This window comes from Ponticaulis sp. (genome assembly GCF_029210165.1).
GTDB lineage: Bacteria > Pseudomonadota > Alphaproteobacteria > Caulobacterales > Hyphomonadaceae > Ponticaulis.
The window spans coordinates 1,557,478-2,013,765 of sequence record NZ_JARGNT010000001.1; the positions used below are offsets into that span (position 1 = coordinate 1,557,478).

Annotated in this window: 429 protein-coding genes, 3 tRNA genes and 1 other RNA gene (2 of these 433 cut by a window edge); 239 read left to right on the forward strand and 194 right to left on the reverse strand. The window is 55.8% G+C overall.

The genetic code is table 11. From position 1 onward, the window contains the following. Positions 1-106, reverse strand: the beginning of a protein-coding gene (gene grxC / locus P1U45_RS07690) for a glutaredoxin 3 (protein WP_301058533.1). The gene continues 155 nt to the left of window position 1, outside the view; the window shows 106 of its 261 coding nt (coding positions 1-106); the start codon lies at positions 104-106; the stop codon falls past the left edge of the window. Between the two features lie 24 nt (positions 107-130). Next, complete coding sequence (locus tag P1U45_RS07695; RefSeq protein WP_301058535.1) at positions 131-919, reverse strand: ComF family protein; 789 nt, start codon at positions 917-919, stop codon at positions 131-133. Here P1U45_RS07695 and P1U45_RS07700 point away from each other — a divergent pair. Beyond that, a complete protein-coding gene (locus P1U45_RS07700; RefSeq protein ID WP_301058536.1) occupies positions 918-1,814 on the forward strand; it encodes a methyltransferase domain-containing protein in 897 nt (298 codons plus the stop codon). The genes P1U45_RS07695 and P1U45_RS07700 overlap by 2 nt on opposite strands. On the opposite strand, the gene P1U45_RS07705 is transcribed toward P1U45_RS07700, so the two are convergent. The 4 genes from P1U45_RS07705 to P1U45_RS07720 are packed head-to-tail and all read right to left on the reverse strand — an operon-like array spanning position 1,815 to position 4,685. Further along, entirely contained in the window at positions 1,815-2,000 is a 186-nt protein-coding gene (locus tag P1U45_RS07705) for a Flp family type IVb pilin (protein ID WP_293610261.1), read from the reverse strand. Next, complete coding sequence (locus P1U45_RS07710; protein ID WP_301058537.1) at positions 1,997-2,422, reverse strand: (deoxy)nucleoside triphosphate pyrophosphohydrolase; 426 nt, start codon at positions 2,420-2,422, stop codon at positions 1,997-1,999. The genes P1U45_RS07705 and P1U45_RS07710 overlap by 4 nt, the downstream gene beginning before the upstream one ends. 41 nt (positions 2,423-2,463) lie before the next feature. Further along, complete coding sequence (gene argJ, locus P1U45_RS07715; RefSeq protein WP_301058539.1) at positions 2,464-3,699, reverse strand: bifunctional glutamate N-acetyltransferase/amino-acid acetyltransferase ArgJ; 1,236 nt, start codon at positions 3,697-3,699, stop codon at positions 2,464-2,466. Continuing rightward, positions 3,696-4,685 (reverse strand): peptidylprolyl isomerase, encoded by a 990-nt coding sequence (locus P1U45_RS07720; RefSeq protein WP_301058540.1) that lies wholly within the window; start codon positions 4,683-4,685, stop codon positions 3,696-3,698. The genes argJ and P1U45_RS07720 overlap by 4 nt, the downstream gene beginning before the upstream one ends. A gap of 165 nt (positions 4,686-4,850) precedes the next feature. On the opposite strand from P1U45_RS07720, the gene secA reads away from it, so the two are divergent. The 3 genes from secA (at position 4,851) to P1U45_RS07735 (ending at position 10,312) form a co-directional block, all read left to right on the forward strand. Next, on the forward strand, positions 4,851-7,550 hold the full coding sequence (gene secA / locus P1U45_RS07725) for a preprotein translocase subunit SecA (RefSeq protein WP_301058543.1): 2,700 nt from the start codon (positions 4,851-4,853) through the stop codon (positions 7,548-7,550). A gap of 393 nt (positions 7,551-7,943) precedes the next feature. Then, positions 7,944-8,618, forward strand: a complete 675-nt coding sequence (locus P1U45_RS07730) for a carbonic anhydrase (RefSeq protein WP_301058544.1) — start codon at positions 7,944-7,946, stop codon at positions 8,616-8,618. Between the two features lie 8 nt (positions 8,619-8,626). Next, positions 8,627-10,312 carry a SulP family inorganic anion transporter gene (locus P1U45_RS07735; RefSeq protein WP_301058545.1) on the forward strand — a complete coding sequence of 562 codons (1,686 nt, stop codon included), beginning with the start codon at positions 8,627-8,629 and terminating at the stop codon, positions 10,310-10,312. A 167-nt stretch (positions 10,313-10,479) separates the two neighbouring features. On the opposite strand, the gene P1U45_RS07740 is transcribed toward P1U45_RS07735, so the two are convergent. Continuing rightward, entirely contained in the window at positions 10,480-11,001 is a 522-nt protein-coding gene (locus tag P1U45_RS07740) for a GcrA family cell cycle regulator (protein ID WP_301058546.1), read from the reverse strand. A gap of 299 nt (positions 11,002-11,300) precedes the next feature. Here P1U45_RS07740 and P1U45_RS07745 point away from each other — a divergent pair, with 299 nt between their 5' ends. After that, a complete protein-coding gene (locus tag P1U45_RS07745) occupies positions 11,301-12,110 on the forward strand; it encodes an ABC transporter permease (RefSeq protein WP_301058547.1) in 810 nt (269 codons plus the stop codon). A gap of 233 nt (positions 12,111-12,343) precedes the next feature. On the opposite strand, the gene P1U45_RS07750 is transcribed toward P1U45_RS07745, so the two are convergent. The 4 genes from P1U45_RS07750 to P1U45_RS07765 all read right to left on the reverse strand — a co-directional run bounded on the left by P1U45_RS07750 (position 12,344) and on the right by P1U45_RS07765 (position 16,900). Then, positions 12,344-14,392 (reverse strand): TonB-dependent receptor, encoded by a 2,049-nt coding sequence (locus tag P1U45_RS07750; protein ID WP_301058548.1) that lies wholly within the window; start codon positions 14,390-14,392, stop codon positions 12,344-12,346. Between the two features lie 151 nt (positions 14,393-14,543). Then, complete coding sequence (locus P1U45_RS07755; protein WP_301058549.1) at positions 14,544-15,368, reverse strand: crotonase/enoyl-CoA hydratase family protein; 825 nt, start codon at positions 15,366-15,368, stop codon at positions 14,544-14,546. A gap of 87 nt (positions 15,369-15,455) precedes the next feature. Then, on the reverse strand, positions 15,456-15,860 hold the full coding sequence (locus P1U45_RS07760) for a DUF805 domain-containing protein (protein WP_301058550.1): 405 nt from the start codon (positions 15,858-15,860) through the stop codon (positions 15,456-15,458). Between the two features lie 164 nt (positions 15,861-16,024). After that, positions 16,025-16,900: a hypothetical protein gene (locus P1U45_RS07765; RefSeq protein ID WP_301058551.1), complete on the reverse strand. Its 876-nt coding sequence runs from the start codon at positions 16,898-16,900 to the stop codon at positions 16,025-16,027. A gap of 319 nt (positions 16,901-17,219) precedes the next feature. On the opposite strand from P1U45_RS07765, the gene P1U45_RS07770 reads away from it, so the two are divergent. The 3 genes from P1U45_RS07770 to P1U45_RS07780 are packed head-to-tail and all read left to right on the forward strand — an operon-like array spanning position 17,220 to position 20,278. After that, positions 17,220-18,407, forward strand: a complete 1,188-nt coding sequence (locus P1U45_RS07770) for an aspartate aminotransferase family protein (protein ID WP_301058552.1) — start codon at positions 17,220-17,222, stop codon at positions 18,405-18,407. After that, the gene (gene argF, locus P1U45_RS07775) at positions 18,408-19,328 is read left to right on the forward strand and encodes an ornithine carbamoyltransferase (RefSeq protein ID WP_301058553.1); all 921 of its coding nucleotides are present in this window, start codon (positions 18,408-18,410) and stop codon (positions 19,326-19,328) included. Further along, a complete protein-coding gene (locus P1U45_RS07780; RefSeq protein WP_301058554.1) occupies positions 19,310-20,278 on the forward strand; it encodes an Hsp33 family molecular chaperone HslO in 969 nt (322 codons plus the stop codon). The genes argF and P1U45_RS07780 overlap by 19 nt, the downstream gene beginning before the upstream one ends. Positions 20,279-20,317: 39 nt before the next feature. Here the strand turns inward: P1U45_RS07780 and P1U45_RS07785 are convergent, their stop codons facing one another. Then, a complete protein-coding gene (locus tag P1U45_RS07785) occupies positions 20,318-21,166 on the reverse strand; it encodes an HNH endonuclease signature motif containing protein (protein ID WP_301058555.1) in 849 nt (282 codons plus the stop codon). A 197-nt stretch (positions 21,167-21,363) separates the two neighbouring features. Between P1U45_RS07785 and P1U45_RS07790 the strand changes: the two genes are divergently transcribed. Beyond that, on the forward strand, positions 21,364-21,996 hold the full coding sequence (locus P1U45_RS07790; RefSeq protein WP_301058556.1) for a hypothetical protein: 633 nt from the start codon (positions 21,364-21,366) through the stop codon (positions 21,994-21,996). A 239-nt stretch (positions 21,997-22,235) separates the two neighbouring features. On the opposite strand, the gene P1U45_RS07795 is transcribed toward P1U45_RS07790, so the two are convergent. Continuing rightward, positions 22,236-23,471 (reverse strand): FAD-dependent oxidoreductase, encoded by a 1,236-nt coding sequence (locus tag P1U45_RS07795; protein WP_301058557.1) that lies wholly within the window; start codon positions 23,469-23,471, stop codon positions 22,236-22,238. 135 nt (positions 23,472-23,606) lie between these two features. Between P1U45_RS07795 and P1U45_RS07800 the strand changes: the two genes are divergently transcribed. The 4 genes from P1U45_RS07800 (at position 23,607) to queG (ending at position 28,200) form a co-directional block, all read left to right on the forward strand. Next, the gene (locus P1U45_RS07800) at positions 23,607-24,869 is read left to right on the forward strand and encodes a putative DNA modification/repair radical SAM protein (protein ID WP_301058558.1); all 1,263 of its coding nucleotides are present in this window, start codon (positions 23,607-23,609) and stop codon (positions 24,867-24,869) included. Continuing rightward, complete coding sequence (locus tag P1U45_RS07805; RefSeq protein WP_301058559.1) at positions 24,869-26,359, forward strand: UdgX family uracil-DNA binding protein; 1,491 nt, start codon at positions 24,869-24,871, stop codon at positions 26,357-26,359. Before P1U45_RS07800 ends, P1U45_RS07805 begins: the two co-directional genes overlap by 1 nt. Positions 26,360-26,426: 67 nt before the next feature. Beyond that, on the forward strand, positions 26,427-27,104 hold the full coding sequence (locus tag P1U45_RS07810) for a glutathione S-transferase family protein (protein ID WP_301058560.1): 678 nt from the start codon (positions 26,427-26,429) through the stop codon (positions 27,102-27,104). Beyond that, on the forward strand, positions 27,085-28,200 hold the full coding sequence (queG, locus tag P1U45_RS07815; protein ID WP_301058561.1) for a tRNA epoxyqueuosine(34) reductase QueG: 1,116 nt from the start codon (positions 27,085-27,087) through the stop codon (positions 28,198-28,200). The genes P1U45_RS07810 and queG overlap by 20 nt, the downstream gene beginning before the upstream one ends. Here the strand turns inward: queG and P1U45_RS07820 are convergent. Then, the gene (locus P1U45_RS07820) at positions 28,177-28,884 is read right to left on the reverse strand and encodes a tetratricopeptide repeat protein (RefSeq protein ID WP_301058562.1); all 708 of its coding nucleotides are present in this window, start codon (positions 28,882-28,884) and stop codon (positions 28,177-28,179) included. The genes queG and P1U45_RS07820 overlap by 24 nt on opposite strands. Before the next feature lie 55 nt (positions 28,885-28,939). Here P1U45_RS07820 and P1U45_RS07825 point away from each other — a divergent pair, with 55 nt between their 5' ends. Then, entirely contained in the window at positions 28,940-29,785 is an 846-nt protein-coding gene (locus P1U45_RS07825; RefSeq protein ID WP_301058563.1) for an SDR family NAD(P)-dependent oxidoreductase, read from the forward strand. 175 nt (positions 29,786-29,960) lie between these two features. Beyond that, positions 29,961-30,215 (forward strand): YjhX family toxin, encoded by a 255-nt coding sequence (locus tag P1U45_RS07830; protein ID WP_301058564.1) that lies wholly within the window; start codon positions 29,961-29,963, stop codon positions 30,213-30,215. 62 nt (positions 30,216-30,277) lie between these two features. Here P1U45_RS07830 and P1U45_RS07835 read toward each other — a convergent pair whose 3' ends face one another. From P1U45_RS07835 to P1U45_RS07850, 4 genes are all read right to left on the reverse strand, one after another. Further along, positions 30,278-32,437, reverse strand: a complete 2,160-nt coding sequence (locus P1U45_RS07835; RefSeq protein ID WP_301058565.1) for a M13 family metallopeptidase — start codon at positions 32,435-32,437, stop codon at positions 30,278-30,280. A gap of 55 nt (positions 32,438-32,492) precedes the next feature. Then, positions 32,493-35,717, reverse strand: a complete 3,225-nt coding sequence (locus P1U45_RS07840) for an efflux RND transporter permease subunit (RefSeq protein WP_301058566.1) — start codon at positions 35,715-35,717, stop codon at positions 32,493-32,495. Between the two features lie 63 nt (positions 35,718-35,780). Further along, on the reverse strand, positions 35,781-36,956 hold the full coding sequence (locus P1U45_RS07845) for an efflux RND transporter periplasmic adaptor subunit (RefSeq protein WP_301058567.1): 1,176 nt from the start codon (positions 36,954-36,956) through the stop codon (positions 35,781-35,783). Then, positions 36,956-38,383, reverse strand: coding sequence for an efflux transporter outer membrane subunit (locus P1U45_RS07850; protein WP_301058568.1), 1,428 nt, complete (start codon positions 38,381-38,383; stop codon positions 36,956-36,958). The genes P1U45_RS07845 and P1U45_RS07850 overlap by 1 nt, the downstream gene beginning before the upstream one ends. 247 nt (positions 38,384-38,630) lie before the next feature. Here P1U45_RS07850 and P1U45_RS07855 point away from each other — a divergent pair, with 247 nt between their 5' ends. The 7 genes from P1U45_RS07855 to P1U45_RS07885 all read left to right on the forward strand — a co-directional run bounded on the left by P1U45_RS07855 (position 38,631) and on the right by P1U45_RS07885 (position 46,408). Beyond that, a complete protein-coding gene (locus tag P1U45_RS07855; protein WP_301058569.1) occupies positions 38,631-40,100 on the forward strand; it encodes an ATP-binding protein in 1,470 nt (489 codons plus the stop codon). Positions 40,101-40,174: 74 nt separating this feature from the next. Beyond that, on the forward strand, positions 40,175-41,401 hold the full coding sequence (gene pstC / locus P1U45_RS07860; RefSeq protein ID WP_301058570.1) for a phosphate ABC transporter permease subunit PstC: 1,227 nt from the start codon (positions 40,175-40,177) through the stop codon (positions 41,399-41,401). Beyond that, complete coding sequence (pstA, locus tag P1U45_RS07865) at positions 41,388-43,124, forward strand: phosphate ABC transporter permease PstA (protein WP_301058571.1); 1,737 nt, start codon at positions 41,388-41,390, stop codon at positions 43,122-43,124. Before pstC ends, pstA begins: the two co-directional genes overlap by 14 nt. Beyond that, entirely contained in the window at positions 43,124-43,942 is an 819-nt protein-coding gene (gene pstB, locus P1U45_RS07870) for a phosphate ABC transporter ATP-binding protein PstB (protein ID WP_301058572.1), read from the forward strand. Before pstA ends, pstB begins: the two co-directional genes overlap by 1 nt. A gap of 17 nt (positions 43,943-43,959) precedes the next feature. After that, positions 43,960-44,646 carry a phosphate signaling complex protein PhoU gene (gene phoU, locus P1U45_RS07875; protein ID WP_293609605.1) on the forward strand — a complete coding sequence of 229 codons (687 nt, stop codon included), beginning with the start codon at positions 43,960-43,962 and terminating at the stop codon, positions 44,644-44,646. 29 nt (positions 44,647-44,675) lie between these two features. Continuing rightward, positions 44,676-45,371: a phosphate regulon transcriptional regulator PhoB gene (gene phoB, locus P1U45_RS07880; RefSeq protein ID WP_301058573.1), complete on the forward strand. Its 696-nt coding sequence runs from the start codon at positions 44,676-44,678 to the stop codon at positions 45,369-45,371. 62 nt (positions 45,372-45,433) lie between these two features. Continuing rightward, the gene (locus P1U45_RS07885; RefSeq protein WP_301058574.1) at positions 45,434-46,408 is read left to right on the forward strand and encodes an NADPH:quinone oxidoreductase family protein; all 975 of its coding nucleotides are present in this window, start codon (positions 45,434-45,436) and stop codon (positions 46,406-46,408) included. Between the two features lie 6 nt (positions 46,409-46,414). Here the strand turns inward: P1U45_RS07885 and P1U45_RS07890 are convergent, their stop codons facing one another. Together P1U45_RS07890 and P1U45_RS07895 are read right to left on the reverse strand one after the other, a co-directional pair. Beyond that, complete coding sequence (locus tag P1U45_RS07890; RefSeq protein ID WP_301058575.1) at positions 46,415-47,377, reverse strand: hypothetical protein; 963 nt, start codon at positions 47,375-47,377, stop codon at positions 46,415-46,417. After that, positions 47,374-48,270: a response regulator gene (locus tag P1U45_RS07895; RefSeq protein WP_301058576.1), complete on the reverse strand. Its 897-nt coding sequence runs from the start codon at positions 48,268-48,270 to the stop codon at positions 47,374-47,376. The genes P1U45_RS07890 and P1U45_RS07895 overlap by 4 nt, the downstream gene beginning before the upstream one ends. Positions 48,271-48,631: 361 nt before the next feature. Here P1U45_RS07895 and P1U45_RS07900 point away from each other — a divergent pair, with 361 nt between their 5' ends. Further along, complete coding sequence (locus P1U45_RS07900; protein WP_027441539.1) at positions 48,632-48,973, forward strand: P-II family nitrogen regulator; 342 nt, start codon at positions 48,632-48,634, stop codon at positions 48,971-48,973. On the opposite strand, the gene P1U45_RS07905 is transcribed toward P1U45_RS07900, so the two are convergent. Then, complete coding sequence (locus P1U45_RS07905) at positions 48,974-49,360, reverse strand: hypothetical protein (protein WP_301058577.1); 387 nt, start codon at positions 49,358-49,360, stop codon at positions 48,974-48,976. 97 nt (positions 49,361-49,457) lie between these two features. Further along, on the reverse strand, positions 49,458-50,285 hold the full coding sequence (locus P1U45_RS07910; protein ID WP_301058578.1) for a mechanosensitive ion channel domain-containing protein: 828 nt from the start codon (positions 50,283-50,285) through the stop codon (positions 49,458-49,460). Positions 50,286-50,473: 188 nt separating this feature from the next. Between P1U45_RS07910 and traF the strand changes: the two genes are divergently transcribed. After that, a complete protein-coding gene (traF, locus tag P1U45_RS07915) occupies positions 50,474-50,932 on the forward strand; it encodes a conjugal transfer protein TraF (protein ID WP_301058579.1) in 459 nt (152 codons plus the stop codon). On the opposite strand, the gene P1U45_RS07920 is transcribed toward traF, so the two are convergent. The 4 genes from P1U45_RS07920 to P1U45_RS07935 form a co-directional block, all read right to left on the reverse strand. Further along, positions 50,929-51,417 (reverse strand): cupin domain-containing protein, encoded by a 489-nt coding sequence (locus P1U45_RS07920; protein ID WP_301058580.1) that lies wholly within the window; start codon positions 51,415-51,417, stop codon positions 50,929-50,931. The two genes, traF and P1U45_RS07920, sit on opposite strands and share 4 nt — an antisense overlap. 17 nt (positions 51,418-51,434) lie before the next feature. After that, the gene (locus tag P1U45_RS07925) at positions 51,435-53,066 is read right to left on the reverse strand and encodes a cisplatin damage response ATP-dependent DNA ligase (protein ID WP_301058581.1); all 1,632 of its coding nucleotides are present in this window, start codon (positions 53,064-53,066) and stop codon (positions 51,435-51,437) included. 44 nt (positions 53,067-53,110) lie between these two features. Further along, positions 53,111-54,082, reverse strand: coding sequence for a trypsin-like serine protease (locus P1U45_RS07930; protein WP_301058582.1), 972 nt, complete (start codon positions 54,080-54,082; stop codon positions 53,111-53,113). A gap of 62 nt (positions 54,083-54,144) precedes the next feature. Beyond that, a complete protein-coding gene (locus P1U45_RS07935; RefSeq protein ID WP_301058583.1) occupies positions 54,145-54,696 on the reverse strand; it encodes a carboxymuconolactone decarboxylase family protein in 552 nt (183 codons plus the stop codon). Positions 54,697-54,808: 112 nt separating this feature from the next. Between P1U45_RS07935 and P1U45_RS16660 the strand changes: the two genes are divergently transcribed. Next, positions 54,809-55,090 (forward strand): helix-turn-helix domain-containing protein, encoded by a 282-nt coding sequence (locus P1U45_RS16660; RefSeq protein WP_366144989.1) that lies wholly within the window; start codon positions 54,809-54,811, stop codon positions 55,088-55,090. On the opposite strand, the gene P1U45_RS07940 is transcribed toward P1U45_RS16660, so the two are convergent. Then, positions 55,072-56,094 carry a ligase-associated DNA damage response exonuclease gene (locus P1U45_RS07940; protein ID WP_366144990.1) on the reverse strand — a complete coding sequence of 341 codons (1,023 nt, stop codon included), beginning with the start codon at positions 56,092-56,094 and terminating at the stop codon, positions 55,072-55,074. The genes P1U45_RS16660 and P1U45_RS07940 overlap by 19 nt on opposite strands. Before the next feature lie 130 nt (positions 56,095-56,224). Between P1U45_RS07940 and P1U45_RS07945 the strand changes: the two genes are divergently transcribed. The 6 genes from P1U45_RS07945 (at position 56,225) to P1U45_RS07970 (ending at position 66,725) form a co-directional block, all read left to right on the forward strand. After that, positions 56,225-56,935, forward strand: a complete 711-nt coding sequence (locus P1U45_RS07945; protein ID WP_301058585.1) for a redoxin domain-containing protein — start codon at positions 56,225-56,227, stop codon at positions 56,933-56,935. Positions 56,936-57,037: 102 nt separating this feature from the next. Next, positions 57,038-59,107, forward strand: coding sequence for a redoxin domain-containing protein (locus P1U45_RS07950; RefSeq protein WP_301058586.1), 2,070 nt, complete (start codon positions 57,038-57,040; stop codon positions 59,105-59,107). Between the two features lie 463 nt (positions 59,108-59,570). Then, entirely contained in the window at positions 59,571-63,053 is a 3,483-nt protein-coding gene (locus P1U45_RS07955; protein ID WP_301058587.1) for a S8 family serine peptidase, read from the forward strand. A gap of 184 nt (positions 63,054-63,237) precedes the next feature. Next, positions 63,238-65,706: an ATP-binding protein gene (locus P1U45_RS07960; protein WP_301058588.1), complete on the forward strand. Its 2,469-nt coding sequence runs from the start codon at positions 63,238-63,240 to the stop codon at positions 65,704-65,706. A 75-nt stretch (positions 65,707-65,781) separates the two neighbouring features. After that, positions 65,782-66,159: a response regulator gene (locus tag P1U45_RS07965; protein ID WP_293609621.1), complete on the forward strand. Its 378-nt coding sequence runs from the start codon at positions 65,782-65,784 to the stop codon at positions 66,157-66,159. 44 nt (positions 66,160-66,203) lie between these two features. After that, a complete protein-coding gene (locus tag P1U45_RS07970; RefSeq protein WP_301058589.1) occupies positions 66,204-66,725 on the forward strand; it encodes a hypothetical protein in 522 nt (173 codons plus the stop codon). Positions 66,726-66,779: 54 nt separating this feature from the next. On the opposite strand, the gene P1U45_RS07975 is transcribed toward P1U45_RS07970, so the two are convergent. Together P1U45_RS07975 and P1U45_RS07980 are read right to left on the reverse strand one after the other, a co-directional pair. Further along, positions 66,780-66,998, reverse strand: a complete 219-nt coding sequence (locus tag P1U45_RS07975) for a helix-turn-helix transcriptional regulator (RefSeq protein ID WP_366144968.1) — start codon at positions 66,996-66,998, stop codon at positions 66,780-66,782. Beyond that, positions 66,998-67,405, reverse strand: a complete 408-nt coding sequence (locus P1U45_RS07980; protein ID WP_301058591.1) for a hypothetical protein — start codon at positions 67,403-67,405, stop codon at positions 66,998-67,000. The genes P1U45_RS07975 and P1U45_RS07980 overlap by 1 nt, the downstream gene beginning before the upstream one ends. A gap of 177 nt (positions 67,406-67,582) precedes the next feature. Between P1U45_RS07980 and P1U45_RS07985 the strand changes: the two genes are divergently transcribed. Continuing rightward, on the forward strand, positions 67,583-68,218 hold the full coding sequence (locus P1U45_RS07985) for an OmpA family protein (RefSeq protein ID WP_022694412.1): 636 nt from the start codon (positions 67,583-67,585) through the stop codon (positions 68,216-68,218). Positions 68,219-68,308: 90 nt separating this feature from the next. Here P1U45_RS07985 and P1U45_RS07990 read toward each other — a convergent pair whose 3' ends face one another. Further along, positions 68,309-69,898: an MFS transporter gene (locus P1U45_RS07990; protein WP_301058592.1), complete on the reverse strand. Its 1,590-nt coding sequence runs from the start codon at positions 69,896-69,898 to the stop codon at positions 68,309-68,311. A 164-nt stretch (positions 69,899-70,062) separates the two neighbouring features. Between P1U45_RS07990 and P1U45_RS07995 the strand changes: the two genes are divergently transcribed. From P1U45_RS07995 to P1U45_RS08005, 3 genes are all read left to right on the forward strand, one after another. Next, the gene (locus P1U45_RS07995; RefSeq protein ID WP_301058593.1) at positions 70,063-72,000 is read left to right on the forward strand and encodes a S9 family peptidase; all 1,938 of its coding nucleotides are present in this window, start codon (positions 70,063-70,065) and stop codon (positions 71,998-72,000) included. A 169-nt stretch (positions 72,001-72,169) separates the two neighbouring features. Further along, positions 72,170-74,113: a prolyl oligopeptidase family serine peptidase gene (locus tag P1U45_RS08000; protein WP_301058594.1), complete on the forward strand. Its 1,944-nt coding sequence runs from the start codon at positions 72,170-72,172 to the stop codon at positions 74,111-74,113. Between the two features lie 20 nt (positions 74,114-74,133). Continuing rightward, complete coding sequence (locus P1U45_RS08005; RefSeq protein ID WP_301058595.1) at positions 74,134-74,439, forward strand: MmcQ/YjbR family DNA-binding protein; 306 nt, start codon at positions 74,134-74,136, stop codon at positions 74,437-74,439. A gap of 6 nt (positions 74,440-74,445) precedes the next feature. Here the strand turns inward: P1U45_RS08005 and P1U45_RS08010 are convergent, their stop codons facing one another. The 8 genes from P1U45_RS08010 to P1U45_RS08045 form a co-directional block, all read right to left on the reverse strand. Beyond that, positions 74,446-74,799 (reverse strand): hypothetical protein, encoded by a 354-nt coding sequence (locus P1U45_RS08010; protein ID WP_301058596.1) that lies wholly within the window; start codon positions 74,797-74,799, stop codon positions 74,446-74,448. Positions 74,800-74,965: 166 nt separating this feature from the next. Continuing rightward, positions 74,966-77,194, reverse strand: coding sequence for a 3-hydroxyacyl-CoA dehydrogenase NAD-binding domain-containing protein (locus P1U45_RS08015; protein ID WP_301058597.1), 2,229 nt, complete (start codon positions 77,192-77,194; stop codon positions 74,966-74,968). A 15-nt stretch (positions 77,195-77,209) separates the two neighbouring features. Beyond that, complete coding sequence (locus P1U45_RS08020) at positions 77,210-77,422, reverse strand: hypothetical protein (protein ID WP_301058598.1); 213 nt, start codon at positions 77,420-77,422, stop codon at positions 77,210-77,212. A 2-nt stretch (positions 77,423-77,424) separates the two neighbouring features. Next, positions 77,425-78,630, reverse strand: coding sequence for an acetyl-CoA C-acetyltransferase (locus tag P1U45_RS08025; protein WP_301058600.1), 1,206 nt, complete (start codon positions 78,628-78,630; stop codon positions 77,425-77,427). Between the two features lie 24 nt (positions 78,631-78,654). Then, on the reverse strand, positions 78,655-79,089 hold the full coding sequence (locus P1U45_RS08030) for a PaaI family thioesterase (protein WP_301058601.1): 435 nt from the start codon (positions 79,087-79,089) through the stop codon (positions 78,655-78,657). A gap of 4 nt (positions 79,090-79,093) precedes the next feature. Then, positions 79,094-80,260: an acyl-CoA dehydrogenase family protein gene (locus P1U45_RS08035; RefSeq protein WP_301058603.1), complete on the reverse strand. Its 1,167-nt coding sequence runs from the start codon at positions 80,258-80,260 to the stop codon at positions 79,094-79,096. 168 nt (positions 80,261-80,428) lie between these two features. Continuing rightward, positions 80,429-82,213, reverse strand: a complete 1,785-nt coding sequence (locus tag P1U45_RS08040; protein ID WP_301058605.1) for an acyl-CoA dehydrogenase C-terminal domain-containing protein — start codon at positions 82,211-82,213, stop codon at positions 80,429-80,431. A gap of 64 nt (positions 82,214-82,277) precedes the next feature. Continuing rightward, entirely contained in the window at positions 82,278-82,763 is a 486-nt protein-coding gene (locus tag P1U45_RS08045; RefSeq protein ID WP_027441540.1) for a MerR family DNA-binding transcriptional regulator, read from the reverse strand. Positions 82,764-82,972: 209 nt separating this feature from the next. Here P1U45_RS08045 and P1U45_RS08050 point away from each other — a divergent pair, with 209 nt between their 5' ends. After that, complete coding sequence (locus P1U45_RS08050) at positions 82,973-86,644, forward strand: peptidoglycan-binding protein (RefSeq protein ID WP_301058607.1); 3,672 nt, start codon at positions 82,973-82,975, stop codon at positions 86,642-86,644. A 14-nt stretch (positions 86,645-86,658) separates the two neighbouring features. On the opposite strand, the gene pdeM is transcribed toward P1U45_RS08050, so the two are convergent. Together pdeM and P1U45_RS08060 are read right to left on the reverse strand one after the other, a co-directional pair. Further along, positions 86,659-87,393, reverse strand: coding sequence for a ligase-associated DNA damage response endonuclease PdeM (gene pdeM, locus P1U45_RS08055; RefSeq protein WP_301058608.1), 735 nt, complete (start codon positions 87,391-87,393; stop codon positions 86,659-86,661). A 60-nt stretch (positions 87,394-87,453) separates the two neighbouring features. Continuing rightward, positions 87,454-88,245, reverse strand: coding sequence for an enoyl-CoA hydratase-related protein (locus tag P1U45_RS08060; RefSeq protein WP_301058609.1), 792 nt, complete (start codon positions 88,243-88,245; stop codon positions 87,454-87,456). A gap of 132 nt (positions 88,246-88,377) precedes the next feature. Here P1U45_RS08060 and P1U45_RS08065 point away from each other — a divergent pair, with 132 nt between their 5' ends. Continuing rightward, a complete protein-coding gene (locus P1U45_RS08065) occupies positions 88,378-89,373 on the forward strand; it encodes a GSU2403 family nucleotidyltransferase fold protein (protein ID WP_301058610.1) in 996 nt (331 codons plus the stop codon). A gap of 405 nt (positions 89,374-89,778) precedes the next feature. Further along, positions 89,779-91,143: a rhodanese-like domain-containing protein gene (locus P1U45_RS08070; protein WP_301058611.1), complete on the forward strand. Its 1,365-nt coding sequence runs from the start codon at positions 89,779-89,781 to the stop codon at positions 91,141-91,143. 41 nt (positions 91,144-91,184) lie between these two features. Here P1U45_RS08070 and P1U45_RS08075 read toward each other — a convergent pair whose 3' ends face one another. Together P1U45_RS08075 and P1U45_RS08080 are read right to left on the reverse strand one after the other, a co-directional pair. Continuing rightward, positions 91,185-92,987: a PAS domain S-box protein gene (locus P1U45_RS08075; RefSeq protein ID WP_301058612.1), complete on the reverse strand. Its 1,803-nt coding sequence runs from the start codon at positions 92,985-92,987 to the stop codon at positions 91,185-91,187. A gap of 175 nt (positions 92,988-93,162) precedes the next feature. Next, entirely contained in the window at positions 93,163-95,661 is a 2,499-nt protein-coding gene (locus tag P1U45_RS08080) for a ligase-associated DNA damage response DEXH box helicase (RefSeq protein WP_301058613.1), read from the reverse strand. Positions 95,662-95,777: 116 nt separating this feature from the next. On the opposite strand from P1U45_RS08080, the gene P1U45_RS08085 reads away from it, so the two are divergent. Continuing rightward, the gene (locus P1U45_RS08085; protein WP_301058614.1) at positions 95,778-96,446 is read left to right on the forward strand and encodes a hypothetical protein; all 669 of its coding nucleotides are present in this window, start codon (positions 95,778-95,780) and stop codon (positions 96,444-96,446) included. Positions 96,447-96,455: 9 nt separating this feature from the next. On the opposite strand, the gene P1U45_RS08090 is transcribed toward P1U45_RS08085, so the two are convergent. Then, positions 96,456-96,884 carry a nuclear transport factor 2 family protein gene (locus P1U45_RS08090; protein WP_301058615.1) on the reverse strand — a complete coding sequence of 143 codons (429 nt, stop codon included), beginning with the start codon at positions 96,882-96,884 and terminating at the stop codon, positions 96,456-96,458. Positions 96,885-96,992: 108 nt separating this feature from the next. On the opposite strand from P1U45_RS08090, the gene P1U45_RS08095 reads away from it, so the two are divergent. Further along, on the forward strand, positions 96,993-97,793 hold the full coding sequence (locus tag P1U45_RS08095) for a manno-octulosonate cytidylyltransferase (protein ID WP_301058616.1): 801 nt from the start codon (positions 96,993-96,995) through the stop codon (positions 97,791-97,793). Positions 97,794-97,797: 4 nt separating this feature from the next. On the opposite strand, the gene P1U45_RS08100 is transcribed toward P1U45_RS08095, so the two are convergent. Continuing rightward, positions 97,798-99,423 carry an iron ABC transporter permease gene (locus P1U45_RS08100; protein WP_301058617.1) on the reverse strand — a complete coding sequence of 542 codons (1,626 nt, stop codon included), beginning with the start codon at positions 99,421-99,423 and terminating at the stop codon, positions 97,798-97,800. A 99-nt stretch (positions 99,424-99,522) separates the two neighbouring features. Here P1U45_RS08100 and P1U45_RS08105 point away from each other — a divergent pair, with 99 nt between their 5' ends. The 4 genes from P1U45_RS08105 (at position 99,523) to P1U45_RS08120 (ending at position 104,008) form a co-directional block, all read left to right on the forward strand. Next, complete coding sequence (locus P1U45_RS08105; RefSeq protein WP_301058618.1) at positions 99,523-100,572, forward strand: ABC transporter ATP-binding protein; 1,050 nt, start codon at positions 99,523-99,525, stop codon at positions 100,570-100,572. 63 nt (positions 100,573-100,635) lie between these two features. Next, entirely contained in the window at positions 100,636-101,694 is a 1,059-nt protein-coding gene (locus P1U45_RS08110; protein WP_301058619.1) for a Fe(3+) ABC transporter substrate-binding protein, read from the forward strand. 232 nt (positions 101,695-101,926) lie between these two features. Beyond that, positions 101,927-103,552, forward strand: a complete 1,626-nt coding sequence (locus P1U45_RS08115; protein ID WP_301058620.1) for an alpha-glucosidase — start codon at positions 101,927-101,929, stop codon at positions 103,550-103,552. 81 nt (positions 103,553-103,633) lie between these two features. After that, on the forward strand, positions 103,634-104,008 hold the full coding sequence (locus P1U45_RS08120; RefSeq protein ID WP_293609648.1) for a DUF983 domain-containing protein: 375 nt from the start codon (positions 103,634-103,636) through the stop codon (positions 104,006-104,008). 855 nt (positions 104,009-104,863) lie between these two features. Here P1U45_RS08120 and P1U45_RS08125 read toward each other — a convergent pair. After that, a complete protein-coding gene (locus tag P1U45_RS08125) occupies positions 104,864-105,373 on the reverse strand; it encodes a PaaI family thioesterase (RefSeq protein ID WP_293609649.1) in 510 nt (169 codons plus the stop codon). Positions 105,374-105,491: 118 nt separating this feature from the next. On the opposite strand from P1U45_RS08125, the gene P1U45_RS08130 reads away from it, so the two are divergent. The 6 genes from P1U45_RS08130 to P1U45_RS08155 all read left to right on the forward strand — a co-directional run bounded on the left by P1U45_RS08130 (position 105,492) and on the right by P1U45_RS08155 (position 110,186). Then, complete coding sequence (locus tag P1U45_RS08130) at positions 105,492-105,938, forward strand: MAPEG family protein (protein WP_301058621.1); 447 nt, start codon at positions 105,492-105,494, stop codon at positions 105,936-105,938. Beyond that, positions 105,938-106,594 carry a hypothetical protein gene (locus P1U45_RS08135; RefSeq protein ID WP_301058622.1) on the forward strand — a complete coding sequence of 219 codons (657 nt, stop codon included), beginning with the start codon at positions 105,938-105,940 and terminating at the stop codon, positions 106,592-106,594. The genes P1U45_RS08130 and P1U45_RS08135 overlap by 1 nt, the downstream gene beginning before the upstream one ends. A gap of 72 nt (positions 106,595-106,666) precedes the next feature. Then, positions 106,667-107,743 (forward strand): peptide chain release factor 1, encoded by a 1,077-nt coding sequence (gene prfA / locus P1U45_RS08140; RefSeq protein WP_293609652.1) that lies wholly within the window; start codon positions 106,667-106,669, stop codon positions 107,741-107,743. Positions 107,744-107,745: 2 nt separating this feature from the next. Further along, entirely contained in the window at positions 107,746-108,513 is a 768-nt protein-coding gene (locus P1U45_RS08145; protein WP_301058623.1) for an MOSC domain-containing protein, read from the forward strand. Continuing rightward, positions 108,510-109,370 (forward strand): peptide chain release factor N(5)-glutamine methyltransferase, encoded by an 861-nt coding sequence (gene prmC / locus P1U45_RS08150; RefSeq protein WP_301058624.1) that lies wholly within the window; start codon positions 108,510-108,512, stop codon positions 109,368-109,370. The genes P1U45_RS08145 and prmC overlap by 4 nt, the downstream gene beginning before the upstream one ends. A 168-nt stretch (positions 109,371-109,538) precedes the next feature. After that, the gene (locus tag P1U45_RS08155; RefSeq protein WP_301058625.1) at positions 109,539-110,186 is read left to right on the forward strand and encodes a DUF4167 domain-containing protein; all 648 of its coding nucleotides are present in this window, start codon (positions 109,539-109,541) and stop codon (positions 110,184-110,186) included. Between the two features lie 20 nt (positions 110,187-110,206). On the opposite strand, the gene P1U45_RS08160 is transcribed toward P1U45_RS08155, so the two are convergent. Further along, complete coding sequence (locus P1U45_RS08160; RefSeq protein WP_022694443.1) at positions 110,207-110,587, reverse strand: MarR family winged helix-turn-helix transcriptional regulator; 381 nt, start codon at positions 110,585-110,587, stop codon at positions 110,207-110,209. A 262-nt stretch (positions 110,588-110,849) separates the two neighbouring features. On the opposite strand from P1U45_RS08160, the gene P1U45_RS08165 reads away from it, so the two are divergent. Both P1U45_RS08165 and P1U45_RS08170 read left to right on the forward strand, forming a co-directional pair. Next, positions 110,850-111,254, forward strand: coding sequence for a bacteriohemerythrin (locus P1U45_RS08165; protein ID WP_301058627.1), 405 nt, complete (start codon positions 110,850-110,852; stop codon positions 111,252-111,254). A 77-nt stretch (positions 111,255-111,331) separates the two neighbouring features. Beyond that, complete coding sequence (locus P1U45_RS08170) at positions 111,332-111,778, forward strand: hypothetical protein (protein ID WP_301058628.1); 447 nt, start codon at positions 111,332-111,334, stop codon at positions 111,776-111,778. Between the two features lie 22 nt (positions 111,779-111,800). On the opposite strand, the gene P1U45_RS08175 is transcribed toward P1U45_RS08170, so the two are convergent. Beyond that, on the reverse strand, positions 111,801-112,418 hold the full coding sequence (locus P1U45_RS08175; protein WP_301058630.1) for a helix-turn-helix transcriptional regulator: 618 nt from the start codon (positions 112,416-112,418) through the stop codon (positions 111,801-111,803). A 79-nt stretch (positions 112,419-112,497) separates the two neighbouring features. Beyond that, positions 112,498-112,719: a DUF2945 domain-containing protein gene (locus P1U45_RS08180; protein ID WP_301058631.1), complete on the reverse strand. Its 222-nt coding sequence runs from the start codon at positions 112,717-112,719 to the stop codon at positions 112,498-112,500. Positions 112,720-112,832: 113 nt separating this feature from the next. Here P1U45_RS08180 and P1U45_RS08185 point away from each other — a divergent pair, with 113 nt between their 5' ends. The 3 genes from P1U45_RS08185 (at position 112,833) to P1U45_RS08195 (ending at position 119,699) form a co-directional block, all read left to right on the forward strand. Next, positions 112,833-113,858 carry a quinone-dependent dihydroorotate dehydrogenase gene (locus P1U45_RS08185; RefSeq protein ID WP_301058633.1) on the forward strand — a complete coding sequence of 342 codons (1,026 nt, stop codon included), beginning with the start codon at positions 112,833-112,835 and terminating at the stop codon, positions 113,856-113,858. A gap of 76 nt (positions 113,859-113,934) precedes the next feature. Next, positions 113,935-116,757: a PPC domain-containing protein gene (locus P1U45_RS08190; protein WP_301058634.1), complete on the forward strand. Its 2,823-nt coding sequence runs from the start codon at positions 113,935-113,937 to the stop codon at positions 116,755-116,757. A gap of 287 nt (positions 116,758-117,044) precedes the next feature. Further along, positions 117,045-119,699, forward strand: coding sequence for a pre-peptidase C-terminal domain-containing protein (locus P1U45_RS08195; RefSeq protein WP_301058635.1), 2,655 nt, complete (start codon positions 117,045-117,047; stop codon positions 119,697-119,699). A 66-nt stretch (positions 119,700-119,765) separates the two neighbouring features. Here P1U45_RS08195 and P1U45_RS08200 read toward each other — a convergent pair whose 3' ends face one another. Further along, on the reverse strand, positions 119,766-120,962 hold the full coding sequence (locus P1U45_RS08200) for a winged helix-turn-helix domain-containing protein (RefSeq protein WP_301058636.1): 1,197 nt from the start codon (positions 120,960-120,962) through the stop codon (positions 119,766-119,768). Positions 120,963-121,135: 173 nt separating this feature from the next. Between P1U45_RS08200 and P1U45_RS08205 the strand changes: the two genes are divergently transcribed. From P1U45_RS08205 to P1U45_RS08215, 3 genes are all read left to right on the forward strand, one after another. Further along, positions 121,136-122,596 carry a S41 family peptidase gene (locus P1U45_RS08205; RefSeq protein ID WP_301058637.1) on the forward strand — a complete coding sequence of 487 codons (1,461 nt, stop codon included), beginning with the start codon at positions 121,136-121,138 and terminating at the stop codon, positions 122,594-122,596. Positions 122,597-122,727: 131 nt separating this feature from the next. Then, on the forward strand, positions 122,728-124,245 hold the full coding sequence (locus P1U45_RS08210; protein WP_301058638.1) for a glycosyltransferase family 2 protein: 1,518 nt from the start codon (positions 122,728-122,730) through the stop codon (positions 124,243-124,245). 32 nt (positions 124,246-124,277) lie between these two features. Further along, positions 124,278-125,216 (forward strand): histone deacetylase, encoded by a 939-nt coding sequence (locus P1U45_RS08215; protein WP_301058639.1) that lies wholly within the window; start codon positions 124,278-124,280, stop codon positions 125,214-125,216. On the opposite strand, the gene P1U45_RS08220 is transcribed toward P1U45_RS08215, so the two are convergent. After that, positions 125,195-126,382: a mechanosensitive ion channel family protein gene (locus P1U45_RS08220; protein ID WP_301058640.1), complete on the reverse strand. Its 1,188-nt coding sequence runs from the start codon at positions 126,380-126,382 to the stop codon at positions 125,195-125,197. The genes P1U45_RS08215 and P1U45_RS08220 overlap by 22 nt on opposite strands. Positions 126,383-126,526: 144 nt before the next feature. Here P1U45_RS08220 and P1U45_RS08225 point away from each other — a divergent pair, with 144 nt between their 5' ends. After that, entirely contained in the window at positions 126,527-126,763 is a 237-nt protein-coding gene (locus tag P1U45_RS08225) for a hypothetical protein (protein ID WP_301058641.1), read from the forward strand. 92 nt (positions 126,764-126,855) lie between these two features. After that, on the forward strand, positions 126,856-127,455 hold the full coding sequence (locus P1U45_RS08230) for a hypothetical protein (protein ID WP_301058642.1): 600 nt from the start codon (positions 126,856-126,858) through the stop codon (positions 127,453-127,455). A 62-nt stretch (positions 127,456-127,517) separates the two neighbouring features. On the opposite strand, the gene P1U45_RS08235 is transcribed toward P1U45_RS08230, so the two are convergent. Next, the gene (locus P1U45_RS08235) at positions 127,518-128,897 is read right to left on the reverse strand and encodes an NAD(P)-binding domain-containing protein (RefSeq protein WP_301058643.1); all 1,380 of its coding nucleotides are present in this window, start codon (positions 128,895-128,897) and stop codon (positions 127,518-127,520) included. Positions 128,898-129,200: 303 nt separating this feature from the next. On the opposite strand from P1U45_RS08235, the gene P1U45_RS08240 reads away from it, so the two are divergent. The 4 genes from P1U45_RS08240 (at position 129,201) to P1U45_RS08255 (ending at position 132,933) form a co-directional block, all read left to right on the forward strand. Continuing rightward, a complete protein-coding gene (locus tag P1U45_RS08240; RefSeq protein ID WP_301058644.1) occupies positions 129,201-130,415 on the forward strand; it encodes an acyl-CoA dehydrogenase family protein in 1,215 nt (404 codons plus the stop codon). Positions 130,416-130,418: 3 nt separating this feature from the next. Beyond that, positions 130,419-130,637 (forward strand): hypothetical protein, encoded by a 219-nt coding sequence (locus tag P1U45_RS08245; protein ID WP_301058645.1) that lies wholly within the window; start codon positions 130,419-130,421, stop codon positions 130,635-130,637. Positions 130,638-130,673: 36 nt separating this feature from the next. Then, positions 130,674-131,810 carry an acyl-CoA dehydrogenase gene (locus P1U45_RS08250; protein ID WP_301058646.1) on the forward strand — a complete coding sequence of 379 codons (1,137 nt, stop codon included), beginning with the start codon at positions 130,674-130,676 and terminating at the stop codon, positions 131,808-131,810. A 328-nt stretch (positions 131,811-132,138) separates the two neighbouring features. Then, positions 132,139-132,933 (forward strand): division plane positioning ATPase MipZ, encoded by a 795-nt coding sequence (locus P1U45_RS08255; RefSeq protein ID WP_293609672.1) that lies wholly within the window; start codon positions 132,139-132,141, stop codon positions 132,931-132,933. 83 nt (positions 132,934-133,016) lie between these two features. Here P1U45_RS08255 and ccrA read toward each other — a convergent pair whose 3' ends face one another. Continuing rightward, complete coding sequence (gene ccrA, locus P1U45_RS08260; RefSeq protein ID WP_301058647.1) at positions 133,017-134,294, reverse strand: crotonyl-CoA carboxylase/reductase; 1,278 nt, start codon at positions 134,292-134,294, stop codon at positions 133,017-133,019. A 275-nt stretch (positions 134,295-134,569) separates the two neighbouring features. Between ccrA and P1U45_RS08265 the strand changes: the two genes are divergently transcribed. Further along, positions 134,570-136,558: a protein meaA gene (locus tag P1U45_RS08265; protein WP_301058648.1), complete on the forward strand. Its 1,989-nt coding sequence runs from the start codon at positions 134,570-134,572 to the stop codon at positions 136,556-136,558. On the opposite strand, the gene P1U45_RS08270 is transcribed toward P1U45_RS08265, so the two are convergent. Beyond that, entirely contained in the window at positions 136,559-137,002 is a 444-nt protein-coding gene (locus P1U45_RS08270; protein ID WP_301058649.1) for a hypothetical protein, read from the reverse strand. It lies immediately after the preceding gene. Positions 137,003-137,017: 15 nt separating this feature from the next. After that, positions 137,018-138,262, reverse strand: a complete 1,245-nt coding sequence (locus P1U45_RS08275; RefSeq protein WP_293609675.1) for a multidrug effflux MFS transporter — start codon at positions 138,260-138,262, stop codon at positions 137,018-137,020. Positions 138,263-138,446: 184 nt separating this feature from the next. Between P1U45_RS08275 and P1U45_RS08280 the strand changes: the two genes are divergently transcribed. Together P1U45_RS08280 and P1U45_RS08285 are read left to right on the forward strand one after the other, a co-directional pair. Then, positions 138,447-139,433: a rhodanese-related sulfurtransferase gene (locus P1U45_RS08280; RefSeq protein WP_301058650.1), complete on the forward strand. Its 987-nt coding sequence runs from the start codon at positions 138,447-138,449 to the stop codon at positions 139,431-139,433. Further along, the gene (locus tag P1U45_RS08285; protein ID WP_301058651.1) at positions 139,433-140,083 is read left to right on the forward strand and encodes a glutathione S-transferase; all 651 of its coding nucleotides are present in this window, start codon (positions 139,433-139,435) and stop codon (positions 140,081-140,083) included. Before P1U45_RS08280 ends, P1U45_RS08285 begins: the two co-directional genes overlap by 1 nt. Positions 140,084-140,089: 6 nt before the next feature. Here the strand turns inward: P1U45_RS08285 and P1U45_RS08290 are convergent, their stop codons facing one another. Further along, positions 140,090-140,890 (reverse strand): DUF4198 domain-containing protein, encoded by an 801-nt coding sequence (locus tag P1U45_RS08290; protein WP_301058652.1) that lies wholly within the window; start codon positions 140,888-140,890, stop codon positions 140,090-140,092. Between the two features lie 143 nt (positions 140,891-141,033). Between P1U45_RS08290 and P1U45_RS08295 the strand changes: the two genes are divergently transcribed. Together P1U45_RS08295 and P1U45_RS08300 are read left to right on the forward strand one after the other, a co-directional pair. Next, a complete protein-coding gene (locus P1U45_RS08295; RefSeq protein ID WP_301058653.1) occupies positions 141,034-142,566 on the forward strand; it encodes a DUF4331 domain-containing protein in 1,533 nt (510 codons plus the stop codon). Between the two features lie 12 nt (positions 142,567-142,578). Next, positions 142,579-142,923 (forward strand): hypothetical protein, encoded by a 345-nt coding sequence (locus tag P1U45_RS08300; protein ID WP_022694466.1) that lies wholly within the window; start codon positions 142,579-142,581, stop codon positions 142,921-142,923. 79 nt (positions 142,924-143,002) lie between these two features. Here P1U45_RS08300 and P1U45_RS08305 read toward each other — a convergent pair whose 3' ends face one another. After that, positions 143,003-143,902 carry a hypothetical protein gene (locus tag P1U45_RS08305; protein WP_301058654.1) on the reverse strand — a complete coding sequence of 300 codons (900 nt, stop codon included), beginning with the start codon at positions 143,900-143,902 and terminating at the stop codon, positions 143,003-143,005. A gap of 44 nt (positions 143,903-143,946) precedes the next feature. Continuing rightward, positions 143,947-144,849 carry a hypothetical protein gene (locus tag P1U45_RS08310; protein ID WP_301058655.1) on the reverse strand — a complete coding sequence of 301 codons (903 nt, stop codon included), beginning with the start codon at positions 144,847-144,849 and terminating at the stop codon, positions 143,947-143,949. Between the two features lie 189 nt (positions 144,850-145,038). Between P1U45_RS08310 and P1U45_RS08315 the strand changes: the two genes are divergently transcribed. Continuing rightward, on the forward strand, positions 145,039-146,010 hold the full coding sequence (locus P1U45_RS08315) for a hypothetical protein (RefSeq protein ID WP_301058656.1): 972 nt from the start codon (positions 145,039-145,041) through the stop codon (positions 146,008-146,010). A gap of 55 nt (positions 146,011-146,065) precedes the next feature. On the opposite strand, the gene P1U45_RS08320 is transcribed toward P1U45_RS08315, so the two are convergent. The 3 genes from P1U45_RS08320 to P1U45_RS08330 form a co-directional block, all read right to left on the reverse strand. Beyond that, positions 146,066-146,845: a succinate dehydrogenase iron-sulfur subunit gene (locus P1U45_RS08320; RefSeq protein ID WP_301058657.1), complete on the reverse strand. Its 780-nt coding sequence runs from the start codon at positions 146,843-146,845 to the stop codon at positions 146,066-146,068. A 174-nt stretch (positions 146,846-147,019) separates the two neighbouring features. Further along, complete coding sequence (locus tag P1U45_RS08325) at positions 147,020-148,459, reverse strand: DUF1501 domain-containing protein (protein WP_301058658.1); 1,440 nt, start codon at positions 148,457-148,459, stop codon at positions 147,020-147,022. 11 nt (positions 148,460-148,470) lie between these two features. Next, positions 148,471-150,282 carry a DUF1800 domain-containing protein gene (locus P1U45_RS08330; RefSeq protein WP_301058659.1) on the reverse strand — a complete coding sequence of 604 codons (1,812 nt, stop codon included), beginning with the start codon at positions 150,280-150,282 and terminating at the stop codon, positions 148,471-148,473. Between the two features lie 141 nt (positions 150,283-150,423). Here P1U45_RS08330 and P1U45_RS08335 point away from each other — a divergent pair, with 141 nt between their 5' ends. Beyond that, entirely contained in the window at positions 150,424-150,711 is a 288-nt protein-coding gene (locus P1U45_RS08335) for a hypothetical protein (RefSeq protein WP_301058660.1), read from the forward strand. A 21-nt stretch (positions 150,712-150,732) separates the two neighbouring features. On the opposite strand, the gene P1U45_RS08340 is transcribed toward P1U45_RS08335, so the two are convergent. From P1U45_RS08340 to sdhC, 4 genes are all read right to left on the reverse strand, one after another. After that, positions 150,733-151,629, reverse strand: a complete 897-nt coding sequence (locus tag P1U45_RS08340; RefSeq protein ID WP_301058661.1) for a hypothetical protein — start codon at positions 151,627-151,629, stop codon at positions 150,733-150,735. A 139-nt stretch (positions 151,630-151,768) separates the two neighbouring features. Beyond that, on the reverse strand, positions 151,769-153,559 hold the full coding sequence (sdhA, locus tag P1U45_RS08345) for a succinate dehydrogenase flavoprotein subunit (RefSeq protein ID WP_301058662.1): 1,791 nt from the start codon (positions 153,557-153,559) through the stop codon (positions 151,769-151,771). 27 nt (positions 153,560-153,586) lie between these two features. Continuing rightward, positions 153,587-153,976, reverse strand: coding sequence for a succinate dehydrogenase, hydrophobic membrane anchor protein (gene sdhD / locus P1U45_RS08350; RefSeq protein WP_022694474.1), 390 nt, complete (start codon positions 153,974-153,976; stop codon positions 153,587-153,589). A 4-nt stretch (positions 153,977-153,980) separates the two neighbouring features. Continuing rightward, positions 153,981-154,382 carry a succinate dehydrogenase, cytochrome b556 subunit gene (gene sdhC / locus P1U45_RS08355; protein ID WP_301058663.1) on the reverse strand — a complete coding sequence of 134 codons (402 nt, stop codon included), beginning with the start codon at positions 154,380-154,382 and terminating at the stop codon, positions 153,981-153,983. 121 nt (positions 154,383-154,503) lie between these two features. Between sdhC and P1U45_RS08360 the strand changes: the two genes are divergently transcribed. After that, the gene (locus P1U45_RS08360; protein WP_301058664.1) at positions 154,504-156,216 is read left to right on the forward strand and encodes a DUF885 family protein; all 1,713 of its coding nucleotides are present in this window, start codon (positions 154,504-154,506) and stop codon (positions 156,214-156,216) included. A 115-nt stretch (positions 156,217-156,331) separates the two neighbouring features. Then, positions 156,332-157,054, forward strand: a complete 723-nt coding sequence (locus P1U45_RS08365; RefSeq protein WP_301058665.1) for a glutamine amidotransferase — start codon at positions 156,332-156,334, stop codon at positions 157,052-157,054. Between the two features lie 6 nt (positions 157,055-157,060). Here the strand turns inward: P1U45_RS08365 and P1U45_RS08370 are convergent, their stop codons facing one another. From P1U45_RS08370 to P1U45_RS08390, 5 genes are all read right to left on the reverse strand, one after another. After that, complete coding sequence (locus P1U45_RS08370; protein ID WP_301058666.1) at positions 157,061-158,548, reverse strand: PAS domain-containing methyl-accepting chemotaxis protein; 1,488 nt, start codon at positions 158,546-158,548, stop codon at positions 157,061-157,063. Between the two features lie 118 nt (positions 158,549-158,666). Then, positions 158,667-160,145, reverse strand: coding sequence for a PAS domain-containing methyl-accepting chemotaxis protein (locus P1U45_RS08375; protein WP_301058667.1), 1,479 nt, complete (start codon positions 160,143-160,145; stop codon positions 158,667-158,669). Between the two features lie 281 nt (positions 160,146-160,426). After that, positions 160,427-160,828: a hypothetical protein gene (locus P1U45_RS08380; RefSeq protein ID WP_301058668.1), complete on the reverse strand. Its 402-nt coding sequence runs from the start codon at positions 160,826-160,828 to the stop codon at positions 160,427-160,429. Continuing rightward, complete coding sequence (locus P1U45_RS08385) at positions 160,828-161,868, reverse strand: MaoC family dehydratase (protein WP_301058669.1); 1,041 nt, start codon at positions 161,866-161,868, stop codon at positions 160,828-160,830. Before P1U45_RS08385 ends, P1U45_RS08380 begins: the two co-directional genes overlap by 1 nt. 80 nt (positions 161,869-161,948) lie before the next feature. Further along, positions 161,949-162,221 (reverse strand): hypothetical protein, encoded by a 273-nt coding sequence (locus tag P1U45_RS08390; RefSeq protein WP_293616874.1) that lies wholly within the window; start codon positions 162,219-162,221, stop codon positions 161,949-161,951. A gap of 287 nt (positions 162,222-162,508) precedes the next feature. Here P1U45_RS08390 and P1U45_RS08395 point away from each other — a divergent pair, with 287 nt between their 5' ends. Continuing rightward, entirely contained in the window at positions 162,509-164,647 is a 2,139-nt protein-coding gene (locus tag P1U45_RS08395) for a TonB-dependent receptor (protein ID WP_301058670.1), read from the forward strand. On the opposite strand, the gene P1U45_RS08400 is transcribed toward P1U45_RS08395, so the two are convergent. The 3 genes from P1U45_RS08400 to P1U45_RS08410 all read right to left on the reverse strand — a co-directional run bounded on the left by P1U45_RS08400 (position 164,648) and on the right by P1U45_RS08410 (position 167,192). After that, the gene (locus P1U45_RS08400) at positions 164,648-165,928 is read right to left on the reverse strand and encodes a hypothetical protein (protein ID WP_301058671.1); all 1,281 of its coding nucleotides are present in this window, start codon (positions 165,926-165,928) and stop codon (positions 164,648-164,650) included. It abuts the gene before it with no gap. 103 nt (positions 165,929-166,031) lie between these two features. Further along, positions 166,032-166,379: an arsenate reductase family protein gene (locus P1U45_RS08405; RefSeq protein ID WP_293616870.1), complete on the reverse strand. Its 348-nt coding sequence runs from the start codon at positions 166,377-166,379 to the stop codon at positions 166,032-166,034. A gap of 48 nt (positions 166,380-166,427) precedes the next feature. Then, entirely contained in the window at positions 166,428-167,192 is a 765-nt protein-coding gene (locus P1U45_RS08410) for a hypothetical protein (protein WP_301058672.1), read from the reverse strand. 216 nt (positions 167,193-167,408) lie between these two features. On the opposite strand from P1U45_RS08410, the gene P1U45_RS08415 reads away from it, so the two are divergent. Both P1U45_RS08415 and P1U45_RS08420 read left to right on the forward strand, forming a co-directional pair. Further along, positions 167,409-168,956: a bifunctional GNAT family N-acetyltransferase/carbon-nitrogen hydrolase family protein gene (locus P1U45_RS08415; RefSeq protein ID WP_022694489.1), complete on the forward strand. Its 1,548-nt coding sequence runs from the start codon at positions 167,409-167,411 to the stop codon at positions 168,954-168,956. A 7-nt stretch (positions 168,957-168,963) separates the two neighbouring features. Further along, positions 168,964-169,794, forward strand: a complete 831-nt coding sequence (locus P1U45_RS08420; protein WP_301058673.1) for an inositol monophosphatase — start codon at positions 168,964-168,966, stop codon at positions 169,792-169,794. On the opposite strand, the gene P1U45_RS08425 is transcribed toward P1U45_RS08420, so the two are convergent. Continuing rightward, the gene (locus P1U45_RS08425; protein ID WP_301058674.1) at positions 169,787-170,911 is read right to left on the reverse strand and encodes a glycosyltransferase; all 1,125 of its coding nucleotides are present in this window, start codon (positions 170,909-170,911) and stop codon (positions 169,787-169,789) included. The two genes, P1U45_RS08420 and P1U45_RS08425, sit on opposite strands and share 8 nt — an antisense overlap. Before the next feature lie 9 nt (positions 170,912-170,920). Continuing rightward, on the reverse strand, positions 170,921-171,808 hold the full coding sequence (locus P1U45_RS08430; protein WP_301058675.1) for a CoA ester lyase: 888 nt from the start codon (positions 171,806-171,808) through the stop codon (positions 170,921-170,923). A gap of 119 nt (positions 171,809-171,927) precedes the next feature. On the opposite strand from P1U45_RS08430, the gene P1U45_RS08435 reads away from it, so the two are divergent. The 3 genes from P1U45_RS08435 (at position 171,928) to P1U45_RS08445 (ending at position 173,708) form a co-directional block, all read left to right on the forward strand. Further along, positions 171,928-172,791: a bifunctional hydroxymethylpyrimidine kinase/phosphomethylpyrimidine kinase gene (locus P1U45_RS08435; RefSeq protein WP_301058676.1), complete on the forward strand. Its 864-nt coding sequence runs from the start codon at positions 171,928-171,930 to the stop codon at positions 172,789-172,791. Positions 172,792-172,898: 107 nt separating this feature from the next. Beyond that, positions 172,899-173,096, forward strand: a complete 198-nt coding sequence (locus tag P1U45_RS08440; protein ID WP_022694496.1) for a hypothetical protein — start codon at positions 172,899-172,901, stop codon at positions 173,094-173,096. 108 nt (positions 173,097-173,204) lie between these two features. Then, positions 173,205-173,708: a hypothetical protein gene (locus P1U45_RS08445; RefSeq protein ID WP_301058677.1), complete on the forward strand. Its 504-nt coding sequence runs from the start codon at positions 173,205-173,207 to the stop codon at positions 173,706-173,708. 6 nt (positions 173,709-173,714) lie between these two features. On the opposite strand, the gene P1U45_RS08450 is transcribed toward P1U45_RS08445, so the two are convergent. Next, a complete protein-coding gene (locus P1U45_RS08450) occupies positions 173,715-174,152 on the reverse strand; it encodes a 6-carboxytetrahydropterin synthase (protein ID WP_301058678.1) in 438 nt (145 codons plus the stop codon). A 24-nt stretch (positions 174,153-174,176) separates the two neighbouring features. Continuing rightward, the gene (gene queC, locus P1U45_RS08455) at positions 174,177-174,905 is read right to left on the reverse strand and encodes a 7-cyano-7-deazaguanine synthase QueC (RefSeq protein WP_293609696.1); all 729 of its coding nucleotides are present in this window, start codon (positions 174,903-174,905) and stop codon (positions 174,177-174,179) included. 228 nt (positions 174,906-175,133) lie between these two features. On the opposite strand from queC, the gene P1U45_RS08460 reads away from it, so the two are divergent. Beyond that, the gene (locus tag P1U45_RS08460; RefSeq protein WP_301058679.1) at positions 175,134-177,986 is read left to right on the forward strand and encodes a TonB-dependent receptor; all 2,853 of its coding nucleotides are present in this window, start codon (positions 175,134-175,136) and stop codon (positions 177,984-177,986) included. A 93-nt stretch (positions 177,987-178,079) separates the two neighbouring features. Here the strand turns inward: P1U45_RS08460 and P1U45_RS08465 are convergent, their stop codons facing one another. After that, positions 178,080-178,595: a hypothetical protein gene (locus P1U45_RS08465; protein ID WP_301058680.1), complete on the reverse strand. Its 516-nt coding sequence runs from the start codon at positions 178,593-178,595 to the stop codon at positions 178,080-178,082. A 131-nt stretch (positions 178,596-178,726) separates the two neighbouring features. After that, complete coding sequence (locus P1U45_RS08470) at positions 178,727-178,963, reverse strand: hypothetical protein (RefSeq protein ID WP_301058681.1); 237 nt, start codon at positions 178,961-178,963, stop codon at positions 178,727-178,729. Between the two features lie 187 nt (positions 178,964-179,150). Between P1U45_RS08470 and P1U45_RS08475 the strand changes: the two genes are divergently transcribed. Further along, positions 179,151-180,302 (forward strand): PQQ-dependent sugar dehydrogenase, encoded by a 1,152-nt coding sequence (locus tag P1U45_RS08475; protein WP_301058682.1) that lies wholly within the window; start codon positions 179,151-179,153, stop codon positions 180,300-180,302. 71 nt (positions 180,303-180,373) lie between these two features. On the opposite strand, the gene P1U45_RS08480 is transcribed toward P1U45_RS08475, so the two are convergent. Then, positions 180,374-180,568 (reverse strand): hypothetical protein, encoded by a 195-nt coding sequence (locus tag P1U45_RS08480; RefSeq protein ID WP_293609701.1) that lies wholly within the window; start codon positions 180,566-180,568, stop codon positions 180,374-180,376. Positions 180,569-180,758: 190 nt separating this feature from the next. Here P1U45_RS08480 and P1U45_RS08485 point away from each other — a divergent pair, with 190 nt between their 5' ends. The 4 genes from P1U45_RS08485 (at position 180,759) to P1U45_RS08500 (ending at position 185,035) form a co-directional block, all read left to right on the forward strand. Beyond that, complete coding sequence (locus P1U45_RS08485; RefSeq protein ID WP_301058683.1) at positions 180,759-182,318, forward strand: winged helix-turn-helix domain-containing protein; 1,560 nt, start codon at positions 180,759-180,761, stop codon at positions 182,316-182,318. Positions 182,319-182,438: 120 nt separating this feature from the next. Next, positions 182,439-183,179 carry a carbonic anhydrase family protein gene (locus P1U45_RS08490; RefSeq protein ID WP_301058684.1) on the forward strand — a complete coding sequence of 247 codons (741 nt, stop codon included), beginning with the start codon at positions 182,439-182,441 and terminating at the stop codon, positions 183,177-183,179. Positions 183,180-183,250: 71 nt separating this feature from the next. Beyond that, complete coding sequence (locus P1U45_RS08495; RefSeq protein WP_293616851.1) at positions 183,251-183,586, forward strand: metalloregulator ArsR/SmtB family transcription factor; 336 nt, start codon at positions 183,251-183,253, stop codon at positions 183,584-183,586. A gap of 78 nt (positions 183,587-183,664) precedes the next feature. Then, on the forward strand, positions 183,665-185,035 hold the full coding sequence (locus tag P1U45_RS08500; protein WP_301058685.1) for an alginate export family protein: 1,371 nt from the start codon (positions 183,665-183,667) through the stop codon (positions 185,033-185,035). 3 nt (positions 185,036-185,038) lie between these two features. Here P1U45_RS08500 and recR read toward each other — a convergent pair whose 3' ends face one another. Beyond that, on the reverse strand, positions 185,039-185,647 hold the full coding sequence (gene recR, locus P1U45_RS08505; RefSeq protein ID WP_293609706.1) for a recombination mediator RecR: 609 nt from the start codon (positions 185,645-185,647) through the stop codon (positions 185,039-185,041). A 99-nt stretch (positions 185,648-185,746) separates the two neighbouring features. Between recR and P1U45_RS08510 the strand changes: the two genes are divergently transcribed. After that, entirely contained in the window at positions 185,747-186,478 is a 732-nt protein-coding gene (locus P1U45_RS08510; RefSeq protein ID WP_301058686.1) for an alpha/beta hydrolase, read from the forward strand. Here the strand turns inward: P1U45_RS08510 and P1U45_RS08515 are convergent. The 3 genes from P1U45_RS08515 to P1U45_RS08525 are packed head-to-tail and all read right to left on the reverse strand — an operon-like array spanning position 186,475 to position 189,046. Beyond that, on the reverse strand, positions 186,475-186,957 hold the full coding sequence (locus tag P1U45_RS08515) for an SMI1/KNR4 family protein (protein WP_301058687.1): 483 nt from the start codon (positions 186,955-186,957) through the stop codon (positions 186,475-186,477). The two genes, P1U45_RS08510 and P1U45_RS08515, sit on opposite strands and share 4 nt — an antisense overlap. Positions 186,958-186,968: 11 nt before the next feature. Continuing rightward, complete coding sequence (locus tag P1U45_RS08520) at positions 186,969-187,301, reverse strand: YbaB/EbfC family nucleoid-associated protein (RefSeq protein ID WP_293609708.1); 333 nt, start codon at positions 187,299-187,301, stop codon at positions 186,969-186,971. Then, entirely contained in the window at positions 187,298-189,046 is a 1,749-nt protein-coding gene (locus tag P1U45_RS08525; RefSeq protein ID WP_301058688.1) for a DNA polymerase III subunit gamma/tau, read from the reverse strand. The genes P1U45_RS08520 and P1U45_RS08525 overlap by 4 nt, the downstream gene beginning before the upstream one ends. 149 nt (positions 189,047-189,195) lie before the next feature. On the opposite strand from P1U45_RS08525, the gene P1U45_RS08530 reads away from it, so the two are divergent. Then, positions 189,196-191,079, forward strand: coding sequence for a monovalent cation:proton antiporter-2 (CPA2) family protein (locus P1U45_RS08530; protein WP_301058689.1), 1,884 nt, complete (start codon positions 189,196-189,198; stop codon positions 191,077-191,079). Positions 191,080-191,133: 54 nt separating this feature from the next. Continuing rightward, complete coding sequence (locus P1U45_RS08535; RefSeq protein ID WP_301058690.1) at positions 191,134-191,514, forward strand: hypothetical protein; 381 nt, start codon at positions 191,134-191,136, stop codon at positions 191,512-191,514. Positions 191,515-191,524: 10 nt separating this feature from the next. Here P1U45_RS08535 and ffs read toward each other — a convergent pair. Together ffs and P1U45_RS08545 are read right to left on the reverse strand one after the other, a co-directional pair. Then, positions 191,525-191,619: signal recognition particle sRNA small type (ffs, locus tag P1U45_RS08540), an RNA gene on the reverse strand. 44 nt (positions 191,620-191,663) lie between these two features. Next, entirely contained in the window at positions 191,664-193,478 is a 1,815-nt protein-coding gene (locus P1U45_RS08545; protein WP_301058691.1) for a hybrid sensor histidine kinase/response regulator, read from the reverse strand. A 164-nt stretch (positions 193,479-193,642) separates the two neighbouring features. Between P1U45_RS08545 and nudC the strand changes: the two genes are divergently transcribed. Next, a complete protein-coding gene (nudC, locus tag P1U45_RS08550; protein WP_293609713.1) occupies positions 193,643-194,599 on the forward strand; it encodes an NAD(+) diphosphatase in 957 nt (318 codons plus the stop codon). Positions 194,600-194,657: 58 nt separating this feature from the next. On the opposite strand, the gene P1U45_RS08555 is transcribed toward nudC, so the two are convergent. The 4 genes from P1U45_RS08555 to P1U45_RS08570 form a co-directional block, all read right to left on the reverse strand. After that, positions 194,658-195,200, reverse strand: a complete 543-nt coding sequence (locus P1U45_RS08555) for an outer membrane beta-barrel protein (protein WP_301058692.1) — start codon at positions 195,198-195,200, stop codon at positions 194,658-194,660. Between the two features lie 297 nt (positions 195,201-195,497). After that, the gene (locus tag P1U45_RS08560; protein ID WP_301058693.1) at positions 195,498-196,019 is read right to left on the reverse strand and encodes a porin family protein; all 522 of its coding nucleotides are present in this window, start codon (positions 196,017-196,019) and stop codon (positions 195,498-195,500) included. 346 nt (positions 196,020-196,365) lie between these two features. Continuing rightward, positions 196,366-196,827 carry a YHS domain-containing (seleno)protein gene (locus P1U45_RS08565; protein ID WP_293616841.1) on the reverse strand — a complete coding sequence of 154 codons (462 nt, stop codon included), beginning with the start codon at positions 196,825-196,827 and terminating at the stop codon, positions 196,366-196,368. Between the two features lie 113 nt (positions 196,828-196,940). Next, positions 196,941-197,786: a prephenate dehydratase gene (locus P1U45_RS08570; protein ID WP_301058694.1), complete on the reverse strand. Its 846-nt coding sequence runs from the start codon at positions 197,784-197,786 to the stop codon at positions 196,941-196,943. Between the two features lie 212 nt (positions 197,787-197,998). Between P1U45_RS08570 and P1U45_RS08575 the strand changes: the two genes are divergently transcribed. Beyond that, positions 197,999-198,820, forward strand: coding sequence for a c-type cytochrome (locus P1U45_RS08575; RefSeq protein ID WP_301058695.1), 822 nt, complete (start codon positions 197,999-198,001; stop codon positions 198,818-198,820). Between the two features lie 60 nt (positions 198,821-198,880). On the opposite strand, the gene P1U45_RS08580 is transcribed toward P1U45_RS08575, so the two are convergent. Then, entirely contained in the window at positions 198,881-199,906 is a 1,026-nt protein-coding gene (locus P1U45_RS08580; RefSeq protein ID WP_301058696.1) for an amidoligase family protein, read from the reverse strand. A 101-nt stretch (positions 199,907-200,007) separates the two neighbouring features. Here P1U45_RS08580 and P1U45_RS08585 point away from each other — a divergent pair, with 101 nt between their 5' ends. Together P1U45_RS08585 and P1U45_RS08590 are read left to right on the forward strand one after the other, a co-directional pair. Then, the gene (locus P1U45_RS08585; protein WP_301058697.1) at positions 200,008-201,162 is read left to right on the forward strand and encodes a hypothetical protein; all 1,155 of its coding nucleotides are present in this window, start codon (positions 200,008-200,010) and stop codon (positions 201,160-201,162) included. Between the two features lie 81 nt (positions 201,163-201,243). Beyond that, a complete protein-coding gene (locus P1U45_RS08590; protein ID WP_293609720.1) occupies positions 201,244-201,636 on the forward strand; it encodes a hypothetical protein in 393 nt (130 codons plus the stop codon). 8 nt (positions 201,637-201,644) lie between these two features. Here the strand turns inward: P1U45_RS08590 and ychF are convergent, their stop codons facing one another. Together ychF and P1U45_RS08600 are read right to left on the reverse strand one after the other, a co-directional pair. After that, positions 201,645-202,745 (reverse strand): redox-regulated ATPase YchF, encoded by a 1,101-nt coding sequence (ychF, locus tag P1U45_RS08595; protein ID WP_301058698.1) that lies wholly within the window; start codon positions 202,743-202,745, stop codon positions 201,645-201,647. 147 nt (positions 202,746-202,892) lie between these two features. Further along, positions 202,893-203,288 carry a hemerythrin domain-containing protein gene (locus P1U45_RS08600; RefSeq protein ID WP_301058699.1) on the reverse strand — a complete coding sequence of 132 codons (396 nt, stop codon included), beginning with the start codon at positions 203,286-203,288 and terminating at the stop codon, positions 202,893-202,895. 173 nt (positions 203,289-203,461) lie between these two features. Here P1U45_RS08600 and P1U45_RS08605 point away from each other — a divergent pair, with 173 nt between their 5' ends. Further along, complete coding sequence (locus P1U45_RS08605) at positions 203,462-204,085, forward strand: TIGR02466 family protein (protein WP_301058700.1); 624 nt, start codon at positions 203,462-203,464, stop codon at positions 204,083-204,085. Here P1U45_RS08605 and P1U45_RS08610 read toward each other — a convergent pair. Next, on the reverse strand, positions 204,072-204,521 hold the full coding sequence (locus P1U45_RS08610; RefSeq protein ID WP_301058701.1) for a hypothetical protein: 450 nt from the start codon (positions 204,519-204,521) through the stop codon (positions 204,072-204,074). The genes P1U45_RS08605 and P1U45_RS08610 overlap by 14 nt on opposite strands. Further along, positions 204,518-205,921, reverse strand: coding sequence for an MFS transporter (locus tag P1U45_RS08615; RefSeq protein ID WP_301058702.1), 1,404 nt, complete (start codon positions 205,919-205,921; stop codon positions 204,518-204,520). Before P1U45_RS08615 ends, P1U45_RS08610 begins: the two co-directional genes overlap by 4 nt. A gap of 144 nt (positions 205,922-206,065) precedes the next feature. Here P1U45_RS08615 and P1U45_RS08620 point away from each other — a divergent pair, with 144 nt between their 5' ends. The 15 genes from P1U45_RS08620 (at position 206,066) to P1U45_RS08690 (ending at position 218,023) form a co-directional block, all read left to right on the forward strand. After that, complete coding sequence (locus tag P1U45_RS08620) at positions 206,066-206,509, forward strand: hypothetical protein (RefSeq protein WP_301058703.1); 444 nt, start codon at positions 206,066-206,068, stop codon at positions 206,507-206,509. Between the two features lie 141 nt (positions 206,510-206,650). Beyond that, a complete protein-coding gene (locus tag P1U45_RS08625) occupies positions 206,651-207,874 on the forward strand; it encodes a DUF2336 domain-containing protein (RefSeq protein WP_301058704.1) in 1,224 nt (407 codons plus the stop codon). Positions 207,875-208,021: 147 nt separating this feature from the next. Then, positions 208,022-208,513 carry a Na+/H+ antiporter subunit E gene (locus P1U45_RS08630; RefSeq protein WP_301059288.1) on the forward strand — a complete coding sequence of 164 codons (492 nt, stop codon included), beginning with the start codon at positions 208,022-208,024 and terminating at the stop codon, positions 208,511-208,513. After that, positions 208,510-208,815 (forward strand): monovalent cation/H+ antiporter complex subunit F, encoded by a 306-nt coding sequence (locus P1U45_RS08635; protein WP_293609728.1) that lies wholly within the window; start codon positions 208,510-208,512, stop codon positions 208,813-208,815. The genes P1U45_RS08630 and P1U45_RS08635 overlap by 4 nt, the downstream gene beginning before the upstream one ends. After that, positions 208,815-209,192 carry a monovalent cation/H(+) antiporter subunit G gene (mnhG, locus tag P1U45_RS08640; RefSeq protein WP_293609729.1) on the forward strand — a complete coding sequence of 126 codons (378 nt, stop codon included), beginning with the start codon at positions 208,815-208,817 and terminating at the stop codon, positions 209,190-209,192. Before P1U45_RS08635 ends, mnhG begins: the two co-directional genes overlap by 1 nt. After that, complete coding sequence (locus P1U45_RS08645) at positions 209,189-209,806, forward strand: DUF4040 domain-containing protein (protein ID WP_033232364.1); 618 nt, start codon at positions 209,189-209,191, stop codon at positions 209,804-209,806. Before mnhG ends, P1U45_RS08645 begins: the two co-directional genes overlap by 4 nt. Continuing rightward, complete coding sequence (locus P1U45_RS08650; protein ID WP_027441561.1) at positions 209,803-210,255, forward strand: Na(+)/H(+) antiporter subunit B; 453 nt, start codon at positions 209,803-209,805, stop codon at positions 210,253-210,255. The genes P1U45_RS08645 and P1U45_RS08650 overlap by 4 nt, the downstream gene beginning before the upstream one ends. A gap of 3 nt (positions 210,256-210,258) precedes the next feature. After that, complete coding sequence (locus tag P1U45_RS08655) at positions 210,259-210,825, forward strand: cation:proton antiporter subunit C (protein WP_301058705.1); 567 nt, start codon at positions 210,259-210,261, stop codon at positions 210,823-210,825. 3 nt (positions 210,826-210,828) lie between these two features. Further along, positions 210,829-212,352: a monovalent cation/H+ antiporter subunit D family protein gene (locus P1U45_RS08660; protein WP_293609731.1), complete on the forward strand. Its 1,524-nt coding sequence runs from the start codon at positions 210,829-210,831 to the stop codon at positions 212,350-212,352. Further along, a complete protein-coding gene (locus P1U45_RS08665) occupies positions 212,349-213,827 on the forward strand; it encodes a proton-conducting transporter membrane subunit (protein ID WP_301058706.1) in 1,479 nt (492 codons plus the stop codon). Before P1U45_RS08660 ends, P1U45_RS08665 begins: the two co-directional genes overlap by 4 nt. Then, positions 213,824-214,147 carry a hypothetical protein gene (locus tag P1U45_RS08670; protein WP_301058707.1) on the forward strand — a complete coding sequence of 108 codons (324 nt, stop codon included), beginning with the start codon at positions 213,824-213,826 and terminating at the stop codon, positions 214,145-214,147. Before P1U45_RS08665 ends, P1U45_RS08670 begins: the two co-directional genes overlap by 4 nt. A 7-nt stretch (positions 214,148-214,154) precedes the next feature. Beyond that, a complete protein-coding gene (locus tag P1U45_RS08675; protein WP_366144991.1) occupies positions 214,155-215,927 on the forward strand; it encodes a Na(+)/H(+) antiporter subunit D in 1,773 nt (590 codons plus the stop codon). Positions 215,928-216,377: 450 nt separating this feature from the next. Next, complete coding sequence (locus tag P1U45_RS08680; protein WP_293609735.1) at positions 216,378-216,806, forward strand: MucR family transcriptional regulator; 429 nt, start codon at positions 216,378-216,380, stop codon at positions 216,804-216,806. 139 nt (positions 216,807-216,945) lie between these two features. Then, complete coding sequence (locus P1U45_RS08685) at positions 216,946-217,461, forward strand: PAS domain-containing protein (RefSeq protein ID WP_301058709.1); 516 nt, start codon at positions 216,946-216,948, stop codon at positions 217,459-217,461. A 160-nt stretch (positions 217,462-217,621) separates the two neighbouring features. Then, positions 217,622-218,023: a helix-turn-helix domain-containing protein gene (locus P1U45_RS08690; RefSeq protein WP_301058710.1), complete on the forward strand. Its 402-nt coding sequence runs from the start codon at positions 217,622-217,624 to the stop codon at positions 218,021-218,023. Here the strand turns inward: P1U45_RS08690 and P1U45_RS08695 are convergent. Together P1U45_RS08695 and P1U45_RS08700 are read right to left on the reverse strand one after the other, a co-directional pair. Beyond that, the gene (locus P1U45_RS08695) at positions 217,977-218,396 is read right to left on the reverse strand and encodes a SufE family protein (protein WP_293609738.1); all 420 of its coding nucleotides are present in this window, start codon (positions 218,394-218,396) and stop codon (positions 217,977-217,979) included. The genes P1U45_RS08690 and P1U45_RS08695 overlap by 47 nt on opposite strands. A gap of 59 nt (positions 218,397-218,455) precedes the next feature. Next, entirely contained in the window at positions 218,456-219,634 is a 1,179-nt protein-coding gene (locus tag P1U45_RS08700) for a hypothetical protein (protein ID WP_301058711.1), read from the reverse strand. A 167-nt stretch (positions 219,635-219,801) separates the two neighbouring features. Here P1U45_RS08700 and P1U45_RS08705 point away from each other — a divergent pair, with 167 nt between their 5' ends. Then, on the forward strand, positions 219,802-221,406 hold the full coding sequence (locus tag P1U45_RS08705; protein ID WP_301058712.1) for a HAMP domain-containing sensor histidine kinase: 1,605 nt from the start codon (positions 219,802-219,804) through the stop codon (positions 221,404-221,406). Here the strand turns inward: P1U45_RS08705 and P1U45_RS08710 are convergent. Together P1U45_RS08710 and P1U45_RS08715 are read right to left on the reverse strand one after the other, a co-directional pair. Beyond that, a complete protein-coding gene (locus P1U45_RS08710; protein ID WP_293609741.1) occupies positions 221,403-222,350 on the reverse strand; it encodes a hypothetical protein in 948 nt (315 codons plus the stop codon). The genes P1U45_RS08705 and P1U45_RS08710 overlap by 4 nt on opposite strands. A gap of 81 nt (positions 222,351-222,431) precedes the next feature. Next, positions 222,432-223,037 (reverse strand): fatty acid desaturase CarF family protein, encoded by a 606-nt coding sequence (locus P1U45_RS08715; protein WP_301058713.1) that lies wholly within the window; start codon positions 223,035-223,037, stop codon positions 222,432-222,434. A 268-nt stretch (positions 223,038-223,305) separates the two neighbouring features. Between P1U45_RS08715 and P1U45_RS08720 the strand changes: the two genes are divergently transcribed. The 3 genes from P1U45_RS08720 (at position 223,306) to P1U45_RS08730 (ending at position 226,043) form a co-directional block, all read left to right on the forward strand. Then, on the forward strand, positions 223,306-223,857 hold the full coding sequence (locus P1U45_RS08720; protein ID WP_301058714.1) for a hypothetical protein: 552 nt from the start codon (positions 223,306-223,308) through the stop codon (positions 223,855-223,857). Positions 223,858-224,576: 719 nt separating this feature from the next. Further along, positions 224,577-225,134 carry a hypothetical protein gene (locus P1U45_RS08725; RefSeq protein WP_301058715.1) on the forward strand — a complete coding sequence of 186 codons (558 nt, stop codon included), beginning with the start codon at positions 224,577-224,579 and terminating at the stop codon, positions 225,132-225,134. 267 nt (positions 225,135-225,401) lie between these two features. Then, positions 225,402-226,043 carry a hypothetical protein gene (locus P1U45_RS08730; protein ID WP_301058716.1) on the forward strand — a complete coding sequence of 214 codons (642 nt, stop codon included), beginning with the start codon at positions 225,402-225,404 and terminating at the stop codon, positions 226,041-226,043. Positions 226,044-226,198: 155 nt separating this feature from the next. On the opposite strand, the gene P1U45_RS08735 is transcribed toward P1U45_RS08730, so the two are convergent. Beyond that, positions 226,199-226,411 (reverse strand): hypothetical protein, encoded by a 213-nt coding sequence (locus tag P1U45_RS08735; protein WP_301058717.1) that lies wholly within the window; start codon positions 226,409-226,411, stop codon positions 226,199-226,201. Positions 226,412-226,484: 73 nt separating this feature from the next. Between P1U45_RS08735 and P1U45_RS08740 the strand changes: the two genes are divergently transcribed. Both P1U45_RS08740 and P1U45_RS08745 read left to right on the forward strand, forming a co-directional pair. Continuing rightward, positions 226,485-226,829, forward strand: coding sequence for a DUF1491 family protein (locus P1U45_RS08740; protein WP_301058718.1), 345 nt, complete (start codon positions 226,485-226,487; stop codon positions 226,827-226,829). Between the two features lie 117 nt (positions 226,830-226,946). Further along, positions 226,947-227,327, forward strand: a complete 381-nt coding sequence (locus P1U45_RS08745; protein WP_022694547.1) for a hypothetical protein — start codon at positions 226,947-226,949, stop codon at positions 227,325-227,327. On the opposite strand, the gene P1U45_RS08750 is transcribed toward P1U45_RS08745, so the two are convergent. Continuing rightward, positions 227,288-228,124, reverse strand: a complete 837-nt coding sequence (locus P1U45_RS08750) for a sterol desaturase family protein (protein WP_301058719.1) — start codon at positions 228,122-228,124, stop codon at positions 227,288-227,290. The genes P1U45_RS08745 and P1U45_RS08750 overlap by 40 nt on opposite strands. Positions 228,125-228,350: 226 nt before the next feature. On the opposite strand from P1U45_RS08750, the gene P1U45_RS08755 reads away from it, so the two are divergent. Then, positions 228,351-228,737 (forward strand): c-type cytochrome, encoded by a 387-nt coding sequence (locus P1U45_RS08755; protein ID WP_293609748.1) that lies wholly within the window; start codon positions 228,351-228,353, stop codon positions 228,735-228,737. 55 nt (positions 228,738-228,792) lie between these two features. Here the strand turns inward: P1U45_RS08755 and P1U45_RS08760 are convergent, their stop codons facing one another. From P1U45_RS08760 to P1U45_RS08775, 4 genes are all read right to left on the reverse strand, one after another. Further along, on the reverse strand, positions 228,793-229,278 hold the full coding sequence (locus P1U45_RS08760; RefSeq protein ID WP_301058720.1) for an NAD(P)H-dependent oxidoreductase: 486 nt from the start codon (positions 229,276-229,278) through the stop codon (positions 228,793-228,795). Positions 229,279-229,322: 44 nt separating this feature from the next. Next, on the reverse strand, positions 229,323-230,603 hold the full coding sequence (locus P1U45_RS08765; protein WP_301058721.1) for a beta-propeller fold lactonase family protein: 1,281 nt from the start codon (positions 230,601-230,603) through the stop codon (positions 229,323-229,325). A gap of 98 nt (positions 230,604-230,701) precedes the next feature. Beyond that, positions 230,702-231,646 (reverse strand): aldo/keto reductase, encoded by a 945-nt coding sequence (locus P1U45_RS08770; RefSeq protein ID WP_301058722.1) that lies wholly within the window; start codon positions 231,644-231,646, stop codon positions 230,702-230,704. Positions 231,647-231,723: 77 nt separating this feature from the next. Continuing rightward, positions 231,724-232,353: a LysE family translocator gene (locus P1U45_RS08775; protein ID WP_301058723.1), complete on the reverse strand. Its 630-nt coding sequence runs from the start codon at positions 232,351-232,353 to the stop codon at positions 231,724-231,726. A gap of 154 nt (positions 232,354-232,507) precedes the next feature. On the opposite strand from P1U45_RS08775, the gene P1U45_RS08780 reads away from it, so the two are divergent. From P1U45_RS08780 to P1U45_RS08790, 3 genes are all read left to right on the forward strand, one after another. Next, a tRNA-Ala gene (locus tag P1U45_RS08780) sits at positions 232,508-232,583 on the forward strand. Between the two features lie 117 nt (positions 232,584-232,700). Continuing rightward, positions 232,701-233,669: an AraC family transcriptional regulator gene (locus P1U45_RS08785; protein WP_301059289.1), complete on the forward strand. Its 969-nt coding sequence runs from the start codon at positions 232,701-232,703 to the stop codon at positions 233,667-233,669. 109 nt (positions 233,670-233,778) lie between these two features. Beyond that, a complete protein-coding gene (locus tag P1U45_RS08790) occupies positions 233,779-234,675 on the forward strand; it encodes an NAD(P)H-binding protein (RefSeq protein ID WP_301058724.1) in 897 nt (298 codons plus the stop codon). 21 nt (positions 234,676-234,696) lie between these two features. On the opposite strand, the gene P1U45_RS08795 is transcribed toward P1U45_RS08790, so the two are convergent. From P1U45_RS08795 to P1U45_RS08805, 3 genes are all read right to left on the reverse strand, one after another. After that, complete coding sequence (locus P1U45_RS08795) at positions 234,697-235,281, reverse strand: ATP-binding protein (protein ID WP_301058725.1); 585 nt, start codon at positions 235,279-235,281, stop codon at positions 234,697-234,699. Further along, positions 235,281-235,883 carry a nicotinamide riboside transporter PnuC gene (gene pnuC / locus P1U45_RS08800; protein WP_293607129.1) on the reverse strand — a complete coding sequence of 201 codons (603 nt, stop codon included), beginning with the start codon at positions 235,881-235,883 and terminating at the stop codon, positions 235,281-235,283. Before pnuC ends, P1U45_RS08795 begins: the two co-directional genes overlap by 1 nt. Positions 235,884-235,947: 64 nt before the next feature. Continuing rightward, a complete protein-coding gene (locus P1U45_RS08805; protein WP_301058726.1) occupies positions 235,948-236,880 on the reverse strand; it encodes a hydrogen peroxide-inducible genes activator in 933 nt (310 codons plus the stop codon). 97 nt (positions 236,881-236,977) lie between these two features. Here P1U45_RS08805 and P1U45_RS08810 point away from each other — a divergent pair, with 97 nt between their 5' ends. Together P1U45_RS08810 and nhaA are read left to right on the forward strand one after the other, a co-directional pair. Continuing rightward, positions 236,978-237,595: a phosphoribosyl-AMP cyclohydrolase gene (locus tag P1U45_RS08810; RefSeq protein WP_301058727.1), complete on the forward strand. Its 618-nt coding sequence runs from the start codon at positions 236,978-236,980 to the stop codon at positions 237,593-237,595. 104 nt (positions 237,596-237,699) lie between these two features. Continuing rightward, positions 237,700-238,899, forward strand: a complete 1,200-nt coding sequence (gene nhaA / locus P1U45_RS08815; RefSeq protein ID WP_022694559.1) for a Na+/H+ antiporter NhaA — start codon at positions 237,700-237,702, stop codon at positions 238,897-238,899. A 25-nt stretch (positions 238,900-238,924) separates the two neighbouring features. Here nhaA and P1U45_RS08820 read toward each other — a convergent pair whose 3' ends face one another. Then, positions 238,925-239,956: a DUF4105 domain-containing protein gene (locus tag P1U45_RS08820; RefSeq protein ID WP_301058728.1), complete on the reverse strand. Its 1,032-nt coding sequence runs from the start codon at positions 239,954-239,956 to the stop codon at positions 238,925-238,927. A gap of 119 nt (positions 239,957-240,075) precedes the next feature. Between P1U45_RS08820 and P1U45_RS08825 the strand changes: the two genes are divergently transcribed. Beyond that, entirely contained in the window at positions 240,076-240,453 is a 378-nt protein-coding gene (locus P1U45_RS08825) for a DUF4112 domain-containing protein (protein ID WP_293609754.1), read from the forward strand. A 97-nt stretch (positions 240,454-240,550) separates the two neighbouring features. After that, on the forward strand, positions 240,551-241,330 hold the full coding sequence (locus P1U45_RS08830) for a hypothetical protein (RefSeq protein ID WP_301058729.1): 780 nt from the start codon (positions 240,551-240,553) through the stop codon (positions 241,328-241,330). Between the two features lie 33 nt (positions 241,331-241,363). Here the strand turns inward: P1U45_RS08830 and P1U45_RS08835 are convergent, their stop codons facing one another. Beyond that, positions 241,364-242,416, reverse strand: a complete 1,053-nt coding sequence (locus tag P1U45_RS08835) for a deoxyhypusine synthase (RefSeq protein ID WP_301058730.1) — start codon at positions 242,414-242,416, stop codon at positions 241,364-241,366. 231 nt (positions 242,417-242,647) lie between these two features. On the opposite strand from P1U45_RS08835, the gene P1U45_RS08840 reads away from it, so the two are divergent. The 8 genes from P1U45_RS08840 to P1U45_RS08875 all read left to right on the forward strand — a co-directional run bounded on the left by P1U45_RS08840 (position 242,648) and on the right by P1U45_RS08875 (position 249,303). Continuing rightward, positions 242,648-242,941 (forward strand): CU044_2847 family protein, encoded by a 294-nt coding sequence (locus tag P1U45_RS08840; RefSeq protein ID WP_301058731.1) that lies wholly within the window; start codon positions 242,648-242,650, stop codon positions 242,939-242,941. Between the two features lie 50 nt (positions 242,942-242,991). Further along, positions 242,992-244,161 (forward strand): S8/S53 family peptidase, encoded by a 1,170-nt coding sequence (locus tag P1U45_RS08845; protein ID WP_301058732.1) that lies wholly within the window; start codon positions 242,992-242,994, stop codon positions 244,159-244,161. Between the two features lie 43 nt (positions 244,162-244,204). Further along, the gene (locus P1U45_RS08850) at positions 244,205-245,812 is read left to right on the forward strand and encodes a peptide chain release factor 3 (RefSeq protein ID WP_301058733.1); all 1,608 of its coding nucleotides are present in this window, start codon (positions 244,205-244,207) and stop codon (positions 245,810-245,812) included. Between the two features lie 292 nt (positions 245,813-246,104). Beyond that, positions 246,105-246,857, forward strand: coding sequence for a hypothetical protein (locus P1U45_RS08855; RefSeq protein ID WP_301058734.1), 753 nt, complete (start codon positions 246,105-246,107; stop codon positions 246,855-246,857). Then, entirely contained in the window at positions 246,854-247,342 is a 489-nt protein-coding gene (locus tag P1U45_RS08860; protein ID WP_301058735.1) for a hypothetical protein, read from the forward strand. Before P1U45_RS08855 ends, P1U45_RS08860 begins: the two co-directional genes overlap by 4 nt. Before the next feature lie 19 nt (positions 247,343-247,361). Further along, the gene (locus tag P1U45_RS08865; RefSeq protein WP_301058736.1) at positions 247,362-247,862 is read left to right on the forward strand and encodes an SgcJ/EcaC family oxidoreductase; all 501 of its coding nucleotides are present in this window, start codon (positions 247,362-247,364) and stop codon (positions 247,860-247,862) included. Positions 247,863-247,874: 12 nt separating this feature from the next. Continuing rightward, a complete protein-coding gene (locus P1U45_RS08870; protein ID WP_301058737.1) occupies positions 247,875-248,666 on the forward strand; it encodes a hypothetical protein in 792 nt (263 codons plus the stop codon). A 91-nt stretch (positions 248,667-248,757) separates the two neighbouring features. Then, positions 248,758-249,303, forward strand: a complete 546-nt coding sequence (locus tag P1U45_RS08875; protein ID WP_301058738.1) for a cytochrome c — start codon at positions 248,758-248,760, stop codon at positions 249,301-249,303. Positions 249,304-249,306: 3 nt separating this feature from the next. Here P1U45_RS08875 and P1U45_RS08880 read toward each other — a convergent pair whose 3' ends face one another. Continuing rightward, positions 249,307-249,741: a hypothetical protein gene (locus P1U45_RS08880; protein ID WP_301058739.1), complete on the reverse strand. Its 435-nt coding sequence runs from the start codon at positions 249,739-249,741 to the stop codon at positions 249,307-249,309. Positions 249,742-249,955: 214 nt separating this feature from the next. On the opposite strand from P1U45_RS08880, the gene P1U45_RS08885 reads away from it, so the two are divergent. From P1U45_RS08885 to P1U45_RS08900, 4 genes are all read left to right on the forward strand, one after another. After that, positions 249,956-250,933, forward strand: coding sequence for a proline iminopeptidase-family hydrolase (locus P1U45_RS08885; protein ID WP_301058740.1), 978 nt, complete (start codon positions 249,956-249,958; stop codon positions 250,931-250,933). Continuing rightward, the gene (locus P1U45_RS08890; RefSeq protein WP_301058741.1) at positions 250,930-251,391 is read left to right on the forward strand and encodes a hypothetical protein; all 462 of its coding nucleotides are present in this window, start codon (positions 250,930-250,932) and stop codon (positions 251,389-251,391) included. Before P1U45_RS08885 ends, P1U45_RS08890 begins: the two co-directional genes overlap by 4 nt. A 36-nt stretch (positions 251,392-251,427) precedes the next feature. Next, the gene (locus tag P1U45_RS08895; RefSeq protein ID WP_301058742.1) at positions 251,428-251,652 is read left to right on the forward strand and encodes a hypothetical protein; all 225 of its coding nucleotides are present in this window, start codon (positions 251,428-251,430) and stop codon (positions 251,650-251,652) included. A 66-nt stretch (positions 251,653-251,718) separates the two neighbouring features. Continuing rightward, a complete protein-coding gene (locus P1U45_RS08900) occupies positions 251,719-252,579 on the forward strand; it encodes a peptidylprolyl isomerase (protein ID WP_301058743.1) in 861 nt (286 codons plus the stop codon). A 59-nt stretch (positions 252,580-252,638) separates the two neighbouring features. Here the strand turns inward: P1U45_RS08900 and P1U45_RS08905 are convergent, their stop codons facing one another. Continuing rightward, positions 252,639-254,558, reverse strand: a complete 1,920-nt coding sequence (locus P1U45_RS08905; RefSeq protein ID WP_293609775.1) for a M2 family metallopeptidase — start codon at positions 254,556-254,558, stop codon at positions 252,639-252,641. Between the two features lie 621 nt (positions 254,559-255,179). Between P1U45_RS08905 and P1U45_RS08910 the strand changes: the two genes are divergently transcribed. Then, a complete protein-coding gene (locus P1U45_RS08910; protein ID WP_301058744.1) occupies positions 255,180-255,797 on the forward strand; it encodes a porin family protein in 618 nt (205 codons plus the stop codon). A 119-nt stretch (positions 255,798-255,916) separates the two neighbouring features. Beyond that, the gene (locus P1U45_RS08915; protein WP_301058745.1) at positions 255,917-256,687 is read left to right on the forward strand and encodes a hypothetical protein; all 771 of its coding nucleotides are present in this window, start codon (positions 255,917-255,919) and stop codon (positions 256,685-256,687) included. 39 nt (positions 256,688-256,726) lie between these two features. Here the strand turns inward: P1U45_RS08915 and P1U45_RS08920 are convergent, their stop codons facing one another. The 3 genes from P1U45_RS08920 to P1U45_RS08930 all read right to left on the reverse strand — a co-directional run bounded on the left by P1U45_RS08920 (position 256,727) and on the right by P1U45_RS08930 (position 260,011). After that, a complete protein-coding gene (locus tag P1U45_RS08920) occupies positions 256,727-257,908 on the reverse strand; it encodes a PQQ-dependent sugar dehydrogenase (RefSeq protein ID WP_301058746.1) in 1,182 nt (393 codons plus the stop codon). A gap of 108 nt (positions 257,909-258,016) precedes the next feature. Next, complete coding sequence (locus tag P1U45_RS08925; protein WP_301058747.1) at positions 258,017-259,321, reverse strand: serine hydrolase domain-containing protein; 1,305 nt, start codon at positions 259,319-259,321, stop codon at positions 258,017-258,019. 81 nt (positions 259,322-259,402) lie between these two features. Beyond that, the gene (locus tag P1U45_RS08930) at positions 259,403-260,011 is read right to left on the reverse strand and encodes a hypothetical protein (RefSeq protein WP_301058748.1); all 609 of its coding nucleotides are present in this window, start codon (positions 260,009-260,011) and stop codon (positions 259,403-259,405) included. A gap of 134 nt (positions 260,012-260,145) precedes the next feature. Between P1U45_RS08930 and P1U45_RS08935 the strand changes: the two genes are divergently transcribed. Then, complete coding sequence (locus P1U45_RS08935) at positions 260,146-260,778, forward strand: glutathione S-transferase family protein (protein ID WP_301058749.1); 633 nt, start codon at positions 260,146-260,148, stop codon at positions 260,776-260,778. 10 nt (positions 260,779-260,788) lie between these two features. Here P1U45_RS08935 and purL read toward each other — a convergent pair whose 3' ends face one another. After that, complete coding sequence (gene purL / locus P1U45_RS08940; protein WP_301058750.1) at positions 260,789-263,071, reverse strand: phosphoribosylformylglycinamidine synthase subunit PurL; 2,283 nt, start codon at positions 263,069-263,071, stop codon at positions 260,789-260,791. Between the two features lie 176 nt (positions 263,072-263,247). On the opposite strand from purL, the gene P1U45_RS08945 reads away from it, so the two are divergent. After that, the gene (locus tag P1U45_RS08945) at positions 263,248-264,351 is read left to right on the forward strand and encodes a hypothetical protein (protein ID WP_301058751.1); all 1,104 of its coding nucleotides are present in this window, start codon (positions 263,248-263,250) and stop codon (positions 264,349-264,351) included. Between the two features lie 5 nt (positions 264,352-264,356). Here P1U45_RS08945 and P1U45_RS08950 read toward each other — a convergent pair whose 3' ends face one another. From P1U45_RS08950 to P1U45_RS08965, 4 genes are all read right to left on the reverse strand, one after another. Then, entirely contained in the window at positions 264,357-265,418 is a 1,062-nt protein-coding gene (locus P1U45_RS08950) for a hypothetical protein (RefSeq protein ID WP_301058752.1), read from the reverse strand. A gap of 108 nt (positions 265,419-265,526) precedes the next feature. Next, the gene (locus P1U45_RS08955; RefSeq protein ID WP_022694586.1) at positions 265,527-265,739 is read right to left on the reverse strand and encodes a helix-turn-helix transcriptional regulator; all 213 of its coding nucleotides are present in this window, start codon (positions 265,737-265,739) and stop codon (positions 265,527-265,529) included. 10 nt (positions 265,740-265,749) lie between these two features. Then, positions 265,750-266,214 (reverse strand): hypothetical protein, encoded by a 465-nt coding sequence (locus P1U45_RS08960; RefSeq protein WP_301058753.1) that lies wholly within the window; start codon positions 266,212-266,214, stop codon positions 265,750-265,752. Between the two features lie 153 nt (positions 266,215-266,367). Then, on the reverse strand, positions 266,368-267,606 hold the full coding sequence (locus P1U45_RS08965; RefSeq protein ID WP_301058754.1) for a DUF3089 domain-containing protein: 1,239 nt from the start codon (positions 267,604-267,606) through the stop codon (positions 266,368-266,370). 221 nt (positions 267,607-267,827) lie between these two features. Between P1U45_RS08965 and P1U45_RS08970 the strand changes: the two genes are divergently transcribed. After that, positions 267,828-269,075: a mechanosensitive ion channel family protein gene (locus P1U45_RS08970; RefSeq protein ID WP_301058755.1), complete on the forward strand. Its 1,248-nt coding sequence runs from the start codon at positions 267,828-267,830 to the stop codon at positions 269,073-269,075. A 24-nt stretch (positions 269,076-269,099) separates the two neighbouring features. On the opposite strand, the gene P1U45_RS08975 is transcribed toward P1U45_RS08970, so the two are convergent. Together P1U45_RS08975 and P1U45_RS08980 are read right to left on the reverse strand one after the other, a co-directional pair. Beyond that, a complete protein-coding gene (locus tag P1U45_RS08975) occupies positions 269,100-270,203 on the reverse strand; it encodes a DUF2336 domain-containing protein (protein WP_301058756.1) in 1,104 nt (367 codons plus the stop codon). 111 nt (positions 270,204-270,314) lie between these two features. Further along, positions 270,315-272,153 (reverse strand): ATP-binding cassette domain-containing protein, encoded by a 1,839-nt coding sequence (locus P1U45_RS08980; protein ID WP_301058757.1) that lies wholly within the window; start codon positions 272,151-272,153, stop codon positions 270,315-270,317. Between the two features lie 83 nt (positions 272,154-272,236). Here P1U45_RS08980 and P1U45_RS08985 point away from each other — a divergent pair, with 83 nt between their 5' ends. From P1U45_RS08985 to P1U45_RS08995, 3 genes are all read left to right on the forward strand, one after another. Beyond that, a complete protein-coding gene (locus P1U45_RS08985; RefSeq protein ID WP_301058758.1) occupies positions 272,237-273,388 on the forward strand; it encodes an aminotransferase class V-fold PLP-dependent enzyme in 1,152 nt (383 codons plus the stop codon). 270 nt (positions 273,389-273,658) lie between these two features. Next, on the forward strand, positions 273,659-276,877 hold the full coding sequence (locus P1U45_RS08990; protein ID WP_301058759.1) for a TonB-dependent receptor: 3,219 nt from the start codon (positions 273,659-273,661) through the stop codon (positions 276,875-276,877). Positions 276,878-277,058: 181 nt separating this feature from the next. Next, a complete protein-coding gene (locus P1U45_RS08995) occupies positions 277,059-277,925 on the forward strand; it encodes a pirin family protein (RefSeq protein WP_301058760.1) in 867 nt (288 codons plus the stop codon). Positions 277,926-277,986: 61 nt separating this feature from the next. Here P1U45_RS08995 and P1U45_RS09000 read toward each other — a convergent pair whose 3' ends face one another. Then, positions 277,987-280,158 carry a TonB-dependent receptor gene (locus tag P1U45_RS09000; RefSeq protein WP_301058761.1) on the reverse strand — a complete coding sequence of 724 codons (2,172 nt, stop codon included), beginning with the start codon at positions 280,156-280,158 and terminating at the stop codon, positions 277,987-277,989. Between the two features lie 182 nt (positions 280,159-280,340). Here P1U45_RS09000 and P1U45_RS09005 point away from each other — a divergent pair, with 182 nt between their 5' ends. The 3 genes from P1U45_RS09005 (at position 280,341) to P1U45_RS09015 (ending at position 283,614) form a co-directional block, all read left to right on the forward strand. Beyond that, entirely contained in the window at positions 280,341-281,063 is a 723-nt protein-coding gene (locus P1U45_RS09005; RefSeq protein WP_301058762.1) for a YoaK family protein, read from the forward strand. Between the two features lie 224 nt (positions 281,064-281,287). After that, complete coding sequence (gene ilvD / locus P1U45_RS09010) at positions 281,288-283,138, forward strand: dihydroxy-acid dehydratase (RefSeq protein WP_301058763.1); 1,851 nt, start codon at positions 281,288-281,290, stop codon at positions 283,136-283,138. A gap of 5 nt (positions 283,139-283,143) precedes the next feature. Next, entirely contained in the window at positions 283,144-283,614 is a 471-nt protein-coding gene (locus P1U45_RS09015; RefSeq protein WP_301058764.1) for an OsmC family protein, read from the forward strand. A gap of 378 nt (positions 283,615-283,992) precedes the next feature. Here the strand turns inward: P1U45_RS09015 and P1U45_RS09020 are convergent. The 5 genes from P1U45_RS09020 to P1U45_RS09040 form a co-directional block, all read right to left on the reverse strand. Beyond that, a tRNA-Pro gene (locus P1U45_RS09020) sits at positions 283,993-284,069 on the reverse strand. 101 nt (positions 284,070-284,170) lie between these two features. Continuing rightward, positions 284,171-284,689, reverse strand: coding sequence for a hypothetical protein (locus tag P1U45_RS09025; protein WP_301058765.1), 519 nt, complete (start codon positions 284,687-284,689; stop codon positions 284,171-284,173). Then, positions 284,690-285,139 carry a hypothetical protein gene (locus tag P1U45_RS09030; protein ID WP_301058766.1) on the reverse strand — a complete coding sequence of 150 codons (450 nt, stop codon included), beginning with the start codon at positions 285,137-285,139 and terminating at the stop codon, positions 284,690-284,692. Continuing rightward, a complete protein-coding gene (locus P1U45_RS09035; protein WP_301058767.1) occupies positions 285,136-285,561 on the reverse strand; it encodes a hypothetical protein in 426 nt (141 codons plus the stop codon). The genes P1U45_RS09030 and P1U45_RS09035 overlap by 4 nt, the downstream gene beginning before the upstream one ends. Further along, the gene (locus tag P1U45_RS09040) at positions 285,558-286,001 is read right to left on the reverse strand and encodes a hypothetical protein (protein ID WP_301058768.1); all 444 of its coding nucleotides are present in this window, start codon (positions 285,999-286,001) and stop codon (positions 285,558-285,560) included. Before P1U45_RS09040 ends, P1U45_RS09035 begins: the two co-directional genes overlap by 4 nt. Before the next feature lie 246 nt (positions 286,002-286,247). Between P1U45_RS09040 and P1U45_RS09045 the strand changes: the two genes are divergently transcribed. Beyond that, positions 286,248-286,643, forward strand: a complete 396-nt coding sequence (locus tag P1U45_RS09045; protein WP_301058769.1) for a hypothetical protein — start codon at positions 286,248-286,250, stop codon at positions 286,641-286,643. 1 nt (position 286,644) lies between these two features. Continuing rightward, positions 286,645-286,812 (forward strand): hypothetical protein, encoded by a 168-nt coding sequence (locus P1U45_RS09050; RefSeq protein ID WP_301058770.1) that lies wholly within the window; start codon positions 286,645-286,647, stop codon positions 286,810-286,812. A gap of 70 nt (positions 286,813-286,882) precedes the next feature. Here P1U45_RS09050 and P1U45_RS09055 read toward each other — a convergent pair whose 3' ends face one another. Next, on the reverse strand, positions 286,883-288,103 hold the full coding sequence (locus tag P1U45_RS09055; RefSeq protein ID WP_293609800.1) for an NADP-dependent isocitrate dehydrogenase: 1,221 nt from the start codon (positions 288,101-288,103) through the stop codon (positions 286,883-286,885). Positions 288,104-288,297: 194 nt separating this feature from the next. Between P1U45_RS09055 and P1U45_RS09060 the strand changes: the two genes are divergently transcribed. After that, a complete protein-coding gene (locus P1U45_RS09060; protein ID WP_301058771.1) occupies positions 288,298-289,269 on the forward strand; it encodes a putative zinc-binding metallopeptidase in 972 nt (323 codons plus the stop codon). Between the two features lie 2 nt (positions 289,270-289,271). Here the strand turns inward: P1U45_RS09060 and P1U45_RS09065 are convergent, their stop codons facing one another. The 5 genes from P1U45_RS09065 to P1U45_RS09085 all read right to left on the reverse strand — a co-directional run bounded on the left by P1U45_RS09065 (position 289,272) and on the right by P1U45_RS09085 (position 297,239). Then, positions 289,272-290,282, reverse strand: a complete 1,011-nt coding sequence (locus tag P1U45_RS09065) for a M28 family peptidase (RefSeq protein ID WP_301058772.1) — start codon at positions 290,280-290,282, stop codon at positions 289,272-289,274. Between the two features lie 36 nt (positions 290,283-290,318). Further along, positions 290,319-292,295, reverse strand: coding sequence for a PBP1A family penicillin-binding protein (locus P1U45_RS09070; RefSeq protein WP_301058773.1), 1,977 nt, complete (start codon positions 292,293-292,295; stop codon positions 290,319-290,321). 258 nt (positions 292,296-292,553) lie between these two features. Continuing rightward, complete coding sequence (locus tag P1U45_RS09075) at positions 292,554-295,199, reverse strand: AAA family ATPase (protein ID WP_301058774.1); 2,646 nt, start codon at positions 295,197-295,199, stop codon at positions 292,554-292,556. A 349-nt stretch (positions 295,200-295,548) separates the two neighbouring features. Continuing rightward, positions 295,549-295,959, reverse strand: a complete 411-nt coding sequence (locus P1U45_RS09080) for an ACT domain-containing protein (protein ID WP_301058775.1) — start codon at positions 295,957-295,959, stop codon at positions 295,549-295,551. Positions 295,960-295,961: 2 nt separating this feature from the next. After that, positions 295,962-297,239 carry an O-acetylhomoserine aminocarboxypropyltransferase/cysteine synthase family protein gene (locus tag P1U45_RS09085; protein WP_301058776.1) on the reverse strand — a complete coding sequence of 426 codons (1,278 nt, stop codon included), beginning with the start codon at positions 297,237-297,239 and terminating at the stop codon, positions 295,962-295,964. A 139-nt stretch (positions 297,240-297,378) separates the two neighbouring features. Here P1U45_RS09085 and P1U45_RS09090 point away from each other — a divergent pair, with 139 nt between their 5' ends. Beyond that, the gene (locus P1U45_RS09090) at positions 297,379-298,776 is read left to right on the forward strand and encodes an alkaline phosphatase PhoX (protein WP_301058777.1); all 1,398 of its coding nucleotides are present in this window, start codon (positions 297,379-297,381) and stop codon (positions 298,774-298,776) included. 3 nt (positions 298,777-298,779) lie between these two features. Here P1U45_RS09090 and P1U45_RS09095 read toward each other — a convergent pair whose 3' ends face one another. After that, positions 298,780-299,073: a hypothetical protein gene (locus tag P1U45_RS09095; RefSeq protein ID WP_301058778.1), complete on the reverse strand. Its 294-nt coding sequence runs from the start codon at positions 299,071-299,073 to the stop codon at positions 298,780-298,782. Positions 299,074-299,188: 115 nt separating this feature from the next. On the opposite strand from P1U45_RS09095, the gene P1U45_RS09100 reads away from it, so the two are divergent. Then, positions 299,189-299,512, forward strand: coding sequence for a hypothetical protein (locus P1U45_RS09100; RefSeq protein WP_301058779.1), 324 nt, complete (start codon positions 299,189-299,191; stop codon positions 299,510-299,512). Further along, positions 299,409-300,722, forward strand: a complete 1,314-nt coding sequence (locus tag P1U45_RS09105; RefSeq protein ID WP_301058780.1) for a terminase family protein — start codon at positions 299,409-299,411, stop codon at positions 300,720-300,722. The genes P1U45_RS09100 and P1U45_RS09105 overlap by 104 nt, the downstream gene beginning before the upstream one ends. A gap of 15 nt (positions 300,723-300,737) precedes the next feature. Here the strand turns inward: P1U45_RS09105 and P1U45_RS09110 are convergent, their stop codons facing one another. Further along, positions 300,738-301,259, reverse strand: coding sequence for a hypothetical protein (locus P1U45_RS09110; RefSeq protein WP_301058781.1), 522 nt, complete (start codon positions 301,257-301,259; stop codon positions 300,738-300,740). A gap of 104 nt (positions 301,260-301,363) precedes the next feature. On the opposite strand from P1U45_RS09110, the gene P1U45_RS09115 reads away from it, so the two are divergent. The 14 genes from P1U45_RS09115 (at position 301,364) to P1U45_RS09175 (ending at position 313,226) form a co-directional block, all read left to right on the forward strand. Continuing rightward, entirely contained in the window at positions 301,364-301,960 is a 597-nt protein-coding gene (locus tag P1U45_RS09115; protein WP_301058782.1) for a hypothetical protein, read from the forward strand. A gap of 198 nt (positions 301,961-302,158) precedes the next feature. Further along, complete coding sequence (locus P1U45_RS09120) at positions 302,159-303,295, forward strand: phage portal protein (protein ID WP_301058783.1); 1,137 nt, start codon at positions 302,159-302,161, stop codon at positions 303,293-303,295. Then, positions 303,289-303,681, forward strand: coding sequence for an HK97 family phage prohead protease (locus P1U45_RS09125; protein ID WP_301058784.1), 393 nt, complete (start codon positions 303,289-303,291; stop codon positions 303,679-303,681). The genes P1U45_RS09120 and P1U45_RS09125 overlap by 7 nt, the downstream gene beginning before the upstream one ends. Before the next feature lie 51 nt (positions 303,682-303,732). After that, entirely contained in the window at positions 303,733-304,929 is a 1,197-nt protein-coding gene (locus P1U45_RS09130) for a phage major capsid protein (protein ID WP_301058785.1), read from the forward strand. Between the two features lie 214 nt (positions 304,930-305,143). After that, positions 305,144-305,671, forward strand: a complete 528-nt coding sequence (locus P1U45_RS09135; protein WP_301058786.1) for a phage head-tail connector protein — start codon at positions 305,144-305,146, stop codon at positions 305,669-305,671. After that, positions 305,668-306,063 (forward strand): DUF3168 domain-containing protein, encoded by a 396-nt coding sequence (locus P1U45_RS09140; RefSeq protein ID WP_301058787.1) that lies wholly within the window; start codon positions 305,668-305,670, stop codon positions 306,061-306,063. The genes P1U45_RS09135 and P1U45_RS09140 overlap by 4 nt, the downstream gene beginning before the upstream one ends. 176 nt (positions 306,064-306,239) lie before the next feature. Then, entirely contained in the window at positions 306,240-306,656 is a 417-nt protein-coding gene (locus P1U45_RS09145) for a phage major tail protein, TP901-1 family (RefSeq protein ID WP_293609816.1), read from the forward strand. A 113-nt stretch (positions 306,657-306,769) separates the two neighbouring features. Further along, positions 306,770-307,060 carry a GTA-gp10 family protein gene (locus P1U45_RS09150; protein WP_301058788.1) on the forward strand — a complete coding sequence of 97 codons (291 nt, stop codon included), beginning with the start codon at positions 306,770-306,772 and terminating at the stop codon, positions 307,058-307,060. Continuing rightward, complete coding sequence (locus tag P1U45_RS16665) at positions 307,036-307,242, forward strand: phage tail assembly chaperone (RefSeq protein ID WP_366144969.1); 207 nt, start codon at positions 307,036-307,038, stop codon at positions 307,240-307,242. The genes P1U45_RS09150 and P1U45_RS16665 overlap by 25 nt, the downstream gene beginning before the upstream one ends. A gap of 3 nt (positions 307,243-307,245) precedes the next feature. Continuing rightward, positions 307,246-307,671: a phage tail tape measure C-terminal domain-containing protein gene (locus tag P1U45_RS09155; protein WP_301058789.1), complete on the forward strand. Its 426-nt coding sequence runs from the start codon at positions 307,246-307,248 to the stop codon at positions 307,669-307,671. Further along, positions 307,668-308,288: a DUF2460 domain-containing protein gene (locus P1U45_RS09160; protein ID WP_301058790.1), complete on the forward strand. Its 621-nt coding sequence runs from the start codon at positions 307,668-307,670 to the stop codon at positions 308,286-308,288. Before P1U45_RS09155 ends, P1U45_RS09160 begins: the two co-directional genes overlap by 4 nt. Beyond that, on the forward strand, positions 308,281-308,937 hold the full coding sequence (locus P1U45_RS09165; RefSeq protein WP_301058791.1) for a DUF2163 domain-containing protein: 657 nt from the start codon (positions 308,281-308,283) through the stop codon (positions 308,935-308,937). The genes P1U45_RS09160 and P1U45_RS09165 overlap by 8 nt, the downstream gene beginning before the upstream one ends. After that, positions 308,934-309,365, forward strand: a complete 432-nt coding sequence (locus P1U45_RS09170; protein ID WP_301058792.1) for an NlpC/P60 family protein — start codon at positions 308,934-308,936, stop codon at positions 309,363-309,365. The genes P1U45_RS09165 and P1U45_RS09170 overlap by 4 nt, the downstream gene beginning before the upstream one ends. Before the next feature lie 30 nt (positions 309,366-309,395). Next, positions 309,396-313,226 (forward strand): glycoside hydrolase/phage tail family protein, encoded by a 3,831-nt coding sequence (locus tag P1U45_RS09175; RefSeq protein WP_301058793.1) that lies wholly within the window; start codon positions 309,396-309,398, stop codon positions 313,224-313,226. 58 nt (positions 313,227-313,284) lie between these two features. Here P1U45_RS09175 and P1U45_RS09180 read toward each other — a convergent pair whose 3' ends face one another. Then, on the reverse strand, positions 313,285-313,413 hold the full coding sequence (locus P1U45_RS09180; protein WP_301058794.1) for a hypothetical protein: 129 nt from the start codon (positions 313,411-313,413) through the stop codon (positions 313,285-313,287). Positions 313,414-313,636: 223 nt separating this feature from the next. Here P1U45_RS09180 and P1U45_RS09185 point away from each other — a divergent pair, with 223 nt between their 5' ends. The 5 genes from P1U45_RS09185 to ccmE all read left to right on the forward strand — a co-directional run bounded on the left by P1U45_RS09185 (position 313,637) and on the right by ccmE (position 317,739). After that, complete coding sequence (locus P1U45_RS09185; RefSeq protein WP_301058795.1) at positions 313,637-314,572, forward strand: DnaJ C-terminal domain-containing protein; 936 nt, start codon at positions 313,637-313,639, stop codon at positions 314,570-314,572. A gap of 138 nt (positions 314,573-314,710) precedes the next feature. Further along, complete coding sequence (locus tag P1U45_RS09190) at positions 314,711-315,010, forward strand: hypothetical protein (protein ID WP_155802624.1); 300 nt, start codon at positions 314,711-314,713, stop codon at positions 315,008-315,010. 14 nt (positions 315,011-315,024) lie between these two features. Then, entirely contained in the window at positions 315,025-315,696 is a 672-nt protein-coding gene (locus P1U45_RS09195; protein WP_301058796.1) for a response regulator transcription factor, read from the forward strand. A 2-nt stretch (positions 315,697-315,698) separates the two neighbouring features. Beyond that, the gene (locus P1U45_RS09200) at positions 315,699-317,276 is read left to right on the forward strand and encodes an ATP-binding protein (protein ID WP_293609825.1); all 1,578 of its coding nucleotides are present in this window, start codon (positions 315,699-315,701) and stop codon (positions 317,274-317,276) included. Positions 317,277-317,286: 10 nt separating this feature from the next. After that, positions 317,287-317,739 carry a cytochrome c maturation protein CcmE gene (gene ccmE / locus P1U45_RS09205; protein ID WP_022694633.1) on the forward strand — a complete coding sequence of 151 codons (453 nt, stop codon included), beginning with the start codon at positions 317,287-317,289 and terminating at the stop codon, positions 317,737-317,739. 10 nt (positions 317,740-317,749) lie between these two features. On the opposite strand, the gene P1U45_RS09210 is transcribed toward ccmE, so the two are convergent. Next, the gene (locus P1U45_RS09210) at positions 317,750-318,586 is read right to left on the reverse strand and encodes an LD-carboxypeptidase (RefSeq protein ID WP_301058797.1); all 837 of its coding nucleotides are present in this window, start codon (positions 318,584-318,586) and stop codon (positions 317,750-317,752) included. Positions 318,587-318,623: 37 nt separating this feature from the next. Here P1U45_RS09210 and P1U45_RS09215 point away from each other — a divergent pair, with 37 nt between their 5' ends. Together P1U45_RS09215 and P1U45_RS09220 are read left to right on the forward strand one after the other, a co-directional pair. Then, complete coding sequence (locus P1U45_RS09215; RefSeq protein WP_301058798.1) at positions 318,624-320,063, forward strand: Mur ligase family protein; 1,440 nt, start codon at positions 318,624-318,626, stop codon at positions 320,061-320,063. 80 nt (positions 320,064-320,143) lie between these two features. Then, positions 320,144-320,899, forward strand: a complete 756-nt coding sequence (locus tag P1U45_RS09220) for an enoyl-CoA hydratase (protein WP_301058799.1) — start codon at positions 320,144-320,146, stop codon at positions 320,897-320,899. Between the two features lie 89 nt (positions 320,900-320,988). Here the strand turns inward: P1U45_RS09220 and P1U45_RS09225 are convergent, their stop codons facing one another. From P1U45_RS09225 to P1U45_RS09245, 5 genes are all read right to left on the reverse strand, one after another. After that, positions 320,989-323,328 carry a TonB-dependent receptor gene (locus P1U45_RS09225; RefSeq protein WP_301058800.1) on the reverse strand — a complete coding sequence of 780 codons (2,340 nt, stop codon included), beginning with the start codon at positions 323,326-323,328 and terminating at the stop codon, positions 320,989-320,991. Between the two features lie 168 nt (positions 323,329-323,496). After that, positions 323,497-324,768, reverse strand: a complete 1,272-nt coding sequence (locus tag P1U45_RS09230) for a HAMP domain-containing sensor histidine kinase (RefSeq protein WP_293609830.1) — start codon at positions 324,766-324,768, stop codon at positions 323,497-323,499. A 122-nt stretch (positions 324,769-324,890) separates the two neighbouring features. Next, positions 324,891-325,562 carry a response regulator transcription factor gene (locus P1U45_RS09235; RefSeq protein ID WP_293609831.1) on the reverse strand — a complete coding sequence of 224 codons (672 nt, stop codon included), beginning with the start codon at positions 325,560-325,562 and terminating at the stop codon, positions 324,891-324,893. 8 nt (positions 325,563-325,570) lie between these two features. After that, on the reverse strand, positions 325,571-327,091 hold the full coding sequence (locus tag P1U45_RS09240) for a Do family serine endopeptidase (RefSeq protein WP_301058801.1): 1,521 nt from the start codon (positions 327,089-327,091) through the stop codon (positions 325,571-325,573). A gap of 145 nt (positions 327,092-327,236) precedes the next feature. Beyond that, on the reverse strand, positions 327,237-328,451 hold the full coding sequence (locus P1U45_RS09245; protein ID WP_301058802.1) for a bifunctional alpha/beta hydrolase/OsmC family protein: 1,215 nt from the start codon (positions 328,449-328,451) through the stop codon (positions 327,237-327,239). Positions 328,452-328,596: 145 nt separating this feature from the next. Between P1U45_RS09245 and P1U45_RS09250 the strand changes: the two genes are divergently transcribed. Continuing rightward, entirely contained in the window at positions 328,597-329,547 is a 951-nt protein-coding gene (locus P1U45_RS09250; RefSeq protein WP_301058803.1) for a radical SAM protein, read from the forward strand. 15 nt (positions 329,548-329,562) lie between these two features. Beyond that, positions 329,563-330,618, forward strand: a complete 1,056-nt coding sequence (locus P1U45_RS09255; RefSeq protein ID WP_301058804.1) for a methyltransferase domain-containing protein — start codon at positions 329,563-329,565, stop codon at positions 330,616-330,618. Between the two features lie 3 nt (positions 330,619-330,621). Here P1U45_RS09255 and P1U45_RS09260 read toward each other — a convergent pair whose 3' ends face one another. The 6 genes from P1U45_RS09260 to P1U45_RS09285 all read right to left on the reverse strand — a co-directional run bounded on the left by P1U45_RS09260 (position 330,622) and on the right by P1U45_RS09285 (position 336,212). Next, the gene (locus P1U45_RS09260; protein WP_301058805.1) at positions 330,622-331,164 is read right to left on the reverse strand and encodes a periplasmic heavy metal sensor; all 543 of its coding nucleotides are present in this window, start codon (positions 331,162-331,164) and stop codon (positions 330,622-330,624) included. 2 nt (positions 331,165-331,166) lie between these two features. Beyond that, on the reverse strand, positions 331,167-331,610 hold the full coding sequence (locus P1U45_RS09265; RefSeq protein ID WP_301058806.1) for a hypothetical protein: 444 nt from the start codon (positions 331,608-331,610) through the stop codon (positions 331,167-331,169). Between the two features lie 4 nt (positions 331,611-331,614). Beyond that, positions 331,615-332,175 carry an RNA polymerase sigma factor gene (locus P1U45_RS09270; RefSeq protein ID WP_301059290.1) on the reverse strand — a complete coding sequence of 187 codons (561 nt, stop codon included), beginning with the start codon at positions 332,173-332,175 and terminating at the stop codon, positions 331,615-331,617. 71 nt (positions 332,176-332,246) lie between these two features. Then, positions 332,247-332,816, reverse strand: coding sequence for an EF-hand domain-containing protein (locus P1U45_RS09275; protein WP_301058807.1), 570 nt, complete (start codon positions 332,814-332,816; stop codon positions 332,247-332,249). Positions 332,817-332,883: 67 nt separating this feature from the next. Continuing rightward, positions 332,884-335,712, reverse strand: coding sequence for a bifunctional [glutamine synthetase] adenylyltransferase/[glutamine synthetase]-adenylyl-L-tyrosine phosphorylase (locus P1U45_RS09280; protein WP_301058808.1), 2,829 nt, complete (start codon positions 335,710-335,712; stop codon positions 332,884-332,886). A gap of 56 nt (positions 335,713-335,768) precedes the next feature. Then, positions 335,769-336,212, reverse strand: coding sequence for a thioesterase family protein (locus P1U45_RS09285; protein ID WP_301058809.1), 444 nt, complete (start codon positions 336,210-336,212; stop codon positions 335,769-335,771). Between the two features lie 60 nt (positions 336,213-336,272). Between P1U45_RS09285 and P1U45_RS09290 the strand changes: the two genes are divergently transcribed. After that, positions 336,273-336,584: a DUF3253 domain-containing protein gene (locus P1U45_RS09290; RefSeq protein WP_301058810.1), complete on the forward strand. Its 312-nt coding sequence runs from the start codon at positions 336,273-336,275 to the stop codon at positions 336,582-336,584. A 120-nt stretch (positions 336,585-336,704) separates the two neighbouring features. Beyond that, complete coding sequence (gene coaA / locus P1U45_RS09295) at positions 336,705-337,700, forward strand: type I pantothenate kinase (RefSeq protein ID WP_301058811.1); 996 nt, start codon at positions 336,705-336,707, stop codon at positions 337,698-337,700. On the opposite strand, the gene P1U45_RS09300 is transcribed toward coaA, so the two are convergent. Together P1U45_RS09300 and P1U45_RS09305 are read right to left on the reverse strand one after the other, a co-directional pair. Continuing rightward, on the reverse strand, positions 337,697-338,593 hold the full coding sequence (locus tag P1U45_RS09300; protein WP_301058812.1) for a class I SAM-dependent methyltransferase: 897 nt from the start codon (positions 338,591-338,593) through the stop codon (positions 337,697-337,699). The genes coaA and P1U45_RS09300 overlap by 4 nt on opposite strands. Then, positions 338,590-339,435 (reverse strand): RNA methyltransferase, encoded by an 846-nt coding sequence (locus P1U45_RS09305; protein WP_301058813.1) that lies wholly within the window; start codon positions 339,433-339,435, stop codon positions 338,590-338,592. The genes P1U45_RS09300 and P1U45_RS09305 overlap by 4 nt, the downstream gene beginning before the upstream one ends. 98 nt (positions 339,436-339,533) lie before the next feature. Here P1U45_RS09305 and P1U45_RS09310 point away from each other — a divergent pair, with 98 nt between their 5' ends. The 3 genes from P1U45_RS09310 to P1U45_RS09320 are packed head-to-tail and all read left to right on the forward strand — an operon-like array spanning position 339,534 to position 342,914. Continuing rightward, on the forward strand, positions 339,534-340,994 hold the full coding sequence (locus P1U45_RS09310) for a hypothetical protein (RefSeq protein WP_301058814.1): 1,461 nt from the start codon (positions 339,534-339,536) through the stop codon (positions 340,992-340,994). Then, positions 340,987-342,132, forward strand: coding sequence for a hypothetical protein (locus P1U45_RS09315; RefSeq protein WP_301058815.1), 1,146 nt, complete (start codon positions 340,987-340,989; stop codon positions 342,130-342,132). Before P1U45_RS09310 ends, P1U45_RS09315 begins: the two co-directional genes overlap by 8 nt. A gap of 26 nt (positions 342,133-342,158) precedes the next feature. Next, a complete protein-coding gene (locus tag P1U45_RS09320; RefSeq protein WP_301058816.1) occupies positions 342,159-342,914 on the forward strand; it encodes a CPBP family intramembrane glutamic endopeptidase in 756 nt (251 codons plus the stop codon). Positions 342,915-342,920: 6 nt separating this feature from the next. Here the strand turns inward: P1U45_RS09320 and P1U45_RS09325 are convergent, their stop codons facing one another. The 6 genes from P1U45_RS09325 to P1U45_RS09350 all read right to left on the reverse strand — a co-directional run bounded on the left by P1U45_RS09325 (position 342,921) and on the right by P1U45_RS09350 (position 347,828). Next, positions 342,921-343,322, reverse strand: a complete 402-nt coding sequence (locus P1U45_RS09325; RefSeq protein WP_301058817.1) for a GFA family protein — start codon at positions 343,320-343,322, stop codon at positions 342,921-342,923. After that, complete coding sequence (locus P1U45_RS09330) at positions 343,315-344,748, reverse strand: amidase (RefSeq protein ID WP_301058818.1); 1,434 nt, start codon at positions 344,746-344,748, stop codon at positions 343,315-343,317. Before P1U45_RS09330 ends, P1U45_RS09325 begins: the two co-directional genes overlap by 8 nt. Before the next feature lie 107 nt (positions 344,749-344,855). Then, positions 344,856-345,245, reverse strand: coding sequence for a VOC family protein (locus tag P1U45_RS09335; protein WP_301058819.1), 390 nt, complete (start codon positions 345,243-345,245; stop codon positions 344,856-344,858). A 12-nt stretch (positions 345,246-345,257) separates the two neighbouring features. Then, positions 345,258-345,905: a DsbA family protein gene (locus tag P1U45_RS09340; protein ID WP_301058820.1), complete on the reverse strand. Its 648-nt coding sequence runs from the start codon at positions 345,903-345,905 to the stop codon at positions 345,258-345,260. Between the two features lie 90 nt (positions 345,906-345,995). Then, on the reverse strand, positions 345,996-346,952 hold the full coding sequence (locus P1U45_RS09345) for a metallophosphoesterase (RefSeq protein WP_301058821.1): 957 nt from the start codon (positions 346,950-346,952) through the stop codon (positions 345,996-345,998). A gap of 33 nt (positions 346,953-346,985) precedes the next feature. Beyond that, the gene (locus tag P1U45_RS09350) at positions 346,986-347,828 is read right to left on the reverse strand and encodes a metal-dependent hydrolase (protein WP_293609851.1); all 843 of its coding nucleotides are present in this window, start codon (positions 347,826-347,828) and stop codon (positions 346,986-346,988) included. 80 nt (positions 347,829-347,908) lie between these two features. Between P1U45_RS09350 and P1U45_RS09355 the strand changes: the two genes are divergently transcribed. Beyond that, the gene (locus P1U45_RS09355; RefSeq protein ID WP_301058822.1) at positions 347,909-348,520 is read left to right on the forward strand and encodes a TetR/AcrR family transcriptional regulator; all 612 of its coding nucleotides are present in this window, start codon (positions 347,909-347,911) and stop codon (positions 348,518-348,520) included. Here the strand turns inward: P1U45_RS09355 and meaB are convergent. Together meaB and P1U45_RS09365 are read right to left on the reverse strand one after the other, a co-directional pair. Next, on the reverse strand, positions 348,517-349,473 hold the full coding sequence (gene meaB, locus P1U45_RS09360) for a methylmalonyl Co-A mutase-associated GTPase MeaB (protein ID WP_301058823.1): 957 nt from the start codon (positions 349,471-349,473) through the stop codon (positions 348,517-348,519). The genes P1U45_RS09355 and meaB overlap by 4 nt on opposite strands. A 6-nt stretch (positions 349,474-349,479) precedes the next feature. After that, a complete protein-coding gene (locus P1U45_RS09365; RefSeq protein WP_301058824.1) occupies positions 349,480-350,094 on the reverse strand; it encodes a hypothetical protein in 615 nt (204 codons plus the stop codon). Between the two features lie 210 nt (positions 350,095-350,304). Between P1U45_RS09365 and P1U45_RS09370 the strand changes: the two genes are divergently transcribed. Together P1U45_RS09370 and P1U45_RS09375 are read left to right on the forward strand one after the other, a co-directional pair. Beyond that, the gene (locus P1U45_RS09370) at positions 350,305-350,646 is read left to right on the forward strand and encodes a carboxymuconolactone decarboxylase family protein (RefSeq protein ID WP_301058825.1); all 342 of its coding nucleotides are present in this window, start codon (positions 350,305-350,307) and stop codon (positions 350,644-350,646) included. Between the two features lie 122 nt (positions 350,647-350,768). Then, positions 350,769-353,378 carry a TonB-dependent receptor plug domain-containing protein gene (locus P1U45_RS09375; RefSeq protein ID WP_301058826.1) on the forward strand — a complete coding sequence of 870 codons (2,610 nt, stop codon included), beginning with the start codon at positions 350,769-350,771 and terminating at the stop codon, positions 353,376-353,378. 15 nt (positions 353,379-353,393) lie between these two features. Here the strand turns inward: P1U45_RS09375 and P1U45_RS09380 are convergent, their stop codons facing one another. Both P1U45_RS09380 and P1U45_RS09385 read right to left on the reverse strand, forming a co-directional pair. Continuing rightward, a complete protein-coding gene (locus P1U45_RS09380; RefSeq protein ID WP_301058827.1) occupies positions 353,394-353,855 on the reverse strand; it encodes a nuclear transport factor 2 family protein in 462 nt (153 codons plus the stop codon). Between the two features lie 90 nt (positions 353,856-353,945). Then, the gene (locus P1U45_RS09385) at positions 353,946-354,494 is read right to left on the reverse strand and encodes a carboxymuconolactone decarboxylase family protein (RefSeq protein WP_301058828.1); all 549 of its coding nucleotides are present in this window, start codon (positions 354,492-354,494) and stop codon (positions 353,946-353,948) included. Positions 354,495-354,620: 126 nt separating this feature from the next. Here P1U45_RS09385 and P1U45_RS09390 point away from each other — a divergent pair, with 126 nt between their 5' ends. Next, positions 354,621-355,514 (forward strand): LysR family transcriptional regulator, encoded by an 894-nt coding sequence (locus tag P1U45_RS09390; protein WP_301058829.1) that lies wholly within the window; start codon positions 354,621-354,623, stop codon positions 355,512-355,514. 46 nt (positions 355,515-355,560) lie between these two features. Here the strand turns inward: P1U45_RS09390 and scpA are convergent, their stop codons facing one another. The 3 genes from scpA to P1U45_RS09405 form a co-directional block, all read right to left on the reverse strand. Further along, entirely contained in the window at positions 355,561-357,729 is a 2,169-nt protein-coding gene (scpA, locus tag P1U45_RS09395; RefSeq protein ID WP_301058830.1) for a methylmalonyl-CoA mutase, read from the reverse strand. Positions 357,730-357,739: 10 nt separating this feature from the next. Further along, positions 357,740-359,764 carry a methylmalonyl-CoA mutase family protein gene (locus tag P1U45_RS09400; protein ID WP_301058831.1) on the reverse strand — a complete coding sequence of 675 codons (2,025 nt, stop codon included), beginning with the start codon at positions 359,762-359,764 and terminating at the stop codon, positions 357,740-357,742. A 148-nt stretch (positions 359,765-359,912) separates the two neighbouring features. Next, positions 359,913-360,620 carry a GPP34 family phosphoprotein gene (locus P1U45_RS09405; protein WP_301058832.1) on the reverse strand — a complete coding sequence of 236 codons (708 nt, stop codon included), beginning with the start codon at positions 360,618-360,620 and terminating at the stop codon, positions 359,913-359,915. Between the two features lie 171 nt (positions 360,621-360,791). Between P1U45_RS09405 and P1U45_RS09410 the strand changes: the two genes are divergently transcribed. Then, positions 360,792-360,980, forward strand: coding sequence for a hypothetical protein (locus P1U45_RS09410; protein ID WP_022694681.1), 189 nt, complete (start codon positions 360,792-360,794; stop codon positions 360,978-360,980). Here P1U45_RS09410 and P1U45_RS09415 read toward each other — a convergent pair. From P1U45_RS09415 to P1U45_RS09425, 3 genes are read right to left on the reverse strand one after another with little or no spacing between them, the layout of a single operon-like run. After that, complete coding sequence (locus P1U45_RS09415; RefSeq protein ID WP_301058833.1) at positions 360,960-361,400, reverse strand: response regulator; 441 nt, start codon at positions 361,398-361,400, stop codon at positions 360,960-360,962. The two genes, P1U45_RS09410 and P1U45_RS09415, sit on opposite strands and share 21 nt — an antisense overlap. A gap of 19 nt (positions 361,401-361,419) precedes the next feature. Continuing rightward, a complete protein-coding gene (locus P1U45_RS09420; RefSeq protein WP_301058834.1) occupies positions 361,420-361,830 on the reverse strand; it encodes a response regulator in 411 nt (136 codons plus the stop codon). 20 nt (positions 361,831-361,850) lie between these two features. After that, positions 361,851-364,298 carry a GAF domain-containing protein gene (locus P1U45_RS09425; RefSeq protein ID WP_301058835.1) on the reverse strand — a complete coding sequence of 816 codons (2,448 nt, stop codon included), beginning with the start codon at positions 364,296-364,298 and terminating at the stop codon, positions 361,851-361,853. A gap of 212 nt (positions 364,299-364,510) precedes the next feature. Here P1U45_RS09425 and P1U45_RS09430 point away from each other — a divergent pair, with 212 nt between their 5' ends. The 3 genes from P1U45_RS09430 to P1U45_RS09440 all read left to right on the forward strand — a co-directional run bounded on the left by P1U45_RS09430 (position 364,511) and on the right by P1U45_RS09440 (position 367,526). Beyond that, positions 364,511-365,509, forward strand: a complete 999-nt coding sequence (locus tag P1U45_RS09430; protein WP_293609866.1) for a nitronate monooxygenase family protein — start codon at positions 364,511-364,513, stop codon at positions 365,507-365,509. A gap of 64 nt (positions 365,510-365,573) precedes the next feature. Then, on the forward strand, positions 365,574-367,010 hold the full coding sequence (locus P1U45_RS09435) for a DUF2793 domain-containing protein (protein WP_301058836.1): 1,437 nt from the start codon (positions 365,574-365,576) through the stop codon (positions 367,008-367,010). Positions 367,011-367,046: 36 nt separating this feature from the next. After that, positions 367,047-367,526, forward strand: a complete 480-nt coding sequence (locus tag P1U45_RS09440; RefSeq protein ID WP_301058837.1) for a hypothetical protein — start codon at positions 367,047-367,049, stop codon at positions 367,524-367,526. Here P1U45_RS09440 and P1U45_RS09445 read toward each other — a convergent pair. The 3 genes from P1U45_RS09445 to P1U45_RS09455 all read right to left on the reverse strand — a co-directional run bounded on the left by P1U45_RS09445 (position 367,514) and on the right by P1U45_RS09455 (position 371,134). Further along, entirely contained in the window at positions 367,514-368,035 is a 522-nt protein-coding gene (locus P1U45_RS09445; RefSeq protein ID WP_301058838.1) for a DUF3429 domain-containing protein, read from the reverse strand. The two genes, P1U45_RS09440 and P1U45_RS09445, sit on opposite strands and share 13 nt — an antisense overlap. A gap of 20 nt (positions 368,036-368,055) precedes the next feature. Beyond that, the gene (gene glpK / locus P1U45_RS09450) at positions 368,056-369,531 is read right to left on the reverse strand and encodes a glycerol kinase GlpK (protein ID WP_301058839.1); all 1,476 of its coding nucleotides are present in this window, start codon (positions 369,529-369,531) and stop codon (positions 368,056-368,058) included. A gap of 136 nt (positions 369,532-369,667) precedes the next feature. Next, a complete protein-coding gene (locus P1U45_RS09455) occupies positions 369,668-371,134 on the reverse strand; it encodes an LbtU family siderophore porin (RefSeq protein ID WP_301058840.1) in 1,467 nt (488 codons plus the stop codon). A 772-nt stretch (positions 371,135-371,906) separates the two neighbouring features. Here P1U45_RS09455 and P1U45_RS09460 point away from each other — a divergent pair. After that, entirely contained in the window at positions 371,907-372,500 is a 594-nt protein-coding gene (locus P1U45_RS09460) for a glutathione S-transferase N-terminal domain-containing protein (RefSeq protein WP_301058841.1), read from the forward strand. Positions 372,501-372,552: 52 nt separating this feature from the next. Here P1U45_RS09460 and P1U45_RS09465 read toward each other — a convergent pair whose 3' ends face one another. Beyond that, complete coding sequence (locus P1U45_RS09465; RefSeq protein WP_301058842.1) at positions 372,553-374,427, reverse strand: DUF885 family protein; 1,875 nt, start codon at positions 374,425-374,427, stop codon at positions 372,553-372,555. Positions 374,428-374,566: 139 nt separating this feature from the next. After that, the gene (locus tag P1U45_RS09470; protein WP_301058843.1) at positions 374,567-376,420 is read right to left on the reverse strand and encodes a DUF885 family protein; all 1,854 of its coding nucleotides are present in this window, start codon (positions 376,418-376,420) and stop codon (positions 374,567-374,569) included. Between the two features lie 135 nt (positions 376,421-376,555). Here P1U45_RS09470 and P1U45_RS09475 point away from each other — a divergent pair, with 135 nt between their 5' ends. The 8 genes from P1U45_RS09475 (at position 376,556) to P1U45_RS09510 (ending at position 386,904) form a co-directional block, all read left to right on the forward strand. Beyond that, positions 376,556-377,527 (forward strand): D-2-hydroxyacid dehydrogenase, encoded by a 972-nt coding sequence (locus tag P1U45_RS09475; protein WP_301058844.1) that lies wholly within the window; start codon positions 376,556-376,558, stop codon positions 377,525-377,527. 140 nt (positions 377,528-377,667) lie between these two features. Beyond that, positions 377,668-377,931, forward strand: a complete 264-nt coding sequence (gene fliQ, locus P1U45_RS09480) for a flagellar biosynthesis protein FliQ (protein ID WP_022694696.1) — start codon at positions 377,668-377,670, stop codon at positions 377,929-377,931. 7 nt (positions 377,932-377,938) lie between these two features. Next, entirely contained in the window at positions 377,939-378,694 is a 756-nt protein-coding gene (gene fliR / locus P1U45_RS09485; RefSeq protein ID WP_022694697.1) for a flagellar biosynthetic protein FliR, read from the forward strand. After that, the gene (flhB, locus tag P1U45_RS09490; RefSeq protein WP_293609876.1) at positions 378,694-379,752 is read left to right on the forward strand and encodes a flagellar biosynthesis protein FlhB; all 1,059 of its coding nucleotides are present in this window, start codon (positions 378,694-378,696) and stop codon (positions 379,750-379,752) included. Before fliR ends, flhB begins: the two co-directional genes overlap by 1 nt. 81 nt (positions 379,753-379,833) lie before the next feature. After that, a complete protein-coding gene (locus tag P1U45_RS09495) occupies positions 379,834-382,404 on the forward strand; it encodes an ATP-binding protein (RefSeq protein ID WP_301058845.1) in 2,571 nt (856 codons plus the stop codon). 161 nt (positions 382,405-382,565) lie between these two features. Beyond that, positions 382,566-383,645, forward strand: a complete 1,080-nt coding sequence (recA, locus tag P1U45_RS09500) for a recombinase RecA (RefSeq protein WP_293609878.1) — start codon at positions 382,566-382,568, stop codon at positions 383,643-383,645. A 110-nt stretch (positions 383,646-383,755) separates the two neighbouring features. Then, complete coding sequence (alaS, locus tag P1U45_RS09505) at positions 383,756-386,407, forward strand: alanine--tRNA ligase (protein ID WP_301058846.1); 2,652 nt, start codon at positions 383,756-383,758, stop codon at positions 386,405-386,407. After that, the gene (locus P1U45_RS09510; protein ID WP_301058847.1) at positions 386,404-386,904 is read left to right on the forward strand and encodes a GNAT family N-acetyltransferase; all 501 of its coding nucleotides are present in this window, start codon (positions 386,404-386,406) and stop codon (positions 386,902-386,904) included. The genes alaS and P1U45_RS09510 overlap by 4 nt, the downstream gene beginning before the upstream one ends. Here the strand turns inward: P1U45_RS09510 and lipB are convergent. After that, positions 386,901-387,587 (reverse strand): lipoyl(octanoyl) transferase LipB, encoded by a 687-nt coding sequence (lipB, locus tag P1U45_RS09515; RefSeq protein WP_301059291.1) that lies wholly within the window; start codon positions 387,585-387,587, stop codon positions 386,901-386,903. The two genes, P1U45_RS09510 and lipB, sit on opposite strands and share 4 nt — an antisense overlap. 73 nt (positions 387,588-387,660) lie before the next feature. Here lipB and P1U45_RS09520 point away from each other — a divergent pair, with 73 nt between their 5' ends. The 6 genes from P1U45_RS09520 (at position 387,661) to P1U45_RS09545 (ending at position 394,964) form a co-directional block, all read left to right on the forward strand. Continuing rightward, positions 387,661-387,918: a FliM/FliN family flagellar motor switch protein gene (locus tag P1U45_RS09520; protein ID WP_022694704.1), complete on the forward strand. Its 258-nt coding sequence runs from the start codon at positions 387,661-387,663 to the stop codon at positions 387,916-387,918. Positions 387,919-388,012: 94 nt separating this feature from the next. Continuing rightward, positions 388,013-388,097: transfer RNA gene (locus P1U45_RS09525), tRNA-Leu, on the forward strand. A gap of 591 nt (positions 388,098-388,688) precedes the next feature. Continuing rightward, positions 388,689-390,122, forward strand: coding sequence for an MFS transporter (locus P1U45_RS09530; protein WP_293609480.1), 1,434 nt, complete (start codon positions 388,689-388,691; stop codon positions 390,120-390,122). Between the two features lie 111 nt (positions 390,123-390,233). Next, on the forward strand, positions 390,234-391,301 hold the full coding sequence (locus tag P1U45_RS09535) for an alpha/beta hydrolase (RefSeq protein WP_301058848.1): 1,068 nt from the start codon (positions 390,234-390,236) through the stop codon (positions 391,299-391,301). Between the two features lie 142 nt (positions 391,302-391,443). Then, a complete protein-coding gene (mgtE, locus tag P1U45_RS09540) occupies positions 391,444-392,838 on the forward strand; it encodes a magnesium transporter (protein WP_293609482.1) in 1,395 nt (464 codons plus the stop codon). A 71-nt stretch (positions 392,839-392,909) separates the two neighbouring features. Further along, positions 392,910-394,964: a glycoside hydrolase family protein gene (locus tag P1U45_RS09545; RefSeq protein ID WP_301058849.1), complete on the forward strand. Its 2,055-nt coding sequence runs from the start codon at positions 392,910-392,912 to the stop codon at positions 394,962-394,964. A 51-nt stretch (positions 394,965-395,015) separates the two neighbouring features. Here P1U45_RS09545 and P1U45_RS09550 read toward each other — a convergent pair whose 3' ends face one another. The 3 genes from P1U45_RS09550 to P1U45_RS09560 are packed head-to-tail and all read right to left on the reverse strand — an operon-like array spanning position 395,016 to position 397,546. After that, positions 395,016-396,362 (reverse strand): ATP-binding protein, encoded by a 1,347-nt coding sequence (locus tag P1U45_RS09550; protein ID WP_301058850.1) that lies wholly within the window; start codon positions 396,360-396,362, stop codon positions 395,016-395,018. Positions 396,363-396,365: 3 nt separating this feature from the next. After that, positions 396,366-397,049 (reverse strand): response regulator, encoded by a 684-nt coding sequence (locus tag P1U45_RS09555; protein ID WP_301058851.1) that lies wholly within the window; start codon positions 397,047-397,049, stop codon positions 396,366-396,368. Next, on the reverse strand, positions 397,046-397,546 hold the full coding sequence (locus P1U45_RS09560; protein ID WP_301058852.1) for a MarR family transcriptional regulator: 501 nt from the start codon (positions 397,544-397,546) through the stop codon (positions 397,046-397,048). Before P1U45_RS09560 ends, P1U45_RS09555 begins: the two co-directional genes overlap by 4 nt. Positions 397,547-397,678: 132 nt before the next feature. Here P1U45_RS09560 and P1U45_RS09565 point away from each other — a divergent pair, with 132 nt between their 5' ends. Both P1U45_RS09565 and clpB read left to right on the forward strand, forming a co-directional pair. Then, entirely contained in the window at positions 397,679-398,548 is an 870-nt protein-coding gene (locus P1U45_RS09565) for a branched-chain amino acid aminotransferase (protein WP_293609487.1), read from the forward strand. Between the two features lie 498 nt (positions 398,549-399,046). Continuing rightward, a complete protein-coding gene (clpB, locus tag P1U45_RS09570) occupies positions 399,047-401,674 on the forward strand; it encodes an ATP-dependent chaperone ClpB (RefSeq protein ID WP_301058853.1) in 2,628 nt (875 codons plus the stop codon). Positions 401,675-401,734: 60 nt separating this feature from the next. On the opposite strand, the gene P1U45_RS09575 is transcribed toward clpB, so the two are convergent. Beyond that, positions 401,735-402,175: a MarR family winged helix-turn-helix transcriptional regulator gene (locus P1U45_RS09575; protein ID WP_301058854.1), complete on the reverse strand. Its 441-nt coding sequence runs from the start codon at positions 402,173-402,175 to the stop codon at positions 401,735-401,737. A gap of 89 nt (positions 402,176-402,264) precedes the next feature. Between P1U45_RS09575 and P1U45_RS09580 the strand changes: the two genes are divergently transcribed. After that, complete coding sequence (locus tag P1U45_RS09580) at positions 402,265-402,882, forward strand: hypothetical protein (RefSeq protein ID WP_301058855.1); 618 nt, start codon at positions 402,265-402,267, stop codon at positions 402,880-402,882. 2 nt (positions 402,883-402,884) lie between these two features. Here P1U45_RS09580 and P1U45_RS09585 read toward each other — a convergent pair whose 3' ends face one another. From P1U45_RS09585 to P1U45_RS09595, 3 genes are all read right to left on the reverse strand, one after another. Then, on the reverse strand, positions 402,885-403,448 hold the full coding sequence (locus tag P1U45_RS09585) for a hypothetical protein (protein ID WP_301058856.1): 564 nt from the start codon (positions 403,446-403,448) through the stop codon (positions 402,885-402,887). Between the two features lie 94 nt (positions 403,449-403,542). Continuing rightward, positions 403,543-403,971 (reverse strand): peptidylprolyl isomerase, encoded by a 429-nt coding sequence (locus P1U45_RS09590; protein ID WP_301058857.1) that lies wholly within the window; start codon positions 403,969-403,971, stop codon positions 403,543-403,545. Positions 403,972-404,186: 215 nt separating this feature from the next. Next, positions 404,187-405,611, reverse strand: coding sequence for a M23 family metallopeptidase (locus P1U45_RS09595; RefSeq protein WP_301058858.1), 1,425 nt, complete (start codon positions 405,609-405,611; stop codon positions 404,187-404,189). Between the two features lie 409 nt (positions 405,612-406,020). Here P1U45_RS09595 and P1U45_RS09600 point away from each other — a divergent pair, with 409 nt between their 5' ends. The 9 genes from P1U45_RS09600 to P1U45_RS09640 all read left to right on the forward strand — a co-directional run bounded on the left by P1U45_RS09600 (position 406,021) and on the right by P1U45_RS09640 (position 416,465). Continuing rightward, a complete protein-coding gene (locus P1U45_RS09600) occupies positions 406,021-409,083 on the forward strand; it encodes a YdbH domain-containing protein (protein ID WP_301059292.1) in 3,063 nt (1,020 codons plus the stop codon). Positions 409,084-409,132: 49 nt separating this feature from the next. Continuing rightward, positions 409,133-409,312 carry a YnbE family lipoprotein gene (locus P1U45_RS09605; protein WP_027441594.1) on the forward strand — a complete coding sequence of 60 codons (180 nt, stop codon included), beginning with the start codon at positions 409,133-409,135 and terminating at the stop codon, positions 409,310-409,312. A gap of 15 nt (positions 409,313-409,327) precedes the next feature. After that, positions 409,328-409,672, forward strand: a complete 345-nt coding sequence (locus P1U45_RS09610; RefSeq protein ID WP_293609494.1) for a YdbL family protein — start codon at positions 409,328-409,330, stop codon at positions 409,670-409,672. A 386-nt stretch (positions 409,673-410,058) separates the two neighbouring features. Further along, positions 410,059-410,688 carry a histidine phosphotransferase family protein gene (locus P1U45_RS09615; RefSeq protein WP_301058859.1) on the forward strand — a complete coding sequence of 210 codons (630 nt, stop codon included), beginning with the start codon at positions 410,059-410,061 and terminating at the stop codon, positions 410,686-410,688. A 160-nt stretch (positions 410,689-410,848) separates the two neighbouring features. Then, a complete protein-coding gene (locus tag P1U45_RS09620) occupies positions 410,849-413,626 on the forward strand; it encodes a chemotaxis protein CheW (RefSeq protein ID WP_301058860.1) in 2,778 nt (925 codons plus the stop codon). Further along, positions 413,623-414,084: a chemotaxis protein CheW gene (locus P1U45_RS09625; RefSeq protein WP_293609497.1), complete on the forward strand. Its 462-nt coding sequence runs from the start codon at positions 413,623-413,625 to the stop codon at positions 414,082-414,084. The genes P1U45_RS09620 and P1U45_RS09625 overlap by 4 nt, the downstream gene beginning before the upstream one ends. Before the next feature lie 19 nt (positions 414,085-414,103). After that, positions 414,104-414,469 (forward strand): response regulator, encoded by a 366-nt coding sequence (locus P1U45_RS09630; RefSeq protein ID WP_022694770.1) that lies wholly within the window; start codon positions 414,104-414,106, stop codon positions 414,467-414,469. Positions 414,470-414,528: 59 nt separating this feature from the next. Next, positions 414,529-415,629 carry a chemotaxis response regulator protein-glutamate methylesterase gene (locus P1U45_RS09635; protein WP_301058861.1) on the forward strand — a complete coding sequence of 367 codons (1,101 nt, stop codon included), beginning with the start codon at positions 414,529-414,531 and terminating at the stop codon, positions 415,627-415,629. After that, positions 415,626-416,465: a protein-glutamate O-methyltransferase CheR gene (locus P1U45_RS09640; protein ID WP_301058863.1), complete on the forward strand. Its 840-nt coding sequence runs from the start codon at positions 415,626-415,628 to the stop codon at positions 416,463-416,465. Before P1U45_RS09635 ends, P1U45_RS09640 begins: the two co-directional genes overlap by 4 nt. Positions 416,466-416,540: 75 nt before the next feature. Here P1U45_RS09640 and P1U45_RS09645 read toward each other — a convergent pair whose 3' ends face one another. Then, positions 416,541-418,205 (reverse strand): MDR family MFS transporter, encoded by a 1,665-nt coding sequence (locus P1U45_RS09645; RefSeq protein WP_301058864.1) that lies wholly within the window; start codon positions 418,203-418,205, stop codon positions 416,541-416,543. Positions 418,206-418,451: 246 nt separating this feature from the next. Between P1U45_RS09645 and P1U45_RS09650 the strand changes: the two genes are divergently transcribed. Next, positions 418,452-419,498 (forward strand): acyltransferase, encoded by a 1,047-nt coding sequence (locus P1U45_RS09650; RefSeq protein WP_301058865.1) that lies wholly within the window; start codon positions 418,452-418,454, stop codon positions 419,496-419,498. Between the two features lie 24 nt (positions 419,499-419,522). Here P1U45_RS09650 and P1U45_RS09655 read toward each other — a convergent pair whose 3' ends face one another. The 4 genes from P1U45_RS09655 to ctrA all read right to left on the reverse strand — a co-directional run bounded on the left by P1U45_RS09655 (position 419,523) and on the right by ctrA (position 424,640). Next, complete coding sequence (locus P1U45_RS09655; RefSeq protein ID WP_301058866.1) at positions 419,523-421,007, reverse strand: PepSY-associated TM helix domain-containing protein; 1,485 nt, start codon at positions 421,005-421,007, stop codon at positions 419,523-419,525. Positions 421,008-421,018: 11 nt separating this feature from the next. Continuing rightward, the gene (locus tag P1U45_RS09660) at positions 421,019-421,597 is read right to left on the reverse strand and encodes a hypothetical protein (protein ID WP_301058867.1); all 579 of its coding nucleotides are present in this window, start codon (positions 421,595-421,597) and stop codon (positions 421,019-421,021) included. Continuing rightward, on the reverse strand, positions 421,594-423,753 hold the full coding sequence (locus tag P1U45_RS09665) for a TonB-dependent siderophore receptor (RefSeq protein ID WP_301058868.1): 2,160 nt from the start codon (positions 423,751-423,753) through the stop codon (positions 421,594-421,596). The genes P1U45_RS09660 and P1U45_RS09665 overlap by 4 nt, the downstream gene beginning before the upstream one ends. A 173-nt stretch (positions 423,754-423,926) precedes the next feature. Then, entirely contained in the window at positions 423,927-424,640 is a 714-nt protein-coding gene (ctrA, locus tag P1U45_RS09670) for a response regulator transcription factor CtrA (RefSeq protein WP_022694778.1), read from the reverse strand. A gap of 432 nt (positions 424,641-425,072) precedes the next feature. On the opposite strand from ctrA, the gene fliI reads away from it, so the two are divergent. Both fliI and P1U45_RS09680 read left to right on the forward strand, forming a co-directional pair. Beyond that, the gene (gene fliI, locus P1U45_RS09675; RefSeq protein ID WP_301058869.1) at positions 425,073-426,389 is read left to right on the forward strand and encodes a flagellar protein export ATPase FliI; all 1,317 of its coding nucleotides are present in this window, start codon (positions 425,073-425,075) and stop codon (positions 426,387-426,389) included. Then, positions 426,386-426,802, forward strand: a complete 417-nt coding sequence (locus P1U45_RS09680) for a flagellar FliJ family protein (protein ID WP_301058870.1) — start codon at positions 426,386-426,388, stop codon at positions 426,800-426,802. The genes fliI and P1U45_RS09680 overlap by 4 nt, the downstream gene beginning before the upstream one ends. Here the strand turns inward: P1U45_RS09680 and P1U45_RS09685 are convergent. After that, positions 426,799-427,809 carry a response regulator gene (locus tag P1U45_RS09685; RefSeq protein WP_293609506.1) on the reverse strand — a complete coding sequence of 337 codons (1,011 nt, stop codon included), beginning with the start codon at positions 427,807-427,809 and terminating at the stop codon, positions 426,799-426,801. The two genes, P1U45_RS09680 and P1U45_RS09685, sit on opposite strands and share 4 nt — an antisense overlap. A gap of 306 nt (positions 427,810-428,115) precedes the next feature. Between P1U45_RS09685 and P1U45_RS09690 the strand changes: the two genes are divergently transcribed. Beyond that, complete coding sequence (locus P1U45_RS09690) at positions 428,116-428,862, forward strand: HAMP domain-containing sensor histidine kinase (protein ID WP_301058871.1); 747 nt, start codon at positions 428,116-428,118, stop codon at positions 428,860-428,862. Between the two features lie 7 nt (positions 428,863-428,869). On the opposite strand, the gene P1U45_RS09695 is transcribed toward P1U45_RS09690, so the two are convergent. The 3 genes from P1U45_RS09695 to P1U45_RS09705 form a co-directional block, all read right to left on the reverse strand. Next, positions 428,870-429,904, reverse strand: coding sequence for an alpha/beta hydrolase (locus tag P1U45_RS09695; protein WP_301058872.1), 1,035 nt, complete (start codon positions 429,902-429,904; stop codon positions 428,870-428,872). Positions 429,905-429,943: 39 nt separating this feature from the next. Continuing rightward, on the reverse strand, positions 429,944-430,585 hold the full coding sequence (locus P1U45_RS09700) for a TetR/AcrR family transcriptional regulator (RefSeq protein ID WP_022694784.1): 642 nt from the start codon (positions 430,583-430,585) through the stop codon (positions 429,944-429,946). Positions 430,586-430,720: 135 nt separating this feature from the next. Beyond that, on the reverse strand, positions 430,721-431,212 hold the full coding sequence (locus P1U45_RS09705; RefSeq protein ID WP_301058873.1) for a hypothetical protein: 492 nt from the start codon (positions 431,210-431,212) through the stop codon (positions 430,721-430,723). Positions 431,213-431,259: 47 nt separating this feature from the next. Here P1U45_RS09705 and P1U45_RS09710 point away from each other — a divergent pair, with 47 nt between their 5' ends. From P1U45_RS09710 to P1U45_RS09720, 3 genes are all read left to right on the forward strand, one after another. Beyond that, positions 431,260-431,733, forward strand: a complete 474-nt coding sequence (locus P1U45_RS09710) for a PaaI family thioesterase (protein WP_293609510.1) — start codon at positions 431,260-431,262, stop codon at positions 431,731-431,733. Further along, entirely contained in the window at positions 431,733-432,161 is a 429-nt protein-coding gene (locus tag P1U45_RS09715; RefSeq protein ID WP_293619721.1) for a PaaI family thioesterase, read from the forward strand. Before P1U45_RS09710 ends, P1U45_RS09715 begins: the two co-directional genes overlap by 1 nt. A gap of 87 nt (positions 432,162-432,248) precedes the next feature. Then, complete coding sequence (locus tag P1U45_RS09720; protein WP_301058874.1) at positions 432,249-433,763, forward strand: ATP-binding protein; 1,515 nt, start codon at positions 432,249-432,251, stop codon at positions 433,761-433,763. Here the strand turns inward: P1U45_RS09720 and P1U45_RS09725 are convergent. Next, on the reverse strand, positions 433,746-434,708 hold the full coding sequence (locus P1U45_RS09725) for an FAD-dependent oxidoreductase (protein ID WP_301058875.1): 963 nt from the start codon (positions 434,706-434,708) through the stop codon (positions 433,746-433,748). The two genes, P1U45_RS09720 and P1U45_RS09725, sit on opposite strands and share 18 nt — an antisense overlap. A 127-nt stretch (positions 434,709-434,835) precedes the next feature. On the opposite strand from P1U45_RS09725, the gene P1U45_RS09730 reads away from it, so the two are divergent. Then, positions 434,836-435,513 carry a sulfotransferase family 2 domain-containing protein gene (locus tag P1U45_RS09730; protein WP_301058876.1) on the forward strand — a complete coding sequence of 226 codons (678 nt, stop codon included), beginning with the start codon at positions 434,836-434,838 and terminating at the stop codon, positions 435,511-435,513. An 8-nt stretch (positions 435,514-435,521) separates the two neighbouring features. On the opposite strand, the gene P1U45_RS09735 is transcribed toward P1U45_RS09730, so the two are convergent. Further along, complete coding sequence (locus tag P1U45_RS09735; protein WP_301058877.1) at positions 435,522-437,339, reverse strand: tetratricopeptide repeat protein; 1,818 nt, start codon at positions 437,337-437,339, stop codon at positions 435,522-435,524. A 140-nt stretch (positions 437,340-437,479) separates the two neighbouring features. On the opposite strand from P1U45_RS09735, the gene flbT reads away from it, so the two are divergent. From flbT to P1U45_RS09750, 3 genes are all read left to right on the forward strand, one after another. Beyond that, positions 437,480-437,917: a flagellar biosynthesis repressor FlbT gene (flbT, locus tag P1U45_RS09740; RefSeq protein WP_293609516.1), complete on the forward strand. Its 438-nt coding sequence runs from the start codon at positions 437,480-437,482 to the stop codon at positions 437,915-437,917. Beyond that, entirely contained in the window at positions 437,865-438,215 is a 351-nt protein-coding gene (gene flaF / locus P1U45_RS09745) for a flagellar biosynthesis regulator FlaF (protein WP_022694794.1), read from the forward strand. Before flbT ends, flaF begins: the two co-directional genes overlap by 53 nt. A 76-nt stretch (positions 438,216-438,291) precedes the next feature. After that, a complete protein-coding gene (locus P1U45_RS09750) occupies positions 438,292-439,071 on the forward strand; it encodes an alpha/beta fold hydrolase (RefSeq protein ID WP_301058879.1) in 780 nt (259 codons plus the stop codon). Here the strand turns inward: P1U45_RS09750 and P1U45_RS09755 are convergent, their stop codons facing one another. Continuing rightward, positions 439,072-439,542 carry a rhodanese-like domain-containing protein gene (locus P1U45_RS09755; protein ID WP_301058880.1) on the reverse strand — a complete coding sequence of 157 codons (471 nt, stop codon included), beginning with the start codon at positions 439,540-439,542 and terminating at the stop codon, positions 439,072-439,074. A gap of 315 nt (positions 439,543-439,857) precedes the next feature. Here P1U45_RS09755 and P1U45_RS09760 point away from each other — a divergent pair, with 315 nt between their 5' ends. The 6 genes from P1U45_RS09760 to P1U45_RS09785 all read left to right on the forward strand — a co-directional run bounded on the left by P1U45_RS09760 (position 439,858) and on the right by P1U45_RS09785 (position 445,703). Beyond that, a complete protein-coding gene (locus tag P1U45_RS09760; RefSeq protein ID WP_301058881.1) occupies positions 439,858-440,688 on the forward strand; it encodes a flagellin in 831 nt (276 codons plus the stop codon). Positions 440,689-441,052: 364 nt separating this feature from the next. Then, positions 441,053-441,877 carry a flagellin gene (locus tag P1U45_RS09765; protein WP_301058882.1) on the forward strand — a complete coding sequence of 275 codons (825 nt, stop codon included), beginning with the start codon at positions 441,053-441,055 and terminating at the stop codon, positions 441,875-441,877. A gap of 381 nt (positions 441,878-442,258) precedes the next feature. After that, the gene (locus P1U45_RS09770; protein WP_301058883.1) at positions 442,259-443,083 is read left to right on the forward strand and encodes a flagellin; all 825 of its coding nucleotides are present in this window, start codon (positions 442,259-442,261) and stop codon (positions 443,081-443,083) included. A 394-nt stretch (positions 443,084-443,477) separates the two neighbouring features. Further along, positions 443,478-444,302: a flagellin gene (locus tag P1U45_RS09775; protein ID WP_301058884.1), complete on the forward strand. Its 825-nt coding sequence runs from the start codon at positions 443,478-443,480 to the stop codon at positions 444,300-444,302. A 72-nt stretch (positions 444,303-444,374) separates the two neighbouring features. Next, the gene (locus P1U45_RS09780; protein ID WP_301058885.1) at positions 444,375-444,752 is read left to right on the forward strand and encodes a flagellar protein FlaG; all 378 of its coding nucleotides are present in this window, start codon (positions 444,375-444,377) and stop codon (positions 444,750-444,752) included. 117 nt (positions 444,753-444,869) lie between these two features. Next, positions 444,870-445,703: a flagellin gene (locus P1U45_RS09785; protein ID WP_301058886.1), complete on the forward strand. Its 834-nt coding sequence runs from the start codon at positions 444,870-444,872 to the stop codon at positions 445,701-445,703. 95 nt (positions 445,704-445,798) lie between these two features. Here P1U45_RS09785 and P1U45_RS09790 read toward each other — a convergent pair whose 3' ends face one another. Further along, positions 445,799-447,544, reverse strand: a complete 1,746-nt coding sequence (locus P1U45_RS09790) for a cation:proton antiporter (protein ID WP_301058887.1) — start codon at positions 447,542-447,544, stop codon at positions 445,799-445,801. Between the two features lie 229 nt (positions 447,545-447,773). Here P1U45_RS09790 and P1U45_RS09795 point away from each other — a divergent pair, with 229 nt between their 5' ends. Together P1U45_RS09795 and P1U45_RS09800 are read left to right on the forward strand one after the other, a co-directional pair. Beyond that, positions 447,774-448,415, forward strand: a complete 642-nt coding sequence (locus P1U45_RS09795) for a MarC family protein (RefSeq protein ID WP_293609524.1) — start codon at positions 447,774-447,776, stop codon at positions 448,413-448,415. 152 nt (positions 448,416-448,567) lie between these two features. Next, positions 448,568-449,503 (forward strand): hypothetical protein, encoded by a 936-nt coding sequence (locus P1U45_RS09800; protein WP_301058888.1) that lies wholly within the window; start codon positions 448,568-448,570, stop codon positions 449,501-449,503. A 78-nt stretch (positions 449,504-449,581) separates the two neighbouring features. Here the strand turns inward: P1U45_RS09800 and pseB are convergent, their stop codons facing one another. Beyond that, positions 449,582-450,697 carry a UDP-N-acetylglucosamine 4,6-dehydratase (inverting) gene (pseB, locus tag P1U45_RS09805; RefSeq protein WP_301058889.1) on the reverse strand — a complete coding sequence of 372 codons (1,116 nt, stop codon included), beginning with the start codon at positions 450,695-450,697 and terminating at the stop codon, positions 449,582-449,584. Between the two features lie 101 nt (positions 450,698-450,798). Here pseB and P1U45_RS09810 point away from each other — a divergent pair, with 101 nt between their 5' ends. The 5 genes from P1U45_RS09810 to P1U45_RS09830 are packed head-to-tail and all read left to right on the forward strand — an operon-like array spanning position 450,799 to position 454,895. Next, positions 450,799-451,671 carry a glycosyltransferase family 2 protein gene (locus P1U45_RS09810; RefSeq protein ID WP_301058890.1) on the forward strand — a complete coding sequence of 291 codons (873 nt, stop codon included), beginning with the start codon at positions 450,799-450,801 and terminating at the stop codon, positions 451,669-451,671. Further along, positions 451,668-452,450, forward strand: coding sequence for a glycosyltransferase family protein (locus P1U45_RS09815; protein ID WP_301058891.1), 783 nt, complete (start codon positions 451,668-451,670; stop codon positions 452,448-452,450). The genes P1U45_RS09810 and P1U45_RS09815 overlap by 4 nt, the downstream gene beginning before the upstream one ends. After that, positions 452,450-453,340: a sugar nucleotide-binding protein gene (locus tag P1U45_RS09820; protein WP_301058893.1), complete on the forward strand. Its 891-nt coding sequence runs from the start codon at positions 452,450-452,452 to the stop codon at positions 453,338-453,340. Before P1U45_RS09815 ends, P1U45_RS09820 begins: the two co-directional genes overlap by 1 nt. Then, positions 453,292-454,368: an N-acetylneuraminate synthase family protein gene (locus P1U45_RS09825; RefSeq protein ID WP_301058894.1), complete on the forward strand. Its 1,077-nt coding sequence runs from the start codon at positions 453,292-453,294 to the stop codon at positions 454,366-454,368. The genes P1U45_RS09820 and P1U45_RS09825 overlap by 49 nt, the downstream gene beginning before the upstream one ends. Continuing rightward, positions 454,368-454,895 (forward strand): GNAT family protein, encoded by a 528-nt coding sequence (locus P1U45_RS09830; protein WP_301058896.1) that lies wholly within the window; start codon positions 454,368-454,370, stop codon positions 454,893-454,895. The genes P1U45_RS09825 and P1U45_RS09830 overlap by 1 nt, the downstream gene beginning before the upstream one ends. Here P1U45_RS09830 and P1U45_RS09835 read toward each other — a convergent pair. Beyond that, on the reverse strand, positions 454,892-456,175 hold the full coding sequence (locus P1U45_RS09835) for a hypothetical protein (RefSeq protein WP_301058897.1): 1,284 nt from the start codon (positions 456,173-456,175) through the stop codon (positions 454,892-454,894). The two genes, P1U45_RS09830 and P1U45_RS09835, sit on opposite strands and share 4 nt — an antisense overlap. A 68-nt stretch (positions 456,176-456,243) precedes the next feature. Here P1U45_RS09835 and P1U45_RS09840 point away from each other — a divergent pair, with 68 nt between their 5' ends. Further along, positions 456,244-456,288 carry the 5' end (the start) of a hypothetical protein gene (locus P1U45_RS09840; RefSeq protein ID WP_301058898.1) on the forward strand. It continues 2,709 nt past the right edge of the window, so 45 of the gene's 2,754 nt are visible here — the first part of the coding sequence; it begins with the start codon at positions 456,244-456,246; its stop codon lies off the right edge, out of view.

Sequence of the window (456,288 nt, forward strand, 5' to 3'; positions counted from 1 at the left end):
TACCAGCGTCGACATGCGTGTACTCCACGCCCTTCTTGTCGAGCAGTGAGAGGGCGCGTGTGCAGTACGGGCAGAACTGACGCGTATAGATTTCAACCTTGGCCATAACAATAATTCTCCGATCGCGGACTTATATAGTCGGATTTGCGGGCGCTACAACGCGGGCAAATGTCACGACATCCAGATTGGACGGTCGCGCCCGTTGAAGTGTGCGTGCGCAGGCCGTGAGTGTGGCGCCCGTTGTGTAAACATCATCCAGCAGAATAATGCGCATTCCGGCAATGCGTTCCGTGCCGCGTTTTGTCAGCTCGAAAGCCCCTGCCACATTGGCGCGGCGCTGGCGGGCATTGAGATGGCCCTGACTGGGCGTCGCCTTTACGCGGCGGATGCAAAACTCGTCATAGGGCAGGGATAGCTTGTCTTTCAGGGCGGCTGCCAGCCATCCGGCCTGATTGAAGCCGCGCATGGCAAGGCGGCGCGAATGGATCGGCACAGGGATAACGAGATCAGCGGTGGTGAGCACATCGCCTGCCGCAGACGTCAGAAACTCTGCAAAGACTGACAATCCGTTCCGGTTGCCACGGCGTTTGAGAGACAGGACCAGCCGGCTGGTGATATCATCATAAACGAGCGCAGAGCGTGCCTGATGCCAGACGGGCGGATGCGCCGCGCAGGCCGCACAGATAAGCCCGTGCTCCTCGCCGCGCTCAAAGGGCAGGGCGCAGCTGTCGCAGAATGGCTGGCAGATAAAGTTTAGCTGCGCGAATTCTTCCGGCGAAAGGCGGGCATTACCGGCAAGGGAATCCCCGCTTACCAGAGACTGTCCGGGGTTCAGCCAGCCGAAAAGGCTGCGAAGGCGTTCGCGGTCTACGCCTAACACCTTGGCGGATGGCACTGATCGGTCCATATCTCCAGCCATGATGCAGAACCCGACCTCCGAAGTCTTTAATCGCGCGCAAGTGCGCCGCCGCCGTGAGCGTGCCAGTGCAGGCTATCATCAGGCAGACTTCCTGAAAAAGCGTGTGCTTGAAGATATTTCTGACAGGCTTGCTTCAACAGGGCGCAAATTCGACCGTGCGCTCTGCCTTGGCGGGTATAGCGCGCAGACGAAAGAGATACTCGGCCCGTTCTGCGGTGACCTGATCGAGACCGATTTTGCACAAGGGCGCGTCGGTGAAGGCGGCGTGGTCGCGGATGAGGAATGGCTGCCCTTCAAGGATGAAAGCTTTGATCTGGTGGTGAGTCCGCTTGCGCTTCACTGGGTGAATGACCTTCCAGGCTCGCTGATCCAGATCAACCGCGCCATGAAGCCGGATGGGTTCTTCGTCGGAGTTCTGGCAGGCGGGGCAAGCTTTACTGAGCTTCGCCAGTCTCTCCTGCGCGCGGAAAGCGAACTGACCGGCGGGGCAGAAATGCGTGTCTCTCCGTTTGCGGATGCAGCTGATATGTCCGCGCTTGTGCAGAGGGCAGGGCTCGCGCTGCCGGTGAGCGACCGTGACCGGCTCACCATCCGCTATGATACAATTTTCGACGTGATGCGTGATCTTCAGGCGCTCGGTGAGACGCACGCGCCAGCGCAAGGCGTAGGGCGTCCGTTACGCCGTGATGTGCTGATGCGGGCTGCGCAAATCTATGCGAGCGAGTTTGCTGACGCGGATGGTCGCCTGCGCGTAACGGTGGATCTGATCTGGGTGACGGGCTGGGCGCCGCACGCTTCACAGCCAAAGCCGAAGCGTCCGGGCTCTGCAAAAGTCTCTATGGCTGAAGCGGTAGGCGCAAAAGAGCTGCCAGCGGGTGATAAAGCGGGGCGGTGATCAACCGCCCTGAGCTGCATCCCAGTCTGCGTCGAGACCTTCATACATGTCTGTCGCGGAATTGCCCCATGAGGTAATCGCCGCAATCAGGCCGATTACGATGAGCGCACAGATAAGACCGTATTCGATAGACGTTGCGCCGCCTTTCGCCTTGCTGAAGGAGGTAATCTTGCGTCGGGCGCTCATGCGAAACCTCCTTTTGAGGCGTAATCTTCAATGAAGCTGAAAAGCGGAATGTCTGCCTCTGGTGCAGGATAGGTTTTCAGATCGGCTGGCGCGACGAATTCAAGCGTCTGACCTTCCTGTGCAACCGGCTCTCCATCCCATTCACGGATGAGGAAGACAGGCATCACCAGGTGGAAATTGTCATAAGCGTGGGAGGCAAAAGTAAGCGGGCGCACTGCGCTTGCATGGGTCTGCACGGCCAACTCCTCCCTTAGTTCGCGTATCAACGCTATTTCCGGCGTTTCGCCGGGCTCGATCTTGCCGCCAGGGAGTTCCCAAAGCCCCGCCATAGACTTTCCTTCCGGGCGTTGAGCCAGAAGTAGGGTCTGATCCGGGCGCATGAGCACTGCCGCAGAGACGTAGAGAATTTTTCTCTCAGACATTTTCTAACAGTAAATCGTAAAGGGGGGTTGCGTTAATCTTTTCAAGTTCGGTACGCGCCGTTAATTTCTACGTAACCGTGAGTGAGGTCGCAGGTCCAGACTTTGGCGCGTCCGTTACCCATGGCGACATCCACCGTAATCTCGATGTTTTCGCCGGAAACAGCCGCCATTGCGCGGGCTTCGTCATAGCTTTCCGCGCGTCCGCCGCCCTGGGCAACGCGAACCCCGCCAATCTCGATAACAAGTTTATCCCTGTTAACAGGTTCCAGCGATTTGCCGACCGCCATAACGATACGGCCCCAGTTCGCATCGCTTGCAGCAAGGGCCGTCTTGACGAGCGGGGAGTTAGCGACCGCGCAGGCAATCGTTTTGGCGGAATTGTCGTTCACCGCGCCGGTAACTTCGATGCCGATGAATTTTGATGCGCCTTCACCATCACGTACGATCTGGTGGGCAAGGTCCATGAAGACTTCGCCGATCGCGTCAGAAATCTGCTCGAAGGCTTCGTCGGATGCGGCCTGACTGATCGGCGCAGCGCCTGTGGCGAAGAGCATGACCGTGTCTGATGTCGAGGTGTCGCCATCAACGGTAATGCAGTTGAAGCTCGCATTTGTGTGGCGCGAGGTGATCTGCTGGCATTGTTCCGGCGTGAGTGGCGCATCTGTGAAAATGTAGGCCAGCATGGTTGCCATGTTTGGCGCGATCATGCCGGAGCCTTTCGCGATACCTGCGACGGAAATCGTCCGGCCAGCCACTTCGATCTGCTTGCCAGCACCTTTCGGGAACGTATCCGTCGTGGAGAAGGCTTTTGCCAGTTCCAGCCATGGCTTGCCCGGTTGAAGGGTTGGCCAGAGTGTAGGCAGATGCTGCGCGATCAGGTCCGGGCTGACTGGCTCGCCGATGACGCCTGTGGCCGCGATATAGCATTCATGACGCGGCATACCGGTGAGGGCTTCATACGCGTCCAGCGTCGCTTCATTCTTCGCAACACCCTTTTCAAACGTGAAGGCGTTGGAATTACCCGCATTGACGACGAGTGCAGAGGCTTTGCCGCCGGATGTTTCCAGCGCTTCACGGCACCAGTCCACGTCACAAGACCGCGTCAGCGAGCGGGTGAAGGCCCCGCCGCAGGAGGCGATTTCCGGAAAGTGGACGATCAGCAGATCGTCGCGCTGATACTTGTACATGCCAAGCGAGAAGGTCGCGGCGTGTACGCCATCAATGTCAGGCAGGTCCGGAAACCGTTCCGGAGCCAGCGGAGAGCGTGTCAGTTTCACTCAGTCGCCTCAGTGGTTGGAGCTGTGTCATCAGTAGTTTCAGATTCGTCTGCCAGCGGAAGGCCAGACGGCATTTCATCCTCGACCATAAGGTCATCGAGCGATTCCGGTGCATCGCTGAAGTTTCGAACACCAATCTCAGGGTCTTCGATAACGGTCTCGATGCTGGCGCGGTTGTGCAGGCGCTCCAGAACAGTGCTGATCTCGCTGAGGGTCAGAAACTCGACAATCATCGGGCGGGTTTCATCGAATGTCGGCGGCGCTTCTGTGCGGCGGTCATCAATTTTTATGATGTGCCAGCCAAGGTCGCTCTCGAACGGAGACGAGATTGCGCCAACCGCTGTGCGGTTGATGATAGACGGGAAAGGCGCGGAAAATTCTTCGGGCAGGAAATAACCGAGCAGGCCGCCTTCTGCGCTTGAGCTTCTGTCGATGGAGTGGGTAAACGCGACCTCGGCAAATTCCGCCCCGCCGCGCAGCTCCTGATAAAGCTCGTCTGCTTCTTCTTCGGTTTCCACCAGAATGTGACGGATCAGGACTTCCTCACCAAGCTGTTGGAGGGCCGTCTGCGCTTCGTACATTTCCAGAATGGCTGCATCGTCGACTTCAGCGGAAACGAGGTTCTCGATCAGGATGTTACCGAGAATACGTTCGCGGGCAGCCTGCAGACGATGCTGGGCGTTTTCTTCCAGATGAAGACCGCGAGAGAGAGCTTCCTGCGCAAGCAGTTTCTGGTCGATCAATTGTTTCAGAATATCGGCGAAAACCGGATCGGTGGTTTCAAGACGTGTGCCGACATCAACCCGGCCCTGCGCAACGGCTTCCAGTTCAACATCAGTGGCATAGATAGGTTCACCATTAACAACGGCGGCAACGGCAGCGCTGACACGGATCGGGACACCTGCCGGGTCGGAGCTGTTTTGTTCACATGCGGCTGTTGTGAGCAGCAGGCTGCCGAATAAAGCGGCGAAAATCGTACGTTGCATGCGCGTCTGTCTTTCCTGCTTGCAGGTCATCTACATTGACACCAATTTATAGGCTACTTAAGTCATGCTCATCGCAGGGTCGAGGTCAAATCCCCGCTCGTGTGCAGAGTATGTAAAGATGTGCGTGCTATCCAAGCGGAAAGTGCGACGAACTGGTTTTGATTTATGCTTCAACTTGCAAAGAAATTATTCGGATCCTCGAACGAGCGTCAGATCAAGCCCTACCGGGCGCGCGTTCAGCGGATCAATGCGATGGAGCCCGTAATTGAAGCGCTTTCTGATAGTGCGCTCCGGGGTAAAACCGCCGAATTCAAACAAAAACTCGCCAATGGCGCGACGCTGGACGACATTCTGGAAGAAGCGTTCGCCGTTGTGCGTGAGGCGTCGAAGCGTGCCCTTGGTATGCGACATTTCGACGTACAGCTCATTGGCGGCATGGTCCTCCACTCGGGCAATATTGCAGAGATGCGTACAGGTGAGGGTAAAACTCTCGTCGCAACGCTCCCCGCTTATCTGAATGCCCTCGAAGGCAAGGGCGTTCACGTCATCACGGTGAATGATTACCTCGCCAGCCGTGACGCAGAGTGGATGAACCAGGTTTATAGCTTCCTTGGTCTGAAGACCGGCACGATCGTTCACGGTCTTGATGATCGCCAGCGCCGTGACGCCTATGCTTGTGACATCACGTACGGCACGAACAACGAATTCGGTTTCGACTATCTTCGCGACAATATGAAATACGCCCTGACCGATATGGTTCAGCGCGGTCACAATTATTGTATCGTGGACGAGGTCGACTCCATTCTGATCGACGAAGCGCGTACGCCTCTGATCATTTCCGGCCCGACAGATGACCGTTCTGATCTTTACCGTCAGGTTGATGCGATCATCCCTCAGCTGGTCGACGAGGATTATGACCTCGACGAGAAACAGCGCTCTATCGTCTTCACTGAAGAAGGTAACGAGCACATTGAGGACCTGCTGACACAGGCTGGCCTCATGGAAGGGTCTATGTATGACCCGCAGAACATCACCATTGTTCACCATGCCAACCAGGCGCTGCGTGCGCATAAGCTGTTCACGCGCGACAAGGACTATATCGTCAAAGACAAGCAGGTCATGCTGATTGACGAGTTCACAGGCCGTATGATGGAAGGCCGCCGCCTTTCAGAAGGTCTGCACCAGGCGATCGAAGCCAAAGAAGGCGTGGCGATCCAGCCGGAAAACCAGACGCTCGCGTCTATTACCTACCAGAACTATTTCCGCCTCTATAAGAAACTCGCGGGCATGACCGGTACGGCTGATACAGAAGCCGACGAGTTCATGGACACGTATGGTCTGCGCGTTTTCGACATTCCAACGAACCGCCCGATCCAGCGTATCGATGACGATGATGTCGTCTACCGCACGGCGAAAGAGAAATACAAAGCGATCATCGAAGAGCTGCGTGACTGCCATCAGCGTGGTCAGCCGGTTCTGCTCGGTACAGCGTCTATCGAGAAGTCCGAGCTTCTCTCTACACTGCTCGCTCAGGCAAAAATTCCGCACCAGGTTCTGAACGCCCGTCACCACGAGCGTGAGGCGCTGATCATTGCGCAAGCCGGTATGCCGGGCGCGATTACGGTTGCAACGAACATGGCTGGCCGTGGTACGGACATCCAGCTTGGCGGTAACCTTGAAATGCGCATGGAGACAGAACTTCTGGCAGGTCGTCAGGACCAGCTGCAGGCCGAGTTCCAGACCGAGCTTCAGGAAGAAGTCGGCCGCATTATTGAAAAGACGCCAGCGCTCGCGGCAAGCCGTGACCAGATCATGCGTAATGTACCGCCGGAATTGCGCGATAAGGTGGTAAAGCGCGTTGAGCATAAAGTGCTCGAGCAGATCCGTCAGGAAATTGAAGATGGTAGGCACGAGCAGCTGAAAACCCGTCTGAAAGACGAGATTGCAGCAGCGAAGAAGAAGGCACTGGATGCCGGTGGTCTGTTCGTTCTGGGTACAGAGCGTCACGAGAGTCGCCGTATCGACAACCAGCTTCGTGGTCGTACAGGCCGTCAGGGTGACCCGGGTCGTTCGAAATTCTACGTGTCTATCGAAGACGATCTTCTGCGCATCTTCGCAGCCGAACGTCTCGACACCATTATGCGTCGCCTTGGTATCAAGGAAGACGAAGCCATTGTTCACCCATGGATGAACAAGGCGCTCGAGACCTCCCAGAAAAAGGTCGAGCAACGTAACTTCGAAATCCGTAAGAACCTTCTGAAATACGACAACGTGACGAATGACCAGCGTAAAGCGATCTTCGAACAGCGAATCGAATTCATGACGGCTCAAGACGTGAGCGACACCATTACCGAAATGCGCCGTGATGTGGTTGAGGACATCGTCAATGAGGCGATGCCGCCTAAAACCTACGCCGAGCAGTGGGACATTGATGGCCTGATCGAGGAAACGCACAAAATCTTCGGCATCACACCGCCAATCCGCGAGTGGGCATCCGAAGAAGGTGTGGCGAACGAAGAAATCATCGAGCGTCTGTCAGCAGCGGCTGATGAAGCCTTCCTTGCACGTGCAGCTGAAATGGGTCCGGACCGTATGCGCTGGTTCGAAAAGCAAATTCTTCTCCAGCTTCTGGACAAGGAATGGCGCGAACACTTGCAGCAGCTGGATCAGCTTCGTTCTGTTATTCACCTGCGCAGCTATGGTCAGCGTGACCCGCTCAACGAGTTTAAATCTGAAGCGTTTGCGCTCTTCTCAGAGCTCTTGTCTTCACTGCGTAAAACAGTGACTGGCACGCTGATGAACTTCCAGATTCAACAGGGACCACCGCCGCAACAGCGTCCGGCGCCAGCACCTCAGCAGGTCTGACGAAAATGTTATCCTGATGTTATCAGAAAAAGCCCCGCATCTCTTTTCAATGTATTGAAGGTGCGGGGCTTTTTGTTATCTTCATTCCATTGGGAACGGGGTGACACTTGTCTTTTTGTACGTCTGTCAAACGTGGTGAATGTGCCAAGTTTATCGTCATGATAAACGGGGAACTCATGGCTGCGCCTTGTCGTCGTGCCCACCCTGCATCCCAGCGTGATCCTGTCTGATCACGACCTCTTAGATTCCGAAAACCGAGACCTGTCGCCCTTAACGGGTGAAGTGCATCTGCGCCTGCCCCTGCCCCTGCAAGGCTGATACGTCCCGCCCGGAATCCGTTCCTTCCCGAAAAATACATCATAAATCCGCGCACCCGCGCGAAGAGGAGAAGCTATGCCTAAGATTGCTGCCGGCGTTGTGAAGTTTCAACGCGAGTCCTATCCAAAACGTCAGGCTCTGTTCGAAGAGCTGAGCTCCGGTCAGTCTCCGGAAGCCCTGTTCATTACCTGCTCTGACAGCCGTATCAGCCCGAACCTTATGACATCAACAGAGCCGGGCGAGCTCTTCATTTGTCGCAATGCCGGCAATATCGTGCCGCCGCATACCCTGCATACGGGCGGCATGACTGCGTCTATCGAATATGCGGTCGCGGCGTTGAAAGTCCCTCACATCATCGTTTGCGGTCATACAGAATGCGGCGCGATGAAGGGCGTTACAGACCTCGAGGCGCTGAACGAGCTGCCACACGTGAAAGACTGGCTGAGCTATGCGCGCGCGGCCTGGCAGGTTGTGAAAGAGAAAGGCGAGGGCATGTCCGAGCAGGAGCGTATGCACCTTCTCATTCAGGAAAATGTTCTGCTTCAGCTGCAGCACCTGAAAACCCACCCTTACGTGGCTGCGCGTCTTTCAACGAACTCCGTGAAGCTGCACGGCTGGGTCTATGACATCAAAACCGGTGACGTGACCGCTTGGAATGAAGAGACGCAGCGCTTCGAGCCGGTGGCCGACTATTACGCTGACATGGTGCGCGAGCACCTACCTGAGCACGCTCACGTCGCAGCGGAATAGGGGCTGGCATGAAAAATTACTTCGATTTCTCCCACATAAAGGGCGACCTTTATGGCGGGATCACAGCTGGCGTGGTGGCTCTGCCGCTCGCGCTGGCGTTTGGTGAAGCTTCCGGCGCGGGCCCGATTGCGGGCCTTTGGGGCGCTATTTTTACCGGCTTTTTCGCAGCATTTTTCGGCGGAACGCAGACACAGGTCACCGGCCCGACGGGCCCGATGGTTGTCGTCTTTGCGGGTCTCGCCGGTGAAGTAAGCCGTCAGGCGGGCGCGCCATTCCCTGAAGTGGCTGGCATCATCTTTGCCGCGGTCATTCTGGCAGGTATCTTCCAGATCCTGCTCGGAGTGATGCGGTTTGGTGAGTATATCCGCCTGGTGCCATACCCTGTGATTTCGGGCTTCATGACCGGTATCGGCGTCATCATCATCCTGTTGCAGGCCAGCCGCCTGTTCGGGTCTGAACCGGATGGCGGCGGTACGATCGCCGCGATGGAAGCTATTCCGGCGGCGATTGCGGACCCGAATTTCGGGGCGCTTGGTCTTGGCCTGCTGACACTGGGCATCGTGTTCTTCTGGCCAAAAGCGATTGGCAAGTTCATTCCGGGTGCGCTGGCTGCGCTGGTTATCGGCACGCTTGCGGGGATGCTGCTCGAGGTTCCGATCATTGGTGAAGACCTCGTCGTCGGCTTCCCTTCGCTAGTCGTTCCGAATATTGACCGATCCGCGGCCTTCCTGGTCGTCGAAGCGGCGATTATTCTGGCTCTGCTCGGCGCGATTGACAGTCTTCTGACGAGCCTTGTTGCAGACAATGCGACACGCACACGTCACGAGTCTAACCGCGAGCTGATCGGTCAGGGCATTGGTAACTCTATTGCGGGTCTGTTTGGTGCCATTCCGGGCGCGGGTGCAACCATGCGGACCATGGTGAACATCCGGACGGGCGGTAAGACCCGTATTTCCGGCATGGTGCATTCCATTCTGCTGCTCGCGGTTGTCGTGGCACTTGCTCCGCTTGCGCGGGCAATCCCGCACGCTGTTCTGGCAGGCATTCTGATCAAGGTTGGCTGGGATATTATCGACGTCGCTTACATCAAGCGTGCGCATAAAGGCCCTCGCTGGGACCTCGTGCTCATGGCGCTTGTGCTTGTCGTCACCGTGTTCGTTGACCTGATCACAGCCGTGGGTCTTGGTGTGTTCCTCGCGGCGCTCGCCTTTGTTCGCTCGGTTGCTCAGCAACAGCTCGAAGCGATCAATCGCAATGCACCAGTCGCGTTGAACGAAGAAGAGCAGACATTGTTCGAGCGAGCTGGCAGCCGCCTGCAAATGTTCGAATTCTCCGGTCCGCTCAGCTTTGGTGCGGCGGCTGACCTGTCCCACCGCGTTCGAGAGAACGTGCATGGGCGTGAGGCGGTTATCCTCGATTTCGGCGGTATTGATAGCGTGGACGTATCAGCCGCGCGGGCTGTCGAGGCGATTTCGGAAGACGCCCATGATGAAGAGCGCCTGCTCTTTGTGTGTAACGTCACCGAGACTGTGCACCAGCAGCTGGCAGGTCTGAACGCTGACCGTTTCCTTCCGGAAGGCTATCAGTCCATGTCCCGTCTGGGGGCGATCCGCAAAGCTGTTGCCGGCATAGAAGCCAGCGAAACGCCTGCGGATACTTCGGACGAAACCGACACGTCGCTTAAACCTGCCTGACCTTCCCCAAATGCAAGGGGCGCGCTCTACGTGGCCCTGAGCAGCAGGTTTGAGTGATGCCCCGACCGGATGTTCTCCACGCCTCCGGTCGGGGACTACATAAAAAAAACACCGCGCCGTTCTGGCGCGGTGTTTTTGGTTTGGGATCTGGTCTTCCCGATTTTTTGTTAGCCAGCGGCGCGTTGGCCGTCTTCGCGTCGTGTGCGCGATTTTTTCGGCTGGAACGCGACTTTTGCGTGTTCTGCGCAGTAAGGGCCGCCGGAGGCTGCGCGACCGCAGAATGCAAAATCCTTGTCCATCGGATCGCCGATTGGCCATTTGCACATGGACTCGCGAATGTTCAGAACGCTTGCGAAGTCGCCATTCGCCAGTTTCACCGGATCAAGCGGCTCTGTTGTTTTTGCGACAGCTGGCAGCGTTGTTGGCTGTTGCTGTTGTGGTGCCGCGACCTCTGGTGTCGTTGTCACTGGACGCTCGACACGCTGCGGCGCTGGTTTTGGCCTTGCCAGACGTGGTGGGCGCTTAACCGGACGTGACGGCGTCGCGCGACCTGAGAGGCCTAGCCGGTGGACTTTGCCGATGACGGCATTGCGTGTGACACCGCCAAGCTGGTTGGCAATCTGGCTGGCGCTATGGCCCTCGGTCCAGAGTTTCTTGAGCTGTTCCACCCGCTCTTCTGTCCAACTCATCATCCGCCTCCTGAAAGTCAGTTTTGTTAATCAATATGTAGTAGCGTTGAGACTTTGTTAACCTTAGCCTTCCCCACATATCGTATAGGTTGAGGCGGGAGACACAATATCATGATCTGTGGAGAACATGATTAATCCACATCTAGTGGGCAAAATTAACCAATTGCATGTGGAAAACCGAGGAAACCTATCTGGTCAATTAACGCGAACTCATATGAGCAGGGTGTTCTGGCCATTCCATTCTCGTCCGAAAGCCTTATGTGTTGGACCTGATTGACGGAAACCAAGGGGCTGACACCATGAGCTACGCTGAACCTCGCCGATTTGCCGGTTGGAACTGGCTCGGAATGTTCACGCTGTATAAGCGCGAAGTCGGGCGTTTTATCAAAGTGGCGATGCAGACCCTGTTTGCACCTGCCGTCTCTACTCTTCTTCTGATGACAGTCTTCAAGCTTGCCTTTGGTAATCGCGGCGAACTGACCGGAGATTTTGAAGGCATCGCCTATCAGAATTTCCTGGCGCCGGGCCTGATCATCATGTCCATCCTGCAGAACGCCTTCCAGAATACGGCGAGCTCTCTGACGATTTCAAAAGTGCAGGGCACATCAGTCGACTTTCTCATGCCGCCGCTGTCTGCGCTCGAGCTGACGCTCGGTTTCGTCGCCGGTGCTGCAACGCGCGGGATTATGGTTGGTCTCGTTACGGGTATTGCGATCCAGATCCTTGGTCTTGCGTCTCTGTCCATCACCCATATCTGGGCGGTCATCTGGTTCTCCATGATGGCGAGCATTATTCTTGGCGCGATTGGCGCGGCGGGCGGTATCTGGGCCGATAAATTCGACCACCTTGCGGCTGTGACCAACTTTGTGATCGTGCCACTGACCTTCCTGTCCGGTACATTCTACGACGTGAAGGTTCTGGCAGAGCCGTTCCAGACGCTCGCTCACTGGGACCCGTTCTTCTATCTGATTGACGGTTTCCGCTATGGCTTCCTTGGCGTCGCGAACTCCAACATCATGACAGGTGTCTTGGTCACCGGCGGCCTTGCATTCGTGACCTGCGCATTTGTCTGGTGGCTGTTCAAAATCGGCTACAAACTCAAAGCCTGATCGTCACCCCATTCAGCGAACAAAAAAAGGGACCAGTCCTGCGAAGGGCTGGTCCTTTGAGTCTTCCCATGCACGAGCTCGGGAGGAAAGTGGTGGCTAAGCGCTAGTCATATCGTCATGCCTTTCATTTGTCGATAGTTGGCTACACTTATATAATTAAATAACTGCAATTATTCGATGATTGCCGGCTCCGGGGAAGGCAGCCCGAAGCCGGCAGGGACGTCAGGCAAGCCTCAGAAATTATACCGCACTCTGAAGCGAACCTGACGGGGCTCGACGGGTTTGAAGTGAATATCCTCGACCGGGTTGGCTTCACCCTGAAGCTGGCTTTCGTAGAAATAGCTGATGTCGTTATCTTCCGCGTCGAGGGCATTCAGAACTTCAAGACCGAAGTCGATAGTGTTCCAGGTATAGTTGGCGCCAAGGTTCAGAATGGTCGTCGGATCGGTGGTGACAGAACTGTCTTCGATCAGCGGCGCTTCACCCAGATAGCGTAGACGCGCGGTGAATACCCATGGTTCGAAATCGAGATGCATGCCGCCGCCAAACACGGTTTCAACTGCATTCGGAATGGCGGTATCAGGGCCAGACACATTGAACTCCGCATCGGTGAAGGCTGCGCTGGCATCAAGGGTGAGCCAGTCATTCGCGCGCCAGAAGCTGGTCAGCTCAACGCCTGTGCGTGTGGTGGCATCATTGATTTCAGTCGTGCCAGCATCGCCGACAAAGATCAGTTCAGAGTCGAGCTCCAGCGTGAACAGGGCGGCTGAAAGGTTGAAGTCGCCGCGTTCGAAACGTGCACCCAGCTCATAGCCTTCGCCTTCAGAGAATAGAGGTGCCTGAGTGGCGGGCTGGCCGCTTGCCGGATCGGTCTGGATCACGGTGCCGCGAATATCATTGGTGTGGAAGCCGCGGCCATAGCTGGCGTATAGTTCGACATGATCGCTGGCCCGCCAGGCCAGAGATGCGTTGGGCGTCACGAGTGTATCGTCGATCGAACCGGAGTTTTGTGGCACGATATCGGCGGTGACTTCGCCATCATAATATTCTGCGCGAAGGCCGAATGAGCCACGCAGCGTTGGCGTGAAATGGTATTCGGCTTCACCCCATACGCCGAGGCTGAATTCCTCAACCGAACCGCGATTGACCGTCTGCAACACGGTCGGGCCTGCCGTGAGCTCCAGGCCAACGTCCGAAATATCGTCATAGCGTAGCTGCGCGCCCGTATGAATCTCGAGGCGGTCACTCAATTCCCGTTCATGTCGGATTGAGCCGCCCATAATCGTACGTTCGTCAAACTGGTGGAATTCGTCACCATTCACCGGATCGGCAAGGAAATAGGTGAAGTTGGACGTCAGGCTGAAAGAGGAGTCGACAAGGAAGGCAGAAATCTCTGTGGACGCGCCATCGCCGTGATCGAAGCCGAGCTGGCCTGACAGGCTATAGCGGGAGACATCTCCGCCCAGATCATCATCGAGAGACCCGAACCGGCTGATCTGACCGGATTGAACGGCGCGAAGGGGAATTTGCTCGCTGGAGACCCAATTATTGTCATACGCCATTGCGGTGAGGGTGTAATTCCATGTGCCAAAATCGCCAGACAAGCGCGCCAGGCCGCTAATCTTCTCGACCTCCTGCGCGTTTTCCCATGGGCCGTCATAGTTCTGGAATTCGCCTGCGATGAGGAGAGAGGTTGTCTCTGACAATGGCGTTGAATAGCCGCCCACCGTTCGCAGATACCCGTCTTCACCAACTTTCAGTTCGACGAAATTCTCAGCGAGTTCGGAATAGAGCGTATATGTGCCCGCGCCTGCCACGGAGAAATCACCTGTATCAGCGAAATATGGACCTTTTTGATAGTCTACGCGCTCAACGAGTTCCGGAATGACCGGGTTCAGATCCAGATAGCCCTGCCCATGCCCGTGCGAGCGCATGGAAAGCGGCACGCCATCCACAACGGCTGAGAAGTCTGAGCCGTGATCAAGGTTGAAACCGCGCAGGAAGAACTGGTTGGCTTTGCCTTCACCTGAGTGCTGGGTGGCAATCACGCCTGGAATAACTTCAACAAGCTCGCCAGCGCGTGAAAGAGGGCGGTCTTCAAAATCAGCATAGCCGACGACGCCCTGTGAAGCGGCCTGCGCTTCGCCAATCAGCTCAAGACCGCGGCCATGAACCTCCACCGTGGAAAGCCGGTTCTCATCGTCTGTGAGGTCTGCAGTTTGAGCATAGGCCGAAACAGAGGTAAGGCCCGCCAGCAGCGCAATGGCGCTTGTTCGTATCATTCTTCCATCCCTTGATCTGGCGGCCCGAAGCAATGCCGCGGGCCGGAAGGGATTTGATACGGGGTTCACTACACCGAAGTGCAGTAAATAACGGTAACGTAACGCAGTGTAACGTTACAGACCGCCGGATATGTATATAAATTACAGTTGGTTAGTCGGACGTATCAGAGAAGTTGCCGACGCGCTTTTCCATGCCTGCTTTCACCGCTTCGACCTGATTAGGCTTGCCGATGATCTCATCCTGCAGAACAGATTCTGTCAGAAGTGCTTCAGCGTCGGTCGCGTCGAATAGGGCGTTGAACATTTTCTTGGAGCGTTTCACAGACGACGGGGAACGCTCTGCGATCTCGCGCGCCAATGCTATCGCGTCATCGTATGGGCTTTCAGACACATGCGTTGCGAAGCCGTATTCCTTGGCCTGCTCGCCGGAGAAAATGCGCGCGGTGTAAGATAGCTCTCGCAGAATGTCTTCGGACGCGATAGCGCGCATGACCGGTGTGCCGCCCATATCCGGAATGAGGCCCCATTTGGCTTCCATGATGGAGAGCTTGGTTTCGGGATGCACAAACCGGATATCTGCGCCGAGTGTCAGCTGGAAGCCGCCGCCAAAGGCGATGCCGTGAACTGCTGCGATGACGGGTGCGTGCAGATTGCGCCAGCCCCAGACGATCTGTTGGGCGCGGTTGGCAATGCCATGCGTGCGATCGGCAAGACCGCCGCCATGCTTCACAGTGGCCGAGCCACCATTGCCTTCTGCAGTACGTTTGAAATTGCTGGTGTCGAGACCTGCGCAGAAGGCGCGGCCTTCACCGGACAGTACCACGACGCGCACTTCCGGGTGGTTTTCCAGCTCTGCTGCTGTGTCGATGAGCGCGCTGATCATCGCATCATCGAGCGCATTCATCTTATCCGTGCGGACCATTTTAACGTCCGCAATGCCGTTCTCGATTGTGTAGGTGATGCGCTGCTCGCTCATGGCGTTTCCCCGAGGCTGATCTTCGTTTTGGCGAAGACTAGACCCGGGGCGCCGTTTGGCAAGCCATACCGTTGGGTGAGGCCTGGCCTAGAAAACGTCGTGCGCCGGGTTTTTCGGGCTCGGGCCGTATTTGTTCGGGCCCGGCGTGCCTTCGGTGACAAAGTGGAAAAGGAGGAAGAGAAAGCCGATTAGCGGAACTAACCAAATTAGTACCCAGAAGCCGCTCATATCCTTGTCGTGAAGGCGTCTCACCGCCACAGCGAGATTGGGGATGATACAAGCAAGGCCGAATAGCCAATACACAATCATCGGGATCCAGATCAGCATCACTCCAATATCACCAAGCATCGCGAAGAGGCTGGTAAGTGCGAGCATCGCCAAGTAGATGATAAACTGCATCAAGACCGGCCACCAGAACTCGGCACGTCGCGCGCGATCCTGAAAGTTGAAATAGTTTGAAAAATAGCGACCAACCGCTGTACCAAAATCCATGAGATTCCCCCCTTAAGGAAGGCAGCCCCCTGCTACCCTACCGGTCAGGTTAAATTCTGAACATGGAGCTGGCGTGTCTGGCAAGCGTGAATTGTACTGAATGCAGGCAATAAAAAACCGGCCCACCTGAGTGAGCCGGTTTCCTGTTTGGTCATGCGATCAGCTTAGTTGCTGTAAAGCTCGGAGATAGAGAGCGTTGTTGGCTGATTGTCGCCGAAGAAGCTGCCAACCCAGATGTCGTACTGGCCGCTCATCGGAGAGGCGATGTTGACAGACGCGTTGAAGTTTTCACCGGAGTCATCGTCGCAAATCCAGCTGCCATCCGGCTGGTTGATCACCAGAGTGGTGTCGTCGGAAGACATTGTAGAGATGATGAGCGGCAGGATATCGCTGGCCGCATAGTTGAGGCGGAAATCAGGTGCTGTTGCGATCATACCAGCACAGCCAACAACTTCAGCGTCAATGCCGCCGCCAGATGTGAGCTGAACGTTATATGGATCAGGCTCAAACCCGGACTGAAGGTCAACCGAACCGAATGTCGGGTCGAGCGAGAAGTCAGGCATACCGCCGCCATAGGACGCGCCAGCCATGATTTCTGAGATGTGAAGTGTTGCCTCTTCATTGCCGCCGCCGAATGCGCCAACCCAGATGTCGTACTGGCCGGACATAGGCTGGGTAAATTCGAGCATCGGGTTCAGGTCGCCCGCGCTGTCGTCATCACACGCCCAGTTGCCGTCTGGCATGTTCACAACAAGCGTCGTGTCAGAGCTGGATGTGACGGACAGGATGAGTGGGAAAATATCGCCAGCCATGTAGTCGAGGCGGAAGTCAGGCGCGTTGGCGATCATGCCTGCGCAACCGATTGTAGCAGCGTCGATAGAACCACCAGAAACCAGATCAACGTCGTACGGATCTGGTGTGAAGCCGTTTTCGAGGCTGACAGAGCCGAAGCCTGGCTCGAGTGTGAAGTCCTGAGCGTTTGCTACGCCAGCTGAACAGATAAGTGCGGTAGACGCGATAAGCGCGATAGTCGTTTTCATAATGTCCCCCTTCGGACCCTTAAACAGCGATGGCACCTTAGTGCACTGTGCCAAATGTCTGGAATATGAACAGAATTCAGATTCTGGAAATTTATGGCTTCGTCGGAGCCATCTTTACGTGAATTCCTGAAGTTTCAATACATTTCAGCGGGAAAACTGCGCTTGTGACGCTTTACTCTTCAACTAGTCGCATCTGCAGTTGTGATCATTTCATGACAACAAAGCCGTTCCATTGACCAGAATAGCGCAATTAAGGTAATGACGCGGCTTCTTTTTCAACAGGGCAGGAGAGCCCTCTCAGCATTCAGGAGTACATGTCATGCGCGAAGCCATGCTTCCCGTTTACGCCCCGCCAGAAGAAGTCTTCGTGCGAGGTGAAGGCATGCGACTGTATACTGAAGACGGTACGGCGTATCTCGATTTCATTGCCGGCATCGCGGTGAACGCGCTTGGTCATGCGCACCCTAAAATGGTTGCCGCTCTGAAAGATCAGGCAGACAAGCTCTGGCACACATCAAACATGTTCCGCGTACCGGCTGGTGAAGAGCTGGCCGAGAAGTATTGCGCGAACACATTTGCCGATCAGGTCTTCTTCACCAACTCCGGTACAGAAGCGATCGAATGCGCGCTGAAAACAGCCCGTAAATATCACTATGTGAATGGCGAGCCGCACCGTCAGGAAATCCTGACATTCTCCGGCGCATTCCATGGCCGCTCTTTCGCGGCGATCAATGCAGGCGGCAACCCGGCGTATCTGGAAGGCTTTGGCGAGCCTATGGCGGGTTTCACCCAGCTGCCATTCGGCGACCATGACGCGCTGAAAGCGGCTATCACGAAAGACACATGTGCAGTTCTGGTCGAGCCGGTACAGGGCGAAGGCGGCGTGCGCAGCATTCTTGAACATTGCCTCGTCTCCCTGCGCGAGCTGTGCGACGAGACCGGCACGCTTCTCATTTATGATGAAGTCCAGTGCGGCGCGGGCCGTACAGGCAAACTGTTTGCGCACCAATGGGCAGACGGCAAAGCTGATCCGGACATTATGGCTGTGGCTAAAGGCGTTGGCGGCGGCTTCCCGTTCGGTGCGTGCCTCGTCACAGAAGAAGCAGGCAAGGGCATGCGTCCTGGCTCTCACGGCTCCACCTATGGCGGTAACCCGCTGGCGATGGCTGTCGGCAATGTCGTGTTCGACGAAATGATGTCCGAAGGCTTCCTTGAAGGCGTTCGCCGCACGGCCAGCAATCTGCAGCAGGGCCTCGCAAGCCTGAAAGACCGTCACCCTGATATGGTTGAAGACGTGCGCGGCAAAGGTCTCCTCGTGGGCCTGAAGCTGAAGTCTGCACCAAAGCCGGTTCAACAGCTGGCACGCGCGAAAAAGCTCCTCTGCGGCGTTGCGGGCGACAATGTTCTGCGCCTTGCACCGCCTCTCATCGCTACGGATGCTGATATCCGTGAAGCTATCGACATTCTTGATGCCTGCCTGACGGAGGCCAAAGCTCAGGAGAGCTAAATGAAGCACTTTCTGGATCTCGCTGACATTCCGTCCAGCGAGCTGAGAGCCATTCTGGATGACGCGAAGGCCACAAAAGCCGCGCGTCAGGGCTGGCCGAAGGGCAAGGTCGATGCGGGCGCGCCGCTCGCCGACCATATCCTTGCGATGATTTTCGAGAAAAGCTCCACGCGTACCCGTACGAGCTTTGATGTCGGCATGCGCCAGCTTGGCGGCCAGACCATGTTCATGACCTCGTCAGACATGCAGCTCGGTCGCGGCGAGACGATTGAAGACACGGCCAAGGTTCTGTCCCGCTTTGTCGATATCGTCATGATCCGAGCGAACAACCATCAGGATGTTGTCGATTTCGCTGAGACGGGCTCTGTGCCGGTCATTAACGGCCTGACGGATAAGTCTCACCCGTGCCAGATCATGGCAGACCTGCAGACGCTGGAAGAAAAAGGCCTCGACCTGAAGGGGGCGCGTATCGCCTGGGTGGGCGATGGCAATAATGTCTGCGCGAGCTTTATCGATGCTGCGCCGAAATTCGGCTTCTCGCTCGCAGTTGGCACAGCTGTCGGCTATGAAGCACCGCAAGACCGTATTGAGGCTGCCCGCGCAGAGCAGGGCCGCATCGACGTCTTTACCTCTGCGGCCGAAGCCGTAGCCGGCGCAGACGTCGTCGTGGCAGACACTTTCGTCTCCATGGGCGACAAAGATGCAGATAAACGTCTTTCAGACCTTGCACCCTTCATGGTGGATGACCAGCTAATGGGCGCGGCCAATGGAGGGTCTATCTTCCTCCACTGTCTCCCGGCGCACCGCGGTGAAGAAGTTTCAGCCAGTGTGATTGACGGGCCGCAATCTGCGGTTTTTGACGAAGCTGAGAACCGGCTTCATGCACAGAAGGCAATTTTGAAATGGTGTCTGGAAACCTGACCCATCTGGCCGACGAGCTCGGCACAGGCGCAAACAGCGTTGCAACATTCCAGCTGGACCAGCAGGCCGTGCGCGGACGTATCACGCGCATGGACGGTCAGGTGATTGGCGCAATTCTGAACCGTCACGACTATCCGCACGAACTCGCCCGTTTTCTGGGTGAGGCGCTCACCCTTGCTGTGCTGATCGGTGCAAGCCTGAAAGAAGATGCACGCGTGGCCGTGCAGGCGCAGGGCAGTGGCCCTGTCAGCCTGATGGTTGCCGAATATCACACGCGCGGCAGCCTGCGTGGCATGCTGCGCTATGACGAAGAAAAATGGGCTCTTGTAGAGCGCGTGAATAAGGATGAGCTGATCCGCCCGCACCCGCGTCAGGTGTTCGGCAATGGCGCGCTCGCCATCACCGTGATTTCAGACAATGAATTCGTACAGCCTTATCAGGGTGTCGTGCCGCTCGACGGGACGTCGCTGGCCGAATGCGCAGAACACTATTTTGACCGCTCAGAGCAGGTGCCAACTAAGGTCCGTCTCGCTGTAGGTGAAATTCAGAAGGCAGGCGAAGGCGCAAGCTGGCAGGCTGGCGGCGCGCTGATCCAGAAAGTTGCAGGCGATGAAAATCGCGGCGACACCGAAGACCAGTGGAACACAGCCAGCGTGCTTTTCCAGAGCGTTGAGGATGCCGAGCTGCTCGACCCTGATCTGTCACTTGGCCGTGTGCTTTACCGTCTCTTCCACGAAGATGGTGTGCGCATGGAAGCGCCTAGTCCTGTGCGCGATGAGTGCACCTGTTCGGAAGAACGCCTCGTTGAAACGATGAAAAACCTGCCGGATAACGAGCTTCTGGAACTGGCCGAAGAGACTGGAAAAGACGTCTTTGAAGCCGATTGTCAGTTCTGTAACCGCCAGTTTGAAATCCCGCTTCAGGATGTGATTACGTCCAAGCCGAATTAGGGCTGCACTCCTCTTTCTCGAGAGGGGTAATGTTGCATCTCATGCCAATTTTCTTGAAGCGATTTCGGATAGCTCTGCTTGGAATTTTTCTGGATTGACTCCGAAATGCGCGCGACGATGATCGTCCGGGCACAAGGCAACTACATTTGAGACGGTATCGGCGCCTTGTTCGCTTAGAGGGATAACATGGTGAGTTTCGAGGTAAACTGAACCGCTTGGAGTATCGAAACCTCTTTTGTTGCAATACTCACAGTGCCCTTTGGCACGATTGAGCACTTGTCGGCGAACCTCTGGACTTCGAACGAATGATGATACCATCGTGGAAGTTCTTTTTCCTGCTCCCTTTTCATGTTGATCTATTGAGAATTGATCAATGTAGGGCGAGGAAAGAGTTCCTCTCACTAGCTTATTGGCGCCCGTGGAAACATTGTATTCTGCGAGTGTCCAAAGTTCTGTGTCGAGCTCACGTAAATTCACTTTAGCGGGTTTTGCGCCAGGAACGTGGTAATCTGTTCGATCACCTGCGAGCCAAATTACTCTGATAGGAAGATTATCCCGCACCGCGGTGTGTAGCGCCTCATCGAGTCGTTTGGCTCGTCCAGACCATGAGCCTTTTCCTAAGGCTTTGAAATCAGCGGCTTCCTTGCGGAAATTGTTGATTTGATAAATTTGGCCATCATCTTCGATGCTTTTGGCGTGCCACAAGTTTATTGCAATAACTTTTCCCGGCTCAACATAAGCCCATTCGTAACAGTACTTGGGATTCGCTGCGGCTTTAGCTGCTCCACCCTTAAAGTTGGGCCAATCAGAGATATCGATGCCCGCTTCAGCGACCAAATCCATGATACGTCGCTTTGTTTGCGGGAAGAGTGATTTGAGCTCTGACATTATTACCTCGTTTTCGATGCATTGCTCCGGAGGGAATTAAGCGACCGCCGGCAATTTTAAGAATACATTTATGTATATTAAATTCTAGGTTATTGGCGCTCTAGGGCTGTCCACGCCTTCTGAGCAGCGGCAATCCGATGCCTTGCACCAGAGGGAAACTAATCCAACCCCACCACATGCCACCCTAGAATTGGGGCATGATCCCCGCGCCATCATCTGTCCCTGACTACACCTCGCTGACCATCGGCCAGCTGATCGGGCTGAACCTTGCGCGGCTGTATGCCTGGTGCATGCGGCTGCAGGCGTCTGGTGAAACGCGCGCGCCGCGTGACCTGGTACGCATGGTGATCTCAACCGACGCTATGCTTCATTCTTATGTGCGCATGCTGGCCTCGAGCCAGCTGGAGCGGGCCGGTTTCACCTATGCGGCAAACGCCATGCGTATGCCCATCTGGCAACGGGCTGGTCGCTTGGTTGGCTCTCGCGCACCTTCGGTGCGCATAGAGCGCGCTCAGGGCTGTGCTGTTTGCTCTCATGAAGCAGAGGTTCTCACAGAGCCAACTCAAGGCTGTGACCTCATCTCATTGGGCGAGCTGTTTGACCGGCTTCAGACGACTATCGAGAACTTTGAACGCGCCGAAATACTGGCGAGCCATCTGGCTCGTGTGATTGTCTGCGCACTGGCTTATCTTGTGCCTGAAGTGCGCGTATCCATTGTTTTTGAAGAAGCTGTAGAACTGGCCTTCCCGCCTTGTCAGTACATCACGACATGGCCAGAGCCATGGCCGCCGCCAGACCACGTGACGTGTAACTTTTCACTCGCGATCTGACTTCAATCTTCAAACTAAAACTCATGCGCGGCAGGGAATCCCTTGCGGCGATACTGGTGCATCTGGTTGAACGCTTAGCGGTGGTGTCATCCCGTGCGCATTGCAGCGCGAAGCGGTGCTTTGCAGACACGGGACCTGATTGAGTAAAGGCGGTGGTTTCAGGTCCCGGATCAGCAGTGCATCATTGGAATGCTGCACAGCATCCGGGATGACACGAGGTCTTTCCCCTTATACCAACCCTATATCTCCGCGAGTTCCGGTAGTCCGATCAGCTTTGCCAGGCGTTCGGCCGTGCCCATGCCCATCGTCCAGCCGAGCATGCCATGGCCGAGATTATAGGCGAGTGCCGTATGCGGGCGACCCATGCGCGGGTTTGAGTCCGGTGTCATCGGGCGAAGGCCTGCCCAGACAGACTGAACATTCCGGAAATCAGCCGCTTTGGGCAGCGAGGCTTCAGCCTCCCGAAGCAGCGTTGCGATCCGTTTCTGATCCGGATCGGGATTGGTCCAGCCAAGGTCGGCCATGCCTGCAATGCGAATGCGATCTCCCAGACGGGAGACGACCAGGCGGCGCTTTGAATCCGTGATCGAAATACGCGGGGGGTTTTCGCCATGCGGGGCCGTCATGGAATAGCCCTTCATAGGCATGACGGGCACATCGATCTTCAGCTCTTTCAACAGGCGGCGGTCTGCCCCTGTACAGAGCACGCAGAGGTCCGCCTCGCGCACATCGCCGTCGGCTAGGGTGAGCGTTGCGCGGTCTGATGAAAGCGAGACATGCTGGACCCGATTGCCGAACAGGGTTTTGACGCCGAAATCCCGTTTCAGCAGCGCCAGAAGATTGACCGAGAATTTGTGCGCATCGCCCAGCGCCTCACGCGCGGCATACATCACGGCTTCAGGGCGGGTGCCAAGGTCTGTCAGCGCCGGTTCCAGCTTGCAAGCTTCTTCATATGTGAGGAGGCGCTGCTCATCTTCGTCGAGCCCTTTGATGGCCATACCGGCTTCGACATTGCGGCGGGCTTCCGGCGTGTAAATGAGCTGCATTTTGCCCGGCACCTGGTAGTCGAAATCAAGGTCATAGCGCTGGACAAGCTTTTGCATTTCAAGGCGCGAATCCAGCCCGATGGCGAGCGCGCTGCGCGTGTTTTCGGCATGGCGGCTGGCCGTGCAGTTGCGGAGAAAGGCCAGCAGCCAGTTCACATAATCAGGGTCGAGCGAGACCTTGATGCGAAAGGCCGGGTTCAGCCCCATGGCGAGGCCGGGCATATCCTTGATGATCGTGTCGCTCGCCAGTGCTTCTGTGTGCAGATAGCTGAGCTGGCCGCCATTGGCAAAAGAGGTGCCATCGCCCGCACCGTCGCGAAAGTCGATCAGGGTCACGTCCACACCGCGCCGCGCCAGCGCATAGGCTGTCGTCACGCCGACAACGCCAGCGCCGATAATCATAGCCGTTTTCGGTGTGCGCACGCTCATTTCGTGGAGAGATCATCCCTGTCTGGGTGTGGAGTCCTGCTTCTAACCTGATGCATTGAGAGAGTGCAATGCGAGCAATGTGTCGCTGTCAGAAACAGTCTTGAAATGACAATTTGTTCCTGTATTGTTCTTTTCATGTCAGAGGCAGTTTCCCGATCAAAAACGACGTTTCAGAAGCTCGCCATATTGGCGGATGCGGCCAAGTATGATGCCTCCTGCGCATCGTCTGGCAGCACGAAACGCAATTCAATGTCCGGCAAGGGTGTCGGATCAAGCGAGGGGATGGGGATTTGCCATGCCTACACGCCTGATGGGCGCTGTATTTCGCTTCTCAAGGTGCTTCTGACCAACTTCTGCACATTTGACTGCCGGTACTGTGTGAACCGTGTCTCCTCAAATGTGGAGCGTGCGCGGTTTGAAACCCACGAACTGGCGAAGCTGACGCTGGATTTCTACAAGCGCAATTACATTGAAGGTCTGTTCCTTTCTTCGGGTATTATCCGCTCACCGGATTATACGATGGAGCAGATCGTAGAGGTGGCCCGCGTTCTGCGTGAGGAGCATGACTTTCGCGGTTATATCCATCTGAAAACCATCCCCGAAGCTGACCCGGAGCTGATCAAGCTGGCGGGGGCGTATGCCGACCGGCTGTCCATCAATATTGAGCTGCCGACAGAGCCGGGGTTGAAAACGCTGGCACCGGAAAAGTCGGGGCAGGTGATCCGCTCGGCCATGGCGCATGTTAAATACGGCATTGATGATCGCGCGGACGCGATGAAGTCCCGCATCATCAAAAAGGCAAAGCCTAAAGCGTTCGCGCCGGCGGGCCAGTCTACCCAGATGATTGTCGGCGCCGATGATGCCCGCGACAGCGATATCATCGTCACCTCCCGCAAGCTCTATGCGGGTTATGGCTTGCGGCGGGTTTATTATTCGGCGTTCAGCCCGATCCCTGATGCCTCGTCCAGCTTGCCGCCGCTCGCTCCGCCTTTGCTACGTGAGCACCGGCTTTATCAGGCGGACTGGATGATGCGGTTTTATGGCTATGACACTGAGGATGTGATCTCGGCGACTGATGGCGGCATGCTGGATCTGGATGTCGACCCGAAGCTCTCTTGGGCACTGAAACATCGCGCCTGGTTTCCGGTGGATGTGAACCGTGCGCCGAAAGAGCGTTTGTTGCGTGTGCCGGGTCTCGGCCCGAAATCCGTCATGAAGATTTTGTCGTCGCGGCGGCATGGCTCGATCGGGTTGGCTGATCTGGCGCGTATGCGGGTGTCACTTTCCAAGGTGCGGCCATTCATTACCGCGCGAGACTGGTCGCCGGGCGGGCTGACCGATACCGATAATCTCAAAGCGCGGTTTGTGAAGCCGCCAGAACAGCTGTCTTTGTTCTGATGCAGACGGTTATTCTGGCGCACGAAACAGATTTTGATGGCTGGCGCGCTGAGGCAAGGCGGCTCTGCGGGCAGGGCGTGCGCCCGGAGATGATCTCATGGCAGGTGGAAGGCAAGGGCGGTGATCTCTTCGCTGGCGTCAGCGAGACAAGTTCGGCGAAAGGGCCTGTGCGTGAGATTTCAGTACCGAAATCATTTCCGGGCATTGCGCGGGCGGTAATCTGTCATCGCGATGAAGAGCGCTTTGACCGTCTCTACCGGATTTTATGGCGGCTGCAGACCGAGAAAAATCTTATCGAACGCAAGGCAGTCCCTGATATTGTGTGGCTGCGGTCGCGGGAGAAAGCCATTCGCCGCGACGTTCATAAAATGCATGCCTTTGTGCGGTTTCGCAAAGCGGGCGATGCACCTGATGGGCGCGAGAATTTCGTCTCATGGTTTGAGCCGACACACCGGATCGAGGAGATTGGAACGCCGTTCTTCAAGCGTCGCTTTGCCAATATGAACTGGGCGATTGTGACGCCGGAAAAGACGGCGCGCTGGGATGGGAAGACCCTGAGCTTCGGGCCAGGCGGTTCAAAACGCGATGTGCCGCCTGAAGACGTGATGGAAGAAGGCTGGAAGACGTACTTTGCGTCCATCTTCAATCCGGCGCGGGTTAAAATCTCAGCAATGACATCGGAAATGCCGAAGAAATACTGGAAGAATTTGCCAGAGGCAGAATTGATACCCGAACTCCTCGAACAGGCTGAGTCACGGGCGCGTCAAATGGTTGAGGAGAGCATTACCGAGGCTAACCGCCTCGCCGATGTGGTGGCAACCCGGCGCGAGGCAGAACCGCAAACTGTTGAGATAAAAACACTGGAGGATCTGAAGTCAGCTGCTTCGAATTGTGAACGTTGCCCGCTTTATTGTGACGCCAGCCAGACGGTGATGGGCGAGGGGCCTTCCGGCGCGCGGCTGATGATCGTTGGCGAACAGCCGGGTGATCAGGAAGATATTGCGGGCAGGCCATTTGTCGGCCCTGCCGGGCAGCTTCTCAACGAGGCGCTTCTCAAAGCGGGGATCGACCGGCGCCGCACCTATGTGACCAATGCAGTAAAGCATTTTAAATTCATGACGCGCGGTAAGCGCCGCATCCACCAGTCGCCGACCGTGCGGGAGATTGATGTGTGCGGGCAATGGCTCAGCGAAGAGCGCCGTCTTGTGCAGCCCGATGTGATCATCGCGCTTGGGGCGAGCGCCGCGCGCGGTATTCTGGGCCAGAGCATTACGTTGAAGGACTGGCGCGGCGAACTCCAAGAACTGGCAGACGGTACAAAGCTCGTCGTGACCGTGCATCCATCCTATCTGTTACGCTTGCCGGATGCGCAGCGTGCGGCGGCTGAACGGCGATTATTTATCTCAGAGTTGGCGCTGGCTGCAACGGCGCTGAAGCCTGTGAAACCGGTTGAAAAACTCACCCATCAGGCGGAATTAACTTTTGACTAACCCTTTATACACGAAGGCGTGTTAGATAGAGCCTGATGGTGTCGTACTAAGCGTTAGAACTTATTCAATGCGTAAGCTTTTCCACTGGCCTCTTGATCCTGCAAGCCGCCTTGTCCGGCTGGTTCTGGCCGAAAAACAACTGGAATTTACTCCTGTTGTCTCTCCGCCGTGGAAGCCGGCAGAAGAGGTCATACGCCTGTACGCCAATCCGATTGGCCCGGTGCTGATTGATCAGGGCCAGCATGGTCGCGTGGTCGCGAACCACACCCATGCCATTGTTGAGTTTCTGGAAGAGCAATACCGCGACGTAAAAGTGCTGCCCATGCTTGCGCCGGACCGGGCTGAAGCCCGTCGCCTCTGGCGCTGGATTGAGAGCCGGTTCGAGAGCGAGATTAACGGCTCTATTCTGGCCGAACGCATTGCCCAGTCTGTGCAGCGGACCAGTGCGCCGGATAGTGCGCTTCTCCGACGCGGCGCGCACGCGCTTCGCGGTGTGATGACTTACCTCAACGCCCTGTGCGAGCAGACCTCTTATCTGGCGGGCCGACAGCTGACGATTGCAGATCTTTCTGCGGCCGCGCATCTCTCGGCGCTCGATTATTTCGGCGATGTGCCCTGGGATAACGCGCCTGATCTTCGCGAATGGTATCAGCGGGTAAAATCCCGTCCATGCTTCCGCGATGTCCTGAAAGACTATCTGACGGGCACAAAACCGGTTCCGCATTATGCCGATCTGGACTTCTGAGGACGTAAAAGCTCACGCCCTGTCTATCGGGTTTGATGTCTGCCGTATCACCTCGGTCGAAGAGGGCTGGGCGGCTGGCGCGCGGCTGAAAGCCTTTGTCGACGCGGGCTATCACGGTGAAATGGGCTGGATGGAAGAAACGCTGGAACGGCGTTCCCATCCGCAGGCCATGTGGCCGGGTGCGCGCTCGGCCATTGTGGTCGGCGTCAATTACGGGCCGGATCATGATCCTCTTGCGGTGTTGGATGCGAAAGACCGCGCAGCGATCTCGGTCTACGCAAAGGGCAAGGATTATCATGACGTTCTGAAAAAGCGTCTGAAGCAGCTCGCGCGGGATTTTGTGGCCGCGAATGAGTGCGAAGTGAAAGTCTTTGTCGATACCGCGCCGCTCATGGAAAAACCGCTGGCGCAGCAGGCCGGGCTAGGCTGGCAGGGTAAGCATACAAATCTGGTGAGCCGCGAGTTTGGTTCATGGCTGTTTCTCGGAGTGATGCTGACCGAAGCAGAACTTGCGCCTGATGAGGCTGCCAGCGATCATTGCGGGCAGTGCAGGGCGTGCCTTGATATCTGCCCGACCAAGGCATTCGTTGGCCCGTATCAGATCGATGCCCGCAAGTGCATTTCCTATCTGACGATCGAGCACGGCGCGCCCATTCCGCACGAGCTACGAAAGCCGATGGGAAACCGGATTTATGGCTGTGATGATTGTCTTGCGGTCTGCCCGTGGAACAAGTTTGCCTCTGAGACCAAAGAGACGAAGTTCCAGCTGACAGAAGCGACGGATGCACCGCGATTGTCGACACTTTTAGCGCTGGATGATGACGCCTTTCGGGCCATGTTCTCGGGCTCGCCAGTAAAGCGGATCAAACGCCGCCGTTTCCTGCGAAATGTACTGATTGCAGCGGGCAATTCCGGTGATCAGGGGCTGGTGCCACACGTGACCGATTTGTTGAGCGATGAGGAGCCACTCATTCGCGGCGCGGCGATCTGGGCGCTCTATCAGCTGGCGCCTGACGATGCGCGGGCAGAGAAGCTCAGCCGCGCACCGGACGAAACGTCCGAGGATGTTCTATCAGAATGGCATCTCGTCGAGTGAACGCCCTTCCGCGAGAAGCCGCTGGGCCTCACGGATATGGCCGCGCCAGAGAAGCGCCTGTGTATTAGCAGGATCGAGCGTGCGAGCCTGAGCGATATCCTGCATGGCTTCGTCCATGCGCAGCTGCCAGAAGCGGACCTGCGCGCGATAGAGCCAGGCGTAGAAGTCTCCCGGCTGACGACGGATCGCTTCGTCCAGATCGGTTTCGGCCTGTTCGTAGTCTTCAAGCTGAAGATGTGCGAGGCCGCGATAGGCGAGAATGTCGTCTGCATACTGGTTCAGACGAAGGGCGTTGGTGAAAGCGACAATGGCTTCTTCCGGATAGCCGACTTCCAGCCATGCGCCACCGGCGCGGGCAAGATAGCCGACGCGGTCATTAAGGGAGCCGCCATCAGGTGCGTTCGCGAGCGCTTCAAATTCCAGTGCGCCGTCTTCGTAATGGCCAAGTGCGATCATGGATGCTGCGCGGCACTCACGTGCGATGCGGCGATTGCCTTCCATATAGGTCCATGTGGCAGCCATTTCGTGTGCGGCTTCCGGATCCGTTTCTACGAGCTCCAGACATTCGCGCAGACGCTGCATCTCTGACATGTCGGTGGTCGCGGCAATGTTCGCGTCCGGAACGACCTGCGCGGACAGAAAAAGTGGCGCGATGATATAGACGAGAGGAAGGCTGAGGCCCATGTCATACTCCTGATACTCTGACTAATGACCTGCAGGCTCGGCGGACAAAAAGCAAATGAAGAAACAGCAACGCACCTTGTTTTGTGCAGGCTTTGGCGACAGTGCAAAGGCTTTGGCGCGTATTCTGGCGGCTGATGGCTGGTCAATTGTTCCGACGACGCGTTCTGAAGAGACGCGCGCACAGCTTCAGGCCGAAGGCTATGACGCTCTGCTGTTTGAGGAGGGCATTGATGAGAAAGTGCCTGAAAATGCGGTCTGGCTGATCTCTACCCCGCCTGATGAAGATGGCTGCCCGAGCTTTAAATTGCTGCAAAATGCTGCGCAGCATGCCTGCAGCATTTTCTATCTTTCGACGACGGGCGTCTATGGTGATCTGGACGGTGGATGGGCGTTTGAATGGACGCTTGTGAACCCGCAAAGCCCGCAGGGCGAGCGACGTGTTCTGTCTGAAAGCCAGTGGCGCGGTGCGAGGCCGGATACCAGCTTTGTGCGTCTGCCGGGCATTTACGGGCCGGGACGATCTGCCTTCGATCGGCTGGAAGACGGCAAAGCGCGCCGTATTATTAAAGACGGACAGGTCTTCTCGCGTGTTCATGTTGATGACATCGCCGCCTGCCTGAAAGGCGCAATCGAACATGATGTAAAAGGCGCGGTTCTGCATGCCTGCGATGACGAGCCTGCACCGCCTCAGGATGTGATCGAGTATGCTGCGAACGTTATGCGCGTAGACGTCCCGCCTGATATCCCATTCGAGGAGGCCGGTCTTTCTGAGATGGCGAAGCGCTTTTATGCCGAGTGCAAGCGCGTTTCAAATGCGCGCACAAAGTCACTCACGGGCTGGCGGCCCATCTATGCGGACTACCGCGAAGGTCTTCAGGCGATCTGGTCAGCGCGCGATTGAGATGATACGTAAGCGGCATCAGGAGATTTGATGTCTTTTAACGTAGAGACCCGGTAAAGCCCCGCGACTGACACCGATCAGGCGGGGCCGAAACAGACGGAGCCGCATGCCCTTATGAGGCGTGTATCTGACTGTGCGCGGATTTTGTCCGCGAATACCGGAATTACTCAGGACAATGGATATTTCACGCGCTGAACAGCGCATACTCCACCTGCTCGCGCAGGGCGGACGGATCGATAAATTTCGTGATGAACACAATGGCTTACAGGTGAGCTGTATTACCCGGGACGGGTGGCAGTTTCCCCATCTGGATCTCATTCTGTTTCGCAAGCTGAAACGAAAACGCAGCATCGCGTCACGAAATGGTGGCCCTTATCAGATCACCAAACGCGGCCTCGAACTTGTGAGGTCGCAGTATGACAACCGATAACCACAGACAAAAAAAGAGGGCCTTTGCGGGCCCTCTTTCTCATTTGGATATGTCCGTTGGACTTACCAGATTGTGATACGCTCTTCCGGTGGCAGGTAAAGCTCGTCGTCTTCTGTGACGCCGAAGGCTTCATACCACTGGTTCATGTTACGCACGACGCCGTTGATACGGTACATTGGCGGAGAGTGCGGGTCTGTTGCGAGCTGTGTACGCTGAGCTTCCTCACGGTACATTGCCTGCCAGACCTGAGCCCATGACATGAAGAAGCGCTGGTCGCCGGTGTAACCGTCGATGACAGGAGCTTCCTCACCGTTCAGAGAGAGCTGGTACGCTGTGTAAGCCATAGAGAGGCCACCAAGGTCACCAATGTTCTCACCGAGTGTGAGGCGGCCGTTTACACAGACCGTGTCTTCTTCGGAGTTCTCAATCGGGCAGAACTCATTGTATTGAGCAACCAGAGCATCTGTGCGCTCACGGAAGGCTTCCAGGTCTTCTTCGGTCCACCAGTTACGGAGCATGCCGTCGCCGTCAGAGCGTGAGCCCTGGTCGTCGAAGCCATGGCCCATTTCGTGACCGATAACCGCACCGATAGCACCGTAGTTTACAGCGGGGTCAGCGTTCAGGTCGAAGAATGGTGGCTGCAGGATAGCGGCCGGGAAGACGATCTCGTTACGGTTCGGCGAGTAGTACGCGTTGACCGTTTGTGGGAACATGCCCCACTCGGTACGGTCAATTGGCTGACCGAGTTGAGAGATCATGTCGTTATACTGCCATTCAGAGACAGCCATGATGTTCTCGAACGCCATGCCTTCAGTGATTTCGAGGCCTTCATATTCCTCGAAGACTTCTGGATAACCGATCTTCGGACGAAACTTAGCAAGCTTGTCCTGAGCTTCTACGCGTGTTTCAGCGCCCATCCACTCGAGGTTTTCGAGGTTAGCGGACATCGCTGCGCGAAGATTTTCGACCAGCTCTTCCATTGCGTCTTTAGCTTCTTCCTGGAAGTGACGCTCTACATAGATCGCGCCAACAGCTTCACCCAGTGCGCCTTCGGTTGCGCCGACAGCGCGCTTCCAGCGTGGGCGTTGCTCAGGCTGACCGCGGAGGGTCTGGCCGTAGAATGCAAAATTAGCTTCGTCGATTTCAGATGGCAGAACAGATGACATGCCGGAGATGAAACGTGCTGTGAGGTAAGCACGCCATGCTTCCAGATCAGCTGTCTGAGCGACGTCGAACAGGCCCTGAACGCCGTTGCCGAGCATGGAAACCTGCTCTTCAGTCAGGCCGTACTCTTCGATTTCTTCAGCTGTTGGAGCAAGCTGACGAACAACGAAGTGATCGTGCGCGCCAACGCCCATATCATTCAGCATGACTTCGACAGGGAAGTCACCTGCCAGCTCTTCGAGCTCGTCGCGTGTCAGTGCGTTGTAAGTGAGGTTACGGTTACGACCGATTGCGCGGTCCCAGTGCTCTTCAGCCATAGCGTATTCAAGGTCGTAGACCATTTGCGCGCCAGCTGCAGGATCTTCGTAACCTGCGAAGGTCAGCATCTGCTCGAGATATTCCATGTAAGCTGCGCGCAGCTCTACATTGTTTGGTGTGTCGCGCAGATAGTAGTCGCGGTCAGGCAGGCCGAGACCGGACTGGTTGATGTAGACTGTGTATGTGTCTGGCGCACGTGCGTCGACATCAACCCAGCCACCAATCGGAGATGCAAAGCCTGTCGCCGCGAAGATCGCAGCGAGGTCTTCACGTGTCTGGATAGACGCGATGCGGTCGAGGTAAGGCTGAGCTGGCTCTAGGCCGCGCGCGTTGATCGCTTCTTCGTCCATGTAAGCGCTGTAGTAAGCGCCGACTTTGCCCTGCAGCGTGTCGATGCCTTCACCGGAAGCAGCCGCTTCTTCGATGATTTCACGGACGTGGATTTCAGCTTCGTCTCGAAGCATATTGAACACGCCATAGCGGGACTGGTCAGACGGGATTTCAAAGCTGTCGAGCCAAACGCCGTTTACGTAACGGTTGAAATCGTCGCCCGGATCAACGCTCTCGTCGATATTGGCAAGTTCGATGCCGAATGTACCGAATACTGGTGATGCATCAGTTGCCGGTGCAGCTGTTTCGGTAGCGGCTGGCGTCGCAGCTTCCTGTTCCGGCTCTGTCTGTCCACAGCCTGCGACTGCGAGCAGCGCCAGTGATGACGTAGCGATAAGTAGCTTTTTCATATGGTCCTCTTTGAAGTTGCGCAATCTAACCCTCAGCTGGCTAGATTGCGCAAGATTATTCTGCGGGTTGGTGGTGAACATGATCGTCTCTTTCAGTCACGCCTGCAACCTTTGAAGAGTCATATGTGTCACCAATGCCCTGATATGGACGGCCCGACCACAACCAACGGAAGAGGCGGGCAATCTCTGCGCCCACAGCGTAGAGTGCCGGGACAAAGAGAAGGCTGACGAACAGGGCAAATGCCACCGCTGAACCAAGTGCAACCACCATCGGTTTCAGCATTTGCGCCTGGACTGATTTTTCCGCGATCATCGGCAGGACGCCCACAAATGTGGTCACGGACGTCAGGAGGATCGGGCGGAAGCGTGAGACCGCTGATTCGACGAGTGCCTGAACTGCGCCCATGCCATGCTCGTTTCTGCGCCGGTTGACGTTATCAATCAGGACGAGGTTGTCGTTGATCACAACGCCGGCTGCAGCCGCGATACCGAAGACAGAGAACATCGCCATCGGGATACCGAACATAAGGTGTCCGAACACCGCACCTGCGAAGGCAAACGGAACGGCGCTCATAAGAAGCAGCGGCTGGAAGTAGGACTTAAACGCGACCGCCAAAAGAACGTACATGCAGAACAATGCACCGAGATTGAGCGTGAGCAGGCTTGAGAACAACTCGCCCTCTGCCTCGGCGTCGCCCAGGCTGTCTCGTTGAACAGTAGGGAAGCGCTGTTCGAAACGTGGCCAGAAGTTTTCTTCCATGTCGGCGGAGATTACGCCGCGCTCTTCCGATGCGGTGAGTTCAGCGAACACAGCTGCGGAACGCACGCGGTCACGCCGATAGATGCGGTTAATACCTGGCGCAAACTCGTACTCTGCAACCTGGTCAAGTGGGATTCCGCGGCCATCAGGTGTGCGGATACGGAAGTCATCAAGGCTGTCGAGCGAGCGACGGGCCTCTGGCGGATAACGAACCATTACGCGGACGTCTTCACCGTCGCGCGGCAGACGTTGCACTTCAAGACCGTAATAGGCCTGACCAACCTGTTGGGACACCATTTGAAGTGTGACGCCCAGAGCCTCTGCGCCCGGCTTCAGCGTGAAGCGAAGCTCGTCAGCGGCAGACGACAGGTTGTCACCAATGTCATAGGTCGTGTTGTAGGTCTGGAGCTGTGTCTGAACCATGTCTACCGCTGCCTGAAGCGTTTCGAGGTCAGGGTGGCTGAGCGCAACACGGTAACCGCCGCCGCCGCCATTCATTGAGAAATCGAAACGGATTTCTTCTGCATCCGGAACGGGGCCGGTTGCTTCACGAAGTGCAAGCGCGATGTCTTCAGTCGACAGACCTTCCGGACGGTTCTCCGGTAGAAGCGTGCCAATGAATGATTGGATACGGCGTTCCTCGGTGATGATAGAAGCATCCGTGATGATGTCTTCTTCAATTTCCGGGAATCGTTCCGCGAGAACCTCGCGTGCCCGATCTACACCGCGTTGAAGTTGATCGGATACGCGCAGCGTACGCTCAAACGGTGTACCATCCGGCATGGTGATGTTTGCCATGACGAGATTGCTCTCGACCTTCGGCATCATCGCGGCTGGGACGATGTTGTTTCCGAGCATCGATACTGCGATCACGAACAGGCTGATGAAGAAGGCAACCGTGGCATAGCGGAAGCGAATTGCTATCTCGAGTACCGGTTTGAACAAATTGTCAGCAAACCAGATCAGGCTGTCTGCGATTGAACGTTGCACACGAAGAAGTACGCCGCTGGCACCATCAAATGACTGCGGTTTCATGTGACCAAGGTGGGCCGGCAGAATGAGCAGTGACTCGATCAAAGAGAATGAAAGCGCTGCAATGACGACAAAGCTCACCTGCGCTGTAAACTGGCGCTCCGGTCCTGGCAGCAGCATCCATGGCGCGAACATGATCATCGTGGTCAGAACGCCGAAAATGATCGGCTTTACAACAAGTTGTGTGCCGATAACTGCCGCGTCGATACCCTTATTGCGACCGGATTCAACTTCCTTGTGAATGTTCTCACCGACGACGATCGCGTCGTCCACGATAACGCCGATGACCAGCAGGATCGCAAAGAAGGACAGGAAGTTCAGAGAGACGCCGAACATTGGTAGAACGGCAAATCCACCTGCAAACGCCGTGATGATGCCGATTGTTACCCAGAAGGCTACGATCGGGCGCAGGAACAGGATGAGGACGATCAGAACAAGGATCAGACCAAGAATCGCAGAGCTGGAAATGATCTCCATATTCCCGCGGTACATGTCTGCCTGGTCCATCAGAAGGTCGGCTCTGATAGCTTCCGGCAGAAGCTCTTCATTGGCACGTTCGATGAACGCCATCAGATTATCAGAGTATGTGTCGATATACATGGTCTCTGGCGGCATGATCATGATGAAGGCCGTCGGGTCGCCGTCGAATGTCGTATTAAGAGATTCATCAACAAATCCGTCGATGACGTTTGCCACGTCACCTACGCGAATGGTTTCGCCTGTAGGAAGCTGACGGATAACGATATCAGAGAATTCGTCGGCATTGTCGGCAAGGTTGCGCGTTTGAAGGCGCATATTGCCAACATCTGTACGAATTTGGCCGCCGGACGAGTTTACCGATGTGCCGCGGATTGCATTCGCAACGTCGGAGAATGTCAGATTATAGCGGCGAAGCTGTTCTTCGGAAACTTCAATAGAGACTTCTTCACCCAGCACGCCCCAGACTTCGGCGAGTTCGCCGCCCTGAACGGTCGCAGCAACTTGATCACGTAGTTCATCCGCGACGCGTTTCAGCGTAAGGCGGTCAGTGTCACCGTGGACCGCAATGCCAAAGTACATCTGGCTCTGGCGCCAGCGTTGGATTTGTGGCGGGAAGCTTGCCTGCGGCAGGTTGTTGATCTGGTCAACGCGCATACGGACTTCATCGAGGAATTTATCGATGTCATAGTCCTGGAAAGACTCAAGGTTTACATAACCAACGCCTTCGCGCGCAACGCCTTCCATGCGGCGCAGACCATCAAGGTCTGCGAGCATTTCTTCAAGACGTGTGACGATCTGGTCCTCAATATCCTGAGGGGATGCACCTGGCCATGAGATTGAAACGCTCGCGCCATTAAAGTCAGCCGAAGGGAAGACTTCACGTTCAAGAGACGAGAACCCGATTGCTCCGAAAATAAAGGCGCAGAGCATCAAAAGATTGGCTGCGACGGAGTTCTGTGCCCACCAGGCAACAATGCCTTTATGCTCTTTGGTTGTTCCGGTGCTCATAGCTCACCTGTGCTTTTCCGAAAATTTCGGCTGCGAGATATGTCGCAGCCGGTACTCAACTGATTATTCTTCTGCGATCGTGATGCTCATGCCATCAAACGGTGCCTGAAGTGGCGAGAGAATGGCGAGATCACCCGGTTCCACACCGGCGTCGACGTATACGTGGTCGCGGTCTGTATAGACCACATTGACCTCGTGAATGCGCATCACAAGCTCGTCAGCATCGGCGACGAAAATCTGGTTGCGACCACGAAGGGCAGCACGCGGTGCTTCGAGAAGACCTTCAATGGTTTCGCCGGAGACTTCGGCGGAAACAAACAAGCCCGGTGCGAGCGGAATACCGTTAGAGGCACCTTCGCCAAACGGGTCTTCCACGACAGCAATCGCAGAAATCAGACGCGTCTGCGGATCAACTGCGGCCGCTGTACGAGTTACGCGACCATACCATTCACGGCGCTCACCGGCCACTGTCGAGCTGAATACGACAGCCGGACCCGGAGTTTCTTCTGTTTCTTCAAACGCGAAGGAGAGACCCAAACGTCCAAGTTCAGTGTCTGTCAGCGGGAGCGCAATTTCAGCGTAGTCTGTACCGAACATACGACCGAGTGACGAACCGGTAGAAACAAACTGTCCAACGTCAACGTCTTTAGAACGGATGCGGCCCTCAAATGGTGCGCGCACGATTGTGCGCTCAAGCGCGAGCTCTGCATCGCGAAGCTGCGAACGGGCTGCTTCCAGCGAGGCCTGAGCCTGTGCAAGCTGTGGTTCACGTAGCGCGAGAGGGGAGGCGGCGCCTGTGCCAAGTTCTTCCCAGTCCTGACGGGCAAGTTCTGCTTCGGCCTGCTCACGAATGAGAGCCTGTTGGGCACTTGCGACCTGAGATTCTGCACGGATGCGTGCAAGACGGTAGTCAGCATCGTCAATTCGGATCAGAACTTCACCTCGGCGGACAAAGCCACCATCAATGAAGGCCGGAGAGACATAAGAGATACGACCGGAAATCTGTGGTGAGATCGCAATTTCACGGCGCGGGCGAACCTCACCCTGGCTGGTGACCGTCAGATGGAGATCTGTTCGAACGATTTCCTCGGTGAAGACCGCAATGCCGCGAGGTGCTTCTTCCGCAGGCTCGGCTGTCGGCTTCATCAAGCCCAGTGCGATTGAGCCACCGACTGCGATGACTGCGAAAATTACGATTGGCAAACCAATTGAAAGAGCGATCTTGGCGCCTCTGCTCATTATTCTGTCCCTTCAGACGTGTTCTCAGCCGGGAGCGCGTCAGTGGTAAGCTCCCCACCCAGTGCTAAGTGAAACTGTACGCGATTGATGGCACGCGAGGTCTGCGCGGAAATGAGGCTGGCCTCTGCGTTAATCCTACGTGTCTGTGTATCAATCAGATTGAAAATTGTGGTCAGGCCGTTCTGATACTGGCGTTCAGCCAGGCCTTCGGCGGCCAGAGCCTGCTCGTAAGCAACCGTCTGTGCATCCACCTGTGCGGCAAGGAAGGCATCAGCAGCGAGCGCGTCCTCAACTTCTTTCCATGCTGTCAGAACAGCTGACACATAGTTGAAGCTGGCTGTGCGGCCCTGTGCTTCAGCGGCTGTGATATTGGCTTCCAGAGACCCGCCATTGAAAATCGGTGCTGTGAGGGAGCTGATCACCTGGGCGGCCAGATATTCAGGGTTCAGCACGTCGCCGATATTATCAGCCGAATTTGTGAGGCTTGCAGTGAGCGACAGGCTCGGGCGAAGCGCCAGACGGGCCTGATCGACACGAAAACCAGCGGCCGCGATGCGCGCTTCAGCAGCAGCAATATCCGGACGCCGCGCCAGCAGGCTGGTAGGATCACCAGCACCTGTGATTGGCGGCAAGTCTTTGCTGTCCAGATTGGCTTCAAGTTCGTTTGCCGGATAACGGCCCAGCAGGATTTCCATGCTGCGACGCGCGACGCCGCTATTTTGCTGGCGAGAGAGAAGCGCTGCTTCGGAAGAGGCAACGGCGCTGCGTGCTGTACGCACATCAAGCGCGCCTGTCAGACCGAAGTTATAACGACGCTCGGTAAGAGACAGAATTCTTTCACGCGCCGCGAGTGTAGCTTCTGCGAGCGCTTCTTGGCGGACCGCATCAGAGAGGCGGATCCACGCAATCGCAGTATTGGCAGCGAGCGACAGACGCGAGGCAGCAAAGTCGGCTTCGCTTGCAACAAGGTCGGCATCCGCCGCGGAAAGGCCAGCGCCGATACGGCCCCAGAGGTCCGCTTCCCAGCTGGCGTTGAGCCCAATGCGGTAACCAAGCGAGTCTGTGCGCGTAATGCCGCCGGAATTATTGTCAAAGGCAGAAGACGTGCCTGTCGCACTACCGGATGCGCTGAGCGATGGCAGGCTCCGGCCGTAAGTTGCCGCCGCTGTCGCGCGGGCTGCGTCGACACGTGCGTAAGCTGCCTGAATCCCCGGATTGTTCTCCAACGCTTCAGCGATCAGGTCTTCCATAACCGGATCATCGAAGGCGGACACCCAGTCACCGACTGGCGGAACTTCAGCGAGTGCACCTTCAGACCATTCGGCTGGTGTCGCTGGTAGCTCTACGCTGATTGTTTCTGGTTCATGTCGAAGACTTGCACACCCTGAAAGCGCGGCGACTCCGGCAAGCAAAAGATGTGCTCGCATTCCTAACTCCGATTTAAGTCAGCGATTTAGACCCGAAATTTCTGACTGTCAACAAAAAATTATCGCAAAACAATATAAATATACATTGTATAGATGCTGTTGGCAGTGGAATTAGGGCGTTCGCCTATTGTTTTCTATACGAGAGATAAATTATTTTCCGTTGTCATCATGCTGATACGTTGTTCTGGGAAATAAACAGGCACTGTGCCATTTGAATGACACTGGCAGATATGAAAACGAGCCGGATTTGAGTCTGAACGAAAATATCGACGCCACGCCCGAACCGGCGAAAGCACCGGCGCCTTCACCAGAGGGCCGTCATCGTGTGCGCGATTTTGGCGTTATGTCTCTGATTTGCCTGCTGATTCTTCTGATACTGTTCATGTCGGGCTCGCTTGTTCTGTCAGAAGTTCTGGTGTCGCTTCTCATCTTCTGTTTCGCAGGCATTGCGTATTTCCTTTCGACAGAGCCTGACGCGCGGGGGCGCGGCAACGCCGAATCATCTGCGGTCGCGCGACCTCAGAGTTCACGTGAAAGCGCGTCCTCCTACTCGGTATCAAAGGTTCGTGAAGACCTGATCTCCATTCTGACGGCTTATCCGGAGCCTGCTCTGATTTGCGGCTTTGATGGTCGCATTATTGCCAGCAACCAGATGGCCGGGGATGTGTTCCGCCTGCCTAAACATGGTCTTGGCTCGCCGATTATCCGCCGGCCTGATGTGCTTGAGCGACTTGGGCAGATTGGGCGCGGCGCTGAGCCTGATCCGTTAGAGATCGAGATTGCCGGCACGCCGGATCAGTTCTTCCGTGTAGAACTGAAGAAGCTCACCTTGCTCGGTGAGGACCTTGTTCTGATTGCGCTGGACGAGCTGACGGAGCTTCGCCGCGCAGAGAAGGCGCGTGCAGACTTTCTCGCCAATGCGAGCCATGAGCTTCGTACGCCGCTGACCTCGCTCGCGGGCTTTATTGAAACCATGCGCGGCCCGGCCAAAGACGACCCTGCATCCTGGGACCGCTTCCTTGAAATCATGTACGGGCAGACAGAGCGTATGCGTCGCCTGATTCATGATCTTCTGTCTCTGTCGCGCATTGAGCTCAATGAGCACCTTCGCCCGAACCAGCGCGTTGATCTGGCGCATATCGTAACCGAAGGCGTCGAAGCCCTTGTGCCTGTCGCGCAGGAGAAAGGCACAGAGCTGGAGCTTATTCGCTCTGCTGATGAAGCACCTGTCTATGCGATCCGTGATGAACTGGTGCAGGTCATTCAGAACCTGATCGACAATGCGATGAAATACTCGCCAGCCGGTAGCACTGTGCGTGTAGAAATTTCGGCAGGGCTGACGATCGAGCAGGCCCGTACCTTTGCAGGGCGTCGTTGGCCGAATGCTGCGCGCATCTCCATCGTTCAGAACCGGACCGAGCCGGATGCACAGTTTGCCGTCTTCCGCGTAAGCGACGAAGGCGACGGTATTCCGCGTGAACACCTTCCGCGACTTGGTGAGCGGTTCTACCGGGTTGATGAAGGGCGTGACCGAAGCGTCGGCGGAACGGGGCTGGGCCTTGCGATTGTGAAGCACATCGTGTCCCGTCACCGCGGCGGACTTATGGTGGAAAGTGAAGAAGGGCGAGGTTCTGCCTTCGGAATCTGGCTGCCTATGATCGCTCAAGCTTCTGATTCCAAAAGCGAAAATATCACTTCAGATCTAAGTGAAAACTAATCGGCATACTGAAATAAAAACGTCGTGAAGCGATGTTAGGTTCCGGCGCTTTCGGACCCTGATTTAGTGTGTGCATGCCAATAGCGCAGAACATATTTGCGGCGGTCGTACTGATCGTCTTCACCGCATTTCTAGCCGGACGCCTTCAGGCGGCCCGGTTGTCGCGCGTGCACTCTCGTCAGCTGTCATCCCTGTCGGTCTATTATGGCTGGTATTGTGCGTTGGGGGCATTAGCGCCGACAATGCTGGCCGGTCTGATCGCCTGGTTCTTTCCAATCCGGGAGGATGTGGTCGCGATCGGTCTGCCCCTGATTGCTGTCGCAGGCGCGATTTACACCTGCATGCAGATCAGGCCGGAAGTTTCCATGCAGCTACGCGTAGAGCGGTTGATAAAGTGGATGCTGATGGCCAGCGGCGGCGTTGCCGTGCTGACGACGTTTGGGATTGTGCTGTCGCTCATTTTTGAGACCGGCCGCTTCTTCGCCAGCGATGGCGTGAGTGCGAGCGAGTTCTTCTTTGGCCTTGAATGGAGCGCGCAAACCTCTGCAGCCTTTGGTGCGGTGCCGCTCTTTTTCGGTACCTTCTTCATTGCCTTCATCGCGCTTCTGATCGCCGCGCCAGTTGGCTTGTTCTGTGCGATTTACCTGTCGGAGTATGCGAGCCCAAGACAGCGCCGTGTTCTGAAGCCGGTTCTGGAAATTCTCGCCGGTATTCCAACAGTCGTATACGGCTTCTTCGCAATTCTTGTCGTTGCGCCGCTTGTGCGCCAGCTCGGGCTTGCCGTGAATGATGTTCTGCGTCCGCTGAATGGCGGCATGGATGTGTTGACGGCCCAGCCCAAAAGCGCGCTCGCGGCCGGGCTGGTCATGGGCATTATGATCATCCCGTTCGTGTCGTCTCTCTCTGACGATGTTCTGAGGACGGTGCCGAAAAAGCTGAAGAATGGCGCACTCGGCGTTGGGGCAACCCGCGCTGAAATGATGAAGCACATTGTCTTGCCAGTCGCCTTTCCCGGGCTGATGGCCGCCATGCTGCTAGCGACTAGCCGCGCTATTGGCGAGACGATGATCGTCGTGATGGCTGCCGGTGAGCGGGCGAATCTGACGGCCAACCCGTTCGAAGACATCACCACCGTTACGGTTCAGATCGTTGCGCTGATGACAGGCGACCCTGAGTTCGACAATCCGCGTACGCTCTCTGCTTTTGCGCTTGGTGCGGCCTTGTTTGTCGTGACGCTCTTCTTCAATTTTGTGTCCCAGTGGATCGTAGACAGACAGAGGAAGCGTTATGCAGGCCTCTGATCTCAACACACCGATTTCGCAAAATCCGGCATTTCTGAAACGAATGAAGCAGCGCAGCCGCGCCGACCAGCGTTTCCGTTATTATGGACTGCTGGCCATTTTTATTGCGCTTGCATTGCTGGTGACATTGCTTGTTTCCATCACATTCGAGGCCCGCAGCGCGTTCACCCGCCATGAGGTGTCGCTCGATTTGCAGCTGACAGATACGGACTCGCGTTCGGTGTATCGCAGCATTCGCGGCGCTGTTCAGAACATGGCGGGCGATCCGGCCGACCGTGATGTGCGGATTGAAATGTCCCAACTGGTCAGCCGTCTGGCTGCCGGAGATATTACAGAGGCGCTGCAAACCTCAGGCGTGGATTTGTCCGCAACTTACCCAGTTCGCGTGCCTGTGTCCGATGAGGCAGACCGGTATCTGAAAGGTCTGGCAACACCCGTGCATCGGTTTGACGGGCGCGGCTATGATCAGGCAGGCGAGCGTATCGAGAGTGACTTTTCTGGCGCGATGCAGGTGATCCAGCGCTGGCACCGCGAACAGATATCCACCATTCGTCACCGCGAGTTCGAGCCTGCATTGCGCATGCGTGATGGGCTCGCGCGTCAGGCAGAAGCGGCGCCGGGTGATCGTCAGCTTGCTACGCGCCTGGCGGGGGCTGAACACAGAGTCGAGCTGATTGAAGCGCGCCTGTCGGACTTTGAAGCGCGTTTCAACGCTGAGCGCCTTGTGCTGGATGAGTTTACGCCGAGCGTTCTGTTCCGCTCTGGCGAGGGTTGGATGAAAGCAGTCTCTATTTCAGGCGAGATGATAGAAGCCGAGCCGGTGATTTCCGGTCTGGACCCTGACCGTCAGCGCGGCGAAATTCTGTTCATCGAACAACCAGAATCCCAGCGCTCCATTGCGGATGCGCAGATTGTCGTCCTTGAGCGTTTCCAGACGGCGGGCCGTATTAGCTCGCATTTCAATGGCGCGCTTTTCAGCAATGCCGATTCTTCGGATGCCGAGTTTGCCGGTGTTCTCTCAGGCCTTGTCGGCTCGATTATGATCATTCTGGTGACGATGGGGCTGGCTGTGCCGGTGGGCATCGCCGCTGCAGTTTATCTGGAAGAATTCGCGCCGCGTAACCGGTGGACGAGCTTTGTTCAGGTGAACATCAATAATCTCGCCGCGATCCCGTCGATTGTCTTTGGTCTTCTGGGCGCGGCGATCTTCGTGAATGGCGTGATCATTCCGATTCCGTTTGTGGACGGTGTGTTCCGTCTGGGTGGCGGGCTTGGTCGTGGCTGGCCGCTTGTGGGCGGTATTGTGCTGGCGCTGATGACGCTTCCGACGATCATTATTGCATCTCGCGCTGCGCTGGGTGCGGTACCGGGTAGCGTAAGGCAGGCTGCGCTCGCTATGGGCGCAACACGTCTTCAAACCGTCAATCACCATGTCCTGCCTATGGCCGCGCCTGGCATTCTGACAGGCTCTATTATTGGTCTGGCTCAGGCGATTGGCGAGACCGCGCCGCTGCTACTTATCGGCATGGTGGCCTTCGTAGCAGAGATGCCGCAAGGCGCGACAGACCGCGCTACAGCGCTGCCGGTTCTGATTTTCCAATGGTCCACACGCGCCGAACGTGCATGGGAGCCGATGACGTCTGCGGCGATCATTATTCTGCTGCTCGTCATGCTGGTGCTGAACGGTTTGGCGGTGTTGATGCGGTTGAGGTATGAGAAATGATGAGCGATCCGATCCTGCCATCTGCAGCTCCAGCTCACGCCGGAGCCGACCCGCAAGAGCAAGCCGTAAAGGTGCGTGTTCGTGATGTGACCGTCAGCTATGACGGCGCGATGGCGATTGATAGCGTCAATATCGACATTCCAGACAAGTCGGTAATGGCGATTATCGGTCCGTCCGGCTGTGGTAAGTCCACCTTCCTGCGCTGTCTCAACCGCATGAATGATACGATCTCCGGGTGTTCTGTGACTGGCGAAATCCGGATCGACGAGGAAGATGTCACCGCGCGCAATGTGAACCCTGTCATGCTCCGGGCGCGCGTCGGCATGGTCTTCCAGGAGCCGAACCCGTTCCCGAAAACTGTGTTTGAGAATGTTGCTTACGGACCGAAGATCCACGGCCTTGCTGCGACGCGCACCGAGCTGGAAGATATTGTCGAGACCAGCCTGCGCCGCGCCGGTCTCTGGGAAGAGGTCAAAGACGGTTTGCACAAGCCCGGCACATCGCTTTCCGGTGGTCAGCAACAGCGTCTGGTGATCGCGCGGGCAATCGCGATCAATCCGGAGATCATTCTCATGGATGAGCCGTGCTCTGCGCTCGACCCGATCGCGACAGCACGCATTGAGGAGCTGATCGACGAGCTACGCCAGAATTATTGTATCGTAATTGTGACCCACTCCATGTCTCAAGCGGCCCGGATTTCGCAGAATACGGCCTTCTTTGATCGTGGTAAGCTGATAGAAACGGGCACGACGGAGCAGATTTTCACCAATCCGCGAGACCGCCGCACGCATGACTATATCACCGGCCGTTACGGCTAGATTTCAGGAGACGAAAAGTGCCATCGCACACACTTAAAGCCTTCACCAGTGAACTCAACGCTCTGACAAGCGACGTCCTGCGTATGGGCGGCATGGCCGAGGCGATGATCACGGATATGGCGACGGCGTTTGCGCGCGGCGATAGCGAACTGGCGCGAAGCGTTATCCAGCGAGACGCTGAAGTGAATGCGCTGGAAACCCGTCTTGAACGCGAGATCACACGTCTTCTGGCGCTCCGTCAGCCTGTAGCGCAGGACCTTCGCGGCATTATCGCGGCATTGAAAGTTTCTAACGATCTGGAACGTATTGGCGATCTTGCAAAGAATGTCTGCAAACGCCTCATCGCCATGGGCGAGGAGCATGGTGCAACCGGACAGAAAAGCGTTGAGCGCATGTCGCGCGCGGTTCGTCTGCAGCTGAATACGGTTCTTGATGCCTATGCCACCCAGAACGCGCAGGAAGCAATTGATGTCTGGCAGCATGATGAAGAAATCGACGAGCACTATAACAGCATGTTCCGTGAGGTGCTCACCTATATGATGGAAGACCCGCGCAAAATATCGCAGGGCGCGCATCTTCTATTCATCGCTAAAAATCTCGAGCGAATTGGTGATCACTGCACCAACATCGCTGAAGTGGTTCATTTCTTTGTGACCGGCGAGGACATGCCTATGGCGCGTCCGAAACTGTCGGATCTCGAATAGACGGAAATTGTGTGAGTATGGGGAATACGATGACACCTTACATTCTGGTCGCTGAAGACGAAGATCCGGTGGTTGAGCTTCTGCGCTACAATCTGGAACGTGAAGGCTATGAAGTCGGCGTTGCTAAAGACGGGGAAGAAGCGCTGGTCATGATGAAAGAGCGTGCGCCGGATCTGCTTTTGCTAGACTGGATGCTTCCGAAAGTGACGGGCATTGAAGTGTGCCGCCAGACGAGGTCCCGCTCTGAGACGCGCAATCTGCCGATCATCATGGTGACAGCGCGAACCGAAGAATCTGACCGTATTCGCGGCCTTGATACCGGCGCGGATGATTATATCGCCAAGCCATTCTCCACCACCGAGTTGATGGCACGTATTCGCGCGGTCATGCGCCGTATCCGTCCTGGCCTTGCAGAAGACGTGCAGAGCTGCGCGGGTGTTGAGATTAACCGCTCGTCGCACACAGTAATGCGTGATGGACAGGAACTGCATCTCGGCCCGACCGAGTTCCGTCTTCTGGACTATCTGATCCAGCGTCCGGGACGTGTCTTCTCACGTGAACAGCTTCTGGATTCTGTCTGGGGCGCGGACGTATATGTTGAGGCGCGTACGGTAGATGTTCACATTGGCCGCCTGCGTAAAGCGCTGAACAAACACTCTGATGTGGACCTGATCCGCACCGTACGTTCGGCCGGATATTCTTTCGTTCCGCCGAAAGACCTGTAGGCGCTTACATTTGCCTTTCAGGTGAAATGATCACAGATAACGGTCTGGGAGGAACAGGCCGTATGAGAGCTTTCGTCTGCAAAACTATAAGTGAAGACCTGTCTGGCGCATTGCTGACTGACATCGAAGAACCGTCACCAGAGGCGGGCGAGGTGAAGATTGCGGTGCGCGCGGCGAGCCTCAATTTTCCAGACATTCTGATGTGTCAGGGCAAGTACCAGTTCAAACCGGAGCTACCTTTCACCGTGGGCATGGAGTTTGCCGGCGATGTGGTCGAAACCGGTGAGGGCGTTACCCGATGGAAGATTGGCGACCGGGTCTGCGGCGGCGCTAAAACCGGTGCATTTGCCGAATTTGTGACGGCCGCGGAAGACGGGCTGAGGCCGGTTCCGGCAGCTTACAGCTATGCAGAAGGCGCAGCCTTCGGCGCGGCTTATCTGACAGCTTATGTATCGCTCGTTCGTCGGGCGCGCATTGAAGCGGGCGAAACCCTTCTGGTGCATGGTGCAAGTGGCGGCGTCGGTATGGCGACGATTGAGGTCGGCAAACTGCTCGGCGCGACGGTCATCGCCACGACCGGGCGCGACTCCAAAATGGACGCCATTAGGCAAGCTGGCGCAGATCACGTCCTCAATCTGCGCGATGGCTTCCGCGAGAAGGTGAAAGAGCTGACCGATGGACGCGGCGCTGACGTGATCTTTGATCCGATTGGCGGTGATGTATTCGATGAATCGACCCGCTGCATTGCGTTTGACGGACGCCTTCTGGTCGTCGGTTTTATGTCCGGTCGCATCGCCGAAATCAAAACCAATATCCCCCTGATCAAAGGGTTCTCGGTTGTTGGTGTTCGCGCGGGTGAATATGGCCGCAGATTTCCGGAGAAGGGCCGTGAAAATATGGCGCAGGTTCAGGCCTGGGCCGAAGACGGACTAATACGTCCGCGTATTCACGCAGAGCTTTCGCTGGATGATGCCGCTAAGGGCCTCTCAATGTTGACGGGCCGTGATGTGATCGGCAAGATTGTGCTGACGACCTGACAAAACCTAGCCGGATTGGCGTTTTTGAGGGGGCGCTGGTGTGCGAGACACCTGGCGTCGCCGCTTCTGGTAGGCCGCCAGTTTCTTCTGAACCGCCACCGTCATCAGTGTGCCGACAGATTTGCGGGCTTCCACATCCGTGTCTGGCAGGACGGAGAGCTGGGTGAGCGCGTGGATGCTGATCTCAAGCACGTGAGCTTCAGGATCTTCCTTGCCTTCAATGCCGTCGAGATAAAAGCGAACTGCTGTTGCGGTCTGGTGCAGGGCCGTATCGCCTTGTTGTTCTGCTTGCTGCATGGTTCGTGCGGCAATGGCGCGAACACGCTCGGTCATGCTCTGGCGCATCGGAGCCGGTGCGAAGTCCGAATTCAGAAGCTCGTTGACCGCGAATTTAAGTTCCTCGGCGCCGGCAGCTTCCGGTCGGCCTTCTTCTTTATCTTTTCTGCTGTCTTCTGTTCGGCGCCGAGGTGGCTCCATATCTTCCTGTCGGCGGCGGCACGGGCCGATATATTTATTAGTCGATACAAAGACCTGTGGGGTTTCGATCACGGCGCGAAACTTTTTCTGCAACTGGCTGGAAGAAACAGGACGCATGACGAACTCATCTGCACCTGCATCACGTGCGCCGCGAATATTGGTCATCGTTGCTATCGCAGACAGATAAATAAACGGGCGCTCTGATAGCATTGGGTTTGGCAGGCGTCTCAGTTTCTGGATCAGGCTCAGATCAACCGGATTTTCCTGCGAATGAATGATCAGAACAATGTCTGCCGGGAAACTGTAATTTTCTTCCTGAAGGAATTCGAGCGCATTACGGCTCATTACGTGGTCGTTCTGAATGCCGATGCCGCGAAGCACCTCCATCATGACCGAGCGTGAGTGGATGCTGTCTTCCAGCATCAAAATCCGTACTTCTTGCGGGACAAAATCACGCGGAATCCGGGCGGGGGACAATACTGAACCGGTCATGCTGCTTCGCGAAGTTTCCGTTTAACAATTTTTTCAAGGCCCTGCGCGATTTCGAGCCGGGCGTGTGACTTGCCGCCTTTAGCGGACAGGAGAAGGCGGATTGCGTCCATATGTGCGGAGATGACCTGCGCCTGAAGTGCGCCGCTTGCGCCGACGCCTTCAATGTAACGGGCCACGCAAACGGTCGCGAGTTCGAGGGCTTCGTCCTCGATTTTCTTCGCAATATCATTGGCCTCATTGGCGGTATTGTAGAGCGTGCGTACACCGCCGCGATCACGTGGATCGATTGATTTTGCGAGTGTCGTCAGGCGTTCGGCGCACTGGACAAGCATGTTCTGGTGAAACTCACGGTCAGCTTGTTGATCGGTTGCGTCCAGCGGATCAGACAGGCGTTTCAGCGGGCCGCGATATTCCAGCCTTCGCTTACGGCGGCGGCATGGGCCAATATAGTTTTTGCCTTCAATGAACGGGCGAGGGCGCAGGATGACCTCATCGAGACGTTCCTTGATGGTTGCGTGTGAGATCGGCTTGGCTGCAAATTCATCAACGCCAGCCATGCGAGCTTCTTTAACGGTTTCCACGCGCGGGTCACTGGTGATCATGATCACAGGCACGCTACGGTCAGACACGACATCATTGTGGCGCATACGGCGGACCATCTCGGTGCCATTCATGTCAGGCAGCAGGTTTTCGGTGATGACGACGCGTGGATGCCAGACATTGATTGCCTCAATGACTTCGGTAGCCGTCGCGGCAGGGTAAACTTTTGTGAAGCCCATATTGCGCAAAACTTCATTGATCATGGCGCGCGCATAGTTATTGGATTCACCCAGTACAATCCCGATTTCTGCGGGATTGTAATGCTTTTTCGGTTTGCCTGTGTCTTTGGTCATATCGTCCTGCCGGAATGTTCGATCATTCCCTTCTGCCAGAGCGGGGTGAATATTCATCAACGCCAGACGATCAAATTTAACAGAAATCAACGCGGCCGTTAGAAACCGGCAATTACCGGGCGGGCCACCTTGCAAAATGAGTAAAGGTGTGTAAGTTGATCAAAGTGTATTTTAGTTAGTTTCAAGAGATTGAGTCGTGTCTGATAGTGAAAAACTGGACCAGCGCATTCAGCTGGTCGCTTCAAAAGAGTTCGGACAGAAGGTTGATGCCTGGCGTCGTGGTCAGGATGATCTGCCGTCTCGTTCAGAGGCGATCCGTCGTCTTGTCTATCTTGGGCTTGTTCATGAAGAGGAATTTCCGATGCGCCTGATCACAGCCATCATCCGTCCGCACAAGTATGAAGCGGTTCGCGAGGCACTCGCAGAGCTCGGCGTTACGGGGATTACGGCAAGTCAGGTGACAGGCTTTGGTCGGCAGCGCGGTCAGACAGAGATGTATCGCGGCGCGGAATACGAAGTGAAAGAAATTCCGAAAGTGAAGATCGAAGTGGCGGTGCCATCTACAATGCTGGAAACCGCGCTTCAGGCGATCACGCAGACGGCTGAAACCGGCAAAATCGGCGACGGCAAAATCTTCGTCACGTCACTCTCCGGTGCTGTACGTATCCGTACTGGCGAACGCGACGAGAAGGCGCTGATCTAGTCAGCGCCTGAAGGGCAGGCTCACCAGCCGCCACAATACCCAGATTGGAAGTACGACCAGTGCACCAAGCAGGGCGGGCTTCCAGCCATGGCTGATCACCCAGAACAGGCCGGCAAACATGCTCTGCCAGACATCCTGCAAGAAGCTCACGAACGAGAATTGACCAGGATCCTGCGCGAAATCTCCGACTTGCATAATCAGGCCGACGAGCACGCAGAGTGCGAGCAGCCGGATCGCTGCCCAGAACTTAATGGCAAAGATACGCGCCAGTAGCGGACGCTTCGGCTTGGGCGCGCTTGTCTGTGTACTAACAGGTGGCGGCACCTGAGCTTCCTCCGGAAATGGAGGGAAGTCCGGTGGGGGCTGGGTGTTTGTGGTCTCTGACATGCCTTACTCTCCGCGATGGCTTATAGGTAAGGGCGGAGCGCGGCAGAAAAAAGGCCGCCAGAGCGGCGGCCTTTATTAGACTCTGATTTTGTGCGGCTTATGCCGCAGCGTCTTTCTTGACGATAGTTGTGTGCGGGTAAGGAATGGAAACGCCCTGCGTATCGAAGGACTTTTTCACTTTCTCCAGCATGTCGAACTTGATCGGCCAGTAGTCGCTGGCCTGACACCAAAGGCGGCAGGTGATATCGACAGAGCTGTCGCCCAGATTAGTCACGCGTACAAAAGGTTCCGGATCTTTCATGATGCGTTCGTCAGCGGCGATGATCTCTTTGAGAATCGCGATCGCTTTATCGAAGTCATCGTCATAATCAATGCCGAAGACGATGTCGCAACGACGTGTTGTGTAGCCGGAATAATTGGTGATCACGCCATCAATGGCCTGACCATTCGGGATCATGATTTTCTTATTGTCTGGAGTCGCGATAACCGTCTGGAACAGGTTGATATCTTTCACGGAACCGGACACGCCAGACACTTCGATGAAGTCGCCCAGCTTGTACGGGCGGAACAGCATGATCATTACGCCGGACGCGATATTGCCGAGCGCACCCTGCATGGACAGACCAATGGCGAGGGTCAGAGCACCGAGGACTGCGGCGAAGGATGCGACTGGAATGCCGAAAATGCCGAAGACTGCGATGACAACGGCGGCCGTCACGCCCCAGCGCACAAGTGATGCGAAGAAGCTGGCGAGTGTATCGTCAACATTCTCGCGCTTAGAGGCCTGATTGCGAACTGTGCCCGCAAGCCAGCCGGCAATACGAAGGCCGATGATCAAGAGGATGATAGCGCCGATTACGTTCAATGCGCCATTTACGATCAGTACGCCGTACTGGTCCCAAATTGCCTGAGGGTCGAATTCCATTCTGAACTCCTATGATTGGTTTACCTGCTCTGGTTAACGCGAGTTTGTGTCGTTTTGCAAAAGGCAGGCTCAAATTTTTGTGCTGTGTTTGCTGGTCTGTTTCTTAACTGGTCTCTGCTAGGTTCAAATGCTCGCATGGAGGTCGTGGTGTGCGTTTGGTGTTGAGTTTGATTTTCGCGGCGCTGGTCTTGAATTTTAGCCAGTCGTCTTCGGCCCAGCAGGCTGAAGCCGTTCCTGTGTCTCAAAGCGCGGAAGGGATCTATACGCTTGGCGCGACGGCGCTCAATGAAGCGCCATCTTTTGCGAGCTATTCGGGAAAAATCACGCTTGTCGTGCTCTTCCAGCCGGGCTGCCCGTGGTGCGCCATCCAGTTTCGCGACATTGAAGAGCTGCAACGCGACCGCGCGCCATGGCTTCAGGTTGCTGCAGTCTCACGCAATGGCAGTGTGCCTGCGCTGCTGCGTGAACTGGACGAGTACCGCACGAGCATTCCGGCCTATCAGTCAAGCCGCGAGCTTCTGTCAGCGCTTCAATATACGCCGGGCACGCCATGCGTGTATCTGATCAGTCCGGACGGCCGGTTGGGGCAGGTCGCGTGCGGCCGCATGACCGCAGATCAGCTCGTCGGATTTCTGACGGGGCGCTAATCCTCCAGCGGTTCACCTGTTTCTGCATCAATGAGGATGCGCTCCGGCTGACCTTCAACATGAACACGGAAGACAATGGCGCGTGCGCCATCCGGCCCGCCAATCGGTGAGTGCGCGGCATAAGGCGTGATCACAAACGCGTCGCCAGCCGACAGCCACATATCGTCCATGCCTTCCTGACGGTGAAGCGCGGATCCTTCAATCACATAGAGGAATTCCTCACCCGGATGCTCATGCAGCGGAACGCTGGCATTTGGCGGGATGATCACGTCGGAGATAATGACTTCCAGCCCGTCAGCGGCTTCAATCGCGGCCTGCAACATCATGTGTGAGCCTGGCGTTGTCGGGCGCCCGTCTGTCAGTTCCGGTTCTGTCACCGTGTCGAATTCAGCGCCATGGGCATGATCGGACTGCGCCCCGTGCGCAAAGGCTGATGCGGACATAAACAGCGCTGCAGCCGGAATAAGAAGTTTGGGTGTTATCATTTTGGACCCTCCCGAAGTCAGGTCTCACTATAGCTCAGAAATTCTTTCAGACCATCAAGTGTCTCGGCCTCTGCTGCAGGCTTATCCCAGCGTATCCGGTTGAAGCGTGGAAAGCGCATGGCCACGCCGGATTTATGCCGAGGTGAGGCATTCAGGCCTTCAAATGCCACCTCTACGACGAGGCCTTCCTCTCGGGTGGCCTTGACCATGCGGACGGGGCCAAACCTGTCGATCGTGTTGTTTCGTACAAACTTGTCGAGCTCTTTCAGTTCGTCATCGGTGAAGCCGAAATAAGCTTTGCCGACAGGGGTGATCTCCTGTCCGTCATCGGTTTCGGCCCAGACGCCAAAGGTGAAGTCCGAGAAGTAACCGGACCGTCTGCCATGGCCGCGCTGGGCATACATAATGACAGCATCAATCAGGAAAGGATCGCGCTTCCATTTGAACCATGGGCCTTTCGGGCGGCCGGCTTCATAGATCGACTCCCAGCGTTTCAGCATCAGACCTTCGATCTCAGGCTGAGGCGGCGCGTTACGTAGCGCGTTGAGGCTTGCTGCATCCGTGACCTCTACGAGCGGGGAGACATCAAACCGGTCGGTCGGCGACGTGCCGAGCAGTGCTTCCAGTTTTGCGCGGCGTTCGCGGAAGGTGAGGGCGCGCAAATCCTCTTCGCCATGATGGAGAATGTCATAAGCGCGTATGAAGGCAGGCCGTTCAGACAGCATCTTTTTAGAGACGGTTTTCCGGTTCAGGCGCTGCTGGAGATCATTGAGTGGCGCGACATTGCCATCCGGTTTTCTGACCAGAAGTTCGCCATCCAGAACGGCGTCGAATTCCATTGCGGCGACGACATCCGGAAAGGTGTGAGAGATATCATCGCCGGTGCGCGTATAGAGGCGGCGCACACCATTCTCGCTGACGGCCTGCACGCGAATGCCATCCCATTTCCATTCGGCTGCAAACGCTTCAGGTGTGATTATGTCAGGGTTGATGGCGTCCGGATCATCGCGGTCTTTCTTGGCGATCAGCGGATGAGCGAGCATGACAGGCCGGAAAGCGCCGCTCATATCAGGTGCGGGTTTCTCGCCTTCGCCGGAGAGCCACGCGAACAGGTCTTCATAGGGCGCATCAAGCCCGTGCCAGAGCTCTTCAATCTCGCCCGCCTTTACACCGCCAAACTTCGCCAGAGCTTGTTTGGCAAGGCGCGCAGAGACACCGATGCGCAGCCCGCCGGTGACGAGCTTGAGCAATGCCCAGCGCTCAGACGCGCCAAGCCTGTCCAGCCAGTGCGCGATAAGCTCCGGCGCTTTGGCTTTCGGCGTGTCCTGAACCGTATCAACGATCTCATCCAGCGTGGGCGAATAGTTCGCGCCATGCGTTTCGGGCCAGACGAGGCTCACCGTTTCGGCAAGGTCGCCGACATAATCATATGAGAGACGAAACAGCTCTTCATCCATGCGTTCGGAGACGAGCGCGCGGATCATGGCGGGCTTGATTGTTTTCAAGTCCAGCTCGCCCGTGATCGCCGCCAACGCCCAGCCGCGCGCCGGATCAGGCGTTCGCGCGAAATAGTCGCAAAGAAGCGTGATCTTTGCGTTCCGCCCGGGTGTGAGGATCAGACTATCAAGAAGCTGGGAAAAGGCCTGCATAGGCTAGAGATAAGTCCGGCAGGGAAGAATGACAGGTCCGCCCTTCAGTAAGAGAGTGACCGGCGGCAGAGCGCGTCATCCAGCTCACAGGTCTCTATGACGGCGTTGATCCAGTCGCGCTGGGTTTCAAGGTTTACATAATTCACCGCGTAAACGCCTGAGCACATCTCGCCGCTGACGGACGGCATGAGCGTAGAAAGGACGCCCATCATCACTGGATGGCCGCTTTCGTCGTCCACCATGAGTGGGCCGCCTGAATCGCCAACGCAAGGGCCGCCGGAAACCTGGGTGGCGCCGCGAATACGGTCGGGCAGGACGTCTATGATATGGATTTCCTCGCGCTGGAGCATATCGGCCAGCTCTCCATAATAGGAAAGCGCGCCCCAACCACCGACGCGGGCGGTTTCATAGAATTTCTCGGAGAATGGCCGTGAGGTCTGGCCCCAGGCGACAGGCGGTACGTTGACCAGCCGGTCTATATCGTCATCGGCGACATGTACGAGCGCGATGTCGTTGCGATAATTGTCGGTCTGGCCTGAAAAACTGCCATGGCACACGGCAAAATCGACTTCCACGCGCTGGATTTCGTTCGATGAGAGTTGCTGCGAATTGGCGCGCAGGACGATGCGGTCAAAACTGCCCGTCAGGCAGTGCGCTGCGGTAAGAAACCAGTTCTCTGAAATGCGCGTGGCAGAGCAGTGGCTGGAGGCGACGTCGAAGTCTTCTGTGTCGGTCTCGCGTTCCATTTTTACGATGCCGGGAAGGTCGCGCGCTGATGGTGGGTGAAAACGGTTGCGCAGCTCCGGAAGGGGTGCGGCGTCCATTTTGCCTTCATATTTCAGATAGTCGGGGCTCGCGAGTTCTTCCGCGGTCGCTGTAGGGCCGCATGGATGAAAATTGCCTTCAAGCCGGAGGAAGTGTTCCTGCATATCGGTCTCGACGCGCGCATCATCAGCTGTGGCAGAGCCGAGTATGGCTGTGCCAGTGAGAAGCAAAACGAAGCCGAGGCGTTTCAACGGGCAATCTCCTTTGGGGAGAGTTTTTGCCAAACTGACGGCTTCGTCAATTCACCCGCGCGTTAAATCTGGGAAGGAAAGCGCGCGCTGAAGGTTTCGGGGGACAGGGCAGCTATGTTAGCGACATTCGACACCGTGTGATATGTGCCGATGAGCGCGCAGATTTCCAGCTGTTGCTCCAACGTCCATGTTGCGCGCAATGCCTGAAGCGCAACATCTTCGAGGCCGCCGTGTCTGATCAATTGATCGACAATGCGTAAAAGCAGGCACTCGGTTTCGCTCCATAATGATGGGTTGATGGCAGGTTCACATGTGTCAGCCCGCTGTTCTTCGCTTAGGCCGACATGATCTGCGAAAGCGGTGATGTGAACGCCCCACTCATATTCGCAGCGCATCAGGCCAGTAACCCGAAGAATGATGATTTCACGACACCGCATGGAAAGCGGGCTGTCCCGATCCAGAAGATTTGGAACTCCCTTGGCGAGGAAACGCGGCGAGTTCGCAAAAACGCGGAAGAGTTTCAGAAGATATCCGTCTCGCTTTGGATATTGGCCGAGTCGTTCGGAAATCGGTTTGGAGTAAGGTGGAGATACCGGCGCAAGAATGTTGGACATTGGAGACCTCTTATGCTACATATTTTGTAGCAATCAAACGCTACAAAATATGTAGCGTCAAGCCGAAATTGAAAAAGAGTCCGTCATGGTGCAGAAGAGTTCTCAGCCAATCATGAACCTGCTGGCCATTCTTGGGCAGAGATGGACGCTTCGAATTCTCTGGGAGTTGAGGGATGGTCCAAGGACTTTCAGAGCGCTTCAGGAGGCTTGTGATAAGGTCTCACCAACCACATTGAACGCCCGAACCAAGTCACTGCGGGAGGCGGGGTTTCTGTATTTAGGTGAAGCTGGTTTCCAGCTTACAGAGAGCGGGCGGGACCTGTCGGTTCATCTTGCTTCGATGAATACGTTCGCAAAAAAATGGGAAGCGGGTCTTCAGGAATCCTCATCATAGCCGACAAGGCGAAGCGGGCGGGCGCTATAGCCCTCGAGTTCTGCCCATCGACACAGCGCATCCTCGCGGCCATGCGTCACCCAGAGCTCTTGCGGGTTCACATCGCGCACTGTTTGCGTGAGCTCATCCCAGTCGGCATGGTCGGATAAAATAATTGGTAGTTCGACGCCGCTTTGCTTGGCGCGCTGGCGGATGCGCATCCAGCCTGAGCAGAAGACGGTGATCGGGTCTGGAAAGCGCCGTGCCCATTTATCGCGGAAGGCGGATGGCGGGCCCATCACAATCTTGCCTGCGAATTTCGCCTGTTCTTCTTTGGCGACACCTTTTTCAAGCGTTGCGGGTTCGAGGCTGCCAAGTGAAATGCCGTGCTCCTCATAAAGGTCGCAAAGCGATTTCAGTGCGCCATGAATATAGATGGTGTCGTGATAGCCTGCCTCGCGGATAAGCGAGATGACACGCTGGGCTTTTCCGAGCGCATACACCCCAACCAGATGGGCGCGGTCAGGAAAGGTGGTAAGGCTGTGCAGCAGCTTTCTGATTTCTTCCCGGTCGTCTGGATGACGAAAGACGGGCAGAGCAAAAGTCGCCTCCGATATGAAGACGTGACATGGCACGGGTTCAAAGGGCGTGCAGGTCGGGTCCTGGCGGCGTTTATAATCACCCGTGCAGACCATTCGAAGGCCCTTATGCTCAACAACGGCCTGCGCAGAGCCGAGCACGTGCCCTGCCGGTGCGAGCGACACATCCACGCCATTTATACTGACCACTTCGCCAAGTTCTGTTGGCTGGCGCTTAGCCGTGAAGTCCTCGCCATAGCGCGCCGCCATGATGTTGATGGTCTCAGGTGTTGCGAGTACGGCGCCGTGCCCTGCGCGGGCATGGTCTGCATGGCCATGTGTGATGACGGCGCGGTCAACCGCGCGAACCGGATCGATGTAAAAATCACCGACCGGGCAATAAAGGCCCGCAGGGGTGGGGTGCAGAAGCTGGTCCGGTGATCGCATCGTGTAGATATAGTGCGTCAGGGCACGCATGTCCTGCCTGCATGTGACGTAAAGTGTCACGGAAGACACCTTGAGTGACATACGCACTATTTATATAGTCTGCTCTCATAAATGTATGGGAGGAAGGCGAATGTCTTTTACGAAGCGATCTCAGCTCTTATTCGTGACGGCGGTTTCCGCGCTGGCGCTGGCGGCATGTTCTGATCAGGGCGCAGACGATCATGCAGGCATGAATCATGATGGGATGGACCATGCGTCCATGGATCATTCCGGTCATGAAGGCATGGAAATGGCAAATGCGAATACGCCGTCTTATGGCGCTGCGGACCATGTTGCTGATTTTACTCTGATGGGCAGTGACGGTCAGGCGCACACGCTGAGTGATCATTCCGATGCCCCAGCGGTGGTTCTGATGACGCATGGTGTCGGGTGCCCGATCGTGCGCAACGCCGTGACCGATTATAAAGAGCTCGCTGCACAGTTCGAGGATCAGGGCATCCCGTTTTACATGATCAATTCCAACATTCAGGATGATATGGACGAGCTGGCCGCAGATGCCGAGCTCTATTCCATCACCATGCCAATTCTGGATGACGAAGATCAGTCGGTTGGCCGTCAGATGGGGTATGACCGGACCGCCCAGATTTACGTGCTGGACCCGTCAGATGATTTCCGCGTCATGTATTATGGCTCGCTCAATGATCGTCAGACTTATGAGCGCCAAAGGAATGAAGCTCAGAATCATTTCGCGGCAGAGGTTCTGAACCAGATGCTGGCTGGCGAAGAGGTTACCGTAACGGCACCTGCGATCAGAGCGGGATGTATGATCAATTTTCTCTGATCACTTGCCCTATCTTTAGTGTTTTACTCGGGTTTCTCTTGAGTGTTGGCCACTACATTTGATATAGCTACCTCCAGATAATAATATACGGGAGGTAGCCTTATGGCTGTTTTTAAACGAGGTAATCTGCTTGTCGCGACTGCGTTCACTGCGCTTTTGCTAGGTGCATGTTCGCAAGAAAGCGGAGAAGACCATGCGGCGATGGATCATTCCGCCATGGATCACTCCGGCCATGACGGCATGGTTATGGCGACGGCTGCGACACCTGTCAGCGGCCCGCCGGAATATATCGATAACTTTCGTCTGATCGACCATAATGGCGACAGCCACGAGCTGTTCTATCATGCTGACGCACCTGCGGTCGTGTTGATGACGCACGGTGTCGGCTGCCCGATCGTCCGTAATGCTGTTACCGATTACAAAGCGCTGCGCGACCAGTTCGCCGATCAGGGCGTTCAGTTCTACATGATCAACTCCAATATTCAGGATGACCGTGACGAGATCGCTGCTGACGCAGAGCTTTACGGCATTGATATGCCGATCCTTGATGACGTGACCCAGCTTATTGGCGAGTCCATGGGCTATGACCGTACAGCGCAGGTTTATGTGCTTGACCCAGCGCAGGGCTTTAAAGTTGTCTATTATGGCGCGCTGAATGACCGCCAGACCTACGAGCGTCAACGCAATGAAGCGAACAACCACTTTGCGGCGGATGCGATATCGCAGGTTATCGCCGGCGAAGAGGTCACGGTTGAGGCGCCTGCTATTCGCGCCGGTTGCATGATCAACTTCCCTGAGCAGCGTAATCACGAAGAGCATATGCAAATCTCTTATGCTGAAGAGATTGCGCCAATCCTGCGCGAGAACTGCGTTGAGTGTCACCAGGAGGGCGGTATCGGCCCCTGGGCGATGACCGATTATGAAACCATTCAGGGCTGGGCGCCGATGATCCGCGAAGTGGTTCGCACGGATCGTATGCCGCCCTGGCATGCTGACCCGTCTATCGGCACATTCCACAATGCGCGTGATCTGACTGTTGAAGAAACGCAGACGCTGGTTCACTGGGTTGAAGCTGGCGCGCCGCGCGGTGAGGGCGAAGACCCGCTTGCGGGTCTTGATCTGCATGCGCCGGACTGGCCGCTTGGCGAGCCTGATCTGATCCTGACGCTTCCGGCCTACAACGTGCCAGCAACAGGTGTTGTCGATTATGCTTATCCGGTCGTTGAGAACCCTCTGACAGAAGACACATGGCTGCGCGCTACGACCATTCGCGCGGGCAATCGCGAGGTCGTCCACCACGTGCTGTCGGGCTATATGTCTGAAGTGCCTGCAGACGGGCGCGGTTCGACCTCGCTCTGGGAATTCTCAACCGGCGGCTATGCTGTGGGCGCTGAATCCACAGTGGCGCAGGAAAACTCCGGCGTGCCATTCCCTGCGGGCGGCGCAATCGGCTTCCAGATGCACTACACGCCAGTGGGCCGTGAAATTGTCGATCAGACACAGATCGGCTTTTACTTCCAGGAACAACCGGAGCTTCTGAACCGGACCGTTGTTATTCTGGATGCGAGCCTCGACATTCCGGCAAACGAGCCGCGTCACGTTGAAACGGCGTATCTGGAATTCCCGTACGACGCAGAACTGATCTCCGCATTCCCGCATGCGCACTATCGTGGCTATGCGTCCGATCTGCGTATCCAGTATCCGGATGGTACTGAAGAGACGCTTCTGTCTCTGCCGCGATATGACTTCAACTGGCAGCGTGGCTACGAGTTTGAGGAGCCGGTCTCCATTCCGGCGGGATCACGCCTGATCTCGGATTATGTCTATGACAACTCCAGCGCCAATGCGGCGAACCCTGATCCGAACATTCAGGTGACGTGGGGCGAACAGAGCTTTGAAGAAATGCTCTATACGTCACTGTCTTTCCGCTGGGTCGGTGAGACGACGGACAACCGTCTCGATCACCAGTCAGCTGAAATGAATGAGACGCGTATGTTCACTGCTATGGACGATAATATGGACGGGCAGCTCACTGAAGATGAGCTGACTGGCATGCTTGGTAGCCGTATGCGCGCCGGCTTTGGCCGTATGGATCTCGACGGAAACGGCTCTGTAGACATGGAAGAATATGTCACGGTGAACCGGATGATGCGTGCACGCGGTCAACAATAGGCCAGATTGCACAATTTCTGATCAGTAGAGGGCGGCGCTTTATTGCGTCGCCCTTTTCTTATTCTTGCAGGTAATATTGGGCCGAAGATTATATTCCATTTCGACTGGTGCTTTGCTTTGAAGCATAGACGTCTATAGCGTAAGACAAAAACGTGTTCATATTTTGTATTTTACGTGATTTGATCGATTTTAAGTAATTCGTTAACGGTTTTCGAAGTTCTGTTAACCTTTTAATCTTCGTATTTATTAACCTTTCCGGCAAATTGCCTCGAAAATACGCCGTGTTCCTGTTAACTTTTCTTAGTTATCCACATGTTTACGTTAATTTTCTTGCGTCGCATGGTTAACGAAAGGTTTACCTTTTCAATTTTTCGCTGCATTATGGAGGGTGAAGTAAACTGTAAGCCCAGGTTCAGAAGATCCGGACCCCTTGGCGCGTGGGGCTGCGCCGTGGAGCACCGTAATGAAAACTGTATTGTATTCATCCGTCGCACTTGTTTCTCTTGCCGCCGCAGGCAGCCTTTCTGTCGCGCATGCGCAAGATAGCTATGAAGTCGCTGCCGCTGACGCATCTCCGTATGCATCACGCGCAACTGCGCAATGGGGCAATCTGGATACATTTTGGGGTAACCTGGATACTTTCGAGGGCGATGTGTCCGGTCAGTGGGGCAACCTGGATACGTTCTGGGGCAATCTCGACACCTTCTGGGGAAACCTTGATACCTTCTGGGGCAATCTCGACACCTTTAATGGTGACGCGGCGGCCCAATGGGGTAATCTTGATACGTTCTGGGGTAACCTCGATACGTTTTGGGGAAACCTTGATACATTCGGTGGTGATGCGTCTGCGGAATGGGGTAATCTCGACACCTTCTGGGGTAACCTTGATACCTTCGATGGCGTGATCGTCACGCAATGGGGCAATCTGGATACATTTGGCGATTCAACCGCTCAGTGGGGCAATCTCGATACCTTCTGGGGCAATCTGGACACGTTCTGGGGTAACCTTGATACCTTCTGGGGCAATCTCGATACCTTCGGTGGTGAGGCGTCTCCGGAATGGGGCAATCTCGACACCTTCTGGGGTAATCTCGACACATTTGATGGAAACCCTGCGGAAGCGCTCTGGGGTAACCTGGATACATTCTGGGGCAATCTGGACACGTTCTGGGGTAATCTCGATACCTTCTATGTCGCCTTTTCGGTGCCGGACGGATATGATGCTGAGACCTATTACGGTCTGTTAGACCCGCAATGGGGCAATCTCGATACGTTCTGGGGTAATCTCGACACCTTTAACGGCAATCTTGATACGACCTGGGGTAACCTGGATACGTTCTGGGGCAATCTCGATACCTTCTGGGGTAATCTCGACACGTTCTGGGGTAATCTTGATACCTTCTGGGGTAACCTCGATACTTTCTGGGGTAATCTGGATACCTTCTGGGGCAATCTCGACACGTTCGAAGGCAATGAAGAAGCTTATGCGCAGCTTCTGTCAGATCTCGGCTCATTCTATAATCTGAGCCAGGATCAATATGCACCGCTCGTCGCTTTCCATACCGGTCAGGATTTCTGGTCGGGTTTCGCTCAGGAAATCTTCGAACGTTATGGCATTGATCCGACTGATCCGGCGTCTCTCGCCGAGCTTTCTGCGGTAGAGCGTGCCCAGTTCTTCGTCGACTGGCATGACGGTCTGATGATGTTCAACGGTATCGACATTGTTGATGGCTGGATGCCAACGATCAACTGGTCTCCAGCGCTTACGCAGGACCATGATTACAACACGCAGGCGGTCATCGGTCTTCTCGACTTCGGCGTCACAGATGAGACTCTGCTGACACATGATGTAATTTATTCCGGCGGTTACGACACGGCGGATACGTCTACACACGGTTCAGCGGTTGTGAGCCTTCTGGTCGCGCCTCACGATGGCGTCGGCATTATGGGCATCGCGCCTAATGCGAGCGTTGCGGTTTACAATCCGTTTGATGAAACCCTGACAGCAGGTTGGGAAGACGTTGAAACTGGTGTGCACGCGCTCGTCGACAATGGTGCGCGCATTATCAACATGTCTCTTGGTGTTCCTGAAACACTGATCTCCGAAGAGTGGGCAGACATCATTTCTGGCGTCGACAATGAAGGCGTTGTCTTCATTAAAGCGGCTGGCAATGAAGGTGTGGCCGGCACTGACGTCGAATGGGCGGATGATGGTAGCCTTGAACAGCTGATCATTGTTGGTGCACTCGGCTTTGATGGTGAGATCGCAGACTGGTCCAATACGCCGGGCGATGCCTGCTTTATTGTTGATGGCGATTGCAGTGCGGTGATGAATAATTTCATCGTCGCGCCGGGCGAATTTATCCTCGTATCTGATGGCAATGGCGGTGTTATGCGTCAGGCGGGTACGTCATTCGCTGCGCCTCTGGTCTCTGGTACGGCAGCACTGATCCATGGTGCGTGGCCATGGTGGAAAGATCATGCGGAAGAAACCGTTGATGTGATCCTCCGGTCAGCAACTGACCTCGGCGAAGAGGGCGTTGACGAAGTTTATGGCTGGGGTCTTCTGAACGTTGAGGGGGCTCTTTCACCTCTGAACTGGGACCGTTTGCGCTTCTACGCTGATCATGACGGTGATGGCGACTTTATCGGTGGTTGGCGCGGTAAGTCCGCGAGATGGATACGTCGTGCTTATCTGCGTTCTGATGTGCTGCAGCTTGAAAATGACGGCGCGTATGTTGTCGCGCTTGAAAGCGTTGGCGATACATTCCGTGACTTCCGGATCCCGCTATCTACCCAGCTCTACGGAACAGAATCCGTTATTGATGGTGTCGAGCACGATCGCCGCTTCCAGCGTCACCTGCATCAGCGTTTCGTTGATTGGGCGAGCGAAGGTTCAAACTTCGGCGACGTTCAAAGCACTTCGGTCAACCTTGGTCTGAATGGTGACTGGGCTCTGTCTATGCAGGCCGCGCCGTATACGCCGGGTTCTGATCTGCGTGAAGGTGAGCTTCCGTTCCAGACAGACATCATGCTCTCTGCGCCTGAAAGCCAGACTGCATTCCGCTTTGGTCATGGTGATGGCGCGGCGCGCCTCAGCTCAAACCCGGTCTTCGGCTTTTATTCGGACTTTGACGTTGAAACCGGTGGTGTGAACCCGCTTCTGGGGCTCGCATCTGGTGGCACTTATGCCTCTACACAGTTCGCTGTGAGCGAGCGCCTGTCGATCTCTGCAAGCGTGACCGAAGCGTCTGACGATCATTCGTACATCGATCCGCTGACTGGCCAGCGCGTTTATAACGCGGATGATCTGGTCGACTTCAATGCGAGTGCGGCGAATATTTCTATGAATTATGCGCTGACCGATCACCTGAACCTCTCTGTCGATTATACTCAGCTCACTGAGCGTGACAGCCTTCTGGGCGGTCAGGGTACGGGCTTCCTCTCGCTTGAGGGCGGTAGCGTTACCGATGCTGTGACACTTGGTTCTGATGTCGATCTTCCATTCGGCATTCAGCTCGGCCTGTCTGCAACGGTTGGCGAAACACGCGGCACCAGCTTTGCTGACGGTGCGCTGTCTCTGAGCGATGAGGGACTGACATCGACCGCGTTCGTGATCGGTGTTCGCAAGGATGGTTTGATTGGTGATCACGACACATTCCGCCTGAGCCTTGCACAGCCTCTGCACGTTGAGGCCGGGTCGTTTGAGTTTACGACGCTCGAAGTTGTGAACCGTGAAACCGGAGAGCTCGGTCTTGTCTCCCAGACTTGGGGCGTGGCTGACACGGGTCGCGATTATAACCTCGAAGCGAGCTACGGCACTGCTCTGATGGCCGGTATGGCTGAAGTCTCTGCGTTCTCTCGTGTCGAGTTTAATGAGAGGCCGATCGCAAATGAATCTGAAACAGATTACGCGGTCGGAGCGCGGTTTGCTATTCGCTACTAAATCGTGGAATAGAATTACCTAAACTATAGATAGAATAACGGCCCGCCGATACTTGTATTCGGCGGGCTCTTTTGTATCATTCGTGTTGACCACCCCAACAAACCTGCTCACGCTTTTGGCGTGGGAAAACGATATTTTCATTTGTCGGGGTTAACCTGACCTTTGATTATCGAAAGGTTTCAGGATGAAGACCCTGATAAGGCAGCTCGCGATTGGTTTCGCGTTGTCGGTGTCGGCTGTCATGCCGTGCACCGCGCAAGGCGTTGTTGAGCGCGTTGAAGGTGAGCTTTTCGTAGACTGGACGCGGTATGAAGAGGCGGTCAGCGCCTCACGCTCTGCTATGATGGGAGCACCTGCGGAAGCCTTGGAAATGGCGCAGGAAGCTGAAATTCATATTCCGATTAATGCGCCTGAACGCGAACGTTCGACTGCACTTGCCACAGTGCTCTGGCTGCAAGCCGAAGCCCAGACGCGAAGTAATGATCCCCGTGCCGCAGAACCTTTGGTTGCGCGTGCGCTCGAGTTGATTGAGGGCCGCAACCAGACAACGACGATCCGCGGAGATTTGTTACTCGCCCAAGGGCGTATTCAGCAGGCACTTGGTAACACCCAGATGGCTTTCGCCAGCTTTATCGATGCCTACGAAGAATACCGGCTGCAGGACTGGGCTAGAGGGCAGGGGGTTTCCCGCCAGAAAATCGGTGATCTTTACAATGATGCGCGCGATTTTGAGCGCGCGATTGAGAACTATGATTTGTCGATGGAGGTCTACGACCAGGAACCTCCGATGACTATGGTGACTGAGAATAATCGTGCCAATGCCCTTCGTGGCCTGGAACGATACCAGGAAGCAGAAGAACGTTATCGCCGCGCGCTTGATATTGCGCGGACGCTGAATTCGCCGCACCTCGTTGCGCGCATTCTCACGAATATCGCTCATACTCAGGTTCTGGGCGGCGATTATGCCGCGGCTGAGGCGACTGCTGATGAAGGACTTGCGCTTATGCCGGAAGGGGAATCCTCCGGCTGGGAGCCATTCTTGTGGGGCGTGAAAGCCGAGGTGGCGTTCGAGCGGCGTGATATCCCTAATGCGCGGCGTTTTATCGCCCGCACATTTACGGGGATGGACCTGACAACCACCCCGATGCCGTTCCGTGAAATGCACGAAACGGCCTACCGCATTTATCAGGCGGCGCTTCAGCCCGAAACGGCGCTCGCCCATCTTGAAGCCTTCAAGCGACTGGAAGACGAGGCGCTTGGTCTCGCTGCGTCGGCCAACTCGGCCCTGATGGCCGCACAGTTCGATTTCGCTAATCAGGAGCTTGAGATCGAGCAGCTGGAAAGTGAACGCCTGCAACAACAAATCCAGATCGCCGAAGCAGAAACCCGTCAGCGCACAATTCTGTTCGCGTCGGTCGGGCTTGGTGCTGTCCTGATTTTCGGCTTCCTCTTGGCGGGTTATGTATCCGTTCGGAAAAGCCGGGATGCGATTGGCCGCGTCAACGAGAAACTCAACGCGACGAATGTCGAGCTAGAGCGCGCAAACAAAGCCAAGTCCGAATTCCTCGCGACGACCAGCCATGAAATCCGAACGCCTTTGAACGGTATTCTGGGCATGTCTCAGGTGTTGCTGCAGGATGGCACGCTGAATGACGAGATGCGCGACCGGCTTCGTGTTGTCCAGTCCGCGGGTAAGTCGATGAAGGCGATCGTTGATGATCTTCTGGACGTCGCCAAGATCGAAACCGGCAATGTCAGTGTCGAGATTGCTCCGTTTGAAACTACACGCCTGTTTGAAGAGGCGACTCTTCTCTGGCGGGGTGAGGCGGAGTCTAAAAATCTCACCCTTGATGTGGAGCTGAACGATATTCCGGAGCTGGTTGAGTCTGATGAGCAGCGCCTTCGTCAGGTCATGTTCAACCTGCTTTCCAATGCGGTGAAGTTTACAGAGGAAGGCAGTGTCGTGCTGCGTGCCTATTGCGAAGCTGATACGGGCGGCAATGACATTCTGCGCATCGCCGTGCACGATACCGGCATTGGTATTCCGGCCGATGAGGTTGAGAATATCTTCAAGCCATTCCACCAGGTCGACGGCGCGATGACCCGCAAATATGCGGGTACAGGCCTTGGCCTCTCAATCTGCGAGAACTTCGTCAAAGCTATGGGCGGAACGATCTCTGTGGAGAGCGAGCTTGGTAAGGGCTCTGAGTTCACCGTGCGCGTACCGGTGAAGGTGCCGGAACAGCCTGCCGCGAATACTGTACTGACTGCGAGTACGCCGGCAACAAGTGCCAAAGATGTGAGCCTCGTCATCTATCAGGATGATTTTATGCAAAAGATGATCTTCGAAGCATTTTTTGCCGATGAGGTTGCCAGTTCTGTCGTGATCGACTCGGCTGAAGACTTTGCAGAGGCCGTCGCGTCTGGCCGTTTCCATATGGCCTTCACCAACCAGACTGACGCTCCAGACCTTAATCCCGATCCGTTGACTCAGCTATTCATCTGGGAAAACCTCGAAAAATCCGGTATACACGGACTGGGCGAATATGAGCCTGAGAATATTTTGAAGTTGATTCAGGCGAGCTTCCCTGAAGATGAAAATTCATCACAACTGAATTCTCCACAGGTTTCAGCGCCGATTTCTGCCGGATGATGACGTGATTAGTTTATTGGCAAGAATATGCTACAACAAAGAGATGGTTAACAGATCGGACGGCAATCTTTACTAATGAAAATCTTATTCGTCGAAGATGATGCTATGAACCGACGCGTGGTGAAGGAAATGCTCACCGCCGCGCGGATCGAAATGCATGAGGCGGAAGATGCTCCTACCGGTCTGAAGATGATTGATGAGGGAGACTACGACCTCATCCTTATGGACTTGCGCATGCCTGGTATGGACGGCATGGAGGCGATCGGCCACATCCGTGCGAGAGACGATGAAAAAGGCAAACTGCCTATTATTGTCGTGACCGCGGATACGGCGCTCAATCTGCGCGGACAGTGTCTGGAGCAGGGCGCTGACGAATTTTTGATCAAGCCTGTTGAAGTGCGCGCTCTGTTTGAAACGATTGCGTATACTATAGCCAAGCGTAAAAAGGCTTAGGCAGGTTATTGCGGACCTGCAGCCGCTAATCTGGAGGCCACCTAATGATAATCCGATTTCTAAGCTGCGTGTCGGCTCTGTTTCTGGCCGCTCTGCCTGCTTCTGCCGATGTTGTTCGCGCGGCGGATGACGGCTTTCAGATCCATCTGGAGCGCACCTCCGAACTTCCGTCCAATCTTCAGTATGCTCGCATGGCGACACTCTCTGATTGGTGGTCTCCGGCGCACACCTATTCCGGCGATGCGGAAAACCTGTCTCTGACAGAAGTTGCCCCGGGCGGTATGTGGGTCGAAACCTGGGACGGCGGCTCTGTGCTGCACGGCGAGGTCATTGCGGCCATGCATCGTGACGGTAATCATATGGTGCGCTTTGATGCATCGCTGGGTCCGCTTCAGAGCATTGGTGTCGAGGCGGTCCTCACCATCTCGATCAATCAGGATGGTGAGGGAAGCAAGGTGGTGATGGACTATTTCGTCACCGGCGCGTCTTTTCAGGCGCTAAGCGATATTGCACCGGTTGTTGATGCCGTTCTGACCGAACAGATCAACCGGCTGGTTGATCCTTAATCGATCACACATGACAACACTCACCCGGCTCTGTGAGAGGGGTGAGTGTCAGATTTACTCGGCCGCTTCAACGGTTTCGGCTTCCGGGTCTTTGAAGATTTCTTCAATCGGACGTTCGAAGAGCCGGGCCAGTGAAAAGGCGAGGGGCAGAGACGGATCGTATTTGCCGGTCTCAATTGCATTGATGGATTGGCGGGACACTCCCAATTGCTCGGCGAGGTCAGCCTGGCTCCATTTTCGCTCGGCGCGGAGCACGCGCAATATGTTCTCCATTACACGCAGGCGCCTTTACCGCGAACCAGCTTGGTCACGCCATAGCTGACGAAGAAGAATGGCAGGATCAGAAAGACCGGGAACGTCTCGATCAACTCAAAGAGTTGCATGAAGCCGATAACGGTCGCTGCGCCGACAGTAATGAGCGCGCCGATGGACATGGCTTCAAGTTGCATCATGCGGGTAAATTCATCGGTCTCCTGAATATAACGCCACATGATGAACAGCACGCCGAAGATCGGCAGAACGGTTGCTGCGGTCAGCAGATAGAGAAACCAGATCGGGTCTGTTTCGAACTGTTTTGAAATCATCGTACCGCCGAGAATAGCTGCGGTGTAAAGCGCCATAAGTGGCCAGAACCAGACCTGATAACGGCGTTTCGCCTGTTTGAATGTTACGTGGGCCATATAAACCTCCTTGCTAAGTGAGGGTGACTTTATGTAAAGCGCACTTGTCTGTCAAGCGTCATTGTCATTTTGTCGTCAAATGACGACATCACTGCGTTCTGACGCGTTTGTAACGGAACAAAATTCAGGCTGGGCCGTATGATATCGGTACACGTATTCTGAATGGAGTAGACCGATATGAAACATCTGATCATTGCATCATCCGCGACAGCCCTTCTGCTGGCAGGGTGTGCGACTGATGGTGGCCCAAGCCAGCGCGTATTGACCGGCGCAGGTATTGGCGCGGTAACAGGCGGCGCTCTTGGCACACTCGCAGGCGGTGATGACGGACGTAACGCTGCCATCGGTGCAGCCGTAGGCGCGATCGCTGGCGCTGCAGTGGGCGACTATATGGACCGTCAGGAAGAACGCCTTCGTCAGCAAACAGCGGGCACTGGCATTGAGGTAGACCGCCAGGGCGACCAGATTTATCTGACAGCCCCGTCCAATGTAACATTTGAGGTCAATAGCGCGTCTATCCAGCCACAATTCTATGGCACGCTGAATGATATTGCCCGCACGCTCGTCGATTATCCGTCCACAGCGGTAGACGTTGTCGGCCACGCAAGTGCAGACGGCCCTGCCGACTATAACATGCAGCTGTCTCAGCGCCGCGCCGTTACGGTTGCAGACTATCTGAATGCACAAGGCATTGATGCGGTACGTCTTTATGCAACTGGCATGGGTGAGACACAGCCGCTTCCAGGCATTTCGCCAGAAGATCCGGCTAACCGCCGCGTAGAAATTGTTCTGACGCCAATTACGCAAGGCTGATCAGCTTTCGAGGCGAAAGTCTCAGGCACAAAAAAAGCCGGTGAGTTAACTCACCGGCTTTTCTTTTTGATCAGAGAGTTGCGTACCAGCTTATTCCGGCATGTCGCGCTTCAGGCGCATTGCGGAGAAGAGGAAGAACACGCCTGCAACGGCATACAGCACCGTCAGAAACAGCATGGAAATACGCGTGCTCGATTGGTTATGCTCTTCACAGAAGACGAACTGTTCTTCGGTCACTGGTCGCTCAAGATCTGAGAGCACTGCATTGCGCGCTTCAACTGAAATCGGACTCACTCTGTTCGAGGTGTCCTCTGACAGGACTGTCCAGAACGATCTGGCTTCACCCGAAGCAATCCGAGCTTCACGTTCAGCAAAGATAACAGCGCGTTCGGCAGCGTCACACATGGAGCGATCCAGAACTTCTGCGTAGCCTGCTTCTTCAAGAGCTGGAGAGAACGCTAAGTCCGACACAATACCTGCTGCGGGCGGGCCCAGGCCGTAGCCAAGCAGGTTCACAACGAAAAGCATGATGGCTGTGGACGTCGCACGGACGCGGTTGGATACGACACCTGCAGCAATAGAATACTGAGCAGCAAGATAGCCGTATTTGATCCCGTTGCCGACGGCGAGGCCGATGACGCAGATCGCGCCGATTGCGGATGTAAATGCCAGTCCAAAGAATGGAACACACAAGATGAGGCCACCTGCGGACAGCCATGCAACGGCCGAAGATGATTTCATCTTGCTGGCGATATATCCGAGGAGGAATGTGCCGATAGCGCCGCCTGCATACGCAGGTACGTTAAACCATACGGATGCTTCACCAGCGGTCAGTCCGAATGCGCGTTGAAGGTACAGGGACTGGAATGCTGAGATGGCGTATCCACAGAACGCAGCCATTGTCGCGCCCGCAACCATCCACCAGTAAGACGGCTTGGAGAAGAGTTCTTTGAAGGCCTCACCAAAGGTTGCGCGCTGGACGTTCGCTTTAGGACCACCCGGCTCTGAGTAACCGCGTGGCGGCTCTTTGACTGTGAAGTAAAGGATCAGGCCGATCACAACGCCCGGAATACCCAGAATGAAGAACGCATAACGCCAGCCGAAATGATCGGCGATCGGGCCAGCGATCAGGTTTGCGCCCAGCGTACCGAGCGTGACGCCCATCGCGTAATAACCCATCGCAGAAGAGCGTTTCTTCGGCGGGTAATAGTCAGCGATCAGAGAATTTGCCGGCGGCGTACAGCCGGCTTCACCAATGCCCACACCGACACGACACGCCAGAAGGACCCAGAAGCCGCCAATGGTGACGCCAAGCAGGGTGATCTCGGTCGCCAGACCACAAAGCGCAGTCATCAGGGACCAGAGCGCCACACAGATCGCGATAATCAGGACACGGTTGCGGCGTTCAGCCAGACGCGCAAGCGGAATGCCCACAATGGTGTAGAGGAACGCAAAGCCAAAGCCTGTAAGAAGACCGAACGCCGTGTCCGAAATTCCAAGCTCTGCTTTGAGCGGACGTGCCACAACTGAAAGAAGTGCGCGGTCAACGAAGTTCAGAATGTAGATGATCAGAAGCGCGTTGAGAACATAGGTACGGTATCCGAATGAACCGAACCCTTCATTCTGCGCCTGTTCCGGCTTGTCCGTCGCCGGATCACCTGAATCGGTAATGTTAGTCATGTATTGCCTCCCGAGAACCGGTAACTAAAACGATTTACTTCGCGAATACCAGACCCATCGGCCGAGAATTATTCCATCTCGCAGCTTTGTGTGTAGGTTGATATCCTGAGTAGCAAAGTGCTACGAAAATCAACTTGGGCGGCGCTTTGTCTGGAGGGGTGGTCGTGCGTTTTGTTTCCGGAATTCTGGGTGGCTTGTTTTGTCTCGGCTTGAGTGCAGGGGCTGACCCGACCATTGAAGACTATGCCGCACCCAGAGAGTTTTTGGCAGCTGACCTGTCCGATGACGGGTCGAAGGTTTCTTTGGTGCATTCGATCGATGGCGAAGAGTTTCTCTGCGTCATCACGGTGGCAGACCGTTCTGAACAGTGTTTTGCAAACCTGCGCGATCTACGCCCGAACTATACGTATTTTCTGGATGACGAGCATGTTCTGGTGCTCGCAACGCAAAGAACACGCGTGCCGCATATTCTGGGCGAGCGGTATGACGAGTCGACCCCGTTTCTCGTGAACATTGAAACTGGCGATGTTGAGCGTCTTGTGCGCCGCGTCTCCAACCTCCATCCCGCACAGACGGGGTTTGGTCGTATTGTGGCCATAAGCCCGGATCGTGAGACGGTCTATATTCCGGCGTTCAACGCATCATCCACGCCTGAACTGGATGTCTTCGCGATTGAAGTCCAGCGGGGGCGTGGTCGCCGCGTTATCCGTGGCGGATCTGATACCACGGGCTGGCTGGTTTCGCCGTCGGGTGATCCGATTGCGCGCGAAAACTATGACAGCGATGAAAACGTCTACACGGTCGAAGTGCCGGACGGGGACGACTGGCGGACCATCTATACGTCCGATGAAGAGTTGCGGACAATCTATCTGCGGGCGGTGGCGCAGGATCGCCAGCACGCCGTTTTCGTGCAGACGACAGCCGAGAGGACAGCCGATGGCGTCTACTTCATGTCGCTGGAGAACGGAGACATTACCGGCCCGTTTCACGTGTCCGAGGGGCGCGAGATCGGGCAGGTGATCAGCAATGGAGATGGCGAGTTTATCGGTGTTGAGTACACCGGAATTTCGGCAAGCTATGCCATGCTGGACGAAGATCTCAACGCAGCGATGGACCGTCTCGTAAACGGCTTCGGCGGCGCGAATATCAATCTGCTTGATCTTAGCGCGGACGGGACGCGTGTCCTCGCGCACGTGTCCGGTCGTCAGTTCTCTGGCAATTATATCGTCTACGATCTGACCACGCAGTCGGTCGCTATCTCGCTTGCCCAGCGCGGATGGATCGACGGCGAGGCGATGGCGTCAGCAGATTCTATCGAATACCAGTCTCGCGACGGCATGACGATTTCTGCCGTTGTCACCACGCCGCGCGGCACACAGCCGGGAAATGGTGATACGCTGCCAATGGTGGTCATGCCGCATGGTGGCCCGGAGTCCCACGATACAATCGGTTATGACTGGATGGCGCAGGCCATTGCCAATGAAGGCTATCTGGTGCTGCAGCCCAATTTCAGGGGCTCATCGGGCTTTGGCGCTGAATTTACAGAAGCCGGCCGCGGTGAATGGGGCGGCGCCATGCAGCACGATGTAACCGATGGTGTCGAGCTTCTCATTCGGGCCGGATGGGCTGATCCGGAACGCATCTGCATTGTTGGCTGGAGCTATGGCGGATACTCGGCGCTCATGAGCAGCGTGCTTAATCCTGAAATGTACCAGTGCACCGTATCAATTGCGGGCGTTTCGGACCTTTATCGTATGCTGAGTGATGTCTCTCTTGATCGCGGTGATGACAGTCAGGCCTATCGTTACTGGACCGACCAGTATGGACGCGCGGGCGTGGACCGTGACGAGCTGGAGCCAATCTCGCCTTACTATCGCGCAGACGAAATTCAGGCGCCCGTACTTCTCCTGCATGGCGACGATGACATGATCGTGCCACCAACGCAGAGCCGTCGCATGGAAGATGAGCTAGATGATGCGGGGCGTCAGGTTCGGATACGGACGTTCTCCGGGCAGAACCACTCCATCATGGACGAGGAGTCCCGCGTCGAAGTTCTGCGTGAGGTCATTAACTTCGTCGACCAGCATATTGGTGGTGAGTAATTGCGCTTCCCCGATGATTTTCGGGGAAGAATAGCAGGCCTCTTGTGGACGCGGCTGAAAGGTTATTCTATCAAATTTACGATTACAGGTTCGTGATGTTCTGTGCGCTGTCGTGGTGCGCAGGCATGACGTATCTGTCCTGTTTTGTAAGAAACCTAGGTGGTATCTGATGACCCTGAAACGCATTCTTGGTTCGCTGTTCTTGGGCGCGGTTCTCTCGCAGGCTGCGCAGGCAACGCCAACCCTCGCAGAGTATGCAGCGAGCCCTGAATATAGCGCGGTAGATTTGTCCCCGAGCGGCTCGATGCTCTCGATTATTCACGAGATTGACGGGCAGGAATACCTCTGTGTGTTCAACATCGCCGAACAAACAGAGCATTGCCATGCCAATGTTCGCGACCTTCGCGCAAACGGCACCGGCTTTATTGACGACGAGCATGTCGCGTTGATCGCATCCGAGCGTACGCGTGCATTCGGTTCGCGCGGCCGGTTCGATCAGGTGTCCATTTTCGTGGTTGATACCGAGCGGGGCGTTGTGAATCCGCTGGCGCGCGATGTGCGTGGTATGCACCCGCGTCAGGCCGGCATGACCGGTATTATTGGTATCGAGGAGGATAGCGAGTACGTTTACGTACCATCTTATAACCGCACACCGCCATTCCGTTATGACGTGTTCCGCGTCAATCTGAATACAGGTAGTGGCCGCCGCGTTCTTCTCGGCGATGCCGAGACGGTTGGCTGGGTCATCACCCGCGACGGTGACGCTGTTTCTCGTGAGAAATACGACATTGAGAGCGGCAATTATTCTATCGAGACACGCCGGGGCGATGACTGGCAGACGATTTTCACGTCGAACGAGCCTCTGCGTGAGCATCAGGTTCGCGGCCTTAGCCCGGATCGGGAAAGCCTGGTCGTTGTTCTGCCGACAGAAGATGAAACAGCTGACGGTGTCTATTACATCAACCTGCAGACTGGCGAAAAAACCGGACCGTTCTTTGTAGAAGAGGGCCGCGAGATCGAAGCGGTTTATCTCAATCAGGATCGTGAGATGACGGGTATCCGTTATTCCGGTCTTCGCCCAGCTTACCACTTCTTTGATGAAGACCTGACGACTGCCATGGACTCGCTAATGGAGCAGTTCCAGGGCACGAGCGTAAGCTATCAAAGCCGCAGCGCGGACGGCTCACGCATCGTTGTCTACGTGTCTGGCCGCTTCTTCTCAGGTCACTATGTCGTTTATGATATCGCATCCGCGAGCATTGTTCTGGTCGTGCCGGAGCGTCGTTGGATCCAGCCTGAAGACATGGCGGTGATCGAGACGATTTCCTACACGACAGATGATGGCTACACTATTCCATCAATTGTGACGTGGCCAAGCAATACCGATATGGCAAACCTTGAGCCTATGCCGATGATTGTCATGCCGCATGGCGGTCCGGAAGCTTACGACCGCATGCAGTATGACTTCCTCGCGCAGTCTATCGCTAATCAGGGCTATCTCGTCTTCCAGCCAAACTTCCGTGGTTCGGACGGCTTTGGCCGTGCCTTCACAATGGCAGGTCGCGGCGAATGGGGCCGTGCGATGCAGCAGGACGTCACCGATGGCGTGAACATTCTCATTCAGGAGGGCTGGGCTGACCCTGACCGCGTTTGTATCGTCGGCTGGAGCTATGGCGGCTATGCTGCGCTTGCTGGCGGTGCGTTTACACCGGACCTCTATAACTGCGTTGTCGCGGTTGCTGGCGTTTCTGATCTGCACGCAATGCTGCGTTATGAAGAAGACCGCTATGGCGTAGACAGCATGCCATATCGCTACTGGGTGGATCAGTTCGGCCGTGACGGTGTTGAGCCGGAAGACCTCGCGCCACGTTCAGCCGCTATGCACGCTGAGGCGTTCCAGGCGCCTGTGCTTCTTCTGCATGGTGAGGACGATCTGATTGTTCCTGACGAGCAAAGCGAGATCATGGCTGAAGCGCTAGAAGCCGCCGGTAAATACTATGAAATCCGCACATTCCCGGGCCAGAACCACTCCATTCTGGATGAGGGCTCCCGCGAGGGCGTGCTGCAGGAAATCATCACCTTTGTGAACACTCACATTGGTCCGGCACAATGACAAATGAGGAGCTCAGGGCCTTGGCCCTGAGCTTTCCCGACGCCTGCGAAAAGCCCCATTTTGATAGGGGAAGTTTCCGGGTTGATCTGCCAAAAGGCAAAATCTTCGCCACGCTTCTGGAGGCGGACCTGTCCGTGAACCTTATGTTGACGCCTGACGAACAGGACATGCTGGTAGAAGCAGAGCCGGAGCTATTTAGCAAAATTCCGAACAAGTGGGGCGAAAAGGGAGCTACAAAAATGGCTCTGCCCGCGTGCGATGACGCAACCGCACGTTCGGCAATTGCCATGGCCTGGCGGCATGCCGTGCCACCCCGCTATCTCTAATTAGTTCTACTCGCTCACCACGCAGTAAGAGAGGTCGGCAGTGCGGGTATCACGCGCCTGAACGACGCAGTAATTCTGAGTGTCAGCGCGGAAGGTTACACCATGTGACATGCGGACAATTGGCATGTCGGGGCAGCGGCCACCATCGGCGATAAGCGCCATCAATCTGTTGATCTCGCTATTGCCATTGCCATCGGCAAGCTCGCTGCCTTCCGGGCAGGTGCGGTCGCCATAGACGAGCATACGCCCTTCCGGCAGTTCAATGTCGTCAAATGGTGGTGGCAGTGTGTCTTCCGCCATGACGGCAGGTGCAGATGCGCAGGCAGTAAAGAGCGCTGCGAGTATCGCAGTGTATTTCATTCAATGAATTCCCCTGATTGTACGTCCCGAGCTTACGGTTGCACTATTCTGCGGGGGCAGCAATGCCAGAGCTGTATTTACACTGACGGGTGCAAAAAAGCCGGGGCGTGAACCCCGGCTTTGCAGTCGGGCGACAACATGGCCGCCCGTGGAGGAATCGTTCGCCTTACGCGGCCGCTTTTTCCTGCTTTGCTGGCGGGAAGCGGGAGTAGAAGGTCTCGCCCTTCTCAGCCATTTCGCGCAGCATTGCATTCGGACGGAAGCGTTCGCCGTGCGCGTCAGCAAGACGGTCAGCTTCTGCAACGAAGGCTTTGATGCCCCATTTCAGGTCCATGTAAGACGCACAGCCGCCTGTGTATGGTGCAAAGCCCCACGCCAGGATCGAGCCGATATCCGCGTCACGTGCGTCTGTGATCACGCCTTCTTCAAAGCAGCGCGCAACTTCGATACACTGACGGAAGAGGAAGCGCTTGGTCAGCTCTTCTTTGAGTTCCGGCGGGCACTCGTCGACTTTCACTTCCAGCTTGTCGGACAGGTCCGGCCAGAGGCGCGTCGGCTTGCCGTTATCGCCATACTCGTAATAGCCCTTGCCGGCTTTACGGCCGACGCGGCCTTTGTCTTCCACAAGCCATGCAAGGAACTGGCTGGATGGCTGCTCATTCGCATCAACGCCCGCAGCTTTGGCGTATTGGCGACCAATTTTCAGCGCCGTGTCGAGGCCGACGGAGTCAGAGACTTCCAGCGGGCCCATTGGCATGCCGCACTGACGGCCGACATTCTCGATGATGGCTGGCTTGATGCCTTCCATCAGCATTTCCATGCCTTCCTGCGTGTATGTGCCGAAGCAGCGTGATGTGTAGAAGCCGCGGAAATCGTTCACAACGATTGGTGTTTTGCGGATCTTCAGAACATAGTCGATTGTCTTGGCAAGAGTCTCTTCGGTGGTTTTGTCACCGAGGATGATCTCGACAAGGCCCATACGCTCAACCGGTGAGAAGAAGTGGACGCCGATATAGTTTTCAGGGCGGACAGATGCTTCTGCGAGGCCGGTGATCGGGAGGGTAGAGGTGTTAGAGCCCATAACAGCTGTTTCGCTGAGGTGCTCTTCAGCCATTTTCGTGACTTTGGCTTTCAGCTCTGTGTCCTCGAACACGGCCTCAACCACAATGTCTGCGCCCTTGATCTGGGAGTAGTCTGTGCTTGGCGTGATGAGGGAGAGAATGCCGTCAGCTTTCTCCTGGCTCATCTTGCCGCGAGAGACTTGCTTGTCGAGGATGCGCTTGGAGTAAGCCTTACCTTTCTCGGCGCTCTCCTGAGAGACGTCGAGAAGCACAGTTTCAATACCAGCCATCGCCTGAACGTGGGCAATACCCGCACCCATAAGGCCCGCGCCGAGAACCGCTGCTTTCTTCACTTCGTATTTTGCAGGCGCTGCCGGACGGGATGCGCCCTTGGAGAGTTCCTGCATGGAAACGAAGAGCGAGCGGATCATGCCTTTAGCTTCCGGACGCTGCTGCGTGTCGATGAAGTAGCGTGTCTCGATGCGAAGACCTGCATCGATCGGCACCTGAGAGCCTTCATAGAGGCATTTCAGAATGTTCGTCTGCGCCGGATAATTGCCATAGGTTTTCGATGAAATCATCGCATTGCCCATGGTAGAGATCTGGGTCGCCTTAGGGTGCTGGTTTGGAACGCCGCCCGGGAATTTGAAGCCTTTTTCGTCCCATGGCGCTTTCGCGTTCGGGTTGGCTTTTGCCCATGCTTTGGCTTTTTCAACCAGCTCAGCTGTTGGCGCGAGTTCGTTGACGACGCCAAGACCAAGTGCCTCGTCAGCTTTCATGGACTTGCCTTCCAGAATGTACTGGCTGGCAGCCATCAGGCCGATCAGACGTGGCAGACGCTGCGTGCCGCCTGCGCCTGGCAGAAGGCCGATTTTCGCTTCTGGCAGACCAAGCTGGAGCTTAGGATTGTCGTTCGCCGCAACGCGGTAGTGACACGCGAGCGCGAGTTCCAGACCGCCGCCGAGCGCGAGGCCGTTGATTGCCGCAGCAACCGGCTTGCCGCAGGTTTCCAGCTCGCGGAAGGTTTTGTTCAGCACGAAAGACCGGTCAAACGTTTTTTTGAGTTTTGTCTGCTCGTCTTCGTCTTTTGCGGCGTCGCCACCTGCGGATTGGTTCATTTCGCCAAGGTCAGCGCCCGCGCAGAAGCCTGATGGCTTGCCGGATGTAATGACGAGGCCTTTGATCTTATCATTGGACGCAACTTCAGCGGCCAGAGCGACAATATCCTGAACGACCTGACCGGTCAGAGTGTTCATGGAGCGGCCTGGTACGTCGAAAGTTGCCAGCGCAATGCCGTCGCCGTCGATTTCGAATTTGAATGTTTCGAGGTTCATTAGATTTCCTCTGAATTATGAGTTCTGTTCGTCATGATCTGATGTCTTTTTTCGCTTCAGCATGGCTTCGCCAAACACTGGTGCGAGTAGTAATCCAAAGGGCAAACCAATCCCCAGAAAGGCCATGTTGCCGATGGCAAGCGCGAAGGATACGCCAAGTGCGATCCCCAGCCCCATGCCGATCGGGAGGCCTGTCACGAGTGCGGATGGTTTTTTCGGATCAGACATGATCAGACGCGCTCGATAACTGTTGCTGTGCCCATGCCCGCACCGACGCAAAGCGTGATGAGAGCTGTCTCTTTGTCTGAGCGCTCAAGCTCGTCGACCATTGTGCCGAGGATCATGCCGCCGGTCGCGCCGAGCGGGTGACCCATAGCGATCGCGCCGCCGTTTACGTTGATCTTGTCGTGCGCAATGTCGTGCGCCTGCATGAAGCGCAGAACCACAGACGCGAACGCCTCGTTCAGCTCGTAAAGGTCGATGTCAGACGCTTCCATGCCGAGCTTTTTGAGAAGCTTGGTGGTCACGAATTCCGGACCAGTGAGCATGATGGACGGTTCAGAACCGATAGAAGCAAAGCCTTTCACGCGTGCACGTGGTTTAAGGCCCAGCGCGTCACCCATTTCCTTCGTGCCGAAGAGAACAGCAGACGCACCATCAACGATACCGGAAGAGTTACCCGCGTGGTGGACGTGGTTGATTGCTTCGACTTCCGGGTAGCGACGCTTCACAACTTCATCAAAGCCCATGCCGCCAAGACCGGCAAAGCTAGGGTTGAGGCCAGCCAGAGACTGCATGTCTGCTTCCGGACGCATATGCTCGTCACGGTCGAGGATAACAGCGCCCATCTGGTCTTTCACAGGCACGATAGACTTGCCGAAACGGCCTTCTTCCCAGGCTTGCGCGGCGCGGCGCTGGCTCTCTACAGCGAAGGCGTCAACGTCATCGCGGGAGAAGCCGTATTTCGTCGCGATAAGGTCCGCGCCGATGCCTTGCGGGGCAAAATAGGATTTCAGGGCAATGCTCGGGTCTGTTGACCATGCGCCGCCATTAGAGCCCATAGGGACGCGTGACATTGCTTCAACGCCGCCGCCGATTGCCATGTCCGCTTCGCCAGTCATAACTTTCGCGGCTGCCATGTTACAGGCTTCAAGGCCTGAGGCGCAGAAGCGGTCAACCTGAACGCCGCCTACGGTTTCAGAATAGTCTGCGTTCAGAACAGCAATACGCGCAATGTCTGAGCCTTGCTCGCCAACCGGAGAGACGCAGCCGAGAACCACGTCGTCCACTTTTGAAGTGTCGAGGTCGTTACGGTCGCGTACAGCCTGAAGGGCCTGTGTTGCGAGGCTAAGCGCGGTGATTTCATGCAGCGCGCCGCTGGCCTTTCCTTTCCCGCGCGGTGTGCGCACCGCGTCATAAATATATGCTTCTGCCATTTGGTGTTCTCCCTTTCGGATCTTTTATACCGGTGTCGGAAATTTCATAAGCATGGCGCTCGACGTGGCGCGTACGCAAAGGCGTCCGCGTTCATCGAACAGCTTGCTCTCAAGATAGGCGACTGAACGTCCGAGCTGTGTAACCTCTGCCTCGCAGATAACGGGACCAAGGCGCACCGGACGCAGATAGTGAGCGTGCAGGTCAATCGAGCTCGACATGTATTTGCCGCCCGATTTTACCAGCACTGCTGGGCCCATAGTGTCGTCCAGCATGGCCATCAGGAAACCGCCCTGAATCACGCCTGCCGGGTTCAGAAACTCGGGCTTTGGATTGAATTTGATTTTGATCCAGCCGCGCGCACTCTCGGCATCCTGAAATTCGAAGCCAAGATGCTTCGCAGCCGCCGGCGCTGCCGGGCTGTCATTTCTGAAAAACTGTGCCGGATCAAAATCGGACATCAGATTACATTGTCCTCGCAATCAGCATCTTCATGACTTCGTTTGCGCCGCCATAAATGCGCTGGACACGGCTGTCTGCGTACATCTGGGCGATCGGATATTCATCCATATAACCATAGCCGCCATGCAATTGGAGGCATTCGTCCACGATTTTACATTGCAAATCGGACACCCAGTATTTCGACATACTGGCCGTCGCAGAATCCAGTTTGTTTTCAAGGAGTAGGTCGGTGCAGCGATCGACGAACACTTTTGCGACAGTTGCCTCGGTTTTGCATTCTGCCAGCTTGAACTGGGTGTTCTGGAAGTCCCAGATGGTTTTGCCGAAGGCTTTGCGCTGCTTTACATACTCAACGGTGACCTGGATGGCGCGCTCGATCGTAGCCATGCCTTGCACGCCGATAATGTGACGCTCCTGCGGAAGCTTCTGCATAAGCTGGATGAAGCCCATGCCTTCCTTGCCGCCGAGCACCGCGTCCGGGCCGAGCTGAACATCATTGAAGAACAGCTCTGAAGTATCAGCCGCATGCTGGCCGATTTTCTCAAGATTGCGGCCGCGCTCAAACCCTGCTGCGCCATCGGTTTCAACAAGCATGATGGAGACGCCTTTGGCGCCTTCGGTCGGATCCGTCTTTGCGCAAACGAGGATGAGGTTGGCGTTCTGGCCATTCGAGATGAAGGTCTTCGAGCCATTGAGAACATAGCCGTCCGCATTCTTCTTTGCGGTGGTTTTGATGTTCTGAAGGTCAGAGCCCGTGCCTGGCTCTGTCATGGCGATGGCGGTGATGATTTCGCCAGTCGCGATTTTCGGCAGGTATTTCTGCTTCTGCTCTTCAGTGCCAAAGCTCTCAATGTACGGCGCGATAATGCCGTTATGGAGGGTGATGCCGAAGCCATCGATACCCTTCCAGCCCATCTGTTCTGCGATGATGGCTTCGTGACGGAAGTCGCCGCCCATGCCGCCATATTCTTCGGAAACAGAGGCGCCGAGAATGCCCATCTCACCGGCTTTGAGCCACATCTCTTTGGGAACAATGCCGTCATTTCGCCATTGCGGTACGTGCGGTGCGCATTCCTTTTCAAAGAACTGTCCAACCGAGTCCGAGAAGATTGAAACTTCTTCGTCGAGACGCCAGCCTGAGGCCGGAATATCGAGAGGTGATTGCAGCATATTTCCCTCCGAGATTTTTATGTAACGTTTGCGTCAACGATATAGGCATTCCGCAGAGCTTTGTCGCCCCGTGACGTTGCGGTAGGCGCGCCCGAAAAATGCAGTATTTCGGCGGAAAAAGCGTGAACCGGGCCTGCTGGAGGCCCGGTGTCTGAATAGGTTTGAAATTTAGAACGCGTCAGCTTCCAGAGCCATCACGCTGTCTGCGCCCGCTTTCAGCATATCAAGGTGGGAGCCGGCTTTCGGCAGGACGCGTTCCATATAGTAGCGCGCTGTTTTCACCTTGTTGGCGTAATATGGATCAGAGCCGTCATCCTTTTCGAGCGCCGTCTTCGCCATCATGGACCACATATAGGCCATGGCTGTGTAGCCGAAGAGGTGGACGTAGTCGGTGGATGCTGCCGCCGCATTGTTGAAGTTGGAGAGGCCGTTCTGCATGAGCCATGTCGTGCCAGCTTCCAGCTTTTTCTTCGCGTCGGAAAGTGCGTCCGTAAAGAGTTTCATGTCGCCATTGTCAGCGTTTTCGCCGACGAAATCGTCCATCTCTTTGAAGAAGGTGAAGATTGCGCGGCCACCATTTGCCGCCAGCTTGCGGCCGACAAGATCGAGCGCCTGAATGCCGTTCGTGCCTTCATAGATCATCGCAATACGCGCATCACGCATATACTGCTCAACGCCCATTTCTTGCGTGTAGCCAATGCCGCCGTGAAGCTGCAGGCATTCAGACGTCGTCTTGAAGCCGATGTCTGTGAGGAAGGCTTTTGCGACAGGTGTCATGAGAGCCATATAGTCGCCGGCTTTCTGGCGCACGGCGTCGTCCTGAGACTTGTGCAGAAGGTCGCCGTAAAGTGCCGTCCAGAACATGAACGCACGGGCACCTTCGGTGAAGGCGCGGCTATCCATCAGCATGCGACGTACATCCGGGTGGACGATGATCGGATCAGCTGGTTTTTCTGGTGCGGCCGGACCAGAGAGCGCGCGGCTCTGCAGGCGGTCACGGGCAAAATCAGCGGCGTTCTGGTAAGCGATCTCGGCCTGGGCGAGACCCTGCATGCCGACGCCAAGGCGCGCTTCGTTCATCATGACGAACATTGTGCGCATGCCTTTATGCTCTTCACCAACGAGCCAGCCTGTCGCGCCGTCATAGTTCATGACGCAGGTTGCATTGCCGTGAATGCCCATCTTTTCTTCAAGGCCGCCGCACTCAAGTGCGTTGCGCTCGCCCGGATTGCCGTCAGCGTCCGGAATGAATTTCGGCACAACGAAGAGAGAGATGCCTTTAATGCCTTCAGGTCCGCCTTCAATGCGTGCGAGCACGAGGTGGATGATGTTTTCAGACAGGTCCTGCTCACCGCCGGAAATCCAGATTTTCTGGCCAGTGATTTTGTAAGAGCCGTCAGCTTGCGGAACGGCTTTCGTTTTGATCAGGCCGAGGTCTGTGCCGCACTGAGGTTCAGTGAGGTTCATCGTGCCCGACCATTTGCCGTTGATCATCTTCGTGACGTAGGTCTGTTTCTGGTCTTCAGAGCCGCCCGCGAGCAGCGCCTGATACGCGCCATGGGTAAGGCCGGGGTACATGGAAAAGGCCATGTTGGACGAGGACTGCATTTCGTTGATCGCGATATTCACAACGCCCGGCAGACCCTGACCGCCATATTTCGGGTCAGCTGAAAGCGAGAGCCATTCCGCATCAACAAGCTGCTCGTAAGCGGCAGGGAAGCCGTCTGGCGTTTTGACCGTCGCGTCCGGATTACGTTTGCAGCCTTCCTTGTCGCCGGAATAGTTCAGCGGGAACAGGACATCTTCAGCGAATTTCGCGCCGCCTTCGAGGATCTGGTCGATCAGATCAGGTGAGGCGTCAGAGAAGCCTGGCAGGTTGGAATAATTCTGTAGCGAAAGCACATCGTGAAGGATGAACTGCATGTCGAGAACAGGAGCCTTGTAACGTGGCATAAGTCTTTTCTTTCTTTAAGTAAGGTGCCGAGTTTTTGCTGACAGCGTCAGGGCCGCAGCCGTCTCAGTCTTCTTCGGTTTCAAAGCTTTTGCGCGCGACAGCGTCATAAGCGCGGGCAGCTTCGGATTCGTTTTCGGATGGGCCGATCGTCTCGAGTTTGCTTTCCAGCCAGGACACGCCTTTGTGAAGCGCGTCGAGTGCTTCGTCGATTTCGAGGCGTTGCTGGTTCAGCACTTCGATCTGCTGCTTGTGCTTTTTATAAGCGGCGCGCAGCTGCGAGCGTTGATTGTCGCCCAGATCGTACAGGTCGAGAATTTCGCGAATATCATTGAGCGAGAACCCGACTTTGCGGCCTGACAGGATAAGCTTCAGGCGGGCGCGGTCGCGGTTCGAGTAGACGCGGTTCATGCCGTCGCGGTCGGGCGAGAGGAGGCCCTTGTCTTCATAAAAGCGGAGGGCGCGAGGCGTGACGCCAAATTCGCGGGCGAGTTCGCTGATGGCGTAGGTACGCGTATCGAGCGGTTTTTTGCTTTCAGAGAGTGCGTTCATGTCGGGAAACATACTTCACCTAACGTGAACGTCAACGTTAATTTTCAGACTCGCCTGACGGTTTCAGAAATTCTCCGGCGTTTTCAGAGGGCGGCAAAAATTACCGGGTTAAGTCAGGTTTTTACCATTCTTAACTCCCCCTTAATACGAACGGTGGCTTTTAAGATTTTCATTAGTATTGCGGTAATGCGTCAACTTGAGGGGTGTCCATGTCAGCGCGTGGCCCATGGAGCGTCAAAGGCATAGATTCCAAAGCGCGTGAAGCGGCTCTGCAGGCTGCACGCACTGAAGGAATTACGCTTGGGGACTATCTGAACAGATTGCTCCTCGAATCAGATCAGAACGCCGCAGAAGCGGAAGCGCGCCGCCAGCAGGCAGCGCCTCAGACCGCTCATAATGACGTACCGGAGATCGAGCGACCTGCGCCGCGCGCGACGAGCACAAGCTCAGCTGCGCTTGATGAACTGACACGCCGCGTTGAGGCGGCTGAAGCCCGTTCGCGTCTTGCGATTACCGATATTGATAAGTCCGTCGTCGGTTTGCTGAACCGTCTCGACGATACTGAGAAATCTCAGCAGGCCATTGAGGGGCGCATTGATGTTGCCGCTGAAGAGCTGCAACAGGCACAAGCCCTTCTGAAGCGCCGTATCGATCAGATTGAAGCGGATGATGCCTCGCATCAGAGTCTGCGCGCTATGCGCTCGCTCGAAAAGGCACTGGAAAACCTGTCCGAGCGTATCGAGCAAACACGCAGCGAAACCGAAGCCAAGCACGCCAGCGCTGAAACCCAGCTGAAATCGCTGGATGAGCGCCTTGGCGAGATGGACCAGTCCGTCACTCAGAAAGTTACCGGCCTTCAGAACTCTGTGACTTCTCAGATTGAGAACGCGTCTGCGAAAGTTGATCGCGCACTCTCTGAAACGGTTGCGCGCACCGAAGGCGCAAACAAGCATCTCACAGACCGCATGACGCAGGTCGAGCGCGACGTTACTGAGATCAACCATAATGTATCCGGCACGCTGACAAAGGTTTCCGATAGCGTTGAACGCTTCGGGCGCAATATCACCGAAACGGAAAACCGTAGCCTTCAGGCTTTCGATCTGGTGTCCCGACTGGAAGAACAGGCGAAAGCCCAGCGTGATGACGTTGAAGGACAGCTCGAAGACATTGCCGAACGTTTGTCTCGCGCGGAAATGACAACAGACGCGGCGCTTTCCGGTCTTGAATCCAGCTTCTCGCAGCTTGATGAACGCCTTGGCCAGTTTGAGGGCGAAGGCCTTGTCGGGCTCCGCGCTGAGTTTGAAGAGCGCATCGAGGCGATTAAGACAGAGCTGGCGCAGACCATCTCCGATACGCGCAGTGAATTGACCGGCCAGATTGAAACGGCTGCGTCTCAGTCCACTGAAGTGTTCTCCGAGATGAACTCGGCAGTGAATGAAATTGCCAAGCGCATGCGCCGTACCGAGCAGCGCCAGACACAGGCTGTTGAAGCCATTGGCGAGGAAGTCACCGGCATTGCAGAAAAGCTCGACAAGCGTGTGGCGACGGTTGAACAACGCAATGATTCTGAGATTGGCGGCGCTTTGCGCGACCAGCTGAACGACTTCGCGAACGCCTTCCAGAAGCGCCTCTCCGAGATTGAAACTCGTGAGACGGGCGAGCCGCTTGAATCGGTCACCGCAAAGATGGACGAGCTTGCAAGCGCGTTGAACTCCCGCGTCGAGGCCTCTGAAGAACGTAGCGCGTCTGCGATCCGCGATTTCACAGATCATGTCACTACGCTGACGAAGAACCTTCAGGTGCGTCAGGATGAAAGCGTAAACCGTCTCTCCAGCGAGATTCAGGCGAGCGAACAGCGTCAGTCTGAAAAGGTTGAGACAGCGCTTGGTAAGGTCACCGACCGTATTGCGCAGGTTGAGCAGGCGACATCGTCCTCAATCAGCCCGATCCAGAAAGCTATGGCGTCTCTGGCCGAGCGTCTGTCTGCGGTGGAAGACTTCTCTAATCCGGATGGTGTGTCCCGCCCTGCAGCGCCGCCAATGTCTTTCGATAGCTTTGAGGCTCGCCTCGATGCAGCAGATGCGAAGCAAAAAAGCGTTGCTGCTCCGGAGGTTCCTGAAGAGCTTGATGCCGATTTCGATCTGCCTGAGCCGCCAGCTCCGAAGGCTGAAAAGGCTAAGCCTGCACCTGTTGAAGATGACCCGTGGGCCGACTTTGGCGATGACGAGTTTGAAACGCCGTCCTCAAAAGCCAGCTTTGATGATGATCTGGATGAGCCGGATGATGGCTTCGCCGCAGACGTTCCAGGCTCCGGCTTCGACCTTGATGCTGCCGAGTTCGACGAAAACACATCCTTTGAAAACGATAGTTTCGATGATGATGCGCCTATGTCTGTTCCGGATACAGGCAGCGCTTCAGATTACCTGTCACGCGCTCGCGCGGCGGCAAATGCCGCGCAAGAAACCGGTCGCGGCCGCAAAGCGCCGAAGGTTCTTGCTGCCAAGGGCGGCAAAAAGGGTGGCGGTAGCTCTAAACTGCCTCTGATTGCTGCGGCATCGGTTATCGCAATCGCTGCAGCAGGCGCCGCAGGCTTCATGCTGATGCGCGGCAAGCAGGATTCAGGCCTCGATTATCTTGATGGCCCATCTGCACGTGGGCAGGTTGATAGTCGCACGCCACTGGTGCCATCGGCAGGCGCTGACGAGCTGTCTGCGCTGGAAAATGGCGCGGACGCTGGCATTGGCCTTGAAATTGTCGGGCCTGAAGTCACTGAAAGCGAAGCGGCAGTCTCTGAAGCTACTGAGGAATCAACGCCGCGCCGCGAAGAACGCCTCATCGAATCCGAGCCTGCACCGGCCCCAGCGCCGCGTCGTGCTGAGACCGCAGAAGCGCCAGCGCCTGCGCCGGTTCAGACGGCTCGCAATAACGGTCCGACGACCAGTGACCTCAATCGCAGTCAGCTGACCGGTCAGCCGATCTCTATCCAGAATGCTGTGCCGATCGCACCTTCTGAATTGGCCTCCGCGCAGCCTGCCTCTGCAGAGCCAGCAGCACCTCCGCCGCCTGTCGTGACGCCGGTGACCCAATATCAGGACGGTATGCGCCTGCTTGAAGAAGGCAATATCCGCGAAGCGGTTACGCTTATTCAGAACTCGGCTGATGGTGGTCTCGCAATGGCGCAGTATCGCATGTCCAAGCTCTATGAGCGTGGGCAGGGCGTGCCTCGCGATCTTGCGCAGTCGCGCCAGTGGACTGAACTTGCAGCGGAAAATGGCAATGTGAAAGCCATGCACGACCTGGCAGTCTTCTTTGCTGAAGGTGAGGGCGGCCCGCAAAGCTATGCAGGCGCTGCACAATGGTTCCGCTCTGCGGCTGAATACGGTCTTGTCGACAGCCAGTATAATCTGGGCGTGCTTTACGAGCAGGGCCTTGGTGTGACGGCAGATCCTGCTGAAGCGCTTTACTGGTATGCTGTTGCCGAGCAAATGGGTGATAGCGGCGCCGGCTCTAAAGTTTCCGAGCTTGCTGCGCAGATTGACCCGACAGCGGCCCAGTCAGCTCTTCGACGTGCTGCGGCTTACACGCCAACACAAAGCGATCCTGCAGCCAACGGTATCTTCCCGCAGCAGTCTCAAACGGCGGCATCTGCGCCAGCAGAAACATCTGCGCCGACCGAACTTGCGCTGAACGGACAGGTGCGCCAGGCGCAAGAACTGCTGAACGAGCTTGGCTATAATGCGGGTTTCCCTGATGGCCGGTTCGGCAACCAGACCCGTAACGCCATCCTCGCCTTCCAGGGCGCGAACGGTTATCCGCAATCAGGTCAGGTGACCCCAACTCTGCTTCGTCAGATGCGTGCAGCGGCTGACACAGGCCTCTAAAAGCTAAGCTGTTTTTAGAATTTCCAGCGTGCGCCGGATGAACGATCTGGCGCGAGGCGTGTTGTCGGCACCGCATAAACGCGGTCGGTTCCCATCATGAAAACCTGAAGCCCACGCGGGAAAAGCGGCTGGTACGGCTTTTCGAGCACATTCAGCCCGCCCGTGAACGCACCCATGCTCGGCAGGATAAGGCTGTTGCCATCTGTCACGAAACAGCGGCGGCGGACCATTTTGTTTCCACGTCCGATAAGGCGTGCACACGGGTGAAGGTGTCCTGAAATCTCGCCGGTCTCGCCTGTCGGTTCATGCCGGAACGTGAGGCGACCGAGTTTGAGTTCCTTGAAGGCTGTGCCGCCGAGGCCCTCAGGTGGGTCAGGGTCATGGTTTCCTTCAACCCATACCCAGTCGAGCGACGCAGTCAGCGCGCAAATGGCGCTCCAGTCGTCCTCGGGCAGGCGCTCATGGGCGCGCGGGTCGTGGAAGCTATCGCCCAGCGAGATGACACGTTCCGGGTTTAGCTCTGCAATCAGGCGGGTGATCAGGCCGAGAGTTGTGCGGGTGTCATAAGGCGGTAAGTGCTGGCCTGCGCGGGCATAGCTGGAGCCCTTTTCAAAGTGCAGGTCGGAGACAATCAGCGTTTTCTGTGCTGGCCAGTAAAGCGCACCCTCTTTGAGCGGGCGAAGGTCGTGTCCGCAAAGCCTGATCATATGACCAGCTGGCTCGTCTGAGAGTTTAAGTCCGGGGCGCATATCCAAGGGATTGCGCAAGTCGCGGGGAGGGTCAATCTCCCCGCTGCGTTAGGGCGCGGCTTAGCGGCCCTTGAAGTTCGGTGCGCGCTTTTCAACAAAGGCTCGCGCGCCTTCCTTATGGTCTTCAGACTCGCCCGTGTAGATCTGCGTGAAGGCTTCGCGCTCCAGCATGGTCTGATAGTTCTCGGTGGAGGACAGGCGTACATTCTCTTTCATGTAGCGGTAAGCGAGCTGTGCGCCAGAGGAGATGCGTGTCGCTAGTTCTGTGACCGCTTCGTCAAAGCCGTCTGCATCAGCGACCTTGTTGACGAGGCCAAGGCGCAAAGCCTCGTCTACGGTCACCATTTCAGAGAGGAAGAGTAGCTCTTTGGCTTTGGCTTCGCCGAGAGTACGAACCAGCGGCCATGTAATGCCGAAATCGCCTGCAAAGCCGACTTTTGCAAACGCTGTTGTGAAGCGCGCGCGGCTGGAGGCAATGCGCAGGTCGCAAGACAGCGCGATTGAGAAGCCAGCGCCCGCTGCAACGCCGTTGACGGCTGCAATCGTCACCTTCGGCATGGAGTTAAGAAGGCCGGACATGCGGTGAATGCCAAGCTGACGGTTCACTTTTTGCTCGGTCGTCTGCTCTGCGCCGCGGCCTGCATTCATCGCTTTCACGTCGCCGCCTGCACAGAATGCACGGTCGCCAGTGCCGGTTACGACGACGCAGCGCACATCATCATCCTGCGCCCATTGTTCCAGAAGCGGAATGCCGACCTCGAAAGTTTCCTGAGACAGCGCATTCATCGCCTCCGGACGATTGAATGTGAGCGTGGCGATACCGTTTTCGACTTTGTGCAGCAGATCTGACATGTGCGTTTCTCCCTTTATTGCGAAGACTGATTACGCGGATTGGTGTGCAGGTCAATTTACCGTTGGGGCAGCTTATCGATTAATGTGTTGTCCCACAATTTGCAAAATTCCAAAATTGTGGGATAACGGCGCATGTTTCGTGCTTTTAGTGATGAGCAGACCCGTACCATTGTAAATCTCGAGCAACGCTACGAGGTCTGGATGGAGGCATGTCAGCAGCTTGCGGCCATGCCCTACGACCTTCGAATTAAAACCTCAAAAGGTCGCAAGTATCTATACGAGATCACTGGTCGAAATGGAAACGGTGTCAGCCTCGGGGCTCTCGATGACGATAATCTCAAACGATTTGAAGATTTCAGAAATCTGAAAGCCGGGCTAAAAAGCCGGATTGAGACCAGCGTTTTAAGCGTGGATGAAAGCTGCGCCATGTATCGCGCTCTTAGGCTACCACTATTGGCGAGTCAGGCTGGAGATATTCTTCGAAGGGCTGATGAGCGAGGAATGCTCGGTTCGAATTTGCTTGTCGTTGGTACCAACGCCATTCCGGCATATCAGTTGGAATCTAATGGATTTCTCGTGGGCATTCCGGACGAGACAGACGACTTTGACCTGGCGTGGGCCGCGAACAAGCGACCGGAAGAAGGTGCTAAGCCGGTCTGGTCACTGCTCAAAGCTGTCGACAGCACCTACACAATGAATACTGAGCGTCAGTTTCAGGCGAGAAATGCGAAAGCGTATGAGGTCGAGTTGCTGGTCGCGCCGTCCAAACTCGACATGCTGGATCGACTGGATGTGCCCAAGCCAGTTCCTCTGCCCGAACAGGAGTGGCTTTTGCTTGGCCGTCCACTCAGTCGTGTGGTCGTCTGTCGGGATGGAAAGCCCGCAAGGCTTTACGTCCCGGACCCTCGATATTTTGCGCTTCATAAACTCTGGATGTCCCGTCAAGCGAAGCGCAATCCGAACAAAAGGGGCAAGGATCAAAAGCAAGGTCATCTGCTGCTGGATACCGTTCGAGATGCAATGCCCCATTACCCACTCAACGAGGAGTTTGGAGCTAGCTTGCCGGACGAGTTGATGACGGATTTCGAAAAGTGGTGTCGGGGCAGTGGCCGGGTTTCGGTCGCATAAGCATATTTCAATCTGGGTTGAGAGCGTGTTCTGAAGTTGAAAGCGGTCCCTGCATAAGCGACCCGGGAGAAGCGTTTTACGAAATGCTCGAAGCGATAACGATTGCCGAACATGAGTTCGAGCAAGCAAACAGAAAATAAAAGCTAACCTCCCGGTATATCGTCGCCGAAGGCTTTCATGAGGAGGTCTTCTTCAGATTCTCCGAGAATGGCTTCGGGCGCTGAAACGCCGGCCATAGACTCGAGACCAACTTCCAGCGCAACCGGCCCAGAGAAGACTGATTACGCGGATTGGTGTGCAGGTCAATTTCACGCTGCGTCAAAGCCGGGCCTGACGAGAAATCTTCGAACTTCGCTCCATTTGTTTCGTTGATAGCGATGAAGCAGACAAAGGGAGAGAGACTTCGTGATCCTCAAACAGTTCAAAACGCCGGGCCTTGCGCACTTTTCATATCTTATCGGCGCGGGTGAAGACGCCGCCGTGATAGACCCGCAGCTTGATCTGGAGCAATACCTCACTGCCGCGCAGGAAGAGGGTGTGGTAATCCGCCATATCTTCGAAACCCACCGGAATGAGGACTTCGTCACGGGTGCGAAGAAACTTGCAGAGACGACCGGTGCCAAAGTCTGGCACGGGCCAAATTCGGCAGGTGACATCGCCTATGCTGAAACCGTGGGTGAGGGCGCAGAAGTCGAGATTGGTCAGCTGAAACTCAAAACGCTGCTCACTCCCGGTCACACGGACGACTCCATCTCGATCGCGATTTATGATTCTGAGTATCCCGAAGGCGCTGTAGGCGTGTTTACTGGCGATGCTCTGTTCATCGGTGACGTTGGGCGCACAGACTTTTATCAAGGGCAGGAAGAGGAAAAGGCAGGCCTGCTTTTTGACAGCCTGCAGAAGCTGCTATCGCTTGGCGATCAGGCCATTCTCTATCCGGCACATGGTGCGGGGTCTGTCTGCGGCTCGGGCATGGCAGCGAGAGAGTTTTCGACCATTGGTCACGAGCGCGCCAATAGCCCGCGTCTTCAGCTTGCTCGCGAAGATTTCATCAAAACCAAAGCCGGCGAGCATCATTACCAGCCACCCTATTTTGAGCTGATGGAGCGCCTCAATCTGCAAGGCGGGCATGATGTGATAAGCCCGGCTCAATTGCTGATGCTCAGCCTTTCTACGCTAAAAGAGGCGTCTCCGGACGTGGTGCTTGATGTGCGTGACCCGACAAGTCATCTGGGTGGACATGTGTCCGGTAGCCTTTGCCTGCCGGTGGGTATGATCGCTGCCTTTGGCGGTTGGTTCCTGAAGGAAGATACGCGCATCGGTCTTGTCGCTGAAAGCGCCGATCACGCACGGAATGCTACCCGTCATCTCTGCCGGATTGGTTTTGCGAATATTGTTGGTGCAGTGACGGGTGTGCTTGGTATGGCGTCCGGCGGCGCGGACACAGATTTCATCGCGACCGCTGATACGGGCGCTATGGCAAGCCGCGTGAACCAGTCGCCTGAAAACTGGATCCTTCTCGATGTGCGCTCAAAAGAAGAGTTCGAGAGTGGTCATGTCGAAGGCGCGAGCCACGCCTATGTGGGCGAAGTACTTGAAAAGCCTGAAAACTATGTGAGCGATAAAGGTATTACCGTGATGTGCGGCTCCGGCGCGCGCGCAAGCCTTGCTGCTTCAGCGCTTAAGGCCGCTGGCCAGAAGGGCGTGGATGTCTATGTCGGCTCAATCGGTGCCTGGCAGTCAGCAGGGAAGCCGGTTGTAACCGAATAGAAAAAAAAAGCCCCGCCGGAATGGCAGGGCTATTCTTTGAGCTAGCTAGCCATGCCTGTCAGGCGGTTAAGCCCCTGACTCTGTGTCTCGATGACGTTGTTATTGTCCTGAATGATCTGGCTGATCTCTGAGGACAGCGTCGTCGAGCGATTGGAGAGCTCGCGAACCTCTGCTGCAACGACCGAGAAGCCTCTGCCAGCTTCGCCAGCGCGTGCCGCTTCAATTGTCGCGTTGAGCGCGAGAAGATTTGTCTGCGATGCGATATCGTCAATGGACGACACGATCGAGTTGATCTTCTGGCTCGACGCCAGAACTTCGTTCAGCGCGTTCGCAGTGTTCTCCATGAGCTGGCGTCGAAGCGAGGTGTCTGTTGCGCACATCAGTACACGGGACGGATTGCCCTCTACATCAGGAACGATGGTGAAGACCGCATCCATCCATTTGGTCTCGCCATCTGTGCCAGCCCACGACTTCTCCGCACGCAGAACTTCTCCGGATTGCAGCGTGCGCATGTCCGCATCGGAGAGGAAATTGGTAAGGTTGGAGGCTGATGGAGATAGGTCCACGCCCATGGTCTGGATATACGAGTTGTGGTTCTCCAGTGCGCCAGACAAAAACCACTCGCAAATGCCATTGGTGCCGTTGATCGCGTCCAGTCTTAGCGCTTGGTCCTGAGACTGCTGGCGGGTCGATGTGACGTTGGCCTGAATTGAAATGTATTGGGCGACATTGCCCTTCTCATCAAACACCGGATTGATGGCGAGGCTAATCCAGTAAGGCGTGCCGTCCTTCGCATAATTGAGGATTTCCTCGTAGAAGGGCTGGCCGCGATGCAAATGCTCGCGAATGCGGGCGACGGTGCTCGGGTCAGTGCCTTTGCCCTGCAGGAAGTCGCCAGGCTTGCGGCCGCGTACCTCGCCCATTTCGTAACCGGTCAGCTTCTCAAAGCCGCGGTTCACATATTGGATGAGGCCCGCCTTATCTGTGATGATCACGGAGTTGTCGGTTTCGTTCGCCACGAGCGAGAGCAGTTTCACATATTCGCGCTGTTCCACTTCCGCAGTCACGTCTTTCAGAAAGGCGGTGTACATCGTGTCGCCGTTTTCCAGTTTGACGCGCGACAGAGACAGGCTTCCCCATTTCTTGTCGCCATCCTTGCGGAAAATCGGGACTTCACGGCTCGTGCCGACAATCTTGTCCTGACCCGTTGTGCGGTTGGCGTTCACATAGTTGTCGTGGACGTGACGGATTTCTTCGGGAACGAGCATTTTGACGTTCTGACCGATAACTTCATTACGCTCATAGCCCCAGAGAGCTTCGGCGGCTGCGTTGAAGAATGTCACATTGTTTTGCTGGTCGATCGTGACCACAGCATCCAGCGATTGTTCCAGTGTCTGATGGATGATGTCACGGCTCTGCTTCTCGGCTGTGATGTCTTTTACAAACGCGGTGTAGTGGGTGTTATCGCCGCTGCCGACTTTTGACAGGGACAGGTTTGCCCAGACGCGCTGACCGTCCTTGCGTTCCAGCTGAACTTCCCGGCTTGTGCCGACAATTTTGTTCTGGCCGGTCGTCCGGTTCGCGTTCACATAGTTGTCGTGTGCGCTACGGATTTCGCGAGGCACAAGCATGCTGACATTGCGGCCAATCACTTCCTCGGGGCTGTATCCCCAAAGCGCTTCGGCGGCTGCGTTGAAATAAGTGATGTTATTGTCCCGATCGATACTGACTACGGCATCAATTGCCTGATCGAGGACTTTTACGAGATAATTTTTATCGTCAGCGTTCTGATCGTCAGAAACGCTCTGTTTTGAAATGTCTTGATTTCGATTCTTCCACAGCACGGCAAATGCTCCTTAAAATAAAACCAAGTTGCAAGATGGGTTATTCAAATTGATTTCAAGTTAAGAAAGTGCAGATTTCTTAGAAAAGAAAATTATAAGTATAGTTTTAAAATTATTATTTACATATTGATAACTGTTCTTAATTTTGTGGTCTTTCGTTGCTTGGGGTTTGACCTTAGCCGCCTGGCACGTCATCGTCGAAAGCTTCCATGAGAAGGTCTTCTTCGGCTTCAGCGAGAATGGCTTCAGACGCGGATACGCCAGCCACAGGCTCGCGCCCGACCTCCAGCATGACTGGCACGGCAAAGGGCGAGATACGCTCAAGGTCTGCATGAACGATATGGTCTTTTACGCGCTCGAGCAGCTGACCAAGACGGCGGATGTCCAGCTGGCCCTCGCCAGCGTCCTCACGAGCGGCCTGCAGAAGGATATGGTCCGGCTCATGGCTGCGCAGCACGTCATAGATAAGATCGGTTGAGAAGGTGACCTGACGGCCTGTCTTCTCTGTGCCCGGTTGGCGGCGTAGGATCAGGCCTGCAATCTGCGCGCATTGCTTGAAGGTGCGCTTCATCATGAAGCTCTCATCCAGCCATTCTTCAAGGTCATCGCCCAGCATGTCCTGATGGAAGAGCTTGCCCATATCGAGCCCGCCCATCGGCTCCAGACCCCAGATTGCCATGGCATATTCCGAGCCGACAAACCCAAGCGGGCGATAACCCCAGCGTTCAAGCCTGCGAGTGAGCAGCATACCAAGCGTTTGGTGGGCCAGCCTTCCGTCAAACGGGTAGCAGACAAGGTAATGTCGCCCGGCGCGCGGGAAGGTCTCAACGAGCATTTTATCGGCTGGAGGGATAACCGAGCGCAGCTTCTGAATGCGTATCCATTCGGCGACCTGTTCCGGCAAATGTGTCCAGCCCGCTTCATTGTGCAGGAGCTTTCTCACGCGGTCTGCCAGAAAGGTGGAAAGTGGAAATTTGCCGCCCGCATAATAGGGGATGGCAGGTTCAGGATCGTTCGAGCGTGTTGTTATGACGCTCGTCTCTGCAATGCCTTCAAAGGCGAGCACTTCTCCGCCAAACAGGAATGTATCGCCGGGGGTGAGGCTTTCGATAAAGCCTTCCTCTATCTCGCCCAGAACCCTGCCGCCATAGGCAGGTGAGGTGATGCGGCCCTGACCGTCACGTTTGATGCGCGAAAGCACTTTTACCTTCAGCATAGCCGCTTCGATAATCGTGCCGACATTCAGGCGGTGGCCCTGCGCATCGCGCGGTGTGCGGGCGTGCCAGAGCCCGTCCTTACGCTTCACGATGCGCTTGAACCGGTCATAGGTGCGCAGCGCATATCCGCCCGTCGCCACAAGGTCGACAACGCGCTCGAACGTCTCCCAATCGATATGGGCGTAGGGCGCAACGGAGGTAATCTCTTCAAACAGGTGGGCCATATCGAAGCCTTCACCGCAGGCGCGGCCCATCACATGCTGGGCGAGCACATCCAGCCCGCCTTTTACACGGTCAGAGCCATCCAGTGCGCGATCATCCACGGCTTCCTTGGCGGCGCGGCATTCAAGCACCTCAAACCGGTTGGTCGGTACGAGTAGGGCGCGGGAGGGCTCATCCAGACGGTGATTGGCCCGGCCAATGCGCTGGATCAGGCGGGAGGAGCCTTTCGGCGCGCCCATCTGGATGACGAGGTCCACATCGCCCCAGTCAATGCCAAGGTCGAGCGTTGAGGTGCAGACCACCGCGCGAAGTATACCCTTCGCCATGGCGGCTTCCACCTTGCGGCGCTGTTCAACATCCAGCGAGCCATGGTGTAGTGCGATGGGCAGGTTCTCGTCATTGGCCTGCCAGAGTTCCTGAAACAGCAATTCCGCCTGCGAACGCGTATTGACGAAGACCAGCGCAAGGCGGGCTTTTTTGATCTCCTCGTACACCTCACCGATCGCAAACCGTCCCGAATGACCTGACCAGGGAATGCGCTCTTTCGAAATGAGAAGATCGATATTCGCGTCCGCCCCGCCAGCCGCCGTGATCGTCGTCGCGCCGCCCAGCCAGTGAGTAAGCTTATCGGGATCAGCCACTGTCGCAGACAGGCCCGTGAGGCGCAGATTGGGTGCCCAGCTTTTTAAGGTCGCAAGGCCGAGCGCCAGAAGGTCTCCGCGCTTGGTGGGCGCAATGGCGTGGATCTCGTCAATGATCACGCATTTCAGGTCTTCGAAGAATTCGCTCGCCCGGTCAGAGGCAATGAACAGTGCGAGCTGTTCCGGTGTGGTGAGCAGAATATCTGGCGGATTGGCGCGCTGTCTCTGGCGTCGCGATTGCGGCGTGTCACCGGTGCGCGTCTCGATGCGGATATCAAGCCCCATTTCTTCAACCGGCGTGTTGAGGTTTCGGTGCACATCGACGGCGAGCGCTTTCAGCGGCGAGATATAAAGCGTGTGTAGGCGTGGGCGCGTATCATTGGACTGACGCTTCTGCCTCGCCAGATCAATCAGGCTCGGCAGAAAACCGGCCAGCGTCTTGCCTGCACCCGTTGGTGCAATCAGCAGCGCGCTTTCATCGCGCGTCGCGGCATCGGCAAGTGCCAGCTGATGCGCGCGCGGCTGCCAACCTCGAGTGGCGAACCAGTCTTCAAACTGGTCGGGAAGTAAAATGCGGGGGTCGCCGTCAGCCATGGTTGGAACATAGCGTGAAAACGCGCCGCGTCATCTGCGAACTACAACCTGACAAAATTCTCATTTGATTTCGTGCGGGGTTCGGGTTGATGTGACTTCCAACACGGAGACTATTCATGCGCTTTGCCCTGCCAGTTATCGCTCTTGCATTCAGTACCGCCGGACCGGCTTTTGCCGATGAAAGCTGGCCGGCGCTGTTTCGCGATGCCGTCGGCCCGTATCAGGGCGAGGAAACGCCGCACAGCTTCGATATGTCTGTCATGCGCGGGTCGGGCGATGTGCTGTTCCGGTATAGCTATGATCCGCACTCGGCGATGCCTGTGACCATTCACGAACAGACCGACCAGATTAGCGAAGAAGACCTTCTGGAGAGCGTTTCAGAAGATGCTGGCGACATCTGGTGCGATGGCATGGAAGACCGCGTTAAGGGCGATGTGGAACTGGCAGCCGAAAGCGACACAACGGCCACCTTCACCTTTACGCCAACAACGCCGGAAGACGCTGAAGATTTTGAGCGCCAGATTGCCGAACGTTCTATCGGGACCGTGGTGGTCGATAAGGAAACGCGTCAGCTCGTCTCCTTCCAGTATCATCTGCCCGAATCCTTCAAGCCGATGATTATCGCCCGCGTGCACACATTCGACCTGTTCGGCACGTGCGAGGCGGGGCCATCCGGTCGCCCGTATCTTTCCGAGCTGACTATGGCATTTGACGTGTCGGCCATGGGGCAGCGCCAGAGCGAATCCAGCATTCAGCGCGTGGAGAATGTCGAAGTCGCGCGCTAGCTTCCGGGATTAATCCGTTGGATAGTACCAAACGCGCTGGATGCGGTCGTTGCGGATTTCATAGACTGCGAGCGATGATTGGGACATGCTCTCACCAGATTGCGAAGACCAGCTGGCGGTTTCAATGACCGAAAGAAATGCCCCATTCTGAGTCCAGTCTGATAGCGTACTCGTAGTATTTGTCGAAGCCAGATATGTTGTGAGTTGTGCGCTGAGATCTTCTTTGCCGTCAGCCATCGGAACTGTCACGCCGCCTTCTATTGCGAACCATTGCACAGTGTCGCTCATAAGCGCGGCCATGGAGGCGACGTCTGCCTCGTTGTACGCTGCCGTATACTGCTCAATCACCGCCTGTTCCGGTGATGCTTCATTCTGAGTGCAGGCGGCTACGAATACAATGAACGCGGCTGAGATACCTGTCTTGATGGTGTGGTTCATTAGATGCGCCTTGAGTTTCGCGTTTTGCACCGAGATGGGAAATTGACACGTAGCGCCGGACTGGCGCAAGTGAGTGGCTGTCCAGTTCAGTTTTTATGAGATGCCTTAATGCGTACACTCATCGTTGTTCCTGCCCGCTATGGCTCCACCCGTTTTCCGGGCAAGCCGCTTATGGAGATTGCAGGTAAATCCATGGTGCTGCGCGTGGCTGAAACGGCTAAGGCTGCAGCGGACATTATCGGCGATGCTGGCTATGTCGTCGCGACGGATGATGAGCGCATTGCAGCCCATTGCGAGGCGGAATGCGTGCCAGTGGTTCTGACGCCGGAAGATGTCGCGACGGGTACAGACCGTGCGCTTGCGGCTGTCGCGGCATTGGGGCTTGAGCCCGAAGTTGTCATAAACCTGCAGGGCGATGCGCCGTTTACACCGCCGCAAATGGTGGCGGATGTCGGCAAGGCTGTTCTGGAGACGGGCGATGATGCGGCAACGCCAGTTGTGCGCCTGACATGGGTGGCCCTCGACGAGCTGCGTGAGCATAAAAAGATCGCGCCTTTTTCCGGTACGACCTGCGTTCGTGGGCCGGATGGCCGTGCGCTCTGGTTCTCCAAGAACATCATTCCGGGCCTGCGCAAGGAAGAGAAAATGCGCGGAGAGGGCGAGTTCTCACCAGTGCTGCGTCATATCGGGCTTTACGCCTATTCGCTGAGTGCGCTGAAGACGTTCGCTGAAATGCCGGAGTCTTACTATGAGGCGCTGGAAGGGCTGGAACAGCTGCGCATGCTGGAAGCGGGTATGAAAATCCGTGTCGTGGAAGTGCCTGCGCCGGAAGTGTCTATTTCAGGTGTGGATACGCCTGAGGACCTAGCGCTGGCCGAACGCATTCTGAACGAAAAAGGCCTCGTCTGAGCAATCAGGATTTGAGGTTTGCTCGTGTGATCAGCATGACGGGCAGAATACCAATCGCAATGAGGATAAGCGCGGCGACAGAGGCTTCTGCGAGGCGCTCGTCCGAGGCAAGGCGGTAGACTTGCGTTGCCAGTGTCTCGAAATTGGCAGGACGCAGCAGGAGCGTTGCGGGCAATTCGCGCATCGTGTCGATGAAGACCAGAAGGCCGGCCGAATAGAGCGCAGGCTTCAGGCCCGGCAGGTGCACTTCAAATACAATACGTGACAGGCGTGAGCCGAGCGTGCGGGCTGCTTCGTCCATGGCGCGCGGGATGGATGAAACGGCAGGCTCAACCGTGTTGTAAGATACTGTCAGGAAGCGGATCACATATGCGTAAATCAGCGTAACGACTGTGCCTGTGAGGAAGAGGCCCGGTGCCCAGCCGAACTGGTCCAGCATCCAGCGTGAGATCGACTTATCAATCGTCGTCATCGGAAGAAGAAGACCAACCGCGAGAAGTGTGCCGGGCAGAGCGTAGCCGAGCGTTGCAAGGCGTGTTGCCGCGCTCATCGGTCCGGTCTTCTGGTTACGCGTCCGGCCGCGCTGGGCATAGGCGAGGAAAAGAGAGAGCGCGAGTGTGAGGCCTGCAGCGATAACTGACATGGTGACTGAGTTCGTCGCGAAAGACACAAACTGAGGCATGCCGTTACGGGCTATATCGCCAGCCGCAAGATAGATCAGGCGCGCGACAGGGAAGGCAAAACCGATCAGGATTGGCATGATGCAGGCAAAGGCGGCGAGCCATTGCAGCGGTCTGGACGGTTTCATGCGGCGCAGAACGGTATCGCGAGCGATATCATTGTTGGCCTGAGCCGGGCGGAATCGGCGCTCTGCCATCACCAGAATGGCCATGATGACAAGCAGCAGGCCGGAGAGGCGTAGCGCTGAAACCGGATCGCCCATGCCGTACCAGGCGCGATAAATGCCGGTCGAGAAGGTCGGCACGCCGAAATAATCGGCTACGCCGAAGTCGGCCGCGGTTTCCATCAGCGTAAGGGCAATACCGCCCAGAATGGCTGCACGGGCGGCTGGCAGCGCAACGCTCCAGAAGGCGCGCAGCGGTGAGGCTCCAAGCGAGCGCGCAGCAGCAAACCGCGTTTGAGACTGGTTCAGAAAGGCAGATCGCGCGAGCAGATAGACATACGGGTAGAGCACGAAGGACAGCACAAGCCCAGCGCCCGGAAGCGTTCTGATCGCCGGAAACCAGTAATCATCTGCGCCCCAGCCCATCAGGCCGCGCAGTGCTGACTGAACCGGGCCGGCATAGTCCATCAGGTCAGTATAAACATAAGAGGCGATATAGGCCGGTGAGGCGATCGGCAGAACCAGTAGCCATTCGACGACTTTGCGCCCTGGAAACTGGATCGATGTGACGAGCCATGCGCTCACCGTGCCAATGCTGCCGGTCAGAACGCCAACCATAAGCAGAAGTGCCAGCGTGTTGATCACATATTCCGACAGCACCGTTTCGGTGAGGTGTGACCACGTGCCATCGCTTTCGCCCAGCGAGCCTATGATAACGCCGAATAGAGGCAGGGTGAGGAGCGCCGCGATCAAAAAGACAAGACTTGCCAGCGCAACTCGACGCAAATGATTTTGCGTTTGCGACTGAGGTCTTATAGCGATGCTTTTTGACGCGTTCATGATCTCGCTCTAGACCGGGCGCATTCAATAGTCAAAGTAATGCTTATGACACTCATTCTCGAAAACCTGACCCATTCATATGGGGATATGCAGACGCTGAACGCGCTTTCTCTCTCGGTCCGCAGCGGAGAGGTTGTCTCGCTTCTCGGTCCTTCGGGATGTGGGAAAACGACGCTGCTGCGCCTTGTCGCAGGATTGGAGCATCTTTCCAGCGGTCAGATCATGCTGAACAATGAGCTGCTCGCCGCGCCGGATCATCATCCTGCGCCGGAAAAGCGCCCTGTTGGTCTGGTGTTTCAGGAGCATGCGCTGTTTCCGAATATGACGGTGGCCGAGAATATCGAGTTTGGTCTGAAATCCATGCCACCGGCGGAACGTCAGGCGCGTCGTAGGGCGCTGCTCGAAATGGTCGGGCTTGCCGGTTACGATCAGCGAAAGCCGGGCACATTGTCGGGCGGACAGCAGCAGCGGGTAGCGCTGGCCCGTGCGCTGGCGCCTGCGCCAAAGGTCATGCTGCTCGATGAGCCATATGCGAGCGTCGACATTATGCTGCGCCGTGAGCTGCGTGAGGCTGCGCGTGTTCTGCTGAAAGAAGCGGGTAGCGCCTCCATTCTTGTAACGCATGACCCTGAAGAAGCGTTGGAAATGTCGGATAAGATCGCTGTCATGTCTAAAGGCCGGATCCTTCAGGTGGACGAGCCGGACAAGGTGATTAACGAGCCTGTTTGCGCAGAAGTCGCGAGCCTGTTTGGCGATGCACAGTTGTTTGATGGGCATGTTGAAGGCGAAGAGTTTGTCTGCGCTGCTGGCCGGTTCGGCCTTGGAGAGGTCGCACGCCGCGAAAGTCCGGTCAGCACAATGGTGATCCGTCCGTCTGGTGTGCGCTTCACGGCGGCCGAGGATGGCGAATGGGTGGTGCGCGATGTGCGTTATCGAAGTTCCGGACGGGTATTGTTCGTCTCACGCGTGGACGCTGCGGCCATCTCGCTCGTGCGCGTGGATGCTGACGAAAATGCCCTGCCGGAGATCGGCGCGAAAGGGCATTTGTCACTTCGCCAGCGCAACGCCTTCCTTTTCGACAAAGAGTCGCAATGAGCGACCTTGTAGACTCGCACAGAACGGCCTAGATAAGAACGGTTCTCAATAAAGGAGGCCGTTTTGGCTCATCTGAAATCTGCTTCGCTCGCGCTGTGTTTTGGTCTTGCTGCCTGCGGGGGAAGTTCGCCGGATGAAACGACTGAAACGTCTGCGACACCTGCCAATGCCGGCGTCGTGAATGTCTACTCCGCCCGCCACTATGATTCAGACCACGCGCTTTACGAGCAGTTTGAAGCCGAGACCGGCATTCGCGTGAACCTGCTCGAAGGCGAGAGTGAGCAGCTGATCCAGCGCCTTGTGAATGAGGCAGAGTTCTCACCAGCTGACATTCTGATCACGGTTGATGCGGGCCGTCTGTTCCGCGCGGTAGAGGCGGATGTGTTCCAGCCGCTGGATGACGAACTTCTTCAATCTCGCGTGCCGGACTATGTGCGCGACCCGAACAATCTCTGGTATGGCTTCACCAAGCGTGCGCGTGTGATTGTGTACAATAAATCCGAGGGCGCGCCTGAAGGTCTGACGACCTATGAAGACCTCGCAGACCCGGCTTATCAGGGCGAAGTCTGCATGCGGTCATCATCTAACATCTACAACATCTCGCTTCTGGCTTCGATTGTAGAGCGTGATGGCGAAGAGGCGGCTCAGGAATGGGCTGAGGGCGTGGTTGAGAACTTTGCGCGTCCGCCGCAGGGCAATGACACATCTATCCTGCAATCCATTGCAGCGGGTGAGTGCGGTATCGGACTTGCGAACACCTATTACATTGCTCGTTTTGCCGCGTCCGATAACCCAGAGCTACGCGCAGTTTATGACAATATCGGCATCATTTTCCCGAACCAGGATGGGTCCGGTACGCACGTCAACGTATCTGGCGGTGGTCTCACTCAGTATGCACCGAACCGAGAAAATGCGATCGAGCTTCTTCACTTCCTGACGCGCGAAGACGTTCAGACAGCGTTCTCAGCTGGCAATAACGAGTATCCGGTCAATCTTGAAGCCGAGCTGGCGCCGCAAGTGTCCGGCCTTGGTGATTTCCGTGAAGATGATCTGCAGGTAACAGCGCTCGGCACCAATCAGGCGACAGCTGTTCGCGTGTTCGACCGGGCAGGCTGGCGCTAGGCTTTCTGCCTCAATTTAAGTCTTTGCGAGAGCTGCCCGCACTGCTGCGTTGGCAGCTCCTTTTGATTCTTGCAGCCGGACATGCCGCGCGACCGCAATGCGTCACTTTCTGATCAATCTGCAGCATTGTTCTTCAACACGGGAATAGAGGCAAAGAATGGCGTGTTGTGCGGTTGACCGGACTCATCTGGTCCGCAAAGTAGAAATACCCTTCGAGTGAATGGAGCCCTGTTTGGCTGATATCTTTACAACGTCTTCGCCCAACGAATGGTGGCGCGGTGCGACCTTCTACCAGATCTATCCGCGTAGTTTTCAGGATACGAATGGCGATGGCGTTGGCGATCTCAAAGGGATTACCGAGCGGCTGGAATATGTTGCATCGCTGAATGTGGATGCGATCTGGCTGTCGCCCTTCTTCAAGTCTCCGATGAAAGACTTCGGTTATGACGTTTCCGACTATTGCGACGTTGATCCGATTTTCGGGACGATTGAGGATTTCGAGGCGCTTTTCAAACGGGCCAAAGAGCTCGGTCTGAAAGTCATTATCGACCAAGTTTATTCCCACACGTCCGACCAGCATAACTGGTTTCTGGAGAGCCGTAAAAGCCGGACGAATGACAAGGCGGACTGGTATATCTGGGCTGATGCCAAGCCGGACGGATCGCCGCCAAACAACTGGCAGGCCTATTTTGGCGGCTCGTCCTGGCAATGGGACTCCAGCCGCAAACAATACTTCATGCATAACTTTCTGAGTTCCCAGCCGGACCTCAACCTGCACCATCCAAAGGTTCAGGACGCTCTGCTTGACGTGACCCGTTTCTGGCTGGATCGCGGTGTGGACGGTTTCCGCCTCGATGTCGTGAACTGTTTCATGCACGATCCTGAACTGCGCGATAATCCGCCGTCAGGCCGCCCGATTGAGGAGGTCGTGCGCAGCTTCGATATGCAGGACCACGTCTATAGTGAGACGCACCATGAGACGGTGAATTTCCTGACGCGCATGCGCTGGGTTCTCGACGGTTATGAAGGCAACAAGTTCACAGTCGCGGAAGTCTCCAGCCCTGATCCGTTCAAGTATCAGCGCGAATACACCTCCGGCCATCAACGGCTGAACACGTCTTACAATTTCGACTTCCTCTATCTTGATCATCTGACCGGCTGGTCGATTGCGAATTCGCTTTCCAGCTGGGAAGGCGATCCGGCCCATGGCTGGCCAAGCTGGGCGTTTTCCAACCATGACGCGCCGCGTGTCCTGTCGCGCTGGTCGGATGGGATGAACACTGTCGTCCATGCCAAGCTCTATCTGCTTTTGCTGCTGAGCATGCGCGGTACGGTCTTCATGTATCAGGGCGAGGAGCTCGGCCTGCCGACGGGCAACGTGCCGTATGAATTCCTGCAGGACCCTGAAGCCATTGAGAACTGGCCGCATACGCTGGGCCGCGATGGCGCGCGCACGCCATTCCCATGGTCTTCGACGGAAGAGTATGCTGGCTTCACCACTGGTGAGCCATGGTTGCCGGTCGATCCAGCACATGCCGCGCTTGCGCCTGATGTTCAGGAAGACGACGAATACTCCACCCTGAAGTTTGCGCGCGAAGCGATCCGTCTGCGCCGTGATCTGGCCCCGATCCGTATCGGTGACCTGGCGTTCATCACGGCAGAAGAATACCTGCTCGCCTTCAAGCGGAAACAGGGCGATGAGACCATTCTTTGCGTGTTCAATCTCTCAAACCGGCCGCTGGAGTATGATTTCGAGCTGCCAGAGAAGCGCGAGTTGATTATTTCGAATATCGGCGTGGAGCCGCACAATATCGAAAACGAGATACCGGCGCTCACCGGATATTGGTGGAAGATTTAGATCCAGTCCTGTCAGATGTGTGATGGCTTTGTGCTCAAAGGTCGCGTTGACCTTTGAAAGCCAAGGCGTCATCTGACCGATATGACAAGAGTTTCCCCTATCTCGGCAGGCCTAGCAGAGCGCTGCCCGAATTGTGGCCAGGGCCGTGTGTTCCGGGGCTACCTCAAATTCAAGCCGAACTGCGAGGCATGCGGTCAGGACTTTTTGAGCTCTGACACAGCTGATGGGCCGGCCTTCTTCGTTGGCTTCATCGTACTGATCATTTTCGCACCATTCGGATTTATCATTCCGATGGCGAATATCGGTCTGGCTCTGAAACTGTTTCTGATGTTTGTGCTGACCGTCGTTACGATCGTTGCAAGCCTGATCATGCTTCCAAAGGCCAAATCTCTGATGATGGCGCTGCAGGTGGCGAACAAGGCGAAGGAAGCCGAACTCGATCACGGCGACGACTAGCGGGCGTCGGTCCTCGAACCGTCTGATGCCCTGAGCGCGCTCCACAAAGTAGAAGTCCGGTGCCATTTTGTATTTGAAAAATTGAGACGAGCATCAACGAAGGCTATCCTGCTGGGATGGAGTTCCCCAACTCGCATGCGCTGTAGACAGATGTCCCAACATCACCGCACGCTTCAAAATCATCGCACCGAACACTGTTCCGGACCATTCTCTCAACGCCAAACGCATTCGACAAATAATAGTCTGTTCTCGATCTGAGTGGTGGGTAATAAGATGAAATGCGCGTCAAAAGTTCACCGTTGCTACATTGAGAAAGTTCAGCAGTGTGGGACAGCTCAAAATATGCGCCTCCGCGCTCCCAACTGTGCGGCTCACAGTCTTCTACGCTATCTGTGCACTGCCAGGGAATGGAAAATGGTATTGCGCCCGAAAAGCAGAAATACTCGTCATCGGAACAGGGTTCGAGCGGAGCGCTGAAGTCTTCAAAGGTGACTCGAAGGTTTTGCAGGTCTACCGCCACAAAAGCCTCCCCGCAATTTTCCTGACAGTCCACATACCAGACATTGGTAGTCGGTTCCTCAGTTTGCTGCATATCCGGTTGAGCATTGTTTTGATCTGCCGAACAACTCGCTAGTCCGATAAGCGTCAGCGATAGAATTAATCCCAATAACTTCGGCATTTTGATTATGTATCCATCACTCTGCTATTCGAACAGCCGGTCAAGCTCCTAGTCTAAGCTGACGGCCAAACCTTCTGGTAAGTTCATGCAGTCTCTGACAATTAAGAGAGCGGGTCCAGCGTGCCCCATAAAAAGCTGCCAGCCTTTAGAGAGGCTGGCACAGTTGAGCGAAAACTTCAGGCGGATTTCAGTTTGAAATCGCGTTGAACGATCTGCCAGCTTCCGAGGAAGTGGCTGACGGGTTTGCCATCCGAACGTCTGATTGTTGTCTCTATCAGCGCTGTCCGACGGGTCTTTTCCGTCACCTTCGTTTCCACCGTATAGGTCTGCCCGGATGGCATCGGACGTAGGTAGCGCGATGATAAATCAACGGTTGAAAAGCCGCGTGGTTCCTCCAGCAGCGTAGAGAAGGCGTGTCCCTGCGCGACATCCGCCACGACAGTCTGCATGCCGCCCTGAATGATGCCGTCATAGCTGTCGAGAGGCGCTTCTGCCCGCCAGGCGAGGGTGAGATATCCCGGCCCAGTGTCGATCAGCTCCAGTGTTTCTGAAAGGCCAGCCGTCCTCATGAACGGTAAATCACGCGTGCGCCCTTCCGGCTGAAGGGCTGTGCGCACAGCCGTTAGTCCCCAGTTTTCGGGCTGCGGGGCATTGGCATTTTCGCTGAGTGTTGCAGTATCCGCCATCCAAGTCTCCAAAATACACGTTAAGGTTGTATTCAGGTTAACCATACTCGTTTCGACATTTCAACTAGGTTTGTGTGTCGGTTGAGATAAGGTGCCAGAAAAACAACGGGAGAGAGACATGCCTACAACGATGGAAAGCCTGAATAGCGCAGCATTACTGCCGGTATTGGCGTTGATTACATGGACGCTGATTATCTGGATCTGGATGTATGCCACGCGCATTCCGGCCATGAGCAAAGCCGGAATTGATCCGCAGGACGGGCAACGCACGGGCAAGCTTGCCAATGCCCTGCCGGATTCAGTCGCCTTCAAAGCAGACAATTACAATCACCTGCTGGAACAGCCTGTGATCTTCTATGCGCTGGCATTTTTCCTGTCTCTTGGCGGGGGCCATGACAGCGTGAATGTCGCGCTATTGTGGGGCTATGTCGTGCTGCGTGTTGTGCATTCTCTGATCCAGTGCACGGTTAATCATGTCGTGTCGCGGTTCCTCGTCTTCACGCTTTCAACAATCTGTCTGATTGTCATTGTGGTGCGAGAGATTCTGCGCATATTCCTCGGCTGATGACACAAGACGCATTTCAGCCTGATCCTGTATTCCTCACACCAACAGACCGCGCAGCGACCGCTTCGGAGCTGCGCTATCTGAGGCACCTTCTCAGGGTATCGCGGTCGGTGCTGAAAATGCACTTTCACCGGCTGATCAGATTGCCTGTCATTGCGGTGCTGGTTGCTGTGATGTGCTGGATTTCTATCGCCGTCTCGCACGGCATTGATATCTGGCTTTACCTGTTCTGGGGCGGGTTTGGCGTTCTGCTGATCGCCTGGATCAGCAAGGACATGATAGGCGAGTCCCGTCTCCATCAGCGCAAATTCGAAACGGCGATCGAGGCTGGTTGCGTCCGGATCGCGCAAGTGGATGCACGCTCTGTCATGCGCGTTGAACGAAGCGGTGAGCAATCAGACATCTTGTTGATGGAGCTGGAAAGCGGCCAGACGCTCGTTCTGTTTGCCAATGATTTCAGTTCGAAGGCGTTTCCGTGCCTGTCTTTCTCTTTGCGCGATTTTCTGAATTCCGAGGGCGAGGCCGTCTGGCATCATATCCGCTATCGCAGCGCCAAAGTGAAAGAGGTAGAACAGGTGGAGCTACGCATAGATGCGGATACACTCTCGCCGATGCAGCTTCTGCCCGAGCCGCCAGCCAGCTATGTAGAGGGCTGAAACTCACGCTGCCCTCTGTTCATTCGGGCAGACTTCGATTATCTCAGGCGTCTTCCAGGAGATCATCAGACAATGGCCACTATTCCAGCGCACCGCCTCGAACAGGTAATCGACCGCTTTGAGGAAGTCGAAGCCCGTATGGGTGCGGTGTCCGATCCGGACGAGATTGTTGCGCTGTCGAAAGAGCATGCCGAACTGCGCCCTGTTGCCGAGAAGGCGAAAGAACTTGCGCAGGCCCGCGCCGACTACGAAGAAGCCGAAACCATGATGGAGGGCGATGACCCCGACATGGCAGAGCTCGCGCGCGAGGAATATTACGCGCTGAAAGAGTCGATCCCCGATCTCGAGAATGAAGTTCAGATCCTGCTTCTGCCGAAAGATCAGGATGATGACGCCAACGCGGTGCTCGAAGTGCGCGCCGGTACGGGTGGTGATGAAGCTGCGCTGTTCGCTGGCGATCTTTTCCGCATGTACCAACGCTATGCCCAGCTTCAGGGCTGGAAGATGAATGTCATCTCTGCGTCTGAGGGTGATGCGGGCGGCTATAAGGAAATCATCGCGGAAATCGAAGGCGATGGCGTGTTCGGTAAGCTGAAGTTTGAATCCGGTGTGCATCGCGTGCAGCGGGTTCCGAAGACTGAAAGCGGTGGCCGTATTCACACGTCTGCGGCGACTGTCGCGGTTCTGCCTGCGCCAGAGAATGTCGAAATTGAAGTCAAACAGGAAGACATTCGCATCGATACGATGCGCGCGTCCGGCGCGGGCGGTCAGCACGTTAACACGACTGACTCTGCTGTCCGGATCACCCACCTTCCAACCGGCATCGTTGTGACCTCATCTGAGAAGTCCCAGCACGCGAACCGTGCCAAGGCGATGGAAGTTCTTAAAGTTCGTCTCTACGAGAAAGAGCGCGAAGAGAAAGACGCTGCGCGCTCTGAAGCGCGTAAGTCTCAGGTCGGGTCTGGTGACCGTTCGGAGAAAATTCGCACCTATAACTTCCCGGAAAACCGCGTGTCCGATCACCGCATCAAACTTACCCTGCACAAAATGGACACCGTTCTGGCGGGTGATGACCTTGGCGATGTGATCAACGCACTGCTTGCAGAAGATCAGGCTGCCAAGCTCGCAGATATGGAAGCTGAAGGCTGATCATGTCGGCAGGGCGGCTTGCAGCGATTTACCGCCATCCGGTGAAGGGCTTCACCCCCGAAGCGGTGGATGCTGTTACTCTGACCGAGGGCGAAGGCTTTCCCGCAGATCGCGTCTACGCGATTGAGAATGGCCCATCAGGGTTCGATCCGGACGCGCCTGAGCATGTCAGCAAGATGAAGTTCACTGTGCTGGCGCGCAGCGCGGTGGTTTCCAAGCTTCAAACGCGTTTTGATGAGGCGAGCGGTCAGTTTCACATCACGGATGAGGCGGGCGAGACTCGCGCGTTCAGTCTTGGTGACGCAGCCGGGCGCGATGGGCTGGCAGATTATCTGGCCTCGAGTTTCGGTGAGGCCTTTCCCGGGCCGCTAAAGGTTCTGGAAGCGCCGGGTGCGTTCCGGTTCTCAGATCATCATCTTGGCCATGTTTCACTTCTCAATCTGGCGAGCGTTGATGCGGTGTCGCAGGCGTTTGGCCGCGAGGTCGAAGCTTCCCGCTTTCGCATGAATCTGGTCTTTGACGGGCTGTCTGCCTGGGAAGAAGACGAATGGGCAGAGGGCGATATTCTGAAGCTTGGCGAAGCAAAGCTTCGCGTCTTCAAGCCGACTGTTCGTTGTAAGGCGACACATGCCAGCCCGGATGGGCAAGGCTATGATCTTGATACTGTGCCGCTGCTGCACAAGCATTTCGGGCGCGACACGCTCGGGCTTTATGCGCATGTCGCCAAAACTGGCATTGTACGTGTTGGTGACCGGCTGGAGCGGGCGTGAGCGCTGAGCTGACGTATCGGGGGCTTCTTCAAAGGGGCGCATCGCAGCTAGATGCGGCTGGTATTGATGGCGCGCGCGAGGACGCAAAGTTTTTGCTGTTCGAGGCGGCGGGCATCTCTTCATCCGACTTTATTATGCGTGAGCAGGACGTCGTAGATGATACGCTGGCTGCCCTGTTCGATAAGATGATTGAGCGCCGTAAGAACCGCGAACCGGTGTCGCTCATCATCGGGCATGTCGACTTTATGGGCCTGAGCTTTCTCGCCGACGAGCGCGCTTTGGCGCCGCGCTCGGACAGTGAAAGGCTGGTGGAAGCGGCGTTGTCTCTGACTGAGGGTGTAGAGCAGGGAAGCGTTGTCGATCTTGGCACTGGCACGGGCTGTCTTCTACAAAGCTTTCTGCACTATCGTCCCCGGTGGACGGGAACAGCTATCGACCTGAGCCCTGATGCGTTGAGCCTGGCGCGCGAGAATGCCGTCCGTGTGGGCGTTCAGGAGCGTGTGACCTTGCTTAAGGGCAGCTGGGAGGTCGGGCGCGAAGCGATCTCTGAGGCCGACATCGTTATATCTAATCCGCCCTATATCGTCTCTGACGTCATGAAGGCGCTCGACCCGGAAGTGCTCAATCATGACCCTCATCTGGCGCTTGATGGTGGCGAAGATGGCCTTGATGCCTATCGTGCGATCACAAGCCTTTGTGATGACAGTTTGAACGCTGCGGCATGGCTTGCCTTTGAAATCGGCTATGATCAGGGAAAAGCCGTTGAGAAACTGCTGGGTGGGCATGGTTTTGCGGAATTGACCATTCTGAAAGACTTTTCAGGGCATGATCGTGTGGTACTCGGAAGAAAACAGTGAAAAAAGGGCTTGGCGGAATCGCAGATTGACGCTAGGCAGAAGTACGCGAACCAGTTGACTGGTTTAAGTCGGGGCTCCCCTTCAGATTCGTTGAAACTGATGCACTGAACGAAGGGCTGTCATTTCTAGTAGTTAGCTACTGGCTATCAGCAGACGCAGGATGGATATATGAAACGCCGAAGTGGGCGTGGGCGTAAGCCAAGCAATCCGGCCAATCGTTCATATGAGAGCAATGGACCGGACGTAAAAATTCGTGGTAACGCCAACCAGATTTACGACAAATATCTCCAGTATGCCCGGGATGCTCAAACCTCTGGCGATCGAATTAATGCGGAAGCTTACTTCCAGCACGCGGAACACTATTTCCGCATTATGATGGCGAACCAGCCGAAAGAGCGTCCTCCGCAGGACGATCAGGATGGAGACGATCAGGACAATGAAGCGAGCGCTGACGATCAGTCTGGCGAAACTTCAGAGCGTCAGGATCGCAATCAGGGCCGCAACCGCCGCAATAACCGCAACGACCGCAATCGTGACCGCGACAATAACAATGTCGACGAGATGAAGGTTGTTGATGGCGACAGCGATGACGATCAGGCCGAAGAAGCGTCTTCTGACTCAGAGTCTGATGAAGGTGAGCGCAAGGAAACGCGTCGCCGCCGTCCAGCGCGCCGCCGTCGCAATGACGATGAAGCGGGCAACGCTAAAGCATCGGATGACAATGGTTCTGATGATGATGCCGGCCTTCGCGCTATGATGGCGCGTACGCCTGCCAGTGATCTCGACACAGACAGTGTCGAAGCTGTCGACAGCTAAGCCAATTAAGAAAGGCGGTCCTAAGCGGCCGCCTTTTCTGTATCTTCCTCACTGATCAGGCCGCGTTCCGACGCTTCCTTGATGAAGAGTTCCGAGAACTCGCTGAGGAATACCGATCCCTTCACTGTGCGCTGGATCAGAACATTACGCAGGTCGGATGGGTCTTTTTTCCGCTTTACCAGATCCAGAGCTGACAGGGCGTCGATCGCGCGTGTAACAGCCGGCTTTGTGATGTTCAGTGTGCGGGCGAGGCCGCGGACTGTGTGAGGTTGTGGCTTCAGGTATACCTGCATCAGGATTGCCTGCTGGCGGAGCGTCAGGTCGGGCCAGTCGCCACTGACCACCTGAGAGGTGACATCACACCAGATTTCGAGTGCATTTTGCGTGCTTATGCGGGCCATTGGGGGTGGTCCTTTATTCGTGAGTGAAGAAAGACTCGACGTATTCGCAGAATCAGGCAAGCCACCGGATTAACGATTCGTTAATGGGCTGTGGAAATCTCTCGCGCAGAGGCGCGGAAGGCCCGTGAATGCTGGCAAATAAATTTTCAGCCGTTTCTCTCTTTTTTTCTTCAATAGCGCGAAAATGATGAATAAAAGCGTACAGGATATTAACCGGTGTATTTGTATGGGTATTCGCAGATTTTGCTGTTGGAGACCTGTAATGACCATTATGAACTGGGATGCGAGCCTGGATGTTGGTGTCGATCAGATGAACCGCGAACATCAGGGGCTGCTGGACCTCATGAACCGTCTACACGATGCACGGGACGCCGGAAAAACCGGTAAGGAAGTCCTCGATATTCTCGATGCGCTTGGCGCGGCAACGGTTCAGCATTTCAAGGATGAGGAAGACTTTATGGAGCGCTCCGGCTATCCGAAGTTCAGAACGCATAAACTCATCCATGAAGACCTTCTGAAGAAGTTCACGGGTTATGCGGAAGCGGCCCATGCCAGCCATGGTAAGCTGGACGACGGGTTCTTCTTCTTTCTGAAGCATTGGCTGACGGCGCACATCAAAGGCATTGATATGCAGTACGGCCCGAACGCGCAGAAACTGGCAAGCTAGGGTTAGATCAATTTAAGCTTGTGTTTTCTGGCCCGTGCTGATGATCTGCCCTCCTGAATGGCGGGGAGGGATTTGCCATGGAAAACACTCAGACGTTCGATGAAACAGGATTTCTGATCGCGCGAAAAGCCGTGAAGGGCGGCGCGGTCATGCTATGGCTGCTGGCCGGGCTCGCTGCGCTGCAGCTTGGGCTGATGTTCTTCAACGTTAATATGGTCGATACGCCTCCCGGTGAAGAGATTTATCTGCAGGTGACGCTTGGCCTCTACATCGCTGTTGCGGCTGCGCTTGGCTTTTTCGGCTGGTTCATGAAATCGCGCGTCGCGCTGATTCTGGGCATGATCTTCTTTATTCTGAATTGGGCCGAGTTCGTTCTGGCGCTCATGGATGGACAGTTCGCCAATCCTGGCTGGATCAATCTGATCGGTCCGTTCTTCTTGGGGCGCGGGATCTGGAAAGCGTTCGTCTATCATAAAATGCTTCCGCACCGACCGAGAGAGGTGGATGCGGAAGTCTTCGCCTGATCCGTTGGTGTGATTTCTGATCTTACTGGCTGGCCCACAGGATACGGGCCATCCAGCGGATCGCTGCGCGGGCTTCCTTGCGAACCGGATAGGCAGGGTTGGCCGAAATCAGCTCCACCGTGTCTTCGGTCGTGCGGCCCAGCGTTTTAGCCAGAATTTCGCCCTGAACGGTTTTGGCGACAACGCGGTCGCCGCGGCGCACCTGCGCGCCCGGTGCTACGATAACACGGTCGCCTTCGCGGAAGATGGGCTCCATAGAGTCGCCAGTGATTTCGAGCGCGTAGACAGCTTCATCTGTCAGCCCCGGAAAGCGGATCGCCTCCCAGCCTTGCCCGACAGGAAACCCTGAATCATCGAAATATCCGTCATTGCCGGCCTGCGCGAGACCTATGAGCGGGACAGAACGCCCCGGGCGGCCTTCAACCAGATCAGCAAACTCTTCAAAGGTGGAGCCTACAGCCTCGAGTGCGCGCGAGACGCTTTCCGTTGAGGGCCAGCGGGCTTTGCCATCGCGTGAAACGCGCTTGGATTTGTTGAATGATGTCGGGTCGAGACCGGCAGCGCGGGCAAGGCCTGAGGCTGAAAGACCATGACGCTCGGCAAGAAGATCGAGGCCTTTCCACATATCGGAATGTCGCATGCCCACCTCCTATGGGTATGTTTTCCGATAATTACCACATGATATAGGAATGTCTACCTATTTTAGTATGTTCGGTATGCTATGCCTTACGAACTTCCGAATGGCTTTTGAGGACCTCTGAGGCTTCGGTCTCAATTCGGTAGGCAGGGCAGTCTTCGCTGGCATCGCGGGTGACCTCTTCGCCTTTGATCTTCAGTGTTCGTTTTTGGGTGTAAACTTTTTGCACTTCACCGGAGGCGGTGCCGTTTCCCCAATCCCATTCCACTCTGTCGCCGACTGAATAACCGTTCTTCGTGGTCATATGTCTTCCTTTCGATGAAAAGGAAACAAGCGGTTCGCGACCATGGTTCCCTAGAGCCTTCGGACGCGCTAACTAGGCGCGTGAAAATGGCGATTCATGCGGAAGGGCGCTCCATGTCGATCTATAAACTGGGCCAGTCGGTTCTGACGAAATTTGAACCGGAAACCGCGCACCGCATGACGATCAAAGCGCTCAAAGCCGGCTTCGGACCGAAGGGGGCGCCTAAGCTTGATCCATCGCTCAAGACAGTGCTTCCTAAATCCGGTCTGGAACTGAATTCACCGCTCGGTCTTGCTGCCGGTTTCGATAAAAACGCCGAAGTACCAAGCGCCATGTCCGGCTTCGGGTTCGGCTTTGTCGAATGTGGAACGGTTACGCCGCAGCCCCAGCCGGGCAATCCGCGACCACGCCTGTTTCGCCTGACCGAAGACCGCGCGGTGATCAACCGGATGGGCTTTAACAATGACGGGCTGGATGTCTTCGTTGCCAATCTGAAAAAGTATCGCGGGCAGGCCAAGCTCGGCGCGAATGTCGGCGCGAACAAGGTCAGCGAAGACAAGATTGCCGATTATGAGACCGGCGTGAAAGCCGTTTGGGCGCATTGCGACTATGTGACCATCAACATTTCCTCGCCAAACACGCCAGGATTACGCGGCCTTCAGGATAAAGCATCCCTGACAGATCTTCTGACCCGATGCGGTGAGGCGGCCTCTGCTGCGGCCGAGGCAGACAAGGTCTCACGTCCAGTTTTCCTGAAGCTTGCGCCAGACCTCGATGAAACCGCAATCGACGACATTGTAGGCGTGGTGGAGACGGCGGGCAGCTGGCTATCCGGTTTGATTATTTCTAACACGACGCTGGAACGCCCAAATTCGCTTCAAAGTGTTCATAAGGGCGAGATGGGCGGACTGTCGGGTGCGCCGCTCTTTGAATTATCGACGAAAATTCTTCGTGCCTTTGCAGACCGCCTTGAAGGGCGTTTTGACCTGATTGGAGCGGGCGGAATTAGCTCTGCTGAACAGGCTTACAAAAAATTAAGTGCCGGAGCGCACGCCGTTCAGGTTTATTCAGCTCTGGTTTATCTTGGTGTCGATATGGTGTCGGACATCAATCGGGGCTTGGTGGGATATCGCAGTTAATCTGCAGCTGAAGGCTAAATTTTGCCTTTTATGTCGTTTACCCCGATGATCACGGAACTCAGATCGAGGGGAACACATGCTCGGATCACTTTCAAAATCACTCGCGGCGCGCCTGACGTGCCAGACAGCTGCTGCAGCGCTTCTGGCTATGGGTATGGCAGGCGCCGCTTACGCTGAAACTGTAACAGGCACGCTGGCAGACGGCGACGCCACTACAGATGCAGGCGGATATTCCGACCGTTACGAATTCGAAGTGACGAGCGCCGGCATGCTCTATGTCGATCTCGTATCAGACGATTTCGACACTTACCTCACGCTGGTCACGCCATCCGGTGAACTCCTGGAGAACGATGACTACGGCATGAGCTTTAACTCACGCGTCATGTTCAACACGGAAGAGACCGGCACCTTTATCGCCATTGTCTCTTCCTACGATACGGACGGTGCGGGCGAGTACACGCTTGAATACAACACAATAGAATTGAATGAGGGCGGTCCGGCAGTGGAGATCGCGGCAGGTGGCGAGACCATCTCCGGCGAACTCACTATGGGTGACGGCTTCAACGAACACGGGTCTTTCTTCGACACATATGAAGTCGAGATTGAAGAAGGCGAACACATCTTCTTCAGCGTTTCGTCTGACGAGTTCGATACACTCATCGCACTGATCTCGCCGTCCGGCGAAGAATACGTCAATGACGATTACGGCATGGGTGTGAATTCCGGCCTGATGATGCAGGCAGAAGAGAGCGGTACATACGAGTTTGTCGTTACCAGCTTTGGCGAAGGTGAGACGGGTGCTTACGCGCTGGACTATCAGGTCAGCGACACACCTTTCGGCGGTGTGCCTGAGGTTCTGGTCTACACAAGCGATGTTGTTGAGGGCGAGCTGTCTGAAGATGACGGCATGATGCCAAACGGCAGCGTTGTCGATCTTTACGAAATATCACTACAGCAGGGCACATCCATGATGGTGCGCCTCGACTCGGACGATTTCGATACGGTTCTCACCATCACGTCTCCTTCCGGCGAAGAGATGTTCAACGATGATTTCGGTGACTCTCTGAATTCCGGCCTGATGATGCTGGCGGAAGAGACAGGCATTTATATGATTGAGGTCGGTGCCTTCGGCATGGACGGCCTGGGCGCCTACACGATGGATTATCGCACAAGCGATGAGCCATTCGCGGGTTCGCCTGAAACCCTCGAACCGGGTGCTGGTGAAGTCTATGGCCGCCTGGAACTCGGCGATGGTGTTCACCTCTCCGGCGCGCTGCAGGATGTGTATCAGCTTGAAGTGGCTGAAGGCGAAACGCTGATCCTGCGCCTGAACTCTGAACAGTTTGACCCATTCCTGCGTGTCACCACACCACAAGGTTATGACATTGAGAATGACGATTTTGCCGGCGAACTGAATGCGGCGATCATGACTGTCGCTGAAACAGCGGGCACATACACAATCGTTGCCACCAGCTATGGCGCTGGTGAAGCAGGCGATTATGCGTTCAGCTATCAGGTGTCTGATGAGATCGAAGCCGGTCCGGCGACGACGCTCTCTCGCGATGGTGGTGACGTTGAAGGCATGCTGACGCTTGGCGATGGCATCAATGAAGACGGGACGCTGTATGATCTCTACGAGATCGAGCTTGTCGAAGGTGAAACCTTCCAGCTGTTCCAGCGCTCTGATGCGTTTGACAGCTATCTGACGGTGGCGACACCATCTGGCGAAGAGTTCGTCAATGATGATTTCGGCGGCAGCTTTGACTCGCGCGTCGCATTTGAAGCGCCTGAAAGTGGTGTCTACACGGTTACCGCCTCAACATTCGGCTCTGGCGAAGCTGGGAGCTACGCAATCAGCTATGCTGTAAGCGACGAGCCAATCGGCGGTCCGGCGGTGGAACTCGATGGTGACGAGGGCTCCCTCGAAGCTGAGCTTTCCATTACGGACGCGACCGGTGAAGACGGCTCTTACATGGATGAGTACACGCTGGATGTTCCGGCGGGTGCTTTCCTGACCGTCGACATGAACTCCATCGATTTTGATACTTTCCTGATGGTTCGTGGTCCGGATGGTTCCGAGACGTTCAATGACGACTTTGAGGGCAGCCTGTCTCATTCCCGCGTGGAACTGACAGCGTTCGCTGGCGGTGAGTACACCATCACAGCGTCAGCTTACTCAGCAGGTGAGTATGGTGATTACGAACTGTCCTTCATGATCGATGAGGACAATCCACGCGACTTCTTCACTGGCGAGCTGGCTGAAGGCGATGATCTGGCTGAAGAAGGCCAGTATCAGGACAGCTATGAGATCGACGCTGAAGTTGGTCAGGATCTGGTTGTTGATCTCCGCTCTGCCGAGTTCGACACTTATCTGACAGTGATCGCGCCGGATGGTGAAACGCTTGAAAATGACGACTATACGGGCCTTGGCCATTCGCATGTAGAACAGCGTGTCCGTGTACCGGGTACATATACTGTTCTGGTTCGCAGCTTCGGCGAGGGTGAAACCGGTTCGTACACGGTTGAATACAGCCAGGAAGACGGCCCGGTAATGGGCGGCGAGCTGGAAGCAGAAGCCGAAATCGGTTCCGGTGACTCAATCAATGGGGTGCTGGAAGATGGCGATGCTCTGCACGAAAACGGTGAATATCGCGACGTGTATTCATTCGAAGCCGGGGCTGGTGAAGAGGTCGCATTCGATCTGTTCTCGGCTGGATTCGACACGTATCTGATCGTTGTATCTCCGGATGGCACATGGACAGAAAACGACGACTATAACGGCTCGCTAGATCATTCTCACATCACGATGACAACTGATCAGGCCGGTGAGTATATGGTCATCGTGACCAGCTATGATCCGGAAGAAACAGGCGATTACCTCCTGTTCCGTCGCAGCTGATCTGACGTGAAATCATAACGGGACTAAGTTCTTAGTCCTCTGCTTCATAAAGCCCGTCTGTAAATAGCAGGTGGGCTTTTTTATTGGCGTTAGCGTCATGAATTTTCGGTGGTTTCTATAGATTTTTTCGAAAATTACATTTCGTTCAGGTTAGGTTTATGTGACTATTCCTACTGTCAATACCTAGATCGCAGGTGTTTGGCTGGACGACACAGTGCTTGAAAGGGAAGGCCACTAGTCCGTTTTACAGCTGATCATCAGGGGTAAACGCAATACGAGGGGACGTCATGTTCAAGGGATCAAAACTATCTACGCTGAAGCGCTCAACCAGCGCTGTTGCCGTCGCATCTGCTATCGCAATCGGGTTCTCCGGTTTCGCGATTGCACAGGTCGCCAAGGGTGACACATTCACGGGCAATCTGGCTGCAGGGGATGAGCAGCTCCAGTCCGGTGAGTATCAGGACAGCTATACATTCACGGCGAATGCGGGCGACCAGATCACAGTTGATCTGACGTCGACGCAGTTCGACACGTATCTCATTCTCATCACGCCAAGCGGCGAGCAAATCGAAAACGATGACTGGGAGGGCTCACTCTCCCAGTCTCGTGTTGAAACGGTCGCCCCGGGCAACGGCACGTATGAAGTGCTGGTCACCAGCTTCGCGCCAGGTGAAACCGGTGGCTACACCCTCGAATACGACGCAGGCGCCGGTTACGGTGGCGGCTATGGCGGTGGTTATGATGGCGGCGCAGCGCAGGGTGCGACTGGCACACTCGCACCGGGCGACCAGACACTCACTAGCGGTGAGTATTCCGACCGCTACGAATTTACAGCCGGCCCGGGCGAGGCAGTATCCATCGACCTGACGTCTAACGACTTCGACCCGTATCTGATCGTGCAGACACCGGATGGCGAGCAGCTTGATAATGATGATTATCAGGGCAGCCTGTCGCGGTCTCACATTGATGCGACGGCCGCAAATGGCGGTACTTACATGGTGCAGGTGACGAGCTTTGCGCCGGGTGAAACGGGCGCATACTCGCTGTCTTTCAACGGCTCTGGTGGCGGTTATGGCGGCGGGCAGCCCGGCTATGGCGGTGGCAACAGCTCTGGCTCTACAGGCTCGCTTTCTTCCGGTGATGAACAGCTTCAGTCTGGTGAGTTTCTCGACCGTTACACGCTGAATGCGTCTGCTGGCGAGAACATCATTGTTGATCTCACATCTGACCAGTTCGACCCGTACATTATTCTCGTAACGCCAGATGGCGAGCAGATCGAGAACGATGATTGGGAAGGCTCTCTGTCTCATTCTCGCGTTGAGACGGTCGCGTCACAGGGCGGAGCATATGAAGTCATCGTGACCAGCTTTGCGCCGGGCGAAACCGGCTCTTACGCGCTCTCTATGGAGAGCGGCGGCTCTGGTGGCTTCTCTGGCGGCGGATATGCTGGCAGCTTCTCAGGCTTGTCCGAAACAGGCACGCTCGCACGCGGCGACGAAACGCTGGAAGGCGGCGAATTCTTCGATGTCTATCCATTCTCAGGCTCTGCCGGTCAGCGTCTCTCTATCGAGATGACTTCGACCGAGTTTGATACCTGGGTTGGTCTGGTTGGCCCTGAAGGCATTATCGACGCAAACGATGATGCGCCGAATATGGGCACGAACAGCCGTCTTGATATTTCCCTGCCTACATCAGGTGAGTATTCTGTGATCGCGACATCTTTCGCAGCAGGTGAGACCGGTCGGTACAATCTCAATGTCAGCGCTGGCGGCGGGTCTTCGCGTCCGGTCACAAACTCCAACAACGCATCTGAACTGTATGTTGGCGCATCTGTGAACGGCCAGCTGACGACCAGCGACCGCCGCGGCCAGTATGGCGAATATGAAGATACATATTCTTTCCAGGCTCAGGCAGGTCAGAACGTTCGTGTGGTCATGGAATCAGGACCGATCGACACCTATCTGCGTCTCACAGGCCCGGGTGGCGTATCGCTTGAAAACGACGACTATAACGGCTCGCTCGATCAGTCTGTCATCGAATTCCGCGCGCCGTCTTCCGGTCGCTACACCATTACGGCGACGTCTTACGCTGAAGGTGAAACCGGCGCTTACACCCTCTCCGTAACGGATGGCACGGGTAACTCCCAGCTCATCCCGAACAATGGCGGCGGTTATGGCGGTGACAGCACCGAAGTCTATGGCATCTTTGTTGGTATCTCTGACTATCCGAGCTTCTATAACGACCTGCCATACACGGCTCAGGACGCTGTACTCGCCCATGATGCGGTTCGCGACTTTGGCGGCATGAATGCGAGCAATGCGATCCTGCTGACAGACGAAGAAGCGACCGAAGCCAACCTGCGTCAGGCCTTCCAGACCCTGTCTGCCCGCATGGATGATGATGACACATTCGTCTTCTTCTTCTCGGGTCACGGTAACCGCGTCGACATTCGAGGTCCTGCCGAAACAGCCGATCTGGATGGCATGGATGAGACAATCGAGCTCTATGATAATCCGATGACGGATACTCAGTTCGATGCGCTGCTCGACAGCATGCCGGTCGAGCGCGCGCTGATCATTCTCGACAGCTGCTATTCAGGTGGTTTCGCGAAGGATGTGATTTCGTCTCCGGGCCGTATGGGCCTCTTCTCTTCAGAGGAAGACGTTGTGTCTCTCGTGGCGTCGAAGTTTGAAGCAGGCGGTTATCTGGCTCACTTCTTCCGCGCTGCGCTGGAGACAGGTGAAGCGGATATCAATGGTGACAGTCAGCTCGATGCGATTGAACTCAGCCAGTATCTGCGCACAAGCTATCTGCTGGAACACCAGAGCAAGCGTCAGCTGGAAAGCTTCGACTCTCTGGACGACATCGATGTGACTTACCAGCACCTCGTCGTCGACCGTTCAGGTGTATCGCCTTACGAAGTCTTCTTTGAACTTCGCTAAGCGATAGCCGCAGAAATAGAAAAAGCCCGCTCTATGGCGGGCTTTTTTGTGTCCTGTTTTCAGGAGTTAATTGCAGGCGGGGAGCGGGCCGATGCGCGTTTCATATTCTGCACAAACTGCTTCTGCATCGCCAGTTTCCGAAAGCACGCTTACCAGTCGTGATGTTGCGGCTTCGTCAAACGGCCGGTGGGTCAGTGCGCGGCGATACCAGAGCGCGGCGTCGTTCCGTTCGCCGTCTTCCAGATGATAATCACCAATCAGGACAGCGATATCGCCCGGCCAGTCTGCAACGCGTTGTGGCTCGCTTTCATAGGCCGTCATCATGCCGGAATAGGCACGTTCCAGCGTTTCGAGCGCGATGTCCGGCTCGCCTGTCATATTGTAGGCCTCGCTGAGATTGATCAGTACGCGCCAGTCGCTTTCATCAACCGCTAGCGCGCGTTGATATGTCTCGATCGCTTCGTCAAACCGGCCCTGAGCTGAGTAAACGAGGCCCAAAGCTTTTAGCGCCCCGCCATCATTCGGTGCGAGGCGAACGGCGCGAAGCGCTAATTCTTCTGCGCGTGCCAGCGTTCGGGTTGCTTGCGGTGTATCGATCAGGCCGGACTGGTGCGCGTCCCGAACGGAGCCCGCACCGGTTGCGCCCTGGGGCCAGCGGAAGGTGCGCTGGACAAGACTGTTGGCGAGCCCCGCATGGGCGGCTGCGCTTTCGGGCCGACGGGTGAGAACCTCCTCATAGAGCGAGATAGCCGCTTCATTATCTGTGCGGGTGAAACGTGAATAAAGATCGTCAGCGCGTGCGAGTGGCTGATCCGTACTCGCGGTCTGAGGCTGCTGTGTGAAGAGGAGCGCGCCTGTGCCTACAATACCAACCACCAGGGCACCAACGAGCAGCGCAAAGGAGCGGTTGCGTTTACGGCGACGCGGTACTCCAACGGGGGACACAGGCGCAATCAGCCGGTATCCCGCCTTGGGAATGGTCTCGATATAGCGGGCTTTTTTGGCATCATCCGCCAGCGCTTTGCGAAGCTTCATGATCGCTCGCGCAAGCGTATCTTCGCCGACGGTGACGCCTTGCCAGATCGCATCAAACAGCTGGTCGCGCGTGAACACCTCACCTGGTTTTGAGGCGAGTAGGGTGAGAAGCTCAGCCGTCTTCGGTTCCAGCGTTACCACCTCGTCACCGCGCGTCAGCGTGCGCAGGGCGGGCTCGAAACGCCAGTCCCCGATCATGATCTGCGATGTAGCGACAGGGCTGTCCATTCGTTTGGCGGTCCGACTCTTCTGATTGCTGAAAGTCTGTATGAATAGAGGACTTTGCAGCGTGCTGAAAGCATGGTCAGGATTTCGTCATGACAAAAGGAGCGCTCCGTCATGGGGAATTTGGCAGCTCTGTGTGAGGCGGCAGGCAGACTTTATTGATAATGAGGATTTCCATGTCATCCATCTGCCAATCTGTGATCGCTTCAGGTTTCGCGCTGTTTGCGCTTGGCGCGTGCAGCCAACAGGAACCGCCAGTACCCGAAGGCTATTTGCCCGTTGAAGAGGTGCGCGAAGATTTGCGCGCGCTTTATGACGGACTTGAGAGCGGGCATTTAGACCTGTTCGCAAACAAAAGCCGCGCCGAATATGACGAGGCCATTGACGCGGCATATGCCAGCGTCACGGAACCCATGACGCCTGAAGAGGCGCAAATCCTCTTTCAGACCTTCGCGGCATTTGGGGACGTGTCCCATGCCCGCGTCGATTTCCCTATCAGCATCTGGATGGAGTATGTCGGCGAGGGCGGGCTGGCCTTTCCGCTCTATCCTCGCTTTAGCGAAGGGCGCTTCTTCATTGGAGAGGATTATTCCGGCAGTGATCTGGTCAGTGAGGGCGATGAGATCGTGGCCATCAATGGCGTCAGCATTGAAGTCTGGCTTGAGCGTCTCGGGCGTCACCTTTCTGCGGACACCGACTATCTGCTGGAAACACAGCTTGAGTTTTCATGGCCGGTCTACCTCTGGCTTGAGACGGGTCCGGTTGATGCCTTCGAGCTGGAAGTTCGTCGGCACGGCGAGGGCGCCGTTGAAACAGTTACGCTGCCGGCTCTGACGCGGGCCGATATGCAGGCCAATCAGGCGGGCGATGCGGCGGACGAAGAGAGCCCGCTTCGCGAGGCGCGTATGCTTTCAGATCGCGTCGCCTATCTGAAGCCGGGGCCGTTCTATAATGCAGAAGATCCGGAGAATCTCTGGAATACAGACAGCTATCTCACTTTCTTGGATGAAGGCTTTGAGAGATTTATCGCGGCGGATGCGGACGCACTGATCGTGGATGTGCGTAACAATCCGGGCGGCGATGCAGCTTTTTCGGATCCGATTGCCGCCTGGTTTGCGGACGAGCCGTTCCGCTTTGCATCAGAGTTTTATGTCCGCTCCAGCCCTGAAGCGGAAGCCGCGAATGCGGCGCGCCTTGATCCGGATGACACTGATAGCGTGAATGCGATCTATGCGGAGAAGTTCGCTGAGACGCCTTATGGTGAGGTGTTCCAGGTTGAGTTTCCGGAGGTGCAGCCGCGCGAAGGGCAGCAGTTTGAGGGCGAGGTCTATGTGCTGGTGGATCGTCATTCCTACTCAAACGCGGTGACCTTTGCCGCCATGGTTCAGGATTACGGTTTCGCCGTGATTATTGGCGAGGAAACCGCCGATCTGGCGACAACCTATGGCGCGATGGAGAGCTTCACTTTGCCAAATAGCGGGGTGAGCGTCGGCTTTCCCAAAGCGCACATCATCCGCCCGAACGGAGATTTAACCGTGCGCGGCGTTGTGCCGGATATCACTATTCCGGCTCCGATTGTGCTTGGCGAAGGAGATGTGGTTTTGGACGCCGCTTTGGCGCTCGTGGAAGGGCGTTAGACCCGAAATCCGATAGTTAACAGGGTGGTTCGTGTTGTGCGTCTGGTTGTATTTTTAAAAAAATAGCTGGACGCGCTGTGGATGACTCTGGTTAAATCCTAACAATTCCTTAACGAGGGGTTGTCGGGGACATGGCTGACGGGTGGGGTAATGACGGTTTGATCGCCGGTCTTCGGACCGGCGATGCCGCGCATGAAGCCGACCTTTATGATGCCGCCTATCTGGAATGGCTTCGTTTCGGCGCAGAAAATGATCTTCTCGAAACCAATCCTGAAGCCAGCTGCAAGACAGGCGTAACGGCAGCCCAGATGACTTTGGCAAAACAAGTCGCGGCAGTTCTGGGCGTTGGCGTTTTATTGGCGCCGATGGGGCTGTTCTCAGTGGTCAGCGCCCTGGCCTTCTCCGCATTTTGCCTGCTGATCTTTTACCGATGCTTTTTGCTTTGCGTTGGCTTCGCGCCGCGTACCGCGTCTCCGCTTTCCAGTGATAGCGCAAAGCGCCGATTTATCTGGCCGCGTTATAGCGTGCTCGTGTCCGTCTTCCGTGAGCCTGAAGCCATCGGGCCTCTCATCGCGGCGCTGAAAGGGCTCGACTATCCGAAACGCCAGCTGGAAATCCTGATCCTTCTGGAGGAAAGCGACACTGAAACGCTGGCGGCAATCGAGCAATTGAAACTGCGGCCGTATTTCAAAGTGCTGGTCGTGCCTGAGGGCGAGGTGCAGACCAAGCCGCGTGCCCTCAATTTCGGGCTGAAGCTTGCGACCGGCCAGATGATCGCCGTCTATGACGCCGAAGATGCGATGCACTCAACCCAGCTGAAAGATGCGGTGAGGGCGTTCCAGTATGCGCGCGAAGAGACGGGGCGTAAGCCGCTCGCCTGTGTGCAGGCGCCGCTCATTCCGCACAATAGCGGGGAAAGCTGGATTGCGGCCCAGTTTACCCAGGAATACCGCGTCCATTTCGGTCTGATCGTGCCGGGCCTCAGTGCGCTCCGTCTGCCAGTCATGCTGGGTGGGACGAGCAATCATTTTGATCGCGCGGCGCTTGAGAAGGTGGGCGGTTGGGATCCTTATAATGTGACAGAAGATGCAGACCTCGGACTGCGCTTTGCCGCTGCGGGGTATCGCGTGGGCCATATCTCTCCGCCGACATTTGAAGAAGCGCCGATAGGCCTTCGCCAATGGATCGGTCAGCGCTCGCGTTGGATAAAAGGCTTTATCCAGACGGCGGGTGTGTTCTTCCGTGCCACACCAGCCTCGCGCATCAGGGTTATGGGGCTGAAGAATTACCTCTCCGCGGTGCTGTTGCTGTCCGGCTCCGTGCTGTCAGCGGTATTCCACGGGCCGTTCGCGCTCTGGCTTGTTGCGCAGGCTGTACTGCCGGGGCTCACGCCGCCATCTGAAGCGATCATTCTCTGTCTGACAGGTTTCAGCGTGCATATCCTGTCTGTCGTCATGTCCGGCGCACTGGCATCGGCTGGCGCCATTCGGGCGCTGATCACGGCCCCGTTCTACTGGCCACTTCAGACGGTTGCGGCAGGCAAAGCAATTTATGAGCTGATCGTCCGTCCATTCTATTGGGATAAAACCCAGCATGGCGTCAGCGTGAAAAGTCTGTCCCGCAAGCAGCTTCGCACCGCCAAGGTTTGAACCCGCCTCAATTGGCGCTATCTGATAGCTCAATGCTGCCGATTTTTTATCATGACAGATACGACGCCGAGACTGTGCCGGACGGGCATCGGTTCCCCATGCGCAAATATCGCGAAACGGGGCGTCGCCTGAAGGAGATTGGCCTCGTCACGCCAACCAATCCGATCCGTAGGCCAAAGCCTGCGGATTTTGAGATGATCGCGCTTGCGCATGATCCGTCCTATGTGGATGCAGTCTTCCATCAGACGGTGGACTACAAAACGGCGAGGACGATCGGCTTTGAAATGACGGCGGCCGTCGCCATGCGCTCACGTCTTTCCTGTATGGGAACGTATCTTGCCGGTGAGGCCGCGCTTTCCAAAGGCATTGCCTGCAACGCGGCAGGTGGAAGCCACCATGCCAAATATACGCATGGGGCGGGGTTCTGTGTGTTCAATGATGTGGGCGTTGCTATCCGCGCGCTGCAGAAGACCGAACGCATACGCAAAGCGCTCGTGATTGATTGCGATGTGCATCAGGGCGATGGCACGGCAGACATTTTCCAGAATGACGACAGCGTTTTCACTTTCTCGCTTCATTGCGAAGATAATTGGCCAGTGCGCAAGGTCGCCTCAACGCTGGATATCGGGCTCGATCAGGGGCTGGGTAATGAAGGTTATCTGAGTGAGTTAGAGGCCGGACTGGCGCGCGTGCTGGAGGCGTCCTCTCCGGACATCGTATTTTACAATGCCGGTGTCGACCCGCATGAGGATGACCGGCTGGGCAAGCTCAAGCTCAGTGATGAGGGCATTCGCGCGCGCGATCGCCTGGTTATCTCCCGTGTTCGCGAGCGGGGCTTGCCGCTCGTCTGTGTCATGGGTGGCGGATATAGCCATGATGTGAGCCATCTGGCCCGGCTGCATGCTTTCGCATTCGAAGAAGCCGCCCGCGCGCTGGAAGCTGAAACCGATCAGCGTGTTTCGTCGGGATGATCGATTTTGTCAGACATGCCCGTATCGTCACTTTCACGCGGCGCGGGTGACGGCGTAAACTCGATTTCGGACTCTTCAATGTGAATTTCACCGCGGCGGCGTGGCAGGGCGTAGGCGTGTTCCTGCTGTAGCCATGAAACCATCTTTTCGCGGATTTCGCAGCGCAAATCCCATGCGATCGGCGAGTTCTTCGCGCTCATCAGGCCACGCAGCGTGATGGTTTCCTGCGTTGTATCGATGACTTGCAGCACTTGCACATCGCCGTCCCACAGCTCGCTTTCGTCCAGAAGCTCTTTTAGCTTGGCGCGGATCTCGCTGACCGGTGCGGTGTAATCTAGATGCCAGGTCACGGACCCGATGATGGAAGAGCCTTCACGTGTCCAGTTCTGGAAAGGCTTTTCGACAACCTGCGTCAGCGGCACGACAAGGCGTCGCCAGTCCCAGATCTTCACCACGACATAGGTCGAGGTGATTTCGTCAATCCAGCCCCACTCGCCCTCCATAATGACGGCGTCGCCAATGCGAAGCGGCTGGGTGAGGGCGATTTGAATGCCAGCGATCAGATTGGACAGCACAGGGCGCGCCGCAAAACCGATGACAATGCCGGCTACACCAGCCGAGGCAAACAGCGAGATACCAATGGAGCGCACAGACGGGAAGGTCATCAGCATGGCTGCGACGGTGACCAACAGGATCAGCATGGTCATCATGCGGCTCAGCAGGCGCATACGGGTCGAGACCTTACGGGCTTCCAGATTGTCTTCGGCGTCCATGTCGTATTTGGACACGCGGTTTTCAGTGAAGGCCGTGATGATGCGGTTGAGCAGCCAGCCTGCAATGCCGATCAGCAGGATCGTGACAATCTGATTGATCAGCCCGCGCCAGCTATCTGGCATCTGCACCATAGGCAGGGCGAGCTCTGCGGCCAGCACGCACATGCCCAGGAGCGAAACTGTACGCGCGCGCCTGAGCGCTCTGGCAAATAGTTTGTCGCCATCCTTGCCGACAGCGCGGGTTAAGAGGGCATAGATGATCGTGTGAATGACAATAGCAGCAGCGACGGCTCCGGCGAGAATGGCGATGGCCATCATATTGTTGACGGTGACGTCTGCGAAAACTTCCGCGACTGGCTCCATAGCGTCAGAGGCCGGAGAGTTTGCTGTCATACTGTCATCCTTTATCGATCCGGAAACGCAAAAATGCCCGCATCCCGGCAAAGCTGGAAGAAGCAGGCTTGGCGTCTCTTTGATTGTCCCTAAATGTTAAAGCCTCAGCTCCGGAACTGTTCCGTAAAACCGCGTTAGGCAGGCATGGCGATTTCAACTGATATGATTTTAAGCGTTATCGGCTTGCTGGTGATGGCTGGTTTCGCTGTGTTCTCTTCGTATCGCGCCAGTGCGCCGCGGGATGATATGCGTCCGAAACTGCTGCCCTGGCGGCTTATTATGATTGTGAGCGCGTTTGTAGCGATCCTGTTCTTCGTGCACCTGGTAAATATTCTGGGTTATGAGACAGGGCCTGGAAAAGGTCTGCTCGGCCGCTTTTAGGGGCGCATTACAGATGTTTCATCGGATTGTTTTGGAACATCAGCCCGGCCGTCTCCGTTGATTTGCGATAGGTAGAAAACGGAGGAAAACTTATGAAATACCTCATTACATCCGCCGCATCGATTGCTCTTCTGACAGGCACAGCGACTGCGCAGCTTGGCTCGGTCACATCTGACACGACAGGCCAGCTCGGAACGAGCGTGGGTGAAGGCATAGACCTTCAGACAACAGTAGACACATCAGCTACATCGGTATTCGACGCTGACACAGTGCCCGTGGAAAGCACGCTGGCAACAAGCCTTGAGGGCTCGCTCGAGACATACGAGCTTGAGAAGGCCAGTGATCGACTAGGTGATCAGCTCCGCGACCGCGCCGAAATGATGCGCGAAGAGACGAACCAGGGTGTCGTGGAAGCCCGAAACGAAGGCTGGCAGGCGACACGCATCAATACGCGCGTCGAGCCGGTGCCAACGCCTGTAACCGTCTACACACGTGACGGTGCGCAAGTCGGCACAGTCGACCGCATGAATGACGGTATGATTTATGTCCGTGGCAATGGTGAGGCCGATGCCGAGACCATACAGGTCGCGGGTGATAGCGCTGCATTCCATGCTGACGCAAACGCTGTCGTACTCGATGCGGACGAAGCAGAATTCCGTGCAAACGTGGAAGCATCAGCCGGTTCACGATAGGCTTCGTAAACTGCTGATAGAGAGTGCCCCGGACGCGAGTCCGGGGTTTTCTTTATGTGGCGTCAGGCCGTTTCCATGGCGCGGGGCGGCACAGGCAGAGCTTTTTGTTTCGAAATTGCGCGCGCTTCGCCGAGTTTCAGCTCGCGGTTCAGATCCTTGCAATAGGCGTTGAAGTCGATCTGAATGGTGTGACGCGGCGAGGCGTAGAAATGCCCGCGGTGAAATTCGTCGTCTTTCCTGGTGATCGCCTGCATCTCTTCGGACGGTGGCAGAGCGTATTCGCCCGTCAGATAAGCTGCGATGAGCTTGGCTTGTTGTTCAGCCAGATTGACGAGGGTCGGCAGAGGCTGTGCCAGCCCGACAAAGAACAGATTATCAAATCCGTCGCGAACCATACGCTTGAACAGGTCGAATTTATGGTTCTCATCGGGTTTCAGAAGGTCGTCAGAGAAGAACGGGAAGCTGATTTTATATCCGGTCGCCCAGACGATGGCATCGATCTCTTCGCGTGTGCCATCCTTGAAGACGACGCCATTTCCGTCCAGCCGGTCAATTGCTCCCTTCACATTGATATCACCGCAGCCGACGCGGGTGAGGAATTCACCTGAGACAGACGGGTGGCCTTCAAGCGGTTCATGGTCAGGCTTTGGAAGTCCGTAATCTTCCATATTGCCAATGGATTTTTTGATGGCGCCGCGGGCGAGCTTTCGGCCTAGGCCGGAAGGCAGCCACGCCGGAAGAACGGCTTTGTCCGCCGGTTTTCCGTTCATGTACTTTGGCAGCACCCAGATGCCGCGACGCAGCGAGATATAGAGCGAGTCGGCAATCGGGCGCTGGGAGAGTTCTGACGAGATATCCATTGCGGAGTTTCCGCCGCCAACGACCATGACTTTCTTGCCGCGAAAATCATATGGCTCAAACGGGTCGCGGTAATGGTGGCTGTGGACCTGATAGCCATCAAACTCGCCAGAATATTCGTCGGGAATTCGCGGGTCCCAGTGGTGCCCATTGGCGACGATCAACGCGTCATACACCCGTGTTTCGCCAGTTGAGAGGCGGACCTCCCAAAGACCATCATCGCGTCGGGCAGCATGGTCAACACCCGTATTGAAGGTAATCGTCTCGCGCACACCGAAATGGTCTACATAGTCATGGAAGTATTGAAGCAGCTGGGAGTGGTGCGGAAAGTCCGGCCAGTCCTTCGGAACGGGGAAATCCTCGAACGCCAGACGCCATTTCGACGTGTCTATGTGCAGGCTTTCATAGCAGGACGACATGCCGTTCGGATTGTTGAAATACCAGTTGCCGCCAATATTGTCCGAGACTTCAAAACAGTCATAGGGGATGTTGGCATCTTTCAGACGTTTGGCGGTTGTGAAGCCGGATGGGCCTGCACCGATAATGCAGACTTTCGGCAGGTGGGCTGCACCGTTGAAACCCATCTTGTCTCTCCCTGTATTGTGCGGCGTCTCAAATGGGCCGCGCTTTTAAGTGGAGTGTATGGGGCTTTACGTTTGCGTCAACGCGTGACGCTACGGCATAACGGCTATGTTCGGGCAGGATATGCCGGAAAGCATCTGATTTTTCAGTATAGATCGAAAAACGTGCTTCTTTACGCTGGGATAGGGGCACACATTGGCTAGATTTACAGAATAAGACTGAGTAACCTTAAGTGGTTCACGATAGTTTACTATCTAAAGCCTTCAAGGCTGAACCCGATAAAATACGTCACGAGGGAGAATAAAATGGCGGACGGAATGGACCCGACCCTTGACCAGTTCAGGGCCGAAACACGGGCCTGGTTGGAAGAGAACTGCCCGGCGAGCATGCGCACCCCGCAAGTAGAAGACGAAACCGTGTGGGGCGGCCGCAAAGAAAAATTTAAAAATCCGGACTCCAAGCTCTGGCTCGAGCGCATGGCCGCTAAAGGCTGGACCGCGCCGACATGGCCAAAAGCATATGGCGGCGGTGGTCTTACCAAGGAAGAGAACCTTATCCTGCAGCAGGAACTCAAGCGCATTAAAGCGCGTCCTGCGCTGAACTCTTTCGGCCTCTGGATGCTTGGCCCTGTTCTTCTTGAATATGCCAATGAAGAGCAGAAGCAGAAATTCTTGCCGGACATCGTCAACGGTAAGATCCGCTGGTGTCAGGGCTATTCAGAGCCGGGCGCAGGTTCTGACCTCGCAGGCCTTCAGACCAAGTGTGAAGACAAGGGCGATCACTGGCTGGTGAATGGCCAGAAAGTCTGGACCTCTTATGCGGATCAGGCTGACTGGATCTTCTGTCTGGTACGTACGGACACTTCCAAAAAGCATGAAGGTATCTCCTTCCTTCTGTTCGATATGGAAAGCGAAGGCGTCGAAGCACGTCCGATCAAGCTGATCTCCGGTTCGTCTCCGTTCTGTGAAACATTCTTCAACGATGTGAAGGTTCCAAAGGATCACCTCGTAGGTCGTCTGAATGGCGGCTGGGAGATTGCGAAACGCCTTCTCCAGTATGAGCGTTCAAATATCTCAGCGACAGGCTTTGGTGCAGACCGTGCTGGCACACCGCCGCTTTACGAGCGCGCGAAAGAGTATGTCGGCACAGATGCGAGCGGCAAACTGCTCGATCCGGATTTGCGCCTGCGTCTTGCGGACCTCGCAATGGATGACAAAGCCTTCAAGCTGACGGTTGCCCGCATGGCAGAGCAGTCCAAGGCTGGTGAGGAAGTCGGTCACACGGCGAGCATCGTTAAATACGCTGCGGCGAAGCTGAACCAGAAGAAGACAGAAATGACTGTCGAAACGCTGGGCTATCAGGGCCTTGGCTGGGACGGCGAGGGCTTCACCGATCTGGAGCTCGCATCCAACAAAGCGATGCTGCGTGCCAAAGCGAACTCGATTGAAGGCGGCACCTCAGAGGTGAACCTCAACGTGATCGCGAAGCGCGTTCTCGGACTGAAAGAGCACAAGGGTTAAGGGTTGAATTTTCTTGGATGGGTCCTTCTGCCCGCTCTGACTGCGCTGCTGGTCGGAACAATTGTGATGCTCAGCGCCGATGGTCCGGCAGGTGTCGTCACGTTTCTCTGGGGCGCCGGAATCATCGCAGCGGGAGTTTTCTGGTTTCTGATTGGTTGCCTGATAGCGTTGATAAGGCTGGTGATCGAGAAGCGAGAACAAAACGCCGAGGGCGCGTCCTGAAATTCAATTCTGCAGAATCTAAGAAAGACGATTCAAATGACATTCGTACTTACTGAAGAGCAGAACATGCTCAAGGAAGCCGCTCAGGATTTTATGTCCGAGCAGCTCTCACTCACACACTTCCGCAAGCAACGTAATGCGGGCGCAAACGGTAAAGACCCGGAAAGCTGGGGCGCTATGGCCGAAATGGGCTGGTATGGCGTTCTGGTGCCGGAAGAGTTCGGCGGTTCCGAGTTTGGTTATGTCGGTATGGGCCAGGTGCTGGAAGCACAAGGCCGCACACTGGCATCTTCACCGCTTCTGCAAACGGCTATGGTCGGCGTATCGGCGCTGGTTCTTGGCGGCACCGAGGCACAGAAATCTACGGTTCTGCCAAAGATCGCTGAAGGCAAGATCACAACGGCTCTGGCAGTGGACGAGCATGCGCACCACGCGCCGGCTAATGTCGCGATGACGGCTGAAGCAGCAGGTGGCGGCTACACGCTCACCGGTAAGAAAGTGTTCGTGCCAAACGGCCATTTCGCTGACCTCTTTATCATCGCGGCGCGTACGTCCGGTTCTGCGGGGGACACAGACGGCATCACGCTGTTCATGGTGCCTCGGGAGACTGACGGTCTGACCATCAGCGAGCTCAGCACGCTTGATTATCATGGTGCGGCGAACCTTGAACTGAACGGTGTTGTAGTTCCGGCTGCAGACGTTCTGGGCGAAGTCGGTGGCGGTTTTGCGCTTCTCGATGCTGTTCTCGACCGCGGCCGTATTGGTGCAGCAGCTGAACTGCTTGGCCTCTCTGTCGCGGCGTTTGAAATGACGCATGAATATCTGCAGACGCGTAAGCAGTTCGGTCAGCTGATTGGTTCTTTCCAGTCACTGCAGCACCGTGCAGCGATCATGTTCTCTGAAATCGAGCAGACCCGTTCTTGTGTGGCAGGCGCTCTGGCAGCCCTCGATGAAGGACGTGATGATGTCGCTCAGATGGCGTCTCTTGCAAAAGCTAAAGCCTCTCATCTGGCACACCTCGTCACGAACGAGACAATCCAGATGCATGGCGGTATCGGCATGACGGACGAACATGATGCAGGTTTCTTCATCAAGCGTGCGCGCGTGGTTGAAGCCATGTTCGGCGGCGAAGGCTTCCATAAGGAGCGCTTTGCGAGCCTGCACGGCTTCTAGACTGTCCTGAAAAGGGACTCTGACTGTCCCAATTCCCGCATCAAGCGAGAGGCCCGATGAAAATCGGGCCTTTTTTTTAACCTTTTGAATCTGTTTGATTCTTTGGATTTTAATCCAGAATTGAAAGAAGTGTCTGCTTGCTTTTCGGGCAAAGTATAAGAAAAACAGTGAATTATAAAAATTCTTTGCAGGAATATCCCCTTTTGCGCGAGCGCTGTTGCGAGTCTTGAAAACGCAATGATACGTTAACTCTACAGCTTGGTATTTTTGTTGCTGGTACTCGTTTAAATCGTGCGCTCGGGGCGCACCAAACGAACCTGGAGACGACATGAAGATCGTAACAATTGGCAGCTTCAAGGGTGGGACGGGAAAAACAACACTGTGTGCGGTACTGGCGACAGCCCTTACGCAACGCGGACTGAAGACCCGGGTCATCGAACTTGAGACGTCGACAAAACCTCTGGCTCGCTTTGAGGCTGCGCGTGAATTCGCAGACCTGAACAGCCCTAACGTCGCAGACCTCCACGTCTCCGGCGGTCACCCTGACGTGCAGGACTGGCAAATGGGTTTCCGCAATCAGGCTGAAGAAGCCGCACGCAAGGGCTATGATGTTCTGCTGATTGATACGGTTTCTGTCTGGAAGCCTGAAGTGATCGCGGCTCACCTTGTGGCTGATCTTGTCATCACAACGGTTACTGAAAGCCCTGTCGATCTCTATCAGATCATGCCGACAAATGGTCCGAGCATGCAGGCGACCCGCCCTTACTCACAGCTGATCGATCTGGTTCGTCGTCACGCGCAAAAGCTCAACAAAACCGACTTTGGCTGGTTCATGTGCCTGAACCGCAAATCTCATCTGATTACCCGCGTGGGCGAAAGCGTGCGCGAACAGCTGCTCGATTTCTGCGAAGAGTCCAATATCGACCTGCTCGAAGGTCTGGTTGACCGCGTAGGCTACCGCATCATGATGGAAACAGGTGTAACCCCAGTAGACGACATTGCCGGTGAGCCGATCCAGCGCAGCTTCCTCGCCGCACGCACGGAATCACGTCGCCTTGCGGCGCAGGTCATCCGTCAGCTGAACCTTCAGCCGGGCCAGCGTGCGAACTACGCGATTGCATAACGCTTATAAGGTTCTGCCCCCGAATAAAGAAAAGGCCTGAGCATCGCTCAGGCCTTTTTGATTCTGGTTGGCTGAAGCGAGCCTTAGCTCGCTTTGCCAGGTGCGTTCTCAAGAACATCTTCAACAGAGCGAAGGCCCGGTTTCGGAGATGTAACCAGAACGGCCATGTTGCCCGGAAGGTGCTGGTTATCGAGCATCTTCTCGTGCGCTTCTGGAATGTCGCTCCATGGGAAGACTTCGGACATGCACGGGTCGATACGGCGATCGATAACGAGTTGGTTTGCCTGAGAGGCCTGTTTGAGGTTCGCGAAGTGGGAACCCTGAACACGCTTCTGACGCATCCAGAGGAAGCGGGCATCCATGGTCAGGTTGAAGCCTGTTGTACCGGCGCAGATTACGACCATACCGCCGCGTTTCACAACGAAGACAGAAACCGGCATTGTGGACTCGCCAGGGTGTTCGAACACCATGTCGACGTCCTTTTTGCCTGTGATTTCCCAGATCGCCTTACCGAATTTACGGCTCTCTTTCATGTAATCATTGAACTCAGGGCCGTTTACAGTCGGCAGCTGACCCCAGCAATTAAAGTCTTTGCGGTTGAGCACAGCTTTGGCGCCCATACTCATCACAAAGTCGCGTTTATCCTCGTTCGAGACGACGCCAATGGCGTGTGCACCGGTGACGGCGCAGAGCTGTGTCGCAAACGAGCCGAGACCGCCAGACGCACCCCATACGAGGACGTGCTCACCCGGACGCAGAACGTGCGGACGGTGGCCGAACAGCATGCGGTAAGCGGTAGCGAGCGTCAGCGTGTAGCACGCGCTCTCTTCCCATGTGAGGTGCTTCGGACGTGGCATACACTGGCGCGCCTGAACGCGGCAGAACTGAGCGAAGGAACCGTCCGGAGTTTCATAACCCCAGATACGCTGGCTTGGCGAAAACATTGGGTCGCCGCCATTACATTCCTCGTCGTCGCCATCATCCTGGTTACAATGGATAACAACTTCGTCGCCTGGCTTCACACGCGTCACTTTGCGGCCAACAGCCCAGACAATGCCTGAAGCGTCGGAACCAGCTACGTGGAAGTCGGCTTTGTGTACGTCGAATGGTGAAATTGGCTCACCAAGACCGGCCCATACACCGTTATAGTTCACACCAGCGGCCATAACGAGAACCAGAACCTCATCGGAATCGATTTCTGGCACTGGAACCTGTTCTAGCTGCATCGCCTGATTCGGGCGACCATGGCGCTCACGGCGAATGGACCATGCGTGCATGAATTTTGGGACGTGGAACTCCGGTGGAATCTCACCAACGTCGTAAATATCTTTTTGCTCGCGAGCCTGATTGGCTAAAGACATGCAGTTCTCCCCAAGAACGGTTAGAATATATCCGCCATGATTTTGTTGTACGTGCGGACATCGAGGCCGCTAACCTGACCGCTGGAAATGAAGAGTCAAGTATTTTTGCTGCGGCGCAATATAGTTTCTGGGTAAGTGTTGCGCGAAACCGGGGAAACATGCGCCTAAAGGGGGAAATATTTCGTAGTCTGACGAAATGTCTCGCCTGTTCTGCGTGTCGTTTGTGTTGCATTGCACACTAACTCGGGTTTATCTGGCGCCGGGAGAAAACGAAAATGACTGAGACGCCTTACCAGCACGCGGCCGACAGGCCGTGGATTTTCCGCACTTATGCGGGCCATTCAACAGCCGCAGAATCCAATGCGCTGTACCGGAGAAACCTTGCAAAAGGTCAGACCGGTCTTTCAATTGCCTTCGATCTGCCAACGCAGACTGCCTACGACGCAGACCATGTGCTCTCACGTGGTGAAGTGGGTAAAGTGGGCGTGCCAATCGGCCATTTGGGCGATATGCGCACCCTGTTTAATGAAATTCCAGTCGCCGAGATGAACACCTCGATGACGATCAACGCACCTGCAGCGTGGATGCTTGCCCTCTATGTGGCGCTGGCAGACGAGCAGGGCGCTGATCGCAAGGCGCTGCGCGGCACGACGCAGAACGACATCATCAAGGAATATCTCTCGCGCGGCACTTATGTCTTCCCGCCAAAGCCGAGCATGCGTCTCATCGCAGACATGGTCAGCTGGTGCTACACTGAGACACCGAAGTGGAACCCGCTGAATGTGTGTTCCTACCACCTTCAGGAAGCGGGTGCGACGCCGGAACAGGAGCTTGCTTACGCGCTTGCAACAGCATGCGCCGTTCTCGATGCGACGAAAGAAGGCGGTCAGGTTCCTGACGAAGATTTCGAAGTTGTCTTTGGCCGTATCTCCTTCTTCGTGAATGCCGGTGTGAAGTTCGTGACCGAGCTTTGCAAAATGCGAGCGTTCGTCGACATGTGGGAAGAAATCGGTCGTGAACGCTATGGCGTGACAAACCCGAAATCGCTCCTCTTCCGTTATGGTGTTCAGGTGAACTCGCTCGGCCTTACTGAGCCGCAGCCGGAGAACAACGTCTACCGTATTCTGATCGAGGCGCTTGCTGTCACGCTGTCCAAACGTGCCCGCTGCCGCGCGCTTCAGCTGCCAGCCTGGAACGAAGCTATGGGCCTGCCGCGCCCTTGGGACCAGCAATGGTCTTTGCGCCTGCAGCAAATCCTCGCATACGAAACAGACCTTCTCGAATTTGAAGATCTGTTCGATGGCTCTCACGTTGTCGAAGCAAAGACGAACGAGCTGAAAGAAAAAGCCCGCGTAGAACTCGCCAAAATTGATGCCGCCGGCGGTGCTGTCGATTCGGTTGAGTATATGAAAGCCCAGCTCGTTGAGAGCCAGCGCCAGCGCGTTGCCGGTATTGAAACGGGCGACCACATGGTTGTGGGCGTCAACGCTTATAAGGAAACGGAAGACAGCCCGCTCTCTGCTGGCGAAAAATCCATCCAGAAAGTCGACCCTCTGCTTGAGGCTGAAACCGTTGCCAAGCTGAAAGCATGGCGCGCGGCGCGTGATGCCAAAGCGGTTGATGCGGCGCTGGAAGGCCTGCGCTCTGCTGCGGTTGAAGGCCGTAATATGATGGAGCCGAGCATTGTCGCGGCGAAAGCTGGCGTGACCACTGGTGAGTGGGGTGGTGTGCTGCGTGACGTGTTTGACCAGTATCGCGGCCCGACAGGTGTGTCTCTCGTGATCGCCTCCGATCCGGAATCCAGAGAGGCCGAGATCAAGGCTGAAGTCGAGCGCGTGTCTGAAGTGCTCGGCAGCACGCTGACATACGTTCTTGGTAAGCCGGGTCTTGATGGCCACTCTAATGGCGCAGAGCAGATTGCATCTAAAGCGCGTCAGGTGGGCATGAAGGTCCGCTATGACGGTATCCGCTTCACGCCGGAAGAGATCGTAGCGCAGGCAGTGGAAGAGAAGGCTCACGTGGTTGGCCTGTCTATTCTGTCAGGCTCTCACGTAGATCTGGTTCGTGATGTTTCCGCGCGTATGCGTGACGCGGGTATCGGGCATGTGCCACTCGTTGTCGGTGGCATTATTCCACCGGAAGACGAACTGGTTCTGAAGCAGGTCGGCGTCGCGCGCGTCTACACGCCGAAAGACTATAAGCTGAACGAGATCATGGCCGACATCGTCGCCACGGTTGAGAAAAGCGCGTCAGAGACGGTCTGATCAATCTTTGAATTTGGGGCGTCGCACTTTGAAAACGGCGCCCCAGATCAATCCAGCGTATATCGCCAGAATACTCGCGACCAGAATGTTGGTTTCAACATCCGACGCGAAACCTTCCCAGAAAAATATAGCTCTCGCTATGAGGCCCGTTATCGCCAAGGCGAATGCAGTCGCCAGACTGGTGACAAGTTCGCGCCGAAGCATATCGGACGCCCATCCTGCGACCTGTTTCAAAAGAGCTGCGTAGGCAGGGCTCACGATAAGCAGAGTTCCCGCCAGAAACGCGATGTAGAATATCCAAACATCGCCCAGTGCCCGGAAAAACGCGCTGAAGATATTTGTCTGGCTGGAGAAATAGACGAGCGTGCCGATCCACGTGATGGGCAGTGAAAATGCTAAAGTGAGAATGACTGACGCCATAAAATAGGTCGAAAGTCTCGGCACGATAGCGCCCCTTTTCTACTCCGCCGCTTCATCCTGACCGCGGCCGAACAGCGTGAAGCGTTCGGTGACGAAGACGATGATCAGGCTGACGACACCCAGAATAACAAAGCCCATCAGCACTGGAATGATCGAGCCGTTATACTGACCAGCAATCGCGCCACCAATCATCGCGGCAACCGTGGTTGAGGCAAAGCCCAGCATGGCAGAGGCTGTGCCCGCAATCTTGCCCAGCGGTTCCATCGCCATGGAATTGAAGTTCGGGCCCATAAAACCGAAATTCATGAAGACGAGCGAGAACAGGATCATGAAGCTGATCAGGTTAGGCCCCCAGATCTTTGTCACCAGAACCAGCGCAACCGCGAAGACGATAAAGCCGATCAGTGCGGTGTGAGAGATCAGGCGCTGACCCAGTTTCTCAACCAGAGTCGAGTTGGTGAAAGTTGCGACCGACATAGAAAGCGCGATGCCTGCAAAGCAAAGCGTGAACAGCTCTCCAGCGTTGAACACATCATTGAAAATCTGCTCGGACGAAGAAATGTAGGCCATAAGCGAGCCAAAAATGACGCCGCTTGCCAGCATGTATCCAAGCGCGTCGCGAGTGCGAAACACTGTCAGATAGGCAGACGTGACGGCCCGCACATTGATCGGTGTGCGCATCTCAGCAGGGCGTGTTTCTGGCAGTCGGAAAAACGACCAGACAAGCATGATCGCGCCGCCGCCGGCGAGCACGCCGAATATGCTTTGCCAGGTGTTGAAAAGGTGGAGAATGAACTCACCAAACATCGGCGCGAGGATTGGAATGACCATGAAGACGGTCATGACCATGGACATGATCCGCGCCATGCCGCGTCCCACAAACAGGTCTCGCACGACACTCACGGCGATGACGCGCGTACCACCAGAGGCGATGCCGAGTAGGATCCTCCAAGTGAGCAATGAGTTGAAGTCTTGTGACAGCGTGCAGCCCAGCGACGTGATCACATACATGATCAGAACAAGCGTCAGCACGGGCTTTCGTCCAAACCTGTCTGTGATCGGCCCCCAGAACAGCTGGGAAATACCGAAGCCGTACATATAGTAGAGCACGATGTTCTGGGCGTCGTTTTCAGTTGGTGCGTTTAGAGCGTGTCCGATCTCGGACAGGGCAGGCAGCATGACGTCAATCGCAAGCGCATTCAGCGCCATGAGATAGGCGGTCATTGCTACGAATTCTGGTGTTGAAAGTTTGCTGCCAGCAAGTGGGTGGGGCGCAGTAGTCATTCTGGGTCCGTTACTCCCTTTTTGCTGGAAAGGAAACGGTCAAATTTTGACTGTTTCGATGAGTTATTCTCAACAACGTCGAAACGGTGCGATATCTTTCTGGCCAGAGTTCGCCTGACGGAAAAATTCTTCGAGCTGCCCGAGACCAATTGATATAGAGGGGCATTTTGCTGTATCTGGCCCCATGACCACATATACAGTTGCCGCTCTTTATAAATTCACTGCCTTTCCGGACTTTGAAAGCTGGCAGGAGAAAATCCGTGATTTCGCGAATGCGCGCGAGATTTGCGGCTCTCTCCTGATCGCGAGCGAAGGCGTTAACGGTACAATCGCCGGCCCGACCGAAACGGGCATGCGCGAGATGATCGACTATCTGGAAGCCATTCCTTCGATTGGCACGCTGGAAGTGAAATACTCCCACGCGCAGGCCAAACCGTTCAAGCGTATGAAAGTCCGCCTGAAGGAAGAGATTGTGCGCATGGGCGTGCCGGGCATCGACCCGAACCGCACCGTTGGCACCTATGTCGATCCGAAAGAGTGGAACAAGCTGATCGCCGACCCGGAAACGCTGGTCATTGATACGCGCAACTCGTTCGAATTCGACATGGGCACCTTCAAAGGCGCGGTTGACCCTGAAACGCGGACCTTCCGCGAGTTTCCGGGCTGGGTGGACCAGCATGTCGGCAAGCCGGGTGAGCGCAACGCCAAGAAGATCGCCATGTTCTGTACGGGCGGCATTCGCTGTGAGAAGGCGACGGCCTATCTGAAAGAAATGGGCCATGATGAGGTGTATCACCTCAAGGGCGGCATTCTGAAATATCTGGAAGATGTGCCTCAGGAAGAAAGCCTATGGCAGGGCGAATGCTTTGTCTTTGACGAACGCGTCGGCATCAAGCACGGCCTAGAGCTGGGCGAATATGTCAGCTGCCATGCCTGTGGTCGCGGTGTCAGCCCTGACGGTCAGAAGTCCGAGAACTATGTGCCGGGCGTTTCCTGCGACTATTGCATCGACAAGTTCACCGAGAATGATCGCGAGCGTTTTCGCCAGCGCCAGCTTCAGCTTGAGCTTGCCAAAAAGCGCGGCGAGGCGGGTATGGGGCCAGAGGCACGTCCGGACCTTCTGCGCGAACACCGCGAAGCCGAAGACATGCAGGAAAACGGGGAGGGGTAATGCCCGCACCCGTTCTTTATAGCTTCCGCCGATGTCCTTACGCGATGCGTGCGCGCCTCGCGATCCAGTCTTCTGGCATGCAGGTCGAACTGCGGGAGATCCACTTAAAGCATAAGCCCGAGCATATGCTGGAGGCTTCGCCCAAAGGCACTGTGCCGGTTCTCATTCTGCCGGATGGTCGCGTGGTCGATGAGAGCCTAGATGTAGCCAAATGGGCGCTCGCAGAGTCTGATCCGCAAGGCTGGCTAGCGCCGTTTGAAGCTGATCGCGAAACGGCTGACGTCCTGATTGCGCGCAATGATGGCCCGTTTAAACATCATCTCGACCGGTATAAATATGCCAGCCGCTATGAAGATGTGGATGCGAGTGAGCATCGCGCCGAAGGGCTCAAAATTCTGGAGGACCTTGACGCTCGCCTAGGCGACACTGGCTATCTGGTGGGGGGGCGCTTCACCTTTGTGGACGCCGCTATTGCTCCGTTTGTGCGCCAATTCCGCATTCCAGACAAAGACTGGTTTGATAAACTGCCTCTGCCTGCGCTCATCAAATGGGTGCACGACTTCATGGAAAGCGACCGCTTTGCTAGCGTTATGAAGAAGTATCCGCGCTGGGAAGGCGGCGAGGGCGAGCTATTTCCCGCTGCCCCCTAGCTGTTCCTAATCCAGCACAAAGCTGAGGCTGGCAAAGCTTGTTGCATAGTCGGCGCCGAAAGCGCGCTCTGATACCGGCATGGCCCACGCCGCGTGAATATACCAGTCACCTTCCGGCGGACGGTCGAAGCTGACTATGCCATTTTCATCCGTGGTGATTTTGACCGGCTCGGTCATCGCGTCCGTGCGGTTAATATGCAGCGTGCCGCCTTCGAGCGGCTCCCCTAGATAGAGAAGTTGGAAGGACAGTGTGTCGGAGCAGCCCTCTGACGGGCTTGCGAGCGGAATGATTTCCAGCACATGGCCGACCGGCTGGCTTATAAAGCCTGTTTCGCAGGCTGCCTCATCCACCGGCAGGACAAGCGCTTTCATGAAGCGGGAATAAACTTCCGTGCCGGGGCGGTTGATATCGCCGCTGGATGCCCTGTCGCGCAGTATTGATGAGATGCCTTCCTCAGCGGCGTATTCGAGAAACGTCTCAGCGTCGAGCTGGCTGCTCGCGCGGAAGGTTGTGAGCGTGATCATGTGAGCTTCATCCGAGGACAGATCGAGCTGGAGCGTATCGCCCGGCTGCAAATCGGCCGCTTGCTCCAGAAGTGACCGGCGCATGCCCGCTGAATCAAGCGTCATGGAAGCCAGACGAGCCGGATGCATATTGTAAGAGGCAAGATCATCGGCATGTCCGGAGAAGAAGCTCACAGTGACGCCAGCTTCACTGCGGTCTGCTTCCATCCACGCATCATGCGCACTTGCGGGCAGGGCGGCGAGGCCGAGGCAGGCTGAAGCCAGAGCTGTTTTTCCTAGCATGGTCGTTCCTCTCTTTGTTCTGAATACACAGCTGTTACGGCGCGGCTTTTGAGACTGGTGCAAAAAAGTTCCAAAAAAAGTGCACAATTTTCCAGTGCCGCTGCGTAACCCGAGTCTCGTCTATTATAATCAGGGAGTTTCAGATGGGACTAAAAGCATTACTCATAGCGGGTGTAGCTATGGCGACGGGGCTATCTGCTAATGCCTCCAGCCACCGCGAAGCGCCTGGAACGACCGAGCAGCCCAAGGTTGACGGTACCGACTTCTATATGTTCCGCAGCTACGAAACGGGCCGCGAAAGCTACGTTACTTTTATTGCCAATTATCAGCCGCTTCAGCTGCCATATGGCGGGCCGAACTATTTCACCATGGACCCTGATGCCCTTTACGAGATTCACATCGACACTGATGCGGATGCTGTTGAGGACCTCACATTCCAGTTTGATTTTGATAACTCACTGAACAATGGCGGTATCGCACTCAATATTGGCGGCGAGACAGTTCCTGTACCGCTGCGCGCGATTGGTGACCCGTCCTCTTCCGGCAATCTCAATGAGAGCGAAAGCTACGAGCTCTATATGGTCACGGGTGACCGCCGTACCGGAGAGCGCGTGTCGCTCGGTACATTCGACAAGCCGTTTGACAATTCCGGTACGAAAACCATTCCGGATTATCCGGGCTATGCCGATCAGTTCATCTATCCACTGTCTATCCCGGGATGTTCCGCACAAGGGCAGGTCTTTGTCGGCCAGCGCGCAGAAGCGTTTGCGGTGAACCTTGGTGAAATTTTCGACCTTGTGAATCTGGTACCGATTGACGGTGATGTGCCACTCAACGAGAACGGCGACACCTTCCCGGGCGGTATCACCCAGGACCGTGCGAATGATGACCTTGTAGGCCGTGCCAATGTCACATCACTGGCGATCGAACTGCCGATCGACTGCCTCAATGATGATGGCGACGATATCATTGGTGCATGGACGACTGCCAGCCTGCCACAGGCGGAAATCGAAGATCCATCCCCGACCTACGAGCAGACATCCGTTTATGGCGGTGCCTATGTACAGCAGTCGCGCCTGTCAGCGCCTCTGGTGAACGAAGTCGTTATCGGTCTGCCGGATAAGGATTTGTTCAACGCAGCAGAGCCGACGCAGGACTCAGCGCTGGCAACCTATGTTACCAACCCGACGCTGCCAGCCCTTCTGGATATTCTCTTCCGTGACGCGGTGAACTCCTCGCTCGGTACAAATATTGAGAATCTTGCGCCGCAAAACTATCCGCGTAATGACCTTGTCGCGGCCTTCCTGACCGGCATTGATGGGCTCAACCAGCCTGCAGATGTGACCGCGTCAGAAATGATGCGTCTCAATCTTGGCATCGCGCCGACACCGCGTGATCAGCAGAGCACGTTTGGTGTGGCTGGTGACGATCTGGCAGGCTTCCCGAATGGACGCCGTCCAGGTGACGACACGGTCGATATTGCACTCCGTGTGGTCATGGGCGCGCTTTGCTATCCGGTACCAATTCAGGGCGTAGATACAGACCTCGGTCTTTGTGCACCTGAAGATGCACCAGTTGGCAATGTGCCGTTCACGGACGGTGCACCAATCAGCGCGAGCGAGCTACCGGACAGCTTCCCGTATCTGAACGACCCGATTCCGGGGGCCACAGGATAACAGGAGCACAATATGAGACATTCAAAATCACTTCTGGAGGTTTCTCGGACGGCCCTGTTGGTTGGCTTTTTAGGGCTTTCGCTGGCGGCATGTTCCGGTGGCGGTGGGGATAATAACAATGGTGGTCCCTTCCCGACGCCGACACCCACGCCGTCGCCACCACCACCGCCTCCTCCACCTCCACCGCCTCCGCCACCACCGCCTCCGGTGCCGGCGAGTCAGGCAGCGTCACAGCTTGGGGGCGGGTTCAACATGGCCTTCACCGAACCGCCATTCGGTACGCCTTATGACCCGCAGCAGAACGATGTTGCAGAGCTGACGGCGACGGTTGATCCGATCGATATCGAAAATCCATAGTCGGATTCGACCCAAACAAATGAAAAGCCCCGACCATCTGGCCGGGGCTTTTTTGAAATTGGATTTGAGCGTGCGGTGTTTACTCAAACGTCTCAACGACTTCACCACCGCGACCGGACCAGCTCTCATCCGTGATCGCCGCCCGTGAGGTAATGCCGAGGTTTACCAGTAACGATATTGCGACGCTAAGAGCATAGACGAACGCATAGATCACTATGCCAACGATCACTGTCGGCGGAAGGCCGTTGCTGGTGTCGATCACGCCTGTACTCGGGAATAAAAATCCGACAGTGAATTGCATCGCAAACTGAATAACATAGTTCGCGACAAGCACGACAAGGAACGCGCCGATCATTGACCAGATACGGCCATGAGTGACCTGCTCTGCGGAGAAAAACGTAACTTTGTTGTCTCGGATTGTGACGGCTGATGCTGCCGAAAATCTGACCACCAAATAGTAAAGGCCCGCGGCGAGAGCGAGGTTTAAACCGAATGCCAAATAGGTTGCTGCCATCGGTAGACCTGACGCAACAATCACTACCATAATACCGATGATCATCATTGATACAAAGTAGACGATCATGGTGAGAAGGAACATCCCAAACCAGCATAGATAAACTCCGAGTACCCGAAGTTCGTCCTTTCCAAAGCGGATCGAAAAGCCCTCCTGGCGCACGTAACGACGCAGCGCGGAGGCTTCCAGAAGCGACCAAAGTACCATTGAGAGTGGAATAATGATCACGAAAAAGCCGAACATAGTTCCGGCAACATCGGCTGCTTGTCGGTCGCTCAGAGGTACAGTCGTTCCAATAGGTATCGGACCGATTTGCGATGTGACTTCCAATATGAAGAATGTGAAAACGCCAGCGAGGATGGACATCGAGATGAATGCCGCGATCAGCCATTTCCAGACAAAGCTGCCGGGGCCTTTTGTATTCTGAAAATGCATCAGCGCCGAGCTGAAGCTGAATTTTTCCATGAGTTGTTCTCCCGTGGAGCTAGTGGAAACGGGTTTTGAGAGGATTATTCAAACGTCTCGGCAACGGTGTCGGTCTGGCCGACCCAGTCCGGATCGTTAAGGACTGCCTTAGAGGTGATGCCGAGCATGATAAGTTGGAGAATGGGGGCAGTCAGGACGAATATGCCCATAGTGACCACCGTAACGACGACCTCAGTCTGGAATACGTTGGTCGGATCATAAAGTGACCAGTCCTGAGGCGGCGAGTTGGTGAGTTGGAGCATTAAGGGGACGACAAAAAGTTCGACGATCAGATCCAATGCGTAAAAGGGCAAAAGGGCGACCAAAGCGGCCGCGAACAGGCGCCAGAACTTTCCGGATACAATTCTCTTTGATGAAATGAACAGAACTTTACTCTCACGGATGGTGAGCGCCGAAGCTGTCATGAAGGATACCGCAACGTAAATCGCAAGGCCAATAAACGGCAGCGCCAAAAGCGATGTGATGATAAGGTTTGCGGAGACGCTCCGGCTCATGCTCGAAATGATCGTGTTGCCGAAAATCATAAGAAAAAGGCCACCGGCAACAATCAAAAGAATGACGATGCCGCCCCAGCAGAGAAATACGCCGAGTAGTCTGAATTCGTCCTTACCGAAGCGAAGTGAAAAGCCCTTGCGACGGATATACCATCGAAGCGCAGAGGCTTCGAACATTACTGTAATCGCGACAAAGAACGGTATAGGCAGGACTGAAAGCCAGATATTCGAAAATCGGCGGGCAAAGCGAAAATCGCCCTGCGCGGCGGCTTCATAAGCCTGATAAGACGCGTAAAGCGAGATCATGCCGGTGATGGCGTTCGCCAGACCAAAAATCAGAAAATAAGCCAGCAGCCATTTCCACACAAAGCCGGACGGCCCTTGTGAGTTCCGGAAATGCATCAGCGCCGAGCTGAAGCTGAATTTTTCCATCAAACTGCCCTCATCATCCCATTCTGATTAAATCGACGTTTGAGTGGAGGCACAAGGCTATACTCGCGCTTGAGTAGTGTTTGTTTCGTTGAAACTGTTGGCCTTTCGGGCAGGCTGTCGACAAGTGCGGGCAGATCATCCATGGTCTTTGAAAGGATGATTTGAGCGGATTTTCAGGGGTTTCAGGCAATGCAATTTGTCTTGCATATCGGCACCAACAAGACAGGCACATCGAGCATTCAGCGTGCCTTTTTTGAAAACCGTGAAGTCCTGAAAAAGCGAGGCGTTATTTTTCCGCTCACCGGGCTTGAACCAAATACACCGGCTCACCACCATTTGTCGCGCGTCTTGCGAGGCCGACGCGCGGATGAGCTTGGTATTGAGCCAGCCTGGCGGGATCATTTCGTGCAGGAAATACGAGATTACGATACCTGCGTCCTCTCCAGTGAGAACTTTCACACCATTCCGAACCCGGAATGTGTCGCAAACCTTTTACCGAAAAAGCGGACCAAGGTTGTCGTCTATCTGCGTGAACACGCGACCTATATGATTTCCTGGTACCAGCAGGCGGTGCAGTCCCGGAATACCGCGATGGATTTGCCGGAATTTGTGGATGCCTTCTTCATCAGCTTTACCGAGCTGGTTGATCGCTGGGCGAAAGTGTTCGGACGCAAGAATGTCATCGTTCGCCAGTATGACCGCCGTACCCTGAAAAATGGCGACGTGGTGGCCGATCTTGCCAGCATTGTGCAGCCGGGGCTTGAGAGCGTTTTCGAGAATGACGACTTTGCTTTCAACCAGAGTGTTGCGGGCAATCTGTTGTTTGCGAAGCGTCTTCTGAATTGCTTCATCACCAAGCCGGAATCGCTTTCCATCGCGAATGAAATTTCGGCGATGGTGCATCTCGATCCGACCTTTAAGGGCAAGATTGAAGTCGATCAATCTGTCGTGAAGCGCGCTGCATTTCTGGCGAGGAATGATCGCATCACACTCAAGAAGAGATACGGCCTCGATCTCATCCCGCGGCATGAAGGCATAGAAGGGGCGCTCTATCCGGATACGTCCCGCTTGAAACAGGATATCGAGACGATCCGCGCGGAGTGCAAGCGACGTAATTTCAAAGCGGATGAGTATTTCGAGCGCATGTTCAGCGCACTCTGACCAATAAAAAAGCCCGCTCGAAAGCGGGCTTCTTAGCTTCTATGTGGCGCAATGCTTATGCGACGCGCTCAACTATCATTTTCTTGATCTCACCAATCGCTTTGGCAGGGTTCAGGCCTTTCGGGCAAACCTGCGCACAGTTCATGATGGTGTGGCAGCGGTAGAGTTTGAACGGATCTTCCAGATCGTCCAGACGCTCGCCAGCAGCTTCGTCGCGGCTATCGATCAGCCAGCGGTAAGCGTGAAGCAGGGCTGCAGGGCCGAGATACTTGTCGCCATTCCACCAGTAAGACGGGCAGGATGTAGAGCAGCATGCGCACATAATGCACTCATAAAGGCCATCCAGCTTGTCACGATCTTCAGGTGTCTGCTTCCATTCTTTCTCCGGCTCTGGTGTGTCGGTTTTCAGGAATGGCTGCACATAAGCGTGCTGCGCGTAGAAGTTTGTGAGGTCCGGAACGAGGTCCTTCACAACCGGCATGTGCGGCAGCGGCGCAATCGTTATTGAAGAGCCAGCAATATCCTTCCAGCCCTTTGTGCAGGCGATCGTGTTTCGGCCGCCAATCATCATCGCGCACGAACCACAAATGCCTTCACGGCAAGAGCGGCGGAATGTGAGCGTAGAGTCGATATGCGTCTTGATGTAGATCAGAACGTCGAGAACCATCGGTCCGCAATCGTCCATATCGACGAAGTAAGTATCCCAGCGCGGATTGCCATCAGCTTCAGGATCATAACGATAGATTTTGAACTTCTTGACGTTCGCACCCTCAGGCTTCGGCCATGTCTTGCCTGTTTGAACCTGCGAATTTTTTGGAAGCGTCAGCTGAACCATAATATCCCGTCCTTACAAATCTTCAGCGGTTTTATAACCGGCTTTGAAGTAAAAGATAGATCACTGATAAATTTCTGACAGGTTTTCGATGAAAAGCCAGAACGTCATGATTGTCTGACCCCTGTTTGCTCAGTCTGCGCCCGAATTTCAAGGGGTTTTCCGACGAATCAGCCCCTAAGCGGGCCCAGGGAACAGCTTCAGGCTTTCCTGCGAACTGAAGTTGCTCAGGCCGGGCAATGCCAGAGCGATTTCTTCTTCTGTCAGCCCGAACCAGCGGCCGAGAGGCTCTGCATACTGATCGACCGAGAGCGAAGGTAGGAGTCGCCCTGCGCCAGCGTCATTTGCATGACCCAGATCGTAAGGCGGAATGTCGCCGAATATGGTCTGGCCCTCAACAGCATCTCCGATAACAAAGTGGTGCCCGCCCCAGCCATGGTCGGTGCCATCGCCATTGGACGCGAGCGATCGTCCGAAGTCTGATGCCGTGAATACGGTGACGTCGTTCATCAGGCCGAAGGCGTCCATGGTCTGTACGAAACGCGAGATACCATCGCTCAATGTGCGCTGCAGGCCGGGCAGATCTGCGGCCTGACTGGAGTGCGTGTCGAAGTTACCGAAGGCGACAAAGAAGACCTGTCGGCGTTGCCCCAGCGCGTCGCGGGCCTGAATGGCGCGGGCGACGGCTTCCAGTTGTGGGCCGAGCGCATCATTGGCGAAGCTGATCGGAAGGTCCGGCGCGTTTTGGGTTGCGTTGTTATAGGCCTCATTGGCCAGAAAGGCCGTCTCTTGGATGGAGGCGATATCGCGCCCGATCAGATTATTGCCGTCATAGTCGTTAGCCTGAAGAAAGGCGCGCAACCGCTGAAAGCTCTCTTCGCCTTCCTCGGAATTTCGGCCCTGTTCGGCGCGGGCCAGCTGGTCAAAACTGCCAGCGCCATTCCGGCCAAGCTCATAGGGCTGTGCGCGATCACCGACCAGAAAGACAGACGATCCGGCAGTTGAGATTGTGGTGAAGGACTCGCCGGAATTCGCTGATGAGGAAATAGCTGCATCGGCAAACCGGCCGCCCCAGCCGCGCCGTGCACCTTCAGGCGCATTGGCCATCCATGTTGATTGCTGGTCATTGTGAGAGAAAAGCTGGCGGGGAATGCGGCCGGTGCGCTGTCTGAATTGATCCAGCGTTAAGGGTTCGATCAGCGGCCCGACATTGCCCACGATAGACGCCCGTCCGCTTTCGAACAGATCGTGCAATTCGCTGAGCTCTTCCGGTAGGGCAAACTGACGTCCCTCAAACTGGCTGGCATTGACCGGATTAAGCGGCAGCAGCCTGTCGCGAACCCGCGTCGACCCGCCACCAAGCTGGTTGTAGGAACTGAGCAGCGACGATCGTACACGCGAATAGCTTTCATAGTTTGCCTCGTCGAAGGGCAGAACCGTGTCGTGGCAGTCCATACCGCCAAGCAGGAAGATGCAGACAAGTGCGCGATAGCCAGAGATGTCAGCTGCGCTGGCCTGCTGGAAACCCGTCAGGGCCGTAGTCAAACTGGCGGCTGTAGCGCCTGACAAACCGGCGGCGCCGGCATAACGTAGAAGTGTGCGTCTGGAGATGTTCATGGTCACGCTCCCTAGCGCTGGAGAAGATAGTCGGTGGAGGAGAGGGTCAGGAAAACGGCGAGGCGGACCCGCAAGCGCTGGCCATCCCTGAACTCGCGCACTTCCGGATCTACCAGTGCCAGCTGGTCGATGATGGACTGACGCGTTCCCTCGCTCATCGTGCCGAAAGTCAGATAGGTATCGAGGTAGTCGACAAGGTCGTCCTCATTGTCGGCAAGTTCGATGAGCGCGTCATAGTCGGGCAGGAACACATTGCGTTCGGGTTCGGCGAACTGGGCAGGAACTTCGTTGATGAAGAAGCCCATAAAGTTCGCGACAGTCGGGATAGTGCCTGCATTGAAAATCTGCAGCTCGGGAACGGTTAGCCCTGCCTCACCCGACTCTGTGCCTGGCGCGACATAGCCCGGACGAAAGAAATTGAAGACGCTTGGAGCGCCATAGGCGGCAACACCGAGTGTGTTTTGATTGGTCGGTATCCAGAGATTGGTGAGGCCTTGCGGAGAGACCGGTTCGGCATCGAAAGCGCGTGCCCAGTGAGTAAAGCGCAGAATTGGCTCTCTCACTTTGCCGAACTCGTCATCGAATAAGGATTGCTCGCCGGTTGCGTCCTCATCCATGAGAACGGCTGCGACAGTGGCGGCGAGGTCACCCCGTTCGCCCGTGCCTACAAGGTCGCCATCGGGAAGCACATAGCTTCCCTGATTGAAGGCCGTGGCGACGCGCGCGATATAGTCCGGGTCCGGGTGACTTGTGACCAGCCGCTGGATGAGCTGTCGCCCGATGAACGGCCCGACATTGGGATGATTGAACAGGGTGTCGAGCGCCGTATCGATGGACTCTTCGCCGCCAGTCCCGGCAGGTATGGACACGCCCAGAAAGCTTTTCGCTCGATTGGAGTGAAACTCTGGGAACAGGCGCATCGGCACGCGCGAGGCAAGTTCAGGAATTGGTCTGTCGAAGAAGCTGTCTGTGTCCTTGCTCAGCCCTGTGAAGACGCGGGCGAGACCAGTTACATCATCATTGGTGTAGGTCTCGATCGGCTGGCCGTTCCCATCGAGACGCGGCGTGCCGTCATTATTGAGTTCTACAAGTCCAATGGTGAAAAGCTGCATTACTTCACGGGCATAGTTTTCGTCCGGCATGCGTCCGGTGTCAGGATCGCCTCTCTGGTTTTGAAGATAGGTCAGAAACTCGCCCATGGCCGGGCTGTAAGTCACCTCGTCCAGAAGGTCTCTGAAATTGCCGAGCGCGTTACGCGTAAGAATGTCCATATACGCGCCGACCACAATCGGGTCAGACCTCAGCCGCACATTCGCCCGCGTCGAGATCACGAAGATTTCAGAGAGCGCGAAAGTCACCCGCTGCCGCAGCTGGTCTTCTGCTGTGATGGAGTTGTTCCAGAAGGCGAATACTGGAGCGAATGTGCCGGAAAAGCTGATCGCGCCATTCGCGGTGCGCCCGTTCGGGTCATTGTCCAGATAATTGTCGATATAGGGCAGGTTCAGGGTAGCTGGCAGATTGAGCTGGGCCTGAAACCAATCCGATGCAGAGCCTCCGGTCAGCGTGTCTATGTCTTCGGCGCTCGGGCCGAAGCTTGCGTGCGTCAGAAACCGTGCTGTGCTTTCCGTGCTCTCAAACACTGTGTCCTGAACCGGAGGCGGCGCTGGTGGAGGAGGCGGTGGCGGAGGTGGCGGGGATGGAACCGGTGTTGGCGTAGGCGTCGGTGTGCCGCCGAAATTGTCTCCGCCGCCACCACCGCTGCACGCCGCAAGCAGCATCAGGGATGCAGCACTCGTAATCAGAACCTTTTTGAATCTTCCCATTCCAACAGCCCCTCATTCACCGATCAGTCCGAAGTGTTTGAGGCAGGGTAGGGCTGTATTCGCCGGGCGATGAAGTAACAATTCGCTCGATGACGCAATAGTGTGGATCGGTAACGCGATGTAACGAAGTATTGTTACTGGATGCGTGCCGAATCTACTTCGGCGACTGCGCTTGAATACAAACTTTTAAGGTTGCAGGCGCCGATTACACAATTCTCAGAAGCGAAAGCCTGCTTTCCGGTGGGGCGTTTTGAATTTTGGACTTCTCGCCAATACAAAAGGCCGGAGCAGAGCCCCGGCCTTTTGTTTGAAATGTCTGAATGGTCAGCGCTAATATACGCGAGCATTCCTGTTCATGACGTGGCGAAAGGCGGCGTCAAAGCTGAACGCTTTCAATTGCGTCCCGTTTTGAATCGTGACCGTGGATAGGGCTTCCAACAGGGGGGCTGATCAGGTGAAGGCTCCGGCGAGACTTTCGGCTCGACCGTCCCATTCTGGATCGGTCAGTACGAGCCTTGATGTGATGCCCAGCGTAACTAGCTGTCCGACCGCGGTGAGCACAGTAAAAGTCAAGAGCATGAAAAGCGCCAATCCGCCTGCCGCGATGCCCGATGCGTCAGTGGGTGATGTCGCTCCCAGTGCGCCCAAAAACACCTGCATCAACACAACCTGCGTAATTATCATTGCGAGGAGTAGGCCCATATAAACCAGAATGTAAGCGAAATAGACTTTCCAGAACCGGCCTATGGTCACACGTGCTGCCGGGAAAAAGGTGAACTTTCCATCCCGGACGGTCATGGCAGATGCCGAACTGATTTTGGCGACAATGCCTAGAAGGACGAGCGGTATTGCAAACATCAGCAGGGATGCAAGGAGAGTGGTCACATTCGAGGCTGTACCTCCTGCTTCAGCTCCGATCCTAACGAATAACATGGAGATTAGGCCAGACACTATAGACACGGCAAAATAGCTCAGAATAAGGGTGATGAACCAAGCCACATAAACGCCGACCAAGCGGAGTTCCTGCGCGCCAAAACGAAGGCTAAACCCGTTACCATAGATATAGCGACGCAAGGCTGCGGCCTCAAAAATCGACATGACCAGTGCAGCCAACAGCATGTAGCCAAAAGTGATAAGAAGCATCACTGGATTACTCGATCGAGCGGAACCTGTCGTCAAAAATTCATTGGTGAAAGAAGGCACCACAAACGCAGATATCGTACCAAATACGACTAAGAGAATGAAGGACGTCAGTATGTAGGCGCCGATGAATTTCCAAGTGAAACCCGGCGTTCCCTGCGCGCGGCTGAAATGCATCAATCCAGATAAAAACGTGTACTTTTCCATGATCCCTCCGCAACGAACCGAGCGTTATCCATAGGTGCAATTTTTTCGTTAGTCATACGATAAATTGTGGAAAGGGTATGAGACATAAAGAAAAGGCCGGAGCAGAGCCCCGGCCTTTTGTTTGAAATCTGTACTGCGCTTAGTAAACGCGAGCCTTCGGCTTGATGTACTCGATATCGCCTGTCATCGGATAGCTGTGAACCGGGCGGTAGTCGATAGTGACGTTACCCTTTGCATCACACCATGCGAGTGTGTGCTTCATCCAGTTCTCGTCATCACGATCCGGGCAGTCTTCGCGAGCGTGTGCGCCGCGTGATTCTGTACGGTTGTAAGCACTGTTCACAGTCACAGCCGCCTGAGCGATCAGGTTGTCGAACTCAAGGGTTTCCATGAGGTCGGTGTTCCAGATCAGGCCGCGGTCGGCAACGCCGATATCAGGCAGGCGGGAGAAGACGTTTTTGATCTTCTCGACACCTTCGCCGAGGATTTCGCCGGTACGGAATACCGCGCAGTTTGTCTGCATGGCTTTCTGCATCTCGATGCGAAGCTCTGCAGTCGGCGTGTTGCCGGATGCGTTGCGGTAATGGTCGAGGCGGTCGAGTGAGTTCTGGCCGGTAGAGGCATCAAACTCAGGCTGCTTCGCGCCAGCTGTTGTTGTTTCACCGAGGTGGAGGCCGGTCGCACGACCGAAGACCACAAGGTCGATGAGTGAGTTGGAACCGAGACGGTTCGCGCCGTGTACGGATACACAAGCCGCTTCACCGACTGCGTAGAGACCTTCAACAACCGCGTCCGGATCACCGTCACGCAGGGTAAGAACCTGACCGTGATAGTTCGTCTGGATGCCGCCCATATTGTAGTGAACGGTTGGCAGAACCGGAATTGGCTCTTTCGTGACGTCTACGCCAGCAAAGATCGCCGCGCTCTCGGAAATGCCTGGCAGACGCGCTGCAAGTACGTCCGGATCAAGATGATCGAGGTGGAGATAGATGTGGTCTTTCTCAGGGCCGACGCCGCGACCTTCACGGATTTCCATCGCCATACAGCGGGAAACAACGTCGCGGGACGCAAGGTCTTTCGCGTTCGGCGCATAACGCTCCATGAAGCGCTCGCCTTCGGAGTTACGAAGGATGCCACCTTCACCGCGCGCGCCCTCAGTGATGAGGCAGCCTGCGCCGTAAATGCCGGTTGGGTGGAACTGAACGAATTCCATGTCCTGCAGCGGAAGGCCTGCACGCAGAACCATCGCGTTGCCGTCACCTGTGCAGGTGTGAGCAGACGTCGCTGAGAAGTAAGCACGGCCATAACCGCCAGTCGCGAGAACGACTTTCTGAGCCCGGAAACGGTGGAATGTACCGTCATCCATTTTCAGTGCGGTGATACCGCGGCAGACGCCGTCATAATCCATGATCAGGTCGAGCGCAAAATACTCGATGAAGAACTCTGTGTCCTGCTTGACGCACTGACCGTAGAGCGTGTGGAGGATGGCGTGACCTGTACGGTCAGCCGCAGCACATGTACGCTGAACCGGCGGGCCTTCACCGTAGTTCTGCATGTGGCCACCGAACGGACGCTGGTAGATCTTGCCTTCTTCGGTACGGGAGAATGGCACACCATAGTGCTCAAGCTCGTAAACCGCTGCAGGCGCCTCACGGACGAGATATTCAATCGCGTCCTGGTCGCCGAGCCAGTCAGAGCCCTTCACGGTGTCAAACATGTGCCAGCGCCAGTCGTCCGGACCCATATTTTTCAGGGAGGCAGCGATCCCGCCCTGTGCCGCAACAGTGTGCGAACGGGTTGGGAAGACTTTTGTCACACACGCTGTTTTGAGACCAGCTTCGGCGCTACCGAGTGCGGCGCGCAGGCCGGAGCCGCCAGCGCCCACTACGACAACGTCATAAGTGTGATCAATCCAGTTATATTCGGTCATCAGTTTAGCCCTTTGGTGTTCGCCCTGTTACGCGCCAAGTCCGATACGGACGATGGAGTAAGCAGCTGCGGCGAACAGAATAATCGATACGAAAGTGTTCAGCATGAGCAGCACAACGCGTGTGGTGTGCTTGCCGATATAGTCTTCAATGACGACCTGCATGCCGAGGCGCATGTGGTAGAATGCTGTACCCGTTGTGAGCAGAAGCAGGATCGCGAACAGCGGGTTGGAGACAGACTCGATAGCGCCTTCATAGCCGCCCTGCACCGCGCACAGGATAGACACCAGTGCGATCGGAACGAGGAAGATCAGCGCGATTGCTGTAACACGTTGAGTGATGAAGTGTCCTGCGCCTTCCTTAGCAGAGCCAAGGCCGCGAACATTCGCCATAGGGGTGCGGATAGATTTCTGAGACATGTGATCAGCCTCCCATGCCGAAGAGAATGAAAGCCCAGATCGCGACAGAGCTAACCGCTGCGAAAAGGATAACCAGCCACGCTGTCAGGTTCGCTGTGCCCGGCTTATAGCCTGTGCCTGCGTCCCAGAAGAGGTGACGGATGCCGTTTGCGAGGTGGTACATAACTGCCGCGGTGAATGCGAACAGGAGGATCAGACCGATTGGTGATCCGAGGAAGCCTGCATAGCTGTTGTACGCTGCTTCACCCATTGTGATTGCGACAAGCCAGCCAACGATCAGAAATGATCCGATGTATAGCGCGACGCCCGATGCCCGATGAAAAATCGAAGTGGCCATTGTAATATGCCACTTCCAGTTCATGATGTGCGGCGACAACGGTCGTGTGTCGTTCCAGTCGTTTGCCAAATCGGCCCCCTTGAAATCCGCTAAATGTGTGGGTGTGGTTCTAGAATTCAAATCCACTTAGTCAATCACTTGGTGCTCTATGTTTCTCCGTCAAATCGTTTTTTCGTCATTTTTCTTTGCATTGGCTGCTAATTCGGCTTCTACAGCCTCTGCGCAAGGCTCGCTCGATCACGTCGTCGAAGCCTATGAGTCGCTGGTTCTGGAACTGAGTCCCGAGCTTCGCGCGGCAGAAGAGGGCGTTGCCCCTTCGACATGGGGTGATGTCACGCCGGAAGGGGTCGCAGAGGCTCAGGCGGCTATGGCGGCCCTGGCAGAAGACCTCGCGGCGATTGACCAGTCCGGCTATTCCGAAACCCAGCGGATGAACCACGCTATTCTGGCGGCCCAGATTTCAGACTTGCTGCTGTCTGTTGAAATGGATGATGACCGCGCCCGCATTGGCGGCCATACCGGTTTCCAGCTGGATGTGACCTACGGGATCTCACGCGCCACCATTCGCAATGAAGCAGACGTGGTTGCCACCATTGCCCGCCTCAATGCGGTGCCAGCTTATTTCGCAGACATTCGCGCCAATCTGGAGCGGGGGCTTGCCGAGGGCTTCGTCGCCTTTGAAGATCCGCTCATCACGACGATGGAGCAGATCAGCGCGCAGGTGGATGCCCCAATTGAGGAAACCGATTTCTACGCGCCATTCCTGAACCTGCCGGAAAATATTGACGAGGCGCGCCGCGCCGAACTGATCGAGGAAGGCCGTGCAGCAGCGCTCACCGCACAAGCAGCTTTTGCAGATATTCTGGCGTTCCTTGAGACAGATTACGCGCCGAACACACGCCCGCTGCCGGGCGTTGGTACTGTGCCGACAGGACGTGACTATTATCGTCTCGCGGTGGCCATGCACACATCTCGCACAGACCTCACGCCGGAAGATATTCACGTGATCGGCCTCTCTGAAGTTGAGCGCATTCGTGGCCAGATGGATGAGATTATCGAAGAGGTCGGCTTCGAAGGTACGTTCGAGGAGTTCCTCACCTTCCTGCGCACAGACGAGCAGTTCTACGCGCAGACGGCTGACGAACTGATGATGCATGCCGCGCGCATTGCCAAAGACCTAGACTATTACATGCCGGCTTATTTCGGACATTTGCCGCGCCAGCCTTATGGCGTTGTGCCTGTACCGGCGGCAATCGCGCCGGGCTTCTCTACTGGCCTCTATTTTGGCGGCGATATGGATGAGGGCAAGCCGGGCGAATACTGGGTGAACACCTATGCGCTCGACCAGCGCCCGCTTTACGAGCTGCCAGCGCTCACCGCGCATGAGGCCGTGCCAGGTCACCACCATCAAATCGCTATTCTGCAGGAACAGGAGAATGTGCCGGAGTTCCGTCGCAACTATTTCTCCAACGCCTTTGTCGAAGGTTGGGGCCTCTATTCAGAGACGCTTGCGGGCGAGATGGGCCTTTATGACACGCCGTATGAGCGGTTCGGCAAGCTCTCTTACGAGATGTGGCGCGCCTGCCGTCTGGTCGCTGATACAGGCATGCACTGGATGGGCTGGACACGTGAGGAAGCCGAAGCCTGCTTCCTGGAGAACTCTGCGCTGTCACCACTCAATATCGAGACCGAAGTCACCCGCTATATCAGCTGGCCGGGGCAGGCGCTTGGCTACAAGATTGGCGAGCTGACCATTCTTGGCCTGCGTGAAGAGGCGCGTGAGGCGCTCGGCAATGACTTCGATATCCGCGAATTCCACGATCTCATTCTGGCCGAAGGTGCCATGCCGCTCAGCCTTCTGGAAGAGCGTGTCCGCACATGGATTGATGAGAAGACGGAGTAGGAACCGCTGCCCTAAGTGCAGGCGGTCCCAAGTTTTTGAAGTGGGAAGGGGCAGAGTGCCCCTTTTCGCAAGGCGCGGCGCAGCTTAAGTGAAGGCGCTCTGACGGAGTTCCTGTATGCGCCTCACCATTATCGAAACTGGCCTGCCACCTGAATCCATCCGTGATGACTATCCGGAAGGCTATCCGAAAATGTTCGAAGAGCTAATCGGCGCAGCCGATGAGGATATGACCTTCGAGACGATCTCACCGGTCAAAGGCGACCCGCTGCCGGACCCGGAAACGCTGGAAGCGATCCTGATCACAGGCTCTGCCTATGGCGTGTATGATGATGTGCCGTGGATGCGTACGCTGAAAGAATGGATCGGCTTTGCGGCTGAGCATCAGGTGCCGATGATCGGTATCTGTTTCGGCCATCAGGTGATTGCTGACGCGCTGGGCGGCGATGTGCGCAAATCCGATAAAGGCTGGGGGCTTGGCCGTCATACCTATCAGATTAAAAACAAAACCGGCTGGATGGGGCCAAACCCGCCAGAGACGTTTTCAGTTGGTGTGAGTCATCAGGATCAGGTGTTGAGCCCGCCGCCGGACGCCATCGCGATTGGCGGGAATGATTTTGCCCCGAACGCGGCGCTCGCCTATTCGCGCGGACCAATCATCTCATTTCAGGGACATCCGGAGTTCTCGGACAAATTCCTCGAAGACCTCTACAATGTGCGCCGTGGTACGCGCTTCACCGACGAGTTCGTGGACGAGGCTGTCGCGAGCTTTAAAACGCCGGATGATAATGCGCTGATGGCCGAATGGATGGTGAAATTCCTCCACCATCCGAGAGCCTGAGAGGGCTTAGCTGGCGATAGACTGGGATAGCTCTTTCACCTTGCGGGTGGACGCGCTGATTTCCTTGGTCGCCGACGCAATCTCGCCCATACCGGAATTGATGCTTGTCACAGCATTTGTCGCTTCGGTCATGTGAGCGGAAATGCGCTGTGTGACAGCGGCCTGCTGGTCTACGGCGCTGGAGATGGAAACCGAAATCGCGTTTACGTCTTCAATTGTCTTGGAGATCGCACCAATCGAGCTGACAGCGTGTTTCGTCGCGTCCTGAACGGAGAGAATCTGAGAGCCGATTTCCTCACTCGCGCGGGCTGACTGTGTGGCCAGCTGTTTGACTTCGCTGGCGACGACGGCAAAGCCGCGGCCAGCCTCACCTGCGCGTGCGGCCTCGATTGTCGCGTTGAGCGCCAGAAGGTTCGTTTGCTCGGCAATGTCCGAGATCAGGCTGATAATCGCGCCGATCTGGTCTGCTGATTTTGCCAAAACATCAAAATGCTGCTGGGCCGCATCGGCCTCGGTCACCGCGTTGCGGGAAATCTCGCTCGCACGGGTGGCCTGATTGGAAATCTCATTCACAGAGTTGGCGAGGTCTGAGCTGCCCTGAGCAACGTTTTCCACGCTATGGGCTGTTTCTGAAGATGCGGTTGCGACGACCTGCGCACGTTGCGCTGCGCGTTCCACAAAGGTCTCGATTTCGGAAAGGTCTTTACCGATTTCTCCGGAGACCTGAATACGGTTGATACGGCGCAACACCTGATCGGTAATGTCTGTTGCGAACTTCACGACCTTATACGGTTTGCCGCGGAAATTGAGGATTGGCGTATAGGTCGCCTGAATGAAAACGGGCTTGCCGCTCTTGGAAATCCGGCGGAATTCAGCAGTCTGGAATTTGCCTTCGCGGAGCGCATCCCAGAAGCGGCGATAGTCGTCGTTCTGATCTTCCGGAGCGACGAACATGGCGTGCTTTTTACCTTTGATCTCGTCCAGCGTGTAGCCGAGCGTCTGGCAGAAATTGTCATTCGCATCGAGAATGTTGCTGTCGAGGTCGAAGTGGATCACAGCCTGAGACAGGTTGATCGCTGTGATCAGGCCGGCATCCATGCTGGATTTGGTTTTCAGTTCGGATATATCGGCCGCGATCTTCAGGATCGAGATGACGTCGCCTGACTTGTTGAAGACAGGGTTGTATGACGCGTTAATCCAGACACCCTTGCCGGATTTTGAGACTCGGCGGAATTCGCCAGCGCGGAACTGTCCGGCTTTCAGGTCGCGCCAGAACTCACGGTATTCGTCGGTGCCGCGATCCCATTCCGGCATGAAGATGGAGTGATGCTGGCCGATGATTTCGGCTTCTTCATACCCCATCACGTCGAGGAAATTCCGGTTGGCACTCAGAACAATGCCTTCTGGTGTGAACTCGATAACGGCCTGGGAGCGGCTGATAGCAGACAGTTTGTCTTTTTCACCTGTGCGGCTTTTAGTCAGAATTTTTCGCATAGGTTCATCCGTTCCGGGCGTTAATTATTGTCGGCTTTTCGTTTTTTTATATCCGGTTTCCGTTACGAAACCCTTTTGTATCAGCCATGTATTTGATCTGGTCTTCCCTGTTTCTTCTTTATGCTGCGATATGTGAGGAGGCTTTCTTGAGCTTCTTTGCTGAAATCTGAATGTCTTCGATTGATTTCGCGATTGTCTCGAAACTTCCGGAAATGTTGGACACGGCCGTGTTGGCAGAGCTCATATTTCCGGAGATTTCCTGCGTTACGGTCGCTTGCTCTTCGACAGTTGCCGAAATCGCGACCGAGACTTCATTCACCTGACCGATGACGCGTTCGATAGCGGCGATAGACTCTGCAGCGCCGTGGGTGGACGTCTGAACCGCCAGAATCTGGCGTGTGATGTCTTCGGTTGCGTTTGCCGATTGCGAGGCGAGGGCTTTGACTTCGCTGGCAACCACCGCAAACCCTTTGCCAGCTTCGCCTGCGCGTGCCGCTTCAATCGTTGCGTTAAGCGCCAGCAGATTGGTCTGCGCGGCGATGTCTGAAATCATCTTCACGACCGAGCTGATCTGTTCAGCGCTCTGGGTCAGGCTGCCAATCTGGTTGGATGCTTCTCGCGCTTTGTCGACGGCTTCAGCCGAAATATTTCCCGCATCAGCAAGACGTGAGGAGACTTCGGTGAAGGAAGAGGCCAGCTGGCTGCTACCCGTCGCAACATTGTGGACGTTCTCTGACGTCGCGGACGACGCCTGAAACGCTTCAGCGGCCTGTTTGGCAACATTGCTGATCGCGTCTTCGATGAGGGCAAGCCCTTTATCAATGCTCTGGACGGCGCGCATGCGTTCGACCCGGTCTGTCTCATCTGTCGCAAACTTCACGATGCGGATGACGTTTCCATCAGTGTCGAAAATCGGGTTGTAGGTCGCGTTGATAAAGAATTCGCGTCCGCCTTTGGCCATGCGGCGATATTCGGCGGCCTGAAACTCGCCGCGGCGTAGATCCTGCCAGAATTGTTCGTACTTAGCGCCTTGATCTTCCTGCGCGACAAACATGGAGTGATGGCGTCCACGGATTTCATCAAGTGAGTAGCCGACAGCAGCGAGAAAATTGTCATTCGCCTGAAGAATGGTGCCGTCCGGCGCGAAGTGGATGACGGCCTGTGACTGGTTCAGCGCTGCAATCTGGCCCGCATTAAGAAGCGAGTTCTTTTTTGCTTCTGTTGTGTCTGATGCGAGCTTCATAATGCCGATCACATCACCGGCTTTGTTTTTGATCGGATTGTAAGACGCCTGTATCCAGACTTCACGACCGCCTTTGCCGACACGGCGGAATTCGGCGGAGCGGAATTTGCCGGCGCGAAGGTCATCCCAGAAGCGGGTGTATTCAGCGGATCCGGCTTCATGGGTCGTGACAAACATTCTGTGATGCTTGCCGACAATCTCGTCGAGTGAATATCCGATTGTATCTAAAAAGTTCTGATTTGCGTATTGAACGGTGCCATCCGGGCTGAATTCGATAATAGCCTGGGATTGCGTTAGCGCCTTCATACGCTCTGTGTCAGTCAAAATTCCTGACGCGTTACCCTGCTTGAACATTATGTTTCCCTCAGTAAGCAATATGAATACTTGATAAGGCAGCTGGGGTTAATATTTTTCCAATTCCTGTAAACTTTTCAACGGTCAACGCTGTTTAAGCGTTTGGTGTATATGCATTATACTCTATCCAAGATTGTATTTTCGGGGTAAAAATTAAATATGTTAACTCTCCGCACGGTGGCAGAGAGTGTCTTTAAGTATTGAGATTTCGGATGTTTCGGTTCGTGGCGATGACCGCATGGGTGTTAAACCCGTTCACCACTTCAGCTTAAAAAAGAAAATTACTTTTTTTCGGGCAGGCGAACCGAAATAAACCATCCTGCTGTCTGATAAGCTGCCGCGATCATCAGAACGAGGTCGGAAATGGGGTGGCTCGTCAGGAATGTGGCGCAGGCGACAACAATGCAGGCAATGTCTGCGCGGTCTTCGCTGATGATGAGGCCAAGCGGCTGTCGCGCCTGTTTCACGCGCGCAAGTGTCGTGTTGTAAAAGCCGTTCATTGTAGGCGGGCCGAACACGTCCTGCAGAACGCGCGGCTCCAGAATGCCCGTCAGCTCACACAGGTCTGCGGCACGTGCACGGCCTTCCAGGACGGCTTGTTTGCGCGCGCCAGTGCCGATGAGGCTCACAATCGCGGAGAGGATCACCGCGATTGCAATAATAGGTTCTGCTGATCCGATCATTATCGGGATTTAGGGATGGCCGCCCAGTAATCAAAGTCGAGCAGGACATTCGGAAGATATTTTCCGTCCTCGCCTTTGTATGGATAGTCCGCGCATGGCAGGTCTTTTGTCGCGACGAGGCGCAGACGAAGCGCGCCCACAGTGTCGGAAAGGTCTGCTTTGTCGAGCACTTCCGACCATGCGTGAATGGTGTCGCCGGAGAAGAGCGGGTTGCAGTGCGTGCCGCCATTGATCGCGATCATCTGGCCGGCATTGGCAAGGCCGTTGAAAGCAAGGCTGCGTGCAGTGGAGATCACAACACCGCCATAGATGAGGCGCTTGCCGAAGCGGCCCTTGCCCTGTTCGAACTGGTTGAAGTGAACCTTCGCCGTGTTCTGGTAAAGGCGGGTCGCTGTCTGGTGTTCAGCTTCTTCGATGGTCATGCCGTCGACATGGTCGATCTTCTCGCCAATTTCGTAATCGTCGAAGAAGTGCGGGCTGCCTGCAAGCTCTGCGTCATAAGACGCATAGTGTGCGTAAGCCGAAAGGTCTGCCGCATCTACGGCTTTTGGTAGATCAGGCAGAACAGCGTCCGGCGCTGGCGATGCGTGGTCTTTCTTATTGACCATCACCCAGCGCACATAGGTCAGGACCGTATCGCCATTCTGGTTTGTGCCAGTGGTGCGAACGTAAACAACGCCGGTTTTGCCGTTGGAGTTTTCCTTGCGGCCAATGACTTCAGACGTCGCATAGAGCGTGTCGCCCGGATAGACCGGCGCCATGAACTTGCCATCGGCATAGCCGAGGTTCGCAACAGCATTGAGAGAGATGTCAGGAACGGTTTTGCCGAAGACAACGTGGAAGACGATCATTGGATCGACCGGTTGACGGTCAAAGCCTGCAGCTTCTGCAAATGGCGTAGAAGAGTAGAGCGCGTAGCGGCTGCCGGTCAGCGACCGGTAGATGGCCAGATCGGCTTCATTCACGGTCAGCGGCGTAGCGTGTTTCAGAACGCGGCCGATTGTGAAGTCTTCAAAGTAATTCCCGGAAAAGGATTTCATGTCTCAAGTCCCCGATCGCTGTGTCGTCTGTTTTGTTTGTTGACGTTCAACAGGCAAATCAGGGGCGTTGTCAACGCGTCTCAGGTGAGCATGTACATGATGCGGGCATAAACGGCAGTAGCCGTTTCAGACCGGCTGATCAGCTCCAGCGCCTGATCACGCAGTGACGGTGCAAATCTCTCTGCCAACGGGGCCGTCACGGCCCCCATCACGAGCACCAGCAAGAGCTTCATATAGAAGCTTGCAAATAGCGAGCGTCCATATGTGAACAGCTTCGCCAACGGCCAGGCGAAGATGAAATATAAAAGTGCGCTTGCCAGCCCGGCTGCCCAGGCTGTGGCCGTGATTTCCATGGGATCTGGTCTCCTCAATGAGGATGACTATGACGAAGATGTTTTAATATTACCGCCAGTCGAAACGATGTAATTTTACCTAGTTCTGAGTAATTCTGAGAAAAGATTACCGTAAAACGCTACTTGGGATTGTGTGAATTGCTTTGTTGCGCTCAGAGGTGATCGTTTTCAGCAGTTAAGACCTTCATCTGTGGAAATACTGTTTTTGCCCCACATTTTAGTGAGAACCGCTTGCAGTCATTTATCAATTATGAAATGTGATACCGTAACTTTCAGTGGGAGGCTTTATGTTCCGGATTAGTAGTGTTGCGGGTTGCTTTATTCTTGCGGCGGGCGGCGCCGCAATGGCGCAGGAATCTGAATTGCGCGTCGATACTGTGATCGTGACGTCGCCGGGTCCGGAGCGTGTTGCAGGAGAGCTCCTGTCAAACGTGACAGCGGTTGATCGCGAAGAGCTGGTGGCTGATCTTCAGGGCACGCTCGGCGATACACTCTCTCGTCAGCCGGGCGTTTCCACGACGTATTTTGGCGCGGGCGCGAGCCGTCCGGTCATGCGCGGCCTTGGCGCAGAGCGTGTGCTGGTGCTGACCAACGGTCTGGGTGTGATTGATGCTTCTGCTGCCTCACCGGATCACCAGACGGGCACTGACGGGCTTGATGCTGAACGCATTGAAATTCTGCGTGGCCCGGCTGCACTTGCCTATGGCGGTCAGGCGATTGGCGGCGTCGTCAACGTGATTGACGGTCTGATTGTCGAGACACTTCCTGAAGACGGTTTTGAAGGTCAGGCATTTGGCGCGTTCAACTCTGTGAATGATGGTAGCGAGTTTGCCGGCCGCGGCCGTTTCGTAGTTGACGACTTTGTCTTGTCAGTGTCTGCCGGTCATCGCGACTTTGACGACTACGACATTCCGGGCTTTGCAGAATCCGAACGCCTTCATGAAGCTGAGGGTCATGAGGACCATGATGAGCATGAAGAACACGAAGAGCATGAAGAGGAAGAAGAGGGTCATGAGGAAGAGGCGTATGGTACACTTCCAAACTCCTTTCTGACGACTGACACACTTGGCGCAGGCCTCTCATGGGTTCACGAGAGCGGCTATATCGGCGTTGCTGTGCGCCATCAGGTGTCTGACTACGGACTGCCAGGCCACAGCCATGGCCATGAGGAAGAGGGCGAAGAGGATCATGATGATCACGCCCATGAAGAAGAAGCGCATGAAGCTGCTTACATTGATCTGGAGCAGACCCGTATCGACCTGCAGGCAGGCTGGCGCTTCAATCATGACGTTCTGAACGCCATCGAAGCGCGCTTCACCTCTGCCGATTACGAGCATGCCGAATTTGAAGGCCCGGGTGAAATCGGGACCCAATACTTCACCCAAGGGTATGAAGGCCGGGTTGAGCTGGATCACACACTCTTTGGCTTCTCTGGCGCCGCAGGTGTTCAGTTCTTCGACACCGATTTCCGCGCTGAGGGTGAAGAAGTTTTCATCACGCCAACCCAGTCCAACATGCAGGGTGTGTTCCTGTATGAAACCCGCGAATGGGCGTCCGGCTTTGGCATTGAAGGCGGTGTCCGCTGGGAGCAGGTTGAACGTGAAAACGATCTACAGGGCGTCAGAGATTTTGATCTGATGAGTTCGTCACTCGGCGTGCACCAGCACTGGGAGAACGGCATCTTCATCGGGGCGCAGGTCGCGCTGACCGAACGCGCTCCGAATGAAAGCGAGCTGTTTGCGAATGGCCCCCACCTTGCGACGGATCAGTATGAGGTTGGAAATGTCGACCTGAACGCTGAGACGGGCCGCAATGTCGAGCTGACAGCCCGTTTCCTCGGAGAGTATCTGACACTTGGTCTGAACGTGTTCCGGACGGATTTTGACGATTTCGTCTACCTCACGCCGGGCAGCATGGTTCATGATGGCAGGCTGACCGACGAAGTCGATGGACTGGCGGTCTATCAGTTCGTTCAGCAGGATGCGAATTTTGCGGGCGGCGAGCTCTACGGCAATTTCCACTTTGATGACGGTCTGTTTGGCGCGCACTGGGATGTGAATGCAGGCATCGACTTTGTTGAAGCCGAGCTGGACGATGGCGGTGATGTTCCGTTCATCCCGCCTGTCACCTTCAATGGCGACGTCAAAGCAGACTGGGGCCTGTTCGACGCAGGCCTTGGCGTGACGCTCGCCAACGATCAGACGGATCCCGGCGCAGGATCACTGGCAACTGATGGATATGCAGTGTTCGACCTGACGGCTGGTGTCACGCTGGATCAGTTCATTCCCCAGCTTGAAGGCAGCCGTCTGTTCCTGCAGGCACGCAACGTCACCGATGAAGAAATCCGTTACGCGACCTCAGTTCTGAAAGACCAGCTTCCAGTACCGGGCCGCAATATCCGCGTCGGCTTCACAGCCGAGTTCTGATCATTCACTCCCGAAATGGACGGTGAGCCATTGCATAAATGGCCGCCAGTCCTCGGGGGTGATGCCGTGCGTGCCTTCCCGGAACTGAAAAGCAAGGTCAGCATTGGCGTCGAAGTCCCAGAGGTTTTCGGCGCTGAATGCATCTCCTCCCAGAAGCTGATAGACCTCACCTGCTGCGCGTGCAGAAGCAAAACTGCCGCGTGGGTCTGACCATTGGTCACGCGCCGAGTTGCCCAGCAGCAACGGGCGCGGGGCCATCAGCGCGACAAGCGCATGCTGGTCGAAGGGAAGATCCTGCGCGCGGTCTGCATAGAGCGCATAGCTTGGCGTGAACCAGTGTGGGAAGCTTTCGGTGATGCTGGAAATGGTTTCGCCGACATCATTCTTCTGGAGAGCAGCGCCTGCCGTGCCTGACTGGTGAGAGATCACGCCAGCGATACGGTCATCGAGGGCACCCGCCAGAAGTGAAGATTTGCCACTGCGCGAATGGCCGAACAGAATGATGCGGTCAGCATCAAGCTCTCCGCTCGTTTCGATGTAGTCGGTAATGCGGTGCGCAACCCACGCCCATGTGCCGATTGCTGCGTAAGGGCCATGTTCCATCTCGCCTTCACGGATAGAGCTGAGAGCCGCCATGCCGGTCTCGATACTGTCCGGAATCACCATGCCGGGATAGTACGCGCCATATGCAAAGCCACGGTCAATCAGCTGCTCCAGCGGCGGAACCTCAATATAGCGGCCGAAGACGAACGTTGCGACGGAGTGCATGAACTCCGAGCCGCTTTCGCAATAACCTGGATAGGAGACACCCGGCGCTGCCGAAATGCCCTCAAACGGCAGGATGAGCGCGTTCGGGCAGGAGCCTGCGCCCAGAATGACCGGATGCGGACCTGACGTGTTCGGTACAACGAAGTGAACATCCTGACGGAATGTGTGCTCTCCAATGGTCAGGCGTAGCTGGACTTCCCGCAGATGCGCACGGCCTTCGAGAATATCTGCGGAGATAATCCGGTCAGACACAATCTCAGGCGCGATAGGTGCTGGGATCGTGCCATAGACCTGACTGAGCAGCATATTCCGCCAGAAAGGCGCGCGTTCTTCACGCCAGTTTTGAGCCGTGGTCACCTGCTCCATACCGCCATAAGGGGCAAGCAGGTCGGGCGTTGCAGTGAAGTTCGTTGGTCCGGTGCTGACGCGCGGCAGACCAACAGTCGAACAGCCGACAATGGCCAGTGCAATCAGGGCGGTAAGCCCGCCCAGAATGAATTTTAGAATTCGCATAAAGGTCCGCGCTCCGCGAAGGTGTCCAGATAGAAGCCGGACCCTAGCACGGAGTTTTCAGAGCGGTGTTCACAATGACGCGCGCAGCGCGAGAGGTGTGAACTCAGACGATATCGAGCAGTTTCTCGATCGGGCGACCGAGGGCTGCCTTGTCGCCGTTAATGCCGATAGGGCGCTGAATAAGACGCGGATTATCGATCATGGCGGCAAAGACTTCGTCATCGCTTGCCGTTTCCGGAAGCTCGAATTTTTTAGCATCCTTGTCTCGCAGGAATGCGCGCGGGCTGTCGACGCCCATCTTCTTCGCAATGTCGCGCAGCTCGTCTTCGCTAAGCGCGTCACCGGCATTCATGTATTTGCGAACTTCATAGGACACGCCCTTCTCATCGAGGAGGGCGAGGCCATTTCGTGAAGTCGAACAATTCGGGTTGTGCAGAACAATATAAGTCATGCACGATGTCTTATTCCGGTGCTCGGGCGGCATCAATAGGCATAACGCCTACTGAGGAATATCCTCTGCGACGCCGTATTCGGTAAGGAGCGTATCCAGCGTGCCTTCAGTTTCGAGGGCTTCATCCAGACGCATCCATGCGCGAGTGCTGTCGGCATCATCGCATGTCGCAAGCACCCATTTGTGCTCGTCGACATAGGTCTCATCCTCTTCCAGATACTCGTAAAGCTCCATCAGGTCGGTCTGATAATTGACGCCATCCATCCGCATCGCGCCGAAACCTTCGCCATAATAGCGGATGACCGTAACCGTATCGCCGGGTGCAATATCGAGCGTCACCGGTTCTTCAGCTTCACTTTCAAATGGCCAGACAGTCAGCGTCGCGGCCGTGGTGACGTTCTGTGCAATCGTTTCTGTTGCGGCGATGAAGTGCAGATCATCTTCTGTGACGCGGGCTTCGTTCCACTGGTGGAGCGTTGCGCCCACATTGATAGGGCAGGACACGTCAAACTCTGCGTCCGGATTTGGTGTGGAACGCGCAGGGATGACCACGCCCTCTTCCATGATCGAGATGCCGCTCGGGTACTCGCCCGGCCAGCCATAATCGACGAACCAGCTTTCATCATAGTTCGCATCCACGGCGTCCAGAGGTTCAAGGTCTGCAGCGACGGCTTCAGGTTCGGCAGGCGTTTCCACAACCGGCGCTTCTGATTCGACTGCTGGTGCCTCGACTGGCGTTTCCGCTGGTGGTGCGTCTGTCTGTCCACAAGCGCATAGTGCGAGTGCGATGAGTGATGGATAAAGTGCTTTCATGGCCGTTCCCCCCGGTCAAATATGCTCTGATTGCCGGCCCGTAGACCCGCCTTAATTAAAACAATCACTTATTGTTTCTGTAGGGAAGCTGAACAGTCGAGATTTTCCTGAAAATTTGAGCACGGAAAGCGGGGCTTTTGGCCGACTGCTCAAACAATAATCGCTGGTTTCAGGTTTTTCTTGAAACCAAACGCATAGAAAGGCAGTTGAGACTCCATGTCTCAAGAACGCAGAAAATCTTCCGTTACTGTGCGTAACGCTGAACTCGCTGATATCCCTGGTATCGTGGCGCTGACCGGTCGCATCTATAAAGATGAGCCACCCTATACGCCGGGTATGATCCAGGGGCAGATCACCAAATTCCCACGTGGCCAGTTCGTTGTCGAATATGACGGCGATATTGTTGGATATGCGGCGAGCTTCCGTATCTCTGAACGCCTCTGTATGGGCCCCCACACATGGGACTCCATCACCGGTGGCGGCTATGGTGCGCGCCATAATCCGAAGGGCTCATGGCTTTACGGAATGGAAGTCTGCGTGGATCCGGATCGCCGCCGTCTTCGCATCGGCCAGCGCCTTTATGATGCACGTCAGAGCCTGTGCGAATCCCGTGACATTAAAGGCATCGTCTTTGGTGGCCGCCTGCCGGGCTGGGCGCGACGCAAGAAAGCCTATCCGGACCCGGTCGACTATGTGAAAGCCGTAGAAGAGAAGAAGATCACAGACCCGACGGTCAGCTTCCACCTCAAACAGGGCTTTGAGTGTATCGGCGTTCTGCGCGGCTATGCGCCGGATGATGCACCGTCTGGCGGCTTTGCGACCCATATGGTCTGGCGCAACCCGTATTATAGCGGTGAGACGGACCAGAAAAATCCAAGACACCTTCAGGCAGACTCTGTCCGCATCTGCACCGTGCAGTTCCAGCAGCGCATGGTGAAAGACTTTGAAGAGTTCATGGGCAATGTGGAGTATTTCGTGGACGTCGCTGCGGACTATCGCTGTGACTTCGTGGTCTTCCCAGAGTTGTTCACGCTCCAGCTTCTTGCCTTTGAAGAGAAACGCCTCTCGGCGGTTGAGGCGATTGAAAGCCTGACCCGCTACACGCCGCGCTTCGTCGATGAAATGCGCCAGCTCGCGATCAGCTATAACATCAACATTATTGGCGGCTCGCACCCGACGCGTACTGATGATGGCGATATCCAGAATGTTGGCTATGTCTTCCTTCGTGACGGCTCTGTCCATGCGCAGGAGAAAATCCACCCGACGCCGGATGAGCGCAGCTGGTGGGGCATTAAGGGCGGCGACGAGCTGCAGACCATTCTGACTGATTGCGGTCCGATTGGTGTTCTCATTTGCTACGACTCCGAATTTCCGGAGCTGGCTCGTAAGCTGGCCGATGAAGGCGCAAAAATTCTGTTCGTGCCTTACTGTACTGATAGCCGTCCGGGCCATCTGCGTGTGCGTTATTGCTGCCAGGCGAGGGCGATTGAGAACCAGTGCTATGTCGTGACGTCGGGCAATGTCGGTAACCTGCCAAACGTAGAAAATATGGACGTTCAGTATGCCCAGTCGGCTATTCTGACGCCGTGTGACCTGCCGTTTGCACGTGATGGTATTGCCGCCGAAGCGAGCGAGAACGTTGAGACCGTCATCATGACGGATCTTGACCTGCAGGACCTGAACTGGGCCCGCGCAGAAGGTAGCGTTCAAAACCTCGGTGACCGCCGCTTCGATCTCTACAAGACGCAGTGGAAGGGCAGCTAGCTGTCTGATGCGCTTTGGTGACGAGCATATCGACAGGCTGGTGGACATTGTCCGCGAGGCCAATGAAACCGAGGTTCTGCCGCGGTTTCATGGCCTGTCTGCGGGCGATATCAGCACCAAGAATGGCGCAATCGATGTCGTCACCGAGGCCGATACCCGCGCTGAGGTGTTCATCACTGAGGCGCTGAAAAAGCTCTATCCAAACGCGCTGATTTTCGGTGAAGAGGCATACTCTGCAGACCCTCGCGTTGCTGACGGGCTGGGCGAAGCCGAGCTGGCCTTCGTCATCGATCCTGTCGATGGCACGATGAACTTCACGACTGGCCTTTCCATGTTCGGAACGATTGTGGCCGTCACCGCAAATGGCGAGACGATTGCAGGGCTCCATTATGAGCCGCTGCAGGATAACCGGCTGACCGTCATCCGCGGGGCAGGGGCTTATGAGTCCACAAAGCATGGTCGGTCGGCAAAGCTGAAAGTCGCCGATCCGGTTCCGGTGCCGGAGATGAAGGGCGTCATCAACTGGGCATATTTCCCTGAGCCTTATCGCTCGCGTGTGCCTGCGCTTATGCCCAAATTGCGCTTCGGGACGAGCACCAACTGTTCGGTGTTTGACTATTGGCTTACTTCGACAGGGCGATATCACTTTATGGGCAATGCCTCAGGCAATCTCTGGGACCATCTGGCGGGCGTACTGATGCAGGAAGAAGCGGGCGGCTATGCAGCCCGTTTTGACGGCTCGGCCTACACGCCAAAGGTCAAAGGCGCTGAAGTGATCTGCGCGCCGGACAAGGACAGCTGGGAAGCGGTCCGCCGCGAAATTTTCGGGATCAGCTGATCGTTCCGGCCTTGCGGGCCGCGTCCAGTATCAGGCTTTCCAGCTTTTTCGACTGGATATTCAGATTGAACTTTTCCATGGCGCGGGCGCGGCCTTTTTCGCCCATAGCGCGGGTGGCGGCAGGATCAGACATGAGCTTTGTCAGCCGGTCTGCGAGCGCGTCTGCGTCACGTTCTTCGACCAGATAGCCTGTCTCACCGTCCACAACGCATTCGGGAATGCCTGCATGTGCGGTGGCGGCAAGTGCGCAGCCTGCAAACATCGCTTCCATACAGACCATAGGCAGGCCTTCGGCGTCACCTGAGGCGGCACGGTTGGACGGAACACAAGCAATGGCGGCTTCTTCGAAATGGCGTGGCATCTCATCGGCCGGGATCCAGCCTGGCAGTTCGGCTTTGACGCCAGCTGCTTCGAGGAGCGGCAGGAGCTTCGGCTTCAGCTCACCATCGCCCAGCAGGCGGATACGCCAATCGCTCAGGATTGCAGGGTCGATCTTTGTCAGCGCGCGGATGAGGGTTTCAATGCCCTTTTTCTCCATCCAGCGACCGGCGAAGAGAAGCACGTTCTCTTTCTCGCCCGGCGTGAATTTTTCAGGGTCCACGCCGTTATATTGGACGACCATTTTCTCATCTGGTGCGCCCTTGGCCAGAAGCTCACGGCGAATGAAATCGGAGACGGGCAATAGAAGAGCCGCTTCATCCCAGAGCGCCTGACGACGCCGATTATAAACGCGCAGGCGGCTGTCTTTTGTGTTGCTCGTTTTGGTCGCGTCACCGCCATGATACGTCACGATCAGCGGAATCTTCAGCGCTCGCGCAATCGGCAAGGCATAGGCGCCGGATTTGCCGAAATTGGCGTGAATGGCGACCGGGTTGAAGTGCGCCAGCGTCTCTCTCAGCTCGCGCCCGACAAGGCCGAGCTGTTTGAAACCGGTCTCACCCAGCCCGCCATGAAATGCCCCAAGCTCCAGCGCCTCAAACCCCGGCGGTGTCGGCCCTTTGCGATCATGCCCGATGAAAAGCGGCCTCAGCGTTTCAAAGGCGTGATAAGCGCGGGGAATAAAGCTCTCCGATGGAGTGAAGAGCTTATCCGAATAGGAGAGGATGGTGTGAGGCATCTGCCTTGCTTACTCAGCCATGGCTTCAATGGCTTCGGACACGGCAACGATGCGTTTAGCTTCTTCAAGGTGCAGAAGTTCGGTCATTTTGCCATTCACTTTAAGCACGCCTTTGCCCGCATTTTCAGGGTCGGCGAAGGCTGCGATAACGGCGTGAGCCTGTTCGACTTCTGCCGGTGACGGCGCGAAGACTTCGTTTGCCGTTTCGACCTGAGACGGGTGAATGAGGGTTTTGCCATCAAAGCCCATCGCAGCGCCTTCTTCACATTCCGCGCGCAGGCCGCGCTCGTCTTTAATGTCGTTGAACACGCCATCGATCGCGACGATGTCGTAAGCGCGCGCTGCGAGCATGGACATGGAGAGAGCCGTGCCGAACGCCAGTTGACGGTTCGGCTTGGCAGATGCGCGAAGCTCTTTTGCAAGGTCGTTCGTGCCCATGACGAAGGTTGTGAGGCGCGTGCGGCCAACGGCTTCGGCAATATCCTGAATTTGCAGGATGGCCTTTGGCATCTCGATCATGACCCAGAGCTGCATATCCGCTGGGGCGCCAGCGCGTGTCATCGCGTCGTCGAGGCGGTCAATATCGCCGCCATCAATAACTTTCGGCGCGAGGATCGCGTCAGGGCCAGCGCCAACAGCGGCTTTCAGGTCATCAAGGCCCCATTCTGTGTCGAGGCCATTAATGCGGATACAGATTTCACGCTTGCCATAGCCGCCTGCTTTTGCTGCAGCGCATACATTTGCGCGCGCTTCGGCTTTGGCGTCTGGTGCGACGGCATCTTCAAGGTCGAAGATAAGCGAGTCGGCTGGAAGCGTCTTGGCTTTCTCCAGCGCGCGCGTGTTTGCACCCGGCATGTAGAGAACCGAACGGCGTGGGCGGTGAGCTGAACTTGTCATGTGCGTATATTCCCCGATGTCTTGTTTTCGCATTGTCTGTGCCGCATCGCAGCAAAGATTTCAATCACCTCACGCGATAGAGACTTGGAAGCGCGTTGTAAGCAGGCCATTCTGCCGCGATGAAACGCGTGTTTATGATCTCTTCTTTTGTGGCCGGGTCGAATGTCGGTGGCAGCCTTGCGATGAAAGTGTTGCCGCTGCTCGGTTGCGAGCTGTCCTTGCTGCCAACGACTATGCTCGGGCGACATCCGGGCTGGGGCGCGCCAGGTGGCGGCGCTGTGACAGATGAGATGTTCTCCGGCATGGCAGAAGGGCTGGTGGCTAACCGCGTGATCGAGAATGCAGATTGCATTGTGACGGGCTATTTTGCCAGCGCCGCGCAGGTCAGCGAAGCGGCGCGTCTCATCGCGGCCCATAAAACCGATGGCACGCCGGTGATCGTCGATGCCGTCATGGGCGATTTTGGCAAAGGCCTTTACGTGAAGGAGGAGGTAGCTGCCGCCATCGTAAGCGAGCTTCTGCCTATGGCTGACATCATCAAATCCAATGCGTGGGAATTCTGGGAGATTGAACGCCGCAATGGCCGCGTTGACGCAATCCCAGAAGCGGCACGCGAGGCAGGCGCCATTAAATCACACCTTGCGGGAGACAGCAGGCTGTCTGGCTTGCAGTTCGTGAGCTCTGTGGAGCAGGGTGAAGAGATCGGGCTTCTCGGAGCGTCGCAACAAGGCGCTTTCTGGTCTGGCCATGCGCGGGCCAATGGCGAGCATGTGCCGAACGGCTTTGGTGATTTTCTAACGGTGCTTCTGGCCCGGGACGCGGCGGGCGGTCTTAAGCCGGTGCAGAAGATGCTCTTTAATGAAATGACCGTCTTTGCTCCGGTGTTCGGCGCTCATGATTTCTCTGAACCGTCGGAGTTTGATGTTGGCGTGTTGCCGAAAGCGCTCGGCAAGCCGAAGCCGGCGCGCGTTAGTCCACTTTGACAAGAATGCCACAGCTCACCTGTTCTTAACCCGCCGGATGTAACCGTAACTTGAGGTGATGCGGTGAGGCATGGTTAACTCGGCGCAGTTGGATAAGGTTTGATCAAATGGCACAGAAAACGGCTCTGCGCGTAACTCTGGCAGCAATGGCTGCGTTCTCTCTTTCCGGATGCATCGCGACGACTGCGGTCGGTCTGGCGGCTGAAACGGTGGAAGCAGGTGTAGAAATCACGGGCGCGGTTATCGGTACGAGCGTTGATCTTGTCACCACCAGCGAAGAAGAGCGTGAGCGCGACCGCGACTAGCTCTCTACCGGCCTGGCTCTCCTCAGGTGAAATCTTCGTCATTAGGTAAATGCGCCCGATCATGGCATGATGGGGCGTCCCCGATGACTTTAGGAGGAGGTAGGACCCATGAAACATATTCTTCTGGCTGCTGCAGCGCTCGCACTTGCGCCCATCGCTCAGGCTGGCGAACTTCACATCTCATTCTCCGAAGAGCTCAACGAAAAAATCGCCGATGATTATGGCGAGCGTGAGCGCGAACGTCTGGTCGATGAACTGACCGAAGATCTGATGCGCGAATTCGCACCGATCCTGAGCTCGGTTGGCGACGTGAATGTCGTGATCGAGGATGCGCGCCCGAACCGGCCGACCTTCGAACAAATGACTGAACAGTCTCTGTCTTTCGAAAGCATCAGCATTGGCGGCGCCGAAATGACTGGCGAAGTCTTCAGCATGTCAGGTGAGCTGATCGCGTCTGAAGAGTACGACTATTTCAGCCACGACATCACTGACTCTGTTGGCCGCGCGACATGGTCTGACGCACGCCGTGCATTCAGCCGTTTTGCGACACGTTTCGCCGATACGACTGAGGAAGCGATGAGCGCTTCGTCTACTGATGAAGTTGGTCGCTAAGCCGGCTTAACTTTCCCCGTCGAGCCTCAACGTGCATGTCTCGGAGAGGCTCGGTCGGGACACACTCACGCGCGTCAGGCGCGGCAGGTCTTCTGCAACACGCTCTGCAATCCAGACACATAGACGCTCAAGCGTTGGAAGTTCGAGGCCCGGAATCTCATTCAGGTAAGAGTGATCAAGCTCGCCTGTGACTTTCGCCAGCACGTCGCCCAGCTGGGCAAAGTCGGCGACCCAGTCTTCACCCTGTTTCACAACACCAGATACACCGATCTCGACACGGAATGAGTGTCCGTGCAGCTTGCCATAAGGATGGTCAGGATCCTTTGGCGCAAGATGGTGAGCCGCTTCAAAATTACCTGCGCGCGTCACTTCGAAAGTGCGCCCGGCAAGGCTTGGCTTTGCGGCGCCGGTGTCAGTTACCGGCTTGGTTGGGTTCGACGTCACGTCTTTAATCCAGTTTGCAGTCTGTCAGGCGAGGCCTGTCGTATCTTCCGGGCATCCGGCAGCCTGCCAGACATCCCATCCATTGGCGCGCAGTTCACAGGCTGGACAGGTTCCACATCCGTAGCCCCAGTCATGCCGCGCCGAGCGGTCGCCCAGATAACAGGTATGAGTATGTTCGACAATAAGCTCGACCAGGTCATTTCCGCCCAGCGCTTTAGCCATGGCAAATGTATCGGCTTTTGTTTTGTACATGAGTGGTGTGTCGACGCGGAAATCCCGCTCCATGCCCAGCGCTAGGGCCTGTTGTTGGGCGTCCAGTGTTGTGCGGCGGCAATCAGGATATCCGGAGTAATCTGTTTCACACATACCGCCGACAAGAATGTCGGCATTCCGGCGCCACGCCACAGCGCTCGCCAGCGTGAGGAAGATAAGGTTCCGGCCCGGTACGAAGGTGGACGGCAGGCCCTGTTCGGACATGGTGATTTCAGCCTCGCTGGTGAGCGACGTCTCTGAAATCTGGCCGAGGACGCCAAGGTCCAGAAGAGCGTCATCGCCCAGATGGCCGGTTTCCACTGTATCACAGTCTCGCATCGCCTTCAGAACATGCTGGCGACACTCCAGTTCGATTCGATGACGCTGGCCGTAATCGAAGCCGACTGTCGAAACATGGTTAAAATTCTTGAGCGCCCAGGCAAGGCAAACAGTGGAGTCCTGTCCACCGGAAAACAAAACGACTGCGGCTGACTGGGTCATGAAAACACCGTGTTGACTGGGGGGTTACGGAAAGGAAGCGGGTATGTCTCTTTAACTGGATTTTTGACAGTTGAAGTTCTCGTTCGCGTTAACTTTGCCTTCATTGACATTTTTGTGAGTTGGGCGTTGTCTGTCTTTATCTCGTCTGCGTTGGCAACTTCGCAGGCACTGTAGTTGCCCCGACTAAAAATAAATGAGGGCGACACATGATTAGGGAGGAGATCAGGCATGAGTCTTAGATCACAGGTAAAGTGCGCGCTTTTTTTAGGCGCTTCAGTATTCGCGTATACATCAGTTGCGGGGACAGCAACAGCGCAGGAAAGTGAACGTCGCTATCAGACGATCACGGTGACGACCCAGAAAACAGCAGAATCCATTCAGGATGTTCCGATTGCCGTTTCTGCGTTTAACGAAGAAGCACTGGACAGGCTTCAGCTTGCCGGTGGTCCGGACCTTGTTCGAACCATTCCGAACGTCACCTTCACCAAGGGCAATTTCACAGGCGCAAACTTCCGTATTCGTGGTGTAGGTTCTGACCTTGTGGCGACATCCGGTGATAGCGGTGTGGGCGTTCACCAGAACGATGTGCCGCTCACTGCGAACCGACTCTTTGAATCTGAATTCTATGACGTAGAGCGGGTGGAGACACTTCGTGGACCGCAGGGCACGCTCTATGGCCGGAACGCGACGGGCGGCGTTGTGAATGTGATCACGGCGAAACCTGTGCTCGAAGAATGGCAGGGCCATCTTCAGGTGACGATGGGCAATTACGCGACGCTTCGCGCTGAAGGTATGGTAAACATTCCGATCGGTGAGACAGCTGCGCTTCGTATTGCTGGCGCGCATCTGGAACGGAACGGTTTTGCGACCAATACCGTGACCGGCAATGACATTGACGATCGTGACATCAACTCCATCCGTGCAACGCTTGCCTGGGAACCGACTGATAGCCTGCGCGGCTATTTCATGTACGAGAATTTCGTAGAGGACGATACGCGTCTGCGTTCGGGCAAACAGCTCTGCGATCAGGACCCGTTCATGACGTCTTATGCGGGTATTCCAATTGGTCAGGCCGATCAGATTTATACATCTATTGGCTGTCAGGAAGCGCCGCTCAGCGAGTCGTATGACCGTCTGAACACAGCTGCGTCTCTTGGTGGTGGTCTCGCCATTCTTGCCGGTCTTCTGGATGGCAATGCGGCAACCGATCCGCTCAACCCTAATCTGCGCGAGATCGAGTCGTTCATCGACCCTGACTATCGCGCCGATCAGACGCTCTATACATGGCAGGCCGAATACGACCTCACAGACAGCCTGACGCTGACCTATCTGGGGAGCCATAACGAGTCGAACATCGTTTCGGAAGAAGACTATAACAAGCTCATTCCTTCGATTGATTACAACACGAATGCAGGCTTTGGCCTTGTGAATCTGGTCGGTGACCCGCTGGTTGCCGAATTCCTCTACCAGACGCTCTTCCCGGGCGGCACGGTTACGGACCCGCAGCTTGGTGTTGCGAATTCTCTTCGCAGTTATGACCTGTCAGGGAGCGAGACGTCTCAGACAACGCACGAGCTGCGTTTGCAGTCTGATTTTGATGGCCGTTTCAACTTCAACCTCGGTGCCATCATGGTGGACTTCGAGGCAAACGAAGCCGAAACAATTCCGGCAAGCTATTACGTGTTCTCCAACTCTCTGAGCGCGGTTGCCCAGCTGAACAACGCGCTTGGCGGCGCGGTCTTCGGTGGTCCGACACCGCTCGATACGTCCGGCAATGGTCAGGGTTCGGTTCTGAGCAATCTGGATGCCACAGGTCGCAACTATTATCGCTCTATCTCGCCATATGACCTCAGCTCGTTTGCTGTGTTCGGTGAGAGCTATATCGACCTGATGGATAATCTGCAGCTGACTGTTGGCCTTCGCTATACGAGTGATGAGAAGACGCAGGAAAACATCGCACAGTACTTCTTCACACCAACGAATGTGATTTCCGATCCGTTTGAGCCGACACCAACGGCAGAAGAGCCAGATGGCATTTACGTACGTGAGTTCGAAGAAGTGACGGGCCGCATCGGTCTCGACTGGTCACCTGACTTCGACTTCACAGATGATACGCTGATCTATGCCTTCTATTCCCGTGGCTATAAGGGCGGCGGTATCAACCCGCCTCAGCCATCCGGAAATCAGAGTGCATTCCCGCAAGTCTTCGATCCGGAGTTCGTGAACTCTTACGAGATCGGTACGAAGAACACCCTCATGGACGGGGCGCTGCAGCTCAACGCGACAGCCTTCTACTATGATTATGAGGGTTATCAGATGACGCAGATCGTCAACCGGACGTCTGCGAACTTCAACATCGACGCGGAAATCCAAGGGTTCGAACTTGAGACAATGTGGAATGTCACGGATAACTTTATCCTGGCGGCAAACCTCGGTCTTCTCGACACCGAAATCCAGAATTCTTCAGCGATTGACGTTCTGAACCGTACCAATAGCGACCCGAACTTTGTCGTGATCAAAAACCCGCAGACCTATTCTAACTGCGTGGTGTCTGCGGCAGGTTATGCGACCATTCTCGGCGCAATTCAGGCCGGTGCACTCGCACCGGGGTCAACTGGCGGCCTCTGCCTTGGCAGCTTTGTCGGCCTTGAAGGCGTGTTCAACCCGCTTCTGCCAGCCGGCGCGTTCACACCGTTTGAGGGCTTTGAAGCCGACTTGTCTGGCAACCAGCTTCCGGGCACACCTGACATGACCCTGAATATCAGCGGCGAATACATCGTGGATGATATTTTCCAGGGTTGGGATGCGAGCTTCCGCGGTGACTATTATTACCAAGGCGAGACGTTCTCTCGCGTCTGGAATACCGGTCACGACCGTCTGGACAGCTGGGATAACGTGAACCTGTCAGTTCGTTTCACCAATGATGACATGGGTGTTTACGTCGAGCTGTTCGGTAAGAACGTGATGGACGAAGAAGTGATCACAGGTAGCTACCTGACGGATGACTCTTCCGGCCTCTTCACCAACGTCTTCCTCACAGAGCCGCGCACATACGGTATTACCGTCGCGCGGACCTGGTAGAGGTTTGAGCTAGGGGGGAAAGCGCTGAAGATAACGGCGCTCCTACGGGGAGGGGGGACGCAGCTGCTTCCCCCTTTTTCTTTTCTGAGAGTATTACTCTTCCGGCGTCAGGATTGCGTCGCGCGCGACGTCTTCCTCGCTCTCATAGAAGATACCGCCATAACCGGTTTCAGCTTCGAAACGGTCCGGCTTTTGCGCCTCGGACGATGTCATGACAAGGCTTTCCTGTTCCATCAGAGAATAGATTTCAGGGTGTGTCTTCGCAGGCTCGAACACTTCGTAAAACGGTTCGGGCTTTGTCTCGGTTCCGGCGTCGGCGCTCTCAGCATTATCCATTGAGGCTTTGTCCGGGCGTGCGGCTGGTTCGGCAGAGATCGTCTCTGCAGTCAGGAACATATCCTTGGTAATAGCAGAGACCGGTTCGAGCAGCGCTTCCGTATCGCGGGCCTGAAGGCTGTCTGTCTCCACATGGGCAAGGCCTTCACCGTTCAGGTGAGCCAGCTGCATTTCGTTGAGCTGCGCTACGGCCTCCTGGCCTGATACATCCGCGTGTGCGGGAAGAGTAGAAAGAGCAAGCGCTGAGACAGCGCAGGTCATGAGCGTTTTCATAATGCTGTCCTTTCTGTTTGTTTCATCGATGACATGAGAACGGGTTGAGACGCGCAAGGTTTCGAAAATAACGCAGATTTCATCTGGCATGCGGGCGCGCAGAGCAGGACCCGGCGCGCCGCGTCTTGCTGTTAGCCCTCCGATTTCTCAGCGTCAGCAGGCTCGTTTTGCGATGTGTCTGTCTGTTGAAGCTGCTGCTCGGCCTTTGCCAGAATAGCTGCTTTGTCGAGCGTGTTCACAGATGCCTCAATGGCAGTTTCTACAACTGACTTTTCCGTCGTGCCGTCTTCAGGCGCGTCGCTTTGGGCGAAGGCCGGTGCACAGGCAAGAGCCATGGCAGAAACGAATGTCGTGATGAGTTTTGTCATAACAGTTTCCTTTGCTTCCAGTCTGACACTCACTGACAAAGAGGCGATGGTCTCGCCGGTCAGGAAACGTCATCCGGACCAGCAAAGGAACGAAACGCCTCGTGCGGAGCAGGGCTCCGGAATTGCAATTTAGGAGCGCTCCCTTTTTCTGCAAGATGGGCTAGATTGCGCGCAAAGGGAGATTCTTATGTCCAACACATTGCTGACCACCAGCGCGCTCACACTGGCTTTGCTGATGGGTGCCTGCGCCGCAGAAGACACCGGCCCGGCGCTAACCGAAGACGTTACATCTGCAACGAGCTATGAGCTTGAACTCGTTGCTGAAGGTTTTGACATGCCATGGGGCGTCGCTTTCTTGCCGGAAGGCGGCATGCTGGTATCTGAACGTGACGGGCGTGTAAGCTATGTAGCTCCGGGGGCGACGTCAGGCGTTGAGATTGCCAATGCACCGGACGCGTTCGTTGCCGGTCAGGGCGGTATGTTTGATGTCGTGCTTGATCTCGATTTTGCATCAAACCGCATTGTCTATGTCAGCTATGCCAAAGGCTCTGCCGAAGCGAACGGTACAGCCGTTTATCGCGCGCGCCTCAGCGAAGATGGTCTGACGTTTGAAGACGGCGCCGACATTTTCGTGGTCAATGATATGCGCGCAACGCCTGCACACTATGGCGGGCGCATGCTGCCTCTGCCGGATGGTACGCTGATCCTCACATTGGGTGAGGGCTTCCGCTATATGCAGGATGCGCAGGACCCGATGAGCGATCTCGGTACGATTGTGCGAATGAACCCTGATGGTTCGGTCCCACCCGACAACCCGTTTGCTGATGGCGTAAATGGCCTGCCGCATGTCTGGTCTTACGGGCACCGCAATGTTCAGGGTATCGTCTTCGACGAAGACACGGGCCGCATGTACTCGATGGAACATGGCCCGATGGGCGGCGATGAGATCAATATCGAAATTGCCGGTGCGAATTATGGCTGGCCAGCCATTACCTATGGCGTGAACTATGACGGTTCGATCATCACAACGCAGACCGAAGCGCCTGGTATGGAACAGCCTATGCTGGTCTGGGTGCCGTCTATCGCGCCGGGCGGACTGGAGCTTTACACCGGTGATGTCTATCCGGACTGGAAGGGTGATCTCTTCGCAGCAGCTCTGGCAGGATCAAAAGTCCAGCGCGTCGATCTCAACGAGGCAGGTGAGGTCGTAGGCGAAGAAGCGCTGTTTGAAGAGTTTGGCGCGCGCTTCCGACAGATCGTGCAAGGCCCTGACGGGTATCTCTATGTTACGACAGATGAGATTGATGGCGGTGTTTACCGGATCGTCCCGAGCGAATAACCCGGCATCCATCATCGGCACAAAAAAAGATCCCGGGACACTGTCCCGGGATTTTAGTTCTGAGCGTTCGGCTATTTATCAACGCCGAAGGTTGAGTGGTCGCCGTCGACCAATTCCTGAATCAGGGAATGCTTGAAGTGCTTGAGCGGTTTGATGATCTCAGCGTTGTCGCCATAGAGGTCTTTCGACATGCTCTCGACGTGCATGACGAGCATCAACAGCGCGCGTTCTTCATCCTGACGTTCTAGTTCCCGCAAACCCGACATCGTGTCCCTTACCGTGTATAACCCGATAAATGCCGTAATTTCAGCGTACTTGTCCTGATGATAAGCTGATGATTTCCTGATTATTCTCTGGAGAGAGGTGTGATATGGTCATTTTGACCAATTGACGGGGGCGCCGATATTTCGGAAACCTCACAACCGATTTTAGAAAACGATTTGAGTTCTATTTGATATGAGTGAACTGCGTAAGCCACCCATGCTTGCCTCGACAAGGCTCGGTGATGTGATCATCGACTTTGCGAACTATAGACTCATCTCGAATAAAAAACAATCTAAAATAGAGCCGCGCGTCATGGCGGTGCTACAAGTACTGCTGGATAATGCTGGTGAGGCGGTTTCGCGGGACACCTTTATTGACGAAGTCTGGGACGGAAACGCGCTGAGCGACGATGCGTTAAATCGTACAATTTCAATTTTGAGACGTGAGTTGCGTGCCTTCGGATATGATGGCCTCGTAAAGACCATTCCGAAGCGTGGGTATCGTCTCGACTATCCGGATCAGGCTGCGCCCGGGGATGATGAGGCGATTAGTGATGATGCTGCGCCTGGACCACGTAAATACCGGGCTGCCATTTTGGGCGGGATTGCGGCTTGTCTGGTCGCGGTAATCGGCGGGGCAGCTTTCTGGTTCAGTGGATCATCCAGCTCGGCTCTCGCAGGCGAGACGGACCTGCCGTACCATGGTAAAATCAGCCGGGTGAATATCCGAAGCGCATTTCATGAGCTCCAGACTCGCGGCATGCCAACAGATATCGCTGTTGAGGCGCTGGTTCGCACCCAGAGTTATGATGCGGCGATTGAAGAGCTGAACGCCAATCGTGACAGTGTGATCGCGACTTTGTCTCCGCAAGAGTATATCGGCTATCTGCACCAGCTTGGCGCGCTCGCCTTCGACCGGAATCTGGAATTGGCGGTTTCTGCGTATCGTCAGATTGTGCAGCTATCACCGGAAGACACATTGGCGCTCACCCAGCTTGGGCGGCTTTACTATGCCAACGGCGAAATGGAGCTGGCGCAGAGCTATATCACGCGCGCTGAAGCCACGGAGTTTAGTTCCGAACGAGAGCGTCTCGCGGTGGCGATGAATGCTGCGATTATCACCCAACCGCCGCTGCAGGGAAGAATTGATGCGCTTCGGGCGGTTGAGGCCGAGGCCGAAGCTCTGGGCGAAAGCGAAATCTGGGCGCGGACAGAGAGCTTTCTGGTCAATTATGAATGGCTTCAAGCGTCCCAGACCGACGACTTTCAGGATGAAGACTATGCTGCCTGGATCGCGCGTCTGGAAGCGGTTCGTGATGCGCAAATGGCGCTTGGATTGCAGCATGAAGTGCTTCGCACGCGTTGCCAGATTGCACTCATGATCAGTGCGGCCGGAGACCGGCGCGGCGCCATTGCCGAGTATGAAGAGATCCTCGAACTAGAGGTCGATTTGATGCGTCCTCACCAGATGCATGTCATCCTGTCCAATCTTGCGCTGCTCCATATGGAGCTTGATGAGCTTGAGGACGCAAAGATGTATAATGATCTTGCGCTCCGTTCGCTCCGGAATGCCAATCTCAATGGTGAACTGACGCACAACTGGTATCTGGCCGCGCAAATCGCTGATGCGTCTGGCGATCGTGAAACGGCCTGCTCTTATATGTCGACAGCGCTTCAGGCGGCATTGCCTGATCCCGGCCACGACTATTTGCGCACCTATGCGGACGAACTCTCATGTGAGGCCGGTGGCTAGCGCGCCTGATTGGTAAAAATTCACCGGTTGAATGTTCATAATTCTTAACGTGATGCGCCGATAATTCCCGCATCAGAAGAGTTTCGCGGGGACTTCCCGACGAGCCGTTGAGGATGAACGATGAAAACCATTTTACTTGCTGGTGCAGCGCTCCTGGCGGCACCTTTTGCCATGGCGCAAAGCCATAATGCTCACTGGGAATATGACGGCGATCACGGGCCTGACCATTGGGCAGAGATTTCACATGACTATGCAAGCTGCGCCGGTGCGGAGCAGTCGCCGATCGATCTGAACGGTTATGCTGTTAATGCTGCGATCAACCCGCCCGCCATTTACTGGCGTAATGCGCGTGTGACGGACGCACAGAATAACGGTCACACATTTCAGGTGAACCTTGATAATGCCGGCAAGATCGTTGTCGACGGCGTCGATTACAATTTCCTGCAATTCCACTTCCATTCCGGTTCAGAGCACACGCTTGATGGCCGCCGCTATCCGTTGGAAATGCACCTTGTCCACGCATCCGATGATGGTCGCCTCGCGGTTATTGGCATCATGTTCGCGCGTGGCGAGCATAACCCGCTTCTGGATGATCTCATCAATGTCATTCCAGGCAGTGTTGGCCATTCGCAGCCGGTGATGAGCATCAATCTGAACGACTTCCTGCCGGATGACTGGCATTCCTATCGCTATGAAGGCTCTCTCACCACGCCGCCATGTAGCGAGATTGTAGACTGGACTGTCTTTGAAACACCGATCACAGCGTCAGCCGACCAACTTGCTGTATTTGAAACGATCTTCCCGCATTCCTACCGTCCGGTTCAGGAGCGTGGTCGTCGTTTCGTGCTGCGTACGAACTAAGAATCGCGCGGATGAGTGCATCTCGCCTTATGGAGACTTCGCTCATTCGGGAAATGTGCTAACTTTTTCGAATGAGCGATGAGTCTAAAATCATTATCGAACAGATGGCGGCGCTGGGGCAGGAGTCCCGGTTTCGCGTGTTTCGCCATCTGATGACGGCAGGTCCAGACGGCATATCGGCTGGCGCGCTCGCTGAGGCGATGGGTATTCGTCCGAACACTTTATCTACCCATCTTGGAATCCTGTCTCGCTGTGAGCTGATCCGTGCGCGTCGGGACGGGCGTACTCTGTACTATTCTGCAAATATTGAAGGCGTGCGGGATATGCTGGCAGGGATAGTCGCAGATTGCTGCAATGGTCATCCCGAAGTGTGCGGTGTCATTGATGACGTTCGGGTGTGCTCATAAATTCTATAATTCGAGAAACGTTGAATTATTATACTGATGCGTTAAACGGGTCCGGAACTTAGTCTCCGGAGCTTCGATATGAGTATTTTTCGCGCCGCAATGATGACGGGTCTGTTCGCATTGTCTTCGCTTGAGGCATTCGCGTTCGATGGCCTGCCAGAATGGTTGTCCCTACAGGGGGAAAGCCGCGTGCGATATGAGACGCTGGACAATCAGTTCCGCGCCAATCGTGACGGCAGTGATCAGCTCTTGCTCTTTCGCAGCCTTCTGCAGGTTGAAGCAGATTTGGGCGATGTGAACCTTGGTTTCGAGCTTCAGGACAGCCGGACATATCTCGGAGATGACGGTACGCCGCTCTCCTCCTCAATCGCGAACCCGCTCGACTTTCTGCAGATTTACGCAAAGTTTGAAAACCTGCCGGGCCTGCTCGGTGAAGCGTCCTCAAGCGTTGCCACACTCGGACGACAGACTGTGTCGATTGGCTCCAAGCGACAGATCGAGCGTGTTGATTTCGCCAACGTGATCAAGAGCTATACCGGCCTCTACGCTGTCAGCACGCATGAGCGCGGCGATGAGCTTCATCTCATGTATGTCGTGCCGACCGCGCGCTTTCCGAATACGCGCCCAGATCTGGATGACAACGCGCTCTCGGGCGACGAAGAGCAGTGGGGGCGCCATATCTGGGCGGTTCATTATCGCCGCGCCGATATTTTGCCCACGCTCGCTCCCGGTCTCTGGGGTGAGGTGTTTGTATATGGCCTTGAAGAAGAGGACACAGACAGTTTCCAGACACCGGACAGGTCTTATGTCTCGCCGGGCTTTCGTCTCTATCGTGCGCCAAAGGTGGGGCAGTGGGACATAGATTGGGAAAGTGCGCTCCGTCAGGGCACACGCTACGCCTCGTCTTCGCCGACTGACACTCAGAGCCTGGATGTTGACGCATCCATGACCTTCTTTGCGCTCGGATATACGTTTGATGCACCGCTGCGGCCTCGGCTTGCCTTTGAATACTATTATGCAAGCGGCGATGATGACCCGAATGATCTCAGCTATGATCAGCACGAGCGCCTGTTTGGATCGCGCCGTTCTGATCTGAACAACACGTCGATACATGGCCCTTTGACCCCCGCAAATCTGAATGCGCCCGGTTTTCGGGTTGAAGTGGAGTCCGATCATGGCTGGGATGCGCGCTTTTATTATCATGCGGCGCATCTTGCATCCTTGCGCGATCGCTGGGTGATTGCGCGGTTGCAGGACCCGACTGGCCAGTCAGGTGATTTTCTGGGGCATGTTCTGGACAGTCGAGCGCGCTACTGGCTCGTTGAAGACAGCGTACGTCTGGAGCTTGGGGCCTCGGCGTTTATTCCCGGTGAGTTTCCGGACAATGTGGTCGGTGGAAACAGCGATACTACGCTGTTCAGCTATGTCCAGATGACATTCAGCTTTTAACCTCTATTCGAGGCCGCGGCGGCTCATCAGCGCCGCCGTAAGCGTGCCCTCATCTAGGTGATCCAGCTCGCCGCCCATTGGCACGCCCTGCGCAAGACGGGTGATCTGGATACCAAGACTTTCCAGTCTGTCGGAGAGATAATGCGCTGTCGTCTGGCCATCGACTGTGGCTGAGAGCGCGATAATCACTTCCGTCACATCCGGTGAGGACGCACGCGCAATCAGGCTATCAATGTTCAGGTTTTCAGGGCCTACGCCATCAAGCGCAGACAGCACCCCGCCGAGAATATGGTAGCGACCTTTAAAGGCGGCTGCGCGCTCCAGCGCCCAGAGGTCTGGTACATCCTGCACCACGCAAATGACGCTGAGGTCGCGGTTTGGCGCAGAGCAAACGGTGCAGGGATCAACAGTGTCAAACGTGCCGCAAACTGAGCATTTGGTGATCGCTTTACCCGCTTCAGCCAGCGCATCAGCCAGCGGCGCAAGCAGTGTGTCCGGCCGTTTCAACAGATGCAGCGCTACACGGCGCGCTGAACGCGGGCCGAGGCCGGGAAGTTTGCCGATAAGGTCTATGACCCGCTGCAGTTCCGGGCCGATCAGGTTTTTGGACATGCTGCTTTCTGCACTCTGGCTGGTATGTCACATATCTGCACAGATTCGTACGTGCTTTCCTATCCGGGTTTATCCAAACATGCAGGAAACGCAGGGCCTATGAACCAGTCAGTAGACACTTACTTATATTGTCACGGATTCCCGGGCTCTGATGCTGATCTGGCATGGTTTACAACGTTTACTGATCTGCCTTTGATTGCTGCGCCGTTTGGCCATGATGGCGAATTTAATTCGGACATTCTGGGTGATGGGGGTGTTCACCTTGTCGGATTTTCGCTTGGTGCCATGTCGGCCATCGAGATTGCAACGGCGCACCCGGATAAGATTGCGCGCCTCACACTGATTTCCCCTGCTGGACCGCTTGAGTTGGGAGATTTTCTCGACGATATGGCCGGCGGTGCGGTGTTCAAGGCTGCGCGGGATAACTGGCCAATGTACGAAACTCTGTTGGCTATTCAGTCATTTCTGACATCGGTTCTTCCGGGCATGGTACGAGGCATGATCATGTCCGGTGCCCCTGAGGCCGACAGCGCCCTTTTGCGGGATAAGGACTTTCGGCGGGCATTTGACGCGGGAATGAAGTATTCCTATGGCTCTGGTAAAACGCGCTTCAATCAGGTTGTGAAACGCTATGTCGCGGCGTGGTCGGAGGCGCTAAACAGGGTTGTCTGTCCGGTGACGATATATCAGGGCATCGCCGACACATGGACGCCGCCAGCAATGGGGCGGGCATTGCACGACGCTTTTCCTTCGGGACAATCAGAGCTTATCGAGCTGGAAGGACTTGCTCATTTTTCGACGTTGAAGGCAGCAATTTCAAAGCTGAATTAAGACGCCCAGTCAGCCAGCCACTCAGTGAACGGCTTGCCGGTCGAGGTCAGCTGGTCGGTATCTTTCGCCGGATCATAGTTGAAGACGATAGCTTCAGGCGACTGACAATCAATGCAGACATAGACGCCGCAGCCCTGATGGCAGATGGGTAGAAGATAGTCCGGCAGTTCTGCCTCACCGAGTTCTTCGTCATCGCCCGGCGCGCGCAGCCACTCATAGACCTCAATAGCATCGCGGCCATTGTCATCGGCCCAGCCGCCGGAAAGGCCGAGCAGCCCGAAATACGGGCCGAAACCGCCATTGCCGACGTCCTGATAGAGGTTCACCAGTACGAATGGCACAGGAAAAGCGAGGCGCTCGTTGGCAGCCTCAATCTGTTTGTCGTTCAAGCGTTTCTGAAGATGCAGAGGTGACTGGCTGAGACGGCGTATTTTCGCCTTCACCAGATCAACGACTTCATTGACTGCGGTATCGCTCATCCGATGACAGCCTAGAACGGCATTTTGAAGCCGGGCAGCATGCCGCCCAGGCCGGACGTTGCTTCCTGCATGGCTTTTTCAAGCTCTTCATCGAGGCGCTTGCGGGCATCTGCGTGCGCCGCCTTGATGAGGTCTTCAATGATTTCAGCTTCGTCGCCCATCAGCGCCGGATCTATAGACAGATCGACCAGTTCGCCTTTGCCCTTCAGGGTAACGCGCACCATGCCGCCACCTGCAACGCCATCAGCCGTGACGTTCTCAGCTTTTTCCTGAGCTTCCTGCATCTTGGCTTGCATTTCCTGCGCCTGACGCATGATTTTGCTCATATCACCGAGGCCTTTCATCGGCTTTCCTTTCTGGTCTGTTGCGGCGAGGAGAAGTTCAGACGGACGATTTTCTCTTCGCCTTCTTCCGCTTCCGGAGGTGTGACAACGTCGAGCACTTCCGATCCCGGAATACGTTTAATGAGTTCGGACAGGAAGTCGTCATGCATCGCATCGGCAATACGTTCCTGACGCTCACGCTCCTTGCGTTCAATTACGGTTTCTTCCTGCGAGCGGATTTGTTCGATACGCCAGTCCGCGCCCGTTTCGTCGTTCAGGAAGCGCTGCACATTGGCGATCAGGTTCTGGGATGCGCCATGTTCCATCTGCACAGACAGGAAGCCGAAACGGACTTCGCCGGGTCTCATAAAGCGTTCCATCTCATACATGAGATCGGCCCGCTTACGCGATTCCATGAGGCTCAGAATTCCGTCAAAGCTAGCGGGCTGCCCCATTGAAGTGACGCCCGCTTCGTCATTTTTTGACGGCGGAGCTCCGCTATCGGGAGGTGCTGCGCCGTTCTGTGCGGCGATGATGGCTTTGAGCGCTTCTTCCGGTGGCGGTACATGTGCAGACGCGGCCATCTGGATAAGGGTCATCTCAACCGCGGTCGCCGCATTAGGTGCGATCTGAGCTGTCTCAAACCCTTTCATAAGGATTTGCCAGAGGCGCGTGGATTGGGCCGGTGTCAGCTTGGCTGCGATCTCTTTGGTGAGGCGCGTCCATTCGGCAGGGCCGCTCGCCTGATAGGCTTCGCCCAGCACATTGGCGCGGCTAACTTCAACGGCAAGCTCGATCAGATCTTTCAGAATGGTAAGCGGATCACCACCGGCATGGATCTGGCCTTCAAACTCGTCGAGCGCGGCCTTGTGTTCACCTTGCGCGGCATGCCCGAACAGGGTGAGCAGGCGTGAGTGGTCGGCGAGGCCCAGCATATCGCGGACGTCTTCCGCCGGAACTTCTGCGCCTTCTGTGTTTGAGACAATCGCCTGATCAAGAATAGAGAGCGCATCGCGCACAGAGCCTTCCGCCGCGCGGGCGATAAGGGTCAGCCCCTCATCGGCGATCTTCACATTCTCTCGCGAGCAGATATTCGCCAGATGCTGGCTGAGGGTTTCAACGTCCAGACGACGCAGGTCAAACCGCTGACAGCGGGACAGAACCGTGACCGGAACTTTGCGTATTTCTGTGGTCGCGAAGACGAATTTGACGTGCTCTGGCGGTTCTTCAAGCGTCTTCAGGAGGGCGTTAAACGCCGACTTGGAGAGCATGTGAACCTCGTCAATGATGAACACTTTATAGCGTGCAGAGACGGGGGTGTAGCGCGCGCCGTCCAGCAGCTCGCGCATGTCATCAACGCCGGTGCGTGACGCCGCATCAAGCTCCAGAACATCGGGATGGCGACTGTTGATGATCGCTTCACAGTGACGTCCCGGCGGGTCCATATCAAGGCTCGGGCCGCTGGCCGTGTCTGTTTCATAGTTTAGCGCACGCGCCAGAAGGCGAGCCGTCGTCGTTTTACCGATGCCGCGCACACCGGTTAGCATGAAGGCATGCGCAATCCGGCCTGTCTTGAAGGCATTGGACAGCGTCTTCACCATGCTCTCCTGACCGATCAGGTCAGAGAAGCGCTGCGGACGGTATTTGCGGGCGAGAACCAGATAGCTCGACTTATCCTTGCCTGACTCAGATGCTGCGGGCGCATCGCCAAACATGGACGGCGTCAGGTCATCTCGTTCTTCAGGTGGAAATTCGGACTCACTCATGCAGGTGACAATATAGCCGAGTTGCGTCGAGCGCGAGGGGGAAGAAACGATTTTCTGTGGTGTTCTGCACCATCTGCGTTGCGACGGCAGACATTACAGGGAAAGGTGTAGGATCAAGGCGTGCCAAATCACGACGCCGGAGAAAATAAATGACTGACTTTCTGCTGCTGGCCGTAATTTTTCTCGCCGCGGGCCTCGTCGCGGTTCCGATCGCGACCAAGCTCGCGCTTGGCTCTGTGCTCGGTTATCTGATTGCCGGCATTGTCATCAGTCCGGTGCTCAGTCTGCTGCATGTGGATGTCGTGTCGATCCAGCATTTTGCCGAGTTTGGCGTGGTCATTATGCTCTTCCTTATCGGGTTGGAGCTGGAACCAAAACGCCTCTGGGAAATGCGCGACAGGATTGTAGGCCTTGGCGGCGGGCAGGTTGTGATTACCGCGGCGGCGGTGTTCGCGATTGCCTGCGCCATGGGGATGAACTGGAAGTATGCGCTCGCCATTGGCTGTATCGCGGCGCTTTCATCGACGGCAATTGTACTTCAGACGCTGAATGAAAAAGGCCTGATGCAAAGCGATGGCGGTCAGGCGAGCTTTTCCGTGCTTTTGTTTCAGGACATCGCCGTTATCCCGATGCTCGCGCTGCTGCCGTTACTGGCGTCACCTGAACTGGTGGCTGCGGCGCATGATGTGGTGCATGGGGCAGATGACAGTCATGGCAGTTCGCTGAGCCTCGTTGCGGGGCTCGAGCCATGGCAGGCAACGCTTGTTTCAGTCGGCGCTATCGCAGCGGTCATTCTGGGCGGAAACTATCTGACGCGGCCTATCTTCCGCTTTGTGGCGGCGGCAAATCTGCGGGAGCTCTTCACCGCGTTCGCCCTGCTGCTCGTTATCGGTATCGCCCTTCTCATGACGCTTGTTGGCCTTTCACCTGCGCTGGGGACATTCCTTGCCGGTGTTGTCCTCGCCAACAGCGAGTATCGCCACGAGCTGGAAGCCGATATCGACCCGTTCCGGGGGCTGCTGCTCGGCCTCTTCTTCATGACGGTGGGCGCCGGTATCAATTTTGCGCTTCTGGCAGAACAGCCGCTTATGGTTGTTGGTCTGGCGGCCGGCTTCATGGTGCTGAAAGCAGTGATCCTGTTTGGGCTAAGCCTTGTTTTCAAGGTTCGTGGTGCGCAGGGCTGGCTGTTTGCATTGGGCCTCGCGCAGATCGGTGAGTTCGGCTTCGTGCTCCTATCTCTGGCGACGAGCAGCTACATTCTTCCAGATGCCATTGCAGAGCTTTTGCTTCTGTCTGTCGCGCTTTCCATGCTGGTGACGCCGCTTTTGTTTATCTTCCGCGAGCAGATCATCGCGCCGCTTTATGACCGGACACAAAAGCAAAGAGCGGCAGACGCGATTGATGAGAATAACGACATCATTATTGCAGGGCGTGGCCGTGTGGGCGGGATTGTCGACCGGCTACTGCGCACGGCGGGCTTCTCCACGACCGTGATTGATTTCAATTCCCGCCATATCGATTTCGTCCGCAAGTTCGGCTTCAAGACTTATTTCGGGGACGCCACCCGTCCTGATCTTTTGCACGCGGCAGGCATTGAAACGGCAAAACTGATTGTGGTGGCAATCGATGATCAGGCGCAGATCAATGAAGTTGTGCGCCATGTCATAAAGCACCATCCGAATGTGCATGTCGTGGCCCGCGCGATTGACCGGACGCATGTGTACGAACTCTGGTCGCTCGGATGTCGCGACATTATCCGTGAAACCTATGACAGCTCGCTCCGCATGGGGCGCTCATCTTTTGAAGCGCTGGGCATAAGCCGGGAGGCGGCTCAGAAAATGACGGACGCGTTTGACGTGATCGACAAGCAACGCCTGCGAGAACAGGCGGGCGACTATGATGTCACAAAAGCGCCCTGGGAGAATGAAGAGTTCATCGCGCGTGTGCGGGAGTCCCTTGAGGACTGGGAAGCCGAACTCGGCACGGCCATGCAGTCCATCATGGAGGAGGACCTCGTTAAAGATTCAGATTGAAAAATTTGGGTTTACAACCTAATATGGTTAACGTGTTCAGTGGGGAAGAGCACAATGCCCGAATCTTTTAAAGCGTCCGTGCAGGACAATCATTGGCTGGGGACGAGCGCGGCCGATGCTGTCGAGGGAGAAGACTGGAACGCTTATCTCCAAAAGCGGTCCCTTCTGCGCGACGGTGAGAAGCTGGTCGGCATCCGCGCCTGGTTTGGCGAGCATCATCCCATGGATGATATGAAGGACGTGTATGTGTCCTTCTATCTCGTGCAAGCGGACGAATGGGACAGTGTCAGTCAGAAAACCGAAGTACCTGTCCGTGTGGTGCAGCTTGAAATCGAGCCATCCCAGTTCATCCGGCGGTTCAGACGGATGGAGATCGCATTGGGCGACGGGGCTCTCGATCTTTCAAATCGGGATTTCGACATCTCGGTATACTGACAATGTGTTGGAGAAGAGACTGGCACGACCCGAGAGAAACTCGTTAGGGCTGCTTCCTTCCGGACCTGACCCGGTTGGCGAGGCACTCGTCCGCGCCAGCCTCCGAGGGCTATATCGCGAACCCGACGCCCGATTGCAAGATGCTTTCATCAGATTTGATAATTGACTGGCTTTGAGGGCGTCGAATTATCTGTGTCTTCGGCTTTGCCTGCGCAGGCCGTATTGATCGTTTCCCAAAGCATTTTCGGGGTGATCGGCTTTTTCAGGTACAATTCCACCCCAAGCCGCTTGAGGCGTACAAGTGTCTCGTCCGGAATATCAGCCGAGACGACAATGGTCTGGATATCTTTGTTCGGCGAGGATGAATTGCGTAAGCGGGACAGCAATTCCGTTCCGTTCATTTCAGGCATGTTGAGGTCGAGGAGAAGAAGATCATACGCGTCTTCTTTCGCCTTTTTCAGGCAATCCTGACCGCTGTCTGCGGTCGTGATGTCCATATTCCAGCTTTTGAACAGGGTTTCGAGATAGACGCGGTTTGGTAGCCGGTCATCAACCGCAAGAACCCGCGTGGCGGCTTTAATACTCGCGGCAGATTTCTGCATCAGCGTATCATCTGCCGGTGGTTCACTCAGCTCGACAGGTAGCGATACGAGGAAGGTCGTGCCTTCCGAACTCGTGCTTTCAACTTCGATTGTGCCATTCATCTGCGAGAGCAGTAGCCGGCAGATATACAGCCCGAGACCCGTACCACCATGTTTGGCAAATGTGCTGGAGCTTTCCTGACGATAGGGTTCGAAAATCCGGTCAACCTGACCGCCATGAATGCCAACGCCGGTATCGCTGACCCGTATTTCCATCGTGATATGGCCATCATCAAGCGGCTTTGACGACAGGCCGAGCGTGATATGCCCTGAATTGGTGAAGCGAATGGCGTTGGAGATCAGATTGTCCATGATCTGCGTCAGGCGGCCATAATCGATCATGCCCCATTCCGGCATATCGGGGGCGTTTTCTATTCGGATCTCAAGGCCCTTATCTGCGACGCTGAGCTGCCAGCGAGAGGCGGCGCGCAGAGGAACCGCGCTCAGTTCTGTCGATTTCAGGCTGATCTCAATGCCGTTGCTTTCAAGGCGTGTCAGTTCCAGCATATCGTTCAGAACGCGCACAAGAGAGTCGCCTGAGGACTGCACCAGCTCTACCTGCTTGCGGATATGGTCAGGCAGATCATCACGCAGAAGCGATGTCGTTATCCCGAAAATGCCGTTGAGAGAGTTGCGCACTTCATGGCTGACCGTGCCGAAAAAGCGGGTGCGCTCCATTTCGGATGCGCGCGCACGGCTAAGGTTCTTCTCAGCTTCGTTCAGCGCCTGTACCAGCGCCTGATGAAGCGTGAGCGCCATGAACAGGGCAAGCGTCAGTCCACCCATAGACATGAGGTAAAGATCGAAGATCTGGATCGCAGGGGCAGGTATCGGTGCTTCAGGTGTGTGTGTGACCGAGAAATAATACAGGAAGCTGACACTGGTAATGCCGATTATCCAGCCACCTACCGCGCCCGGTCTTCCGATGAAATAGGTTCCCATAATAGGCATGAAGACAGCCAGCATAACTGCGCCGGTCTGAATGCCAGTGCCCTCATTCATGCCAAGGAAAACAAGATTGACGAAGAATGCCGTCGTCAGAATCAGCCATACCCAGAAGAACCGCGACAGGCGCTGAACGACAATGATCATGGCGATCAGCATGCAAATAACGCCGGCCGATTTGATGTCATGAATGCCGATGCGTGGTTCAACCAGCTTAAGCGACAGCTGGGTCAGCGTGATCAGAACGATGAAAAACGACAGGATGATTGTGATGGCACGACGCCGGAAAACAGCGACGCCCTGAAAGGATGATCCGAGCCCCACAAGATCGGTGATGCGATATCCTATCCGGTTAATATAACTGGAAATGTCGCTCATTTTCGAATTGCCTGACTCAGCTGGGATGACGTTACGCAACCTTAGGCGGCAAAACCTCCACAAACCGTGAAAATTTAGAAACTGCGCATATAGACGCAGCGCGCAGAGCCGAAACACTGTGAAAGTGTCGCCGATAGCGGTAAGACCTGCGGACGGAGATTCTTATGCTGACATCGAATGATATACCGCTTGCTTCCAATCCGCTAGACCGCGCGGCCCATCGCCGGAAGGATGATGCCTGGCTGGAGGCCGCGTTTCGCGACCCGAACGTCCTGATCTTCATCATGCAGCATGGCATGCCGCTCGTGGAAGGTCAGGTTGGTCCGCCGCGTCCTGTTGGCGCGCAGATTGATCGTTCGCCTCGCAGGCTGCTCTGGATGGGCAGTGAGGCGTCGCAATTTGCACAGGGCGCGAAGCGTATTTTCCTCGGTGAAGATAAGCATGGCTCGCCCATTTTTGCGCTGTTTGTCGATGAGCGCTTCACGCTCGACGGAACCATGTTGCAGGGGGCGGGCGGTTTCGAAGATATGCGGGCTGCGGCGGCGGGCTTATCTGCGCTGGAGGCCAATCTTGTGTCTACGGCGCGGTCTATTTCCGAATGGCACCGCACGCACGGGTTCTGCGCCAAGTGTGGCAGCCCGACAGAGATTTCCGAAGCCGGGTGGAAGCGTGAATGTCCGGCATGTGAGACAGAGCATTTCCCGCGTACAGACCCCGTTGCGATCATGCTGCCTATTCAGGGTGATGAATGCCTTATGGGGCGCTCTACCGGCTGGCCGGACGGGTTCTGGTCCTGTCTTGCGGGCTTTGTCGAGCCGGGCGAGACCATCGAACAGGCGGCCTGCCGTGAGGTGTTCGAAGAAGCGGGCGTGAAATGCGATCCGGCGAAAGCAGAGTATCTGTTCTGCCAGCCATGGCCGTTTCCGTCCTCCCTCATGATGGGCATTCATATGCCGGCTGAGTCCCGTGACATCACCATCGACCCAAGCGAGATCGAAGCAGCGCGCTGGTTCTCGAAAGATGAAGTGAAGGCGATGCTCGCAGGGGAACACCCTGATGCCTATTGTCCGCCGGAATTTGCCATCGCACATTTCGTGATCCGCACATGGGCGGAGAGCTGAAACGAAAAACCCCTGCCGGTGAGGGCAGGGGCTCGCGAACAGGGGATGTCCGTTAGACTTAGTTATTGTTCAGCGTCAGCACAGCTGAGATGGTGAATGTGTTGAGGCCGCCATCAATGACGTCATCATCAGCTTCAAAGCGTGTGTAGTCGCCACGGATCGCAAAACGGTCTGTGACCTGAAGCTGCGCGCCGAGACCTGCCGCGAAACCGTCAATGTCGAAGGTTTCAGATACAGGGCCGGATGCGCCGCGAATGCTCATCATGGAATAGCCTGCGCGTGCCATGAATGTGAGTTTTTCAGCTGGTTGGAAACGGACAACGCCGAAACCGCCAACCTGATAGCCCAGATCAACATTTACAGTGATGCCTGTACCGGCATCTGTGATGTCGTCACTGTCAAAACCGACGCTCGCTTCGCCTTCAAGGCCGAAATACTCGTTAAAGAAGGCGCCGAAACGCGCAGTACCAGCACCCAGTGTCGCGTCATCGTCGCTGTACATTGAGTAGCCCAGGCTGACATATGTGTCAGCTTCAGCCATAGCTGCTGGCGCTGCTGTCATCGCAAGCGCTGCGATAGATGCAATCGCAAGTTTGTTCATAGTTTCCTCCACTAATATATTTTTATCCCGCGATTTAGACGGGCATTTTTGAAATCTGCAAGAAGCTTGGTTTCCGTAAAGTCATCTAAAAATCAATTTTGTGAACGTGTTTGTAAAAATGCCACAGTGCTGGCGGCTGCAGGCGCTATCTTCATTCCTATCGCTAATATTAGTGCGGACAATTATTCCAAATCGAGAGTATTAAACCGAGAGTAGTGCTGGAAGTTGCGCAAATAAAAAGGCCTCCCGGTGAGGGGAGGCCTTCGATTCGCGCAACGGTCTGACCGTTTGTGTTCACTACTCGACTTTGAAACGGTAGACGCCAGAGACCGTGTAAATGTCCAGGCCACCATCAAGGTTTGGCTCGTCAGCTTCGAAGCGAGTGATGTCGCCGCGAACGCCGAAGCTCTCAGTGAAGAAGTGCTGGATGCCGACGCCAAAAGCGAAGCCGTCAATATCAACATCAACGCTACCGCCGCCTGTGCGGCCTTCGATAGTCGCAGTACCGTAACCAACGCGGCCGATCAGATCAGTGCTTTCGCCCATTGGCAGGCGACCGACTGCGTAACCGATGAAAGACGTTTCAAGGTCAAGGGCAACGCCCTGAATGCTTTCGCCGCCGAGACCAACGCTGAACTCTGCTTCAGCACCGAAGTTTTCTGTGATGAAAGCACCGCCGCGGAGTGTTGCAGCAGTCAGTGTCGCGCCGTCGCCATCAAGCCCGGAAACACCAACGTTACCATAAACTTCCTGAGCGATGGCCGCAGGCGCGGATGCCGCTGCAAATGCTGCAGCTGCTGCAATCATAAGTTTTTTCATGAAATATCCCTGTACTCTACCAATTTATGTTTTTGGTGCCGTCGACTTAAAGGCGAGTAAGGGTGTCTGCAACCATGATTTCATTAGATAAACTGCGTTCACTATAAAAAATTGAACGCATTTGTAAAAATATCACAGGTGGTTTCTGAGAGAGATTTCGCGCTGAAATAATTCGGATTGTTCTGAATTGGTAAACGAGAGGTAGTGCTCTCCGCTTCGAAAAAGATCACCCGGGCAACTGGGGTACAGGGGGGCTGGTTATGTTGCCCGGGTGATAAAGAGCGCCCTTAGAGTATAGGGGGGACGCGGACGCTCTGTTCGGGGTCAGAAGGGCTGGCAGGTCGCGTTAGTTCAGTACGTTCGGCCAGTTTTCATCGGCTTGCGTGATGAAGTTTTCGCGGTCGGCGTTCCAGTCGGACTGAATGTCTTCGTTGAAGTTCAGATAGAGTTTGCCGTCGACAATCGCCCAGTGGCGCGCATCGCCTTTGGCGCGCTGGCCCTGAGCAACCGCCCATGCGCAATAGCCGCCATATTGCGGTGCATAAGCTTCAGGTTCGGCAAGAAAAGTGTCGAGGTTTTGCTGGCTGACAAAGCGGAATTCAGCGCCCTGATATTCAGTCGTGAAGGCGCGGCTACCTTCAACCGGACGGCCTTCGGTGAAATAGGCGACGACGTCATGGCCCTGAACCGCTGTGTTGGAAAACAGACCGGTATAGATCGGGGCTGCATCGGCAAAAGCAGCAGGTGTCAGAATGGCCGGAGTAGCGATGCTGGCGGCCAGTAAGGATATGAGAGCAATAGGTTTCATCTGGGGGCTCCTGTTCTGGGGAACCCTGAAGATAAAAAATCATCGGCAAAATTGCGAAACACAAGCCGCTCCAGTGTCTTCACATCGGAGCGACCAGCGCGTTATTGCCGTGACTATGGCATGATATAGTCTTTGCGGTCGCCTTGCGGATACACGCCCAGAACACGGACCTGGGTCGAGAAAAATCCTAGTTCTTCAAGCGCCAACTGGACAGGGCGCTCATCAGGATGGCCTTCAAATTCGGCATAGAACTGGGCAGCCGTGAACGAGCCGCCGGTGAGATAGCTTTCCAGTTTGGTGACGTTGACCATATTGGTCGCGAAGCCGCCAAGTGCCTTATAGAGCGCCGCTGGCACGTTACGCACCGTGAAGAGGAGCGCGGTTTTACACGGCGCCGTAACTTCTGTGATGTCGTTCGGCTCACGGCTCATGATCACAAAGCGCGTTGTATTGTGCTCTTCGTCTTCAATATCCTTCGCGATGATGTTCAGGCCATACACCTCAGCAGCAAGGGCCGGGGCGATCGCCGCCATGGCGCGGTCACCTTCTTCTGCGACCTGACGCGCCGCGCCCGCAGTGTCGGCTGCTGTTACTGCCTCAATACCGTGTTCGCGCATGAAGATGCGGCACTGTCCCAGCCCCATTATGTGGGACTTGGCGCGCTTGATCTCGCTTAATTCCACGCCCGGCAGAGCCATGAGCTGGAAGCGGATTGGCAGAAAGTGTTCTGCAATCATATGCAGCTGAGAGTCTGGGATGAGGTGGTGGATGTCGGCGACACGACCGGCGATCGTGTTCTCAACCGGTATCATGGCGAGATCGGCTTCGCCGCTCTCGACGGTTGTAAAAACGTCCTCAAAGGTCCGGCATGGGATAGCTTCCATATCCGGATACGCCTGACGACAGGCAATTTCCGAATTCGCACCGCGTTCGCCCTGAAATGCAATTTTTCCGGCCATGATCGAACCTTTCATATTCCGTGAGGAGGCAAACCACGCCCGGTGAAATTCGGCAAGAGGGCAATTTAGCTGTGCAACGGCCCGAAAAAACGTGCGGCTCTTCGCCGCGAAAGTCAGATTCCGTGCATGTTTATTTAAAGAGAATATTGAACGTTAAGCGCCACCGTGCCAGAAGCACCCCAAGATTCAGGATCAACCGGGATTCGTGAGAAATGTTTTTGAATAAAGTTGCTGGCGCTCTGCTGGCCGTTCTGCTCGTACTTCTGGCTTTGCCAACGCTGTCTGACATCATCTTCGGAAAAGGTGGTCATCACGGCGGACACCACGAAGAAGAAGCTCACTCTTTGAATGAGCGCTTTGCGGCAAGCTATGCATACTACCTGCCTGTTGAAGAAGGCGCTGGTGGTGCAGAAGTTGAAGAAGAAGTGTTCGACCTTGGCGCTATGCTCGCAATGGCTAGCGTTGAAGATGGCGCGTCTTCTTTCCGGTCTAAATGTTCTAGCTGCCACAATGCAGAAGACCCAGGCGTAAACGGCGCTGGTCCGGCTCTGCACGACGTTGTTGGTCGCTCATTTGCAGCAGCTGACGGTTTCGGCGGTTACTCTGGCACGCTCGCGTCCATGGAAGGCGAGTGGGACTATGAGGCGCTCGACGCATTCCTCCTCAACCCACGTGGTTACGTAAACGGCACAGCGATGTCTTTTGCTGGTCTGCGCCGTGACCCGGAGCGTATGAACGTTATCGCTTACCTCGCGTCTCAAAGCCCGAACGCTCCACCATTCCCGGCGCCGCTTCCTGTTGAGGAAGAAATGGCTGCTGAGGTTGAAGTTGACGTTGAAGCTCCACAAGGTGTTGCGCTTGAAGAAGCTGCTGAAGATCTGACTGAAGCCGGCAATGACGCTGCAGCCGCTGTCGCTGAAGAAGCTGCTGGCCTTGTTGAGCAGGTTGAAGACGCTGCTGATGAAGCTGTTGAAGATGCGACTGAAGCAGCTGACGAAGCTGTGAATGGCCGCCGTGGTCCAACAAACCACTAAGCAGCTCTGCTTATAATGATTTTGAAAAGGCGGCTCGCATGGGCCGCCTTTTTTAATGCCTCAAAGGAAGCGCTCAATCGTGTCAGGGCAGGCCGGCCGATCCTGATCAACGGCCCAGGTCAATATGCGCTCGAACAGGTTGGCGAACCCGCAAACTTCATCTGCATCAATTGAGCCCGGAAAGATGCGCACTTCAAATGTGTGCTTGGCGTCGAGCCCTGCAGCGATGTTGAGGAAGTTGAAGTCGCAATATTTAGTCGGTTTGCAGGCCAGAAGCATCTGGCGCGCCTCGTCCCAGCCTGACTTTAAAAAGGCTTCATCACTCGCCAGCTCGATCAGGTTTGTCGCGATCGGGCCTAGGCGCACACAGTTCGGGTTTGTGCCGACATGCGCGCGCAAGGCTTTTCCGTGTTTCGCAAGACAATAAATAAGGCGTGACAGAACCCGTGCATCGCACAGGCGCTCTGCATCAAAATGGACATGTACGGCCGCTTCCTTGGGGATGACGAAACCCAGCGCCTTCGCGGTCCCGAGAAGCTCGCCAAGTATGCCTTCGCGATTGTCTTCCAAAGGCGCGGTGATGATTTCGCACGGGCGTTCCCGCTCACCGGGAAGGCCTGTCGCCAGTGCAATCGGGCGCTTCTTCTCGTCACTCGCTTTGAAGATGCCGCCTTCGCTTTCAAGAGGCGTATTGAAGAGGTTGGACACAGGCTTCAGCACATCTTCAATCGAGGCATCCGGATCGCAGACCTTTGAGACCAGAGATAACAGCCTGCCATCATCGCTGACGATACGCATCCAGCCCTCCAGAGGCGGCGCGCTGCGGTTTAGATCGGCATTGATGGTCAGGTCATCGACGCATAGCGCGACCCTGTTTCCGCTCTCATCTACGGCGTCAAAGCCAAGAATAAGATTTTCAAACACCTGCACACTGGGGGCGAGGCTCGGTTCTGACTGGGGGTAGAACATCCGGTTTACAGAGCCGCCATGCTTGGCCGCGATTGCGTAAGCCAGATCCGCGCGTGTCTTGCCACGCGGTGCCAGCAGCTCGATTTCAAATCCTGTTTTCCAGACTTTACCCGTCATATCGACCCCATCTCTTACTGACAAAATGGGTAGCCTTTTTCAGGCATTCATGAATAGTCTTCATCAAGGGAAATTTGCGGGACCATCAGGGGATTATCGAAATGACGAATTATAACGCTGTATTCGCAGCGACTTTCGCTGCAGGCGCGGGCGCCATGGGCATGGCCCAAACTGCAGACGCACAGCATGCCGGTCACAATAACGGCATGAGCGATTTCGACGTTTATGCGAGCAGTGAATACGGCTTTTGCGATGCCAAAAAGATTGCGTCTGTCTGGGGGCAGAGCGTCTGGGAAGGCAAGATGACGCTCGCGAACAAGGTGCGCGCGGGTCTGACGGATCTTGCGGATGCAGATATCGCCTCAGCGGATGGTGTGCGTTGTGACTGGTCTGAAGCCGAGCTCACTTATGCTGACGCGACACAGCTTGCCAGCTATTGGGGCAATAGCGTTGATGAAGCCAAATCCAAGGTTGCTGATCTCATGTCGGGCATGGGTCATAAGCGCTTTGTTGAGACATTTGCAGATGCGATGGCGGCCCAGACTGAAGGTGATGAATATGACGTCGCCGGAAATTTCGAAACATATGCGGCGAGCGATTACGGCTATTGCGATGCCAAAAAGATCGCGTCCGTCTGGGGCCAGAGCATTCTGGACGGCAAGCTGACGCTCGCCAACAAAATAAGCGCCGGTCTCACCGACCTTGCTGATGCGGACATTGCATCAGCGAGCAATGTGCGTTGTGACTGGAGTGAAGCGGAACTGACCTATGCCGATGCAGAACGTCTCGCCGCGTATTGGGGACAGACTGTAGACGGTGCAAAGTCCAAAGTCGGCGATCTTATGTCTGGCATGGGCCATAAGCGTTTCGTTGAAACCTTCGCCTCTGTTCTCGACAGCAGTGCGCCAGCCAATAATGAAATAACCGGAGACTTCGAAATCTACGCAGCCAGCGATTACGGCTTCTGTGATGCAAAGAAGATTGCTTCTGTGTGGGGTGCTAGTGTCTGGGAAGGTAAGATGATCCTGTCGAACAAGATCAGCGCGGGTATTACAATTCTTGCAGATGCCGACATTCAGTCAGCCACCAATGTGCGCTGCGACTGGTCAGAAGCGGAACTGACTTATGATGACGCGCAACGCCTTGCCGACTTCTGGGGCAATAGCGTTGATGAGGCGAAATCCAAAGTCGCAATGCGCATGTCGGAAATCGGTCATAAGCGCTTCGTCGAAGCCTTTGACTCTGTTCTGCGTTAAACGCGGCTTTCATCTTGAATTGAAAAGGGCGTCCGTTCGGAGGCCCTTTTTTATTGCGCGTTTGGAGCTTAGGCTTGGAAAATGAGCGACTTTATTCTGGATGCGATCAATGAAGCCAAGTTGACGCTGGACTGTGTAGAGGCAAGCGAAGACGTCTATGCCTGCACGCTCGCCAGTCCCCGTGGCCATATGAAACGGCGCATGACGATGAAGGCTGGCCATGGCGCACCATCAATTGGTGAGTTTCTCTTTTATTTTGCGGTGATTGCGCAGCTGGCTGATGAGGCCGAAGACATTACTGACTGGGCGGAAATCCACGGAAAGGATCTCTCAGCCCCGAATGTCGTGAACGAATTTACGCAATTAGTGACCGACCAGCGCGATCTGGAAGTCGTCATGGGCACGCACGCATATGACGGCATGATGGCCGGACTGGCGGTCAGTCAGGCCATCGGAAATGCCATGCCTCGTTAGTATCCGGCTTAGACGTTGAAGCGGAAGTGCAGAACGTCGCCGTCTTTGACGATGTATTCCTTGCCCTCAGCGCGCATCTTGCCGGCTTCTTTTGCGCCAGCTTCGCCTTTGTTCGCGACATAGTCTTCATAAGCGATGGTTTCGGCGCGGATGAAGCCTTTTTCAAAGTCACCGTGGATGACGCCAGCCGCCTGAGGGGCCGTCGAGCCCTCTGGAATGGTCCAGGCGCGGGCCTCTTTCGGGCCAACTGTGAAATAGGTCTGCAGGCCGAGCAGGTCATAGCCCGCACGGATGACGCGGTTGAGGCCAGGCTCTTCAAGGCCTAGCGTCTCAAGGAATTCTGCCTGATCGTCATCGTCCAGCATGGCGATTTCAGATTCGATCTTCGCGGAAATCACGACGACAGGTGAACCTTCAGCGGCAGCGTGCTTCTCAACAACAGCAGAAAACTCATTGCCGGTTTCCGCAGAGTCTTCATCCACGTTACAAATATAGAAAACAGGCTTGGCTGTCAGAAGCTGCATCATGCGCCATGCCTTGCGGCTGTCTTTAGGAATGTCGGCGTGGCGTGCAGGCTTGCCATCGTTCAGCTGTTCCAGCGCCAGATCGATCAGCGCGAGCGTTTCTTTGGCGTCTTTATCGCCGCCGCTCTTTGCTTTTTTCTCAAGGGCCGGACGGCGCTTCTCAAGGCTTTCAAGGTCGGCCAGCATCAGCTCTGTCTCGACGACTTCATAGTCTGCGAGCGGGTCGATCTTGCCAGACACGTGCGTAATGTCTTCGTCTTCGAAACAGCGCAGAACGTACGCAACGGCGTCGGTCTCACGGATATTTGCGAGGAACTGGTTGCCGAGGCCTTCGCCTTGCGACGCGCCCTTAACGAGGCCCGCAATATCGACGAAGTTCATACGTGTCGGGATGATCTCTTTCGAGCCTGCGATTTCCGCCAGCACTTTCAGGCGCGGCTCTGGCATCGCAACGTCACCGACATTCGGTTCGATCGTGCAGAAAGGATAGTTCTCTGCCTGCGCCGCAGCTGTTTTGGTCAGCGCGTTGAACAGGGTGGATTTGCCAACGTTAGGAAGGCCGACGATCCCGCATTTGAAGCCCATGAGCAGATATCCTTTTAATCAAGGCGCTCACATAGCAAAATCTGGTCGTCTGACCAGCCCTCACAGCACTATGGGCGCTAAAAAGCTGGCGCATAAAAGAAGAGCGCGACCCTGGTCACGCTCTTTGCCTTGCCGTTTGGGAGAGGGTTACGCTGCAGTCTCGCCGCGAACCGCCGTAGGATAAAGAAGATATTCTTCCTTGGAGAAGCGGGCTTGCAACAGACCAAGTAGCTGGCCGAGGTCGCTAGAACCGGTTTCGCCCGTACCATCCTCAATATGCGTCTTGAAGAAGTCTGCGAGCGTTGGCGCCAGCATCTGCATGTCGCCATGAAAGCGTTTTGCAATGTCGCGTGTTGCCGGATTGGCGCGAAGTTCTGCGTAAATCTGCTCTTCTTCATGGTGCAGGTGTGCACGGAACAATTCTTTGGCTTCAAGTAGCTTCTGACGTCCGCTTTCTGTGCCCAACCCGATACGACGGGCTTCTTTGAGGGCGTCCAGAATAGCAACATGCTCCTTTTTGAGGAGGTCTATTTTATTTTCCATGCCGTCACTCCGTATGGGGGTTTGCATGTATATACTCCGTACAGGTGACAGGGAGATTAACACTCGTAAATGAAATTACCGGAAAACTTAGGACACTGCTTGCCTTATCGCCGCATTGCGCGGTTTCCGAGAGCGCGTCATAAGGCCATTCGTTAATTGCAGGATTTTGCCAGATGACCAAAGCCGTCACCCGCAGCTATTTCGCGACCCAGATACATGAGTGCACGATCATCGATCCGGCCAAGGATGCCGAGTTTATCGAAGACCTGATTGATGGCGTTGTCATGCTGGCGGAAGGCGATGAAGCCGGCCAGCAATGGTGTGAGGAGCAGGGCTATCTCGGCTACACATCCTATGCGTCGCTCAATGATTTACCGCAGCGGATTTCGGCATTTGGAAAGCTTGAAAAGCGTCTTGTGAAAGCGGCCAACGCCTACGCCAAAGAGCTGGGTTTCGAACTTGGCTCTCACAAGCTCAGCATGAATAGTTTCTGGGTGAATGTGCTTGATCCGGGCGCAGGCCATTCCGGGCATATCCATCCGAATTCGGTCCTGTCAGGCACGTTTTATCTGGACCTGCCAGAGGGGGCGAGCGCGATCCGGTTTGAAGACCCGCGCCTCCCTTTCATGATGAATTCACCGCCGCAGAAGGATGACATCGCAGCCGACCTCAAACGCTTCATCTATTTCCAGCCACAGGTCGGGCAGGCGCTCTTCTGGGAGAGCTGGTTGCGTCATGAAGTGCTGGTGAATATGGCCGATGAGCCGCGCCTGTCGATCAGCTTTAATCTGAGCTGACGGTTCGAGGGCGACGAGCGAAATTCTGGCCGACAGAAAAGCCGGAAAGAATCAGGATTACCGATCCATACAGTAGAACGAGCGGTAATCGCGGCGTCCACCAGAAGTCCGGCCAGACAGTCTGGGGCAGTGAAATATCAATGCCTGCAAGGCTGCGAACCGCCAGAAGCGGATCTGGGAGGTTCGTGAAAGGTGCGATCGGGTTGATAGCGTAGGGCGCAATTATGAGTATCGGGCTGAGCACCAGTGCCAGCGCGAATTTAGTTTGTGTCCCGACTGTGCTAGCCGCAAGAAGCCAGCCGAAAAAGAGCAAGCCGAGTACCGGAATCCCGATGCCCCATCCCGATATCAAAAGCAGCATCGCATAAGGCAGCAAAAGAACGACACTGCTCACGAAGAACAGGCTTTTCAAATTTGCTGCTGTCAGCAGTGTCATGTCTCTTCCGATTTCATGTTCCAGATCGGTGAGCCCAGAACCATCCAGATGACGATAATGGCCATGCCGAGCGCGGGTACGAATGCAATCTTGTGCGGGCCGAAATTATCAACCGCAAAGCCCATGATAAACGCGCCAATTGGCGCACCCGCCATAAAGCCAAGCTGGTAGATGGACAGCACACGGGCAAGCTGGTCTTTCGGCGCTGCAGCCTGAACGATAGAACGGCTCATGGCGATGGAGACGCCGCCTGCCAGCCCCCAGATGAAGACAATGGCGAGGAAGATCTCGTGATAGTCTTTAATGCCTTCCCACAGCATGACCAGAATGACCATTGAGCCGAGGAATTGCGAGGTGAGGAGCAGGCGTCCCGGGCGTTTCAGATTGCCCACGGTCGACAGAATGGCGGATGAGACAAACGCGCCAAACCAGAAGGTCACATACATATCGCGAATACCGTCCGGGCCGAGGCCGAACACTTCGCGGTTGATCATTGGCAGGACAACGAGAAACGAGCCGATCACGAAAATGCCGACGCCAAACATGGAAAGCGTCATGGCCAGAAGCTGCTTATTGCCCGTGACTGTGCGGAAGCCGTCAGACATATCGCCAAAGGCCGCGCCCAGACCGCTACGGCCTGTCGTGACCTGACGGCCACGTGCGAGCCAGAGTGCTGCGAATGCGCCGCAGGCAACGATGAAGCCCTGAAAATAGAGGAGATGCTCTGACGAAACGGGGCCAATGGTGAAGCCACCAAGGAAGAGCGGCATTTTCGTCGCCTTATCGGCATAGCCGCCCAGCACAATGCCCAGAACCTGCGCGGCAAACTGGGCGAGGGTTGCAAAGGCAACGCCGCGCTGGAGCGTCACGTTAGAGCCGGTGCGCGCGCGCCGGTCGACCACTTCGTTCAAAATGGAATCGCGGGCCGGCATCATGAAGGCGCCGAGCGTGCCCATGGAAATGCCATAGCCGACCATGAGCGAGTAAGCGAGCCAGCTCTCATGTACGGCCAGCGCCAGCATGATAGCGGGAAACGCAGCAAGCCCATGTAGAAGCATAAGCATGCGCTTGCCATCTGCGCGCTCTGCCACCACGCCGCCAATCAGCAGGAAGACAACGGACGGCGCCGCCAGCGCCATATTGGCGATGCCAAGCTCTGTGCCATCAAGGCCGAGCTTGATGGTGATGAGGTAGGGAAACAGCACCATTTGCAGGCCGAACGCCATGAACCAGGTGGATTGCACTATGAGATAAGCTGGCAGTTCGCGCGATACGTGACGCTTGATACGCGGACGTGATCTGAATGCTGCGCCCGCAGCCAGTGCCGAATCAACGCCGGCAATCGGAGAGCGGGCGCCCTCCATCACTTCGCGATCCAGCTTGTCGAACTCTTCACTCATTTGAGCGCCTGTCTGTTACCCCGGCGGACATCGTTGCCACGTATCTTCCGGAATGTCAGTAGTCTGGCCATGTGGCAATCTTGACCTTGCGACAGACTGGTCATCACAATGTGTGCAGGGAACAGAGAGGACAGGACCTTAAACATGCGTGCAATTCGCAATAGCCTTAGCTGGTTACTGGCCCTCTTCCTGATTGCGGTTTTTCTTCACTGGACGGTTTATCCATGGCCGGAACCGGCTGTCGGGCAGGTGATTTTTTATGACCTGCCGGGCGAGAATATCGTCTTTTCGTCACTGGCTGAAGGCACCGGCATTGCGCTGTTCGAGCCGACGGGGCGGGTGATTATGGGCGCTCTGGAGCTGCTGGCTGCGTTCATGCTGCTCATTCCGCCATTTCGTAAAACCGGGGCGCGGTTTGCGAGCCTTCTGTTTCTGGTGCTGGCGGGTATTCATCTTTCGCCCTGGGTTGGAGTTGAGCTGCCAAGCCCTATCGCAGATCAGAGTGATGCAGGGGCCACGTTCTACCTGACGGTCGCGGCGCTTACTGCTTCGCTTTTGCTTTTATACATTCACCCTGAGAAACGATAAATTTCGCGGTCGTGGCTTTTCGCTTTTATGGCGAATAAAATGTCCGGAATACGCCTGTATAGCTATGTATTTCTGTAGTCTGGTGAGACCCCGTTAAGTCTTTTCCTGCATATTTCCGGATAAGTACTTTTGGGAAATCACATGGCTACTGATCCAGCACTTCTTCTTTCAGAGGCCGCTGCCGAAACGCCGCGCCGCGCAAGACATACGCTTCTTCGTCGTCTGATTGATGTTGTGGCTATGCCCAGTTCCCGCATTCCGCCACAAGACCGGTCCATGGCTGGCGATGTTCTTCTCGAAATGCTGTTCGATGCAGAAGAGGAAGAACGTATTTTCTGCGCTCGCCGCCTGGTGCCGACACAGGAAGCGCCGCGCCGCGTATTGCGATATCTCGGAATGTGCTCAATCGAGGTTGGCCGCGAGCTGTTGCAGCAGAATGAATCCTTCGACGATTCAGATCTGAACTTCATTCTGAAGCACACGACGCCGCTGCACGCCGAAGCGATTGCGCACCGTAAAACCCTGTCCCCATCCGTCTGCGATGCGCTGGTTGAGATCGGCCATGTTCCGGCCATCGAAGTCATGCTGAAATCGCGCCGCTCGTTCATCTCGGAAACATCCATGGATGATCTGATGGAGCTGTCGCGCGCAAACGAGCATCTGTGCTCAATGCTCATCGACCGCGATGAGCTGACGCCGAACCATGCAATGACAATGTTCTGGTGGTCTAACGAAGATGACCGCCGCAAGATTCTGATGAAGTTCTCTGCCGACCGGTCCGAGCTGATTGACATTTGCGGTGATATTTTTGCGCTCGCGTCTGCTGAAGGCTGGTCTGATCCGGTCACGCGTAAAACACTTCAGCTGATCGAGCGTCGCCAGCGTAACCGTGCTGCCATCGAGCGTAGCCCTTATGACTCGCTTGAAGAGGCGATTGAGGCGGCTGAAAAGCAGGGGCTGACACGCGATTCAGCGCAGGAGATTGGGCACCTGGCTGGTATCAAACCGGTGACAGCTGCGAAAATTCTGACAGACCCGGGCGGTGAGGCTATCGCCGTTCTGTGTAAGGCCACAGGTCTCAAGCGCCATTATCTGATGCGTCTCTGGTCGGCGATGAAGCGACCGGCCGAAATCGGTCCGGGCGTGCTTCATCCGCATTATGAGCGGATCAAGGAAATCTACGAGATGATGAGCGTTGCTAAGGCACAAACGACGCTTCGCTACTGGAACTGGTCGCTCTCCTCATCCTTCAATCTGAAGCCGGTGAATATGGATGATGAAGACGCGAATAAGTCACATCAGTTTTCATCGTCTATGCGAACAGCGCGTCTCGTATTTGGCGCTGGCAGCAGAGACAAAGGCTGATCGCCCGTCATTGCTGAGCATGCGGATTGCAGTTCAGAAAAATTCGCAAGAAATTCTCACTCCATGCTGGTCAAGTCCGATCTGCTAGACTAGGTCTAGCCCCAATTATATGAATTGGGCATGAGGTCTGGACACGTGCTTTACGTGATGGGTTTGGCAACTGCTTTAACGCTGTTGTGGTTGGGAATGTCGGGCATATACGAGCCCGTGGTTCTCTCGCTGGGTGTGATTTCGATAGCAATCACGGTCATTCTGGCAACACGACTTGGGCTGAAAGACCGTGAAACGTCTCCGTATCATCGGATCATTCCGTTTCTTCTGTATACGCCTTATCTGATCGTTGAGATCCTCAAGGCGAACCTGACGGTTATCAAAGCCATTCTGAAGCCGGATATGGATATCCAGCCGACTATGGTGAAAGTGAAAACCACCTGTCGGTCTGACCTCGCCAAGGTTATCTTTGCAAACTCTATCACACTGACGCCGGGCACGGTCACGTTGCGCGTCGACGATGATTCCATGCTTGTGCACGGTCTTTACGAGGCGGATGCCCAGCCGGAAGCGTTTGAGGAAATGGATCGTCGTTCTTCTCTTGCCGGTGATGGTCGCCCGTCTAAAGGAAAGGGGGCAACCAAATGACCCTTCTGTCTGTAGCCGCACTCGGCATTTTTGTGTCGATTGCGTTATTGCTTATCCGGTTATTCGTAGGGCCATCGCTCTATGACCGCGTGCTGGCTGTGAACTCGGTCGGCACGAAAATCGTTGTTCTGCTGGCGCTTGTTGGCTTCATGATGGGGCGTCCGGACTTTCTGGACATCGCGCTTCTTTATGCGCTGATCAACTTCGTCACGACGATCGCTATCCTGAAATTCTTCCGCTATCGCTCCTTCCAGATTTCGCTCATCAAGCCGGAAGTCGAGCCGAAAGGGGAGGCTGAATAATGGAGTTTATCAACGACGTTATCGGCGTGATCACAGCGCCGGGCTGGCGCCATTTTGTGGGCGCGCTTCTGTGTGCGATTGGCGGTGTGTCTACCGTTATCGCTGCGGCTGGCGTTCTGCGCTTTCCTGACTTTTACACCCGCCTTCACGCGGCCAGTGTGACCGATACGCTCGGCGCGCTGACGCTCATTCTGGGTATGGCGTTTCTGGCGCCGGGGCTTCTGATCGTTTTCAAGCTCATTCTGATCGGTCTCTTCCTTGTGCTGACCGGCCCGACAAGCGCACACGCGATTGCAAACGCGGCCTATACCGCCGGGCTTGAGCCAATCATCGGTAAAATCGGCCTGCAAAAGGCTAAAGAGGAGGACGAGGCATGAGCGATGTAGCTAACACTGCGGCTCAGGTCGCAGGGCCGGACCTCTCGGTTATTCTTATTGATATCAGCGTTCTGACCATGATGGCGATCACCGCTATCGCGATTGCGCGCCTGCGCAGCCTGTTCGCGCTGGTCATGCTGTCCGGTGTGTACTCACTTCTGTCTGCCACATGGTTTGTGATTGCCGATGCCGTCGACGTTGCCTTTACCGAGGCTGCGGTTGGCGCGGGCATTTCATCAGCGCTCATTCTTGGCGCCATGCTGCTGACAGTACGTGTTGCGAAGGAAGACAAGCCGCTGAAGCGCATTGCGCCGATGCTGGTCGTCGTGATTACGGGCGCAATCCTGTTCTATGCGACGATTGACCTACCAGGCTTTGGTGATCCGGATTCTCCGGCCAACTCTTACCTCGCGCAGGAATTCCTGCAGCGTAACTATGGCGATATCGGCATTCCGAACGTCGTAACCTCTGTTCTCGCCAGCTATCGTGGCTTCGATACGTTCGGCGAGGTTGGCGTTGTCTTCATTGCAGGTGTGGCGGTTGCGCTGCTGCTCGGTTTTGGCGAGCGCTCCCTGTCTGCATCCCTGAAAAAGAAAAAGGGAGGCGAGAAGTGAAAACCGACCACCACGTAATCCTGCGGGTGACGGCTAAGTTCCTCATCCCGATTATCACGCTCTACGCCTTCTATGTTCAGTTCCACGGTGACTATTCGCCGGGCGGCGGCTTCCAGGCGGGTGTGATCTTTGCTGTTGGCATTATTCTTTATGCGCTGATCTTCGGTGTGGTTGAGGCGCTGCGTCTCGTGCCGGCAACATTCGCACGTACCCTCGCGCTCTTCGGCTTCCTGCTTTACGGGTCCGTCGGCGTCTGGGCGATGCTGAATGGCGGCCTGTTCCTCGATTATGACTTCGTGATTCCGGAAGGCCCGGATGGTCACTGGGGTCAGCATATCGGCATTATCGTGATCGAACTTGGTGTTCTCTTCGCGGTCGCGGGCAGCATGCTTACAATCTTCTATGCGTTCGCTGGTCGTGCGCCTGAAATTGATGATGAGGACTGGTAGAACATGGCCGAATTCATCTTTGAACGATACAATTATTGGGCAATCATCATCTTGATGATGGTTGGTCTGTATGTGACCTTCCAGGCTGGAAACATGATCAAGCGCCTGATTGGCCTGTCCGTGTTTCAGACATCTGTTTTCCTGTTTTACATCACGCTGGGTAAGATCAATGGCGGTTCTGCGCCGATCCTGTTTGGCCGTGATTACCCGAAAGATTATGGCGATGATCACGGTGGTGGTCATGGCGCTGATGCAGCTCATGGTGCAGGCCATGGCGCAGCCGAGGGCGCTCATGAAGCAGCCTCAGGTGTGGATGAACTCGGACGCCCGTTTATCGACGGCATTATTGATCCGAACCATATCGGCGGTCAGCCACTGCAGGAAGTCTACTCAAACCCGCTTCCGCACGTTCTGATCCTGACCGCGATTGTTGTGGGCGTTGCGACGCTGGCTGTTGGCCTGGCGATCGTTGTCCGCATCCGTGAATCTTACGGCACGATTGAAATGGACGAAGTTCGTGAAGCGGACATTCAACATGCTGAAACTGAATCTTCTGCGGAGACTGCCTAAGCCATGCTTATAGATGTTCTTTCTCTGCTGCCTGAAAGCTGGGTCCGGCATTTGCCGGTGCTGGTCGTGCTGGGGCCTATGCTCCTGTCACCGATCTGCGCAGCGATGCCAAAATGGCGTATCGCCTGGGCGCTCGCTCTGTTTGGTATCATTACGTCTTCAGTCTTTGCGTTCGCGCTTCTGCAGGATGTGATGGCGCATGGCCGTATCTCGTATGCGCTGGGTGGCTGGGCGCCGCCTCTGGGTATCGAGTTCGCGGCAGACATGCTGAATGCGCCGGTTCTGGTTCTGGTCTCTGTTATCGGTGTGCTCGCGACAATCTTCGCGATGCCAACCATTGTTCAGGACATTAATGAGGAAAAGCGTTCGCTCTTCCTGTCTGCGTATCTTCTCTGCTTTGCGGGCCTTATGGGCGTTGCGATCACAGGCGATGCGTTCAACCTGTTCGTCTTCCTCGAGATTTCTTCCATCTCGACATATGTTCTGGTGGCAATCGGTGGCTCTCGTGACCGCCGTGCCTTCACAGCGGCTTATAACTATCTGATCATGGGCTCGCTTGGCGCGACCTTCTACGTGATCGGTATTGGTTTCCTCTATGCTGCGACCGGTACCCTGAACATGGCGGACATGGCGTCCCGTATTCCGGAAGTTGCCGACAGCAAGACAATCCATGCAGGCTTTGCCTTCATCGTTGCGGGTCTTGCACTGAAAGCGGCGATGTTCCCGCTGCACCAATGGCTGCCAAACGCCTACACCTACTCACCAAGCTTCGTGACGGTGTTCCTGTCGGCTACGGCGACCAAAGTGGCGTTCTACGCGCTTGTGCGTCTGCTCTTCTCTGTCTTCTCGCCAGAGCTTGAGTTCCAGCAGGTCGTCTTTACATGGGTGCTCGCGCCGATGGCGGCTGTCGCGGCCATAGCGTGTTCCTTCCAGGCGGTGTTCCAGACGAATATCAAGCGCATGCTCGCATATTCTTCCGTTGCTCAGGTTGGCTATATGCTGATGGGTCTGTCACTCGCCAGCGCTGCAGGCCTTTCAGCCAGCATGTTCCACATGATCAACCACGCACTCATGAAGGGCGCGCTCTTCATGGCGGTTGCCGGTGTGGTTATGAGCCTCGGCTCTTCGCAGTTGAAGGACTTTGCAGGCGTTGCCCGTAAGGCACCGTGGACAGCAACCGCGCTCGGCATTTCGGCGCTCAGCCTTGTCGGCGTTCCGCTGACGGCAGGCTTCCTCTCCAAGGTTGCTCTGTTCCAGGCGGCTCTCATGCAGGACTGGTGGTGGGCGGTTGTCGTTCTGGCGATCAGCTCCGTGCTCGCGGTTCTTTATGTCGGTCGCATGCTTGAGACGGTCTTCTTCAAAACACCTGGTCCAGCACAGCTGCAGGTGAAGGAAGCTCCGCTTATGCTGCTTATTCCGCTCTGGGTGCTTGCGCTCGGAAGTATCTATTTCGGCCTTGATGCGTCCTTCATCACGTCACTGACGGATGGCGCGGCCAATGTTGCATTCTCCGGAGGTCAGCCATGAGCAATGAGCTTCTGATTTCCCTTATCCTGCTTGTTCCGCTTCTGGTTGCCGGTGCGGTTCTGGCGCTCAACAGCATTCCGGATGTTCGCGAAGCCGCGACACTGGTTGGTGCGGGCGCGCTCTTCATCCTGTGTACGGTTCTCGCGATCCGGACAGGTTCGGGGCAGGAAATCGCTCTGGAATCGCCGGACATTGCGCTCGGCCTGACCTTTGCGTTCAAGCTGGAGCCGCTAGGCGCCATGTTCGCCATGATTGCGAGCGGCCTCTGGATCCTGAACTCGCTCTATTCCATCGGCTATATGCGTGGTAGCCGCGAACGTAACCAGACGCGCTTCTATGTCTGCTTCGGTCTTGCACTCTTCGGTGCGATGGGCGTTGCGATGGCGGGTAACCTCTTCACACTGTTTGTGTTCTACGAGGTTCTGACGCTTTCCACCTATCCGCTCGTTGCCCATAAAGGCGACGAAAATGCCCGTCGCGGCGCGCGTATCTATCTTCTGACCCTTCTTGGCACGTCTATCGGCTTCCTCCTCATGGCGGTTGTCTGGACGTTTGCGATTGCCGGTAGTCTCGACTTTGTCGAAGGCGGCCTGCTTGCGGGTAAGGTTGGTCCGGCGCTTGGCAGCGTTCTGCTTCTGCTCTTTGCATTCGGTGTCGGTAAAGCCGCGCTTATGCCATTCCACTTCTGGCTTCCAAACGCGATGGTCGCGCCGACACCTGTGTCTGCGCTGCTCCATGCGGTGGCCGTTGTGAAGGCGGGTGTGTTCACCATCCTCAAAGTCTCGGTCTACATCTTCGGCCTTGATCTTCTCTCCGCGCTTCCGGGCACAGAGATTGTCATGTGGGTTGGCTGTTTCACGATTGTCGTCGCATCGCTCATCGCGCTGACGAAAGACAATCTGAAAGCACGGCTGGCGTATTCCACCGTCTCACAGCTTTCTTATGTGACAGTCGGCGCGATGCTGGCGAACACAGCCGGTGCGTCAGGTGCTGCGCTTCAGATTGCCATGCACGCAATGGCGAAGATTACACTCTTCATGTGTGCGGGTGCGATTTACGTCGCCACCGGCAAGACAGAGATCAGCCAGATGCGCGGTCTTGGCCGTCGCATGCCGATTGTCTTCACCTGCTTCCTGATCGCGTCGCTCTCCATCATTGGCGTTCCGCCGCTTGGTGGTAGCTGGGCGAAATACGAGCTGATGCAGGGCGCAGTCGATGCCGACCATATCTATGTGGTTTACGTGCTGATCGCCTCAACGCTTCTGAACGTTGCCTATCTTCTGCCGATTGCTCTGCTTGGCCTCATGCCGCCAAACGCAGACACGCTGGAAGTTGCCGGCTTCAAACGTCCGGGTGGTGCACCATTCCTGACGGTTCTGCCGCTGGCGATTACCGCAACCGGCTGTTTCGTTCTCTTCTTCGGAGTTGATGTAATCTCCGACTTCATTTCACCAGTGTTTGGAGCGCGCCCATGAGCGAGATAACGCCTGAAGAACACACGCAGGATACACGTCCTGCAAAGCATTCGGGGGAGCGCTATTTCGGATGGACGAGCCATCCGAAGGCGGGTCTCTACACATTCATCTTCGTGGGTGTTCTGGCCGCAGGGCTGGCGCTGGCGGACTTCTTTGTCCATCGCCATGAATACATCCACCTGGCCGAGTTCAAAATTTTCTACGCGCTGTTCGGCTTTGCAGCCTTTGGCGGTGTGGTTCTGAGCGGCTGGCCGCTGCGCAAGCTGCTGGGACGTCCGGAAAATTATTACGAGCCGGAAGAGGAGACCGACAATGGGTGATACATTGATGTCTCTGCTGTCTCATACCAATCCGGGGTTCATCGTAATCCTGGCCGGTATGCTGGCCTATGTCATTCGCGGTGAGATCCCGCGCGCTGTCGTTACGATTGGTGGTCCGCTTCTCGGCCTTGCTGCGCTTGTGCTTCACAGCGCGCTGAGCGAGCCTCTGGCGACACTGAACATGATGGATATGACCTTCGTTCTGTATCAGGTCGAACGTGTCTCCATCGTCTTCGGTCTGGCTTTCCTGATCGCGGCGACGGTGAACTCCATCTTTGCGCTCCATAATAAGGATCCATTGCAGGACTCCATGGCGCTGATTTACGCCGGTGCTGCGATTGCCGCGACGTTTGCGGGCGACCTGATCACCGTGTTTGTGTTCTGGGAGCTTACGGCCGTTTCGTCCGTCTTCCTGATCCTCAAATCCGGTACGCCTGAAGCCTATAAGGCGAGCATGCGCTATCTGGGCATTCAGATCCTGTCTGGTGTTCTGCTGCTCATGGGCGCGACCTTCATCATGGGTGAGTTCGGCACGCTCGAATTCGACGCGTTTATCTCTGAAGGCGAGGGCCTCAGCCTGCAGGATGATCCGGGTGCGATCTTCCTCTTTGTTGCGCTGGGTATCAAAGCCGCATTCCCGCTTATGCATAACTGGTTGCAGGACAGCTATTCCAAAGCGACCCATACCGGCGCTGTGGTCTTGTCTGCCTTCACAACCAAGCTTGCCGTTTACGCGCTGTGGCGTTTCTTCCCGGGCGAGGATTCACTGATCTGGATCGGTGCGATCATGACCGTCTTCCCGGTCTTCTTCGCCGTGATCGAAAACGATCTGCGCAAGGTTCTGGCTTACTCGCTGAACAACCAGGTTGGTTTCATGGTCTGTGCGATCGGTATTGGTACGCCTCTCGCGCTCAACGGTGCAGCTGCGCACGCCTTCGCGCACATCATCTATAAGGGCCTTCTCTTCATGAGCATGGGCGCTGTGATGTATCGCGTGGGCACGACCAAGGCGACCGAGCTTGGCGGGCTTTACCGTACAATGCCGTTTACAGCGATCTTCTGTATCATTGGTGCAGCGTCGATCTCTGCCTTCCCGCTCTTCTCAGGCTTTGTTGCAAAGTCCCTGACGATGAGCGCCGTTGGCTATGAGCATATGACGATCATCTGGATGATGCTGCTGTTCGCGTCTGCGGGCGTTCTGGAGCACTCCGGCATCAAGATCCCGTTCTTTGCCTTCTTTGCACACGACAGCGGCAAGCGGCCGAAAGAAGCGCCGTTCAACATGCTGCTCGCTATGGGTATCGCATCCTTCTTCTGTATCTGGATCGGCTTCCCGTTCCTGGGCGGTACAGAGTTCCTTTACGGCCTGCTGCCGTATCGCGATGAAGCAATGGTGTATCTGGAGCAAAGCCTCTGGACCACGGACCACGTTCTCACGCAGATGCAGCTGCTGGTGTTTGCGGCGCTCGCGTTCATCGTATTGAACCGTGTGAAGCTTTACCCGCCAGAGAAGCGCGGCGTCGTGCTCGATTTCGATTGGGTTTATCGCCGTCCACTTTATCACGCGCTGGTCTGGACGGGTGCGGTGTGGAGCAAGGCTGGTCCGGCAATGACAGGCGCAGCGCTGCGTCTCTCCCGCCGCGTCTACAACCGTATTGAAGCGACCTTCAGCCCGCAAGGCGAGCTGAGCCGAGGCCCGCTATCTGCTGGCATGGCGATCTGGACAAGTATTGTCCTCGCCATCGTCATGGTTCTGGCGCTTATCGTCGGTCCGCACTGATAGCTGTATAATCGTAGTATTATCCGAAAGGCCGCCTCCGGGCGGCCTTTTTGCTGCAATGCCAGATAAACCTCGGGCTAAAGCGGGATTTACGTCTATGGCGCTCGATGGACGATGTTGTAAATGCAGGGAAATGCAGGAGCCGCCTAGGTTTTGCTGCGTGTTGCATAGCAAAAACATGTCGCGCCAAATGGATAGCGGTTATATCGTTTTGGAATATCAAGTTATGAAAAACGATATATATTGCATACTATAAGTATTCATTCACCTTCCGCGGTTGTGCGGTGCAATGAAGCTCTAAAAGTTCCTTGAATAGACGCCTTATGTATAATAATTGGCTCTATCGTAATGTTTAATCTTGATTTCAAATCTGTTTCGACAATTATACTCAGCTACAAACAAAGCTAAAAAGCATAAAACAGACCCCATAAGGGGCTCGGGGAGGCTACAATGACGTCAACTCTAAGCCATGACTTAGATACTGACATGCATGCGCAGATTATTCAGATGACCTCTGATGTCGTCGCTGCCTATGTGAGTAACAATCCAGTACAAGCGAATGATCTGCCGAATGTAATCGAGCGGGTTCATGCGACTATTCGCGATCTGTCTTCAGTGACACCAAGCGAGGCGCCGAAAGAGGTCACGCCGGCTGTGTCGGTGCGAAAATCCATCACGCCGGACTATCTGGTTTGCCTGGAAGATGGTAAGCGCTTCAAATCACTGAAACGCCACCTGCGTTCCAAATACAACCTGTCTCCGGAAGAGTACCGTGAGAAGTGGGGCCTGCCTGCGGATTACCCGATGGTTGCGCCAAACTATGCAAAGCAGCGCTCGGAACTCGCAAAGAAAATGGGACTTGGGCAAACTAAAGGCTAATATAGAGTCAGTAGTTGCTCATCGTTTCGCTTTCGAAACAAGAAAACACAAGAAAAAGTGAATAAAGGTTGAATTAAGGCTTGGCGGGTGATTCGAATTAACCGATGTTAACTATATCGGTAAAACACACGAGCAAGTTATGGATCAGAGACTTAAGCAGGTTCTATCTTCAGACCAGGCAAAGCTTCTTAAGTACTGGTCGACGTATTGCCGACCAGACCGGCTGCCAACACGTGCAGAACTCGGCCCTGCGGGCATGCGGAACTATCTGAAGCACGTATCTATTCTGGAATATCAGGTGGATGACGACTTCAAGTTCAGACTGACCGGCGAAGGACTTAAAGAAGTACTTGGATATGAAGTGCGTGGCCGCATGGTGTCAGACGAGTGCGGGGGCGATCTTCCGTGGGATGGCGCATTGCGACGCTGCCGCTCCACGCGATCACCGGTATTCGGTGTGACACCGGTTGGCCATCGCCGCGCCCATCACTGGATGCGACTGCCTCTGGAACCTGTTGCAGACGGGCGTCAGCAAATCCTTTGCTTCGACCGTATTCAGTTCGACGAAAAAGGAGAGGGTGTGCTTCGCGAAGTTATGGTGGTGACAGCCGATATGGTGCGTTCCCCCATGGCCGTCCACGAAAGCGTCCTCTGACACCGACCCGACGGATCATGATTTATTCTGACACCCTTTCCTGTTGAGGAGAGGGTGTTTTCATATGGACTCGCAACTCAGAACAGGAATATAATCCTACTTTAGAAAATAGGGCTTAGAGTGTGGTCATCACTCTGAACCTATAAAAACGTGGTGGGATATGACTTCTGAACTTTCGAACACAGCGCGGCTGATAACTGGCCTTGTCGGCAGCGTGACGGGGCTGACCCCAGATGATCTTTTAATGGAAACGCGCGGGGTAACGTCTGTTGCACGCGCAAGACAAGTGGCGATGTATCTGGCGCATACATGCTGCTCACTCTCGCTCGCTCAGGTGGGAGAGATATTCGGCCGCGATAAATCGACCGTCGCCCATGCCGTCCACCAGATAGAGGACTTACGCGATGAGCTGGAGTTTGATGACTGGCTCAGCGATCTGGAAGGCGCGTTGCGGGCTGTGACCGGCCTCTCCCCTCTGACGGGGCGTGTCCTGCGCGGTATGTGGCAGTCGAGCGCTATTCAGCCTGCGCGCGGGCAAGGTTCTGGATACGTCCGAGCATAGAGCGCAAACCATTGGCGCGCTGCGCACTCAGCGCTTCATCGAGGCCGATTTCGGAAAAGAAGGCTGGCGCGTCGAACTCAAGAATTTCAGAACCCGGCTGATTGTTGAAAAGCTCAGCCAGGAGCGCGATCAGGCCGGACACGAGAATAGCGTCTGATCCTGCGCGGAAGCTCACAAGGCTGCCCGCACCCTCTTCAGGGACGATCCAGACCTGACTGGCACAGCCTGGAACCTTATAGACATCCTGCATATCGTCTGCGGACATGGCCGGCAGGGATTTGCCAAGATCGATAATGTGTTCATAGCGCGCTTCCCAGTCATCGAGGAAGGCGAAGGTGTCTCGGATTTCGTCTGCTTGTGTCTGTACGCTCATAGCTCGCCAGATGGGCTATTCCGCCGCAAAAGGAAAGGGGGCGGCGGAGAAAAACCGTCTTATTCGGCGAGGCTGCCGACGCAGGAGCCAACGTCTTTCAGCGCGTGGACGCCGATACAGAATGGACGCTCGAACACATTGCGTGACGCTGACACACACTGAAGCAGGTTCAGCTGGGCTTCTTCAAAACAGCCTTGTGTCTGCGGATCGTTCAGCGCCGAGGCGACAAACTCGTTCTGGGTCTCGGTTTCGTCCATATAGCGCAGCGCTGCGAGCGTCGCGATATTGCCGCCTGTGCGACGGTGATCACTGGCTACGCGGTACTGACCGCGCGTGACAGTTGCCGGGCGTGCACCAAAGCCTGGAAGGCGGATGTCTGTGCCGCTGGCCGTCATCGCATCCCAGATGGACGATGAGCCGCCGAGGAAGCTTGCATTGGCCAGAGCCGCTTCAGCGTTCGGGCCCAGCAGAAGGGATTGAACAGCAACAGATTGCGGACGACCCATCACGGCGGCCTCGCGAAGCGCGCGCGCGTCATCTGCCGGAAGACCCGGAAGGCGGGCACGTGCCCAGCCGAGCTGTTGCAGGGAATAAGCCTGCTCGCGCATATTCTCGCCGACTTCATCAATGCGGCGGGCGTCAGAGTCGCTCGCGCCAAGCACATAGGACATGGCATGGTCTGCGCCCCGAATGGAGAGCGCATAAGACGGGTCGTTACGCATACCCATCAGGAAACGTTCACGGCCAAACGCGTCGCGCGCCTGCAGAACGCCTTCTTCAAAGACGTCTGACTGTGACGCCAGCATCGCCGAGTAGGCCAGCCAGCCCGAAGCGAGGCTTTGCGGATTGTGGGAGCCGAGCGCATCAAGCGCGGTCTGGACTTCATCGCTGGAATTGAAGTCGCGATTGTAAGTAGAGACGTCTGTGTGGAAGCTGCCATAGGCAATAGCTGCCTGAGACAAAAGATCAGGTTCAGGCGCAGGCGGCGCTACCGGTGCAGCCTCTGTGACGACGGTTTCGGCGGCAGGCGCATTTGCTAGTGGTTCGTCTTCGTCTTTGTCGTTCTCGATTTCATTCGTGCGACCGAAGAAAGGCAGGCGAATTCCAGAATCAGAATTACCACTCTCAGGGGAAACCTGCTGCTCAGAAGGCGAATCTATGTCATCTGCATAAGAGGTCTGACACGCAAGCAGGAGAATGCCTGAAGCGAGACCTGACATAAGGTATCTTAAACTCATGGGCGACTCCCCCGATAATCAACGCGGCCTGGGTGCTTACAACCAGCGAAGCACGATATGGCCTCAATTGTCGTTTAGATACGTGTAACAGAGGTTAACCCGTGTTTACAGATCAGATACTGTCAATAAATGATAAAACCGGGGGACAGGAGTTACGGGTGTCGCCAATGCTGGCCAGCGTCCTATGGCTCGGTCTCAGCCTTGCTGTAGCAATTGCAGGATTTTTCACAGGCGTGCCCGCGACAGTCGTTGGCGCGACACTCGCGCTTGTGTCGCTTCCCTCCGTCGTTCATCTGATCATCGGAACACGCGCTGCGCGTGAAGCGCACGACATCTGGATTGTGTTCGCGTGGATCATTGTCGGGCTGATTTGCGTCCTGATGACGGGCGGTGCGAGCTCTCCGCTCGTGGTCATGCTGGCGCTTGGCCCTTTGCACGCTTTGTCTCTGGGCCGGTTCCGTCTGGGTATTGAGGCGAGCATTTTTGCTGGTATTGGCTATCTGTCGATTGCAGCGATTTCGTTCTCTGGCGCGGCGATGCCAGCGCTTGAGAATGCTGGCGCGCTGATCGGACTTGGTGCGCTGGTGAGCGTTCTGCAGGTCGGTGTATTCGCGGCATCTGCTGGCGGCGTTATTAACGAACGTCGCGGTAAAAATCAGGAAATCGACCGTTGGGTCGCAACACTCACCGATACACCTGTGCTTGTGATCAGCCTCGATCCGCGTCGCAAGGTGCGCTCCTGGGTGGGCGATCTGCGCCTTTTACCGGGTATGAGCGCCAATGATATTGGTCATGCGAGCATGGCTGATTTCTTCGAGGCCCCTTATGATGCCATTCGCGGCATTGAAGAAGATGATGTGCCAGAGCTGAAAGTCGAAACGCAGGACAATGTCAATGTCGACCTGCGTGCGACACGCGACGGATACCGCCTCGTTCTGACCCACTACAAACCGCGTGCGGTTAAACCTGCTGAACCCGTCGCCGCCGTTGAAACTGCGCCTGAGCCGGAGGTTCTGCCCGCAGAACCTGATGCGCCGCGCCTCAGCGATGAAGCCGTCTGGATTGCCAGCCTCGGCCATGAGCTGCGTAACATGTTGAACCCCGTCAGCGGCTATTCCGATCTTATTCTGTCAGAGCGTGCTGGCCCGGTGACCGAGCCGTACAAAGGGTTTGCGCGCAGCATCAAACAGGGCGCTGAACATCTTGGGCTGCTCGTTGATGATCTGATGACTGCCGCTAAGGGCCGCTCGGGTCGCCTGCGTCTCGAACCTGAAGACCTCGATGTCGTCATGGAAGCCGAAGACGCGCTGGACCTGATCCGCTGGCAGGCCGAAGAGTCAGGCATGACGCTGAAGCTCGACGCGCCGCAGGATGGCGTGCCGGTCCATGCAGACCGCAAAGCCATGCGCCAGATCTTCCTGAACCTTCTGTCCAACGCAGTGAAATACTCGCCGCCGCAGGGACAAGTGACACTCGCGGTTACGGTCGATGATGACTATGCGATGATTGCCGTCAGTGATGAAGGCGATGGCATTTCCGAAGCCGAGCTGGCGCGTCTTGGAGAACCATTCTTCCAGGGCGAAAATGCCCGTCATCGTCCGGGTACAGGCCTTGGCCTCTCCATCGTCATGATGCTGTCTGAAGCGCTGGGCGGCGATGTCCGCTTTGAAAGCGCTGAAGGCGAGGGCACAACGGCGCGCGTGCGCCTGCCGCTCAAGGTCGAAGACGCCGAAGCCGATAAAGGTGAGGGTGAAGCTGAGGCCGAAGCCTAAAGCGCGGGAAGGCGTGCGAAGAAATACGCGGCTGCGAAGTCACCCACCTCGACGACAAGCACTTTCGGCTCGGTCTCGCCGCTACGCGGGTTCGGCTGAATAACAATCTCGACCTGTTCGCGCGGGTCCAGATGCATCATGGCTTCCGCCGCAGCCTCATCAAACACGAAACGTGCGCGGCGATCATCTTCGTCGTCTTCATCGGTAATGACGGTGCGCTCGCGCGGCCAGTAAGCGCTCGTAATGCCGCGCGGTGGTGGGCCAGGCTGGCCCGAGAACACAGCGCCCAGCCATGGCTCGGATGATTTGTCCGGATCACGGATCAGAATGCGCGCGGTGGACGGCGCAATGTCGTCTTCCTGAAGAAACAGGTCCACAGCCAGATCGAACGGCTCTTCAATGAGCGGGTTATCCAGCGGGCGGGCAAAGCTGGCCGGGAAGTCTTCCGGATTGGTGTCGCGCGGCGCCAGCAGACCGAACTGGAACATATAGTCCGGTGTCGATCCGTCCTGCACAATGCGCCATGTATCCCAGCGGCTGCGCGAGGCGTTCCAGTCCGCATCGCGGCCCGGAAAGTTCATCACCATCGTGCCGATAAACGCAGAGAAAGCGTCTTTCAGATGGATGACCGCCTGCATGAACTCGGCATTGCCGCAGTCCTGCGAGTTCGCAAATCGGGCAACTTCGGTCGCGGCCAGCTCAATATCATTGATGCTGAAACCGGCACGCAGAAGCGAACCGCGGGCCTGCAATTGACCGGAAGTCAGGGCGGCGCGTTCAAGGTCTGTGAAATAGCCGCATTTCTCATCGGCAGCGCGTAGCGAGGTGCGCTCCAGAAAGGCTTGCTCGGCTTCTCGAAAAACGCGCGGCGCAACCTGCGCGAGAGCAGGCGCACCCAGCGCGACACATGCAGACAGTCCAAAAAGAAATTGCCGGTTAATCATGCCGGCAATTTATGGAAACAGCCTTTCTGCTTCGTAAATCAACTGTGTTGCAGATGCGGCAGAGCCAAGGTTTTACGCCGGTCAGGCAAAGACAGGGCGGCGACGCACCGTCGGGTCTCTGCGCGGGCGCTCTTTGGCGAACACACGGATCAGCGCTTCGAGCCTGCGCCAGAACCGCACCCGCTCCAGCGGGGCGTTCATCCAGCCGGTTACCGCGCAGAAATGAGAGTTCTTGCCGTCGCGGTGATGGCGGGCATGTTCAAGCGGCGCGATGATCAGGCCCTTATCCTGAAACCATGTGATCACGGGGCCATTCTCGGATGGCTTTCTGTGGGACCAGTTGTGAAACTCATTGGCGAACGCGCCAACAATCACGCCGGTCAGCGTCATGACATTGATCCAGCCGAGCGCTGCGAACGCCGCCAGAAACAGGGCTGAGATGAAGAAGGTCGGGGCGTTTCTCTGCATGAAGCTGCGGGTGATCATGCGGCGCGGCTTTTTATGATGTCGGATCGTGGCGCGAACGAGCGGGCCGACAATGGGCCATTTCGGGCCGCCATATCTGTCCTGCATCCAGTGCAGAACGCCTGAGACAAAGTCAGCGATAAACAGCCCCGCCACGACCTGTAGCGATACCCAGAGCGCATACAGCGCAAGGTGATAGTCCGGTGAGATAAGATCAGTCATGTATACCCTCCATTACTGATCGTGTGAACGATCACTAACAATAAGGCGGGATTGTGACTGTTCGCTCACTCATTGCGTGATTGTAACGACAATCTTAGGCACCGGATAAAGACGCTCATCCCTGCGCAGACAGGGATATGGTGAGGTTAGGCAGGCCCAGTTTCCCGCCTTCGCGGGAATGAGCGCACAATTCAGATTTCCGCAGATGCCCGCGCAGGCGGGTATCTATGCTTAGATGGTCTTTTATAGCGGGTTGCCGGATTTAAGCATGGGTTCCCGTCTTCACGGGAACCTGCGGGCAGTGATCCCTACTGGTGCATTCGCTGAGATTAGTGCACTTTGCGGTGGAACCGAGTTCTGCTCGCCTACCTTACCGAAGAATTTCGATCTTGATTTCCAATTACCAGCCATGAACGAAACTTTCAAAGTTCAGGTCTTATCCAAAGACGGTTCGATCCAGCAGGTGTCTATTTCGCCCTCAGCTGGGGGGGCGTGGAGCTTGTTGGTCGATGGTTTAGGAATGCAGGGCCAAGTGTTCGAGGGGGCTGACTTGTTCGATGCTTTGATTGTCTTGCGCAAGCAATTGGAGCGCAACGGCTTTCGCTTGCTTTGTGCAGGCGCGCGTCGAGATGTCTTGCCTTCTGGCATGGCGCGAAGCATGGGAGGGGCGCGACAGGTGTACGTCCTTGAGTTGGGCAAACCGGCTACGACACTGATAGACATTTTTTCTGCAGCAACCTCGGAAGAGGTTGGCACTGTTGATGAGCAACAGAGCTTTGGGCGGCAATGGATGACTTCTCTCAGGGAGAAAATGAAATAACTTTGTCCTTTGCAGCGGAACGGCGTTCCGTTTGCTGAACGAAGCTGGAGAGAGGCAATTACATCATGATGAAGCGCATACTGATATTGCTGACGTCGTTTGCGATCCTCTCCGCATGCAGTCCTCGCTTTATGAGTGAGGAGCAACGCACAGAAAGAGGCAAGCGGGTTTTAGCGTCCGCGCTTACGCAGAGTGAAGTGGTTTCGCTTCATTCCGCCAGAGATGCTTCCACCGCGTTTGTGATAGGCAATGTCGACATGCAAGAGGATACCTTTTGTTTTGGTATGCTTGCATCTCGAAGCGCTATGACTGGAAACTGGGTTCATTCGGACCGGACTGACTCGGTAAGGCGGTCCTGCTGGAAATATAGAATAATTTACTACATCACACCGGGGGATCAGAGGGTTCTGGAAGGCGACAATTCATAGGCTTGTAGGGCACATTGCTTTGTTCGGATTGTGGTCGCTCATCCCTGCGAAGGCAGGGATCTGGCGAGGTTGGCAGGCCCAGTTTCCCGCCGTCGCGAGAATGAGCGCACAATTCTGATTTCCGCAGATGCCCGCGAAGGCGGGTATCCATGCTTAGATGCCCGCTTGCAGCGGGCTGCCAGATTTAAGCATGGGCTCCCGCCTTCACGGGAATCTGCGGACTATATTGCCCGCTGGTGTATTCGCTGCGCTTAATGCACCCTAGCGCGGAACGGAGTCCGGCCTGCTAATGTGGCATTCCGCGCCATGGACGAAACGGGTAGACCTTTTACTCTTCAATCAGAACATGAGAAGAAGCGGTGCGATCCGTACGGCAACCAGTCTATGGGTAAAACCTGCTTCATGCGTGTAGGAACTAAGATGCCGAAATTTCTAAGCTTCTCCTCAATTGCTGCATTGATAGCTCTGTCAGGGTGCGGCGGTTACCAACCATACTCGAACAGTTTGACGATTTTTGTGGAGAACGGTGATGTTAATTCGCTGCTGACGGAAATTGAGCGCCACCCATACCTAGGTGACTATGTGACCGACGTAGTGAGGTGGGGGGAGTTAGGTAGTACGCCCGACGCGGTTATCGTCTATTTCGGCTTAGAAGACGGGACTCACATTGGGACCCTTGATAATCATGCGGCGACATACAGGTTCAAATGGCTATATCTTTGCGAAGTTTTTGACAGCCGGAGTGAAGAGGAAGCGTTTCGCGACAGCGTGTTCAATTCGATTGAATCAAGCTTTGAAGGATTTCGCTCGTCCGAAGAGGTCAACTTCGAGTGCGACTATCCCGGGTAGGGTGCATTCCGCGAAGCAGTGCACCAGAATAAAGCGGCGCAGATGGTTTCAGGTTTCCGGGGCTACCTCGTTGTCATCCCGTGCGCAGTGCAACGCGTAGCGATGCTCTGCAGACACGGGACCTGATCGCGGGAAACTGCATGTTTCGGGTCCCGGATCAGCAGTGCATCATTATCATGCTGCACAGCATCCGGGATGACAGTACGCCCGACGGCTAAAGACCAAAAACTAATCCAACGCCACTACACACCACCCTAAACTTGGCGCATGAACCCCGCGCCATCATCTGCCCCTGATTATACCTCGCTGACCATTGGCCAGCTGATCGGGCTGAACCTTGCGAGGCTTTATGCCTGGTGCATGCGGCTTCACGCGTCTGGTGAAACATACGCGCCGCGTGACCTCGCGCGGATGGTGATCTCAACCGACGCTATGGTGCATGCCTATGTGCGCATGCTGGCCTCGAGCCAACTGGAACGGGCTGGCTTTAAGTTTGCAGCAAATGCGATGCGTACGCCCGTCTGGCAGCGGGCGGGCAGTCTTGTGTGCTCTCGCGCACCTTCGGCACGCATAGAGCGCGCTCAGGGCTGTCTTATATGCTCTCGAGAAACAGACACTCACATAGAACTCGTTCAAGGCTGCGAGCTCATCTCATTGGCCGAGCTGTTTGACCGGCTTCAGACCACAATCGAAAACTTTGAACGCGCCGAAACACTGGCGAGCCATCTGGCCCGAGTGATTGTTTGCGCGCTGGCTTATATCGCACCTGAAGTTCGCACGCGCTGCACGTATCAGGTAGCGGTCAACGAACCGGACGACGCAAATTCCAATCCCGTCGTAATCGCAAAAGAACCATGGCCGCCACCCTTCCGGAAACCGGAGCGCCAGTACGCATTCAAGAACCCGTAAATCTGAAACGCATTCATTCGCGGGAATCACAAGCGACTGCGTAGGCGCAGGTGCGACAGCGTAAGCTGGCATAGCGCCGAGCAATCAAAAGCAAAATACGCGGCAGGGCGATGCTCTGCGGCGATACAGGTGCACCGGCTTTCGCCGATCTTTGATCAGACCTGTTCTTCTTCCTCGATGAGGATTTCACGGACAACCGCAACAGCGCCGGAGAGGATCAGCACGCCAAGGCCGATCAGCCCCAGCCATGGATTGATCAGGTGTTCTGACGCATTCGTCGCGGTCGCTGTCAGCGCCAAAGCATCCAGAGGCCCCGCATGTGCTTGCGGTGCGGCGAGGGAAAGCGATAGAAGTGCAGACTGTGCCATGATTGGACCTGTGATCAATTCTGATCGTTTCTCCGCAAGTCTGATGCCAATCTGAAAGCGAGGCCCGAGCCTGATGAATGAACGTGTGCCGACATGGCTCTGGGTCGATGCTCTGATGCGCCGCGCGTCTCTTGCAGGTGCATTCGGTTATGTGGCGGCCAAAGGCGACAAAGAACGCGGCGATGTCATTTTAAAAATTGCGCGCCTGGACGGCCGCGCCGCGTTATTTGTGCGCTCTCCACTCTCTATGGATAGCCCGAGCTTTGACTGGTTGCCGAGTGCGGGCGAGTGGGCCGAAGAACGCGAAATAGATGAATTGATTCAACGTCGTCGCTCTTATGATCCGGACCTGTGGGTGGTCGAGATTGAAGACCGTGAGGGGCGTCATTTCCTCACTGAAACCGTGAATGGTGAATGAGCGGGTAATCAGGGTAGGCGAAGTCTTAATTCATCCAGCCGGATTTGAACGTGCGGTAAAGCGCGGCATTAAAAGCCATGCGCTAATGTCCATTTCAGATGATGGAGTGGGTAGCACATGCTGTTCTTATTTAACGATCGTGTTCTTGAAATCGGAGACCCGGAAGTCCGGCTTCTCGCCAACTGGCAGGAGCTTGGATGTGGTCGTCCTGATCTTTTGTTCGCGCGTGATGCCGTCGACTTTGCCAAGGCCGTGGTCATTGATAGTGACCAGTTCGGCGTTGATGAAGCCGTCTATGCTGACTGCGCAGCGCTGCTGGCTGTGAAAACACATGCCAATACAGCTTTCTTTATTCGTCAGGCAGGGGAAGAAGATGCGTCCCGCGTTCAGGCACGCCTCAACCTGATTGACGAAGAACATTTAAAGCGCGTGAGAAATCAGCGCCGCCCGGTTGGCGGTCACGCCTCGCTTGAACCACTCTGGGTTCGCGCAGCCTGATTTGTACGGAAGGGTGCAGAAAGCGCCCACCACAGGCCCGCGGCATTGCCCGGCGGCCTTCTGTCCAGACCTAATTCCATAGCTTCATGACCTTCGCGCGGCTCGGCGCAATAGGTGCGGAACATCCGGTCCCAGATGGACAGGCAAAACCCGAAATTCGAATTTGTTTCCTGCATGTGTACTGAGTGGTGAACGCGGTGCATATCCGGCGTGACGATGACTTTCCGAAGCGCGCGGTCCACGGTCTTCGGAATGCGGATGCTGGCGTGTTCGAAAATGGACGCCGCATTGAGGATAACTTCAAACAGGAAGATGCCGAGCGCCGGCACGCCGAGCAGAGCAATCACCGCCAGTTTGAAGCCGAAGGAAAACACCATTTCCAGCGGGTGAAATCTCAGCCCGGATGACGCATCCAGATCTTCATCTGCGTGATGAACTTTATGAAACGCCCAGAGCGGCGGTATATAATGCATCATCATGTGCTGAAACCAGATGGCGAAATCCAGCAGCACGATAGCTAACACGACTTCCAGCCAGACGGGCAGGGCGATCAGATTGAACAGACCAATCCCGCGCTCATTCATGTCCATTGCAAAGCTGATGGTCGCGACCGGCAGGATGATACGAAGGAACACAGTAGACGCCGCAAGCAGGGCAACATTCGTCGTCCAGCGCGACAGGCGCGTATGGCGGCGGTCTTTGCGGGGAATGATGAACTCAAGAGCGCTGAACAGAATCAGCACGCCTGCAAAGACAGACAGGCGGATCATACCCTCAAATTCGGTCCAGTTTTCCATAAAGATAATGTTGTGACTTTGTCTGAAAGCGGCAAGTGGCAATGGGGTCGCATCACGAGTGTGTTATAAATGTTAGCTCACTACATTTTTGCGCTATTTCACTGCTATTGGCCATTGCATCAGCAAGCGCGCTGTAGACAATGGTCGCTGAGACAATTTGAACCGTTATAAAATAACCTGTTTTCCGATAGGACAGCAGGACCATGTAAACAGGGGTAGAATCCAGATGAAAAGCATTCTCGCTACGCTTCTCGGTGCGTCCGCGCTGTTCGTTTCCGCGCCAGCCTTCGCTGACGGTCCGGAAATGCCGCCGCAGGCACGCATGTGCGGCACGTGCCACAACTATGAGCCAGGCGGTCGCCCGAAAATGGGCCCGGAGCTTACAGGTGTTTTCGGCCGTACGGCTGGCACGATGGAAGGCTTCAACTATTCACCAGCTATGGCGAATTCAGGCATTGTCTGGGACGCTGAAACTCTGGATGCGTATCTTGCGAACCCACGTACGAACATTCCTGGCAACCGTATGAGCTTTGCCGGCATTCGTGACGAAGCGCAGCGCGCAGCCGTCATTGAATGGCTGGAATATGAGACAACGCCTGAAGCTGCTGAATAAGCGCACGCGTTAGTTAAAACGAACAAGGCGGGCCGATGGCTCGCCTTTTTTGTCTTCAGAACACGCCCATTGAAAGACCTGCGGCGAGCGCCGCCCCGATATCTGCGCAGGTTTTCAGCTCGTCTTCCGGGATAGTTTTCGGGGCGAGGATTTGTGCTTCGGTCTGGGCATGCGTGCAGATAATGGTTGCAGGCTGGACCTCTTTCAGTCGCCAGCCCTTGGCAATCCGCGCCAGCTGTCGGACTGCGTTTTCGCCGTCAGAGCCTGCGCAAATCAGCTGGGCATAGGGGCGTGCCTCTATGTTTCCGAGCAGGGGGTAATAGCAGCGGTCAAAGAACTCTTTCATCTCGCCAGATAGCGAGGCGAGGTTTTCCGGCGCTACAAACAGATAGCCGTCTGCCGACAGCATATCGTCCGGGCTGGTCTCTGACGCCTTTTGCAGCTGCGTCTCGCATTCTTCTTTGGCGGCGTTGTAGGCAGCCTCGGCCATTTGGCGGCTGCCGCCGGTGCGCGTGTGATAGACGATCAGTAAGCGTGTCATGCGCTTAAGCTAGCCAGTCTCACCGCGCGCACCAAGCGCGAAACTTACTCCACGCCCATAAAGACGAGCTTCTGGATGCGGCGGCCTGTGTTTACCTCGGAGGTGTAGAGATTGCCTTGAGAGTCCGCGACAACAGAGTGGAGCCATGTGAACTCGCCCGGATAGCGGCCGACGCGGCCAATACGGGCGAGAATGTCATAGCTCTCACTGTCCAGAATCCAGATGGACGAGTTCATCATGTCGGCAATGTAGATGAATTCTCCGTCCGGTGAGAATGTGATGTCAGAGACTGTGCGCGTACCGCCGGTTTCTTCGGCGATGACGATGTCACGAACGAATTCGAGGTCGCCATTTTCCGCGCGTTGGAAGACCTGAGCGCGGTTATTGCGGCGGTCACAGATATAGACGAGGCCTTCCTCGGTGCTGACCACGCAGTGGACGATATCACCGAAGCTCGGGGCTTCAGGGTTAGCGCCGCCATCTGAATTGCTTGAGGCCTGGCTCTGATCGAAGCTGCCTTCGCGCGTGCCGCCGGATGGATCAGAGGCATAAGCGCCCCATGCACCTTCATAATCCAACTCCATGCCGTCGAAGCTGATAATGCGTTTGTTGATATAGCCGTCCGCGATGATCACATGGCCGTCCACGAAGGAGATGTCAGCCGGATTGCCAAGATACTCAGGGTGGGAATTGCCAGCCGTCTGGCCGTGTACACCAATCTGGCGGATGAATTCACCATCGGAAGTGAGGTTCAGAACGACATGGTCGCCATCGCCATTGCCGCCAACCCAGACGGTATTGTCGTCATCAACGTAGATGCCGTGAATATTGCGCGGCCATTGGTTCACGCCATCAATCTCAGGGGCATAATCCGGTCCGCCCCAGCCTTGCAGAAACTCACCTTCGGCTGAGAATTGCATGATAGTCGGGCCCGGCTCACAGCAAAGCGCTGTTGGCGGATCCGCAGCGAGGCCAATGTCGGAGAAGCTCAGTGTATGAGGGCGGTGGGCGAGCCAGACATTGTCGTCATTGTCGACTGCGAGGCCCGGCGTCTGGCCGATAATCATGGTTGGCGGCATTTGCGGCCATGCGGCGTCGACCATAAAGCGCGGAAGCGGGGTGCCTTCCGGCGCATAGACTTCCATTTCGAGAGGGACGAGTGCCTGCGCGAAACCGGAAGAGGCTTCGGCGCTCGCTTCAGGTTCTGCGGCGGGGGCTGGTGTTGGGGCAGGTTCCTGAGCCGAGCAGGCAGAGGCGAGTAAAAGGCCGGACGCGGCAACCAGAAGACTGCGGCGACGGTTAGAGATGACTGACACCAGATCCATGAAAACTCCCCTCGGATAAAAGCCTGACCAAGATAGTCTGGTTTTCGAGGGGAGCGATACGCTTCACGAAACTGTTATCGGTTCAAAGCCCGGACTGATTAGAAAACAGCCAGAGCTTCGACCTCTTCAGGCGTAAGTGAGACTTCGCTGGCCTTCACGAGGCTCTTCAGATGGGATTCCTTCGTGGCGCTGGCGATCGGAGCTGTCACACCGTCACGGTGGAGAAGCCAGGCAATGGCGAGCTCGGCAAGCGTGATGTTTTTGGAAGCGGCAATGTCATCCATCGCTTCAAGAACCTGAAGGCCGCCATTTTCGATATACTTCTTCGCCATGCCGCCGCGCGCCTGACCTTGCAGATCGTCGAGCGAGCGGTACTTGCCGGAGAGGAAGCCCGAAGCGAGTGAGAAATAGGTGACGACGCCAATGTTTTTATCGACGCAAAGACGCTGGAGCGGGCCTTCAAAGCTTGCGCGGGAGACCAGCGAGTATTCCGGTTGCAGTACCTGATAGGCTGGCAGGTCTTCAGTTTCGGCAATCTTCAGCGCGTCTTCCAGCTGGCCTTCATCGAAATTGGAGGCGCCGATGGAGCGGATTTTGCCCTCATCCAGCAGGTCTTTGTAGACGCCAAGCGTCTCGGCCTGCGGGGTTTCTTCGTCGAAACGGTGAGAGAAATAGAGGTCGATATAATCGGTCTTCAGGCGGCTGAGGGAGTTTTCGACTTCTTCGCGGATCCAGCGCGGTGACAGTCCGGTATTGCCGTCACCCATATCCATGCCGACCTTGGTGAAGATCTGAACCTTGTCGCGTTTGTCCGGACGGGCTGCCAGCCAGTTGCCAATCAGGGTTTCGCTTTCGCCGCCCTGATTGCCGGGCTTCCAGCGTGAATAGACGTCAGCCGTATCAATTGTCGTGAGGCCCTGATCCACGCACGCATCGAGCATTTTAAAGCTTTCGGTTTCGTCGAGTGTCCAGCCGAAAACATTCCCGCCGAAAACGACGGAAGAAATTTCAAGGCCGGTTGATCCGAGTGTGCGGGTTTTCATTCAGCTCTCCTTGTTTGTCTGTCCTCAACTGACGTTGCGCGGCAGACGAAGTTCCATAGTGGAGAGACATATAGGGCTCAGCGGCGGGTCTCCCAAGCGAGCCATATGGCTATGATCGCTATGAGAACAGCCATGGCGCGTCGGAACGCGATTTTGAGAGGTGAGTTTTCCATCAATGCGCCGGCGCGGGCCGCGCCCAGAACGATCGCAGAGTGGATCAGAACGCTGACCAGAATATGGATACTGCCAAGGATGAGCGCCTGAACCCAGAAGGCGCTGCGTTCCATATTCATGAAGCCGGGCAGCAGCGAGACGTAAAACACGGCGGCTTTCGGGTTGAGCACATTGGCCATGAAGCCGCGCCAGAACGGAGAGGCACAACCGTCCTCGGACTTTGACGGCGATGTCTCGGCCGCGTCCTGCCAGGCTTCCCACGCCAGATAGAGGAGGAACAGAACACCCGCCCAGCGCAGCGCTGCATATAGAGGCGGAATACGGGCCACGATTTCGGCAATCCCGACAACCGATGCCAGCATGTAAACTGACAGCCCCAGCGTGACGCCAAGGACAGCGCGAAAGCCCGCAGCGCGCCCTTCGGATGCGGACAGCGCAGCCAGATACCCCATATTCGGACCGGGGGTCGCTTCGACCAGCAGGATCGCGATTAAAAACGGAAAAAGGGCAGAGGGTTCAACGGGCAGGATCATTCCGGAAAGCCTAATTGGATTACAAATGACCGGAAAGGGAAATTGTGACGCAGATTTAAATACCCCTTTGACGTTTGTGGGTTTAAAGCTGATCACGCATGAGTTGAACTTGCTTGCAGCACTCGCGTTCTGCTGGGATGTTCAGCTCCGGTATAGCCCTGTGGCGAAAGATTAACGCGGCAGACCTGCAAGTCTGCTATTTTCAGGTTCAAGTCCTGACGGGGCTTCCAAACTTTCCGGAAGCAGGTGGCGCAAAAGAACTGCACGAGCAGGTGCTTGTTAATTCGCGCATTTCACTCTAATTTTTTGTCCCCATGGGGGAAGTTTCGACATTATTCGTGCGCAAAATGCTGGAGAACAATCCGGTTGCGGACGCGCGTGCGCAGCTTCTTGCGCGGGCGGGGGTGTCGGAGGCCGAGCTCGCCGACCCCAAAGTGATGGTGCCTGCCCGCAAGTATTTCGCGCTTCTCGAAGAGATTGCAGACCTCGAAGGCCAGCGGGTCAAATTTCACATCAATGCCGCCCGCACCATGACGTGCGAAGATTACGGGGCGGTTGGCCTGGCATGGAAAACAGCCCCGCAGCTGTTGCATGCCTTTGAACGTATCGCCCGCCACTCACGCCTGTTTGTGCAGAATGTTTCTGGCTTCAGACTGGAAGAGGACGGAGAATTTACGCGCTGGATACACCTGCGTGAGTTTCCGCCGGTTCGAGGGTTATTGCTCTCGAATGAAGCCTCGTTCGTAACCTACATGTCGCTCTGTCGCGAAGCGTGCGGCCCTGATTTCAAACCCGTCGCGGTTCACTATAGTCATGACGCTGTAGGATGCCCGTTAGCGCTTGAAGAGTATTTCCAGAGCTCTGTCCATTTTAAGTCAGACTATTACGGGTATGTCTTCCGGACCGAAGATTTGCTGGCCAAGACGCGGCTGGGTGATCGTGATGTCTGGTCCTTTTTTGACGAGCATATCGAGAGAGAGCTGTCAGACCGCGAAAGCGAGGTCGGGCTGGAAAGTCAGGTCCGTAAGGAAATCAGTCTGGCGCTGAGTGATGGTCCGCCGCCGATCTCGGCCATTTCTGAAAAGCTGGGGCTTAGCGCGAGAACGCTCCAACGGCGCCTGTCTGAGGTAGATGTTACCTATCAGACGCTTGTGGATCAGGCCCGTCACATCATGGCTCGCAAGCTGCTGAACGACACCGGTTATTCGCTTGCAGAGATCGCGTTTCTGACCGGCTTTTCCGAGCAGAGCGCCTTCAATCGCGCGTTCCGCCGGTGGGAGGGCCGCTCGCCGGGAAGCTTCCGCACGAACGCCTGAAGCCGTGATGATTTGTGTCGCGTCCGGCCAAAACTCTGTCGCGCGGCGTCAAGATGCAGGATTAGAGTGCCGGTAGACATGGACTTGTTCTGACGAGGAGGAGCAAGTCATGAAGTCAATTTTCCAGCCTGCAAAACTGTTTGAAATCCGCCGCCCTAAAGTTCCGTCTACGCTTGTGCTGGGTGGCACAGGCCGCACCGGTCACCGCGTTGTGCGTTCGCTCTGGGATAGCGGGCACAAGGTTCGTATCGGGTCGCGACAGGCCGAGCCTGCTTTCGACTGGGAGAAGCCGGAGACGTGGCGGCGCTGTCTTGAGGGCATGACGCAGGTTTATGTGAACTTTGCGCCGGATCTGGCGATGCCGAAAGCGCGGCAGTCGATCACCGAGTTCACTGACCTCGCCTATCGGATGGGTATTCAAAAGCTTGTGCTCCTGTCCGGCCGCGGTGAGGAAGAGGCGCTTGCCTGCGAACAGATTATCCGGTTCTCCGGCATGGATTGGACGATTGTCCGGTCAGCCTGGTTTAACCAGAATTTCTCTGAAGGGGCTTTCCGCAGCATGGTTCAGGAAGGTGAAATTGCTTTGCCAACCGGCGGTACGCGCGAGCCTTTCGTTGATGTGCACGATGTTGTCGATGTCATCATTGCGGCGCTCACCGAGGAGGGACATGAGGGCAAAACCTATGAAACGACAGGCCCGCGTCTTTTGGGGCTTGAGGATATCGCCGAAGAGCTTTCATCCGCACTTGGGCGCACGATCACCTTTGCTGACATTCCGCATGACGTGTTTCTGGAAGGCATTGAAGATATGGGCATGCCCGCAGAGCTTGTCTGGCTGATGGATTATATCTTCGCGACGGTGATGGATGGCCGGAATGAGAAGATCGGCTATGGCGTGCAGGAAGCTCTGGGGCGTCCGCCACGTGATTTCCGCGACTATGCGAGCATGACATCGCTGACCGGTGTCTGGACGCCGAAACGCGCGCTTAATCTGGTTACCGCCTGATGCCGGATATCGGCGTCAGTGTTATTTGACGCCAAGCGAGCAGAGAAAGCGGAGCGCTTCGGTGAGACGCTCTTCGCGGCTGCCACGGACTTCAATCCACGGTACGCGGCTTTTGATGATTTCTTCGCGAAAGCGGGTCGTCATGGTGTGGCGTTCTTCGCCGCCTTCGCGGATGGCATCGGCCTCGAAGGCAATGTCATCAGAGGTGAGGATATAGGCAAACGGGCGAACCTGTTTCGCTGCAACAGCATCAACAGCCGGCGAGCGAGACCCGAAATAGCGTTCATGCCAGAGCGCGGTTGTGAGGGCATCGGTGTCAGCAATGATGAGGCCATTGTCAGAGCGGCGCGCGGCGGCATCTTCCAGCGCGTTCTGCTCTTCAGCAATCTCAACGAGCTCTTCGGTGCGCCATGGCTCGTCTGTCACTTTGGCGCGGCGTTCAGTGTATTCGCGGCCATATTCTGCGACGTAAGGCGAGTTCAAAGCCTCGGCCATCATGAGCGCAAGCGTGGTCGTGCCGGTGCTTTCAGCGCCTGTCACAACGATGCGACGGCAGAATTTCGCGCGCAAGGACGCGGGCAGTAAAGGCCAGAAGATATTCGCCATTACGTGAGGCTGTCCGCAGCTTTTGGTTTGTCGGTTCGCGCTTTTTGCCACTCAATCAGACCGGCAATACACATAGCCAGGAAGACCGCATAGAGACCGGCTGTCAGCCAGAGGCCCTTATGGATGTAGAGCGGGATGTAGATGAGATCGACCGCAATCCAGAGCCACCAGTTGGCAATCCATTTGCGCGACAGCATGAACTGGGCGACGAGGCTCATCGCTGTGGTGAGCGCATCCCAGCCTGCAACCGTAGAGTCTGTATATTCGTGCAGCACCCATTGGATGAGGGCGGCAATGACAATAACTGCAACGCCGCATGCGATCAGAACCTTGGGGGAGGCTTCGTGAACTTCCACGCCCTTATGGTCATCGCCGCCGCGCAGCCACCAATACCAGCCAAGACTGGCCAGAATGAAGTAGACGCCCTGAAGGCCGGCATCCGCGTAAAGACCTGACTGGACGAACAGAACGGCGAAAAACACATAGTTCACCATGCCGACCGGGAAGGTCCAGATGTTGCGGATAACGAGCAGCCAGACGCAGGCCGCGCCCGTTACAAAGCCCGCCAACTCAATCCAGTTTGCGATCAACCAGTCGATCATCAGTCCCGTCGCCCATGTCACCTGTTTAAAATCTGTATCTGCGTCGCTGCGCTATGGGAAGCGATTAAGCCGCGCCAATGCTTGCGGCGCCTTGCTCGAGTATGCTGGAGGCGGTTTTGGAAAGCTCGTCAGCAAGCATGCGATACCGGTTTGTAAGAGGTGAGGAGGCCCGCCAGCAAAGCGCAATCTCCCGCTCGGCTGAAGGGTAGTTGATGCGCCTGATGATCTGATCGGGGTCACGGCGGGCTTCAGACAGCGCATAGAGGCTCGGTAGAACGGCCACGCCCGCGCCCATTATCGCCATCTGACGGACGGCATCGAGACTGGAGCCTTCATATTCGGTGCTGACCTGCGTGCCGATATCATCTGCCAGCCTGTGCACCAGCTCGCTCAGGCGGTGGCCATATCCGATAGTCAGCAGCGGGTGGCCGCGTAGTTCCTCAGGCTCTACCGGACCTGTCGTACTGCTCAGCGGATCATCGGATGCGGCGCATATCCAGAGCTGTTCGGTGAAAAGCGGTTCGCTCCGGCACTCAGGGTGGCTTTCGGGTGTAGAGATGATCAGGTCAAACCGGCCATCGCTCAAATGTTCGGCCAGATCGATGGTGCGTTCTTCGCGCACGATCAGTCTGAGTTCGGGGAAACGCTGGTGGAGCTGACGGGTCGCTGGTGGCAGAAGATAGGGGCCAACGGAGGGAAGGACGCCCAGATTGATGCGGCCTTTAAAGTCTTCCTCGCTTTGCCGCGAGAGCGTGTGAAGCTCTTCGACCTGGCGCAGAATATAGCGCGCGCGGACAACAATATCCCGGCCTGTCGGGGTGAGCACAGCGCCATGGCGTCCACGTTCCAGAAGGCGGGTACCCAGCTCTTCTTCCATGTCTGCAATCTGCGTTGAAAGACTGGACTGACTGACATTCACCCGTTTTGCGGCCTCGCCGTATTTTCCCGTTTCGGCAATCGCGACGAGATATTCCAGTTGTTTCAGCGTGGGCCGCATCTATCGATTTTTCCGATTGAAATTCAATTTTTATTATATTGGAAGAATGGAAGGGCGCAATCCATTTCACTTCTGTAAGCGAAAACAGGAGCGAAACATGAGACGTACAAGAGACATTATCCGCCGTAAGAAAGTCCGCCAGAAAAGCGCCGCATCAGGTCGCTGGTTCAAGGCTGGAGCCGCTGCTGCCATCATGGCACCGCTCTCCGTCGCTGCACCAGCATATGCGACGACGGCGGCTGAGCAGTTGGCGAACATTACCGAGCAGGACGTACTCGACGCCCAGCGTGTCTGGGGTGAAGGGATTGTCCGCATCGGCGCGGCTTTTCAGAACGGCGAAGACTATGACGCCGTCGCATCGAACATGATCCGCTCGCTTTATGCCTATGATCAGCTGGAAGTCCTCTTCAAGCCGACACTGGCTGCAGAGGAGCAGTTCCGCCCCGAATTTGACGGCGCGCTCTCGTATTTTGTCGGCGGTGACATCGACGAAGATTCAGGATTTGCCATCCGCCCCTGGTCCAATGTCCGCTTCGGCGAACAGCAGATCATAACGCTGGGCGACAGCGCCCTTGCGATGGGCAATTATTATTTCACCCCGGTCGGTGAAACGGAGGAAACAAAGGTCGAGTTCTCATTCGGCTATGTGCGTGACAGCGAAGGCCTGATGCGCATCGTCCTCCACCACTCTTCTCTGCCGTATGCGGGCAGCTGAAGCAGCTGAGGCGGACGCCCATCCGCCCTCATAGCTAACCTCCACCCCAACTCTGCGAGACTGAGTCCCCGGTCTCGCAGTTCTTTTTCCAAGGAAGGACCCTTATGACACGCATATTCAGACGTGCTGTTGAATTCTTCGAGTGGGCGCCCTCAGCCGGCTTGCTCCTCATTCTCGCGACAGTCTTCGCCGTTCTTATCAATAACAGCGCGATTGCCAGCCTGTATTCCGCATTTCTGGATGTACCCGTTGCCATTACTGTGGGGGCTCTTGAGATCGACAAGCCGCTTATCCTCTGGATTAATGATGGCCTGATGGCGGTCTTCTTTTTCCTCGTGGGTCTGGAGATCAAGCGCGAGGTATTACAGGGGCAGCTTTCATCACGAGACAAGATTGTGTTGCCGTTGTTCGCAGCGGTGGGTGGCATGCTCGTGCCAGCGCTTGTGTTCCTCGGCATCAATGCAGGCAGCCCTGAAAACCTGAATGGCTGGGCTATTCCTGCGGCAACTGACATTGCGTTCGCGCTTGGTATTCTTGCCCTGATGGGAAGCCGTGTGCCGGTTGCGCTGAAGGTTCTGCTTCTGGCGGTGGCTATCATTGATGACCTCGGCGCCATCATCATCATCGCGCTCTTCTATACGAGCAATCTGTCCGTTGAAGCGCTCATGCTGGCAGGCGTTGGTCTGGCGGGTCTCATCACGCTGAACCGGCTCGGCGTGAAACGTATCGCGCCATATGTGCTGATCGGTGTTTTCATGTGGGTGTGCGTGCTTAAATCCGGTGTCCATGCGACGCTTGCCGGTGTGATCACGGCTCTGGCTGTTCCGATTTACGGCCGGAATGAGAGCGAACCATCGCCGCTGAAACGTCTGGAGCATGGCCTCCACCCGTGGGTCGCCTTCGCGATTGTGCCTCTGTTTGCCTTCGCAAATGCCGGTGTCTCACTTTCGGGCCTGACGATGGAAACGCTGATGGCACCGCTGACGCTTGGTGTGGCCGCTGGTCTTTTCATTGGTAAGCAGGTGGGCGTGTTTGGCCTTAGCTTTATCGCGGTGAAGACAGGCATTGCGCGCCTGCCGGATGGCGTAAACTGGGCGCATCTCTACGGCCTTGCCTGCCTCACAGGTGTCGGCTTCACCATGTCGCTCTTCATCGGCACGCTCGCCTTTTCGGATGCAGCAGCGATGAACGAGATCAGGCTTGGTGTTTTGATGGGGTCGACCCTGTCTGCTCTGGCCGGTGTGGCCATCCTGCTGGCAAGTACACGCTCCCCTGCGCGAGACCGCGAGGCCGTGCCAGCCTAAACCCGAAGGAGGCGTGGGCTTTGGCTCACGCCTCTTCGCCTAATTGCTCACGCAGATAGATGCTGAAATCCCTGTCTGTGTCGAAGCTGAACGGGTGCGGGACATCATTTGGAAGATGGGCCCGCATTTGTTGCTCCTCCAGCGGCAGGTCATCACTGATCAGGCCATGATCGCGCATAAGCGGAAGGGCATAGCCCGGTATCCAGCGGCGGATATCCCATGACGGAATACGCGATTTCAGCTCGCGGGACTGGTTCACAAGACCGGTAAAGCAGCTCTCTTCCAGCGTGTCGTAAAAGTCCGGTGTTTCGGACAGGTCGGTGGAAAAGCGCAGCAGGTCTTCCAGCACAGAGCGGACTTCTTCCGGTGTCAGCTCCAGCGGGTAGAAATACATCTCTTCTGGCGGCACATGCGCGAGACGCTTGCCGATGAGGTCACGCTCCGTGCCGAAGACGGGATAGGTCTCGAAGTTTCGGAAGAAGCCGCCAAGGGGCTGGAAGCGGTCCCAGCTGACGCGCCGCGCTTCAACCGACACAGCCAGTTGCTCGCCGCTTTCAAACCCGAAGGTGATGAAGATATGGGTGAGGAACGGACCGTCGCCGAAAGGCTGTATGATCAGCTCGGCGGTTTCGACCTCTGACAAGTCAAAGCTCTCGTCGCGCCAGTGGACTTCAACAGGCGCATCGGAATGATGTTCGGCATCACGGAAATTGTGGATGGTGACGTTATCGCCTGCAAACTCGGCGGAGGCGCGGCGCTCATGCAGGGGTACCCAGTCCTGCGGGGCTGGAGGCTTGGTGTAATAAACCGCAAAGAAGGCGATCATGATCAGACCCAGCCCAACGCGCCGGATAAGTTTGGATTTGCCAGGCCAGAACCAGAGGAGCAAAGCAGCGGGGAAAACCGCTATGCCTGCAAATTCGCGTGCAGGAACCGGCCAGCCAATCCAGAAATAAATGCCACCGGCCATGATGAAGGCCGCTATGACGAACACGATATGCAAAAGCACTTTGGCTATAATGCGCAGGACGGATGCCGGTTGGTGACGTGTACTCATTTCTTCCCCCGGCTATCGCAGCCCTGATCCATGCCATAAGAATTCAAGCTGAATAACGTCGCAACCTTGAACCGGTTTCCAGCGTTAGAATGCCATAATCACTGGATAGAGTCCCAAACATGGAAATTCTTGGCCCCGAAGAGACGCTGACACCCGAGCAGGAACAGGCGCTGCAACAGGCGCGCGCACTGTCGCGTCTGCTGGATGACCAGTTCCAGATTGCCGGTTTTGGCGTGGGGTTGGATGGTATTATCGGCCTTATCCCGGGCGTGGGTGATGCTTTCACTACGGCGATGGGCGCCTATCATGTCAGCCTGGCCAACAAGCTCGGCATGGGCTGGGGCACCCGCATGCAGATGATCGGCAATCTGGGGGTCGACTTTGTAATCGGCCTTGTGCCGCTGCTGGGTGATTTTCTCGACTTCGGCTTTAAAAGCCATCGCCGGAATATGCGTCTCATCGAGAAGAAGCTGGAAAAGCGCGGCATCAGGATTTGAAGCATAAACTCCGGATGCGGATGGACTGTTTGCTGAAGGAGTCCTGAATGCGGCCCTGAAATTGCAGAGTGTCACAAAACTGAGTTTTGAGACGCCAATGTTATTTCAGACTGTTCTATTTTGTATCGCTGCGGTTCTCGCTGCCATCATTTCGATACGTTTCATCTTTCCGCGCGGGCTGGAGGCGACATCTGTCGACCGGCTGAGCGTCTTCATCATCGCTGGTGCGCCCATTGCGGTTCTGGCTGTTTTGAGCGCGCTTCATGCGCGGGGCTCGCTAGAGCTGGCATGGCTATTCAGTACCGAAGAGACAGATGCGGGCCCGATCGAGTATGGCACGGTGCTGTTCTTCCTGATGGCGTGCGGCCTATCATTTCTGATTGCGCGCGCAGACCAGACCATGATGCGCTTTGCCTATCTCGGCCTTGGCGCGGCGTGTTTTCTGATCGCAGGTGAGGAGCTGAGCTGGGGGCAGTGGATCTTCCATTGGGAGACGCCGGAAGCGCTCGCCGAAGTGAATCTGCAGCAGGAAACCAACATCCATAATCTGGTAAATCCGCGCCTTTATGATCCGATCTATGCGGTGGCCGGTTTTGCGTTGATTGCGATGTGTGCGGCCTCCGTGCTTGGCGGGGCACGCCGCTGGCTGTCTGCGCGGGCTGATATGCCTGTGATCGGAGAGATTGCAGCCTTCACAGACTGGCTGGGCGTTGCGCGCTTCGGCATGGTGTTGACGCTTTCGACGGCGGTGCTGCTTCAGCACGAGTCCTTTGAGGAGTATTCAGAAGTCATGCTGAGCCTGACGCTCGCTCTGTTTCTGATGCATCGCCTGCGCATGGTCGCTGCGCCTGCAGGCCAGTTCGCACCGGCAGAATAGGGCAGGCGCTATTAAAGCGCCCGCCCGATAAATTTATTTCTGGAAGAGGTCTGCCCAGCGACGCTTCTGGCGGGTTTTCCAATGACCACGGTGGTAAGCGTCAGAGACGATAACCGGCGCAACTGTGCCAGCTTCTGCGAACACCATCTGCTCCAGCGCGACGTCGACCTTGCCCCATGAGCAGGCTTCTTTCAGCGTAGAGGATGAACACGCGCCATCACGTACGTCAGCAACGGTGATCTGCACGGCGTATGCGTGCATTTCAGCGTCCTGCCCAAGGATTTCGGCGCAGACTACCGTGTCCTGCGCGAAGTTCTTCGGTACGCCGCCGCCAATCATGAAGAGACCCGTGCGGCCTGCCTGGATCTTCACTTCGGTCAGCTCGCGAAAGTCAGCGACAGAGTCGATCGTCATGTAAGGCTTGCCCTCTTTCATGCGGTCAACCTGGTGCTTAACTAGACCAAAGCCTGCAGAGCAGTCAGAGAAAGCCGGCACGAAGATCGGCACGCCTTCTTCGTAACAGGTCTGGATGAGAGAGCCTTCTTTCTTGGCATTGCCAGCCGCCAGCCATTTGCCGATCTCGTAGATGAATTCACGGGAGGAATACGGGCGCGGCTCGAGGTTATCTGCGATGTCCTTGATGATGTGATCGCAGGCCTGAAGCTCTTCTTCGTCAATGTAAGTGTCGTAAATACGGTCGATATAGAGATCGCGCAGAATACGGTCGTCCGGAATTTCCGGTGCGCGATAGTGTTTGAAGCCGAGCGCTTCAAAGAAATCCATGTCGATGATGGACGCGCCCGTAGAGACGATTGAGTCGATCATATTGTTGGCGACCATATCGCGCCAGACATGCATACAGCCGCCCGCGGATGTGGAGCCAGCAAGGGTGAGCATGGTCGAGCAGGATTTGTCTTCCAGCATCATGTTGAGAATTTTCGCCGCGCGCGCTGCATCGCGGGACGAAAAGCTCATCTTGCTCCAGGCTTCGATCAGCTGGCGGCCATCAAACTCAGTGATGTCGATATGCTCAACAGGATTGTCGAGGAGTTCAGCTTTGCGCTGACGGTCAATGGTATCAGACATTGCGGGATTCCTTATTGTCAGGTGGGCCGGAAGGGAGGCAGTGTCTGACCATCTGAAATCCGGTGCGCTCCTATAAATGTACGGTATGTTTCGTCAAGCGTAAAACACACGCAGAATGCGACAAATTTTTGTGTCGCACCCTAATAGATTCAGGGTGTTTATTTTTCTGGGGTTGTAAATTACTGAAATTTCCCCATTTTCGCGAAGCAGATTTTCAGGGGGAGAGTTTAGATGTCGGATTCGGTAATGGTGCAGGTCGGAAATCTTGCTGGTGGGGTTAGTCCTCAGGCGGGCCGAGGTGACTTCGTGGAGATCGACGAAGAGGCGCTAAAAAAGGTTTTAAAAACAGTAGAAAAAACGTGGCAGGGTTTTGCAGGCGAAATCGGTAAAATTAACAACCCGCCGAGGGAAGTTGCGGTTGAACTCGGCGTAAGCGTCGGCGGCGAGGCCGGTGTGCCATTCATCACCAAAGGGACGGTTGGTGCAAACTTCAAAGTTACCTTGACATGGAAGAATGAAAGCTGATGGCTTGCCGAGTTCCGGGTAGGTTGCTCATTGGGCCGCAACCCTTTGAAATGGAAACTGACCGCGCTGTCGAAATGCTTCAAAAAGAATTTGGCGGAGATTTCGAGCTTGACCACCGCATTATTGATGTTTTGCAGGCAAACGATGTCGAGCTACGCGACCAAAGATTAGCACAAACATTACCTTTTGTGGCCCGGGTTCCGTTCGGAGAAGAGTTCAATTTCGCTTCTAAGTTTGCAAGTTTGCAATTTGTAGGAATGGCTAGTCCAGACTTTTTGGTGCAGCCTGCGTCAGCGACAATTCAGCTGAATGATGCAGAGATCGCGAAATATGTTCAAGCGATTAGCTCCCTTGCTCCAGCACGCCCTCAATGTGGAGATGGCGTTCGAATTGCGATGCTTGATTCAGGAGTCGACCTTAATGTGGTCACAGCAGGCAAAACAGCAGCAATACAATATGATACGTATGACCCAATTAGCGGGGCTGTAACGCCCTTCGACACGACAGGTCATGGCAGTTGCGTGGCTCAAATAATTGGTAGTGTAGTACCGGGAGCAGAAAAAGTATCCATCCGCACCTTTGAACATAGCGGAGCCCTTAGCAATGTGGTCGCGGGTTTGTTTCTGATCTCGCAGCTTGGACCATTTGATGTTATTAATATGAGCTTTAGCTTGGATGCTTTTGAGCTTTGCAATCACTGTGGATTAAGCCAACTTTCCGCGTTCAGCATGAAGCAAATTGAGTTTTTCTTCAGATCAGCGCTCAGCGTTATGCCGAATTCAATCGCGGTGGCTGCTGCAGGGAATACGGGATCGAGTGTGCAGTTGCCAGCGATGTTCGACGATATATTTGCGGTTGGAAGCTTTGATTATGCACAGATGAAGCCCATTTCCACTCACATCAATGTCCCAAATTTGCGGTATGTACTGGCACCCGGCGGGATGAATAGTCCATCAACGTCGTTTGGTGAAGCGAGTATCGGCTTGGCGCAGGCTCAACAACTTTTCGGAACATCGTTCGCAACTGCTTACATTTCAGGACTGGCCGGTAAGGTTGCGTGCGGAGAGACAGGGCAGTGTCGCTCGATTTCTAGGTTATTAACTCCTAGCGGACATATTGGTTCATTGAGGGACAAATTCGCCGCAATCCTAAAAGCGAATAGCAGTACTCGTTGGTCAGGGTTTGACGCTTCAAAACACGGGTTTGGTTGCATTGGCTGACGAGTTCCTCGACATTTTGGCCAATCCCAACTAAATCGCGCGCATGAGTTTATCCCTTTCGCAAGAAGCCGAACGCCGGCGCACCTTCGCTATCATTTCCCACCCGGACGCTGGTAAGACCACGCTGACGGAGAACCTGCTGCTGGCAGGCGGTGCGATCCGTCTGGCGGGGCAGGTGGCTGCGCGTGGTGAACGTCGCCGGACAAGCTCTGACTGGATGAAGATCGAGCGTGACCGCGGTATTTCGGTTTCGGCCTCCGTCATGACGTTCGAGCATGATGACAAAGTGTTCAACCTGCTTGATACGCCGGGCCACGAAGACTTCTCCGAGGATACGTATCGTACGCTGACGGCGGCGGACTCTGCCATTATGGTGCTCGACGCCGCGAAGGGTATCGAGCCGCAGACGCTGAAGCTGTTCGAAGTCTGCCGTATGCGCGACATTCCGATCATCACCTTTGTGAACAAGATGGACCGCGAGGCTCAGGACCCGTTTGATATTCTGGAAGAGGTACATGAGAAGCTGGCGCTTGATGTGTCGCCGCTCTACTGGCCGGCCGCGTCCGGTAACCGCTTTGCGGGCATGAAAGATCTGCGCACGGGTGAATTTTGCCTGTTCAAAAAGCTCGCGGCGGACGCGAAAGAGCATCCGGAGCGCGCCGAGCGCATTAAAATGGATGGCTCCAATTCACTGGCTGACCGTGTGGATGAAAGCGTTCTGGAAGAGCTGGAACTGACGGCCGAGCTCGCGCAGGATGGCCTGCCAGAGTTCGATCATCAGTCCTACCTTGAGGGCCATATGACGCCGGTCGTGTTCGGCTCCGCGCTCCGCCATTTCGGCGTTCACGAGCTTCTCTCCACCATTGGCGAGTTTGCACCGCCGCCGCGCCCGCAAAAGGCTGAGGTGAAGGGACAGGAAAAGATCATCGTGCGCGATGACAAACAGGTTACGGGCTTCATCTTCAAAATTCAGGCGAATATGGACCCGAACCACCGCGACCGTGTGGGCTTCTTCCGTATTTCATCCGGCGAGTTCAAGCGCGGCATGAAGCTGAAAACCTCATCCGGCAAGCTGCTCAATGTGCACAATCCGATGATGTTCCTTGCGCAGGACCGCGAGATTGCTGACGAAGCCTTTCCGGGCGATGTGATCGGTATTCCGAACCATGGCGCGCTGCGCGTGGGTGATGCGCTCTCTGAAAGCGGCGACGTGAAATTCGCGGGCATTCCGAACTTCGCGCCGGAGCTTCTGCGTCGTGCGCGGGTGAAAGACCCGATGAAGCAGAAGCACCTCAAAAAGGCGCTGGAGTCTCTGGCCGAAGAAGGCGTGACCCAGCTGTTCCGCCCGCAAATTGGTTCGGACATGATTGTCGGGGCGGTTGGCTCGCTCCAGTTTGAAGTCATGAAAGAGCGCGTGCAGGCAGAGTATGGCCTCGAAGTCGAATTCGAGACAGCGCCGTACAATGTGGCGCGCTGGATTTCCGGCGATCAGGACAAGCTCGAAGCCTTCATGGATAAGAACAAATCCCAGTCCGGCACCGACCTTGATGGCGACCCTGTCTATCTCGGCAAAGATACCTGGGATGCGAACTATACGATGGACAGAAACCCTGACCTGAAGTTCACGACCACGAAAGAGCGTCTGGCTTAGGCGCTTTTGTTTGTTCTCGCGAACTGTGTTCGCATAGAACGCGCTCAGGGCTGCCATTGTTTGACCACCGCTCACGGCTACTGCCGCTTTCACGATGGGCGTGCTCAGGGCTGCTTCTCAATTCGCTCGGTGCTGTAGCCATCTGAAGCCAGAACAACTGCGTCTGCGGGTGCAGATGCCTTCGGGAAGACATCTCGCGAAAATCGTGCATACTTCATTTCGGGTTGAAATGGGGCGGGGCGCGTATGCGATTTTTCAGATGTATGTTGGCTGACGGGCATTGCGGTAAGCGATGATCCTGCGCCGCCTCGCTACCTCCATCCGCAAACAGGATTGGTTCGCCGTTGTCATTGAGACACTGATTGTTGTGATGGGTGTTTTTCTGGGTATTCAGCTCGGGAACTGGAATGCGGCTCGCGTCAACCAGGTCGTCTATCAGGAGGCGCTTGAGCGGTTCGAAACTGAGATTGACCGCAACATGGCCGAACTTGAGCGTGTTATCGACGACCAGAGCCGGTCACTTCCTCGTGTTGAGGCGGCCATAGAAGCGCTGCAGGCCTGTACAGACACCGAAGTTGCCGTCGATGCAGTTAACGATGGTCTTCAGGCAACCCGGGCGACGGCGAGTATCCATTTGCGCGTGGCAGCGCTTGAGGACCTGACCAGCGATCCGATCCTTCTCGCGCAACAGTCGAGCTCAGCGCGCCAGCGTCTTGCTGATCTTGCATTCACGTTTGACCTGTTTGAAGCAGAATCTGGCTGGTCGGAGGTCATACCACTTGAGACACCCGCTGCGTTCAGGCGGTCAGTTGACATTGGGCCACCAATGCCACCTCGCGAGTCGACCTATGCCGGCCGAAGCTATCAGTGGGGGAGGAGCTTTCCCGTTATGCTCTCCGTGCCCGTTTCGCAGGCCTGCAAAGAGGGCGAAATTATCAAGAACCTGTTTCACTGGCATCAATGGCAAAGCCATGTGACGCCGCTCTCAATAGGGGTTCTGGATGAGTTGAATGACATCAGAGAGCTCGTGGAGGAGATAAGATGACCCTGGAACAAGCGGCCCTGATTGCCCAGATTGTCGGCGTGGTCGTTGTCGCGGCGACCCTCATCTATCTTGCCATGCAGGTGCATCAGGGCGCGCAGCAAATGCGATCTGAAGGACGGCAGGCGCAACTCACCTACGATCAGACCGGCGTCTACAAATTTGTTGATTTTCCGGAACTTGGACGCATTTTCTCGCAGGCAGAAAAACCAGGTTTTGAAGAAAAAACGAAGCTGTTTTTCTGGATGATCGGCCAGATGCGTGCGCGTGAATATGAGTGGCTGCAATACCAGAATGGCGCAATCACCCGAGAGTCCTGGGAAACCTATCACGGCGTAATCTATTTTGTGCTCGGGACCGAGCGGAGCCGGGCGCTCTGGGAGGTTTGCTCAGGATACTTCAATCCAGGCTTTGTGGAGATGGTCGGCGGCATGATGAAAGATGTCCCGCCGACCGATTTGTGGGATCGGCTGGAGGATGTTGGATGAGTGAAGGATTGGGGACGAAGTGAATAAAACTGTATTTTTGATGCTTGCCATTGCGGTCAGCGGCTTCGTAAGTGGGTGTAGCGAAACGCCATCACAAGCGGATGATGAAGCTAACCTGGTGTCGGCAACGCAGACCTGGGTCGAGACCTATAATCGGAATGATTGGGCAGCATTGGCGGATTTGTTCACCACAGATGCCGTGATGATGCCTCCGGGATCTCCCGCTGTGACGGGCCGCGAAGCAATTGTGACATGGGAGGCCACTTATGAAGAGGGCTTCCGCATCGCTCTACACGTTGAGCATATCGATGTTATCGGGGATCACGCGATTATCAGAGGGCGCTCATGTCTGTTGATTCCGCTCGATGACGGGAAGACGGGTGTGGATGTTGGAAAGTACCTGGAAGTACGTATACGCTCGGCGGACGGTCGCTGGCTCGTTGAACAGGATATATTCAATTCCAGCCTTTCGCCCGGAACCGAGCTGGTCGAAGCATGCCCTTTTGAGGCAGATTTTTAAGAGAGCAAAGCCATGATCCTTAGACGCCTTGCCACCTCTATCCGCAAGCAGGACTGGTTTGCCGTGATCATTGAGACGCTGATCGTGGTGATGGGCGTCTTCATCGGTCTGCAGGTCAATAACTGGAACGAAGCGCGGAGCAACCGGATTGAGGCGGAGTCCTCGCGTGAGCGGCTCATTGCCGATCTCCACGCTGATCTCGATGCCTTTGCGGTGCGTCGGCAATGGTATGGAGAAGTACTGGAAGCTGCGCTGCGCGTGGATGACGCGCTGCGGTCTGATCCGCCTGAAACGATTGATGAGATGTGGGCGTTTGTCCTCGACAGCTGGATTGCCGGCGGCGAGTGGCCGTTTGAGCCATCTGCCCAGATTTACAGGGAACTTCAGAATGCTGGCGATCTCGACCTCATCGCCAGCGGACCGATACAGCGCCGACTCCGCGACTATTATGAAGACTCTTCCCACGAGATTGAAACCTTGACGATATTTCAATCCGGCTATCGTGATCTGTCGCGCCAACTGATTGAAGGCCGCGTCGGCACGCACGTCGCTGGCTGTCTCTCCTTAGCATCCAGTCCCGAACCCAGTCAGCCAGATGCAAACCCGGACACATTCTACGAAAACTGTCCTCCGCCAGAAAACTTTGCCCTCGTTGTGCGTTCAGCCGAAAGTCTCCGGGAGACGGAGGCGCTACGAATGCAGCTGAATATGCAACTGAGCAAACTTGCGTGGCTGCCGTCGTTTCTTGATTACCTTGATCGACAGGCGACGTCATTGGTGTCTGATCTGGAGGCTGCCGAGTGATCCTTCGACGTCTCGCCGTTAGGCGCGACATTGAATCCTGTTGGCGTTAGTGGGGTATCGTCATAGTCTGGCGCAAAGGGGAGAAAGCATCATGAGACATGCTCTTAAACTTACGGGTCTTGCGGTGGCGACCGCTGCGATTGTCGGCGCGTGTACGCACGCTGGCGCGCCAGACGAAGTCGCGCCTGTGCTGACGATCAACGAGGCTATGCTGAATGTCTTCCAGCCTGATTTCCAGAATTATGGCGACACGGCTTTCTGGGCGTATGATGACAATGGCGAGCTGGATGGTTCTCTGCTCACCGAAGAACAATGGGCGCTCATGGGTGAGGGCGCTGTAGCGCTGCGTGATACTGCGCTTCTTCTGGCGGCTTCAGAGCATTTCGTTGTGGCTGCGCCGGGCGTGGACCTTGGCTTTGAGGGCAATGGCTTTGTGCCGCCAGAGCAGGTGCAGGCCAATATTGATGCCAATCCAGATGGCTTCCGCGCGATGATGGAGGCCTTCGCTGCAGAGGCTGATCTGGCCGTGACGGCTGTTGAAACCCGCGATGCGGCGCTGCTCGTCGCTCAGTCAGATAATCTCTACAATACCTGCAAGGGCTGCCATATGGCGTTCTGGTATCCGGGGCAGAGGTAACCTCTATTCAGCAGCCTGATAGAAGGGGTTGCGCTTATAGGCCGGCCCTTCTTTCACGTAGCGAATGAAGGATTTGATATAGCAGGTGAACCCGAAGGCCTGCAGGATGATCGCGCCAACGCAGAAAACAACAATGCTGCGGAAGATTGGGAAGCTCTCGGCTTCTGAAAGGCCAAGCATTGGGCCTCGAATATAGAGTGCAACGGCGGCCATAGCAGGCAAAGTCATCAGAGACAGGAGCGCCGCTGCGACGAGCGTGCCTTTGAACGTCTTTTCCATTGTGCTGAGCAGGATGATGATCACGCCCGCTGCAACGCCAGCCCCCAATGCGATCAGGTCACCAGCTTCGCGAGAAAAATCATAGCCCCGGTAAATCGGCACGAGGCTTAAGCTCGTCAGGCCGATTGCGATAAGCAAAAAGCGAATAAAAGCAGTCATTTGAAACCCCAGAATGCGTCACAGTCTGGAGAATCGGCGGCTGATTTCAAGCAGATACGCCCAGCGCGCGAACCGGTCTGGACGGGTTCGCGAGATAGGTGGGTCCTGTCTCCGGATGGTGAAACATGGGGAAGTCGTCTCGTCCTGTAACCAGATGTGCAGACATGCGCGGAAATACATGCATACTTTTGGTTCGGGTGTGGGGAGGCTGATTATGGATGTGAAATCGAAGCTGTTGATCGGGCTTTGCGGGCTGTCCGCGCTGGCTATGGCCGGTTGCGCGACGACCCCGCCAGACCTTTCACCCCATAGCGGGTTTGTAGACGTTCCGGGCGGGCCTGTCTGGTATCAGGTTATGGGCACGGGTGAAGGCGACGGCATACCGCTCGTCTATATGCATGGCGGACCTGGCGGTACATCCTGCTGGCATCAATTGCTCGCGCCATTGGGCGATGAGCGGCCTGTGATCCGCTATGATCAACTGGGCACCGGGCGGTCTGGCCGTCCCGATGATTTAAGCCTCTGGAACCGCGACCGCTTCGTTGAAGAGTTCGATGCCATCCGTGATGCGCTGGGGCTGGATGAAATTCACCTTGGCGGACATAGCTGGGGCGGCTCTCTGGCGGCGTATTATGTCCTCGAAACCGGCGGAGAAGGGGTGCAGTCTGTCGTACTGTCTTCGCCGCTGATCAGCACAGAGGCGTGGATTGAAGATACAAACTATCTGCGCACGCTATTGCCGGAGGATGTTCAGGCCGTTCTGACCGAACATGAAGCTGCGGGCACGACGGATAGCGCCGAATATGCCGAGGCGACGGCGGTGTTCTATGCAGCTTATATGTCGCCGGGCGAGGTGGTGGAGAGTTATTCCTGCCCCGGCGCGCCGGGCAATTCCTTCCTCTATAATTACATGTGGGGGCCGACAGAATTTAACGCGACGGGCACGCTGAAAGACTTTGATGTCACAGACCGTCTTGCCGATATTGATGTGCCTGTTCTCTTCATGACGGGAGAGTTTGACGAGGCGCGACCTGTAACAGTGGAAGGTTTTGCTGAGCTTGTTCCGGATGCACGCTTTGAAATGCTGCCAGGTGTTGGCCATGCAGGGCCATCGCGCGTGCCGGATCTTTATCGCCAGCTCATTCGAGACTTCATTACAGAGGTTGAGGCCGAGGAGGGCGCGCAGCGATGATCATGCGCAGGCTTTCCACGTCGATCCGCAAACAGGACTGGTTCACCGTTCTGATCGAGATGCTGATTGTCATTCTCGGTGTGTATCTGGGTATCCAGCTGGGCAACTGGAATGAGGCGAACCGGAATAATGCGCGGCTGATCGGGGCTCTGGAGCGCCTTGAAGGTGAGGTCAGAACCAATATCGATATCGCAAACGACCTTGTTGCGATCATTGAAGCAGAGCAGGACGAGCGCGTGATTGCGCTGGAAGTGTTGCGATCCTGTACAGCTGACGAATCTCAGATGGACGCGCTGAACACCGCCATTGCCAGCACCATTCGTGATTACGCACCGTCATTTATCGACAATAGCTTCAGCGAGCTATTGGGACGCGACGAGCTGCTTGATCTTCTATCCTCTGAATTCCGGCAGGTGATGGGCGGCTATCGTGGCCGCCTGACCGAAGATCAGGACTAGTTCAACACCAATTTCAATCTCATGTGGATGGACCATTTGATCCGTAGCCCGCTGGTGGGTGTTGATTTTGAAGGTGAAGGCGGCAGTGCGCGTATTGTGCTTGCAACAGGCATTGAAGAAGCCTGCGAAGACCCGCGCTTTCAGGTTCAGCTTCTGACGACGGTCAGCTTTATCATGGGGCTGCGCCTGCGTGCCGAGCGTTTCGTGGAAGAGAGTGAGGCCTTTCTTGCTTCAATACAGTCCGAGCGCGACGCGCTGTAAGCGCGGCTTGCCAGTCCGCCCGGTTTTGATCAGTCTCTCATCAGGAGACATTTCGGGGAGCCCATAATGCGTCGTTTTATTATTCCATCACTGGCCGCGCTGATGGCCGCCATTTCGCCGGTCGCTATTGCGCAGCAGGATGCAACATCCAGCTATCGCGAGGTCTATCCGGAAAACCTGCTCATCATGACGCTGGAAAGCGGCGAGGTGGTGATCGAGCTGAACGAGGATTTTGCGCCCGGCCATGTCGAACAAATGCGCGAGCTGATTTCCAGCGGCATTTATGACGGTGAGCGCTTTTACCGCGTGATTGACGGTTTCGTGGCGCAGGGCGGGCTTGAAGTTGATGAGCGGATCGAAGTTTATCCAACGCTTGCCAACGAGAATGAGCGCATGGCGTCCGATGAAGACTTCGTGCCGCTTGGTAATGAAGACCTGTTTGCGCCGGTGGTTGGCCATCTCGACGGGTTTGCTGTCGGGCGTAATCCTGAAGCAGGCACAGAATGGCTGCTGCATTGTCCGGGCGCTATGGCAATGGCGCGCGGCGTCGACCCGGATAGCGGCAGCACTGAATTCTACATTGTTCTGGATGCGCAGCGCTATCTCGACCGGAATTTGACGGTGTTCGGTCGCGTCCTCTCCGGTATGGAGCATATTCAGGCGCTGAAGCGCGGTGATCGAGCCATTGAGAGCGGCGTCATCCAGCGCCCTGAACGCGGCGATGAAATCCTGACGGCACGCCTTGCGTTGAATATCCCGGAAGAGGAACGTCCGCGCTGGGAAGTGCTCGAAACAACGAGTGAAGATTTCGAGGCGTACAAGACGCGTCTTCGTGTGCGTACAGATGAGTTCTTCTACAACACGCCGCCGGAGATTCTGGATGTCTGCGCCTTCTCGGCGCCCGCGCGGGAAATATCCGAAGAGTAAAGCTCAACAAAAAAGCCCGCTGAAACCAGCGGGCTTTTCTTTATTTGATCGGGTGAGGCTTACTGCCAGCCGCAAGAGCGACCTTCGTTTTCTTCACGCATCCATTCGATCAGCGGATCGAAGTAAGCGGTGATCGCAGAACCGTCCATTTCACGTGTGCCCGTGAAGGCTTCAAGCGCGTCGCGCCATGGTTCGGACGCACCCATTTCCAGCATAGCGTTCAGACGCTCACCAACTTCCTCATTTCCGTAGATAGAGCAGCGGTGCAGCGGGCCTTCCCAGCCAGCCATCTCGCAGGCAGCCTGGTGGAACTGGAACTGCAGGATATAGCTGAGGAAGTAACGCAGGTAAGGCGTGTTGCCCGGAATGTGGTATTTCGCACCCGGATCGAACGCGTCAGCTGGACGTGGGCCCGGAGGTGTGATGCCCTGATTGGCTTCACGCAGCGCCCACCATGCTTCGTTATAGTTCGCAGGCTCTGTTGAACCGTCCAGAACGCTCCAGCGCCACTGGTCGACTGTAATCGCAAACGGCAGGAACGCGATCTTGTCGAGCGCTGTGTCGAGCAGAAGTGCAAGGTCTGCATCTGCGCCTGGAACCTGCTCTTCGGAGATCAGGCCGATTTCCTGCAGATAGTATGGCGTGATGGAGAGCGCGACAAAGTCACCAATCGCTTCGTGGAAGCCGTCATGTGCGCCTTCTTTGAAGAAATGGTCCTGATGGCGGTATGCACGCTGGTAATAGTTGTGACCCAGCTCGTGGTGAACCGTCTGGAAGTCCTCAGCGTTTACCTCGGTACACATTTTGATGCGGATATCTTCCTCATCATCAAGGTTCCATGCAGAGGCGTGGCATACAACATCGCGGTCGGCAGGGCGAACAATCTGGGAGCGTTCCCAGAAGGTTTCCGGCAGAGGCGCAAACCCGAGGGATGAGAAGAAGGCTTCGCCTGTTTCGACCATCTGGATCGGTGTGTAGTCGTTGTCACGCAGCTGGGTGGTAAGGTCATAGCTTGGGCCAGCCAGATCGTCCGGTGCAACGACGCTATAAATGTTCTGCCATGACTGGGCCCACATATTGCCGAGCAGGTCAGCGCGGATCGGGCCGTCAGCCGGTTGAACGTCGTCGCCATAATAGTCGTTCAGTTCGCCGCGGACATAGCAGTGAAGCTCGTCATAAAGCGGGGAAACCTGACCCCACAGGCGCTCGACTTCTGCTTCCATCTCTTCTGGCGGCATGTCGTACTGTGAGAGCCACATTTCTGCGACATCATCATAGCCGAGTTCGTTTGCACCAGCCGTCGCGATTTCGACCATGCGCTGGTATTCAGACGCCATGACAGGTGAAACCGTGCGCCAGCCTTCCCATGCTTCCTGGAGAACGTCCGGGTTGCGGGAGGTTTCAATAACAGTGGAAAGCTCGTCCAGCGTCAGGGCAGACATATCATATGTGTAGTCTGTGCCTTCATACGCTTCGTCCAGAATGGCAGCGACTTCGTCGGTGTTGTTCTGGAAGGCGTATGTGCCGGTGGAGTAGGTCGCGTCGAGGCCGGCGGTGATGGTGTTCAGCTCTTCAGCTGCACCTTCCGCGCTCGGCGCTGGCAGAACCATGCCGGACTGGATGATCTGAAGCTTGCGCTGCAGGTCTTCTGGAAGGTCCAGATCGACATAGTCACGTGTTGCGTTTGCAAACTCGATGCGGGCGCGGGTAGAGCGCGCACCAGCTTCAGCCGCAGCAGCGTTCGTTTCCGGCGTGATATTTGTTGCCTGTTCCCAATAGATCGGGCTGATTTCACGGCTCAGCTCGGCGAGTGTGCTCTCAGCGTTTTCGATGAAGGCGCGGGCGTCTTCAACTGTCGGGCCGGTCGTGTCCGTTGCCGGTGCTGGTGCAGGCGTTGCCTCTTCGGCTTCCGGTGTGCAGGCACCAACAAGCGCGAGGGTCATGATGCTGGCGCTCGCCAGAATCAAATGTTTTTTCATGGTAATCCTCCAATGTGCGGAGAAAGAAGCGTCACTCACGCCATCTGGTCAAGAGATTGACTGAGAAACTTTGCCCCGTCTGCAAAGAAAGAAGGCAGTTGATTGCGCTCATCGCCCAACAGGCAGCACAGATTATTTGAGCGGGAAAATAAAAACGCTGATCGGTTTTTCCCGGATCGGGGACCAATCAGCGTATAAAAGTTCAGCGTTGGGGAAACGCGTTCTATCCAATGACTATATCAGGACACAATTAATGGTCAATTGACGCTGTACTACAAATATTTGCCCGAAATACGGATTTGCTTGGATGATTGTCCTTATTTTGTCCGGATGCGGTGTTTTGTTGTGCAGTCGGTGCATTGATGCGTCCGGACATGAAGTCTCCGTAACATTGGAGAAGGCAGCAATTCTGTCATTCTGTGTCGACACTATGGCAGGCATAAATTTGCTCTATATTTCAGTGTGTTAATGGCAGTTTGCGCGGCTGTAAATTTGATGGAACCGTTGCTTAATTGCGACGGCAAAACATGGATAAAATGTCATGGGAACGGCCTTTATCCGGCGCTCGTTATCCCTGTCATCTCGCCGCTATTGGCGACAAGCAACTGACAGGAGTTTATTATGATCAAGGCATTGCTTGCAGCGACTGCGATTTCGGGTCTGGCATTTGGCGCACAGACAGCCGCAGCTCAGGACACCGGCTTCTACGCAGAAGGTGGTTACCAGTATCTCGATATTAAGCCGGACGGTGCTGAACAGGGCGTCGACACGAACGGCATTACAGCCCGCACTGGTTACCAGTTCAATGACTGGTTCTCTGTAGAGGGTGAGCTCTCTTCAGGCGTCGATGATGGCGAGTTCGACTATAATGTCGACGAAGACGAGTTTAACCTCGACGACAATAATGATGGCGACTTCGAAGACACGATTGCTGCCGCTGGCGACGTTCAGATGAACTATCTGGTCGGTATTTATGGCCGCGCTGACGTGCCGGTCACAGAGCGCCTGAGCGCCTATGCCCGTGCGGGTTACGCCTATATCGACATTGATGCCGAAGTGCAGACACCAGGTGGCACAACACTGGCGAGCATTGAGGACTCAAGTGAAGGCCCGGCCATTGGTGCAGGCCTCCAGTATGACCTGACAGACAGCTGGTATCTGAAAGGTGACTACACCTATTACTCCTTCGAGGAGACAGACACAGATGGTGTCATGCTTGGTGTCGGTTACCAGTTCTAATCGACCTGAGCATCGGGAAGAGCCCCTGACGTCGCCGCGTCAGGGGTTTTTCTTTTTTGGGGTAACAATCCATGCGCGCCTCGCTAGTGTGCGCAGAGAATAATGCGAAGGGACACCCCATGCCGGTGAAGTATGTTGAAACAGACGCAGCCATTAAGGCGTCCGGCCTGCGGATGACTGTTGTGTCCGAAGTGCCAAGCCCGTGGGGTGAGGCGGCCAAGGGGCTTTTGTATTTCAAAGGCATAGACTGGCTGGCTGTGCGCCTGACAACGAGCGATGAGGCGCAGACAGGCTGGACGGGCAGCCAGAGCGCGCCTGTGGTCATGTATAATGATGAACCGCCACGTCATGGCTGGGTAGATGTTCTGATGCTGGCCGAGAAGCTGGCACCGGAGCCATCCGTGCTGCCGCTGGCAACGCGTGACCGGGCGCTCGCGATCGGCCTCTCGCATGAGCTGATGGGGCAGGGAGGTCTTGCTGATATGCGCCGACTTCAAATGGTGCATATGGGGCTGACAGGACAGGGCGGGTTTGTTGGACCTGCAGCAGACTATCTGGCCGCTAAATACGGGTATTCTGAAGCCGAAGGCGAAGCCGCGTCTCAGCGTGTGACGGACCTGCTTCTCATGTTTGCAAACCAGCTGCGTGTGCAGGAAGAGGCAGGCTCGGATTATTATCTCGGCAATGCGCCAAGCTGTATCGACTTCTACAGCGCTGCAGTCATGGCTATGTTCAAGCCATTGCCGGAAGAGGTCTGCGCGATGCGAGAGCGCACACGTCTCGCTTTCAGTTCATCTGACCCTTCGACGGATGCTGCGCTTGACCCGATCCTCTTAAAGCATCGCGACATGATGTATGCGCGCCATATGGAAACGCCGCTGTCGCTATAAGTCGAAACGAAAAAGTCCCGCCGAAGCGGGGCTTTTGTTTTATCCGGCGGGTGTCAGGCGGATCAGGCGTCCGCCTTCTTCATCTTCCAGAACGTAGATTGCGCCGTCAGGGCCTTCTTCGACCTCACGAATGCGCTCTTCCCATTCATACCGGCCTGCCTCTTCGCCGGTCGTGCTGGAGCGGCCGCGCTCGTTTGTTTCGTCCGTAATCTCAACGCGGACCAGCGCCTGCGATGAGAGGCCGCCGATAAAGATGTCACCGGTCCAGTCAGCGAACAGATCGCCATCATAGACAATCAGGCCTGCCGGGCTGATCGCTGGCACCCAGGATACAATCGGTGCTGAATAGATCGGGATGTCGGCATGATCCGGAATTTCGGTGCCGTTATAGTGGTCGCCTTCAGAAACGACCGGATAGCCGTAATTTTCCGCGCGATGCACAAGGTTCAGCTCGTCACCATGGCGCGGGCCCATTTCCTGCACCCACATCCGGCCCTGAGCGTCAAAATCAATGCCCAGCATATTGCGGTGGCCGAGCGACCAGATTGTATCTGCGACGCCGCCTTCACCATAGAACGGGTTGTCTTCAAGCGGTTCGCCGTCCGTCGTGATGCGGATCGTCTTGCCCAGATTCATCGACATGTTCTGCGCAGGCGTAAAGTGCTGTCTGTCGCCGGAGGTGATGATCAGATTGCCGTCCGGTGCGACTGCGAGGCGGTGGGAATAGTGACCATTGCCGCGCATCATCGGTGACTGTTCCCAGATGATTGTGCGCTCGGCCAGCTCAAAACCGTCTCCGGTCTCGACGAGTTCTGCACGTTCCACGACAGCGCCGCTCAGCTCGTCATTTTGCGGATCGCGCGCGACATACGACAGGAAGACCTGGCTGTTCTCGGCAAAGTCCGGATGGATGATAATGTCGCCGAGTCCGCCCTGATTGCGCATGACGACGCCTGGTACATTGCCGACTTCAGAATGCTTGGTGCCATCAGGATTGAGGAGCCAGAGCGCGCCGCCCTGTTCTGTCACCAGCGCGTGGCCATCTGGCAGGAAGGTCATGGCCCACGGGTTTTCGAAGCTTTCCAGAGGCTCTGCGTTTAGTGTGACGCCGTCACTGCCTGTCACCTCAAAGGCTTCGGTGTGATCATCTGCAAAAGCGGTTGAGGTGAGCGCTGCGCCAAGGGCTGTTGTGAGGGCGAGGGTTCGAAAACTGGAGGTCATTCGGGGCCTTTCCGTGTGAGATCAGTGAAACTCTACAGAAAGATAGTCTGGTGAGCGGCGCGGTTCCAATTTCTAACAAAACTGTGATCCGCGCCGCTGCCAGAGATTTTACTCTTCAAGCGCCTCATAGACGGCTTCAACGGCCATTTCACGCAGAGGCGGTGTGCCGCGATACGGGTTTGAGCCGTTATTGTTCTGGATCATCGCCACGAAGACGAGATCTTCAACCGGATCGATCCAGAAGCTCGTGCCAAAGAAGCCGCCCCAGTAATATGAGCCGGTGCTTTGGGATCCGTCAGCAATGTCTTCATCCATCACCACGGCGAAATCCATGCCGAAGCCAATGCCCGGCATATCCGGGCCGTAAAGGTCGACCGGCACGCCGTCAGCCAGCACGTTCTGACGCATCAGTTCGACGGTTTCCGGCTCGAGCAGGCGTGCGCCATTATATTCGCCTTCGCCCTGCAGCATCTGTGTGAAGGCCCAATAGTCGAGCGGAGTAGAGAACAGGCCGCCACTGCCGGACAGGAATTGCGGGCTCTCATTCTGCGCGCGCTCATCCATCATGAAGAGCGAGCCATCGTCTGCGTAATCGAAGATACGCGTCACGCGTTCCTGCTGGTCAGCTGGCACCCAGAAGCCGGTGTCATCCATGCCCAGTGGTTCGAAAATGCGAGTTTCAAAGAACTCTTCCAGCGTCATGCCAGAGAGTTGCTCGACGATATAACCCTGCACGTTCACGCTCGGGCCGTAATCCCAGGCAGTCCCCGGCTGTGAGACAAGCGGCAGCTCTGCCAGCGTGTCGATCATGCCCTGCAGATCGGTTGCCTGAAGGTTGGCATCGGAATAGGTCGCTGAAACGCCAAAGCCTGCCGAGTGAGACATGAGCTGTGCCATGGTCATCGGGCTGGCCATTGGTTCTGTGCCGCCATCTTCGGTGGCGACGACGAGGTCTGCAAATTCCGGTATATAATCGGATACAGGATCGTCCATCTGCCAGAGGCCGTCCTCATACAGCATCATCATGGCAACGCCCGTGACCGGCTTGGTCATGGAGGCGATACGGAAAATCGTATCGTGCCGCATCGGCGCCTGCGTGTCGTAATTGGTGACGCCATAGGTGTAGAAGTCCGCGATCTGGCCGTGACGCGATACCAGCCAGACATAGCCTGCCAGCTTTCCTTCATCGACGAGCGCCTGATATTGAGCGTCCAGTGCGGCAAGGCGGTCGGACGCAAAGCCGACGCTTTCCGGCACGACCGTGTCTACGCCATGCACACGACCGGATGGCGGCGCGGCGGTTTCTGTTTCGGCGTGAGCTTCTGGTTCTGGCGCAGCTGGCTCTGACTGGGAACAGGCCGTGACAGCAAGCATAGCGGCGAGCGCGACACCGCCGAGCAATCTGGTATTCATAATGTCCTCCCTTGGGGGTGTCTCCCCTCATTTATGTAGTTGAGTATGAGCGGGAGCTGACCCTTGGGCAAGGGGGGAGGGTTAGATGCTTTCGAACGCCCTAGCTTCGAACGTCTCTCTGGAAAATGTCTTCTGTGACAGAAGGCCAGTTTCATCTGACAGAGAAATTTTCAGCATGTGAGTATCGCGATCGAGACGGCCTGCTGCGCGGACCTCAACGTTTGAGGGACGGAATAATTGCGCCTCGAAATCGCTACCTTTGCGGACCTGATGGTTCGGAATAGCCAGCAGATAACGGGTTGGTACATCGCTATACAACAGATCGCTCAGAACGTCGGAGGCAGTTCTGTCCGCGCTGGTTTCGGCGCGCGCAAGCTCTATCGCGAAACCGCACCGCAAGCTGCGGGCAAGTTCTGCCACCGCGCATGCGAGCCCGCCCTGCGTAATCGGGACGATAGCGCGTACGATATCCAGCTCTTTCAGCTCATGTACGAAATTATGGCTGTCATCGTTTGATGCGTTCGCATCCGTTACCACGACGAGCGTCATCTGCCGGTTGGAGTGCCAGTTGTCATGGCGAAATATGACAGGCCGTTTGCGCGATGGATCGCGCATGCGCTCTATGAGTGCCTCGAACGGGTTGGTGTCCGCTTGCGGGCTGCGGGTCTCTTTCATGGAGGTCACTGTCATGAGGCGCTCCGTTGCTTCTTGCTGATCTGAAGTATGCGGGAGGGGGCTGCAGCTTGCAATGCGCGGTTGACGCTAAGTGAATATTGCGACGTGGCGCTTTCCGTGGCCCCATGCGCGAAAACGGGAGGAACAACATGATCAGGCTTTATCACTGCCGCGATGCACGCTCATTCCGGGCGCTCTGGATGCTGGAAGAATGCGGGCTGGACTATGAGCTGGAGCTGCTCCCGTTTCCGCCGCGCTGGAAGAAGCCTGAGTATCTGGAAGAAAATCCGCTCGGTACAATTCCCCTCCTGATCGACGGCGATACGCGCATGACGGAATCTGCGGCAATCTGCGAGTATCTGGCGGCAAAGTATGGCCCGGAAGAGCTGCATGTGGGGCCGGACGAGCCGGAATTTGGCGCTTATCTCAACACGCTTCATTACGGTGAGGCGACGTTGACCTTCCCGCAAACGCTGGTGCTGAGATATACCCGCCTTGAGCCGGAAGAGCGGCGCCAGCCCGTCGTCGCCGAAGCTTATGCGAAATGGTTTCTAGGGCGTCTGACAGCGCTCGAGACGCGTCTTGCCGGTCATGATTATGTCGCGGCAGACCGGTTCACGGCGGCGGATGTGTCTGTGACTTATGCGCTGTTGCTGGCGCAGGCGCTGGATATCCTGAAGCCACTACCTGACACGCTGCAGACCTATTGGGACAGGATGAGCGTGCGACCGGCTTTTAAGCGCGCGAAAGACGCGCAAAAGCCAGCCGCAGAAGTGCTCTAGCTGGCGAGGTTTACTCGCCGGCCATATAGCGTGGCATCCAGCCTTCATGCGCGTCGCGAAGCGCTTCGAGCGTGATGGTGTGGTTCACAACATTCGGGCTGACGCCTGTGTCGATTGAGATGCTGTCGCCTTCAAACTTGCCCAGAACGTATGGCAGGAAGCCTTCTGAATCCCACTGTTCCAGCTGGTCGTCGCTTACGGCGATCAGATAGCTTGCAGGGCGCTCACCGAAGAGCTGGGTGAGTTCTGAGTCTTCACCTGGCTCCGGAGCGCAGAAGGACACGCCTACGCCGCCAGCAAGGGCCATTTCAGCCGCCGCACACGCAATGCCGCCATCAGACACGTCATGCACTGCGTTGACGACGCCTTCGCCGATCAGCTTGCGGATGAACTCGCCATTGTCGATTTCAGTGTCGAGCATAGCTGACGGTGGTGGGCCGAGCTCTTCGCCCTTCAGGCCAAGCCATTCGCGTGCATAGAGAGACGCGCCAAGGTGAGGCGTCGTTTCGCTGATCAGTACCACACGGTCACCGGCTTGCGCGCCTTTAAGCGTTGCAACTTTGGTCACGTCTTCGATGAGGCCAACGCCGCCAACAACAGGTGTCGGCGGGATCGCGATGCCGTCAGTCTCGTTGTAGAGAGAGACGTTACCGGACACGACAGGGAAGTTCAGCTCGCCACAAGCGGCTGCCATGCCCTCAATCGCTTTCACGATATAGCCCATTGTGTTCGGCTTTTCAGGGTTGCCGAAGTTGAGGTTGTCGGTAATCGCAATCGGTTTTGCGCCAACCGCTGAAAGGTTGCGATAGGCTTCCGCGACTACGCCTTTGCCGCCTTCAAACGGGTCTGCCGCGACATAATGCGGGTTACAGTCTGAACAGATGGCGAGCGCTTTGTTTGTGCCATGAATACGAACAATAGCCGCGTCGCCGCCAGATGTGGAGCTGTCCACCGTATCGCCCATAACGTGGCGGTCATACTGTTCCCAGACCCAGCGCTTGGACGCCATATCCGGGCAGGACATGAGCTTCAGGAGCACGTCTGCGAAGTCGGATGGCTCTGCGTGTTTAGATAGGTCGAACGGCGCACGCTTTGGCGGCTCGTTCCATGGGCGGTCATAATTTGGTGCGTCGTCAGCCAGCGGCGCGACAGGGATGTCGCAGACGACTTCGCCGTGCTGCTTCAGTACCAGACGACCGGAGTCGGTCGTCATGCCGATGACTTCAGCGTCCAGGTCCCATTTGTCGAAGATCGCTTTGGCGACGGCTTCCTTGCCCGGCTTGAGGACCATGAGCATACGCTCCTGGCTTTCAGACAGCATGATTTCGTAAGCTGTCATGCCTTCTTCGCGCTGAGGCACTTTGTCGAGATCCATCTCAACGCCAATGCCTTCGCCGTTCTCGCCGCCACTGTCTGCCATCTCGACAGAAGAGGAGGTGAGGCCAGCTGCGCCCATATCCTGAATGGCCTGAATGGCGTCAGTTTCCATCAGCTCAAGGCAGGCTTCGATGAGAAGCTTCTCGGTGAACGGGTCGCCAACCTGAACGGTTGGGCGTTTCTCTTCGTCACCTTCAGAGAATTCTGCAGACGCCATCGTCGCGCCGTGAATACCGTCGCGGCCGGTTTTGGAGCCAACATAGAAGATCGGGTTGCCCGGCGTTGCGCCGCGTGCGTAGAAAATCTTGTCCTGATCGGCCAGGCCAACAGCCATAGCGTTGACGAGGATGTTGCCGTTATAGCCAGCGTCGAACTGGGTTTCACCAGCAACCGTCGGAACGCCGACACAGTTACCATAGCCACCAATACCGTGAACAACGCCTGCCACCAGAGAGCGTGTTTTCGGGTGATCCGGCTCGCCAAAGCGCAGCGCGTTCACCAGTGCAATCGGGCGCGCGCCCATTGTGAAGACGTCGCGCAGGATGCCGCCAACGCCTGTCGCCGCGCCCTGATAAGGCTCGATGTAAGACGGGTGGTTGTGGCTCTCCATTTTGAAGATCGCCGCCTGACCGTCGCCAATGTCGATGACACCAGCATTCTCGCCCGGACCCTGAATGACAAATTCATTCTTCGTCGGGAATTTAGAGAGGTGACGGCGTGAAGATTTGTAAGAGCAATGCTCCGACCACATCACCGAATAAATGCCCAGTTCCACCAGATTAGGGTGTCTGCCGAGACGTGTGATCAGGCGATCCCATTCTTCGGTATTGATGCCATGTTCGGCAGCGTCCGATTGGTTCTGGACGGTCTGCATGGCAGTGACGATTTTGGCGGAGAGGTCGGTGGTATCAGTCATACGCGCTCTTTAACGGGGAACGGCCGGATTCGGAAGTAAGAAATGTGCCGGAATCCATCCTGTTTGGTCCATAAATTCCGTGATCGTGTCGAAAAAACAGTGTTGCTGGCAAGGCTCGCTTAAGGCGCGGGTGCTAAACCGGCTTATGAACGTCGTTTGTGTGGGTTATCTGGCCGTTGCCGTCTAAGGTCGAAATTCTACCCGTCAGTCCATCCCATCTGCCCGATCTGGTGGAGCTGAACGAGATTTGCGGTTTTCCGGCACGGTCGCTGGAAGGCTGGCGATGGGTATTATTTGATAACCCCGAACAGGGCGATGAGCCGGCCGGCTATGTCGCGATGAAAGAAGGGCGCGCGGAAGCCTTTATTTGCACGCAGCGCCGCAGTTTTAAAAGCGGGACGACAGAACGAAGCATGGTGTCTGCACACACATTTGTGTCGCGACAACTCAAGCCCGGCATTGGCCTGAAACTGCTCCGTCATATGCTGAAATCGCACGGTGCGGACGGGGTCAACACGCTGAATAATAACGCCTTATCAGCACCCATCTATCCGTATGTGGACGTGCACCCATGGCGGGGGCAGTTGGGGCGCCTTTTCCTTGAAAAGCCTGTCCGCTGGAGCGCGCTTCTGCGCTCGCGTGTTTACAACGCCCTCAAAAACAGCCCGCTCCGTGCTCTGGCATCAGGCTGGGAGCATCTGGAACGGGGTGTCAGAGCGTTGCCAAAAGCCGGTGAATTCGCCAGCTTTGCCGTGATCGATCCTAGCGACCCGGCTATGTCCGATTTGCTCGATGCGTTCAATGAGGCGCTTCAGGCCGGAGCAACACTTCAGCCTGACCGGTCCTCTGAAATCTGGCGCTATCGGCTGGCCGATCCGGATTATCACGATGCTATGCGCTTGCTTGGCGTTGTCCGTGATGGCGCTCTGGTGGCGCTGCTCGCCGTGTCGCTTGCCAAGGATGATATGTTCTCAGCCTCCGCGCTGGAGATTGAGGACATGGTCAGCCTCGATGAAAGCGCCGTCAGTGACGCGGATATGCTCGACGCAGCTGTTCAACTTGCGAAAGTGTCAGGCGCTGCGCGTGTACGCCGCCGAGTGATCACGCAGTCGCTGGCGGATAATGTGCCTGCCGGATGGATGCTGCGCGAACGAGATTATAACAGCGCGCATATGAAGTCGCGCGTCGATGATCTGCCGGACAATTGGGCGGAAGGCCCGTTCGATAGCGACTTTTTCTTCGCGCTGCGACGCCCCGAAGTGCTTCGGGTACGTCGCTAGCTCGATTAGTCAGCCTCTTCGGTTGCTGGTGTGAAGACCAGCTGGATTGCGCGGTTCTGGGCGTTTTCAGTTGCCGGTGTCGCGTCAGCCGGGAAGATGAAGCAGAAGTCTGTCGGGCAATCTGCTTCCGGCAGAGATTCAGCGTCAAAGCTACGAAGAGACGGAGCCATACCAGCTTGCGCCGGCTGCTGAACAAGCATGCTGGCATTCAGCTCGTTTGGCTGAGCTGCTGAATCATATTTTTGCAGGAAGACAACGACGCGGTCATCATCGCTTTTACCCGTAGCGGACAGAAGCGCGTGCGGCTGGCCATCTTCTCCGCTAACGGCAATCTCTGTCGGTGCAGTGATGGAGTAAGGCAGGTCTTCCTCGGTTTCGTTTCGGGTGAAGACATAGTTGAACTGGCCGCCCGCCTGACGCTGCGGATAGACGGAAAAGCCGTCTTCGGCGACGGACAGCTGCCAGTGTGTTGCAAACAGGATCGGGCGAAGCTGTGACCAGAGCTCTTCGCGATCGAGGTCTGCGCCTTCCACTTCAGCCTGGAAAATACCGCGCAGCCGGTTGAATTCCTCGCCGCCGAAAAAGCCGCCAATTTCGTTCACAAGCGCTTGCCATGAAGCTTTGATGGCATCCGGCTCGCTATCCCAGCTTTCATTACCAGCGGCGCTGACGATCTGCGCGAGCAGAGAGCGGAAATATTCGCGCCGCGCCTGGAACAGATAGTTCATGGCATCATCGCAATTGATCTCTTCCGCGCGTTCGACAGCGGTTTGGGTCAGGTCGGTCAGATTGGCGAGCAGGGCATCCGGCGTCGCCGCGCCCTGGCTTGCCCGCCAGACGCGGGTGTAAGCGCCGACCTCACGGGTGAGCGCGACACGGTCTGTCAGGCCGAAGATGCGGCAGTTCCGGTCCAGAACATCGACCATCAGCCAGTTTGTCAGCATTTCGCTGGTATTCGCCTGTTGCTGCTCTTCTGGCGGTGGCGGCGCTTCTTGCGCGCTGGCTGCTGGCAGAATAGCGCTGAAAGCAAGTGCAGACATCAGGCATGAGCGAAAGTTGAAAAGCATATAGATCTCCGGCTGGTCGCGCGCACGCTAACAACGCCGTCGCTCTGCCTGCAAGGGGAGAATACAGAGAAGCGAGTTCTATGACTGCATTGTCATGATATCAGCCAGTTAAGTGCCTTTCTCCGGAGGCGCAGGGCGCTCGAAGACCTCTTCGATCGTGAGCCCGAATGCATCGGCAATGTGGAACGCTAGCGGCAGGGACGGATCAAAGCGTCCGTTCTCGATGGAATTAATGGAGTTTCTGGAGACGCCAACGCGGTCTGCAAGCTCTGCCTGACTCCAGCTGTGTTCTGCACGGAGCACCCGGATACGGTTTTTCATGCCTGCTTCCTCAAACTGCGCGTGACATCCAGATGCGCCAGACAAGGCTGAACACAGCGGTAAAGATCGCCTGCAGTACAACGACAGCGCCAAAACCCAACAGGAAAGTCATGAGTGCTGCGCGCTCGGTCAGCTGCGCGTCCGGATCTGTCAGAGTGGCCAGTGACAGAACGAGCGACTGAAATGGTGGAAGAACCAGAAGCAGGGGGATAATGCCCGCTCCGACCAGCCAGCCCCATTGGGTGCCAAAGCGTGTCGCCCCGCGATGCCATTCGTCGCTTTTCTGATCTTTTTGCGCAAAGAGAATGAAGGAGCCGCCAACTTCAATAAGTACGGCGACGCCGCCAAGCGCGAAGATAAGCCAATCCGGGGATGCTTTTAGCCAGGGCAGCGAGGCCAGATAGGCGATCGGGACAATTACGAGGATCGGGACAAGGATACGATGTTGGGTGAGTGGATGGTTGAGTAACGACATGTAGATCCTTCAGTGAAAAGCTGGCTATTCAATATGAAAAGTATACTTGTCATATATTTATCTGCTTGACAAGTGTGCTTGGCATTTAGGGGCAAAAGAAAGCCGCCGGTATGCGAACACACCGGCGGCTTCTGATTTCAGATTATCGGTCGCTTACTCGCTGTGAGCGGCAACCCATGCATCAGACTGGGCCTGCGCAATGCGCAGAAGGTTACCCATTGGCGCATGCATATCGAGAAGGTGGAGGCCCCATCCTTCGTTGATTGTGCCGTCTGCATTGAAGATGTCGCCCCAGAACTCGTCTGTGCGGTCATCACTCGGGTCAGCGTTGATGCTGATCGCGAGGTAGTTATGCGAGTCAGTTGATACGCATTCAGCTGTCAGAAGGCCAGGCAGTTTCACGAATGGTGTTTCAACTTCAACACCTTCAGCGAAGACAGGCTCTACACCCGCGCGGTCAGGGCCAGTGCCGAGATAGGCATCGAGGACACCATCATCGCCGGAGACTTCTGCCGGGTTCACACACATTGCGTCGCCGCGTGGTGTGTTGACGCCGAAGAAGCTGGAAGGCGCTGGCGGTACATCTTCACGGAATGCAGAATATGCGATCACGCAGCCAAGCTGGTCAGCTGTTTCACATGGCGGCATGCCCATGAAAGAACCGTCTTCCTGCGTTGGATATGTGATGCCTGTTGGCATGGCAGAGACGATCAGGTCCTGAGTTGGCGTGCCAATGATAGACGCTGCGAGCAGGCCCTGAATGACGCTTGAGCCCTGAGAGTGACCAACAAGGATGACACCGCGGCCATCATTATAGTTCTCAAGGTAATGGTTCCAGGCGTCTGTCACGTCCTGAAGCGGCAGTTCTCGGTCTTGCTCCATTGGCTGGCCGGCCATGTTGGCACGAAGCGCGCGCAGCGTGACCTGACGGTACATTGGCGCGAACTGGCGGCAGACGGAGCCGAAGCGTGCGAACTGGCCTGCAGTCGTGAACATCTCGGCGGGGTCTGCAATGAGGTCGGAGTTACCGCCCTGATCCGTTGATGCCGTCGGGTAGACGTAGAAGCAGTCAATCGCCGGATCAGCCGCTGGTGTGTAGCCTTCGGAAGACACAACGACTTCGCCATCTACAACGTCGACGACTGTTGTGCTCAGGTCAGGTGAGCAGGCGTCATTGCCAGCTGTTTCGGGCAGGCAGAGCCAGTTGTCTGTATTTGCGTAGTTCGCGTGGCCGTCATCATTGATGCGGGCCTGTTCGACTGGCGCTTCAGCTTCTGGTGCCGGTGCTTCGGCCGCAGGTGGTTCTGCCGGTGTTTCCGGTGCCGGTGCGTCGCCGCCACATGCCGCAAGCGATGCCATCAGCAGGGCAAGGCCTGTTGTACGTAGAATCATTTTTTCTCTCCTCCCACACAAGTGTGTTCACCTGTGATTGTGACATGCTTATCGGCTGCGTAAAGAAAAATATAGTCCACACGCATGAAGTTGTTTTGATTGAAGCTGAAGCAAGGGGGAGGGGCTTTCATCCCCATTTTGCGGGATTGAGGTCAATCGCCGTATTGACCATGGAACGCCCCTGTTAAAGAACGTGACCAGTTGATTCACGGAGGTTGGGGATGACAACAGCTTCGGCGCCCGAATGGGTTTCCAAGATGCCGCAATGGGCGCAAGACGGATACGCTTATATTGAGGGGCTTTGGTATGAGGGCGTGTTCGGCCTGTCATACGGAGAAGTTCTGACGGCGATAGGCGTTATCTTGCTGTCCCTGATGATCCGCGGCCTGTTTGCGCGAACTGTCGTGCGGGCGATCACGCGCGCCGCAGCGGGCACAAAAACCAATCTTGATGACGCGCTGGTCACGACTATTTCCGCACCGCTCAAGCTGGTTCCGGTGATTGTGGGTGTTTATATCGCGACACAGGTCGTCGATCTGCCACCAACTGCGCAGGCCATTGCTGATAATATCCTCCGCTCCATGGTGGCGCTATCTATCTTCTGGACGCTCAATCGCGCGGTCGGTGCGTTTTCATTCCTGTTTACGGGGCTTCGTGAAACGCTTTCCGGCGCAATTGTCGACTGGCTCGTGAAGACACTTCAGGTCCTGTTCCTGATCGTCGGCGCGGCGGCCGTTCTGGACATTTGGGGAATTCCGATCGGGCCGATCATTGCTGGCCTTGGTGTGTTCGGCATCGCTGTCGGCCTTGGCGCGCAGGACCTGTTCCAGAACCTGATTGCCGGCATTCTGATCCTGACCGAGAAACGCTTCCAGCCAGGCGAATGGATTGCTGTCGATGGTGTCTGTGAGGGGACAGTCGAGAAGATCAACTTCCGCTCCACGCTGATCCGTCGCTTCGACAAAAGCCCGATGTATGTGCCGAACTCGAAGCTGTCCGATAATGCGGTGACCAACTTCTCACGCATGACCCACCGCCGCATCAAATGGGTGGTCGGCGTCGAGTACCGCACCACCGTGGAGCAACTGAAGTTCATCCGCGATGAAATCGAAGCCTTCCTCTGGGATAGTCCGGAGTTTGCCAAGCCACCTACAACGGCGCTTTTCGTGCGTGTTGATACGTTTAATGCCAGCTCGATCGACTTCCTGATCTACACTTTCACGAACACGACCAACTGGGGTGAGTGGCTGGCGCTGAAAGAAAAGCTGGCGCTTGAAATCATGGACATCATCGAACGCGCGGGAACGGGCTTCGCCTTCCCAAGCCGGACGGTCTATATGCAGCAGCAGGACCCGCCGGAAATCATGTCGCCGCCGGAACTGTCAGAACGTGTCGAGCGTGCGCGCGTTCAGAAAGTCGCGCAGGGCAAAGCGCTTGGCATGGATATGGATGACGATGGTGGTGAATAACGCCTGAGCGTCAGGAGGCAGCGATCAGGCTGCCTCATCCTGCGAAGACGCGCCGCGGACTTTCCAGAAGCGGAGCGCACGAGCTGCCGCTTGTGGTGAGACATCGCGATAAACGGCGGCGTACTCCGTCACCATATTCACGGCGTCTTTCTTGCCAGCGACATAAGCGGCAATCGTTGCAAAGCTTTGCAGCGGTGCATCAAGCGCTTTCATGACAAAGGCGAGGCCATCAATGTCGCGCTTCATGTAAATCCCGTGGGCTGCAGCATAGCTGATGCCGGAAATACGGTGCAGGGTTTCACAGAAATTTGAAATCTGATTAGCCTGAATGAAGCGATGAAGATGGCCAATGCCAAGCGCTTCACGCTGTTGAATTTTATCAAGTTCGGCTTCAGCGAGTTTTTGTTCGCGGGACTGTTTCCCGAAATTTTTGCGAACGAGGCGACGGCTGCGTGCAAGCGCGGCGTCGAGTTCCTGTTCGGAAACGCCTTCAAAACGCTTCATGATTTCGCTGCGCAGATCGCTCTCAACCAGCATGACCAGCTCGTTGAGCAGGTCGAGCGGTACATCATCACGGCCTACAAAGCTTTTCTGTAGAAGCGCAGACTTTTGGGCTTTGTCCGCGACCTTCTCCATGGATTCACGGCCGATCTGGGCCGAGCTGTTTTCGAGGAGGGAGGCGATGACCGCTTCAGTACCGTGATCGACGATTGCATCGGAGACTTTCTCACTCACGCCTGCGCGCTTGGAGATCGCCATAATGTGTTCCTGCGTACGCGAGGTCACAATTTCGATCAGGTCTTCATCAGAGAGAGACGCGGAATTTTCAAGAACCGGTCGGGCGACATTGATGTCATCGTCCATCGCGAATGTGCGAAGCGTGTTGTGCACAGGCGCTTTTGATTTTGTGAGCTTTTCGGCGAGTTCGGCTTTCACCGACGCCTGCATGTCTTTCACAACCGCGCCAACAACGTCATCGAACAGCATGCATTCGGCATCGCTGCGTTCGCATGGATCGCCGAGGAAAAGGTCGGTAATCGAACGCAGGAGCTCGCGGCGTTTCTCACTTGAGGATTCGCTGGCGAGATCTTTCAAACGTGCAAAAGCTGAAACGGTGCTGGATGACATTGCGTCGCTCATTCTGTGTATGGTTGAGCATGACCCTAGCCAAAGACCGTTAACGAAGCGTCTGGTAATCTTTGCAAAATTGACTGGGTTCGCAAGAAAAACTGGGGAAAATCAACCTTCCAGCGATTCACGTTTTTCTTCGAGTTCCAGCCATTCCATTTCGGCCTCCTCCAGTTCTACGCGACTGGATTCAAGCTCTTCGCTTGCTTTCTGGAAGCGGGCCGCATCCTTGCTGAAAAGGTTCGGATCAGCGAGTTCGGCTTCCAGATTTTCGATGCGCGTCTGTAGCTGCGGCATTAGCTTGTCGAGCTGTTCAAGGCGGTGCTTGTCTTTGAAAGACAGCTTGTTCTGTGGCTTGGACGCAGCCGGCTTGTCGGATTTAGCTGGCCCTTTGGAAGTCGCCTTGTCCTTTGTTTTTGCGCCTTTAATTTCCTTCAACTGGCGAACGGCATCGCTATAACCGCCCGGTGTTTCCAGCCACTGGCCGTCACCCACCGGTGAGATGCAGGACGTGACGACGCCATCCAGGAAGGCCCGGTCGTGGCTCACCAGAATGAGTGTGCCATCATATTCGGCCAGCATGTCCTCAAGCAGTTCAAGCGTCTCCATGTCGAGATCGTTTGTCGGCTCGTCGAGCACAAGCAGGTTGGAGGGTTTGGCCAAAGCAATGGCGAGCAGGAGGCGATTGCGCTCCCCGCCCGACAGCGCGGCAACCGGCTGGCGAAGTTGTTCGGACTTGAAGAGGAAGTCCTGCGCATATGAGGCGACATGCCGCGGCGTACCACGCACCACGATCTGGTCTCCGCCTTCTGGTGCGAGCGCCTGCCAGAGCGTGTCGTTCGGATCGAGCCGGTCGCGCCCTTGATCGAGATAGGCGATCTCCAGATTTGTGCCGAGTTTCACAGAACCCGTATCCGGCTCCAATTCGCCGAGCAATAGTTTGATCAGCGTTGATTTGCCTGCGCCATTCGGGCCGACAATGCCGAGGCGGTCCCCGCGCTGGACGCGGATGGAGAGGTTCTGCACCACCGGCAGTTCACCGGCCGGTGTGTGGAAGGTTTTGGAAATGCCGCGCGTTTCAATCACGCGTTTGCCAGAACCTTCAGCCGTTTCCAATACCATGTCGGACGTGGCGCGGATTTCGTTCAGGCTGGATTTTCGCGAGACCCGTTCTGCGCGCATGTCCAACACTTTACGAAGGCGGCCCATATTGCGTTTGCGGCGGGCGGTGACGCCGCGCTCCATCCAGCGCTGTTCGGCTTTCAGCTGGGTGTTCAGGCGGTCGAGCGCCTTTTCTTCTTCGGCTTCGACTTCATTCGCCCATGCGTCGAACTCTTTAAATCCGCGATTATAAGAGCGGACCTTGCCCTGACGCAGCCAATAGCAGGAGGTAGAAATCTGTTCCAGGAAGCGGCGGTCGTGGCTCACCATCAGAAGTGCGCCGCGGAAGCTCGCAATGCGGCCTTCGAGCTGTTCGATCGCAGGAATGTCGAGATGGTTGGTCGGCTCATCCAGAAGCAGGATGTCAGGATCTGCTGCGAAGGCGCGCGCAAGAGCTGCGCGGCGCTTCTGACCGCCTGAGAGCTTTGCTGGGTCTGATTCCGGATCAAGGCCGAGCGTCATAAGTTCAGCTTCCGCGACGTGTCGGTCATCTGCTGAAATCGCGGGCAAATCGCCTACCGCGTAATCAATCAGCTTATCAAAGCCTGAGAGGTCTGGTTCCTGCGCCAGATAGACGGCGCGCACGCCGGGCTGGCGCCAGACATCGCCTTCATCGGGCTCTATCACGCCTGCGATAATCTTCATAAGCGTGGATTTACCGGCGCCATTGCGGCCGACCAGTACAGCGCGTTCATTCGGACCGATAGAGAGCGAGACGCCTTCGAAAACGGGTTTGCCCCCCCAGGTGAGGCGAATGTCATTTAGTGAAAGAACGGGAGGTGCTGCCATGGGCGCTATTTCGTTGGTCGTGCCCGTTTTGGCAAGGGAAGAAAGTGTGTACTGAGGAATAAGGGCAGAGAAGGGGCTCAGATATGCCGGTAATCCCATCCCAGCGCGCGCTTTTCGATATTCCCGAGGATGTCGCCTACTTTAATTCCGCCTATCAGGGGCCGCAGCTGAAAGCCTCAAGCGCGGCGATGATTGAAGGTCTGCGCCATAAAGAACGCCCTTGGCAGGTCGCGCCGACGGATTTCTTCGAACAGCCTGAACGCCTTCGGGAATTGCTCGGTAAGATTACGGATACCCAAGCTGACAATTTCGCGCTCATGCCGTCTGCCAGTTATGGGCTGGCGACCGCAGCGCAGGCTTTGTCGCCGCATCTAAAGCCGGGCGATGAAATCCTCATGATCGCCGAGACGTTTCCGTCCACGTATCTTACCTGGAAGCGGGTGAGTGAGGAAACTGGCGCAAGCATAAAGACGGTGAATACGCCGCCCGATCATGACTGGACCAGCGCAATACTGGAGGCCATCACGCCAGCTACGAAGCTTTTGTCTCTGCCGCATTGCCATTGGGGCACGGGCGCGATGATTGATGTCGTCAAAGTCTCTGACGCGGCGCGCGCTCAGGGCGCTTTTCAGGTTTATGACCTGACCCAGTCACTGACGGCCATTCCATTTGATTTTGGCCGCGTGAAGCCGGATTTCGTCGCGACGGCTGGCTATAAATGGATGCTGTTTCCGTATGCTCTGAGTTCTCTCTATATAGATCCGATATGGCATGATGCGCGCCCGCTCGAAGAAACATGGATGAACCGCGAGGGCGCACACATGTTCGAGAAGCTCGCAGAATACTCTTCAACCTATCAGCAGGGTGCACGGCGGTTCGATATGGGCGAGAAGTCCATGCCCGCGCTCATTCCGGGTGGCATCGCAGCGCTCGAACGGATCGCCAATTGGGGTATCGGGAACATTTCCGAGACTCTCAACACGCTGAACACGCAGATTGTATCTTTGCTTGAAGAGGTCGGGCTGACACCGGTCGACACGAGATTTCGCGCGCCGAATATATTAGGTGCAAGTTCACCGGACGGTCTGCCGGATGACCTTTTGCCAGCTTTGGCGGATGAGAAGATTTTCATCAGCAGGCGGGGCAATTCGCTGAGGTTTGCGCCGTATCTCCATATAACCGAGCACGATATGGAGCGGCTGTCGTCTGGCCTGCGCAAAGCCTTTAAACGCTAGCTCTCGTCGCGACCGTGTACGGAATCCGTTGCTGGCAAGATACACTGCAATGAAGTTGGCATAATTGTAGGTATATTTCTCACCTGCACAGAAAATAATCCACTGAAGATCAATTTTCGGGCGATTGCTGTCAACGAAACCGCCGGAGTGAGAAATCTTTTTTTGTAACTTTCCTCTCCCGTTTGTGGCGATACTGATGTTACAATTCGTTCACATGAATTTTTCTTGGGGAGTTCATGTGAGTTTTATAGGGGAAAAAAGGGCATTCCTATGAAGTTTACGCTTACGGCGGCACTCGCGACCGTCTCTTCTCTGGCGCTGCTGAATGGTGCTCCTGCCATCGCGCAGGAAGATACATCCGTTCAGGACACGGTTGTTGTTACAGGTTCCCGCATTCCGCAGGATCCAAACCTCATTTCATCTGTTCCGGTTCAGTCTGTAGACGACGATGACATTCGTCTTTCTGGTGAGATCAACCTCGCTGACATCGTCAACGACATTCCGGCACTCGTTTCATCTCTGACTGCAGAGAACTCAGCGACCGGGGCTAACTCGCTGAACCTTCGCGGTCTTGGCGGTGAACGTTCTCTGACACTTGTAAACGGTCGCCGCCACGTTGCGGGTTTCCGTGGTACGCAGGCTGTTGACGTCGGTTCTATTCCACGTGCGCTCGTTGAGCGTGTGGAAGTGACAACTGGTGGCGCGTCCGCTGTTTACGGTGCTGACGCTGTAACCGGTGTTGTGAACTTCATCCTCAAAGACGACTATGAAGGCTTTGAAGTAAACGGCCGCGTTGGTGCGTCTACTTACGGTGATGCAAACAACTTCACCCTCGACGCGATCTACGGTCGTAACTTCGACAATGATCGCGGTAACTTCGTTGTTACGTTCTCTCTCGAAGAAGACAACAACATCACCTATGGTGATCGTGACTGGTCTCGTGACAACGGCATCGACACAACTCAGGCAAACCCTGACCTGCGCTTCCAGCCAGGTGAACTCGGTGCAAACACACCGAACTTCAACGCGATTTTCGGCGGTTACGGTGGTCTGATCCCAGACGCTAACGATCCAGCGCTCGCTGGTCTGACACTGACAGCTGAAGAGCAGGCTCTGATCGCTCGTGCAGCTGGCGCACCAGCTCGCGTTGTTCTTCAGGATCCACGCTTCTGGCTGACATCTCAGGAAGGTTCTATCGCACCTGGCTTTGGTGGCCGTGGCACGACTTATGTCGACCTGAACAATAACGGCATCGCAGACTGTCAGGAATCTCTGGGTGGCCAGATCGGCTATCTCGCAGGGTGCTGGGTCACTGACGAGAACGGCAATGCGCGCGTCTTCGAAGAAGGCCTGATCGCGTCTGGCGGTCTCTGGGGTTCTGGTGGCGACGGTGGTCGTCTGAACTTCAACCGTGACACGCTGTTCCCTGAAACAGACAAATACGTGATCAACCTGAACACATCTTACGAGTTCACAGAAAACCTCCGTGGTTTCTTTGAAGGTAAGTATGTGAACGCTGAGTCCACGACATTTGCTGAGCAGGACTCTTTCTATGATACGCTCTGGATCAACCCGGACAACGCGTTCATTCCGTCCCAGCTCCAGCCTGTTGCGAACAATGTTGGCTATCTGCTTCTTACGCAGGACCCGCTCGACTGGTCTGACAACAACGAGTCTACAAACGAGCGTGAAACATACCGCGCTGTTGCCGGCCTCGAATGGGAACCAGTTGATGGCCACATCGTAGAAGTTTCTGCGAACTACGGTCTCTTCCGCAACACATCAAACTACACAGGTCTCTACCTTGACCGTGTGTTTGCTGCGATTGACTCAATCGAGCTGCCAAACGGCGACATCGTTTGTCGTTCAGACGTAGATCCGAACCCGTATTACGAGATCGACTACTTCACAGCGTCCAGCGGTTATGCAGACGGTGCTTACTTCTCTGATCGCTTCTACAGCTTCACGCCAGGCGACGGTCAGTGTCAGCCGCTGAACCCGTTCGGCACTTACTCTGCAAGCCAGGCGGCTCAGGACTTCGTGACGTCTGATCTTGAAGACGTTCTCGAGCTCGAGCAGTTCGTTCTGTCTGCTGTTGCAGCTGGTGAATTCGACGTATTCGAAAACTTCCTCGCTGGCCCAATCGGCTACGCGGCGGGTATCGAGTACCGCGAAGAAACATCTGACAACCAGCTTGATTCACTCACGCTTGGTATCCTGCCGCAAGGTACGTCGTTCACACCGGGTGTGAACGTCAACACAGTGTCTCCATGGCTCTACTCATTCACGTCTATCGACAACACACAGCAGTTCAACACAGCTGGTTCTTACGACGTGTATGATGTCTTCGCAGAGGTTCGTCTCCCAATTCTGGCAGACCGTCCATTCTTCGAAGAGCTGACAGTCGACGCGGCTGTTCGTCAGTCTGACTATTCTACATCTGGCTCTGCTACGACGTGGAAAGTCGGTGGTACATGGGCGCCAACATCCGACATCAGCTTCCGTGCTACGGTTTCTGAAGCGGTTCGTGCACCAAACATCTCCGAGCTGTTTGACCCGCCACTGCCAATCACAATCGCAGCGACAGCTGACCCTTGTGACCCGGGCAACGTAGGCAACGGTTCTTCTCAGCGTGAAGCAAACTGTATTGCTGACCTTCTCGCTGCTGGCGTGCCACAGGCGCAGGTGACTGACGCAAACGGCAACCTGATCTGGAACAACCCGCTGACAGGTCGTTTCTCAGGCGTATCAGGTGGTAACCCTGACCTCGAGCCAGAGACTGCTGAAACTTACACAATCGGTGCGATCTTCCAGCCAAGCTTCATTGAAGGTCTGATCTTCACTGTCGACTACTGGGATATCAAAATCGACGACGCGATCGACGCTGTTGGTTCTCAGGACATCCTTGATGGCTGTCTCGACTCCGGTAGCTACCCGGGCGCAGCGTTCTGTCAGCAGTTCACTCGTCGTGCGGACGGTGGTCTGAACTTCCTGTCTTCAGGTCAGATCAACTATGCACGCCTCGAAGCAAGCGGCGTTGACTTCTCTGCTGGTTACACCTTCGACTACGGTGAAAACACCTTCGGTGCTCGCCTCGTTGGTTCTTACCAGGAGAAACTGAATCGCTTCTTCAACCCGCTCGACCTCACAGAGATTGATCCGGAAGTTGGCGAGCTTCAAGTTCCAGAACTCTCTGGTAACCTGACCCTGACCTGGGATCGTGGTCCGCTTTCTCTCGCATTCCAGACAAACTATCTGGACGAGCAGTCTGTTGCGGAAATCGAAGACATCGGCCTCTATGGCGACGGTGCATTCTTCGACTCCTCTTACATCTTCGACGTAAGCGCGAACTACGAGTACAGCGACACAACAACGTTCTACGGTGGTGTAAACAACCTCACGAACGAAGAGCCATACTCTACCCAAACGGCTTGGCCGGTTGGTCCACGTGGCCGCTTCTTCTTCCTGGGCGTTCGCTACGTCAACTAGGTCGAATTCGATCTGAAATCATCCAAGGTGCGGGGGCGAAAGCCCCCGCATTTTTTTGTGCCGCTTATAGGCACCTGCGGGAACGTACTTGTGAGCGCGGCGTCGTGAAACATATCCTTTATCGGACCAGAAATGCCGGTCCTTCCAAGGTCAGTGAAGGGTAGGTTGAAAGGAAAAGAAAATGACCAAGAGTTTCGTACAGATCATGCGCGCCCCGCAAAGCCATTGGGTCGGCGACGGGTTCTATGTGCGCTCTCTGTTCAATTATAACGGCGACACGGCTGCGATCAGCCCGTTCCTCATGCTGGATTATGGCAACCCTTACGCATTCCCGCCAAATGATACCGGACGTCCCCGCGGCGTTGGACAACACCCGCACCGCGGCTTCGAGACTGTGACTATTGTTTATGATGGCGAGGTGAGCCACCGCGATTCACATGGCGGTGGCGGCACGATCGGTCCGGGTGATGTTCAATGGATGACAGCCGGTGCTGGCGTGATTCATGAGGAGTTTCACTCTCAGGCCTATTCGGAAAAGGGCGGGCCATTCCGTATGTGTCAGCTATGGGTGAACCTGCCGAAGAAGGACAAGATGGTGCATCCGCGCTATCAGGCGATCCTCGATGCCGAAATTCCGGTTGTGGAATTTGATGGCGGTAAGGCGCGCCTCATCGCGGGTGAACTGGATGGCGTCAAAGGCGCTGCATCGACCTTCACGCCGATGAATATCTGGGATGTGAAGCTCTCTCGCGCTGGTGAGATGACGCTGGATATTCCCGATGGCCACAACACCATGCTGGTCGTTATGTCCGGCCATATTGATGCGGGTGGTTACCGCGTGAATGCCGGTGAGGCAGCGCGTTATTCTGTTGAAGGTGAGGGCGCGACCTTCTTCGCCGGTGAGAAAACGGTCCTGCTCGTGCTGACTGGTGAGCCGATTGACGAGCCTGTGGTCGGTCATGGCCCGTTCGTCATGAACACCGTGCAGGAAATCCATCAGGCGTTTGCCGATTTCCAGTCCGGCCGTTTTGGCGGCATTCCGGACTAGGTCATTGTAGACATCCGAATTGAAGAACGCCCCGACCAACCGGCCGGGGCTTTTTTTATTCTTAGTAGCTCACATTCACCGAGAGCCAGAGGCGACGCGGTTCCTGATTGATCGCATACTCATTCGAATATGCCTGCGAGCCACGGCTCGTATAAGGCATGTACTGGATGAAATCCTCATCGAGTAGGTTATCAATCGTAGCATTGAACGTGACATGGTCGTTCGCGCGCCAGCCGCCGCCAAGGTTGAACAGGACGTAGCTTGAATAGTCTCCGAGCTGGTCCTGCGCTTCACCTGCACCGCGATAGCGATCTGATGCGTATTCGCCGCGGATCCAGAGATTGATGTCCGAGGTGACATCCCAGTTCACGCGCGAATTCAGCTGGTGCTGTGGCACGTTCACAAGTGGCTCGCCAATGCTCGGCCCGCTCTTTTGCTCGCTGTCCTGATAGGTGTAGTTGAGCGAGATGGTGACGTCCTCGAAAGCCTGACGCAGAGACGCCTCGACGCCGCGCGTTTCGGCCTCATCCACGTTGATGGACTGGGAGAAGGTCGCAGGGCGTGGCCAGTAGCCGTAATCAACACAGGAATCGGACGCCGGCAGGGCGTTGTATTCGGCTTCTGTCAGCGCATAGGCGCAGTTGATCAGCTCCGGGCCGTTAGCGATCTTATCTTCAAACGTGTTCTGGAACACGGTCAGGTTACCTGTAAGACCTCGGCCGTCTGTGAAGTAAACGCCTGCCTCATAGGTTGTGCTTGTTTCCGGCTGCAGTGTCGGTGTGCCGAGTACAGGGATGGTGCCCTGACCACGGAAGCCGATAATTCCGGACGCAATCTGCTCAAGACGCGGTGTTTTAAAGCCACGGCTGACGCCGCCCTTCAGGGTCAGATAATCGTTTGCCGTCCAAACGAGGTAGGCGCGTGGAGAGAATTGCTCGCCGAACGTGCTGTGATTGTCGTACCGGCCGCCAACGGTCAGCGCGAGATCGTCAATGATGCGCCATTCGTTTTCCGCGAATAGAGCCCATTGCTCATGGCTGAAAGGTTCTGCTGCGACGCCGTCAACCATTTCGGCATCCCAGAACTGGCCGCCAATTGTAAATGTGTGCTGGCCAACCGTACGGTAGAAACGGCCATTATAAATTGTGTTCGTCGCTTCCAGATCGCGCGGGTCGCCCGCAAGGCGGTTCGTGCCAGCGACATCGGACGGCAGAACGCGGCCGAGTGTTTCTGTCGTATTACGCGTAATGTCGGCGTCGAGCACGCCGTCCAGGATTTCGCCGGTGTAAGCCAGCACAAACTGTTCACGGTTGAACTGAAGCTCGTCAGCATAGCCGCGTGTGCCCAGCGTGCCGAGCTGGCCTTGCGAGTTATCGAAGGATTGTTCGTTGATGTCGGCGTCGAACCAGATGCGGTGATCGCCATTTGGCGTGTAGGTGAGGCGGCCACCTGCAGTCCAGATTGTGCCTTCTACCGGGGACGGGCCACGACGTGAGACTTCAATCGGGGCACCGTTCGCGTCTGTGAAGACCAGTTCAGAGGCTTCGCGTTCGAAATAACGGCCTCGCACGGCAAAAGCGAGCTGACCGGGCACGACCGGACCATCGGCATAGAGCGTGGTGTTATAGCTGTTGCCGAAATCATCATCGCCCTGCAGCGTTGCGTCGACGCCGAGATCAATACCGAAGTCTTCGTCGGGCGTGCGTGTGATGATGTTCACCACGCCGCCCATCGCATCAGACCCGTAAAGCGTAGACATTGGGCCGCGCACAACTTCGATACGCTCGGTCGCGGAAACAGGGGGGATGAAGTTTGCTGATGTGTCGCCGAAGCCGTTAGGCGTGACATTGCCGGCAGCGTTCTGACGACGCCCGTCTACCAGTACGAGGGTATAATCGCTCGGCATGCCGCGAATGGTGATGCTCTGGCCACCTGTTTTGCCGACGCCATTGCCGATATCGACACCAGGCACATTGCGGAGTGCTTCTGCGAGGCTGTTCACGCGCTGCTGTTCCAGCTCTTCGGCAGGGAGCAAGGTGATGCTGGCCGGTGCGTCTACGATGTTTTGCTGGAAGCCTGCCGCCGTGACCACGATGTCGTCCAGCATGCGCTCTTCAGTGTCTCCGTAAGCCGGTTCAATCGGGTCGGCATCGTCAGCTTGTGCGGCAAGTCCCTGCGCGACGGCGAGCCCGATAGCCATTGCGCTGATGCTTCGCAGAAATCCGTTTTTCATAACTACCCCTAGTTTTGCGAATAATTCTCATTTGCGTAATCGTGGGGTAATGCTCTTGCAAATCATTTGCAACAGAGTCGAGGAAGATTTCTCAAAATATTTTCACGGGGGAGGCGTGCGCGGCGTGGTTGGTGTTTGAAAGGCGGGAATAATGGTATGCGTTTTAAGCAATGCAGAGACTGGTGCCCGTATCCATATTTAAACTCGCCGAAAGGCGACGAACGCCAGCCAAAAACTGGCAACTCGGACTGCTGCTCGCGTTTATCGCCGGTTACATCAATGCGGGCGGGTTCTTCCTCGTCGGACGCTACACGTCTCATATGACGGGTATTCTCTCCGCCGTAGCAGATGATGCGGCGCTTGGGCTGGCGCTGCCTGCTGCCGCACTGTTCGGGCTCATCATCTGTTTCATCGCGGGGGCCGCCTTTACGACGCTGCTCGTGCTTCAGGCGCGCAGGCGTAGATTAGCCTCGCAATATAGCCTCCCTTTGCTGATTGAGGCCTGCCTTCTGGTGATGATCGTTCTGTTGAGCGGCGTATTCAGCGATAGCGTCGCTCTGGTACCTTTTATTGCAGGCATGCTCTGCTTACTGATGGGGCTGCAAAACGCGTTGATCACGAAAGCCTCTACAGCCGTTGTGCGGACCACACATGTGACGGGCCTCTCTACCGATCTTGGTATCGAGATCGGTCGCTGGCTTGCAGACAGGGCCCGGCGCGCAGATCTTGTTCGTATGGTGCTCTATCTCAGCGTATTCATTGCGTTTCTCGTGGGTGGAATTTGCGGCGCGCTGATTATTCAGGGCTGGGCGGCTGGCGGACTATTGCCCGTGGCGGGGCTGCTTCTCCTTCTTGGAGTTATGCCCGCTATGGCTGACTTCAGAGCTGTATTAGGTGCCCGTTGAGCCTGATCGAGGCGCATCTCTACCGGAATAAAATCCTTTAGAGGGGTGCATTCGTCGATTTTTCCACCAACTCATCGCTTGTTGAAGTGTATACGAGCAAAAAATGACCTCAATCGGCGCGAATTACTTGCGTCTATTCTTGCGAGCTTTGGTTTCGCCTGATAGGGCAGAGGGTGTCCGTTGCGTGCCTGAGCCGCCGGACGTTCAGCCGAAAGAGTAAGACTATGCCGAATTATCGTTCACGTACTTCCACACATGGCCGCAACATGGCGGGCGCTCGTGGTCTATGGCGCGCGACAGGTATGAAAGACGGTGATTTCGGTAAGCCGATTATTGCGGTGGTGAACTCTTTCACCCAGTTCGTGCCGGGCCATGTCCATTTGAAAGACCTCGGTCAAATGGTTGCGCGCGAGATCGAAGCGGCGGGCGGCGTTGCCAAAGAATTCAATACGATTGCAGTCGATGACGGTATCGCGATGGGCCATGACGGCATGCTCTATTCGCTGCCATCGCGTGAGCTGATCGCGGACAGCGTCGAGTATATGGTCAATGCGCACTGCGCGGACGCGATGGTCTGTATCTCTAACTGCGATAAGATCACGCCGGGTATGCTGATGGCTGCAATGCGCCTCAATATTCCGGCTGTGTTTGTTTCCGGTGGCCCGATGGAAGCCGGTAAGGTTGTCAAAGACGGCAAAGAGATCGCGCTCGACCTCGTTGATGCGATGGTTGCTGCCGCTGACGAGAATGTCTCCGACGAAGATGTGCAGGCGATTGAACGCTCGGCTTGCCCGACATGCGGTTCTTGCTCCGGCATGTTCACAGCGAACTCCATGAACTGTCTCACAGAGGCGCTGGGCCTATCACTGCCGGGCAATGGCTCGACGCTCGCAACCCACGCCGACCGTAAGCGTCTCTTCCTCGAAGCAGGCCGTCTGATCGTCGATAATTGTAAGCGTTATTACGAACAGGATGATGAGAGCGTTCTGCCACGCTCTATCGCGAGCTTTGAGGCGTTTGAGAACGCGATGAGCCTCGACATTGCGATGGGCGGTTCAACGAATACCGTGCTTCACCTTCTCGCATCTGCGATTGAGGGGGAAATCGATTTCACCATGGATGATATCGACCGGCTCTCTCGCAAAGTGCCGTGCCTGTGTAAGGTCGCGCCTGCTAAAGACGACGTCCATATGGAAGACGTACACCGCGCAGGCGGCATCATGTCTATCCTCGGTGAGCTGGATCGCGCAGGACTTCTGCACCGCAATCTGCCGACGGTTCACGCGCCAACGATTGGCGATGCCATCGACCAGTGGGATATCACCATCTCGACGTCGAACACTGCACGCGAGCTTTACTCTGCTGCGCCGGGCGGCGTGCCGACGCAAACAGCCTTCAGCCAGGCAAGCCGTTGGGAAAGCCTCGACATTGACCGTGAGAACGGCGTCATTCGCTCAAAAGAGCATGCCTTTAGTCAGGATGGCGGCCTTGCGGTCCTCTCCGGCAATCTGGCGATTGATGGCTGTATCGTGAAGACGGCAGGCGTTGACGATTCCATCCTGAAATTCTCCGGTCCTGCGAAGGTCTATGAAAGTCAGGATGATGCCGTTTCCGCTATCCTTACCGGTAAAGTGGTTGAGGGCGACGTGGTCGTCATTCGCTATGAAGGTCCACGTGGCGGCCCGGGCATGCAGGAAATGCTCTATCCGACCAGTTATCTGAAATCCAAAGGTCTCGGCAAAGCCTGCGCACTGATCACCGATGGTCGCTTCTCTGGCGGTACGTCGGGGCTCTCTATCGGCCACGTCTCTCCGGAAGCTGCTGAGGGGGGCACGATTGCGCTGGTACAGAATGGCGACATGATCGACATTGATATTCCGAGCCGCACAATTTCTCTACGTCTTTCGGAAACTGAGCTTGCCGCGCGCCGTGAAATTCAGGCACAGCGTGGCGACGCTGCATATAGCCCTGAGAAGCCGCGTAAGCGGAATGTCTCTCAGGCGCTGAAAGCCTATGCCGCCTTCACAACATCCGCCGCACGCGGCGCTGTTCGAGACCTGAACCAGAAGAGATAAACGCTATGTCCCGCGCCCATGATTTCACCTCCCGCATCGTATGGACAGGTAATCGGGGCAGTGGGACGAGCAGCTATAAGGCGTATGACCGGACCTGGGACATTGCAGTTCCGGGCAAGCCGGTCGTGTCCTGTTCCAATGATCCTATGCTTGGCGGCGATCCATCGCTGATGAACCCGGAAGATTTGCTGATTTCAGCGCTCTCGGCCTGTCATATGCTCTGGTATCTTCATCTGGCGTCAACGGCCGGGCTGACCGTGCTCGGCTATGAGGATAATCCGGTTGGCCATGGCGAGTCAGAGCCGGATGGCACGGGTCGCTTCATCGGCGCGACGCTGCGGCCGACGATCATGCTGAAGACGGGTGACGATCAGGGCGCCGCAGACGCAATACACAGCGAGATCCACAAATATTGCTTCCTCGCGCGGTCAGTGAATTTCCCAGTAAAGCATGAGGCTGTTTACGCCTTCGCCTGAGGACTTTTGTTCTTTGGGAGGGGGTACAGCCAGACGTCACGCTCAAAACTTGAAAACAAGCTCCCCGAAGGAGGGGGGGAAGGGACGGGGGAACTTACGCGACGCCTGACTGATGGGTGTACATCAATGGAGCAGTAACGAGGGGGGACGGGTAACTGCTCCTGATGCGAAGCGTGCTTAAACACAAAACTCCCAAATAATGCAACCGAAAAATGCGTTAAAATGCAAATTGAGGGCAGGAATTTTCAAGTGTTCTGAAAATGAAGAAATTTTTTATGCTTAAAAAGAAGTAATCTTGATACATAAACGCATTCAACTGTTGAAGTTGCGTGCGACGTAAGTCTTACGGTTGAGTGGTTTTTATTTTGAAGGGAAAAATGGTCGGAGTGGAGAGATTCGAACTCCCGACCCTCTGGTCCCAAACCAGATGCGCTACCAGACTGCGCTACACTCCGACTGAGCGGCGCTTTTTACGCCTTTTGCTGCAGGAATCAAGTGGGCTTCTGCGGATTTTGAAGCCTTTTTTTCACTCAACCAGTCTGAACCGGTTTTACGGCTAGAGATCGTCGGGGATTTCGCCCGAATTTTCGGGCGTTCTGCTGGCTCCGGGCCGTGAAATATGCGGGCCTGCAAACGGGTCTTCAGCGCTTACACAACCGGCTGTCATTCGGCGTGTGTTCCAGTGCTCGAACTGGCCCGGAACGAAAGGCGTTTCGCAGCCGTAGAAGTCGGCGCGAAATAATCCGCCCAGTTCTGCAAGATCATTATTCAGGGTTTCCTGACTGAGTCCTTCGCCGGGTGCCAATTCTGTATTGCGACACATATCCCAATCGGGGCCGGCATCAGAGAAGAAGCAATATTGTAGATTGATGGGGGTATCGCAGGTGTTCTCATAGGTTGGATCGCCATCACGCGGCCCGATGCAGTGGTTTACGTCAGCGAGGCGTTCAGGCTCTGTCAGGCGGGTCGACACATATCCGATTACGCCGAGCACGAGGACGGCCGCGACAGGAAAGAGCCAGCGAGGGCCCGGCTTCTTATCTGATTGGTTTTCGCGGGTAGATTGGTCAGCCACTTACTGATCCTCATCGCCATCAGGCTGACGGCAGCCTTCACGGAATAGGGCGCTGTTGTGATTTGTCACCACCATATCGGGCATGTAGGGCGCCTCACAGGCCCACACATCGCGGTCGCGGAAGTCTTCTCCCATCTCTCGCCGTGTTGGATAATAAGTCTCAGAGCCTACACCAGGTGCCAGACGCTCGGTGCGGCAAACATCATTCTCCTCGCCGGAAATGGCACGCACGCAGTAACGCAGATTGATTTCTGTTTCACACGTGTTGATGAAGAACTGACCATCCGCGGGTTCGCCTATGCACTCATTCACAAGCGCATAACGGTGTGGCCTTGTCTGTTCCCCCAGAAAACCGTTGAGGACAAAGATTGAAGCCGCGAGCGCAACGAAAGCCAGAACGCCCAGTAGAGGGTTGAGCTTTGTTTTGCCTGTCTTGGTGTCATTGCTCATGAGGCGGCTTTCGTTTCGGTTTTATAGCATTCCAGCGGAGGTAATGAATTATTCTCTATAGGAGCAGGGGCATAAGGCACGCGGCAGGCATTGACCGAAAAGCCTGCATATTCGCTCAGGCTGTTGTGAAGGATGCTTGCGTCTACGGTTTCGTCTTCAGACAGAATGGCCGTCTCACAGCGCCATTCATAAGTTCCGTTGTCGTGGTTCTGGAAACAGTAGCGAAACTCAACATCGAAGCTGCAGGTGTTTTCATAGTGCCACTCGCCGTTGCTGCTCATGCAAAGCGGGACGCGAGCTACAGATTGCGGTGCAATCGCCCAGCCGACCGTGTTGGGCATCAGAATGTATCCAACCATGGTGAGGAACCCGACGCCAAACACGACGGCAAAAATCAGGTTCACCTGTCCTTCGCGTATCATTGGTCATCCTGATCAAGCCGGCAGGCATCTATGTCGACATGGCGGTCGGTGTAGGACTGAATCCGTACTGGCAGATAGGGGGCCTCACAGGCGTATTCGTGAACGCCATCGGCGTTGGCGGCGCGGTATTCATCGAACAGGGAATGGCTGGCTTCGTTTGGTGCCAGAGCAATGGTTTCGCAGTTCTGCAGTCCGGTGCCGGGAGTGGTGGTGAAGCAATAGCGAAAATTGATCTCTGCGTCGCAGGTGTTGGTATAGGAGAGGCCTTCGTCTGACAGTTCCAGGCAATCTGGCGCGCGTGCTGCCATAGCCGGATCAAAACGACCCTGCAGGAAGCGGCCACCAATTACGACGGCGATCAGAAGGACTATGACGATCACACCGCGTCTAAAGCGCGATTGTGTGCGTTTAGCAGTTTCCGGAACTTGTCCCAATTTCATCCCCCATAGCGTTCGCTGATGTGTCCCGGGACCAGAATGGATTGGGAAATCAGCCAGTATAGAGGTTACAGAGAAATTTGAGGCGTTACGCCCCCGGTTCAGGGGAGCTGAAATAGCTTTCCGCTTTTGGATGAATGTGGCGACGTCGAACATTCATCTGAAAATCACATCGAAAATCATTATTTTTGATATTTTATTTATGGATAGATCGTGCCGACATCAGTGTGACCTTTAAGGGAGAGCACTATGAGACATTCGATAACCCGTGATACGCAGCAAGCCGGATATGATTACGATGATCGTGACACGACTTTTGAGCGTCCGACAAAACCTCAGCGAAAGTCGAAACCCGCACTTTCGCCTGAACAAGAGCCAGTTCGTTTGACATTGGTTGGCACGATTGATTTCAAGCGGCTTGCGCATGCTATTTCGGACTATACGAGTTGGTTGCCCTTCGAAATCGCAGCCTCTCATAGCGGTGTCACCGAGCCGGATAAGCAGGACATGGTCGCACTGAGCTTTCGCTATACCGGACCTGCAGCAGACCGGGAGCATATGGAGGCAAATCTGCGATCCTTGTTCGACCAACACTTTAACCTTGTGACTGAGTCGAACGCGCCCTCAGAAGTTAAAGGAGACTGATGTGAGCTGGATTTCTGACATTCTTGAGGAAGTCATCGATGCGTTCACTGAACGGAAAGAGCGTCGCCATGCAGAAGTTGCAGACGTTGACGAGCGCCGCCGCGAGGACCGCGACAAGGGTCATCGCAGGAAACGCAAGGATCACGACCTGTTCGATTTTGGTGGCTGACGAAGATGCGTGTCACAAAAAAAAGCCCGCCAGTGAGGCGGGCTTTTCTAATGCTGTAATCTGTTCAGACTTACTGAGCAGCCATCGCTTTTTCGAAGTTGTCACCAACGCGGTTGATGAACTCTTCTGTTGTCAGCCAGCCCTGATCCGGACCGATGAGAAGCGCGAGGTCTTTCGTCATGTCGCCAGCTTCAACTGTCTTGATGATGGTTTCTTCAAGCAGCTTCGCGAAGTTTGAAACTTCTGGCGTACCGTCCATACGGCCACGGTGTGTGAGGCCTTGTGTCCACGCGAACATAGACGCGATGGAGTTTGTAGACGTTGCTTCGCCTTTCTGGTGGTTACGGTAGTGACGTGTCACTGTACCGTGAGCCGCTTCAGCTTCGACAGTCTTGCCATCTGGCGTCATCAGAACGGATGTCATCAGGCCGAGGGAACCATAACCCTGAGCAACCGTGTCAGACTGAACGTCGCCGTCATAGTTCTTACAAGCCCAGACATAGCCGCCAGACCATTTCATGGCTGCAGCAACCATGTCGTCGATCAGGCGGTGCTCGTATGTGCCACCGAATTCTTTGAACTGCTCTTCGAACTCGTTCTCGTAAACTTCCTGGAACAGGTCTTTGAAGCGACCATCATATTTTTTCATGATGGTGTTCTTCGTAGACAGGTAAACCGGCCATTTGCGCTGAAGGCCATAGTTGAAGCTCGCACGCGCAAAGTCGCGGATTGAGTCATCAAGGTTATACATGCCCATCGCGATACCGGAGGACGGGAAGTCGAAGATCTCGTGAGTTGTTGGCTCTGAACCATCTTCCGGTTGGAAGGTCATGGTGAGCTTGCCTTTGCCCGGGATCAGCATGTCTGTCGCGCGGTACTGGTCACCAAATGCGTGACGGCCGATTACGACAGGCTTGGTCCAGCCAGGAACGAGACGTGGAACGTTAGAAATTACGATCGGCTCACGGAATACAACGCCGCCGAGAATGTTACGGATCGTGCCATTCGGAGAGCGATACATGCGCTTGAGGTCAAACTCTTCAACGCGCGCTTCGTCCGGAGTAATCGTCGCACACTTAACAGCAACGCCATACTTTTTCGTTGCGTTCGCAGCGTCGACAGTGATCTGGTCATCTGTAGCATCACGTGCTTCGATGCCGAGGTCGAAGTATTTCAGGTCAACGTCCAGGTAAGGGTGGATCAGACGGTCTTTGATCATCTTCCAGATGATGCGTGTCATCTCATCGCCGTCCATTTCGACGATCGGGTTTACGACCTTGATCTTAGCCATATGCAGCCTCTTTCATTTGCCAGAATCTGCGCTGGCTATAGCAGGTCAGGGGCGTAGGTCAAAAGAAAGAAACGAACACAGACCGCGACTTTAGCCGTGTTCGCGCGTTTTTGAAGTTTTTCGGCCCTTTAAAGCAACCTGTACATCGTTCGCGAGTTGACGGCATAGAAGAATTGGGAGGCCTCCTTCAGAACATGAAAATCTTCACTTGTGGTGCGTGTCAGACACCCGTTTTCTTTTCCAATCTCAATTGCACCTGTGGCGCGCCGCTTTTCTATGATCCCGACAAGGATGTGATGCTGAACAGGGCTCAGCCCTGTCAGAACCGGCAGCCCATTTCCTGCAACTGGAAGGCAGAAAGCGATACGGGGTTTTGCAGGTCATGTCAGATGACAGAGACTATCCCGGACACATTCCATGGCGACAATGTCGCGCTCTGGCGTGTGTCGGAACAGTCCAAACGTTGGGTGTTGTCTAACCTCATGCGCTGGGGATGGTTCACCGCGAAGGATAACGGGCCGTGGCCGACCTTCAAAATGCTGGCCGAGCAAACCTCCAGAGGCGAAACACCTGTCACTATGGGCCATGCGAACGGCCTGATTACAATCAATGTGACCGAAGGTGATCCGGTTGTGCGGGAATTTCGCCGCGATGAACTGGATGAGCGCCTGCGCACCATGACAGCGCATTTCCGGCACGAGATTGCACACTTCCTGTTTCTGCGCTTGCAACCGCAACAAGGCTTTTCGGAAAGCTTTCGCGCGCTGTTCGGAGATGAGAGCGCTGACTATGGCGCCGCGCTGGACCGGCATTATCAAAACGGCGCGCCTGCAGATTTTCAGTCACGCTTCGTCACGCGGTATGCCAGCTCGCATCCGCACGAGGATTGGGCTGAAACCTGCGCACACGTGATGCATCTGACCGATATCGTCGATAGCGCATCAGCTGCAGAGCTCCGTCACAACAGACGGCCGCGTTCCGGCTATGACGCGTATAATGAGACGAAGAGTGAAAAGCTGCTGGATCAGGCTTTCAAGTTCGGCACAGGGCTCAACCACATTGTGCGGTCCATGGGGATGCAGGACATCTATCCGTTCGTGATCTCGCCCAAAGTGAAAGAGAAGCTGATCTTCGCGCATCGTCATCTGGCGACAGGTGCGCGATAGCTTTAGTCTTCTGTCGGCGCGTCCAGCGCTGGCAGGCCGAGTAGCTCTTCCAGCTGATCGTCCAGAGCTTTGGCAACCATGATGGCCGTGTCGACGTTTCGCAGGAATGTGTCCTGATCAATGTTTTCAAAGTCGTCTGTCGGCTGGTGATAATCGGGGTGATCTTCGACGCCGAGGTAGAGGTGCGGGATTTGGTTGCGATAGAAGACCGCATGGTCTGACTGTGTGGTCCAGTCATCCTGCGCTTCGTCAGAACCGTCATAACCGGAGCGCAGATCAATCGGCGCCTCCGCAGCAACTTCTTCGATAAGCGGCAGAAGGGCGGGCATGTGATGCGCGCCTGAAGCCCAGAGCTGGCCATTGTCTGCGCGGGCGAGCATGTCGAAGTTCAGATTGAACGCCAGAGTGTCTACCGGCAGGGGCGGGTCAGCAAGGAAGCCGCGTGCGCCGGACAAGCCGTGTTCTTCACCATCTGGGAACACGAACAGGAATGTGTGCTTTGGCTGGTTGCGTGACCGTGAAAGGTGCTGGGCAAGCGCCAGCGCGGTAGCGACGCCAGAGGCATTGTCGTCCGCGCCATTGTAAATCTCACCGTCACGGATGCCCACATGGTCATAGTGCGCTGTGATGACGATAATCCGGTCAGAGCCTGCGCTGCCCTGCACGGCGCCAATGAGGTTTACACCTTCGAGCGGCGGGCGCTCTTCTGCGGCTTCTTCCTGATTGCGCGGAATGATCGGCACGCTGAACGGGTGCTCATAGCCTGCGCCAATGCTCAGCATTTCCATCGCGCTCATGCGGGCGGTGATCATCTCACGTGCACGGGCCGCGCCCGGCGTTCCGATTTCGCGGCCTTCAAGCTCGTCCTCTGACAGACCTTTCAGAATGCCAATCACCGGGCCGGGGCTGAAATACTCGGCGTCATAGCTTTCATGGCCACCGCGGCTGGCGAGCATGGACATGCTGATAAGCGCTGCAACAACAGCCAGAATGATGATGAATGCTCTCAGCATGAAGAAATCCCCGAATGCGCGCTAGGGCGTTATGAACTACTGGGTGCCGCCCTGTGAACTGATAGAAGCAACACGTGTCGGCGCTGCCGCCCGGAAGGCGTCGCCCAGTTCACTATAAAAGTCCACTCGCGCGAGTTGTGCATCGGACAGGTTGTCGCTGCGGCCAACGCCGGGGATTTCGGATGGCTCGTAGTTTTCCAGAATTTCGGTCATCATTGCGCCCCAGGTCTGGGCCGGAAGCGAACCGCCTGTCACGCGCTCCATAGGCTCGTTCTCATCATTTCCGAGCCAGACGCCTGCAACAACGTCATTGGTGAAGCCGATAAACCATGCATCGCGCCAGTTCTGGGAGGTGCCAGTTTTGCCGGCAACATTCCAGCCTTCAATACGCGCGCGGCCACCTGAGCCTTCTGTGACAACAAGACCAAGCATCTCGTTCATGTCTTCCACCACGCTTTGCTGCAACACGCGGGCAGGCGGATAGGCGGTGCGTTCATAGATGACTTCGCCGCGTGTATTCTCCACCCGCTCGATCAGATACGGGTCGAGGCGCTCGCCGCCGCGCGCAAAAGCGCCATAGGCGCGAACAAGGTCAAACAGGGTCGTTTCGTCAGACCCAAGCGCAATCGAAGGATAAGCCTGTAAATCCGTACCGAGGCCAAGGCGGTGAGCCATTTCGACCACGCGCTCAGGGCCGACCTCCATCGTGATCTGCGCAGCAATCGTATTCACCGAATTGGCCAGCGCGTCACGCAGACGTATCGGGCCATAATACTGGCCGGTATAGTTCCGCGGCGACCAGTTTGGCGCAATCTCGCGGCGTTCGTCCACGCGCACCGAATAAGGGCGCAACCCTGCTTCCATAGCCGCAGCATAGACGAACGGTTTGAAGCTGGAGCCCGGTTGTCGCATGGCTTGCGTTGCTCGGTTAAACTGGCTCTCGCGGTAATCCATGCCGCCAACCATCGCCAGAATGCGTCCGTCTGTGCCCATGACAATCGCCGAGCCGTTACGGGCGCCGCGCGCATTGCCTTCGGTTTCAATCGTTTCCCGGAGCGCGTCATATGCTGCCTGCTGCGTGGCAACATCAAGCGTGATGGTGACTACGGCGTCGCGCGGAACTTCCGGCAGCAGCTGTTCCAGCTCGTCGCGTACATAGTCTGCAACATGTTCCAGCAGTGGGTTGTCGCCTTGCTCCGCTACAAACGAAATCGGTGTGTCTGCGGCACGCTGGGCATCTTCCAGCGAGACATAGCCCTCATTGACCATCTGGCTGAGAATGTATCGCTGGCGTTCGCGCGCATCTTCAAGGCCCGGGTCGGCAATCATGCGCGACGGCGCCTTTGGCAGTGCGGCAAGGAAGGTCGCCTCGGCGAGGGTCAGGTCCTGTACATCCTTGCCGAAATAGACATCGGCAGCCGCATCAATGCCATAGGCGCGATTGCCGAGATAAATCCGGTTCAGGTATAGCGAGAGGATCTCGCTTTTGCTCATGCGTGCTTCAAGCTGCATGGCAAGGCGGACTTCCTGTGCTTTGCGGCGAAGCGTCTGTTCGGGTGTGAGGACGAGGTTCTTGATCACCTGCTGGGTCAGCGTAGAGCCACCCTGCACAGTGTAGCCGGCGCGCCAGTTGGCAAATCCTGCGCGGAAAATCGCCATGACGTCTGCGCCGCCATGATCATAGAAGCGGCGATCCTCGGCAGCGATAAAGGCCTGAACGACAAACTCCGGCAGGGCGTCGGGATCGACGGCCTGACCGTAAAGCGGTCCGCGTTGAAGCAGGCGGTTTCCATCCGTATCGACAAGGTCGATCGACAGCTCGCGATTGACGGCCCAGAGCTCGTCATTCGAGGGCAGAACCGGAAGGTCATTGAACAAATAACGCCAGAGCATGAAGCCGGACACGGCGAGGGCGATCAACGTTGTCAGCACGAACGCAAAGAACGTCGCACGACGACGGCGCAAGCGCGTCTTTCGTGCGCTTTCAATGTCGGCGCGGTACGTCGTCGTCATCTGTGTCCCACCAGCCCCTGCAGCTGTCCTGTTTGGTGCCCAGTTAAACCAGGACCATGCTTTATTGGGCCAGCTTAAAAGCAGGGCTTTAAGATTTCTTGTCTCGTTCAACGTTAATCTGTCCGCCAGCGGGATAAAACTTCAATACCTTACGCGTGAGGCGCGAAACGGTGCCGAAGCTAACTCACATTTTGTGGCAGGATAACGACATGGCCGGTGAACCGTGCATGAAACTTTGTTCACGTAAGTCCGGCGCAGTTACGGCTTCCCGTCCGGTTCTTCGATCAACCAGGGTTCGCTCTGAACACGCAGAATGGCCGCCATCCGGTTCGGCGCGCTGAGCTTTCCGAGAACGGATGAGACGTGGTGCTCAATGGTCCGCTGGGACCGGCTGAGCTTGTCGGCAATGTCTTTATTGGCCAGTCCTTCGCAGATTAGCTTCAGAACTGATTGCTCTTTCGCAGTCAGACCCAGAGGGTGGCTGCGCGCTGCTTTATACGGGCCGCGCTTTTGAGAAGCGGTCTCCAGCTTCACGCCGGCCTGATCAGCCATTTTGTGCAGCTTCCTCAGCGCAGGCTGGGCCTTCATGGATTCAAGAAGCTCTGTCGCCTTCTGAAAGCTATCCTGCTGTCTGGCGCGCATCAGGTTGAATGCGGTTTCAAACGGCAGGCCGAGCGCTTCCCATCTTTCTGCAGCAGCCAGATAGTCGCCATTCAGTTCCAGAATGAAGGGTTCTGGCAGGTCATTGATTCTGTCTTGCGGGGGAGTGAGGCCCAGACGGTCTGCCCAGACCGACCGCATACCAATATTCCATGGATGGCGATCATTGCTGGAAAGCTCTAACAGGCGCGACATATGCTCGGCAGCCTGTTCGGGGAAATCGCTCATGCAGGCCCATTCGATGAGGGCAAGGCGTGCCGGAACAATATGCTGTAATTCATCGGTGGCGATCGCGTCTGCCAGCGCTTTCTTCAAAAGCGTCTCTGACTCAGCATCTCCGCGCCGCATGCGGGCGGTCGCCAGAACCTGTTGCGCTGGCAGGCAGGAAAGCAGGCTGTGCTCTTCCAGCGATACGATCCCTTCGGCAATGGTAATGGCATCATTGAGACGTCCCTGATCCAGCCTCAGCTGGGCCAGGCGGCCTGACAAATACCGTGTCCACGCGTCCAGATCGTGTTCCGTATCGAAGGCGAGGCCTTCCTGAAGAATGCGCTCGGCAAGGTCGAAGTTTCGAAACTCGACGGCATATTCGCCCATATTGTTGTAAGCGCGCGCGGCGTGCTCGTGATGGCCATGCGTGAGCGCTAGTGCGAGACTTTCCTTCAAATGCTCGAGCCCGTCCGGATTGCTCCGGAACACCTTGGCGGTTCCCAGATTATTGAGTGCGTGCATGCGCACTTCTATGTCTGGATTTTCGGCTTCGATGCAGAGCGCCGTTTCCGCCCATTGAACCGCCTCATCCATCTTGTCGTTCAGCATATGAAGCTGGGATCGCACCGAATAGGCCATGGCGCGTTCGGAGGATGCGGGAATGGCTTCAAGAACACGAATGGCCTGATCGGCATAGCGCGTGGCTTCACCGCTTTCCGCGCGATACCAGTGCAGACGCGAGAGTTGTTGAAGGTTGTGGCCTACTTTGTCCGGACGTTTAATCGCACGCCAGAGCGTGATGGCATGGCGCCGCGCATCGAGCACCTCATCCTCGAAATGGTCGGCGAGCGCGGATTCATATGCCCAGCTTTCATACAACTCCGCTGCAAGTTCCGGTTCGGCTTCATTTACGTATTTGAGCGCGGTTGCATAGTGCGCTGCTGCTTCATGGTGAGAGCCTGCGGCTGCGGCTGCGCGCGCGGCCTTGGGAGCAAATTCAAGCACCTTGTCACTATCGAGCGCACCTGCAGCATGGTGCACAACCTGATCTAGCGGAATTCGATCAGCTCGCTTCATCAGCGTTTTCAGACATTCAGCATGATAGCTGCGTCGTTTGGCAGGCGAAATTCGGTCGAAGGTCGCCAGCCGTGTGAGCTCGTGACGGAAGCGCACCGTGACACCGTCTTCGACCAGGAAGCCGGCATTCACGCAGTTCGAGATAAGATCGAATGACTCCTGCCCGAGCAGAGCTTCAAGAAACCGGTGTGTGGGCGCCCGGGGAAGAACGCTGATCCGTTCCAGCAATTCGCGTTCAAGTGGCGCAAGCAAGGCGAGACGCAGTGCGACGGCATCTTTCACCGAGGCCGGTACAAACCCGGTCGGCTTGTTGGAGGCCAGCATTTCCGTGACATAAAACGGATTGCCGTTCGTGATGGCGAAAAGCTGGTTCCCCGTATAGCCGCGACTTTCGGCGAGTCTTGATACGGCATGGGCTGACAGGGTCTGGAGGGGAAGGCGGCGCGTACAATGCCCCGGCAGGTCGCCCAGCAGCTGGGTGAGAGGATGCTCGAGGCCGACCTCGTCATCGCGGAAGGTCAGAATGAGCATGACCGGAAGCGTGCTGATCCGGCGGGACAGAAATTTCAGAAGGTCCAGCGTTGCATAGTCCGCCCAGTGCAGGTCTTCGAAAATCAGAACGCTCGCGTCATGGGTTTCCAGTGCATGGAGAATAGCGGCGTACAGGCCGGTCTGGCCCGCGTCTGAATTCAGCGCTTTTACAACGTTCTCGCCGAGCGCTTCGCCCATGTCGTGTACAGGGCCCAGTGTGCGGGGGGTAAATAGAGCTTCGCAATTACCAGAGCACCAGCGCAGCTCCGGATACGTCGAAAGCGTTGACACACGGAACGCAGACAGAAGGGTCGACTTGCCAATGCCCGCTTCACCGGAAAGCAGGGCAATCTGGCCATGTCCCGCGCGCGCGGTCTCAACGGCTTTGAGCAGCGTTTGCAGCTCTTCTTCGCGTTCGACTAGCACTCGTTTGAAGCCCCCCTTTCAATCGCCTGACAGGCGAGTTGCGGTCCAGTTGTTGATATTTCAACTGAGATTTGCAGCAGAGTCTACGAAAAATAGGTATGCTTACCCCTAAAATTAGGCAAAAACTCCGAGGTAATACGTATTGTTTGCAGCTAACACTGATCCTGCAGAAACGATCATAGTTTTCCGCACTGTCAATCGCTGCACGGGGACGCACGCGTAGACATGTACCGTGAAGGCCGGTCCGGAGGTGCAGTTTGCCCAAGCCGCACGCCGACCCCTTCACGGTCAATCGCCCAGACTACCCCCGACCGAGTGGGTGGGACGAGAGTTCCGCCCGCTCGTTTTTTTACTGGTCTGCGCCTGAAAGCTCTTCCAGAACTGACAAGGCACGCTCTGCATCCGGCTCCGGAATGAAGACGTGATCGTGGTGGAATGCCGCCACCACATTGCACGCAATATCCTCATCTGCGAGGGCAGAAGCGACAGTCGCCGTGAGACCAACGCCTGTCAGAGACGAGTTCACCATCAGAGAAATGCAGCGCATTGGCGCGGAGGTATCAAAACCCATCAGGCCGGCAGCCATCACCGGAAGGATCAGAGATGCGCCTTCCGGTTCAGCAAAGATAGCGATCGCCTTGTCAGCGCAGGCCGAATATTTGTCTTCATCATCTGTGGTGCAGAAAATGTAAGTCCCCTTCTGCAGAACAGGGGTCATTTCGGACAGCATATCTTCGAGTGCGCTGACAGGTTTCGTCATGTTTATACCAGTGCCTGATTGAGGTCTGCGATAATGTCGTCGGCATCTTCAATGCCGATAGACAGGCGGAGAATGTCTGGCGCAGCGCCAGCTTTGATCTGTTCAGCTTCGGAAAGCTGACGGTGTGTTGTCGACGCCGGGTGAATGACCAGCGATCGTGCGTCGCCAAGGTTTGCCACATGGCTGAACAGCTTCATTTCTGAAACCGTCTTCGTGCAGGCCTCATAGCCACCCTTGAGGCGGATCGTAAAGAGCGCGCCCGGACCTTTTGGAACGACTTTGGCGATCCGGTCATGGTATGGCGAGGATTTGAGGCCCGGATAAGTGACTTCTGCAATGCGCGGGTCTTCGGCCAGCCATTCTGCAACCTTCTGGGCGTTTGCGACGTGCTTCTGCATGCGCAGCGACAGCGTCTCAATACCCATCAGCGTATAGTGCGCGCCTTGCGGGTTCATCGTCATGCCGAGGTCACGAAGACCGATAGCAATACCGTGGAAGGTGAAGGCGGCAGGGCCGAACACTTCGTGAAAATTCAGGCCGTGATAGGCAGGTTCCGGCTGTGAAAGGCTCGGGAATTTATCGGAAGCGGACCAGTCGAACTTACCGCTATCGACGACAGCGCCGCCTGTAACCGTGCCATTGCCCGTCATGTATTTGGTCAGGGAGTGAACCACCAGCGTCGCGCCATGTTCAATCGGATTGCACAGATATGGCGTGGCTGTGGTGTTATCGACGATGAGCGGAATGCCAGCATTATCTGCGATCTTCGCGATCTCAGGCAGGTCGGTGATGTAGCCACCCGGATTAGCGATCGTCTCACAGAAAATGGCGCGTGTGTTGTCGTCAATTGCGTCGCGAACGGCATCGAGATCGTCAAAGTCGACGAGCGTTGCAGACCAGCCAAAGCGTTTGAACGTCTGCGTAAACTGGGTGAGCGTACCGCCATAAAGGCGCGTCGACGCGACGATATTGCAGCCTGGCATCATGAGCGGAAACAGCGACATGATCTGTGCGGCGTGACCTGAGGAGCAGCAGACAGCGCCAGCGCCGCCTTCAAGTTCTGCGACACGCGCCTGCAGCGCGCCAACTGTCGGGTTGGTCAGGCGCGAATAGATGTAACCGACTTCCTGCAGGTTAAAGAGGGCTGCGGCGTGGTCGGCGTCGCGGAACTGGTAGGCTGTTGTCTGGTAGATCGGTACCTGACGCGCGCCGGTTGCCGGATCTGGCATCGTGCCTGCGTGGATTTGCCGTGTATCAAAGCCGTGTGGTTTATCGCTCATGTCGCGCTCCCTCATATTTATATCCCGAGAGCGATGTACGCGAGTGAGGCTCCGTATGCAATGAAGTGCGAGCGTCGTAAGGACGTCACATTGCGCCGTTATCCAGCGCGTAGACGTTTTAGTTTTCCGGAGCGAGACCATGCGCGCAACCCGTCGCCAGTTTTTCCGTAATGCGATGTCGCTGGGCGTTGCGAGCTCTGCTTTCCCTCTGCTGGCGGGGTGTACATCTGCGCGTGAGGCTGATGCGCCTGATACTGGTCTTGTGGCTGATCCGAACGGTATGCTCGACCTGCCACCGGGATTTAGCTACCGTGTGATCTCCCCTGCGGGCGAGGTCATGTCTGACGGGCTTCGCGTGCCCGCATCGCATGACGGCATGGCCTGTTTTGCAGTTGAAGGTGACCCTGACCGGTGCCTTCTCGTACGTAATCACGAGCTTGATCCTGACGAAGCTCATGTCGGCCCCTTTGCCGGTCAAGAGACCGTTCGCGAGGACGTGATGGCGGCGAGCTATGACATAGGCCGAGATGGAATGCCCCTGCCGGGCGGCACGACGACGCTGCTCTACAATCTTCGCACAGGCGAGGTTGAGCGATCTCATCTTTCGCTGTCTGGAACCGTGCGCAATTGTTCAGGCGGCATGACGCCATGGGGCAGCTGGCTCACATGTGAAGAGACGCTGGAAACCGCAGGCCGCAATGCCAGCAAGGATCACGGATTTGTTTTCGAAGTTCCGGCCGGAGAAGAGGGGCTGGCGACCCCCGTCGCGCTGACGGCTATGGGGCGCTTTAATCACGAAGCGACAGCGACGGAACCGCGTACAGGTATCGTCTATCAGACCGAAGATGAAGGCGAATCCCTTATCTATCGCTTCATTCCAGATGTGCCGGGTGAACTGGCGCGTGGTGGACGATTGCAAGTGCTGGCGATTAAAGGGCAGCCGCAAGCTGATACGCGAAACTGGCGCGATGCGAATGCTTTTCCGGTAGGAAACAGCTGGGACGTGGAATGGCTGGACATAGACGACGTTCTGAACCCGAACAACGATATCGCCCAGCGTGGACACGCAGCGGGGGCTGCCTATTTCGCACGTGGCGAGGGCATGTGTTTCGCCGTGGAGCGCACAGGCGATTCAATCTTCTTTGCTTGTACCTCCGGCGGATACAATCGGTACGGACAGATCTGGAAGTATATTCCAGGCCAGTTCGAAGGCACGGCACAGGGGGCGGAAGCGCCTGGCCGGTTGGTGCTGCACTATGAAAGCCAGTCGGCAGGTGTGATGGATATGTGTGACAACATTGTCAGCGCACCCTGGGGTGATCTGGTCATCTGCGAAGACAGCCCTGAAGACAATTTTGTACGCGGAGTAACGCCGGACGGACGCGTCTATTCGATTTGCCGCAATGCGCATGCCGACAAGGGAGAGTTCGCAGGTGCCTGCTTCTCGCCCGACGGAGAAACCTTGTTTGTGAACGCGCAGGGCCCGCATGTGACCTTTGCGATTACAGGGCCATGGGCGCGTCTGGTGCGTGCCTGAGGTCTAGTCGCCCGCGGCGTCGGGTGTGACTTCAGTGTAATAGATGGGCACGCAAGTGCCTTGCGTGATGAGGCCGCGCTCGAAGGTCACCGTTTCACCGACGGTCATCTCGCGGCCAAGGTCGTAATAGTCGACCTGAAACGTCTCCACTTCGTTTTCGACGATGATGTGCCATTCGGCGACTTCGGTCACAGTGCCGGAGACAATCGATGTGTCGTACTTACACGCCCGCGGGAACGGTAGCTCGCATCCCGCCAGCAGGCCGGTTGAGAGCGCGAGAGCCAGAACTTTGCGCATGATGAGACCTCCGTTTGTCGCTTTGTCCTCGCCATGTTCGCCGGCAAACTCAAGCATTTTAGCAAAATAGAGGAATATAATCCTACCTCGATGAGGTGAGCGTATAGTCTCCCTCATGACGAACACAGACAAAACTTCTTCGAACCCTGATGACCTTGCGGGCATGACCGTCCGTCTGCGCGAGCAGATTATCGAGGCTCAGAGCCTGCTTGAAACCGGCGATATCAAAGGTGCCGAAGCTCTCGGCAAGGCGACATTGCAACTGATCCGCGCTGTAGAGGCGCAGGTCAAACTTGAGGAGTCCCGTAAAACCGAAACGCGCGAAGGGGTATTCTATGCCACAGAGGATATCGAGGCCGCGCGAGCTGAACTCCTGCGCCGACTGGATCGCATCGCGGCGACCATCCGTCCGGAAGAAATGGGCGGCATGTCTGCCTGATGAGCTGGTTTCCGATCTTCTCTGTCACTGGAGTTTCTGGGCGCGTAGCGACCAGTTGCCGCCGCAAGGGGATTGGCGAAGCTGGCTCTTTATGGGCGGGCGCGGCGCGGGCAAAACGCGTGCTGGCGCTGAATGGCTGGCGAGCGAAATCCGTGCAGGTCGCGCCAAGCGTATCGCGCTTGTGGGGCCGACCATGAATGATGTGCGTGAGGTGATGATTACCGGCGAAAGCGGGCTGGCATCGATCGGTGCACACCATGACCGACCGGAATATGAGGCCTCCCGTCACCGGCTTGTCTGGCCGAATGGAGCAGTAGGCTATGCCTTCTCTGCTGAGGAGCCGGAACGCCTGCGCGGGCCTCAATTCGATGCCGCATGGGTGGATGAAGTCGCCGCCTGGAACAATGCCGTTGCGACATGGGACATGCTTCAGTTCGGCTTACGCCTTGGTGACACGCCTCGGCTGGTCGCAACGACAACGCCGAAGCCGGTGCCCATCGTGAAGCGCTTGCTGGCTGATGAAAGCTGCGTTGTGACGCGTGGGGCAAGTGCGCTCAATTCTGCCAATCTGGCGTCCGGCTTCGTTGAGGCGATGCGTGCGCAGTATGGCAGTGGGGCGCTCGGCCGGCAGGAGTTGGACGGCGAGCTGGTGGAAAACCGCGAGGGCGCTCTTTTTACGCTCTCCATGATTGATGCGAGCCGTGTGGCGGCAGCGCCGGAGCTGGACGAGATCATTGTCTCTGTCGATCCGGCTGTGACGTCTCATCAGGGCTCCGATGCCTGCGGGATTATCGCCATTGGCCGGGCCGGAAATGACGCTTTCATACTGGCAGATGCCACTATGCAGGGCGCACCCTCAACTGTCTGGGCGCCGCGCGTGGCGGAATTGGCCGAAGCCTTTGATGCGGACGCTATTCTGGCTGAGAGCAATCAGGGCGGCGAGCTGGTGCGTGATGTTATCGCGCAAACCGGAACGGGCCGCGTAGTGAAACTCGTACACGCGAGGCTTGGCAAGAAGCTGCGGGCTGGCCCTGTAGCTGCACTCTACACGGCGGGCCGTGTCCATCATGTCGGCGACTTCCGGGAGTTGGAAGACGAGATGGTCGGGTTCGGGTTTTCCAATGAAAGCCCGAACCGTCTCGACGCGCTTGTTCACGGCGTCACCCATCTATGTCTGGCGCGATGCGCGCCAAGGATTTCGACTATCTAGCGAAACCCGAGCTGGTTATTGGTCTTCGGCCCAATCGGCGAAGAAGGTGATAAATTCGGAGATGTTATCACGCACGGCGCCTTCGTTAGCCAGTCTTACACGGGTAGCGCCTGCAAATGCAGAAGTTGCGCCCGCTGTGAAGGTGGACGAAATGGTTTTATCAAGAACCACTGAGTCCGTGTCTGTCGCTTTGACCAGATAGTTTATGGTTGCGGTGACTGTCATGTCGAGACCGGCCATAGGTTGATCGAGGTGAACAAGACGAGGCACTACTGAATAAACACCTTCGTCAACAGATAGAAGGCCGTTCTGGCGTAGAGCGGCTGTAAGCGCGTCTGCGAGCGCTTCATCAGAAACCTGCGCGCTGAATGCCGAGTCGTTTGACTGAGAAAGCGTTGTCACCGACACTGCTTCGTTCAGACTGGAACCGGCGGGAAGGTTGAGTGCGGTCTGCGGAATAAGCGCTGTGGTCTCAGATGCCGTAACGCACCCTGCGAGTGCTGGCGCAGCCAAGCACGCGATCAAAAACTTTTTCATGTAACCCCCTGATGTAACAGCAACCCAGAAAGACACTTGCCTTTGGTTCTAAGTTGTTATTCCTTTCAGTTAGCGCGTAAGATGTGCGCGAGCAAGGGGGGAAAATGTACCTGAAAACTATTGCAATTGCCGTGTCCGCCTTTTCTGTGACGGGCTGTATCAGCGTCAATTCATACGTGGATCCACAGTATAGCGACTTGTCGTTTGCAAACGTATCTATTCCTCAGGGTTCAGCTTATAACGTGACGACACAAATGCTCACAAACGGCGAACCGAATTCACGTGGCAGTCGGTATCTGGAAACTGCAGTTGCCAGCTTGATGGAGCGCGCCGGTATCAGCAACATTCCAGAGGGCACCAGCCTGAGCATAACCTGCAATAATATTGCAGACATGGGCGAAGCGGCTGCCAGTGGCTTTGGTACTGGACTCACGTTTGGCCTGGCGGGATCAACGATTACCGATGGGTATGAGTTCACCTTCGTTCTCGCGCAGGACGGGGAAGAAGAAACGATTGTGTATCGACATGCGATGCAAACAACGATTGGGAATGCCGCCGCGCCGATTGCGAACGTGGACGCAGTGACACCGCAGGCGGGTTTCGATGCCATTCTTGAAGATGTGTTCCTGAAATTCCTGGCAGACCAGAGTGAGAATGACGCAATGGCATGGCTCAGTTCAGACATGGCATTGGCGGGGTAAGCACAGCGCTTAGTTTGCTACGTGATTTTGAAACGGCTCCGATAACGGGGCCGTTTTTTATTGGGTGCTATTCCATGTCAGACTTTGATTTTCTCAGAAAATTCAGCGCCCGGACAAAAAAATAAGAAAATAATCCTACAATAGATCCTCGGATATATACTCTCTTCTGTGACGCCGCACTGAGGAGAGACGTTCTAGATGTTTTGGAGTTCGAACAAGAAAGCCGCAGAAACAAAGAGCCTTGTTGCGCTGTCCGGCGTGCTTGATGCGCAATGGGAGGCGACTAGTCCGGCGCGGCTGGTTGAGGCCGGTTTCCGACAAAATCCGGTCAGCTATCGCTGTATTCGCATGGTGGCCGAAACTGCCGCCAGCGTGCCGCTGCGCGAGGATTGTGAGCTGTGCGAAGCTGACGCGGCTTATCTACGTTTGCTGCTGGTACGTCCGCAGGCTGGCGAAACCGGTCAGACGCTTCTGGAGGCTTTGTATGGTGACCTGCAAGTCTCCGGAAACGGCTTTCTGGAAATGGTACGCGGCGCGGATGGCGGCGTAGCGGGCATTCAGCGCGTGCCGTCCGGTGCAGTCGAGCCACTGAAAGAAGGCGGCGGGTATTCCATCCGTACACGCGGCGGGCGACGTATCGTACGCAGCGATGCGTCTGGCTGGGCGACGCTTTTGCATTTGCGCGCGCTGGACCCTTCCTCGCGGGCTATGGCGATGTCACCGCTTGAAGCTGCTGCCCGCGCTGTAGAAATCCATAATGCGGGTTCCAACTGGGCAAAGGCGCTCATCGACAATGCCGCGCGGCCGTCGGGCGCGCTGATATATGGGCGCGACGGGGCACACCTCACGCCGGACCAGTTCCAGCGCCTGAAAGAGCAGTTGGAAGAAGCCCATAGCGGCGCGCGACACGCTGGTCGCCCTATGCTGCTGGAAGGCGGACTCGACTGGAAGCCGATGGGGCTGACGCCTACGGATATGGACTTCATTCAGGCCCGCCGTGAAGCCGCTCGTGAGATCGCGCTCGCCTTCGGGGTACCGCCCATGCTGCTCGGTATTCCCGGCGACAACACCTATTCGAATTACCGCGAAGCAAACCTCGCCTTCTGGCGGCAGACTGTCCTGCCGCTGGTTCAGAGAACGGCTCGTGCGCTCGAAGACTGGATGTCCGGTGTGACGCGTGACCGTGTTCGCCTGAAGCCCGATCTGGATGCCGTGCCAGCTCTGGCGCCCGAGCGTGAGGCGCTCTGGAACCGGCTGAATGGCGCAGATTTTCTGAGCCTTGATGAAAAGCGCGAGATTGCTGGCCTACAGCCCCGGGGAGGGGGCTCATGCTGATTGAGGGGCTGGCCTCGGTCTTTCTTGAGGAAGACCAGTCGGGAGACCGCGTGCGGCCAGGCGCATTTGCGCAAAGCCTGAAGCGGCAGCGGGCCGTACCCATGCTTTGGCGACACCGCTCCGGTGCGGTCGCCGGTGAATGGACGAGCTTTCGCGAGACAGGGCGCGGCCTCGAAGTGCGCGGGCTCATTAATGGCGAAAAACCTTTCGGGAAACTGGCGCTCGGTCAGCTGAAGTCCGGCCTGAACGGGCTCTCAATCGGCTTTCGGCCACGGCGCTGGCGCATGCGGCCCGATGGTGGCCGTGACCTCATTGAAGTCGACCTCGTCGAAGTCTCACTCGTAGCAAATCCGATGGCGAAGAACGCCAGATTTCGAGCGGCTTAGAGCCGCCTGGCTTCGCCTTTCGAGCAAAAAAAACAAACCAAGGAGATCCATATGGAAACCAAACAATCCCCGGACACGTCTGCTCTGGAAGCGCAGCTGCTGGCCGAATTCGAGGCCTTCAAAGTGGCGAATGATCAGCGTCTCTCGGCGATGGAAGCCAAAACGGCTGATGTACTGCTCGATGAAAAAGTAAGCCGCATCGACAAATCTCTGAGTGAGACGAAATCTGCACTCGACCGGATCGCGATGAAAGCGTCAGCGCCTGTCGTGGATGAAGAGGCCCAATCTGTACCTCAAGGTTGGAGCGACTATCTGCGCTCGGGTGATGAGCGTGGTGTGTCCCGCCTCGATGTGAAGTCTCTCAATGCAGGCACGGAAAGCGAAGGTGGCTATCTCGCGCCGCCACAGCTTGATCGTCTGATTGAAGCGCGACTTCTGGCGGCAAGTCCGATGCGTCAGATCGCAACCGTTCGCCAGACGAGCGCAGGCACTTTCCGCAAGCCCGTCAGTCTTGGTGCGAGCGCGGCATGGGCTGCAGAAGAAGGCGCTCGCAGTGAAACGGCTGCGCCAACCTTGTCGCTGCTCGATTTTCCAGCCGCTGAACTCTATGCCATGCCCGCAGCGACGCAGGCCCTGCTCGATGACGCCTTTGTCGATGTAGATGAATGGCTGGCCGATGAGGTTCAGGACGCATTCTCTGCGCAGGAAAATGCCGCCTTCATCACGGGCACGGGGACGAACCAGCCGAAGGGCTTCCTCAACTATACGCAGGTCGCTGATGCAAGCCACGCCTGGAACCAGCTTGGCTATATCGCGTCCGGCGCGGCAGGCGATTTTGCAACGAATATGGAAGTCGAGAAACTTCTGGATCTCATCTATGCGGTCAAACCGGGCCTTCGGGCGAATGCACGCTTCGTCATGAACCGCCGCACTTTGTCTGCGCTGCGTAAGGTCAAAGATGGTGATGGCCGCTATATCTTCGTGCCGGGCATGGGCGGTGAAGCGGCGAGCCTGCTCGGCTTCCCGATCACTGAAATCGAAGACATGCCGGACATTGCAGCGGATGCAACGCCGATTGCCTTTGGCGATTTCCGAAAGGGCTATCTCATTGTGGACCGTCAGGGCGCGCGCGTGCTCCGCGATCCGTACTCTGCCAAGCCATATGTACTCTTCTACACGACCAAGCGCGTTGGCGGCGGCATTCAGAACTTCGATGCCATCAAGCTGATGAAGATGGCTGTGTCTTAGGGGTTTAGTTTGCTCGGCCGTGTCCCTCGCAGGGGCTCGGTCGGCCTGCGCCTGCGCAGTCGCTTGTGTAGAGCTTCAGACGAGCAACGCGAAGGCGCAGAACGCCCGAACGGAGTGAGGACTCGCGTTCGAGCACACTGACGAAACCAGACCGAGCGAGTAAATTCCAATGAACTTACAAACACTAACGCCGCCAAGCGGTGAACCCTTGCCTATGGCCGACGCTAAGGCGTTTGCACGGATCGGGGCAGACTTTGATGATGCCCTGATTGGCAGGCTGATCGCAGCAGCCCGGGCGCGCATCGAGGCTGAAACCGGCATGGCGCTCATGCGTCGTACGCTGCGCCTGACGCTGAATGACTGGCCGCTCTACGTGCTGGAGCGGGGAGGCCTACGCCTGCCTATGCGACCGGCTGCGGGGCTTCTCGCTGTTCGGTTCACGGACGGCGAAACCAGTGAGGATGTGACCTCATCTTTCGAACTGGAGCCCGGTCTGTCGCCGCGCCTCATCCCCAAACCGTTCGGCGCATGGGTGTGGCCACGGACCATACACCAGAAGATCGAGATCGACTGGGAAGCTGGTTTTGATACGGCATCTGACGTGCCCGAAGATCTCGTCCACGCGATGAAACTGATCGTGGCATTTGTCTATGAGCAGCGAGGCAATTCTGCGGTGTCACACGAAGACCTCAGTGCCCGCCTCCATGCAGCGCTGCGTCCCTGGCGCGAGGTGCAGCTATGAGCCACGCCAAACCTCTGGAAGATGAAGTCATCCGCGCATTGGCTGAGGCGGGCGACATACAGGAATCCTTCGGCACGCCTGCTCGCATTCTGAATGGAGAAGCGGGCAGAGCGGCCTTTCCGTTTCTTCGGCTCGCGCGACATGAAATCCGCGATGATGGCCAGTTGAGCGATCACCGGCTGAGCGTGGAAATCTATTCCCGATCAGGTGGCCGCGCGGAAGCCAATCGCCTGATCGCGCTCGTCGCGGATGCACTACGCGCGGCAGATCTGTCGCCCGCGGGGCAGTCGCTCGTTGTGTTCTATCCGGTGTTTTCTGATGTGTTTCTGCGTGCTGACGGCACGACATTTCGCGGCCTTCTGCGGCTGCGGGCAATCACTGACGAAGCTTAGAAAAAAAAGTGGCCCGCCGAGCGCATGTTGGGGGGGAGGGGAGCGCTCAGACGGGCCAGATGTTGCGGTACGGGCGGCCGCAAACTTTGGGGAAGTCCATGTGGGACAAGGACAGAACACGCGAGCTGAACTCCGGTTCCCCGAAAATCAAATAAAATTTAAAGTGGAGAATTTTTATGGTGGCACAGGCCGGTCAGGACGTTCTGATCAAGCTAGAAGACGGCTTGGTTTCAGGCAATTACATCGCAGTTGCGGGCATTCGGGCGAAAACAATCCAGCTGAATGCCGGAGTGGTAGATGCAACGCATACAGGCAGCTCGGGAGGTTGGCGGGAATTGCTCTCCGGTGCGGGCGTAAAGTCCGTTCGTGTCTCCGGCTCGGGCGTGTTCCGCGATGAAGCGTCCGATACCCGTATGCGCAATGTTTTCATGTCGCGAGAGGCCGTGAACTGGAAGCTGATCATCCCTGATTTTGCAGAGCTTACAGGTCCGTTTCTAATCTCGCAGCTGAGCTATGCTGGCGACTTCGATGGCGAGGCGACCTTCGCCCTGACGCTGGAAAGCGCGGGCGAAGTCAGCGTGCTCGAAGTTTAGGCCACTGTTTGCTTTTGTTTCCCGCTTCACTCCGTTCTCGCGATGAAACGGGCTCAAGGCTGCTCGCATTGAGCATCACAGACGCGACTGCGTAGCGACACAAGGAAAAATCAATGAACCCCCAACGTGGAGAAACCGCCATCGAGATAGATGGCGAGACGAGAAAGCTTTGCCTGACGCTCGGCGCGTTGGCTGAGATTGAAAGAGGTCTGGGCTGTATGAGCCTGAAAGACCTGACCATCCGGCTGAAATCAGTCTCGGCACATGATCTGATCATCCTGCTTGCGGCACTTTTGCGCGGCGGAGGCGAAGCTGACCTCGCCGGACGGGTGCGCGAGCTGGCGATTGAGCCCCAAACCGTTCTGAAAGCCATCCTCTCATGCTTTGGCAAGGCGACCGAGTGAGCCGGCAGGGCTTTCCCTGGGCGCGGCTCTTACAGGCCGCTCTGAGGCTCGGTCTCGCCCCCGACGCATTCTGGAAGCTCTCGCTCCGCGAATGGCGTCTTATCACAGCAACAAAATCAGAGGGCGGCTTCGGGAGGAAAGATCTCTCCCGATTGCTCGCTGCCTTTCCCGATAAGGAGTAGCCCATGGCTGAAACAGAAAACGGACAGATGTTCGACCTGTCTGGCGCGATGGACAATCTGTTCGAGTTTGAAACCACGCTGAAAGCCGTTACGGACGTGGACGTGCCGTATGCAGCGGACGCAATGGCGCTGGCGTTTGAAGATGCGGGCGAACGTATCGAACAGGCGCTGGCGCGGGCGGCCCGGACGGGTGAGGTAAACTTTGAAAATCTTGTCTCGTCTATTCTGGCAGACCTCGCACGGCTGGCAGCGAATGCGGTGCTTGATCAGGTGTTTTCGCAAGCTATCGGAGGTGTGGCGCAGGCTGCGCCCGTCGCGATCAATGTGACCATGCCTGAAGGCTCTGACGCGGCAAGTCTGATCTCGGCGCAAGGGCAGATTGCGTCTGCTCTGGGGCAGGCCATTGCGTCGGGGAGCCGTTGGTCATGAGCGGCACTGTGAATGAGGTGTTTGCGCCGCCGCTGGGCTTTCAGACAAGCGGTGGCCCTGTCTGGCAGACGAGCATTGTTCCTCTGGCGAGTGGCAGTGAGACGCGCAATGCGCGCCGGGCTCGCCCTTTGCGGCGATGGTCTGTGATGGGCGTGCCTGTGAGCCGCAGTGACGCCGGTGAGCTGATACGGTTCTTCAATGCGCGATCCGGCGCCTTTCAGGGCTTCCGGTTTCGCGATCCTTTCACCTCGCAGTCGACAGAGACAATCACGCCGCTCGATCAGCAGATCGGGACGGGTGATGGTGTCACGACGCAGTTTCAGCTCGTTCTGGATGACGGCGCGTCGGCTCTGCGCAGGATAACGCGCCCCGTAACGGGCGGTGTCCGCGTCGCTGTCGATGGCGTGGAAGCAGACGCGTTTACAGTCGATGACACGACGGGCGTGGTGACTTTCACGGCTCCGCCAGCCCATGGCGCAGTGATCACAGCTGGTTTCAGCTTCGATACACCTGTGCGCTTTGATCAGGACACGCTGGAGATCAGCCAGACCAATACTGGTGCGTTCCAGCTGGTCCGGTTGACGCTGATCGAGTTGGAGGAGGGCGCAAATGCCTGATCTGACAGCCGAACAGTTGAGCCATTTTCAGGGCGCGACAACGCTCTGCTATTGCTGGCATTTGCAAACGCGTGAGGGTTCCCAGACCATTCGCGTGACCGATCATGATCGGGCTGTGACGTTCCGTGGTGAGAGCTGGCATCCGGGACTCGTAATCGAAGCCTCCGTATTGCGTCACACACTGTCTCTGTCACCAGAGCCACTGGATCTGAAAGGCGCGCTTGAGGCTGACGGCATCACTGCGGACGACCTGAAAGCAGGGGTGTGGGATGGAGCGAAAGTCAGCGTCTATCGTGTTGACTGGCAAGCATCCGATCAGGGTGTCTGGCTCTGGTCCGGTTATATCACTGATATTCGCGAAGAGGGCGACCGGTTCGCCATTGGCCTTGCGTCGATCAAGTCGGATCTGGAGCGCACCTCCGGCCGTGTCTTCAGCCGAAGGTGCGATACAGTGTTTGGCGGGGCAGCCTGTGGAGTGGATGTAGGGTCCGCGCCTCAGCCTGAGTGCGACAAGCGGTTCGCAACCTGCCGCGATGTCTTTTCAAACGCTGAAAACTTTCGCGGGTTCCCTCATATGCCCGGCAATGACGCAGTGATTTCCGGGCCGGGCGAAAAGCGGGACGGTTCTTCACGGGAGATTGAGCGATGATCGCGCGCGATGAGATCGTCGCCGCCGCGCGTGACTGGCGGGGTACGCCCTACCGGCATCAGGCGAGTGTGAAACATGTTGGCACGGACTGTCTCGGGTTAGTGCGCGGCGTGTGGCGTGAGCTGTGCGGCGACGAGCCGGAAGCGCCGCCGCCTTACACGCCGGACTGGGCTGAAGCGCTGGGTGAAGACATACTTCTGGATACGGCGCGGCGTCATCTCGTCGAGCTACCGATTGGCGAGGCGCAAGCAGGTGATGTGCTGCTCTTTCGCATGGGGCTTGGCTGTCCTGCCAAACACGCGGCGATCATAACCGGCGTGGGCACAATCATCCATGCCTATTGGGGGCGGGCGGTTTGCGAAACTTCGCTCGTGCCGTGGTGGCGACGCCGGATCGTCGCTGCTTTTGCTTTTCCCGGCGCGGACTGACAGCGCCAATTTCAGACAAGGATTATCACTATGGCGCAACTCGCATTTGCGGAGGCGGGCGCACGTCTTGGCGCGGCGTTTCTGCCGGACGGACTTTCATTTCTGGGTATCCAGCTTTCCGGCGCGCAGATTGGCAGCGCTGTGGGCGGTCTGGCGGGCGGGGCAATTGATGCGGCGCTCGCCGGACCTGTAGCTGAGACGGGCAGGCTTTCAGGGCTCACTATTATGGAGAGCCGCGAAGGTGCAGGCATTCCGCGCGTATTCGGTCGCATGCGCGTGGGCGGGCAGGTCATCTGGGCAACGCATCTGAAAGAGCGAAAATCTGAACGCTCCGCCAATGGTAAGGGCGGGCCGACCATCGCCGAATATAGCTACTCCATCAGCTTCGCGGTTGCGATCTGCGAAGGTAAAATTACGGGCGTAGATCGCATCTGGGCGAATGGTGAGCCGTTCTCACTCGCGCATGTCACCTCCCGTCTGTATCGCGGCAGTTCGGACCAGCTCGCAGACCCGTTGATTGTCGCAACTGAGGGCGACGCACCTGCCTATCGCGGGCTTGCCTATATGGTGTTTGAAGACTTCCCGCTGGATGAATTCGGCGCACGTTTGCCTCAACTGTCCTTCGAGGTGACGCGTCCTGTGCGCGGCAGTTCTGAGGGGCTGGAAAGCGTTGTTCGCTCGGTAAACTTCATTCCGGCGAGCGGCGAATTTGTGTACTCGCCAGAACTTGTGCGGCGGATTGAATATCCGGGCTGGGAAGCGCCGTTAAACCAGCATGCAGCGACAGGCGAGGTGGATGTAATCCGCGCACTGGACCAGCTTCAGGCGCAGCTGCCGCTTATCGAGAACATCAATCTGACACTCGGATGGTTTGGCGATGATCTCCGCGCCGGTAGCTGCAACGTCATGCCGGGTGTTGAAACGCGTGACCAGATCAATCTTCCTGCTGACTGGCAGGCCGGCGGGGCAGGACGCGAAGACGCGCGGCTGATCAGCCGTGACGAGGCAGGGCGGCCAAATTACGGAGGCACGCCGGATGATGCCGGCATTGTTGCGCTCATTCAGGAATGCGCGGCGCGAGGTATCTCCGTCACCATGTCGCCGTTTCTTCTGATGGATATTCCGGTTGGAAACGGGCTGGCAGACCCATATGGCGGCGCTGAACAGGCGGCCTTTCCATGGCGTGGCCGGATCACCGCGGCTGAAGATAAGTCAGCGATGACACGGGCAGAGGTAGAGGCTTTTTTCGGAACGGCCACCGCGGCTGATTTCAGCATTGCGAATGGCAATGTCGTTTATTCTGGTCCGGCAGACTGGAGCTATCGGCGCTTTGTATTGCATGCGGCTTCTCTTTGCGTTCTGGCAGGCGGGGTAGAGCGGTTCCTGCTTGGATCGGAGCTCGTTTCGCTCACGCGGTTGCGCGATGATGCAGGTGCCTATCCGGCTGTTGAAGCGCTGAAATCAATCGCCACAGAGGTTCGCTCCATCGTGGGCGCTGGTGTCGAAATCAGCTACGCCGCCGACTGGACCGAATATGGCGCGTATGTGCCAGGTGACAGTAGCGGCGATGTCTTGTTCCCTCTGGATGATCTTTGGGCGGATACAAATATCGATTTCATCGGGATTGATTGGTACGCGCCGCTTTCGGACTGGCGCGATGGCGATCATCTCGATGCAGTTAACTGGCCCCGACTTCATGATACGGCCTATCTCAGCGCAAATATTGAAGGCGGCGAGGGCTATGACTGGTATTATGCCAGCAATGCTGATCGCGACGCGCAACTACGCACACCAATCGTAGACACGGCCCACGGCGAGGACTGGATATTCCGCGTGAAGGATATCCGGAACTGGTGGCAATCTGCGCATTACGAACGCCTCGCAGGCACGAGGTCTCTAACAGCTACAGCCTATCAGCCGGAAGCCAAACCGATCCGGCTCATCGAGATCGGCTGCGGCGCTGTCGATAAGGGGACTAACGCTCCAAACGTGTTTTATGATCCGAAGAGTTCTGAAAGCGGGCTGCCGCATTATTCGGACGGCACGCGTGACGATGAAATACAGCGGCTTGCTATAATGGCCCTGTCTGAATACTGGGGTGTGAGCAGCGCGCGAAATCTGTACTCATCGGTCTATGCAGGGCCAATGATCGCGGATGGTGGGCTCAGCGTATGGGCCTATGATGCGAGGCCGTATCCAGCTTTTCCGCAGCTGACAGATGTCTGGTCGGATGGCGCGAACTGGGCGCGGGGGCACTGGCTGAATGGCCGGATTACGCGCTCTGACCTTGGCGCCTACATTGAAGAATTATGCAACGCAGAAGGTATCGACGTGGACGTATCCGGCGTTGATGGTAGCTTTCATGGTCTCGTGCTTTCGAGTGCTTCGACCCTGAAAGATGCTTTGGGATACGTGACTGGTGTCTTCGGCGTATCATGCAGGCAGACTGAGGACGGTCTGAACTTCTTCAACACGTCTACTGAAGCCGCAGGACAGGTTTCAGATGCGTTGTTTGCAGGCGGGGAGAACACGCCACTCGTGTTCACGCGCCGCGTTGCCGAGCATATGCCTAAAACGGTGCGGATTACCGCGCCCGATCCAGATGCTGATTATCAGCCTGCCAGCTATCAATCTTCGCTGGATGCTGCAGGCGATCGCGATCTCGGTTTCAATCTGCCAATGGCGATGAGTGCGGAGAATGCGAACGCGCTTGCGCTGCATCTGGCAAATCAGGTGAATGAGCAGAAAGATGCCTGGCAGCTCGCTTTGTCGCCCGAAGCTATGACGCTTGATGTTGGCGATATCATCTCGGTACCGGGCATTTCTGGCGAGGTGCAGATTGATACGCTGACCCGAGGCGACAGGATTGATGTCACCTTGCGGCGGCCCATGCAGGCGTTTGGCAGTGTGGAATCGGTATCGGGCGTCGGTACGCCGCCACTACACGTGTCGCGGCCGGATGGTGTGGTGCTGGATTTGCCAGCTCTTCCCGGCCGTGAAGACGATATCCGGCCAATGGTCGCGGCGTTCTCTTATCCCTCATCTGGCCCGATCAGTGTCAGCGCGGGGTATGATGGCGCGAGTATGTCGCTCCGTGCCGTGATTGAGCAGAATGCACGTATCGGGCGGCTCTTGTCTACGCTACCGGCGGGAGTGTCTGATCGAATGCGGACCTCGCTAGACGTGCTGGCAAGCTTTCCGCAGGCCGAGCTGCAAAGCGTGTCGCGTCTCTCCATGCTGAATGGTGGCAATCTTTGCGCCGTTGAGACGAGTGCGGGCTGGATGATTGCGAGCTTTGAGGCCGCAGAGCTGATCGAAGAGAACCGGTTTCTGCTTGGTGGCTGGCTGACAGGTATTGCGGGCACGGATGATCTGGCCGCGCTCGGTGCAGACGCGGGCGCACGCATAGTTCTGCTGGATGGCGCTGTTCTGCCTGCCAGCTTATCTGATTATGAACTTGGCCAGAGCCTGAATTGGCAATTCAGCGCGGCAGGCAGTGATGCGGCCTCTTATGACACGCAGATCGAGGGCAGGGCGCTACAACCTTTAAGGCCGGGTCATTTGCGCGCCGTGTCAAACCCGTCCGGTGATCTGTCACTGACATGGACACGCCGTGCACGCCATTCGGCCGACCGGTGGGATCAGAAGAGCGTGCCTCTATTAGAGGAGCAGCTTTTATTCCGTGTTGAGGTGAGCGCGGGCGGAACCGTTCTGCGTACAACTGACGTGAACGATACAAGCTGGGTCTACAGCGCCGCCATGCAGGCTGAAGATGGTGCCTCTTCGTCCGGTTTTTCGGTATCAGTGAGCCAGATTTCGGCGCGAGTGGGAGAGGGCGTGGCAGCACGCCTCTCCCTTTAGTCTCAATACTCGGCCAGATGCGCCCCGTTTGCTGGGCGCGCTTCAGCTTGTTGCGTCTTCAATACACCTCATACCAGCGCTTTGGCTTTACGCCAGCGTGATCACGGGTACGGATTGCGGTTGATCTCTGCTCGCGCGATTGCGCAGCGCGTGCCCGTCTCCAGGCACGATCTCTTTGTTGAGCCATGGCTCATATCCTTTCGTGGTGACGACTTCAGCAACCGCGGCAACACGAAGGAGAGCGCTTTGAAACGCCTATGCTTAACCATATACAAGTGAAACGGGGTATATGACCTGCGAACACGATATTCAGGCTGGTCCGGTATAGTTGAAAAAGGCAGTAAACTGCCCTTTTTAATGGCTGAAGGCTTCCTACCTAAAACCATGTGTAAAGTGAGGATTTGGAAGAATTGAGTTGGGACCCCTATGCAGCGCTAGGCCTAGGCAAAGGCGCGGATGCAGCTGCTGTCAAAAAGGCCTATCGCAAACTGGCCAAAGCAAACCATCCGGACGTGCGTCCGAACGATCCTGCTGCGGAGGAGACGTTCAAGCGCGCGACGGCGGCGTTCAACCTGCTCTCTGATCCGGACAAGAAAGCGCGCTATGACCGCGGCGAGATTGATGCCGAAGGTCAAGAGCAGTCGCGCTTTACGGGTGGACACCCGTTTGGCGGCAGCGCCGGTGGTGGCTCCCCTTTCGGAAATGCAGAGTTCAGAAGTCATTCCTACGGCACTGGCGGTGGTCAGCCGGGATTTGACGGCTTCGAAGACCTGTTCTCCGGCCTGTTTGGTGGCGGAGGCGGCGGCCAACGTCGTCGTACAGCGACCCGTGGGCAGGATGCGCGTTACATCGTCGATGTAGACTTTATGGATGCTGTCACTGGTGCAAAGCGTCGGCTTTCCATGAGTGACGGTAAAGCGCTCGACGTAAACATTCCAGCGGGCGTGAAGTCTGGCCAGACGCTGCGTCTTCGCTCTCAGGGGCATCCGGGCACAGGCGGTGCGCCTCCGGGCGATGCACTCATTGAAGTGCGCGTGAAAGATCATCCGCAGTTCAAACGCGATGGCGACAATCTGCGCATGACCGTGCCGATCTCGCTGACTGAAGCCGTTGAAGGTGGCAAGGTTGAGGTGAATACACCGCTCGGCCGCAAATCGCTGAACGTTCCTGCTGGCGCGAAAGGCGGCTCTACGCTGCGTATGAAGAAGCATGGCGTTCAGAAGAAAAATGAGCCAGGCGATCTTTATGTCACCCTGCAGATCACACTGCCGGAAACGCTGAATTCCCAGCTGAAAGACTTCGTCAAAAACTGGGACCAGCGCGACGAAACTCCGCAGCGCACCTAGGCAATAGCGCAAGAAACAGGCGGCGACTGTAGAATCCCGATGACGCGGTAGTAAAATACTGCGAAAGGGTGTGCCACAGCTGTTTCCTGACTAATCTGTTCAGACAAGGTTCAGCGATCCGACCGTACAAGCATGATCATGAAACGTATTCTTACATCTCTTCTCGTCGCCGCTGCAGCTGCCTTGCCAGCTGCTGCTCAGGTTGAGCTTTCTGCGTCCACACCAGCAGCTGTTTTCGGCCAGTCTGAGGTAGCTCGCCGTGCGCTGAGCCTTGGCGAGATCTATTCGCGTGTCAGCCAGCAGATGAATGGCGGACAGGCAATTAATACGAGTGCGATCAATGGGAATCGGTATCTGATCCGTTGGCAAACGCCACAAGGGCAGGTAGTCGATCTGGTGGTCGATGCGAATACCGGACGTATTCTGCGCCGGACCTAAGGGAGGGGCATCTCATGCGTATACTTGTTGTCGAAGACGATCCTGATCTGCGTCGTCAGCTATCCGACACGCTCACCCATGCCGGTTATGCCGTTGATCTGGCTGCAGACGGTGAAGACGGTCACTTTCTTGGTGATACCGAGCCATATGATGCTGTGGTGCTCGATCTTGGTCTGCCGAAAATGGACGGCGTGACAGTGCTCGAGCGCTGGCGTGAAGATGGCCGCGATTTCCCTGTCATTATTCTGACGGCGCGTGATCGCTGGTCTGAAAAGGTCGCTGGCTTTGATGCTGGCGCGGACGATTACCTCACCAAGCCGTTTGTAACCGAAGAGCTTCTGGCACGCGTGCGTGCGCTTCTGCGCCGTTCATCCGGCCACGCAACATCTGCTCTCGAATGCGGTGACCTGCGCGTGGACACCAAGTCTGCCCGCGCGACGGTTGGCGGTAAGGCGATTAAGCTGACGGCACACGAATACCGTGTTCTGGCGTATATGATGCACCATCAGGGCCGTGTCGTGCCGCGTACTGAACTGGTCGAGCATATTTACGATCAGGATTTCGATCGCGACTCCAACACGATCGAGGTGTTCATTGGTCGCCTGCGTAAGAAGATCGGCTCCGACCGTATCTCTACCGAACGCGGCCTTGGCTATCGCCTGATCAATCCGGAAGCTGAAGCCTGAGCATGGCAAAGTCGCACTCTCTGTCGCGACGTTTATTGATTGGCGCAGCGGTCTACAGCCTGATTATGCTGTTGGTCATTGCGCTGATCCTTGCTGTGCTGAACCGACGCCAGCAAATTGCTGCGCTTGATTTCGAGCTGCAGCAGGATCTTACCTCTCTTTCCCGTTCACTGTTCGACTGTTCGCTCGATCCGTCTCTCTGCAACAAGCTTGAAGAAGACTTTGATGAGGAAGAAGTCGCGGAAGCCAAGGCGCGCACAGCCGCGCCGACCGACATTGGCTATAACCCTGAAGATGATGATGGCGTGTTTTCGCTCGGTATTAATCCGGCAGACCTGATCATTTCAGACACTGAAGCGTGGGCGCTTCAACGCCGTAAGCTACCTGCTGACCCTGACTTTTTCGACCTTGGCTCCGGCCGGTTCTGGGGCGTTGCGCAGATCAGTACCGAAGGTGAGGTCGTGACGTTCATCGATTCCTTCGATGAAGAGTTCGCCGAGCTACAACCTAACTTGCAATGGACAGACCTGTTCGAGGTTTCGAACGTTCTGGATACATCCGACATTGTGACACTGGATACGACTGGTTTTCGTGATGACGAACAGATCATCCGGATCGCTGCGCAACGCGTGAAGTATGGCGATTTCACCTTCATGCTGGTGGTGTCAGATGACCTCAGCGCGAAAGACACGCTGGTGAACGTTTATATTGTTCCTTTGTTTATCGCATTCTCGGTCTTCGCAGTTGGTCTGATCATCTTCCTGATCGTGATTATGCGCCTCGGTCTGCGCCCTATGGTGCGCGCGCGTCAGGATGTGATCTCCATTCGTGAAGGTGAACGCGAGCGTCTGGACGCGGACTATCCGACCGAGCTTCAGCCGCTGGCCGACGAAGTGAACAAGCTGCTCGACCACAATAAAGAGGTCGTCGAGCGTGCCCGCACGCAGGTCGGTAATCTGGCTCACGCGCTGAAAACGCCTATTGCCGTTCTCATGAACGAAGTCGCGACCAGCGATGACAACCTTTCCCAGCTTGTGAAGCGTCAGGCGCAGCGCATGCAGGAAAACGTGCAGCACTATCTGGCTCGCGCGCAGGCCGCAGCCCGTGCTCAGGCGTTGGGTGCGCGGTGTGAAGTCGTGCCGGCGGTCAGCGATCTGACCCGGCTTCTGAACCGTCTCTATTCGCGTGAGGGCATTGAAGTCTCTGCGCCGCGCCTGGATCCTGTTTTCTTCCGCGGGGAGCGTCAGGACCTTGACGATATGATCGGCAATCTGATGGAGAACGCGTGTAAATGGGCGAGCTCCAAGGTGCAGGCAAGTGTAGAGGCAACCAGCCCGCGCGAGCTGACCATTCATATCGATGATGATGGCCCCGGCCTCACGCCGGATGAGCGCGTTGAAGCTATGAAGCGCGGTGTTCGCCTTGATGAAACAGCACCAGGGACGGGATTGGGCCTCTCAATCGTAAAAGAACTGGCAGAGCTTTATTCCGGTGAGTTTCTGCTGGATGACAGCCCGCTGGGTGGACTTCGTGCCACATTGATTCTTCCAAGGGTTTCACCAAATAAAGGCCGGAATTAGGGAGTTTTCTATGCGCGCACGTGCACGTCGTTTCTGGCTGATCGTTATTGCTGGTGTGATTCTTGTTGGCGCTGTTGGCCTCACGCTGACGGCTCTGTCCAGTCAGGTTCAGCTGTTCTACACGCCGAAAGACCTTGTCGCGCAGGGCGGTGCTGTGCCGGGGGAGCGCGCGCGCATTGGTGGTCTGGTTCAGATGGGCTCTGTCCGCACGCTCGAAGATGGCGCGCTACGCTTTGTTGTTGAAGATGCAGAAGGCGAGATTGCGGTTGCCTATGATGGCTTTATTCCGGATCTCTTCCGTGAAGGGCAGGGCGTGGTTGCGAACGGCGTATTCACGGAGGCCTACACGTTTGAGGCCGACGAGCTGCTCGCCAAGCACGATGAGAACTACATTCCGCGTGAAATTCAAGAAACGCTGCAAGAGCAGGGCGTTTATCGCGGCGACGAAGAGCCGACCAGCTAGGCTGACCGGCTTATCCCTGTCCCCAGACAACTAGCTTGTTGTCGATGTCATGGCCGATATCGGCGCGGCCGAGATATTCGATGCCGGAGCGGTGGCACCATTCGCGCACGCTCTCTTCATAGGTCATGCCGAACGGGATTTCATTCTCTGGAATGTCTGAACAGCGTCCGAGCGCTATGCCGCGCACCTGACGGATATTCTCGTTTGAGCAGAGCGTGAACATCTTCCTGTCGATGGCGTATTCGTACTCGCCGACATCTTCGATCATCAGAACATGGCCTGAGAGGTCCGGCTGCCAGTGCGTGCCGATGAGGTGTTCGATGATCGAGAGATTGATCGCGACACGTGGATGTGGTGCGCGGGCCATGGGCTCAATACCTTCCAGCGAACGCCCCGTCAGATAATCGAAGACGCGTGCAATACAGGCTTCGCCGCCCGTGCGTTCAATCTCAACAGCGACAGGGCCGTGGATCGGGCGACCAATCTGCATTTTGTAGAGGCGGGCGAGGACGGCGCCGAAATCAGAATAGCCGATATAGGCTTTGGCGTTGGCATTTCCGTTCAGGCGCTCGAATGTGGAATCGTGCAGGCGCATGCAGCCATAGCCGCCGCGCGCCGCCCAGATGACATCGATATCCGGTGAGTTTGCGTATTCCAGAAATGCGAGGCTGCGGGCTTCATCAGAGCCGGCAAAATGGCCATGCGTGAGGAAGCATTGCGGGTGAAACCGCAGCTCGATCTCGCTGCCGTAATGCTCACGGGCGAAGCGCGTCACTTTTTCGGCGGTTTCCTGTGAGATCGCCTTAGCCGGGGCGACCACGCCTATCGTCAAACCGGAACTGCCCATATAGACCTCTACAAGGATTAGAGATGAGTGATTCGCTATGACCCTAGCCGGTGAGGGCCAGAAGGCCAAAAGCTATTTCTTCTGCGGTATCGGCGGAAGCGGCATGCTGCCGCTCGCTATGATCCTCAAAGGGCAGGGTGCCGAAGTTTCAGGCTCTGACCGCGCATATGATCAGGGCCGCTCGGCTGAAAAATTCGACTATCTGAAGGCTCAGGGCTTCAAACTGTTTCCTCAGGATGGATCGGGCCTCCAAAGCAAGGATCAGATCCTTGTTGCGTCTGCCGCTGTGGAAGACACCGTTCCGGATGTAGCGGCTGCGTTGAAGCTTGGCTGCGCGCGCCTTGGCCGCGCCGAGCTTCTTTCCAGCCTGTTTAACGAGGCGCCGAAAAGTATTGGCGTGGCGGGTACGTCCGGCAAATCCACGACGACAGGGATGATTGGCTGGATCCTTCACGATCTCGGGCTCAAGCCGACCGTGATGAACGGCGCGGTGATGAAGAACTTCGTCACACCGGACGCACTGTTCGCGAGCGCGCTTGTCGGGTCCGGCGAGATTTTTGTGTCTGAAGTGGATGAAAGCGATGGCTCGATTGCGCGCTATAATCCAACAGTCGCGCTGATCAACAATATCGCGCTCGACCATAAGACGATGGATGAGCTGCGTGTTCTGTTTGAAGGCTTTGCGCGCCGCTCTGAGGTGGCCGTACTCAACGACGAGAATGAAGAAACCAGTCGCCTGAACCAGAAGCTGCTCGGTCATGGTGACGAACCCGAGCATGCTTCGGTCTCTTTCAGCCTGGATGACCCGATGTCCGAATTTACCGCTAGCGATATCGAACCGGGCCCGACAAGCATTTCCTTCCGCGCACATATGAGCGACGAATTGCGCAAATCCGCATTTGTAACGCTGCAAATGCCGGGCGTGCACAATGTCTATAACGCGTTGGCGGCTATCGCTGCGGTGACGCGGGTGGGTGTCTCGTTCGATGCTGCGTGTAAGTCGGTTGAGAAGTTCACCGGCATCAAGCGACGTTTCGACATTGTTGGCACGTCTGAGGCTGGTATCACCGTCATTGATGATTTCGGGCACAATCCGGATAAAATCGGCGCCACCCTTCGCACGCTGCATGACTTTGACGGCCGCCTTCTGGTGATGTTCCAGCCGCATGGCTTCGGTCCGCTGAAGAAGATGCGTGCAGAGTTTGTCGAGACGTTTGTAAACGGCCTGAATGATGAGGACGTCCTGATCATGCCGCAGCCGGTCTATTTCGGCGGTACGGTGGATCGCTCTGTGACCAGCGAGCATCTGGTCGGTGACATCAAAGCTGCTGGCAAACAGGCCGAAGTCTTTGAAACGCGGGATGAGTGCGGTGATCGACTGGTGGCGCTGGCAAAGCCCGGCGACCGGATCATTGTGATGGGCGCGCGCGATGACACGCTTTCAGAATTTGCTGCGAGCGTTCTCAGCCGCGTCTGATCAAATGCGTTAAAACCTCTTGCATGACGTTGGGGCGTCTGTGACAGAAAGCAGAAAGTCTATCTGCCTGAGGAAACGCAATGTCTGAATTTATCTCCGTTGAGCGCCATGATCGCGTCAGTGTCGTCAAGATTGACCGTCCTGCGGCCAAGAATGCTCTGACACAGGATATGTATGGCGCGATGGCTGACGCGCTTTACGAAGCTGATGAGAGCAAGGACATCCGCGCGGTGCTGCTGACCTCTGATGGTGAGCTGTTCACAGCGGGCAACGATCTGCGCGATTTTCAGAAAGGGCCGTCGGAAGGCGAATCTCAGGTCGGCCGCTTCCTTGCTGCAATCCGCGACGTGAACGTGCCCTTCATCATCGCTGTGAACGGGCCGTCTATCGGTGTCGGCCTGACAATGCTGCTCCATGCTGATCTGGTTATTGCAGGTGATCGTGCGACATTCAAAGCCCCGTTCGCGCAGATTGGTGTTGTGCCTGAGGCGGGCTCATCCATCCTTCTGCCGCAGGCTGTGGGCATGGCCTGGGCGAATGATATTCTGCTGACAGGCCGCGCGCTGACCGCGCAGGAGGCTCTCTCAATTGGCCTGATCTCTCGCGTATATCCGGACGGTGATCTTGCCACTGAAGCGATGAAGCTTGCGACGCAGGTCTCACAAATGCCGCCGAATGCATTGCTTGAATCTAAAAAGCTCATCCGTGCAGGCCGCGACGCCATCATTGCGCAGATGGAAAAAGAAATGGTCGCTTTCGGCAACCAGCTTCGCTCGTCAGAATTCAAGGAAGCGGCGACGGCTTTCTTTGAAAAGCGTGCGCCTGTTTTCGACTAACCGGTTTCCGATAATCGAACAAAAAAAGAGGGCGGCCTGTGAGGGCCGCCCTTTCAGTTCGGGAGGAAGGCACTTACGTGCCGAAAGAACTAGTATTCGTAAGTCAGCTCGATGCCGAGAACGCGACCCTTTTTGAGAGGAGAGAGCGTGCCCGCAGCAGGGTTCTGACCGAACGGTTCGTTGATACCATTGCTCAGGTTCTGTGAACCCGGGATGAACCCTGACAGAGCACCGCCAAATGGCAGCTGTGTATCGTTACCAACGCTGACTTCGTCGAGCAGGTTGTCACCATAGACAGACAGCTGAACGCCGTCCCAAGGTGTTGACCATGTGACGTTTGCCGTCAGAGAGTTGAACTCCTGAACCCAACCGAAGTTGTTGTCTGTGTATGCGAACTGGTCCTTGTACTGGAAGTTCACACGTGTTGCCACAGAACCCATATCGCCGAGGTCGTGGTCATACAGCACGCCAACGCCCCATGTGAGCTCAGGCACACGTGGGATTGCGAGGTCGAGGTCTGCAGATGTCACAACGCCGTCGCCGGAAATGTCGAACGCTACGTCTGTGTACTCAGCGTCGATCAGGCCGATATTACCCATGACGAGCAGGCTGTCAGTCACTGCATAGCGACCTTCAACTTCAAGACCGAGGATTTCAGCGTCAGCCGTGTTGACGATGTTCTGAACAACGCCAGCTGTCGGGTCAGAGAGGTTTACCTCACGCTGCATGTCGGAAATGTCGGTGAAGAAGAGCGCAGAGTTGACCTGAGCGCGGCCGTCTTCTGTTTCCCACTTCACGCCGATCTCATAGCTGTCGACAGCTTCTTCGTCGAAGGCACGTGACTGGCCAGCCGGGAAGAGGTTCTCGAACGCTGTTGGCGCTGTGATACGGAAGTTGTAACCACCAGAGCGGAAGCCGCGTGTGTAGTTACCGTAAACGAGCGTCGTGTCGTTTGCGAAGTACTGGAAGCCTACGCGCGGTGTGAAGTTTTCCCATGTGTCGCCGTCTGAGAAGCCGTTAGACTCACCTGGAATGAACGGGTTCGTGCCGGATGTCGGGCAAGATCCGTCGACAACCGAGCACTCTGGACGTGGGCGGATGTATGTGATGCCGACGTCTTTTTCTTCACGTGACCAACGCAGGCCGAAGATACCGGTGAAGTTTTCTGTGAAGTCGTAATCGACCTGACCGAAAATACCGAGAACTGTGTGATCCTGATCGCCGCCGCCATAGAAGAGTGCCGCAGAAGATGGCGGGATCGCGCGAACTTCTGTGTAAGCAACGTCCTGTTCGAAGTAGAACAGACCGGTCGTAACGTCAGCATCGCCGAACCGACCGTTATAACGCAGTTCGTTAGACCACTGCTCTGCTTCCAGCTCTGTATCGGAGTGGAAGAGTGTCAGAGGTGTAGAGTCGATGTCACCGCTCGTCTCGTTGCTCATGTTGCGATAGCCGATGATGTTGGTGATCGTGCCGTCGCCGAATGGAACGTCGATTGTCGTCTGGTTAGAAACGAACGTGTTCTCAGACGTCGCAAAGCCTGGATTGTTGATAGAGAAATCAAAGCTGTCGCGCTCGAACAAGCCGCGGTTCTGGCCGGAAGGGCCATCGCTGCGTCCGTCCTGATACTGGACTTTGAACAGGTTGCTGATGGAGTCAGTCGGGAACCATTCCAGAGCGCCGCGAACGATGTAAGTCAGGGCTTCGCCGTGGTTTTCGCCAGTTGCAAGGTTCTCGAAATAGCCTTCGTCGCTGTTATAGAAGACAGAGATTTTACCATTCAGCGTGTCTTCGATCAGAGGACCGGAAACGACAGCCTGAGTGTAGAGGTTACCACCGCCACGGCCTTCATTGACGGGTGTTTCGTAAGCAACGCGTGCGCGTGCTGTGAAATCGTCAGTCGGGTTGCCGGTGTTGATGAGAACTGCGCCGCCAGTCGTGTTGCGACCGAACAGCAGGCCTTGTGGGCCACGCAGAACTTCAACGGATTCCAGATCGAACAGGTCGAGCACGAGACCTGAGTTCAGGCCCATGTAAACGCCGTCAACGAATACGCCGACTGCAGGGTCGATGGATGGAATGGAGGAGTTTACGCCGAGGCCACGGATTGCAAAGTTCGCTGTACCGCGCGCTGTACCTGCATCGTCGAGAGACACGTTTGGCGAAGAGTAAGACAGAGATTCAAGGTCGCGCACGTTGAGCGCGTCGAGCGTGTCTTCGTTATAGGCAGTTACGGAAACCGGAACTGTTTGTACGTCTTCAACATCTGATTTTTTTGTCGCGCTTACAGTGACGGTCTGGAGGACACGGCTGACTGTGTTTTCGCGAGCTGCCGGTGCGTCTGTCTCAGCGTCCTGCGCGAAAGCGCCGCCGGCGAGAGTAAGCGCAAGCATGGAAGCGCTGCCGACGAGTACTTTACTTATTTTCATAGAGTTATTCTCCCTGATGTTGTCAGCGGCCTCTTTACGTTGGGGCAGGGCGCTGTTCAGTGCGCCTAGATAGGGAGAAATGCTTTAAAGTGAAGTATACTGAAGTTGTAAGAACGGTGTTTCATGTACAAATATACGTGAATACACTATGAATTGTCGATATACTAGTTATTCTTGTGCTTTAGGTAGTAATAGGGCTGCGCGTAAACCTGTGGCAGGGAGCTTGCCCGGCCCATCCGATAATTCGAACTGCCCATGGTGGAGGCGAGCAATCGCGTCGACCATAGCAAGGCCGAGCCCGTTACCTGGCTGTGTACGGCTTGCTTCAAGGCGCACAAACCGTTTTACGGCTCGCTCGCGATCTGCTTCGGGAATGCCGGGGCCAGTATCCGTGACAGAAATCTCGGCCTGATCATGGCTGTTGGTGCGCACACGCAATGTCATGGCACCGCCCTTCGGCGTGTACTTCATCGCATTGTCGAGAAGATTGGCCATAGCCTGACCAAGTAGAGACGGGTCACCGTCGACCGTGAGGCCGTCTTCTATCTCGCTATCAAAAGACAGCCCTTCATCTTCGGCGGCAGGCTGATAGAGCTCGGCCAGTTCCTCGCCCAGGGTGCTAATGTCGACCTGTTTGAATTTGGCCGCATCGCCAGCCTGAATGCGGGACAGGCTGAGAATAGCGTTGAAGGTCGCAAGAACGGCGTCGACTTCGGCGATAGTGCGCTCAAGGCTTTCCTCGCGATCAACCTTCTCGCCATCGCGCAGATCGTTTTCCAGACGGTTGCGAAGACGTGTAAGCGGCGAGCGAAGGTCGTGCGCAATAGCGTCACCGGCATGACGGGTTGTCATCATGAGGTGTTCGAGCTTGTCGAGCATGGCATTGAGACGTTCGGATAGCCGGTCAAATTCATCGCCAGAGCCGATGACGGGGGCGCGGCGAGACAGGTCTCCGGAGATAATGCCATCTGTTGTGCGGGTGAGCTGTTCGGCGCGTCGTGCGGCCCAGCGTGAGATAATCAGACCGCCAATGAGTGACAGGGCCAGACCGATGGGCAGAGCTGTCCACATTGTCTGGATGATCCGGTCCACAATCTGGCGTCGCTGGCCAAGATCATAGGCAACCATGAGCGCGGCGCCATTAGGCAGGCGAATGATGATGCCATTCGCTGACCGGACCTCGATCTCACCGTTCCGGTTCAGCGTCTGATAATTGAAATTGGTCTCGACGGATTCTTCGTCCGGTACTTCGTCAGGGATAGATGGAAAGTCACCGGAAATGGTTTGCCCGTCGGCGTCCTGCAGAACGTAAAAATAAGGGCCCGGAACTGAAGATCGCTCGACAACGGACTGGTTCAACCGCGACATGCCGCCTGTGTTGAAGGCAGCTGCGAGCGCCTGCACCTCACCATCCAATTCCTTCACGGACTGGGAGCGCATGTATCCGGCTGTCGAATAAAAAAGGTAGATCAGAAGGCCGAACGTAAAAATGAGGAACGTTACGGCGTGGACCACCGCCAATCTGAAAGTGGTGGTCCTGACAAACGATGGAAGCGATAGCCTCATGCTTGCAGGCGATAGCCCGCACCGCGCACTGTGTGAAGCAGTGGACGGTCAAAATCCTTGTCGATTTTGCCACGAAGGCGGGAGATGTGAACGTCGATGACGTTTGTCTGAGGATCGAAGTGATAATCCCAGACTTTCTCCAGGAGCATTGTGCGGGTCACAACCTGACCAGCATTGCGCATCAGGAACTCCAATAGACGGAATTCACGCGGCTGAAGGTCAATGCTCTCTTCGCCGCGTTTCACAGTGCGTGCGAGGAGGTTCATCTCCAGATCACCAACTTTGAGAATAGTGATCGGAGCTTCTGTACCGCCGCGACGGCCCAGCGCATCTACGCGAGCGAGAAGTTCATCCGGTGCAAATGGCTTGGTGAGATAATCATCCCCGCCAGCTTTCAGGCCTTCGACACGGTGGTCGACATCACCCAGTGCAGACAGGAAGAGCGTCGGCGCATTGCCACCGCTCTCACGGAATTCGCGAACGAGTTCCAGGCCATCCTTACGGGGCAGCATCCGATCAACGATCAGGAGATCGAACTCTTTAGAGCGAGCCAGCGCAAGGCCGGACTCGCCATCATGCACAGTTTCGACTGAGTGGCCCTCATCGCTCAGAATTCGCTGAACGAAGCTGGCCATTTCCAGATCATCTTCAATGGCGAGGATGTTCATCTTGTCTATCAGTCCTCTTCGATAGAGAGCGCGACAACGCTCGTCTGACGGTTCAGGCGAACCGAAACAAGAACGCTCTCACGGTCGTTTTCGCGTGCGGCTTCAATAGCGTCTTCAAAGTCTTTTACGGATGCGATGCTCTCGAAATTGACTTCAAGGATAGCCTGTCCGGAGTTAAGGCCGAGGCGAGCCGCAGGGCTGCCCGGTTCGACGCGGTTGATTACCAGGCCTTCGGTGCCGTCATCCAGCGTGAGGCGACGACGGTCGTCATCGCTCAGCGGGCTGAGGCTCATGCCAAGGGCTTCACCGGAAAAACCAGGACCTGAGCCCTCAGGGGTAGCGCTGTCACCAGATGAAGTCGGCAGTTCAGCAACATTGTCTGGCAGCTCGTCGACTGTGACGTCGAGTGTCGTGATTTCGCCATTGCGCAGAATGGTGAATTCGTGGCTGGAGCCAGCGATCAGACCACCAACAGTCCGTGTGACCTGAGTGGAGTTATCCATGTCCACGCCGTCAATCTCCAGGATGACGTCATTGCGACGGAAGCCTGCACGGGAGGCCGGGCTGTTCGTGACAACTTCAGCGACCAGAGCGCCTGTCTCGCCTTCAAAGCCCAGTGCAGAGGCCATGTCTTCAGAGAAGTTCTGAATCGAGACGCCGAGCCAGCCACGCACAACGCGGCCACTTTCGACGATCTGGTCTGTAATCTGTTCAGCGAGTTCAGCAGGGATCGCGAAGCCGATGCCGACCGAACCACCTGTCGGAGACACAATCGCCGTATTCACGCCAATGACGCGGCCATGAAGGTCGAAGGTCGGACCACCGGAGTTGCCGCGGTTAATCGCAGCATCAATCTGCAGATAGTCTGTGTACCGGCCTGCGCCGCGCAATTCGCGACCGTTAGCGGAAACGATGCCGGCTGTGGCTGTGCCGCCAAATCCGAACGGATTGCCGAGCGCGACGACCCAGTCACCGCGGCGGACGTCAACATCTGTCTCGAATTCTACGAAGCGGTAGTCGCCCGGCTCTGTGACGCGCAGAACAGCAAGGTCTGTACGCGGGTCAGTGCCGACCAGTTCAGCTTCGATTTCGCGGCCGTCTTCAAGCACGACCTGAATCTCGGTCGCGTTTTCGACAACGTGGTTGTTTGTAACGATCAGGCCATCAGCGGAAATAAAGAAACCGGAGCCGAGCGAGCGGCTTTCACGGGTTTCAGGCTGGCCATTGCGTGGTTGGTTGAAGAATTCTTCAAAACCCGGACGGTTACGGAAGAATTCGAACATCTCTTCGTTGTTCTGCGCGAAATTGACTTCCTGCTCGGAAATCACGTTTACGCTGACGACAGCCGGGCTGACCTGCTCGATGAGCTCTGCAAAAGAAATTGGAGCGCCAAGCGGCTGCTGAACAACAATTGGCTCTGCGCTGTTGGACTGCGAAAGCGCCGGACCAATCATGGTCGCGCCCATTGCTGTGCCAGCGAAAAGCGCGGCCGTCAGTCCAATGTATTTCGTGCGCGTCGGTATCTGCATTATTGTCTCATCTCCTGATTAGACGTGTTGCGCCATTTGTATATCTAACTATGTGGCGCAGCCTTGTTTATCTTGCCAATTAAAGTTCAGTCATGAATTCGAGGACATCTTTCTTAAAAGAGGTTCGGTGGCTGGCGTGGTCAGGTCAAGTGCCAGAGCCGAGTTCTGTCTCGATTACAGCACTTCTATGCAGAGTTTTATGAACAGGGCACTTGTTGGCAATCTCGACGAGGCGCCCGCGCTGGTCTTCAGTCAGATTTCCGCGGACATTCAGCTCTCGCGTAAAGATGTCCGGCTTCCAGCCATTGGCGTCCGGCTCATCGGATTTGCGATGCTTCACGTTCACCGAGATATGCTCGACCGGCCAGCCTTTGCGTTCCAGATACATGCGCAGCGTGATTGAGGTGCACGCACCAAGCGCGGCGCTGAGGTATTCATAAGGGGCAGGGCCGGTATTGATGCCACCAAGGCGGTCTGGTTCGTCGGCGCGTAGCACATGGTATTCTGTCGCCACGAAGTTGGCATAAGCGCCTTCGCCGGTTTCGCTCACATTGACGAGGTGGTTCTCTCCCGTCGGTTCCGGCGCGAGCGGGGCAGGTGTTGCGACATAGCGTTCAGCCCAGGCGGCGATCACATCAGCCGCAAATTCGGTGTCTTCCGCGCTGGTGAGAAGGTGATCGGCTTGATCGAGGCTGACAAAGCTTTTCGGATGACGGGCAGCCATGAACAGCTCTGTGGCATTGTTGACGCCAACGGTTTCGTCGGACGGGGCGTGCAGGATGAGGAGCGGGCGTTTCAGCTTTTCAGCTGCGTGCAGAACTTTGGCTTCGCGAACATCTGACACGAACTGGTCTTTAATGGTGAAAGCGCGTCCTGCGATCTGAACTTCAGCCTGTCCTTTGGTTTCGATGTCTTCCAGATGGTGCGCCATGTGCTGCAGAACGTGACCGGCATCGGCTGGTGCGCCAATCGTTGCAACGGCTTTGACGTCAGGAAGCTGGGTCGCGGCCACAAGAGCTGCTGCGCCGCCAAGGCTATGCCCGATCAGAAGGTCTGCGGCGCCATATGTCTCTTCCATGTATTCGGCGGCAGCGATCAGGTCCTGAACATTGGAGGTGAAGTTGGTGTTTGCAAAATCGCCCTCTGATGCGCCGAGGCCGGTAAAGTCAAACCGCAAGACGGCAATGCGGTGATCGGTCAGGTGGCGAGCAATGCGCGTTGCCGCGAGCGAGTTCTTCGAACAGGAAAAACAGTGGGCGAACAGCGCATAGGCGCGGGGCTTGCCTGCCGGCTTTTCCAGCCTTGCATCCAGAAGGTGTCCACCATGGCCGGTGAACGTAACTTTTTCCGAACTACTCATGGGCTGCTCCTTCAAATGCTCAGATGGGGAATATCGCTGGAAAGTCCATCATTTCGGGAGCCCTTTGCGAACATACCAGCCTCCTCGCGTCACTGTGACGGATTAGTGACTTCCCGTTGAGCAGAAATCGGCTAAGTCTGTTTTTATGACTGTTCTGATTTCCAATCCTCCGACAGAAAAATTCTCACATCCCGAAGTGACGGCCAAGGGCGAGACCCGTGCGCAGGTTGCCTATACCGGCACTAAGACGCTGTGGTTCAATACGGGCACGCTCTGCAATATTGAGTGCGTGAACTGCTATATTGAAAGCTCACCTACGAATGACCGTCTGGTCTATCTGAAGCTGTCTGATGTGACGCCATACCTCGACGAGCTGGATGCCGCAGGCGAACGCGGTATCGAGATCGGTATTACGGGCGGCGAGCCGTTCATGGCGCCGGAAATTATCGATATCATGGAAGCGGTTCTGCAGCGCGGTCACGCACTGCTCGTGCTGACAAATGCCATGCAGCCAATGATGCGTCCGCGTGTTCAGAACGGGCTGAAGCGTCTTCAGGCAGAGTTCGGGCCGCAAATCACTATGCGTGTGAGCCTCGACCATTACACCGCTGAAAAGCACGACGAAGAACGCGGTGCTGGTTCCTTCGAGCTGAGCCAGAAAGGCATACAATGGCTTGGCGAGCAGGGCTTCAATATCGCCATTGCCGGCCGCACCATGTGGCATGAGGCCGAAGCCGATGCGCGCGTCGGCTATGATGGCATGCTGAAGGCGCTCGGAGTTGAACTGGATGTAAATGACCCGACGGCGCTGGTTCTCTTCCCTGAAATGGAAGAACAGGCCGATCCGCCAGAGATTACAATTTCCTGCTGGGGCATTCTGAACAAAGACCCTGCCGACATTATGTGCGCGTCACAGCGTATGGTCGTCCGCCGCAAAGGCGCATCGTCTGCGACTGTGCTTGCGTGTACGTTGATCCCATATGACGACGCCTTTGAAATGGGCGTCACCCTTGAAGAGGCGCGCCGCGACGTGCCGCTAAATCATCCATTCTGTGCGAGCTTCTGCGTTCTTGGCGGCGGCTCCTGTTCGGCCTGAAGAAAGTAACGGAAAATGAAGCACGAAATCGTTCAGAACTATTATGGCTCCGAGCTCGCTGGTAGCTGTGACCTGAGGACAGACGCGTGTTCGACGCTGGAAGCGCCGCGCGCAGATGTTCGCGCGGCAATCGCTGCGGTTCATGATGATGTCGCTGCGAAGTATTATGGCTGCGGCCTCGCCATTCCGCCTGTTCTGAATGGCCTGAAAGTGCTTGATCTCGGTTCGGGTGCAGGCCGCGATGTGTTCGCGATCGCCAAACTGGTGGGTGAAACCGGTGAAGTCGTTGGCGTTGATATGACGGACGAACAGCTCGCTGTCGCACGCGAGTATGAGGGCTGGCACGCCGATGCGTTCGACTACGCAAAGCCAAATACGCGCTTTGTGAAAGGCTATCTGGAAAAGCTCGACGAGCTGGACCTTGAGCCGGAAAGCTTTGACCTGATCATCTCTAATTGCGTAATCAATCTCTGCACCGATAAGCCTGCAGTCTTCAACGCGGCTTACAAACTTCTGAAGCCGGGCGGCGAGCTTTATTTTGCTGACGTTTATGCAGACCGCCGCATGCCGGACGAGCTGGTCAATGACCCGATCCTCTATGGTGAGTGCCTGTCCGGTGCGCTCTATTGGGGTGACTATATCGCGATGGCGAAAGAGGCCGGTTTCCTCGATCCGCGCGTTGTCGAGCATCGTCCGCTCGGCATTATCGATCCGGCGCTCAAAGAGAAGCTCTCGCCGATCCGCTTTGCGTCTGTCACGGCGCGCCTGCAGAAACTGCCAGGTCTCGACATTGGCTGTGAGGATTATGGTCAGGCCGTAATCTATAAAGGCGGCATTGAAGGCATGGAACGTGCGTTCAAGCTCGACGTGGACCATGTTTTTGAAGTTGGCAAAGTTGAGCCGGTCTGCGGAAACACGCTGTCTATGTTGATGGACACACGTTTCGCTGATTATTTCCGCGTGTTGGGCGATGGCCAGATTCACTATGGCCAGTTCCCGGGGTGTGCGGCGCCGGATGTCTTCGCAGAAACCGGCGTGAAGCCTGTCTCTAACCCGACATCCTGCTGCTAACGCCTAGTCGCGTGGCGGTGGCGGAGGACGATGACCTTCGCCGCGTTCTCCGCGGCGGTCATCCCTGCGTTCACGACGCGACATAGCCCGCTCGACAAGGTCGGCGCGGCGTTCGGCTGGTACAGCCATGAGTGTCTGTGTGAGGCTCGCATAGAATTGTTCTCGCAGACGGAACTCCGCATCCCGCACATCGTCGAAGGCTGCCGTCAGCGCATCTTCATCGAGAGGTTCTGCCGCCAGAAGCTCTGCGATACGATCACGTGCGGTATCCATCTGATCGCGAAGTTCATGCGCCGCACGCCAGCGTTCCGAGAACACTTCACGCATCTCTTCGCGCTGACCTTCCGGCAGATCGCGCAAGGCTGTGCGCGCCAGACGTTCTTCAAACGGGCCGCGATTGTCTTCACGGTGCTGATGATCAGCACGTTCGTGTCCATCATGGCGTTTGTTGGAGATCATCGTTCCGCCGATAATGCCAAGCGCAATCGCATTCACACAAAGTGAGATGACGAGAAGCGTCGGGAATGACCGTTTCGTGTCGCTCATACTTATTCGACCTCTTGCCAGAATTCGCTGCTGAAGCTGGCGCTTGCCGTCAGGAGGAACGCGTCCGCATCCTCATCCAGAACCGGCGGTGTTGTTGCGGACAGTCCGATGTAAAGACCGAACGCCATGCTCGCGAGCGCCATGCCCGCGGACGTCATGACCTTCATGTCGAGCAGGCGGGTAAAGAAGCCCGGCTGCGCTTTTGCAGGGGGTGCAGCGGTAGCAACCGGCGCCAGATCCAGCAGCGCGGCTTCAAGCCTCGCGCTTGGTTCTGCGACCGTGTAGCTGCCAAGCATGGTCTCCAGCGTTTCGGCCTGTTCCAGAAGCGTTCTGGCCTCAGCTGACGTGCTAAGAAGTGATCTGGCAGCAATGCTGTCCGCTTCCGGCCATCCGGATACATCCGGGCCGTGAAGATCGAGAAGCATTTCGAAATGTTCCAGTTTCATCGCACTATTCCATTCGTCCCATAAGTGTCGCGCGTTCCCCGGTGAGAGCCTTTTTCAGAGACCTCCTCGCACGCGACAGTAAACTTTCCACGGCTTCAACCGAGATGTCTAAAATCTCGGCTGTTTCCGGGTTTGAGAGCCCTTCATAATGGCTCAGGACCAGGGCAGCCCGCTGGCGTTCCGGAAGCTCGTCTATGGCTTCCTTTACGCGCGTCTCTATCTGCTTGGATTGCAGCTGAGCGGCTGGTCCTTCTGTATCGTCCGCCATGTCTGGCACGTCATCCATGCCCGTCTCACGCTTTTTACGCAGGCGGTCATAGCATTGGTTCACAGTAACTCTGTGGAGCCAGGTGGTGAATTTGGCCTTGCCGGCTTCCCATTTGCCAGCATGACGAAACACTTTGATGAAGACATCCTGCACGGTGTCTTCGGCGTCTTCCCGATTGCCAAGCATACGCTGGGCAATGGCGAAGACACGCGGGCTGTGCTGATTGATGAGCATAGCTGATGCCTGGCGGTCACCGTCCGCACAGCGCCTCAACAGGGCCTCATCGTCTGGAATCATCAACACATTTCCCACCACTGGTCCGGGCAAATTGCCGGAACCCGAGGGCTCCGGCAAGTCGCACTTTCAGATTAGTCCGCGTCTGGCGCTGGTGCTTCACCGCGTTCGAAACGGTGATGGCGGCCACGGTGTCCGTCACGTTCGCCGCGGCGATGGCCACGTTCTGCAAACCGTTCACGGCGTGCTTCGCGCATGGCTTCACGTTCCTCGACGCTGATCTGTCCGTCGCCATCGGTGTCGAGGCGGGCAAACATCTGGCGTGGTCGCGAGGTGAACTCTTCAACAGACAGGCTACCGTCGCCGTCTGCATCAAGATGTTCGATCATGCGTGCTGCGCGGCGGGATTCACGTTCACGCATTTGTTCAGCGCGGCGTGCTTCCTGAAAAGCGACCATTTCAGCAGCGTCGACCTGGCCATCATTATTGGCGTCGACATTGGCAAATTGTTCGGTTTCACGCGACTGGATTTCATCCAGCGAGATCACGCCGTCACCGTTTACATCCATTTCCGCCATACGCGCGTGTGGGGGATGTCCGCGATGACCTTCGCGTGGGCCTCGTTCCTCTTGCGCATGAGCTGCGCTGAGGCCGAGAATTGAAACACCGAGCAATGCACTGGCAATCAGGGGAGATTTTGTCATTACGTTTTCCTCGTTGGTTTCTACGACCGTTTCCGGCCGAGATATGCATACAACGGGGAAGCGCGCTTTATTCCGTCGTCTCGCGCTGTAGTTTTCTGCAGAACACCTGCCAGACACTTGTTTCTGCTGATGTAATCGCTGACTTCACGGCGGCTATATCGTTCAGTTCGAGTGCTTTGGCAGTGATCCGTTTCAGCGCTTCAGGCCATTCATCGACATGAATGCTCTGATCGAGTGCGGCTCTCTGGAAGGAGAGATAGGTTCGATAGAGGCGATACGCTGATAGCAGTGTGTGCGCTTCGTCATCGGTTAGCAGGCCGTAACCGGAGGCTTTCTCCAGAACTTCATCGACGGTGCGAGAGCCCCAATCGCGATCCGGATTGGTCAGCTGCAAAACCTGCGTGATGAATTCGATATCGATCATGCCACCTTTGGTGAGCTTCACATCGAATTCGTGCTTGGCTGGTTTGTCGCGAAGTAGCCGGTCACGCATGTCGAGCGCATCCTTTCGGATCATCTCGGCATCCCGGGGCAGGGTGAGCAGCGCTTCTTTCTCCGCCATCACGGCGTCCGCCAGTGCGCTATCCCCTGCAATCACGCGAAGCCGAGTGAGCGCCATATGCTCCCACGTCCAGGCTTCATTGCGATAGTAATCTTTGAAGGCGGACAGGCGCACGGCTACTGGACCGGCGCGGCCGGACGGGCGCAGCTGCATGTCCGCTTCGTAGAGATGACCTTCTTCGGTCTGGGCAGATATGGCTGTGATCAGGCGTTGGGTGGCGCGTGTGAAGAAGGTGACAGCATCCTGCGCACCCTCATCGGGTTCATAAATCACCATCAGGTCAACGTCTGAATTGGCGGTGAGGTCACGGCTTCCCAACTTGCCGAGACCACAAATCGCCCAACGGCCCTGAGGCGGGCCGAGCTTTCGTTCCACTTCGCGCCGGGCGACTGGCGTGAGTGCCTCAATGCAGCAATCAGCAAGTTCGGTGAACCGAAGGCCCGCCGTATCGGCGACACGCACATCGTTCAGCAGCTTGAAGCGGATACGAAAATGCGCGTCGCGAAAATTGCGGCGCACTTCGTTCATGGCCTGCTCGAAATCGAGCGACGTATCTTCTGCGATTGAGGATATCGACCCGAAATGCCCGCATGTGTCTTCGGCGAGGTCGTCTGTGAAGCCGCCATCGAGCAGGCTTTCCAGAAGGTTTGGCCGGCTGGCGAGCTCCCGAGCTATGCGCGGAGCCATGGAGAACAGATCAATCAGATCGCCAAGAATGACGGGGTTGGTCGCCAGAAGTGAGAGCGTCTGAATGCCTGCGGACAAGCCATTCAGAAACGTCTTCAGGCCGGTATAGGCGGCGTCCGGATTACCCGTTTCGGACATATGCTGAAACAGGCGTGGTTCGAGCGCTGTTAACAGATGCCTGCCACGTGCAGAGCGCGTCGCACGGATGTTGCCGCGGTGCCAACCCTGAACGTCTGAGATGATCTTTTCCGGATTGGAGAACCCAAGACTCGAGAGTGTTTTGACGGTCTCCGGGTCAATATCGACACCGGTAAAAACGAGGTTGCCCTCAACGCCTGAAAGCGGCGTGGTCTCGTGAAACAGGTCTGAATAATAGTCATGGACCTTGATCCGCAGCGCGCTGACTTCTGCATCAAAGCGGGCAAGCTCGTTATACCCGGACAGGGCCGCCACTCTGGTGCGTTGGTCTTCGCGGGCCGTCAGGCTGTGCGTGTGCTCGTCGTTCAGCATCTGGATGCGGTGCTCGATACCGCGCAGCAGACCGTAAATATGGGTAAGGCCACGTGCCGTCTCTTCGCTGATATGACCTTCCTGCGCCAGCATGGCGAGTGCATCGACGGTTCGCATCTGGCGCAGAACCGGATTGCGTCCGCCATGAATGAGCTGTTGGGTCTGCGCAAAGAATTCGATCTCGCGAATACCACCGCGCCCGAGTTTTACATCGAATTCAGGGTTATCGAGGCCCTGATGACCGCCGGTTGAGTGGATTTGTTGTTTGATCGCGCGAATGTCTTCCAGCGCCCAGAAATCGAGGTGACGTCGCCAGACGAACGGCACCATGGTCTCAAGGAAGGTTTCAGCCGCTTCTGTATCGCCTGCCGCCGGCCGCGCCTTGATATAGGCCATCCGCTCCCAGTTTTGCCCGACGCTCTCATAATAGAGTTCAGCAGACGTGGTAGACACACAGATCGGGGTAGAGCGCGGGTCCGGTCTCAAGCGGTGATCGACGCGCAGAACATAGCCATGCTCGGTCGGCGCTTCGAGAATTTGAGACATGAGCTGGATGATCCGAGGCGCAACCTCACCCTGGCTCATTTTGCCTTCGGGAAGCCGGTCTGCATCGAACATCGCAACGACATCAATATCGCTCGAATAGTTGAGCTCTTTTGCGCCGAGCTTGCCGAGTGCCAGTAGGAAAATGCCGGGCATGGGCTGTGTCGGATCGGCATAGTCGATCCAGCCTTTTTGCGAGACTTGCCAGCACGCTACGCGAAGGGCGGCTTCAGTGACCGCATCGGCAAAATCTGAAAAGCCTTCGGTTACCTTGTCCCAATCCCAGGTACAGGAAAGATCGAGGCTGGCTAGCGCAAGGTGAACATCGGCTTTCGCCTGACGCAGAATACGCCGTGCATCGGCATCAGGTGTCTGAGCGTCGAGGGTTTGGGCCGCTTCAATCGCGCTTTGGACCACGCGTTCGCCGCCATCAGCGAGGATTGCTTTCACCGTATCGGGGCGCATACGGCACAAGCGCTGTAGGTAAGGCGCAATGCGGGTCGCAGATGCCATGCATGGCAGGTCTGACACAGCTGGCTCCAGACCGGGCGCGAGGGAGCCTTCCTGAGGCAAAGGTGGGTTCAGCTCAAACATTGCCTATGTGTGGCAGCGGTCGCATGCCGCTTCAACCAAATTGTGAGGGGATTCGTTCAGCCCGGTACCTGAAACATTTGCAGGATCTCGTCATCAATACGCTTGGGTTTGCGCGTCTCGATATCCAGCATGCACCATTCCATACGTGACGACGATGAGAAGCGTTTTGCGCCGGGCTTTCGAATATCTACAAAGCGTTCAAAACGAGGGCCTTTTGCCCAGCCGAGCCATGTGCGGGCTTCTGCTATTTCGCCCGGTAGTATCTGGTCGCGATAATCAATTTCGTGGCGTAGCAGCACAAAGACGTACCGGTCTTTCACAGACTGCGATGCGACATGCTCCCAATGCGCGACAGCAGTTTCTTCTACCCACCGCACATAGGAGACATTGTTCACGTGACCCAGAATATCAATGTCGCTCGACTGCGGGATGATCACGCGCCGGAAGGCTGTGTCATAGTCAACCGCGCCAAGGCCTGTCTGCTGGATTGTCTCGCTCATCTCTCACCTTGCGAATTACTGGGCTTGCCAAGCAGGTAGGAAAGACGCAAAGCCTCGTCCATGACTGACACCACAGAAAATGACGTATCCGAAGAAAAAGGTTCAAATCCTGTGCGCGAGGCGATCCTTACGCTTGTGAATGAGCGCGGCGTTGGAACCACGATAGACCCGTCAGAGGTGGCGCGCCTGGTCTCTGAATCGAACTGGCGCAAAGTGATGAACGATGTGCGTGCCGAAGCCGTACGTCTGGCTAAAGCGGGTGAGATTTCGATCTACCGCAAGGGTGTGCCGGTCCCAGACCTAGATAAATTCAAGGGCGTATGGCGTATTGGTCTTCCCGGCTATGTGAAGAAGCCAAAAGAAGAAAAATGAGGTCACACTGACGTTATAACTCACGTGAGGCCGGTTTACTCTGTCCTGAAGAAGTGCTTCGTGTGCGGAAGTATTCAGGCAGTATTCCGATAAAGCGCTGCCCTTCTGTGAGAAAAGACGATGACCGAAGCGATTGCGGATTTCGTGGAAGACGATGCTCTGGACCATTTTGGTGCGCGTGAGCACTCTCCCTACCGCTTCTTTACCGCTGAAACCTGGGCGAAATTTCGCGCAGATACGCCGCTGACACTCTCTGAAGATGAGGTTCAGCGCCTTCGCTCCATGAACGACCCGGTTGATCTGGATGAGGTTCGTCAGATTTATCTGTCGCTGTCGCGATTACTGTCTGCGCACGTGGAATCCTCGCAAATGCTATTTTCGCAGCGCAAGCAGTTCCTGAGCCTCAGCGAAGAGCAGAAAACGCCGTTCATTATTGGTGTCGCGGGATCGGTTGCGGTTGGTAAGTCGACGACAGCGCGGATCATCAAGGAGTTGATGGCGCGCTGGCCATCCAGTCCGAAGGTCGACCTCGTCACAACAGACGGCTTCCTGCTGCCGAACGCTGTGCTCGCCGAGCGCGGGATCATGAACCGGAAGGGCTTTCCGGAGAGCTATCATATTGGCGCAATCCTACGCTTCATGTCGGACATCAAGGCGGGACGCCCGAATGTTCATGCGCGGAAATATTCTCACCTGACTTATGATGTGCTGCCGGACGAATATCAGATCGTAGACCGGCCTGACATTCTGATCTTTGAAGGTGTGAACGTGCTTCAGGCCCGCCCGCTTCCGGTGGATGGCAAGGCCGTTCCGATGGTCTCTGATTTCTTTGATTTCTCGATCTATATCGATGCGGACGAAGACCTTGTGCACAGCTGGTATATCGAGCGCTTCATGAAGCTGCGTCAGACAGCCTTCAAGAAGCCTGAATCATACTTCCATCGCCATGCTAAAGTGAGCGAGGCAGACGCGCTGGCGACAGCCGAGGCTCTGTGGCGCGACATCAATCTTGTGAATCTTCACAATAATATTCTGCCGACACGCCCGCGTGCGGACGTGATCCTGCGCAAAGGCGCAAACCATCTGATTGAGGAAGTCGCGCTCAGACGGCTTTAGGCGTCCCAACGGGCGAAGATCGCCGTTGGTAGCAGTACGTCGCGGCCAGCCTCGGGAATAGCCATCTCTCCGGTGGTGATCGTGCCGCCAAGATCTTCCAGATGATCGCGCAAGCTTTGAGCCAGGGCGAGGTAGGACAGGCGCACGGCATAGACTGTAGACGTCACGAAGAGGGGTTGCTCTGAAAGCACCGCGCGGCACAGCTCCAGCAGTTCCGGCAGGTTTTCTTCCAGACGCCATGTTTCGTTTTTCGGGCCCCGACCGAATTTTGGCGGGTCCAGCACGATGGCATCATAGGTGTTTCCACGGCGCACTTCGCGTCGCATGAATTTCAGCACGTCATCGGCAATCCAGCGGATTGGCTTTTCGCCAATATCGGACAGCTCCTGATTGGCTTTGCCATAGCCATTAGATTTCGGGCTGGCATCGATATGGGTCACCTGCGCGCCAGCATCTGCGGCTGCGAGGCTCATCATGCCGGTATAGCCAAACAGGTTGAGCAGTTTGATCGGGCGGCCAGCCGCGCGGATTTTCTCCTGCGCGTGACGCCAGTGGACGGAGTGTTCCTGAAACACGCCAAGGTGACGGAAGGGCGAACGGCGCACTTCAAAGGAAAGGCCGTTCCAGCCCATCTTCCAATCATCTGGCAGGTTTGGGCGGGATTTTTGCCAGTTGCCGCGCTCATCATCGCCAGAGGCAGAGAAGGTCGCATCTGCCTTCCATGTCTCTATCGGATTAGCGGGCATCCAGAAAGCTTGCGGGTCAGGGCGGTCGGTGATCTGGCTACCAAAGCGTTCCAGCTTGCGGCCATGACCGGAATCGAGCAGCTGATAGTCCTGCCAGTCATCGGCTTTCAGGATAATCGGATCGGTGATGATTGGTGTCTTGCTCATTGCGCATACCCACGGCTGCCCCAGGCGGCGTAGACCATAAGCGCGGTCGCTGTGGCAAGGTTCAGGCTGTCCGCACCTTCGCGCATCGGAATGCGAACCAGAGTATCGCAGGCGTCTTCGACATGCGCAGGCAGGCCGGATTGTTCATTGCCCATAATGATGATGGAGGCATCTCCATAAGGCGCATCATGATGTGGGTGCTCGCCGTTCATGCTCGCCGCCAGCATTGGCAGACCGGAGCCTGACTTCCAGCTTAGGAACTCTTCCTCGCTTGAGTAATAGAATGGCATGGCAAAGAGCGAGCCCATGCTCGCGCGGACTCCCTCAAAGCTGTAGGCGTCACAGCAATCACCGATCAGAATGACGCCATTGACGTTCGCAAAATCCGATGTGCGCAGAATGGTGCCGAGATTGCCCGGGTCACGCACCTGATACAGCGCAAGCAGCGTGCCGGACTGGACATGCTCCGCTGGAATATCCGCAAGCGTACGCATTTTAGGGCGGAAGGTTGCGAGCACTGTTTGCGGGTTTTCCTTCCGCGCGACCTGCGCCAGCAGGCGAGGGTGAATCTGAAGCGATTGCGCACCGGCGGCTTCTGCGCGTGAGACAAGATCCTGAACATAGCTACGCTCCAGCCCCTCAGGCGATGTGATGACCTGAACCGGCTCCCAGCCATAATTGAGCGCTTCTTCGATCAGGCGCGCGCCTTCGGCCAGAAAGGCGTCCTGCTCGCGGCGGCCTTTCTTACGTTCGAGCGCTTTCAGAGCCTTCACCTGCGGGTTTCCGCCGCTGGTGATGACGACCGGCTCTGAGCTTTCACCTGAATAATGGCTGTTGGTCATATCTTTGCCCGGTTTAACTGCGAACCAGTCATGAAAGGGACTGGCTTGCACGTCTTTTCTTGTGCGTGCCGCTTGGGATGGGAGCTGCTGACATCACAATGTTCGAAAGGCGAAACATTCTTGATGTCCTGCTGATCCCGATCAGTTGCGCTGGCATAGCAGCATTGTGCTGGCACGCGGTATATGCCGGTCCGGTGTCTGCTGACAAGTTCGAAGCGCGACTGGAAGCCGCCGCACGTGCGTCGCTGGATGAAGCGCGCTTTCGATGGGCGCATGTCGAGATGGATGGGCAGACGGCCATCTTATCTGGGATAGCGCCAACTGAGCAGCTTTTAACGCGTGCCCGAAACCGTGTTCTGGTGTCCAGCGGGCGTGGCGGTTTCTTCCGCGGCGGCGTCACCGGTGTTCTGGATGAGACCGAACTTTTGCCGCCTGTTTCGCCCTATGCGTTCAGTGCAACCCGCCATGGCGACCGGTTCGGACTGACGGGAATTCTGCCTGATCCTGATGCGATGGCGCGTCTGGAAGAGGTCCTGACCGGGGAGGGCATCTCGCCGGAATTTATCGAACTTGATGTGGCGTTTCGCGATGGCGTTCCAGAGGGTGACTGGATCGGCGCCGTAAGCCTTGGTCTGCGTCAGCTCGTGAAGCTCTATGACGGAGAGGTCGATGTGACGGACAGACGAATTTTTGTGTCCGGCATTGCGCCGAATATTGATGTTCGCAACGACATTATCGCGCAAATGGCGCGGCCTCCATCAGGCTATAGCGTGGATGCCGACATTGCCGGCACAGCGCGCTGGACCGCGCGCCTGAACGGCGACTACCTCATCATGGAAGGAAGCGTGCCGGATGCGGCCGATCGGACGGCCCTGTTCGAATATGCTGAGCAATTGTTCGATGGCGTCGTGGAAAACGAAATGGGCGTTGTGCCTATGCGCAGCGATGACTGGATACGCGGAGTGCGCGCTGCCTTGCCTGGCTTTCTGCAGCATGAAAGCGGCGTTATGGCCTTTATGGGCGACGAGCTTGTCATTGAAGGTCTGGCCACACCTTCTGTCATCGACTTTCTGCGTGAAGACTTCGTTCGCGTAGGCGTGTCGACTGATTTTACGCTGAATTCGCAGCCTGCGCCGACGCGCCTGATGGCTTTTGAAGGACTGGACGCAGAAACGACCCATCCATCGCGGGATGTGTGTGCAACAGCACTTGAAGAAGCGCTGTCACTTTCATCGCTCAATTTTCGTTATGCGCGGGATGAACTGGCACGGGAGTCTGCGCCATTGCTGGATGGTGTTCTGACTGTGCTCCAGACATGTCCTGACTATCAGTTCGTGATTGACGCCGCGACACATGCAGACGGACGGCGTATTGCTTTGAAAAACCTCACAGAGGATCGTCAAACTGCCGTCCTCGCCTATTTCATTGCCCGCGGAGTTCCGCTAGATCAGGTTGTGTTGACGGAGGTCCGGCAGGATAGTGCAGGACTGCCCGATCCAGTGAGTATTGATACGGACAGGCAGATATCTGTTCGTCTGAGGGAGTTGGAAGATGATTGAGCTGCTGACCAGCATGTGGGGCTATCTGGCAGGTGCAGGTGTCATCGGGTTGATTCTCGGTTGGGCATTCCGCGGTGTGTTTTTGCCGCGCGCGCGAACCATAAACGTGACAGCGCCGGCACCGGCTGCGCTCGAGCGCCCTCTGACAGAAGCACAGCAACAAGCGCTTGAGAAAGCCGAAGTCGACGCGCGTGCGCTTCAGGCTGCCGAAGCCAAGCTTGCGGATATGGAACGAACCGTAGCTGACCTGCGCAATCACGTTCAGCGCGCAAACCAGATGCAGCTTGCTCCGCCTCCGCCGCCGCCGCCAGCGCCGCAACCAACGCCTGCAGAGGAAGAAGCACGCGCGCGTGCTGTCTGGCACGAGCGTTATCTGACGTCTCGCGTGCGCTATCTGGAAAGTCAGGTCTTCGATGCTGATACATCTTCTTCTGAGGATGTTGATGCACTCAAAGCCGAAAATGAAGCTCTGAAAGCGCGCGTCGAGAGCGCAGAGACAGGCACGTCGGAAGCGCCTTCAGCGTCTGCGTCCGATCTTGCAAAAACCAAATGGCAGAATCGTTATCTGCAGGCTCGTATACTGTTCCTCGAAAGCGGCACTGCATCGGCTGATACTGAAACGTCAGTAGCGTCTTCCGTTCCGGAAGATGTCGAGATGGAGCTGAACAGCCTGAAGTCAGAAATCACGGTTCTGAAAGCCGAGATTGACCGCGAAGCCAAAGGCACGGGCGAGTACGAACAGGAAATGGCGCGCCTTCGCTGGCGCAACCGCTATCTGGAAGGTCGCCTGAAATATCTTGAAGCAGCGAGCCTTGATGCCGAGGCCGTTGCCGATACGCCGGTGGATATTGCGGCACTTGCGGCGCCTGTGTCTCCGGCAGCCCCCGCCGAAGAACCTGTCGAAGAGACCCGCCCGGAAAGCCTTGATGCGCCAAAGGGCGAGGCTGACGATCTCAAACGCATTGGCGGTATCGGTCCAAAAATCGAGCTTATCCTGAATGAGCTTGGCATTTTCCACTTCTCGCAGATCGCTGCATGGACACCGGGCGAGCAGGCGTGGATCGATAGCTATCTGCGCTTTGAAGGCCGCGTGATGAGCGAGAAATGGGCCGAGCAGGCAGCCGAGCTTCAGGGCTAGTCATCTGACTGGCCTGAAAGGCTCGCATGTCGCAATTTTCCGGAAATACACCGAAAGATGAACTGGCAAGGCTTTTGCCAGTCGCGATTTTCTGGAGTGTTTTTGCGTATTTTCTGGCGCGCTATCTGCTGGTCCAGCTGGTCGGCCTTCACATTCAGATTGCTGGTGACAGTGCGCGGGCCTTCTGGGCGTTTTTTATAGACCCTGAACATCCCGCACGCATGGTTACTGTCGGGTATGCTGAACTTCTGATCGGTCTTTTATGCTTCGAACATCTGAGGCGTCGCGGCGTGGAAGATTGCGTGCTTCAGGCTGGCCGCTTTGGCATGCTGTCTATTTATCTGGCGGCCTTTGCGACGCTCGTTGTGCCGGAAATTGTGTTTCGTTCCGTCATCATGTTCCTCGACCTGATTGGTCGGGAGGTGCCGCGCCTCACAACTGACGAAAACGCGGGCTATTTCCCGGCGAACCAGCTCATTGGGCTGTTTATTTCAGCCGTGATCATCGCGCCGGTGGTTGAGGAATTTCTGTTCCGCGGCTTTCTGATGACCAGCATGCAGGCGCGTGGATGGCCAAGCTGGCTGATCGTCATTCTGTCTTCGGCGGCGTTCACGATTCTACATGTCGGCTACACCGGTTTCGGCCTGATGTTCATTTTCATGCTGGGCTGCATGTTCGGTGCGCTACGGCTCTGGTCGGGCGGGCTGGTCCTGCCCATGGCGGCACATGCGGCCTTCAATATGAAGACCTTCCTGTTTTCCTATTTCAACGCGTATGGCTGAGCGCAGCTAGTCTTTCGATTTATGCGCAAGCGTGCCGGCATTTAATTCCCACTGCACGCCATCAAACGGATGAATGCCAACATGCTCGAAGGCCATCGGATCATCCAAGCATCGCCATGTGATGGCAAATCCGTCCGGATTGGAGCGCGGTACATAGAAGCTTTTGATGCCGCACACCGAGCAGAACTGATGTTTCGCAGTGTGCGTGTTGAAGGTGTAGGTCGACAGGTTCTCTTCGCCGGATAGAAGTCTGAACCGGCTGGACGGCACGATGATATGCGCGTTCTGGCTCATCAGGCATACTGAGCAGTTGCAGTCCTCTATTTCGATGCGCTGTGGCAGGAGGACTTCAAACCGGACGGCGCCGCAATGGCAGCCGCCCTTATGCCAGGTCATGTCATCAGTCATAGATTACAGGCGGCCTTTTATCGAACCAAGGTTTCGCCTCTTCAAGCTGGGCTGCGAGGCGGTAGAGCAGACCCTCATGGCCATAACGCGCACCGAACATCATGCCAATTGGGAGATTGTTGGATGACCAATGCAAAGGCACAGACATGGCCGGAGCGCCCGTCATGTTGAAAACAGAGGCATGCGGCGCAAAACTTGTGACGGCTTTGCCATAGGCGTCCTTGTCTTCGCGCGACAGGCTCAGCTCACCCAGCATGTCCGGTTCTCTGGACAGCATTGGCGACAGGCAGAGGTCGAAATTGCCTGCATCCATCCAGTTGTCGAATGTGACGGCCGTTTCCTGAAACACGCCATTGGCCCATGCGAGCATGGACATCGGGACTGTATGGCCGAGATTCACCATGTCGCGTGTCAGAGGCTCGAGGTCATCATCTTGCAGTGGACGGCCAAGTGCCTGTGCGCGTGATTGGGTGAGATCCGCAGTGTAGGCAGAAATGTTCATCAGAAGGGCTTTTCCGATAGCTTCACCACTCAGCGCGGGCGCTGACGCTTCGACTATATGTCCAAGGTTTTCGAGAAGACTGACCGTGTCATCCAGCCCTTTTTGAGCTTCTGCATCAGGCTTTGTGCCGTTCGGTGCGGTCGTCCAAAGTGCAATACGCAGCTGGCGCGGCGCATTCTTCAGTTGATCCAGAAAAGAGACCTGCTCGTCCGGCGCAACATATCGCGAGCCGGGTTCGCGGCCATGCGTAAGGTCCATGAGGAGGGCATTGTCGCGCACAGTGCGGGACACGGCATGGACCGTAGACAGGCCGCTCCAGCCTTCTGTGCGGACAGGGCCCATAGGGATACGGCCACGCGACGGTTTCATGCCAAACAGGCCGGTGCACGCTGCAGGAATACGGATCGAGCCACCGCCATCACTGGCTTGTGCGAGTGGAAGCACACCTGAAGCAACTGCCGAGGACGCGCCGCCGGACGAGCCGCCGGATGTGCGTTCAAGGTTCCACGGGTTTTTCGTCTGCCCGAAAAGGGCGCTCTCGGTAGAGGTCGTCAGACCGTATTCGGGACTGGTCGTCTGGCCAAAGGTGACAATGCCAGCTTTCCGGTAACGGTCGACAAGTTCGGAGTTTTTATCTGCTACGAAATCCTTGAAGAGGCGCGAGCCGGAGGTCAGCGGTGCGCCTTTTACTGCGACGCCGAGGTCTTTGGTCATGAAGGGAATGCCTGACAATGGCCCTTTCGGCAGGCCTTCGCTGATCTGGGTTTCGGCAATATCCGGAAACAGGGCGGAGACACAGTTCAGCTCTTCTTTCGCCTTTTCGGCGCGGCTCACGGCTTCGTCCATCAGCTCTTTCGGGCTGACTTCTTTTTTCGCGACGAGCTCTGCAAGGCCAATGGCGTCGTATTGCGTGTATTCCTTCATGTCTCTCCCCTGTGTGTTTTCTTTAAGGGGAGAGTTTCAGGTTTTTAGTGACTTGTCAGGTCTGCAATTGATGTGTTCTTCTCAATACACTTTCGGGACCTGAGCGATTAGTGGTCGGTCTCGATTGGTTCCCATAATTCGATTTTGCGACCGTCCGGATCCATCAGCCAGGCGAACTTGCCATACCCATAGGTTTCGCGTGGCTGAACCTGTTCAATACCTTCAGCTTCAAGACGAGCGAGCACGCCATCAAGATCGTCCACCATCAGATTGATCATGAACGGCAGGTCTGATGGTTTAAAGTAGTCTGACTTTTCGAACGGTGCGAAGATGGATTGCGCACCTTTCGGGAATTTTTCACCCGCTTCCTTATGAGAGAAATTCCATCCGCCGAAATCGTTCGTGTCGTTGCCGATCACCTTTGCATACCAGGCTTTGGTCGCGTCCACGTCCGAGCAATGAAAGAAGATGCCGCCGACACCGATGACTTTTGACATGTGAATTCCCCCTCAGGATTTCTGGAGGACGCCAGACTGTTTCAGGCGCCACTCCAGAATATCAAGGCGATCCTGCCCGAAAAACGGCTCGTCTTCAAACACCATTAGAGGAACGCCCCAATGCCCGGCGTTTTTTTGTGCAGCTTCATTGGCTTCAATTTCAGCCTCAAGCTCTGCCTCGCGATCAATGGCTTCTGCGTCGAGTGCGGCAAGGTCCAGTCCAGCGCGTGCGACCGCATCTGACAGGACGCTGCCTTCTGTCCAGTTGGCTTCGCCAGACCAGATGAGGGTCGAGACTTCATAGAAGTAATCAAGCGCCTGCGGCGTGTGACTAGCGAGTACGCCAAGGCGCGTCAGCCTGTGAATATATGGCTGGTCGGCTGGCACGTCGCCCGTCGCCATATCCATCACGACTGGATCAGGGTTCGGGCGGCCAAAGGGCAGGCCGTTGAACTGGGCAATGCGAAAACAGTCACGCATCAGATAGGGCGGCCAGAGCGGATTGACCTGTTTGAAGAAGCCCGGAATGCGCACCGCAATCGGATAGACCGGTTTGATGGTGAATGGCACGTCCCAACGCTTGCTCATCTCTCGAAGGCGTGGGGTCGCGAGGTAGGAATAAGGGCTACGGAACGACCAATAGATATCGACGCCTGACATGTTTCTCTCCCGTGTTTTCGGGAAGTCTGTCAGTTTGAGTGTCGCGTGTCAGCGTTTAACTAGCGGGTCTGAGAACACTTTGTGGTTACACTAACCATCCTCTCCTTGCGGCAGGCGCACCGTTATCAGATCGACCTGAGGCGGCATCAATAAACGCATTGGAAGACCAACCATACCCGTGCCAGACGTGATGTAGATCTGATGGGTCTCGGCAATGGCGTCGGCAGACGCAGGCGTGACTTCTTCATAGAGCCCGCGATCAAAACCGTATTGCGAGGGTAGGGCGCGCTGATACAGGCCCGGAATTCTGATCTGGCCGCCATGCGTATGACCCGCAAATAATACGTCGTAGCGTACGTTTGGCGGAACACGCATCGCCACATCCGGATTGTGAGTGAGGATGATGCGCGGCGTGCCTGTTGGCGGGTTCTCTGTGGGGTATTCAATCTGCCCCTGCCAGAGGTCTGAGGTGCCTGTCAGCCATATCTCGCGCCCGTTCAGCGTAAGGACCTCCGTTCGGTTGTTCAGGAGATGGACGTTCTCAAGCGTCGCGAAATAGCCTGCGAGCTGCATGCCGAGGTCAGGGCCCGGAAAGCCGACATCATGATTGCCGAAAACCACGAAGACCGGCTCTCCGAAATTGTTCAGCTCATGAAAGGCCGCTTCAATCTGATCTTCCGGCAAATGGTAGGTGAGGTCGCCAGCCACGAGCACGGCGTCAAAGTCCAGAGTGTCTGCTCGCTCGCGTATCCGTTCGAGCGGCATGGCATTGCCGAACATGCCGATATGCGTGTCGGAGAATAATAAGAGACGGATGTCATAGCCGTCCTCTGCTGGTGAACCGGCGAGTGCGATCTCCGCCTCAATGGTACGTAAAATGCGCGGTTCGACAAAGCGGGCATAGGCCGGAACCGAAGCCAGAAGCACTAATGATAAAGCGCCCCAGCGATAAAAGCCGGAGCGCCTGATCATGAGCCATCCCATTGCGATGACGAATGGGAAATAGAGAAAGCTGACGTAGAAAATGAGCTGTTTCATAAGCATCATTGGTGATGCCCGATTGCACCCATTTTAAGGCGGTTATTCGGCAGCTACAGCGTCAAACTCGGCTTTCCACTCCGTCATGAGCGCACGATTGTCATGATCCCATGGGTGGAAGCCCGGTTTGAACCAGGAGAGCCAGACCTTCCAGCCGCGGCCAAACAGGCTAGGTGTCTTCCAGAGATATTTGCTGATCGCCTTTTTCGCGTCTTTCTTGTCCCATCCTTCAGCCTCAAGCAGCATAGCGGCGTAGGTCGCGATATTATTGGTGAAGGTTTTGGAGATGATCAGCATGGAGATGCAGCGACGCATATAGCGTTTGAAGCCGGACCAGTCTTTGGAGACTTCAAGGAAGACGTCATAGGCAACCGCCTTATGCTCGGTCTCTTCCATAGCGTGCCAGCGCCACATGGCTTCGATTTCCGGATCTGTGTTCTGAAACACATCCTGGTGCTCGACCATCATATCCGCCATCATGGCTGTGAAATGCTCCAGACAGATCGTGCCGATCAGCATACGCATCGGTCCGCCGGAGCGGGCAAAGGCGACACGCTCGCGGACAAAGCCTTCAATCTCTTCAACCGGGTATTTCTCGCGATCGATTAGCTGGTTCATCAAATGATGTTCGCGTGAGTGGATAGCTTCCTGATGGATGAAGTCTTTCACATCCTGAAGCAGCTTGCCTGAAAGCTCTCCGCGATAATTGCGCACTGAGTCCATGAACATGCGCTCACCATCAGGGAAGGTGAGCGATAGCGTGTTCATGATAGCTGTGCCGACAGGGTCATTATCGAGCCAGTGCGGGTTCTTCGCGCCTTCATGGCTGAATTTGATGTCACGAGGAGAGATAGAAACGTCCTCTGGTGTGCGCTTTTCCGTCATCTGACAATTCCTGTTTTGCTAAGTGGCCGCTAAGGTGGGGCCAAGTTTGTTCACGAGTAATATAAGCGCTACTGACAAAAATGTCGATAAGAAAAAATAAGCAGCCAAGAATCCGTCGAACGCCCGAGGAATCACGGGCTAATATTCTGGCTTCGGCTGAACGCCTTCTGACCGAGCGGGGGCCTCAAACCTTGCGTCTTGCGGATGTGGCGAAGGAAGCAGGCGTCGCGAACGCAACAGTGCTACATCATTTCGGTACGATAGACGGCGTCCACACGGCGCTGATGGAGCGGATGATTGCCGAGCTTGTCGAGAAGGTGATGGCGATCGAGCTGACAGAAGACACCGAAGTGTCTCGCGCTCATGCATTGACGACCTTGTTCGAAGCGTTCGAGCAGAAACAGGCGTCAAAGCTGGCCGCCTGGCTGGAACTGACGCACCAGGCAGGAAGACTAACCAATGTGAGGCAGGTCGTGCGCGATGTGACACGCACGAAGTTTCACCATCAGAATGTGCCTGAAGACGTCGTGGAAGATGTGATGCTTGTCTGTATCACGCTGGCGCTGGGTGTCGGTCTTTTCGGGCAGACCTTGAGTGAAATGCTCGGCAAGCCGCCAAGCCGCGCGAAGGAAATGGCGCTTTCAGTTCTTATGCTAGGTCTCAGGCAGCTGGAGGCGGAGCGTAAAGGCTAAAAGCCTTCGACGCCGAAGGCTTCCAAAAGTTGTTCGGCAGCAGCAGACGCAGGAATAGCGCCGGTTTCAACGCCCTGTTTCATTGCTGCGAGCTTGGCTACAACATCCGGATGGGAGCGGAACGCCGCCATCAGCCCGTCCTGAATAAGCTCGTTCATCCATGTGAGTTGCTGGTCCGCGCGGCGCTTATCCCGAGAGCCGGACTCTTCAGTCTTCTTCTTATGGAGCTCAATCGTGTCCCAGAGCTCTTTCAGGCCATCGCCCGTTGCGCCTGCACAGGTCAGAACCGGCGGAGACCATGACGGGTCGACCGGCTCCAGAATATGCAGCGCATTCTGGTAATGACGCTGGGCGCGCTTGGCTGCTTTTTCGTCGATATCAGCTTTGTTGACCGCAATCAGATCGGCGACTTCCAGCACGCCTTTCTTGATGCCCTGCAGGTCATCGCCCGCATTCGGCAGCATCAGCACGAGAAAGAAGTCCACCATATTGGCGACCACAGTTTCAGACTGGCCGACGCCGACGGTTTCAACGAGGATGACGTCATAACCGGCCGCTTCACAGAGAAGCAGGCTTTCGCGGGTTTTGCGTGCAACGCCGCCGAGCGTCTCGCCTGCCGGTGAGGGGCGCACAAAGGCTTTCTCATCAACTGAAAGCCGCGCCATACGGGTCTTGTCGCCCAGAATAGAGCCGCCCGAGCGCTGCGAAGTCGGGTCGACGGCGAGCACAGCAACCTTATGCCCCATCTCTGTGAGCATGGTTCCGAACGCATCAATAAAGGTGGATTTGCCAACACCTGGCACACCGGTAATGCCAATCCTTTGGCTTTTGCCGGTTTCGGACATGACAGAAGACAGAAGCTTGCGCGCTTCGGCCTGATGGTCCGTGCGGCGGCTTTCAACGCGGGTGATGGCGCGGGCAAGGCCCCGGCGTGTGCTCAGATTGACTTCCATGCTGTGTCAGTACGCGTCTTCATCGCGCTCATCAAGCAGGGCGCGGCTGTGTCGCACGCTAGCGCGAACCATTTGCGCAGGCGCATCAGATGAGAGGTCCAGAACCCAGTTGAACAGGGGCGGAGGCAGTGCGTCGGTTTCGTAATTCAGATCGTTTTCCAGCGTTATTGCCAGAGCCGGTTTGCCCGTGGTTTTTGCCTGTGCTGCCTGCCAGACGAGATATTTGAAGAAGCGTCTGAGGTCACTCTGATCATCCGGATCAAGATCCAGCAACTGGCACAGCTCGCGATAGCTTTCTGCCTGAGAGTGAGGCCCGACAGAAAAGGGTGGAGGTGCGGACAAAATTGAAAGCACGCGCGCCACGTCGCTAGCGTTCAACTCGCTCATTAAATCCGACGCTGTTTCGCAGAACCGCGTTGCATCACCGACTTTGAGGTCCTGCTGGTGCGCCCACAGGTCTCGCAAGCGGGAGAGGGTTTTGATGTCGTCCTGTACGTTTGCAATCTTCAAATGGTTCAGCACACGCAGCCAGTCGCGCGCATCCATCTCGAATCCTTTTTTGAGAACCGGGCTCGAAGGAGGCAGGATTTCGCTCATCTTCAGGTGGCGGGCTTCAGGCATGGCATTCACCCGAAACGGTAGCTCACATTTCATGATGCGCAGGGCGACATCAATGCGCGCGTGATCTGACAGTGGAAAGTGCTGGCTCTTATGCATCGCCGGTAACTTAGGTGAGCAGCGACGAAATGCCTATGAAATCCTGCACGCTCGCGCGGGAAAGTCTGATATTAGAACATCATGAAATGGTGATTTTAGATCAGGGGATTTGTGATGAGCTACACCGATAAAATCCGCGACATGCGCAGCGAGCTTCGAGAACTCAACAAGACCATTCCGGACGCAACGCAGGGCTTTGGTACGCTCTCAAAGGCGGTGAAAGATAATGGTGTTCTGAGCCTCAAGGAAAAAGAGTTCGTTGCCCTGGGCATGGCTATTGCGCAGCGCTGTGAGCCTTGCATCAACTTCCACGTTGAAGCCCTCATGAAGGCGGGCGGCACACGCGAAGAGCTGGGTGATGTGCTGGCCATGGGCATTCAGATGGGCGGCGGCCCCGGCCTTATGTATGCCGGACATGCGCTTGCCTGTTGGGATGAACTTGCAGCTAAAGAATAAATACTCTGACATTTCTGTGATTACTGCATAAACATGCTTCTGGTCGCGACGGATGTAATTAGTTTATTCGTGAGACTTGGGATCGTGGGGACGACTTCCGACGAGAATTAACGAGGTTTTGTATGCGGTTTTCATGCCTGCTGGGCGCTGTGAGTATTGGCGCTCTCTTATCTGCTTTTCCTGTTTCGGCGCAGGAGGCACCACAGGATGATCAGGACCGCGTGCTCTCAGAGGTTCAGGTGACGTCTACCCGTTTGCGCGGGACGGCAGTCAGCGACATCGAGCCTGAGCAGACACTGACGACTGCGGATATCGAAGCCTATGGCGTGTCATCTATTGAAGAACTGATCGCCGAACTCGGTCCGGAATTGGCAAGCAGCCGCGGTCGTGGCGGCGGGGATCACGTCTTTCTGGTCGATGGCGTTCGTATCGCCAGCTTTCGTGAAATCCGCTCTTATCCGCCGGAAGCCATTGAACGTATGGACGTGCTGCCAGAAGAGGCTGCCCTTCAATACGGCTATGGTGCGAACCAGCGGGTCATCAATATTGTTCTGAAGCCTGACTTTTCGGCCTGGACGTTCAGTCTTGAATTTGGCGGGCCGGTCGAGGGTGCAGGGCAGCGCGGCGAGTTTGATGTCGACTATCTCGGCATAGCTGACGGCCAGCGGTCGAGCGTTGATGGCGAGATCGAAGTCGACAACGCTATTCTGGAAACTGATCGCGGCCTTGGCGATCCGCTTGTGGGCGCAAACAGCCTGCGCGATGAAAGCCAGTCTCTGGAAATCGGTGGCAGCACGCATAGAGGCATTTTTGGCAATGTCGGAATGACGCTCTCTGGCGATATCGAGATTTCTGAGGGTGAGGAGCTGCTGGGCTTTTCTGAGCAGGACTTTCTGCTACCTGCCGCAAGCCCGTTTTCGACTACGGGCACAGACGAGAGTTTTACGCGTTACATTGGCGTGCCCGGCGTGCTGACGCAGACAAGCGATTCAACAGACGCCAATATCAACCTCACTTTTACCCGTGATGTCGGCGACTGGTTTGTGACATCCACGACAAGCCTCGGGCACAATACATCGACGACTGAAACGGACCGCGCGCCGGACGTGACGAGCTTTCAGGCCGCGTTGAATGCTCTTGATCCAACGGTTGCGCCAACAGCTGACCTGTCGCCGTTCATTTCTCTGAGCGAAGAGCGCACAGAGCGAACAACGGATACGTTCTCGACGAACTTGCTGGCCAATGGTGATCTCTGGGAGATTACAGGCGGCTGGGTTGGTGCAGGTCTGAGTGTGGATCTCAGCCATGCGAGCCGTAGCTCCGAAACCGATTTCAATGGTACCCGCACGACAAGTTCGCTCGACCGCCAGATTGCCAAAATTCAGGGTAGTTTCGACTTCCCGCTGATTGTCTCGGACATGGACATTCCAGGCTTTGAGAGTTTGGTGGCGAACGCGACTGTGAATGCCAGCAATTACTCCGATTTCGGCACGCTGTTCGGGTTTGACGGCACGCTCAGCTGGTCTCCTGTCGAAGATATCCGTATTCTGACCTCTTATACCTTGGAAGAGGGCGCGCCGAGCATGTCCCAGCTTGGTGATACGTTGAGCGTGACGCCAAATGTGGAAATTTTCGACTTCGTGCAGGGCGAGTCCGTGCTTGCGACGCGCATCTCCGGCGGCAATGACCAGCTGATTGCTGATACGCGTCAGGTCTGGAAGGCGAGCGTCGAGTGGGAGCCGCTTGATGAGACCGACCTTGACCTGCGCCTCACCTACACTGACAGCCGCATTGACGATCCGATCGGGGCGTTCCCGAGCGTTGACGCGGCGGTTGAAGCTGCTTTCCCGAACCGGTTTGTTCGCGATGCCAATGGTGATTTGCTCAGCGTCGATCTGCGTCCTGTAAATTATGTCGAAGAAACCCGCCGCGATATTCGCTGGCAGCTGACCTTCCGTGACAGCTTTGCTGAACCTGAAAGACCGCAGCGTGGAGCGCAGGGAGAGGGGCGTACACCTGCCTCTGGCGGGAATGCGCACGGCGCGCCACAAACGGCGCCGCCTTCGTCTTCAAATAATGCGGAACGTCCGGCTGGCGGCTCGCCCCCTTCAGCTTCCGGTGATGCCCGTCCTCAGAGCGGTGGCGGTACGCCTCCGTCTTCCGGTTCTGGCAATGCCCGGCCAAGTGGTGGTCCGCCACCGTCTGCGCGCGGCGGCGGTCGTCCACGTGGCGGTATGATGGGCCGACGTGGTCCGCCTGCAGGTGGGCGCTTGTTCTTATCTCTCAGCCATACAATCAATCTTGAAGACCAACGCGTTCTGGCTGACGGCTTTCCCGTTCAGGACTTTCTGAATGGCGCGGCATCTGGCCTGGGCGGTCAGCCTGAACATGAAGTGCGGCTGACAAGCGGCGTATTTTATAAAGGCTATGGCGCGCGACTGAGTGCTAACTGGCAGAGTGCAACGGAAGTCGACACAGCAAGCAGCGTTCTGAAATTTTCAGACCAGACCAGCGTGAACCTCCGCTTCTTCCACAGTGTGACTGATCAGACATTCATCGGCCGTAATGTCGAATGGCTGCGTGGCACACGCTTCTCGCTGGAGATTGATAACCTGCTCGATGATGTCGTCACGGTCACGGATAGTACTGGCGTGATCCCTCTGCGATATGAGGGGAACCGGCTCGATCCTGTCGGCACGCAAGTAATGTTCTCGGTACGCCGACAGTTCTGATCTCAGGATATTGATTTAAAGGCCCAGCTCCGTCAGCCCGGGATGATCGTCCGGGCGGCGGCCGAGAGGCCAGTGGAAAAGGCGGTCTTCCTCACGGATGATCAGGTCGTTGATGCTCGCATAGCGGTATTTCATCAGACCAGCTTCATCGAAGACCCAGTTCTCATTTCCGTAAGACCGCATCCATTGGCTGTCATCCATCTGCCACTCATAGGCATAACGCACTGCTATACGGTTTTGCTGCCAGGCAAATAGCTCTTTGATCAGCCGGTAGTTTAGCTCTGTCTGCCATTTGATGGTCAGAAATCGGACGACTTCCGGACGACCTCTGACGAACTGGTTTCGGTTCCGCCAGACCGTATCGACGGTATAGGCGAGAGATACACTTTCAGGTTCGCGGCTGTTCCAGCCATCTTCCGCCTTGCGGACTTTTTCGGTGGCGGTTTCCTCGGTGAAAGGTGGAAGTGGTGGTCTCATTTGATACCTCCTTCATTGCTCGTGCGGTTTACTTCAGGGGTGGTAAGGGCGGTTCCGCCCGCTCAAATCAGGAGGCATCAAACAGGGTGACTAGACTGCGAGTTCTTCCACGACCGGGAAGTCAACTTCAGTGTCCAGAACCGAGTTGGTGTAGTTGGTGAAAACATTCACTGCGACGAGCGCGATGATCTCAACGATAGCGGCGTCGCTGTAGCCGGCTGCGCGGAAGGCGTTGAGTTCGTCAGCAGCAACGTGACCACGTTTCTCAGTGATAGAGAGCGCGAAGCGGACAGCTGCGTCTGCTTTGGCGTCTGTTGAGCTACCTTTGCGGTTCGCCTGAATTTCAGCGTCTGTCAGTTTTGCGAGGTTACGACCGAGATATGTGTGCGCGGCGAGGCAGTAATCACAGCCGTTTGTTTCGGCAAGGGCGAGCGAAATACGCTCACGTGTTGCTGAAGAAATCTCGCTGCGACCGAGTGCGCCGTTAAGGCCGAGAAAGCCTTCCAGAGCAACCGGGCTTGTTGCGACGATGCGGAAAAGGTTCGGAACGCTGCCGAGTTGTTTTTGAACGGCTGTCAGAAGCTCTTGGGATGCTGCTGGTGCGTCTGCGATGCTCGCTGGTGTTGGAATTCGGGGCATTGTTTTTTCCTGTCTGGGGTTTTGCCGATTGCGTTTGCGTGTCGGCGATGACAGGAAGATATGAATTCCGGTTTGGAGAATAATCTTGAAATTCGGAAAGATATAATTTCAGAAAATGGAATTAATATGGACCATCTGAAACATCTCGGCGTCTTCATCGCGATAGCAGATACCGGTAGCCTGGTCGGCGCGGCGCGTGCGCTAAACCTAAGCCCGCCCACAGTGACGCGTATTCTGAGCGATCTTGAAGCAGGACTGGGCGTGCCTTTATTCCACCGGACCACGCGCGCCGTTGTGCTGACAGATACAGGACAGAGCTTTCTGGATGATGCCCGCCGGATCGTGGCGGATTATGACAATGCTATCGATAATGCGCGCGGCGCCCGTATTGCACCGACTGGAACGCTGCGTGTGACGGCGTCCATGCTATTCGGCCAGCATTATGTGCTGCCTATCATACAGAAGTATCTCGATCTTTATCCGGACGTGACAGTCGAAGCGACGTTTGTCGACCGCGTCGTGAACATTGTGGATGAGGGCTTTGATATTGCCGTCAGGATTGGCCAGTTAAACGATTCCAGTCTTCTGGCGTCTCGCGTTGGTTCGGTTCGCCATGTCGTGTGTGGCTGTCCTGAGTACTTTGCGTGGAATGGGCTCCCTTCAAAACCGGAAGACCTGAAAAAGCATGACATCATCTCAGCTGGTGTTCTGTCGCCTACTAACGACTGGACATTTGCGGGGGGTGAGTCTGTTCGCGTCACGCCGCGCTTGCGGGTGAATAGTATTGCAAGTGCCATTGCTGCTGTCAGAACCAGTTGGGGGATCACACGCGTTCTGTCTTACCAGATTGGAGAAGAGCTGGATGGTGGTGGCCTGAAGACAGTGCTGGAAGAGTATGAGCCCGAAGCGCTACCCATTCATATCATCCATCCGGAGGGGCGTGCTGCTTCAGCGAAGATCCGAACTTTCATGTCGATGGCCACGGAAATCCTGCGAGCGAACCCGTATCTCAATCGCTAGAAATAAAGAAGAAAGGGCGGTCATCATGACCGCCCTTTTCGTATCTTTATTCTGCTGCCGCCGAGTGGCCGAGGCTAGGGCCGAGCTTCTTCAGAAGATCAATGGCCGCTTCGGCGATGACTGTGCCCGGTGCGAAGATCGCCGCAGCGCCTGCCTCATAAAGTGCGTCATAGTCCTGAGGAGGCACAACGCCGCCGACGACGATCATGATTTCAGGTGCCCCCTGATTGGCCAGAGCCTTTTTGAGCTCAGGCACGAGGGTGAGGTGACCTGCTGCCAGTGAGGACGCAGCAACAATGTGAACGTCGTTTTCGACAGCCTGTTTCGCCGCTTCATCCGGTGTCTGGAAGAGCGGGCCGATATCCACGTCCCAGCCAAGGTCAGCCATACCGGACGCAACAACCTTCTGGCCGCGGTCGTGACCATCCTGACCCATTTTCGCAATGAGGATACGTGGGCGACGGCCTTCAGCAGCTTCGAAATCGTCAGCCAGCTTGCGGGCTTCCTCAACCTTGTCAGATTTTGCAGTCATACCGGAAGCATAAACCCCCTGAATGGATTTGATAACGGCCTGGTGACGGCCAGTGACTTTCTCGACAGCTTCGGAGATCTCACCGACGGTCGCTTTAACACGAGCAGCCTTGATGGCTAGGTCGAGAAGATTGCCTTCGCCGCTCTCTGTCGCGCGGGTAATCGCGTGAAGCGCAGCGTCAACGTCAGTCTGGTTACGCTCTGAACGCAGGCGGGCCAGCTTATCGAGCTGCATGCGGCGTACATTTGCGTTGTCGACTTTCAGAACCGGCACGTCTTCCGGCTCGTCCATGCGGAACTTGTTTACGCCAACAACGGTCTGAACGCCGCTATCAATGCGCGCCTGAGTTTTCGCAGCCGCTTCTTCAATGCGCAGCTTAGGCAGGCCTTCTTCAATGGCCTTCGCCATGCCGCCCATCTCTTCAACCTCGTTGATGTGTTCCATCGCTTTGTTTGCAAGGTCGTGGGTGAGGCGCTCGACATAGTAAGAGCCGCCCCATGGGTCGATCAGGTTCGCCGCGCCCGCTTCCTGTTGCAGGAAGAGCTGGGTGTTTCGCGAAATGCGCGCAGAGAAGTCTGTCGGAAGCGCGAGGGCTTCATCGAAGGAGTTGGTGTGCAGAGACTGCGTCTGGCCACCGGCCGCCGCCATGGCCTCAAGGCAGGTGCGGACAACATTGTTGTAAACGTCCTGCGCGGTGAGGGACCAGCCGGACGTCTGCGAGTGTGTACGCAGAGAGATGGATTTGGAGTTCTTAGGGCTGAACTCTTTCTGGACGAGGTTCGCCCAGAGAAGGCGCGCAGCGCGCATTTTGGCAACTTCCATGAAGGTGTTCATGCCAATCGCCCAGAAGAAGCTGAGGCGCGGCGCAAAAGCGTCCACGTCGAGGCCTGCAGCGACGCCTGCGCGGATGTACTCAATGCCGTCCGCGATGGTGTAGGCGAGCTCAAGGTCTGCCGTCGCACCGGCTTCCTGCATGTGATAGCCGGAAATCGAGATCGAGTTGTATTTCGGCATGTTTTGCGAGGTGTAGCCGAAAATGTCCGAAATGATCCGCATAGAAGGGCGCGGCGGGTAGATGTAAGTGTTCCGCACCATGAACTCTTTCAGAATGTCATTCTGAATGGTGCCGGAGAGCTTCGCCTGATCGACGCCCTGTTCCTCAGCCGCAACAATGTAGAGCGCCAGAACCGGAAGCACGGCGCCGTTCATCGTCATGGAGACGGACATCTCATCGAGCGGAATGCCCGCAAACAGCGTGCGCATGTCATAAATGCTATCGATCGCAACGCCCGCCATGCCGACATCACCCAGAACGCGCGGGTGATCTGAGTCATAGCCACGGTGTGTTGCAAGGTCGAAGGCAACAGAAAGGCCTTTCTGACCCGCCGCGAGGTTGCGACGATAGAAAGCGTTAGAATCTTCAGCCGTAGAGAAGCCCGCATACTGACGGATCGTCCATGGCCGTTGCGGGTACATGGTCGGGTACGGACCGCGCGCGAACGGGGCCAGACCCGGATAATCATCAAGGAAGTCGAGGCCGGCAGTGTCAGTCGCCGTGTAGACTGGCTTCACGCCAATCTCTTCGGGTGTCTGCCATATATCGGCGTCTGAGAAAGACGGACGCGCTGCCTGATGGCCAGACGCAGAGCCAAGATCGATTTTTGTGAAATCAGGATGTGTCATCGTCTCTCTCCTATGCGTCCGTTCCAAGGCCAAGTTCGGCATGGGCGATTTCGAGTTTATCGAGCACGTTCACGCCAACAAAGATGAAGTCATCAATTCCTGCCTCGCGATAACCAGCCTCTGCCTCGCCCGGCTTGCCGGCAAGATAGATGCGGGCATCGTCGCGCGCGCTACGCAGAGCTTTCGCCGCAGCGCCCGCCTGTTCGGCGTAGAGGCCGTCCGTGCCGCAAATGCATGCGAGCAGAGCGCCGCTGGCTTTGAAGTCCTCTGCCATCGCATCAAGGCTGTCATATGGTGCGTTGGACGGCACGGTGGTGATGCCGCCTGCAGCGAAGAAGTTTGCTGTGAAGCTTGCTCGGGCGTTGTGCTCTGCGATGGAGCCTAGGCAGGCAAGGAAGATTGCCGGACGTGTGCCTGTCTTCTCTGTCTGTGCATCAGCAAAGTCGCGCAGATGCTCGAATGGCTCGGAAACGCGGATCGGGAAAAGCGGGTCGCAATGCGCGTGGTCAGATGCTTCGTGCGGCAGTAGCGCTGCCAGTGTTGCACCGTCTTTCGCCGCGGAGACAAGCGCGTCGAATTCACGGCTTGTCGGGATCGGGCCGGTCACGTGCGTTGTGACCTTTGGAAGTGTCGATGTATCGACGACTTTCGGGTCTTCTTCGTCGATCAGCGCATATTCGCTGACACCTGTAATCGCCTGTTTGCGGCGCGCGATAGATGTCATGAGTTCATTGCGGGCTTCTGCGAGCAGGGCGCGGAAATCGCCGCTCTCGAGTGCAGCAACTACGCCGCCTTTGCCTTCAATGTTCTGGAAAATGCCCCATGCAGCCTGAGCAATATCATTGGAGATTTTCTCGATAGCCCATGTGCCGCCAGCCGGGTCGTTCACCTTGCCGAGCGAGCTTTCTTCCTGAGCCATGATCTGCGTATTGCGACCGATACGGCGCGCCATGCTGTCAGCCAGGCCAATCGCATCTGTGAATGGGCGCAGCGTAACAATGTCAGCGCCGCCAACACCGCCCGCAAAGCAGGCTGCCGTATTGCGCAGCATATTCACCCACGGGTCACGTTTGGTCAGCATGCGGCGGGACGACACTGCCTGAATTTTCATGGACAGAGGCTTGTCACCGAAGGCTTCGGTCACGCGTGCCCAGAGACGACGCAGTGCGCGGAGCTTCGAAATCTCGAGCGCGTAGTCAGGCCCGACCGCGATGCAGAAAAGTAGCTTCGCATTCGCTTCTTCAAGCGAGAGGCCTGCATCGATAAGTGTACGCAGATAGGTGACGCCGCTGGCGATGGTGAATGCAAGTTCCTGTGCTTCTGTGCCGCCGGTTTCGTGGGCAGGACGGCCATCCACTCGAATGAACGTAGACGCAGAAAAGCGATCCGCCGTTTTTACGAAAGCCGCTGTATCTGCAAGCGCTTTGTCCGCGCTGACGGAAAGCTCGCCAGAGCGTGCCAGTTCACCAATCGGGTCTACGTTGAAAGCGAAGAGTTGTTTAGACGCGTCTTTGTCCGTCTTGTCAGACCATGCTGCAAGCAGGGCCGCGCCTTCAAGGCCATAGCCTTCTTGCGCAGAGTTGGAGAGGGCAACTGGCGCGAGGTCTGTCATCACGCCGTCGAGCACGACAGAAAGATCATCAACCGACTGGATCGCGACGCCGTGACGACCGCTTGCGTCAACCCGCAGCTCGACAGAGCTGACGCCGCGCTCAAGGTCTTTCATCAGATCTGCATGCGCCGCCTTCAGGTCCGGATGATCAACAACGTGACGGATATCCCAAGGCAGATAAGAATCTTTGACAGTATCCGAACCGCGAACAAACGGCGCCTGACCTGGCAGGCCATTCGGGTCGGATGCCGACGGCCAGTCGCTTTCGCGATAGAGAGGTTTGATGGTGATTCCATCGCGCGTTTTGCGCTGCAGTGCTTCAGGGCCTTTGCCTTTCAGGGCCTTCTCGACCAGAGCGCGCCACTGCGCCTCTTCTGCTGTTGGAAAAGCAGCGCTGAAACCCGTCAGATCACTATCGGCCATGGAAGTCCCTCTAACACTTGTCTTGTCTTTTGGATGGACAAAGAAAGCGTATTGGGCTGCACGTCAAGGGGCGAAGCATCGCACTTTCGCCGCACTGCAGCAGAGACGGAGACTTCAATTGGTTATGGTGTCGTAGGGTGAACGGTGCTTAGCCCGAAGACGAGCTTGCAACGATCGCCGGTACGGTTGCTGCCACAATCACAGCCGTGCGAATGGCACGTACCGCTCGAATTGTACTATCAGTAAGAGCAACTTCACCTGATGCGATGTCTTTGATGCGTTGCTTGTGCTCTTTCAGCTGAAGTTTGTCGAAATTCTTTTTCAGAAGATCGACCTCTTTTGCTAAGGCTATGACGACGCAATCGCGTGCATCAGGTGTTTGGTCTCCGAACATAATGTCTGCCAGATGTGATTTGAGCGCAGTCTCAGGGCGCGGGTCTGCTTCCGGATAATTGGTCCAACTAAAAACAAGAAACGACTGTTTCTGGGCTTGTAGTATACCGCGCTTCACGAGCCCTTCGGCGACGAGGCGCAAAATTTTCGTCTTGCCGCCTAGGCTGCTAACCAGCGACTGAGCCGATTTCCCACTGCCTTTGCGTTCAAAGAATGCGAGAGCTTCGTCCAGATAATCATCATTCGTCGGAGATGTATCAATTACGTTGATCTTTTTTGGGTTGTCCGCGTCTGTCTCCAGCCGGTCCTGCAGGATGAGTTCTACGAGAGTGGCGCCTGCAACAGCATAATCTGTGAAGCTACCTTGCTTGGCGCCTGACTCATCGTGACGAGACAAGAGCGCAATCCGTTCTGGGAGGCTGAGGGCGAGGTCCGGGTTCTGGCTGTTGAAAGTATCTGTCATGCCCGAAAGTGTATCACAAGATATATTGAAAAACAATATATATGTATTGAAATACGAATATTTTCTGGTGGCATACACGGACGCGAAGTCTGCCATGAACTTTCGCCTTGACTGCGATTGAGAATTATTCTCAATTAAGTTCAACGCTGATATTCGCAGAAAGGACATTCCATGGAACAGGACTGGCAGGCGCGGGGCGACACGGCGCAATCGGAACGACTACGTGACTGGCTGGAGAGCCAGTCTTCAGTGCTCGGCTTCTGGATTGATCGGCTTATAGAGAACGGCGACGCCGAAATGCTTGGCAGGCTGGAAAGCCATCGCCGGGAGCTTCAGGGACTACTTGTCCGCCTTGGCTGAGCGCATTACGCGATGCTTGGAAATAAATGACTGAATCTGGTCGACGAAATAGTCTTTCGGCAGGTCGTCTTTAGAAATCGATCCAACAAAGCGGGAATAGTCCGGTGACGTATTAAAGTTCAGCGGCGACATGCCTGAGAACAGGATGATGGGCCCCTGATAAGTCTCCGCCAGAATTTCTGCATTCTCGCCCGGGGAACGGTCATCGCTGAGTCTGCCGTCCAGCAGGATTGCATCGAAAGCGTTCAGTGTCAGTGCGGTAACAGCTTCTTCTATGGAGGCGACGGCTGTCACTTTGTACGAACCTTTACCCCATTTGTTCGCAAACAGCTCAACCAGACGTGAAAACGCCGGATGGTCATCGACCAGCAGAACCTGCGTAATCTGCGCAGCGTGAGTTGCGGTGACGGGGTGACTCATATGCAAAAAGGGACCGATTTCAGCTTGGAAGGCGTACGTGTTCTAACCAAAAAGACTTAATGAATGCCCCTATCTCGTCATATCCGGACAGGTTGTCAGGTTTTGATAGATACGCATTTGCATGAAACTCATAGGATAAGTCTACGTCTTTTTGATCCGTAGAAGTTGAAAGCACAATTGTTGGGATCTTTTTCCAATCTTTGTGGTCCCGTAGTCGCCGGATCAGTTCATGGCCATTCATGCGTGGCATATTGAGATCGGTCAGGATGATTTTAGGTTTTGGTCCTTCTTCCAGACGTTTAATAGCGTCCGCGCCATCGCGAGCAAATTCCAGCTGAATGCTGTCATCGGCTTTGCGGATCGCGTTCGAAATGAAGCGCGTGTCGAATGAGTCATCATCGACAATCAGGAGGGATGGCGTAGCTGTCATGAAACCTGTCTCAAAAGTTCTCATATATGGAATGACACGACGAAACGTGCACCGGAGTTGAAGTCCGGGTCAACATACAGATCGGCATTATGTAAAGCGCAGATCTTCCGGCTAAGGGACAGGCCAATGCCTGCACCCGGTATGCCATCATTATGCTGAAGGCGTTTGAACGGCTCGAAAATCATCGCTCGTGCTTCGTCAGGAATGCCGACGCCATTATCTTCGACGAAGATTTTTATCGTGCGATCGGCAATGTTCGATGTCGCCCAGATGCGGATCGTCAGCTCGTCTGTTTCGGCGTATTTGCACGCGTTTCCGATCAGGTTCTGGAAGAGCTGGGTAAGCAGGCTGGAATTGCCTGTCACCTGCGGAAGATCCTTTATGATCAGATGGGCATTCGCATCGGACAAGTGATGTTCCAGCTGCGAGGACGCTATTGCAACAACACGCGAAAGCTCACATGGCTCCATTTCGATTTTTTCGCTGTCGAGACGGAACAGATCGAACAGATTGCGTACCATTTCGCGCATCCGTTTTAATCCCGTTTCGATTTCGGTCAGATATTCATTTGCGTCTTCAGGCAGTGCAACATTATTCGCCTCAAGATCGACGCGCACCAGCTCGCTGAAGAGTGAGGCCTGGCGCAGCGGAGCTTGCAGGTCGTGAGCTGCAACGAACGCGAAATCCGCAAGACTTTCATTTAATCGTGCGAGCTTTGCCTCATTCTCTTTGAGCTCGCTTATGTCTGTTGCGACCGCCAGAATAAAGCGCTGACCATCGCGTGATGTCATCGGGATTTTATCTGTCGACATCCAACCCTGCTTGCCGTCCTTCGGCGCGTAAGATTCGATGATATTACGACGGGCTTTGCCGCTTTCGATCACTTTGAGATCATCGGCCAGATATTTGGCGGCCATTTCGGGGAAAAGGTCTTCGGTTGCTTTGCCTTCTACCTCTGTCGGGTCAGACAGGTTGACTGAATCAAGTGCTGCTTTGTTTGCGCGCAGGACTGTATTCTTGTCATCCTTGTACCAGATACGTGCTGGCACGTTATCCAGAACGGCGCGAAGCTCTCTGGCCAGGGCACGATTTTCAAAGAAAGCGTTCTGTAGCTCGATGGCCTGCCCCATATGGCTGGCAATGATCTGCATGAGATGGATTTGCCAATCCTCGAACGGTTCTGTTCTTGGTTCGGCATCGCTGAAGCTAACCGCTCCGAAGAACTGCTCCCGAACAAAAATTGGTGCGCCGATATAGCTTCTGAACGGCGCTTTTTCGAAGGCAGGATGAGGCACGCAGTCTTCATCCTGAAAGTCGGCGAGCGCGACCAGCTGGTGATTTTCTGCGACGAGATCACATAGAGTGTCTTCAAGGCTCAGAACGTCCCGTCTGGACAGGCCTATATCCGTTCCGTGGAGCGCAAGGACCTCATACTGGTTGTTTGCGATGCGGGACGCAAAACCGTGAGAGAGCCCCAGTGCCTGAGCGCCGATCTTCAACATCTGCTGACGGAACCGTTCCGGATCGCTCGCAGCAATCGGCACGGTCTCGACAATTTGCTCCAGAGCGTTCTGGAACAGGCGCTTTCCTGTGACGGTGTGGAAGGTGACTGTCAGTCTGTCTTTTGACGCTGGCCGGAAAGAGACATCAAACCAGTGTGGCTTCACGCCATCGGAATCATAGAACACCTCACGGCGTATCGGGGTCTGTTCGTTTAATGCACGCGTATAGTCGGCGAAATGCTCTTGCTCTCTCAGCGCAGGAAAGCGGGTGAGCATCGTATTGCCGATGAGATCGTCAGGCGTTGACCCGTTAAAGTACACGTTCGCGGCATTCGCGGCCAGGATCAGAAAATCCTGCGTGGCACCGTTCTCGTCCCTGATCGCTTCCAGAAGTAAAACGCCCGCATCAGACGAATCGAGGATCATCTGATTAATGAGCGCGCTTTCGGCAATCGTCTGAGACAGTGATTGAGCGCTACGGGCAATTTTGTGGTTTTCGATCAGGCCGGTTACGACATTGGCGAGGCTTGCCAGGCGTTGACGGTCATTCGAAGTGAATTCCCGTGGCTCGTAGTCGATCAGGCACAATGTCCCGAACGCGTAGCCTTCTGCCGTGACGATTGGAGAGCCGGCATAAAACCGGATTTGCGGTTCACCTGTAACCAGCGGATTGGACGCAAAGCGTTCATCCTGAAGCGCATCTTCAACGACAAACACGCCGGTGCTTCGGATCGCGTAGTCACAGAATGCCACGCCGCGCTCTGTCTCTGTAACGCCCTCAAGTCCCTGATTTGACTTGAACCATTGCCGGTGTTCATCAACCAGAGAGATGAGCGAAACGGGTACGCCGAATATATCGCGTGCAAGCGCTGTGATATTATCGAAACGCGGGTCCGGCGCTGTGTCGAGAAGCTCAGCTTCACGCAGCGCTCGGAGCCGTTCGGCTTCGGATGGTGGATGTACCAAAGGTGTCTCCGGGACGTTCTTCAGGGTTATCGGGATACATGTTCATTTATTTTCGCCGGTGTTCAGGCCGGTCATATGCCGAAGAGCCTACTTCAATGAACTTTAACCACCGGTTATCGCAGCCACTGAACTGAAGCTTACGCTAGGTCAGTCTTGTCCAATGCTCGGGAGAGGCTAACTTGCGGGTGAAAAGTCTTCTGAGGAAACCAAATATGTCCGTACCAGCTATCTTCGACAAAATGCGTCTGCCGATCATCGGATCGCCGCTCTTCATCATTTCTCAGCCTGAGCTGGTGATTGCGCAGTGTAAGGCCGGCATTGTCGGGTCGTTTCCGTCATTGAATGCGCGTCCTGCCAGCCAGCTCGATGAATGGCTGGATCAGATTACATCCGAGCTCGATAGCTATAACAAAGCGAATCCGGATCGCCCGGCCGCGCCGTTTGCGGTCAATCAGATCGTCCATAAATCGAACGACCGCCTCGATTATGATGTTGAGATGTGTGTGAAGTATAAAGTGCCGTTTGTGATCACTTCGTTGGGCGCGCGCGAAGAGGTCAATCAGGCCATCCATTCCTATGGCGGCGTTGTTATGCACGACATCATCAACGTGGTGTTCGCGCACAAGGCACTTGAAAAAGGCGCAGACGGATTGATCGCTGTTGCAGCCGGTGCGGGCGGGCACGCTGGCAAGCTCTCTCCTTTCGCTCTCATCCAGGAAATCCGCGAATTCTTCGATGGCCCTCTGGCTCTCTCAGGTTCCATCGCAAATGGCGGTGCTGTCGCGGCGGCGCAGGCTATGGGCGCTGACTTTGCCTATATGGGGTCTGCGTTCATCGCGTGTGACGAAGCTGTAGCAGTCGATGGCTACAAAGACATGATCGTCGATAGCGCGGCGAAGGACATTGTTTACTCAAACCTCTTCACCGGTGTTCACGGCAATTATCTGGCGCCATCTATCGCCAAAGCGGGCCTTGATCCGAACGACCTGCCGGAAAGCGATCCGTCCAAAATGAACTTCGGTTCTGGTGGCAATCAGAAATCCAAAGCGTGGAAGGACATTTGGGGCTGCGGTCAGGGCATTGGTGCGATCAAAAAGCGGACGCCGGTTGCGGAATATGTCGACAAACTTGAAGCCGAGTACAAAGCAGCGATCGCCGCTCTGGTGCGCGGTGAGGCCGCGAATCTGAAAGCGCTGACCCAAGGCGCATAAAACGATCCAACTCTGACAATCTGACACCAAGACTACCGCTCTTCATAGCTGAGGAGCGGTTGTTTTGTCTGACTTCACCCCCATTCTGGGGCTACCCTATCTTCTGTCCAATCAGGCGCAGAAGCACGTCACCCTGAATGAAAGCCTGCGCGCACTGGACGGGCTGTTGCAGCTGGCCGTTCTGGACAGAGGTCAGGCGACACCACCGTCTGGACCGGCTGAAGGGGATCGCCATCTGATTTCCTCTGGCGCGACCGGTGACTGGTCTGGTCATGATGGTGAGCTTGCATTGTTCTCGGATGGTGAGTGGCATTTTTTTGTGCCTCAAACCGGCTGGCGCGTCTGGGTGGAGGATGAAGCGCGGTTTCTGGTTCGGCATGGCTCAGGCTGGCGTGAAACAACGTCTGACGAGCTGCAGAATTTGGCATTGCTTGGAGTGGGCGCCACGGCCGATGCGAACAATCCACTTCTAGCAAAGCTGAACGATGCGCTTTTTACCGCAGTTGAAAGTGCAAACGGTGGCTCTGGTGATCTTCGGGTTAAACTCAACAAGGAGGCCGGTTCTAACGTTTTATCGCTTCTCTTCCAGAACGGCTATTCCAGCCGGGCGGAGATCGGCCTCGTCGGTGATGATGATCTGGTTGTGAAAGTGTCTCCGGACGGGGCTGTGTTCCATGAAGGATTACGTGTCGACAGGGCTAGTGGTCAGGTGAGCTTTCCGAACGGGTCGCCGCAAATTCGTGAGCTCTTGAGCGCGAACCGAACTTATTACATCCGCACCGATGGTAGCGACTCCAATGACGGTCTTGCAGATAGCGCGTCAGGTGCATTCCTGACGTTCGCGCGCGGTGTTGAAGCGGCCTTGTCGCTTCATCACGGCACGCACGAAGTCACTCTGGAATTCGGTGCAGGAAGCTTTTCCATCGGGGGCGGATTGATCGCGGCATCCGCAGATTATCATATCAACATTCGCGGCGCTGGGTATGACCAAACCACGCTGGACGGGAAGCTGGAACTCTCAGGCGGCGTGGTTGCCACGGTGAGGGATGTGCATGTCACTGGCGCCGGCCAGAATGCAAGCTTGCGGACGGGCTCAGGTGCATCGCTCTCCATTCTTGGCAATGTGCGCGTGTCGGAGGGAACCCATTCGCACGTTATAGCGACGGGCAACTCAACGATTTTCCTGACGCATGGCAAGGTGCGGGTTGGGGCAGGGGGTGTCTCGCTTTTTGCGTCGACGACAGGCTCTCTAATCCAGCTCTGGCCGGGGCTGCGCGTCGTTACTGAAACAGCGGTGAGCTTTTCCAATGCTGTTGCGCGGACTACAGAGTGCGGTGTGATCACATGGCAGTCCGCGACCGTGGATGAAGCGCTGGGAGCGATCTCGGGCACGCGATACAGCTGTAATACCAATGGTGTCATCCAGAGCTATTCGGGCGGGGCCACCGCCATTCCGGGCACAGTCGCGGGCACCGAAACGAATGGCGGCATTTACGCCTGATTATCACAAATCTTCAGAAGAGAATGGAGGCGCCATATGGATGGTGACTGGTTTGGAATGGCTGCAAGTGCGGCTGGTGGCGGCGTGTTCGGCGTGATCGGCACGCTACTGGGACGTGTTGCAGGTTATTTTGAAACGAAGCAGCAGCAGGCGTTTGAGCGTGACCGCTGGCAGCATGATGCGGCGATGACCCGATTGCAGATGGAGGTCAGTCGCGCGCAGGCGGAGGCGGAATTAAACGCTGTTCAGGCTGAAGGCTCATGGCAGGGGCTGACGGCGAGTGTTGCAGCCGATGCCGCGCTCGCATCCGGTTATCAGTTTGTGGACGCGATACGGGCGCTCACCCGCCCCGCGCTGACGCTGCTTCTTTGGCTGATCACGGCAACGGTTTTCTTCAATGTCGATGATGCGCTGAAAGCGCGGGTTGTGGAGACGGCGGTATTTGCTGCAACGGCTGCGACGCTCTGGTGGTTTGGTGACCGGACGAGCCCATCGGGACGACGCTATCCAGCGTAAATAGCCCCCGCCAATAGCGTTGCTGCGGCCAGAAGCGATGCGAGTATGCGCAGCCGGACGTAAAGGATCGGATAGCCTGCATGCACATCGAATGCGAGTAGCACAAGAAAGCCTGCCGCGAGCATGTAGAGACCGGCAGGCAAAAGCGGGCCGATGCCGCCATTCATCGGGTCTCCAAAGACCAGCCCCGCTGCGCCGAGCATGGCTGCGAAAAAGCCCCAGAGGCTTGCCGTGACAGCTATGATCATCACGGATGTTTTCGGCTTGTCGCCTTCAATACCGAACGCGGTGCCCCATCGCGCGCCACCCATGAAGGACAGGATGACAGCACCATAAATCAGCAGTGACAAAAGCGCGATTTGCCAGAAGCCGATAATACTTTCTGGTTCTTCCAGGCCGAGCAGGGCAGACGCCTGCCACGGCTCGAGGCTAGCCCAGCAGGAGATGAAAAAGGGAAGAAGCCCGGCGAGCGTCATGCCCATGACAGCTTTGCCTGTGCGTTCAACCATGTCTGCTTACTCCGGTATGGCTAGTGATTTATCGCAGCAGATAGGGCGATTTTCCATCCATCCAAATTGCGCTGGCGCTTGTCGGCGTCCATTTTCGGCTCAAAGCGTGAGGCGATGCGGCGGTGTTCATGCCACTCGTCCAGCGTCGTCCAACCCAGCTCGCCTGCAGCGAGTACAGCTGCGCCGAGAGCAGTCATTTCAGGATATTCCGGCTTCTCGACCGGACGGTTGGTGATGTCTGCAAGGAATTGCAGGAACCAGTCATTCTCTGCCATGCCGCCATCCACGCGCAGCTCGTCAACGCGGCAGCCATCGCTTTCAAAGGCATTGAGAAGATCGAGTGTCTGATAGGCACCTGCTTCAAGACCAGCGCGCACGATGTGAGCGGCGCGCGTACCGCGAGACAGACCGGTAATCTGGCCACGTGCATCCGGTGCCCAATGCGGGGCGCCAAGGCCGGTGAACGCAGGTACGAAATAGACGCCGCCATTGTCATCAAGGCTGCTCGCCATTTCCTCTGTCTCCGCAGCCTGAGAAATCAGCCCAAGCTCATCGCGCAGCCATTTGATCACAGTGCCTGCATTGAAGATTGAGCCTTCCAGCGCCCAGTTAAGGCGTCCCTGAGCCTGAAAACCGGTAGTGGCCAAGAGGCGGTTCTTTGAAACGGGAAGCTCCGTGCCCGTATTGGCAACCAGAAACGCGCCCGTGCCGTAAGTGATCTTCGCTTCACCTGTCTTCACGCAGCCCTGACCGACAAGCGCAGCCTGCTGGTCACCGACCATGGACAAGATCGGGATAGCTTTGCCGAACAGGTCTTTATCCGTCTCGCCAAAACTGCCGCCGGTAGAAGCAATGCTTGGCAGAACGCTCCATGGGATGCCAAAGATTTCGCAGAGGCGTGTCGACCATGAAGATGCCGCCAGATCCATGAGAGATGTGCGGCTGGCATTGGTGACATCGGTGGAATGTTCGCGCCCTGAAGTCAGGCGTGCGAGCAGGAAGCTATCGACGGTACCGAAGGCGGCTTTATCCGCTTCCGCGGCGTCGCGCGCGCCCGGAACGTTATCAAGAATCCAGCGGATTTTCGTCGCGGAAAAATATGGATCAAGAAGAAGGCCGGACAGCGCCTGAACTTCTTCTGCAACGCCGGATTTGGCGAGCTCGGCGCAGAATGGTGCCGTGCGCCGGTCCTGCCAGATAATGGCAGGGCCATAGGCTTCGCCGGTGTCTTTGTTCCACAGAAGCGTCGTTTCGCGTTGGTTGGCGATACCGATTGCGGCGATCTTGTCGACACCGCCGCAGTCTTCAATGACGCGCCGGCAGACCTTCAGCGTGTGAGACCAGATATCTTCCGGGTTTTGTTCTACCCAACCGTCATTTGGAAATGTGAGGCCAATCTCTGACTGGGCGACAGGTCCGGCATGCAGATCCTTATCAAAGGCAATGGCACGCGTTGATGTGGTCCCCTCATCAATGACGAGAATAAAATCGCTCACACTCTGTCTCCCTCTTATCCGTCAGTATCATTGATGGGATGGGACGATTTCGCAACATGAGAGCGTAAGAGAATTCCAAAAAAGAAAACGCCCGCAAAAGGCGGGCGTTTCCATGTGTTTGATTGTGCAGCGTGGATTAGAACGCAGCTTGCGCACCGAAGAGCAGAACGTCTGTTGTCGCGTCGCGATCAGACCATGTGCTGCCATCCGGGAAGTTGCCGCCTGACACGAAGTTCAGAGGCGCAAAGCCTTCTACGTGAACCAGCTCTGCGAACAGGTTGATGTTCTCGCCGACAAAACGTGAGTAGCCGAGAACCAGCTGGTTCTGACGTTCCCACGGCGCGCCATCATCACCGGCACGGAAGTTAGAGAACTCCAGAGACACAGCATTCAGGTAACGACCATTCGGGTGCTGGTCGCCAAAGCCGTAGCGACCGCCGAGCGTGAAGGCGTGTGTACGCTGTGCTTCGTATTGGCTGAGCGGATTTGTCGGATCCGGAACCGCAGAGCCCGGCCAGTCTTTCGTTGTCGATGCGAATTCACCGAGCAGCTCAAGTGGGCCGAAGTTTGCGCGTCCATAGACAGACCATGCCGGGTTGTTTTCCGCGCACGGGTTGAAGTGGAAGACCGGGTAAGCCTGACAATAAGCTGAACCGTGTGTGTAGCTTGCGCCGACCATCGCAGAGTTCTCATCGCTGAGTGCGAATGTGTAGTTACCGTCGACAGCGAAGTTGTTCACGCGGGATGGTACGCTTGTGCCGCTCACAGGTACGTTGTGTGCACGGAACTGTGCACCGCCCTGAATAGCCATTGCGCGAAGCATCAGGCCGTCCTGCACGTAACCAACCTGAGCACCATAAGCGAGGCCAGCAAAGGCGTGCCAGTTTGTAGAGTTCGTGAACGGGCTGACGGAATCGTTCAGGCCGAATGGCGTGTAAAGTTTACCGATCGCAGCAAAGAGCGGGCTCTCGTCAAGATTACCGAAGAGCATGTAAGCCTGGCGCGCTTCGATCTGGTTACGGCCGAGCGAAGTGATCGTGCCGGAGCCGAAGCTTTGTTCAGGGCTGTACTGGAGCTCTACATAACCGGTGATCCAGTCGTTCAGCTGCGCTGTGACAGCAAGGTTTGCAGAGTGGATAACAGCCTCGGAAACGTTCTCGCCGATCTGGTTTGCAGATGTCGGGTGACGCATCAGATAGCCGAATTTGCTGTCACGGTTGCTCTGCTGAATGTTCGCGAGTGCTGTGATCTGGCCGCTCAGCGTGAGCGAGCTTGTCAGGTCGCCGTTCTGACGTGCGCGAAGCTGGACAACCGGCTTCGTGCTGATGTCTTCAGCGTGATCGAGAATGCGATAGGCGTAGTCGACGTTTGTAGATACGAAACCGTTGCGGTTGTTTGCAGCTGCCTCTGCAGACGTGTCAGGAACGCGGACAATGCCTTCTTCAGCACGAAGCGAACGGACTTCTTCGCGAAGTTCCGCATTCTGCTGTTCCAGACGCTCCAGGCGTTCCAGAAGTTCTTCATTTGTGATTGTTTGCGCGAAAGCTGACGGCGCTGCGGCCAGCATCGCAATAGCACTTACGGCTGTTAATAGAGATTTCATTTGGTCCCCATATGTGACGCGTCCCGACCGCGTTGCGTCCCAGACTTATCGCGGATGGTCGGCACTGATATGCAGGTTCAAAAGTTCACCAAAACGTGAAGCATTCCCTACCAAATTGCGTGGGAATCTTCAGACCGCGGTAAAATCCGGTTTTGGTAAGCTGCGAACCCTCCCGTAAGAGCGCAGCTTCTTTGGCTGTCACTCCCTTAAATCGCTTCAAATTTTCCTGAAGAGATGACCTCACATAAATCGTGGATATTCGGGCGGCAAGAGTATTTGTTGAAAATTAGGTGCCTAAAATTTGAGCGTATACTTGCCGAACAAATGTTATCGATAACACCCTTATTGGCTTAATATAATTGCTAGATGGCGCATAATGGCGCTCAGGCAAAGAAAAAGGGAAGCGGTTTAGCTTCCCTTAGACATTTATTTTTATTGTATTTTTTATGAATGGCACCGAGGCTGCGGCCAGGTGTGGGGGACAGGATGACGGGGCGCAACCCGCGGTGCCATTTGACTTATTTGTAACATAATGCCCAAAAATCAACAATACTTGCCCAAAAATAATGCGCATCTTAAGCACGAAAAAAAACTAAACGGGGTCACGGTTTTGAATCTCTTCATAAAAATTCTGATGCTCTAGGTAGATTTTTTGGGAATTAACCATGAGCACTACTGTTTTTACGGGCAATTCGGTTTGTTTTGACAGTTTCGATTCGTTCCGGATTGGCTATGCTTCGGTTTGAATTCTACGAATGCCGGACAGGAAACAATGCAGCTCTACTATTCAAAGACATCGCCGTTTGCGCGTAAAGTGCGAGTGCTTCTCTCCGAGCATGGATTAACTGACCGTGTTCAGATGGAAATTGTCTCAGTACTTGAGGACGCTAAAAGCACGCCGAACCCGCTCGGCAAAATCCCTTGTCTGATTACGCCTGACGGAGACACCGTCTATGACAGCCCGGTTATCTGTGAATGGGTTGAGGCTTATGCCACCGACACAGACATTACCCGTGATTACGCATATTGGCGCGCTCAAAAGCTTCAGGCGCTTGGCGATGGCATTATGGATGCAGCGTTCAACACGGTGATGGAGAAAAACCGCCCAGCCGATCGGCAATCGTCTTTCTGGATTATCAGATGGCGTGAAGCGATTGAGCGTGGGATTACGGAAGCTGCGGAGCTTTTCACGCCTGTTGAAGATCGTCTGGATCGGGGGCAGGTGGCCATTGCGTGTATGCTTGGCTATCTGGATTTCCGTATAACGGACTTTGACTGGCGAGCAGCGCATCCGTCGCTGGCACAATGGTATGAGCCAGTGTCGCAACGCGAGAGCATGGTTTCTACAGCGCCTCCAGCGGCGTAATAAAAAAGGGCGATCACTGATCGCCCTTCTTCATACTCACGTTCTACTAAAACTAGCTCGCCTGAACGCTGGCTATCCAGTTGTCGACGCGCTGTTCAAGCAGGTTGAGCGGAAGTCCGCCGCCGCCGAGAACCGCATCGTGGAAGCCACGAATGTCAAAGTCGTCACCCAGAACTTCTTCTGCGTTTGCGCGAAGGTCCTGAATGAAGATCATACCGATTTTATAGCCTGTTGCCTGACCAGGATCGGCAATATAGCGCTCGACTTCTGAAAGTGCCTGCGCATCCGTGATTGCAGAGTTCTCCTGGAAGTAGGCAACAGCCTCTTCGCGGGTCCAGCCCTTCACGTGGAGGCCTGTGTCTACAACGAGACGGATCGCGCGCCAGATTTCAGACCCGAGGCGGCCGAACTGCGAGAGCGGGTCCTGATATGTGCCCGGGATTTCCTGCGCGAAATGCTCTGTGTAGAGCGCCCAGCCTTCAACATATGCGCCGTAGAATTGCTGTGTGCGGAACTGCGGGATGCCCGTGAGCTCTTGTGCGATAGCAATCTGCATGTGGTGGCCCGGAAGTGCCTCATGATACGCGATCACTTCCAACTCACGCTTTGGCATCGCTGTCATGTCAGACAGGTGTGCGTAGTAAACGCCCGGGCGGGAGCCGTCTGGTGTGCTCGGGTAGTAGTGCTGAGCTGCGCCATCGCGCTCACGGAAGGCTTCCACGCGGCGAACTTCCAGCTCGGCTTGCGGCAGAAGACCGAAATACTCCGGCAGTTGGGATTCGATGTTTTCGACATAGTATGTCGCCGCATCAATATAGCCCTGACGACCTTCATCCGTGTTCGGGAAGTACAGGCGCTCGTCGTCTTTGTTTTCACGCAGGAAGACGAAGAATTCCTGTAGCGTGCCTTCGAAGCCGAAGTCGCGCATGACGGAAACCATCTCACCGCGAAGGCGTGCGACTTCCTCAAGGCCCAATTCGTGGATTTCGTCAGCCGTCATGTCAGTGGTGGTGTAGTAACCGAGGCGCTGCTGGTAATACGCTTCGCCATCAGGCAGTTCGGACACGCCAAATGCTTCTTCGGTATTGGCGACGTCAGTTTCCAGAAAATTGATCATGTTGTTGTAGGCACTGAGGAAACTGCCGGTGAGGGCGGCTTCAACGTCTGCAACGAGCTCTTCACCACGTTCTTCTGTGATCGTGCCGGCCTCTACCAGCGCTGCAATCTTGCCTTTCGCGTCTGCGAAGATCGCAGAGTCCTCGCCTTCGGTGAACGGTGCGCCAGTCACAATATTCTGTGATTGTTCAGCCGCTGCACGATAGGCGAAAGCTGGTGGGCGAATACCCATCTGCGCTGCGTCTTCAGCCTGAGAAACGAGGCTGTTCAACATCGTCGCAAAGCCGTCGAGACGCGAAATATAGGCCAGCATGTCTTCTTCAGAAGAAACACCGTGGAAGTTGATCATGAACTGGGCTGGATAAGTTTGCCAGCCGCTTTGCGTGAAGATGTAGCTGTGATGGCGCCACTGCCAGTTCTCTTCAGCCTGCTCGAGAATGAACTCATAGAGATCCCATGACATCTTCGCTTCTGCGTCGAGCAGGTCATAGTCGAAGTTTTCCTGCATTTCAGCGGTTGTGGCGCGTCGCCATTCAAGCTGCTCAAGCTGCGCTTCCGGAGAGACATCGTCGATCTCGTCATAGCGTTCTTTGCGGCCGAGCGTGGTCAGCGTCATCGGGCTGAGCATCAGCTCTTCTTCGTACTTTTCGTCGAACCATGCATTCAGGCGTGCCGTTTCCGCGGCAACCTGTTCGGCTGTCGGTGTCGCAGCTGCGGGTGTTGACGTTTCTGTTTGTGTGCCAGTGGTTTCGGTTTGGCCACACGCGCCGAGCGCCAGCACAGCGGCTGTCGCCAGAAGAAGGTTTTTCATCGTCGGTTTCACTTTCGTGCGTTGAAGAATTGGGCGCATCTTAACCGGAATGCAGACATGCGAAAGCTCAAATTTATCAAATAACGATAAATTTGGGCTTTGAGCTATTTTCGATCAGATGTGTCGGGTGTTTCAGCGCTTAGCTGTTTTGGACATCCTCAATCCAGTTGTTGACGCGGACTTCCAGAAGATCGAGCGGAAGCGAGCCGCCACCAAGAATGGTGTCGTGGAATCCGCGAATGTCGAAGTCATCGCCGAGAACCTCTTCTGCGTGAGCGCGAAGCTCCAGAATACGGATCATGCCGATTTTATAGCTCGTCGCCTGTCCCGGGCCCACAATGTAGCGCTCAGTTTCGGACGCAGCCTGCGCCTCGGTAATCGCAGAGTTTTCGAGGAAGTAGGCAATTGAGTCTTCGCGGGTCCAGCCTTTGGTGTGGAGGCCAGTGTCTACGACGAGGCGGATTGCGCGCCAGATTTCAGTGCCCAGGCGGCCAAATTGCGAAAGCGGGTCCTGATATGTCCCGGGCATTTCGTTCGCCAGAAGCTCGGAATAGAGCGCCCATCCTTCAGTGTATGCGCTGTTGGATTGGCGCGTCCGGAATTGCGGAATACCTGTCAGTTCCTGCGCAATTGAGCGCTGCATATGGTGACCGGGAATAGCCTCGTGATAGGCCACGACTTCCAGCTCTCGCAGAGGCAGGGCGGACATATCCAGTAGGTGGGCGTAATAAACGCCCGGACGTGACCCGTCCGGTGTGCCTGTCACATAGTGCTGGGCAGCGCCTGCGCGCTCGCGGAAGGATTCAACGCGGCGAACCACGACATCAGCTTGCGGCAGAATGCCGAAATAGTCCGGCAGTTGTTCACGGATGTTGTTGATCTGGCGTGTCGCTTCGTCAATGTAAGCCTGACGGCCTTCATCAGTGTTCGGCAGGAAAAGTTCAGGATCATCCGTGTTCACGCGCAGATAGTCGAAGAATTCCTGCAGGCTGCCATCAAAACCGACTTCTTCTTTGATGAGTTCCATCTCGCCGCGCAGGCGCTCTACTTCGGCCAGGCCGATTTCGTGGATCTCGTCCGCTGTCAGGTCTGTCGTCGTGTAGCTGGCGAGCCTGTAATTATAATATGCCTCGCCATTCGGCAGCTCAGACACGCCGAAGGATTCTTCGGTGTTTTCCATATCTGTTTCAAGCCAGCTGATCAGCTCGTTATAGCTGTCCAGGAAAGGGCCGGTGAGAGCAGCGACGGCTTCGGCTTCGAGTCCTTCAGCGCGGGCTTCATCAATTTCGCCGGACTCAACGAGAGCTGCGATCTTGGTTTTCACGTCCGCATAGATTGGTGAATCTTCGCCGTCGGTGAATGGTGCGCCGCGAACTATATTCTGCGCTGTTTCCAGCGCGCCGCGATAGGCAAAGCCCGGTGCACGAATGCCCATCTCTGCGGACGTCTGCGCGCGCGCAAGGCGTACATCCAGCGCATTCGCAAAGCCTTCAATCCGGGAGATATAAGCTTCCATATCAGCGTCGGAATTGACGTTGTGGAAGTTGATCAGGAAGCGAGCCGGATAAGTGTGCCAGCCGCCTTGTGTGAAGGCGTATCCATAGTTGCGCCATTCCCAGCCAAGTTCTGCGCGTTCAAGACGTGCTTCCCAGAGGCGGTAAGAGAACTGCGCTTCTTCATCCAGCTCGTCGAAGTCAAACGTCTCGCGCATTTCTGCAGTCGTTTCACGCAGCCATTCCAGCCCTTCAAGCTGGAAGGCTTCTGTATTGTCGTCGACTTCGTCATAGCGTTCGTGACGGCCAAGTTGTGTAAGCGTTTGCGGGCTGCGCAGAAGCTGCTCTTCGTATTTCTCGTCAAACCACGCGTTAAGCTGCTCGGTCTGGGAAACGGTCTGCTCTGTCGCTGCTGCTTCTGTGTTTGCTACCGGTGTCTCTGTTGGCCCACACGCCTGAAGCGCCAGCAGTGCTGCTGACGCAAGAAGAATATTTCGCATAAAACTCGCCCAATTTTTTCGATATATCTGATTTAGCGCAACATACCTGTTTGTGTCGGCGGCGGAAGTCGAAAAGCTGAAAAGTGCGAGAACTAATTGAATTTGCATGTTTTCCGGAAGGGGGCATGATGGGGCATGATTAATTGCCTTATCCATGACCATGTGTGCCGCCGCCGGACAGCAGAACTCTCCGCTTTTGCTGATAAAATCCGGTTTGTTCTTCTCGCTGATGACGGTGTTTTTCGCGACTCGCAAACCGGCGAAGTCCTGACTGATCCGGAGATTGATATCGCTTTTGGCAATGGCGATGTCTGGTTTGGCCCGCAAGCGCGGCTTTTCTTCAAAACACTTTTGAGCACGCCAAAGCTGGACTGGTTCCAGTCTTCGGCGGCGGGCGTGGATAATCCGGGGCTGCAAAAACTGCGCGCTGCGGCGAACCGGTACACGACCAATCACACCCAATCTGAATCTATGTCTGAATGGGTGCTCTGGCAGGCGCTCGACTGGCTGAAGCGAGGCCCCGAGCATCGCGCCAACGCGGCTGAAGGTGTCTGGAAACCGCTTGACCAGAAAGACATTCATGGTTCGCGCTGGTTGATCGTCGGGTATGGCTCGATCGGTACGTCGGTTGGGACGCGTGTCCGGGCGTTAGGTGGCCATGTCACCGGGCTTCGTCGCGCGGTTTCTCCAAGTGAAGGCGCAGACGTCATCCTTCCGCTTTCATCGCTGGAAGAGGAGGTCGCGAAAGCTGATATCGTCCTGCTCAGCCTGCCGCATACACCGTCGACTGAAGATATTGCGGGCGAGGATTTCTTCGCCTCGATGAAGCCGGATGCGCTGTTCATGAATATCGGGCGAGGAAAGCTGGTGGATGAGGGCGCGCTTATTGCTGCGCTAGACGCTGGGCGGCCGAGCCATGCGGTGCTTGATGTGACACGTGAGGAGCCGCTACCGGCAGACCATCCGCTCTGGACGCATCCGAAGGTCACGATCACGCCGCATGATAGCCCGCAAACGCATGCGACGTTGCTGCGCGCGGATGAGACCTTCCTCGCAAATCTGGCGCGATATGTGGCTGGTGAGCCTTTGGAGCACGAGCTGGATTGAGTCGAGCGACTAGCGACTGCGAATTCCACAAAGATTAACCGTGAACCCGGCAATAATTGCCGGTTTGCCGCAAATCTTAAGCGCTTTATTAACCTTTTATTCGGATTGGTTAACCGTACACGAATACGGAGTAACCTTTCATGACAGGCCTTGAAGTGCTCGACATCGGACGCGATGCTCTCTGGACGACAGTTATGATGGCTGCGCCTGCCATGATCATCGGTCTGCTTGTCGGTGTCAGCATCGCGCTTGTTCAGGCGCTGACGCAGGTGCAGGAAATGACTCTCGTTTTCGTTCCGAAAATCGTTGCCATCTTTATCGCGCTGCTGATCTTCCTGCCGCTTATGGGGGGCATGATTGCCGCCTTCGCGCAGGATACGTTTGCGCGAATAGCCAGTATGTAGGCGGTATTTGGAGCCGCTCCTTCCATATGTCTGGTCAGGTGGGCTTCTATTTGCCCGCATAGGATCGGTGCTGATGCTCGCTCCCGGCTGGGGCGAGCAATCGATTCCTGTACGCTTTCGTCTCTCCGCGGCTCTGCTCGCGGTTTTTGCGCTTGCGCCGGGTCTGATGTCTGATCTGCCGTTACAGCCTGCTGATTTCGGGCAGGGTATTTTCCTCGTCATCGGCGAAGTTTTGATCGGGCTGATGCTGGGCGCGGCTGCGCGTATGTTCATGGCGGCAGCGTCTGTGGCAGGGCAGGTGACTGCGATGCATACCGGCCTTGGCTTTGCTATGCAGCTCGACCCGATGCAGCAGGCGCAGGGCAACGTGTTGTCTGCGTTCTTCTCACTGATTGCTGTCGTGCTTGTGCTGTCTGCCGGTGTTCACCGCTGGATGCTTCAGGGCGCTGTCGATAGTTACATTCTGTTCCCTGTGGGTCAGTATCCGAACATGGCTGACGTGGCCGAGTATGGCACGCGTGCTTTTGTCGAAGCCTTCCGTCTTGGCTTGCAGATTGCCGCGCCAGCTATCGCGTTTGGTCTCATCTTCAATCTGGCACTTGGCCTTGCCGCGCGCCTCATCCCGCAAATCCAGATTTTCTTCATAGCTCTGCCGAGCTCAATCATGATTGGCCTTGTGGTCGTGATGATCGGCATGGGCGCTGGCTTCATGACCTGGCTGAATGGTTTTGACCGGTTCCTCATGACAGGGGGAGGTGGCTGATGGCTGAAGAACAAGACCAGTCGCAGAAGACCGAAGAACCTACCCAGAAACGGTTAGACGACGCCCGAAAGAAAGGTGATGCCGTCCGCAGTCAGGACGTGCCGATCTGGTTCATGATGATGGGGATTGCGCTGCTGATCGCTGCGTCCGGACCAATCCTGCGCATGATCGCGCGACCGCTGGTGAGCCTGATCGACCATCCGCACGCATTCCGCCTTGAGCAAGGCGGTGCGATGCAACTGACCGGAGCGTTGATCTGGGCGCTCGCGCCTGCGGCGGCAATTGTGTTTGGTATCCTAACTTTGACGGCGCTTGGCGGTCACCTCATCCAAAACCGTCCTGCATGGACGGCTGAAAAGATGAAGCCGAAACTGTCCAAGCTGAACCCGGTGGAAGGCCTGAAGCGCATGTTCGGCCCGCAGGGCTGGATGAACCTTGCCAAAGCGCTGATGAAGCTCGTCGCGATTGCGGCGGCGCTCATGTATGCGGTCTGGCCAGAGCGGTCATTCGTGGAGCGTGCTGGCGCGATGGAGATCGCAGTCCTCGCCGGTGTTCTGCAGGACATTGCATCCCGTCTTCTTCTGGCGGCTCTGGTCGTTGTCGGGCTGATTGCTGCCATTGATTACATCTTCCAGAAGCAGCAGTTCGACAAGAAGATGAAAATGTCCCGTCAGGAAATCAAAGACGAGCATAAACAGTCCGAAGGTGACCCGCAGGTCAAAGCCAAAATTCGACAGCTGCGTATGGAAAAATCACGTGGTCGCATGATGGCCGCCGTACCGGACGCGACTGTGATCATCACCAACCCGACACACTATTCGATTGCGCTGCGCTATGACGATGAGACGCCTGCGCCGATCTGTGTCGCCAAGGGTGTGGACGATCTGGCGCTGCGCATTCGTGAAGTGGCGGCAGAGAACAATATTCCGCTCGTGGAAAACCCTCCACTCGCCCGCGCGCTCTACGCACGCATGGAAGTGGATGAGACGATCCCGCGCGAACATTATGAGGCTGTGGCCAAGATCATCAGCTTCGTCATGAAGACCAAGAAAACCTGAGGATGGTGAGCCCGATGACGCTCTACTTGAAGGGAGCCGAATCGTGACACTTTTGACTGGATATGAAGTGAGTATCCCGAAATGACTGATACCGTCGACGTGAATACAGATACAAAAACCGCGAGCGACCAGAACAGTGAGGCCACACCGAAGTCGGGCGGCCTTGATCTGTTTCAGGGTGTTTTCTGGTTATCCTTGCTGGTGGCCGTCGTCGCGGCCTGCGTGGCGATCATCATCCCGGATGCGGTCGGCCAGACAGGTCCGGTGCTTCTGATTGCGCTGGCCTCCGGTGGCATGGTTTTCTTGGTGTGGGTGCTTCGCGGTGCAGGCAAAAAACTGGGCCTCTTCCCGTCGCGCGGCGCGACCGAGGCTGCAGCGTCGGTGAAGAAGCAGCCATATTCATGGATCAGCGCGCTCGATGAGGCGATTGTCATCACCGAAAAGGGCGGCGGGGCTGTAATTGCGAACGACCATTACCGGCAGGTGATGAAAGACGTCGGCGTTGCGACAGAAGTTGAGCGCGTTCTCACGGTAGATCGCCTTCTTGGTGCTAACCCGGGCCTTAGTGCCCCGATCTACCGTTTGTCTCGTGCAGCTAAAGCTGGCGAAACCCGTCATGAAGTGCTGCCAGCGATTGCAATCGGCTCAGAGAGTATTCCGGTTCAGTTTGAGGCGACTGTGTCTCCTCTGGATGGCGAGCGTACGCTCTGGCGTTTGCGTCGGCTGAACAGCATGAATGAAGCGCTTGGCGCTGCCGATGCGCGTGGTCTCTTTATCGAGGATGCGCCGCTCGGTTTCTATGTCGCGCGTGCAAACGGCCAGATCACTTATATGAATAGCTGGCTTCGTAACTTCCTCGGTTTGCCGGATGATCTGGGCGATCTGAAAGTCGAAGACGTGCTTCGTCCTGAATCCACCAAAATGTTCCGTCGTGACAAGAAGACGAACCATCCGATCTGGCTCGATCTTCATTTCCGCGCACGTGATGGCGTCGAAACGTTGATGAACACGGCGACGACCTGGAGCGGCAAAGGCGCCGATGCGGTGTCTCGCACGCTCGTTATGGTTCCGGCCTCTGCCAAGACCAGCGCTCAGGAACGCCTCACGGCTGCATCATCATCCCGTCCTCCGCGCGAGGGGCAGGACCCGATGTTCGATGATGCACCATTCGGTGTGGCACGCCTTGAAGGTGATAGCGTCTCTCAGGCCTGTGTGATTGACGCCAACTCTGCTTTGGTCGAGCTGACAGAGGGCGCAGCCGTACCAGGTGGGCGATTTGCTGACCTGTTTGCCGTCGAAGAGGGCGGCGATGACATCTCCAAACAATTGCTTGCAGCCGTTGATAGTGCTGTTCCGCTAACGCTGAAAGGCGCGGGCGGCAGCTCTGTGAATGTTTATATTCTGCTGGATTCCATCGGCCGTCCGTCGATCGCTTACCTCGTCGATACGACTGAGCAATCTCAGCTGAAGAACCGCTTGGTGCATTCTGAGAAGATGCAGGCTGTTGGTACACTTGCTGGCGGCGTGGCTCACGACTTCAACAACATGCTCACTGCAGTCATGGGCTACACAGATAACCTGCTCGCGCGTCACCCTGTCGGGGACCCGAGCTTTGATGACCTTCAGCAGATTTCAGAGCTGTCACAGCGCTCCGCCGAGCTTGTAAAGATGCTGCTCGCTTTCTCTCGTCAGCAGACGCTGAAGCGAGAAATGCTCAACGTCTCGAACGTTCTCAACGAGCTGAACTACCTCATTCGTCCTTTGCTGGACGAGCGTGTGAATCTCAGCCTGCGTCATGGCCGCGATCTTCCGATGATCCGTGCAGATAAAGGCCAGCTTGAGAATGCGATCATCAACCTTGCTGTGAATGCGCGCGATGCCATGCTTGAAAATGGTGGCGGTGTTCTTACGATCTCGACCAGCCGTGTGACGGAAGAACATGGTCACGACAAGGGCTTCGATTACGTCGCCGAAGGGGATTACCTCTGCATCGAGATCGCCGATAACGGCACGGGTATTCCGCCTGAAGTGATGGAGAACATTTTCGAACCGTTCTACACCACGAAGAAAGAGGGTAAAGGCACCGGCCTTGGTCTCTCTACCGTTTACGGCATCGTCAAACAGTCCGACGGCTATATCTGCCCGACAAGTAAAGTGGGCGAAGGAACGAGCTTCTTTATCTATCTGCCTGCGCTCTCTGCGGAAGATGTGGAAAAAGAAATTGGCGCGCAGGAGCAGCCAGAGCAGACGCAAGCTGAAAAAGCTCCACGCGACCTTGCTGGCCGTGGCCTGATCATGCTGGTGGAAGACGAAGATGGCGTGCGCAATATTGCTGTCTCGACGCTTCAAGCACGCGGATACGAGGTGATCTCGGCGGCTGACGGTGAAGAGGCGCTCGAGATGATTATCGAGCATCAGGGGCAGATCGACCTGTTAATCTCGGATGTCATCCTGCCGGGCATTGATGGGCCTAGCCTGCTTAAACAGGCGAAGGAATATCTGGGCAATGCGCGGGTCATGTTTATCTCCGGTTATTCCGAAGGTGACCTCACACGTACACTGGACGAAGAACGCGCTGTGTCCTTCCTGCCGAAGCCGTTCCGCATGGCGAAACTGGCGGAACGCGTGAAGGAAGAGCTCGAAGCCGCTTAATATAGTTGGTTCCGTGAGTGAGAGCCCCCAGATATGGTGGGCTCTCATTTTTATTTGTTTCCTATTTGTTCTCGTGGAACAAATGTGGTACAAAAATCTCCATAATAACTCTGAGCGGTCTTTCTGCGGAAAAGAGACTCGGTTACTAAGGAGACAAATTAATGGCACAAGCGGCACTTCGGCTCGTGGAAGGTAACGGCGTGGATAAGCAGAAAGCACTCCAGACAGCGCTCACTCAGATTGAGCGTAACTTTGGTAAAGGCTCGGTCATGCGACTGGGCGACAATCAGTCAATGGATATTGAGGCTGTATCCACCGGATCGCTCGGTCTGGATATTGCCCTCGGTATTGGTGGTCTGCCTAAGGGCCGTATCATCGAGGTCTATGGCCCGGAGAGTTCCGGTAAGACGACACTTGCTTTGCATGTGGTAGCGGAAGCTCAGAAGAACGGTGGTGTGTGTGCGTTTGTGGACGCCGAACACGCCCTTGATCCGCAATATGCGGGTAAGCTTGGTGTTGACCTGGACGATCTTCTGGTCTCCCAGCCTGACACAGGTGAGCAGGCGCTCGAGATCGCTGATACGCTGGTACGTTCCGGTGCGATTGACGTTCTCGTCATCGACTCCGTTGCGGCGCTGACGCCGCGTGCCGAGCTTGAAGGTGAGATGGGCGATTCTTTGCCAGGTCTTCAGGCGCGTCTGATGAGCCAGGCGCTGCGTAAACTGACCGGCTCAATCTCCAAGTCTCATTGTATGGTGATCTTCATCAACCAGATCCGTATGAAGATTGGCGTAATGTTCGGTAGCCCTGAAACAACATCCGGCGGTAACGCGCTTAAATTCTATGCGTCTGTTCGTCTGGATATCCGTCGCATTGGCTCGATCAAAGACCGCGATGAAGTCGTTGGTAACCAGACGCGCGTGAAGGTCGTGAAGAACAAGGTTGCGCCTCCGTTCAGGCAGGTCGACTTCGACATCATTTATGGCGAGGGTATCTCGAAAATGGGCGAGCTTCTCGATCTCGGTGTGAAAGCCGATATCGTTGAGAAGTCCGGATCATGGTTCTCCTATGGCGGTGATCGTCTGGGGCAGGGCCGTGAGAATTCCAAGCGCTTCCTTCGGGAAAACCCTGCAGTTGCCCATGAGATTGAAGACAAGATTCGCGCTCAAGCGGGCCTTATCGATGATATGATGCTGTCAGGCGAAGAAGATGATAGCGACGATAGCGCAGTTAACGAATAAGCTTCTCTGATCTCGCGGTTGGCGAAACCCGCGCATATCTGTATATCCGAACCAAATGCTGCACCCGCTTGTCGGGTGCAGTGTGCATTTGACCACTCAGGACGGTATTTATGACGAGCGTTTCGGATATTCGATCAGGTTTTCTTTCCTTCTTCGAGAAGAATGGACACGCGGTTCGTCCGTCCGCACCTCTGGTGCCGGACAACGACCCGACACTCCTGTTTGTGAATGCGGGCATGGTGCCGTTCAAGAACATCTTTACGGGTGTTCAAAAACCATTCGCGCCGCGCGCTGCGACGTCTCAAAAGTGTGTCCGTGCCGGTGGTAAGCACAACGACCTCGACAATGTCGGTTACACCGCGCGTCACCACACATTCTTTGAAATGCTGGGTAACTTCTCTTTCGGCGATTACTTCAAAGAGCAGGCGATCAAATATGCCTGGGACGTCGTAACTGGAGAGTTCGGCCTCCCGAAGGACAAGCTCCTCGTCACAATCTATGCAGAAGACGACGAAGCCCACGCCCTCTGGAAGAAGATTGCGGGCCTGCCGGACGATAAGATCATTCGTATCGCAACGTCTGATAACTTCTGGTCCATGGGCGACAGCGGTCCTTGCGGACCGTGTTCGGAAATCTTCTATGACCATGGCGATCACATCTGGGGCGGCCCTCCGGGGTCACCGGAAGAAGACGGCGACCGCTTTATCGAGATCTGGAACCTCGTCTTTATGCAGTTCAATCAGCATGGTGACGGCACACGTGAAAATCTGCCAACTCCAAGCATTGATACGGGCATGGGCCTAGAGCGTATTTCAACCATCCTTCAGGGGGTTCACAACAACTATGATATCGACCTGTTCAAGTCGCTGATCGCGGCTGAGGAAGAGGTCTATAAGCGTAAGGCAACCGGTGATGAGCTCGCGTCATTTCGCGTGATTGCTGACCATTTACGATCATCTGCTTTCCTGCTCGCAGACGGCGTCCTGCCGTCTAACGAAGGTCGTGGCTATGTTCTGCGCCGGATCATGCGCCGCGCGATGCGGCATTCGCATATTCTGGGAGCGCAGGAACCTAAAATGCACGAGCTGACCGGTGCGCTGCTGAACGAGATGGGCGAAGCCTATCCGGAGCTCATGCGTGCTGAAGCGTTGATCCGCAATCAGCTTGAGCAGGAAGAAGGCCGCTTCCAGCGAACACTGGGCCGTGGTCTTGCTCTGCTCGACGATGCAACAACCGGCATGAATGAAGGCGACTCGCTTCCGGGTGAAACGGCCTTCAAACTCTACGACACTTACGGCTTCCCGCTCGACCTGACGCAGGACGTTCTGCGCGGTCGTGGCCTCAAAGTTGATTCAGACGGCTTTGAAGATGCGATGGCGAACCAGCGCGCGACAGGCAAAGCCAACTGGAAGGGCTCCGGCGATGCTGGCAGCCTTGAAGTTTGGGCAGAACTTGCTGACCGCCTCGGTCCAACACGCTTTACCGGCTATGACGCAGCCGAGGGAGAAGGTGAACTGCTCGCTATCGTCAAAGACGGGGAAACGGTCGACAGCACGTCTGAAGGCGCTTTCGAACTCGTATTTGATGAAACACCATTCTACGCAGAATCCGGTGGTCAGTCTGGTGACCATGGTGTCGTCAAATTCAAATCCGGGCCCGACTTCACAGTGACTGATGTTCAAAAGCGCGGCGGCGGACTGCATGTTCTCGTCGGCGAGCTGAAATCAGGCGAGGTCTCCGTCGGTGACCGTGCAGTTCAGGCGATCGATAAAGAACGTCGGGCAGCTATCCGTGCAAATCACTCCGCAACGCACCTTCTGCATGCCGCGCTTCGCAATGTGCTGGGTACGCACGTGACGCAAAAAGGCTCTCTTGTAGAAGCCGACCGCCTGCGCTTCGACTTCTCCCACGGTCAGCCTCTGTCTCGCGAGGAGCTTAAGGCTGTCGAGGATGAAGTGAATGCTGTCATCAGGCAGAACTCGGCTGTTTCCACGGCAGAGAAATCTCCGGAACAGGCGATCAAAGATGGTGCGCTTGCGCTCTTTGGTGAGAAATATGGAGATGTCGTTCGCGTTCTCACTATGGGTGAGGCGCTGAGTGAACCAAAGCATTACTCCATGGAGTTCTGCGGTGGAACGCACGTGGCGCGAACTGGCGACATCGCTTTGTTCACGGTTCTGTCTGAGAGCGGCGTTTCTGCGGGCGTTCGCCGAATCGAGGCGACAACTGCGAAAGCCGCATTCGAGCATCTCCGTGGACAGGTGGAGCTTGGGCAGGCTGCTGCAGATAAACTTAAAGCGCCTTTGACCGAACTCGTGACGCGCGTCACAGCGCTTCAGGACCAGCGTAAAGAGCTTGAGCGTGATCTTTCCGAAGCCAAGCGTCAGCTCGCAATGGCGGGTCCGTCCAGCGGTCCTGCGCAAGGCCCTGAAGAGATCAATGGTATCAAGTTGATGGCTCGCGTTCTGGAAGGCGTTCCGGCAAAAGACCTTCGCGCGCTCATCGATGAAGCCAAGCAGAGCCTTGGTTCAGGTGTTGCGGTCTTCATTGCAGTGAATGACGGCAAAGCGGCGGTAGCCACGGGCGTGACCTCAGATGTCCTTGAGAAGATTTCGGCAGTTGATCTGGTTCGTGTAGCTGCGGGCGCCGTCGGCGGTAAAGGCGGCGGCGGCCGTCCTGATATGGCGCAGGCTGGTGGTCCTGACGGTGACAAAGCCGATGCTGCTCTGGAAGCCGTTCGTGAGACACTCAAAGCCTTATGATTATCCGGCCTTTTAAGGCGGGCGATTTCGACGCGGTTTATAAAATTAATGCCGCGTCGACGCCGGGCGTAAGTGAAGAAACACCAGACGATCTTAAAACGATTGTAGGGCTGGGAACTTGTCTCATTGCCGAAGGTGATGACGGCCAGGTCCTTGGGTTTCTGAACCTCGTCCCGCCGGGCACTAAGGCGTATAAGAGCCCCAATCTTCGCTGGTTTGAGACGTGGCTGGAGGATAATCCAGTAAAGCTCAATTATGTTGATCGTATTGCTCTTGCGCCCGAGACGCGTGGGCAGGGCGTCGGGCCTCAGCTTTACAAGGCCGCTTTCGAACATTCCGACGGCTGTGATGCGATTGGCTGTGAAGTGAACACTGCACCGGATAATCCGGGTTCTCACCTTTTTCATCAGCGGCTTGGATTCGCCGAAGTAGGTAGGCAGGCTTTCTCGCCGGAAAAGGCTGTTGCGTATTACGTGTTGAACATGCTGAACGCTTAAAGCGGTGCTTTTCCCGGCTCTAACGGGCCGAACTGGGTTTCAAAAGCGGCACGCATAGCGATATCTGCATCATCCATGCTGACCGGATAGCCAAGATCCACAAGGCTGGTCACACCAAAGCGCGGGTCACTCACACCGCACGGCGTAATGCCGCCAAAATGGGTGAGGTCCGGTTCTACATTGAAGCTCAGCCCGTGCATGCTCACCCACTTTTTCAGACGAATGCCCAGAGCTGCGATTTTATCCTCGCGCAGGTCACCGCCTGGTTGAGTACGGTCCACCCAGACACCAATACGATCACCGTCACGAGCCTCGCCGCGAATATTGAAGCCCGCCAGCGTATCGATCACCACGCGCTCCAGAGCGCAGACGAACGCGCGTACATCACGCTCGCGTTCGCGCAGGTCCAGCATCACGTAAGCAATGCGCTGTCCCGGCCCATGATAGGTGAACTGGCCGCCGCGCCCTGATTCGAAAACAGGGAAGCGATTCGGGTCCAGAAGGTCGCCCATCTGCGCGCTCGTGCCTGCGGTATAGACTGGAGGGTGCTGCAGAAACCAGATCAGTTCGCGCGCTTCACCGGCGACAATCTTCGCGACACGCTCTTCCATCGCCGTTACGGCGTCTGCGTACGGGACGAGCTCTTCGGAAACAGCCCATTCGATAGGTAAATTTTTCCGCATAGGCACGGCGGTATTAACTCCTTAATTACCCTGTCGCGGGACAATCGGGTTTCACGATAAATGGTGGTCTCTTATGGCGCGTCAACTGGATGCAGTGAAAGTGGAAATATCGGTCATTCTGGGCCGGACCCGTCTGCCGATGCACCAATTACTTAAAATGGGTCGCGGAGCGGTGATACCGCTCGACGTGCGCGAGACGGACGACGTCTGGATTCTGGCAAACGACCATCCGATCGCCAAAGGTGACATCGAAATCGAGGGCGAACGCATGTCCGTTCGGGTCACAGGACCGGCCAGTGCACAGGACTGGAAAGCCGGAACAGGCGGCTGATCTGCACTTTCACCAAACTAATGTGAATTTTGTCAAAAAAAGTCCTTCACAAAGCGGCTCTTTTCGGGTTATTAGCGCCGCTCTGCTAAGGCGTGCGGTCGTGGCGGAATTGGTAGACGCGCAGCGTTGAGGTCGCTGTGGGGCAACCCGTGGAAGTTCGAGTCTTCTCGACCGCACCATTCTTTCCAATTTTGCTACGCAAAAACATTCGTGCCGGTGGCACGAATTTAGGAAAGAATCGTGTCTCTTCGTTTTGATCGCCCGCACTGGCTGCGCCAGCGCGATGGATCGCGCTCAAGGCTGCAGCCACTAACCTGGCACCCGTCCAGTGGATCGATATCAGGGAAAATCGTCTTTGATGCGCCTCGCGCCGCGCAGCGGCCCCGGCGTGCGGGCAAAGCCCGGCGGCAGGTCTGCCGCGGTATGATTTTGTGCTCCAATCCAGTGGCACGAATTTAGGAAAGAATTGTGTCTCTTCGTTTTGTTGGCCCGCTCTGGCTGCGCCAGGGCGATGGATCGCGCTCAAGGCTGCCGCTATGATGCTCGTACCCGTCCGCCGCGACGATTTCAAATAAAGACAGTATAAATTACTGATACACGCCGTATGTCTTCGCACGTGTCGATCTATACCGGTAGATTATGTCGTTTAGTTCATAACTAATATTCCGGTTTTGATTGCATCCCTCCCGAATTGATGGGTAAGCTACACCCAAACACGCTGCATGACCGGAAAACCGGCACCCCAACTCAGCAGCGTCGGGAGGAAAAATATGAGTGTGACGTCAGCTCAGGGTGACAGCCCTGGCGTGATGGAAGGCTTCGGCACGCGCACACAGCGTACTTATGTGCTGAACGCTCTTCTTCTTATCTACATCATGAACTTTATCGACCGCGGGCTTTTGTCCGTCGTTGCGCCTGTCATGAAACCAGAGCTTGGTATTTCCGATACCGCATTCGGCTTGCTTACCGGTTTCGGTTTCGCGCTGTTCTATACGATTGTTGGTATCCCGCTGGCGCAGATTTCGGAGCGCCGTAACCGCGTTGCGATTATCGCGATCTGTCTTGCGCTCTGGTCTCTGATGACTGCGTTGTGTGGTCTCTCGCGGGAAGTCACGATAGGCGGTCTAGTCATTGGTGGCTTCTGGAGCCTTCTCTTGTTCCGTGTTGGTGTGGGCGTTGGTGAGGCCGGATGTACGCCGCCAGCAAATTCTCTGATTTCTGATTACTACCCACCGCGCAAACGATCCGCCGCGCTTGGCTATTACGCCATGGGTGTAACGCTGGGAACGATGCTGGCAAACCTGATTGGCGGCCCGATCACTGATGCGTTCGGTTGGCGGGTCGCGTTCTTTGCGCTTGGTTTGCCGGGCGTTGCGTTTGCGATCGTCTTCTTCCTGACGGTCAAAGAGCCGCCGCGTGGCTATTCTGACCCGGGCGGAGCTTCTGCGCCACGTGAGCGGGTTCCGTTCGCGGCAGGACTAAAAGAGCTCACCACCAAATCATCCTTCTGGTTCATGACGGCATCCTGCACGCTCGCCGCTTTCTGCGGGTATGGCGTCTCTTCTTTCCAATCTCTCTACCTCGTGCGGTCCTTTGACCTGACAGCCGGTCAGGCGGCGGTCTGGATCAACGTCCCGGTCGCGCTGGCCGCGGCTGTTGGTACGTTTGCGACGGGCTGGGTTGTGAGCAAGATCGCCAAAAAGCGCACGACCGCTATTGCATGGCTTCCGGGCCTTGGCCTTGTTCTCTGTGTGCCGTTTTACATTCTGGCGTTCATGACGAATACACTCTGGCTCTGTGCTGTTGGTCTCGCACTTGGTGCTTTTATCAAGTACGGATATCTGGCCGCTCAGTACACAATCGCGCAGGGCGTCGTACGCAACACAATGCGTGCCGTATCAACAGCTATCATGCTGTTTGTGGTGAACCTGCTCGGCTATGGCCTCGGCCCGCTCTTTATCGGTGCGCTGAGCGATATCTTCTTCAACATGCAGCTCGCGGCAGCGAATGTCGGAGACGTGACCCGTGCATCCTGTACGGTGCTTGAAGCGGGCGACACATCGGCGCTTGCGGAAGCTTGCGCGATGGCAAACCCTGTCAGCCTGCAATACTCAATGCTTGTGACGGTTTCGCTTTATGTGCTGTCGGGCGTGCTTCTCATCATGGCGGCTAAGCCTTTGAAGAAAGAGCTTCAGGCAAACTAATCTGATGCAACGCCCTGCCAGAAATGGCAGGGCATTGTTTTTCTACTGTATTGATTGCCTTGCCTGCGCCTGCATCCTAAACGTGTTAATAGGGATGAGAGGGAGGTCCGGATGACAATCACTAAAATTAGCAGTCTGATCATGGGTGCTGCGGCGCTCGTCTTGACTAGCTGTAGTACAACACCTGCGACCGAAACCCCGAACGGAACAGCTATTGAGCTGACAGAAGTGCAGGTGAACGGCGTCGAGCTGCGTGTTGCTGAAGCGGGTCCCGAAGACGGCCCTCTCATAGTATTTGTGCACGGCTGGCCGGAGCTCTGGTATTCCTGGCGCTATCAGATCCCGGCACTTGTTGAGGCCGGATATCACGTCATCGCGCCGGACATGCGTGGCTATGGCGGTAGTGATGCCCCTGCCGACGTCGAAGCCTATCGTATTCAGACTCTCGCGAATGATATTGCTGGTCTGGTAGACCATTATGGCTACGAGCAGGCGACGATTGTGGGCCATGACTGGGGCGCGGTCGTCAGTTGGTATTCCGTGCTGTTTCATCCGGAAAGGTTTGATGCGCTGGTCGCGATGAGCGTGCCTTACAGCCCGCGCGGAGACGTATCCCCGATTGACCGTATGCGCGCAGGCTTTGGTGAGAACTTCTATTATATCCTTTATTTTCAAGAACCGGGCGTAGCAGAAGTCGAGTTTGATGCTGATCCACGAGGTATTCTTCAACGCCTTTACGCATCGCCTGAAACACCGCGCACACCGCCTGAAATTCAGGATCCGCACCGGTCTGCTGGCGGTTGGACGCAGCGCCTTGGCCAGCCGACGGAGTTTCCTGACTGGCTGAGCGAAAGCGATCTTCAATACTATGTCGACAACTTCACAGAGTCCGGTTTTCGCGGCGGCATCAACTATTACCGAAACTTCCATCGTAACTGGGAAACGACCGGCGAGCTGGACGGTGCACAGATAGATATTCCGGTGGTGTTCCTTGCAGGGGAGCAGGATGTTGTCATTGGCGGCGCGAACGCAGAACAGTTGCGAGCGGGGCTGGAGCGAACTGTGCGCGATCTGCGCGATGTGCATCTTATCGAAGGCGCAGGCCATTGGGTGCAACAGGAGGAGGCCGATCAGGTCAATGCGCTGATCCTCGACTTTCTCTCGGAGGTCCATGACTGATCTGGAGCGGAAGGCTCTGCGCGTGTGACTGAAATCATAGCTTTAGGGCCACACGCGCACTTCCGTGATTGATAGACATTGATTATTTCCGCGCACTCTGAAACTAACTCAATGAGCTGAAACACGTTCTGCGGAGGGCGCCATGGAAATGGATGAAGAGCGAGAGCTTCCCGCTGAACAGGAGCTCAGCGAAGATGAGATTGAGGCCGCTCGCGTTGCTGAATTAGAGGCAGCGATCGAGACAGGCCGTCAGGCTGAAGTCCTTGAAGTTCTTGAGCAATATCACCCGGCGGATGCGGCGGACGTCATTGAGGTTCTGCCGCGCAGCCTGATCGGTGCTGCGACCGATATTCTGGCAGAGAGCTTCCCGACCGAAGTGCTTCTCGAGATGCGCGATGAATATCGCGAACTCGTTGTCGAGCGCTTGCCGGATGCAATGCTTCAGGAAGCGCTCAATACACTTGATACCGACGATGCGGCCATGCTGCTCGACGACCTCGAGGATGATCGCCAGAGCGACATTCTCCAGAAACTGGAAAGCAGTGACCGTGAAGAGCTCGAGCGCGCGATGTCGTTCGATGAGGAGTCTGCCGGTCGCCTCATGCAGCGCGACTTTCTGGCGGCACCGGAGTTCTGGAATGTCGGTCAGACGGTGGATCACGCGCGCAGCAACGCTGAAGAGTTGCCGGACGTCTTCTTTGAGATTTACGTTATTGATCCAACCTTCCGTGTGCTGGGCTGCGTTCCATTGCACAAGATTATGCGTACGCCGCGCAATGTGCCGCTCGGTGAAATCATGGAAGAAAACAAGGTCGAAATCCCGGAAGATATGGACCAGGAAGAAGTCGCGTATCTCTTTCAGAAATACGATTTGACGTCCGCGCCGGTTATCGATGAGTCAGGCCGGCTGACGGGTATGGTCACGATTGATGACGTCGTAGATGTTATTCAGGAAGAAAACCGCGAAGACCTCCTCGCTCTCTCTAACGTATCGTCTGCCGACGCGCTGGATACGGTCCTGTCGACCTTCCGTTCCCGTGCGCCATGGCTGGCCATGAACGTGCTGACGGCTTTCGTTGCGTCGATGGTGATTTCTCTGTTCGACAAGACGATTGAGACGATTGTTTCACTTGCTGTGCTCATGCCTGTTGTGGTGGCTCTGGGGGGCAATGCGGGCTCGCAAACGCTTGCCGTTTCCGTACGCGCTTTGGCTGAACGGGAATTGTCAGGCAACACGACAAGACGTGCGATTATTCGTGAGGCGCTTACCGCGCTCATAAACGGTGTTGTGTTTTCTGCCGCGGTCGCCGCAATCGCATATTTCTGGTTCAGGGACCCTGTTTTATCAGGGGTTATTGCCGTGGCGATGCTCGCAACTTTCCTGTGGGCGGGCCTGTCCGGAATTATCATTCCTCTGACGTTGAAACGACTGGGCGCAGACCCTGCCGTTGCGTCTTCTGTCTTTCTCTTAACCACGGTCGATATTATCGGCTTTTTGAGCTTTCTGGGGCTTGCCACGGTCTTCCTTCTGCCCTGATTATCCAGATAGGTTCTGAAATTGCATGAGAAGCGCTCAAAGCGCCACACTGTGCCAGAAAGAGGCAATTCATGGGTCAGACAAATCGAATATCCCAGGCAGGACTTGATCTAATCAAGAACTTCGAAGGGTTGAGACGACGGTCGAGCAAGCTCCCGACGGGCGGCTGGATTGTGGGTTATGGACATACGCGATCCGCGCGTGAAGGCATTGAGGTTTCAGAACGTGAGGCAGAATACCTTCTGCGCTACGATCTGCAGGAAACTGAACGCCTCGTTTGCGACGTCGTGCGGGCTCCTCTGCACCAGAACGAGTTTGATGCCCTGGTTTCGCTCGCCTGGAATATTGGTGAAGAAGCCTTCCGTCACAGCGATGTTCTGAAATACGTGAATTCCGGCGAGATGCTTGCGGCGGCTGAAAGCTTTGCTGCATGGCGTAAGGCACGCATTGATGGCCATCTGATCGTTTTGGATGCGCTGGTACGTCGACGCGCTGCTGAGAAGAACCTCTTCCTCAGCCACCCTGCTGGCGCTCCGGCGGCCCCGAGCCTTGTCGTTCGCCCGGTTCTCGACTCTGCTGCATCTGTGCTGGCGCTGTCTAACGGCGCGCTGTCCCTTGAGAACAAGCGTACCGAAGAAGCTAAAGCGACTGCACTCCTGCCTGCTGCTGCGCCTGAGCTGAATGCGGCGAACAGCAATGGTGAAGCCGGAGCGGAAGCAGAGACTGAAGCGGAAGAAGCAGACGTCGAAGAAGCTGTTGCCGAAACTGCTGAAGAGCCGTCTCAGGATGAGACAGAGGCTGAAGCGGCCGAACCTCAGACGATTGAGGAAACGACAGAAGAAATCGGAAATCGTGTTCGCGCTGAAGCATCTATCTGGGATGCAAGCGACGTTGTCGGTGATGACGAACTCGCCGACTATGACGAGATCGAAGACGATGTCGAAGATGACGGCATTGATGATACGCTTCTGGCGGCAGCAATCGCTGCGTCAAACCTCTCCCGTCGTGACGATGAAGCAGAAGACGAAGTTGAAGAGACTGAATCTGTAGAAGAGACTACAGAGACGGTCGCGTTCGAAACGCTGTCTGACGACGAAACAACTGCCGAGCCTGTTATGCTTTCAGATCTGGAAGCCGCTGATGAAACCGAAGCCACAGCATCTGATGATGCGCAGGAAGATGATGCGACGTTGGAGGACAACGTCGCGCGTCCTAGCTTTCTGGACGATGCAGAAGCAGAGTTGGAAGCAGAAACTGCCACTGAAGGTGCGGAGGAAAGCGAGACAGATGCCGAGCCGGTTGAGAATGAAATCAACTTTCTCGCGTCTGAACCGGAATCCGAGACTGAGGCGAGCGCTGAAGAAGTAGAGCTCAACGATCTCGATGAAGCTGAAGCAGAAGAAGACGATGGCGACGCGCCAGTTATCGAAGCGCTTGGCGACGAAGTAGAAGACACGGCTGAAGCAGAACCGGTTACGGTTGAAGAAGCCGAGATCGAAACCGTTGCCAACGTCGAGGAAACGACGCTGGTTGAGGCCGAGGTCGTGGAAACCGAAGATGTTTCCGAGACACTGGAAGAAGCAGCTGATCTGGATGAAGAGCCTGCGACACTTCTGGAAGTCTCAGAGTCTGTAGAAGACGCGGTTGTCGAAGTTGCTGAGACGGAAGTCGAGGCTGCTGAGGAGGCAACTGGCGAAATCTGGCAGGAAGGCGAAACAATCGTCGCCGAAACCACTGAAGAGGCCACGGAAACCGTCGAGGCGCTGGATTACACCTCCGAAGATGACGATGACCGCCGCGTGACGATTGTTGATCCGCTCGTATCTGATCACTATCCGGGTGAAGACAATGGCGTAGATGCTGACGAGGTTCACGCGCCAATCTCGGGCAGCCGTAAGTCTGCCGGTGACTTCTGGTTCGGCGTGTTCCCGTTCATCCTGCTCGCACTTCTGGGCGCTGCAATGTGTGTATTCGGGGTCATGGATTGGGGCGGGCTGATCGGTTCTGATGAACCTGTCGCTGACAACCAGCTTTATGCGGGTCCGTTTCTGACGCTGATTGGTGGTTTTGGCTTGATCTTCGGTATCTACTTTATGATCCGCAAGCTGTCCGGCGTTGAAGACTAATCAAAACCGAAATGACAATATTGAAGAAGCCGGGCCTCGTGCCCGGCTTTTTTATTTCCCGATCGCGTGGCGCTGAACCGGAATAACAAACTCAGCTTTTAGTCCGCCCATTCCCGAATGGGTGAGATAAATATCGCCGCCATGGCTACGGGCGACATCGCGTGCGATAGCGAGGCCCAGACCGACGCCTTTGATGTTCTGGTTGCGTGCAGCATCGAGGCGGACAAATGGCTTGAAGGCATCCTCCAGCCTGTCTTCTGGGATGCCTGGTCCGTTATCTTCGACCGTTACCCGCGCCATGTTCTTATCCTGATGAACTGTGATCATCATGGCGGAGCCATAGTCAGCAGCATTATTGATCAGGTTTGAAAGTGCGCGTTTCACAGCCAGAGGGCGGATACGGACAATGACGCCGGGCAGGGCGGTAATCGAAAGCTGCGCTCTGTCGCCCATCACGCTTGCCGCATCATGTGTGATAATGGAGAGGTCGCAGTCCTCATAGGCTTCGCCTTCTTCACCGCGTGCGAAGGCCAGATACTCATCGAGCATGGCCGCCATCTCATCCAGATCTTTGCGGGCGGCTTTCAAATCGTCTGAAGGTGGTAGCAAAGCGAGCTGTAACTTCAGGCGCGTTAGCGGTGTGCGCAGATCATGACTGACGCCTGCGAGCATGGCTGTACGTTGTTCGGCGTGGGCCACAATCCGGTCGCGCATCTGGCGGATGGCCAGTGAGGCCTGACGGACTTCGGTCGCGCCTGACGGTTTCAGGTCAGCCATATCTTCGCCGCGTCCCCAGGCTTCGGCAGCCGTTGCAAGCTGCAGAACCGATTTTACCTGATTGCGCAGGAAGCCGATGGTGATGATGACCAGTAGAACAGAGAAAATGGCCACCCAGGCGATGAAGTTGTGTCCGGTCGTCGCGAAAGCACGCTTCTGGTCCACAAAGAAGCGTAGCATCTGATCGCCTGCTGCGACCGGCTGCACCAGAATTTCGATTTGAGAGGCTGAATAGGCTGTGTCGAACCAGAACGGCGTCTCTGCCAGACTGATGTCGAGTTCGTGGCGAAGTATTTCATCGCGGCTCTCGCGCCAGAATGCGCCTTCAATAGGATCGGGCAGCGGCGCGCGTGGAATGAACTCGACCTCGAGACGTAGGGCATCTTCGGCAGTTCTGATCCGCTCTTGTACAGGTCGCGTGTCAGTGTCTGCGACCAGCAGCCTCGTTACTTCGGCAACTTCGCCGGCTACCGACTGAGACATTTTCCGGCTGACCTGCTGAATATGCGAGTCATAGAACAGCCATGTCATCACGATAAGCAGCAATACGAGCGGCAATAGCACCAGAAGCAGGCTGCGCGCGTAGAACCCTCGCGGTGTGAAATCTCTCAATCGAAGCATGGATCAGGCGTCCGGCATCAGGCGGTAGCCGATGCTGCGCACCGTCTGGATATGGATCGGCTCTTTTGGGTCCGGCTCGATCTTGCGGCGAAGGCGTGTGATCTGAACATCAACAGAGCGGTCTGCGCCCGCGCTGGTGCCATTGGCCAACGTTTCGCGGCTGACTGGTTCGCCGGCATTCTCGGCCAAAATTTTCAGCAGCTGTGTCTCTCCGTCAGTGAGGCGGACCAGCTTGTCACCGTCTTTGAGCTCTTCCCGCGCCAGATTGAATATCAGGCCCGACATTTCGATTTCCTCGACAGGCTCCTCAACAACAACGCGGCGTAGGACGGCGGCAATGCGCAATGTCAGTTCCTCCGGTTCGAATGGCTTGGTGAGGTAATCGTCAGCGCCAAGTTTAAGGCCTTCGATACGGTCGGTTGTTTCGCCGCGCGCCGTCAACATGATGACAGGGGTGGTTTTGTCTGTTTGGCGCAAGTGTTCAAGCAACTCGAAACCGTCCACCTGTGGCATCATGACGTCCAGCACGATCAGATCGAAGACCAGCTGTTCCAAAAGCTTCTTCGCCGTCACACCGCCATTTGCCGCGGTTACATGATAGCCGAGATTGCTGAGGAAGCGACGGGTGAGATCACGGATACGGTCATCATCATCAACAACAAGAATATGACTGGGCGCACGGTTCATGATTTCGGCTGCTCCTCATGAATGCTGATGATGGTTTGTAGAAGGTCGATGGCGCCGGTTACAGACGGTTCGCCGGACTGGCGGTAAACCTGCGTCATATCCTTACGGATAGCAGCGAGCGCGTGATCGATCAGCCCCATGCCGTGGCGCGTGAGACGTAGCGCGCGGCGACGGGCATCGCCTTCCGCTTTGGGGCGGTCAATCAGCCCTTGCTTTTCAAGTCCCGCCAGAATGCGCGCGATAGTTGGCGTCGTTCCACCCACACGGTCTCGCAGGCTGGAGACATCAATGCCGGGCTCAAGGCAGATCTCTGTGAGAACAGCCACTTCCGTCGCGGATAATCCGGCATCGGAAATGGAGCGGCGCAGTTGGACTTCGATCTTGCGCGCAGCAGCCAGAAGCGTGAGCGTACCCCTGTCCAGATTTTCCTCTGTCAGGAAAAGTCTGCCATCGAGGCGCTCTGCTCGCGGCTTATTGGGGAAAGAATTGACGCTCATGGGGCTATTTTGACACGATTTTATCGGTTTCTGCCAGTGCGATTTCCATTGCCAAGCAGGCTATAGAAGTTATTCAGTAGATCAGATACTCATACTGAGATGAACTCAGACGCATAAAGAAGGAAAAAGGCTTTGGCCCCCTACGACGATCGCGACGGCTATATCTGGATGGATGGGGAATTCGTGCCGTGGCGGGATACGAAAGTACACCTGCTGACGCACGCCCTGCATTACGCATCTTCCGTTTTCGAAGGCGAGCGCGCTTACAATGGTGTGATTTTCAAATCTCGTCAGCACTCTGAACGCCTGCATAATTCTGCGAAGATTATGGGCTTCGACATCCCGTACACGGTCGACCAGATCGAAGATGCGAAAAAAGAAGCTCTGGCGCGTTCAGGCCTTGAAAGCGCTTATATCCGTGCAATTGCATGGCGCGGTTCTGAAATGATGGGCGTGTCTGCACAGCAGAACACAATCCACCTCGCAATTGCTGTCTGGCACTGGGGTGACTATTTCGCAGACAAGATGAAAGGCATCCGCCTGACCCACGCGCAATGGCGTCGTCCGGCTCCGGATACTGCGCCATGTCACGCGAAAGCCGCGGGCCTCTACATGATCTGTACGCTTTCCAAACATGCTGCGGAGAAAGACGGATATGCTGATGCGCTGATGCTGGATTATCGCGGTCAGGTCGCGGAAGCGACTGGCGCAAACATCTTCTTCGTTCGCGATGGCGCGATTCACACGCCAACACCTGATTGCTTTCTGAACGGTCTGACCCGTCAGACGGTTATCGGTCTCGCGAAAGAGCGCCAGATTGAAGTCATTGAACGCGCGATCATGCCGGACGAGCTGTCGACATTCTCGGAATGCTTCATCACGGGCTCTGCTGCCGAAGTGACGCCTGTGTCCGAGATTGGCGAGCATATCTACAAGCCGTCAGACATTTCACAGTATATGGTTGATGACTATTCCAACCTGGTTCGGGGCGTGAAAGTCTGACCCGAAGCTGAACTGAGAACTGAAAACAAGAAAGGCGAGCCGCGCGGCTCGCCTTTTTCTTTGTGGAAGTCGGGTGGTCTTCCCTGTCCTGGCCAGATCCTCGTGAAATCGGGCATTATATGTTCTTCAGAAAAAGTTGGCGGCCGGTGACCCGGCCGCCAGTGATCGGAGCGTATCCCGTCTCCTGAATGAACAAAAACACGTTTACCTTTTAAAAGTTAATAGGGTGACAATAAAACACGTCGGAATCTTGCTTTGTTAAGTTGTATATACTGCTAATGCGACTGCTTCTCATGATTTTTGCTTTATAAACAGAGTAGTGAAGTCGAAACGGATTCCTGACTTTGTAAGTATGTTTTTTCTGGAAACTTGCAGAAAAGGGTGCGACGGATAACCGCAAAAAATTTAAGGCTGAAACCTTGTGTGGTAAAAATAGCACACCATGTTTCTTGAGACGATTGTCGCATCCTGCGGCATAGAATTTCAAAGAGTAGAGCCATGAACCCAGAAACCTATACAGAACGCGCCCGCGCGATCATTCAGGCTGCTCAATCCTCCGCGCTTGCGGCGCGCCATCAGCAATTCACGCCGGAGCATCTGCTCAAGGCGATGCTGGAGGATAAAGATCAGCTTGCAGCTAACCTGATTACGGCCGCCGGTGGACGCGCCGATCTTGTTCGTTCAGCTGTTGATGAAGCCCTGACCAAACTGCCAGCCGTTTCCGGTGGTAACGGCCAGATCTATCTCGCCAGCGAGACCGCGCAGGTTTATCAGACAGCTGATAAGGATGCGAAAGCGGCAGGGGACAGCTTTGTCACTGTGGAACGCATGCTGATCGCCATTGCCAGGACACAGTGTAAGGCGGCTGACGCGCTGCGGTCTTCCGGTGCAACGCCAGAAGGTCTTCAGCAAGCTGTCGACAAGCTGCGTCAGGGCCGTACGGCAGACAGTGAAAACGCCGAAGAAGGCTATGAGGCGCTTAAGAAATACGCGCGCGATCTCACCGAAGATGCCCGTTCCGGCAAGCTTGATCCGGTCATTGGCCGTGATGAAGAAATCCGCCGCACGGTGCAGGTCCTTTCCCGCCGTACCAAGAACAATCCGGTGCTCATCGGTGAGCCAGGCGTTGGTAAAACCGCGATTGCCGAAGGCCTCGCCCTTCGCATTATCAATGGCGATGTGCCTGAAAGCCTGAAGGATAAACGCCTTCTCGCGCTGGATATGGGCGCGTTGATCGCCGGTGCGAAATTCCGCGGTGAATTCGAAGAACGTTTGAAGTCCGTTCTCAATGAGGTGCAGACATCCGAAGGTGAAATCGTGCTCTTCATTGACGAGATGCACACGCTGGTCGGTGCGGGTAAATCGGACGGCGCGATGGATGCATCCAACCTGTTAAAGCCTGCGCTAGCGCGCGGTGAACTTCATTGTGTGGGTGCAACTACGCTCGATGAATATCGCAAATATGTTGAGAAAGACGCGGCGCTGGCCCGTCGCTTCCAGCCCGTCTTCGTTGATGAACCGACAGTGGAAGACACGATCTCTATTCTGCGCGGTTTGAAAGATCGCTATGAAGTTCACCATGGTGTGCGTATTTCTGACGGCGCGATTGTGGCGGCTGCGACGCTCTCCAATCGCTACATCACAGACCGCTTCCTGCCGGACAAAGCCATCGACCTGATGGATGAGGCTGCATCGCGCCTGCGCATGCAGGTCGACTCCAAGCCGGAAGAGCTGGATGAAATCGACCGCCGCCTGATGCAGCTCAAGATCGAAGCCGAAGCGCTGAAGAAAGAGAAAGACGACGCGTCTAAAGACCGGCTCGAAAAGCTGGGCTCGGAAATCTCTGAACTTGAGACGAAGTCAGCTGAACTCACGACTGCGTGGCAGGCAGAGAAGCAGAAACTGGCCGGGTCTACCGAAGCCAAGAAGAAGCTCGACCAACTGCGCGCAGAACTTGCTGACGCGGAACGTCGCCAAGACTGGGGCCGCGCGAGCGCGCTGAAATACGGTGAAATTCCTCAGCTCGAACAGCTGGTGAAGGACGCCGAAGCGCGCGACGGCGACGCTGCGGGTTCTGAAGAAGGCCTGGTGTCTGAAGTCGTGAGATCTGAAAACATTGCGCAGGTCGTCTCCAAATGGACAGGCGTGCCTGTAGACAAGATGATGGAAGGCGAACGCGAAAAGCTGCTTCGTATGGAAGACGAACTTCGCAAACGCGTTGTTGGTCAGGAAGAGGCGCTGTCTGCCGTATCTAACGCTGTGCGTCGGTCCCGTGCAGGTTTGCAGGACCCGAACCGCCCGATCGGTTCATTCCTGTTCGTTGGCCCGACCGGTGTCGGTAAAACCGAGCTTACCAAGGCGCTTGCTGGTTTTCTGTTTGATGATGAGCAGGCGGTGCTGCGCTTAGATATGTCGGAATACATGGAAAAGCATGCGGTCAGCCGTCTGATCGGCGCGCCTCCGGGCTATGTTGGTTATGATCAGGGCGGCGCGCTGACAGAAGCGGTTCGACGCCGGCCATATCAGGTGGTCCTGTTCGACGAGGTCGAGAAGGCTCACCCAGACCTGTTCAACGTGCTGCTTCAGGTGCTTGATGATGGCCGCCTGACTGATGGTCAGGGTAAAACGGTCGATTTCAAGAATACGCTGATCATCATGACGTCTAACCTTGGCGCAGATGCTCTGGCGAATGACGACAGTGATGACGAAATCTCTGACGGTGCGCGTGAATCCGTGTCTGCAGCGATCCGGTCTCACTTCCGTCCGGAGTTCCTGAACCGTATCGATGAGACCGTGTTCTTCAAACGCCTTGGTCGCAATGAGATCGACCGGATCGTGGACATTCAGGTGGACCGCCTTGCGCGTCTGCTGGCGGATCGTCAGATCGAGATTGATCTTGATCAGGCCGCTAAGACCTGGCTTGCGAACCGTGGCTATGACCCGATCTATGGCGCGCGTCCGCTCAAGCGTCTCATTCAGCGCGAGCTGCAGGACCCACTCGCCCGCCTGATCCTTGAAGGCAAGGTGAAGGATGGGGAGACTGTAAAAGTTTCTGCCGAGGCTGGCATGCTCGAACTCAACGGCATGCCGGGATCTATGGTGAAGGGCGAACGCGCAGTTAGCTAACGCCCATTGCCAAAGCCATTTCAGAAACGCCCTGTTCGAACGAGCAGGGCGTTTTTCTGTTCAGGGCGTTTCAACCGCTGACGTAATCTTCTCCAGCATGCGTACAATCTCGTGCTGTTCTTCGGGCGTGAGTGCGGAAAGCATCGTATTCATGTTGGCGAGATCCTGCCGGATGATTGCGGAGAGCATGTCATTGCCGGCTTCGGTCAGGCGATGGGCTTTTGAGCGCTTGCTGGTCGGGTGCGGAGTGCGCTCGACCAGCCCTTGCTTGACGAGCCTGTCCATAACCGCCTGCTGCGTCGTTGGGACGACCCCTAGGAACCGTGCGACATCTGCGGCGGATGTGTCCGGATAATCTGCCAGATAGCGCAGGGTCTGAAAGTCCAACGGATTGTAACGCATGCGTCCTTCCGCCGACGGATACTGTTGTTCGTCGACGGTGAAAATACGCAGCAATGTATTCACACTCTGAAGCAGGCTCTGTGCGTTCCGGCTTGTCATCAATGCAGCTCACAATTTTATAATTATACGAAGTTCGTATAATTATTGTATGTTCTTCGAATTGTTAATCAGGCGGAGAGGGTAAGTCGATGAAAACCATGTCCCGGACAATTGCGACAGGTATCTTGGCGGTCACTATGGCGGCGTGCAGCGCGGATATCGCGCCTCCCGACGTGCCACCGACATATACGGGCGAGGCGCCAGCCATACGTGATGGCCAGTATGCGGAATATGAAACGCGCCGCGTCTTTAACGCGCCTCTGGTTCCTCTTCGTGAGTTTATCGAGGGCGAGCAGCGCATCGTCGGCGCGATGGAAGAGACCAATCAGATCCGCAAGCCGGTCGACGTTGTAGTGGTGTACGGAGTATGGCCGCAGGAGGGCTCCGTGCGTCGCCTTGAGTTTTCGGATGGTCATTTCGCGATGGAGCGTGTTCTGGAAAACGACTTTCCAACGCTTTTCCGATATCAGGTCTGGAATTATACGAGCGCAGCGGGGCAGAATCTGGATTATGCGCTGGGCCAGCAGGCATGGCGCGAACTGCCAGATGGTCGTAGCGAGCTCGTCTGGACATACAGGCTGAAACCTAATGCCTGGTACAAACACCACTTTATCCAGCAATTCGTATCAAACGATATGCGACCTCTTATGGACAATGCACTGGATACTGTCGTGGAACAGGCGCACGCGCATTTCGGCGGGGAGTAGTTTTACTCCCCGCTCAATGCGGCTTCGTATTCTTCGCGGGAGAAGCGGGGCAGAGAGCACATCCAGGCACCATATCGCCCGCCATTATTGTTCGCGAGAACGATAATGTCAGAATCGTCTGCATAGCTCACGCCGCACTGCGGATTACCTGGCATGCCTGTGTGAAGATAGATTTGGCTTGTCTGATCGCCCTTGAGAACATCGGAAATCGAGATACGCGAAATCGCACCGCCACCTTGTGGATACGGCGGACGGCGAGGGGGCGGATTTTCGGCATAAAAATCGTCGCGAAACTCTTCGAGACGACGTGTGTCTTCGCCAGCTTCTACCGCTTCAACATAAGCGGTCAGCGCGTTCGTAAAAACGCGTGAATATTCGAACATGGCCTCGCTCCCATCTTCAACAGGCAGCTGCCAGACGTCTTCTACATGACCGAATGCAACAAAATCGAATTCATCTGCGTGTTCGGCGGCACCTGGATAAGGCGGGCAGGTGCACGCCTCCGCTATGCTTGAGACCGACAGTGCGGCCGCGCCGGCTATAATGAGCTTCAGGTGTTTCGACATAAAAAATCCCCCCATTCGAGAGAATGAGGGGACTACGACAATCGTCAGATGTCAAACGCGGGCAACAGTGTTGCCGCTACGCCATCTGTTCAACTTATGCGATCTCGACGAGTTCGAGCGCGAAAGTGAGGTCTTCGCCAGCCAGACGGTGGTTTGCGTCCAGAGTAACTTCTGTCTCTGTGATCTCTTTCACAGTTACAACCATGACCTGACCGTCCGGGCCTGAAGCCTGAAGCTGAAGACCGACTTCCAGAGGAATGTCTGCCGGAATGTTGTCGCGCGGGATAACCTGAACTGCGCGAGGGTCTGGTTGGCCATAAGCCTGATCAGCAGGAATTGTGACTGTTTTCTTGTCGCCAACCGCCATGCCTGTGACAGCTGTGTCAAAGCCTGGAATAACCTGACCGGATCCGACTGTGAACTCAAGTGGGTCACGTCCGGCGCTGGAGTCAAAGGTGGAGCCATCATTCAGTGTGCCTGTGTAGTGAATGCGGACTTTATCGCCGGCTTTTGCTTCGGACATAGGAATTCCAATTCTGTTCGGAGGTGGATTTGCAAGGCTGCGTATCTGGCGCAGGTGCTTAAGCTCAAGCGCAGAACCTAGTCATCGCAGGCGGCGCTGTGAACCCCACAGAGCCGATAAATTCAGGCGAATGCGGGCTGGCAGCAATCTTCGGGCAATAAAAAACCCGTCGCGGAGTAACGACGGGTTTCCTGAAATCGGAGTGCGTGTGGTGTCTATTCGAGCGTGGACTCTTCACCGTCTTCCAGCTGGGAAGAGCTGGCGAACAGAGTTTCAGTCTCGTTTACACCGCGAATACGGTCGATCTCTGCACGTGCTTCGTTAAACTCTTCAAGAAGAGGACCTTCAAGCTGGCGACCTGTTGGAAGGTCGAGAGACATTGCGTTGATGTGGTTGCCGTTCTCCAGGACCTCATAGTGGAGGTGAGGGCCGGTGGAGGCGCCTGTAGAGCCCACATAACCGATAATGTCACCTTGCTGGACGCGGACGCCTGAGCGGATGCCCGGACCATAGCCGTTCAGGTGCGCATAAGCCGTCTGGTAGCCGTTTGCGTGACGGATACGAACATAGTTGCCGTATGTGCTGAAACGTGACGCACGCTCGATTGTGCCATTACCTGCTGCCATTACCGGTGTGCCGGTTGGCGCAGCGAAGTCTGTACCTTTATGGAGGCGCGTATAACCGGAGATCGGGTGTGTGCGGTAGCCGAAGTTGGATGAAAGACGCGCGCCGTTGATTGGCGTTTTCATCAGGAACTTGCGGGCTGCTTCGCCTTCAGCGTCGAAATAGTCGGTGATGCCATCATCAGATGGCGTGAAGCGGTAGAACTCGCGGTCGGTTGCGTACCCATCCAGCGCAGCGAACAGAATGTCGCCGCTGCGGATATAGTTGCCACGCTCGTCGACATATTCTTCGAACACGATCTCGAATTCGTCGCCAACACGCATTTCGCGCTGGAAGTCGACGTCATAAGCGTAGATCTGAGCGAAATCGAAAACCTGCGCATCGTGCGCGCCAGCATCGAGTGCTGCTTCGTAAAGGCTTGTCTGAACGGTGCCGGATACGCGGCGTGTCACCGGCATAAGGCGTGTGTGCAGTTCGTGCGCGGTAAAGCCGCCGTCAGATGTGCGCGACACAACGAGGCTTGCTTCAGATGCATGCTTGAGCGTGAGACCGATCAGGCGAACAGCGTCCGGGTCTTCTTCGGTTGGCGCAGCCTCAACGTGTGCAGTAACTTCAAGGCCAGGGCGAACGCGGCGCGGGTCAATAAACTCTTCATCATAGAGAGAGTAGAGCGCGGAGTTCGCTTCAGAGCGGCTGACGCCAAGACGATCCATCAGGTCCGTCAGTGTGTCACGTGGCTGAAGCTCGTCTGTGCGTTCGTAAGTTTGTGGGAGTGGTTCCAGTTCCTGAAACGACGTCAAAATGAGATGAGGCTCATCCGGCGCTTCTGAAATCTGTGGCGCTTCAAGTGAAGCAAGATGAACATCGGCCTCTGTTGAAGGGGATGAAGTAAGAGCTGACCAGCTCATTACGCCAATACCGCCAATTGCAATCGCTAATACACCGATTGAGAGTTTAAGCCGACCAGAACCTGATGTTTTGGTAGTTTCCGACTTTGGATCAAATACTCCGACCACGTGGACACTCCGCTTTTTTGTGTAAAGAAAACACACTCACACGTAAAAATTCACTGGAAACGTTAACAATGAGCCAATTTATTCACGAATTATGCCAAGATAAATGGCTCATAGTTAAACACTTCAGCGGCTGGGTATGACTTCTGATAACACGACACCTCAACGACGTTTGAAACGTCGTTACTGGCTTTTATTGGCCGTTGGCGTTGGATTGGTCGTCATCCCTGCTTCTTTATGGCTATTCCGCATTCCGATTGCAGAAATAGCCGTTCGTCAAGTGTGTAACGATAGGGGAATTAACTGTTCGGTTCAAATTGACCAGTTAAACTTCAGTTCTGTTAGTCTTTATGAACTCGAATTAACCAAAGACGACGTAGAACCAGTCACTGCAGAGCGACTCGCTTTGACGATGGACTGGAATGGCTGGTTCAGCCCGGTACTTACATCTGTGAGTGTTTTCGAGCCGCACCTGACCGTCGACACACGCGGTGGCGAAGTAAAAGTTGCCATGCTTGAGGCGCTTCAGTCCGGTGAGAGTTCCGGTTCGTCTGGCATGGGGTTACCACCTTTTGCCATTGAAGACGGTCGGCTCACTGTATTGACGGATGCTGGGCCGGTGACGGGTACGGTCTCGTCTTCGGGCGCTCTGCAGCGGGAAATCACGTCCAGTATTACACTTGAGCCAGCACAGCTGGAGATGGACGGCCATGAGCTGGACCTGAGAAGCGCGCAGGCAGACCTTATCATTGCTGAAGGGCGTATCTCGGGGCAGGTCGAAATTGATCTGCGCACAGCAGAGCTGGAAACTGTGTCCTTCGCGGACGTGATGCTTGAGGCAAACATAACGCCCGCGAACGACCATGAGTATGAAGCGAACTGGCAAATGCGCGCCGAACATCTGTCGCGCCCGGGTCAGAGTGCGAGAGGTATTCAGTCTGACGGGCTTGTCCGGCTCACCTTCACAGGCGGTGAGGTCTCTACGCAGAACCTGTTGTTGGACGCAGTTGATGCAACGCTGTCCCTGAACAGTTTTAACGCGGGCAGTCTGAACGGCGGACAGGTCGCGGCCCAGCTGCGTCTTGATGCTGAGGGCGAGCGCCTTGTCGGTGAGATTGCAGGCACATCCCAGCTTGAGCTTGTGAACGTCATGCGTGCAGAGCGGTCCGTTCTTACCGGCAACCTCTCATTGGACAGGACTGCTCTTTTTAACGGTGCAGGGTCTCTTGAAGGCGTGGTGAGTGTGACCGATGCCGCGCTCGAGCCCGCATTCCGGCAGACATTGTTCAGCAGCTTTACCTTACCACAGCCCTTTACCGCGCATGCGCAAAAGGTTCAGGGCAGCCTGCTTAATCTCGCCAGCGGCTTTTCTACCGGCTTGGAATTTGAAGCCGGCTTTACCTTCATGCCCTTCAGGTATGAGCTGAACGCTCTGCGTCCGGGCAATATTCAGGGCGATGAGCGAAGTGAAATTCTGCGGATCGGGACAAATGGCACAGACCCGTGGCTGCATATCGATGATGACCAATTCGTGGTGCAGGGCGATTTGCAGTTTTCGGCGCCTCGCTCCGGTATCAACCTTTCGGCAAACCGTCTTGCGTTGATGCTGGACAGAACGACCAATGCGGTACAGCTCTCTACGCGGCGCCTGCACCTTGATGACATTGAGGCCGAAGGTCGTGAGATCATGATTGATTTTGCGCGGACGGATTTTCAGTCGACCGAAAGCCAGCGCAGCCTCTCCGCAGATGGTCACATCCATTTCACAGGCGACGCATTCGGTTTCGAGTTCGAAGATGCTGAAGTGCGTGCGCGGGTTCAGGGGTTCGATGCCGGTAATGGCTGGAATTTCCGTTTCGAACGTGACAATTGCCTCGGTCTGGACTTTGAAACGGCAGCGCTTCCAACGGTCGCGTTTGGTCCCGCTTCTCTGGAGCTGTGTGCCCCTAACGACCTACTGTTTGTTCAACAGGGTAGTGCTTTTTCCGGCGGGTTTCTGACCGAAGCGATGGATATTCCATTCTATACCGGTTTTGCAGCAGGCAGTATTTCGCTTCAGAACCCTCAGATTATCTGGCGGTATGACAGCGTGCTCGATCTAGAACTTGCCGGGGATAACCTCATGATCCCGATGCGTCTCGCCATCGAAGAAGACGGACGTGCCGCACATTTCCGTTCCGAATTTGCGTCGACAGCACTTGCGACGGATGAGCGTGGGTTGAATGTCAGTTTTGATCTGACGGACAACGATGCCTCTCTTGAAGACTTGCCAGTGGATATTGAAGTCGCCGAAATACAGGGCAGCGGACACGCCGGCGCTGGTGGGCTGAATATCGACTACTCCATCCTGGGGGCGCTGTTCACCGATGGTATGAACGAGCCGATCAACGCGTATTATCAGCCGCTGGTCCTTAACGGGACGGGTGAGTTATCCGCTGAAGGTATCTCGTTGGACGGGCGTCTCAGACTATCCGATCAGACGGCTTTTATTGGCGATGTGAGTGCCATTCACTGGTTCTCGTCAAACCGCGGGTCTGCAGTGCTCGAAAACGGTGCGCTGACCTTTGAGGCTGGCGGATTGCAGCTCCACCATTTGTCTGAACGCCTGCGCGGTCTGGCGGTGAATGCCGAAGGTGCACTTCTGCCCGCAGCGCAGTTCAGCTGGCAGGACGGTGTGATTGAGTCTACAGGGCAGGTCGAAGTTGACGGGCTGTCATTTGATACCTTCCGGCTTGGCCGTTTGAACGGTCTGTCCGGCACATTAAACTTCACTGATCTGATCGGCTTTCGAACGGCAGAGGCGCAGCGCCTCACGCTGGATGAATTTCGTTTCACACCAACGCTTGTCCTGAACAATGGCGTCGCAGACGTCTCGCTACTTGGTCCGGACGGCTTCTCTCTCGAGCACGCTGAATGGCCATTCGTCGGTGGCCGTATATTGATCGAGCCAACAATCTGGAATTTCGATGAGCCGAGCCAGATGGTGATCATCGAAGCGGACGAGTGGGATTTGCACTCACTGCTTGGCCTTTTCTCGCTCAATGATCTGGATATTGCAGGGCGTGCGTCAGGCCGGTTCCCTATCGAGATTGTCGGGGCGAACGCGTATTTGCGCGACGCCTTTTTACGTTCAATCGAGGACGGTACTTTGAGTTACCGGGGTGATGTCGGCGAGTCTGCCTCCACGGCGAACGAGTATGCGGGCATGGCATTCGATGCGCTGCGCAATTTCGAATATGAAGTTCTGGGCGTAAGCGCGAATGGCAATCTGGTCGGAAATATCGTTCTGGGGCTGCAAATGCAGGGACATAATCCTGAGGTTCTGGACGGTCAGTTATTCAAGCTCAATATTTCGATCGATTCAGAGCTCGCAGAACTTGTTCATGCTGGGTCAATGTCCGCTTCGGTACAATCCACTCAAGACATGATCACTGATCTGATCAGAGAGGAACGGGAATCGCAACAGAATGATTGACCAGTCGCATAGGACGCGTGAAGGTCGTCATCTGACAGGAGACTTAGGTGTGAGACTTTTAATCACAATTGTACCTTTGCTGGCATGCGCATGCACGCCAACAGTTCGAGTAGCTGCGCCGACCGAGCCGATAACGATCAACCTTAATGTTCGTATCGACCAGGAAGTCCGGGTTCGTCTGGACCGGGAGGTTGAAGAACTGATCGCTGATAATCCGGATCTGTTCTGACGGGAGTATGGTAAAATGAAATGGTTCAAAACTGCACTGACCGCCATGATTGCTGGCCTCGCATTGCTTGTCAGCCCTGCACAGGCACTTGACCCGCTCCTCGAGCGCGCAATGGATCAGGGCGTAGTAGGCGAGCGCATTGATGGATATCTTGGTGTGATCGGTGGCGCAGACGCCGCAGTGATGCGCAAGGTAGATGAAGTGAATGCCGGCCGCCGGGCTGCCTATGCCAATATGGCGGCACGCGAAGGCGTCAATATTTCAGATGTTGCACGCATTACGGGTGAGCGCCTCGTCGCGGCACAGCCATCGGGACATTATGTCTATGATGATACTGGCCGATGGGTGGTAAAACCCTGATCCATGATCAAAAAAGTACTTATTGTTTCCGGCCTCGGGTTTGCAGTTTTCCTGCTCGGGGTCGGATTTATTGTTTTCTCAAATATTGATGGCCCGACATACATATCAGGTCATGGATGGTTCGCGTTTATAACGGCGTCCTTCCTTTGCCTGCTGCTGTCAGCCGGACTTTATGCGCTCGCTTTTTTCAGCGCGCGGTCCGGACGGGACGAAATTTCTGACCTGTCTGAAAAATCGTCTACCCATAATGATCCCCGAATCAGGTAGTTTCCTTATCTGATTGGGGAGATCGGGCATTTTCGGTCTGCCTTTTGTATCTAACAGGATTATGCGGCCCATACTGAGCGCGGCTGTGTGACCCGTCGGACAATAAGGACGATTGTCTCATGCTGCTCGATTCAAACCGACTTGCGTCGTATCTGGCTTCCAAAATATGTCACGACCTTGTGTCACCGGTGGGCGCTGCGTCGTCCGCTCTTGAGTTCATGCAGGACAGTTCTGCGCAGGATATGCGTGAACAGGCTGAACAGCTTTTAGAGCAGAGCACGTCGCGCTCTCTCGCGCGCCTCCAGTTTCTTCGCTACGCCTTCGGTTCAATGGGGATGTCCAAAGGGGCCGCAGAGCTTCATGAGGCAAAAGCCATCGCCGAAGGATATGTCGGGTCTCACAAGGGCGAGATTGAGTGGAACATCAATGCGGGGAGCCTCTCCTTCGCGCAGGTCCGCGTAATGATGAACGTCATCATGCTGGGGCTTGCCTGCCTGTCACGTGATGGCTCGCTAAAAGTGACGGTTGATCAGGACGATACGCTCACCATCAATCTGGTCGCGTCTGGTAAACGCGCACGTATGGCGCCGGACGTTCGCGCCGCATTGTCTAACACCGAACCGGAAGATGGTTGGGACCCGCGCACGATCCAGCCTTACTTCATGACAATGATCGTCCAGGAACTCGGCGGTTCTTTCAGCTTCACCGAAGGCGAAGAAACCGTGAGCTTCACTGTAACTGGACTTTAAGAAGTCCTAACTGGATTTGATCTAATTAAATAGAAGCTAGCACTCGGCGGCAGCTAATGTCGCTGAGCTTGCAATTAATTACGCAACGAAAGCATTTTTTTAACCCAGATAAGCGAAGGTCAGTCCGTCTAACTCTATAAATTTATAACAGGTGGGTTTTATGGACGATCTTCTGAGTGAATTTCTCACCGAGACATCGGAATCTCTGGAAGTTATCGACTCCGAACTGGTGCGGTTCGAAGCGGAGCCGAATGATCAGGGCATTCTGAATAATGTTTTTCGACTTGTGCATACTATTAAAGGGACGTGCGGGTTCCTCGGATTACCTCGTCTTGAAGCAGTAGCCCATGCGGGTGAAACACTGCTCGGCAAGTTCCGCGACGGTACGATTGAAGTTACACCGCCTCTGGTGACTCTGGTTCTTGAATCTATCGACCAGATTAAAGCGCTGCTTGCTCACCTTGAAAATCACGAGACAGAGCCGGAAGGCGATGACGCCGAACTGATCTCTCGTCTTGAAAAGGCTGCAGACGGCGAACTTGGTACGCCTGAGCCTGTGGCAGAAGCGCCTGCGCCAGCTCCTGAGCCTGCAGCAGCCGAAGCTAAGCCAGCAGCAAGTGATAAGAAGCCTCGCCCGGCAAATCTCGCTGACGATGTACGCTGGGATGAAGATCTTGGCCGCGAACTCCGCCCTGGTGAAGTGTCTCTCGCTGAACTGGAAGCTGCGTTTGCGTCTGTTGAAGTTGAAGACTTCTCCAATCCGCCTGACGCGACAGAAGAAACAGCTGAAGCAGCTGCGCCTGAGGCAGCCGCGGACGACGCTGAAGAGCCAGAAGCCGTCACACCGGCAGCTGTTGCTGCAGCGATCGAAAAAGCGGTTGCGAACGAGCCTGAAATGGCATCGAACACACCACGTGCCAGCCAGTCTATCCGCGTGAACGTGGATGTGCTCGAGCACCTGATGAACATGGTGTCCGAACTGGTTCTCACACGTAACCAGCTTCTTCAGATGGTCCGTCAGATGGACGACTCTGAATTCAAGACACCGCTGCAACGTCTGTCTAATGTAACAGGCGAACTGCAGGATGCGGTCATGAAGACCCGCATGCAGCCAATCGGCAATGCGTGGAAGAAAATTCCTCGTATCGTTCGTGACGCTGCTCAGGACCTTAACAAGAAGATCAAGCTGGTCATGGAAGGTGATCAGACTGAACTCGACCGTCAGGTTCTTGAACTTATTCGCGATCCGCTGACACACATGATCCGCAACTCCTGTGACCACGGTCTGGAGCTGCCATCTGATCGTATGGCTGTCGGCAAGCCTGAAGAAGGCACAATCATTCTGCGCGCTTATCACGAAGGTGGTCACATCCACATCGAACTGCGCGACGATGGTGCCGGTCTGAAAACAGCTCGCATTCGTCAGAAAGCGCTCGATAACGGTGTCATCACGCCGGAAGAAGCGACAACAATGACGGAAGCGCAGATTCACCGCCTGATCTTTGCGCCTGGCTTCTCGACTGCCGAGAAGGTGACAAACCTGTCTGGTCGCGGTGTGGGTATGGACGTTGTTCGTACAAACATCGAACTGATTGGCGGCGCGATCGATCTGGTATCTCGCGAAGGCGAGGGCACGACCTTCACGATCAAAATCCCGCTGACGCTCGCAATCGTGTCTGCATTGATCGTCGGGTCTCAGGGCCAGCGCTTTGCGGTACCTCAGCTCTCTGTCGTGGAACTGGTTCGCACTGGTTCGAACAGCGAGAACAAAATCGAATCCATCAACGGTACTCAGGTTCTGCGTCTGCGTGATCGCCTGCTGCCAGTGCTTCCGCTTGCGAACGCACTCAAGCTTGATGACACAAACGCTGAAAACAAGAACCGCTTTGTCATCGTGATGCAGGTTGCATCCCAGCGCTTCGGTCTGGTGGTCGACGAAGTCTTCGACACAGAAGAAATCGTTGTGAAGCCGATCAACAGCGTTCTGCGTGACATTACCGAGTACTCCGGTTCTACGATCCTGGGCGATGGCTCTGTGATCATGATCCTTGACCCGAACGGCATTTCCAAACTGGCTGCCTTCGACAAATCAACGACAGGAACCAAGCCGGTGGTACAAGAGACACGCAAGATCGTTTCTCGTGGCGACCAGAAAACGAGCCTGCTCGTCTTCTCTGCGGGCTCTGCAGAACCAAAAGCGTGCCCACTCTCGCTCGTCACGCGTCTGGAAGAAATCGAAGTCGATCGCTTCGAGATGACAAACAAAGGCCCTGTGGTTCAGTACCGCGGTCAGCTTATGCCGGTCATTCCAATGTCTGGTGGCCTGACAGCGAACGAAGAAGGCCGTCAGCCGGTTCTCGTTGTGAACAATGGTGACAGCGTTGTCGGTATCGGCGTCGATAAGGTTCTCGACATCACTGAAGACGTGCTGAAAGTTGCTATCGGCGACTCAACACCAGGCGTTCTCGGTACTGCGGTTATCGGCGGTAAGGCGACAGAAGTCATCGATATCGGTCACTTCCTCGGCCAGGCTGACTATGACTGGGCGAAGGCGATGTCTGAAGGTCCAAAAGAGCCTAAGTCTCTTCTGCTCTTCGAAAGCCATGACTTCTTCCGCAATATGCTGGCACCGCTTCTCGAAGCATCCGGTTACCGCGTAACAACAGTCTCATCTGTTGAAGAAGCTGTTGCTGCGAACATCGAGCCGTCTGACTTCGATGTGGTGCTTGCTGACATCGACAATGATGCGGAAGCCCGTGCCTTCGTCGACAAGCTTTCTACTGACGCTGAATGGGCTGATGTGCCTCGCGTCGCAATGTCTAACCGCGAGGAAAGCCTCGTGACACCTGACTTCGCTGGCTGTGTCCGCAAGTCTGACCGTCATGGCCTTCTCGCAGTTCTCGATCAAACCGCTAGCCTTAAAGGACAAGCCGCATGAGCAGCACTGAATACATCACGCTCTATATTGGTGGGCAGCTCTTTGGCGCCGCAGTATCGCGCATCCACGACGTCTTTGCACCGGAATCCATTACACCGGTGCCACTGGCAACCAAGGAAGTCGCAGGCCTTTTGAACCTGCGCGGCCGGATCGTGACAGCAATTGATGCACGCTCCCGCCTCGGTCTTCCGAAGCGCGAAGATGATGCCTCTGTAATGGCCATTGGTATCGAGAAGGGGACTGAATCTTTCGGTCTTCTGATCGACGAAGTTGGCGAAGTGAAAACCCTGGATGATGGCGACCGGGAAGACGTGCCGAGCAATCTCGACCCAATTTGGGCGCAGATCGCATCGGGTGTCTACCGCCTTGATGACGGCCTTCTGGTTGTCATCGATATCGACAAAATTCTGGCATTCGAAAGTGAAAATGACGCTGATCGTGGCGCTAAAGCTGCGTAGTCTCTGAAGGGAATTTGAAATGAAGCGGTGTTTGATTGTTGATGACTCGCGCGTCGTGAGAAAAGTTGCACGCCGCATCGTGGAAGATCTCCATTTTTCGACCGAGGAAGCGGCCGACGGCTCTGAGGCTCTGGAAGCCTGCCGTCGGACCATGCCGGATGCGGTTCTTTTGGACTGGAACATGCCTGTGATGAACGGCATTGATTTCCTGCGAGCCCTGCGTCGCGAACCAGGCGGCGAAGATCCGATCGTTGTATTCTGCACGACTGAAAATGATATGGACCATATCGCCGAAGCGATCCGCTCTGGTGCCAATGAGTACATTATGAAGCCGTTCGATAGCGAAATTATTGAATCTAAGTTCGCCGAAGTCGGCCTCGTCTGATCGGACATTAAATGACCATTGCAGCAACAATAAAACCCCAAACCGGGGCGCCTATCCGGGTGCAACTCATTGACGACAGCGCAGTCGTCCGCGGCCTTACCCGCCGCTGGCTGACGGGCGTAGACGGCGTTGAGCTTGTCGTGGTGAGCACTGACGGTATGCAAGGGGTGGCGGATGCCACGAAAGTGCGTCCGGACATAATTATCCTGGATGTTGAAATGCCGCGCATGGATGGGCTTGAGGCTCTCCCGCACCTGCGACGCGCTGCACCAAATGCCAAAATCATTATGGCGTCGACGCTCACTCATAAGGGCGCAAACGTTACGATTTCTGCGCTCTCGAAAGGCGCGACGGACTATCTCCCAAAGCCGGAAGCAAGCCAGCTTGGCGGGGCTGAAGCCTATCGCGATGCGCTGATTGAGAAGATTCGTCTGTTCGGTAAGCCGGAAGAAGCCAAGCGCCCGTTCCCGGCGCCAATGCCGCTACGTCCGGCGTCGGTCAAGCCGAATGAAGCGCCGCGTCCCGCGCTCAAAATTCCGTCCAAGCCGGAACTGCACAAGCCGCCGACACGCTGGACACGACCAAATGCGATTGTAGTCGCCAGTTCAACAGGCGGGCCACAGGCTCTGCAGGCGGTTCTGCCGGAGATTTGTAAAAAGACGGACCTTCCAATTCTGGTCGTCCAGCATATGCCGCCAACCTTCACGTCTATCCTTGCAGAGCATCTCAATGCGACCTGTAAGCACGAAGTCGCCGAAGGTCAGCAGGGTGAGCAGGTGATGCGTAACCGCATCTATATTGCGCCGGGCGGCTATCACATGTTCGTCGAGAAAAAAGGCGCAACGCCGACAATCGGCCTGAACCAGGATGCACAGGTGAATTTCTGTCGTCCTGCGGCTGATGTTCTGTTCAACGCCGCTGCGAAAGTCTACGGTGCAGCACTGACAGCGGTCGTGCTCACAGGTATGGGCGCTGACGGGTGTCAGGGTGTTGCAACGATTGTCGATCAGGGTGGTCGGTCCATCGTACAGGATCAGAAATCAAGTGTGGTCTGGGGTATGCCGGGCGCGGTTTTCAATGCCGGTCTTGCACATTCTGTCCATCCACTGAACGAAATTGCTGACGCGGTCGGCAAATCACTCCATGGAGTTATGTCATGAACGATGCTGATTTTGATTTCGTGACGTCCGAGCTGAAACGCCGTTCAGGCATCGTTATCGGCAAGGACAAAATGTACCTCCTGGAGAGCCGACTTTCGCCGATTGCGCGTAAGGAAGGCCTTGAGTCGATTGGTGAGTTGGTTTCGATGGTGCGCCGCAATCGTGACGAACGCCTGATGAAGGTCATCGTCGACGCTATGACGACGAATGAAACCTTCTTCTTCCGTGACAAAACGCCGTTCGACCACCTCGAGAAAGCTGTTCTGCCAGCACTTCGTGAGAAGCGTCCGGGTCAGCGTATCCGCATTCTCTGCGCGGCGTGTTCGACTGGGCAGGAGCCTTATTCCATCGCGATGATGCTGGACCAGAACCCGGCACTGACAGGCGGTGCGCCAGTAGAGATTACAGCGGTCGATATTTCTGATCGCGTGCTCGATAAAGCGCGCGCTGGTCTCTACAGCCAGTTCGAAGTTCAGCGCGGTCTGCCGATCCGTACGCTCATGACGTATTTCAGCCAGCAGGGTGATGTCTGGAAGCTGTCTGACAACATCCGTTCTAAGGTTCAGTTCAAAAACGTCAATCTGCTGGATCCGATGACACCGCTCGGTAAATTTGACGTGGTGTTCTGCCGTAACGTTCTGATTTACTTCGACCTTCAGACCAAACGCGACATTCTTCAGCGCCTCTCGGCACAGATGAATGATCCGAGCTTCCTGCTGCTCGGTGCTGCTGAGACGGTTGTTGGCGTTGTGGATGCATTTGCGCCGAACAAAGAGTTCCGTGGGCTGTACGAAAAGTCTGGCACTGCAGGTCGTGCGGGCATTCGCGCCGCTTAATCCGGTCTCGATAGTTACAAAAAAAGCCTGTCAGATATCTGGCAGGCTTTTTTGTTTTCAGAGGTTGCAACGTTTCTATTCCGGTGTGACAGGCGCGCCGGGGGCTGCATCTTCAACCGCATGCTCTGCTTTGCGAATTGGCTTCTCCGGCTGAGCGCGGCCACGCAGCTGGATGACCGGCACGAACAGAATAGAGATCAGCGCGAAGATAACGATCACGACACCGCCCATGAATATGAAGCTCATGGAGTCTGCAAAAGCGACTTTCAGGAATGGCGGCATCTCGACGGCGGCTCCAGCCGTTTCTGCTGTCATGTATTGGGCCTGTAAGCGGCCAAGATTGATATTACCTGCTGCTTCAGGAAACTGCTGAGACAGGTTTTCGGTGAGCCTTGAAGTCATCAGCGCACCGAAGATCGCAACGCCAACGACTGAACCTGTCTGGCGTAGGAACATGCCGGTTGAGGTCGCAACGCCGACCTGTTGGACTGGTGATGCGCTCTGGGAGACGAGCGTAAACAGGCTTTGTGACGGGCCAAGGCCAAGACCGACAAGGAACAGTCTCCAGATGACGTCATAGGCGCTGGAGTTCTCGGTCAGATGGGTCATCAGCCATAAGCCGATGATCTGCACCACAGCGCCGCCAAGCATAAAGGCTTTATACTTGCCCGTCTTCGTCACGAGCCGGCCCACTAGGAAGGCAGACAGTATAAGCCCACCCATAAGTGGCAGCATGGAGAAGCCGGAATTGGTGGCTTTGATACCAATCACCAGCTGCAGGTATAGCGGCACGTAAATGATCGTGCCCATGAAGGCCATTGAGATGATGAAGGACGAGATCATGCTCGTGGTGAAGGCTTTGTTTCTGAACAGGCCAAGTGGCAGGACCGGGTCTTTTACGCGGCTCTGCACAATCAGAAAAGCAATGCCAGTGACAATGGCGAGCGCGAAGAGGAGATCTACCGCAGGATCAAACCAGCCGTCTGTCGGGCCGTGTGTCAGTGCGAGCATAAGCGCACCAAGCGATGTGACGATCAGAATGCCGCCAACATAGTCAATCGTGCCGCCCGTGCGCGTGCCGATATCTGGCATTTTGCGGCTGATCATGAAGAGCGCCAGAAGAGACGTCGGCAGGTTGATATAAAACACCCAGCGCCAACCTGCGATGTGAACACCCAGAATGTCCGTGGTGCCATGATCGGTGAACCAGCCACCAATAATTGGTCCGACTACACTCGCAAGGCCGAAGACGGCACCGAACAGACCAGCATATTTTGCGCGTTCACGCGGCTCGAACAGGTCAGCAATCGTCGCGAAGGCGGATGTGAAAAGCGCGCCACCCCCGATACCCTGAAGGCCACGGAAAACAATCAGCTGTGTCATGCCGGACCCAAGCACAGGCAGGTCACCGAATTCGCCGGCAAGACCGCACAGCCAGGAGCCGAGAATGAAGATGCCGATACCGGCAATCAGTACGCTTTTGCGGCCATACATATCGCCGAGCTTGCCCCAGATAGGTACCATGACGGTCGATGTCAGAAGATAGGTCGTCGTTACCCATGCATAAATCTCAAGGCCATGTAGGTCGGCAACGATGCGTGGCATCGCGGTCGAAACGATGGTCTGGTCCAGCGCACTGAGCAGGAAGACGATCATCACGGCCATGAATGTGGCGCGCTTTTGCTCCGGCGTCGCTTGTGGCTGACCTGTTTCGCCAAGCGGTAGGGCCTGATCTGTCATGATTAGCGTCCATTGTACGGTGTATAGTTGTATCTTGCTACATCCATTGCGGGAGGGCGATCAACCCCGCATTCCATCAAATACGTGAGTGTACCCGCCATGTGAGCACAGCTCGTGCACCATTTTCTCCCATGAGGGGAATTTGCGGCTCGCAGTTTGCAAAAATAGCGATTGAACACCAGCGCATGACGGATTCTGGCACACCTGCCAGCGGTTCGTGTGCGCGCTGAGACAAGAGCGAGCAATATGCTATCCGGAATTCACCTGCTGCGCGGCTTGGCGGCCCTTTTGGTCGCAGGATTTCATATTTATGCGGCGTCGGCGGGCGGCGAGAACGGCAATCCGGTTCTCTTTTCGGCCTTTAAAGGAGGGGCACTTGGCGTAGACATCTTCTTCGTCATTAGTGGCTTCATCATTTACTACGCGGCAGCGCGCGCGCCGGTCTGGTCATCCGGACGCTTTACGGCAGGGCGATTTTTCCGGATCTACCCGGTCTACTGGGCCGTTCTGATTGGCTATCTCGCGCTGTTGATCGGCTTGTGGGTGCTGACAGGAGATGCAAGCCGGTTTGCAGACCCGCAAACAATGATCCGGTCCATTTTCCTGTTTCCGTCTGATGCGCACGTCATCGAGATTTCATGGACACTCACGATAGAGCTTCTGTTCTATGTGCTCTTCGCGGCGACTTTCCGCGGTCCGAATTCCGATACCAGCCTCGTCTTCACGTCCATGCTCAGCTGGGCGTTTCTCTCTGTGCTTTACACGGTGGCGGATATTGATGCGGGCGGTCTTAACGTCATCTTCCATCCGGCGGTCAGCGAGCTGCTGTTCGGTATGATTATCTGCGAGCTCTGGATGAAAGGGGCGCGCCGTTTTGCGCTCCCTATGTTTGCTTTCGGGGCAGGGGGGCTTCTCGCAACGCTCATTCTTGTACCTGGTCACGAACTTCATGAGTGGCGTGCTTTGCAGGCGGGTGTGCCAGCGGCATTCCTCGTTTATGGCGCGCTGGGGCTCAATTTCCGTCTGGGCTTTTTAGGAAAGCTGGTCGGGGATGCGTCTTACATGCTTTACCTCATCCACCTGCCAGCATTTATGGTGGTTGGTTTTCTAGTCGAAAAAACAGCCGGTATCAGCATTTATGCCAATGACCTCACCATGGGGATCACGCTGGTGCTGACCGTTGTCGCGGCCTGCCTGCTCCACCTGTTGTTCGAGCGACCATATCAGGCCTGGTACAAGGCTTTGATGGCGCGTTTCGATGGTCGCGAAAAGCAGGCGCACCAGACGAGCTGAGGCGCCTGCTTTTTGGTGTGAGCATTAGTTGTTCAGTACGCTTTGTGTTTGCTTCGCCGGTGCCTGTTTGATCCAGAACGGACCGGCAACCAGTGCTGCGCCCAGAACAATCAGACATGCATTCAGGACGGCAAATGTTGTGTCAGACGCGACGTTAAAGAACATGATCTGATGCAGTATGCCGGCTAGAATTAGCACAGCGCCTGTCGCGCGCCGCAGCAGGAAGCCAATACGGCACGCATCTGCAACGAATGGAAGGCCAACCGACAATGCGGTGAGACCTGCCCAGAACACCCAGCTCATAAGGTATTCGCCAAGTCCAGCGAGGCTGAGGAGTAAGGTCAGCGCTAGCAGAGCGGGCGCGCCCCATACACATGCACTCCATGCTGCAGCGAGCCGTTGCTTTGGCTGGCCTTTTTCAGCCGACTTCAAGAAATAGATGTTCAGTCCTGTCGCGACGATGAAGCAGAGCAATGCACCAAGGAACAGATAGGCTATCTTCATAGCAGTTCCGCCAAAATCGCCGAAATGCAGCCGGTAAACTGAGTAGGCAATCTGACGACCGGCTGAGCCGTCACTGAAACCGGCATGGCCCAGATATGTGCCGTCGCCATCAAACTGGTAAGCTTCACCATAGATAAGCCTGTCTGAATGCTCGGCCTGAATGTCGATGTGCTGTCCAGCCGTGCCCGGATCGTGCACGATGATGAGGAAAGGCTCGACGCCAGGGATTTCTCTTTCGAAATTTACGAGCGCGGTTTCGACATCCGCAAGCGGCGCCGGTGCTGCGTTCGCTGCCGGTTCATCCCCGAATATCGCTTCGGATAATGCTCTTGTGTCGCCGTCAAAGCTTGTCTGAGCGAGAACCAGTGCGACGACAACGAACAGTCCGATGACAGCGCCGGTGCCTGCGACGATAAGATTGAATGGCAGGGTCCAGACGCTGAGGCGATTGTGCAGGTCGGCCTGAACAAGACGTTGTTGCCCGGACGTTTTCAGACGGAAGGCATCCCGAAAAATTCGCGGATGCGCGAGCAGGCCCGAAATCGACATGGCGATCATCATCACACCGAAGATGGCGACCAGTATCATTCCGAACTGTTCGGGAAGATTCAGATAGTAGTGCAGGTGAATCAGAAAGCTGTTCCACGCCGTTTCATAAGCGCCCACAACTTCGCCGTTTGATCCAGCAGCCTCAACGCCATCATCTCCGCCAATGACGAAGCGCGGCCAGTTCTCGCGCGGAAGGTAGAGATAGACATGACTTGTGCCTGGCTGAGCTGCGAGAACATTCTCGGCCGCGGTTTGTGCGGCCTGTGGCGTTACCGTTTGAACAGCAGGCGTCTGTGCCGCTTCCCACCAGCCAAACTCGTCTTCAAGCACAGCGACGGTTCCGCTGAGGCAGACAATGTAGAGAATGGCGCTGATCACCAGCCCCATAACGCTGTGTGCGCTAAGCGATTGTTCGACCAGTTTATTCGATGCGCGCGGCCAAAGTGACTGTTTCATGATTTACCCCCTCAGATCCACGCCGTGATGGCGAATATAGCTGCGCCGGAAACAGCAAAGAGTGTGCGGCGCATAAGCCTTGTTTCCATGAGTAAAAGCACGCTGATCACGCCCCAGAGGACGACGGCGGTGATGATCGCGAGCACGCCATGTGTGGCGATCTGGTCCGGCGTCCGGTTGATGACGCGGAACATGGTTGCTGCTGCAAAAAGCGCGATGATGCCAGCGACCGGACCTGTCAGTATGAAGGTCCAGACCCGCGCCAGGTTTTTACGAACAGGAGAGGAAGGTGCTGGTGACGTATCCGCTTTCCTGTTTCGTCCAGCCGCGTAATCAGCTCGCGGAAGGCTAGACAGGAGACTGGCGGCAAAGAACACGCCCGTCAGGCACATTGCGATCACGATGATCTGGGCTACGCCGCGATCTGCATTGGCTATAAACGCCGCAATCAATGACGCTGCGATCAGCGCCCAACCTGCACCGAGAGCAACAGGTTGAGACCTGTGTTTCCATGCGTAGAAAAGCAGGAAAAGCCCTGCCGCTATCGCGGCAAGGCTCAACCCGGCTGTAATGACAGCTGGCTGGATCATGAGCCGAACTCATAGGCAAGTCGGGCGACCACGGTACGTCTCAGGCCGGGGAAACAATCGCCGCGTGTCAGACACGAGGTCAGATACACTTCATCGGCAATATTGCGTGCGTTGATCTGGAAGTCCCACTGATCCCATTCGTAACCGATCATCAGATCGCCAAGCGTATAGGACGGTGTGTCGTATCTGGCGGTCGCTGTCTCGGACACGCTTTCGCCAACATAGCGGACGCCACCACCGACACGGAAGCCATCCCATGCGCCTTCCGGACGCCATGTGACCCATGTTGAGGCTGTGCTGTCAGGCTGGCCTGACAGGCGGAAGCCGTTCGGGTCTTCGGCATCGATTGTTGACGCTGCAAACTGCAGGAAGACATTGTCGAGTTGCAGACGGCCTTCCAGTTCGACGCCGCGCAAGGTCGAGATGCCCTGTTGCTGACCTGCATTTCCTGGTAGCGAGTTCGGGTTTGGCAGATTGCTGATCTCGATGTCGTAATAGGCGAGTGTGACCAGACCCGGGAAGTTTGTCGGTTCGTATTTGAGGCCGACTTCATACTGGCGGGCTTCTTCGGGCTCGAACTGGTTGCCATTCAGGTCTGTACCGATGACGGGTTCGAAGCTTTCCGAATAGCTTGCATAAGGCGACAGGCCGTTCTCGAACTGGTAGAGCACGCCTACGCTGGTTGAGATGGCGTCGTCAGATTGTGTTGCCGCGCCCGTATTGCTCTCGATTTCGTCATAGCGAAGACCGAGGGTGAACCGCCAGTTTTCGTAGGAAATCTGGTCGGAGACATACAGACCGAGATCCTCTACCTGCTGCGGCGTTCCATCCGTGTATATAGCGTCCAGAACAGCCTGGTCCGGATAGTTTCCGTAAACCGGATTGGCGAGGTCGAAGACGTAAGAAAAGTCACCTGACAGAACGCCGCCACCGAAGAAATAGGCTGTGTTATTGTCGGTTTCGACATCCTGATACTGTATGCCCAGAAGCAGGTTGTGCTCTAGCGGGCCTGTAGAGAAATCAGACTTGGCGCGCAGGTCTGCGGCGTATTGCTCAGACGTGTTGTCCGCTGCGTAGAATGAACGTGCAACCGTCGTTTCGGTGAACAGGGGAACGCCCAGATACTGGTTCAGGTAGCGGCTTTGGCCGGCGCCAGTGAAAGTTGGCCAGGCCTGCTGGTAAGCTGCCTCGCCGGAGCGCCAGAGTGCGGTACCCTCAAGGCGCCAGTATTCGTTGATGCGATGCTCGCCCAGAAGCGTGATCTGGTCTGACTTGGTATCGAAGAAATTGAAGTCCGGTTCGCCTGCATAGACGTCCTGATCGATATACTCGCCGGTGACGTTATGAGGGAAGAGCGTGCCTTCCACCGGGATGAACTGGGCAGCGACGTCGCCTTTTGTATCCTGATGGATGCCGATCAAAGTCAGCCTTGTATCAGGCGATGGCAGCCAGGTGAGGGAGGGCATGAAAACGCCTGTTTCTTCGTCGACATAATCGACCTGAGAGCCGGTGTTTCGATACAAGCCCACCATTCGGAAGAGCAGCTGGCCGTCTGTTCCTGCAACCGGCCCAGTGATGTCGCCAGCCAGCTGATAGCGGTCAAAGTTTCCAAGTTCTGCTACGAGGGAGCCACCAAAATCTTCACGGGGCGTTTTGGACACAACGTTCAGAAGACCGCCCGGTGATCCCTGTCCGTAAAGTACGGATGCAGGGCCGCGCAGCACTTCGACCTGTTCCACCGTCCACGGTTCTACGCGCGTGGTGTTATAGCTGCCGAAAAGCTCCTGAATGGAGTCGCGGTAGCGCGGAATAGAGAGGCCGCGGGATGTGACCCAGTCGCCTCTAGTGGAGAAGCCGTATGTCTCAGCTGTTACGCCTGACACGTAAGACACTGTCTGGGACAGATTGAGTGCGCCGCGTTCGATGAATACGTCCGCAGGTTCGATCGAAACAGAGCGAGCGGTTTCGGTAATAGGTGTATCTGTTTTGGTGGCGCCAAATGCATCGACTTCGCCTGCAACGATGATCGTCTCCTGGCGGCTTTCTGCATCGGCTGGTTCGCCGGACGCGGCTTGCGCGAAGGCTTGTGGTGTGAAGCTGAGAGCGGTCAGCAGCGCGATGACTCCGGCGCTGTAACCTGATTTCGAAAGTGACATGGATTTCCCCTGACGCAATTGCGAGTCATTATCAATAAGGGTTCGATATTGATAATGAGAATGATTGTCAATTGCGTTTACGTGGCGAGGGTTGAAATCACGCTTTCATGGGGAAGGGCATAAAAAAAACGGCGCCCTGGGGCGCCGTTCTCTTTTTCAGTTGCGTGAAGGCCTTAAGCGGCTTCTTCGTCGCGAAGCTGTTGAGCGTTTGGAGAAGGGTCACGAAGAACGTAACCACGGCCCCAGACTGTCTCGATATAGTGGTTGCCCTTGGTAGCCTGTTGAAGCTTCTTGCGGAGCTTACAAATGAAGACGTCGATGATCTTCAGTTCAGGCTCGTCCATACCGCCATATAGGTGGTTGAGGAACATTTCCTTGGTGAGCGTCGTACCCTTGCGCAGGGAAAGAAGCTCGAACATCTGGTATTCTTTACCAGTGAGGTGAACACGCTGCTGACCAACTTCAACAGTCTTCGCGTCGAGGTTCACAACGATCTCGCCAGTGCGGATAACGCTTTCAGCGTGACCTTTAGATCGGCGGACGATTGCAGTGATACGAGCGATCAGTTCGTCTTTGTTGAAAGGCTTTGTGAGGTAGTCGTCAGCGCCGTAACCGAGCGTTTTGACTTTCGCCTCAATGTCCGGGTTACCGGAGAGGATCAGAACTGGTGTGTTCACGCGGCTCATGCGGAGCTGCTTGAGAACATCAAAGCCTGAAATATCTGGAAGTGAAAGGTCGAGAATGATGATGTCATACTCGTACACTTTACCAAGATCGACGCCCTCTTCACCAAGGTCCGTCTGGTAGATGTTGAACCCAGCTGCTTTGAGCATCAGCTCGATGCTGCGAGCGACTGCGTGGTCGTCTTCAATCAATAGTACGCGCATCAAGTCGTCTCCCGAATCACTAACAGTGTAACGCGTTGGCGGTCTTCGCCTATAGGTAAACAGTTGTCGGGTTGCGAAATGGTTAACGCGAACTCCTTTTCGCATCAAAAATTTTAACGAAGATTTCTAATCCGTCATTTTGATGTGTTAACCCCAGCAATTACGGGGGTTTTGAGATTCGAGAAGCCTGTGGACAAAGACTCCCTGATTCTCATTTTCAGGCAATACCCTATGAAATTTGACTCATTTTCTTGGCACTTTGTTAACGAGTTGGGCCGGGTTCGTTACCAGATGGCACCGTGCTTAACGGGGAAAACACACATTCGCCTCATTAATGAATGAACAAAACGGGCCACGCTCTTAACGAATGCTTAAGCGCATAGGACGACTCTCTGAGGAAACTTTCACCCTCACTCTGATCGTAGCGATATCATGCTTCAGGACCTCATTCGGGACGTTAAACGCGCTTCGGCTATTCAGCTGACCGGTCGCGTTGAAGCTCTTGAAGGGCTGCGTATCGAGGCAAGTGGACCTCGAACGGCTTTGCGCATTGGCGCGCTCGCGCATATAGGCGCGCCGAATGGTCCTCTGGCGGAGATTGTAGGTTTTCGCGGTGAGCTGGCTGTGTTGCTCGCCTGCGAAGAGAGCCAGGCTGTTTATCCCGGCGCTAAAGTCTTCTTTCAGACAGAACCCGCCGTTCTATACCCGTCTGACAAGTGGCTTGGCCGCGTTGTTGATCCGTTTGGCTTGCCGATGGATGGTGGCCCGGAATTGCCACACGGCCCGTACGCCAAGCCTGTAGATGCGCCGCCGCCCTCTGCACATACGCGCTCACGTATTGAAGAACGCCTGCATCTCGGCGTTCGTGTCATGGACTTGTTCACGCCGTGCGGTCAGGGACAGCGTCTTGGCCTTTTCGCAGGCTCTGGTGTTGGTAAGTCGACCTTGATGGGCATGCTGGCCAAAGGCGCCGATGCGGATGTGATTGTGATTGGTCTGATCGGTGAGCGGGGCAGGGAAGTTCGCGAGTTTGTTGAGGATGCCCTCGGTGCGGATGGGCTCGCCCGTTCTGTTATCGTCACCGCAACATCTGATGCACCTGCGCCTGCGCGTAAGCGGGCTGCAATGTCTGCACTTGCTGTCGCCGAGTATTTCCGTGATCAGGGGCGGCAGGTGCTATGTCTTCTTGATAGCGTGACACGATTTGCCATGGCGCAGCGCGAGATTGGCCTTGCCGCGGGCGAGCCGCCCACAACGCGCGGCTACACTCCATCTGTGTTCGCTGAACTTCCAAAGCTGCTGGAACGTGCCGGACCTGGTAAACAGGGATCAGGTGGCATTACGGGGCTCTTCACTGTTCTTGTCGATGGTGATGACCATAATGAACCCGTCGCCGATGCGGTGCGCGGTATTCTCGACGGTCACATTGTTATGTCGCGTCATATCGGTGAGCGCGGGCGTTATCCTGCGGTCGACATTCTGAAATCGCTTTCGCGTCTTGCATCCCAGTTGCACGGACCGGAAGAGGCTGAGCTAGTGCGTAATGTACGCCGCCTCATCTCTACATACTCCGACATGGAAGAATTGATCCGGATCGGGGCATATGCGCCGGGCGCCGACCCTGAGACGGATCGCGCAATTCGCCTGAACGAAGGACTGAATGAGTTCCTGACACAAAGCCAGTCAGACCCGACCGCGCCGGACGCCGTATTTGATGCGCTCCGCCAGATTTATGATGCCAGCGCATGAGTAAGACGCTCGAAACTCTGATCAAGCGCGCGCAGAAGGACGTTGATGCCCTCGCAATCGAGATGCGTCGTGCTCTTGAAACGCGGAATGAAATTCTTGCGGAGATGGCATCGTGCGAAGCCAGCATTGAAGCCGAGGCATCAATGTTTGACGGTTCACCCATGGCGGGGCTCGGGTTCGCGGCATTTCTGGATCGCCAAAAGCTCCGCAAATCTCATCTGGATGAAGCGCTTAAGCTGGCCGATCAGGCTCATTTAGACTGCCAGAAGGCGATCAACCGTGCCTTTGCTGAATTGAAACGACTTGAGCAATTGCTTGAGCAGCACAAGCTCCGTGAGCGTCAGGAAATTCAAAAGCGCGAACAGGCAGCCTTTGACGAACGCAGTTCGCAAATGTTTGGCCGCCAGGGCTAAACGATCAGCTTCAGGAACAGATTACCGTTGTGCACGTGAACATCGACTTGTTCAGGTGGCACTGAAAGCAAGGTCAGGCCCAGTTGCAGGGACGCTTTTGAATCCAGCCCGAGCGATGGCGCTGCTTTCGTCAGATCGAACAAGGCTTCCTTCGACGGAATGACTGCCCGGCTGACAAAAATATTCAGCGCAATACCGTCTTCATGACGTTCTGAGCGAATGGAAACGCGGTCACCTTTCTCGCAGGCTCGCAGAATGCCCGCAACGAGGTGCTGGATGCCAAGTGTCGCGAGCGGGCGAGAGCCAATTTGCGTGAACCAGGATGTCTCCGTCTCGAAGACGAGATTCACCTGTTTCGATTGGGCAGTGCTGGACACGCGCTCAGCCGTTTCAAGCAATAGCTCGTGGATCGGTGTGCGTGTCGCCTGAGAGAGATCGTCTTCTGAATAGGCGCGAATGGCGCGAACGGTTTCCAGAAGGTGGGCGACATAATCGGCCGTGCTGGAGCGGCCGGAGTCTTCCATGGTTTCCAGAAGCGTCTGAAGACTGAGTTCAATGTAGGAGAACGGACCTCTGAGCGATTCGACAGATCGTTTGATATCCCGCGAGCTGACCTTGCCTTCTGCGGGCTGGTCGGGTGCTTTGCGGCGCCATTTCGAGTTGGCGAGAATCTGCTTCAGCAGCTTCGAGCTCAGATCGATCTTGTCGATAACGGCTTCAGCACCGCTGGAAACGGCCTCCTGACGCATGTTTTCGGCGTCGTCAGAGGTCACAAATACAATTGGCGCGTCGGTGAATTCACGGACGCGCTTGATATCATCTTCGATGGAAATGGCGTCTGGCCGTCGCACATCCAGCAATACAAAATCAGCTGGTCCGAGTTGTGACAGGCGCTGAAAGTCTTCAATGCGCTCACTGATATTGAGCTGAATATCGCGCTCTTCCCCAACCATTTCGGTCAGGATTTTCGCGTCGAGCGCGTTATCTTCTACATAGTGGATGCGCATGTTTAGACTCAGATAGTACAAGTCCAAGATACTGTTAAATATACAAACCTGCAATAACTTAGGATAATTCTTCCACAGACTTTACAGAGCTTAACTGTCACTATGACTGTTAAAGCCCGAAGAACTGCCCGAAGAGCACATGTAATAGAGAAGTGATTCGTGCATTTTTCTTGCGAAACTTGATAGACTCAATGCAGCCTTAAGGTTCTTTGAACGTTTTGTATGCTGATTTCAGATATTGATTTTTTAAAGGCGGAGGGGACCTTCGCGTTAACTTGACTACATTGAACCCGGGGTGGGGAATAAGTGCCTAAACGAGTATCCTTTGAACATGACCAGGCAGACTCCACCGCTCTGCTTGCAGAGCTGGCTTCTGTCATAGCTCATGATGTGAGAACACCGGTTCGACACATTGGTCAGTTTCTTGAATTCTATGAACGCGAGCTGGAAGCGGGGAACACCACGCAGGCTGAAGCGCATTTTGATATTGTAAAAGACAGTGTTTCGCGCGTGTCCGAGATGCTTGATGGCATCGTGACGTATGCACGTCTCGGGCGAGGTCTGGACGAGCCTTCAGAAGTAAATCTGAAAAAGCTTGCGGCCTCGGCTTTCGAGCGTGCGATGATGTCTGAAGAACGCAATAATGCGGTGCTCGACTATCGCGGGGATGAAGCCTGTATCGGGCATGATGTCCGTATCCAGGAAATGTTTGTACACCTGTTCGAGAATGCTTTGGTTCACACGCCGAAGGATCAGGACCTTACAGTTCGCGTTGATGTCTATCGCGGCGAGCAGAACACACATATCGAGATCAGAGACAACGGTCCGGGCATTCCGGACGGTTATGAAAAGATCATCTTCGATATGTTCCAGAAGGGCCGTAAGCGCGAAGAAGAGGACAAGCCTGTTGGCGGGCTTGGATTGCCACTGGCGCGCCGTATTGCACGCCTCCATGGCGGTGATCTGACGCTGGAACGCCAGTCAGGCGCGGGCGCAGACAAGCCCGCATCTGTCTTTGTGGTGACGTTACCGAATTCCGAAATTCTGACGTAGAGCGGTTTTAAACCCGCTCGCGCAACTCGTCACGAACGAGCGCGGCGATATCCTCGCAGGCTTTCCGTGCTGCGGGTGAAATGCCCATAAAGGCCGTAAAGCCGTGGGCAAGGCTGTCATAGCACCGGTAAACCACGTCAACGCCTGCATCTGTCAGACGATCCGCATAGGCTTTGCCCTGATCATGCAGAATGTCGAAGCCTGCTGTCACAATAATCGCCGGCGCGAGGTTTTCCAGCTGGGTGGAACACATAGGCGAAATCATCGGGTCTTCGCGGTCTGCGCCTTCCGGCAGATACTGGTCGATGAACCATTCCATTGTGTCGCGCGTCAGCGGGTAGCTGTCGGCGTAGATATTCATGCTGGATGATTCAAACTCGATTTCTGTTGCCGGATAGATCAAAATTTGAAGCACGGGCTGCGGCTTGTGATCGCGCATCATTTCCTGCGCGACGATGGCGGTGAAGTTACCGCCCATGGAATCGCCAGCCACGGCAGCATGGCCCGGAGATGCACCAAGGTTTTCAGCTTCCTGTAAGCACCACTCATAGGCCGCAATCGCGTCATTCAGACCGGATGGCCATTTATGTTCGGGGGCAAGACGGTAGTCGATAGAAACAACCGGCGCTTTACAGATATGGCTCAGCAGTCCGCAAAATTCGTGGCTTGTTTCGAGGTCGCCAATCACGCCGCCGCCAAAATGGTAGAACACGATGACCGGCATGTTCGGGTCCTGACCGAACGGCTTGTAAATGCGGGCCGGGATGGAATGCGTCTCTGTCGGAATGCTTGTGTCTTCCGTCGTAACGCCGGATGGCAGGTCGCCGGCAAAAAGCGCAAGGCCTTCTGCTGATGCCGCCCGGGCAATTTGAGGGCTGAGTGAAGACATAGGCGGTTGCTTGCGCGCGGAGTGGGCAATCATCTGGAAGTGTGGGTCCAGCGTGCGTCCGCCGAGCTGGACCGGGTGTCCCCCAGACATTTTGACCAGCCAGCTATTCGGCAGCTTCATGACCATTTTGGCCAGCATAGTGCTAAAGCTCATGCCCGTTTCCCCGTGTATCTTTGTTCGCTGAGTTTTATCTTAGGTGCGAATTTCATCAAAAGCATGGCGGATACCACACAAGATCAGATTAGTCGCAAAATCCGTCGCCTGTTCAACCAGCTTCTCGGTCTGATCCTGATCATTTGAAATCCGCGTGAGCATGACATCGCCAAGTTCGCGGGCGATCCCGATAGCGGAGGCGGTCAGATAGGCGGTGTCGATATCAGGCGAGCCTTCGGAGGCGAGGATGGTCTCGATGTCCTTGCGGATCTCCTGAAAAATGGCGTTCATTTCAGGTGTATCGGACCGCACATCGCTAATATGGATTTTGGGTGCTGCGAGCCTCAGAACTTCGGCATGTCGTTCCACAATGAAGTGGAAATAAGCACTGAAGGCGCATTTGAGATACTCTTCAAAGCTGATGTTTTCGCGCGGCAGTGTTCTGAGCAGGCGACCGAATTCAGCCGCAGACGTTTCCGCCAGCGCTTCGAAGATTTCTTCTTTGGATTTGAAATAATTGTAGAAGGTGCCGCTCGCCAGATCGGTCCGGCGGATAATGTCCCGCACAGTCGTCGTCTCATAGCCGAGTTCTGCGAAAACAAGACGCGCAGCATCCAGAATTGCTTCACGGTTAGCAGCTTTGGAGCGCTCTCGTTTGCCCTGGGTCTTTGAAATCATCATCTGGCGCTGTCACTTGAATCGGCTGGCGGTTTTCCGCACGAGCGGACCCTACTGTAAAATTGCAGGTATCAAAACTCAATCGCTTCCGTGCACGTCACGGCGAGATAGCTGGTCTTATGCCCAGCGAATATCCACTCAGGACTGCGTGTCCTCGCCGTCCGTGTCCGGAGGGGTTGAAGGGCGGGTTAATTCATCCGGAAGCTGGAAGGCAGGCGATTCGACAGAGAATATCGCATCAGCTTCTACGGTTCGCCGTGACAGGCGCACCATTTCGAAGTGACCAGACAGAAAATCTTCGCCGGTTCCGACATGCCATTCGCCAAAAATCCGGCTCGCCTCATCCGACAGTCGTCCAAGATACTGAATATGGGCCTGATGGACTTCCGGGCCGGGGTGGTACAGCTTTTCGAAGATCACGCTTTCACCGGCCATTTCGCCCATGACATCGGCTGAAAGCTCGCGCAGCATTGGCGCGGCGAAGGTGTTTGGTTCCAGTGTCGTGCCGGTGAATTCCAGTTCGGCAACCGACTCCAGAAAGGCGGAAAACGGTATACGCTGGTCATCTGCGGCGGTGCCATAGGCATACCATCCGGTCCAGTATCCGGCGATGTCGTTCGCGTCAGTCATGGTGATTATCTATTTCCGTACGCTGACACTCGGTGTAGTGAGGTGCCATGACAGAGAATCCTGATTTCTTCGATCTTATTCGGCAATATGCACCTAATATCATAAATAAGGTGCCGTATGCGAACACGCTAGGGTTTGAGCTGGTCGATCTTGAGCCTGGTAAGGCTATCGCGCGTGCGCCCTATAAACCAGAGACAATTGGCGACATCGAGACCGGTATTATCCATGGCGGTGTTGTAACAGCTTTGCTGGATAATGTGTCCGGTGTTTCGGTTATTGCCGCCCTCTCTGAAATGAAGTCCACCGCGACGCTCGATCTCCGTATTGATTATATGCGTCCGGCAGAAGTGGGCCGCGATATCATCGCCGAGGCCGAGTGCTATCACATGACCCGCACCGTCGCGTTCACGCGCGCCTGGGCCTATCATGAAAGCCGCGACCGCGTGATTGCTACTGCGTCCGGATCATTCGCTCTGAACACCATTAAAGGCTTTCCCACGAATACCGGGGAGGGCAGCTGATGAGCGAGGACATTCTCCAGCGTCAGAAGAAGCTTCAGGACTATCTTAACCGGACGCCGTTTGCCGATTTTATCGGTTTTAAATGTGAAATCATGGGCGATGAAATGACGGCGATCCTTCCATTCGAAGAGAAGATCATCGGCAACCCGTCCATTCGTGCACTTCACGGCGGCGCGACAGGTGCGTTTCTTGAACTGACGGCGATGGCCCAGCTGTTTCTGCTCTCTGACGAGGTCAGCCTGGCGAAGCCGATCAATCTGACCATCGACTATCTGCGCCAGGCAAAGGCAGAAAACCTTTATGCCCGCGCGACAGTGACCAAGCAGGGGCGGCGCATCGCCAATGTTCATGCTGAAGCGTGGCAATCGGAACGGGCACGGCCCGTCGCAACGCTCAGCGCGCATTTCCTGCTGGGCAATGGTGAGTAATCGTCAACGCCAATTGATGAAATTGTAAACGTCTGCTCCCGCAAAATTAAACCTTTTGCGCGTAAGACTGCATGCTGAGGTCACAGCATGCACGAGAAGCTGAAATTTAAAAATCTGTTCCGGATTCACTCCGACGAACCTGAGCTTGTGCAGGCTCAGATGGCGGCTATGTCGCGCCAGATTCCTCTGATTTACATCATTGTTGCGTTCAATGTGTTCGGTCTGGCCGTCAGCTTTGCATCGGCTGCGCCGCCGGAACTGGCGATATGGACGCCTGCGGTCCTGATCGGCCTGTTTATCGTCCGTAGCCTGTTCTGGTTTATGCGGCCGAAAGAATATGCAAGTCATCTCGAGGCGGCTCAGGAGCTACGCAAGCTCTCAGCGCTTCTCGCAGGCATGGCCGTTTTCCTGTCCGTCTGGTGTATTCTGCTTTTCCCGTATGGCGATGCAAACCAGCAGACACATATCGCGTTCTTCATTTCCGTAACGCTGATTGGGACGGTCTTCGCTGTTGTTCAGGTCCCGCTGGCTGCGCTCGTCTGTATGACGATTAGTGGCACGACGTTCGTCCTGTTTTTTGCGACGCGCGGAAACCTTGCTTACACCGCAATGGCGCTGAACTTCATTACGGTGATGCTTGTCGTGTTCATGCTGGTTCGCAGCTATTTTCAGAACCTCTACGGCTTTATCACGTCGAATAAGCAGCTGACCGAGGCGAACGCAGAGCTCAATTCCTTATATGCTGAACTTCAAACGCACCGCGATAACCTCGCCCAGCAGGTTTGCCTGCGAACTGCCGAGCTGGAAGAGCAGAAGCTGAAGCTGGAGCACGCGCTGAAAGCAGAACGTGAACTCAACGCGATGCAGAACGATTTTGTGTCCATGGTCAGCCATGAATTCCGTACGCCGCTAGCCGTGATCGACGGCATGGCGCGCCGTGTCGAGAACCGGGCTGACAGCATGGATGCAGAAGCTGTTCGAGAGCGGATGGAAAAAATTCGCGGCTCTGTTGGACGTCTGTCCAATCTGGTCGAGCGCACGTTGGATGCCTCCCGCATCGCTGCATCAAAGCTTCAGTTCGAGCCGGAAATGGTGGATATCCAGTCGCATATCCTCGACGTTCTGGATCGTCACAAGGAGATTGCGACCGAGTACCAGTTCGAGATCGATATTGAAGATCTTCCAGATGAGCTCAGCTGCGATCCGCGCCTGATGGAGCATGTGCTGGGGAATATGATCGGCAATGCCGTGAAATACTCCAAAGCGGACCCGCGCGTCGATATTTGTGGTTATGTCGAGGGAAACTGGGCGATTATCAAAGTTCGCGATCACGGTGTTGGCATTCCGCAAGCAGAATTGGCCCGTGTGACAGAGCGTTTCTTCCGGGCATCAACAGCGACCAGCATTCAAGGCACTGGCATTGGGCTCAATCTTGTAAAAGAGATTGTTCAGATGCATGGCGGCAAATTCAAGATCGACAGTGAAGAAGGCAAATGGACTGAAGTTAGCGCCTTCTTCCCGATCGCAAGAGATTCCGCCGATCCTGTCATTCTTGGCGTTCACGATGATGATGAGCCGGACGCTCTAGTCCGCCGCGCCTGACAGAGCGTCGCCGAGCGCTTTGCCGCTCGCCCAGGCATCTTCGACGCCCCCGCCCAAAAGCCAGTCTCCGCAAACTCCCAGTGTTTTGTCTTCGGTCAGCATGAAAGGCTGGCCAGCTGGCGAGGATGTGACGGCATAGCGCCAGCGGTGGGCGTGCTCTACGGCGGGCGATGGTAGCTCGATCGACAATGTCCCGGCCAAAGCGGATTTCATGGCCGTCAAAACATCACTGGCGTCATCTTCCAGATGCGCTTTCGACCAGTCTGTGCTGGCATGAAGAACGAGACAGTCCTTCGTGGCATCTCTACCCGGCTTGGTCTGGTTCCGGATGATCGCAGCGATGGAGCTTTGTTCCGGTTTCAGAGTGGTGAAATCCACTGGCAGAGGTGTCGAGAAGCCCAGCATAGTCACCCATCGGGGCTCTGAAACGACGTCGCCAGCTTTCGCGGAAAACTCGGGGGCGGCATCCGCAAGAAGAATGGTCGCCTGTTCTGCTGGGATTGCGCAGACAACGACATCGCAGTCGAATGGCGGGATATCCTGTTCAAAAGACAGCGCCCAGCCTCGCGGTGTGCGTGTCATGCGCTCCACGCGTTGGCCAAAGCGAACATCGAGGCCCTCGGCCAGACCTTTGATGGTGGAGTTCATGCCGGGCGTGCCGACAAAGCCTTTCGGGAACCCGTTGTCATTGGCATGAAGCTCCGCAACGAACCCTGCCTCTATAAGTGGTTGAAGCGCATCTGCGAACGCCTCAGAGCGTGCTTCGAATGCGCTTGTGCCGTGATCGAAGCGATACTCGGCCCCGTCCGCGCTGATGCGCTTGGTCGACAGCCGCCCGCCTGCGCCGCGCCCTTTGTCAAAAACTGTGACGTCCAATCCGTTCTGGCGGGCAATGCGTGCGCAAGTGAGGCCTGAAAATCCGGCGCCGATAATAGCGAGTTTCAAGAGTTCGATCCCGTTCAGATATGTGATGCTTCAACTATTCAATACGAAGATGGAAGTCGGGCGGATTTTATTTTTAGTGGCGGTCAAACGCCTTGACTTGGGAAGCCGCATTTTTAACGTCGCAGCGATGCGGATCGTTTTTAGTCACATTCCCAAAACGGCGGGCACATCGCTGCATCGTGTGTTCATGAACCTGCTCGCGGGGAGTGACAGGACGTTCAAATATTTCATGCGCTCTGACGGAGTTCCGCCCGAGAGGTTCGGTACGCGAACGCTGCCCGAGAACTGGGCGTTTATCGGGGGACACATCCAGCTGCGTTATCTGATAGATAACGAGAACCTCGATCTGAATGATCCCGACACTGTCTTGCTCAGCTATGTGCGAGATCCGGTCGATCGCATGATTTCGCTCTATAATTTTATTCGCGTTAAGCCGCGCCATCGCCTACATGACGAGGTCAATGGCATGTCGGCCGAGGACTTTCTGATGTCCGAGCCAGCCAATGCGCATATGGACTTTCTGACGCCGGAAGGTGCGCGTCCTGAATGCAGGGTGTTGCTGGCTGCAGTTGATCATCTGGCTGAGACGGGCGCCGAACTCGCCAGCGAGCTGATGGGGCGGGAAATTGGTGTCGAAGCGTTTCAGAAGCGACACAACGAAGGCCGCAGAGAGGAAGGCGTTACGCCGTTCACGCGCGCTGATCTTTCAGATGCAGTTCTGCAGAAACTAAAACAGCGCCACGCAGAAGACGCGGCGCTGTATCAGAAACTATATGAAGGCGGACCGATGAGGTCGCTGCCTTAAACTGGCTTTCAAGCGGCGCCTTTGACCTTCGCGTCGGTCTCTTTTGTGGCCTGTTCTGTAAGCCATTCGCGGAAGCTCTTCATTGCGGGCTTCCAGTTGTTGATCGTGTCAGGCGCAAAGACTTTCGCAGTCGGATACCAGGGCAGTTCGCCGGTGCCGAGATAAGGCCACGCATTCGGCGCACCGATAATGGCAGTGCGCGCGCCCGAACCAGCCGCGATGTTTGTCGTGGCGTTCATCGGGCCGACGACCAGATCAAGCGCGACGCAAAGTGCAGCCAGATCGTCCAGATCGTCTTTCAGATTGATGCCTTCCATCTGATGGATTTTGACGCCAAACTCCTTCTCAGCGCGTTCAATATCTTCCGCGCATTCGCCGTACTGAAGGTTCACCCAGACAACGCCTTCGGTTTTCAGCGTGTCCTTCCACTGCGTGAACGGAGAATAGTATTTCGACCGCTTGGCCGTCATCAGCATGGACTTCCAGAGGATGCCCGTTTTGAGGCCGGGGCCAAGCTTGGCAAGTTCGTTTTTCCAATGCTCGACACGTTCCGGATCAGGTGTGAGGAAGCCACTTTCTGTCGGGAAGTCTTTGATATCTGTACGCAGAGCACGCAGTACGCTCGCCATTGGGGCCCAGAAATCATAGGTGTCCCAGTCGGTGATCAGCGGACAGCCACGAAGTGGAATGGCGTTGGAGCGAACCGTAGAGTGCTTGGTGACTTTCGCTGTCGGGAATGAGCGCTGCATGAGGGCTTCCAGACGCGGTACGACACCGATGGTCAGAGAGCCTTCAGGGCCGAGGCGGTCAATCAGGTCATGGCCCATGTTCAGGAACATGACTTCGTCACCGAGACCTTGCTCGCCGACAACGAGTATTTTCTTGCCTTCCAGCGGTTCGCCATCCCATTGCTTCAGCGGGATGGAGTAGGATGTCGCGCCGCCATAACGTGGATTGTTGCGGCATTCATAAGCGTCCCACGCTTTGTCGAGCTGACCGGAACCAATGAGGGAAATCGCAATCGCGTGCTCGGTTTCCGCGCGCTCATTTGCTGGCAGGACGCCCAGATCGAGCGCCTTTTGAAGATGTTCGAGTGCAATGTCGTGGCGGCCCTCTGTCGCGCGGCAATAGCCGATATTGTGGTAGGCGCGCGCAAGGTTCGGCTCCAGCTGAAGCGCCTGTTCGTAGAACAGAACCGCATTGTCGAATTCGGTCTGCTCCATCATCACGGTGCCGAGCGAGTTCCACAGAAGCGAACTTTCCTGATTTTCGTAAATTGCGGCGCGAAGCACTTCGATAGCGCTTTCAAATTCGCCTTTATCGCGCAGAACGCAGGCGAGGTTATTCGGGCCTTCGACATGCTCCGGCATCATGCGACAGAAAATACGGAAAAACTTCTCGGCGACGTCATAAAGGTCCATGCGCCATGCCAGCAGGCCAAGGTTCTGATAGATCTCCGGCTCTTCCGGTGAGAGCTTGAGCGCGCGTTCATACATGCCTAGCGCGAGGCTTGCGACGCCGAGCTTATCGAGTGCGATAGCTGTAATATGGCAGGCGAGGGAGAGGTTCTCGTCAATATTGACGGCTTGCAGGCCCAGCTGCGCTGCCTCGCGGTATTTTTCTTCGTTGATAAGCCGAACAGCGCGCTTCATCAGCGGCATGGCCTTGCGTAGCTTATCGTCAGATTTGTTGTTCTTGAAACGAAGAACCGTTTGCAGCGCCTGACTCTTAGCTGCGTCACCAACGGCGTCAGCTGGCATTGGATTGGCTAGAGGTGCCGCGTCCAGCGCTTGATCGAGAGTTGTGTTCTGGGTGGCGTCTGTCATGTGGCGCTCCGGTGATTGCGTTTATACCGAATTGCCATGGTCTCTTTAAGAAACGGCTAACTTCGAATTACTCCATCTAAAACTTGCATTAACCTGATGGAGGTAAAACCAGTCAGAATGTTTACTGGCTGGAGGACACCATGCCGCTTAAATTGTCGCTGAAACCAGGCGAAAAATTCGTTGTGAACGGCGCTGTCATTCAAAACGGCGATCGTCGCGGTGTTCTGCTTCTGCAGAACAAAGCGTCCGTTTTGCGTGAGAAAGACATTATGCAGCCGCACGAAGCGGATACGCCTGCGAAGCGCATCTATTTCCCGGTTATGATGATGTATCTCGATCCTTCGGACATCTCTGCCCAGTATGAAGAATTTGTGGTGAAAATGACGGAGTTCATGTCCGTCATTAAAAATCCTGATATCCTCAAGGAATGCATTTCCTGTTCCAAGGATGTGATGGCGGGTCAATATTATAAGGCGCTGACAAGGTGCCGGAACATAATGTCATACGAAGAGGAGCGCTTGGGGCATGTCCATCAAGGCGTATCAGCAGACAGCACGTCGGACCGAGAATCCGCGTGAAATTGAGTATCGCCTCTTTGCTCAGGTAACCGCCGCGCTGGTCGAGGCAGAAAAAACTGGCAAGAGCGATCTCCATAAGCTCATGGACGCGCTGGACTGGAACCGGCGTGTCTGGTCTGCGCTGTCTCTGGACTGTGCAAATCCGGATAACGGATTGCCGGCCCAGCTGCGTGCCAGCATTATTTCTCTGTCTATTTTCGTCAGCAAGCATACCTCTGCGATCATGCGTGAAGACGAAGACATTCAGGATCTGATCGATATCAACCGATTGATCATGCAGGGTCTGAACGGCGAATAAGGGCGTGCTCTTTCGCCATCTATGCCCTGCGCCTAAACCGAGCTAACCTCCCTGAAAATATACGGGGAGGTTTTTTATGAGCCGCAGACTGCTTCTCATTCATGGCGTTGGTTGCGCTGGCAGTGTATGGACGCCGATGCGCCGCTTTCTGGAGCGTGCAGGCTGGACCTGTGAAGCACCAACCCTCTTTCCCGAATATCGACTGGCTGAGAACCCGCCCGATGAGCTGAATAAGCTCGGTCTGGACGATTACATCACAGCGATGTCGGAGGAATGCCGCCGCATTCGTGAAGAAACAGGCGAAAAGCCGGTCGTGATCGGTCATTCAATGGGCGGGCTGATTGCCCAGTCACTTGTTGAAATGAATATGACATCAGGCGGGGTGTTTCTGACGCCGGCCCAGCCGCGCGACTGCCATGCCGTCACGCCTGCTGTGGCGATCACATTCCTGAACATTGTTCTGTCGCAGAACCGCTCCAGGGCGCATAAGGTTTGGAAGACAGGTTTCAAATGGGGCGTTCTGAACTGTGTGCCACGTGCCCGTCACGATGAAATCTATGCGACGGCACTTTATGATTCAGGCAAGGTGTACGGCAATCTGGCAGACGGGATTGTGGTCCGCGAGGAGCGTTTTCAGGTGCCATCACTGACTATTGCCGCCAGTAAAGACAGGGCGACGCCAGCCAAGGCTGTTCGCAAAGTGGGTGAGAAATATGCCCGCGCCCCTGTGCCGGGTGATTTTCGCGAATACGAAAACCACGCGCACTGGATTCTCGATGAACCAGGCTTGGACCAGGTCGCAGCTGATATTCTGGACTGGCTCGAGCTGAAAGTCGGCGAGCCCGCTAACGCCTGATCAGTCTTCCTCGCCCACTGACGGAACGTATTGAAGGGTACCCATCCGGTTTTCAATTGTCTGACCGGCTTCAACCCATGATGTGACGCCGCGATGCGCGCTGACATTGGTGTACCCGAAGCCCTGCAGGATTTTTGTCACCGCTGCTGCGCGAATTCCGTGAGAGCAGGTGACGATGATTTCCTGATCGGCCTCTGGCGCGAGTGACCCGATCCGGAATTCGACGACTCCACGCGGAACTGACTGCGCGCCAGCAATGTGACCGGCCTCGTATTCGGCTTCCGTGCGAACATCAATCAGGACCAGATTTTCGTTGGCTTCCATGCGGCTGATCAAATCGTCATTTGAAATATGATCAACGCCGGCTGTCATGCGTTCACGGATTTCGTCCGCTGTCATGAGGTCAGCGGCGTATGCCGGACCGGCGAATATTGCGAGCAGTGATACTGAAACGAGAGCCTGTCGGATCATGGCGGTTCCTCCGATTATATCTGTCGGCGAAGCTATCATGGCTTTCAATATTTTCCATAGCGGATCGCAGGTTTGTGATGGGCAGTACACCACCCGGCAAAGACTGCACTACAGGTCCGAACAGGCTCGGAAAACCCTGCCTATCCGAGTACGGAATGGGTCGATATTTATAGAAAATTCAATGAAATAGGGGCTTTCCCGGTTAAGTTTCCATTTACCAAAACGGCACGCCATTTGCGCACGCGTATGCAGGACAAAATGTCCAGCTGACTAAAATGGTCAGAACAATACCTGCCAGAATGGAAGGAAACTAAAATGGCTGCCCTTTCTGTAAATACCAACTACGGGGCGATGGTCGCCCTGCAACAACTGAACAGCACCAACATGGCTCTCAGCGGGACCCAAGAACGCATCAATACCGGGCTTAAAGTTGCATCGGCTAAGGACAATGGCGCGATTTACGCCATTGCTCAGGGCATGCGTGCAGACCTTTCCGGCTTTGGCGTTGTTCTTGACAGTCTCGACCGCACCGGGTCGACGGTGGATGTCGCAATCGCGGCCGGAAGTGCAATTTCCGACCTTCTCATCGATATGAAAGAGAAAGCGCTTGCTGCATCTGACGAAACACTGACTACGGCGCAACGAGCTGCCTTCAGCGAAGATTTCAAGGCGCTGCGTGATCAGATTGAAACCATTGTCAGCAATGCTGAATTCAATGGCGTGAACCTGATCAATAACAGCACTGCAGAAATCACGGCATTTGCCGATGCTGATGGCAATTCTGTCATTACGGTGCAAGATGAAAACCTTTCTCTGGGTGGTGGCGTAGTGACGATCGCTGCGACGGCATCGCTCGACACAGCTACCAATGCTTCAGCTCTGGTCTCCACGATTGAAACATCGCTGACTAACCTGAACCAGGCGCTCGCGCGTCTGGGCACGTCTTCGAAGGCGCTCACGATTCACTCTGAATTCGTGACAAAGCTGCGTGATTCCCTCGAGAAGGGTGTCGGCCATCTGGTCGATGCGGACATGGCAAAAGAGAGTGCCAAACTTCAGGCTCTGCAGACGAAGCAGCAGCTTGGCGTACAGGCACTGTCGATCGCGAACCAGGCTCCGCAGATCATCAACAGTCTGTTCCAGTAAGACCTTCAGTCGTAAATGGGGGAGGGATGTATTCCTTCCCCCTGCTACGGCCACCGAAAGTTGGAAACAATGCGTCAGAACACGCACACAGAAGCACAGGCGGCCGTCGGCGGAGAGATCCCCGGCGGTTTTTTCATGGCCCGGCAGGCAGTAATTGCCGGGGGAGGAAAGTTTTGCCTGGTCGAAACTGCCTCACGGGAAAATTGCATCCTTTTTCGTAACATTTTCATCCGTAATTACGGGGGCTTCCGGCCTATCCCTTAACCATTCGGTTTGGCATCGCGCTTGCTCTTACTAGTCCGCAGGCAAAACGCCTGAGCGAGCAAAATGCACGCGTTACATAACCAGAATGGAGATCGCTAAAATGGCGAGCGTAAATACGAACTATGGCGCAATGGTCGCGCTGCAGCAGCTGAACTCTACAAACTCTCAGCTCGAAATGACTCAGACCCGTATCAACACGGGCATGAAAGTCTCTTCCGCAAAAGACAATGGTGCTATTTATGCGATCGCTCAGGGCATGCGCGCTGACGTTGCCGGCTATGGTGTTGTCACAGACTCACTTGATCGTTCAAGCTCTACAGTCGACGTTGCTATCGCAGCTGGCGAAGCGATCGGTGATCTTCTCATCGACATGAAAGAGAAAGCGCTTGGTGCAGCTGACTCTTCCCTGACTTCAAACCAGCGTGCTGCATTCAACGAAGACTTCAAAGCGCTTCGTGATCAGATCGCGACTGTTGTCTCTAACGCTGAATTCAACGGCGTGAACCTGATCAACAACTCTACTGCTAACATTGAGGCGTTCGCGTCTTCTGACGGTACATCCGTCATCACAGTTCTCGACGAGAACCTGTCTCTGTCCGGCTCTATCGTGACGCTGACATCGACTGCTGTCATCGATACAGTCACAAAAGCATCTACTGCCGTTTCTACAATCGAGACATCTCTGACGAACCTCAACCAGGCGCTCGCGCGTCTCGGTACAGCGTCTAAAGCGCTCGGCATTCACTCAGACTTCGTCACGAAGCTCTCTGACGTGACTGAGAAAGGTATCGGCAACCTCGTCGATGCGGATCTCGCGAAAGAATCTGCGAAACTTCAGGCTCTGCAAACCAAGCAGCAGCTCGGCGTTCAGGCGCTCTCCATCGCCAACCAGGCGAGCGGTATCGCACTGTCCTTCTTCCGTTAAGAAGCGACGGCCTCTCAGAGGCAAATCAGTTAAAATATTGAAGGTGGCAGCCTTCATTCCTGCCGGGTCCCTCAGGGGCCCGGCTTTTTCTTTTTGGGCATTCCGCATCAGGCGAGTAAAAATTCTTCATTAATATCAAAACTCTGTAAAGGAAGGAAAATCCTGCCGGGCAATATGTGCCTATAGGCAACAAAAAGGTCGGTTCGGAAAAACTTTAATAAAGCTTCCGAGCTGCGTTAACGTTTTTGCCCCTTAAAACCGGCTAAAACTCTTTTTCTGTTAAGCACGAAACTGGCCCGTCATTTGCGAAGCCGTTCTGCGGACAAAAGGTCCGTTCAGGCAAAAGGCCTGAATTACATAACCAGAATGGAGATCGCTAAAATGGCGAGCGTAAATACAAACTATGGCGCAATGGTCGCGCTGCAGCAGCTGAATTCTACAAACTCAGCTCTTGAGACAACTCAGACCCGTATCAACACGGGTATGAAAGTCGCTTCCGCAAAAGACAACGGTGCTATCTATGCGATCGCTCAGGGCATGCGCGCTGACGTGGCTGGATACGGTGTTGTTAAAGAATCTATCGACCGCACAAGCTCTACAGTCGACGTTGCTATCGCTGCTGGCGAAGCAATCGGTGACCTTCTTATCGACATGAAAGAGAAAGCGCTCGGCGCGGCAGACTCTTCTCTGACAACGTCTCAGCGTTCTGCGTTCAACGAAGACTTCAAAGCACTTCGTGACCAGGTTGGCACGGTTATTTCTAACGCTGAATTCAACGGCGTGAACCTGATCAATAACACAACTGCTTCTGTAGAGGCGTTCGCGTCTTCTGACGGTAGCTCTGTTATCACGGTTCTCGACGAGAACCTGTCTCTCGGCGGCGCAATCGTTACGCTCGCAGCGACAGCATCTCTCGACACTGTGACAAACGCGTCTGCAGCGGTTGGCACAATCGAGACTTCTCTCACAAACCTCAACCAGGCTCTGGCCCGTCTCGGCACGGCGTCTAAAGCGCTTGGTATTCACTCTGATTTTGTCACGAAACTTTCTGACGTGACTGAGAAAGGTATCGGCAACCTTGTCGATGCGGATCTCGCAAAAGAATCTGCAAAACTGCAGGCTCTGCAAACCAAGCAGCAGCTCGGTGTTCAGGCGCTCTCCATTGCCAACCAGGCAAGCGGTATTGCCCTGTCCTTCTTCCGATAAGGGAAGACCAAAAAAACGAAGACATAAAAGGCGTAAGACCTTTCATGACTGCCGGGCCCTTGTGGCCCGGCTTTTTCGTTTCTGACGCACGCACATGATCACCCAGCGTGCGGCGGATCGATAAAATTTCAATAAAAACAACGAATATATAGGCAATATTAACCCGGCAAATTATGCCGGTCGGCAGGTTTTGTCGCTCCCTTCATATCTTGCTAACCATACTGGAAATTTTGTTAACCATAGGAATTCAGCAGCGACCGGAAATCCCGAAAATCACGCTTAACCATAAGTCTGGCCCAGCTTTTGCCTAGTCATATGCGGGAAGAATCCCAGTGAGCAAAAAGCTCTGAATGTGCCTGTCTGCAGGCATTGAAGACCAGAAAGGACCACCAAAATGGTGAGCGTAAATACAAACTATGGCGCAATGGTTGCGCTGCAACAGCTGAACAACACAAACTCTCAGCTTGAAACTTCTCAGTCCCGCATCAACACGGGTATGAAAGTTGCTTCTGCTAAAGACAACGGCGCTATCTTCGCGATTGCTCAAGGCATGCGCTCTGATGTTGCCGGTTTTGGTGTTGTTAAAGAATCCATCGACCGCACAAGCTCTACTGTCGACGTTGCTATCGCCGCGGGCGAAGCAGTTGGCGATCTTCTCATCGATATGAAAGAGAAGGCACTTGGTGCTGCTGACGGATCACTCACAACATCTCAGCGTGCAGCGTTCAACGAAGACTTCAAAGCGCTTCGTGACCAGATCGGCACAATTGTCAGCAACGCTGAATTTAACGGCGTGAACCTCATCAACAACTCTACAACTGGCGTGGAAGCGCTGGCTGATGCAGATGGTGGTTCTACTATCACTGTCGTGGACGAAAACCTGTCTCTCGGCGGCGCAGTCGTGACGCTGGCAGCGACAGCATCTCTTGATACTGTGACAAACGCTTCTGCAGCGGTTGGCACAATCGAAACCTCGCTGGACAACCTGAACCAGGCGCTCGCTCGCCTCGGTACGGCGTCTAAAGCGCTCGGCATCCACGGCGACTTCGTTCAGAAGCTGTCTGACGTGACCGAGAAAGGTATCGGCAACCTGGTCGATGCGGACCTCGCAAAAGAATCTGCGAAACTTCAGGCCCTGCAAACCAAGCAACAGCTTGGTGTTCAGGCTCTGTCTATCGCGAACTCTTCTGCAGGTATTGCATTGTCCTTCTTCCGATAGAGGCAAGGGTATCGGGGCCGGTGATCTTATTCATCGGCTCCGGTCCTTCCTTCCACGGTTAGGAGACACACAATGTCAGGAGATCTCAAACTTACCCCGGTATCTGGCGCATTGGCTGCTGATATCAAACAAGAGCGTTTCGCGTTTCGCGAAGCTTCAGGCCAGGAAGAACAGTCTGCAGCATCTGATGTCCGCAGGGCAGAAGACGTTGAGACAACAGACCCGGCCGAACAAAGACGCCAGCTTCTGAAAGAGGCGCTGGAAGAAACACAGAACGCACCCCATGGTAAACTCGTCATCGAACGCGATGAAGACACGGGCAAGTATGTCCAGAAGGTTCTTGATCCAACGTCCGGTGAAGTTCTTAAACAATGGCCGGAAGAGCAGTTTCTCGAGCTCGCAAAGTCTATGGGCGAAGCTTACGGACTGATTGTTGACCGCCAGGTCTGAAGCCGATCCGACGAATACCTGAGAAACTTTTTTCTCTTTGCCAACGTTTATTTAACCATCACGAGCGAAACCTTTACTCCGAGGCAGGAAATTTAGCTTCCCTGCGGGAGAGAACTGATGGTTTCGAGTGTACATACAAATTCAGCTGCAATGAGCGCATTGCAGGTTCTGAACAAAACCAATAGTGATCTTGAGCAGACCCAAAACCGGGTCGCCAGCGGGTATAAAGTCGGCGGCGCCAGAGACGACTCAGCGGTTTTTGCGGTTGCGCAAGGCATGCGAGGCGATATCGGGGCGCTTGCGGCGGTACAAACCAGTCTGGATCGCGCCAACTCCATTGTTGATGTCGCGATTGCCGGTAGTGAATCCATTTCAGATTTGTTGATCGAGCTGCGCTCTAAGGCGCTTGCGGCGTCTGATACGTCCATTAACGGTGCTGCGCGCGCCGCATATGATGAAGACTTCAAGTCGCTTATCAGCCAGATCAGCACGATCATCAACAATTCGGAATTCGACGGCGCGAACCTTCTTGATGGCTCGCAGACGAACGGTATCGGCTTCATCGCTGACATTGACTCGACGGATCAGATCACTCTGGATACGGAAAATCTTTCACTGGGTGGTGCGATTATCACCTTCGCGGCAACTGCGAGCCTCGGCACAGCAACGCTGGCGTCCGGTCTTGTCAGCACAATTGATACCAGCCTGAATAATGTGAACTCGGCTCTGTCGCGTCTCGGCGCAACAGCGAACCGCGTTGATACGCATATCAGCTTTGTGTCCAAACTCAGCGATAGCCTTGAGGTTGGTGTTGGCAATTTGGTCGATGCAGACCTCTCTAAAGAGAGCGCACGACTGCAGGCCTTGCAGGTTAAACAACAGCTCGGCGTTCAGGCGCTGTCTATCGCGAACCAGAATTCCCAGACGATCCTTTCCCTCTTCCAGGGATAGGACATCTGACATCTTTTCAGCGATTATGGATCTGGTCTTCCCTAGTCGCTTTACTTGGGTCCGGAGTATTTCTCCGGACCCATTTTTCTTTTAAATCAAGCGTCTTCGCTCGACTTGGTATGGTAGGCTTCTTCGCGTTCTGTCGCCAGAAGCGCGCGCACGGTTTCATACTCATAGCCGAAACTACGCAGCGCATTACCAGACAACTGCAGACCTGTTTCAACAACTTCCGGAACGACATAGTTCGCGCCAGCGCGCTCTAATTCTGTGGCGTGGAGCGCGTCGTGGGCCCGGGCGAGAATTGGAATATCAGGACGAACCGCGCGAACGGACCGCACCAGCATCTCTGTGATTTGCGGATTATCGACGGTGATGATGAAGACAGATGCCCCTTCCAGACCGACCGAATGGAGAAGTTCTGGCCGCGATGCATCGCCCAGATAGGCGCGATATCCAGCCTCGCGCGCGTTAGAAACGAGCCGCGCATTCATATCCAGCGCAACGACATCGGCAGACTCCTGAGAGAGGATCCGCGCCACAACCTCGCCGACGCGACCAAAACCGGCGAGCAGGACGTGGCCCTGATGATCGGAAAAGTCTTGAACTTCCTCGGCGACTGGTGCGTCCTCTGGCAGTGTCTTTCTGGCGAGGTACTGTCCGATCTTCGACATGACGGGAATGCATAGCATGGAAAGGCCGGCGACTGCGGTGAGCGGCGCGGCGATGTCTGATGGCAAAATGCCGGTCGCTGATGCGGTTGCGACCACGACGAATGCAAACTCACCGGCAGGGGCCAGCAGGAATGCGCTCTCAATTGCGACAGCGTTATCTTTGTTCAAAATCCGTACGGCACCATATGCTGCAACAAGTTTTACGCTTATCAGGATGACCAGACCGAGCACGATCGTCAGCGGTTGCGAGACGATGGCGGGCAGGTCGAGCCCCATGCCGACTGTCATGAAGAACAGGCCGAGCAGTATGCCTTTGAATGGCTCCAGATCGACCTCTGTCTGGTGTTTGAACTCTGTCTCACCAAGCAGAAGGCCAGCCAGAAACGCGCCCAGCGCCAATGAAAGGCCCGCGCTTGCGGTAATAGCTGCTGCCCCGACAACTGTCAGCAGCGTCAGCGCCATAAGGAAATCACGCCCACCGGCAATCGCGACCATTTTGAACAGGCGTCGCAGCACGAATTTGCCGATGAAGAAGATCACGGCGATGGCGATAACGCCCTGCACAAACGCTTGTAGAAGCACGGATGTCAGGTTCGCGCCTTCTTCAATGTTCAAAAGGCCAACAAAGATCAGAATTGGCGCAACCAGAATGTCTTGAAAGAGCAGCACGCCGAAGCTGGTCCGGCCGACAGGTTTTGCCGCAATCTTCTCCTCGACCAGAACCTGCATCACGATGGCGGTGGAGGAGAGGGCGAGCGCCAGACCACAGACAATTGCGACGCTCGGGTCAGGGATGATGAGCCAGAACGCAATCGCCGCGAGCGAGAGCGCGCTGACGGAGGCTTGCATGCCGCCAACGCCGAACACGGTTTTCTTCAGCGCCCAAAGCTTTTCGAACGAGAATTCCAGCCCCAGAAGAAACAGAAGGAAGAGCACGCCAAGTTCTGCAAAGGGGGCGGCGGCTTCGGGTTCGGATATCGAAATATATTCCAGAACGGGCCAATGCTCGGCCAGCATGCCGACGCCGAACGGACCCAGCGCGAGACCGGATACCATGAAGCCGATGACTGCAGGCAGCTTCAGAAAACGGAAGAAGGGAACGGCCACGCCTGCAGCGAACAGGAACACCATTGCGTCCTTGATCAGGATTTCTTCGCCTGCCGTTGCCATAGCTCAATCACCCCCTGAATCGCCGATGTCTATCGTCTAACAGCTTTGTGGCGCGGTGAAGAGGTGGCGGACTTAAAAGAGTGCTGCGATATACTTTCGCATTATTTTGCTCCAGAAATGCAGGTGAGCCGCTTTATTCGTGCTCAAGCTGTTCGATGCAGTGAAAAGTTCAATTCAGATATGCAAATTTAGCGCTTGAACTTTGCCGCTAAAGGCGTACAGGGGCCTCATGTCTCAGGATCTTATCTCTCTTTTCTCGGCAAGTTTTGTCACCTTCTTCGTGCTTGTGGATGCGCTGGGCGTTGCGCCCGTGTTTGCGTCCATGACTGCGCCAGGCGGACCGGCGTATTCGCGCAAAATGGCTATCAAGTCGGTTATTGTCGCGACCATTATCGTGTTTGCATTTGCTTTCGGCGGCTCATGGCTGCTGGAGAAGATGCATATCTCTATCGATGCGTTCCGTGCGGCGGGTGGCTTGCTGCTCTTTCTGATCGCGCTCGACATGGTCTTCGAGAAGCGTACCGAGCGCCGTGAACACCGCGCAGAGGCGCATATGGCCGAACACGAAGACCTGGACGATATCTCTGTCTTTCCGCTTGGTATTCCAATGCTCGCGGGTCCGGGCACGATCGCGACGGCGATGCTCTATATGAGCAACTCTGACAGCATTGCGCAGCAGGGTGTGGTTCTTGCCGCATTTGCTTTGAACATGCTGGTCTGCCTCGTCATGTTCCTGCTTGCTGGTCCGCTCGTTCGCATGATGGGTGACAGCGTTGCAGGTGGTCTGACCCGTATCCTCGGCGTTATTCTGGCGGCTCTGTCTGTTCAGCTGCTGATCGACGGCATCAAAGGCGCGTTCAATCTGGGGTGATCTCACCCCGGATGTCGGATTCTGTTGCACACGAACGTGTGAGGCAGAGTTGAACTGGTAGTCGCCTGATTATCTCCCACATAACCCGCTCAGGTAGGGGCATGGACGAGGCTGTTCGGGCAGAACGGCCGTAGATTGTGGGAACGGGAATCTTGAAATTTTTGAAATGGACCGGCGCAGTGCTGGTTGTAGCTGCAGTGTCGCTTGTCGGCCTGCTTTATGCCTATGTCAGCTGGATCCCTCGCGGACCGGAGCTGACTGACCCTGTACAAACGCCTGAAGGTACATCCAGTTTTGTGATGACAGCATATGAGACATCGGACAGGCGGACCATTCGGGTCTGGACGCATCGGCCGGAGGGCTGGACGCCAGCAGATCCGGTGCTGATTGTGATGCACGGCATGGGCCGCAATGCTGACGATTATCTGGATGCCTGGGCTGAAACAGCTGATACACAGGGCATACTCGTCATCGCGCCGGAATTTGAAAACCGGTTTTCGCGCTATGTCACGGCGGACTATCAGGAGGGCAATGTCCGAAACGTTTTCGGGGCGCTGAACCCTGAAAGCGAATGGGCCTTCACTGTTATCGAGAACATTGTCGACGAGCTGAATGCTCGCAATGACTGGGCGATTTCAGAATATGATATGTTCGGGCACTCTGCGGGCTCTCAGTTTATTCAGCGTATGGTGATGATGAAACCTGGGGCGCGTATCCGTCATGCGATCGCGGCGAATGCAGGTACGTACACTTTTCCTGATGACGACGCGCCGTACCCGTATGGCCTTCAGAATATGCCATTCTCTGCGGCTGAGGCATACGCAACTGAGCTGACTATTCTGCTCGGTGAGAACGACAATACCGCTGATCAGGGGTTTCTGGAGCAGACGGACCGCGCCATGGCGCAAGGCAATTTCCGATTAGACCGCGGACAGAACCTGTTTGCTGCCGCGCAGGCGAACGCTGAGGCGCGGAATGTACCGTTCGCATGGCAGGTTCAGATCGTCCCTGGCGTCGGGCACAATTATCGTGCCATGTCGGATGCGGCGTCAGAGCTATTGGCGACGTTGAACAATAATCCAGAGTGACGCCGACTTAATCTGGTCTGAAACAAAAATGCCGCCTCCATCTGGAAGCGGCATTTTTTGAATTTCGTGTCAGGCGCTTTAGCCGGCTTTGCTGACGCCCGATGTCGGTGCGAGTGGAAGCTCGCCCATTTCAGGGAAGGCCGCCTGCAGCATGCCCAGAAGGCCGCGTGCATCCATGCGCTCCGGGTTGCGGTTAGACGCATAATAGAAACCATCTTCCATCTGGCTTGCGCCGCGTTCCAGCCATTTTGCCATCAGCTTCTCATCGAGCGCTGGCAGAATTGCAAAACGGTCAGGGATTTCGATGGTCGAACGACCATCATCTTCGGCAACCATAGTTTCGTGCAGCTTCTCGCCCGGACGAATACCGATGACTTTGTGCGGCAGGTGCGGGGCGACAGACTTTGCTAGTTCAACCACTGTCGTAGACGGGATTTTCGGAACGAAGATTTCGCCGCCTTCCATCAGTTCGAGGCTGGACAGCACGAAGTTCACGCCTTGCTCCAGCGTGATCCAGAAGCGTGTCATGCGCTCGTCTGTGATTGGCAGATGATCTGCACCTTCTGCGACCAGCTTTTTGAAGAACGGAACGACAGAACCACGAGAGCCAACCACATTGCCATAGCGCACAACCGAGAAGCGACAGCCATTGCGACCGGAGAGGTTATTGGCCGCTGCAAAAATCTTGTCGGAGGCCAGCTTAGTCGCACCATAAAGGTTAATTGGGCTGGCCGCTTTATCGGTGGAGAGCGCCACAACCTTCTGAACACCGGCGCGGATGCAGGCATTCACAACGTTCTCTGCGCCCATAATATTGGTTTTAACGCATTCCATCGGGTTGTATTCAGCGATCGGAACATGCTTCAGCGCGGCGGCGTGAATGACGAAATCAATGTCGCGCATCGCCATTTCGAGGCGGGCCTGATCGCGAACATCGCCGATAAAGTACCGCAGAAACTCGTGTTTCTGCATCGGAAACTCCTGAGCCATCTCGTATTGCTTCAACTCATCGCGAGAGAAGATAACAAGACGGCGCGGTGTCCAGTTGTCGGTGATGATCTTGACGAGCTTCTTGCCGAAAGAGCCGGTACCCCCTGTAATCAGGATAGATTTTCCATTGAGATCAGGAAACGGCGTACGGAAATCGCGTGTGATCGCCTGAAGATCAAGGTCGGAAGCTGCTGCGATACTCATGGTCTGAACCCCTTCAATTTGGTTCAAATTTGTTCTTTCGGTTAAAGATATGCGTGCTTTGCTTTACCAATCCTTAGCGCCTGAAATGTTTAACTACGCGCATGACACGCGCGCCTGTTTCTGTTGTGCTCTGTGCACGCAACGAAGCGAGCCGGATTGAGAAATCGATCCGGGCCATTGAGGCGTGCCAGCCGGATGAGCTGATTGTCGTGGATGGTGGTTCGACAGATGACACTGTCGCGATTGCCGAACGTCTCGGCGCGAAGGTGATCCGCTCTGGCGGACGCGGCCTCGCGCCCGACCGTCAGCTCGGGGCCGACAATGCCACATATGATCTCATCGCCTTCATTGATGCCGACCACCGCCCTGCGCCAGATGCGCTCGTTTCGCTCCAGCGAGACATGGAAGAGTTTGAGCTTGATGTGGTTCAGGCCGGTGTCGGTATTGAAGACAACGGTTTCTGGAACCGTGCCGAGCATGACGCTATGGCCGTGTTCCAGCATCAACCCGGTCCACGCTCGCTAATGATCGGCGTTGCGCCAACGCTCTACCGCAAAGAGGTTTTGCAGGCGGTTCGCTTTGATGAGGTCAACAAGGATCAGTCCGATGATGCGGACCTCTTCAAGCGTATCGTCGATACGGGCCGGTTCACATTCGGGGTAGGGCGCACCATTGTGCCGCAATATCACCACCCTGAATTCTCCGATTATATGGGCAAGTTCCGCTGGTATGGGCGCCGCGATGCAGAGTTCATCCGTACCCATCCGGACCGTGCCCATTCCATGTATTTTCACCTGTTCGTTCGCTACCCGATCTGGCGACCGATCAAATCTGTTTTCACCGGCCGTCCACGCGCTGCGATCTATTTCTGGGTCTGCGGGCTGACGCGTCTTGGTGTCGTGATCTCGAAGCGTATGCAGGCCCTGTTCTCACGGCCTCAGACGCAACCTTCAGAATCCGGAGATGCAGCATGACGCTTGCGGTTATCGTTCAGGCCCGCATGGGCTCTTCCCGTTGCCCGGGCAAAGTGATGATGGATCTTGGCGGCGAGCCATTCCTGAAACGCTGCCTTGATCGCTGCGACCAGATACCGGGTGCGGATATGGTCGTCGTTGCTGTGCCTGATCTGACGCAGGACGATCCCGTCGCTGAAGCTGCCGAAAGCTGGGGCTATAAAGTCGTGCGCGGTCCTGAAAAGGATGTTCTGGCTCGTTATGCGCTGGCGGCACGTGAGGTGATTGCAACCGCCGTTATGCGTGTGACCTCGGATTGTCCGCTCATTGATCCGGAAATCTGCGGCGAGACGATCCGGTTCTGGAAAGAGACGCAGGCAGACTATGGCTGCAACAATATGCCTCCGGGCTTCCCGCACGGGCTGGACTGCGAAGTCTTCCATGCTGGCCATCTGCACGCGGCCAACCATCTGGCTGAAGACCCGTATGAGCGTGAACACGTCACGCCATGGATACGTAACCATCCAAACCTGACACACGCATCTATCAAAGGCCCGAAAGGCGGCATGGAACGCCTGCGCTGGACGCTCGACTATGACGAAGACGTCGAAATGTTTCGCGCGCTTTACGCAGCGATGGGCGAGGACGCTCCGTTTGCGCGTGCTGCTGACTATCTGGCGATGTGCATGCGCCGACCGGACATCCCTGCCATCAACGATATGCGTATTGATCCGGCGCGACTGGCCGCCGAACAGGAAGCGGACGTGTCTGGCGCAAGTCAGACATCGCTTGCCGCGTAATGAGCGTTCTGGTTCTCGGCGCGACCGGCCTTCTGGGCACGGAAGTGATGGCGGTGCTGCAGGAGCGCGGCATTCGCGCACTCGGCGCTGCCCGTTCGGGCGCTGACCTCCAGATTGATGTAACAAACCAGATGGGGCTGTTTCGTCTGCTCTGTCAGACGGACGCTACGGCCGTGATCAACTGCGTTGCGAATGTGAATCTTGCTGCCTGCGAAGCCGATCAGGAAATGTCCTATCGTGTGAATGCTGCGCCTGTGGCTGTGCTGGCGGCGTGGAGCCAGCAGACCGAAGGCCGTCTCATTCACGTCTCAACCGATCAGTTCTTCCGTGGCGAGCCACGTGAAAAGCATGATGAGGCAGCGTCCGTTCATATGATCAATGCGTATGGCGCATCCAAATTCACAGCCGAGACCATGGCGCATGAAGCACCGAACAGTCTCGTTGTGCGCACCAATATTTGCGGCGCGAAAAAGGGCTTTGGTCGCTGGGCAATCGACAGCCTGACACAGCGCACGCCTATTGGTGCCTTCACTGACTATTTCACCTCCACCATGCATGTGCGCGCTTGCGCTGAAGGGCTGGTGGACCTGATGGCGACGGGCGAGACCGGCGTGACAAATCTGGCATCGCGTGATGTCAGCTCTAAAGAAGAATTCATGCAGGCGCTCGCCGCTGAGCTTGGCATCAATCCGGACTGGATGGTGCAGAGTTCCGCGCGCGATATGACGCCGGAACGCGCGCTCTCCTGCGGTCTGGATGTCGCGCGGGCCGAGGCCGTTCTGGGCCGCGCCATGCCAACCCTTTCGGACACTGTCCGTTCACTCGTTCACGAGGATGCACAATGCGTTACGACCACGAATTCAGCATCGGCGACCGTAAGATCGGCCTGAACGAGCCGACTTATTTCATCGCTGACATTGCAAGCTCGCACGATGGAGAGCTGTCCCGCGCCAAAGACCTGATCTGGCTGGCGAAGGAAGCTGGTGCCGATTGCGCGAAGTTCCAGCACTTTCTGGCGCGTGACATCGTCTCTGATGAGGGCTTTCGCTCGCTTGGCGGGCAGATGGCGCATCAGGCAGCATGGAAGCAGTCTGTCTATGACATCTTCGAGAAGTATCAGACTCCGCGCGACTGGACGGACGAGCTCGTTGCAGAGAGTAAAAAGGCAGAGATCGATTTCATGACGACGCCTTATGATCTGGCGGCGATTGATCTGGTCGATAAGCATTTGAAAGCCTGGAAAATCGGTTCTGGTGATATTGGCTGGAACCAGTTCATTGAAGAGGTGTGTTCGCGCGGAAAACCTGTCTTCCTTGCGACAGGCGCAGCAGACATGGAAGATGTCGAGCGGGCGGTCGATGCGGCGCTCACGAAAACCCGCGAGCTCTGCCTTATGCAGTGCAATACCAACTACACGGGAAGCCTTGAGAACTTTGCAAATGTGAACCTCAACGTGCTTCGCGCCTTTGCACTGAAGTATCCGGGCATGCCGCTTGGTCTGTCTGATCACACGCCAGGACACGCTGCTGTACTTGGTGCTGTGACGCTTGGCGCTTGTGCAGTCGAGAAACACTTCACCGACGACAATAACCGCGATGGTCCTGACCATCCGTTCTCCATGAACCCGCAAAGCTGGCGCGATATGGTCGACCGCACGCGCGAACTTGAACTGGCGCTGGGCGACGGCGTCAAACGCATTGAGGCGAATGAGCATGACAGCGCGGTTGTGCAGCGTCGTTGCTTGCGTGCAACGCGCGATCTGGCGGCAGGTGAAACAATCACAGATGCTGATCTGGTGGCGCTGCGTCCGCGCCCTGAAGGCTCCGTTGAGCCGTTCGAGCAGGATCTGGTTGTTGGCCAGCCGCTGACGGCCGCTGTGAAAAAGGGCGATGCCCTGATGTGGGAGCACGTGGGCTGATGCTGACAGGTGAAATCACCGGCCTTCGCGCCATTGAAGAGAGCGATCTGGAACAGCTCCTGGCCTGGCGGAACGATCCGCGCATGCGCCGCTTCTTCCGCGAATATCGCGAGCTGAACATGAGCCAGCAAAAGAGCTGGTTTGATGCCAAGGTGAACAATGATCCGGCGACACGCATGTTCGCTATCGTGGACCTTGAAACCAAAGAGCTGATGGGTGCTGCAGGGCTTTGCTATATTGATGGTATCAATCGCAATGCAGACTTCTCTATCTATCTCGGGATCGATGATCTCTACATTGATGAGGATTATGCGCCGGATGCGGGCCGTGTGCTGCTCCGCTACGGGTTTGAAGAACTGAATCTTCACAAGGTCTGGGCCGAGATTTATTCAATCGACAAGCCTAAGCAGCAGCTATTCTATGAGCTGGGCTTTACGCGTGAAGGCGTGCACCGCGAAACACATTGGACGGAAGGCCAATGGGTGGACAGCCTGTTCTACGGCCTGCTTGCGAAAGACTTCCCCTAGTACGGGCTCGACTTCGGGATGTGAAAGCTGCGGGTGAATGTGCTGAGCGCAATCAGGCCCATGAGCAGGCTTAGAACGATGAAGCCCGCAATCAGCGATATCAGCTTCATGGACCAGTCCATGACCGTTGTCGCTGCGTTGAGTGCATCTTCGCCATAGTGCTTGGCGAGCGCGATTGCGCGGTCACCACCTGCCTGTGAAATGAGCTCGGCGCGTTTCAGATCGCTCTGTGATGAGATCGTTTCAATCAGCATAAGCGCATCGACCGTTGCGCGACCTTCGGTCAGCGCCGCCAAACGTTCCAGATCACTGAGGAAGATACGCAGACGTGGCTGGTCCACTGAATTTGCGAAGGCGGCAAAGATGGCGTCAGTCTGGATCAGAAGATTGGAATTGGAGGCGAATGCGGCCTCAAGGTTAGCTCGAAGCGTGTCTTCCGGCATGGCGCGTTCCAGATGATCGCGCAGTGTGCGCTCGAAGTCGGGCGCCAGCCTGTCTGCACGGATCGCGGTTTTCAGAAGCGATGCGCCTTCAAAGAAGCGGCTGTCGAGCTCCAACTCATCCAGAAGGCCATCGCGGGCGATTAGGCCAAGGCCGGAGATGGAGAGTGCAAACACGTCGGTTCGGTCACCGCGTATCCAGCCGGCGCTCTGGAAAGCGAGGTCACGCGCATCGCCAAGCACGAAGAACTCAGGTTCAGGGGCTTCGCTCGTCTCGCCCTCGATCAGGGCTTCAGATTGCAGACCCTCTGCTTCTGTTTCTGGTGTCGCTTCGGCTTCAGTTCCCGTAGCCTCAGCAGGTGGGGCGGGTGTCATGTCCATCACAGGCGGCGCGACGGCGCGCTCATAGCGGGCGCGGACATCATCAGGCAGGAAAAGCTTAGCCGCTGTCAAAAGCCGGTCATCATGCTGCCCGGTGCTCTCCGTCGATGCTGCAGCACTTACAGCAGCCGCGTCTTGTCGGTTAAGCATATACGGGGCCGAAAGCAGGAAACCGCGCGCGCTGGTAATATCTCCCTGACGGACTTCTGCGTCGATCAGCTCTGCCCAATATTGTCTGTTGCTTTCGTGGCCCGGGATGAGGTCTGCGAACATACGTCCCATACGGTCCTGCGTCGCCGTAATAGCCTCAGAAGTCGGCTCATATTCGGCACCGCGGGCGTTGCGTGTTTCCTGAATAATCAGGAAGACAACAATGCCGCTGATGATCAGTAAAATGTTGAAAATCAGGGCGGAAATCCATCCGAATGATCTTTGCGAATTTCGACTGCGTGAACGCATGGAATGGTTTCCGGATTCTACCGATTTACTGAGACCTATTAGTACTTTCGTTAGGTCGATGACGGATAATGATCAAGTCTCGCCTGCGCGTCGCAGGTGTTTTGTCGCTGAAA

Excerpts from the sequence above, each read along its gene's own strand:
- ilvD (WP_301058763.1), top strand. The coding sequence starts at position 281,288 with ATGCCGAATTATCGTTCACGTACTTCCACACATGGCCGCAACATGGCG.
- P1U45_RS09765 (WP_301058882.1), top strand. The coding sequence starts at position 441,053 with ATGGCGAGCGTAAATACGAACTATGGCGCAATGGTCGCGCTGCAGCAG.
- P1U45_RS07890 (WP_301058575.1), bottom strand. The coding sequence starts at position 47,377 with ATGACCGGTTCAGTATTGTCCCCCGCCCGGATTCCGCGTGATTTTGTC.
- P1U45_RS08205 (WP_301058637.1), top strand. The coding sequence starts at position 121,136 with ATGTCATCCATCTGCCAATCTGTGATCGCTTCAGGTTTCGCGCTGTTT.
- P1U45_RS07940 (WP_366144990.1), bottom strand. The coding sequence starts at position 56,094 with ATGCGATCACCGGACCAGCTTCTGCACCCCACCCCTGCGGGCCTTTAT.
- ctrA (WP_022694778.1), bottom strand. The coding sequence starts at position 424,640 with ATGCGCGTACTATTGATTGAAGACGACCACGCAGTCGCTCGCAGCATC.
- P1U45_RS09410 (WP_022694681.1), top strand. The coding sequence starts at position 360,792 with ATGGAACAGGACTGGCAGGCGCGGGGCGACACGGCGCAATCGGAACGA.
- P1U45_RS09560 (WP_301058852.1), bottom strand. The coding sequence starts at position 397,546 with ATGAGCGTCAATTCTTTCCCCAATAAGCCGCGAGCAGAGCGCCTCGAT.
- P1U45_RS08930 (WP_301058748.1), bottom strand. The coding sequence starts at position 260,011 with ATGACAGTGACCTCCATGAAAGAGACCCGCAGCCCGCAAGCGGACACC.
- P1U45_RS08010 (WP_301058596.1), bottom strand. The coding sequence starts at position 74,799 with ATGAAATACACTGCGATACTCGCAGCGCTCTTTACTGCCTGCGCATCT.
- P1U45_RS08310 (WP_301058655.1), bottom strand. The coding sequence starts at position 144,849 with ATGGAAAAATTCAGCTTCAGCTCGGCGCTGATGCATTTCCGGAACTCA.
- flhB (WP_293609876.1), top strand. The coding sequence starts at position 378,694 with ATGGCTGAAGAACAAGACCAGTCGCAGAAGACCGAAGAACCTACCCAG.
- P1U45_RS08220 (WP_301058640.1), bottom strand. The coding sequence starts at position 126,382 with ATGACAGCAAACTCTCCGGCCTCTGACGCTATGGAGCCAGTCGCGGAA.
- P1U45_RS09110 (WP_301058781.1), bottom strand. The coding sequence starts at position 301,259 with ATGAAAAAGTTTTTGATCGCGTGCTTGGCTGCGCCAGCACTCGCAGGG.
- P1U45_RS08475 (WP_301058682.1), top strand. The coding sequence starts at position 179,151 with ATGTCCAACACATTGCTGACCACCAGCGCGCTCACACTGGCTTTGCTG.
- P1U45_RS09755 (WP_301058880.1), bottom strand. The coding sequence starts at position 439,542 with ATGATCCGACAGGCTCTCGTTTCAGTATCACTGCTCGCAATATTCGCC.
- P1U45_RS08785 (WP_301059289.1), top strand. The coding sequence starts at position 232,701 with ATGCTGGAGAACAATCCGGTTGCGGACGCGCGTGCGCAGCTTCTTGCG.
- P1U45_RS09335 (WP_301058819.1), bottom strand. The coding sequence starts at position 345,245 with ATGTCAAAAGTCATCGGTGTCGGCGGCATCTTCTTTCATTGCTCGGAC.
- P1U45_RS09240 (WP_301058801.1), bottom strand. The coding sequence starts at position 327,091 with ATGCAGATACCGACGCGCACGAAATACATTGGACTGACGGCCGCGCTT.
- P1U45_RS08435 (WP_301058676.1), top strand. The coding sequence starts at position 171,928 with ATGAAACGCGTGTTTATGATCTCTTCTTTTGTGGCCGGGTCGAATGTC.
- P1U45_RS07970 (WP_301058589.1), top strand. The coding sequence starts at position 66,204 with ATGATAATCCGATTTCTAAGCTGCGTGTCGGCTCTGTTTCTGGCCGCT.
- P1U45_RS09475 (WP_301058844.1), top strand. The coding sequence starts at position 376,556 with ATGATTAATTGCCTTATCCATGACCATGTGTGCCGCCGCCGGACAGCA.
- P1U45_RS09265 (WP_301058806.1), bottom strand. The coding sequence starts at position 331,610 with ATGAAACTGGAACATTTCGAAATGCTTCTCGATCTTCACGGCCCGGAT.
- P1U45_RS08795 (WP_301058725.1), bottom strand. The coding sequence starts at position 235,281 with ATGGCGAATATCTTCTGGCCTTTACTGCCCGCGTCCTTGCGCGCGAAA.
- P1U45_RS08605 (WP_301058700.1), top strand. The coding sequence starts at position 203,462 with ATGACCAAAGCCGTCACCCGCAGCTATTTCGCGACCCAGATACATGAG.
- coaA (WP_301058811.1), top strand. The coding sequence starts at position 336,705 with ATGACCGAAGCGATTGCGGATTTCGTGGAAGACGATGCTCTGGACCAT.
- P1U45_RS08805 (WP_301058726.1), bottom strand. The coding sequence starts at position 236,880 with ATGCGGCCCACGCTGAAACAACTGGAATATCTCGTCGCGATTGCCGAA.
- P1U45_RS09345 (WP_301058821.1), bottom strand. The coding sequence starts at position 346,952 with ATGATGCTTATGAAACAGCTCATTTTCTACGTCAGCTTTCTCTATTTC.
- P1U45_RS08975 (WP_301058756.1), bottom strand. The coding sequence starts at position 270,203 with ATGTCATCCAGCACCGTTTCAGCTTTTGCACGTTTGAAAGATCTCGCC.
- P1U45_RS08580 (WP_301058696.1), bottom strand. The coding sequence starts at position 199,906 with ATGACGGGTAAAGTCTGGAAAACAGGATTTGAAATCGAGCTGCTGGCA.
- P1U45_RS09775 (WP_301058884.1), top strand. The coding sequence starts at position 443,478 with ATGGTGAGCGTAAATACAAACTATGGCGCAATGGTTGCGCTGCAACAG.
- P1U45_RS07695 (WP_301058535.1), bottom strand. The coding sequence starts at position 919 with ATGGCTGGAGATATGGACCGATCAGTGCCATCCGCCAAGGTGTTAGGC.
- P1U45_RS09070 (WP_301058773.1), bottom strand. The coding sequence starts at position 292,295 with ATGACGACGACGTACCGCGCCGACATTGAAAGCGCACGAAAGACGCGC.
- P1U45_RS08835 (WP_301058730.1), bottom strand. The coding sequence starts at position 242,416 with ATGTCTGATACCATTGACCGTCAGCGCAAAGCTGAACTCCTCGACAAT.
- fliI (WP_301058869.1), top strand. The coding sequence starts at position 425,073 with ATGCTTCAGGACCTCATTCGGGACGTTAAACGCGCTTCGGCTATTCAG.
- P1U45_RS07960 (WP_301058588.1), top strand. The coding sequence starts at position 63,238 with ATGAAGACCCTGATAAGGCAGCTCGCGATTGGTTTCGCGTTGTCGGTG.
- P1U45_RS09555 (WP_301058851.1), bottom strand. The coding sequence starts at position 397,049 with ATGAACCGTGCGCCCAGTCATATTCTTGTTGTTGATGATGATGACCGT.
- P1U45_RS08525 (WP_301058688.1), bottom strand. The coding sequence starts at position 189,046 with ATGAGTGAGTCCGAATTTCCACCTGAAGAACGAGATGACCTGACGCCG.
- P1U45_RS09585 (WP_301058856.1), bottom strand. The coding sequence starts at position 403,448 with ATGTCGAAACACCTGAAGCTCATTATAGCCGGCGCGGCCGCACTGTCG.
- P1U45_RS09100 (WP_301058779.1), top strand. The coding sequence starts at position 299,189 with ATGACGAACACAGACAAAACTTCTTCGAACCCTGATGACCTTGCGGGC.
- pseB (WP_301058889.1), bottom strand. The coding sequence starts at position 450,697 with ATGAGTATCGCAGCAGCTTCCGACCTTGATCTTCAGGCGATCACACGC.
- P1U45_RS09730 (WP_301058876.1), top strand. The coding sequence starts at position 434,836 with ATGCGGATCGTTTTTAGTCACATTCCCAAAACGGCGGGCACATCGCTG.
- P1U45_RS09445 (WP_301058838.1), bottom strand. The coding sequence starts at position 368,035 with ATGGTTGAACGCACAGGCAAAGCTGTCATGGGCATGACGCTCGCCGGG.
- P1U45_RS08615 (WP_301058702.1), bottom strand. The coding sequence starts at position 205,921 with ATGAGTGAAGAGTTCGACAAGCTGGATCGCGAAGTGATGGAGGGCGCC.
- P1U45_RS08900 (WP_301058743.1), top strand. The coding sequence starts at position 251,719 with ATGCGTCGTTTTATTATTCCATCACTGGCCGCGCTGATGGCCGCCATT.
- P1U45_RS09615 (WP_301058859.1), top strand. The coding sequence starts at position 410,059 with ATGCTGCTCGATTCAAACCGACTTGCGTCGTATCTGGCTTCCAAAATA.
- P1U45_RS08670 (WP_301058707.1), top strand. The coding sequence starts at position 213,824 with ATGAGCGAGATAACGCCTGAAGAACACACGCAGGATACACGTCCTGCA.
- secA (WP_301058543.1), top strand. The coding sequence starts at position 4,851 with ATGCTTCAACTTGCAAAGAAATTATTCGGATCCTCGAACGAGCGTCAG.
- P1U45_RS08130 (WP_301058621.1), top strand. The coding sequence starts at position 105,492 with ATGCCTACAACGATGGAAAGCCTGAATAGCGCAGCATTACTGCCGGTA.
- P1U45_RS09520 (WP_022694704.1), top strand. The coding sequence starts at position 387,661 with ATGGCGCGTCAACTGGATGCAGTGAAAGTGGAAATATCGGTCATTCTG.
- P1U45_RS08585 (WP_301058697.1), top strand. The coding sequence starts at position 200,008 with ATGACGAATTATAACGCTGTATTCGCAGCGACTTTCGCTGCAGGCGCG.
- P1U45_RS08175 (WP_301058630.1), bottom strand. The coding sequence starts at position 112,418 with ATGCGACATTCCGATATGTGGAAAGGCCTCGATCTTCTTGCCGAGCGT.
- P1U45_RS09750 (WP_301058879.1), top strand. The coding sequence starts at position 438,292 with ATGAGCCGCAGACTGCTTCTCATTCATGGCGTTGGTTGCGCTGGCAGT.
- flbT (WP_293609516.1), top strand. The coding sequence starts at position 437,480 with ATGCCGCTTAAATTGTCGCTGAAACCAGGCGAAAAATTCGTTGTGAAC.
- P1U45_RS08095 (WP_301058616.1), top strand. The coding sequence starts at position 96,993 with ATGCGTACACTCATCGTTGTTCCTGCCCGCTATGGCTCCACCCGTTTT.
- P1U45_RS09620 (WP_301058860.1), top strand. The coding sequence starts at position 410,849 with ATGGACGATCTTCTGAGTGAATTTCTCACCGAGACATCGGAATCTCTG.
- P1U45_RS09455 (WP_301058840.1), bottom strand. The coding sequence starts at position 371,134 with ATGAAATCTCTATTAACAGCCGTAAGTGCTATTGCGATGCTGGCCGCA.
- P1U45_RS08560 (WP_301058693.1), bottom strand. The coding sequence starts at position 196,019 with ATGAAAAAACTTATGATTGCAGCAGCTGCAGCATTTGCAGCGGCATCC.
- ychF (WP_301058698.1), bottom strand. The coding sequence starts at position 202,745 with ATGGGCTTCAAATGCGGGATCGTCGGCCTTCCTAACGTTGGCAAATCC.
- sdhD (WP_022694474.1), bottom strand. The coding sequence starts at position 153,976 with ATGTCTCAGAAATCTATCCGCACCCCTATGGCGAATGTTCGCGGCCTT.
- P1U45_RS08090 (WP_301058615.1), bottom strand. The coding sequence starts at position 96,884 with ATGAACCACACCATCAAGACAGGTATCTCAGCCGCGTTCATTGTATTC.
- P1U45_RS09120 (WP_301058783.1), top strand. The coding sequence starts at position 302,159 with ATGTTTTGGAGTTCGAACAAGAAAGCCGCAGAAACAAAGAGCCTTGTT.
- P1U45_RS07830 (WP_301058564.1), top strand. The coding sequence starts at position 29,961 with ATGGATATTTCACGCGCTGAACAGCGCATACTCCACCTGCTCGCGCAG.
- P1U45_RS09600 (WP_301059292.1), top strand. The coding sequence starts at position 406,021 with ATGGACTGGAATGGCTGGTTCAGCCCGGTACTTACATCTGTGAGTGTT.
- P1U45_RS08990 (WP_301058759.1), top strand. The coding sequence starts at position 273,659 with ATGAAGTTTACGCTTACGGCGGCACTCGCGACCGTCTCTTCTCTGGCG.
- P1U45_RS07710 (WP_301058537.1), bottom strand. The coding sequence starts at position 2,422 with ATGTCTGAGAGAAAAATTCTCTACGTCTCTGCGGCAGTGCTCATGCGC.
- P1U45_RS08170 (WP_301058628.1), top strand. The coding sequence starts at position 111,332 with ATGGAAAACACTCAGACGTTCGATGAAACAGGATTTCTGATCGCGCGA.
- P1U45_RS08135 (WP_301058622.1), top strand. The coding sequence starts at position 105,938 with ATGACACAAGACGCATTTCAGCCTGATCCTGTATTCCTCACACCAACA.
- P1U45_RS07950 (WP_301058586.1), top strand. The coding sequence starts at position 57,038 with ATGGCTGTTTTTAAACGAGGTAATCTGCTTGTCGCGACTGCGTTCACT.
- P1U45_RS08485 (WP_301058683.1), top strand. The coding sequence starts at position 180,759 with ATGAGTGAACTGCGTAAGCCACCCATGCTTGCCTCGACAAGGCTCGGT.
- P1U45_RS09710 (WP_293609510.1), top strand. The coding sequence starts at position 431,260 with ATGACAGAGAATCCTGATTTCTTCGATCTTATTCGGCAATATGCACCT.
- P1U45_RS16665 (WP_366144969.1), top strand. The coding sequence starts at position 307,036 with ATGCTTTGGCAAGGCGACCGAGTGAGCCGGCAGGGCTTTCCCTGGGCG.
- P1U45_RS08620 (WP_301058703.1), top strand. The coding sequence starts at position 206,066 with ATGCGTGCAATTCGCAATAGCCTTAGCTGGTTACTGGCCCTCTTCCTG.
- P1U45_RS08820 (WP_301058728.1), bottom strand. The coding sequence starts at position 239,956 with ATGAGTACACGTCACCAACCGGCATCCGTCCTGCGCATTATAGCCAAA.
- recR (WP_293609706.1), bottom strand. The coding sequence starts at position 185,647 with ATGTCCAAAAACCTGATCGGCCCGGAACTGCAGCGGGTCATAGACCTT.
- P1U45_RS08935 (WP_301058749.1), top strand. The coding sequence starts at position 260,146 with ATGATCAGGCTTTATCACTGCCGCGATGCACGCTCATTCCGGGCGCTC.
- P1U45_RS09270 (WP_301059290.1), bottom strand. The coding sequence starts at position 332,175 with ATGATTCCAGACGATGAGGCCCTGTTGAGGCGCTGTGCGGACGGTGAC.
- P1U45_RS08440 (WP_022694496.1), top strand. The coding sequence starts at position 172,899 with ATGGCACAGAAAACGGCTCTGCGCGTAACTCTGGCAGCAATGGCTGCG.
- P1U45_RS09385 (WP_301058828.1), bottom strand. The coding sequence starts at position 354,494 with ATGCCCCGAATTCCAACACCAGCGAGCATCGCAGACGCACCAGCAGCA.
- P1U45_RS08030 (WP_301058601.1), bottom strand. The coding sequence starts at position 79,089 with ATGTCCGATTTTGATCCGGCACAGTTTTTCAGAAATGACAGCCCGGCA.
- P1U45_RS08460 (WP_301058679.1), top strand. The coding sequence starts at position 175,134 with ATGAGTCTTAGATCACAGGTAAAGTGCGCGCTTTTTTTAGGCGCTTCA.
- P1U45_RS08275 (WP_293609675.1), bottom strand. The coding sequence starts at position 138,262 with ATGACTACTGCGCCCCACCCACTTGCTGGCAGCAAACTTTCAACACCA.
- P1U45_RS08365 (WP_301058665.1), top strand. The coding sequence starts at position 156,332 with ATGCGCCTCACCATTATCGAAACTGGCCTGCCACCTGAATCCATCCGT.
- P1U45_RS09340 (WP_301058820.1), bottom strand. The coding sequence starts at position 345,905 with ATGTCAGGCGTCGATATCTATTGGTCGTTCCGTAGCCCTTATTCCTAC.
- P1U45_RS08520 (WP_293609708.1), bottom strand. The coding sequence starts at position 187,301 with ATGAAAGGCCTCGGTGATATGAGCAAAATCATGCGTCAGGCGCAGGAA.
- P1U45_RS08185 (WP_301058633.1), top strand. The coding sequence starts at position 112,833 with ATGTCGATCTATAAACTGGGCCAGTCGGTTCTGACGAAATTTGAACCG.
- P1U45_RS09580 (WP_301058855.1), top strand. The coding sequence starts at position 402,265 with ATGAAAACCATGTCCCGGACAATTGCGACAGGTATCTTGGCGGTCACT.
- P1U45_RS09820 (WP_301058893.1), top strand. The coding sequence starts at position 452,450 with ATGAGCGTTCTGGTTCTCGGCGCGACCGGCCTTCTGGGCACGGAAGTG.
- lipB (WP_301059291.1), bottom strand. The coding sequence starts at position 387,587 with ATGCGGAAAAATTTACCTATCGAATGGGCTGTTTCCGAAGAGCTCGTC.
- P1U45_RS07770 (WP_301058552.1), top strand. The coding sequence starts at position 17,220 with ATGCGCGAAGCCATGCTTCCCGTTTACGCCCCGCCAGAAGAAGTCTTC.
- P1U45_RS09030 (WP_301058766.1), bottom strand. The coding sequence starts at position 285,139 with ATGAGCAATGACACCAAGACAGGCAAAACAAAGCTCAACCCTCTACTG.
- P1U45_RS08470 (WP_301058681.1), bottom strand. The coding sequence starts at position 178,963 with ATGACAAAACTCATCACGACATTCGTTTCTGCCATGGCTCTTGCCTGT.
- pdeM (WP_301058608.1), bottom strand. The coding sequence starts at position 87,393 with ATGCGCCCCGGACTTAAACTCTCAGACGAGCCAGCTGGTCATATGATC.
- P1U45_RS07780 (WP_301058554.1), top strand. The coding sequence starts at position 19,310 with ATGGTGTCTGGAAACCTGACCCATCTGGCCGACGAGCTCGGCACAGGC.
- ccrA (WP_301058647.1), bottom strand. The coding sequence starts at position 134,294 with ATGTCTTTAGCCAATCAGGCTCGCGAGCAAAAAGATATTTACGACGTT.
- P1U45_RS08040 (WP_301058605.1), bottom strand. The coding sequence starts at position 82,213 with ATGCCACGTTACAAGGCTCCTGTTCTCGACATGCAGTTCATCCTTCAC.
- P1U45_RS09015 (WP_301058764.1), top strand. The coding sequence starts at position 283,144 with ATGTCCCGCGCCCATGATTTCACCTCCCGCATCGTATGGACAGGTAAT.
- P1U45_RS08390 (WP_293616874.1), bottom strand. The coding sequence starts at position 162,221 with ATGGAAATCACGGCCACAGCCTGGGCAGCCGGGCTGGCAAGCGCACTT.
- P1U45_RS09575 (WP_301058854.1), bottom strand. The coding sequence starts at position 402,175 with ATGACAAGCCGGAACGCACAGAGCCTGCTTCAGAGTGTGAATACATTG.
- P1U45_RS08510 (WP_301058686.1), top strand. The coding sequence starts at position 185,747 with ATGAACCAGTCAGTAGACACTTACTTATATTGTCACGGATTCCCGGGC.
- P1U45_RS09530 (WP_293609480.1), top strand. The coding sequence starts at position 388,689 with ATGAGTGTGACGTCAGCTCAGGGTGACAGCCCTGGCGTGATGGAAGGC.
- P1U45_RS09080 (WP_301058775.1), bottom strand. The coding sequence starts at position 295,959 with ATGACGAAACCTGTCAGCGCACTCGAAGATATGCTGTCCGAAATGACC.
- P1U45_RS08380 (WP_301058668.1), bottom strand. The coding sequence starts at position 160,828 with ATGATCGGATCAGCAGAACCTATTATTGCAATCGCGGTGATCCTCTCC.
- P1U45_RS09785 (WP_301058886.1), top strand. The coding sequence starts at position 444,870 with ATGGTTTCGAGTGTACATACAAATTCAGCTGCAATGAGCGCATTGCAG.
- P1U45_RS07750 (WP_301058548.1), bottom strand. The coding sequence starts at position 14,392 with ATGATACGAACAAGCGCCATTGCGCTGCTGGCGGGCCTTACCTCTGTT.
- P1U45_RS09130 (WP_301058785.1), top strand. The coding sequence starts at position 303,733 with ATGGAAACCAAACAATCCCCGGACACGTCTGCTCTGGAAGCGCAGCTG.
- P1U45_RS08305 (WP_301058654.1), bottom strand. The coding sequence starts at position 143,902 with ATGGAAAAATTCAGCTTCAGCTCGGCGCTGATGCATTTTCAGAATACA.
- P1U45_RS09200 (WP_293609825.1), top strand. The coding sequence starts at position 315,699 with ATGGCAAAGTCGCACTCTCTGTCGCGACGTTTATTGATTGGCGCAGCG.
- P1U45_RS07910 (WP_301058578.1), bottom strand. The coding sequence starts at position 50,285 with ATGGAATTCGACCCTCAGGCAATTTGGGACCAGTACGGCGTACTGATC.
- P1U45_RS08325 (WP_301058658.1), bottom strand. The coding sequence starts at position 148,459 with ATGAACATCTCCAGACGCACACTTCTACGTTATGCCGGCGCCGCCGGT.
- clpB (WP_301058853.1), top strand. The coding sequence starts at position 399,047 with ATGAACCCAGAAACCTATACAGAACGCGCCCGCGCGATCATTCAGGCT.
- P1U45_RS08845 (WP_301058732.1), top strand. The coding sequence starts at position 242,992 with ATGGAAACTGACCGCGCTGTCGAAATGCTTCAAAAAGAATTTGGCGGA.
- P1U45_RS08970 (WP_301058755.1), top strand. The coding sequence starts at position 267,828 with ATGACAACAGCTTCGGCGCCCGAATGGGTTTCCAAGATGCCGCAATGG.
- P1U45_RS09170 (WP_301058792.1), top strand. The coding sequence starts at position 308,934 with ATGATCGCGCGCGATGAGATCGTCGCCGCCGCGCGTGACTGGCGGGGT.
- P1U45_RS07985 (WP_022694412.1), top strand. The coding sequence starts at position 67,583 with ATGAAACATCTGATCATTGCATCATCCGCGACAGCCCTTCTGCTGGCA.
- P1U45_RS08730 (WP_301058716.1), top strand. The coding sequence starts at position 225,402 with ATGAACCCCGCGCCATCATCTGCCCCTGATTATACCTCGCTGACCATT.
- P1U45_RS09315 (WP_301058815.1), top strand. The coding sequence starts at position 340,987 with ATGATTGAGCTGCTGACCAGCATGTGGGGCTATCTGGCAGGTGCAGGT.
- P1U45_RS09370 (WP_301058825.1), top strand. The coding sequence starts at position 350,305 with ATGAGCTACACCGATAAAATCCGCGACATGCGCAGCGAGCTTCGAGAA.
- P1U45_RS08860 (WP_301058735.1), top strand. The coding sequence starts at position 246,854 with ATGACCCTGGAACAAGCGGCCCTGATTGCCCAGATTGTCGGCGTGGTC.
- P1U45_RS09465 (WP_301058842.1), bottom strand. The coding sequence starts at position 374,427 with ATGAAAAACCTTCTTCTGGCGACAGCCGCTGTGCTGGCGCTCGGCGCG.
- P1U45_RS07840 (WP_301058566.1), bottom strand. The coding sequence starts at position 35,717 with ATGAGCACCGGAACAACCAAAGAGCATAAAGGCATTGTTGCCTGGTGG.
- P1U45_RS09700 (WP_022694784.1), bottom strand. The coding sequence starts at position 430,585 with ATGATGATTTCAAAGACCCAGGGCAAACGAGAGCGCTCCAAAGCTGCT.
- P1U45_RS08015 (WP_301058597.1), bottom strand. The coding sequence starts at position 77,194 with ATGAACCTCGAAACATTCAAATTCGAAATCGACGGCGACGGCATTGCG.
- P1U45_RS09155 (WP_301058789.1), top strand. The coding sequence starts at position 307,246 with ATGGCTGAAACAGAAAACGGACAGATGTTCGACCTGTCTGGCGCGATG.
- P1U45_RS08685 (WP_301058709.1), top strand. The coding sequence starts at position 216,946 with ATGGATCAGAGACTTAAGCAGGTTCTATCTTCAGACCAGGCAAAGCTT.
- P1U45_RS07900 (WP_027441539.1), top strand. The coding sequence starts at position 48,632 with ATGCGCCTGATCACAGCCATCATCCGTCCGCACAAGTATGAAGCGGTT.
- P1U45_RS09095 (WP_301058778.1), bottom strand. The coding sequence starts at position 299,073 with ATGCGCAAAGTTCTGGCTCTCGCGCTCTCAACCGGCCTGCTGGCGGGA.
- P1U45_RS09310 (WP_301058814.1), top strand. The coding sequence starts at position 339,534 with ATGTTCGAAAGGCGAAACATTCTTGATGTCCTGCTGATCCCGATCAGT.
- P1U45_RS09250 (WP_301058803.1), top strand. The coding sequence starts at position 328,597 with ATGACTGTTCTGATTTCCAATCCTCCGACAGAAAAATTCTCACATCCC.
- P1U45_RS09380 (WP_301058827.1), bottom strand. The coding sequence starts at position 353,855 with ATGAGACCACCACTTCCACCTTTCACCGAGGAAACCGCCACCGAAAAA.
- P1U45_RS08965 (WP_301058754.1), bottom strand. The coding sequence starts at position 267,606 with ATGATTCTACGTACAACAGGCCTTGCCCTGCTGATGGCATCGCTTGCG.
- P1U45_RS08105 (WP_301058618.1), top strand. The coding sequence starts at position 99,523 with ATGACACTCATTCTCGAAAACCTGACCCATTCATATGGGGATATGCAG.
- P1U45_RS09795 (WP_293609524.1), top strand. The coding sequence starts at position 447,774 with ATGTCTCAGGATCTTATCTCTCTTTTCTCGGCAAGTTTTGTCACCTTC.
- P1U45_RS09815 (WP_301058891.1), top strand. The coding sequence starts at position 451,668 with ATGACGCTTGCGGTTATCGTTCAGGCCCGCATGGGCTCTTCCCGTTGC.
- P1U45_RS09055 (WP_293609800.1), bottom strand. The coding sequence starts at position 288,103 with ATGGCTAAGATCAAGGTCGTAAACCCGATCGTCGAAATGGACGGCGAT.
- P1U45_RS08740 (WP_301058718.1), top strand. The coding sequence starts at position 226,485 with ATGAATGAACGTGTGCCGACATGGCTCTGGGTCGATGCTCTGATGCGC.
- P1U45_RS09735 (WP_301058877.1), bottom strand. The coding sequence starts at position 437,339 with ATGACAGACGCCACCCAGAACACAACTCTCGATCAAGCGCTGGACGCG.
- P1U45_RS09115 (WP_301058782.1), top strand. The coding sequence starts at position 301,364 with ATGTACCTGAAAACTATTGCAATTGCCGTGTCCGCCTTTTCTGTGACG.
- P1U45_RS09430 (WP_293609866.1), top strand. The coding sequence starts at position 364,511 with ATGTCCGTACCAGCTATCTTCGACAAAATGCGTCTGCCGATCATCGGA.
- P1U45_RS08420 (WP_301058673.1), top strand. The coding sequence starts at position 168,964 with ATGCGCTTTGGTGACGAGCATATCGACAGGCTGGTGGACATTGTCCGC.
- P1U45_RS07820 (WP_301058562.1), bottom strand. The coding sequence starts at position 28,884 with ATGGGCCTCAGCCTTCCTCTCGTCTATATCATCGCGCCACTTTTTCTG.
- P1U45_RS08330 (WP_301058659.1), bottom strand. The coding sequence starts at position 150,282 with ATGGGAAGATTCAAAAAGGTTCTGATTACGAGTGCTGCATCCCTGATG.
- P1U45_RS09320 (WP_301058816.1), top strand. The coding sequence starts at position 342,159 with ATGTCGCAATTTTCCGGAAATACACCGAAAGATGAACTGGCAAGGCTT.
- P1U45_RS09695 (WP_301058872.1), bottom strand. The coding sequence starts at position 429,904 with ATGAGCTTTAGCACTATGCTGGCCAAAATGGTCATGAAGCTGCCGAAT.
- P1U45_RS08575 (WP_301058695.1), top strand. The coding sequence starts at position 197,999 with ATGTTTTTGAATAAAGTTGCTGGCGCTCTGCTGGCCGTTCTGCTCGTA.
- P1U45_RS07795 (WP_301058557.1), bottom strand. The coding sequence starts at position 23,471 with ATGAGCGTGCGCACACCGAAAACGGCTATGATTATCGGCGCTGGCGTT.
- P1U45_RS07965 (WP_293609621.1), top strand. The coding sequence starts at position 65,782 with ATGAAAATCTTATTCGTCGAAGATGATGCTATGAACCGACGCGTGGTG.
- pstA (WP_301058571.1), top strand. The coding sequence starts at position 41,388 with ATGCAGGCCTCTGATCTCAACACACCGATTTCGCAAAATCCGGCATTT.
- P1U45_RS09355 (WP_301058822.1), top strand. The coding sequence starts at position 347,909 with ATGTCGATAAGAAAAAATAAGCAGCCAAGAATCCGTCGAACGCCCGAG.
- P1U45_RS09645 (WP_301058864.1), bottom strand. The coding sequence starts at position 418,205 with ATGACAGATCAGGCCCTACCGCTTGGCGAAACAGGTCAGCCACAAGCG.
- P1U45_RS09720 (WP_301058874.1), top strand. The coding sequence starts at position 432,249 with ATGCACGAGAAGCTGAAATTTAAAAATCTGTTCCGGATTCACTCCGAC.
- P1U45_RS08840 (WP_301058731.1), top strand. The coding sequence starts at position 242,648 with ATGTCGGATTCGGTAATGGTGCAGGTCGGAAATCTTGCTGGTGGGGTT.
- P1U45_RS09245 (WP_301058802.1), bottom strand. The coding sequence starts at position 328,451 with ATGAGTAGTTCGGAAAAAGTTACGTTCACCGGCCATGGTGGACACCTT.
- P1U45_RS08480 (WP_293609701.1), bottom strand. The coding sequence starts at position 180,568 with ATGTCGGGTTTGCGGGAACTAGAACGTCAGGATGAAGAACGCGCGCTG.
- P1U45_RS08925 (WP_301058747.1), bottom strand. The coding sequence starts at position 259,321 with ATGAATACCAGATTGCTCGGCGGTGTCGCGCTCGCCGCTATGCTTGCT.
- P1U45_RS08590 (WP_293609720.1), top strand. The coding sequence starts at position 201,244 with ATGAGCGACTTTATTCTGGATGCGATCAATGAAGCCAAGTTGACGCTG.
- P1U45_RS09550 (WP_301058850.1), bottom strand. The coding sequence starts at position 396,362 with ATGCTTCGATTGAGAGATTTCACACCGCGAGGGTTCTACGCGCGCAGC.
- P1U45_RS09000 (WP_301058761.1), bottom strand. The coding sequence starts at position 280,158 with ATGAAAAACGGATTTCTGCGAAGCATCAGCGCAATGGCTATCGGGCTC.
- P1U45_RS08410 (WP_301058672.1), bottom strand. The coding sequence starts at position 167,192 with ATGAAAGCACTTTATCCATCACTCATCGCACTCGCACTATGCGCTTGT.
- P1U45_RS09190 (WP_155802624.1), top strand. The coding sequence starts at position 314,711 with ATGAAACGTATTCTTACATCTCTTCTCGTCGCCGCTGCAGCTGCCTTG.
- P1U45_RS08430 (WP_301058675.1), bottom strand. The coding sequence starts at position 171,808 with ATGACAAGTTCAGCTCACCGCCCACGCCGTTCGGTTCTCTACATGCCG.
- P1U45_RS08085 (WP_301058614.1), top strand. The coding sequence starts at position 95,778 with ATGCGCTTTGCCCTGCCAGTTATCGCTCTTGCATTCAGTACCGCCGGA.
- P1U45_RS08600 (WP_301058699.1), bottom strand. The coding sequence starts at position 203,288 with ATGGAAAATAAAATAGACCTCCTCAAAAAGGAGCATGTTGCTATTCTG.
- P1U45_RS08340 (WP_301058661.1), bottom strand. The coding sequence starts at position 151,629 with ATGGAAAAGTACACGTTTTTATCTGGATTGATGCATTTCAGCCGCGCG.
- P1U45_RS08320 (WP_301058657.1), bottom strand. The coding sequence starts at position 146,845 with ATGGTTCAGCTGACGCTTCCAAAAAATTCGCAGGTTCAAACAGGCAAG.
- P1U45_RS08445 (WP_301058677.1), top strand. The coding sequence starts at position 173,205 with ATGAAACATATTCTTCTGGCTGCTGCAGCGCTCGCACTTGCGCCCATC.
- P1U45_RS09175 (WP_301058793.1), top strand. The coding sequence starts at position 309,396 with ATGGCGCAACTCGCATTTGCGGAGGCGGGCGCACGTCTTGGCGCGGCG.
- P1U45_RS09535 (WP_301058848.1), top strand. The coding sequence starts at position 390,234 with ATGACAATCACTAAAATTAGCAGTCTGATCATGGGTGCTGCGGCGCTC.
- P1U45_RS08495 (WP_293616851.1), top strand. The coding sequence starts at position 183,251 with ATGAGCGATGAGTCTAAAATCATTATCGAACAGATGGCGGCGCTGGGG.
- P1U45_RS08375 (WP_301058667.1), bottom strand. The coding sequence starts at position 160,145 with ATGTTCAAGCAGGGTAACGCGTCAGGAATTTTGACTGACACAGAGCGT.
- P1U45_RS09165 (WP_301058791.1), top strand. The coding sequence starts at position 308,281 with ATGCCTGATCTGACAGCCGAACAGTTGAGCCATTTTCAGGGCGCGACA.
- P1U45_RS08165 (WP_301058627.1), top strand. The coding sequence starts at position 110,850 with ATGACCATTATGAACTGGGATGCGAGCCTGGATGTTGGTGTCGATCAG.
- P1U45_RS09665 (WP_301058868.1), bottom strand. The coding sequence starts at position 423,753 with ATGTCACTTTCGAAATCAGGTTACAGCGCCGGAGTCATCGCGCTGCTG.
- P1U45_RS08255 (WP_293609672.1), top strand. The coding sequence starts at position 132,139 with ATGAAGATCGTAACAATTGGCAGCTTCAAGGGTGGGACGGGAAAAACA.
- P1U45_RS08545 (WP_301058691.1), bottom strand. The coding sequence starts at position 193,478 with ATGAGCGACATTTCCAGTTATATTAACCGGATAGGATATCGCATCACC.
- P1U45_RS08715 (WP_301058713.1), bottom strand. The coding sequence starts at position 223,037 with ATGACTGATCTTATCTCACCGGACTATCACCTTGCGCTGTATGCGCTC.
- nhaA (WP_022694559.1), top strand. The coding sequence starts at position 237,700 with ATGACACGCATATTCAGACGTGCTGTTGAATTCTTCGAGTGGGCGCCC.
- P1U45_RS07955 (WP_301058587.1), top strand. The coding sequence starts at position 59,571 with ATGAAAACTGTATTGTATTCATCCGTCGCACTTGTTTCTCTTGCCGCC.
- P1U45_RS08950 (WP_301058752.1), bottom strand. The coding sequence starts at position 265,418 with ATGCTTTTCAACTTTCGCTCATGCCTGATGTCTGCACTTGCTTTCAGC.
- P1U45_RS07980 (WP_301058591.1), bottom strand. The coding sequence starts at position 67,405 with ATGGCCCACGTAACATTCAAACAGGCGAAACGCCGTTATCAGGTCTGG.
- P1U45_RS08250 (WP_301058646.1), top strand. The coding sequence starts at position 130,674 with ATGACATTCGTACTTACTGAAGAGCAGAACATGCTCAAGGAAGCCGCT.
- flaF (WP_022694794.1), top strand. The coding sequence starts at position 437,865 with ATGTCCATCAAGGCGTATCAGCAGACAGCACGTCGGACCGAGAATCCG.
- P1U45_RS08240 (WP_301058644.1), top strand. The coding sequence starts at position 129,201 with ATGGCGGACGGAATGGACCCGACCCTTGACCAGTTCAGGGCCGAAACA.
- P1U45_RS07845 (WP_301058567.1), bottom strand. The coding sequence starts at position 36,956 with ATGAGCAGAGGCGCCAAGATCGCTCTTTCAATTGGTTTGCCAATCGTA.
- fliQ (WP_022694696.1), top strand. The coding sequence starts at position 377,668 with ATGACAGGCCTTGAAGTGCTCGACATCGGACGCGATGCTCTCTGGACG.
- P1U45_RS08710 (WP_293609741.1), bottom strand. The coding sequence starts at position 222,350 with ATGATTAACCGGCAATTTCTTTTTGGACTGTCTGCATGTGTCGCGCTG.
- P1U45_RS07740 (WP_301058546.1), bottom strand. The coding sequence starts at position 11,001 with ATGAGTTGGACAGAAGAGCGGGTGGAACAGCTCAAGAAACTCTGGACC.
- P1U45_RS08955 (WP_022694586.1), bottom strand. The coding sequence starts at position 265,739 with ATGAAAAACCGTATCCGGGTGCTCCGTGCAGAACACAGCTGGAGTCAG.
- P1U45_RS07925 (WP_301058581.1), bottom strand. The coding sequence starts at position 53,066 with ATGCAGGCCTTTTCCCAGCTTCTTGATAGTCTGATCCTCACACCCGGG.
- P1U45_RS08035 (WP_301058603.1), bottom strand. The coding sequence starts at position 80,260 with ATGCTGCAATCACCTCTCGATATTCCGGCCTCAGGCTGGCGTCTCGAC.
- P1U45_RS07885 (WP_301058574.1), top strand. The coding sequence starts at position 45,434 with ATGAGAGCTTTCGTCTGCAAAACTATAAGTGAAGACCTGTCTGGCGCA.
- P1U45_RS08530 (WP_301058689.1), top strand. The coding sequence starts at position 189,196 with ATGACTGACTTTCTGCTGCTGGCCGTAATTTTTCTCGCCGCGGGCCTC.
- P1U45_RS08870 (WP_301058737.1), top strand. The coding sequence starts at position 247,875 with ATGATCCTTAGACGCCTTGCCACCTCTATCCGCAAGCAGGACTGGTTT.
- P1U45_RS09160 (WP_301058790.1), top strand. The coding sequence starts at position 307,668 with ATGAGCGGCACTGTGAATGAGGTGTTTGCGCCGCCGCTGGGCTTTCAG.
- P1U45_RS08050 (WP_301058607.1), top strand. The coding sequence starts at position 82,973 with ATGTCAGCGCGTGGCCCATGGAGCGTCAAAGGCATAGATTCCAAAGCG.
- P1U45_RS08630 (WP_301059288.1), top strand. The coding sequence starts at position 208,022 with ATGGGTTTGGCAACTGCTTTAACGCTGTTGTGGTTGGGAATGTCGGGC.
- P1U45_RS07810 (WP_301058560.1), top strand. The coding sequence starts at position 26,427 with ATGCGTAAGCTTTTCCACTGGCCTCTTGATCCTGCAAGCCGCCTTGTC.
- P1U45_RS08830 (WP_301058729.1), top strand. The coding sequence starts at position 240,551 with ATGTTATTTCAGACTGTTCTATTTTGTATCGCTGCGGTTCTCGCTGCC.
- P1U45_RS09510 (WP_301058847.1), top strand. The coding sequence starts at position 386,404 with ATGATTATCCGGCCTTTTAAGGCGGGCGATTTCGACGCGGTTTATAAA.
- P1U45_RS08295 (WP_301058653.1), top strand. The coding sequence starts at position 141,034 with ATGGGACTAAAAGCATTACTCATAGCGGGTGTAGCTATGGCGACGGGG.
- P1U45_RS08565 (WP_293616841.1), bottom strand. The coding sequence starts at position 196,827 with ATGAAACCTATTGCTCTCATATCCTTACTGGCCGCCAGCATCGCTACT.
- P1U45_RS08645 (WP_033232364.1), top strand. The coding sequence starts at position 209,189 with ATGAGCGATGTAGCTAACACTGCGGCTCAGGTCGCAGGGCCGGACCTC.
- P1U45_RS09610 (WP_293609494.1), top strand. The coding sequence starts at position 409,328 with ATGAAATGGTTCAAAACTGCACTGACCGCCATGATTGCTGGCCTCGCA.
- P1U45_RS08200 (WP_301058636.1), bottom strand. The coding sequence starts at position 120,962 with ATGGACAGCCCTGTCGCTACATCGCAGATCATGATCGGGGACTGGCGT.
- P1U45_RS08850 (WP_301058733.1), top strand. The coding sequence starts at position 244,205 with ATGAGTTTATCCCTTTCGCAAGAAGCCGAACGCCGGCGCACCTTCGCT.
- P1U45_RS08225 (WP_301058641.1), top strand. The coding sequence starts at position 126,527 with ATGGCGATTTCAACTGATATGATTTTAAGCGTTATCGGCTTGCTGGTG.
- P1U45_RS09655 (WP_301058866.1), bottom strand. The coding sequence starts at position 421,007 with ATGAAACAGTCACTTTGGCCGCGCGCATCGAATAAACTGGTCGAACAA.
- P1U45_RS09705 (WP_301058873.1), bottom strand. The coding sequence starts at position 431,212 with ATGACTGACGCGAACGACATCGCCGGATACTGGACCGGATGGTATGCC.
- P1U45_RS09225 (WP_301058800.1), bottom strand. The coding sequence starts at position 323,328 with ATGAAAATAAGTAAAGTACTCGTCGGCAGCGCTTCCATGCTTGCGCTT.
- P1U45_RS09220 (WP_301058799.1), top strand. The coding sequence starts at position 320,144 with ATGTCTGAATTTATCTCCGTTGAGCGCCATGATCGCGTCAGTGTCGTC.
- P1U45_RS07755 (WP_301058549.1), bottom strand. The coding sequence starts at position 15,368 with ATGAGCGAGCAGCGCATCACCTACACAATCGAGAACGGCATTGCGGAC.
- P1U45_RS08735 (WP_301058717.1), bottom strand. The coding sequence starts at position 226,411 with ATGGCACAGTCTGCACTTCTATCGCTTTCCCTCGCCGCACCGCAAGCA.
- P1U45_RS08790 (WP_301058724.1), top strand. The coding sequence starts at position 233,779 with ATGAAGTCAATTTTCCAGCCTGCAAAACTGTTTGAAATCCGCCGCCCT.
- P1U45_RS08675 (WP_366144991.1), top strand. The coding sequence starts at position 214,155 with ATGTCTCTGCTGTCTCATACCAATCCGGGGTTCATCGTAATCCTGGCC.
- P1U45_RS08755 (WP_293609748.1), top strand. The coding sequence starts at position 228,351 with ATGAAAAGCATTCTCGCTACGCTTCTCGGTGCGTCCGCGCTGTTCGTT.
- P1U45_RS09040 (WP_301058768.1), bottom strand. The coding sequence starts at position 286,001 with ATGAAATTGGGACAAGTTCCGGAAACTGCTAAACGCACACAATCGCGC.
- P1U45_RS08160 (WP_022694443.1), bottom strand. The coding sequence starts at position 110,587 with ATGGCCCGCATAAGCACGCAAAATGCACTCGAAATCTGGTGTGATGTC.
- P1U45_RS07745 (WP_301058547.1), top strand. The coding sequence starts at position 11,301 with ATGAGCTACGCTGAACCTCGCCGATTTGCCGGTTGGAACTGGCTCGGA.
- P1U45_RS07730 (WP_301058544.1), top strand. The coding sequence starts at position 7,944 with ATGCCTAAGATTGCTGCCGGCGTTGTGAAGTTTCAACGCGAGTCCTAT.
- P1U45_RS09715 (WP_293619721.1), top strand. The coding sequence starts at position 431,733 with ATGAGCGAGGACATTCTCCAGCGTCAGAAGAAGCTTCAGGACTATCTT.
- P1U45_RS08885 (WP_301058740.1), top strand. The coding sequence starts at position 249,956 with ATGGATGTGAAATCGAAGCTGTTGATCGGGCTTTGCGGGCTGTCCGCG.
- P1U45_RS08855 (WP_301058734.1), top strand. The coding sequence starts at position 246,105 with ATGATCCTGCGCCGCCTCGCTACCTCCATCCGCAAACAGGATTGGTTC.
- P1U45_RS09780 (WP_301058885.1), top strand. The coding sequence starts at position 444,375 with ATGTCAGGAGATCTCAAACTTACCCCGGTATCTGGCGCATTGGCTGCT.
- phoB (WP_301058573.1), top strand. The coding sequence starts at position 44,676 with ATGACACCTTACATTCTGGTCGCTGAAGACGAAGATCCGGTGGTTGAG.
- P1U45_RS07990 (WP_301058592.1), bottom strand. The coding sequence starts at position 69,898 with ATGACTAACATTACCGATTCAGGTGATCCGGCGACGGACAAGCCGGAA.
- alaS (WP_301058846.1), top strand. The coding sequence starts at position 383,756 with ATGACGAGCGTTTCGGATATTCGATCAGGTTTTCTTTCCTTCTTCGAG.
- P1U45_RS08020 (WP_301058598.1), bottom strand. The coding sequence starts at position 77,422 with ATGTCTGATCCGAAAAAACCATCCGCACTCGTGACAGGCCTCCCGATC.
- P1U45_RS08300 (WP_022694466.1), top strand. The coding sequence starts at position 142,579 with ATGAGACATTCAAAATCACTTCTGGAGGTTTCTCGGACGGCCCTGTTG.
- P1U45_RS08570 (WP_301058694.1), bottom strand. The coding sequence starts at position 197,786 with ATGGCCGGAAAAATTGCATTTCAGGGCGAACGCGGTGCGAATTCGGAA.
- P1U45_RS09085 (WP_301058776.1), bottom strand. The coding sequence starts at position 297,239 with ATGAGCGATAAACCACACGGCTTTGATACACGGCAAATCCACGCAGGC.
- pnuC (WP_293607129.1), bottom strand. The coding sequence starts at position 235,883 with ATGATCGACTGGTTGATCGCAAACTGGATTGAGTTGGCGGGCTTTGTA.
- P1U45_RS08810 (WP_301058727.1), top strand. The coding sequence starts at position 236,978 with ATGAGACGTACAAGAGACATTATCCGCCGTAAGAAAGTCCGCCAGAAA.
- P1U45_RS09685 (WP_293609506.1), bottom strand. The coding sequence starts at position 427,809 with ATGCGCATCCACTATGTAGAAGATAACGCGCTCGACGCGAAAATCCTG.
- P1U45_RS09135 (WP_301058786.1), top strand. The coding sequence starts at position 305,144 with ATGGCCGACGCTAAGGCGTTTGCACGGATCGGGGCAGACTTTGATGAT.
- P1U45_RS09680 (WP_301058870.1), top strand. The coding sequence starts at position 426,386 with ATGAGTAAGACGCTCGAAACTCTGATCAAGCGCGCGCAGAAGGACGTT.
- P1U45_RS09045 (WP_301058769.1), top strand. The coding sequence starts at position 286,248 with ATGAGACATTCGATAACCCGTGATACGCAGCAAGCCGGATATGATTAC.
- P1U45_RS09810 (WP_301058890.1), top strand. The coding sequence starts at position 450,799 with ATGACACGCGCGCCTGTTTCTGTTGTGCTCTGTGCACGCAACGAAGCG.
- pstB (WP_301058572.1), top strand. The coding sequence starts at position 43,124 with ATGAGCGATCCGATCCTGCCATCTGCAGCTCCAGCTCACGCCGGAGCC.
- P1U45_RS07735 (WP_301058545.1), top strand. The coding sequence starts at position 8,627 with ATGAAAAATTACTTCGATTTCTCCCACATAAAGGGCGACCTTTATGGC.
- P1U45_RS08210 (WP_301058638.1), top strand. The coding sequence starts at position 122,728 with ATGGCTGACGGGTGGGGTAATGACGGTTTGATCGCCGGTCTTCGGACC.
- P1U45_RS08145 (WP_301058623.1), top strand. The coding sequence starts at position 107,746 with ATGTCGGCAGGGCGGCTTGCAGCGATTTACCGCCATCCGGTGAAGGGC.
- P1U45_RS08370 (WP_301058666.1), bottom strand. The coding sequence starts at position 158,548 with ATGCGAAAAATTCTGACTAAAAGCCGCACAGGTGAAAAAGACAAACTG.
- P1U45_RS09760 (WP_301058881.1), top strand. The coding sequence starts at position 439,858 with ATGGCTGCCCTTTCTGTAAATACCAACTACGGGGCGATGGTCGCCCTG.
- P1U45_RS09545 (WP_301058849.1), top strand. The coding sequence starts at position 392,910 with ATGGGTCAGACAAATCGAATATCCCAGGCAGGACTTGATCTAATCAAG.
- P1U45_RS09375 (WP_301058826.1), top strand. The coding sequence starts at position 350,769 with ATGCGGTTTTCATGCCTGCTGGGCGCTGTGAGTATTGGCGCTCTCTTA.
- P1U45_RS08905 (WP_293609775.1), bottom strand. The coding sequence starts at position 254,558 with ATGAAAAAACATTTGATTCTGGCGAGCGCCAGCATCATGACCCTCGCG.
- mnhG (WP_293609729.1), top strand. The coding sequence starts at position 208,815 with ATGGAGTTTATCAACGACGTTATCGGCGTGATCACAGCGCCGGGCTGG.
- P1U45_RS07935 (WP_301058583.1), bottom strand. The coding sequence starts at position 54,696 with ATGTCCAACATTCTTGCGCCGGTATCTCCACCTTACTCCAAACCGATT.
- P1U45_RS08660 (WP_293609731.1), top strand. The coding sequence starts at position 210,829 with ATGCTTATAGATGTTCTTTCTCTGCTGCCTGAAAGCTGGGTCCGGCAT.
- P1U45_RS08555 (WP_301058692.1), bottom strand. The coding sequence starts at position 195,200 with ATGAACAAACTTGCGATTGCATCTATCGCAGCGCTTGCGATGACAGCA.
- P1U45_RS08425 (WP_301058674.1), bottom strand. The coding sequence starts at position 170,911 with ATGCCTCACACCATCCTCTCCTATTCGGATAAGCTCTTCACTCCATCG.
- P1U45_RS08910 (WP_301058744.1), top strand. The coding sequence starts at position 255,180 with ATGATCAAGGCATTGCTTGCAGCGACTGCGATTTCGGGTCTGGCATTT.
- sdhA (WP_301058662.1), bottom strand. The coding sequence starts at position 153,559 with ATGACCGAATATAACTGGATTGATCACACTTATGACGTTGTCGTAGTG.
- ccmE (WP_022694633.1), top strand. The coding sequence starts at position 317,287 with ATGCGCGCACGTGCACGTCGTTTCTGGCTGATCGTTATTGCTGGTGTG.
- P1U45_RS08190 (WP_301058634.1), top strand. The coding sequence starts at position 113,935 with ATGCTCGGATCACTTTCAAAATCACTCGCGGCGCGCCTGACGTGCCAG.
- P1U45_RS08825 (WP_293609754.1), top strand. The coding sequence starts at position 240,076 with ATGGAAATTCTTGGCCCCGAAGAGACGCTGACACCCGAGCAGGAACAG.
- P1U45_RS08915 (WP_301058745.1), top strand. The coding sequence starts at position 255,917 with ATGCCGGTGAAGTATGTTGAAACAGACGCAGCCATTAAGGCGTCCGGC.
- P1U45_RS08290 (WP_301058652.1), bottom strand. The coding sequence starts at position 140,890 with ATGCTAGGAAAAACAGCTCTGGCTTCAGCCTGCCTCGGCCTCGCCGCC.
- P1U45_RS09145 (WP_293609816.1), top strand. The coding sequence starts at position 306,240 with ATGGTGGCACAGGCCGGTCAGGACGTTCTGATCAAGCTAGAAGACGGC.
- P1U45_RS07835 (WP_301058565.1), bottom strand. The coding sequence starts at position 32,437 with ATGAAAAAGCTACTTATCGCTACGTCATCACTGGCGCTGCTCGCAGTC.
- P1U45_RS09640 (WP_301058863.1), top strand. The coding sequence starts at position 415,626 with ATGAACGATGCTGATTTTGATTTCGTGACGTCCGAGCTGAAACGCCGT.
- P1U45_RS09285 (WP_301058809.1), bottom strand. The coding sequence starts at position 336,212 with ATGAGCGAGACAATCCAGCAGACAGGCCTTGGCGCGGTTGACTATGAC.
- P1U45_RS09260 (WP_301058805.1), bottom strand. The coding sequence starts at position 331,164 with ATGAGCGACACGAAACGGTCATTCCCGACGCTTCTCGTCATCTCACTT.
- P1U45_RS09770 (WP_301058883.1), top strand. The coding sequence starts at position 442,259 with ATGGCGAGCGTAAATACAAACTATGGCGCAATGGTCGCGCTGCAGCAG.
- P1U45_RS09275 (WP_301058807.1), bottom strand. The coding sequence starts at position 332,816 with ATGACAAAATCTCCCCTGATTGCCAGTGCATTGCTCGGTGTTTCAATT.
- P1U45_RS09150 (WP_301058788.1), top strand. The coding sequence starts at position 306,770 with ATGAACCCCCAACGTGGAGAAACCGCCATCGAGATAGATGGCGAGACG.
- P1U45_RS09215 (WP_301058798.1), top strand. The coding sequence starts at position 318,624 with ATGACCCTAGCCGGTGAGGGCCAGAAGGCCAAAAGCTATTTCTTCTGC.
- P1U45_RS08405 (WP_293616870.1), bottom strand. The coding sequence starts at position 166,379 with ATGACTTATATTGTTCTGCACAACCCGAATTGTTCGACTTCACGAAAT.
- argF (WP_301058553.1), top strand. The coding sequence starts at position 18,408 with ATGAAGCACTTTCTGGATCTCGCTGACATTCCGTCCAGCGAGCTGAGA.
- P1U45_RS08125 (WP_293609649.1), bottom strand. The coding sequence starts at position 105,373 with ATGGCGGATACTGCAACACTCAGCGAAAATGCCAATGCCCCGCAGCCC.
- P1U45_RS08395 (WP_301058670.1), top strand. The coding sequence starts at position 162,509 with ATGTTCCGGATTAGTAGTGTTGCGGGTTGCTTTATTCTTGCGGCGGGC.
- P1U45_RS08880 (WP_301058739.1), bottom strand. The coding sequence starts at position 249,741 with ATGACTGCTTTTATTCGCTTTTTGCTTATCGCAATCGGCCTGACGAGC.
- P1U45_RS08285 (WP_301058651.1), top strand. The coding sequence starts at position 139,433 with ATGCCCGCACCCGTTCTTTATAGCTTCCGCCGATGTCCTTACGCGATG.
- prfA (WP_293609652.1), top strand. The coding sequence starts at position 106,667 with ATGGCCACTATTCCAGCGCACCGCCTCGAACAGGTAATCGACCGCTTT.
- P1U45_RS08280 (WP_301058650.1), top strand. The coding sequence starts at position 138,447 with ATGACCACATATACAGTTGCCGCTCTTTATAAATTCACTGCCTTTCCG.
- P1U45_RS09210 (WP_301058797.1), bottom strand. The coding sequence starts at position 318,586 with ATGGGCAGTTCCGGTTTGACGATAGGCGTGGTCGCCCCGGCTAAGGCG.
- P1U45_RS08065 (WP_301058610.1), top strand. The coding sequence starts at position 88,378 with ATGTTTCGTGCTTTTAGTGATGAGCAGACCCGTACCATTGTAAATCTC.
- P1U45_RS09630 (WP_022694770.1), top strand. The coding sequence starts at position 414,104 with ATGAAGCGGTGTTTGATTGTTGATGACTCGCGCGTCGTGAGAAAAGTT.
- P1U45_RS09825 (WP_301058894.1), top strand. The coding sequence starts at position 453,292 with ATGCGTTACGACCACGAATTCAGCATCGGCGACCGTAAGATCGGCCTG.
- nudC (WP_293609713.1), top strand. The coding sequence starts at position 193,643 with ATGCTGACATCGAATGATATACCGCTTGCTTCCAATCCGCTAGACCGC.
- P1U45_RS08265 (WP_301058648.1), top strand. The coding sequence starts at position 134,570 with ATGACTGAGACGCCTTACCAGCACGCGGCCGACAGGCCGTGGATTTTC.
- P1U45_RS09660 (WP_301058867.1), bottom strand. The coding sequence starts at position 421,597 with ATGATCCAGCCAGCTGTCATTACAGCCGGGTTGAGCCTTGCCGCGATA.
- P1U45_RS07920 (WP_301058580.1), bottom strand. The coding sequence starts at position 51,417 with ATGATAACACCCAAACTTCTTATTCCGGCTGCAGCGCTGTTTATGTCC.
- P1U45_RS08195 (WP_301058635.1), top strand. The coding sequence starts at position 117,045 with ATGTTCAAGGGATCAAAACTATCTACGCTGAAGCGCTCAACCAGCGCT.
- P1U45_RS07800 (WP_301058558.1), top strand. The coding sequence starts at position 23,607 with ATGTCAGAGGCAGTTTCCCGATCAAAAACGACGTTTCAGAAGCTCGCC.
- P1U45_RS07825 (WP_301058563.1), top strand. The coding sequence starts at position 28,940 with ATGAAGAAACAGCAACGCACCTTGTTTTGTGCAGGCTTTGGCGACAGT.
- P1U45_RS09830 (WP_301058896.1), top strand. The coding sequence starts at position 454,368 with ATGCTGACAGGTGAAATCACCGGCCTTCGCGCCATTGAAGAGAGCGAT.
- P1U45_RS07765 (WP_301058551.1), bottom strand. The coding sequence starts at position 16,900 with ATGAAAACGACTATCGCGCTTATCGCGTCTACCGCACTTATCTGTTCA.
- P1U45_RS08920 (WP_301058746.1), bottom strand. The coding sequence starts at position 257,908 with ATGACCTCCAGTTTTCGAACCCTCGCCCTCACAACAGCCCTTGGCGCA.
- P1U45_RS08045 (WP_027441540.1), bottom strand. The coding sequence starts at position 82,763 with ATGAACGCACTCTCTGAAAGCAAAAAACCGCTCGATACGCGTACCTAC.
- P1U45_RS08515 (WP_301058687.1), bottom strand. The coding sequence starts at position 186,957 with ATGAGCGATACCGCAGTCAATGAAGTCGTTGATCTGGTGAAGGCGAAA.
- P1U45_RS08025 (WP_301058600.1), bottom strand. The coding sequence starts at position 78,630 with ATGGCAGAAGCATATATTTATGACGCGGTGCGCACACCGCGCGGGAAA.
- P1U45_RS09420 (WP_301058834.1), bottom strand. The coding sequence starts at position 361,830 with ATGACAGCTACGCCATCCCTCCTGATTGTCGATGATGACTCATTCGAC.
- P1U45_RS09065 (WP_301058772.1), bottom strand. The coding sequence starts at position 290,282 with ATGCTGAGAGCATTCATCATCATTCTGGCTGTTGTTGCAGCGCTTATC.
- P1U45_RS08215 (WP_301058639.1), top strand. The coding sequence starts at position 124,278 with ATGCTGCCGATTTTTTATCATGACAGATACGACGCCGAGACTGTGCCG.
- P1U45_RS07760 (WP_301058550.1), bottom strand. The coding sequence starts at position 15,860 with ATGGATTTTGGTACAGCGGTTGGTCGCTATTTTTCAAACTATTTCAAC.
- P1U45_RS07805 (WP_301058559.1), top strand. The coding sequence starts at position 24,869 with ATGCAGACGGTTATTCTGGCGCACGAAACAGATTTTGATGGCTGGCGC.
- P1U45_RS08610 (WP_301058701.1), bottom strand. The coding sequence starts at position 204,521 with ATGACACTGCTGACAGCAGCAAATTTGAAAAGCCTGTTCTTCGTGAGC.
- P1U45_RS09790 (WP_301058887.1), bottom strand. The coding sequence starts at position 447,544 with ATGGCAACGGCAGGCGAAGAAATCCTGATCAAGGACGCAATGGTGTTC.
- P1U45_RS07945 (WP_301058585.1), top strand. The coding sequence starts at position 56,225 with ATGTCTTTTACGAAGCGATCTCAGCTCTTATTCGTGACGGCGGTTTCC.
- P1U45_RS08765 (WP_301058721.1), bottom strand. The coding sequence starts at position 230,603 with ATGGATCTGGTGTCAGTCATCTCTAACCGTCGCCGCAGTCTTCTGGTT.
- P1U45_RS08120 (WP_293609648.1), top strand. The coding sequence starts at position 103,634 with ATGACAAGAGTTTCCCCTATCTCGGCAGGCCTAGCAGAGCGCTGCCCG.
- P1U45_RS09105 (WP_301058780.1), top strand. The coding sequence starts at position 299,409 with ATGCCACAGAGGATATCGAGGCCGCGCGAGCTGAACTCCTGCGCCGAC.
- P1U45_RS09835 (WP_301058897.1), bottom strand. The coding sequence starts at position 456,175 with ATGCGTTCACGCAGTCGAAATTCGCAAAGATCATTCGGATGGATTTCC.
- P1U45_RS09140 (WP_301058787.1), top strand. The coding sequence starts at position 305,668 with ATGAGCCACGCCAAACCTCTGGAAGATGAAGTCATCCGCGCATTGGCT.
- P1U45_RS08000 (WP_301058594.1), top strand. The coding sequence starts at position 72,170 with ATGACCCTGAAACGCATTCTTGGTTCGCTGTTCTTGGGCGCGGTTCTC.
- P1U45_RS09460 (WP_301058841.1), top strand. The coding sequence starts at position 371,907 with ATGCAGCTCTACTATTCAAAGACATCGCCGTTTGCGCGTAAAGTGCGA.
- scpA (WP_301058830.1), bottom strand. The coding sequence starts at position 357,729 with ATGACACATCCTGATTTCACAAAAATCGATCTTGGCTCTGCGTCTGGC.
- P1U45_RS08665 (WP_301058706.1), top strand. The coding sequence starts at position 212,349 with ATGAGCAATGAGCTTCTGATTTCCCTTATCCTGCTTGTTCCGCTTCTG.
- P1U45_RS07895 (WP_301058576.1), bottom strand. The coding sequence starts at position 48,270 with ATGACCAAAGACACAGGCAAACCGAAAAAGCATTACAATCCCGCAGAA.
- P1U45_RS09390 (WP_301058829.1), top strand. The coding sequence starts at position 354,621 with ATGGACCATCTGAAACATCTCGGCGTCTTCATCGCGATAGCAGATACC.
- P1U45_RS08230 (WP_301058642.1), top strand. The coding sequence starts at position 126,856 with ATGAAATACCTCATTACATCCGCCGCATCGATTGCTCTTCTGACAGGC.
- P1U45_RS09230 (WP_293609830.1), bottom strand. The coding sequence starts at position 324,768 with ATGCGCTCCCAGTCCGTGAAGGAATTGGATGGTGAGGTGCAGGCGCTC.
- P1U45_RS07785 (WP_301058555.1), bottom strand. The coding sequence starts at position 21,166 with ATGTCAGAGCTCAAATCACTCTTCCCGCAAACAAAGCGACGTATCATG.
- P1U45_RS08750 (WP_301058719.1), bottom strand. The coding sequence starts at position 228,124 with ATGGAAAACTGGACCGAATTTGAGGGTATGATCCGCCTGTCTGTCTTT.
- P1U45_RS07705 (WP_293610261.1), bottom strand. The coding sequence starts at position 2,000 with ATGAGCGCCCGACGCAAGATTACCTCCTTCAGCAAGGCGAAAGGCGGC.
- P1U45_RS16660 (WP_366144989.1), top strand. The coding sequence starts at position 54,809 with ATGAACCTGCTGGCCATTCTTGGGCAGAGATGGACGCTTCGAATTCTC.
- pstC (WP_301058570.1), top strand. The coding sequence starts at position 40,175 with ATGCCAATAGCGCAGAACATATTTGCGGCGGTCGTACTGATCGTCTTC.
- purL (WP_301058750.1), bottom strand. The coding sequence starts at position 263,071 with ATGACTGATACCACCGACCTCTCCGCCAAAATCGTCACTGCCATGCAG.
- P1U45_RS09415 (WP_301058833.1), bottom strand. The coding sequence starts at position 361,400 with ATGAGTCACCCCGTCACCGCAACTCACGCTGCGCAGATTACGCAGGTT.
- P1U45_RS08500 (WP_301058685.1), top strand. The coding sequence starts at position 183,665 with ATGAGTATTTTTCGCGCCGCAATGATGACGGGTCTGTTCGCATTGTCT.
- P1U45_RS09035 (WP_301058767.1), bottom strand. The coding sequence starts at position 285,561 with ATGATACGCGAAGGACAGGTGAACCTGATTTTTGCCGTCGTGTTTGGC.
- P1U45_RS07850 (WP_301058568.1), bottom strand. The coding sequence starts at position 38,383 with ATGCGAGCACATCTTTTGCTTGCCGGAGTCGCCGCGCTTTCAGGGTGT.
- queG (WP_301058561.1), top strand. The coding sequence starts at position 27,085 with ATGCCGATCTGGACTTCTGAGGACGTAAAAGCTCACGCCCTGTCTATC.
- P1U45_RS08155 (WP_301058625.1), top strand. The coding sequence starts at position 109,539 with ATGAAACGCCGAAGTGGGCGTGGGCGTAAGCCAAGCAATCCGGCCAAT.
- P1U45_RS07790 (WP_301058556.1), top strand. The coding sequence starts at position 21,364 with ATGATCCCCGCGCCATCATCTGTCCCTGACTACACCTCGCTGACCATC.
- P1U45_RS08980 (WP_301058757.1), bottom strand. The coding sequence starts at position 272,153 with ATGGCAGCACCTCCCGTTCTTTCACTAAATGACATTCGCCTCACCTGG.
- P1U45_RS08985 (WP_301058758.1), top strand. The coding sequence starts at position 272,237 with ATGCCGGTAATCCCATCCCAGCGCGCGCTTTTCGATATTCCCGAGGAT.
- P1U45_RS08890 (WP_301058741.1), top strand. The coding sequence starts at position 250,930 with ATGATCATGCGCAGGCTTTCCACGTCGATCCGCAAACAGGACTGGTTC.
- P1U45_RS08695 (WP_293609738.1), bottom strand. The coding sequence starts at position 218,396 with ATGAGCGTACAGACACAAGCAGACGAAATCCGAGACACCTTCGCCTTC.
- P1U45_RS07975 (WP_366144968.1), bottom strand. The coding sequence starts at position 66,998 with ATGGAGAACATATTGCGCGTGCTCCGCGCCGAGCGAAAATGGAGCCAG.
- meaB (WP_301058823.1), bottom strand. The coding sequence starts at position 349,473 with ATGGAAGTCAATCTGAGCACACGCCGGGGCCTTGCCCGCGCCATCACC.
- P1U45_RS08745 (WP_022694547.1), top strand. The coding sequence starts at position 226,947 with ATGCTGTTCTTATTTAACGATCGTGTTCTTGAAATCGGAGACCCGGAA.
- P1U45_RS09235 (WP_293609831.1), bottom strand. The coding sequence starts at position 325,562 with ATGAACATCCTCGCCATTGAAGATGATCTGGAAATGGCCAGCTTCGTT.
- P1U45_RS08635 (WP_293609728.1), top strand. The coding sequence starts at position 208,510 with ATGACCCTTCTGTCTGTAGCCGCACTCGGCATTTTTGTGTCGATTGCG.
- P1U45_RS09255 (WP_301058804.1), top strand. The coding sequence starts at position 329,563 with ATGAAGCACGAAATCGTTCAGAACTATTATGGCTCCGAGCTCGCTGGT.
- mgtE (WP_293609482.1), top strand. The coding sequence starts at position 391,444 with ATGGAAATGGATGAAGAGCGAGAGCTTCCCGCTGAACAGGAGCTCAGC.
- P1U45_RS08760 (WP_301058720.1), bottom strand. The coding sequence starts at position 229,278 with ATGACACGCTTACTGATCGTCTATCACACGCGCACCGGCGGCAGCCGC.
- P1U45_RS08625 (WP_301058704.1), top strand. The coding sequence starts at position 206,651 with ATGGCTACTGATCCAGCACTTCTTCTTTCAGAGGCCGCTGCCGAAACG.
- P1U45_RS09305 (WP_301058813.1), bottom strand. The coding sequence starts at position 339,435 with ATGACCAACAGCCATTATTCAGGTGAAAGCTCAGAGCCGGTCGTCATC.
- P1U45_RS09590 (WP_301058857.1), bottom strand. The coding sequence starts at position 403,971 with ATGTCCGAAGCAAAAGCCGGCGATAAAGTCCGCATTCACTACACAGGC.
- P1U45_RS08770 (WP_301058722.1), bottom strand. The coding sequence starts at position 231,646 with ATGAAAACCCGCACACTCGGATCAACCGGCCTTGAAATTTCTTCCGTC.
- P1U45_RS07700 (WP_301058536.1), top strand. The coding sequence starts at position 918 with ATGATGCAGAACCCGACCTCCGAAGTCTTTAATCGCGCGCAAGTGCGC.
- P1U45_RS09400 (WP_301058831.1), bottom strand. The coding sequence starts at position 359,764 with ATGGCCGATAGTGATCTGACGGGTTTCAGCGCTGCTTTTCCAACAGCA.
- P1U45_RS09125 (WP_301058784.1), top strand. The coding sequence starts at position 303,289 with ATGCTGATTGAGGGGCTGGCCTCGGTCTTTCTTGAGGAAGACCAGTCG.
- P1U45_RS08705 (WP_301058712.1), top strand. The coding sequence starts at position 219,802 with ATGCTGGCCAGCGTCCTATGGCTCGGTCTCAGCCTTGCTGTAGCAATT.
- P1U45_RS08400 (WP_301058671.1), bottom strand. The coding sequence starts at position 165,928 with ATGCGAATTCTAAAATTCATTCTGGGCGGGCTTACCGCCCTGATTGCA.
- P1U45_RS09650 (WP_301058865.1), top strand. The coding sequence starts at position 418,452 with ATGCTATCCGGAATTCACCTGCTGCGCGGCTTGGCGGCCCTTTTGGTC.
- P1U45_RS09090 (WP_301058777.1), top strand. The coding sequence starts at position 297,379 with ATGCGCGCAACCCGTCGCCAGTTTTTCCGTAATGCGATGTCGCTGGGC.
- P1U45_RS08335 (WP_301058660.1), top strand. The coding sequence starts at position 150,424 with ATGCGTGCCGAATCTACTTCGGCGACTGCGCTTGAATACAAACTTTTA.
- P1U45_RS09365 (WP_301058824.1), bottom strand. The coding sequence starts at position 350,094 with ATGCCTGAAGCCCGCCACCTGAAGATGAGCGAAATCCTGCCTCCTTCG.
- P1U45_RS08720 (WP_301058714.1), top strand. The coding sequence starts at position 223,306 with ATGGGTTCCCGTCTTCACGGGAACCTGCGGGCAGTGATCCCTACTGGT.
- P1U45_RS09060 (WP_301058771.1), top strand. The coding sequence starts at position 288,298 with ATGAAAATCTTCACTTGTGGTGCGTGTCAGACACCCGTTTTCTTTTCC.
- P1U45_RS09180 (WP_301058794.1), bottom strand. The coding sequence starts at position 313,413 with ATGGCTCAACAAAGAGATCGTGCCTGGAGACGGGCACGCGCTGCGCAA.
- P1U45_RS07720 (WP_301058540.1), bottom strand. The coding sequence starts at position 4,685 with ATGCAACGTACGATTTTCGCCGCTTTATTCGGCAGCCTGCTGCTCACA.
- P1U45_RS08655 (WP_301058705.1), top strand. The coding sequence starts at position 210,259 with ATGGCCGAATTCATCTTTGAACGATACAATTATTGGGCAATCATCATC.
- P1U45_RS08680 (WP_293609735.1), top strand. The coding sequence starts at position 216,378 with ATGACGTCAACTCTAAGCCATGACTTAGATACTGACATGCATGCGCAG.
- P1U45_RS08180 (WP_301058631.1), bottom strand. The coding sequence starts at position 112,719 with ATGACCACGAAGAACGGTTATTCAGTCGGCGACAGAGTGGAATGGGAT.
- P1U45_RS09330 (WP_301058818.1), bottom strand. The coding sequence starts at position 344,748 with ATGAAGGAATACACGCAATACGACGCCATTGGCCTTGCAGAGCTCGTC.
- P1U45_RS09405 (WP_301058832.1), bottom strand. The coding sequence starts at position 360,620 with ATGACAGATACTTTCAACAGCCAGAACCCGGACCTCGCCCTCAGCCTC.
- P1U45_RS08080 (WP_301058613.1), bottom strand. The coding sequence starts at position 95,661 with ATGGCTGACGGCGACCCCCGCATTTTACTTCCCGACCAGTTTGAAGAC.
- P1U45_RS08995 (WP_301058760.1), top strand. The coding sequence starts at position 277,059 with ATGACCAAGAGTTTCGTACAGATCATGCGCGCCCCGCAAAGCCATTGG.
- P1U45_RS08415 (WP_022694489.1), top strand. The coding sequence starts at position 167,409 with ATGTCTCAAGAACGCAGAAAATCTTCCGTTACTGTGCGTAACGCTGAA.
- P1U45_RS08700 (WP_301058711.1), bottom strand. The coding sequence starts at position 219,634 with ATGAGTTTAAGATACCTTATGTCAGGTCTCGCTTCAGGCATTCTCCTG.
- P1U45_RS09350 (WP_293609851.1), bottom strand. The coding sequence starts at position 347,828 with ATGACGGAAAAGCGCACACCAGAGGACGTTTCTATCTCTCCTCGTGAC.
- P1U45_RS07905 (WP_301058577.1), bottom strand. The coding sequence starts at position 49,360 with ATGTCAGAGACCACAAACACCCAGCCCCCACCGGACTTCCCTCCATTT.
- P1U45_RS09495 (WP_301058845.1), top strand. The coding sequence starts at position 379,834 with ATGACTGATACCGTCGACGTGAATACAGATACAAAAACCGCGAGCGAC.
- P1U45_RS08775 (WP_301058723.1), bottom strand. The coding sequence starts at position 232,353 with ATGATCCTGCCCGTTGAACCCTCTGCCCTTTTTCCGTTTTTAATCGCG.
- P1U45_RS08490 (WP_301058684.1), top strand. The coding sequence starts at position 182,439 with ATGAAAACCATTTTACTTGCTGGTGCAGCGCTCCTGGCGGCACCTTTT.
- P1U45_RS08875 (WP_301058738.1), top strand. The coding sequence starts at position 248,758 with ATGAGACATGCTCTTAAACTTACGGGTCTTGCGGTGGCGACCGCTGCG.
- P1U45_RS09325 (WP_301058817.1), bottom strand. The coding sequence starts at position 343,322 with ATGACTGATGACATGACCTGGCATAAGGGCGGCTGCCATTGCGGCGCC.
- P1U45_RS08960 (WP_301058753.1), bottom strand. The coding sequence starts at position 266,214 with ATGTCGTTACTCAACCATCCACTCACCCAACATCGTATCCTTGTCCCG.
- queC (WP_293609696.1), bottom strand. The coding sequence starts at position 174,905 with ATGACCCAGTCAGCCGCAGTCGTTTTGTTTTCCGGTGGACAGGACTCC.
- P1U45_RS09280 (WP_301058808.1), bottom strand. The coding sequence starts at position 335,712 with ATGTTTGAGCTGAACCCACCTTTGCCTCAGGAAGGCTCCCTCGCGCCC.
- P1U45_RS09625 (WP_293609497.1), top strand. The coding sequence starts at position 413,623 with ATGAGCAGCACTGAATACATCACGCTCTATATTGGTGGGCAGCTCTTT.
- P1U45_RS08690 (WP_301058710.1), top strand. The coding sequence starts at position 217,622 with ATGACTTCTGAACTTTCGAACACAGCGCGGCTGATAACTGGCCTTGTC.
- P1U45_RS08535 (WP_301058690.1), top strand. The coding sequence starts at position 191,134 with ATGCCCGAATCTTTTAAAGCGTCCGTGCAGGACAATCATTGGCTGGGG.
- P1U45_RS08235 (WP_301058643.1), bottom strand. The coding sequence starts at position 128,897 with ATGGGTTTCAACGGTGCAGCCCACCTGCCGAAAGTCTGCATTATCGGT.
- P1U45_RS08385 (WP_301058669.1), bottom strand. The coding sequence starts at position 161,868 with ATGAAATCCTTTTCCGGGAATTACTTTGAAGACTTCACAATCGGCCGC.
- P1U45_RS09440 (WP_301058837.1), top strand. The coding sequence starts at position 367,047 with ATGGATGGTGACTGGTTTGGAATGGCTGCAAGTGCGGCTGGTGGCGGC.
- P1U45_RS09195 (WP_301058796.1), top strand. The coding sequence starts at position 315,025 with ATGCGTATACTTGTTGTCGAAGACGATCCTGATCTGCGTCGTCAGCTA.
- P1U45_RS08465 (WP_301058680.1), bottom strand. The coding sequence starts at position 178,595 with ATGAAAACGCTCATGACCTGCGCTGTCTCAGCGCTTGCTCTTTCTACT.
- P1U45_RS09470 (WP_301058843.1), bottom strand. The coding sequence starts at position 376,420 with ATGCGAAATATTCTTCTTGCGTCAGCAGCACTGCTGGCGCTTCAGGCG.
- recA (WP_293609878.1), top strand. The coding sequence starts at position 382,566 with ATGGCACAAGCGGCACTTCGGCTCGTGGAAGGTAACGGCGTGGATAAG.
- P1U45_RS08060 (WP_301058609.1), bottom strand. The coding sequence starts at position 88,245 with ATGTCAGATCTGCTGCACAAAGTCGAAAACGGTATCGCCACGCTCACA.
- P1U45_RS09300 (WP_301058812.1), bottom strand. The coding sequence starts at position 338,593 with ATGAGCAAGACACCAATCATCACCGATCCGATTATCCTGAAAGCCGAT.
- P1U45_RS08315 (WP_301058656.1), top strand. The coding sequence starts at position 145,039 with ATGCAATTTGTCTTGCATATCGGCACCAACAAGACAGGCACATCGAGC.
- P1U45_RS09290 (WP_301058810.1), top strand. The coding sequence starts at position 336,273 with ATGACTGACACCACAGAAAATGACGTATCCGAAGAAAAAGGTTCAAAT.